The following is a 453937-nucleotide window of genomic DNA, read 5'->3' on the forward strand; positions in this document are numbered from 1 at the left end:
AAACGCCACGTCCTCCTGCAGCTTCCTTGCCAGCTTGCGCGAGGAGAACACCCCAGTGGCATAACCGTAGACCACCACCTTGACCATCATCGCCGGATGGAACGGCTGATTGCGCGGCCCACCCTTGGCATACCTCGCATGAAACGCCGACAGATCCAGCGCGTCGACCGTATCGCTGATGAAGTAGGCCAGATGCCCCTGCGGCAGCCACTCCTGCAGCGTCGGCGGCAACAAGAGCGATTGCTCAGGAACGTACGGTATGTAGCTCGCGGTCATGCGCGTCATTCTCTTTCACCATTCCGAGCGCGTGGCGTCTGCCGCGCAGACTCCTAGCCGGCGTCAAGCGAGGCGCCTAAGCCCCCTGGGCGTTATATCAGCCCACGCTCGGCAAACGACAGCACCGTTGCACCCGCCACGATCAGGTGATCCAACACCCCGCACGTCCACCAGCGCGAGCGCCTGCTTGCACGTCCGCGCCGTGATACGGTGAAGGGAACAGCAAGACCGCCCACACCCGCCCACTGCACACCCTCGGCTTTGGGGGCAAGCGGAGCGCGCAGGCCCGGATCAACGAGCGGGGCCGAAGATGTCAGCCGAGCGAAGCGAGGGGACGATGGAAGCCCATATGGGGCGAGACTCGCGCAGCGAGGCTCGATGCGCAGCACGACAGCGCGACGGCGGAACGCCGGGACGCCCGACTGCTTGGGACAGGACTACTCGGTGTCGGTCTTGCGCTGCTCGATATGCAACTGCGCCCGCTGCGTTGCTTGTTGCAGCCGTTCGACCAGTACGCCCCTCGGCGGCAAAGCGGTCAGGTACTCGGCGACGTGGATGCCTGACTTGTCCAGCTCCAGCAATTCGATCTGCTCGCGCTTCTTGCCGGTGCAAAGGATGATTCCCAGCGGCGAGGCTTCCTCCGGCTCGCGTTCGTACTTGTCCAGCCAGCGAAGGTAAAGCTCCATCTGGCCCTTGTAGGCCGCCTTGAACTCGCCGACCTTTAACTCCACCGCCACCAGTCGCCGCAACTTACGGTTGTAGAACAGCAGATCAAGGTGAAAATCCTCGTCGTCAATCGGGATGCGCTTTTGCCGGGCCACGAAGCTGAAACCCGCGCCCAGCTCCAGCAAGAAGGATTCCATTTCGCGGATGATCGCCGCCTCCAAGTCGCCTTCCTGCCATGTGTCGCGCAGACCCAGGAAATCGAGGATGTACGGGTCGCGCATGACCAAGGCGGGCGACATGCGCTGCGCATCGCGCATCGTCGCCAACTCCTGCGCGATCGTCTCGCCCGGCTTTCGGGACAGCGCCGTGCGCTCGTACAGCATAGAGTCGATGCGTTCGCGCAGCGTCCGCACGCTCCAGCGTTCGGCGCTCGCCATCTGCACGTAGTATTGGCGCTGGAGCGGGTCTTTCAGCGGCAGCAGCGCCACGAAATGCGACCAGCTCAATTGTCGTGACAGCGTCACGACAATTGCCTCGTCCGGGTAAGCGGCGGCGAACTGCACCATTCGGCGCAGGTTCTTGTCCGCGAAGCTGCGCCCGTAGTCGCGGACGAGCTGCGCCGCCAGCGTCGGCAAGATTTCTTCGCCATACCCGGCCCGCTGCCCGGCCAGTACCTCCGTATGGATGCGCTGGCCGATGCGCCAGAACAGCAGGGTCAGTTCGGCGTTGACTGCCGAGGCGGCGCGCTGCCGCGCCGCCTCGATAAGTACCCGAATGTCGCCCAGCAGCGCCGCAGGCGCTGCGGATGACGCCACAGCCGCTTTGCGCTTGTTCATGCGGTGACCTCCTCCTGGTTCTGCACCGGCTTTGCCGCAGCACGCTTGGAGCCAGGCGGTACGGCGCGCGAGGGGGCATTGCGATGCCGGAATGGGCGGTAGTTGCCCAGGCTGGTGCGGGTCTTGTCGCCGTTAGTGACCACGGGAGCCGTCGTCGGCAGCGTGGCCGGCGCGTGGCTGTCGATGGTGCCCCGCCGCAGGTTGGCGACCTTCTCTGCGGCATTCCGAATCGGGTCATCCTCCGTATGCACATACGTCATGAACATGGTCACGGTCTTGTGTGCGGTCAGTGCCATGCCGACCTTGATGGGGATGCCGGAGTTGGCAATGTCCGTGGTCGCACGATGCCGGATGCCATGCGTTCCGACGTGCGGCACCTTCGCGCGGTTCAGGATGCGCTTCCAGGCGTTGTAGTAAGTGCCTTCGGGCAGCGCTGCCTTGCTGTCGAAGATTGCCGGGCACACATAGGGCGAATCGTTGATGCGAGGCGCGTTGGACAGCAGTTGATATGCCGCTTCGCTCATCGGCTTGGAAATGTCGCCGGTCTTGCTGTCAGGCCAGACTACGCGGCGGTTCTCGAAGTCGACCCACGCCCATTCGAGTGTTCGGATTTCCGTCATGCGCGCGGAGAACTCGAATTGCAGGCGAACCGCCAGCGTCAAGGTCGGGTGTTCCAGTCCCACGGCATCGGCATGGTCGAGGTAGGCATAAAGACGCCCCAGCTCCTCATCGGTGATGTACCGCGTTTCGCCGTCCTCCCGGTACTTGGGGACATGGCGGCACGGGTTCGAACCATCTGGCCGGTAGCCCCAAACCTCGGCCATGTTGAACATTTTGCGCACGCACGCCAGGAGCCGATTTGCCGTAACGGTGATGTGCGCCTTGTCCCGCATCAGCGTGGTGATATGCGCCCGCGTCACGTCAGGCACCTTGAGCTTGCCCAGCGCCGGGATGATGTGTCGGTCGATGTAGCCCTGGTAGGTATCGACCGTTCGCGGCTTGTTGCGCGGCTTGGAGTATTCCTCGATGAACTGACCGCACAACTCCTTGATCGTGGGGGCCATGCGCGCAGCGAGCTTGGCGGCGCTGGGGTCGTTGCCCTTGCGCACGTCGGCCAGCCAGTCCTGCGCGATGGAGCGGGCCTGCTCGACGGTCAGCTCGCCGAACTGGCCGATCTTCGGCTTGCGGCGCTCGCCCCAATTCGTGCGGTACTGGAGCATGAAGACCTTGCGGCCGTGGGCGGTGACTTTGCAGAGGAAGCCAGGGACAATGGTATCCCGCAGTTCGTAGTCGCTGCCGGTGACTTCGGCCGCATCGACGGTGGATTTGGTGAGCTTGATCTTAGCCATGACGCCTCCTAATTCAGAATCGAACGCAGGAACCAGCCAGGAGCCACGGCATCGGAAAGTGTGCCGCAATCGGTCTGGTCAAGGCGTAAGGCTAGACGAGACTAACCTTTTGGAAAACCAAGCGCAGCAAGGCTCGGCGGATTCCAGCGTAGTCCCATGCTATTCTGAGCAGCCAATCTCAAAATCCCCCGCCGCGAGGCGTGCCGGTTCGAGTCCGGCCCCGGGCACCATGCAATATCTTCGCATTGAGCCAAAACCCGCACGCTTGATGAAAGCTGCGGGTTTTTGCTGTTCCGCTTTCCATCGCCACTTCACCACCGGCGACTGCGCCAGCGCCGTCCGCCCTGGATGCGCACACCCGGCAGCTGGCCGAAGGCTTCGCGGAATCGATTGTCGGAATTGAATCCCGCGCTTCGGCCCTCGGCCGTCGGTGGCAGCCGATGAATCCTGGGCCGTCTTCCATCAGGCCTGCGCAGATATACAGATTCCCGGCTCGCGAGTAGAGTGGATAACCGTGAAGCATCTCACCCCAAGAAAGGATTTTGTATGCACACAGTTTCCATGCGTTCCGCGGCGATCGCCGTTGCCGTGGTGGTTGGCAGTGTCTCCATGATCGCCTGCACCACGACCAAGCCCGAGACGAGCTCGGCGCAGAGCGCCAACAGCACCACGCTGCACACCCGTGTGAGCTCGACGCTGCAGCGTCTGTACCAAACGGCTCCGGGCTCTCGAGAGATGGTACAGCGTGCCAGAGGCGTACTGGTGTTTCCATCGGTCATTGGCGGTAGCTTCGTGGTCGGTGTAGAGCATGGCCGCGGCGAACTGCTCATCGGTAACCGTGTGCGTGGTGAATACACAACCACGGCGGCCTCCATCGGCTGGCAGGCCGGAGGGCAGTCCAAGGCGGTGATCTACGTCTTCAACACGCAAGAGGCGCTGGACAAGTTCCTCAAGAGCGACGGCTGGGCCGTCGGTGCCGATGCCACCGTGGCTGCCGGCAAGATCGGCGCCAATGGCAGTGTCGACTCGACCTCCTTCGATGCCCCGGTCTCCAGCTACGTATTGACTAACGCGGGCCTCGAGGCCGGCGTGGCCCTGGGTGGCTCCAAGATCACACGCGTGACGAAGTAAGTCCGAAGAAAGTCTCCATGAAAGAGCCTGGGAATCACCCAGGCTCTTTGTCTTTGTGTCTATCCCGCATAGGGCGATGCGCGAGCGATTGCACCAGAAAACGACAATTTTCGATGGCGGTGGTGCAGCTACAGGAGGCGAAAAACGATGGATTCAAAAGAAGCTCCGAGCCCTGTACCTGCACGGTTTTGCGCGAGCCCACGCCGCGCCGCCAAAACTGCTTTAATCTTCTTTTCTCATCACTCCAGAAGTTTCCATGAGCCCCCTCACCCAAGCCCTCGCCGCCGCCGACCCTGCCCTCATGAGCGAGCTGGAAGCGCTCTACAAGGACTTGCACCAGCACCCCGAGCTGTCGATGCAGGAAGTGCGCACCGCCAGGATCGTGGCCGACGCGATGGACAAGCTGGGCTACGAGGTGACGCGCGAGGTCGGCGTGACCGGCGTGGTCTGCGTGCTGAAAAACGGCGCCGGCCCGACGGTGATGCTGCGCGCCGACATGGACGGGCTGCCCATGGCCGAGAACACCGGCCTGCCCTATGCCAGCACGGTAAAGGCCCGTGATACGGACGGCACCGAGGTTGGCGTGGCGCATTCCTGCGGCCACGACATGCATGTGACCTGGCTGCTCGGCGCCGCGTGCATCCTGGCGGCCAACCGCGCGGCCTGGCAGGGCACGCTGCTGATCGTGTTCCAGCCCGGCGAGGAAACCGCCGAGGGCGCCGCCGCCATGGTCAAGGACTGGGATGAGAAGGGCCAGGGGCGCTTCCCCAAGCCCGACATCATCCTGGGCCAGCATGTGATGGTCGGCGCGGCCGGTACCGTGAGCTACCGCCCCGGCGTGACGCTGTCGGCGGGCGACAGCCTGAAGATCACGCTGTTCGGGCGCGGCTCGCACGGCTCGCAGCCGCAGACTTCCATCGATCCGGTGATCATGGCCGCCGCCACCACGCTGCGCCTGCAAACCATCGTCTCGCGCGAGATCGCGCCGACCGAGCCGGCGGTGCTCACCATCGGCTCGCTGCAGGCCGGCACCAAGGAAAACATCATTCCCGACGATGCCACCATCAAGCTGAACATGCGCACCTTCAGCGAGGACACGCGCGAGTACATGCTCAAGTCGATCCGCCGCATCTGCTGCGCCGAGTGCGACGCCTCCGGCGCCGAGCGCCCGCCCGAGTTCACCACCATCAACAGCTACCCGCTGACCGAGAACGACCTGGTGGCGACGCAAAAGGTGGCCAAGGCCTTCCATCAGCAATTTGGCGACAAGTCCCTGCTGGCCGGCAGCCCGGCATCGGCCAGCGAAGACTTCAGCATCTTCGGACGCAGCTGGGGCGTGCCCTATGTGTTCTGGTTCGTCGGCGGCACCAGCCCCGAGGTGTATGCCAAGGCGGTGCAGGACAAGACCGTGAACAAGATTCCGAGCAACCACTCGCCTCAGTTTGCGCCGAAGATCCACCCGACGCTGGAGACCGGTCTGCAGGCCATGCTGAGCGCCGCCGGCGCCTGGCTGTGTCCCGGCGCATGAGCGCTCACGATCTGGCCAAAGTCCAGCCATGCTCACGCACTTCATCGCGACCTGCCTCGCGGCGCTGATTCTTGTCTTCAGCGCGCCTGCGGCAGCGCAACCCGCCCTGCCGTCGGGTGGCTCGAAGGTCCTCGTCGATGGGGGGCGAGCCGATGCCGCCACGGTCGAGATCGACGGCGAGCCGCTGTTTCGGGTGATCGGCGTGTCGGCTTTTCCAGCCGCGCGCCGGGCCGCACGCGATGCCGAGCGCATCAAGGCGCTGGCCAGGGACAAGACCTTCGACCCGGCCAACCTCTCCATCACGCAGCTCGATGGCATCACCACCATCGTCGCCAGCGGCAAGACCGTCACGCAGATCACAGACGCCGATGCGGTACTGGAGGGGGTGAGCCTGGCGACACTGGCGAGTGTCAACCTGACACGCATCCAACGGGCGATCATCGAGTACCGCGCGGAGCGCACGCGCGATGCCCTGCTCGGCAGCGCCGGCCGGGCGCTGGGTGCGATGGTGCTGGCCGCGGCGCTGTTCGTCCTGCTGCGCTGGCTGTTCAAGGTCGCGCAGCGCCAGCTGCAACGGGCCGAGGAGCGAAGCGCCGCAAAGCTCAGCGACACCGCGATTCCGGCGCTGCGCCCCGATACGCTGCAGTCGGTGGCCCAGCAAGCGCTGCGTGCGCTGCAGGTCGTCGTCGTGCTCGCGCTGGCGGTCTTCTGGCTGCAGTATGTGCTGGGCCAGCTCCCCTTCACGCGCGGCTTTGCGCGGCAAATGCTCGGCTACGTCATGGCGCCGCTGCAGACCGTGGGGCAAGGGCTGCTGGGTGCGGTGCCCGATCTGATCTTTCTTGCGGTGCTCTATCTGATGACGCGCTTCGCGCTGGTGCTGATGCGCCAGTCCTTCACCGCCGTGGAGGCCGGCCGTCTGACGGTTCCAGGATTCGATCGCGACTGGGCGCAGCCCACCTACAAGCTGCTGCGCCTGGTGGTCGTGCTGCTGGCGCTGGTGGTGGGTTACCCCTACATTCCCGGGTCAGGCTCCGCAGCCTTCCAGGGCATCACCCTCTTTCTGGGCATTGTGGCCTCGCTCGGCTCGTCGTCGGCCATCGCCAACATCATCGCCGGCTACCTGCTGATTTACCGGCGCGCCTTCAAGGTCGGCGATCTCGTGCTGCTGGCGGGCAATCTGGGACAGATCAGCGCGATGCGCCTGCAGGCCACCCATCTCAAAACCATCAAGAACGAAGAGGTGACGATTCCCAACTCGGCCGTGATGGCCAAGGAAGTGGTCAACTACAGCGCACTGTGCGCCAGCTCGGGACTCATCCTGCACACCAAGGTCGTCGTCGGCTACGACACGCCGTGGCGGCAGGTCGAAGCCATGCTGCTCGATGCGGTTCAGCGCACATCCGGCCTGATGGCGCAGCCGGCACCCTTCGTGCGCGAGCTGGAGCTCGGCAACGCCGGCGTGACCTACGAGCTCAACGCCTATTGCGACAATCCGCTCGCCGTGGCCTCGCTCTACGCCGCGATCCTGCGCAATGTCCTCGACGTCCTCGACGAGAACGGCATAGACCCGGTCACACCGACCCACGTGGCCTTGACGGCAGACGCACGTGCGCACAAGGTTGTGCCGAAGGAAGCGCACGGAACGTGAGCGCCGTGAATAGGCCGAACGAATGAATGTCCACGAATTGGCCCTTGTCAGCCTGAATGACCATCGCCTGTTCACCTTTCTCGATCTGGCGGGCACATTTGCCTTTGCCATCAGCGGAGCGGTAGCGGCAAGGAATCGTGGCCTCGACTGGTTCGGCGTCATGGTGATAGCCTTCGCGGTTGCCTGCGGCGGCGGGATGGTGCGCGATCTGTGCATCGGCGCCGTACCACCCGCCGGGCTGGCCGACTGGCGCTACCTGGCTGTGGCGATGCTCGCGGCCTGGATGACGATTGCGGCCGGCAAACTGGTCGCACGCCTGACCCATCCGGTGATTTTTTTCGACTCCCTGGGCCTGGGATTGTTCGCCGTGACAGGTGCACAAAAGGCCATGATCTACGGCCATAACGCCGAAGTGGCGGTGCTGCTGGGCATAGTCACCGCCGTGGGCGGCGGCGTGGCGCGCGACGTACTGCTCAACCGGGTGCCCGTGATTTTGCAGCGCGAGATCTACGCGTCGGCTGCACTGGTTGGTGCCCTCATCGAGGTGGTTGGCGAGCGCCTTGGGTGGGATTCGAGCGCAAGGACCTGGCTTGCTTTGGGTGTGTGTTTTGCTCTTCGCTACCTCTCGCTGCGCTACAAATGGAACCTGCCGCGCGCTCCCCGGCGCGGCGACAACGGCTCGGACTAAAAGCCTGTTCAAGGTCTTTTCATAGCGCCCGCAAGGCAGCAGAAAGCCGCAATCAAGGCGCGCGCCGCAGGTCATGCGGCGGCCTGGACAAGGTGCGCAACGCCGAGCGCGGCTTTTTGCTGCCTTGCCCGAAGGACTCTAAGCGCTATCGGGCAACAAGGTATCCCCTTGAACACGTACATGGCACCATGTTCAGACCGGTTCAGCCGTGCATGGTCAGGCCGCCGGATACCGAGATGACCTGGCCGGTGATGAAGTTGGCGTCGTCGCTGGCGAGGAAGGCCACGGCGCCCGGAATGTCCTCGGGCTGGCCCAGGCGCTTGAGCGGAATGGCGCGCTTGAGGCCGTCATAAATCTTCTGGCCGAACTCGCCGCCGCCGGTGAAGGACTGCAGCAGCGCGGTATCGGTGGGGCCGGGGCAGACCACGTTGACGCGCACGCCGCTGCGCGCGGTCTCGCGCGCCAGGGTCTTGCTAAAGGCGATGATGCCGCCCTTGCAGGCGGCGTACACCGACTCGCCCGAGGAACCGACACGGCCCGCATCGGACGCGATGTTGACGATCTTGCCGCCGCCGGCGGCCACCATCAGCGGCACCACGGCGTGCTGCAGGCTGAGCGGGCCCTTGAGGTTGATGGCGATCAGCTTGTCCCACAGGTCGGGCGTGGTGTCGACGAACTGCCTGGCCACGTCCCAGCCCGCGTTGTTGACCAGGATGTCGATTTGCTTGAGCTCGGCATGCACCTTCTGCACGGCCCGGGCCACCGCGTCGTGGTCGGTGATGTCGATCTGCACGGTGCCCAGCTGGCCCGCGTACTGCGGGAACTTGACCTTGAGTTCATCCAGGCCGGCCTGGTTCAGGTCGAAGGCGGCGACGCGCGCGCCCTCTTCCAGAAAGCGTTGCACCAGGCTGCGGCCGATGCCGCCGGCGGCGCCGGTGATGATGGCGACTTTGTCCTTGAGTCCACGCATGGAATGCTCTCCTTGAATAAAACGAGTCGGTGATGGCGCTTGAGGCTGGCGAAGTCAGAGCGAAACGGCCAGACGCGTGGCCTGGTCGATGGCGCGCACGGCGTCCAGCTCGGCGGCCACGTCGGCGCCGCCGATCACGTGGGCCGGGATGCCGCGCTCGGCCAGGCCGTCGGCCAGCGCGCGGTTGGACAGCTGGCCCGCACAGAGAATGACGGTATCCACGTCCAGCACGCGCGCCTCGCCATTCACGCTGTAGTGCAGGCCCTGGTCGTCGACCGCGTGGTAGCTGGCGCCGGCCGTCATGGCCACGTCGGCCTTGCGCAGATTGGCCTTCAGGATCCAGCCGGTGGACTTGCCCAGGTTCTTGCCCAGCGACTCGTTCTTGCGCTGGAACATGTGGATGGCGCGGCCGGCTACGTTGGGCGCAGGCGCCTTCAGGCCGCCCGCGCTGTGGATGGCCGTATCCACGCCCCAGACGTCCATGAACCGCTGCGGCTGCAGCGACTCCTCGGCATGGCCGACCAGATATTCGGCCACGTCGAAGCCGATGCCGCCCGCGCCGATGATGGCCACCCGCTGGCCCACCGGCGCGCCCTTGCCCAGCACGTCCAGATAGCTGAGCACCTTCGGGTGGTTCAGGCCCCGGATGTCGGGCTCGCGCGGGGTCACGCCCGTGGCAATCACCACCTCGTCGAACTCGCCCGCGCGCACACGAGCGGCCAGGGATTCGGCATCGACCGGGGTTTGCAGATGCACGGTGACCTCTAGCTGCCCCAGCATCACCCGGAAGTAGCGCAGCATCTCGTGGAACTCGTTCTTGCCGGGCACCTGGCGGGCCATGTTCAGCTGCCCGCCCAGTTCGTCGCCGGCCTCGAACAGGGTGACCCGGTGTCCGCGCTGCGCAGCATTGATTGCAAACGCCATGCCGGCAGGTCCACCGCCGACCACGGCGAAACGTTTGGGCGCGGCGGTCTGGCTGTCGTCGAACTCGATCTCGCGCCCTGCCTTGGGATTGACCAGGCAGGTCGCCACGCGGTCGGTAAAGATGCGATCCAGGCAGGCCTGGTTGCAGGCGATGCAGGTATTGATCTGGTCTGCGCGGCCCTCGCGCGTCTTGCGCGCGAACTCGGGGTCGGCCAGCAGCGGGCGGGCCATCGACACCAGGTCGGCGGCGCCGGAGGCGATGATCTCCTCGGCCACATCCGGCGTGTTGATGCGGTTGGACGCCATGACCGGGATGCCAACCGCGCGCTTCACGTTGCGAATCGCGGCTATCCACGCCGCACGCGGCACCGGGGCCGCCATCGTAGGCACGGACGACTCGTGCCAGCCAATGCCCGTGTTGATCATGTCGGCGCCCGCGGCCTCGACGCGGCGGGCGAACTCGGCCACTTCCTCGCCGGTCATGCCCCCTTCCATCAAGTCGATGGACGAAATGCGGTAAATGACCATGAACCCGGGCGACACCCGCGCCCGCACCGCCTTGACGATTTCGAGCGGGAAGTGGATGCGGCGCTCGAAATCGCCGCCGAACTCGTCGTCGCGCAGATTGGTCAGCGCGGCGGTGAACTCGTTGATCAGGTAGCCCTCGGAGCCCATGATCTCGACCCCGGCGTAGCCCGCCTGCTCGGCCAGAGCCGAGGTGTTGGCAAAGCGCTCGACCGTCGTCCAGACCTCGGCGGTCGCCAGCGCACGCGGCGTATGGACGTTGATGCGCGCCTTGATGGCCGAAGGCGCGACGCAGGTAGCCACCTTGGCATAGCGGCCCGCGTGAAGAATCTGCAGCACGATGCGGCCGCCGGCACCATTGACCGCCGAGGTGATGGTGCGGTGCCCGTCCAGCTGCTCGGGCTTGTCCAGCACCAGGCCGCCCTCGTCCATCACCCCTTCGGGCACCGGCGCGTAGCCACCGGTGAGGATGAGCCCGATTTCGCCCTTGGCGCGGGCGGCGTAAAAGGCCACCAGCCGCTCCAGCGGGCGATCCATGGTCTCCAGGCGCGTGTGCATCGCGCCCATCACCATGCGGTTGGGCAGATCGACCCCGGCGATGCGCAGGGGACGAAGAAGGTTTGAATAGGTTGACATGCTTATCTCTCGTGGCGGACCGGTGTCTTCCGCAATGATCCGTTTCGAATTTATTTACGTCAATATGATTACATATATTTCATGAACTGAACGGCAACCAGCAACTTGCCTCGGCATCTCTTTCCACCCTAGTCCTTGCCTTCCCTAGAGATGGTGTCGGTTCTCAGGGCAACTTTTGCCATCGCGTCGTTGAGCTGGTTGATATGGTGCAGCAGGGCGATCTTGCCGTCGAAGCGAAAGCTCGCCAGCGCCTGACGATAGAACTCGTAGATTTTTGGCTGGATGCCATCCCAGAACACCTGCCCTGACGGCAACAGCATGACCTTCCTGGCGCGCCTGTCCGCAGGGTCCACGACACGCGCCACATACCCTTCGCGCTCCAGGCGTTTGAGCACTCCATCAAGGCTTTGGCGGCTGACGACCAGATAGTCCGCCAATTCGGAAAACGACATCCCATCTTTCACTTGCGGGCGCGACAGAGCCCCCAGCGTCGCCCACTGAACCGTGGTGATGCCAAGCTCCCTGACGGACTGGCGGTCCAGGGTGTTGCCCGCCTGGAACAGGCGGAAAAACAATCGGTTGTGAACGGCGAATACCGCTGGATCGTGGTTTTCGTGATCAGGCATGCGCAAATGGGTGATGAGGCAGTTTCAAGGAGTTGTGAATCAAGCCATCAGATTTCCGGAAATCGGTACGGCGGGTAGCCAGCGCGCTGGCACTACATGGCGCATGTGTCCCTCCATGCATCAAAACACCAACGATGCCCATCCATCCTGGTAGGTTTTGCGCAATGATATTGACGCAAATCGCCTCATGCAAGGACCGACACGCTAACTATCTCTCCATCAGACCGAAGATATCGCCCGGCTCACCCGGCCTTCATCAACTGCTTGCCGATGACCAGCTGCTGGATCTGCGTCGTGCCTTCATACAGGCGCAGCAGGCGCACGTCGCGGTAAAAGCGCTCGACCGGGAACTCGTTGATGTAGCCCGATCCGCCATGGATCTGCACGCCGCGGTCGGCCACGTGGCCCACCATCTCGGTCGTGAACATCTTGGTGCACGAGGCGCGCATGCTCACGTCCGGGTCGGTCACGCCAAAGGGCTTGGCATCGTAGCGCTGCGCGGTTTCGCGCACCAGCGCCCAGCCGGCCAGCAGCTCGGCCTGGCTGTCGGCCAGCATGGCCTGCACCAGCTGAAAGTCGCCAATGCGCTGGCCGAACTGCTTGCGCTGCTGCGCGTAGGCCACGCTCTCGCGCAGGATGCGCTGCGCCATGCCGCAGGCCAGGGCCGAGATATGCAGGCGGCCGCGGTCCAGCACCTTCATCGCCGTCTTGAAGCCCTTGCCCGGCACGCCACCGATGATGTTGGCCGCCGGAACGCGCACGTTGTCCAGGTTCACGTCGCTGGTGCGCGTGCCCTTCTGGCCCATCTTCTTGTCGGGCTTGCCCAAGCTGAGCCCCGGCAGGCCGGCCGGCACGATGAAGGCCGAGATGCCGCCAGCCCCCGGCCCGCCGGTGCGCGCCATCAGCGTGAATGCCCCCGCGCGCGGCGCGTTGGTGATGAAGCGCTTGCTGCCGCTGATCAGGTAGTCGCTGCCGTCGGCCACGGCCCTGGTCTTAAGCGATGCGGCATCCGAGCCGGCGTCGGGTTCGGTCAGCGCGAAGGAGATGATCAGCTCGCCGCTGGCGATGCGCGGCAGGTATTCGGCCTTCTGCTCGGGTGTGCCGTCCATCAGGATGCCCTGCGAGCCGATGCCGATGTTCGTCCCCGCCACCGAGCGGAACGCCAGCGCGGTCTGGCCCAGCTCGTAGGCCACCTCGCACTCCTGCGCCATCGACAGGCCAATGCCGCCGTACTCCTCGGGAATGGAGATACCGAATAGACCCAGCTCCTTCATGTCGGCCACGATGTCGGCGGGCACCTCGTCGTGCTCCTCCAGGTGGTTCTCGGCCGGGACCAGCCGCTCACGCACGAAGCGCTGAACACTGTCCTTGAGCAGCCCGAATGTCTCTTGATCCAGTGCCATGGAATCCTCTTTGCAGCCACCAATATTAATAGCTGCTCACGCTTGCCATTATTGTGCTACAGCCATATTTGACCAATATTTTCCGAATAGTCAGAGCGGCGTGTTCTGCGAAAATTTGGGCGCACGCTTTTCCAGCAGAGCGTTCAGGCCCTCCTTGGCTTCAGGGCCGCCAAAGCCCATGAATTCAAGCGCGAGAGAGGTGTCAAAAATCGGACCTGCCTGGCGCAGCCAGTTGTTCAACGCGTATTTGGTCCAGCGCAGCGCGCCTGGCGCGCCCTTGGAGAGCTTCTCTGCCACTTCCAGCGCCTTGTCCTGCAGCGCGTCGTCTTCCACTGAAAGGGACACCAGCCCCAGCGCCTCTGCCTGTTCACCATTCAGCGGTTCGCACAGCATCAGGTGGTACTTGGCCTTCGCCATGCCACACAAAAGCGGCCAGACGATGGCGGCATGGTCGCCCGGCGCCACGCCCAGCTTGGTGTGACCGTCCACGATGCGTGCCGTCTTGGCCGCAATGGAAATATCGGCCAGCAAGGCCGCCACCAGACCGGCGCCGACGGCCGGGCCGTGGATGGCCGAGACGATGGGCTTGGAGCAGTTGATGATGTTGTAAACCAGATCGCGCGCCTCGCGCCACACGCGGGCACGCACGTTGAAGTCGTCCGTCATCTCCTGCAGCATGGTGAAGTCGCCACCGGCAGAGAAGGCGCGCCCGGCGCCGCGCAGCAAGACCACGCCCACGCCCGGGTCCTTGTCGATTTCAAGCCAGACATTCGCCAGCTCGGCATGGCCGCGTGAATCGAGGGCATTCATGCGCTCGGGCTTGTTCAAGGTCAGGCGCAACACGCCTTCCAATGGTCGATCAAACTCAATGGCCGAATAGCCTTGATAGCGATTAATTTGGGTCATACTCATCTCCTGACTGAATGGTGGTTGGTTGCAAAAAATCAGCGCACGATGCATCAATGAAAATGGCACTGAGCCCCGCCATTTCCCGCCATAGCCCGCATTGGGATGGTCTGCATAACTCAAGCTGCCAAGCAACTTTGGTGGATCGGAATGGGTTGCAAGGCGCAAATCGCAGCAATAGCCGTGCTATTGCGAGGATTTGCGACGCCGCAGACCGCCCGAGACCACCAAAGGTTGCGGCGCTTGGAGCCATGCAGAACTTCCCTTGCATTATGTGGTGCACTGATTCTGAAAAAAAGAAAATAATTGCACTCTTGTTGTGCACTGAAGCACAATGCAACGATGAGCGAGCTCCCAGAATGGAATGATCTCCGGGTCTTCCTCACCGTCGCCCGGCTGGGCACCATCTCCCAGGCCGGAGAACGGCTGAACATCGAACACTCCACGGTATCGCGCCGCATCGACCGGCTGGAAGAAAAACTGGCCGTCGTGCTGTTTGACCGGCGTCGCAGCGGCTACACGCTCACCGACGCCGGCCGCAGGCTGATCCCCCATGCCGAAAAGATGGAATCTGCCTTGCTTGAGGCCGTCGAACAAGATATGGGCAAAGAAAGCGCCATCGAAGGCACGGTGCGGGTAGGCACGCCCGAGGCCTTCGGCATCCATGTCCTGGCGCCCAGCCTGGCCTCCCTGCACGCGGGGCATCCAGGCTTGCACATCGAGCTCATGGCGCAACCGCAGTTTCCCAGCCTGGTCACCCGTGAAGTCGAGATACTGGTGACCCTGGAGCCGCCGCAAACCGGGCGCTACAAAGTGGCACGGCTGGGCCAGGTGGAATACTTTCTCTACTGCTCTCCCGGCTACCGGGACACACACCCACCGATTCAAGCGCTGGGCGATGTGGCAGGCCACCAATTCGTGGATTACGTGCACGACGGCTCGGTCAGCGACCGCTACCGCATCCTGAACGAGCTGACGCCCAACCCCCAGCGCAGTTTCACGACCACCAGCGTTCTGGCCCAGCGCACCGCCGCCGCGGCAGGCTTGGGCCTGGTTCTGCTGACCCCCTACGTGGCGCAGCAAGGCAAGGACCTGGTGTGTGTTTTTCCAGGCCAGGTGCTGATGACACGCAGCTTGTGGATTGCCGCCCCCGAAGACCTGCTCAAAATCCGGCGCTACCGCTTCGTCTGGGACCACATCCGCCACCTGATCGACCGGCAGCCCGATCTGTTTCGCCGCTCGGCCTGACGCTCCAGCGCAATGCGGCGCGGCTTGGCCGGCGTTGTGCATGAGTGCAAACCCGCCGTGCATTCATCGCTGTTGTCCAAAGCAAACTGCCCCGATAGCATCAACACGCAAATGATTTTGAATCGTTTGATTTGCGATGAAAGGCAGATTCTGAAATGAGAAAGGTATATGGAGACGCGGCCACCGCGCTGGATGACGTGGTCAAAAATGGCCAAACCATCGCGGTCGGTGGTTTTGGACTTTGCGGTATTCCCGCTACATTGATCGCCGCCCTGCGCGACAGCGGCGTGAATGGGCTGACGTGCATCAGCAATAACGCCGGTGTCGATGATTTTGGCCTGGGCCTGCTTTTGCAAACCCGCCAGATCAAACGCATGGTTTCTTCGTATGTCGGAGAAAACAAGGAGTTTGAGCGGCAATTTCTGGCCGGTGAGCTGGAGCTCGAATTTAACCCCCAAGGCACGCTGGCCGAGCGCCTGCGCGCGGGCGGCGCGGGCATTCCCGCCTTTTTCACGCGCACCGGCGTCGGCACCGTGGTCGCAGAGAACAAGGAAACCCGCGAATTTGACGGCCAGACCTACGTCATGGAGCGCGCCCTCACGGCCGACGTCTCGCTGGTGAAGGCGCACAAGGCCGACCCGTCGGGCAACCTGGTGTTCTCGCGCACCGCACGCAATTTCAACCCCGAAGTGGCCATGGCCGGCGCCGTGACGATTGCCGAGGTGGAAGAAATCGTCGATCTGGGCCAGCTGGACCCCGACGAAATCCACCTGCCCGGCATCTTTGTTGACCGCATCGTCCTCGTCCCCAACCCCGAGAAGCGCATCGAACGCAGAAGCTTCCGCACCCGCAGCAACGCCTGAAGGACCGACATCATGGCCTGGACACACGAACAAATGGCGGCCCGCGCGGCCAAGGAACTCCACGACGGCGACTACGTGAACCTGGGGATCGGCCTGCCGACCCAGGTGGTGCATTTCGTTCCCGAAGGCATGGAAGTCTGGCTGCAATCCGAAAACGGCCTGATCGGCATCGGCCCGCCCCCGTTCGAGGACGAGATCGACCCCGACCTGATCGACGCCGCCAAGCAGACCATCACCATGGCGCCCGGCGCGTCCATCTGCTCGTCCTCCACCTCGTTTGCCATGATCCGCGGCGGCCACATGGACCTGACGATCCTCGGCGGCATGCAGGTCAGCGAGCATGGCGATCTGGCCAACTGGATGATCCCCGGCAAGATGGTCAAGGGCATGGGCGGCGCGATGGATCTGGTGGGCGGTGCGCGCCGCGTGATCGTGCTGATGGAGCACGTGGCGCGCGACGGCGGCCTGAAGGTGCTGAAGTCCTGCAACCTGCCCCTGACCGGCCAGCGCGTGGTGAACCAGCTCATCACCGACCTGGCGGTGATGGACGTGACCGAGCGCGGCCTCGTCGTCAAGGAACTGGCGCCCGGCGTCTCGCGCGACGATCTGCAGGCCAAGACCGAGCCGATCCTGAGCTTCGACTGCGCCTGATCGGCCGGCCGGGGCGTCGAGGCCCGAGGTCTCGGCGCCCCTCATTTGATTTGAGCTATCGCATGCTTTGTCGTGATTGACAACAGCAGGTGAACGCCATCGGGCATCATGACCCCATGGTCGACCCGGCTTTTCAAGCCCTCGTGTTCGACCGTCGCCCGGGCAGGGCCTGGGGCGCTCCGAAGTTCATCCTGAAGCAAAAGGCGATTCATGCGAAATCTCAAGCGCACGTTCTGGGGCGCACTGCTCATTCTGGCCATCCTGTGGCTGGTGGCCGAGCCCACCGTTTTTCAGTCCAGCAACTTCTTCGCCCTGCGCGGCCACATGGTGCAGTTGACGGGCGTGCTCGCCATGGGCTGCATGAGCCTGGCGATGGTGCTGGCGCTGCGGCCGCTGTGGCCCCAGGCCTGGCTGGGCGGGCTCGACAAGATGTACCGCCTGCACAAGTGGCTCGGCATCGCGGCCCTGGTCGTCTCCATCGTCCACTGGCTGTGGGCCAAGGGTCCGAAATGGGCGGTGGGCTGGGGCTGGCTCGCGCCGCCGGAGCGCGGCCCGCGGCCCATCATCGACAACCCGATCCAGGCCTGGATGAGCAGCCAGCGCGGCGTGGCCGAGGGCGTGGGCGAATGGGCCTTTTACGCCGCCGTCGTCCTGATTGCCCTGGCACTGATCCAGCGCTTTCCCTATCGCGCCTTCTACAAGACGCATCGCCTGCTGGCCGTCGCCTACCTCGTGCTGGTCTATCACGCCCTGCTGCTGCTGGAGTTTCGCGACTGGGTGCGGCCCCTGGGTTGGCTGATGGCCGTGCTGCTGGCCAGCGGCACCTGGGCCGCACTGGTGGTGCTGGTGCGCAAGGTGGGCGCCCGCCGGCAGGTGCAGGCAAAAATCCAGTCGCTGAACTACTTTGCCGGCGTGAAAGCGCTGCTGATCGAGGCCGAGGCGCCGGGCTGGCCGGGCCACAAGGCGGGCCAGTTCGCTTTTGCCATGTCGGACGCGTCGGAAGGGGCTCACCCCTACACCATCGCCTCCAGCTGGCACGCCAGGCAGCCCCGGGTCAGCTTCGTCGTCAAGGAACTGGGCGATCACACCAGGCTGCTGCGCGAGCAACTTCAGGTTGGCCAGTCCCTGAAGATCGAGGGGCCCTACGGCTGCTTCACCTTCGACGACGGCCGTGCGCGCCAGATCTGGGTCGGCGGGGGCATCGGCATTACGCCCTTCATCGGGCGCATGCAGCACATGGCGATGGAGCAGTCCAACCAGGACTGGCCCGAGAACCAGCAGATCGACCTGTTCCACAGCACCACCGAGGTCGATGAGGACGCGCTGGGCCGGCTGGCAGCCGATGCGCGCTCGGCGCAGGTGAGGCTGCACGTGCTGATCGACGCGCGCGACGGCCGGCTGACGGGCGAACGCCTGCGCGACGCCGTTCCGGGCTGGCAAGAGGCGAGCGTCTGGTTCTGCGGGCCGGCGGGCTTTGGCGAGGCGCTCAAGAATGACCTGGCCGCGCACGGCTTTCCGGTCGAGCAGCGCTTCCATCAGGAGTTGTTCTCGATGCGCTAGCTAGCGCGGTCGTACGGCACGGGTAGAGTCGGTGCCGAAGGTTCGCAAGCCCATCACCACCGTCAGGAGGTTTTCATGAAAGTCGCCATCATCGGTCTGGGACACATGGGCATGGGCATGGCCCGGAATCTGCTCAAGGCGGGGCACGCCGTCACGGCTTTCGATCTGTCCAAGCCCGCCATGGATGCCGCCGCCAAAGCCGGCATGGCCACGGCCGCATCCGGGCCCGCCGCCGCAGCCGACGTCGACGTGGTCATCACGGTGCTGCCCGCGGGCAAGCATGTGCTGGGCGCCTACCGCGGCGAGCATGGCAACGACGGGCTACTGGGCGCCGCCAAAAAGGGAACCCTGTTCATGGACTGCTCGACGATCGGCGTGGACGAGACGCGCGAGGCGGCCGAGCTGGCGCGCCAGGCCGGCCACCGCGGCATGGATGCGCCGATCTCCGGCGGCATGGTCGGCGCAGACGACGGCACGCTCACCTTCATGATCGGCGGCGACGCAGCGGATTTCGAATTCGTCAAGCCGCTCACCTCGGCCATGGGCAAGCACAGCGTCTATTGCGGCAGCCATGGCGCGGGCCTGATTGCCAAGATTTGCAACAACATGCTGCTGAGCATCAACCAGATCGGCGCGGCCGAAGCCTTCAACCTCGGCGCGAAACTGGGCATGGACCCCAAGAAGCTGTTCGAGGTCATCTCCATATCCAGCGGCCAGAGCTGGTCGGTCACCACCAACAGCCCGGTTCCCGGCACCGTCGCGTCGGCGCCGTCCAGCCACCACTTCGAGCCCGGCGCAGTGCCCCACACCCTGGCCAAGGATCTGGGTCTGGCTGCGAAGGCCATGGAAAGCGCGAACTATCACTGCCAGCTGGGCACGCAGGCACGCGAGCTGTACGAGAAGATGACCGCCTCCCAATTTGCCGATCAGGATTTCAGCGGCATCATCAACTACCTGGCAAGCGAAAACGGCAGCCGATAAGCGGCCTCACACAGTCACAATCAGCCTGTCACTTTGTTGCCCCATAAGGAGGAAATCATGAGCAATGATGCCAACTCATCGCCCCTGCTGCGCGACGCCCTGGCCTTTGCCAAGACCAACTGGTGGCTGTTCCTGCTGGGCGGTGTGCTCTACATCCTGTTCGGCGTGCTCGCACTGGCGCGGCCGGCCGAGGCGCTGCTCGCGCTGGCGGTGGTGTTCGCCGCGTTCCTGCTGGTGGACGGGATTTTCAGCGTCATCCGCGCACTGGGCGCCAAGGGCGCCGACGGCCGCTGGTGGGTGTTCTTCGGCGGCCTGCTCAGTATCGGGGTCGGGCTCTACGCGCTGCTGGGGCCGGTCAACACGGCGCTGCTGTTCGTCTACGTGATCGCCTTCCAGGCCATTCTGTTCGGCGTGTCGGTCTTCATGTTCGGCGTCAACATCCGCAAGGCCGTGAACGGCGAATGGGTGCTGTACCTGACCGGCATCGTCTCGGTGCTGTTCGGCCTGCTGCTGGTGGGGGCGCCGGGCATCGGCGGCCTGAGCGTGTCCCTGATGGTGGGCGGCTGGTCGCTGGTGATCGGCATCCTGCGCGTGCTGTTCGCCTTCCGGGTGCGCAGCCTGGTGCGCCACGCGACCCGCTGAGCGCCTCAAATTTCTGCAACACAAGGAAGGCGCTGCCTGCGACCTACCCACACCCGTTGAAACACCAAGAGCACCAGGTTCAGACCACGTAATCAAGAACCACCATCTGCGTCGTGCGGGCTGCGACAAATTGGCGCAATGCATCATGCTCAGGCGTGGTCTGGTAGTGGTCGTGCGCCTGCACGCCTGAAAAATCGGCCACGATGGCATGGGTGAATTGCGGCGAGCGCTTCGATGCGTTGACGACCAAGCGCATCCGTATCAAACCCGGCACCACCTGCTGGAGCAATTCACAGTGGTGCTCGATGAAGGCCCGGTCGCTCTCGCTCAAGGCCTGCTTGAACCCCATCAGCACGAGGTGGTGAAACATCAGCTTGGCGCTCAGGAAATGGTGAGACCACCATCCACCGACAGGATGTGCCCGGTAGTGGAACGCGAATCATCGCAAGCGAGGAACAGGGCCGCCTTGGCCACGTCTTCGGGCGTCACCATGCCAAACAGCTGATTCTGGGCCGACAGGTTGGTGGCGTCGTTGTTGGCCATCATCTTGAGCACCCGCTCGGTCGATGTGGCGCCGGGCGCGATGGCGTTGACCCGCACATGCTCGGCCGCATATTCCACCGCCATCGAACGCGTCAGCGCACTGACGGCGCCCTTGGCGGCCGTGTACCTGATGGCCTGCGTACTGCTCAGAGGCAATGCCTTTGCCCGCATCGTGCGCGGCTGGGATGGTCAAGTGAGGGAACTGTGGCCCCTGAACCCCGACAACGTGACGGTGCAACGCACGGCATCCGGCCTGGTGTACGACCACACGAAGGACGGCGTTCTGACCCGCCTGCTGGCGCATGAAGTGCTGCACCTGCGCCACCGCCTGGGCGACGATGGCGTTTTGGGTATCTCGCCTATTGCTGCCGCGCGTGGCGTGGTGGAACTGGCCCAAGCCGAGAACGAGCATGGTGTGAGCACGTTCCGCAACGGCGCAAAGATGCTGGGTGTTCTCAAGTTCCCCGGCAAGCTCAAACCCGAGCAGCGCCAAGCCATCGCCACGAGCTGGGCCAGCCAGCATGCAGGCGGGAGCAATGCAGGCCGCACCGCCAGCGGTACAGAATCACGGCCATCATTCAAGTGAAGTCCAACAGGCGCGAGACTCAGTTGATGGTGAAGTCGTGAGCAATTGCAGTAACCATGCAGTAACGGGCCAGAAACAACGAAGCCACCGCAGTGGGTGGCTTCTTGTAAGTTGTTGATTTTTATGGTGTTTATCTGGTCGGGGTGAGAGGATTCGAACCTCCGGCCTCTACGTCCCGAACGTAGCGCTCTACCAGGCTAAGCTACACCCCGATTGCTCTGCATTCTCTCAGCAAGCTCACACTCGCCGCTCAAGCAACTGAGCCGCTAATTGTAGCAGGGCCCGGGTGTAAAAATTCGCCGGGAGTGCAGACAATGCCTGCATTGCCAACTGTGCCTGTGCCTGTGCCGCGGCCCGCGTGGCGCTCATGGCATCTGTCGCGCGCACGACGCCTGCCACCGCTGCCAGTTCGTCGGTGGATCCAGTCTCTATCACCCTTCGCAGCAGCGCTCGCTGCCCCTCGTCGCCACGCTGCATCGCTATGATGAGCGGCAACGTCATCTTGCCTTCACGCAGGTCATCGCCGATGTTCTTGCCCATTTCATGTGCATCGCCTTCGTAATCCAATGCATCATCTATGACTTGGAACGCCGTACCCAGTGCCTGCCCGTAATCGGCACAGGCCTGTTCAACCAGGGCATTGCTGCCAGCAAGCACCGCAGCCAGGCGCGCACTGGCTTCGAACAGTTTGGCTGTCTTGGAGCGAATCACTTCCAGGTACCCGGCCTCGGTAAGACTGGCGTCGTGCGTATTCACCAGTTGCTGAACCTCGCCCTCGGCAATCACGTTGGTCGCGTCTGCGAGAATTTCCATCACCCGCATGTCGCCAGTTTGCACCATCATCTGGAAGGCGCGCGAGTACAGAAAATCGCCGACAAGCACGCTGGCCGGGTTGCCAAAATTTTCATTCGCCGTCGCGTGCCCGCGGCGCAGGGTTGAGCCGTCCACGACATCGTCATGCAGCAGTGTCGCGGTATGGATGAATTCCACCACCGCTGCCAGGTTGAAGCGCCGGGCATCCCGGTGTCCCAGCGCGCCGGACATGAGCAGCAGCAGCGTGGGCCGCAGGCGTTTGCCGCCCGCCTGAATGATGTATCGCGCCACCTCGCCTACCAGAGCCACTGAAGAACCCAGCCGCGCGGCAATGACCTTGTCCACTTCGCGCATATCATCGGCGATCAAGGCCAAGGCGGCGGATGTGCTGGGTGCAGGAGCGCTCAAGGAAGAACTCACGAGGTTGGTGGACAAGTCCGGCGAATTATATGAAGCGCCGCCAATTGCGCGCATCTCTACGGTGCCGCAACTTGGTCAATGATGCGGTATCCAGTACAATCAGCGGTTCTGCAAAAATTCGTTTGCAGATCTCACTACATAGAGGTTTACATGTACGCGGTCATAAAAACCGGCGGCAAGCAGTATCGCGTTGCCACCGGCGAGAAAATCAAGATAGAACAGATTGCTGCGGAAGTAGGCCAGGAGATCGTGCTGGATCAGGTTCTGGCTGTCGGCAACGGCAGCGAGATCAAGGTCGGCACGCCCCTGGTGTCCGGAGCGCGCGTGAAGGCAACGGTGGTGGCCCACGGCCGCCACGACAAGGTTCGCATCTTCAAGATGCGCCGGCGCAAGCACTACCAGAAACGCCAAGGCCATCGCCAGCAGTTCACCGAACTGCAGATCGGCGCGATTGCCGCTTGAATACAGGGGATTGAACCATGGCACACAAAAAAGGCGGCGGCTCGACGCGAAACGGGCGCGATTCCAAGCCCAAGATGCTCGGTGTGAAGGCTTACGGCGGTGAACTGATCAGCGCCGGCTCCATCATCGTGCGCCAACGTGGCACGCGCATCCACGCCGGCACCAATGTCGGCATCGGCAAGGACCATACGCTGTTTGCGCTGGTCAATGGCCATGTGTCCTTCAGCATCAAGGGCGCCTTGTCCAAGCACACGGTCAACATCACTCCAGCCTGACGCTGGTATCCTGACTCCTCGCAAAGCCCCGAGCCATCGGGGCTTTGTTGTTTGGACCGCCGCACCGACTCACTACACTCGCACACCATGAAATTCGTGGACGAAGCCTTCATCGATATCGCTGCCGGCGACGGCGGTAACGGCTGCGTGTCGTTCCGCCACGAGAAATACAAGGAGTTCGGTGGCCCCAATGGAGGCGACGGCGGGCGTGGCGGACATGTCTTCGCCGTTGCCGACCCCAATCTGAACACGCTGGTGGACTACCGCTTCGCACGCCGCCACGAGGCCCGGCGCGGCGAACACGGCATGGGCTCGGACATGTTTGGTGCGGCCGGAGACGACATCACGCTCAGGATGCCGGTCGGCACCATCATCACCGATGCCGACACCGGCGCCGTGCTGTACGAATTGCTGGAGCCGGGCAAACCCCTGCTGATCGCCAAGGGTGGCGATGGCGGCTTTGGCAACCTGCGCTTCAAGAGCGCGATCAACCGGGCGCCGCGCCAGAAGACACCTGGCTGGCCGGGCGAGAAGAAAAGCCTCAAGCTCGAACTCAAGGTGCTGGCCGATGTCGGCCTGCTGGGCATGCCCAACGCGGGCAAATCCACCTTCATCGCCGCGGTTTCCAACGCGCGGCCCAAGATAGCCGATTACCCATTTACCACCTTGCACCCCAACCTGGGGGTGGTGCGCGTGGGGCCCGAGCAGAGTTTCGTCATTGCGGACATTCCCGGTCTCATTGAAGGCGCCTCCGAAGGCGCGGGCCTGGGGCACCAGTTCCTGCGCCACCTGCAGCGCACCCGGCTGCTGCTGCACATCGTGGACATGGCGCCGTTTGATGAAGCAGTGGATCCGGTAGCACAGGCCAGGGCCATCGTCGGCGAGCTGAAAAAATACGATCCCACCCTGCACGCCAAGCCACGCTGGCTGGTGCTCAACAAGCTGGACATGGTGCCTTTGGATGAGCGCGCCACCCGCGTGAAGGATTTCGTCAAACGCTTCCGATGGAAGGGGCCGGTATTCGAAATTTCAGCGCTTACGCGCGAGGGTTGCGAATCGCTGGTCAGGGCGATCTATCAGCACGTGCATGCTGAACAACTCGCCGGACAGCCCCCAGCCGAAATCGACCCACGCTTCGCCGATGCCGGCGATCGGTCTCATTGAACTATTATTTCGATAGTATTTAGCGCACGCTCAACAAGCGTTGCAGCGATTTTTCATGAAAAACCCAAGCTCTTCGCTGCGAGATGCACACCGCATCGTCGTCAAGGTCGGCTCCAGCCTCGTGACCAACGAGGGGCGCGGGCTGGATGCGCAGGCGATCGGTGAGTGGGCCCGCCAGCTTGCGGCCCTGGTGCGCGGAGAAGCCGGTATCCCGCGCGAAGTCATCATGGTCTCCAGCGGCGCGATTGCCGAGGGCATGAAACGCCTGGGCTGGCGCACCCGCCCCAGCGAGGTGCGCGAGCTGCAGGCCGCTGCAGCCGTCGGGCAGATGGGCCTGGCACAGATGTACGAAACCAAGCTGAGCGAGCAGCGCATGCCCAGCGCGCAGGTGCTGCTTACGCACGCCGACCTCGCAGACCGCGAGCGCTACCTCAACGCCCGCTCCACGCTGCTGACCTTGCTGGAGCTTGGCGTGGTGCCGGTCATCAACGAAAACGACACGGTGGTCACCGATGAAATCAAGGTGGGCGACAACGACACCCTGGGCGCGCTGGTCACCAATCTCGTCGAGGCCGACGTGCTCATCATCCTCACCGACCAACAAGGCCTGTACGCCGCCGATCCACGACGCGAACCCGATGCCGCGTTCATCCATGAAGCGCAGGCCGGCGACCCGCAGCTTGAAGCCATGGCGGGCGGCGCGGGCTCATCGATCGGCAAGGGCGGGATGATTACCAAGATCATCGCTGCCAAACGCGCCTCCGGTTCGGGCGCGGACACCGTGATCGCATGGGGGCGTGAACCCGACGTGCTGCTGCGCCTGGCGCGGGGCGAATCCATCGGCACGCTGTTGACCGCGCGTACCCACAAGCACCAGGCGCGCAAGCAGTGGATGATGGACCATCTGCAGCTGCGCGGTTCGGTCACTGTGGATGCAGGCGCCGCTGCGGTGCTGCGCGAGGCCGGCAAGAGTCTGCTGCCGATCGGCATGGTCGCCGTTGAGGGAGAGTTCGTGCGCGGCGACGTGATCGCGGTACGCGATGCCGACGGCACCGAAATTGCCAGAGGTCTGGCCAATTACGCCAGCGCCGAGGCGCGTCTGCTGTGCCGCAAGCCGTCTTCCGAATTCGAACGCCTGCTGGGCTACGCGGCTGATCCGGAAATGGTGCACCGCGACAACATGGTGCTCACACAGGGCTGATCGCGAGCCAGCCCACTTCTTATTGGATGGGCGGCCGCACTTCCGCATTTTCCGCATCCGTATGGGGATCCGGGTCAAAGCTGGCGCCTGGCGGAAGTTCCACACCCGGATGCACCAGCATGGAACCCGATCGATAGGCGTTGGCGTAATCTGTTCCAGCATGGTCGCGCCCGCGCATGCTGGAGCGCAGATAGCGATTGCGCTGCAAGGTGCGCGGCAGAAAGCGCGAAAGCTCGGTCAGAGCCAGTTCGTATACCCCGCGTTTGAACTCCACCACCACATCAAGCGGCACCCAGTAATCGTTCCAGCGCCAGGCGTCAAACTCCGGGTGGTTGGTGGCGCGAAGGTTCAGATCCCAATCATTGCCCGTGAGCTGCAGCAAAAACCAGATCTGTTTTTGTCCCTTGTAGTGTCCGCGTGCATCCCGGCGGATGTAGCGGTCCGGCACCTCGTAGCGCAACCAGTCCCGCGTACGGGCAACCACACGCACGTGGTGGGCCAACAGTCCCACCTCCTCGTGCAGTTCCCGGAATATGGCCTCTTGCGGGCTCTCGCCCCGATCGATGCCGCCTTGCGGAAACTGCCAGCTGTGCGTACCTAAGCGCTTGCCCCAAAATACCTGGTTTCTCTGGTTGAGCAGAACGATGCCGACATTTGGCCTGAAGCCTTCCCTGTCGAGCATAATCTGACCCCAATTCTTGCAAATTGAATCCATTATGCACGCTTGCATTTCTGCGGCAAGCGCGGCCGCTCCGGACAGCAAATTCACGCGATGAAAGCCTCCCAATTTTTCATTTCCACCCTCAAGGAAGCCCCTGCCGACGCCGAGATCGTGAGCCACCAGCTGATGATGCGCGCCGGCCTCATCAAGAAGCTGGGGGCTGGTATTTACAACTACATGCCCATGGGCCTGCGCGTGATCCGCAAGGTGGAGGCCATCGTCCGCGAGGAGATGAACCGCGCGGGCGCGGTGGAGTGCACCATGCCCGTGGTGCAGCCGGCCGAACTCTGGCAGGAGAGCGGACGCTTTGAAAAAATGGGCCCCGAACTGCTGCGCATCAAGGACCGCCACCAGCGCGATTTCGTGATCCAGCCCACGAGCGAAGAGGTGGTGACCGATATCGCCCGCCAGGATCTGCGCAGCCACAAGCAGCTGCCGAAGAATTTCTACCAGATCCAGACCAAGTTTCGCGATGAGCGCCGCCCGCGTTTCGGCCTGATGCGCGGGCGCGAATTCATCATGAAGGATGCTTACTCCTTCGACAAGAGCCGCGAGGCCGCGCAACTGAGTTATCAGGCGATGCGCGCAGCCTACAGCCGCATCTTTGATCGCTTCGGCCTTTCGTATCGCGCGGTGCGCGCCGATTCCGGCGCCATCGGCGGCGATCTGTCCGAGGAGTTCCAGGTGATCGCCGCCACGGGCGAAGACGCCATCGTCTATTGCCCGCAGAGCGGCTACGCCGCCAACATGGAAAAAGCCGAAGCTGCGGCTCCTAACCGCGCCCGCCCTGCCCCCGCACAGGCGCAAACACTCACGCCCACACCCGGCAAAAGTACCTGCGCACAGGTGGCCGAGTTCCTGAGCCTGCCGCTGACGCAGACCGTCAAGTCGCTGGTGCTCGCCACCGACTCCAGCAGCGATGCGGGCGAGGCCATCGGCAGCAAGGTTTGGCTGCTGCTGCTGCGCGGCGACCACGACATGAACGAAGTCAAGGTCACCAAGGTGCCAGGGCTGGATGCGGGTTTTCGCTTCGCCACTGTCGCTGAAATCGAGGAGCACTTCGGCACCAGGCCTGGATATCTCGGGCCGCTGCACCTCGCCAAACCCGTCACCATCGTGGCCGACCGTGAAGTCGCCGTGATGGCCGACTGGGTCTGCGGCGCCAACCGCGAGGACCATCACATCACCGGCGTGAACTGGGGCCGGGACCTCCCTGAACCTGCGCTGGTAGCCGATTTGCGCAATACGGTGGCGGGTGACCCTTCGCCCGACGGCCAAGGAGCACTGGCGATCGAGCGCGGCATCGAGATCGGCCATATCTTCTACCTCGGCACCAAATATTCAAAGGCGATGAACGCCACCTTTCTCGGCGAGGACGGCAAGCCCGCATTCTTTGAAATGGGTTGCTATGGCATCGGTATTACGCGCTTGCCTGCCGCTGCGATCGAGCAAAATCACGACGAGCGCGGCATCGTCTGGCCTGATGCGATCGCACCTTTCACCGTAGTGCTTTGCCCCATAGGCATGGACCGCAGCGAGGTTGTTCGCAACGCGGCGGAAAAACTGCATGCGGATTTGATGGCAGCAGGTGTCGATGTCATGCTGGACGACCGTGGCGAGCGCCCCGGCGCCATGTTCGCAGACTGGGAACTCATCGGCGTACCGCATCGCGTGGTGCTCTCGGACCGAGGCCTCAAGGAGGGCAAGGTGGAATACCAGCACAGGCGCGCGAGTGAAGCCAGACAGATGAATCTGGCAGACGTCGAGCAATACCTTCTGGACCATATCGGCAGGCAATGAACGGATTGGGAACCACACGCAGGCAATGGCTGCTGGCACTGGGCGTAGGCCCGGCCGGTTGGTTGGGCCTGCCTTCGGCGGCACATGCAGGGGGGCAGATTGAGGAACCCCTGGTTGATTCGGTACACAGTGCCTTGAGCGCCGCCGTCACCGATCTGGCGCCGCCCGAGCCGATCTTTGCCAGCACCGAGGGGCGCATCACCTACCTTCGCTGGCTGGGAACGATGAGCGAGCGGCTGCGCGCGCGCAAGGCCAGTTGGGAGCAGCGGCGCGATTTCCTTCAGACCGTCTGGTACGAGTCCAAGCGTGCCGGCCTGGATGAATCACTGGTGCTGGGCCTGATCCAGGTGGAGAGCGCTTTCCGCAAATTTGCTGTGTCATCCGCCGGCGCACGTGGCTACATGCAGGTCATGCCGTTCTGGTCACGCCTCATTGGCGACGGCGATGCGGGCAAGCTCTTTCACCTGCAGACCAATCTGCGCTTTGGCTGCGTGATCCTGCGCCACTACCTGGACCGTGAAAACGGCGATTTGTACATGGCGCTGGGCCGCTACAACGGCAGCCGCGGCAGGTCGCCCTACCCCAATGCGGTGTTCGCCAACCAGCGGCACTGGAAGCTTCAGGAACCGGCGCGCAGCGCCTGAGATCCGTCAGCAGGCGGTTGGGCCGTTGGCAGCCGGGTGACCATCACCTGGTCGATGCGGTAGCTGTCCACGTCCAGCACTTCAAATAGATATCCGCCGAATTTCACGCTGTCGGTGCGTCGCGGCACGCGCCTGAGCATCACCATCAGAAAGCCGGCCAGCGTTTCATATTCATCCGCGCAGGGCAATTCGTCGAGCTGCAGTGCGTGCAGCACATCCTCGATCGGCGCCACGCCGTCGATCAGCCAGGAATTTTCATCACGGCGCACGATCTGCTCCTCGTCCGCCGGGCTCAGCAGGTCACCCATCACCGTGCTCATCACATCATTGAGCGTGACCACGCCGACCACGCGGCTGTATTCATTGACCACCACCGCGAAGTCCTCGTGCGCCTGGCGAAACTGTTCCAGCACCTCGGCCAGCGTCAGCCGGTCGGGCACGATCAGCACCTTGCGCACCAGGCGCTCATCGGCCAGCGTGATGGATTGGGCGTTGAGCAGGCGCTGGAACAGATCCTTGGCATCCACATAGCCCACCACATGGTCGATATCACGCTCGCACACCGGGTAGGTGGAAAAAGGCTCGGCCGCAATGCGCGCGCGGATCACCTCGTCCGGGTCGTCGCGCAGAAAGTAGGCGACGCGCTCACGCAGCGTCATCACCGACGCCACGGCCCGGATATCGAGCTCGAACAGATTGGCGATCACCTGCTGCTCACGCTCGGCGATGGCGCCTGCCTGCGTTCCTGCCTCTGCCAGCGCGAGGATATCTGCGGTGGTCACACGGTCATCGCGCTGGCTGGGCAGCCCCAGCATCCGCAGCAGGATATCGGCTGTGCGGCTGTAGAACCAGACCAGCGGCTTGAACAGCACCACGCACACGCGCATGGGCCGCACCAGCCGTACCGCCAGTCTCTCGGGCTGAGCCATGCCGATGCGCCGTGGCAACAGATCAGCAAACAGAATGAAAAAGGACGTGACCAGCACAAACGATAGTACAAAACCCAGTGTGCGCGCCAGTTCCGGCTCAAACCATGGCGAAAGCAGCCCGGTGAGCCCCGCACCAAAAGCGTCTTCACCAACGATGCCGCCCAGGATTGCCACCGCGTTGATGCCCACCTGCACCACGGTGAACCAGTCGCCCGGCTGCTCCTGGGTCTGCAGTACCAGCATGGCGCGCGTGTCGCCCTCATCCGCCATCTGGCGCAGCCGCAGGCGGCGCGACGCAGCCAGGGAAATCTCCGCCAGCGAGAAAAACGCGCTCAGAGCGATCAGGATCGCAATCAGGAGCAAGCTGGCGGAGGGCGTCATGCGCTCAGCGCCTCCAGGAGGTTGCGACGATGCCCCCCACGATGAGCAAGAAGGCGATGCCGTGGTAGGTGTGCGGCATTTCACCCAGGAAGGCCGCGGACATCACCGCCGCGAACAGCGGCGTGAGGTTGAGAAAAAACCCCGCCAGCACCGGCCCGCCCTGCTTCACCCCCTCGCCCCAGAAGCGGTACGCCAGCACGGCCGGGCCGATCACGATGAACACCAGCGCCCCCACCAACGGCCAGCCCCAGATGATGGTGCGGTAGCCTCCAAGCGTCCATTCAGCGGCCGCGAATGCGCCCGACCAGCCCACGCCAAACACCATCTGAGCCATCAGAAAACCGCTCCAGTCGGCGCGCAGCGCCCGTGGTTCGCTGGTGCGCATCAGCAGCCAGCTATAGAACGCCCAGGCAATGGTGGCCAGCACCATGTACAGATCACCCGGCACCAGCCGCAGCGAAGCGAGCTGCTGCCAACTGCCGCGGCTGAGCACCAGCAACACGCCCGCGATCGACAGCAGCGCGCCCACGATCTGGCGCCGCGCCACGGGCGTGCGGAAAAACAAAACGCCCACCAGCAGCATCCACACCGGCAGGCCGGCGGCCACCAGCGTCACGTTCACCGGCGTGGAGGTCTGCAGAGCCAGGTACTGCAGAGCGTTGTAGCTGCCTATGCCGAGCAGCCCCAGCAAGCTGTAGCGCCGCCAGTGCGGCCACAGCGCACTGCCCGGGCGCAGCACCTGCCAGGCGACGGGCAGCAGCACGATGAAGGCAAACAGCCAGCGCAGGAAGTTGAGCATGGATGGCCCGACCAGCGCATGCACCGTTCGTCCGACGACGGCATTGCCGGCCCACATCAGTGGCGCCGCGGTGAGCATCAGGAGGGTGGAGGGGCTGATCCGTGTCTGCATGAAGGCACCGACTGTAACGGGCCAAAGCATCGCCGACACAAACCGCTGGCAAACATGGCACGATAGGCCATTGCCATTCAGACCTTACGGAGACAGCACCCATGGTACGCACCATCGAAATCCGCCAGACCGGCGGCCCCGAAGTCATGCAGATCGTCGACCGCCCGGTAGGCGAACCCGGCCCCGGCGAGGTGCGCATCCGCCACCATGCGATCGGCGTGAACTTCGTCGATGTCTATTTCCGCACCGGCCTGTACCCCAGCAAATTGCCCAGTGGCCTGGGTGCCGAGGGTGCGGGCGTGGTCGAAGCGGTCGGCAGCGGCGTGACGCATCTCACCGTGGGCGACCGCGTCGTCTATGCGGGCGGTCTCCAGGGTAGCTACAGCGAGGCGCGCGTGATGCCGGCGCTCACCGTCTGCAGATTGCCCGGCGCCATCACTTTCGAAACCGGTGCAGCAATGATGCTCAAGGGCCTGACGGCGCAATACCTGCTCAAACGCTGCCCGCCGGCCGAGGGCCTGCACGCAGGCGATTTCGTGCTGCTGCATGCCGCCGCGGGAGGGGTCGGCCTCATCATGTGCCAGTGGGCACGGCTGCTCGGGCTGCAGCTCATAGGCACGGCCGGCAGCGACGCCAAGTGCGAACTGGCCCGCGCCAATGGCGCCGCCCACACCATCAATTACAGCACGGAGGATTTCGCCGCCCGCGTGAAGGAAATCACCGGCGGGCGTGGCGTAAAAGTGGTGTACGACTCGGTCGGCAAGGACACCTGGGAAAGCTCGCTGAACTGCCTGCGGCCCTTCGGCTTGATGGTGAGCTTCGGCAGCGCTTCCGGTCCAGTACCGCCGTTTACACCGGCCATGCTGGCTGCCAAGGGTTCGATCTACGTCACACGCCAGACGCTGTTCACGCACATCGCCACGCGCGAGGCCACGCAGGCCATGGCCGACGATCTGTGCTCGGTCGTCGCCAGCGGCGACGTGAAGATTCACATTGCCCAGCGCCATCCACTGGCCGACGTGCAGCAAGCGCACCGCGACCTGGAGGCGCGCAAGACCACCGGCTGCACCATCCTGACGCTGGCGTGAGCGCCGCGCCGGAGTGGCTCGCACCTCTTGTGCGCGCAGGCGCGGTGCGACTCCAGGCAGGCGCGCACTTCCTTGTTGACCGGCGCATTGCAAATCGGTTTTATCGCGGCTGAAAATATGCAAAAACAGGGCTGCAACGCATACCGCACGGGCGATAAATACCCACTTATTAAGTGCATCAAGTCAACCCTGCATGGATGCTGCCATCGAACGATGCCAGCGCCGTCCTGAGCGCGTTCGCTGCCTCCAGCTGCGCGCGTCTGGCTGTTGCGGCCCGTGGCGAGCGAAAACGCGCGGCCATGGAGAAGATCGGCGCGACACTTGCCGAAGATTGCACCGACCCATTGCACCGGAAAACAAAAACGCTCTGATGTTCGTAGCATCAAAGCGTTGTATTCTGGTGGGTGATAGTGGGTTCGAACCACTGACCCCTGCCGTGTGAAGGCAGTGCTCTACCACTGAGCTAATCACCCGATTCTTCGCATTGCGCGAAGCGTTGGATTATGACACGGCTTTAACCGCATCCGTGGAAACCCGCCAGATCGTTTTTCCACCGCAGGCTTTGCCGAGTTCCATCAGAACGGCTTCGTGCGCCGCGGCTTCCCGGTCGTCTGCCTGCAGCACAGGCAAGTCGAAGCGGTGCAGATCCACCGCCTTGGTGTGTATCCGCTGCACCGAAGAAACCGCCCCCTCCGTAGACAGAAGCGACTCTTGTCCACGGGTCATATGGATGTAGACATCGGCCAGCAGCTGCGCATCCAGCAGGGCGCCATGCAAGGTGCGGGTCGACCGATCCACCCCCAGCCGGTCGCACAAGGCGTCCAGGGAGTTGCGTTTTCCAGGGAAAAGATCGCGCGCCATCAACAGGGTATCGACGACACCGGCCAGCCGCCCCTTCAAGGGAGGCTGCTTGATGCGCCCGAATTCCGCCTCCAGGAAACCCATGTCGAAACTGGCGTTGTGGATGATCAGCTCAGCCCCATCGAGGTAGCGCAGGATGTCATCCGCGCAGACTTCAAACCGCGGCTTGTCGCGCAAAAACTCGTTGGTGATGCCGTGGATTCGGATCGCATCTTCATGGCTGTTGCGGCCTGGGTTGAAGTACAGGTGCAGGTCATTGCCCGTCAAGCGCCGATGCACCAGCTCCACACATCCCAGCTCAATGACGCGATCGCCCTGCTCGGCCGACAGGCCTGTGGTTTCCGTATCCAGAACGATCTGCCGCATGGCGCGGCCTCAGACGCGAAAGCTCTCGCCGCATCCGCAGCGGTCGCGCTCCAGCGGATTGGTGAAGCGAAAGCCTTCATTCAGGCCGTCGCGTACGAAATCCACTTCGGTTCCGTCCACCAGTCCGAGTTTTTTTTCATCCACCAGCAACGTCACTCCGTGCGTTTCAAACGTCACGTCACCAGGCTGGGGCTCGTCGACATAGTCGATCTTGTAGGCGTAGCCCGAACATCCGGTGCTGCTGACGCCCAGGCGCACGCCCAGCCCTTTTCCCCTGTGCTGAAGCGAGGCAAGAACGTGACGGGCTGCGGTTGGTGTGAGTGTGATGGCCATGGTGGTCAAGCTGCCGCTTTTCTATCGATTTTTGACTGGTAGTCCTTTACCGCCGCCTTGATGGCTTCTTCGGCCAGGATGGAGCAATGGACCTTGAGGGGTGGCAAGGACAGTTCGCGGGCGATATCGGCGTTGCGAATCAGCGCTGCCGCATCGGGCGTTTTGCCATGCGCCCATTCCGCCACCAGGGAGGATGCGGCAATCGCCGGCCCGCTGCCGTAGGTTTTGAACCGGGCCTGGGCAATCAGCCCCGTGGCGGGATTCACCCGAATCTGCAATTTGATCACCTCCCCCGCACGGGGCGAGCCAACCAAAGCAGTGCCGACACAGGGATCCTCGGCGTCCAGAGAGCCTGCGTACCTCGGGTTCTCCGAGTAGTCGATAAGTTTTTCCGAGTACGCCATGGTCCGAGTGTAGCGAGCTCGCTCCTAATGCGCCGCCTCCCATTGCATGGCATCCACGTCAACGCCTTGCTCGTGCAATTCCCACAGTGGGCTGAGTTCGCGCAAGCGCTGGACGGTTGCGCGAATGGTCTGAATGGCGAAATCGATCTCCTCGATGGTCGTGAATCGCCCGGTCGTCATGCGCAGACTGCTGTGCGCCAGTTCATCGCTGCGCCCGAGCGCCTTGAGGACATAGCTCGGCTCCATGCTTGCAGACGTGCAGGCCGAACCCGACGAGACCGCCAATCCATGCAGACCCGCCATCAAGGCTTCACCCTCGACGTATTTGAAGCTCATGTTCAGGTTCTGCGGCACGCGGTGCTCCAGACTGCCATTGACGATCACTTCGCCCAGATCGCTCAGTCCCGCCAGCAAACGCTGCTGCAGCATGCGCGCATGAACATCCACTTCGTGCATTTCCCCCTGGATGAGACGAAACGCTTCTCCCATTCCAACGATTTGGTGCGTGGGCAGGGTGCCTGAGCGCAAGCCCCGCTCATGCCCGCCGCCATGCATCTGCGACACCAGCCGCACCTTGGGCTTGCGGCGCACATACAGCGCACCGATACCCTTGGGTCCATAGGTCTTGTGGGCCGTCATGCTCATCAGGTCGATCGGCAGCTGCTGCACGTCGATCGCCACCCGCCCCGTTGCCTGGGCCGCATCGACATGCAGGAGAACGCCTCTTTCGCGGCATAGCGCGCCTATGGCGGCAATGTCCTGAATGACCCCGATTTCATTGTTCACCCACAGGATGCTGACGAGAACCGTATCCACGCGCAGCGCCGCCTTCAGACGCTCCAGATTGACCAGCCCGTCAGGCTCCACATCCAGAAAAGTGACGTCGCAGCCCCGGCGCTCCAGCTCGCGCATAGTGTCGAGCGTCGCCTTGTGCTCGGTCTTGAGCGTAATAAAGTGCCTGCCCTTGGCTTCGTAGGCTTCGGCAGCGCCCTTGATGGCCAGATTGGTGGATTCAGTGGCGCCGCTGGTCCAGACGATTTCGCGCGGATCAGCGCCGATCAGGCCGGCCACATGGCCGCGCGCCTGCTCCACGGCTTCTTCGGCCTCCCAGCCCCAGGCATGGGTGCGTGAAGCCGGGTTGCCAAAATGTGCGCGCAGCCATGGAACCATCGCGTCCACGACCCGCGGGTCGCACGGCGTCGTGGCGCCGTAATCAAGATAAACAGGGAGTTGGGATTCAGCCATAGTGTGGCTGATTCTCGCCTTCCGTCAGGATTTTGCAAACGCAGCAGCGCCGAGCGCAAAAACCGAATTGGGTGCGTTCACGCGGATCGGCTTGACCACCGGCGTGGTGGAAATCGCGCGGCGCACCACGGGCCGTTCTTCCACGCGCAGGCCTTTTGCCAGCTGCTCATCCACCAGCTTCTGCAAGATGACGGAATCCAGGAACTCCACCATACGCTGGTTCAGCGCGGTCCAGAGATCGTGCGTCATGCACTTGCCGCCGCCCATGCCGTTTTCGTTACCGCCGCACTGCGTGGAATCAATGGGCTCATCCACTGAAACAATGATGTCCGCCACGGTGATCTCCGCCGCCTTGCGTGCCAGGGTATAGCCCCCGCCCGGGCCGCGCGTGGATTCCACCAGCTCGTGGCGGCGCAGCTTGCCAAAAAGCTGCTCCAGGTACGACAGTGAAATCTGCTGGCGCTGGCTGATCGCCGCGAGCGTGACCGGGCCACCGCTCTGGCGCAAAGCCAAATCAATCATGGCCGTGACGGCGAATCGTCCTTTGGTGGTGAGGCGCATGCAAGACTCCTTGGAGTGAAACGAATCTCAGCCTGGTAAATTGCCTGCTTGAACGTGGTACGGGTCCACCCAAGATGCCAATTACTCGACTGTTTTAAACGACTATAACATAAAGACTTAGTGTTTTTCTATGCTATTGAATCGGCATCCGATGCATCAGTCGATCCGAACAGCAAACTTCTGAGCGCAGTCAGCTGGTCGCGCGCTCTGGCAGCCTCTTCGAATTCCAGGTTGCGCGCGTGTTCGTACATCGCCTGCTCCAGCCGCTTGATTTCACGCGCCATCTCCTTCTCACTCATGTCTTCGACCCGTGCCCGCCGCAACGCCGCCTGAGCGGCTTTTTCCGCGTCGCGCCCGGCCTTTTCGCTGTAAACGCCATCGATCAGATCGCGCACCTGCTTGACGATGGCACGCGGCTCGATGCCGTGCTCCAGATTCCAGGCGGTTTGTTTCACGCGGCGGCGCTCGGTCTCCCCGATGGCCTTTTTCATCGAATCAGTGACGCGGTCGGCGTACAGAATCGCCTTGCCATGCAGGTTGCGCGCGGCGCGCCCTATGGTCTGGATCAGGCTGCGCTCGGCGCGCAGAAAGCCTTCCTTGTCGGCGTCCAGAATCGCAACCAGCGACACCTCGGGGATGTCCAGGCCTTCCCGCAGCAGGTTGATGCCGACGAGCACGTCGAACGCGCCCAGACGCAGGTCGCGGATGATTTCAACGCGTTCCACGGTATCCACGTCCGAGTGCAGGTAACGCACCTTGACGCCGTTGTCCGACAGGTATTCAGTGAGCTGCTCGGCCATGCGCTTGGTGAGCGTCGTGATGAGCACCCGCTCGCGCGCCCGCGTGCGTTCGCGGATTTCCTGCAGCACATCGTCCACCTGGCTGGTGGCGGGGCGCACCTCGATCTCGGGGTCGACGAGACCCGTGGGCCGCACCACCTGATCGACGATCTGGCCGGAATGCTGCTTTTCATAATCCGCCGGGGTGGCCGAGACAAAGATCACCTGGCGCATGCGGCGCTCGAATTCCTCGAACTTGAGCGGGCGGTTGTCCAGCGCCGACGGCAGGCGAAAACCGTATTCCACCAGCGTGGTCTTGCGCGAACGGTCGCCGTTGTACATGGCGTTGAGCTGCCCGATCATCTGGTGGCTTTCATCCAGAAACATCACCGTGTCCCGGGGCAGGTAGTCGGTCAAGGTGCTCGGCGGCTCACCCGGTGCCGCGCCCGAGAGGTGGCGGCTGTAGTTCTCGATGCCCTTGCAGTGGCCGACTTCACTCAGCATCTCGATGTCGAAGCGCGTGCGCTGCTCCAGCCGCTGCGCCTCCACCAGCTTGCCCTGGTCGATGAAAAATTTCACGCGCTCGACCAGCTCCTGCTTGATGGTCTCGACTGCTGCCAGCACCACATCGCGCGGCGTGACGTAATGACTGCGCGGGTAGACCGTGAAGCGCGGAATGCGCTGCACCACCTGGCCGGTGAGCGGATCAATGAGCTGCAGGCTTTCCACTTCGTCGTCGAACAGCTCGATGCGCACGGCAAGCTCGGAATGTTCGGCCGGAAACACGTCAATGGTGTCACCGCGCACACGGAACTGCCCGCGTGCGAAATCCATGTCGCTCCTCTGGTACTGCATGCGCACCAGCTGCGCAATCACATCGCGCTGGCCCATGGGGTCGCCCGCGCGCAGCGTCATCACCATGCGGTGGTAGCTCTCGGGGTTGCCGATGCCATAGATCGCCGAGACGGTGCCGACGATGACCACGTCGCGCCGCTCCAGCAGGCTCTTGGTGGCGGACAGCCGCATCTGCTCGATGTGCTCGTTGATGGCACTGTCCTTCTCGATGAACAGGTCACGCTGCGGCACATAGGCCTCGGGCTGGTAGTAGTCGTAGTAGCTCACGAAGTACTCCACCGCGTTCTTCGGGAAGAACTCGCGGAACTCGGAATACAGCTGCGCCGCCAGCGTCTTGTTGGGCGCGAAGACCATCGCCGGGCGCCCCAGGCGCGCGATGACGTTGGCCATGGTGAAGGTTTTGCCCGAGCCCGTCACGCCCAGCAGCGTCTGGAAGGACTCGCCATCGCGCACGCCTTCCACCAGCTTGGCTATAGCCTCAGGCTGGTCGCCTGCTGGCGGATAGGGCTGAAAAAGCTGAAAGGGCGAATCTGGAAACTGCACGAATTCGCCTGGGGTGGCAGGCGGTGCAGCGGCAACTTCTTGCATGGTGGACGTCAACGGCGCGCCGGGCGCGGTCGTTAAAATTTGCTGTGTTTCGCCATCGTAGCTGGTGGCGGCGCAGCCTTTCTTCAACTTCCAGGACCCATCATGTCTTTGTTTTCCGCCGTCGAACTGGCTCCCCGCGACCCCATTCTGGGCTTGAACGAGCAGTTTGCCGCCGACACCAACCCGAACAAGGTCAATCTCGGCGTGGGCGTGTATTTCGACGAGAACGGCAAACTGCCGCTGCTGGCCTGCGTGCAGGCGGCCGAAAAGACGCTGATGGCAACGCCCAAGGCGCGCGGCTACCTGCCGATCGATGGCATCGCGGCCTACGACAGCGGCGTGAAGAATCTGGTGTTCGGCGCCGACTCCGAGCCTGTCCAATCCGGCCGCGTTGCCACCGTGCAGGCCCTGGGCGGCACCGGCGCGCTCAAAATCGGCGCTGATTTCTTGAAGCACCTCAACCCCAACGCCAAGGTGCTGATCAGCGACCCGAGCTGGGAGAACCACCGCGCGCTGTTCACGCAGGCAGGTTTCGTGGTGGGCACCTACCGCTACTACGATGCCGCCACGCGCCAGCTCAACTTCGATGGCATGCTGGCCGACCTGCAGGCCGCCGCGGCGGGCACCATCGTGGTGCTGCACGCCTGCTGCCACAACCCCACGGGCTACGACCTCACGCCCGCGCAGTGGGAGCAGGTGATTGCAACCGTCAAGGCGCGCGGGCTCACGCCTTTCCTGGACATGGCCTACCAGGGCTTTGCCAACGGCGTGCAGGAAGACGGCGCGGTCATCGGCAAGTTTGCCGCCGCGGGCCTGAGCTTCTTCGTCTCCACTTCGTTCTCCAAGAGCTTCAGCCTGTACGGCGAGCGCGTGGGCGGGCTCTCGGTGCTGTGCACCAGCAAGGAAGAAGCCGCCCGCGTGCTGAGCCAGCTCAAGATCATGATCCGCACCAACTATTCCAACCCGCCCACGCACGGCGGCTCGGTGGTGGCAACGGTGCTGAACGACCCCACCCTGCGCGCGCAATGGGACCAGGAGCTGGCCGGCATGCGCACCCGCATCAAGGCGATGCGCCAGGCCCTGGTCGACGGACTGAAGGCCGCGGGCGTGCTGAGAAGCATGGATTTCATCACCACGCAGGTGGGCATGTTCAGCTATTCGGGCCTGAGCAAGGAGCAGATGGTGCGCCTGCGCGGCGAATTCGGTGTGTATGGAACGGACACCGGGCGCATGTGCGTGGCTGCGCTCAATGCGCACAATCTGCCGCATGTCTGCAAGTCGATTGCGGCGGTGCTGTAAGCTGCTGGCAACCCGCCTCATGACAAGCCGCCTTCGGGCGGCTTTTTCATAGTCGGACACCTCGCTGATCACGCTCCATGGAAAAACCCGACTCCCCGCCGCACACCCCCGTCATGGCGCAGTACATGGCGCTCAAGGCCCAGCACCCTGGGACGCTGCTTTTCTATCGCATGGGCGATTTCTATGAGCTGTTCTATGCGGATGCTGAAAAGGCCGCGCGCCTGCTCGACATCACGCTGACGCAGCGCGGGCAGTCGGCCGGTCAACCCGTGGTGATGGCGGGCGTGCCGTTTCACGCGCTGGAGAACTACCTGGCGCGGCTCATCAAGATCGGCGAATCGGTGGCGATTGCCGAGCAGGTCGGCGATGTCGCCGCGGCCAAGGGGCCGGTCGAACGCAAGGTGGTGCGGGTGGTCACGCCCGGCACGCTCACCGATACCGAACTGCTCAGCGACAAGAGTGAATCGCTGCTGCTGGCCGTGCACCAGGGCAAGCGCGCACGCTGCGGTCTGGCCTGGCTTTCGGTCACGCAGGGGCGGGTGTTTCTGGCCGAATGCACCCTGGATGCACTGAGCGGCTGGCTCACCCGCATCGCACCCAGCGAACTGATCCACAGCGCGGGCTGCACGCAGCGTTTTGAGCAGCAACTGCAGCTGCTGCGCACCAGCGGCGCCCTCGCCTGCCCGATCACACCGCGCCCGGACTGGCAGTTTGACGCCCCGCTGGGCGAGCGCACCCTGCTTGAGCACCTGGGCGCCGCCACGCTCGCCGCCTGGGATGCGCAGGATCTGCACGAGGCCCACGCTGCCGCGGGTGCGCTGCTGCAGTATGCCGAGCACACGCAGGGGCGCAGCATCACCCACCTGCACAGCATTGCGGTGCAGAAGAGCGATGCGCTCATCACCCTGCCCGCAAGCACGGTGCGCAATCTGGAGCTCACACGCACCTTGCGCGGAGAGGAATCACCCACCCTGCTTTCGCTGTTGGACACCTGCATGACCGGCATGGGCAGCCGCCTGCTGCGCGCCTGGCTGCTGGAACCCGCGCGCGATCGCAGCGCGGCGCGCCAACGCCTCGCTGCCACGCAGGCGCTGCAGTCGGGTCGCTGGCAGGCACTGCGCAGCGAACTCAAGGGCGTGGCCGATGTGGAGCGCATCAGCGCGCGCATAGCGCTGCGGCAGGTGCGCCCGCGAGAGTTGACGGCACTCACCCAAACGCTCCAAAAAACAGAGCTATTAGCGCATTATGGGCAGGCGCTGGAGCCCTTTTTGAATCAAATTTTCCAGCAACTGCAACCGCCTGTGGAAACCTCTGCCCTGCTGCAGGCAGCCATAGCCGGCGAACCGGCCGCGCTCATCCGCGATGGCGGAGTGATTGCCAGCGGGTTTGATGCCGAGCTCGATGAACTGCGTGCGATTCAGAGCAATTGCGACGGCTTTCTGCTCGACCTGGAAACGCGCGAGAAAGAACGCACCGGCATCCCCAACCTGCGCGTGCAGTTCAACAAGGTGCACGGGTTCTACATCGAGGTGACCGGCAGCCATCTGGACAAGGTGCCCGAGGACTACCGCCGCCGCCAGACGCTGAAGAACGCCGAGCGCTTCATCACCCCCGAGCTGAAAAGCTTCGAGGACAAGGCCCTGTCGGCGCAGGAACGCGCGTTGGCACGCGAGAAATGGCTGTACGAGCAGGTGCTGGACCAACTGCAGCCGCATATCGCGCAACTCACGCAGGTGGCGCAGGCACTGGCGCAGCTCGATGTGCTGTGCTGCCTCGCAGAGCGCTCGCTGACGCTGAACTGGTGCGCGCCGCAGTTTGTCAATGAGCCCTGCATAGACATCGGCGCCGGACGCCATCCGGTGGTGGAGGCGCGCCTGGCGCAGACCTCGGCCGGGGCCTTCATTCCCAACCACACACGCATGCACGCCAACCAGCGCATGCAGATCATCACCGGGCCGAACATGGGCGGCAAATCCACTTACATGCGCCAGGTGGCGATCATCGTGCTGCTCGCCAGCATGGGCAGCCATGTGCCGGCGAGCAGTTGCCGCCTGGGACCTATCGATGCCATCCACACCCGCATCGGCGCGGCCGACGATCTGGCCAACGCGCAATCGACCTTCATGCTGGAAATGGTGGAAGCCGCGCAGATCCTGCATGCCGCCACGGCGCAAAGCCTGGTGCTGATGGACGAAATCGGCCGCGGCACCAGCACTTTCGATGGCCTGGCGCTGGCCGGCAGCATCGCCACGCACCTGCACGACAAAAGCAAGGCCTTCACGCTGTTTGCCACGCATTACTTCGAGCTGACCGAACTACCCGCCACCGCCAGGCACGCGATCAACCTGCACGTGAGCGCGGTGGAGAACGGACAGGACATCGTCTTCCTGCATGAAATCCAGGCCGGGCCCGCCAGCCGCAGCTACGGCATCCAGGTGGCCAGGCTGGCGGGCATGCCCGCTGGCGTGCTGCACCACGCCCGCCGTGCGCTGGATGCGCTGCAGGCGCGTGCACAGGAGGCGCAGCGGCAGGTGGACCTGTTCACGCCGCCCCCCGCTCCGCCCGACAACCCGCCCAGCGCCGCCGAAGCCGCATTGGCGCAACTCAACCCCGACCAGCTCACGCCGCGCGAGGCGCTGGACGCGCTCTACCAGCTCAAAGGGCTGCTGCCGCGCCCCTCTGTATGATCGAACAGCCCGCCGCGGAGCAGCAGCAAGCCGCGGCCGGAAACATCCCGGGCGGCGCTGGAGCAAGCCAGTCCCGCCCTTGATCGACGCGGCCCCTGGGCTGTCCGCCAGCAAGGAAGAGGGATCAATGCAAACGCCGTTCGATCTGTCCGACCCGTACCGGGTGGGCTCCGTCGCCCTCAGTCCTGCCGACTCGAACCAGAGCCAGCGTGAAAAGCTCGCGCGCATCGTGCTCGATTCGATGTACCAGTTCGTAGGTCTGCTCGACGCGGACGGGCGAACGCTGGAAATCAACCGGGCGGCCCTGGACGGCGCGGGCCTGCGCATGGCCGATATCCACGGCAAGCCGTTCTGGGAGGCCCGGTGGTTCCAGGTTTCGCGGGACACGGTCGAGCTGCTGCGCAACTTCGTGCACCGGGCCCGCGACGGTGAATTCGTCCGCTACGACGTGGAGATATATGGACAGGCGGCCGGAGAAAAAACCATCATGGTGGATTTTTCGCTGCTGCCCGTGCGGGACGCGCGGGGCAAGGTGGTGTTTCTCTTGGCCGAAGGCCGCAACATCACGGCAAAGAAACATGCCGAGGCGGAGATCGCCCGCAAGAACGCCGAGCTTGAAAGCCTGTTGGAACGCATACGACAGCTTGACCAGGTCAAGAGTGACTTGTTCGCCAACGTCAGTCATGAACTGCGCACGCCGCTGACCCTGATCCTCGGCCCGCTGGAAGAACTGCTGGCACCGGATGCCGCGCCGCTCACCGGCGCGCAGCGCGAGCAGCTCGAACTCATGCAGCGCAGCGCTTTCACGCTGCTCAAGCACGTCAACGACCTGCTCGACCTGGCAAAGCTTGACGCGCGGCGCATGGACCTGCACTACGCTCGTATCGACCTGGCCGCCCTGGTACGCGACCAGGCGGAGCGCTTTCACGCCCTGGCGCCACAGCATGGGTTGCGGTACGTGATCTCGGCGCCCGAGGCACTGCCCGCAGTGCTCGACCCGGAGAAGACCGAACGGATCCTGCAGAACCTGCTGTCCAATGCGTTCAAGTTCACGCCCCCGGGCGGCCGGGTGCGCTGCGCCGTCCAACGCATCGGGCGCGAACGCTGTCTGTTTGAAGTGCAGGACTCCGGCCCGGGCGTACCACGGGACATGCGGCAGGCGATTTTCGACCGTTTTCGGCAAGCGCAGGCGGGCACGACACGCGATTTTGGCGGCACGGGGCTGGGCCTGGCCATCGCCAAGGAGTTCACCGAACTGATGCACGGCACGATCACCGTCACGCCGGCCACGGGCGGTGGCTCCATCTTCCAGGTGGAGCTGCCGCTGGCGCCGCCCCACGACGCGCCCATGGTGCCCATCGACCCGATCGACGGCCCTGCACCACGGCGGCATGCCCCGTCCCCGCCGCCGATCGCCGGTACGCTGGCCGAACTGGCACGCCCCGAGCGCAACGCAGCACCGGTGGAGGCGGCGGCGCCTGCAGGCATGGCCCGCATCCTGGTGGTGGAGGACGACGCCGGCACGCGGCGCTTCATCTGCGACTCCCTGCGCGCCGAGTTTGCCGTGGAGGCGGCGGCCGACGGCCAGGCGGCTCTGGAGGCGGCCATTGCCAGCCCGCCCGACCTGCTGGTCACCGATCTGATGCTGCCGCGCCTGGGTGGCGACCGGCTGGTACAGGCCCTGCGCGCCCATGCCGAGCTGAAAGAGATTCCGGTGCTGGTCCTGTCGGCGAAGGACGACGCAGCGCTGCGCGCCCGGCTGCTCGCGGGCGCAGTGCAGGATTACGTGACCAAGCCCTTCTCCGCGCATGAACTGCGCGCACGGGTGCGCAACCTCGCGACGATGAAGCGCGCCCGCGACGAACTGCGGCAGGAGCTGTTGTCGCAAAGCAGCGACCTGACTCAGCTCGCGCGCCAGCTCATCGACAGCCGGCGCGCCCTGCGGGCTTCCGAGCGCCGCTGGCGAAGCATTTATCAGCACTCGCCAGTAGGCATCGCCCTGGTGGGAGTCGGTGGCGCCATCCAGGCAGCCAACCCCGCCTTCAAGACCATGGTGGGTTATTCGGATGAGGAGATCGAAGCTCGTACCCTGCCGCGCATCACGCCGATAGAAGACCGAGCCGCCGCACAACGGCGCATCGATGGCCTGCTGACCAGCACGGCACGCGAAAACCACATGCAATGCCGCTTCCAGCACAAAGAAGGCGCCCTGGTGTGGGTCAACACCAGCGTGTCGCTCGTGCGGAGCGCTCCCGGCGATGAGGGCCTGCTGGTCGTGGTGGCGGAAGACATCACCGAACAGAAGCGGGCCGAGCAGGCCCTGGTTCGGACGCGCGCGGAACTGGCCCAGGTTTCGCGCGTCAGCTCACTGGGAGAGCTGGCAGCCTCGATCGCCCACGAGGTCAACCAGCCACTGGCCGCGATCGTGGCCAACGGGCAGGCCGGCATGCGGTGGCTGGACGCCCATCCTCCCAACCAAGAGGAGACCAGGACGGCGATGGGCCGCATCATCCGGGACGCCAACCGCGCCGGCGAGATCGTCTCTCGCATCCGCGGCTTCGTCCAGCGCCGTGAAACGCGGCACGCCCCGATGGACATCAACGACGCTATCCGCGACGTGCTCGAACTGGTGGGAGGCGAAGCGCAGGCGCGGCGGGTGGAGATCGTTCATTCGGCGCCACGTCCGCTGCCTCCTGTGAACGCGGACCGCATCCAACTGCAGCAAGTGCTGCTCAACCTCGTGATGAATAGCCTGGAGGCCATGGGACAGGGCGGCCCGCACACCATCGTTCTAAGCGCAGCGCCCTGCGCCGACAATTGCGTGCAGGTGAGCGTCAGGGACAGCGGGCCAGGCGTCGACCCCACTGTGGATGCCACCCTGTTCGAAGCCTTCCAGACCACAAAAGCCGACGGGATGGGCATGGGCCTGGCCATCAGCCGATCGATCGTCGAATCCCTGGGCGGGCGCCTGTGGTTCACACCGAACGATGGCCCGGGCGTTACCTTCAGCTTCGCCCTTCCGGCCGAAGCGCCAGAGGCACCGCGATGAGTGCGCCCGATGCGCTGGTCCACGTGGTGGATGACGACCTGTCCATGCGCGAAGCCGTCAGCAGCCTGCTGCGGTCGGTGGGTCTGCGGATCGAAACCTACGTCTCGGCCGCCGAATTCCTTGAGCGCTGGGTGCAGCCCTCCCGCCACCCCGAATGCCTGGTACTGGACGTACGCATGCCCGGCTTGGGCGGCCTGGAGCTGCAGCGGCAGCTGGGGCAGGCGCAGCAGCGGCTGCCCATCGTGTTCATCACGGCCCATGGTGACATTCCAATGACCGTCCGCGCGATGAAGGCCGGCGCGGTCGAGTTCCTCCCAAAGCCGTTCAGGGAGCAGGACCTGCTCGAAGCCATCGAGGCGTCGCTGGCCCGGTCGCGCGATGCGCTGCGCGACCACGAAGGCATGCGCGCCCTCCAGGCCCGATTCGACAGCCTCACGCCGCGCGAACAGGACGTGCTCCAGCTGCTCGCCCAGGGCCTGCGCAACAAGCAGACGGCCTATCGCCTGGGCATCACCGAGGTGACGGTGAAGGTGCATCGCCACAACATCATGGAGAAGACGCAGGCCAGCTCCGTCGCCGCGCTGATGGGCATGCTGGAGCGGCTGCGGCATGCCGGACCGAGATAAATTACGGGCGGCATAAACCAAAATCCAATGGTTTCGCGAGGGTGTTCTCTCTACATTGGTGAACGCGCGGGCTGATATGCCTGCGCCGTGTTCAACAATCACAGGAGACAAGCCCATGAAAGCCGCCGTGTACTACGGCCCCGAACAGATTCGGGCGACCAATATTCCCGATGCAGCGATCAAGCATGACCACGAGATGCTAGTGAAAGTGACAGCAACATCACTGTGCGGGTCAGACCTTCATCTCTATCGGGGCGCACTCGATCCGATCATGGAGAAAGGCAAGTCCCAGACGGGCCACGAACTCATCGGCGAGGTCCTTGATGTGGGCAGCTCGGTCGGCAAATTCCGCAAAGGAGACCGTGTCAGCGTCGCCTACAACTGTTCTTGCGGCTCCTGCTACATGTGCAAGGTCGGACAAACCGCGCACTGCGAGACCACGCAGAAGGCCGTGTATGGATTCGGCGTGCCGTTCGGCAATCTCAATGGGACGCACGCCGAAGCCATGACGATCCCTCACGCCGACGGCCATGCAATGAAGGTCCCGAAAGATATTCCCGACGCCGCGGCCTTGACGCTATCGTGCAATCTGCCGTCAGCCGTGATTGCCAACAGACTGGCCGACATCCAGCCAGGCGAGGCCGTTGCGCTGGTAGGTTGCGGGCCCACGGGGCTCATGTCGCTTGACATCGCGTTGATGCGAGGCCCCGGCCGCGTCATCGCCATTGACAAAGTGCCCCACCGTCTTGCTGCCGCTCGTGCCAAGGGCGCCTTGACCATTGACGCATCAGACCCGGGCTGGAAAGACAAGGCATTGGCAGCAAGCGATGGGCGCGGATTCGACAAGGTGATCGAAGTGGTCGGCCATGCAGAGACCTTGCAGATGTGCCTGGAACTCGTGCGGCCAGGAGGCACCGTCGCGGCTATTGGCGTGTTTACGCAAGACACGTTCAATCTCAACCTGGCCGATGTCTTTCTGCGCGATATCACGCTGCACATGAACGGCTTCGCCAATGTGCAGCCCGTCATGTGGGAAAGCCTGCGGCTGATGGAACGAGGTGTCATCAAGCCGGAGCAATACTTCTCGCACACCTATGCTCTCCAGGACATCGACAAGGCCTACGCCACCTTCCACCACAAATCCGATGGCGCAATGAAGATGCTTGTTCGCCCCTAGAGGGAATGGCATTTGCCTTGTCGCCCAGTCATGGCTGTAGCGCCTGGCTTGGGTGCGCGCCTGGGTCCTGGATGACTTCAGCCAAGGGCAGGGTCTGGCCGCCATTTTCGCATCCGTGGTCCGACGCGCCCCGTCCAGCGACCCATTTTGGCGCAAGCGATCAACCTGAACAGCCGTCGGCCGCCGCTTGCGGTTGATGTTCCATGACGAAAACCGCTTCGGCCTGATGGGCATGCCGCTGCGGTACTGAGTGCCGCATGGCAGGCGTCCGGTGTTCGGCCGGCGAACCGTTCCTGCCCATAACATGCTGCAGCTCTTCCTGCCGCCATACTGTTCAGGCCTGGACCCCGCCGAACACCTGCGGAACGCGCTGCGCGGGGACGGCTTTGCCAATCACGCCTTGGCCGACCTCGATACCGTCGAGCACGCACTCGCTGATGGACTGCAAGCGCTCGATGCAGAACCCTCGCGGACCCGGTGCATGACTGGACCCAAGCGGATGATTTCTATGGCATTGAACGCCATTTTGCGTGAACACCTGTTCAAAGTACAGGCCGCATAAACCAAAGTCCAATGGTTTTGCAAGGACGTTCTCCCTACATTCTTGGACGTGCGGGCTAACGCCCGCGCAGTGTTCAACAACCACAGGAGACAAACCCATGGCCTTGCTGGAACGCAGCGATTGGTACGACATCGCGCGCTGCACGAACTGGACCCCGACCTACGTCGAGGAAACACAACTCTTCCCGGACGTGATGACCGGTGCCATGGGTGTACCGATGGCACAGTGGGAAACCTACGACGAACCCTACAAAACCTCGTACTCCGAGTACGTGCGCATCCAGCGTGAGAAGGACGCGGGCGCCTACTCGGTCAAGGCCGCGCTGGAACGCAGCCGCATGTTCGAGCAGGCCGACTCGGGCTGGCTGTCCATCCTGAAGTCGCACTACGGCGCCATCGCCCTCGGCGAATACGCGGCCATGAGCGCCGAAGCCCGCATGACCCGGTTCGGCCGCGCACCCGGCATGCGCAACATGGCCACCTTCGGGATGATGGACGAGAACCGCCATGCGCAGGTCCAGCTCTACTTTCCGCATAGCTATTGCGCCAAAGACCGCCAGTTCGACTGGGCCCACAAGGCCTACCACACGAACGAATGGGGCGCCATCGCGGCGCGCCACGCCTTTGACGATCTGTTCATGTCGCGCAGCGCCACCGACATCGCGGTGATGCTGACCTTCGCGTTCGAGACCGGCTTCACCAACATGCAGTTCCTGGGCCTGGCTGCTGATGCCGCCGAGGCCGGCGACTTCACCTTCAGCAGCCTGATTTCCAGCATACAGACCGACGAGTCGCGCCACGCGCAGATCGGCGGCCCGGCGCTGCAGATTCTCATCGCCAACGGCCGCAAGGAAGAGGCCCAGAAGCTGGTGGATGTAGGCATCGCCCGTGCCTGGCGCCTGTTCTGCCTGCTGACCGGCACGGCCATGGACTACGCCACGCCGCTGGTGCATCGCAAGCAGTCCTTCAAGGAATTCATGCGCGAGTGGATCGTGGGCCAGTTCCAACGCAGCCTGCTGGACCTGGGACTTGATCTTCCCTGGTATTGGGACCAGATGATCAACGAGTTCGATTACCAGCACCACGCCTATCAGATGGGCATCTGGTATTGGCGCCCCACTATGTGGTGGAACGTGGCCGCCGGCGTCACGCCCGACTGCCGCGATTGGCTGGAGGAGAAATATCCCGGCTGGAATGACACCTTCGGCCAAGCCTGGGACGTGATCATCGACAACCTGCTGGCCGGACGCACCGAGCTGACGCTGCCCGAAACCCTGCCCATCGTCTGCAACATGAGCCAGATCCCGATCTGCGCCATCCCCGGCAAGGGCTGGAACGTCAAGGACTACCCGCTGGATTACAACGGTCGCACCTATCACTTCAACTCCGAGATCGACCGCTGGGTGTTTCAACAGGACCCGGTGCGCTACCGCGATCACCTGACACTGGTGGACCGCTTCCTGGCCGGCAAGATCCAGCCAGCCAACCTGATGGGCGCGTTGCAGTACATGGGCCTCGCACCGGGCGAAATCGGCGACGACGCGCACCAGTACGAATGGGTGGCCGCATACCGCGACAAGCGCCACGAGCGCAAGGCCGCCTGAACAACGCGAGGAGGAACGAAAAATGGCTCTATTCCCTTTGATATCCAACTTTCAGTACGACTTCGTGCTGCAGCTCGTGGCGGTGGATACCGAGAACACCATGGATGAGGTGGCCGCCGCCGCGGCTCACCACTCGGTGGGCCGGCGCGTGGCGCCGCAGCCAGGCAAGGTGGTTCGCGTACGCCGCAATGGCAGCGAGACCTTCTTTCCCAGAGAGGCCAAGCTGAGCGCGACCGACATCAAGCCGATGGAAGCGCTTGAGTTCATCTTCTGCGACGACTGACGGAGGCTCCATGGCATTTCGCAAAGCCTGCTCCCTGGACGAAGTCTGGGAAGGCGACATGACGGAGGTTGAGGTGGATGAGCACGTCGTGCTGCTCATCGGTCTCGAAGGCGGCGAGGTGCGCGCCTATCAGGGCGCTTGCCCGCACCAGGACATTCCGCTTTCCGAAGGGCGGTTCGACGGCCGGGTGCTGACTTGCCGCGCCCACCAGTGGACCTTCGACGCCAGCACCGGACAGGGCATCAACCCGGGCGATTGCTGCCTGGCCCAGTACCCGGTCCGAGTCGAGGGCGACGACGTGCTGGTCGACGTCGAGGGCGTGCAACCGCTGTTCGCGCATTCCTGAATCCAAGAAAGAAACACCATCCATGCAACAGAAAGAAACACACCAGGCCTATCGCAACAACCGCGTCGGTCCCGTGCTGCGCGCCGGTCCGCTGACGGAGGCCGTCGTCGAGGCCGCCGAGGAAGACAACCCCGGCAAGCAGATCCGCGTCGATGACAAGGGCGCCTACGTGCGCATAGATTGCGAGGGCGAGTTCATCCTGCGCCGTGAATCGCTGGAGCGCGCGCTGGGCCGGCCATTCCGCATGTCCGAGCTGGAGGTCGAGCTGAGCTCCTTCGCCGGGCGCATAGAAACCGCGGAAGACCGCGTGCGCTTCTATCTCGAAAAAACGCTTTGATCGGAGAACGGCATGACGCAAGCCCCTGAAATCCTCAAACCACTGAAGACCTGGAGCCACCTGGCGGGTCGCCGCCGCAAGCCCAGCGAATACGAAATCGTATCGACCAACCTGCACTACTCGACCAACAATCCCGACGCACCGTTCGAGCTTGATCCCGACTTCGACATGGCGCGCTGGTTCAAGCAGCACCGTAACCAGTCTCCGCTGGTTCACCCCGACTGGAATGCCTTCCGCGATCCGGACGAGATGGTCTACCGCACCTACAACATTCAGCAGGATGGGCAGGAGACCTACGTTCTCGGACTGCTCGACCAGTTCTCCGAACGGGGCCACGACGCGATGCTGGAACCCACCTGGGTCGGCAGCCTGGCGCGGCTGTACGCGCCGGCGCGCTACCTGTTCCACACGCTGCAGATGGCCTCGGCCTATTTGACGCAGATGGCGCCCGCCTCGACCATCTCCAACTGCGCCACCTATCAGGCGGCCGATTCGCTGCGCTGGCTGACCCACACAGCCTATCGAACCAAGGAACTGTCAAAGACTTTCCCGGACATCGGCCTGGGCAGTGGCGAACGCGGCTACTGGGAGAACGACCCCGCCTGGCAGGGTTGGCGCAAGCTGGTGGAGCAGGCACTGGTGGCCTGGGACTGGGGCGAGAGCTTCGCGGCCTTCAACCTGGTGATCCGCCCGGCCGTCGAGGAAGCGGTGCTGCGTGCACTGGGCGTGGCCGCCAGGCACAACGGCGATACCCTGCTCGGCCTGCTGACAGACGCCCAGCTGCTGGACGCCCAGCGCCACCGCCGCTGGGCCGGCGCCTTGGTGACGCTGGCACTGGAACAGCCCGGCAACCGCGAGGTGCTGGGCCGCTGGGTTGCCCGTTGGGAGCCGCTGGCCGACGAAGCCGTGCAAGCCTACTGCGGAGCGCTGCCCGACGCAGTCAATGCTGTCGAACGCGCGTCGGCCGCGGCGCGCGCCTTCAGGCAAGGGCTGGGCCTGTGAGCGGACGGCACGAAGCAACACCACCACGCCACCGCATCGAGATCGAGAACGGGCGAAGCTTTGAGGTTGGCCCGGAGGAAGATACTCTGCTGCGCGGCGCGCTGCGCGCCGGCGTGCCCTTCGCCTACGAGTGCAGCGTGGGTGGCTGCGGCACCTGCCGCTTCGAACTGCTCGACGGCGAGATGGCATCGCTGTGGGACGAGGCGCCGGGGCTGTCCGAGCGCGATCGCAGGCGCGGCAAGCGCCTGGCCTGCCAGTCGCGCCCCTTGGGCGACTGCCGCATCCGCATCCGCCTGGACGGCGGGGAAGCGCCAGCCGCCCAACCCCGCCGCATGTCCGCCACGCTCGCGAGCCGCCGCCCCATCAGCGCCGGCATGGTGGAACTGAGCTTCGCGATGCCGCAGCCTCCCGCGTTCCGGCCGGGGCAGTACGCGCTGCTCTTTCCGGCGGGCGTGCCAGGCGCCCGGGCCTATTCGATGTCCAACCTGGACGGCGATGGCCTGTGGCGCTTCATTGTCCGGAAGACGCCTTCGGGCCGCGGGAGCAGCGCGCTGTGCGATCACCTGCCGGTCGGCGCGCGCGTGGACATCGACGGCCCCTATGGCCACGCCTGGCTGCGACCCGCACCGCGTGACGTGGTCTGCGTGGCAGGCGGCTCGGGCCTGGGGCCCATGCTGTCCGTGGCGCGCGGCGTGCTGGCCGGCGATGGCTCGCGGCGGCTGCATTTTTTCCTCGGGCTGCGCACGGAGGCAGAACTCGATGCCGCGGCCGAGGCCGATTCACTGGACCAGGACCGCGCCACAACGACGGTGGTGCTGTCCAATCCACGGGAGCGTTCCGCCTGGCACGGGCCGAGGGGCTTCGTCCACGCAGAAGTTGAACGGTCGCTGTCCGCGCCGCTCGACCGGTTCGACTTCTACTTCGCCGGTCCGCCGCCGATGATCGAGGCAATGCAGGAACTGCTCATGGTCCGCCACCGCGTGCCCTTCGACCAAATCCACTTCGACCGTTTCGTTTGACGCCAGCACACTACTAGCGCCGGTCTGCCAGCGCATGCGCGATAGTGCCCAAGTCGACGTATTCCAGTTCGCTCCCTATCGGTACACCACGGGCGAGGCGCGTGACCTGCACGCCGCGGCGCTGCAGCGCTTGCGAGAGCGCATGAGCCGTCGCCTCGCCCTCGGCGGTGAAGCTGGTCGCGAGGATCACCTCACGCACCATGCCGTCACCGGCACGCTCCAGCAGCGGCTGCATGCCGATGTCGCGCGGGCCGATGCCATCGAGCGGCGACAGGCGCCCCATCAGCACGAAATACAGCCCATTGAACGCCCCCGTACGCTCCATCGCAGCCTGATCGGCCGGCGTCTCGACCACGCACAGGCGCGTGGCATCGCGCTCGGGGTCGCCGCAGATGGCGCAGACCGGAGCTTCGGTGAAGGTATGGCAGCGCTCGCAGTGTCCTACCCGCTCGCTCGCCTGCTCCAGGGCGCGCGCAAGTATTTGCGCACCCGGCCGGTCGTGCTGCAGCAGGTGGTAAGCCATGCGCTGGGCCGACTTGACACCCACGCCGGGCAAGCGCCTGAGCGCCTGGATCAGGGTTTCGAGACTGCCCGTATCCGACACGGCCTGCGTTTCGCGGTCAGAAAGGAAACTTCATTCCGCCCGGCAGACCTGGCATGCCTGCGGTGATCTTGCCCATCTTCTCCTGCGAAGTCTCCTCGGCCTTGCGCACGGCGGCGTTGAAGGCGGCCGCCACCAAGTCTTCCAGCATGTCCTTGTCATCCGCCAGCAGGCTGGGATCGATGGTGATGCGTTTGACATCGTGCTTGCAGGTCATCACCACCTTGACCAGGCCCGCGCCCGATTCGCCTTCCACCTCGATGTGCTCAAGCTCGTCCTGCGCCTTCTTGAGGTTGTCCTGCATGGCCTGCGCCTGCTTCATGAGACCGGCAAGCTGCCCTTTGTTGAACATGAATTTTTCCTTGTGAATTGAAATGGTTTATGCCAGCCTGACGCTGCCGGGTACGATTTTCGCCCCGAAATCGCGCATCAGCTGCTGCACCTGCGGATCATTGCGCACGATGGCCTCTGCCTGCGCCTGCTGCGCAGCGGCAGCCTGTGCATTGCGCCGCGCCGGGCTGTCGCTCACCTGCCCCATCTCAACGCTGATGGCATCGGCCTGTCCTGCATCCTGCAAGGCGGTGCACAGTCTTTCGCGCACCGTGGCCTGGTTCAGCGATGCGTTGTCCACGCGCAGATGCCAATGCTTACCATCGCGCGCCACCAGCTGCGATTGCAATGCCAGCTCGCGAGTGAGGGCGCTGATCTTTTGCTGCCCCACCAGCTCCTGCACCAGGGCATGCCAGAACGCACCTTCCTCGGTCGGACTCCATTGCGCATCCGCAACCGTTGCGCGGGCCGCCTCTAGCGCGGCTTCCTGAGGCACTTCGTGGACGGAGATTTCTATGGTTTCAATAGCGGTTGGCGCTTGTTCCTCGGGCGCTGGAAGTGGTTTTTGCACAAAATTCGTATCCGAACGCACAGGCAGGCGCAAAGGCGCACGCGTCTGCTCAACGATGGGCGCCTGCGCCACCGGCTCCGGCCCCGGGACAGGCACGGGCGCGGACAACGCCTCTTCAGGCGTCGTCAGCTTTTTTTTTTCAGCGGCGGCGCCCGCCGGTTTGAAAGCCAGCAGCCTGAGCAACACCATGGTCAGCGCCGAATATTCGTCGGGTGCCAAGCCAAGCTCATCCATGCCATGCAGGCAGATGCTGTAGAGCAACTGGGTTTCATCCGCAGGCATCGCCTGGGCAAGCCGTGCCAGCACTGCAGCATCCGGATCCGCATCACCCGCGGCGCTCTCTGCGTCCAAAACCGCCTGCAGCACGGCCATACGTTGCAGCACAGCCGCCATTTCCAGCAGGGTTGAAGTGGCGGACAGGCCTTGCAGCCGCAATTGCTCCGAAACTTGAACCACCGTGCGCCCATCGGCGCGTGCCAAGGCATCAATCAAGGCCAGCACATGGGAGCGATCGGCGCTGCCCAGCATCTGGCGCACCGCCGCTTCCTGCAGGCTGCCGCTGCCAAATGCGATGGCCTGATCGGTGAGGCTGAGCGCATCGCGCATCGAGCCGCGCGCAGCGCCGGCAATCAGCCGCAGAGCCTGCGGTTCAGCGGCAATCGTTTCGGCCTGCAGCACTTGTGCCAGATGGGTTTGGATGGTCTCTGGCGCCATGGGGCGCAGGTTGAACTGCAGGCAGCGCGAGAGCACCGTGACCGGCACCTTCTGCGGGTCGGTGGTCGCCAGCACGAACTTGAGGTATTCAGGCGGCTCTTCCAGCGTCTTGAGCATGGCATTGAACGCCGTGTTCGTGAGCATGTGCACTTCGTCGATCATGAAGACCTTGAAGCGCCCCTGCACCGGCTTGTAGACCGCCTGCTCCAGCAGACCCTGCACCTCATCGACGCCGCGGTTGGAGGCAGCGTCGAGTTCTATGTAATCGGTAAAGCGCCCGCCATCAATCGCCGTGCATGCCGCGCAAACGCCGCAGGGCTGTGCGGTGATTCCGCCCAGGCCATCGGCCCCAACGCAATTGAGCGACTTGGCCAGGATGCGCGACACCGTGGTCTTGCCAATCCCGCGCGTGCCCGTGAACATATAGGCATGGTGCAGGCGCTGCTGCGTCAGCGCGTTGGTGAGTGCGCGCACCACATGTTCCTGCCCCACCATTTCCGCAAAGTTGCGAGGACGGTATTTGCGGGCGAGCACAAGATAAGACATGGCGGCTGATTCTATGTGCGTTGATTCGTCTGGCCGGGCAATTTGCCCGCATACAATCGAAGGTGACGGGCCTCCCCGCATGGCGAAGCAGCCAACCGGGTCAGGTGGGGAACCAAGCAGCCCCAACTGTGGAACCAGTGCCGGGGGTAAGGCTCGTCACCTTCCTGGATTGCTCACACCATGAAAAAAGCCCCGCAAGCGGGGCTTTTTGCTGAATGCCACAGAAGGCGAATCAGTTGGCGCGGGTACCTACCACTTCGATTTCAACGCGGCGGTTCTTGGCGCGGCCTTCAGCCGTCTTGTTGCTGGCGATAGGCTGGCTCTTGCCCTTGCCTTCGGTATAGACGCGGTTCTTTTCGATGCCCTTGGACACCAGATAAGCCTTCACGGCTTCGGCACGGCGCACCGACAGTTTCTGGTTGTAGGCGACGGAACCGATGGAGTCGGTGTGACCCACGGCCACGATCACTTCCAGGTTGATGCCCTTGATCTTGGAGACCAGGTCATCGAGCTTGGCCTTGCCTTCGGGCTTCAGGACAGACTTGTCGAAGTCAAAGAAGGCATCGGCGCCGTAGGTGACCTTGCTGGCCACGGCAGGAGCGGGTGCCGGAGCGGGTGCCGGAGCAGCGGCAGGCGCCGGAGCAGCAGCCGGAGCGGGGGCAGCAGCAGCCTTTTGCAGCGCGCCGTCGCAACCTGCGGCAGCGGTGGCGGGCGTCCAGGTGGCATCGCGCCAGCACAGTTCGTTGGTGCCGTTCTTCCAGACCAGCTCGCCGGTGCCATTCACCCAGTTGTCAATCACTTTGCCGCCATCGGCCGCCTTGACTTGGGCAGTGGCCGAAGCAGCCAGCACGGCAGAGGCCAACAGCACTGCCACTTGGTTCAGTTTTTTCATGGTTCTCCTCTTCGGAAATAAAAACCGCAGCCGCGCTGCGAACAGAACACGTCGTCAGTGAACCGCACTAAAAACGTTGGGGTGATTGTGCCACAGGCGCTACCAATAATGCGTTGGTGAACGCGCATGGGCGTCGCCTGCGCTACGGACAAACCGCAACCTGTTGCCCAATAGCCACAAATGCTTACCCCTAAAATCCCCCCAATCCCGGAGTTTTGATCGCTTGTGATGCCTGAGTTCGCCAAAGAGACCCTGCCCATCAGTCTTGAAGAGGAAATGCGCCGCAGCTACCTCGATTACGCGATGAGCGTGATCGTGGGCCGCGCCCTCCCCGACGCCCGCGATGGCCTCAAGCCCGTGCACCGGCGCGTGCTGTTCGCCATGCACGAGCTGAACAACGACTGGAACCGCCCGTACAAGAAGTCGGCGCGTATCGTCGGCGACGTCATCGGCAAATACCACCCGCACGGCGACAGCGCGGTGTACGACACCATCGTGCGCATGGCGCAGGATTTCTCGCTGCGCCACATGCTGGTCGATGGCCAGGGCAACTTCGGCAGCGTGGACGGCGACAACGCCGCCGCCATGCGCTACACGGAAATCCGCCTGTCCAAGATCGCCCACGAAATGCTGGCCGATATCGACAAGGAGACGGTGGACTTCGGCCCCAACTACGACGGCAGCGAGCAGGAGCCGCTGGTGCTGCCCAGCCGCATTCCCAACCTGCTGGTCAACGGCAGCGCCGGCATTGCCGTGGGCATGGCGACCAACATCCCGCCGCACAATCTGAACGAAGTCGTTGACGCTTGTTTGCATTTGCTGCGCAGCCCGGAGGCAACGATAGACGAGCTGATGGAGATCATCCCGGCGCCCGATTTCCCCACGGCCGGCATCATCTACGGCATCACCGGCGTCAAGGATGGCTACCGCACGGGCCGGGGCCGCGTGGTGATGCGCGCCAAGGTGCATTTCGAGGACATCGACAAGGGCCAGCGCCAGGCCATCATCGTCGACGAGCTGCCCTACCAGGTGAACAAGAAGACGCTGCAGGAGCGCATGGCCGAGCTGGTGCACGAGAAGAAGCTCGAAGGCATCAGCCACATCCAGGACGAGTCGGACAAGTCCGGCATGCGCCTGGTGATTGAATTGAAGCGCGGCGAAGTGCCCGAGGTGGTGCTGAACAACCTGTACAAGCAGACGCAGCTGCAGGACACCTTCGGCATGAACATGGTGGCGCTGGTCGACGGCCAGCCCAAGCTGTGCAACCTGAAGGACTTGATCGAGGTCTTCATCGGCCACCGCCGCGAGGTGGTGACGCGGCGCACCGTGTTCGAGCTGCGCAAGGCACGCGACCGCGGCCATGTGCTCGAAGGCCTGGCCGTGGCGCTGGCGAATATCGACGAATTCATCCGCATCATCCGCAATGCGCCCACGCCGCCGGTGGCCAAGGCCGAACTGATGAGCCGCAGTTGGGACAGCCAACTGGTGCGCGAGATGCTGACGCGCACACGCGCAGACGGCGGCGTGGTCAACGCCGACGACTACCGCCCCGAAGGGCTGGAGCGCGACTTCGGCATGGGCGCGGACGGCCTGTACCGCCTGTCGGACACGCAGGCGCAGGAGATTCTGCAGATGCGCCTGCAGCGCCTGACGGGCCTGGAGCAGGACAAGATCGTCGCCGAGTACAAGGACATCATGGCGGTGATCGAGGATCTGCTCGACATCCTCGCCAAGCCCGAGCGCGTGGCCGTGATCATCGGCGACGAACTCACCGCGGTGAAAACCGAATTCGGCCAGACCAAGCTCGGCGCGCGCCGCTCAGAGGTAGAACACAGCGCGCAAGACCTGTCCACCGAAGACCTGATCACGCCCACCGACATGGTGGTGACGCTCTCGCACACCGGCTACATCAAGAGCCAGCCCCTGTCCGAATACCGCGCGCAAAAGCGCGGCGGGCGCGGCAAGCAGGCCACCGCCACCAAAGAGGATGACTGGATAGACCAGCTCTTCATCGCCAACACGCACGACTGGATTCTGTGCTTCTCCAACCGGGGCCGCATGTACTGGCTCAAGGTGTGGGAGGTGCCCGCCGGTTCGCGTAACTCGCGCGGGCGGCCCATCGTCAACATGTTCCCGCTGCAGGACGGCGAGAAGATCAACGTCGTGCTGCCGCTCACCGGCGAGATGCGCAGCTTCCCCGCCGACCACTACGTCTTCATGGCGACCCGCATGGGGACGGTGAAGAAGACGCAGCTGGCCGATTTCAGCAACCCGCGCAAGGCCGGCATCATCGCCGTCGGCCTGGACGAGGGCGACTTCCTCATCGGCGCGGCGCTGACCGACGGCGCGCACGACGTGATGCTGTTCTCCGATGGCGGCAAGGCCGTGCGCTTTGACGAAAACGACGTGCGCCCCATGGGCCGCAACGCGCGCGGCGTGCGCGGCATGATGCTGGAAGACGGCCAGAGCGTGATCGCCATGCTGGTGGCCGAGGACGAATCGCAAAGCGTGCTGACCGCCACCGAGAACGGCTTCGGCAAGCGCACCTCCATCGTGGAATACACGCGCCACGGCCGCGGCACCAAGGGCATGATCGCCATCCAGCAGAGCGAACGCAACGGCAAGGTGGTGGCCGCCACGCTGGTGCACGCCGACGACGAGATCATGCTGATCACCGACACCGGCGTGCTGGTGCGCACCCGCGTCGCCGAGATCCGCGAGCTGGGCCGCGCCACGCAGGGCGTGACGCTGATCAACCTGGACGAAGGCGCACAGCTCATCGGCCTGCAGCGCATTGCCGAGAACGATGCGGGCGACGACAGCGCCGAAAGCGAAGCCACGAATTGATAGCTACCAGCGCTTGACAGACAAGTGCTGAAGCCACTTTTTATTGAAAATGAATCGCCCCTACAATTTTTCCGCCGGCCCCGCCGCCATCCCCGAAGAAGTACTGCAGCAAGCGGCCGCGGAAATGCTCGACTGGCACGGCAGCGGCATGAGCGTGATGGAGATGAGCCACCGCGGCAAGGAATTCGTCGCCATCTGCGAACAAGCCGAAGCCGACCTGCGCGAGCTGCTCGCCATTCCGCCGGAATTCAAAATTCTCTTCATGCAGGGCGGCGGCCTGGGCGAGAACGCGATCGTGCCGTTGAACCTCTCGCGCGCCGCCACGGTGGACTTCGTGGTCACCGGCGGCTGGAGCCAGAAATCGCGCAAGGAAGCCGGCAAATACGCTGCCGAGGTGCACACCGCCGCCTCCAGCGAAGCCAGCAGCTTCACCACCCTGCCCGATCCTGCTTCGTGGCAACTCTCGCGCGGCGCGAGCTACGTGCATATCTGCAGCAACGAGACCATCCACGGCGTGGAGTTCCACCAGCTGCCCGACCTGAAGGCGCTGGGCAGCGACGCACCGCTGGTGGTGGATTTTTCTTCCCACGTGGCGTCGCGCCCCGTCGACTGGAGCCGTGTGGGCCTGGCCTTTGGCGGCGCACAGAAAAACCTCGGTCCGGCCGGCGTCACGCTCGTCGTGGTGCGCGAGGATCTGATCGGCCATGCCTTGCCGATCTGCCCCAGCGCCTTCGATTACAAGAATGTGGCCAACAACGATTCCCGCTACAACACTCCACCCACCTGGGGCATTTACGTGGCCGGCCTGACTTTCCAGTGGATCAAGCGCCAGCGCGAAGGTGATCTGCCGGGTATTGCGGCGATGGAGGCGCGCAACATCGCCAAGGCGCGGCTGCTGTACGACTTCATCGACCAATCCGGCCTTTACCTCAACAAGGTCGCACCGAACTGCCGCTCGCGCATGAACGTGCCCTTCCTCCTGAACAACAACGCCCTCGATGAAGCGTTTCTTGCAGGCGCCAAAGAGCGCGGCCTGCTGCAGCTCAAGGGCCATAAATCGGTAGGCGGCATGCGCGCCAGCATCTACAACGCGATGCCGCTGGCGGGCGTGCAGGCGCTGGTGGCGTACATGCGAGAATTTGAACGGCAGCGGGCTTGAGCCGCCCGATGCAGCACTGAGCGCCCGGCGCTTCACGCCAGACGCCGAATGCACAACCATTTCACCCCATGCCAGAGCCCCAAGCCTCCCCCGAACTTGCCCACTTGCGCACGCAGATCGATCGGATAGACCAGCAGCTGCTGGGCTTGTTCAACCAGCGCGCCCACCTTGCCGAGCAGGTCGGCGACGTCAAGAAGCGCGAAGGCAGCCCGCTGTTTCGCCCGGATCGGGTTGCGCAGGTCATCCAGAAAATCCAGGCGGCCAATCCCGGGCCGCTCAAGGACAGCCATGTCGCCGCCATCTGGCGCGAGCTGATGTCCGCCTGCCTGGCGCTGGAAGCGCCGCAGCGCGTCGCCATCCTCGGGCCGGAAGGCACCTTCTGCGAGCAGGCGGCGATCGAATATTTCGGCAGCAGCGCCGACACCATTTTTTGCGGCAACTTCGACGAAGTCTTTCACGCCGTGGCGGCCGGCACCGCGGAATATGGCGTGGTCGGCATGGAGAACTCCAATGAAGGCGTCGTGACGCGCTCGCTGGATTTGTTCCTGCGCAGCCCGTCGCACATCGTGGGTGAAATCAGCCTGCCGGTGCGCCACCACCTGCTGCGCGCCCAGCCCGGCATGGAAGGCATCGAGGCCGTGCTGGCCCATCCGCAGGCGCTGGCGCAGTGCCAGACCTGGCTGTCCAAGCATCTGCCGCAGGCTGAGCGCCGCCCGGTGTCGAGCAATGCCGAGGGCGCCAGACTGGCTGCAGGCAATACCGCCTGGGCGGGCATCGCCAGCGAGCGCTCGGCACAAAAATACGGCTTGCACCTGCTCGCCCACGCCATCCAGGACGATGCGCACAACCGCACGCGCTTTGCCGTCATCTGCCTGCCGCAGACCCTGGCCAACCCCGAACCCAGCGGACGCGACTGCACCAGCATCGTGGTCTCCGTGCCCAACCGCCCCGGCGCGGTGCACGATCTGCTGGTGCCGCTCAAGAACCACGCCGTCTCCATGACGCGCATCGAATCGCGCCCGGCCCGCAACGGCCAGTGGGACTACAACTTCTACATCGACATCGAAGGCCACACGGCCCAGCCGCACGTGGCCGCGGCGCTCGCCGAGCTGCAGCAGTTGTGCGCTTTCTACAAGGTACTTGGCACCTACCCGGTGGCGGCATGAGGATTCGCCATGTTTGAACAATTGGGCCTGATCGGCTGCGGCCTCATGGGCGGTTCGTTCGCGCTGGCGATGAAGAAGGCCGGCCTGGTCAAGCGGGTGATCGGCTACAGCAAATCGCCCACCACCACGGAGCGCGCCCAGCAGCTGGGCGTGATCGACGCCCAAGCGCCTTCGGCGCTGATGGCGGCGTCCAACTCCGACCTCGTGCTGCTGGCGATCCCCGTCGCCGCCACGCAAGCAACGCTCAAGGCCATCCGTCATCTGGCCACGCCGCGGATGCTCATCATGGACGTGGGCTCGACCAAATCAGACGTGGTGGCCGCGGCCGAGCACGCCCTGGGCGAGGAGCACATCGGCAGCTTTGTGCCGGCCCATCCGATCACGGGCCGGGAGGTGTCCGGCGTGGAGCACGCCGAAGCCGAGCTCTACGAAGGCCGGCAGATCATCCTGACGCCCACCGAAGCCACCGACCTCGCGCACCTGGACCGCGCCGAAGCACTGTGGAAGGCGCTGGGCAGCCGCGTCAAGCGCATGACGCCGCAGGCACACGACTCGGCCTTTGCCGCCGTGAGCCACCTGCCGCACCTGCTGGCATTCGCCATGATGCAGAGCATAGACATGCAGCCCGAGGCCGATGACTACCTCTCGCTCGCCGGCCCCGGCTTTCGCGATTTCACCCGCATTGCAGCCAGCGATCCCAAGATGTGGCGCGACGTGCTGCGATCCAACAGCGAGGAAGTGCTCGCGCAGGCCGTGCTGTTTCGCGAGGCGCTACAGGAATTGGAGCAAGCCATGCAGGCACGCAGCGACCAGAAGCTCGAAGCCTTGATCACCAAAGCCAGCGGCACACGTACCAAATGGCGCATGGGCGCCCAGCGCAAGGCGTCGCCCGGCTGATGCAACGCATTCCTTTTCTTGATCTGCCGCCGCTGGCGAGCGCGGGAGGCAGCGTCGCCCTCCCCGGCTCCAAGAGCATCTCCAACCGCGTGCTGCTGCTGGCCGCGCTGAGCCAGGGCACGACGGCAGTGCGCAGTCTGCTGGACAGCGACGACACGCGCGTGATGCTCGATGCGCTGCGCGAACTCGGCTGCGGCGTGGAGGAGCGCGGCGACGGCCTGGTGCGCATCACCGGTTTGGGAGGCGCACAGCCACGATCGCCCGCCAGGCTGTTTCTCGGCAACGCCGGCACGGCCATGCGCCCGCTCACGGCGGCACTCGCGCTGCTGGGCGGCGAGTACGAGCTTTCGGGCATTGCCCGCATGCACGAGCGGCCGATTGGCGATCTGGTGGATGCCCTGCGCCAGCTCGGCTGCCACATTGACTACCTCGGCAACGACGGCTATCCGCCGCTGCGCATCGCCCACGGCGGCGGCCGCCCGGTGCTGCAGCTGGATGCGCCCATCCGCGTGCGCGGGGATGTCTCCAGCCAGTTTCTCACCGCCCTGCTGATGGCGCTGCCACTGGTGGCCCAGCAGCAGGATCTGGTGATCGAGGTCGTGGGCGAGCTCATCTCCAAACCCTACATCCACATCACGCTGGAGCTGCTGGCGCGCTTTGGCATTGCCGTGCAGCGCGAGGGCTGGCAGCGCTTCACCATTCCCGCCGGCAGCCGCTACCGCTCGCCCGGCGAAATCCATGTCGAGGCCGACGCCTCTTCCGCTAGCTATTTCGTAGCTTTAGGCGCAATTGCACCAAGCTCAAATGGCAAAAATGGCTTGAATATCGAAGGCGTGGGGCTGGACTCCATCCAGGGCGACATCCGCTTCATCGAAGCCGCACGCGCCATGGGCGCGCAGATCACCGGCGGTGCCAACAGCCTGCAGGTGCGGCGAGGGTCCTGGCCGCTCAAGGCGATTTCCCTGGATTGCAACCACATTCCCGATGCCGCCATGACCCTGGCGGTGATGGCACTGTACGCACAGGGGACGACCGAGCTCAGCAACATCGCCAGCTGGCGGGTGAAAGAGACCGACCGCATCGCCGCCATGGCGACGGAGTTGCGCAAGCTCGGCGCCACCGTCGAGGAAGGCGCGGACTACGTACGCATCACCCCCCCGGCATCGTCCGCCGATTGGCGCGCCGCCAGCATCCATACCTACGATGACCACCGCATGGCGATGTGCTTTGCGCTGGCGGCCTTCAACCCGGCGCGCCTGCCGGTGCGCATCGAAGATCCGGGCTGCGTGGCCAAGACCTATCCGGGCTATTTCGGCGCCCTCTTTTCCGTCTCGCAGGCGGCGGGCACCGACATCCCGGTGATCTGCATCGACGGCCCCACCGCCTCAGGCAAAGGCACGCTGGCCGCGGCCGTGGCCAGTCAGTTGGGCTATCACCTGCTGGATTCCGGCGCGCTCTATCGCCTGACGGCACTGGCTGCCGGTGGAGCGGGAGTCGCCATCGAGCCCGCCAATGAACCACGGCTGGCTGAACTCGCGGCACACCTTCCCGTGCGATTCGACGGCGCACGCGTGTTCCTGCACGGCCAGGACGTGACCGATGCCATCCGGCAGGAGGCGATCGGCATGCAGGCATCGGAAGTCTCCAGATTACCCGCCGTGCGCCAGGCGCTGGTGGCGCTGCAGCACGGCTTCCGGCGCCTGCCTGGTCTGGTGGCCGATGGCCGCGACATGGGCACCGTGATTTTCCCGGCCGCCCCCCTGAAGGTCTACCTCACCGCAAGCGCCAGGTGCCGCGCCGAAAGACGCCACAAGCAATTGATTTCCAAGGGTATTTCCACTATAATCGACGACCTTCGTGCAGACTTGGAAGCGCGGGATGCGAGCGATATGCAACGCAGCACCGCCCCGCTCAAGCCCGCACGGGATGCCTTGCTGCTGGACAGCTCCGGGCTTACGGTGGATCAAACCGTGGCCCGGGTGCTTGACTGGTGGCAGGCACGCCGGCCGTTTTCCGCCTGAGTGTCTCGCTTGATTTTTTCGCTCAAGGCGGCAGACCCCGGCACAAGCGCCCGCCAGGCCTCTTCTCGCGTTTCGCCGCGCACCGGTCTGGAGGTTGTTCAACTGCAACCCTCGCGGAATTGTTCCGCACCACTTTCGCGCACCACCCTGCAAAGCCGCCATCCTGCGACCCAGGTATCCCCGTGCCGCGAACAAGGAAATCCATGTCCGAATCTTTTGCCGAGCTGTTTGAAGAGTCTCAGAAGCGCACCGAGATGCGCCCTGGCGAGGTCATCACCGCCGAAGTCGTCGCCGTCGAGCACAACTTCGTCGTCGTGAACGCCGGTCTCAAATCCGAAGCGTACGTACCGATCGAAGAATTCAAGAACGACCAAGGCGAGATCGAAGTCCAGGTCGGCGACTTCGTCTCGGTGGCCATCGGCTCGATCGAAAACGGCTACGGCGACACCATCCTCTCGCGCGACACCGCCAAGCGTCTGGCCTCCTGGCTGTCGCTCGAAAAGGCGCTCGAATCCGGCGAATTCGTCACCGGCACCACCAGCGGCCGCGTCAAGGGCGGCCTCACCGTCATGGTCAACGGCATCCGCGCCTTCCTGCCCGGCTCGCTGCTCGATACGCGCCCGGTCAAGGACCTGACGCCGTACGAGAACAAGACCATGGAGTTCAAGGTCATCAAGCTCGACCGCAAGCGCAACAACGTGGTGCTGAGCCGCCGTGCCGTGGTCGAGGCCAGCATGGGCGAAGAACGTGCCAAGCTGCTGGAAACGCTCAAGGAAGGCGCCGTCATCACCGGCGTCGTGAAGAACATCACCGAATACGGCGCCTTCGTGGACTTGGGCGGCATCGACGGCCTGCTGCACATCACCGACATGGCCTGGCGCCGCGTGCGCCATCCGTCCGAGGTGGTGCAGGCCGGCCAGGAAATCACCGCCAAGGTGCTCAAGTTCGACGTCGAGAAGCAGCGCGTCTCGCTGGGCCTCAAGCAACTGGGCGACGACCCCTGGATGGGTGTCTCGCGCCGCTATCCCTCGGGCACGCGCCTGTTCGGCAAGATCACCAACATCGCCGACTACGGTGCCTTCGTCGAGCTCGAACCCGGCATCGAAGGCCTGGTGCACGTCTCTGAAATGGACTGGACCAACAAGAACGTCGCCCCCTCCAAGGTGGTGTCGCTGGGCGACGAGGTCGAGGTCATGGTGCTGGACATCGACGAAGACAAGCGCCGCATCAGCCTGGGCATGAAGCAGTGCCGCGCCAACCCGTGGCAGGAGTTCGCGCAGAACACCAACCGCGGCGACCGCGTCAAGGGTCCGATCAAATCGATCACCGACTTCGGCGTGTTCGTGGGCCTGGCGGCCGGCATCGATGGCCTGGTGCACCTGTCGGACCTTTCGTGGAACGAAACCGGCGAAGCCGCCGTGCGCAACTACAAGAAGGGCCAGGAAGTCGAAGCCATCGTGCTGGCCGTGGACGTGGAGCGCGAGCGTATCTCGCTGGGCATCAAGCAGCTCGATTCCGATCCGTTCACCACCTTCGCGTCGATCAACGACAAGGGCTCCAGCGTGACCGGCAAGGTCAAGAGCGTCGATGCCCGCGGTGCCGAAATCGACCTGGGCCAGGACATCGTCGGCCACCTGCGCGCTTCGGAAATCTCGCGCGACCGTGTGGAAGATGCCCGCAACGTGCTCAAGGAAGGCGACGAAGTGTCGGCCGTGGTGGTCAGCATCGACCGCAAGACCCGCATCATCCATCTGTCGATCCGCGCCAAGGACCAGGCCGACCAGCAGGAAGCCATGGCCAGCCTGAGCCAGACCTCGAACAACGCCGGCACCACCAGCCTGGGCGCACTGCTGCGCGCCAAGCTGGATCATTCCGACGACAAGTGACGCAAGCACGTTGAGCGTTGAACGTCGAGCGCGCTCACGCGTTCGACATTCAACGCTCGGCATTCAATGCCCATGACCCGCTCTGACCTCGTTCAGGAACTGGCTGCCCGGTTCCAGCAGTTCACCCAGCGCGATGCGGAATACGCTGCCAAGGCGATTCTGGATGCGCTGGGCGAGGCACTGGTGCGCGGCCATCGGATCGAGATCCGCGGCTTTGGCAGTTTTTCCATCAGCCATCGTCTGCCGCGCGTCGGCCGCAACCCGCGCACCGGCGAAGCCGTGCAGGTGCCCAGCAAACGGGTGGCGCACTTCAAGCCCGGCAAGGCCTTGCGCAACACGGTGGCTGGCTTGGCCGGCGATGGCGGTGAATAATGGTTTTCATAGCTTGCAGCGCAGATGCCACAAGCGCGAAACCCAGATTTTCATACTGATTTGAATGTCTGGGCACCCGGAGACCGTAGAATCGGTGCATCGCCGGGGATGCCTCATGAAATACTTCGCATGGCTGCTCAAGGCAGCCATTTTTTTTACGCTGTTCGCCTTCGCGCTGAACAACCAGCAGAACGTCAGCGTGCATTTCTTTTTCGGCACGCAATGGACGGCGTCGCTGGTGCTCGTCGTGCTGGCCGCGTTCACGCTGGGCGTTGCCGTCGGCGTACTGGGCATGGTGCCGCACTGGTGGCGCCATCGCAGTGCAGCACGCCACCAGCGGGCGCACGTATCCACACCGGTGGCCGAGGCCGACACTGCCGCACCACTGCCCGCGGCTGTCCATGGGGTTTGACGCAAGCTGGCTGCTGCTCGGCCTGCCGCTGGCTTTTGTCTTCGGCTGGCTGGCCTCGCGCCTGGACCAGCGCCAATGGCGCGACGATGGCCGGCGTGCGCCCAAGGCCTACTTCAAAGGCCTGAACTACCTGCTCAACGAACAGCAGGACCAGGCGATCGACGCCTTCATCGAGGCCGTGCAGAGCGACCCGGATACGACGGAGCTGCACTTTGCCCTGGGCAACCTGTTTCGCCGCCGCGGTGAATACAACCGGGCGGTCCGGGTGCACGAGCACCTTCTCTCACGCGACGACCTGAGCCGCACGGACCGCGAACGCGCGCAGCACGGCCTGGCGCTGGACTACCTCAAAGCCGGGCTGCTCGACCGCGCGGAAGACGCGCTGCGCCGCCTGGAAGGCACGCCGCTGGAAACCCAGGCGAGGCTGGCGCTGCTGACCATCTACGAACGCTCGCACGACTGGACTCAGGCAACCGCCATTGCCGAGCGCATGCAGCAGTCGCAGCAAGGCGATTTCAGCACGCGGCACGCGCACTACCTGTGCGAGCAGGCACAGACCCAGGCCACCCAGGGCGACTTCGAAGCGGCACGCGGGCTGCTGATCCAGGCCATTGCCATTGCGCCCGGCGCAGCGCGCGCCCGGCTGGAGCTGGCGCGCCTGCAATTGCACCAGGGCGAGCCCGCCGCTGCCCTGGCGACGCTTCAGGACATCGCCGGCACGGCGGCAGCCGCGCTGCCGCTGGCTGCCGGCCTGTTTGTCGAAAGCGCCAACGCCTGCGGGCAACAGGAAAGCACCCGCGCGCTGCTGCAGGAGCACTATCAGCGCACGCCATCGCTGGACCTGCTCGACGCCATCATCGCGCTGCTGCCCGGCAATGGCACCCGGGATGACGGCGCAACACAGCACTGGTACGCCGGCTATCTCGACAAGGAGGCTTCCCTGGTGGTGGCCGCCAAGTGGCTGTCGCATGAGACGCTGACCCATGAAGAACGCCACCCTGCCATCCAGCGGGCACTGGACCAGGCCGCCAAGCCCCTGACGCGCTACCGCTGCGCCGCCTGCGGCTTTGAAGCACTGCAGCATTTCTGGCAGTGTCCCGGCTGCCAGAGCTGGGACAGCTACCCGCCGCGCCGCGTGGAAGAGCTCTGAGAGGCCCTCCCAGATGATGTCGCCATGGCTCCTGCTGCTGCTTCCGTTCACCGCCAGCGTGATCGCCGCGCTGCTGCCCAGCAACGCCCGCAACATTGAATCCACGCTCGCGGGCCTGGTGGCGCTGTGGTGCGTCGTGCAGAGCGCGCTGTACTTTCCCGAAATCGCCCACGGCGAAGTGCTGCGGCACACCGTCCAATGGCTGCCCGCGCTGGGACTGAATCTGAGCGTGCGCATCGACGGCTTCGCCTGGCTGTTCTGCATGCTGATCTTCGGCATCGGTGCGCTGGTGGTGCTGTACGCACGCTACTACCTGTCGCCGCAGGACCCGGTGCCGCGGTTTTTCTCGTTTCTGCTGGCCTTCATGGGCGCGATGGCGGGCGTCGTGCTGTCGGGCAACGTCATCCAGCTGGCGCTGTTCTGGGAACTCACCAGCCTGTTTTCCTTCCTGCTGATCGGCTACTGGCACCACCGGCGCGACGCACGGCGCGGCGCGCTCATGGCGCTCACGGTGACCGGTGCTGGCGGACTGGCGTTGCTGGGTGCCATGCTGCTGCTCGGGCACATCGTCGGCAGTTACGAGCTGGATGCCATCCTGCCGGCGGGCGACCAGGTGCGCGCGCACCCGCTGTACCACGCCACACTGGCACTGCTGCTGCTGGGCGCGTTCACCAAGAGTGCGCAATTTCCCTTTCATTTCTGGCTGCCCAACGCGATGGCGGCGCCCACGCCCGTTTCAAGCTACCTGCATTCGGCCACCATGGTCAAGGCGGGCGTGTTTCTGCTGGCCAGGCTGTGGCCCGTCATGGCGGGTACCGAGGCGTGGTTCTGGTGTGTCGCCGGAGCAGGCTGCATCACGCTGCTGCTGGGCGGCTACCAGGCGATGTTCGAGCGTGACCTCAAAGGCGTGCTGGCCTATTCCACGAGCTCGCACCTGGGTCTGATCACGCTGCTGCTGGGCCTCAACAGCCCGCTGGCGGCGGTCGCGGCCGTCTTTCACATCATGAATCACGCCACCTTCAAGGCCTCGCTCTTCATGGCGGCAGGTATCGTGGACCATGAAAGCGGCACGCGCGACATGACGCGGCTCTCCGGCCTGCGCCACATGATGCCCATCACGGCAACACTGGCCACCGTCGCCAGCGCGGCGATGGCGGGCGTGCCGCTGCTCAACGGCTTTCTCTCCAAGGAAATGTTCTTTGCCGAGACGGTATTCCTAGACGCCTCGCCCATCGTGTCCACGCTGCTGCCCATCGCCGCCACCGTTGCCAGCATGTTCAGCGTGGCGTATTCGCTGCGCCTGGTCGCATCGGTGTTCTTCGGCCCTGTGGCGGACGATCTGCCGCGCCAGCCCCATGAGCCCGTGCGCTGGATGCGCGCGCCGGTGGAGTTTCTGGTGGCGCTGTGCCTGCTGGTGGGCATCTTCCCCGCCGCGGTCGTCGGCCCTGCGCTCGCCGCCGCCGCGCTGCCCGTCACGGGTGGCAGCCTGCCTGAATACAGCTTGGCTGTCTGGCACGGCATCAATGCGCCGCTGGTGATGAGTCTGATCGCCATGGCAGGCGGCCTGCTGCTGCACCGCCTCTTGCGCGGCAGGCCAGCCATGCGGGGGCTGCGAATGGACGCCGGCCGGCTGTTCGTCGCGGTGTCGGCACTGGTCACCAGCCTGGCCCGCCGGGGACGCCAGCGCCTCGCTACCCGGCGCCTGCAGTGGCAAATGCTCTGGCTGGTGCTGGCCGCCCTGGGCGCGGCTGCGCTGCCGCTGTGGCTGGGCGCTAGCCACCTGGGGCAGCGCAGCATCGCACCGCCGGCGCCGGCGCTGGCCTTGCTGTGGCTGGTCGGTGCGATCTGCGCCCTGGCTGCCGCATGGCAGGCCAAATACCATCGCCTGGCAGCGCTGATCCTCGTGGGAGGCACCGGGCTGTGCACCAGCCTCACCTTCCTCTGGTTTTCAGCCCCAGACCTCGCGTTGACGCAATTGGCGGTGGAATTCGTCACGACGCTGCTCATGCTGCTGGGACTGCGCTGGCTGCCCCGACGCGAGGAAGAGTTGCGCCACCTGCAGCGCTCAGGGCTGCCGCAGCGCACACGCCGGTTGCGCGATGGCGTGCTGGCCGCCTGCAGCGGCCTGGGCATGGCGTGGCTGGCCTACGCACTCATGACGCGTGATTTCGCGCAGAGCACGTCCACCTTTTTCCTGGAGAACGCCCGCCCGCTGGGCGGCGGCAGCAATGTGGTCAACGTGATGCTGGTGGATTTCCGCGGTTTTGACACCTTTGGCGAAATCGTGGTGCTGGCCATCGTCGCACTCACGGTCTATGCGCTGCTGCGGCGCTTTCGTCCGGCGCGCGAGGTCATGGAACTGCCGGCGCAGCAGCGCGCGCTGCCGCCCGACCTGCAGACCGACCTGCTCAACCCGCGCCATGCCGCCGATACCGCCATCGGCTACCTGATGGTGCCCGCCGTGCTCGCGCGCTGGCTGCTGCCTTTCATCGCCCTGATCGCCATCCACCTGTTCCTGCGCGGCCATGACGAACCCGGCGGCGGCTTCGTCGCGGGCCTGGTGTTTTCGCTCGCGCTGGTGCTGCAGTACATGGTTTCAGGCACCACCTGGGTCGAAGCACGCCTGCCGCTCAAGCCCGAGCGCTGGATAGCCACGGGCCTGCTGCTGGCGCTGGCGACAGGGCTGGGCTCGATCGTCTTCGGCTACCCGTTTCTCACCAGCCACATGGCGCACCTGACACTGCCTGTGATCGGTGAAATCCATATCGCCAGCGCGCTGTTTTTCGATACCGGCGTCGCGCTGCTGGTGATCGGCGCCACGCTCCTGATGCTCACCGCCATCGCGCACCAGTCGGTGCGCAGCCACTACTACCACGCGCATCTGCAGGCACAGCGGCCGCCGGCCGGGCAGGAAGCAGGCTGATGGAGCTGGTACTGTCCCTCGCGATCGGCGTGCTGGCTGGCTCGGGCGTCTGGCTGATCCTGCGTCCACGCACCTTTCAGGTGATCATGGGCCTGACGCTGCTGTCCTATGCCGTGAATCTGTTCATTTTCTCCATGTCCCGGCTGGGCCTCACGGAAAACAAGGCCCCGGTGCTGCACGAAGGCGCCGCCCTCGATCTGCTGCACTACAGCGATCCCATGCCCCAGGCCCTGGTGCTGACGGCCATCGTGATCGGCTTTGCCATGACGGCGCTGTTCCTCGTGGTGCTGCTGGCGTCACGCGGCATGAGCGGGACCGACCATGTGGACGGCACGGATGGGCAGGGGGAAGCACCATGACCGATCCCATCGCCGCGCTCATGCCGCACCTGATGCTGGCGCCGATCGCGCTGCCGCTGCTCACCGCCGCCTGGCTGCTGTTCGTGCGCGAGGAGCACGAGCGCCTGAAGCTGACGGTGAACATCGCCTCCACCGCCCTCTCGCTGCTGGTATCCGTGGCGCTGCTGCTGTGGAGCAGTTCCGGATCGACCGGGTCGTTCGGCATCTACCTGCCCGGCAACTGGCCGGCGCCTTTCGGCATCGTGCTGGTGCTCGACAGGCTCACGGCGCTGATGCTCGTCACCACCAACGTGGTGGCCCTCGCGTCGGCCGTCTTTGCCGCCGCACGCTGGTACCGGGCAGGCGTGCTCTACCACTCGCTGTTCCAGTTTCAGCTCATGGGACTGTGCGGCGCTTTCCTCACGGCAGACTTGTTCAACCTCTTCGTGTTCTTCGAAATCATGCTTGCGGCCTCCTACGGGCTGTTGCTGCATGGCTCGGGACAGGCCAGGGTGCAGGCCGGACTGCACTATATTGCAATCAATTTGGTAGCATCCAGCCTTTTTCTGATCGGCGCTGCGATGCTCTACGGCATTGCAGGAACGCTCAACATGGCCGATATCGCACGGGCAGTCGGGCAGGTGGCGGCGCACGACCGCGGGCTGCTGCATGCGGCCGCGGCCATCCTGGCAGTGGCCTTTTTCATCAAGGCGGCGGTCTGGCCGCTGAATTTCTGGCTCGCCCCGGCCTATGGCGCGGCCGTGGCACCGGTGGGTGCCCTGTTTGCCGTGCTGACCAAGGTCGGCATCTACAGCCTGCTGCGCCTGTGGACGCTCTGGTTTGGCGACGGCGCGGGCAGTTCGGCACACTGGGGCGGTGCCTGGCTGGTCGGCGCGGGCATGGCCACGATGGTGTTTGGTGCGCTCGGCATGCTCGCCTCCCAGCGCCTGACCCAGCTGGCGAGCCATGCGGCCATTCTGTCCTCGGGCACGCTGCTGGCCGCCCTCGGCTTGGGCGACGCTGCCGTCACCGCCGGGCTGCTGTACTACCTGCCCGGCTCGACACTGGCGGTCGCCTGCCTGTTCCTGCTGGCCGACGTGGTGCGCCGCTGGCGCAACGACGGCGCGACACTCGCACCCTACGAGCGCGAAGACACGCCCTTTCTCACCGCAGAGCTGAGACCGCGCGAGCGGCTGAACCTGGATGATGATGAGCAAATTCTGGTCGGGCGCGTGATCCACGCCACCACCGCCCTGCTGGGAATCGCCTTCCTGCTCACCACCCTGGTCATCGCCGGGCTGCCGCCCCTGTCCGGCTTCATCGGCAAATTCGCCATGCTGGCCAGCGCACTGCGGCTTCCTGGCAGCGCTCCGTCCGATGGCGTGCCGACCGCCACCTGGCTGCTGCTGGGCTTGATGCTGGTCACCGGTCTGGCAGCATTGCTGGCACTGGTACGGGTGGGCATACAGCACTTCTGGGCGGCGCACGACCGGCACGCACCGCAGTTGCGCGTGCTCGAAGGCCTGCCGATCGCCGGGCTGCTGGGCGCCTGCATCGCCCTGGCCCTCTACGCTGGAGCGGCCACGCGCTTTACCGGCGACGCGGCGCAGGCGCTCTATACGCCCGCGCACTACATCCATGGCGTAATGGCGGCGCAGCCGCGCGAAAGGGCAGCGCCATGAAGCGCTGGCTGCCTGCCCCGCTCGTCAGCGCCAGCCTGATGGCCGTCTGGCTGCTGCTGCACCCCGGTTTCGGTACCGGGCATCTGCTGCTTGCCATACTGCTCGGCCTGCTTCTCCCGCTGCTGCTGCAAGGACTGCGCCCGCGACAGGTGCGCGTGCGCCACCCCCTCGCCATCGTCAGGCTGATGCTCAACGTGCTGCGGGACAGCCTGCAGTCGAACGTCGCCGTACTGCGCTACGTGGTTTTCCCGAAGCGGCGCCCCCATCCGGCAGCATTCGTGCGCATCCCGCTGCGGGTGCGTGATCCCAATGCTCTGGCCGTGCTGGCGATGATCGTCTGCATCACGCCCGGAACCGTCTGGGCGGAGTTGTCGCTGGACCGCTCGGTGCTCATGCTGCATGTGCTGGAAGTGGCCGATGCCCAGGCGGTGGCACGCCACGTTCAGACCTGCTACGAGCGTCCGCTGATGGAGATTTTCGAATCATGAATACCCCCCTCCTCGCCTGGTCTCTGCCCTTGGCCCTGGGCATGCTGGTACTGGCCATGCTGCTGTGCCTGATGCGCATGCTGCGCGGGCCCGGCGCGCAGGATCGCATCCTCGCGCTGGACACGATATACATCAACGGCATGCTGCTCATACTGGTGCTCGGCGTGTACTGGAGCAGCAGCAATTACTTCGAGGCCGCACTGCTGATTGCCTTGCTGGGCTTCATCGGCAGCACGGCGCTGGCCAAGTTCCTGCTGCGTGGCGAGGTGATTGAATGACACCCATCCTGCCACTGTGGCTCGATGTGCTGGTCTCTGTCCTGATCCTTGCCGGAGCAGGCATTGCACTGACAGCATCCATAGGCCTTTTGACCCTGCCGAGCTTTTTCAAACGGGTGCATCCGCCCGCCACGACAGCCACGCTGGGCTGCTGGTGCATTCTTCTGGGCGCCCTGGCGTATTTTTCATGGCAAGACGGCACGCCCATGCTGCGGCTGCTGCTGATCGCGCTGTTCATGGCAACCACCGTGCCCATCACCAGCATCTTCCTCCTGCGCGCAGCGCTGTTTCTTGCGCGCCGCGCAGGAGAGAATGTGCCTGCCACCCTGAGCGGCCCGCAATCGGATGCCGCCAAAACAGGCAAACCTGGCTGATCAAGCCCGATCCATCCGGTGCAGCACTGCACCGGCCTCACGCCAACGCAGGTACGCCAGGCACGAGCGCAGCGCCAGCGCCCCGCCGCATCCCTCTGGCACTCAGCGGCGCGAGATCAGCGAGGGTGACGCCATCCAGCACCGCCAGGTAGCTGCGGGTCGCCCGGTCGAGCACGCCCTTGAGATTGCAATTGCTGCTGATGCGGCAGACGGAGTGGCTGGCGCTGAAGCACTCCACCATCTCGAAATTGGTTTCGGTCGCACGCACCACGGCGCCTACGATGATCTCTTGCGGCGGGCGCATCAGCCGCATGCCGCCGCCGCGCCCGCGCGTGGTGTCCAGCAGCTCCAGCGATGCCAGCTGGCGCACGATCTTGGTCAGATGGCTGCGGGAAATCCCATGCGCCTGGGCAATCTCGGTAATGGTCACAGGCTGCTCGCGCCCTTCGTAGGCAGCGCAATACATCAGTACGCGCAAGGCGTAATCGGTCCATTGGGTCAGGTGCATGGCGTCATCCGCGCTTAAAATCACATATCACGTGCATTTTATTGAATTCGCAAATGCAGGCAATTCCAAGCCTGGCAGGCACTTGCTCCACCATGACCACCACCACGCCCTCCACGCCCGCAGCCCTCGATGCCGACGGCGTCTCCCGCCTCGTCTATGGCTTCTACGACGACATCCGCGCCCATCCCGAGCTGGGGCCGGTGTTTGACCGCGTGATCCAGGACCGCTGGGGCATTCATCTGCCGCGCATGGTGCAGTTCTGGAGCACGGTGATGCTGGGCACGCGCAGCTTCAGCGGCAATGTGTTCGGCAAACACATGGCGATCGACGGCGTGCAGCCCGGGTATTTTTCCATCTGGCTGGCGCTGTGGAAGAAGAACACCGAGGCGCTGTTCGCACCGGAGGTGGCGCAGGAGTTCCAGTTCGTCGCCAAAGGCATCGCGCGCAATCTGTACAACGGCTACTTCGGCGTCTTCCCCGAATTCGCGGATGCGCAGCCCGAGGATGAAGCCGCGGCCTGAGTGCCCGATGCCTCACTCAGTAATGCGGTGGAATTTCATCGCGCAGACTGCCCGGCGCTGACGGGCCGCCGCTGTCACGCAGCTGCTGTCGCAGCTGCACCAGCTGCCCCTGGAGCTGCTCGATCCGCTGGTGCTGCTGGTAGACGAGCAGGTTGAGGTGCTCAAGGAGATCCTCGGCAAACGCCGCCTTGACCTCCAGCGCCTCCAGACGCTCCAGGGTGTTCATCGCCACGGACAGCGTCAGCTCAGCGCCTTGCCCAGCCGTGCCACGCCTTCACGGATCTTGCCCACATCGGCCGTGGCAAACGACAGCCGCAGCGTGGCAATATCCGGATGGGCGCAGAAGAACGGCGCCCCGGGAACGAAGGCAACGCCCTGCGCTATGGCCAGTTTGGCAAACGCATTGCCATCCGCCACCTTGCCGCCGGCACCCGTGAGGCGCGCCCAGATGAACAGGCCCCCGCTGGGCTGGACGAATGCGATCGCCCCGCCCAATTCAGTGCGCAGCGCATCGGCCATGGCGGCGGCGCGCCCGGCATAGACGCTGCGCACACGCGCGAGCGTGGCCGGCATGCGGCCGGCCTTGAGGTATTGCGCTGCCGTCGCCTGGGCGAAGGTGCTGGTGTGCGCATCACTGAACTGCTTGCACATCGTTGCCCTGGCCAGCAGCTCCGGCGGCGCGATCATCCAGCCCACGCGCAGGCCGGGCGAAAGCACCTTGGAGAGCGAGCCGCAATGCACCAGCAGCTCACGGCTGCCCGGCACCTGGCTGGAGAGCGCCAGCAGGCTGGGCGGCGGGGCTTCACCAAAATACAGGTCGCCATAGGGATCGTCCTCAACGATCACCGTCCGGTATTGGACGGCCAGCTCGAGCACGCGCTTGCGCCGCGCAAGGCTCAGCATCGCGCCGCTGGGGTTGCCGAACGTGGGAATCAAGTACACCAGCTTGGGCTTGTGCTCGACGATCAACCGCTCCAGCGTGTCGGCCTGCACGCCCTCGCCATCGATCGGCGCACTCACCAGATCGGCGCCGTAGAGGCGAAAGCACTGGATCGTGGCGAGAAACGTGGGGCCTTCGACAATGACCTTGTCGCCCGGGTCGATCAGCGTCTTGCCGACGAGATCCAGCGCCTGCTGGCTGCCGGTGGTCACGATCAGCCCTTCGGGCGCAACGCCTGCTGCGCCTTTGGCCGCCATGAACTGCGCGAGCTGCTCGCGCAGCTGCGGGTAGCCTTCCGTGGCTCCATATTGCAGGGCGCTGCCGGGCTCCTCGGCCAGCGCCCGGTCGCACGCCTCGCGAATGCCGTCCACATCGAACATGGCGCTGTCGGGAAAGCCGCCGGCGAAGCTGATGATGCCGGGCTTGCCCAGCAGCTTGAATAGTTCGCGAATGGCGGAAGTCTCCACCTGGTTGAGGCGCTGGGCAAAGGGAATGGACATGGCTGGATTTCGTTGGAACAGGTTCACTGCAGATCTTGGATTGTCGCCAATCGCAAAACATTGCGCACGCAGCGACAATCTTCGCCATGAACCATGCTGCCATCGCCGCCTTTTTTGCGACGCTTCAATCCGCCAACCCGCATCCCGTCACCGAACTGGAATACACCAGCGTCTTCGAGCTGCTCACCGCCGTGCTGCTTTCCGCCCAGGCGACCGACGTCGGCGTGAACAAGGCGACACGGCGGCTGTTTCCCGTGGCCAATACGCCGCAGGCCATCCTGGACCTTGGCCTCGATGGCCTGCAAAGCCACATCAAGACCATAGGTCTGTACCGCACCAAGGCGAAAAACCTGCTGCAGACCTGCCGCCTGCTCATCGAGCGCCACGGCGGCGAGGTGCCGCGCACGCGCGAGGCGCTGGAGGCCCTGCCGGGCGTGGGGCGCAAGACCGCCAACGTGGTGCTCAACGTGGCCTTTGGCGAGCCGACGATGGCGGTGGACACGCACATCTTTCGCGTCAGCAACCGCACCGGGCTTGCACCCGGCAAGACGCCCCTGGCCGTGGAACTCCAGCTGCTCAGGCGCGTGCCCGCCGAATACCTGCCTGATGCGCACCACTGGCTGATCCTGTACGGGCGCTATGTCTGCCAGGCGCGCACGCCGCGCTGCTGGGAATGCAGCGTCGCCCGCTATTGCGATTTCAGGCCGAAGACACCGGCGCCGCGGAGTTGACGCAGGGAGGGTTCAGACGGCGCACTGCTCGCTCGCCATGTAGCGCAGCCGCCATTCCTCAAAGGGCAGGGTGTCGCCCGCCTCGATCTCGCGCTGGCGCTCCAGCGATTGCTGCGCCATCAGGCAATAGCGCTCTTCCTGTACGGCATCCCAGGCATGGCCAAGCAGCTGCTGCTGCGCGGTCTGCGAGCGCGCCGCGGCAAACGCGATGTAATCGTTGCCATAGAGTCGCTGCACCTCCGCCAGCACACGCGCCGATGGCGTCCGTGCAGGATCGCTCCAGGTGGTGCGCGCCTGCGCCAGCGCACGCCCGTAGGCATCGCCACCCTGCAGTCCATCCAGGTGGGCGGCGATCGGCTCGCACTCGGCCAGCACCTGCGCTCCCCAGTCCGCCAGCAGCACCTGTGCGCCGCTGCAGGCCAGGCGCAGGCCCGGCTCGCGCCCGCGCTCGGCCGCCAGGTGCTGGTTGTGCTTGAGCGCGGCAATTTCCTCGGGCGTATCCGGCTGGCTGTCCGACAGCAGGCAATGCAGCAGGAACACATCGAGCACGCGCATGGTGTCGGCCGAAATTCCGACGGGCACCAGCGGGTTGATGTCCATCAACCGCACCTCGATGTATTCGACGCCGCGTTCGCGCAGGGCGTGCAGCGGCCGCTCGCCGCTCTGGACCGTGCGCTTGGCACGTATCGTGCCGTAGAACTCGTTTTCGATCTGCAGCAGGCTGGTGCCCAGCTGGTTGTAATCGCCACCGAGGCTGCGCACGCCCATGGCCTCGTAAGGTGGATAAGGCCTGGTGAGTGCCTCGTGCAGCGAGGCGGCGTAGCCCTGCAGGCCGTTGTAGCTCACAGACAGACTGGCCTGCGCATCGCTCTGGTAGCCCAGCCGCCCCATGCGCAGCGACGTGGCGTGCGGCAGGCTCAGCGCCCTCCTGCCATCACCGAGCGGGGCCAGCCCATGCTTGCGGCCGGCGACAAACCCGGGCTCCAGCACCGGCGAGGCGCCGAACAGGTACAGCAGCACAAAGGACTGGCGCCGAAAGTTGCGGATCAGCGCGAAATACGCATCCGTTCCCACGCCGGGCAGGGACCAGTTGTAGTGGATGCCCGCAATCATCTGCATGCGCCTGCCATAGCGATGGCCCAGGCCCATGCGATAGACGCTCTTGGCGCGGCCGATATTCGAAGTGCCGTAGCGCCCCAGCGGAATGGTTTCGTCCGGCGGCAGCAGGCTGGGCATGCTGGTGTTCCACAGCAGTTCGGGTTCGCTCTGGCGCGCCAGCACCTGGTGCGCTGCCTGGTGCAGCTCGGTCAATTCATCCAGGCAGGCCTGCACCGTGGGTTGCGGCTGCGTGATGAGTTCCAGCAGCGACTCGCTGTAGTCCGTCGTGATGCTGGCGTGCGTCAGCGCCGAGCCCAGCGCCTGGGGATGCGGCGTGAGCGCCAAGCGGCCCGCAGGCAGCACGCGCAACCCTTCCTTCTCCACACCGCGGCGCATGCCGGCAATGCGCTCTGCGCTGAGCGCTGCCAGGCGCGCTTGCATTGTGCTCATGATGGTGTTTTCTTTGTGTGAACGGCGCGGAACTTAGCACGCGCCGCGCGATTGCGCGCCTTCGCCCAAGAGCACCTGTATGCCACCGCGGGTTTTCAGCGGCGCGCAGCCATGACCTTGCCCACCTCCAGCGTGCCCTGGGCGGCGCCGCCTTGGGGCACCTGCTGGCCCGCGGGGTCGATGGCCTCTGCCAGGCGTTCGGCCAGCTGCTCCGCCACCAGCGCGCCCGTGCCCAGATAAATGCCCTGGGTCAGCGTGATGTGGGCCGCTTCAAAGCCGCCGCCGCCAGCGCACAGGATGGTGCGCGTCGGCGCACTTTCGTGCGTGAGCACCAGCATGGCCGGCACCACCGACGCAGGCTGCAAGGCGGCCAGCACCTCGGCCGGAAACAGGCTCTCGGTCATGCGCGTGGCCGCGGTGGGCGCCAGCGCATTCACATGGATGCCGTATTTGGCGCCTTCAATCGACAGCGTCTGCATCATCCCGACCTGCGCCAGCTTGGCCGCGCCATAGTTGGTCTGGCCAAAATTGCCGTAGAGCCCGGTGGACGAAGTCGTCATCAGAATGCGCCCGTATTGCTGCGCCTGCATGTGCGGCCAGACCGCCTTGCAGCAATGCGCCGCGCCCATCAGATGCACATCGACCACGCGGCGGAAATCCTCCATCTCCATCTTCGCAAACGACTTGTCGCGCAGAATGCCGGCGTTGTTCACCAGGATGTCCACCCGGCCCCAGGCGTCGGCGGCCTGCCGCACCATGGCCTGCACCGCCGCGAAATCCGTCACCGACGCGCCATTGGCCAGCGCCACGCCGCCCGCAGCCGCAATTTCGTCGACCACCGCCTGCGCCGCCGAGACCGAGCCGCCGCTGCCATCGACTGCGCCGCCCAGATCGTTCACCAGCACCCTGGCGCCGCGCGCCGCCAATGCCAGAGCATGCTGGCGGCCCAGGCCGCCGCCCGCTCCCGTTACGATCGCTACCCGTCCCGTGAAATCCAAACCCATGGTGCAAGTCTCCCGTCATGCGTTGCAAAGAAAGCGCAGACTGTAAGCGAGCCCGGCACCAGCCACCGCCACTCTCGGCAACCGCCTGCCATGACCGAATCCGCTGCCCCTCAGACCCCGCTGGACGCCGCCACCATCGTGCTGCTGCGCGACAGCGACCAAGGCATCCAGACCCTGCTGCTGCGCCGCGACACGCGCCTGGCCAACATGGCGGGGATGTATGTCTTTCCCGGCGGCAAGCTCGATGCGGCCGATCAGGAAAACGCCAGCACTGCCCTGCTCGACCAGGCGCCCGCCAGCCTGCATGCGGCATTGGCCGAGCCCGCCATCAGCGACCGCGCCGCCGCGGGGCTGCATGTGGCCGCACTGCGCGAGGCATTGGAAGAATGCGGCATGCTGCTGGCGGAACCTGCCCGCGGCGATGCGCTGCTTGACGCCGTGCGTGCCCGGCAGATGCTGCACGACGGCCAGGGATTTGCCCAGGTCCTCACCACACTCGGACTGCGCATGGCCACGCGCGCACTCGTGCCCTGGTCGCGCTGGATCACGCCGATCGCGCCGGCCCTGGCGACACGCCGCTTTGACACGCGGTTTTTCCTCGCCCAGGCACCTGCGCACCAGCACGCAACGCACGACAACGAGGAGACCACCGCCAGCCTCTGGTGCACGGCGCGCGGCGCGCTGGAGCGCTACCGCGACGGCAGCATCAGCCTGGCGCCGCCGCAAATCATGAGCCTGGCCCACCTGAGCCGCTACGCCACCGCCGCCCAGGCGCTGGCGGCCGCCCGCAACCAGCACCCGCCCACCATCCAGCCCCATGTGTTCCTGCAGGATGGCCACCAGATGCACTGCTATCCGGGAGATCCGGCCCATCCGGTGCACGAACGCGCCCTGCCCGGGCCCACACGGCTGTCTCGCGACGGCAACTCCTTTCTGCCGTTGGCGGGCTTCGAAGCCCTGTTCGCGGATCAGGCTGACGGCGTGTAATCCACGCGGCGGCACCAGCGCGGGTCCGCGTGCCAATCCCAGTAGGCCTGCAGCACGCGCCGGGTGACCGGGCCCGGCTGGCCGTCACCCAGGGGCTGCCCATCGACCCGCGTCACCGGCAAAATCCCCCCGGCGGAACTGGAAATGAAAGCCTCGCGGGCGCTGCGCAGTGCCGCCGCCGACAAAGCCCGCTGCTGCAGCGGCAGGCCCAGGGTCTGAGCGATCTCGATCACCGTGCGCCGGGTGATGCCTTCAAGCACCCCTTGGGCGGGCGTCACGATGGTGCCATCCGCGCCGACCGCAAAGACGTTGAAGCCCGGGCCTTCGACCACGTTGCCCGCACCATCGCCCAGCACCACGGTATCGGCCCCGACGTCCAGCGCTCCCAGCAATCCGCTGGTCAGGTCATGCCAGTGGTAGTTCTTGGCGCGCGCGTCCACGCTGCTCGAAGGGATGCGCGTGACGCCGCTGATCTGCAGGTGCAGCCCGCGCGTGCGCTGCTCCTCGTCGGCGATCCAGACGTAAGGCACCGCGAACGCGTAAAACTGGTTCACCGCCTGGCGCGGATCGCGTGAACCCCAGGGCGGCTGGCCGCGCGTGACGATCATTTCGACATAGGCCCGCCGCAGTCCGGACAGCCGCACGCAGTGCTCCAGCACCTGCGCCACCGCTGCGTCCGGGCGATCGAGCCGCAGGCGGAAATGCGCGCAACTGGCACGAAAGCGCTGCAAATGGTCGTCAAGGCGAAAAAACGCGCCGTCCCAGACCGTCACCACGTCGTAGGCCGCATCCGAGCGCAGAAAACCCCAGTCCGTCAGCGGAATGCTCGCCTGGTCGATGGGGAGATAGGCATCCCGCACAAAGGCGGCGCCGCGTGCAAAGTCAGCGGCTGCGTGAGAATGGGGCGCAGGCATGCAGAGGAACTCCAATGAAACCCGGCATCCTACAAGCCATGCGTCCACTGTTCAGCCAGCGGAGCCCCCAGTGCCGTGGGACAATCTTCGACATCGGTTGAAACAGGCGAATTTTCTATATATTTGATAGCTTATGCCGCATATATAGCGGGCGGATAAGCCCTGTTTTACCAATATTTTTAACGTAACCATCCATGTATCCCACCACCCAGCGTCCAAGCTTCACCGCCCGCATCGATGGAGAAGCACTGGCCATCGCCACCCCGCCCCACCAGACCCTGCTGGACTCGCTCGAACTGGGCGGCGTGGACTGGCCTTCTTCCTGCCGCGAGGGTACCTGCGGCAGCTGCATGGGGCGCCTCAAACAGGGCCGGGTGCGCTACGACACGCAGTGGTTCGTGCTTTCGGATCAGGATGTCGAGGACGGCCTGGTGCTGCCCTGCATCGCCTACCCGGAAAGCGACCTGGTGCTCGAAGGCTCCTCCTTCTGAGCGACTAAAATCCACCCCGTCGGGGTCTCTGGACCCCAAGCCGCCCGGCCACGGCGGCAGCGCCTGTTCTTTGGGGTTTCTTCCAGCCGGGAACAACGCCGCCGCTGGCTCGCGCGAACGCAAAGGCTCTCTCGCATGAACACCTCCCCCTCTCCCGTACCCATCTCGCCCGTGCAGGACATCGTGGCCGAGCTGGCTGCCGGCCGCATGGTCATTCTGGTGGACGAAGAAGACCGCGAAAACGAAGGCGATCTGGTCCTCGCGGCCGACCACGTCACGCCCGAAGCCATCAACTTCATGGCGCGCTTCGGCCGCGGGCTGATCTGCCTGACGCTGCGCCGCGAGGCCTGCGAGCGCCTGCACCTGCCGCCCATGGTGGCGCACAACGGCGCCAAGCTGGGTACGGCGTTCACGGTCTCCATCGAAGCCGCCGAAGGCGTTTCCACCGGCATCTCGGCCGGCGACCGCGCCCGCACCGTGGCTGCCGCCGTGGCGCCCGGCGCCAAGGCCAGCGATCTGGTACAGCCCGGCCACATCTTCCCGCTGCAGGCGGTGGACGGCGGCGTGCTGATGCGCGCCGGCCATACCGAAGCCGGCTGCGATCTGGCGCAGCTCGCCGGCTGCTCGCCCGCCGCCGTGATCTGCGAAATCATGAAGGACGACGGCACCATGGCCCGCCTGCCCGACCTGCAGCTCTTTGCCGCGGAACACGGCATCAAGGTGGGCACGATCGCCGACCTCATCAGCCACCGAAGCCGCACCGAATCCCTGGTCACGCAAGTCGGCAGCCGCAGCATCGCCACCGCGTGGGGCGAATTCACCGCCCTGGCCTTTCGCGACCAGCCCAGCCAGAGCGTGCACATGGCGCTGGTCAAGGGGTCATGGGACGCCGGCGAAAGCGTTCCGGTGCGCGTGCACGAGCCGCTCTCCGCACTCGATCTGCTGGAAATCAGCACCAACCTGCATTCCTGGAGCCTGCGCGAGAGCCTGGGCTACATCGAAGCCCAGGGCCGCGGCGTGGCCGTGCTGCTCAACTGCGGCGAAAGCGCCGACCAGCTGCTGGCGCAATTCGACGGCACGGCCCGCGCCACCCACGCGCCGGAGCGCGGCCGCATGGACCTGCGCACCTACGGCATAGGCGCGCAAATCCTGCGCGAAGTGGGCGTGGCGCGCATGCAGCTCATGGGCCAGCCGCGGCGCCTGCCCAGCATGGCGGGCTACGGGCTCGAAATCACCGGCTACATCCCCAAGGAGTGACGATGCAAAACGCGGACAAGGGCAACGCCGAGCGCCTGGACGGCAAGGACCTGCACATTGGCATCGTGCAGGCACGCTTCAACGCCAACATCACCAACGCACTGGCCAAGGCCTGCCTGCAGGCACTGGCGGATCTGGGGGTGGAGGACGAAAACATCACCCACGTCCTGGTGCCCGGAGCGCTCGAAATCCCCGTGGCGCTGCAGGCACTCGCCGAGCAGAACAATTTCGATGCGCTGGTCGCCATCGGCTGCGTGATCCGCGGCGAGACCTACCATTTCGAGCTCGTCGCCAACGAATCGAGCAGCGGCGTCACGCGCGTCTCGCTCGACTACCAGCTGCCCATCGCCAACGCCATCCTGACGACGGAAAACATCGATCAGGCGATTACGCGCCAGAACGAAAAAGGGCGCGATGCGGCCTATGTCGCGGTGGAAATGGCCAATTTGCTGGAGTCGCTTTCGTGAGCGAAACCGACAAACGCCACGCCACGCGCAAGAGCAGCCAGCTTTCGGGTCGGTCGCGAGCGCGCGAATTCGTGCTGCAGGCGCTCTACCAGCACCTGGTGGGCGGCAACGCGGCGGCTGACATCGACGTCTTCACACGCGATCTTTCCGGCTTTCACAAGGCCGACGCGGCGCATTACGATGCGCTGCTGCACGGCTGCATCGCCGACGCCACGCTGCTGGACCAGTGGCTGGAGCCCCACCTGGACCGCCCCTGGCCAGAAATTTCACCCATAGAGCATGCGGTGATGTGGATGGGCGCGTGGGAGCTGCAGCACTGCCCCGACATCCCCTGGCGCGTGGTGCTCAACGAATGCATAGAGCTCACCAAATCCTTTGGCGGCACCGATGGCTACAAATACGTGAACGGCGTGCTCAACCACCTTGCACCGCACTTGCGCCCGACCGAAGTGGCCGCCGACCAGGCCGCCAGAACGCACTCCTGACTCTTTCGCCGCCATGCAATTTGCTTCCCGCACCGAGCGGATCGCTCCGTTCTACGTCATGGAAATGGCCAAGACCGCGCAGGCCCTGGCCCGGGAAGCCGCGCATACGCGCCAGGAGATGATCTTCCTGAACGTCGGCGAGCCGGATTTCACCGCACCGCCGCTGGTGACGGAAGCCGCCGAACGTGCCATCCGCGATGGCCGCACCCAGTACACCAACGCCCTCGGGCTCGAAGCCCTGCGCGAGGCGCTGAGCCGCTGGTATGGCGAGCGCTTCGGCCTTGACGTGCCCGCGCGGCGCATCCTCATCACCGCCGGCGCCTCGGCGGCGCTGCACCTGGCCTGCCTGGCGCTGATCAATGCGGGCGATGAAATCCTGATGTCCGACCCCGGCTACCCCTGCAACCGGCACTTCGTCGCGGCGGCGGAAGGTGTGCCGGTACTCATCCCCACCAGCGCCGAGGAGCGCTACCAGCTGAGCCACGCCAAGGTGGGCGCGGCCTGGGGCGCCAGGACACGCGGCGTGCTGCTCGCCTCGCCCTCCAACCCCACGGGCACCTCGATCGCGCCCGAGGAACTGCGCGCCATCCACGAGGTGGTGCGCGCACGCGGCGGCCTGACCCTCATCGACGAGATCTACCTGGGCCTGTCCTACGAAGAGCATTTCGGCCATAGCGCGCTGGCGCTGGGCGACGACATCATCAGCATCAACAGCTTCAGCAAATACTTCAACATGACGGGCTGGCGCCTGGGCTGGATGGTGGTGCCCGATGCCATGGTGCCGGTGGTGGAGCGCTTGGCGCAGAACCTCTTCATCTGCGCCTCCAGCGTGGCCCAGCATGCGGCGCTGGCCTGCTTCGCGCCCGAGAGCATTGCCGAGTATGAAAAGCGGCGCAGCGAATTCAAGGCGCGGCGCGACTTCTTCATTCCCGCGCTGACCGCGCTGGGACTCACGGTGCCCGTCATGCCCGATGGCGCGTTCTACGCCTGGGCCGACTGCACGCAGGCAGCACGCAAGCTCGGCGTGCAGGGCAGCTGGGATTTCGTCCTCGAACTCATGCGCCGCACGCATATCGCCGCAACGCCGGGGCGCGATTTCGGCAGCTTTGAGGCCGGGCATTTCATCCGTTTTTCCACCGCCAATTCCATGGCTCAATTGCAGGAGGCCATTGCCCGCCTGCGCCGGGAGCTGGCCTGATGGCCTTTGCCTGGCCCGTGCGGGTGTACTGGGAAGACACCGATGCCGGCGGCATCGTCTTCTATGCCAATTACCTCAAATTTTTCGAACGCGCCCGCACCGAATGGCTGCGCTCGCTCGGCCACAGCCAGCAGGCGCTCAAGACCTCCGCGGGCGGCATGTTCGTCGTCACCGATGCGCAGCTGCGCTACCTGCAGCCTGCGCGCCTGGACGATGAACTTCTGGTGACCGCCAAGGTCAGCCAACACAGCCGCGCGAGCATCACCATCGCCCAGCAAGCGCTGCTGCCCGGCCCGCACGCCGACGATCCGCCGGTGCTGCTGTGCGAAGGCAGCATCCGCGTCGGCTGGGTCGATGTCAACTCATTGCGCCCCTGCCGCATTCCCTCTTCATTGCTTGAACAATTGTCCTCATGACCCCGTCGCAAGACCTGAACATTCTGAGCCTGGTGCTCAACGCCAGCTGGGTGGTGCAGCTGGTGATGCTGCTGCTGCTCATCGTTTCCGTCGCCAGCTGGGCGGCGATCTTCCGCAAGGTCTTCGGCCTGAAGAAAATCAATGCGCTCAACGATGATTTCGAGCGCGAATTCTGGTCCGGCACCAGCCTGAACGACCTCTACGCCGGCGCGGTGCAGAACGCGCGCAGCGCGGGCCCGATGGAGCGCATCTTCGCCAGCGGCATGCGCGAATTCCACAAGCTGCGCGAGCGCCACATCCAGGATGCCGGCACGCTGCTCGATGGCGCGCGCCGCGCCATGCGCGCGAGCTTCCAGCGCGAGATGGACGTGATCGAATCCAACCTCTCCTTCCTCGGCTCCGTGGCCTCGGTCAGCCCGTATGTCGGCCTGTTCGGCACCGTCTGGGGCATCATGCACGCCTTCACCGGCTTTGCCGGCATGGAGCAGGTGACGCTCGCCACCGTCGCGCCCGGCATCGCCGAGGCGCTGGTGGCCACGGCGCTGGGCCTGTTCGCCGCCATCCCGGCGGTCATCGCCTACAACCGCTTCGCGCGCGACATCGACCGCGTGGCGATCCAGCAGGAGACCTTCATCGAGGAGTTCTCCAACATCCTGCAGCGCAACCTTGGTGGCCACCCGCCCGCCGCCGCGCACTGAAAGTCTGGGAACAAGGAGCCCTGCATGCCCACGATGGCTTCGCGCGGCCACGGCCGCCGCCGCTCGATGAACGAGATCAACATGGTGCCCTTCATCGACGTGATGCTGGTGCTGCTCATCATTTTCATGGTGACGGCGCCCATGCTCACGCCCAGCTCGGTCAACGTGCCCTCGGTCGGCAAGGGCAGCAAGGTGCCCAAGGCCAGGGCCGACGTGATCGTGCAGAAGGACGGCAGCCTCACCTTCAAGGCCGACGGCAATGAGCGCAGCGTGACCGCGCAGACGCTGGGCGCCACCGCCACCAGCTGGCTCAAGGACCAGCCCGAGGACACGCCGGTGCTGATCAGCGCCGACAAGACGGTGCCCTACGACAGCGTGATGCAGGCCATGAGCGCGCTGCAGCGCGCCGGCGTCAAGCGCGTGGCGCTGGCGGTCAAGAGCGGCAGCTGATGCCCTACCGCAACCAGAAAGAGCACGACCTGTTCAGCCCCGCCATGCCGGGCGGGCGCAAGCGTGCCGTGGCGCTGGCCGTGCTCGCCCACCTGGCGCTGATCGGCGCGCTGACCTGGGGCGTGCACTGGAAGACCAGCAGCGACGAGCCGGCCGTCGAAGCCGAGCTCTGGTCTGCCGTGCCGCAGCAGGCGGCGCCGCGCCCGGTCGCTCCACCACCGCCCCCACCTGCGCCCGAACCCCCGCCGCCACCGCCCGCCCCGGCTCCCGTGCCCGCGCCGCCGCCACCACCCAAGGTGGAGCAGCCGCCGCAGCCCAGCGAAGCCGACATCGCGCTGGAACGCGAAAAGAAGCGCCAGCAGGAAGAAAAAAAGCGCCTGGCCCAACTGGAGCAGCAAAAACAGGCCGCGCAGGAAAAGGCGCGCCACGAGCAGGAAGAAAAGCAGCGCCAGCAGGCTTTGGCGGCCCAGCAGGCCAAGGCCAAGGCGGACAAGGAGAAGGCCGAGAAGGAAAAGGCCGCCAAGGCTGCCGAGGACGAAAAACAGCGCAAGCTTGCCGAAGACAAACGCAAGGCGGACGAAAAGCGCAAGGCGGACGCCGAGGCCAAGCGCGCGGAAGCCTTCCGTCAGGATCAGCTCAAGCGCATGCAGGGGCTGGCAGCCGCAACCTCGGCCGGCAGCGCAAGCCAAGCCACCAGTCCACGACAAGTCAAGGATGGCAGTCATGGAAATTCACTATCGCCTGGCTATCGAGGTCTTCTAATAGGGAAAGTAAGACCCAACATCGTCTACCCGGATACCGTCTCGGGCAACCCGCGTGCCGAGGTGGAAGTGCGCGCCTCGCCCGACGGCACCATCGTCGGTGTGCGCCTGACCAAACCCAGCGGCAACCCCGCCTGGGACGATGCCGTGGTGCGTGCGCTCTACAAGACGGAAACGCTGCCGCGCGACATCGACGGCCGCGTACCCTCACCGCTGATCATCGACTTTCGCCCCAAGGATTGATGGGCATTCAACAATTCCATAGCATCTTGCGCTTGCCCATCATGCGCCAGAGGCACTTTTTGTCGGCATCAGAGCCAGCACAAAGATCAAGCGCCCGTTGACCTTGCCCTGCCGGCGGCAGCACGGCCTGGACAGCATCAAACCCTGACGGAGCACGCCGCATGTACCCGCACCGCCACGGGCCGGTGCATGCAGAGCCTTGCCGATGGCTGATGAAAACCTCGGAGCAGCAGCCGCCCGGTCAGCGGCGTGCCAGCGTCAGACCGATTCCGCCACGCTGGCGTATTCCTCGATCTGGTCGAAATTCATGTAACGGTAGACGCTGGCCTTGTCCTGATCGACCACGCCGATGTCCTTGAGGTACTCCTCCTTGGTCGGCAGGCGCCCCAGGCGCGAGGCAATCGCCGCCAGCTCGGCCGAGCCCAGGAACACATTGGTGTTGCGCCCCAGGCGGTTGGGGAAGTTGCGCGTACTGGTCGAAATCACCGTCGCACCCTCGCGCACCTGCGCCTGGTTACCCATGCACAGCGAGCAGCCGGGCATTTCGGTGCGCGCGCCGGCGGTGCCAAACGCCGCGTAGTGGCCTTCCTTGATGAGCTCGTTCTGGTCCATCTTGGTCGGCGGCGCCACCCACAGCTTGGTGGGGATGTCGCGCTGGCCGCCCAGCAGCTTGGCCGCGGCGCGGAAGTGGCCGATGTTGGTCATGCACGAGCCGATGAAGGCCTCGTCGATGGGGGTGCCGGCGACTTCGGACAGGAACTTGGCGTCGTCCGGGTCGTTGGGGCAGCAGACGATGGGCTCCTTGATCTCGTTCATGTCGATCTCAATCACGGCGGCGTACTCGGCGTCCTTGTCGGCTTCGAGCAGGTCGGGCTTGGCCAGCCAGGCCTCCACTTTTTCGATGCGGCGCTGCAGCGTCTTGGCGTCGGCGTAGCCGTCGGCGATCATGTTCTTCATCAGAACGATGTTGCTGGTCAGGTACTCCTTGATCGGCTCGGGGTTGAGCTTGATCGTGCAGCCGGCGGCGCTGCGCTCGGCCGAGGCGTCCGACAGTTCAAACGCCTGCTCCACCTTCAGATTCGGCAAACCTTCGATCTCCAGGATCTTGCCCGAGAAGATGTTCTTCTTGCCGGCCTTGGCGACTGTCAGCAAGCCTTGCTTGATGGCGTACAGCGGGATCGCATGCACCAGGTCGCGCAGCGTCACGCCGGGCTGCATCTCGCCCTTGAAACGCACCAGCACGGATTCGGGCATATCCAGCGGCATCACGCCGGTCGCTGCGGCAAAGGCCACCAGACCCGAACCCGCCGGGAAGCTGATGCCGATGGGAAAGCGCGTGTGCGAGTCGCCGCCCGTGCCCACGGTGTCGGGCAGCAGCAGGCGGTTGAGCCAGCTGTGGATCACGCCGTCGCCCGGGCGCAGGGCCACGCCGCCGCGGTTGCTGATGAACTGGGGCAGCTCGCGGTGCGTCTTCACGTCCACGGGCTTGGGGTAGGCGGCGGTATGGCAGAAGCTCTGCATCACCATGTCGGCGCTGAAGCCCAGGCAGGCCAGGTCCTTGAGCTCGTCGCGCGTCATGGGGCCGGTGGTGTCCTGGCTGCCCACGGTGGTCATCTTGGGCTCGCAGTAGGTGCCGGGGCGGATGCCCTGGCCTTCGGGCAGACCGCAGGCGCGGCCGACCATCTTCTGCGCCAGAGTGAAGCCGGCCTTGGATTGGGCAGGCGCCTGGGGCAGGCGGAAGGCCGTCGATGCGGCCAAGCCCAGGAATTCACGCGCCTTGGCGGTCAGCGCGCGGCCGATGATGAGGTTGATGCGGCCACCGGCCTGCACTTCGTCCAGCAGCACCTGGCTCTTGAGTTCGAAGTCGGCAATCTTGGCGCCGGCCTTCTCGATCTTGCCCTGGTAGGGATAGATGTCGATCACGTCGCCCATCTCCATCTTGGAGACGTCGACCTCGATCGGCAGCGAGCCGGAATCCTCTTGCGTGTTGAAGAAGATCGGGGCGATCTTGCCGCCCAGCGTCACGCCGCCAAAGCGCTTGTTGGGCACGAAGGGAATGTCCTGGCCCGTGGCCCAGATGACGCTGTTGGTGGCCGACTTGCGGCTCGAGCCCGTGCCCACCACGTCGCCCACGTAGGCGACGACATGGCCCTTCTTCTTCAGATCCTCGATGAACTGCATCGGGCCGCGCTTGCCGTCCTGCTCGGGCTTGAAGGCGGCGTCCGGGCGCGTGTTCTTCAGCATCGCCAGGTAGTGCATGGGAATGTCGGGGCGCGTCGTGGCGTCGGGCGCGGGCGACAAGTCGTCGGTGTTGGTCTCGCCCGGCACCTTGAACACGGTGACGGTGATTTTTTCTTCCACCTTCGGACGCGACGTGAACCACTCGGCATCGGCCCAGCTCTGCATCACTTCCTTGGCGCGGGCGTTGCCGACCTTGGCCTTGGTCGCCACGTCGTTGAAGTAGTCGAACATCAGCAGCGTCTTTTTGAGCGCCTCCGCTGCCACGCCGGCGACCTCGGCGTCGTCCAGCAGTTCGATCAGCGGGTGCACGTTGTAGCCGCCCACCATCGTGCCCAGCAGCTCGGTGGCGCGTGCCTTGCTGATCAGGCCCACCTGAATGTCGCCATGCGCGACGGCGGCCAGGAAGCTGGCCTTGACCTTGGCGGCATCGTCCACGCCCGGGGGCACGCGGTTTGTGAGCAGATCGAGCAAAAACGCGGTGTCCTCGCCGACGGGCGGGGCCTGGATGAGCTCGATCAGCGCGGCCACTTGCCGGGCATCGAGCGCCAGCGGCGGAATACCCAGGGCCGCGCGTTCGGCGGCGTGTTCACGGTAGGCTTTCAACATGGTGTCGTTCTCCAAGGTTCATCGAAATCAAAAGGCTCGCGGCAAGCCCGCCTTCGCATGCGCAAGGCGCTGCCGGAAAGGCGAAGGCGATCGGTCAGCGGCTGCCGGCCGGTGCGGAATCGAACAGGCTCTGGGGCGGCGCGCTTTTCATCGCCTGCGTCACCTGCGCCTGCTGCTCGCTCATGCACTCGTCGGCCATGCGCTGGCCGAGCTTCTGGTTCATGAGCATGGATTTGTTGGCGATCTGTATCCACACGGCTCCCGAGCGCTGGTCCTCCAGCCGCACGGCGCTGGTGGCGCCATGCACCGGGCGCATGTGGTACTTGAAGCCCTTGCCGCTGACAAAAAAGCTGCCGGGCGACTGGGTGTCGGGCGTGACCAGCACCGTGGCGCCCAGCTCGCAGGTGATGCTGCCGGTATAGACGCGGCCGGCGATCGCCTTTTCTTCCGGCGTGAGCACGATCACCTCGGGCACGGGTTCGGCCGCCGGCTTCCTGGCCTTGGCGGCAGGCGCCTTCTTGGCCACGGCCTTGGCCTTGGGTTTCGCCGCGGCGGCCTTGGGCTCCGTGGAGCCTGCATCGGCAGCCAGGGCGAACGCCGGGCCAAGCAGCAGGAAGGAGGCCAGGATCAAGGATTTCATCGAGTCACCTGCAAGGCTGAGTGAAAGGGCATCAGGCGAACCATTGCCGCGCCTGTGCCGGCACGATGGTACCCGTGGCATGCGCACGCTCGAGCAGATGCCAGAAGTAGCGATAGCTGGCGCGGTCATGCAGGGTGCCGGCATCGCTGATGGGCGCCCAGTCCGCATCCTGCGCGGCGCGCAGGATGCGGGCGGCCTCTGCCACCTCGGCCTCGTCGGGTGCCATCGCCGCCAGGATAGGGCGTATCTGTGCCGGGTGGATGCTCCACATGCGCGTGTAGCCGAACTCGCGCGCCGCGCGCGCGGCCGCTGCCTGCATGGCGGCGGCATCGCTGAATTCGGTCACCACGCAGTGCGAGGGCACCTTGCCGTGGGCATGGCAGGCGCTGGCGATCTCCAGCTTGGCGCGCACCACCAGCGGATGCTCGAACTGTCCTTTGGAGGACATCGCGGACGCAGGAATCGCCCCGCCGTGGGAGGACACGAAATCCATCAGCCCGAATGACAGGCTCTGCACCCTGGGGTGCGCCGCGATCTCGAATGCGTTGTGCACTGCGCGCGGCGACTCTATCAAAACCTGTAGCTGCAAGCGCTCGCCAGCATTGCGCTGCAGTGCTTTTTCTGCTGTAACGACGTCTTCCGCGCATTCCACCTTGGGGATCATCACGTGGCACAGGCGATCGGCGGCTTCGCCCAGGATGGTGTCCATGTCCTGTGCGAACGCGGGGTGGTCCACCGGGTGCACGCGCACCGCCACCCGCGCGCCTGCCGGCGCCTGCCGCACCAGCTGCGCCACCAGCCGTGCATGCGCCGCCTCGCCGCCCACGGGCGCGCCGTCCTCGCAATCGAGCGTCACGTCAAACACGCAGGTACCGAATTCCGCCGTCATCTCGGCCTGCAGCTGCAGGCTCTTGCGCATGCGCACCTCGACGCCGCTGTAGTGGTCGCAGACCGGAAGCCGCGCCGCGCCGGCCTGTGCGCCCAGCAGGATGGTTGCCGGATGGGGAGTAGAAGAGGTCATGGTTTGCGCTGTGCCACGATGAACAAACGGGGAAAGGCCAGCAGCCGGCGCCCATCGGCGCGTTCGCCGTATGCGGCATCGATCCGGCGGCCATATTCGGCCAGGAAGTCACTCTGGAGCTGCGGCGGCAAGGCATCGAGGAACGGCCGCAGTCCGGTGGCCCGCAGCCAGTCGACAATCGCCTGCGGGCCATCCATCACGTGCCGATACACCGTGTGCCAGAGATCGATGGCGGCTGGCCGCTGCCCTGCCAGCACGTCGTAATAGGCCTCGGGCGCCAGCATGCCGGCGCGCACTTGCAGCGCCTGCGCCAGCAGGGGCGCGAACGACGGCAGAGCCGCCACTTCACGCATCAGGCGATGGCTGGGCTCGTTCAGGTTGTCCGGCATCTGGACGGCCAGCACGCCACCGGGCGCCAGGCGGTTCAACAGGCGTGCAAACAGGTTTCCATGGCCATCCACCCAGTGCAGCGCGGCATTGCTGTAGACCAGATCGGGGGCTGGCGCGCCATCGCCACCGCCGGCCCAGGCGGCAATGTCCTGTTGCACAAACGCGGCCTGCGGAAGGCGCTCGCGCGCGGCCTGTACCATGGCCGCGGAACTGTCCAGCCCCAGCACCTCAGCCCGCGGAAAGCGCTGCACCAGCAGCCCGGTCGAATTGCCGGGGCCGCAGCCCAGATCCACCACCCGCGCCGGTGACTGCAAGGGCACGCGCGCCAGCAACTCGGCGGCAGGGCGCGTGCGCTCGTCCGCAAAACGCAGGTACAGCGCCGGGTTCCAGTCGCTCATGGCGCGTCCTGCGCGATCGGAATGGCTTCTTACAGCAGGCTTTGAACCGCGTCGGCCTCGCCCTGCAGTTCCGCCAGGGTCTTGTTGATGCGCTCCTGCGAGAAGGCATCGATCGCGAGGTCCTTGACGACCGTGTACTTGCCGCCTTCGGTGGTCACCGGGAAGCCGAACATCACGTCCTTGGGAATGCCGTAGTCGCCGTTGGACGGGATGCCCATCGTGACCCACTTGCCATTGGTGCCCAGGGCCCAGTCGTGCATGTGATCAATCGCGGCATTGGCCGCCGACGCGGCGGACGACAGGCCGCGCGCCTCGATGATGGCGGCGCCGCGCTTGCCGACCGTCGGCAGGAACACGTTGGCGTTCCATTCCTGGTCATTGATCGCATCCTTGACCGACTTGCCGTTGACGTGGGCAAAGCGGTAGTCCGCATACATGGTGGGCGAGTGGTTGCCCCACACCGCCAGCTTCTCGATGTCGCCCACGGCCACGCCCATCTTGTGCGCGATCTGGCTGGCGGCGCGGTTGTGATCCAGGCGCAGCATGGCGGTGAAATTCTCGCGCGGCAGATCGGGCGCCGACTTCATGGCGATGTAGGCGTTGGTGTTGGCGGGGTTGCCCACCACCAGCACCTTGACGTTGCGCGAAGCCACGGCATTCAAGGCCTTGCCCTGCGCGGTGAAGATCTGGGCATTGGCGGCCAGCAGGTCGGCGCGCTCCATGCCGGGCCCGCGCGGGCGGGCACCGACGAGCAGCGCGTAATCCGTGTCCTTGAACGCCTGCATCGGGTCGGAATGGGCCTCGATGCCCGCCAGCAGCGGGAAGGCGCAGTCTTCGAGCTCCATGATCACGCCCTTGAGCGCGTTCTGGGCTTTTTCCGCGGGAATTTCCAGCAGCTGCAGGATGACGGGCTGGTCCTTGCCCAGCATTTCGCCGGAGGCAATGCGAAACAGCAGCGCGTAGCCAATCTGGCCCGCGGCACCGGTGACGGCTACGCGGACGGGTTTCTTGCTCATGGTGGTACTCCAGTCGGAACGGTGAAGGGTGGCTGTACGCGAGCAGGCGGCAGGCTAGAAACGGCGCGCCGAACGCGGACATGCAACCGGCGATTTTATAGCGATTTGGCGTGACCTGCCAATTTGTCTTATGTCTTATATAAGATATCATTGCACCCAGCTATCGGCCTGCGGCACGGCATTCGAAACCACCGCGCAGGCATGCCTTGCCATGTCTCAAAGCACCACACTCGCCCTGGAAACACCCGCCTTCAGCCCGCTGTACCTGCAGATCAAAGGCCTGATCCTGCAAGGCCTGCAGTCCGGCGAATGGAAGCCCGGCGAGCCCATCCCCAGCGAAATGGAATTGGCTGCGCGCTTTCGCGTCAGCCAGGGCACGGTGCGCAAGGCCATCGACGAACTGGCGGGCGACAACCTGCTGGTGCGCCGACAGGGCAAGGGCACGTTTGTCGCCACCCATTCGGAGCGGCAGGTGCAGTACCGCTTCCTGCGGCTGCGTCCGGACCAGGGGGACGAACGCGAAGAAGGACCGGCGCACCGGCGCATCGTCGAATGCAGGCGCGTGCGCGCCAGCAGCGACGTGGCGCGCGCGCTGGCGCTGCGGGCCGGCGACGCGGTCATGCACGTGCGCCGCGTGCTCTCGTTCGCCGGGGTGGCCGCCATCCTGGAAGACATCTGGCTGCCGGGCCAGGCCTTCAAGGGCCTGACCGCCGAGCGCATGGCCGACTACCCCGGGCCTACCTATGCCATGTTCGAGGCGGATTTCGGCGTACGCATGGTACGCGCCGACGAAAGCCTGCGCGCCGTCACGCCCACGCCGGAGCAGGCCCAGTTGCTGGAAATCGGCGGCGCCACGCCGCTGCTGAGCGTTGAGCGCATTGCCTATACCTACAACGATGTCCCCATGGAACTGCGCCGCGGCCTGTACCGCACGGACACCCACCACTACCACAGCACGCTCAACTGACGAGCACCAACACCAGCAGATGAAAAATAATTCCATGTGCAAATGCAACGTCATTTTTGCAGTGCAATAAAATTTACCGTGCCGGCGCCGTGCGCCGACTCTGATAGAACCTCCTCTCGAAAGCACATCCATGTCAGAAACCACCAAGAAACGCCCGGAGTTTCGCAACATCAACGCGTTCGCCGACCTGCCCAGCTACCGCTGGCCGCTGGCCGCGCTGGTTTCGGGCATGCACCGCATCAGCGGGCTGCTGCTTTTCATCCTGCTGCCCTTCATCGTCTGGATGCTCGACACCTCGGTGACGTCCGAAATTTCGTTTGCGCGCTTCACCTCGATCTTCTCCGAGGGCGCGGGCTTTCTGCCGGGCTGGTTCATCAAGCTGGTCACGCTGGGCCTGATCTGGGCCTACCTGCACCACTTCATCGCCGGCATCCGCCATGTGTACTTCGACATCAGCCACCAGACCACCAAGGACCGCGGACGCCGCACCGCCGCGGTCACGATGATCCTGGCGTTCGGCCTCACCGCCATCCTCGGCGCCAAGCTCTTCGGCCTGTACTGATCCGCGCCCTATCTGAATCAAGGAGAAATTCATGGCCATTACCTATGGTTCCAAACGGCTTTCCGTCGGCGCCCACTACGGCCTGCGCGACTGGCTGGTGCAGCGCCTCACCGCCATCGTCATGGCGCTCTTCACCATCGTCCTGCTGATCCAGGTGATCGCAACCAAGGGCCCGATCGGCTACGAGACCTGGGCCGGCATCTTCGCCAGCCAGTGGATGAAGAGCATCACCTTCGCCACGCTGGTGGCGCTGATCTGGCATGCCTGGGTCGGCGTGCGCAACGTCTGGATGGACTACATCAAGCCCGACGGCCTGCGCCTGGTGTTCTATCTGGTGACCATTTTCTGGCTGGTGGCCTGCGCCGGCTGGGGTATCCAGGTGCTGTGGCGCCTGTAAATCACGCGAGCGAGAGAAAACAATGAGCTATACCAAAGCCAATATCACCAAGCGCAAGTTCGACGTGGTCATCGTCGGCGCCGGCGGCGCGGGCCTGCGCGCCGCGCTGGAACTGTCGCGCGCCGGCCTCTCCGTGGCCTGCCTGACCAAGGTTTTCCCCACGCGCTCGCACACCGTGGCGGCGCAGGGCGGCGTCTCGGCCTCGCTCGGCAACATGAGCGAGGACAACTGGCACTTTCACTTCTACGACACGGTCAAGGGCGGCGACTGGCTGGGCGACCAGGACGCGATCGAGTTCATGTGCCGCGAGGCACCCAACGTGGTGATCGAGCTCGAACATTTCGGCATGCCGTTCGACCGCAACCCCGACGGCACCATCTACCAGCGCCCGTTCGGCGGCCACACCTCCAACTACGGCGAAAAGCCGGTGCAGCGCGCCTGCGCCGCGGCCGACCGCACCGGCCACGCGATGCTGCACACGCTCTACCAGCAGAACGTGCGCACCAAGACCAATTTCTTCGTCGAATGGATGGCGCTGGACCTGATCCGCAACACCCAGGGCGACGTGGTGGGCGTCACGGCCATCGAACTCGAAACCGGCGATTTCTACGAGCTGCACGCCAAGGCGGTGCTGCTGGCCACGGGCGGCGCCGGGCGCATCTTCGCTGCCTCCACCAACGCCTACATCAACACCGGCGACGGCCTGGGCATGGCGTCGCGCGCCGGCATTCCGCTGCAGGACATGGAGTTCTGGCAATTCCACCCCACCGGCGTTTTCGGTGCCGGTGTGCTGCTGACCGAAGGCTGCCGCGGGGAAGGCGCTATCCTTTTGAATAGCGAAGGCGAGCGCTTCATGGAGCGCTACGCCCCGACGCTCAAAGACCTGGCGCCGCGCGACTTCGTCTCGCGCTCGATGGACCAGGAAATCAAGGAAGGCCGCGGCTGCGGGCCCAACAAGGACCATATCCTGCTCAAGCTCGATCACCTGGGCGCCGAGACCATCCACAAGCGCCTGCCCTCGGTCGAGGAGATCGGCCATAACTTCGCCAACGTCGATATCACCAAGGAGCCTATCGGCGTCATCCCCACCATCCACTACATGATGGGCGGCATCCCGACCAATCTGCATGGCCAGGTGGTGGTCTGGGACGGCAGCCAGAACCAGCCGGTCAACGGCCTGTACGCGGTGGGCGAATGCTCCTGCGTGTCGGTGCACGGCGCCAACCGCCTGGGCACCAATTCGCTGCTGGATCTGCTGGTGTTCGGCAAGTCGGCGGGCCGACACATCACCGAATTCATTCGCGGATTCGGCGATCACCACGCCACGCCGGCCGATGCGTCCGACTATTCCCTGGGCCGCCTGAACCACCTGCAGGACGCCAAGGACGGCGCCTACTCGCAGGACGTGGCCAACAAGCTGCGCAGCACCATGCAGACGCATGCCGGCGTGTTCCGCACGCAGAAGACGCTGGACGAAGGCGTTGACAAGGTGCGCGAGATCGCGCAAGAGGCCGCGCACCTGACGCTCAAGGACAAGTCCATGGTGTGGAATACCGCGCGCATGGAGGCGCTGGAGGTCGAGAACCTCATCGAAGTGGCGCGCGCCACCATCACCTCGGCCGCCGCGCGCAAGGAATGCCGCGGCGCCCACGTGGTCTACGACTACGAGCATCCGGCCGACCACCCCGACTTCCCGCTCGGGCGCAACGACAAGGAATGGCTCAAGCACACGCTCTGGTACCGCGAGGGCGACCGGCTGGACTACAAGCCGGTCAATCTCAAGCCCCTGACGGTGGACACCATCCCCCTGAAGGTCCGCACCTTCTGAGCGCCACAACGACAAGGTTCTGAATCATGAAGCGCACCATCAAGATCTACCGCTACGACCCGGACAAGGACGAGCGCCCCTACATGCAGACCCATGAGGTCGAGCTCGACGGCCACGAGCGCATGCTGCTCGACGCCCTGGGCAAGCTCAAGAAGGAAGACCCGTCGATCGCCTTCCGCCGCTCGTGCCGCGAAGGCGTCTGCGGCTCGGACGCGATGAACATCAACGGCAAGAACGGCCTCGCGTGCCTGACCAACATGCACACGCTGCCCGAGACCATCGTCCTCAAGCCCCTGCCCGGCCTGCCCGTGATCCGCGACCTGATCGTGGACATGACGCAGTTCTTCAAGCAGTACCACTCGATCAAGCCCTACCTGGTCAACGACGAGCCGCCGCCCGAGAAAGAGCGCCTGCAGTCGCCCGAAGAGCGCGAGGAGCTCAACGGCCTGTACGAGTGCATTCTGTGCGCGAGCTGCTCGACCGCCTGCCCGTCGTTCTGGTGGAACCCCGACAAGTTCGTCGGCCCGGCCGGCCTGCTGCAGGCCTACCGCTTCCTGGCCGACAGCCGCGACCAGGCCACGAACGAGCGCCTGGACAACCTGGAAGACCCGTACCGCCTGTTCCGCTGCCACAGCATCATGAACTGCGTCGATGTCTGCCCCAAGCACCTGAACCCGACGCGCGCCATCGGCAAGATCAAGGAGCTGATGGCGCACCGCGCGCTGTAAGCGAGACCATGTCGGATTCGGCACTACTGGGCGAACGTGAAACCGCGGTGCTGCGCTGGCGCTGCCGCCGCGGCCTAGTGGAGAACGATCTGTTCCTGGATCGGTTCTTCGCCGCGTTCGGCCAGCGGCTCAGCACCGCCCAGGCCAGCGGCCTCTCGGCGCTGATGGCCCTGCCGGACAACGACCTGCTCGACCTTTTCCTGCGCCGCGCCGAACCCCGCGGCGGGCTTGACACCCCCGAGGTCAAGTCCGTGCTGGAGCAGTTGCGCCAACCCTCCATGGCCCGCCCGTAAGGCCGGCCCACCCTATTGCCACACAAAGAAGGAATCACGGAAATGACCATGCAATTGGCAGAACACAAGGCAACGCTGTCGTTCAACAACGGCAGTCCCAGCGTCGACCTCCCGGTCTACCAGGGCAGCATCGGCCCGGAAGTCGTGGACATCCGCAAGCTCTACGGTCAGACCGGCATGTTCACCTACGACCCGGGCTTCCTCTCCACCGCATCGTGCCAATCCTCGATCACCTACATCGACGGCGAAAAGGGCCGCCTGCTCTACCGCGGCTACCCGATCGAGCAGCTGGCCACGCAATGCGACTTCCTGGACACCTGCTACCTGCTGCTCAAGGGCGATCTGCCCAACGAGACACAACGCGGGGATTTCCACAAGCTGGTGCTGCAGCACACCATGGTGCACGAGCAGATGCAGTTCTTCCTGCGCGGTTTCCGCCGCGACGCGCACCCCATGGCCGTGCTCACCGGCCTGATCGGCGCGCTCTCGGCCTTCTACCACGACAGCACCGACATCCATAACCCGGAGCACCGCGAGATCGCCGCCATCCGCCTGATCTCCAAGCTGCCGACACTGGTGGCGATGGCCTACAAGTACGGCGTCGGCCAGCCCTACATGTACCCGCGCAACGACCTCTCCTACGCCGGCAACTTCCTGCGCATGATGTTCGGCACGCCCTGTGAGGACTACAAGGTCAATCCGGTGCTCGAAAAAGCGCTGGACCGCATCTTCATCCTGCACGCCGACCACGAGCAGAACGCCTCCACCTCCACCGTGCGCCTGTGCGGCAGCTCGGGCACCAACCCGTTCGCCGCCATTGCCGCCGGCGTGGCCTGCCTCTGGGGCCCGGCCCACGGCGGTGCCAACGAAGCCTGCCTGAACATGCTGGAACACCTGCAGGCCAACGGCGGCATCGCCAAGGTGGGCGAATTCATGGAGCAGGTCAAGGACAAGAACAGCGGCGTGAAGCTGATGGGCTTTGGCCACCGCGTCTACAAGAACTACGACCCGCGCGCCAAGCTCATGCAGGAAACCTGCAACGAGGTACTGGCCGAGCTGGGCCTGGAAAAAGACCCGCTGTTCGCGCTGGCCAAGGCGGTGGAAAAAATCGCACTCGAAGACGACTACTTCGTGCAGCGCAAGCTCTACCCGAACGTCGATTTCTACTCCGGCATCGTGCAGCGCGCGATCGGCATCCCGGTCAAGCTCTTCACCGGCATCTTCACGCTGGCGCGCACCGTGGGCTGGATCGCCCAGCTCAACGAAATGATCGGCGACCCGGAATACAAGATCGGCCGCCCGCGCCAGCTCTACGTCGGCGCACCGGAGCGCAACGTCTCCGCGCAACGCTGATCCCCCTGTTTGCCGTGCAGGCCATCCGCCTGCACGCATCCCGGCCCGCAGGCCACAAGCCTGCGGGCTTTTTTCCGGGCGTTGCTGCCATCAAGCCATAATGGGCTGCAGCGCACGCACGACATGCGCCATAAGCTATCAATACAGGAGAAAACCATGTCCACCCTGCTCGATCTCAAGGATGTCCACGCCTGCTTTGGCGGTGCCCAGCGCACCTATGAGCACGCCTCGCGCGAAATCGGGCTGCCGATGCGGTTTTCTGTCTTTCTGCCACCGGCTGCGCTGGAAAACCACCGCGTGCCTGCGCTGCTCTACCTCGCCGGGCTGACCTGCAACGAGGAAACCTTCATGATCAAGGCGGGCGCCCAGCGGCTGGCGGCGCAGCTGGGCCTGGCGCTGATCGCCCCGGATACCAGCCCGCGCGGCGCCAACGTCGAGGGCGAATCGGCCGCCTGGGATTTCGGCGTGGCCGCCGGCTTCTACCTCGATGCCACAGAGGCGCCCTGGGAGCGCCACTGGCGCATGGAAAGCTATCTGCTGGCCGAACTGCTGCCGCTCGTCAGCGTATCGCTGCCCGTGGATACGCAGCGCCTGGGCATCTTCGGCCACAGCATGGGCGGGCACGGCGCGCTCACCCTGGCGCTGCGCCACCCCGGCAAGTTCAAGAGCCTCTCTGCCTTCGCACCCATCAGCCACCCGACACAATGCCCCTGGGGGCAAAAGGCCTTCAAAGGCTACCTCGGCGACGACGCGGTGCGCTGGGCGCAGCACGATGCGACGCTGCTGATGCAAAGGCAAAGCGCGCCGCCCTACCCCGGCGGCATCCTGATCGACCAGGGCCTGGCGGACAAATTCCTCGTGGAACAACAATTGCTGCCCGAGGCCTTCGAAGCGGCCTGCCAGCAAGCCGGCCAAGCGCTGACGCTGCGGCGCCAACCCGGTTACGACCACGGCTACTACTTCATCCAGACTTTCATCGAAGACCATCTGCGCCACCACGCGCGCGCGCTGGGCCTGGGCTGATCACGCCGAACGCCAGCGCGCTTGGCAAAGCAAGCGTTTTCATAGACAATCGGACCTTCTGCGGTGGCCTCAGACGGCGCACGCAGCACCGGCCCGGCCAACCCTGTTGCCCGGGCTTTTGTCCGTTTGCGCGCATTGCATGCGTCAACACATTTTTTGGATAGGAGCCGGCCATGGCACGCAAACCACAGATCACTCTGTCTTCCCTCGATTACGAACGGCTGCAGGCGCTGCTGGAGAAGGACGGCAATGCCTTCCCCGGCCGCGAGGCACTGGAAGCCGAACTCGACCGCGCGGACGTGCTCGAACCCAAGGACATGCCGCCCAACGTGGTGACGATGAATTCCACCGTGCGCTTCACGCTCAAGGAATCGGGCAAAACCAATACGCTGCAGCTGGTCTATCCCAGGGACATGGACGGTTCGAGCGACAAGGTCTCCATCTTTGCGCCGGTAGGCATCGCCCTGCTGGGCCTGCGCGTGGGCGATGAGCTGCAGATGCCCAGCCCCACCGGCCAGGTGACGGTGCATGTGGAGGCGATCACCTGGCAACCCGAGAGCGCCGGCGAACTGCACCGCTGACCGGCGGGGTTGTGCCCTCGGCCCGCGTCACGCAAGCAGCGCGGTGGCAAGGCCCGCGCCCAGCAGTCCGGCCTGCCAGCGCAGCGAACTGCGCCAGGTAGGCCGCTGGTGCTCCACGGCGACGTAGAGCAAGCACCCTGCGGCGATCGAAAGCCCATAGGCCAGCGCCATGCCGGCGATCGCCACCGGCACCGACTCGGGCCAGAGGCTGGCCACCAGCGCATTGACCAGCAGGCACACCGCGAAGTGCACCAGGAAGACGGAATACGAAATCCGCCCCAGCAGGCGCAGCGGCGCCCAATCACACCAGCGCGCCGCCTGCGGCACGCGCAGCGCCAGCACCAGCAGCAAGGCCGTCAGCCCCGCCAGCAGAATGCGAGCACGCCAGTCCAGTGCCAATGCCAGCGCCGTCAGCCCCGCGATCAGGCCCGCCCAGAGCCACGCTCGGCGCGCCGAACCCGCATGCGCGCCCCAGTAGGCCAGCATGCCCAACCCGTAGGCGCCGAAGAAATACACCGCCCAGGCATCCCAGCGGCTTTCACGGTTGAACCCCAGCAGCGAGAGCGCCGCCAGCGCCACGGTCAGCAGCTGCGCCAGCGTCAGCGGCCCATGCCAATGCCAGCCCATGCGCCCGCGGGTCCAGAGCGCCAGCCAGTGCACGCCCACCAGCCCCAAGGTGGAAAAGGCAAAGAGCTGAAAATCGATGGCGACATACCAGACCCCGGCCGACAGCGATTCCTGCCCCAGCACGCCCTGCAGCAGCAGCGCATGGGCGAGCAGCTGCCACAGACCGGGATCGGCGCTGACCATGGCGGGATCGGCCAGCCAGGGGCGCACCAGCGCATCCACCAGCACCACGATGACCAGCGCCGCCGCATAGGGCACCACCAGCCGCTCGAAGCGCCCCGCGATGCGCCCCCAGGGCCGCCGCTGGCGAGCGTTGCCGTGCGGTGCCAGGCTGGCCGCCGCCAGATAGCCGCCGAGCACCAGAAACACCTGCACCGCCATGCGCGCGTACCGCACCAGCCAATCCGAAAGACCGGGCGCCGCCGCGTGCAAGGTATCGGACAGCGGTCCGTAGAAGGCCAGGTGGTGCCAGACGATGGCGGTACACGCGAGGGCCTTGGCGCCGTCGATCAAGGCGTTGCGGGAGGATTCGGACATGGGAAAACGAACGGAAAAACCAAACGCCCCGCAGAATGAGCAGGGCTACCGGCTGCAACATGCGCGGCCGCTTCAGCGCTGACGCACGGACCCTTCAGCGCAGACGCACGCGTGCCGCCGCGTATTCACGGCGCAAGCGCTCCACCAGGTCCGCGGTGCCGGTGACGGCCGTGATCGCGCCAATCCCCTGCCCGCAGCCCCAGATGTCTTTCCAGGCCTTGGCGCTGTTGCTGCCCTCGCCGGTGGCGAAATTCATCTTGGTCGGGTCGCTCTCGGGCAGCTTGTCGGGGTCCATGCCACTGTTGCGTATGCTGCCCTTGAGGTAGTTGCCGTGCACGCCGGTGTAGAAGTTGCTGTAGACGATGTCGTCGGAATCGCAATCCACGATCATCTGCTTGTAACCCTCCACGGCGCGCGCCTCGTGCGTGGCGATGAAGGCCGAGCCGATGTAGGCCAGATCCGCCCCCATGGCCTGCGTGGCCAGCACCGCGCCGCCCGAGGCGATGGCACCCGAAAGCGCCAGCGGCCCGTCGAACCACTGGCGGATTTCCTGCACCATGGCAAACGGGCTCTTGACGCTGGCATGGCCGCCCGCGCCCGCCGCCACCGCGATCAAGCCGTCGGCACCCTTCTCGATCGCCTTGTGCGCAAACCGGTTGTTGATGATGTCGTGCAGCACCACGCCGCCCCAGCTGTGCACGGCCTGGTTCACGTCCTCGCGCGCGCCCAGGCTGGTGATGACGACGGGCACCCGGTACTTGGCGCACATCTGCATGTCGTGCTCCAGCCGGTCGTTGCTCTTGTGCACGATCTGGTTGATGGCAAACGGCGCTGCGGGCTGGTCGGGGTGGGCCTTGTCCCAGGCGGCGAGTGCCTCGGTGATCTCGGCCAGCCATTCGTCGAGCTGCGATGCGGGCCGCGCATTGAGCGCCGGCATGGAGCCGACCACGCCGCTGGTGCATTGCGCGATCACCAGCTGGGGGTTGCTGATGATGAACAGCGGCGAACCGATCACCGGCAGGCGCAGCTTGTCAAACACGGGAGGCAAAGCCATCGCAAAATCCTTTATAAAAAATATGGCTCTGACGCTTTACCAGCAAGCGTCAATAGCTACTTTTATGGAAGTAATCAGAATGCGTCCAGCGCCAGTGCGCAGGCGCTCGCCCCGCCCTGCAGGATGGCGTCGCGCTGTCCGGCGGTGCGCGTCAGGATGTGTTCGGCGTAAAACTGTGCGGTGGCGATCTTGGCCTGCATGAAGGCGGCATCCTGCCCCTGCGCCAGCTGCGCTTGCGCCACCAGCAGCGCGCGCCCCATCTGCCAGCCCGTCACCAGATTGCCCGCCAGCAGCAGATAGGGCACGCTGCCGGCGAACACCGCATTGGGCTGGCCCTTGGCCTGGCGGGCGACGAAATCCACCACCTCCAGGAAGATGCCGCGTGCCGCCGCCAGTTGCCTGGCCATGGATTGGGCCGCCGCCGTGCCGCTGGCCTGCAGCTCGGCCTCGGTCTTTTCAATCTGCGCGGCGACGGCCTGGGCGGTAGCGCCGCCATCGCGCAGGGTCTTGCGGCCCACCAGATCGTTGGCCTGGATGGCGGTCGTGCCTTCGTAGATCGTCAGGATGCGCGCATCGCGCAGGTGCTGCGCCGCGCCGGTCTCTTCGATGAAACCCATGCCGCCATGCACCTGCACGCCCAGGCTGGCCACTTCCTGGCTCATTTCGGTGCTGTAGCCCTTGACCAGCGGCACCATGAATTCGTAGAAGGTCTGGTTCTGTTTGCGCACGGCGGCGTCCGCGCTGTGGTGTGCGGCGTCATACGCGGCAGCGGCCACGCTGGCCATGGCGCGGCAGCCTTCGGTGAGCGCACGCATGGTCATCAGCATGCGGCGCACATCCGGGTGGTGAATGATGGGACCGCTGCCCGGCAGGCTGCCATCGACCGGGCGGCTCTGCACCCGATCGCGCGCGTACTGCACGGCGCGCTGGTAGGCGCGCTCGGCGATCGCAATGCCCTGCATGCCGACCGCGTAGCGTGCCGAGTTCATCATGATGAACATGTATTCGAGGCCGCGGTTCTCTTCACCCACGAGGTAGCCCGTCGCCCCCCCATGGTCGCCAAACTGCAGCACCGCCGTCGGGCTGGCCTTGATGCCCAGCTTGTGCTCGATGGACACGCAATGCACGTCGTTGCGCGCGCCCGGCGTGCCATCGGCATTCAACACGAACTTGGGCACGACGAACAGGCTGATGCCCTTGACGCCCTCCGGCGCCCCGGCCACGCGCGCCAGCACCAGGTGGACGATGTTGTCCGCCATGTCGTGCTCGCCGTAGGTGATGAAAATCTTGGTGCCGAAGACCTTGTACGTGCCGTCGCCCTGCGGCTCTGCCTTGGTGCGTACCAGCGCCAGATCCGAGCCGGCCTGCGGCTCGGTCAGGTTCATGGTACCGGTCCACTCCCCGGTCACCAGCTTTTCGAGGTAGGTCGCCTTGAGCGCGTCGCTCCCCGCCGTGAGCAGCGCCTCGATCGCGCCATCGGTCAGCAGCGGGCACAGCGCAAAGCTCATGTTGGCGCTGTTGAGGATTTCCACGCAGGCCGCGCCGATCGTCTTGGGCAGGCCCTGGCCACCGAAATCCGTCGGGTGCTGCAAGCCCTGCCAGCCGCCTTCGGTGAATTGGCGGTAGGCCTCCTTGAAGCCCGCGGTGGTCGTCACCTTGCCATCGCTCCATGCGGACGGATGCACGTCACCCTCGACATTGAGCGGCTCCAGCACGCCCTCATTGAACTTGGCGCATTCCTCCAGCACGGCAGCCGCGGTGTCCAGGCCCGCGTCTTCAAAGCCCGGGAGTCGCGCGACCTGGTCGATGCGCGCGAGATGCTCCATGGCAAACAACATGTCTTTGACGGGGGCGACGTAACTCATGGCAAATCCTCTGGGCAAAAAAAGGGCACCGCACGCGATGCCCCTGGAGCGTTGCAGCGCCTTACAGCGCCTTGACGAGTTCGGGCACGGCGACGAACAGGTCGGCCACGAGGCCGTAATCGGCGACCGAGAAGATCGGCGCCTCCTCGTCCTTGTTGATCGCGACGATGACCTTGGAGTCCTTCATGCCGGCCAGGTGCTGGATCGCGCCCGAGATGCCGCAGGCGATGTAGAGCTGCGGCGCGACGATCTTGCCGGTCTGGCCGACCTGCAGGTCGTTGGGCGCATAGCCCGCGTCGACCGCGGCGCGGCTGGCGCCGATGGCGGCACCCAGCTTGTCGGCCAGCGGGGTCATGACTTCGTTGAACTTCTCACTGCTGCCCAGCGCACGGCCGCCCGAGACGATGATCTTGGCCGCCGTGAGTTCGGGGCGCTCGCTCTTGGAAAGCTCGGCGCCGACGAACTGGCTCTTGCCCGAATCGGCCACCGCTGCAAGGCTTTCGACCGCGGCCGAGCCACCCGTGGCAGCCGCCGCGTCAAAGCCCGTGGTACGCACGGTGATGACCTTGGTCGCGTCCAGGCTCTGCACCGTGGCGATCGCGTTGCCGGCGTAGATCGGACGCTCGAAGGTGTCGGCGCCGTCCACCTTGGTGATGTCGGAAATCTGCGCCACGTCCAGCCTGGCGGCCACGCGTGGCGCGGTGTTCTTGCCACTGGCGGTCGCCGGGAACAGGATGTGGCTGTAGTTGCCGGCAATCGCCAGCACCTGGGCGGCCAGGTTTTCCGCCAGGCCGTTCTTCAGGCTCGCGCCATCGGCGTGCAGCACCTTGGCGACGCCCGCCACCTGGCTGGCGGCCTGGGCCACGGCCGCGGCGCCTTCTCCGGCGACGAGGACATGCACCTCGCCCCCGCAGGCAGCGGCGGCGGTGACGGTGTTGAGGGTGGCAGCCTTGAGGCTGGCGTTGTCGTGTTCGGCAATGACGAGTGCGGTCATGTTCTTTTTCCTTTCCCTCAGATCACCTTGGCTTCGTTGCGCAGCTTCTCGACGAGGGCTGCGACATCGGCCACCTTCACACCGGCGCCGCGCTTGGGCGGCTCGCTCACCTTGAGCGTCTTCAGGCGCGGCGCGGCGTCCACGCCCAGATCGGCGGGGGTGACGGTGTCGAGCTGCTTCTTCTTGGCCTTCATGATGTTGGGCAGCGTGACGTAGCGCGGCTCGTTCAGGCGCAGGTCGGTGGTGATGATGGCCGGCAGCGTCACGCTGATGGTTTCCAGGCCGCCGTCCACTTCGCGCGTGACGGTGGCCTTGCCGTCCGCCACTTCCACCTTGCTGGCGAAGGTGGCCTGCGGCAGGTCGGCCAGCGCGGCCAGCATCTGGCCGGTCTGGTTGGCGTCGTCGTCGATCGCCTGCTTGCCCAAGATCACCAGGCCGGGCTGCTCCTTGTCGACCAGCGCCTTGAGCAGCTTGGCGACGGCCAGCGGCTGCAATTCGTCGTCGGTCTGCACCAGGATGGCACGGTCCGCGCCTATGGCCATGGCGGTGCGCAGGGTTTCCTGGCATTGCGTGACGCCGCAGGAGACGGCGATGACCTCGGTGACCACGCCCTTTTCCTTCAGGCGCACGGCCTCTTCGACGGCGATTTCGTCAAACGGGTTCATGCTCATCTTGACGTTGGCGATGTCCACACCGGTGTTGTCCGACTTGACGCGGACCTTGACGTTGTAGTCCACCACGCGCTTGACAGGGACCAGGACCTTCATGGGAGGGGCTCCTCGGGTAGTTGTTGAAAGGGTTGGATGAATGCGCCGGCGATTTTATGTTGCAGCGCACCAACAAAATAGAACGATCGTGCTTTTTTAAATTATGCCAGCGAAAAAGCCGGGTGTCGAGCACGCATCACGCCGTGTGGGCAGGCAGCGCGGGCTTCCACGCCGGCGTGCGCTTTTCGGCAAAGGCGCGGGCGCCTTCCTGTGCGTCGGCATCCATCATGTTGGCCGCCATGGTCTGCCCGGCAAGCTGGTAGGCCGCCTGCAGGCCAAGCTCGCGCTGCTGGTAGACCAGCTTCTTGCCCATGGCGACGGCCACGGGGGGTTTCTCGACGATGGATCGCACCAGCTTTTCCACCTCGGCATCGAGCTGCCCGGCCTCCACCACGCGGTTGACCAGCCCCTCCTTCAGGGCCGTTTCCGCATCGATGAAGTCACCGGTGAGCAGCATTTCCATCGCCCGCTTGGCCGGCACGTTGCGCACCAGCGGCACGCTGGGCGTGGCGCAGAACAGGCCGTAGTGGATGCCGCTGGTGGCAAAACTCGATTCGCTGCTGGCCACGGCCAGGTCGCACTGCGCCACCAGCTGGCAGCCGGCCGCCGCCGCTATGCCCTGCACGCGCGCGATGACCGGCACGTCGAGCTGGTTGATGGACAGCATCATGCGGCTGCACTGGCCAAACAGCGTGCGGTAGTAATCCAGCTCGGGGTGCGCCGCCATGTCCTTGAGGTTGTGCCCGGCGCAGAACGCCTTGCCGCTGCCCGCCAGCACCACCGCCCGCGCACCGGCATCCCTGGCGACCGCATCCAGCGCCTGCTGCAACGCGGTCAGCATCTCGCTGCTGAGCGCATTGAAGCGCCTGGCATCGTTCATCGTCAGCGTGTGGACACCGCGCTCGTCGCGCGTGGTGATCAAAAGGTCTTGTGCATCGGTCGTCATTGGCATCTCCATTACAAATCCGCCAGGGCGCGGACATGGGCCTCCACGCTCAAGGCAAGCGGCTGCATCGCATAGCCGCCCTCCAGGCAGGAAACGATACGCCCTTTGGAAAACCGCCGCGCGATGTCCTTGATACGCAGGGTGATCCAGGCGAAATCGCTTTCCGTCAGCCCCAGCTGCCCCATGTCGTCGTCGCGGTGGCTGTCAAAGCCAGCGCTGATGAAGACCATCTCGGGCTGGAAGGCCTCCAGCCGCGGAATCCACATCAGCTCGATGAGCTCGCGGATGTCCATGCCGCGCGTGTAGGCCGCCACCGGCAGATTGCACATATTGGATGCCGGATCGCGGTCGCCGCTGTAGGGGTAGAACGGGTGCTGGAAGATGCCGCACATCAGCGTGCGCGCATCGCCCGCGAGGATGTCCTCGGTGCCGTTGCCGTGGTGCACGTCGAAGTCGATGACCGCCACGCGCTTGAGGTTGTGGCGCTGCAGCGCGTACTTGGCGGCAATCGCCACGTTGCTCAGGAAACAGAAGCCCATGGCCTTGTTGTGCGTTGCGTGGTGGCCGGGCGGACGCACGCTGCAGAAGGCGTTTTCCAGTTCGCCGGCGATCACCGCGTCGGTGGCGTCCAGCGCCGCGCCGGCGGCGCGCAGCGCGGCGTTCCAGGTGTGCACGTTCATCGCGGTGTCCGGATCCACCTGCGCGTAGGCCGGTCCGCCCGCGGCCGCCTCTTCCGCGATGCGATCGGACATGCCGCGCAGCGAGGCCACATACCAGCGGTCGTGCGCCAGTTCGATGTCGGCCAGCGAGGCCAGCGGCGCCTCGCGCTGGTCCAGCACGTCGGCCAGGCCGGTGACGAGCATGCGGTTGTGGATGGCGTCCAGCCGCTCCGGGCATTCCGGATGGCCCGCGCCCATCTCGTGCTTGCGGCAATCCGGGTGGGTATAGAAGCCCGTTCTGCTCATGCGCTGTCTCCACCGTATTTTTCGGATAACGTCAGGCCCATGGAACCGCCCAAAAAAATCAAGGCGCTGTTGAATCAGCTTAACACGGTGATCGTGGGCAAGCGCGCGCAAATCCAGGATGGCGTGGCCTGCCTGCTGGCGGGCGGCCACCTGCTGATCGAAGACGTGCCCGGCGTGGGCAAGACGACGCTGGCGCATGCGCTGGCGCGCAGCTTCGGCCTCGCGTTTGCGCGCGTGCAGTTCACCTCCGACCTGATGCCCAGCGACCTCACCGGCGTCGCGGTCTATGAGCGTGGCAAGGAGGCTTTCGTCTTCCATCCCGGCCCGGTGTTCACGCAGGTGCTGCTGGCCGATGAGATCAACCGCGCCAGCCCGCGCACGCAAAGCGCGCTGCTGGAGGCGATGGAGGAAAAACAGGTGTCCGTCGAAGGCGAGACCCGCGCCCTGCCCCAGCCCTTCTTCGTGATCGCCACGCAGAACCCGCACGAGCAGATCGGCACCTTCCAGCTGCCCGAAAGCCAGCTCGACCGCTTTCTGATGCGCATTTCGCTGGGCTACCCCGACCGCGCCGCCGAGCGCGCGCTGCTGACCGGCGAAGACCGGCGCGCGCAGCTGGAGCATCTGCCCGCGCTGCTGAACGCGGAGGAACTCGCGGCGCTGCAGCAGCAGGTGCTGGCGGTGCATGCCGCAGCGCCGCTGCTGGATTACCTGCAGGCGCTGATCGCGGCCACGCGCTCGGGTCAGTGGTTCGTGCAGGGACTTTCGCCGCGCGCGGGCATCGCGCTGCTGCGCGCCGCCAAGGCACAGGCGCTGATCGAAGGACGCGACTACGTGGCGCCCGACGATGTGCAGGCCATCCTGGCGCAGACCATCGCCCACCGCCTGCACCCCGTGGCCAGCAGCGGGCGCGGCGCCACCGAACAGGTGCGCGCCATGGTTCAGTCGGTGGAGCTGCCATGAATGCCGCGGCGGCTGTCGCCACGCCCCGCCGCTGGCTGGCCGCGCGCTGGCAGCATTGGTGGATGGCGCGCGTGCCGCCCGGCGACAGCCTGCTGCTCACGCAGCGCAACGTCTACATCCTGCCGACCCGCTCGGGCTGGATGCTGGCGCTCACGCTGCTGGTGCTGCTGGTGGCTTCGATCAACTTCCAGCTCAACCTGGGCTATCTGCTGACGTTTCTGCTGGCCGGCTGCGCGGCGGTGAGCACCTGGACCAGCCACGCGACGCTGCGCGGCCTGCAGCTGCACCTGCTGCCGCCGCAGCCGCAATTCCTGGGCGCCCACGTGCTGCTGCAGGTGCAACTGCAGAACGGCCGGCGCAGCCCGCGCCGCGGCATTGCGCTGGCGTTGCGCGGCTCCGGGCAATGGGCCTGGACGGATGTGCCCGCGGAGGGCGGCAGCAGCCTCGATATCGGCTTTGAACCCGGGCGCCGCGGCCTGCAAGGCGTGCCGCCGCTGGGCGTGCAGACCCTGTACCCACTGGGCATCTTCCGCGTCTGGGCCTGGTGGCGCCCGGCTGCGCGGGTGCTCATCTACCCGCGCCCCGAGCCCGCCAGCCCGCCGCTGCCGCCGGGCGAGCCACGCGCCGGCACGGGTGCCGCCGCCGCCAGCCAGGCCAGCAGCGAGCACGAGGGCGTGCGCGCCTACCGCCGCGGCGATCCGCAGCGGCTCATCGTCTGGAAGAAGGCGGCGCAGGGGCTGGCCAGCGGCACCGACACACTGGTCAGCCGCGACACGCAATCGGCGCAGCGCAGCGAGCTCTGGCTGAGCCTCGGCTCCACCGGACTGGCGGATGCGGAGGCCAGCCTCTCGCGCCTCACGGCCTGGGTGCTGCAGGCCGATCGCCTGGGCCTGAGCTATGGGCTGCGCCTGGGCACGCAGACCATCCCCCAGGGCAGCGGTGCGGCACAGCGCGCGCAGTGCTTGCGGGCATTGGCACTCCACTGAATCCGCATGAAATACGGCTCTTGCGCCCATCTGGCAAGCGTACCGAGCTATTTTTTCAATAGCTTTTCTGGCAGCGCTTGGCAGAGGCACGCATGATGCAGCGCCTCGCCTCCCTGCCGCGCGAGCTGCGCGACACGCTGTTCCTGCTGGCCGTCATCGCCTGCTGCGCGGCGCCGCTGGTGGCGCACATTCCGCCCTGGGCATCGACGCTGGCCGCGCTGCTGCTGGCCTGGCGCGGGTGGCTGGCCTGGCGCGCCCGCCCACTGCCCGGGCGCTGGGTCACCTGGGTGCTGCTCGCGCTGGTCACGGCGCTCACGCTGGCGAGCTTTCGCACCATCGTCGGGCCGGATGCGGGGGTGACGCTGATCGTGATGCTGCTCGCGCTCAAGACGCTGGAGCTGCGCGCGCGGCGCGATGCGATGGTGGTGTTCTTTCTCGGCTTCTTCACGCTGCTGTCGAACTTCCTGTTCTCGCAATCGCTGGGCGTGGCGCTGACCATGCTGGTGGCGCTGCTCGGGCTGCTCACCGCGCTCATCAACGCGCACCAGCCCGCCGGCCGCCCACCGCTGGCCGATTCGCTGCGCACGGCGCTCAACATGGCGCTGCTGGGCGCGCCCATCATGGTGCTGCTGTTCGTGCTGTTCCCGCGCTTCGCCCCGCTGTGGGGCATCCCGAACGACCAGCTGGCAGGCCGCAGCGGCCTTTCGGGAGAGATGAGCGTGGGCTCGATCGCCAGGCTGGCGCTGGACGACAGCGTGGCGCTGCGCGTGCGCTTTGACACCCCCGGCGGCCAGCCGCCGCCGCAGGCCGAGCTGTACTTTCGCGGGCCGGTGCTCACGGCCTTCAACGGCCGCGAATGGTTTGCGCTCTCGCAGCCGCAGGCCCGCGCCATCAGCTGGGCTTCTCCCATTCCCGCGCGGCTTGAAGTCCTGGGCAAACCCATACGCTACGCGATGACGCTCGAAGCCAGCCGCCGCCCCTGGCTGGTGACGCTGGACGTGCCCGAAGACCCTCCCGTGCTGCCCCAGGGCATGCGCGCGCACATGACGCCCGAGCTGCAGTGGATCACGGCGCAGCCCATCACCAGCGTGCTGCGCTACGAAGCCGCCAGCTACCCGCAGTTTCGCCACGGGCCGCTTGAGCGCACACCGCTGCTGCGCACCTACACCCAGCTGCCGCCCGGCAGCAACCCGCGCACGGCGGCGCTGGCGGCGCGGATGCGCGCCGACCCCCAACTGGCGGCGGGCGGCGCGCAGGCCATGGTGGATGCCGCGCTGCAGCGCCTGCGCACCGGCGGCTACGTCTACACGCTGGAGCCAGGCACCTACGACAGCGACACCGCCGACGCATTCTGGTTTGACCGCAAGCAGGGCTTCTGCGAGCACATTGCCTCCAGCTTCGTCGTGCTCATGCGCTCGCTCGACATTCCCGCGCGCATCGTCACCGGCTACCAGGGAGGCGAACGCAACAGCGTGGATGGCTACTGGACGGTGCGCCAGAGCGACGCCCACGCCTGGGCCGAGGTCTGGATGGCGGGCCGCGGCTGGGTGCGCGTGGACCCGACGGCGGCCGTCTCGCCCGGGCGCATTGGGTCATTCGAGCGCCTGCAGGCGCCGCGCACGGTGCTGGGCGAGGCGCTGATAGGCATGATCAGCCCGTCCATGCTCACGCGGCTGCGCGCCGTCTGGGAGGCGCTGGACAACCGCTGGACGCAATGGGTGCTGAACTACACGCAGGACCGGCAGCTCGATCTGCTCAAGCAGCTCGGGTTTTCGCAGCCCGACTGGCAGGACCTGGTGCGGTTGATCGGCCTGGCCCTGCTGGCCGCGATGCTGGCAGGCACGGGCTGGGCGCTGTGGGAGCGCAGCCGCAGCACACCCTGGCAGCGCCTGCTGCGCCAGGTCCATCGCCGCCTGGGACATCTGGGCGCGCCGCTACCCGCGCACCTGCCGCCGCGCGCCATGGCGGTGCGGGTGCGTGACCTGTTCGGCGCGCCCGGTCAGCCACTGGCCGATTGGCTGCTGCGGCTGGAACAGACGCGCTATGCCGCCCGCCCGCAGGCAACGCTCAAGGCATTGCGAGGGGAATTGAGGCATCTGCCCTGGCCAAACAAAAAACATAGCTGACAGCGCCCTGCACACAAGCGCTGGCAGTACTTTTCATTGTGAATCATCCGGCACGGGCAACGGCTCCACGCCCTGCTGCGCCGCCTCGGGCTGGGCGACCGGGCGCACTTTCACATCACTGGTGCGCGCCACAGGCGCCGGGGCCGGCAGATAGCGCTGGAACAGATCGAAGAAACGCGCATAGAACTGCGCATCGGAAATCGTCTCGCTGCCGACTTTCACCAGGGTGTCGTCGGTCGAATTGAGCGGCAGCGAGAGCGAGCCCAGGCCGCCCACGCCCACCGACGCCGAATTGTTGACCTTCTTGATCACATAGCGATCCTGCACCGCACTGGCAAACACCGAGCTGCGATCGCCCTCCTGCCCCTCGGGCGCGCAGACGACGCGCATCTGCACCTCATAGTGCACGTCAGGCGTGGGCTGGTAGTACTTGCGGCCCCTGACATCCTCCTTGGCCGCGCCTTCGACAATGTAGCCCTGGCTCAGCAGCGCCCGCCGGGCCGCCTCGCACGCCGGCGCCTGCGCCGCGCGCAAGTGGCGCGTGTGCACGTCGGCGCCGTCGAAATCGTTGGGCGTGAAGGCGATCGTGCGCTCGGGCCCCGGCAGGGCCTCGGGCAGGCGGGCGCAGGAGGCAAGCAGGCTGGCCGCCAGCAGCAGCGCAGGCAGCCGCAGCGCGCCGCGCCAGGAAAAACCGTAATCCATGGTGGACCGATTGTGCAGCTTCAGGCGGCCCGCTCGTGCAAAGTTTCGTGCAAGGACCAGCGCGGGCGCACGTCAAATTCGTAACGGCGGTCAGGGAATGCAACACCTGCCTGCACCCGCATCGCGGCGGCCATCGCGATCATCGCGCCGTTGTCGGTGCACAACTGCAGCTCGGGGTAGTGCACGCGCACGCCCCGCTCTGCGCAGGCGGCATCCAGCATGGCGCGCAGTTGCCGATTGGCGCCCACGCCACCCGCCACCACCAGGCGCCTGAGCCCTGTCTGCGCCAACGCCTTGAGCGACTTCTTCACCAATACCTCGACGATCGCCGCCTGGGTGCTGGCGGCCAGGTCCGCCTTGTGCTCCTGCAGCGCACCGCCCAGCTTCTTCGCCTGGGTGAGTACCGCGGTTTTCAGGCCGGCAAAAGAGAAATCCAGATCACCGCTGTGCAGCAGGGGCCGCGGCAGCTTGAAGGCCGCGGGATCGCCCCGCTCGGCCAGCTTCGCCAGCACCGGCCCGCCCGGATACGGCAGGCCCATGAGCTTGGCGGATTTGTCGAACGCCTCACCCGCCGCGTCGTCTATGGTCTCGCCCAGCAAGGCGTAGGCGCCCACGCCGTCCACCCGCATCAGCTGCGTATGGCCACCCGACACCAGCAGCGCCACAAAGGGAAACTCCGGCGGATCGGCGCTCAGGAAGGGCGAGAGCAGGTGCCCTTCCAGATGGTGAATGCCCAGCACCGGTACGTTCAACGCCGCCGCCAGCGCACAGGCCACGCCCGCCCCCACCAGCAGCGCGCCCGCCAGCCCCGGGCCGCGGGTGAACGCAACCAGATCCACTGCATTCAACGGCAACGCGGCCTCGGCCAGCACCGCCCGCGCCAGCGGCAGCACGCGGCGGATATGGTCGCGGCTGGCGAGCTCGGGCACCACGCCGCCATAGGCCTGGTGCATCGCTATCTGGCTGTGCAGCGCATGCGCCAGCAGCACCGGCAACGCCGCACCCTTGCCCTGGCGCACCAGGGCCACGCCGGTTTCATCGCAGGAAGACTCGACGCCAAGGATCAAGAAGTTCATGATGGGCAAGTGTAGGCGCCGCGCCGCAGGCGACCCCACGGTGGCCCCGGTCATCAAATAGTCATCGTCAATGACCTTTATACTCCTCGGGTTTTCCCGTAATTTTTTATAACATAAGCGTATACTTATGTAATTCGCCGTAAAGTCGTAAAGTGAAAGGTAGGTCGCCATGGACAGCGCAGTAGTCAGCCTGTTGTCGGCCTTTGTGCTCTCCCTCATAGGGCTTTTCGCCTTCATGTGGTCGATGCGCAAGGGGCTGCTTGTCGAAAACCCGCGTGCCGCCGGCACCATCTTCGCCGCCGACGAAGTCGGCAAGGCGGACGACCCGTCGCTCACCAAGAGCGGCGAACAGCTGCTGCAGCAGGCCATCAACGAGACGCAGGACAAGGGGCGTGAGCTGGTCCAGGCCGAAGACCCCGAAGAACTCGAAGACCGGACGGAGGCAGACCGCTCCAGCGCCTTCCCCACCTTCATGTTCATCGCCTTCGCGGTGATGTGGCTGGTGGTCGGCTCCGCGGCGGGGCTGACGGCCTCGCTCAAGCTGCACTGGCCCGACTGGCTGGTCTCCGAAGCCTGGGAAACCTTCGGGCGCATGCGCACCTACCACCTCACGGCCGTGCTCTACGGCTGGATCACCAATTGCGAGCTGGGCATCATCGTCTGGCTGATCCCGCGGCTGATGCGCACGCCGCTGCGCAACCCGCTGCTGGTGATGATGGGCGGCGCCTTCATCAATGTCGGCATCGCCAGCGCCATCGGCGGCTTCGGCATGGGCTGGACGGCCGGCATGGAGTACCTGGAAATTCCGTGGCAGATCGGCATTTTCCTGGTCATCGGCTTCATTCTCATCATCATCCCGGTGATCTCCACCGTCGTGCACCGCAAGTCGCACGAGATCTACGTCAGCGCCTGGTACCACGTCGGCTCGCTGCTGTGGATCGCGCTGCTGTTCACCGTGGCCAAGATCCCCGGCGCGCACTTCGGCGTGGAGCAGGCGACGATGAACTGGTGGTACGGCCACAACGTGCTCGGCCTGTGGTTCACGCCGGCGGCGCTGGGCGCGATCTATTACTTCCTGCCCAAGGTCATCGGACGGCGCGTGAGCTCCTACAACCTCTCCATCCTGGGCTTCTGGACGCTGGCCTTCTTCTACGCCCAGGTGGGCGGCCACCACCTCATCGGCGGACCGGTGCCCGAATGGCTGATCACGCTCTCGGTCGTGCAGAGCATGATGATGATCGTGCCGGTGGCGGCCTTCACGGTGAACATGGCCGGCACGATGTGGGGCCGCATGAAGCTGGCCCTGTACTCGCCCACGCTGCGCTTCATGATGTTCGGCGGCTTCATGTACATGGTGTCCTCGGTGCAGGGCTCGTTCGAGGCGCTGCGCTCGGTCAACCAGGTGGCCCACTTCACCCACTTCACGGTGGCCCACGCCCACCTGGGTGCGTACGGCTTCGTCACCATGGTGCTGTTTGGCGCCATCTACTACATGCTGCCGCGCGTGCTGCGCTGGGAATGGCCCTTCCCCAAGCTCATCTCCTGGCATTTCTGGCTGGCCGCGATCGGCATCCTGATCTACTTCGGGCCGCTGACCTACGGCGGCTGGCTGCAGGGCAAGGCGATGCTGGACCCGAGCGTGCCCTTCATCGATTCGGTCACGCTGACCATCCCCTATCTGTACTGGCGCAGCGTGGGCGGCTCATTGATGCTGGCAAGCCACCTGATCTTCGCCTTCCACGTGCTGGTGATGGTGCTGCGCTTTGGCCCGAACCGCGCCGGCGCCGCGCTCTTCACGCACGAGCAGAACAAGCTGGAGACCGTCCATGGAAAATGAAGTCAAACTCATCACCGGCACGCTGGTCACCTTCAGCATCGCCGTCGCGGCGCTGATACTGATCCCCTACTTCCAGGTGCGCGACCTCCCCGTCCCCGACGGCCTCAAGCCCTACACCAGCGCCGAGCTGCGCGGGCGCGAGGTCTACATCGCCAATGGCTGCGTCTATTGCCACACCCAGCAGCCGCGCGATGCCAGCTTCGGCCCGGACGCCAAGCGCGGCTGGGGCCGCGTCTCGGTGCCGGCGGATTACATCTACGACCGTCCGCACCTGCTGGGCAGCATGCGCACCGGGCCGGACCTGTTCAACATCGGCGTGCGCCAGCCCAGCCTGGACTGGAACCTGGGGCACCTGTACCAGCCGCGGGCCTACGTCAAAGAATCCATCATGCCTTCCTATCCCTATCTGTTCGACGTCAAGGACAAGGCGGACAAGGATGAGGTCGAGGTGCACCTGCCGCCGGACGCCCAGCCCAAGGGCAAGGTGGTGGTGGCCAAGCCCGAGGCGCTGGATCTCGTGAAATACCTGCAGTCGCTCAAGCACGTCTACCCCATCATCCCGGCAGACCCGCAATGAACGCCGCGCGCACCCATACCGTGGAGGTAAGCCATGCCTGAAAACAACCAGCCCGCCCGCGCCCAGAAGCGCGAAAGCGTCGATCCGGAAGAGCGCATCCGCCCCATGCCCCTGCTGCCGGCCATCATTGCCGTCGGCATGGTGCTCTTCGGTGTCATCTACATCGCGATGTCCGGCCCCTACAGCCGCCCGTGGATGGGCGACGAACGCACGCTGGCCGACCTGCAGGCCAAGCCGGCGGGCGCGGCCGACGCTGGCGGCGGCGCGGTCGATGGCGCTGCCATCTTTGCGGCCAACTGCGCGTCCTGCCACCAGGCGACCGGCGCCGGCCTGCCGGGCGTCTTCCCGCCGCTCGATGGCTCCGAGTGGGTGCACGGCAGCCCCAAGGTGCTGGCCAACATCGTGCTGCACGGCATCAATGGCGAGATCAACGTCAAGGGCACCAGCTACAAGGGGCTGATGCCAAGCTTTCAGCAGCTCAGCGACGCCGAGCTGGCTGGCGTGCTGACGCATATCCGCAGCAGCTGGTCGAACAAGAACGACGCGGTGGGGCCGGATGTGATCGCCGAAGCGCGCAAGAGCGATCGCACCACGCCATTCGAGAGCGAAGCAGAGCTCAAGGCGCTGGACCACTGAGCACCACAGGAAGCCCGCCATGGTACGCACCGCACTGCTGAGCCTGCTGGTCGCGCTGGGCGGCTACTTCAGCGCCGCCTGGCTCACGCACGATTTCCAGGTCTGGACCGACGAGGGTGCACGGCGCCTGGAAGTGGCGCTCAGCCCCGTGCCACTGCCCGCCGTCGAGCTGCGGGGGGAGGATGCGCGCCAGCTTGCCCTGCCCGCCATCGCCCAGGGGCAAGTCACCATTGCCGACTTCTTCTACACGCGCTGCCAGACGGTATGCCTGTCCCTGGGCAGCACCTTCCAGCAGCTGCAGGCGGCGCTGCAGGCCGATGGCGACCGGCCGGGCGCCGCTCCGGTCCGGCTGCTCTCGCTCTCCTTTGACGGCGCGCACGACGGCGCTCCGGAACTCAAGGCCTATGCAGGCAAGCTCGGTGCCGACCCTGCGCTCTGGCGCTTTGCCAGCGTGCCCGACAGGGAGCAGCAGCAGGCGCTGCTGGCGCGGCTCGGCGTGGTCGTCATCCCCGACGCGCTGGGCGACTACGAGCACAACGCCGCCCTGCTGATCTTCGACGCCCAGGGGCGCATGGTGCGCATCTTCGACCTGGCCGAGCAGCAACTGGCGCTGAACTACGCCCGCCACCTCGCATCCAAAGCCTCATGAACCTCCACTGGCGCCGGTCCCTGGCACAGACGCTCACCCCGACCCGTCAGGCGCTTGCCGGCCTCGCCATCGCCGCGCTGCTGGCGCTGCCCGCATCGCGCCACCTGCTGGAGGCCAGCATGTGGCGCCACATGGTGCTGCAGTACCCGCTGTGGATGCTCGCCGGGGCGCTGCTGACAGCCGCGCTGCCAGAGCGGGCGAAAAACGGCATCGCACGCTGGAACGCTTCCGGCATCAGCGGTCTGATACTGGCGGGAACCGCCCTGCTGGTGCTGATGATTCCACGGGTACTCGATCTCGCGCTGCTCCACCCGCCCACCGAATTCGCCAAAAGCGCCGCGCTGCTGGCCACGGGCAGCGCCCTGCGCCTGTCTTGGCGGCGCGCCGGCCTGGTGGTGCAGGGCTTCTTTCTGGGCAACATGCTGCTGATGGGCGTTGCCATCGGCCAGCTCTATGCCAACTCTCCGCTGCGCCTGTGCAACGCCTACCTGCTGGACGACCAGGTGCGGCTGGGCAACTGGCTCACGGGCCTCTTTACGGTGCTGGCCGTGGCATGGCTGGTGCAAGTGGCCTGGTGGATCATGCGCCGCGAAGCCGACACACAGGCCATGGCCGGCTCCGCGCCGCATTCATCCGCCCACCGTGCCGCACCCTGACACGAGCGGCCGCCACGCGGGATAATGGCCCGCATGACTCTTCTGCATACCCTGTTTCCTCTCGGCTGGGAGCATTACCTCCTCGGTGGCATCGCCATCGGTCTGGGCGTCACCTTGCTGTTCGCCATGACCGGTCTGGTCGGCGGCATGAGCAGCGTCTTTTCATCGACCTGGTCCTTCATCGTCGACCGGCCCTTCTTCCAGCAGACCCGTCTGAAGGGCTCTCGCATCTGGCGGCTGGAATACGCCGCGGGCCTGATCCTCGGCGCTTTCCTCTGGTGGCTGCTGCTGGGCGGCCCGGACCCGGAAACCACCTCGGTGCCGGTCTGGCAACTCCTCCTGGGCGGCTTCATCGGAGGCTACGGCGCGCGCCTGGGCCACGGCTGCACCTCCGGCCACGGCATCTGCGGCCTGGGGTCGCTTCAGTGGCCCTCCGCCGTGGCCGTCATCACCTTCATGGTGACGGCGATGATCACCGCCAACCTCGTCGGGTGGCTGCAATCATGAAAATCGGCAATTCGCTGGCCACGCTGGCTGCGGGCGCGCTGTTCGGCTTTGGCCTGGCCGCGTCCACCATGATTCGCCCCGAGGTGGTGCTGAGCTTTCTGCGCCTTCAGGATTTCGGCCTGCTGCTGGTGCTGGGCGGCGCACTCGCCGTCACCGCCATCGCCTACGCCGTGCTGCCCCGCCTCATGAAAGCACCTGTGCTGGGTGGACAGTTCCAGAAACACCCCATCCACTGGGGCCGCAGCACCGTCGTCGGCGCCGCGCTGTTTGGCGTGGGCTGGGGCCTGTGCGGTGTCTGCCCGGGCCCGGCCATCGCCGGACTGGGCGCGGGCAACTGGATGCTGCTGTATGCCATTGCCGGGCTGGCACTGGGCGCGCTTGCGCAGGGTCTCACCAGCAAGGGCGACTGACCGAATTGCTGCGCCAATAATGGCTTTTGTGCAATCCAGACAAACGCACCAAGCTCCTTATATCAGAGCAATTTTGAACGCATAAAATTGCACTGCCCTTCTTCTTCTGCCCCAACGGCATCCCGCGGGATGCCGTTTTCATTGCCATGAGCGACACCCCCACCCAACCCGGCCTGCAATCCCTGTCCAAATCGTTCGAACCCGCCGAGCTCGAAGCCCATTGGGGGCCGGAGTGGGAGCGCCGCGGCTACGGCCGCGCCGGCGTGCGCGGCAGCGGCCAGCCGGATGCGGCGGCGCCGTCGTTCGCCATCCAGCTGCCCCCGCCCAACGTGACCGGCACGCTGCACATGGGCCACGCCTTCAACCAGACCATCATGGACAGCCTGACGCGTTATCACCGCATGCTGGGCTGCAACACGGCCTGGATTCCGGGCACGGATCACGCCGGCATCGCCACGCAGATCGTCGTCGAGCGCCAGCTGCAGGAGCAGGGCGTGAGCCGCCACGACCTGGGCCGTCCCGAGTTCGTGAAGAAGGTGTGGGAGTGGAAGGAGCAGTCGGGCAACACCATCACCACGCAGATGCGCCGCCTGGGCGACACCGTGGACTGGAGCCGCGAATACTTCACCATGGACGACAAGCTGTCCAAGGTGGTGACCGAAACCTTCGTCAAGCTGTATGAACAGGGGCTGATCTACCGCGGCAAGCGTCTGGTGAACTGGGATCCCAAGCTGCAGTCCGCCGTGTCGGATCTGGAGGTGGAGAACGAAGAGAAAGACGGCTCGCTCTGGCATATCGCCTACCCGCTCGTCGATGGCACGGGCCAGCTCGTCGTCGCCACCACTCGCCCCGAGACCATGCTGGGCGACGTGGCCGTGATGGTGCACCCCGAGGACGAGCGCTACGCGCACCTGATCGGCAAGAGCGTCAAGCTGCCCCTCTGTGATCGCGAGATTCCGGTGATCGCCGACGCCTATGTGGACAAGGAATTCGGCACCGGCGTGGTCAAGGTCACGCCTGCGCACGACCAGAACGACTACGCGGTCGGCCAGCGCCATCAATTGCCGATGATTTGCGTGCTCACGCTCACCGCCACCGTCAACGACAACGCGCCGGAAAAATACCGTGGCCTGGATCGCTTTGCCGCGCGCAAGGCCGTGGTGGCCGACCTCGAAGCCCTGGGCCTGCTGGTCGAAACCAAGAAGCACAAGCTGATGGTGCCCATTTGCACCCGCACCGGCCAGGTGATAGAGCCCATGCTGACCGACCAATGGTTCGTGGCGATGAACAAGGTGGGCGAAGGCGACGCCACCGGCAAGAGCATCGCGCAAAAAGCCATCGACGCCGTCGCCAGCGGCCAGGTGAGCTTTGTGCCCGAGAACTGGGTCAACACCTACAACCAGTGGATGAACAACATCCAGGACTGGTGCATCTCGCGACAGCTCTGGTGGGGCCACCAGATTCCGGCCTGGTATGACGAGGACGGCAAGGTGTATGTCGCCAAGAGCGAGGCCGAAGCGCAGGCCCAGACCCCGGGCAAGCTGCTGCGCCGTGACGAGGACGTGCTCGACACCTGGTATTCGTCGGCCCTGGTGCCGTTCTCCACCATGGGCTGGCCGAACCAGACCAACGGCGCCACCGACGACTACAACCTCTACCTGCCCTCCTCCGTGCTGGTGACGGGCTACGACATCATCTTTTTCTGGGTCGCCAGGATGATCATGATGACCACGCACTTCACCGGCCGCGTGCCGTTCAAGCATGTCTACATCCACGGCCTGGTGCTGGACGCGCATGGCAAGAAGATGAGCAAGTCCGAGGGCAACGTGCTGGATCCGGTGGATTTGATCGACGGTATTGCCCTGGAGCCCCTGCTGGACAAGCGCACGCAAGGCCTGCGCCGCCCTGAAACCGCGCCCACCGTGCGCAAGAACACGCAAAAAGAGTTTCCCGAGGGCATTCCGGCCTACGGCGCCGACGCGCTGCGCTTTACCTTCGCCGCGCTCGCCAGCCTGGGCCGCAGCATCAACTTCGACAGCAAGCGCTGCGAGGGCTACCGCAACTTCTGCAACAAGCTCTGGAACGCCTCGCGCTTCGTGCTGATGAACTGCGAGGGCCATGACTGCGGCTTTGACGGCGACGGCAGCTGCAGCGAGGCCTATCTGCAGTTCAGCCAGCCGGATCGCTGGATCGCCTCGCAGCTGCAAAAAGTGGAGGCCGAGGTCGCCAAGGGCTTTGCCGACTATCGCCTCGACAACGTCGCCACCACGATCTACGACTTCGTCTGGAACGAGTTCTGCGACTGGTATTTGGAGATCGCCAAGGTGCAGATCCAGACCGGCAGCGCGGCCCAGCAGCGCGGCACGCGCCGCACGTTGATCCGCACGCTGGAAGCCATCCTGCGCCTGGCGCATCCCATCATCCCCTTCGTCACCGAGGCGCTGTGGCAGGTGGTGGCACCGGTGGCGCGCATAGCAGGTGCATCGGTGGCCATCGCCCCCTACCCGCAGGCGCAAGCGGCCAAGATCGACGAGGGCTCCATCACCTACGTCGCGCGCCTGAAACAGATGGTGGACGCCTGCCGCACGCTGCGCGGCGAGATGGGCGTCTCGCCCGCCCAGCGCCTGCCGCTGCTGGCCGTGGCCGACACGGCGGAGGACGCAGCCTTCCTGCGCGCCAACGCCGATGTGCTCAAAAACCTGGCCAAGCTCAGCGAGGTCAAGGTGTTTGACGACGCCGCCGCCTGGGCCAGCGAGGCGCAGAACGCCCCGGTCAACGTCATCGGCGGCGCGCGCCTGGCGCTGTTCGTCGAGATCGACGTGGCGGCAGAAAAGGCTCGCCTGTCCAAGGAAGTGGCACGTCTGCAAGGCGAGATCACCAAGGCCAACGCGAAACTCTCCAACGAGGCCTTCGTCGCCAAGGCGCCGCCGGCGGTCATCGAACAAGAGAAAAAGCGCGTCGCCGACTTCGGCCACACGCTCTCACGCATCCAGGAGCAGCTGGCCCGCCTGAATTGACCCCCTGTCTTGCTCCTTCCCCCTCCGGGGGAAGGTTGGGATGGGGGCGGACCGCCATGCGGGCGCCGCCAGCCCCCACCCCAACCCTCCCCCAGAGGGGGAGGGGGAAGAACCCAACCCCGAGGAACCTCCCATGACCACCACCCGCGTTCGCAAAGCCGTCTTCCCCGTCGCCGGCCTCGGCACCCGCTTTCTGCCCGCCACCAAGGCCAGCCCGAAGGAAATGCTGCCGGTGGTCGATAAACCGCTGATCCAGTATGCGGTCGAGGAGGCCTACGAGGCCGGCATCCGCGACATGGTCTTCGTCACCGGCCGCAGCAAGCGCGCCATCGAGGACCATTTCGACACTGCCTACGAGCTCGAGAGCGAGCTGGAACACGCCGGCAAGCAGGAGCTCTTGCACCTGGTGCACAGCATCACCCCGCCCGACATGAACTGCCTGTTCGTGCGCCAGCCGCGCTCGCTCGGCCTGGGCCACGCCGTGCTGTGCGCCGCGCCGCTGGTGGGCAACGAGCCGTTTGCCGTGCTGCTGGCCGACGATCTGATGGTGGGCGAGCATGCCGGGCCCGGCGTGATGGCGCAGATGACGGCCGCGTTCGAGAAACAGGGCCGCTCGCTGCTCGCGGTGCAGGAAGTGCCGCACGAAGAGACGCGGCGCTACGGCATCGTCAAGGGGGAATCCGCGGGCGGGCCGCTGCTGCGCATCGACGAGATCGTGGAAAAGCCGGCGCCGGAAGTGGCGCCCTCACGCATGGGCGTGGCCGGGCGCTACGTGCTCACGCCGCGCATCTTCGAGGAAATCCGCAACCAGCCACGCGGCGTGGGCGGCGAAATTCAGCTCACCGATGCCATTGCCCGATTGATGGCGCATGAGACGGTTTACGCATACCAGTACAGCGGCAAGCGCTACGATTGCGGTAGCAAAGAAGGTTTTTTGCAGGCCACGGTGGAACTCGCGCTGCAGCACCCGCAGGTGGGCCGGCATTTTCACGACTGGCTCAAGACGCTGGCGCTGTAGCCGCGCTCACTGCTCGCGCAGCACATCGGCCCCCTTGGGGGGCTCGAAAGCAAAGGTGCCGGCAGGCAGTTGGGGGTTGAGTGCCAATCCCGTGAAGCGCAGCAGCGAACGCTGGCCGAAGTGGTCCAGGATGTCGAGCGCCGCCAATTGCTCGCCGTCAAACCCCACGCGCACGCTGGCCAGCTGCCCATCCTTGGCCTTGGGCGTGGCCAGCACCCAGTGCAAGCCATCGGCATCGGGCGCATCGGCGAGCGTGAAATCCCGGCGCAAGGCGCTGAGATCTGCCGCGGAAGTCAGCAGCGCCGCCGGCGTGCTGCCCAGCGCCTGCGCCTGCGCGCGCTCAGTCACCTGATTGAGATCTGCGTCGTACAGCCACAGCGTCTTGCCGTCGGCGACTATGGTCTGGGCAAAGGGCTTGCGATAGTCAAAGCGAAAACGCCCCGGGCGCTCAAACGCAAAGCTGCCGCTCGATACCTTGGGCGCCAGCGCCTTGCCACCCTGCGACGGCGCGGTCACGGTCTGCGTGAACTGCGCCTCGCCGCTCTTCGCGGACTGCATGAAATTTTCAAGGCTTTTCAGCCCCTGCGCGCAGGCCCACTGCGCGCAAGCAGCTATCAAAACAGTGAGCACCAGCCGCTTCATCATCCACCACCCTATTCCGCCCGCGCGGCCACCAGCACTTCGCGCTGGCCGCTGGCCGTGAGCGTGCTGATGAGCCCGGCCTTTTCCATGTCCTCCAGCAGCCGCGCCGAGCGGTTGTAGCCTATGCGCAGCTTGCGCTGCACGTAGGAGATGCTGGCCTTGCGGTCCTTGAGCACGATTTCCACCGCCTGGTCGTACATCGGGTCTTTCTCTCCGCCGCCGCCCTCGCCGTCTTCCAGGCCAAAGCCGCTGTCCTCGCCCTCGCCGCCGCCTTCGAGCACGCCGTCCAGATAGTCCGGCTCGCCCTGGCTCTTGAGGTATTGCACAACGCGGTGCACCTCCTCGTCGCTGACAAACGCGCCGTGCACGCGGATCGGCAGTCCCGTGCCCGAGGGCATGTAGAGCATGTCGCCCATGCCCAGCAGCGCCTCGGCGCCCATCTGGTCCAGGATGGTGCGGCTGTCGATCTTGCTGCTGACCTGAAACGCGATGCGCGTGGGAATGTTGGCCTTGATGAGGCCGGTAATCACATCCACGCTGGGGCGCTGGGTGGCCAGGATCAGGTGGATGCCGGCCGCGCGCGCCTTCTGCGCCAGGCGCGCGATCAGTTCCTCGATCTTCTTGCCCACCACCATCATCAGGTCGGCCAGTTCGTCGATGACCACGACGATGTGCGGCAGGCGATCGAGCGGCTCCGGCTCCTCGGGCGTGAGGCTGAAGGGGTTGCCTATGCTCTCACCGCGCGCCACGGCCTCGGCGATCTTGGTGTTGTAGCCCGCCAGATTGCGCACCCCCAGCTTGCTCATGAGCTTGTAGCGCCGCTCCATCTCGCCGACGCACCAGTTCAGGCCATGCGCGGCCTGCTTCATGTCGGTGACCACCGGGCACAGCAGGTGCGGAATGCCCTCGTAGACGGACATTTCCAGCATCTTGGGATCGATCATCATCAGACGCACGTCACGCGGCTCGGCCTTGTAGAGCAGCGACAGAATCATCGCGTTGATGCCCACCGATTTGCCCGAACCCGTCGTCCCGGCCACCAGGCAGTGCGGCATCTTGGCCAGGTCGGCCACCACCGGCGCGCCGACGATATCCTTGCCCAGGCCCATGGTCAGCAGGCTCTTGGCATCGTGGTAGACTTGCGAGCCCAGCACCTCGGAGAGGCGGATCATCTGGCGCTTGGCGTTGGGCAGTTCCAGCGCCATGAAATTCTTGCCCGGAATGGTCTCGATCACACGGATCGAGACCAGGCTCAGACTGCGCGCCAAGTCCTTGGCCAGATTCACGATCTGCGAGCCCTTGACCCCCGTGGCCGGCTCGATCTCGTAGCGCGTGACCACCGGGCCGGGCATCGCGGCCATCACCGCCACCTCGACGCCGAAATCGCGCAGCTTCTTCTCGATCAGGCGGCTGGTCATCTCCAGCGTCTCGCTCGAAACCGTCTCCTGGCGGACCGTTGCGGCATCGAGCAGATCGATCTGCGGCAGCGGGCTGTCGGGCAGTTCGCTGAACAGGGGGCGCTGGCGCTCCTTCACCACACGCGTGCTCGGCGTGGGTTCGGCCATCGCCGGCTCCACGATCTGCACCGCCGGCGGTACGGCCGGCTCCTGCTCCTCGCGCTCGCCCAGCAAAACCTCCTGGCGTTCACGCACTGCCCGCCGTCCCGCGGCTTCGTCGCGGGCCCGCTCGCGCACCGTCTGCAGCCACTGAACGACAAATTCCACCGCGGCGCCCACGCGCTGCGCCAGCCAGCCCCACGAAAAACCAAACACCCAGCCGATACTGAGCACCGTGAGCACCACGCCCACGAGCCCTGATCCCATGAAGCCCAGCCATTTGACGGCCAGGGGGCCGGCCACGTAGCCCAGTACACCGCCGGAGTGGCCGGGCAAAAGCGGTTCGAAGCGGTACAGGCGCGACCATTCCAGCGCCGCGCTCGACACCAGAAGCACCACCAGGCCGCACCAGAAAATCACGCTCTGCCGCCCTGGGCGGCTGCGGATTTCGCTGCCGCGCACCCACCGTCTCAGGCTGCCTGTCCAGGCACCGATGGCCGCGGCCACCAGCCACCAGGCCGAATAGCCGAGCAAAAAATAGCTCGCGTCCGCCACCCAGGCGCCCAGCCGCCCACCCCAGTTGGCGGCGCCTCCCGACGTGCCCAGCCCCGAGGTGGACCATGCCGCGTCCTGTGGCGCATAGCTCCACAAGGCGAGCAGCCAGAAAGCCAGGGCCAGCAGGGCCAGCACCAGCACGATCTCGTGCCCGAAACGCGCCACCGGGCCGCGTACGGGCGCCTTGCCCGCCGCATTCAAACTGTTGAGGGAGTACGACATACCGAAGAGGGGCAAGCTTACTTCATGTCCCTGCACACCAACGGTCGAATGCGCCGTTCTTACAATCCTTCACCCTCGGTCTTCACCAGCCTTTCACCCGCTTGCCCCATCCATGCCTGAAACCCAACACGCCAAAGTCCTGATTCTCGGCTCCGGCCCGGCCGGCTACACCGCCGCCATCTATGCCGCCCGCGCCAACCTCAACCCCATGCTGATCACCGGTCTGGCGCAGGGTGGACAACTCACCACCACCACCGACGTGGACAACTGGCCCGCGGATGTCAACGGCGTGCAGGGGCCGGAACTGATGCAGCGCTTTCTGGAACATGCCGAACGCTTCAAGGCCCGGATCGTGTTCGACCAGATCACGCACGTGGACCTCTCCAGGCGTCCGTTCACGCTCAAGGGCGACAGCGCGGGCTACAGTTGCGATGCGCTCATCATCGCCACCGGCGCCTCGGCCAAATACCTGGGCCTGCCGTCGGAAGAAGCCTTCATGGGCAAGGGCGTTTCGGCCTGCGCCACCTGCGACGGCTTCTTCTACCGCGAACAGGAAGTCTGCGTGATCGGCGGCGGCAATACCGCCGTCGAAGAAGCGCTGTACCTGTCCAACATCGCCAGCAAGGTCACGCTGGTGCACCGCCGCGACAAGTTCCGCGCCGAGCCCATCCTGATCGACAAGCTCATGGACAAGGTCGCTGCCGGCAAGATCGTGCTGAAAACCTTCTTCACGCTCGATGAAGTGCTGGGCGACGCCAGCGGCGTGAACGGCATCCGCATCAAGAGCACGCAGGATGGCAGGACCGAGGACATTCGCCTGCAGGGCTGCTTCATCGCCATCGGCCACGCGCCCAACACGGACATTTTCCAGGGCCAGCTCACGCTGGAAAACGGCTACATCGTGACGCAAGGCGGCCTCAAGGGCTTTGCCACGCAGACCAGCGTACCCGGCGTGTTCGCCGCGGGTGACGTGCAAGACCATGTCTACCGCCAGGCGATCACCAGCGCCGGCACGGGCTGCATGGCGGCACTGGACGCGCAGCGCTTCCTTGAACAGCAGGAATAAACCACGGCGTCGCGTTATAATTTCCGGCTTTGCTGCGCTCGTACCTGCCCCTCGGGCCAGTGCCGCGGCAACGGGCTACCGCCACCCGAATGATCTGGCGAGGTGAGATGGCCGGCATCGCCCTGCTCCTGCAGGATTCCTGACGCCGCCGTCGTTGCAATGAACGGAGTGTCCTCATGGCACGCGTATGTGAAGTCACGGGCAAGAAGCCCCAGGTGGGACACCATGTCTCCCACTCCAACATCAAGACCAAGCGCCGGTTCCTGCCGAACCTGCAATACAAGCGTTTCTGGGTGGAGAGCGAAAACCGCTGGGTGCGCCTGCGCGTGTCCAGCGCCGCGCTGCGCCTGATCGACAAGAACGGCACTGACGCCGTGCTCGCAGACATGCGCGCACGCGGCCAAGCCTGATTCAGCAAAGGAGCAACACCATGGCATCCAAAGGCGGACGCGAAAAAATCAAGCTCGAATCGAGCGCCGGCACCGGTCACTTCTACACCACGACCAAGAACAAGAAGACCATGCCCGAGAAAATGGCCATCATGAAATTCGACCCCAAGGCTCGCAAGCATGTCGAGTACAAGGAAACCAAGCTGAAATAAGCTGTTTCCTGCCGCACGAACAACCGCCACTGCCCCAAAGCGTGGCGGTTTTTCGTTGGGTGCCGCGAAATGCAGACATATAAGGCAGCGCACGACCCAGAAATCGGCCGCTTTTCTGTACACCGGATGTCAGTTCAGCGATGATAGGATGGCATTTTGATACCTACATTGCATAGCAACCATTGACATGGTCACAGCCGGTTCAGCGCAAAAAGAAGCTGCGCACATTGCCTTGCCAAGCCTGGCCCGAGCGCTCATGTCGGCCGGCAAGCTTACCCAGGCGGGCGCCGAAGAGGTGTCCCGCAAATCGCAATCCAGCCGCACCCCCTTCATCGCCGAACTCATCAGCGGCAAGACCATTGCCGCCCCGGAACTGGCCTACAGCCTGTCGGGCACCTTCGGGGCACCACTGCTGGACGTGGATGCGATCGACATCAATCGCCTGCCCAAGGGGCTGCTGGACGCCAAGCTGTGCCAGGCGTACAAGGTCGTGGTGCTCGCCAAGCGCAACAACCGGCTGATTGCCATCACCGCCGACCCGACCAACCAGGAAGCCGCCGAAAAGATCAAATTCGCCACGCAACTGGGCGTGGACTGGGTCGTTGCCGAATACGACAAGCTCGTCAAGCTGGTGGAAGCCACCTCCAAGAGCGTCGCGGAGAGCCTGGAAGGCATCACCGGCGGTGATTTCGAATTCGAGGACACCCCCGTCACCGAGGAAGTCGAGGGGCCGGACACGGCAGCCGCCGAAGTGGAGGACGCGCCCGTCGTGCGCTTTCTGCAAAAAATGCTGCTGGACGCCTTCAGCATGCGCGCTTCGGACCTGCACTTCGAGCCCTATGAGCACAACTACCGCGTGCGCTTTCGCGTGGATGGCGAGCTGCAGGAAATCACCTCGCCACCGATCGCCATCAAGGACAAGCTCGCCTCGCGCATCAAGGTGATCTCGCGCCTGGATATTTCCGAAAAGCGTGTGCCGCAGGACGGGCGCATGAAGCTCAAGGTCGGCCCCGACCGCGTCATCGATTTCCGCGTCAGCACGCTGCCGACGCTGTTCGGCGAGAAGATCGTGATCCGTATCCTGGACCCCAGCAGCGCGCGCATGGGCATCGAGGCCCTGGGGTATGAACCCGAGGAAAAAGAGCGTCTGCTCACCGCCATCAAGCGCCCCTACGGCATGATTCTGGTCACCGGCCCCACAGGCTCGGGCAAGACGGTCTCGCTCTACACCTGCCTGAACATCCTGAACAAGCCGGGGGTGAACATCTCCACGGCCGAAGACCCGTCGGAAATCAACATGCCGGGGGTCAACCAGGTCAACGTCAATGAAAAAGCCGGCCTGACCTTTGCCGTGGCGCTCAAGGCCTTTCTGCGCCAGGACCCGGACGTCATCATGGTCGGTGAAATCCGCGACCTGGAAACCGCCGACATCGCCATCAAGGCCGCGCAGACCGGCCACCTGGTGCTCTCCACGCTGCACACCAACGACGCCCCGACCACGCTCACGCGCATGCGCAACATGGGCATCGCGCCGTTCAACATCGCCTCCAGCGTGATCCTGATCACCGCCCAGCGTCTGGCGCGCCGCCTGTGCCCGCAGTGCAAGCAGCCGGCCGACATTCCGCACGAAAACCTGCTGGAAGCCGGCTACAAGGACGAGGACATCGACGGCAGCTGGGTCACCTACCGGCCGGTGGGTTGCTCGGCCTGCAACAACGGCTACAAGGGCCGGGTCGGCATCTATGAGGTGATGCCCATCTCCGAAGAGATGCAGCGCATCATTCTGCGCGACGGCAGCGCACTGGAGATCGCCGAACAGGCGCGCGCAGAAGGGGTGCGCTCGCTGCGCCAGTCCGGTCTGCAGAAGGCGAGACTCGGCCTGACTTCACTCGAAGAGGTCCTGGCGGTCACCAACGAATAAGCAAGGGAGCAGTTTCATGGCCACCGTCGCATCCAAAGGCATCAAGGATTTCGTCTTCGAATGGGAAGGCAAGGACCGCAACGGCAAGATCGTGCGCGGCGAGGTGCGCGCCGGCGGCGAGAACCAGGTGCAGGCCAGTCTGCGCCGCCAGGGCGTGCTGCCGACGAAGATCAAGAAGCGGCGCACGAGTTCGGGCAAGAAGATCAAGCCCAAGGACATCGCCCTGTTCACGCGCCAGATGGCGACCATGATGAAGGCCGGCGTGCCGCTGCTGCAGGCCTTCGACATCGTCGGCCGGGGCAATGCCAACCCGAGCGTCACCAAGCTGCTCAACGACATCCGCACCGACGTCGAAACCGGCACCTCGCTCAATTCGGCCTTCCGCAAGTACCCGATGCACTTCGACAACCTGTACTGCAACCTGGTGGAGGCGGGCGAAGCGGCCGGTATTCTGGAGGCGCTGCTCGACCGCCTGGCCACCTACATGGAAAAGACCGAGGCGATCAAGGGCAAGATCAAATCGGCCCTGATGTACCCGATCTCGGTGGTGATCGTGGCCTTCGTCGTGGTGACGGTGATCATGATTTTCGTGATTCCTGCCTTCAAGGAGGTCTTTACTTCGTTCGGTGCCGACCTGCCCGGCCCGACGCTGGTCGTCATGGCCATGAGTGAAATTTTCGTGAAATGGTGGTGGCTGATCTTTGGCGTCATCGGCGGCGGTTTCTACTTTTTCATGCAGGCCTGGAAGCGCAGCGAGAAGATGCAGGTGGTGATGGACCGCCTGCTGCTCAAGATTCCGGTGTTTGGCGACCTGATCAACAAATCCGCGATTGCCCGCTGGACGCGCACGCTCTCCACCATGTTCGCCGCCGGCGTGCCGCTGGTGGAAGCGCTGGATTCGGTCGGCGGCGCATCCGGCAACGCCGTCTATGCCATAGCCACCGACAAGATCCAGCAGGAAGTCGCTACCGGCACCAGCCTGACGGCCGCCATGACCAATGCCAACGTGTTCCCTTCGATGGTGCTGCAGATGTGCGCGATTGGCGAGGAATCCGGTTCGATCGACCACATGCTCGGCAAGGCGGCCGACTTCTACGAGGAAGAAGTCGATGAGATGGTCAAGGGCCTGTCCAGCCTCATGGAGCCCATCATCATCGTGTTTCTGGGCACCATCATCGGCGGCATCGTGGTCGCCATGTACCTGCCGATCTTCAAGCTCGGCCAGGTGGTCTGACCGATGCTGGGATCCCCCTCTTGGGATGCCGCGGCGTTCGGCATCCTGGGCCTGCTGATCGGCAGTTTTCTGAACGTCGTGATCCACCGCCTGCCGCGCATGATGCAGCGGCAATGGGACGCGGAATGCGCCGCCTACGCCCAGGAGCATGGCTTGCCCGCGGCTGCATCGCCCGCGGACGAAGCACCGCGCTACAACCTGCTCACGCCGCACTCGCACTGCCCTGCCTGCCAGCGCGCGATTCGCTGGTACGAGAACATCCCCGTCCTCAGCTACCTTTTCCTGCGCGGGCGCTGCGCCGGTTGCGGCGTTCACATCAGTCTGCGCTACCCCGCGGTGGAGATCGCCACGGGCCTGCTGTTTTTTTTCTGCGCCACGCGCTGGGGGGCCGGATGGAGCGCCTTGCTGTGGTGCGGGTTTTCCGCCGCCTTGCTGGCTGCCGCCTGCATAGACTGGGACACCACGCTGCTGCCGGACGACATCACGCTGCCGCTGCTCTGGGCGGGGCTGCTTGCGCCCACGCTGCACCTGTCGCCGCTGCCGTTGGCCGATGCCGTGCTGGGCGCCGCCGCAGGCTACCTGTCGCTCTGGTGCGTGTACTGGGGCTTCAAGCTGGCCACCGGCAAGGAAGGCATGGGTTACGGCGACTTCAAGCTCTTTGCCGCGCTGGGGGCCTGGTTCGGCTGGCAGGCCCTGGTGCCCATCATCCTGCTGGCTTCGGTCGCAGGCGCCATCACCGGCATTGCACTCAAGCTCAAGGGCGGCCTGCGTGAAGGCAAGTACGTGCCCTTCGGACCATTCCTGGCAGGCGGCGGCTTCGTGGCGATGCTCTGGGGGCCGGAACGGGTGATGCACGCCTTGCTGTCGGCGCTCGGGCTCGCCGCCTGATGGGCGCGAGAGCACCAATGGCCACGCACAGCCTTCGGCTCGGCCTCACGGGGGGCATAGGCAGCGGCAAGAGCACCGCCGCGCAGATGCTCGCCAGCCAGGGCGCGGCACTCATCGACGCCGATGCCTTGTCGCGTGCCGCCACGGCCCCCGGAGGGGCGGCCATCGAGGCGATCCGCACGGCCTTCGGCACCGAATTCATCGATGCGGCTGGCGCGCTTGACCGCGGCCGCATGCGCGCCCTCGCCTTCACCGACGCGTCGGCCCGCTCGCGCCTCGAAGCCATCGTGCACCCTATCGTCGGCCGCTCCATCGCGGCCGCGGCCGCTCATGCGCGCGACAGCGGCCACGGACTGATCGTGTACGACATTCCCCTGCTGACCGAATCCGCCCGCTGGGCGCCCACGCTCGACGCCGTGCTGGTGATCGACTGCCTCGAAGCCACGCAGGTGCTGCGGGTGCGGCAGCGCAGCGGCCTCACCGCCGAGGCCATACGGGCCATCATGGCCAGCCAGAGCAGCCGCGCGCGCAGGTGTGCCGCGGCCGATGCCGTGCTGTACAACGACGGCATCACTCTGGCACAACTCGACGCACAGGTACGGCAGATCGGCACATGGTTCGGGCTATGATGCGCTGCGCCTTTTTGGGAAGCCCGCAGCGTGATCCTGTACGAATACCCTTTCAACGAACGCATCCGAACCTATCTGCGGCTTGAGCAATTGCTGAGGCGCCTTGGCGAGCTGATGCCGCGCAGCCATCCGCTGGACCACCACTACGCGCTGATGACCATTTTCGAGGTCATGGACGTGGCCGCGCGGGCCGATCTGAAGTCCGACCTGCTCAAGGACCTGGACAAGCAGAAATCGGTGTATGAAGGCTACCGCGGCATCCCGTCGATTTCAGAAGAAGCGCTGGACGCCGTCATCGGCCAGCTTCAGCGCTGCTTTGCCGCGCTCAACAGCCAAAGCGGCAAGGCCGGCCAGGCGCTGCTCGAACATGAATGGCTGATGAGCGTACGCAGCCGCGGCGCGATTCCGGGTGGCACCTGCAGCTTCGACCTGCCGGCCTACCACGCCTGGCAGCACCAGTCCGCGGAAATGCGCCAGCAGGACCTGCAGCTCTGGGCCGCAACGCTGGCGCCGCTGGCAGACGCGGTCTATGTGCTGCTGCACCTGCTGCGCGATGCCGGCACGCCGCAGAAGGTGGCTGCCGAACGCGGCCAGTTCCAGCAAAACCTGCCGGCCGGGCGCACTTTTCAGCTGCTGCGCCTGCGCATCGATCCCTCGCTGCACCTCATACCGGAAATCAGCGGCAACCGCCTGCTGGTGTCCGTCCGGTTGATGCAGTCGGGCGACGATGGCAAACTGGCGGTGGCGGCGCAAGACGCCACGTTCGAACTCACGCTGTGCGCCTGATGTCGGCAATCCCGATCGCAGCCGCACGGCATTTTCAAGGAATCCTTCATGCCCGGCGCCTGCCTCATCGGCCGCATCACCGTCAAGAATGCAGAAAAATGGGCGGAATACCGCAGCAAGGTGCCGGCCACCCTCGCGCCCTGGGGCGCTGAGCTGCTGTTTCGCGGCACCCACAGCGCCAGCTATGCCGGTGACGATCCCCACCGGGATGTCGTCGTCATCCGCTTTCCCGACCAGGCCAGCATCGACGGCTGGCATGGCTCCGCCGCCTACCAGGCTCTGCTGCCCGTCCGCGCGCAGGCGGCCGACGTGGTGCTGATCGCCTATGATGATTGACGCCAGATTTCACCCCCAAACCCAACCAGGAGACAAACGTGAGTGATTCCAGCTACCAGGGGCACTGCTTTTGCGGCGCCGTCGAGTTCACCGTTACCGGCAGCCCCGCGCTGATGGGCTACTGCCACTGCGAGTCCTGCCGCACCTGGTCGGCCGGCCCCGTCAATGCCTTCACACTCTGGCAGCCCGATGCGGTCAAGGTCACCAAGGGCGCGGACAACATCGCCAGCTTCCACAAGACGGAGAACAGCTACCGCCGCTGGTGCAAGAGCTGCGGCGGCCATGTCTTCACCGAGCACCCGGGCATGGGCCTGACCGATGTGTTTGCCGCGGTCATTCCGCAGTTTCCGTTCCAGCCCATGCTGCACGTGCACTACCAGGAAACGCGGCTGCCGATCAAGGACGGCCTGCCCAAGATGCGCGACCTGCCCAAGGAGGCAGGCGGCTCGGGCGAAGTCATGCCCGAGTAAGCCAGGCGCGCGGGCACGCCCGCTCCCCGCCTTCCCACTTTTTCAGCCGCCATGGCCTCGCAGGAGGCCATGGCGGCTTTTGCATGCGCACCACCTCCCGAGGGCAGCAGCGCACTGGCGGCAACTGCCTGCCCACGGTTGGCGCAAGCCAGCCGCATCTGGCGCCGGGCCATGGCATTTCGTCGCAAAGCGCTCGCGCGCAGCACCCGCGCGGCGCACCATCACGCCCATCGCCGTCCCTTCCCGCGTTTTACTGAGGCTCAACCATGCTGCTCACCCAACTGCTTGCCCGCCACCCCGAAGCCATCATCGACATCGTGCACGGCACGCCTGCCTGGGTCGGCGGCCTGCTTGCCGCTCTGCTGGCGCTCGGTTTCTCGGCCACCCGCGACCGCGACATGCCCTTGGGCCGTCTCGTCCTCCTGCCCGTCGCCATGGCGGGACTGGCGCTGTGGGGCGTGCAGTCGGCCTTCGGCGGCACCGGGCACCTGGCCGCGCTGCTGGCGCTCTGGGCCATCTGCGCCGCCACGGTGCTGACCATGGGCGGCCGTCTGGCAGCGCCCCGTGGCACCCGCTGGAATGCCGCCACGCGCCAGGTGCATCTGCCGGGCGGCTGGGCAGCGATGGGGCTGATCCTGGCGGTGTTCCTGATGAAATACGGCATCGGCGTGCAGCTGGCGATGGAGCCGCCGCTGGCGCATGACGCAGGCTTCGCCGCTGCCGTGACCGCGCTGTATGGCCTGCTGTCGGGATTCTTCGCGGCCCGCACGCTCAGCGTGCTGCGGCTGGTGCGCGGCGCCTCCTCGGCCCTGCATGTGCAACAAGCCTGAAAAGGAGTCTTTCCATGGCGCCATCCAACTTCTCCGAAGACGATCGCATCGAACGCCTGGCGCGCAAGCGCGCCGGCGCCAAGCTGGGCTGGTATATGCATGCGCTGGTCTACCTCTGCGTCAACGCGGGCCTCGCACTGATCTCCTGGCAAAGCGGGCGCCCGTGGTTCCTCTTTCCGCTGGCCGGCTGGGGCCTGGGGCTGGCGATCCACGGGCTGGCCGTGTGGCTCGCCACCGGGGGCGGCGGCCTGCACGAGCGCCTGCTGCAGGCCGAGCGCGATAAGCTCCGCGACCGGCAACAAGGCTGAGGCACCATGATCACCGTCCACCACCTGAACCAATCGCGCTCGCAGCGCATCCTGTGGCTGCTCGAAGAACTCGGCCAGCCCTACGAAATCGTGCGCTACCTGCGCGATCCCAAGACCCTGCTGGCGCCGCCCGAGCTCAAACGCATCCATCCGCTGGGCAAGTCGCCGGTGGTGGTGGTCGATGGCGAGGTGCTCGCGGAATCGGGCGCCATCATCGAGACGCTGGCCGAACGCTTCGGCGCCAGGCGCCTCTCGCCGCCACCCGGCACGGCGGATTTCGCACGCTACCGCTACTGGCTGCACTACGCCGAGGGCTCGGCCATGCCGCCGCTGCTGCTCAAGCTGGTGTTCGACCGGGTCGCCAGCGCGCCCATGCCGTTCTTCGCCAAGCCCGTCGCCCGGGCCATCGCCGCCAAGGCGATGTCCAGCTTCGTCGGTCCGCAGATCACACTGCACCTGGCCTACATGGAAAGCGCGTTGGCACGGTGCGACTGGTTCGCCGGCGATGCCTTCAGCGCCGCCGACGTGCAGCTCAGCTATCCGCTGGAGGCGGCGCAGGCGCGTGCCGGTCTGAATGGCAGCGACCACCCGCACCTCGTCGCCTGGCTGACGCGCATCCGCGCACGGCCGGCCTACCAGCGCGCGCTGGCCCGCGAAGCGGCGTGATGCGGCTGGGCATGTTCCAATGATCAAATTCAGCTCTGGCGCTTGATGGTAAAGCGCTGCAAGCTATCTTTCAAGTAGCCCATTGCGATGCGGATCATCTGGCTCGACGCGCTGCGCCACGGCCTGCAGGTGCTCGCCTTCTGCTGCGTGGTCGCGGTCTTCACCACCCTGGTCTGGCCCAGCGGCGGCTACCCGCGCCAGCTGGTCTATTCGGTGTGCATCGGCGGCCTGACCTGGCTGGTGATCGAATTCGGCCGCCTGCTGGTGCCGCGCGAGCATTGCCATCGCAACCCGGAGCGCCAAGGCCACGGCTGGCCCCGGGGCTGGCGCGGGCTGCTGCTGACGGCCATCGGCATCACCGTGGGCTTTTTTGCCGGCACGCGGCTGGCGGCCTGGCTGCTGGGCGACACCGCCCACATGCCGCAGCGCGATCTGCGCATGGCGCTGGTGGTGACGATTGCCGCTGGCGTGGTCGCCAGCTTCTACTTCCACACGCGGGGCCGCCAGGCGGCGCTGCAGGCGCACATTGCCAGCGCCGAGCGCGATGCCGCCCTGGCGCGCCTGATGCTGCTGCAAAGCCAGCTCGAACCGCACATGCTGTTCAACACCCTGGCCAATCTGCGCGTGCTGATCGGCCTGGACCCCGCCGCCGCGCAGCAGATGCTGGACCGCCTGGGCGACTACCTGCGCGCCACGCTGGGCGGTTCGCGCGCGGCCCTGCATCCGCTGGCTGACGAGTTCGAGCGCCTGCGCGACTATCTGGAACTGATCGCGGTGCGCATGGGGCCGCGCCTGGCCTGGCGGCTCGATCTGCCCGACGCGCTGCGCAGCGCGAAGCTGCCGCCGCTGCTGCTGCAGCCGCTGGTGGAAAACGCCATCCGCCACGGGCTGGAGCCCGAGGTGGCGGGTGGCAGCGTGCAGGTGAGCGCGCGCACCACGGCAGACGGTAGCCGGTTGGCGCTGCAGGTGCGCAATAGCGGCACGCCGCTGACCACGCCCCTGCCGCAGACGGATGCCCGGCTGGGCCGCTCCTTTGGCCTGGCGCAGGTACGCGAGCGCCTGCAGACACTCTACGGCGACCAGGCCACCTTTGAATTGATAGCTGACAGCGCAGGCCAGACTTGCGCCAACATCGTTATTCCCCTGCAATGACCGCACCGCGCGCCCTGATTGCCGAAGACGAACCGCTGCTGGCCCAGGCGCTGCGGCAGGCACTGGCCGAGGCCTGGCCCGAGCTGGTGATCGTCGCCACCGTGGGCGACGGCTTCTCGGCCGCGCGCGAAGCGCTGGCGCTGCGGCCCGAGGTGCTGTTCTTCGACATCCGCATGCCCGGCCAGAGCGGGCTCGATGCCGCAGCCGAGCTGTTCGATGCCTGGCCGCGGGAATCGCCGCTGCCGCTGCTGGTCTTCACCACCGCCTACGACCAGTACGCGGTGCAGGCCTTCGAGGCGCAGGCGGTGGATTACCTGCTCAAGCCGATCCAGCACGCCAGACTGGAAAAATCCATACAAAAACTACGTCAAACGCTTGCTGCAAAAGCGCCGGCAGCTATTGATGATGAAGCAACCCTGCAGCGCTTGCGCCAACTGCTGGCGGTGCCCGGGCTTGCCGCTGGCGCAGGCGGTACGCCGCCGCGCCTGGCGGTGCTGCAGGCGAGCAGCGGTTCGACCATCCGCATGGTGCCGGTGGCCGAGGTGCTGTACTTCGAGGCCGCGGACAAATACGTGCGCGTGCTCACCGCCACGCACGAATACCTGATCCGCACGCCGCTCAAGGAACTGGCGGCGCAGCTCGATCCGCAGGAATTCTGGCAGGTACACCGCGGCACGCTGGTGCGCATCGGCGGTGTCGAAGCCGCCCACCGTGACGAAGCCGGCCGGCTGTTCCTGCAGCTGCGCGAGCGCCCCGAGCGCCTGGCCGTCAGCCGTCTGTACGCGCCGCTGTTCAAGGCCATGTAAACGGGTAGCGCGCGCGACAGGCGGCGCGCGGCAAAACGCGCTAGTCTCGCCACCCATGCCTTCCACGCCAAGTGCCACCAGCGCCAGCCCCGCCCCCTCTCTCGCCCCCCGGGCTGCGCTGTGGATGCTGCTGGCGCTGATCGCCGCGTTCAACATGAGCCAGGCCTTTCGCACCCTGGGGGCGATCATGGCGCCACCGCTGCAGGCCGCCTTCGGCCTCACGCCCAGGCAGCTCGGCCTGTTCTCCGGCGCCTACCACTTTGCCTTCGGCGCGATGCAGCTCTTCATGGGCATCTCCATAGACCTGTATGGCATACGCCGCACGGTGCTGGCGACGTTTCCCCTGGCACTGGTGGGCGCGGTGCTCTCGGCGATGGCGCCCGGCGCCACGCCGCTGGTGCTGGCGCAGGTGCTGATAGGGCTGGGCTGCGCGCCCACTTTCCTGGTCTGCACCGTGTTCATCGCGCGGCACTTCGCGCCGCAGCGCTTCGCCGCCATTTCGGGCATGACGATCGCGCTCGGCTCCACGGGCATGCTGCTCACCGGCACGCCGCTGGCGTGGGTCATCGAGCACGGCTCCTGGCGCAACGGCTTCTGGGTGCTGGCCGTGCTGGGGCTGCTGGCCTGGCTGTGGATCTGGCGCGCGCTGCACGAACCCGCGCGGCGCCCCGCGGCGCACGGCGGCGAGCGCGAATCCGCCGCGCAGGCGATGCGCCGCTTTGCCGCGCTGTTCGCCCTGCCGCACACCTGGGGCATCGTGGTGCTGGGCAGCACCACCTATGCCGCGGTCATCACGCTGCGCGGTCTGTGGATGGGGCCGATGCTGACCGAGCGCCACGGCTATTCGCTGGTGCAAAGCGGCAACGCGGCGCTGGCGCTGTCACTCATCCTGCTGGTCGGCCCGGTGCTGTTCGGCCGCCTGGACCCGGGACCCGCCACGCGCCGGCGCTGGCTGACAGGCTGGACGCTAGTGCTGGCGGCCCTGTTCAGCCTGCTGGCCTTTGCGCGCTGGGCCTGGCTGGACGTGGCCTGCATGATGACCATCGGCCTCGCATCAGGCTACATCGTGCTGCAGTACGCGGATGTCCGCAATGCCTACCCGGCAGCCATCACCGGGCGCGCGATGGCGGCATTCACGATGGCGATGTTCATGGGCGTGGCGGTGATGCAATGGGCCACCGGGCTGATCGCCAGCGCCGCCAGCCAGGCCGGGCTGGAGCCCTACGCGGTGGTGATGGCCAGCATCGCCGGCTGGCTGGCGCTGTCGGCGATCGCTTTCGCGCTGCTGCCCCAGCCACCGGGCGTACAGCAGCAGTAGCGCCGGCCGGCTGTGCCGCGGCAGCGGCGGCAAGCGATGCCAAAGGCGACGCCGCATGCGCGCCCCGGTCCGTTCACCGCGTTCGCTTGCGCCCCTCGTGCGCCGCCTTGCGCCGGGCGGCACGCTCCGCATCCTTGGCCTGGCCCGCGGCCAGCCACAGCGCATATTCCCCGGGCGTTTCCAGCGTGGTGCGTCCCATGCTGCCGCCGCGAAAATCGGTCAGCACGATCTCTGCCGCCTTCTGCCAGTCCAGCCGCCCGCCCGCCATCAGCGCACCGCGCCTGCGCGCGATCAGCTCCAGCAGCGCGTCGTCGTGGGTTTCTCTCAATTCGATAGCTGTCAGCGCAATGTCGTAGCGCGCTGCAAGCTCTTTTGAATAATGAATTTTGAGGTAAGCCAGTAGATCGAGCACCACCTCCTGCTCGTCGTAGGCATTGCGGCCCACGGCGCCGCTGGCGGCCAGGCGCACGCCGCTTTCGGGCACGATGATGCGCGGCCAGAGCATGCCGGGCGTGTCCCAGAGGTAAAAATCATCGTCGAGCACGATGCGCTGCTCCTGCCGGGTCACGCCTGCCTCATCCCCGGTCTTGGCCTGGCTCTTGCGGCTGAGCGTATTGATGAGCGTGGACTTGCCGACGTTGGGCACGCCGACGATCAGCACGCGCATGGGGCGCGAGAGCCCCCGGCGCAGCGGCGCCAGTTCACGGCAGGCATCGACCAGGCGGCGCGCCGGAGCGCGCTCGGAGGCATCGAGCGCTATGGAGCGCGTATCGGCCTGCGCGCCATACCAGGCCAGCCAGGCATCGGTGCGCACCGGGTCGGCCAGATCCTGCTTGTTGAGCACCTTGAGCGTGGGCCGGTGGCCCGCCAGCTCGGCCAGCAGCGGGTTGCTGCTGGAGCCGGGCAGGCGCGCGTCCAGCAGTTCGATCACCACGTCTATGCTTTTCACGCGCTCGGCGATCGCCTGGCGCGTCAGGTGCATGTGGCCGGGAAACCATTGAATGGCCATGGGGCGAATCTCTCTCGGGTGCAGGGCGGAAAACGCCCAAGGATAATGGCTGCGTCCCACCGCACAGACAGGAGCGCCGCGATGCCTGCACCCCAAACCCTTCCCGCACGCACCGGCGCGCAGCTGCTGGTCGATCAGCTGGCACTGCAGGGCGTGCAGCAGCTTTTCTGCGTGCCCGGCGAGAGCTATCTGGCGGTGCTCGATGCCCTGCACGACGCGCGCATCGCCGTCACCGTCTGCCGCCAGGAAGGCGGCGCGGCGATGATGGCCGAGGCCCAGGGCAAGCTCACCGGCCACCCCGGCATCTGCTTCGTCACGCGCGGCCCCGGCATCGCCAACGCGATGGCCGGCATCCACATCGCGCAGCAGGATTCCACCCCGCTCATCGTCTTCGTCGGCCAGGTGGCGCGGGGCGTGCTGCACCGCGAGGCCTTCCAGGAAGTGGACTACGGCGCGGTGTTCGGCAGCATCGCCAAATGGGTGGTACAGATCGACGACGCGCGCCGCATCCCCGAGCTGGTGGCGCGCGCCTTTCACATGGCGGTGAACGGGCGGCCCGGCCCGGTGGTCGTGGCGCTGCCCGAGGATATGTTGACCGACACGGCATCCGCCCCCGATGCGCGGCCCGCCACCGTCGTGGAGACGGCACCGGGTGCATCGGCAATCCAGGCACTGGCAGACCTTCTGGCGGCTGCGCAGCGCCCCATGGTAATTGCGGGCGGTAGCCGCTGGTCAGAACAGGCGGTGGCCGATCTGGGCGCGTTTGCGCAGCGCTGGCAACTGCCCATCGTCACCGCCTTCCGCCGCCAGACCCTGTGCCCGGCCGACCACCCCTGCGCCGCAGGCGACCTGGGCCTGGGCGCCAACCCCGCGCTGCTTGCGCGCCTGCGCGGCGCCGATCTGGTGCTGGCGCTGGGCACGCGCCTGGGCGACGTGCCCTCGCAGGGCTACACGCTCTGGCAGATTCCGACGCCCGCGCAGACCCTGATCCACGTCCACGCCGACGCCGAAGAACTCGGGCAGGTGTACCAGCCGCGCCTTGCCATCCATGCCACGCCCCGGCCCCTAGCCGCCGCGCTGGCCGCCCTGCCCGCCCCCAGTGCCACGCCCTGGGCCGAATACACCCGCGCGGCGCACGCAGACTTCCTTGCCTGGACCGACCCCGCGCCCAACCGCATCCCGGGCGCTCTGCAGATGGGCGCGGTGATGCAGCACCTGCGCGCCGCACTGCCCGCGGACACCATCGTCTGCAGCGGCGCGGGCAATTTCACGATCTGGGTACACCGCTTCTGGCCTTTCAGCGCCTGGGCCAGCCAGCTCGCGCCGGTCAGCGGCTCGATGGGCTACGGCCTGCCGGCCGCCGTCGGCGCCAAGCGCCTGTGGCCAGACCGCGAGGTGATCGCCTTCGCGGGCGACGGCGACTTTCTGATGCACGGCCAGGAATTCGCCACCGCCGTGCAGTACGGCCTGCCCATCGTCGTCATCCTGCTGGACAACGGCATGTACGGCACCATCCGCATGCACCAGGAGCGCCACTACCCCGGCCGCGTCAGCGCCACCGATCTGAAAAATCCGGATTTTTGCGCCTACGCCTTCGCCTTTGGCGGGCATGGGGAACGGGTGGAACGCACCGAGGAATTCGCCCCCGCCCTGGCGCGCGCCCGGGCCAGCGGCAAACCCGCGCTGCTCCACTGCCTGATCGACCCGCAGGCGATCACGCCGACGGCGACGATGGATGGATTGCGCCAAAAGGCTCAGCAGGCCGGCACTTCCCTGGAATAAGCGCTCAGCGGCACCGCCACCGCGCTGCCCTCCACTTCCTGGCGGTAGACGCCGGGGCCGTACTGCTCGATCAGATCGCCCTTGAAGGTCTGGAAGAAGCGTTCGAAGAACTTGCGCCCCACCGTGCCGGTGGCCGTCAGGTGGTCGGTGGCCGGATCCCAGGCCAGGCGTACCGGCATCAGCGGGTTCTGCGTCGGCCCCGTCACGCGCGCGCCACCCTGGGCAGGGTCGTACACGCTGCCATGGGCGCAGCAGACGATGCGGCCCGGGCCGCCGCCCAGTTCGCTGCCCGCGGCGGCGTAGCGCAGATAGCTGGCCGCCGGGGTCGGATAGCTGAGCTGGTGGGTACAGATCGCGACAAAAGCCACGAAGTTGCCCTTCGGCCCCACCCCTTCCGGGTTGGTGTAGTCACCATCATCGGGCGACTGCAGGCTTTGCGTGCTGGCCTTGCGCTCACCCAGGTTGATCAGATAGCAGGGAATGCCCTTGAGCGGGTAGGCAAACACCAGGGCTTCCTGCGTGCCCACTTCCGAGGCCTTGAGCGGCGCGCCATCGGGATGGACCAGCTTGATGTGCGCGTAGTCTTGCACCGGGCCGGCCCAGACGGACAGGCCCTGCGCCAGCAAGGCGCCGGTGCATGCCTGGGTAAAGCAGCGACGATCCATAAGAATTTCCTTATATTAAAAGCCGGAAAAAGCCACCGCAAGGGTGGCTTGGACAAGCGCTCCGCGTCAGGCGTTGAACATGTCGCGGTACAGCCCCTTGGCCCATTCCAGCGTGGCCTTGCCCTTGGCGGCGTCGCGGTTGTTGAACACCTGCGTGTCGGGCGAGAAGCCGGTGATCGCGTCCTTGCCCGCGTCGTACACGTAGTGCGCCTTGACCGAGATCGCCTCCATCGGGAAGGCATTGACCACCGAGTAGCAGATGGTCTCGGGCGTGGTCCAGCTGATCTCCTTGCCCTGCGCGCGCGCGGCCAGCACCCTGGCGACGTAGTGCGCCTCGGTGTTGGAGGTGTTGGCACTCTTGGAGTACGGGTGCGGGCGGGAATCGCCCGTCACGTACACCGAGGTGTCGCCGACGATGTTGTAGAAGCGCGTGTCGATGTTGGCCTCGAACTGGTTGGACTTGGTGGCCGGTGCCAGCAGGCCCAGCTGCTCGATCAGCGTCGAGCCGCGCACGTTGGGATAGATCGCGGCGTCGGCGAACTGCACGCTGTCGAAATCCGTCTCTATCGTGCGCTTGGCCGGATCGACGCCCTTCACGGCTGCATTGGGGTGGTATTCGAGGATGCCTTTGTAGAGCTGGTCGAACGCGGCGTGAAAACCCTCGGCCTTGATCGTCACCTCGGGGTTGGCGTCCAGGATCACCACCTTGCCCTTGATTTTGTTGTGCTTGATGAGCGAGGCGATCAGGCAGGCGCGCTCATACGGCGCGGGCAGGCAGCGGTAGTTGCCGCTGGGCACGGTCTGCACGAACACGCCGCCCTCGAACTCGCGGATCTTGCGGTGCAGCGTGACATGCTCGGTCGTCGAGACAAAGCCGCCGGGGTACACCTGGCGCAGCGTCGTCTGGGTATCGATGTCGTTCACGCCGATCTTGCCGTAGTCGTAGGAAATGCCGGGGGCAATGACGAGGTAGTCGTACTTGATGTCGCCTTCACTCGTCACCAGGGTCTTGCCCGCGCGGTCCAGCCCCGTCACCGTGGCGTTGAAGTACACATACTTGTTGTTGACCGCGGCGTCCAGAAAGCTGTGGTTGGCCAGGTTTTCCAGCGTGACCAGCCCGGCGTACCAGAGGTTGCTGGTGAAGCACGAGGAGTACATGTCGCGCTTTTCGACCAGCACCACATCGAACTGCGGAAATTCCTTCTTGGCGTACTTGGCGATCGTCAGGCCCGACGTGCCGCCGCCCACCACCACCAGGCGTGGGCCCCTGGCCTTGGGCAGCGCGGCCATGCGGCCGGTAGCCACCGCCGGCCCGGCGGCGGTCGCGCAGCCGCTGCCCCCCAGCATCACGCCGGCGGCACCTGCCGCGGCGGCAAGTCCGCTGTTCCTCAAAAACCCTCTGCGATCCGACATGGAAGTCTCCTTTGCGTTGCGGTGAAACAAGGTTCACGCTGCAAACGCAAGTCGCCGGACAGAGGCTACGGACACAAGAACGGGACATCAGGCACAAGCCCCCTGGAACATCCTCTGTTCCAGAACGCCAGGTCCGGTGAGACGCACACCGCAAAACACTGGAGCCGGGACTGGCGAGATTGCGCCCGTGTCCCTCTGCGCCGCATTCTAAGCAGGTGTATCAATCACTGCAAATATATGCAAATATCCAAAATGCATAGCGCACGGCACTGATGGGGCATGCGCAACAGGCCTATCGGCCTACAAACGCTCTCGCGGAAGCTTTTCTGCCAGAGCCTGAGCCACCGCCTCGCGCACCAGCGGCTGCATCCCGTCCAGCACCTGGTGCACGGCCTGATCCAGGCGTGCCTGCAACAGTGCCTGCACCCGCTGCGCCACGGCGCTTTCCACGTCGGTCGGACCCACCGATGGCGACTGCACCACGGCTTCGGACAACGCGGCATCAGGCGCTGCCGGCGCTGGCTGCGCCACCACCGGCGGCGGCATCTGCACCACGTCGGTCAGCGTCGGAATGAAGCGCGGCAGCGGCCTGGGCTCAGGCATGGCTACTTTCCGCGCCCCGCGCCGCGCCGGGCGGAGGCTGCGGCCAGAAGGTATTGCACCAGCAGGCCCACCGGCCGCCCCGTGGCGCCCTTGGCGACGCCGCTCTTCCATGCCGTGCCGGCGATATCCAGGTGCGCCCAGGGGTAGCCGCCGACAAAGCGCTGCAGAAACTTGGCCGCGGTCACCGCGCCTGCATCGCGTCCTGCCACGTTGGCCACGTCGGCGAAGTGGCTCTTGAGGCCCTCGGCGTAGTCATCGTCCAGCGGCATGCGCCAGCACGGGTCCAGCGCCTGCTCGCCCGCTGCCTGCAGTTGCGCCGCCAGCGCCTCGTCGTTGGCGAACAGGCCGCTGCGCACGCCGCCCAGCGCCACCACGCAGGCGCCGGTGAGCGTGGCCATGTCCACCACGGCGGCAGGCTTGAAGCGCGCCGCATAGGCCAGCGCGTCGCAGAGCGCGAGGCGCCCTTCGGCATCGGTGTTGAGGATTTCTATGGTCTGGCCGCTCATGCTGGTGACGACATCGCCGGGCTTCACCGCCTTGCCGTCGGGCAGGTTTTCGCAGGCGGGGATCAGGCCGACGACATTGATCCTGGGCTTGAGCTGCGCCAGCGCGCGGAAGGTGCCGAGCACGCTCGCGGCGCCGCCCATGTCGAACTTCATCTCGTCCATGCCGGCTGCCGGCTTGATCGAGATGCCGCCCGAATCGAAGGTGATGCCCTTGCCCACCAGCACCACCGGCGCCTGCCCCTTGGCGGCGCCCTGGTAGTGCAGCTCGATGAAGCGCAGGGGTTCGCTGGAGCCCTGCGCCACGGCCATGAAGGCGCCCATGCCCAGTTTGGCCACCTGCGCCGGGCCGTGCAGCTTGCACTGGATGGGCTTGTGCTTGGCCAGCGACTGCGCGGCTTCGCCCAGCAACGTGGGCGTGGCGTGGTTGGCCGGGCGGTTGGCCCATTCGCGCGCAAATTCCACACCGGCGACCACCGCCACCGCGGTATCAAACGCGCCGCGCACCGGCGCCGGCGCGGGTACGCCGATCACCGCCCGCGCCAGGGTGCGCGCCTCGGGCTTGCTCTTGGTGCTGGTGTAGACATAGCTTGCCTCGGCCAGCGAGCGCACGGCGGCGCCCACCGCTTCGGGCTGCGGCGCCTGGGCGAACAGCGTCACCACCTGCTTGATGCCGCGCACCTTGAGCACGGGCGCCAGCGCCAGCACCGCCTTGCGCACCGCCGCCGCGCCGCCATCGCCCGCGCCCAGCAGCGCCACCCTGCGCGCGGCCACGCCCGGCGGCGCGTAGCACTGCAGCAGGCTGCCGGCGCGGGTCTGCAAATCGCCCTGCTTGAGTGCCAGTGCCGCCAGCGACGAAAGCGCATCGGGCCCCGGCGCAAAGCCTTCGGCCACGAGCAGCACCAGCAAATCGCAGCGCTGCGAGGAGGCGGCGGCAAGCGCCAGCGTTTTCAGTTCAAAATCCATGGTTCTTCGTTCCCTTTGATTCAATGTTATTCGATTCATCCCTGCGCAAGGAACTCTCGCGCAGCTTCGGCGCCACCCTGGTCGTGATCGTCACCATCGTGATGACCATCATGCTGGTGCGCACGCTGGGGCAGGCCTCGCGCGGCAGCGTCGATCCCGGCGATGTGCTGCTGGTGATGGGCTTCACCGTGCTGGGGCAGCTGCCGACCATCCTCAGCCTGAGCCTGTTCGTGGCCATCGTCAACACGCTCTCGCGCATGTACCGCGACAGCGAGATGGTGATCTGGTTCGGCGCCGGGCGCGGGCTGCTCGGCATGCTGGCTCCGCTGCTGCGTTTTGCCTGGCCGATCGTGCTGGCCGTCGGCGCGCTGTCCCTCATCATCTGGCCCTGGGCCAACCAGCAGATCGACGAACTCAAGACCCGCTACGAGCAGCGCAGCGACGTGGACCGCATCGCGCCCGGCGAATTCCAGGAAACGGCCGACGGCTCGCGCGTGTTCTTCATCGACAAGGACACGCCCAGCGCCAATACCGCCACCAAGATCTTCGTCGCCACCACCGCGCCGGACCGCGAAACCGTCACCTCCGCCAAGAGCGCCCGATTGAAGATCGAAGACGGCCAGCGCACGGCGCTGCTGTCCAATGGCGAGCGGCTGGAAATCCTGCTGGCCAGGCCGGGGCTGCGCATCAGCGAATTTGCCGAATACGGCACGCGCATCGGCCAGGCGCAGGCGGCAGACCAGGGCGCCGGCTCCACCAAGACGGCCACCACGCTGGCGCTCGTCGAGAGCAGCTCCCCGGTGCTGCGCGCCGAGCTCGGCTGGCGCCTGGGGCTGGTCCTTGCCGTGTTCAACCTCGTGGTGCTGGGGCTGGCGGTGGCGGTGGTGCAGCCGCGGGCCGGACGCAGCGCCGGGGTGATGTTCGCGCTGTTCGCCTTCATGGCGTACTACAACCTGATGAATGTCGGGCAGAGCTGGGTCGGCGCGCAGCGCCTGAGCCTGCCCGCGCTGGTGCTGGGCCTGCACGGCGGCATGCTGGCCATCGGCCTCCTGATCCTTGCGGCGCGCCACAACCACTGGAGCTGGCGCGCCTTGCTCCCGCGCCGGCACGCCGCATGAAAACCCTGCGCCGCTATATCTACCGCGAGGTGGCTCTGAGCGTCGGCTTTGCCACGCTGGCCTTCGTCGCCCTGTTCTTCTTCTTCGACATGGTCGACGAGCTGCGCGACGTGGGCGTGGCGGGCAGCGCCTATCCGCTGTCCACCGCCCTGCTCTATGTGCTGCTGCGCCAGCCGCAGCACATCTATGAGCTGCTGCCCATCACCGTGCTGATCGGCACGATTTTCGTGATGGCGCGCCTGGCGCAGAACTCCGAATTCACCATCATGCGCACCAGCGGCATGGGGCCCTGGAAAGCGCTGGGGGCCGTGCTGATTCTGGGATTGCTGTTCGCCGCGGGCACCTTCGCCATCGGCGACTACATCGCCCCCGCCAGCGAGCGCGCGGCGCAGATCGTGCAGGCGCGGCAATTCGGGCCGCTCAGCGCCGGCGCCACCGGCGCCTGGCTCAAGGAGCAGCAGGGCAGCGATGCCTATGCCGTCAACGTGCGCGCGCTGGAGGCGGACGGCCTGATGCGCGGCGTGCGCATCTTCGGTTTCGACGCCGACGGCCATGTGCTGATGACGGTGCACGCCGCCCAAGGCCGGTTCAACGCTGATGGCTGGGATCTCTCCGAGGTGCAGCGCAACGTCTTTGCCCACCCGGCCAGCGACCAGGCCCAGGTGCAGCGCCTTGCCGAGGACACCTGGCACTGGCCGACGCAGATCACGCCGACCATGGTGGCGGCCTCGCTGCTGAACCCGCAGAAGATGGGCACGCTGGACCTGTTCAACTACGTGCGCCACCTGCAGGCGAACGGGCAATCGGCGCAGCGCTACGAAATCGAGCTCTGGCACAAGGTGTTCTACCCGCTCTCCTGCCTGGTGATGGTGGTGCTCTCGCTGCCCTTCGGCTACTTGCACTTTCGCTCGGGCAGCATCGCCGGCTACGTGTTTGGCGGCGTGATGGCGGGCATCAGCTTCTTCCTGCTGAACAACGTGTTCGGCTTCGCCGGCAATCTGCAGAATTGGTCGCCCTGGCTCAGTGCCGCGGCGCCGGGGCTGATTTACTCCGTGCTCTCGCTGGCCGCTTTTGGCTGGCTGGTGTTGCGGCGCTGAAGGGCAATCCCCAACGCAAAAAGGCATAATGATCGCTGTATTCAATAGCGTTTGGTTATGAACCTGCACCAATTTCGCTTCGTCCAGGAGGCCGCGCGGCGCCAGCTCAACCTGACCGAAGCCGCCAAGGCGCTGCACACCTCGCAGCCCGGCGTCTCCAAGGCCATCCTGGAGCTGGAGGACGAGCTGGGCGTGGACATCTTCGCGCGCCACGGCAAGCGCCTCAAGCGCATCACCGAGCCGGGCCAGCATGTGCTCAAGAGCATCGAGGTCATCATGCGCGAGGTGGGCAACTTGAAGCGCATCGGCGAGCAGTTCAGCGCCGAGGACAGCGGCACGCTCTCCATCGCCACCACCCACACCCAGGCGCGCTACGTGCTGCCGACGGCCGTGGCCAGGCTGCGCGAGCAATACCCCAAGGTCACCATCAGCCTGCACCAGGCCAAGCCCGACGAGGTCGCGCGCATGGTGCTGGACGAGGCGGCGGAGATCGGCATGGCCACGGAGTCGCTCTCCGATTACCCCGAACTCGTCACCCTGCCCTGCTACGAGTGGCAGCATGTGCTGGTGCTGCCCGCCACGCACCCGCTGGCCAGCCGCGAGCGCATCGACATCGAAGACCTCGCGCACGAGCCGCTGATCACCTACCACCCGTCCTTCACCGGCCGCAGCCGCATCGACCAGGCCTTCGCCGCGCGCCGGCTGCAGCCGCGCATCGTGCTCGAAGCCATGGATTCGGACATCATCAAGACCTATGTGCGCCTGGGCATGGGCATAGGCCTGGTGGCCGAGATGGCAACGCGCGAAGGCCTGCCGCCGGAGCTCGTCGCCCGCCCCTGCGGCCACCTGTTCGGCCGCAGCGTGACGCGCATCGCGCTCAAGCGCGGCGCCTGGCTGCGCCATTTCGTCTACCGCCTGGCCGAGCTGGTCAGCGACCGGCTCAGCCGCGAGCTGATCGAGCGCGCGATGTCCGGCCAGGCCGAGGACTACGGCCTGTAGGGCAGGTGGGGCGTTCAGCGTTGGGCGTTCAGCGTTCACCCCCTTCTTCCCGCTCAACGCTCAACCCCCAACGCTCAACGTCCAACCTCCATGTCCATCCCTTCCTTCCCAAGCCGCCTGCCCCAGGTCGGCACCACCATCTTCACCACCATGTCGGCGCTGGCCGTGGAGCATGGCGCGGTCAACCTCGGCCAGGGATTTCCGGATTTCGGCTGCGACCCGGCGCTGGTGGACGCGGTGACGCACGCCATGCAGGCGGGCCACAACCAATACCCGCCGATGGCCGGGGTGCGCGCGCTGCGCGAGGTGGTGAGCGGCAAGACCCAAGCCCTGTACGGCCACCACTACGACGTGGATGCCGAGGTGACCATCACCGCCGGCGCCACGCAGGCCATCCTCACCGCCATCCTGGCCTGCGTGCACCCGGGCGACGAAGTTATCGTGCTCGACCCGTGCTACGACAGCTACCTGCCCAACATCGCGCTGGCGGGCGGCGTGGCGGTGCATGTGCCGCTCACGCCACACAGCTTCCGGCCGGACATCGCAAGGATTGCCGCCGCCATCACGCCGCGCACGCGCCTTCTCATCATCAACTCGCCGCACAACCCCAGCGCCAGCGTCTGGAGCGGGGAAGACATGCGCGCGCTGGAAGCCGTGCTGGCGCCCACCAACGTGCTGCTGCTCTCCGACGAAGTCTACGAGCACATGGTCTACGACGGGGCGCCGCACCAGAGCGCCGCGCGCTTTGCCGGCCTGGCCGAGCGCGCCTTCGTGGTGTCGAGCTTCGGCAAGACTCTGCATGTCACGGGCTGGAAAATCGCCTCGGTCTGCGCCCCGGCGCCGCTCACGGCGGAATTCCGCAAGGTGCACCAGTTCAACGTCTTCAGCGTGAACACGCCGATGCAGCACGGCATCGCCCAGTACATGATGAGTCCCGCCAGCTATGAAGGCCTGGCCGGCTTCTACCAGGCCAAGCGCGATCTGTTTCGCGCCGGGCTGGCGGATTCACGCCTCAAGCTGCTGCCCTCCTCGGGCAGCTTCTTTCAGTGCGTGGACATTTCGCAGGTCAGCGATCTGCCCGATACCGAGTTCTGCCAGTGGCTCACGCGCGAGATCAAGGTGGCGGCGATTCCGCTGTCGGCGTTTTACGCCGATGGATTCGACCAGCGCGTGGTGCGCTTCTGCTACGCCAAGCAGGACGACACGCTGCGCGAGGCGCTTCAGCGGCTGCGCGGGTTGTGAGGGCTGGCGGGCGGCTCCATCGCCTTCCCATGATTTGAGCCAAATCAGGCTTCAGCGCTTATCCCGCAAGCGCGAGCAGCTCTCTTTTCAGGAATACCGCTGGGCTGCCCACCGCCGTGCGAACCTGCGACCGAAAGGAGTTTCACCATGGACCACGCATTCAAACCCTATCCCTTCACCGCGCGCAGGTACGAGGCAGCGCTGCCCACGCTGCGCGACGGCGCGGACAGCAAGCGCCACGCGGTTGCGATCGTCGGCGGCGGCCCCGTGGGGCTGGCCGTGGCATTGGGGCTGGCCAACCACGGCATTGCCTCGGTGGTGATTGAAGCGGACGACTCCGTCTGCTTCGGCAGCCGCGCCATCTGCATTTCGCGCCGCAGCCTGGAGATCATGGAGCGGCTCGGCGCACTGCGGGCTTTTCTGGACAAGGGGCTGCCATGGACGGGTGGGCGCAGCTTCTACCGCGATGCGCAAGTGCTGCACTTTTCCATGCCCAACGACGAAAACCAGAAACTGCCGCCGATGGTGAATCTGGCGCAATACCACATCGAGCAGTTTTTGCTCGATGCCGCCGAGCGGCGCTCCGACCTCATAGACATCCGCTGGCAGACCCGGATGACCGCGCTCGATGCGCGCGATGACGGCGTGACGCTTGGCCTCTCCACGCCCAAGGGCGATTACACCCTGGGCGCGGACTGGCTGGTCGCCGCCGACGGCGGGCGCAGCGCGGCGCGCGAGGCGCTCGGCCTGCAGCTCCAGGGCACGAGCTACGAAGGCCGCTACGTGATCGTCGACATCGCGATGGACAGCGCCCGGCCGACCGAGCGCCTGGCCTACTTCGATCCGCCGTCCAACCCGGGCTCCACCGTGCTGGTGCACAAGCAGCCCGACGGCGTCTGGCGCATCGACTACCAGCTGCGCGACGGCGAAGACCCCGACGAGGCCGTCAAACCGGAGAACGTCATTCCGCGGGTGCGCAATCTCCTGGAGAACATGGGCGAATCGCCCGACTGGTCACCGATCTGGATCACGGTCTACAAGGCCAACGCCCTCACGCTGCAAAAGTACCGCCACGGCCGCGTGCTGTTCGCCGGCGACGCGGCGCACCTGGTGCCGATCTTCGGCGTGCGCGGCGCGAATTCCGGAATCGACGATGCCGACAACCTGGCGTGGAAGCTCGCCTTCGTCGTGCGAGGACTCGCGTCCGAGCGCCTGCTCGACAGTTATTCCGACGAACGCGTCGCCGCCGCGCACGAAAACCTGAGCCATGGCACCAAGAGCACCGAATTCATGTCGCCGCCTTCGTTCGCCTTCGAACTCATGCGCCATGCGGCGCTGGGCCTGGCCGTCCAGCATCCCGCCGTGCGCTCGCTGATCAATCCCAGGCAGACGTCGGCCATCGCGTACACCGCATCCCCGCTCAACTGGGCGCCCGAGCGCTCTGCGGAATTCGACGCCGGTCCCCAGCCGGGGACGGTGCTGCCCGAGTGCCCGGTCCGAATCCTGCAAAGCGGTCAAGCGCGCAACGGGCATGTGACCGATCTGCTCGGCCTCTGGTTCACGCTGCTGCACTTCACCGATGAGGGAGTGTTGCCCGAAGACCTGGTGGCGCTGGAGCGGGAAATGACCAAGGATGGCGTGCCGTTCAAGGTCGCCGTGCTCAGCCGGCGCGAGGGATCTCCGACGACCGACCCGAGTGGCTGGGATCACACCGGCCGGCTCTTCCCCCTGTACGGCGCCGCACCGGGCAGCACCTACCTGGTGCGTCCCGATGGACACGTGATGGCGCGCTGGCGAACCGCCGCACGCGCGGAGATCGCGGCCGCCGTCCGGCACGCGCTGCATGCCTGACCAACCAGCGCTCCGGCGCAAAGGAAAACCATGACGGACAGCGATCTGGATGCGGTTTACACGCAGTTGTGCAAAACCATGACCGATATCGGTGAAGCGGATGCCTCTTTGTTCCTCGCGCGCTTCGCGCTGCTGGCGGTCACCGAGCTCGGCGACCCCACGCTTGCACGCAGGCTGATCGGGGAAGCGGCCGCCTTCAAGCCGGCTTCAAGCCCGCCCATCACCAGCGGCGTGCCATCCTAAAGACATCCCTCCAGCGTCAGGCGGCGGCACGGGTTTTGTCACCCGCCGTGCCCAGCCCGACCAGCACCAGCCCGCAGGCCGCCAGCGCCGCGCCCACCAGCGGCACGGCGGCGTAGCCCAGCCCCGCGCTGATCGCGGCGCCGCCCAGCGCCGCACCGATGGCGTTGCCCAGGTTGAAGGCGCCGATGTTGACCGACGAGGCCAGGCCCGGCGCCTGCGACGCCGCCTGCATGACGCGCATCTGCACCGCTGGCACGATGCCGAAGGCCGCCGCGCCCCAGACCACCAGGGCTATGGCCGCGCCCACCTGGCTGCGCAGCACCCAGGGCAGCAGCAGCATGACCAGCACCAGCGCGGCGAAGACGATACGGGTGGCGCCGCTCAGCGACCAATCGGCCAGGCGCCCGCCGATCTTGTTGCCCAGCGTGAAGCCGACGCCGATCAGCACCAGCGCAAACGCCACGAAACCCGGGCTGGCGTGGGTGATGTCGGCCAGCACCGGCGCCACGTAGGTGTAGAGCGCGAACATCGCGCTCGCGCCCAGCACCGTGGTGCCCAGCGCCTGCAGCACCGCCGGGCGGGTCAGCACCGCCAGCTCGCGGCGCACGTCGGGGCGCGCGCCGGGTTCGCCCTCGGGCAGCGCCAGCCACAGCGCGGCGATGGTGAGCAGGCCGAGGGCGGCGGTGCCGCCGAAGGCGACGCGCCAGCCCACCTGCTGGCCGATCCAGGTGGCCGCCGGCACGCCGCCGATGTTGGCCACCGTCAGGCCCATGAACATCGCCGCGATCGCGCTGGCCTGCCGGTCTTTTGGAACGATGCCAGCCGCCACCACCGCGCCGATGCCGAAGAAGGCGCCGTGGTTCAGGCTGGTGACCAGGCGCGAGAGCAGCAGCGTGGTGAAATCCGGCGCCAGCGCCGACAGCAGATTGCCCACGGTGAAGATCAGCATCAGCGCCATCAGCGCCGCGCGCTTGCGCAGGCGCGCCAGCAGCAGCGTCATCACCGGCGCGCCCACCATGACGCCCACGGCATAGGCCGAAACCAGCATGCCGGCCGTGGGAATGCCCACCTGCACGCCGTCGGCGATCACGGGCAGCAGGCCCATGGGGGTGAATTCGGTGGTGCCGATGGCGAACGCGCCCATGGCCAGGGCCAACAGGGCGGCAGAGGGTTTCATGGTCACGACGTGCTTTCTTGCCGGATGCGCCGCAGCGCGATGATTTGCTTCTTTATCAATAGCTGTCAGCGCTTTACAGGCAACGCTTCAAGACCAGAATTATCCATGTTTTCTACAACAGCACGATGTCGTACTGGTCCGGCCCCAGGGCGCTTTCCGCCTGCAGTGATATCGGCTTGCGGATGAAATCGGACAGGCCGGCCAGGTGCTGGCTTTCCTCGTCCAGGAACAGTTCGATGACGGGCGGCGCGGCGATCACGCGGAATTCCTTGGGATTGAACTGGCGCGCCTCGCGCAGCACCTCGCGCAGGATGTCATAGCAGACGCTGCGCGCGGTCTTGACCTCGCCCACGCCGTGGCAGGTGGGGCAGGGTTCGCACAGCATGTGCGCGAGCGACTCGTGCGTGCGCTTGCGCGTCATCTCGACCAGGCCCAGCGGCGAAAACCCGCCGACCACGGTCTTCACGCGGTCGCGCGCCAGTTGCTTGCGGAACTCCGCCAGCACCGCCTCCTGGTGGTCGGCGTGCAACATGTCGATGAAATCCACGACGACGATGCCACCGAGGTTGCGCAGGCGCAGCTGGCGCGCGATCGCGCCCGCCGCCTCCAGGTTGGTCTTGAAGATGGTTTCGTCGAAATTGCGCGCGCCGACGTAGCCGCCGGTATTCACGTCCACCGTCGTCAGCGCCTCGGTCTGGTCCACGATCAGATAGCCGCCCGACTTGAGCTCGACACGGCGCCCGAGCGCACGCGCCACATCTTCGTCGATGCCGAACAGATCGAAGATCGGGCGCTCGCCCTTGTAGAGCTGCAGCTTGCCCGCCGCCTTGGGCATGTACTCGGCGCCAAAGCTGGAGAGCAGCGCGAACTGCTCGCGCGAATCAAGGCGCACGCTGCTCGTCTGCTCACCCACCAGATCGCGCAGCACGCGCTGCAGCAGGCTCAGGTCCAGGTGCAGCAGCGAGCCCGCCGGCAACTGCTGCGCGGCGGCGCGTATGCCGGACCAGGTCTTGCGCAGGTAGGCGATGTCTTCCGCCAGTTCCGCATCGCTGGCGTCTTCCGCGTTGGTGCGCAGGATGAAACCGCCTCCCCCGCCGCTGGCCTTGTCGCCCACCAGCGCCACCAGGCGCGCGCGCAGGGCATCGCGCTCCGCCTGCGCAATCTTCTGCGATACGCCCACATGCTCGTCCTGCGGCAGAAACACCAGCATGCGCCCGGCCACGCTGATCTGGGTCGAGAGCCGCGCGCCCTTGCTGCCGATCGGGTCCTTGATGACCTGCACCATCAGCGCCTGGCCCTCGAAGATCTGCTTTTCTATCGGCAGCTGGGGTTCGCCCTTGCGCCCCGGCACGTCGCCACTCTCGGCCGGGCGCTGCCAGACATCGGCCACATGCAGAAACGCGGCGCGCTCCAGCCCGATGTCGATGAAGGCCGACTGCATGCCCGGCAGCACGCGCGCGACCTTGCCCAGGTACACATTGCCGACCAGGCCGCGTTCCAGCGTGCGCTCGATGTGCAGCTCCTGCACCGCGCCGTTTTCCACCACGGCGACGCGCACCTCCTGCGGCGACCAGTTGACCAGAATATCGTTTTGCATGAAAGACCACCCTTGGGGAGCGATCATGCCTCAAGGCGGCGCCGCTTCATTCCCCGATGACGCCCGCGGCGCGCAGCAGCCGGGCGGTCTCAAACAGGGGCAGACCCATGATGCCGCTGTAGCTGCCGCTGATGCGCTCCACATGCTGGGCCGCCGCGCCCTGAATGGCATAGGCACCGGCCTTGCCCAGGGGTTCGCCGCTGGCGACGTAGGCGGCTATCTGCGCCGCCGTCATGGCGGCAAAACGCACGCGCGAAACGCTGAGCGCCGCCAGCCGCCGCCGGTCATCGGCCTGCAGCGCCACGGCGGTGAGCACCCGGTGCTCGCGCCCGGCAAGCTCGGCCAGCATGCGCCGCGCGTCGCCTGCATCCGCCGGCTTGCCGTAGATGGCACGGCCCAGCGCCACCGTGGTGTCGCTGCAGAGAATGGGGGCCGGCGCCAGCCCGCGGCGCTTGCACCGTGCCACGGCGGCATCGAGCTTGAGCGCCGTCACGCGCTGCACGTAGGCACTGGGTGATTCGCCGTTCAGCACCACCTCGATCGCTTCGGCATCCTCGTGCTCGTCACCCGGCGCATTGGCCAGCAGCAACGCATGGCGTACGCCGAGCTGCTCCAGCAACTGGCGCCGGCGCGGGCTCTGGGAGGCGAGGTAGATGAAGGCTGGCATGCGGGACTCGTGGGGCAGCACAGGCTCATTCCCTATGGTAGGGATGCCCCGCGTTGACCGACCAGGCGCGGTAGAGCTGCTCGATCAGCAGCACCCGCACCAGGGCGTGCGGCAGCGTCATGTCCGACAGACGGATGCGCTCATGCGCCGATTGCAGCAGCGCGGGATCCAGCCCATCCGGGCCACCGATGATGAGCGCCACGTCGTCACCGGAAAGCTGCCAGTCCCTGAGCCTTGCAGCCAGCGCCTGCGTGCTCAGGCGCGTGCCGTGTTCATCCAGCGCCACGCGGTGCACGCCGCGCGCCAATGCGGCTTCTATGCGCTCACGTTCGGCGGCCTGCAGGGTCTGCACGGCCTTGGAGCCGCGCGGCTCGGTCTTGACGGCCTTGAGTTCCACCTTCAGCTCGGGCGGAAAGCGCTTGGCGTAGTCCTCCCAGGCGGTGCGCGCCCAGTCGGGCACGCGCTGGCCGACGGCGACGATGCTCAGGCGCATCGGCGTTCACGCCTTGCGGCTGGGGGTCTTTCGTGCAGGGGCCTTGGCCGGTGCGGCGCGCTTGGCCGCCGCCTTCCTGGCGGTGGGCTTGTTCACCACCACCGTCTTCAGCGGAGCTGCCTTTTTTGCGGCCGGCGCGACGGGCTTGGCGGCGAGTGGCTTGGCAGGGGCTTTTTGGGCAACCACTTTCTTCGTGGCCGCTTTCCTTGCCACCGGCTTGGCCGCTGCCGTCTTCCTTGCCGCCGATTTGCGTGCCGGCGTGGCCTGCTCTTCGGGTGGCGCCGTGAGATTGCGCGGCTTGACCGCCCCCAGCTTCATGCGCACCGGCTTTTCGCCCCAGATCTCTTCCAGCCGGTAATACTGGCGGATGGCGGGCTGCATGATGTGGCAGACCGCCGCGCCGCAATCGATGATGATCCACTCGCCGTTGTCCTCGCCTTCGCTGCGCGGCTTGGGCAGGCCCGCGTCGCGCACCGCATCGCGCACGCTGGCCGCGAGCGCCTTGGTCTGGCGGTTGGAGTTGCCGGTGGCGATGATCACGCGCTCGAACAGCGGCGAGAGGTGCTCGGTATCGAACACGCGGATGTCCGCCGCCTTCACGTCTTCCAGACCGTCAACGATGGCACGCTGCAGTTTGGTGAGCAATTTCTTGGCGGCAGCGTCTGTGGCGGGTGCAGTGGTCATCGGCAATGGGAAAGTAGTGGTCGGGAAGGCACAGTGTCGGGGATTTGGGTTTCCAGATCAAATCTGGCTGCAGCGCTTGCCAGGCATGCGCTGAAAGCTATCAAATCCAGGAACGCGGTTTGAGGTAGTAGCTGGTCAGGCGCTCTTCGGGCGAACCCGGCGCGGGCCGGTGCTGGTAGCTCCACGCGGCCAGCGGCGGCATGGAAAGCAGGATGGATTCGGTGCGTCCGCCCGATTGCAGGCCAAAGTGCGTGCCGCGGTCCCAGACCAGGTTGAATTCGACATAGCGCCCGCGCCGGTAGAGCTGAAACGCCCGCTCGCGCTCGCCATAGGGCATGTTCTTGCGCTGCTGCACGATGGGCAGGTAGGCGGTCGGCAAGGCATCGCCCACGCTTTGCAGCATGGCAAAGCCCTGCTCGAAGCCCAGTTCGGAAAAATCATCGAAGAAGATGCCGCCGATGCCGCGCTGCTCATCGCGGTGCCGGTTGCAGAAATACTCGTCGCACCAGGTCTTGAAGCGCGGGTAAAGCCCTTCGCCGTAGGGTGCGAGCGCGTCGCGGCAGACGCGGTGAAAGTGCACCGCATCCTCGTCAAAGCCGTAGTAGGGCGTGAGATCCATGCCGCCGCCGAACCAGCACACCGGCTCCTGCCCCGGATGGCCGGCGGCGATCATGCGCACGTTCATGTGCACCGTGGGCACATACGGGTTGCGCGGGTGAAACACCAGCGAGACGCCCATGGCCTCGAACGGCGCGCCCGCCAGTTCCGGCCGGTGCTGCGTGGCCGAGGGCGGCAGCTTGCCGCCGCTCACATCCGAAAAGCCGCAGCCCGCGCGCTCGAAGACCAGGCCGCCCTCGATGATGCGGGTGATGCCGTTGCCCTGCAGCGGCTCGTCCGGGGCCTTTTCCCAGGCGTCGGCGACGGCACGGGCCCCGCCCACGCCTTCGATCTCCTGCAGCGCGTTCATGATGCGCGCCTGCAGCCCCACAAGGTAGCTGCGTACCGGCTGTACCCGGCCCGCCGGGGTGAATTGACTCATTTGATGGCCCTGTGTCCGATGTCGTTGCGGTATTGCGCGCCGTCGAAGCGGATGGCGTGCAGCACCTCGTAGGCGCGCTGCTGCGCCTGGCGCACGCTGTCCGCCAATGCCGTCACGCACAGCACGCGTCCGCCCGAGGTACGCAGCGTGCCGCCTGCAAGCTGGGTGCCGGCATGAAAAACCATGGCGTCGTCCTGCTCGGGCGCGATGCCGGTGATGGCGTCGCCCTGGCGCGGGTTTTCCGGGTAGCCATGCGCGGCCATCACCACGCCCAGGGCGGTGCGCCGGTCCCACTGCAGCTCCACGCCATCGAGCCTGCCATCGACGGCCGCGTTGAGCAGATCGACCAGATCGCTCTTGAGCCGCAGCAGGATGGGCTGGGTTTCCGGGTCGCCCATGCGGCAGTTGAATTCCAGCACCTTGATCTGGCCCTGCGCGCCGATCATCAAACCGGCATAGAGAAAGCCGGTGTAGGGAATGCCATCCTTTTCCATGCCGCGCACGGCGGGCAGGATGACTTCGCGCATCGCGCGCGCGTGCACGTCGGCCGTGACCACCGGCGCGGGCGAATAGGCGCCCATGCCGCCGGTGTTGGGGCCAGCATCGCCGTCCTTGAGCCGCTTGTGGTCCTGGCTGGTGGCCAGCGCCGCCACATGCTTGCCGTCCGAGAGCACGATGAAGCTGGCCTCTTCGCCTTCGAGGAACTGCTCTATCACCACCCGCGCCACGCCTTCGTCGGCGCCGCCGTAAGCGTTGTCCACCAGCATGAAATCCACGGCCGCATGGGCTTCGGCCAGCGTGTCCGCCACCACCACGCCCTTGCCGGCCGCCAGTCCGTCGGCCTTGATGACGATGGGCGCGCCCAGGCGATCGACGAAGGCGTGCGCCGCCACCGGATCGGTGAAGGTGTCGTAATCGGCCGTGGGAATGCCGTGGCGGCGCATGAAGGCCTTGGAGAAGGCCTTGGAGCTCTCCAGCTGCGCCGCCGCGCGCGTGGGTCCGAAGATGCGCAGGCCCCTGGCGCGGAAGGCATCGACCACCCCGGCGGCCAGCGGCGCCTCGGGACCGACCACGGTGAGCCCGATCTTGTTGGCGAGCGCCCAATCCGCGAGCTGCTGCACGTCGGTGATGGGCAGGTTCTCCAGCCGCGGCGACAGGGCCGTTCCGCCATTGCCCGGCGCCACATAGACCGTGCTGGCCTTGGGCGACTGCACCAGCTTCCAGGCCAGCGCGTGTTCGCGCCCGCCGCCACCGATAACAAGAATTTTCATACTGCGTGCTGTGTGAGGGCTGGCATCTTAGGCGCTGGCCGCTGGTTCAAGCCCGGCCACCAGCGCGGCCAGCGACTGCCCGTTGAGCATGGTCTGGAATTGCACCGGCACCCGCCGCGCCTGCAGCGCGGCAAAAAAATGCCGCGCACTTTCGATTTTCCAGCGTTCCTTTTCGCCGATGTCGGCATATTGGTCATAGCCCTTGGTTTCCACCACCAGATACAGCGCCTGCGGCTTGCCCGCCTGGGTGACGACGTAGCCGAAATCTGGGTTGTAGTTGCCCAGCGGGGTAGGAATGTTCACGCGCGGCAGTTTGGCGAACACGGTGATCTGCGGTAGGCCCGACTCATCCACCGCCGCACGCTCGATCTGGCTGTCCACCGGCATCAGCGGGTTGGCGTAGAGCGACTTTTCCCGCACCGCCGCGTTGCCGATGTCGTGCGTTTCCGTGCCGCATGCCATCACCGCAATGGTTTTGAGCAACTGCCCGGCCCGGTCGGTCAGCGCGGTCTGCACGCGCACCTCGCGCAATTCATAGGTCACCTTGTTGACCACCAGCTCATGAATGCAGCGCACGATGGTGTCGCGCAGCGTGGCCAGCGCACGGTTCTCGTTCTGCGCGATCAGCGCGAACCTCTCTGGCGGCATGAGCCGCAAAATCTCACCGATGGTGTGCACCGACAGCCGCGTGGCGTTGGCCAGCTCGCGCACGAAGCTCGCCAGCGTGAACACCGAATGCGGCAGCACCTTGTAGGCCGCCTGTTCGCTGCGCGCGGTGTGAACGTCGTGCACCTGCGTGGCCGTGGTCACGCTGATGGCGAGCGGCTTGATGTCGAAGTGCGCCTCGATGCGCCGCAACACGTTGGCCACCAGTTGCGCGCTGTCCAGCTCGTAGCGCAGCACGGCGTCGTGGTTCAGGTTGGTCCACAGTTCGCGGAATTTTTCGTACTGCTGGGGCCGCACCGTCAATGCGGGCGGGGTCTTGTCGCGCCTGGCCTTCACCTGCCCCGCGCCTTCGTAATACAGATCCAGATAACGCAGCATGTTCTGCCCGCCCTCCGGCGGCAGGCTGGGCACGATTTGCAAAGCGGCCAGAACCCGCTCGCGCTGCGACTGGTACTGCTGGCGCGGCCACAGCAGCGTGGCCTGCCCGCTCAGGTCGTCCAGTTCGATCAGGCCAATGCCCGCCAGCGCATCGAGCACGCGATTGGCCTGCCGCGTGCTCTGGGCCACGCCGTATTCCGCCAGCACCCCGTCGTCGAACACCGCCGACACGCGCCGCACGCTGGCCGCGCTGATTTCGGCCTGTATGGCGCGCACGAAATCGCCCTCGCTCGCGGGCACCACCACGGTCAGGTCGTTGATGGTGTCGAACTCGGCGTCATCGGCTTGCACGCGCTCCAGTTCCTGATTGACGGCCAGGCGCAGGCCGCGCCCAATCTGCTGCAGCTTGGTGATGCGCGAGTTGCTCGGCGCCAGCTTGCACAGAGTGAATACGTTGGGGTTGTCCCAACCCTCCTGCAGCGCCCACATGCTGAAGATAAAGCGCAAATCGGTGTCGAAGGACAGCAGCTTTTCCTTGTCCTGCAGAATCAGCTTGATGGCTTCTTCCTCGCCTTTTTCGCTGTGCGAACGGGCAAAGTAGCCCCGATGCACCCGGCCCAGATCGAGCGCGCTGCGCTCCAGATACGCGCGATAGCCAGCGTCCAGGTCTTTTGCCAGCACAGCCTGCAGTTGCGCGCGGTAATGCTGCTCGAACAGCGTGCGCAGCACCGCCGGGCGCTGACCATCGGGCAGGTATTTGTGCACCGCGTCGATGAAAAACAGGCTGATCGACTTGATGCCGCGCTTGAACAGCGCCTCCTCGCGCTCGAAGTGGCTGGCAACGGTCTGCGCGATCAGCATCGACTGCACCTCGTCGGCCAGCATGCCGCAGCCCACCGGCACTTCCAGCGGCAGCGCCAGGCCGTTGGTGAACAGCAGCTCGGCCTTGGTGATCTTCTCCACCACGTGGCCATCCAGCCAGGCCAGGCCGGTGCCGCTTCCCAGGTTGTCCTTGGCGCGCAGCGCCACCGTGGCCGCCTTGCCATCGGCCTTCTGGTAGCGCACCAGCGCCTCGCGCTCCCGGGCCGTGCCGCTCACTTGCAGCAGCGTCAGCGTCTCGGCCATGTCAACGCCGGTGCCCACCGTATCCACCGTGATGCCCTTGACCAGCCGCTGGCGAAACGCCTCCAGGCTGTCCAGCGTATAGACCAGGTTGGTGAACTCGTCGCGCTTGAAGGTGGCGCCAAAGCGCAGCGTCAGCAGCGGGTTGAAGCGCGTCAGGTATTCCTGCGTCTGCTTGCCTTCAAAGCGGTGCGGCTCGTCGATGATCAGCACGGGCCGAATGGCTGCCAGCGCCTCCATGTAGCTCTTGGCATGGCCAAACAGATTGGCCTCCACCCCGCGCTTGTGGATCAGCTTGCTGTCGCCCGCGAACGACTGGTAAGTCGCCACCATGACCGAAATACCGCGATTGGCCGCGTGGATAAAGCCCGAGACGGTCTTGTCGGAATAATTGACGACGCTGATTTTCTGGTTGTCGTACTCGCGGGCAAAAAACGCCGCCGTAGTTTGCAGCGTGCGCAACGTGCCCTGGCGAATGGCATTGCTGGGCACCAGCACGATGAATTTGGACAGGCCGAACTTCTGGTGCAGGCGGTGAATGGTTTCAATGAAGGTAAACGTCTTGCCAGTGCCGGTTTCCATCAGCACATCGATTTGCAGCGCCGGCGTGGCCGTGGCAGGCACCACCACCTGCCCCGCCACCACGTCATTTTCGGCACGCACGCGCTCGATATTGGCGCGCAGCGCCTCGGCCGCCTCGCGCGGCGCGTAGGTGGGGTTGGCGTGTACGCCCTGCGGGGCGATGAAGCGCACGTCGTCGAACACCTGCTCCACACTGCGCACGGCCTGCGCCTGGTAGGCCAGGCGGACGTATTGGAATTGCGGGCTGCTCATGGCGAAAAAACGCGTGCCTCAGCCGCGCAGGCGCAGCTTGTCTTCCGACAGGTCCAGGGTTTCGAGCAGCGTCTTCAGCCCCAGCAGAAAATTGTCGTCGCGCACCCAGGGCGCATACACCGCCAGCGCCTGAACCGGCGCGCCACCCTCGCGCGCGGCGCGCAGCACCTGGCCCAGCGCCTCGGTATCCAGCGCCTGCAACACCAGCAGCACGTCGCCCGCGCGGTACAGCGCATCTTCTTGCAGCACCTGCACGCGGGCCGACAGCGGCAGCCCCTCGGCCAGCAGCAGGTTGTAGATGATTCTGGCCGTTTGTGCAGGCTGAGCCTGCGTCAGCAGCTGTTGAAATTGAAGCACATCGGCTTGCGTGGCCTCGGCCAGCGGCTTGCGCAGGATCAGCGCGTCGGGGTCGTCGGCCAGCGCGAAGACGCGAAAGCCGGTGTCCACCCCGGGCTTTTCCGCGTTGACCTTGGCGCCCGCGCGGCGCAGGCGCTCGGCGGTGATCTCGAAAATCGTCGCCTCGGACTTGCCCAGGGTCTGGGTGACGAAGCCGTGCGCGTCTTTCTGCTTCTTCGCGTCGATGGGCTGGGGAATCTGCACCAGGATGAAGCGACGCTGGCCGCCGTCCTCGGCGTTCAGGCGCATAACGGCCTCGGCGGTGGTGCCGGAGCCGGCGAAGAAGTCCAATACCAGGGTATTCTTATCGCCCGGCGCCGCATAACGCAGCAAGCGGGCAATTTCTTCCGTGTCCTTAGGGTTGTTGAATATCTTCTGGTTTTCGAACAACTCACGTAAATCACGCACGGACACCTGGGACTGTTTATAAAAATAACTGCCGCGCACCTGTGTCGCCAGTTCGTCGTCGTCCTCTGTGTTCAGTTCATCGTCGGCGTCATTCGCTTCCAGTTCCTGCGGTATTGGCCGAATATGCGCCTTGCGAAACGGTGGCTCGGTGTGATCGTCCCGGAACGCCACCAAACCAAGATCGATCTGGCGTTTCATCTCGTCATGGCTTGCGTAAATCCACCCGCGCTCCGGCACCTTGCAAGGTTCGCTCGTCACCGGATGAACCACGTCGTAGCGCGGCCCGCCGCCGCCCGGCCATGAGATATCGCGGTCGCGCCATGGCCCATGCTCGTCGATACGCTTGTAGCGGCTCCATTTCTTGGCCGGATGGCTGCGCGGCAGTTCGCTGTACCAGGCTTGCAAATCGCGTTCGATGGCCTCGTCATCGGCGCCGCGCGATTCGCGCAGTTCCAGATACTTGGTCCAGATTTCACGCGCACCGGGTTTTTCCTCGCGCCAAATGGTGTTTTCACCGCGCAAATTCACTTGCGACTTGGCGTACACCAACATGTACTCATGGCCGTTGGAGAAAAACTTGGCGTCGTTTTTTCGACCCTTTTCCCAAACCAGGTTGGAAATAAAGTTTTCCTGCCCGAACACCTCATCGCACACCAGCTTCAACTGCGCCTGCTCGTTGTCGTCGATGCTGATGAAAATCACCCCGTCGTCGCGCAGCAAGTCCTTGGCCAGCAGCAGGCGCGGGTAGATGAAGCTGAGCCAGCCCGAATGGGTGCGCGCGCCGTAGATGTTCTGGATGTATTCGGCGTTGTCCTTGCTGTAGCCCAGTTGGGCCAGGATGTCGGCCTGCTTTTGCGTGAAGTCGTCGCGGTAGATGAAGGCGTCGCTCTGGGTGTTGTAGGGCGGGTCGATGTAGATGAGCTTGACCTGGCCGAAGTAGCTCTGGCGCAGCAGGCGCAGGGCGTCCAGGTTGTCGCCCTTGATCAACACGTTGTGCGTGCTGTCCCAGTGCTTGCTGTCGCCGGGCGCGGGCTGCACGATTTTGTCGGGCGGCACGAAGGCGGTGTGGAATGCCTCGCGCTTGCCGGCCCAGCGCAGTTCGTAGCCGTCTTCTTCCACCCGAATGCCGGCGGAGTTGGCGGGGTCGAGCGCCTGCTGAATGGCTGCGGCGCTGACGGTGATATGGCCCGCCTCGTCGGTGGCGACGGCCTGCGGAAACAGCTCGCGCAGCAGCTCCAGCTTGCGCGCGGCGGGGCTGGGGGCTATGAAGAAGGGTTGAACGGCAGGCATTGGGTAGCTAGAAAAAACGAAGCTGTTGGCGCTTTGCCAGAAAGCGCTGGAGACTGATTTCTTTCATGAATATTCGGAGGCGGCGGCGGGCGGCCGAGAACTCGCTACAGCCCGCCGGCACGCCATTCGGGCCGCAGCGCCGGCGGTCACGCCAGATCCACGTTGGCGTTGTGGTAGACGTTCTGCACGTCGTCCAGGTCTTCGATCATGTCCAGCAGCTTCTGCATGCGCTCGGCATCGTCGCCGGTGAGTTCTATGGTGTTTTCGGCGCGCATCGTCACCTCGGCCACCTCGGGCTTGAGGCCGGCGGCTTCCAGCGCCTCTTTCACCGCCTCGAAGGTGCCGGGCTCGGTCAGCACCTCGATCGCGCCCTCGTCGTCGGCGATCACGTCGTCGGCACCAGCCTCCAGCGCCACCTCCATCACCTGGTCTTCGCTGGTGCCGGGCGCGAAGATGAGCTGGCCGCAATGTTTGAACTGGAACGCCACCGAGCCTTCGGTGCCCATGTTGCCGCCGTATTTGCTGAACACATGGCGCACGTCGGCCACGGTGCGCACGCGGTTGTCGGTCATGGTGTCCACGATGATGGCCGCGCCGGCGATGCCGTAGCCTTCGTAGCGGATCTCTTCGTAGGTCACGCCTTCCAGATTGCCCGTGGCCTTGTCCACGTTGCGCTTGATGGTGTCGGCCGGCATGTTGGCCGCCTTGGCCTTGTCGATCGCCAGGCGCAGGCGCGGGTTGCTGGTCGGGTCGCCGCCGCCGGTGCGCGCCGCCACCATGATCTCGCGCACCACGCGGGTCCAGATGCGCTGGCGCTTTTCATCCTGCCTGCCCTTGCGGTGCTGGATGTTGGCCCATTTGCTGTGTCCTGCCACGACGCTTTCCTTTGATCTGCTTTGGTTTAATCTGCAGCCTGCGATTCTACTTTTCGAGGATGCCATGGCCGACCCCCTTCTGATTGCCCGCAACGGCGCCACCCGTTGCGAGTTGTTACCCGGCCTGGCCAACCGCCACGGCCTGATCACCGGCGCCACCGGCACCGGCAAGACGGTGACGCTGCAAAAGCTCGCCGAAGAGTTCTCGCGCATCGGCGTGCCGGTGTTCATGGCCGACGTGAAGGGCGACCTGACCGGCATCAGCCAGAAGGGCAGCGTGAGCAGCAAGCTGGCCGATTCCATCAAGGAACGCGGCCTGCCGCTGCCCGAACCCAGCGCCTGCCCCACCACGCTGTGGGACGTGTTCGGCGAGCAGGGCCACCCGGTGCGCGCCACGATTTCGGACATGGGGCCGCTGCTGCTCGCGCGCATGCTCGACCTGAACGACACGCAGGCGGGCGTGCTCAATCTGGTGTTCAAGATCGCCGACGACAACGGCCTGCTGCTGCTGGACCTGAAAGACCTGCGCGCCATGCTGCAGCATGTGGGCGACAACGCCAAGGAATTCACGACGAAGTACGGCAACATCAGCGCGGCGAGCATAGGCGCCATCCAGCGCGGCCTGATGCAGGTCGAGACCCAGGGCGGCGACAAGTTCTTCGGCGAGCCCATGCTCAACATCGAGGACTTCATGCAGACCGTGGGCGGCCAGGGCGTGGTCAACATCCTGGCGGCCGACAAGCTGCTGAACGCCCCGCGCCTGTACGCCAGCTTTCTGCTCTGGATGCTGTCGGACCTGTTCGAGCGCCTGCCCGAGATCGGCGACCCAGAGAAACCCAAGCTGGTGTTCTTCTTCGACGAGGCGCACCTGCTGTTCACCGACGCGCCCAAGGTGCTGATCGAGCGCATCGAACTCGTGGTGCGCCTGGTGCGCTCCAAGGGCGTGGGCGTGTACTTCGCCACGCAGAACCCGCTGGACATTCCCGACACCGTGCTGGCGCAACTGGGCAACCGCGTGCAGCACGCGCTGCGCGCCTTCACCCCGCGCGACCAGAAGGCGGTGAAGGCCACGGCCAGCACCATGCGGCCCAAGGCCGGACTGGATATCGAGGCCGCGATCACCGAGCTGGCCGTGGGCGAGGCGCTGGTGAGCCTGCTGGACGCCAAGGGCCGCCCGAGCGAGACCGAGCGCGTCTACGTGCTGCTGCCCGGCAGCCAGCTGGGGCCGATCACGGCCGAGCAGCGCCAGGCGCTCATCAAGGGCTCGCTGGTGGCCGGCACCTACGACACGGCGGTGGACCGCGAATCCGCCTATGAGCTGCTCGCGCAGCGCGGCGCCAACGCAACGGCCGGGGGGACGCCCGGCACGGCTGGTGCCGGCGCGCCCGCGCCCCAGGATGGCGGCATGTTCGACGGCATAGGCACGATGGTGAAAGAGGCGCTGTTTGGCCGCACCGGCCCGCGCGGCGGACAGTACGACGGGCTGGTGCAGAACATCGTCAAGGGCGAGGCCAGGCGCATGGGGCGCGAGCTGCTGCGCGGCGCCCTCGGCAGTCTGATGGGCGGCAAACGCCGCTGAGCACAAGGAATACACCACCATGCAGCACTTCCAGCTCACCATTGAAAACCACATCGCCCACCTGGTGCTGAGCCGCCCCGAGGCGCTCAACACCATGGGGCCACGCTTCTGGCGCGAGCTCGATGGCGTGCTGGATGCACTGCACCGCGGGAGCGACGCGCGCGTGCTGCTCATCAGCAGCACCGGCAAGCATTTCAGCACCGGCATGGCGCTGGATGTCTTTGGCGGCGCCATTCAGATGGACGACGCCAGCGCGGCCGGCCGGGCGGCGATTTCCGACCTGCTCGCCGAGCTGCAGGCCACCTTCACGAGGCTGGAAACCCTGCGCATCCCCGTGATCACCGCCATCCAGGGCGGCTGCATCGGCGGCGCGGTGGACATGGTGACGGCCGCCTGCATGCGCTATTGCACGCGCGATGCCTTTTTCTGCATCCAGGAGATCAACATCGGCATCGTCGCCGACGTGGGCACGCTGCAGCGCCTGCCCAAGCTCATCCCCATGGGCGTGGTGCGCGAAATGGCCTATACCGGCCGCCGCCTGCCCGCCGCCCGTGCGCTCGCCGCCGGCCTGGTCAACGAGGTTTTCGACACGCAGGAGGCCATGCTGGATGCGGCGCTGCAGACCGCCCGTGAAATCGCCGCCAAGCCACCCGTGGCGCTCTGGGGCAGCAAGCAGGCGCTGAACTATGCGCGCGACCATTCCGTGGCCGACAGCCTGCAGCAGATGGGCTGGCTGCAGGGCGTGGTCTGGAGCGAGGCGCAGGTGCGGGAAGCCGTGGCCGCGATGCAGCAAAAGCGCCCCGGCGAGTTCGCGCCGCTGGCGCCGCTGCAGCGCTTCACGGATCTTCCATCGGACGCTTGAATCAACTTATTGATAGCTGTCAATGCATATCAGGCAACCCCTGGAGCCCGATTTAGTTTGAAAAATCGAGGTGCACGCCATGACCCCGCCCACCCCCGAAGACGTTCAGGCCGCCGCGCGCTTGCTCGCGGGCGTGGCGCCGCGCACGCCGGTGCTGCGCTCGACGACGATAGACCAGCTGTTCGGCGGCCAGCTGTACTTCAAGTGCGAGAACGTGCAGCGCACCGGCTCGTTCAAATTCCGCGGCGCCTACTGCGCCCTGGCCCAGTTCAGCGAGCCGCAGCGCGGCCAGGGCGTGCTTTCATATTCCTCGGGCAACCATGCCCAGGCGATCGCGCTGGCGGCGCGGCTGCATGACATCCCGGCGCTGGTCGTCGTGCCGCAGGATGCCGATGTCACCAAGATGGAAGCCGCGCGCGGCTACGGCGCGCAGGTCGTCACCTTTGACCGCGCCAAGGAAGATCGCCAGGCGCTGAGCCAGCGCCTGGCGCTGGAGCGCGGCATGAGCGTGGTGCCGCCGGCCGATCACCCGCAGGTCATCGCGGGCCAGGGCACGGTGGCGCTGGAACTGCTGCAGGATTTCCCCAGGCTGGATTACCTCTTCGTCCCCGTCGGCGGCGGCGCGCTGCTCGCGGGCAGCCTGCTGGCCGCGCAGGCGCTGGGCAGCGACTGTGAAGTCGTGGGCGTCGAGCCCGAGGCCGCGAACCGCGCGCAACGGTCGCTCAAGGCCGGTCAGCCCGTGGCCATGGCGCACCCGCGCACCATCGCCGATGCGGCGCAGGCAACGGCGCTGGCCCCGCTGGCCTTCGACATCATCCGCAGGGCCGCACCGCAGATGCTCACCGCCACCGACGCGCAGCTGCTGGGCGCGCTGCGCTTCTTTGCCCAGCGCATGAAGCTGGTGGTCGAGCCCACGGGCGCACTGGCCTTTGCCGGCGCGCGCGATGGCGGCCTTGACATCCGCGGCAAGCGCGTGGGCATCATCGTGAGCGGCGGCAACGTCGATCTGGCGCGTTACGCTCGCTTTCTTTCCGATTGAAACCCACGTTTTCCATGAGCAACATCCACGTCATCGACCACCCGCTGGTGCAGCACAAGCTCACGCTGATGCGCAAGAAGGAGGCCAGTACCAGCAGCTTTCGCCGCCTGCTGGGCGAGCTCGCCTCGCTGATGGCCTACGAAGTCACGCGCGACATGCCGCTGCAGGAGGTGCAGATCGAAACGCCGATGGAGCGCACCACGGGCAAGGTGATCGACGGCAAGAAGCTGGTGCTGGTTTCCATCCTGCGCGCGGGCAACGGCTTTCTGGACGGCATGCTCAGCGTCGTGCCCGGCGCGCGCGTGGGCCACATCGGCCTGTACCGCGATCCGCGGACGCTGCAGGCGGTGGAGTATTACTTCAAGATGCCCTCCGAGATGGCCGAGCGCGACGTGATCGTGGTGGACCCGATGCTGGCCACCGGCAATTCGGCCAGCGCCGCGCTCACGCGGCTCAGGCAGACCCAGCCACGCTCGATCAAATTCGTCTGCCTGCTGGCCGCGCCGGAAGGCATCGCCACGCTGCAGACCGCGCACCCCGATGTCCCCATCTACACCGCGGCCATCGATCGCCAGCTGAACGGGCACGGCTATATCCTGCCTGGGCTGGGCGACGCCGGCGACCGCATTTTCGGCACCAAATGAGAACCATCAACCTGAGGAGGTATGAACCATGAGCATTCCCGTTGAACTCCCCGAACTCGCGCAGGCCCTGGAGCGCTACCGCTTCGCCTATCTGCTGACCGGCACCGACCACGGCGCGCCGCACGCCATCGCGGTCTCGCCCGTGCTGCAAGGGGGCGTGCTGACCATCCAGGGCGTGGGCCGGCGCACCGGCAAAAACCTGGCCAGCCGCCCCGAGGTCGGCCTGGTCTGGCCGCCCGCGGATGCCGCCGACTATTCGCTGATCGTCGATGGCACGGCCAGCGTGGCGGGCGAGCAGATCCGCATCGCGCCCACCCGGGCCGTGCTGCACCGCTCGGCGCCTTCGCCCGAGCCGGCCGCGCCCGGCGCCTGCGGCTCGGACTGCAAGGAAATCAAGCTGTAAGCGTTCGCGCGCAAAAGCAGAAGGACAGAAGGCCAGCATTGCGCTGGCCTTCTGTCCTGCATGCGGGCCCGGTGCGCCATGCGCACCGGGGTTTGCCGCATCAATACACGTCGTGCTGCGTGTTGTAGACGTTGAACTTGCCGGTCGGGGTGATGATGCGCGCATCCTTGATCACCGCCTTGCAGGTGCGGGTCTTGTCGTCGACCACGACGATCGCGGACTGCTTGTCCTTGGCGCTCCAGATGGAGAACCAGACCTCGTCGCCCTTCTGGTTGTACTCGGGCTGCACCACGCGCTTGGCGCCATCGTCCTTCAGGTCGGCACAGGCGGCGATGTCGATCACCTGCGGCGGCTTGCTCAGATCGCGGATGTCGTAGACCGCGGCGCTCTGGCTGATCTTGGCGTCCGGGTTGAAGGTGGTGTCGACCCACAGGTTGCTGGACTTGGGGTGCGTCTTGATGAACAGCGAGCCACCGCCCTGGCCCTGCAGCGTCTGCACCACCTTCCAGGCGTTGGCCTTGTGGCCCTTGGGGTCGGTGCCGATGATGGAAATGCTCTCATCGCCCAGCCCCGAGGTGGCCCAGACCGGACCGAACTTGGGGTGCTTGAAGTTGGCGCCGCGCCCGGGGTGCGGGATCTTGCCGACTTCGATGATGGCAGCCATCTTGTCTTCCTTGGTATCGACGACCGCGATCTTGTTGGACGAGTTGGCGGCCGTCAGGAAGTAGCGGCGCGTGGAGTCAAAACCCCCGTCGTGCAGGAACTTGGCGGCATCGAGCTGCTTGGCCTTGAGGTTCTCCAGGTCGGTGTAGTCCACCATCCAGATCTTGCCGGTTTCCTTGGCGTTGATCAGGAACTCGGGCTTCTGGTGGCTGGAGACGATGGCGGCCACGCGCGGCTCGGGGTGGTACTCGTTGTTCACGTCCATGCCGCGGGTGGAGACGATTTTCTTCGGCTTGAGCGTGTCGCCATCCATCAGCACGAACTGCGGCGGCCAGTAGGTGCCGGCCACGGCGATCTTGTCCTCCCAGCCCTTGAACTTTGAAGTCTCGACCGAACGCGCCTCCAGACCGACCTTGATCTCGGCCACGTTGTCGGGCTTTTCCATCCACAGGTCGATCAGGTTCAGGCGCGCATCGCGGCCGATCACGTACAGGTAGCGCCCCGAGGCCGACATGCGCGAGATGTGCACCGCGTAGCCGGTCTTGATGATGTTGATGATTTCCTTGGTGTCGCCGTCGATCAGCGCGATCTCGCCGGCGTCGCGCAGCGTCACCGAGAAGATGTTGTCAAGGTTGTACTGGTTCATCTTCTTCTTCGGGCGCGCGTTGACCGGCACGTATTCCTTGCGCGACTTTTCCATGTCGTCGAGCGAGAACTCGGGCGGCGTGGGAGGGTCTTGCTGGATGTAGCGGGCCATCAGGTCCACCGTGGCTTCATCGAACTCGCCCGAGGTCTGCCAGTTCGGCATGCCGGCGGGCGAGCCGTAGGCGATGAAGACCTTGAGGTAGTCCGTGCCCTTGGGGATGGTCACGTCGGGCGTCAGCGCCTTGCCGGTGGCGCCCTTGCGCAGCACGCCGTGGCAGCCGGCGCAGCGCTCGAAATAAATCTGGCGCGCCTTGGTGAACTCGGCCTCGCTCATGGCCGGCGCCTTGGCATTCGAGGTCTTGTGCATCTCCTCGCCGGAAGCGTAGCCCGCGCTTTCGAATCTGGCGCCCGGACTGGTCGTCTGGGTGGTGGGGCCATCGGGCTTGGCCGGTTCGCCAGGGCCTTGTGCCATGGCACCCAGAGCCACCGCGGACAGCAGCAGCACGGCAAGGCTCGTCATGGGGCGGATTTTCATTGTGCAATCCTCTCTCGTTCCTTGGTTCGAAGCCGCCCTGCTTCCTGTCGCGAGCCATCCGGGGGCGGCATGAAAGACCGGTGACTTTCGCAAGGATTATCCCTAGCGCCCCCCTCCGCTTTATTGATTTGGAACAAAGCTTCACACTTCCTGTCTCGTAGGTGATAACCCTTGGTTTCCTCTCGTAAGATGCTTGGTATTCCAGCGTTATCTCAATGCGCGCTCAGTTATTTTGTATCTTTATGTTTCATCCTTTTTCAAACGCCCGATTGCCGCCGCATTGGCGCCCACTGTCCCTTTGCGCCCTGCTCGCCGGCCTGGCGCAGGCGCAGCCGGCCGCGCAGCTGCCGCAGATGGTGGTCAGCGGCTCGATGCAGGAGCAGGCGGCGGACGATCTGCCGCAGTCCATCGACATCATCGGCGCCGGGCAGCTCGAAGAGCAGCAAAGCCAGACCCTGCGCGATGCACTGCAGGATCTGCCCAACACCTCGGTGCGCACCGCGCCGGCGCGCCTGGCGGTCAGCGCCGCCTCCGCCGCCTTCGCGCGCGATGGCAACACCGGCATCAACATCCGCGGCATCGGCGGCAACCGCGTGCTGATGACGGTGGACGGCATACGCATGCCGCGCAGCTACGTCTCGCGCTCGGCCATCTTCGACCGCGAATACCTCTCGCTGGAGCTGGTCAAGCGCGTCGAGCTGCTGCGCGGCCCGGCCTCGGCGCTCTACAGCTCGGACGCGCTGGCCGGGGTGGTGAACTTCGTCACCTACAACCCCGAGGACTTTTTGCGCGGCACCGGTGCCGGGGAAAAGAAAACGCTGGGCGGGCGCGCCGCCCTGCAGTGGGCCGGCGAAAACGACGGCAAGACCCTGGCCGCCACCGTCGCGGGCCGCGCCGGCGATGCGGCGCAGTGGATGCTGACCGCCAGCGCCCGCCGCTCGCATGCCAGCGAGACCATGGGCGGCAACGATGCGCCCAACGCCAGCCGCACGACGGCCAACCCGCAGCAGGACCGCGACCAGGCCCTGCTGGCCAGGCTGGTGCTGCGCCCGGGCAGCGGCCAGCGCCACATCCTGACGCTGGAGCATGTACGGCGCCACTCCAGCGCCGAGCTGCTCTCCAGCCGCGCCGTCCAGCCCGGCAAGCCGGGCGACGTGCTGCGCGAGAGCTCGCGCTACGCCGCCGGGCGCGATCGCCTGGCATGGGACGCGCACTACGACATCGACAGTGCCTGGGCCGACCAGCTGCGCACCGTGCTGGCGCTGCAGCGCGGCGATTCGCGGCGCGTGGGCGAGAGCGATCTGAACAGCGGCGTGCACCGCGTGCGCGACAACCGCTACGACGAGCGCATCTGGCAGCTCGATCTGCAGGCGGAAAAAGTCCTGCGCTCGGGCGGCTGGGCGCACCGCATCGCCTACGGCGCGCAGGGCACGCGCAGCGCCATCACCAACCTGTATGACGGCCTGAACCCGCTGCCGCCGGACATGTTCCCGCTCAAGCGCTTTCCGGACACGCGCGAAACCGGTCTCGCGGCCTATGTGCAGGATGAATCCGTCTGGGGCGACTGGACCTTCACGCCCGGCCTGCGCATCGAGCGCACGGCCGTCGACGTAAGCAGCCAGGCCGGCTTCTTCCCGCCCTCGCCGCAGCCCGGGCAATCGCTCACGGCATCGGCCGTGCTGCCCAAGCTCGGCATCCTCTGGCGCGCGACGCACGAGTGGAGCTTCTTCGGCCAGTATTCACAGGGTTTTCGCACGCCCGAACCCGGGCAGCTCAACGACCGCTACGAAGCCATCGTGCCCGGCACGCGCGTGCTCATCATTCCCAATCCCCATCTCAAGCCCGAACGCAGCCGCGGTTTCGAGCTGGGCGCGCGCGCGCGCCTTGAGCGCCTGCAGCTGGATTTCACCGCCTTCGTCAACCAGTATTCCAACCTGATCGTCGACGCCGAGCTGGTGAAGGACACGCCCACCGAACGGCTCTTTCAGACCGTCAACGTCGGCCGCGCGCGCATCCACGGCTTCGAATTCAAGGGTCGCTACGACTGGGGCATGGTGGCGGGCGGGCGCCTGGCCAGCACCTTTGCCTGGGGCATGGCGCGCGGGCGCAACCTTGAGAGCGGCAAGCCGCTCAATTCCGTCGATCCGGCGCAGCTCATCCTGGGCCTGCGCTACGACACGGCGCCGTGGTCGCTCTGGGCCACCGCGCGCCACCGGCTGGCCAAGAAGCCAGGCGACATCGACAGCGGCGACATCTTCAATTCGCGGCCGGAGGTACAGTTCGCCCCGCCGGGCTACACCACGCTGGACCTGGGCGCGCAATGGCGGCCTGCCAGGGACACGCGCATCAACATCGCCATCCACAACCTCACCAACCGCAAATACTGGCTTTGGCCGGACGTCTACGGGCAGGCGGCCAATGCGCCGGTGCTCGATGCCTACTCCCAGCCCGGGCGCAGCCTGCGGGTTTCGCTGGTCAAGGATTTTTGATCAAAAACGGCTGCAGCGCATACCCATCAAGCGCTTGCAGCTATGATTTTCATGAATCACGCTGCGCCAGCGCCTGCTCCACCCCCCGGTTGGCCAGCGCGTCGGCGCGCTCATTGCCGGGGTGGCCGGCATGGCCCTTGACCCAATGCCAGCGGATGTGGTGGCCCGCGCCATGCGCCAGCGCGTCCAGCTGCTGCCACAGCGCCACGTTCTTCACCGGCTGGCCGGCCGCCGTGCGCCAGTGCTTCTTCTTCCAGCCGTGGATCCATTCGGTGATGCCCTGGCGCACGTACTGGCTGTCCAGGTACAGGTCCACCTCGCAGGGGCGCTTGAGGGCGCTCAGGCCCTCGATCACGGCGCGCAGCTCCATGCGGTTGTTGGTCGTCAGCAGCTCGCCGCCGCACAGCTCTTTTTCCACGTCCGCGCGGCGCAGCAGCGCGCCCCAGCCGCCCGGGCCGGGGTTGCCCTTGCAGGCGCCATCGGTATACATCTCGACACGCTCCACGTTCAATCACTCCAGTTTCAAAGGTTCCGCCTGGTGCAGTCTCTGGCCGTGGGAGCGGCTTCAGTACAAGCTTCAGGCCCCATCAATCGCAATGCACACGCACGGTTTCGGCGGGTTCGCGCCGCGCCACCGGCACCGCCGCGCCGCGCGCCGCGCGCACAGTGCGCCAGGCCGGCTCCAGCAGGCGCATGCCCAGCACCCGCTTGACGGCCACCAGCACATAGCCCGCGCCCAGCACCGGCCAGCCATGCGGTCCCACGCGGTCCATCCAGCCCATGCGGTCCAGCCACAGGGCGTTGCGGCTGGCGGGGCCAAAACAGCCCAGGCTCACGCTTTCCACTTCCAGATCCAGCAGGCGCAGCCAGTCGCGCAGGCGCCAGGGCGAAAGAAATTCCTCCGCCTGCGGGATGAACAGGGGGCCGCGCGCGCCCAGGCGCGCATACCACTGCATGCGCCGCTGGCGCAGGCCCCACAGGCTCCAGGGGTTGATGCCACTGATCACCAGCCGCCCCTCGGGCACCAGCACGCGCGCCGCCTCGCGCAGCGCCGCATGCGGGCTGGCGCTCAGCTCCAGCGTATGCGGCATCAGCACCAGGTCAAGGCTCGCGGGGCCGAAGGGCAATTGCACCGCGTCGGCCCACAGCGCCGGGCGCGCGGCCTCTTCGGGAGGCTCCGGCAGCGGCGCATTCACCGCCAGCCAGCGGTGCTGCATGCGGTTGGCGCGCAGGCCCTGCAATTGCGGCAAGCCCAGCTGCAGCGCGTGGTAGCCGAAGATGTCTGCCACCAGCTCGTCGCAGCGCTCCTGCTCCCATTCCAGCAGATAGCGCCCCGGCGGCGATTGCAGCCAGCCGTCGAAACTTATAATTTTGGCGCTCATGAAATTACTGCCACTGCCCGCTTTCTCCGACAACTACCTCTGGCTGGTGCACGACGGGCGCGATGCCCTCGTGGTGGACCCGGGCGATGCAGCGCCGGTGCGTGAAGCACTGGAACGCGCGCAGCTGACCCTGCGCTCGATTCTAGTGACGCACCACCACCCGGACCATGTCGGCGGCGTCGCCGAACTGGTGCGGGCCACGGGCGCCACCGTCTGGGGTCCGGCGCTGGAAAAAATGCCGGTGCCGGTCACGCCCTTGCGGGGCGGCGACACGGTGCAGGCGCTGGGCCTGGCATTTGAAGTGATCGACGTGCCCGGGCATACCGCCGGCCACATCGCGTTTTACTGCGCGGCCATGGACGGCGCGCCGCTGCTGTTTTGCGGCGATACGCTGTTTTCCGGCGGCTGCGGGCGGCTGTTTGAAGGCACGCCGGCGCAGATGCACGCATCGCTGGCGCGCCTGGCGGCCTTGCCGGGCAGCACGCGCGTGTGCTGCGCCCATGAATACACCCTCTCCAATCTGGCGTTTGCGCGCGCGGTGGAACCGGACAACGCGGCACTGGCGCGCTACCTGGACGCCTGCCGGCAATTGCGTGCGACCGGGCAGCCGACGCTGCCCTCCAGCATCGCCACGGAGCAGGCCATCAACCCTTTTCTGCGCACGGACCAGGCCGCCGTGGCGCGCGCGGCCCAGACGCATGACGCGGGCACCGTTGTGAGTGACCCCGTCAGCGTTCTGGCCAGCCTCAGGCAATGGAAAAACACCTTTCGATGAAATGGCTGCACCTGCTGGCGCTGGCCAGCCTGCTGTGGCTTGCAGGATGCGCCCACGCGCCAGACAGCGGCCCTGCCGCGGCAGGCAGCGACACCAGCGCCCGTTCACCCGACGTTCCCACGCAGCCCCTGAGCACCATCGCGGCAGGCGGCAGCGCGCATGGCAGCGGCGTGGCGGTCGTGAGCGTGCCGGCGGACCTCTGGGAACGCATCCGCCGCGGCTTCGCCATGCCCGATCTCGGCAGTGAGCTGGTGCGCGGGCAGGAGCAGTGGTATGCCACGCGCCCGGACTACATGCAGCGCATGACCGAGCGTTCGAGCAAATACCTGTTTCACATCGTCGAGGAACTGGAGCTGCGCGGCATGCCGACCGAGCTGGCGCTGCTGCCCTACATCGAGAGCGCCTTCAACCCGCAGGCCGTCTCCAGCGCCAAGGCGGCCGGCATGTGGCAGTTCATGCCCGCCACCGGCAGCTACTTCGACCTCAAGCAGAACGCCTTCCGCGATGACCGGCGCGACGTGCTCGCCTCCACCCGCGCGGCGCTCGATTACCTGCAGAAGCTCCACGGCATGTTCGGCGACTGGCACCTGGCGCTGGCGGCCTACAACTGGGGCGAGGGCAATGTGGCGCGCGCCATCGCCCGCAACGAAAAGGCCGGGCTGGCCACCGGCTACGAAGACATCACCATGCCGAACGAAACCCGGCTCTACGTGCCCAAGCTGCAGGCGGTGAAGAACATCGTGGCGCACCCCGAGCGCTTCCAGGCCGCGCTGCCGGCGATCGGCAACCACCCCTATTTCGACACCGTGGACATCGCGCGCGACATCGACGTCGCACTGGTGGCCAGGATGGCCGGCATCAGCGAGGCGGATTTCCGCGAGCTCAACCCCTCGCTGCACCGCCCGGTGATTCTGGCGGCCGGCGTGCCGCAGGTCCTGCTGCCCTGGGAGAGCGCGCAAAGCTTCCGGCGCAACATGCTGAACTACCACGAGGGGCGGCTGGCCAGCTGGACGGTATGGACCGTGCCTTCGAACATGACCGTCAGCGCCGCGGCCCAGCGCAGCGGCATGAGCGAGGCCGAATTGCGCAGCTTGAACGGCATTCCGCCGCGCATGATGATCAAGGCCGGCTCGGCGCTGATGGTGCCGCGCGCCGCGGGCAGCGGCAAGGACGTGCCCGGCAGCGTCGCCGACAACGGCCAGATGGCCTTCACGCCCGAGATCGTCGTGCGCCGCAGCACGGTGCGCGCGGGCAGGCATGATACGGTGGCCAGCATCGCCCGGCGCTACAAGGTCAAGGCGAGCGATGTCGCCGACTGGAACGACCTCAAGACCAGCAGCCACTTCAAACCGGGCGAGTCCATCGTGCTCTACCTGACCACGCGCAACACGCCGGCCGCGCACGGCGCCAGCCCGGGCAAGCGGCCCGCCGGCGCCCGCAAGACGGCCTCCACCGTCAAGCGCGCCGGCCAGGCGAAGTCGCCCCCCGCCCACAAAAAAGCGGCCCCCGCCAAGAAGCGCGCATCGCGCTGAGGCGTGGCGCGTTGCAGCGCGGGCCGGCTCCGGACATCGCCACCATGAGCACCATCGTCTTTTCGCACGCCAACAGCTTCCCCGCCGGCACCTACCGCGTCCTGTTCCAGCTGCTGCAGGAACGGGGCTTTCGCGTCAGTGCGGTCGAGCGCTTCGGCCACGACGCGCGCTACCCGGTGACCAGCAACTGGCCCCATCTGGTGCAGCAGCTGGCCGATCACGCCGAAGAACGGCAACAGCGCGACGGAGAGCCCGCCTTCTTCGTCGGCCATTCACTGGGCGGCTATCTGAGCCTGATGGCGGCTGTCATGCACCCGGCGCTGGCGCGCGGCGTGCTGCTCATCGATTCCCCGCTGGTGAGCGGCTGGAAGGCCGGCGCCGTCGGCATGGCCAAGCAGGCGCAGGTGATCGGCTCGCTCACGCCCGGGCGCATCAGCCGCGCCCGGCGCAACATCTGGGCCAGCCGCGAAGAAGCGCTGGAGCACTTCCGCCGCAAAAAGGCCTTTGCCCGCTGGGATGCCGCGGTGCTGCGGGATTACATCGCCACCGGCCTCGTGCCGCTGGACGGGCAGTTCACCCTGGCCTTCGACCGCGCCGTCGAAACCCGGATCTACAACACCCTGCCGCACAACCTGGCGCAACTGCTGCGCCGCCAGCCGCTGCAATGCCCGGCCGCCTTCCTCGGCGGCCGCGCATCGCATGAAATGCGGCAGGTGGGCATGGCCTTCACCCAGCGCATCACGCAGGGGCGCACCATGATGCTGGACGGCAGCCACCTGTTTCCGATGGAGCAGCCGCGCGCCACGGCCGCGGCGATAGAGGCAGCACTTCTGAACCTGCAGGCGCTGCAGGCGCCTCATACGACTTTGCATTCAAGCGCAGAACAAGGCGGCAAGCCGCAGAGCAGTGCTGCAGCACGGCAAGGCGAGCCAACGCAGTGATACGTTTGAAGGCGAAGTCATATCAGCGGTAGCGCTGCACCATCGCTTCCAGTGGCAGCACCTTGATGCCGGACGCATGCCCGGCGCTGCCGAAGGCCTCGAAGCGCGCCCTGCAGATGTCCGCGGCGGCGCTGCGCGCGGCGATGAGGAATTTGCGTGGATCGAACTCGGATGTCCTGGTGGCCATGAGCCTGCGCATCGCCCCCGTCATGGCCAGGCGGATGTCGGTATCGATGTTGATCTTGCGCACGCCGTTCTGGATGCCGCGGCGGATTTCCTCGACCGGCACGCCATAGGTTTCCTTGATATCGCCGCCATACTCGCGGATGATGGAAAGCCACTCCTGCGGCACGCTCGACGAACCATGCATCACCAGATGGGTGTCGGGAATCTGCGCGTGGATCTGCGCGATGCGCGCCATCGCCAGCACCTCGCCGGTGGGCTGGCGCGTGAACTTGTAGGCGCCGTGGCTGGTGCCAATCGCAATCGCCAGCGCATCCACGCCGGTGCGGGCGACGAAATCCTTCGCCTGCCGCGGGTCGGTCAGCAGCATGTCGCGCGAAAGCGTGCCCTCGGCGCCCACGCCATCCTCCTCGCCCGCCTCGCCGGTTTCCAGCGACCCGAGACACCCCAGCTCGCCCTCGACCGAAACGCCGATGGCATGCGACATCTCGCAGACCTTGGCGGTGACCGCCACGTTGTAGTCGTAGTCCGACGGGGTCTTGGCATCTTCCCTGAGCGAGCCATCCATCATCACGCTGGTGAAGCCCGAGCGGATGGCCTGCAGGCAGACGGCGGGCGATGCGCCATGGTCCTGGTGCAGCACGACGGGAATGTTTGGGTGCGTTTCCACCGCCGCCAGCACCATGTGGCGCAGATAGGCTTCGCCCGCATAACTGCGCGCACCGGCTGATGCCTGCAGGATGACCGGGCTGTCGCAGGCCTGCGCGGCCTGCATGATGGCCTGGATCTGCTCCAGGTTGTTGACGTTGAAGGCCGGCACGCCGTAGCCGTGCTCGGCGGCGTGGTCCAGTATCTGGCGCAGGGAAGCCAATGCCATGGATGCTCTCCTCGGAAGTTGGATGGATTGAATTGATAGCTGCAGGCGCCCGCCACATAAGCGCTGGCGGTGTTTTTTATTCAAAATTCACGTGGCCACCAGAGCGCCGATGTCGTCGATCATCCGGTCCGGCTGGCTGTCCGCCACCGGCTCGCCCATGTTGTAGCCATAGGGCAGCGCCCAGACGGCGACGCCGGCATTGCGCGCCGTCGCAATGTCGATGCGCGAATCGCCGACGAAGAGCGCGCGCGCGGGCGCCACGCCCCACTGCCGCAGGCATTGGAGAATGCCGGCCGGGTCCGGCTTCTTCGTCGGCAGGCTGTCGCCGCTGATGACGGCATCCAGCAGCGCCGGCAGCCCGTGCGCTGCAAGCACGCGCTCGGTATGGCGGCCCTCCTTGTTGGTCACTATTCCCACACGCGTGCCTTGGTCGCGCAGTTGCTGCAAGGTTTGCATCACCCGCGGGTAGAGGCGGCTGTGCGTGCCGCAGCGGCGGTGGTAGTGGCGGTCGAACTGCGCGGCGATGGTGGGCATGGCCCCGTCGGCGCGCACCGCGTCCCGCGGCAGCTGGCGCACATGGGCCAATGCCTGCACCAGCAGCTCGCGCGTGCCGTGGCCTATCCAGGCATCGACCTGCGGCTGCGCGACGGGCGGCAGGCCGAGGTCGCGCAGCAGGTCGTTGGTGGCGTCGGCGATCTCGGGCGAGGTTTCCACCAGCGTGCCATCCAGGTCAAACAGCACGGCATCGAAGCGGCGCGCGTTCATGCCGCCCCCAGCACACGCTTGCGCCGCTCCAGCATGCGCCAGACGAAGGGCGTGAAGATGAGCTGCATCGCCAGCTCCATCTTGCCGCCGGGCACCACGATGGTGTTGGCACGGCTCATCCAGGAGTCATGGATCATGCCCAGCAGGTAGGGAAAATCGATGCCCTTGGGGTTGGCGAAGCGGATCACCACCATGCTTTCGTCGGCGCTCGGGATGTCGCGCGCGATGAAGGGGTCGCTGGTATCGACCATGGGCACGCGCTGGAAATTCACGTGCGTCTGCGCGAACTGCGGCACGATGTAGTGCACGTAGTCGGGCATGCGCCGCAGGATGGTGTCGGTCACCGCCTCGGTGCTGTAGCCACGCTGGTGCTGGTCGCGCCAGAGCTTCTGTATCCACTCCAGGTTGATGACCGGCACCACGCCGATGCGCAGATCGACATGGCGGGCGATGTCGTGTTCGGGCGTGACCACCGCGCCATGCAAACCCTCGTAGAACAGCAGATCGGTATCGCCGGGCAGCGCCTCCCATGTGGTGAAGGTGCCCGGCGGCTGCTGGTAGGGCGCGGCTTCCTGCGCGTTGTGCAGGTACTTGCGCGCCTGGCCCTGGCCGGTTTCGCCGTAACCGCGGAAGAGGTTTTCCAATTCGCCGAACAGGTTGTTGTCCGGCCCGAAGTGGCTGAAATGCTTGTTGCCCGCCTTCTCGGCCTCGGCCTGGCGGGTGCGCATTTCGGCGCGGTCGTAGCGATGGAAGCTGTCGCCTTCGATGACGGCGGCCTGCACGCCTTCGCGTCTGAAGATGTTGGCAAAGGTGCGCGTCACCGTCGAGGTGCCGGCGCCGCTGGAGCCGGTGATGGCGATGATGGGATGGCGGTCGGACATGCTTGGTCTCGGAGTTCTCAAACGGTTTCGCGAAACAGGCTGCGGGCGTGGAACAGCGGGATTCCATCCTCCGGCGCCGCTTGCGGCTCGGCGTGGTAGCGCTCGATGCGCTCGACCTCGCTCCTGGAGCCAAATACCAGTCCGATGCGCTGGTGCAGGCCGGTGGGCTGCACTTTCAGGAGCGGCTCGCGCCCGGTGCTCACGCGCCCGCCGGCCTGCTCTATCAGGTAGCCGATGGGATTCGCCTCATACAGCAGGCGCAGGCGCCCGGGTTTGCTCGCATCCTTGGTATCGCGCGGGTACAGGAAGACGCCGCCGCGCGTGAGGATGCGGTGCGTCTCCGCCACCAGCGAGGCGATCCAGCGCATGTTGAAATCCTTGCCGCGCACCCCTGTGCGCCCGGCCAGGCATTCCTCCACATAGCGGCGCACGGGCGCTTCCCAGAAGCGGTTGTTGGAGGCGTTGATGGCAAATTCCTGCGTCTCCTCGGGGATGCGCATATCCGGGTGCGTCAGCAGGAACTCACCCAGATCGGGCGAAAGCGTGAAGCCGTGCACGCCATTGCCCACCGACAGCACCAGCAGGGTGCTCGGGCCGTAGAGCGCGTAGCCGGCGGCCACCTGCTCGCAGCCGGGCTGCAGAAAATCCGCCTCGCCCACCTCGCGTTCGCTGGCCATCACCTGCGGCGGCGCGCGCAGCACGGAAAAAATGCTGCCGATGGAGACATTGGCGTCGATGTTGCTGGAACCATCCAGCGGGTCAAACGCCAGCAGGTATTTGCCGCGCGGCAGCCCCGCGGGAATGGCGTGGGGCTGCTCCATCTCTTCGGATGCCATGCCCGCCAGGCTGCCGCCCCACTCGCACAGGCGGATGAACCAGTCGTTGCTCAGCACGTCCAGCGGCTTCTGCTGCTCGCCCTGCACGTTCACATCGCCCGCCGCAGGCATCTCCTGGCCCGCGAGCCGGCCGAGCGCAGCGGTGCGCGCAATCGCCTTGCAGGCGAGCGACACCGCCAGGATCAGGCCGTTGAAATCACCGCGGGCACCGGGGTGGCGCCTGCGCTGCTCTATCAAAAATTGCGTCAGCGTGGTGTGGTGGGGTTGGAGCATGGTGCACCCTGTCTTGCATTTTTCAGGCGGCAGCGCGCCAGGCGCGCAGATCATCCACGCCCACGCCCTCCAGGCTGGGCAGCACGCGCAGCGCACCGGCGAAATCATGGCGCGCGGTGAAGCGCGCGGGCGTGATGACGGTGGCCAGCCCCGCCGCCAGCGCGGACCGCAGGCCGTTGGCCGAATCCTCGAACGCCAGGCAGGCGGCTGCCGGCAGCCCCAGCTGCGCCAGTGTCTGCTGGTACACCATGGGGTGCGGCTTCTTGAGCGGGGCGCTGCTCGCGTCCTGCACGGCGGCGAAGCGCGAGCGCCAGTCGCTGCCCATGGCGCGGCGCAGCAACGCGGCGATGTTCACCGGCGAGGTGGTGGTGGCGATCGCCAGCCGCAGGCCGGCGGCAGCCGCCTCTTCGATCAGCGCCAGCACGCCGGGACGCAGTTGGACCGCGCCATCGTTCACCGCCGCCTCGTAGTGGGCGGTCTTGATCTCGTGGATGCGCGCCATCGTCTGCTCCACCGCCATCGCATCGATCGCGCGCACATCGGGGCGCATCTGCTGCCAGTAGTGCTGCACGCGCTCCTTGCCGCCGGAGACCTCCAGCAGCCGGGTATAGAGCGCCTCGTCCCAGTGCCAGTCCATGCCCAGATCGGCAAACGCCTGGTTGAAGGCGGCCAGGTGCACGGTTTCGGTGTCGGCCAGTGTGCCGTCCACATCAAAAACCAGGCCTTCGAGTGCGGCGGATGTCATGGCGCCTCGGCGGGTACGGAGGGTTGAAAAAGACGGCTGGCCAATAGGTCCGGCCCGGTGATGGTCGTCAGATCGTCGGCCGTGAGCTGGCGGTCGCGGTCGGCAAACAGGCGGCTGGCCTGGCGCAGACGGGCGCGGTCCAGTGCATTGCGCACGCTGCGCGCATTGGCAAAGTGCGGCTGCTCCATGCGCAGGCGCAGGTAGCGCTCGAACGCGTCCGTGGCCTCGGCGTCAAAACGGTAGTTCTGCTGCGCCAGCATGCAAAGGCCGATCTGCTGCAGCTCTGGAACGCCGTAATCCGGGAAATCGATGTGGTGCGCGATGCGGGACGACATGCCGGGATTGGATTGGAAAAACGTATCCATGCGGTTCTTGTAGCCGGCGAGGATGACGACCAGGTCATCGCGCTGGTTTTCCATCACCTGCAGCAGAATTTCCATCGCCTCCTGGCCGTAGTCGCGCTCGTTCTCGGGGCGGTAGAGGTAGTAGGCCTCGTCGATGAAGAGCACGCCGCCCATCGCCTTCTTGAGCACTTCCTTGGTCTTGGGCGCGGTATGGCCGATGTACTGCCCCACGAGGTCATCGCGCGTGACCGCGACCATGTGCCCTTTGCGCACGCGGCCCAGGCGGTGCAGGATCTGCGCCATGCGCATGGCCACCGTGGTCTTGCCGGTGCCGGGGTTGCCGGTGAAGCACATGTGCAGGCTGGGCGCCTGGCTCTCCAGCCCGAGGTTGGCGCGCAGCGTGTCGATCACCAGCAGCGCGGCGATGTCGCGGATGCGCGCCTTGACGGGCGCCAGGCCCACCAGGTCGCTGTCGAGCTCCGCCAGCACCTGCTCCACCTGCGATTGCGCCAGCACTTCGGCCACGCTGCGCGCGCTGCCGCGCACGGGGGTTTCAGCCACGTTCGTTCTCGGGCATGCCGGCAGCGTAGCTGCGCGTGCTGTAGCGCATCATCCGCCCGGCCTCCTCCGAGCGTTCGAGCTGGAAACCCGGTTCGTATTGGGGCCGGTTGACGATGAAGCTCATCGCCACCGATTCCACGCCGCGCGTCGAATCGAACGCCATCATGCGGATGTAATGGCTGGGGAAGGTCTGGCGGCAGTGGTTCACCTCCATCAGCACGCCGGCCGGGTCGCGCAGGTCGAACATGGGCATGCCGAACATGTCCCAGTACTGGTTGCGCGGGTGCGGGTCGTCGGTGTATTCCACGCTCCAGGCATAGCCCTTGTCCAGTCCGTACTGGATCTGGGCGCTGATTTCCGCATCCGTCAGATCGGGCAGAAAGCTGAACTGGCCCTGCGTCAGGCGCTGTGTCGGGTTGGTCATCATGGTGGTGTGCTCCTTGGTGGCGTGCTTCAGGCCACGGCCGGGGTGACGGCGTAGTCGCTGCTGTCGGTGGATTCGAAATTGAAGGTGACATCGCCCCAGGTATCCAGCGCCTGCTTGAGCGGGGTGCAGAAGCGCGCCGCGTCCTGGAGAATCCGCGGGCCTTCGGCCAGGATGTCGCGGCCTTCGTTGCGCGCCTTGACCATGGCCTCCAGCGCCACGCGGTTGGCCGTCGCGCCCGCCTGTATGCCCTGCGGATGGCCGATGGTGCCGCCGCCGAACTGCAGGATCACGTCATCGCCGAACAGGTGCAGCAGCTGGTGCATCTGCCCGGCATGGATACCGCCGGAGGCCACCGGCATGACCTTCTTGGTATCGGCCCAGTTCATGTCGAAGAACAGGCCGCGTGGCAAATCCTTCCTGGTGTAGCTGTCGCGGCAGACGTTGTAGTAGCCCTGCACGGTCAGCGGATCGCCCTCGAGCTTGCCCACGGCCGTGCCGGTGTGCAGGTGGTCCACACCCGCCAGGCGGCACCATTTGGCGATCACGCGAAAGCTCACCCCATGCGATTTCTGGCGCGTGTAGGTGCTGTGGCCCGCGCGGTGCATGTGCATGACCATGTCGTTCCGGCGGCACCACTTGGCCATGGATTGGATGGCGGTCCAGCCGATCACCAGGTCCACCATCACCACCACGCTGCCCAAAGCCTTGGCGAACTCGGCGCGCTCGTACATGTCTTCCATGGTGGCGGCGGTCACGTTCAGGTAGCTGCCCTTGATCTCGCCAGTCACGGCCTGCGCCTTGTTCACCGCATCCATCACGTTCAGGAACCGGTCGCGCCAGTGCATGAAGGGCTGCGAGTTGATGTTCTCGTCGTCCTTCATGAAGTCCAGCCCGCCCTTGAGGCCTTCGTAAATCACGCGGCCATAGTTGCGGCCCGACAGTCCCAGCTTGGGCTTGGTGGTGGCGCCCAGCAGCGGGCGGCCGTATTTGTCCAGGCGCTCGCGCTCGACGATCAGGCCGGTGGGCGGACCATCGAAGGTCTTGATGTAGGCCTCGGGAAGGAACATGTCTTCCAGCCGCAGCGCCTTGAGCGGCTTGAAACCGAAGACATTGCCGATCAGGCTGGCCGTCAGGTTGGCGATCGAGCCGGGCTCGAACAGCGTCAGGTCGTAGGCAATCCAGGCAAACCATTGCTGCGGGTTGTTGGGCACCTGCTCGACCTGGTAGGCCTTGCCGCGGTAGTCGTCGCAGGCGGTGAGGCGGTCGGTCCAGACCACCGTCCAGGTGGCACACGACGATTCGCCCGCCACGCCGGCGGCGGCCTCTTCGGGCTCCACGCCTTCCTGCGGCGTGATGCGGAACAGGCAGATGACGTCGGTGGCCTTGGGCTGGTAGTCGGGGCGCCAGTAGCCCATCTCGCGGTACTTGAGGACGCCCGCCTTGTAGCGCTTTCTGGCGTCGGTGATTTCGGTGACTTCAGTGCTCATGACGGACTCCTTGGGTGGTGCGGCTTGCAATGGAGTGCACTCTAGGAAAAAACACGAATAAGGTAAATTCATTGTTTCTTCACAATCAATTCAGGATTTACTGAATGAAAAACGCCACCTTCCGCCAATTGCGCGTTTTCAGCGAGGTGGCGCGCCACCTGAGCTTTCGCAAGGCGGCCGATGCCCTGCACCTCACGCCCCCCGCCGTGACCATGCAGGTCAAGGAGCTGGAAGGGCAGATCGGCCTGCCGCTGTTCGAGCGCGACGGCCGCCAGGTGGCGCTGACCACCGTCGGGGAATACATGCTGGTCTATGCCCGCAAGATTCTCGCGACGCTCAAGGACGCGGAAGATGCCGCCGCGCGCCTCAAGGGCCTGCAGGCCGGGCGGCTGACGATAGGCATGGTGAGCACGGCGCAGTACTTTCTGCCGCGGCTGCTGGCGCAATTCCAGCGCGAGCACGAGGGCATAGAGGTGCAGCTGGCCATGGGCAACCGCGCGCAGCTCTACGCGATGCTGCAGGCCAACGAGGTGGACATCGCCATCATGGGCCGGGCGCCCAAAGAGCTCGCCACGCGCGCCGAACCGTTTGCCGCGCACCCGCATGTCTTCGTCGCCCCCGCCGGCCACCCGCTGCTGGCGCGCGGCAGCGTACCGCTCGGCGCGCTGCAGCCCTGGGGCTTTCTGATGCGCGAAAGCGGCTCGGGCACGCGCGCGGCGCTGCAGGCGTTTTTCGACCAGTACCGCAGCACACCCGCCACGCGCATGGAGATGTCCAGCAACGAGGCGCTCAAGCAGGCGGTGATCGCCGGCATGGGCCTGTCCTTCCTCTCGCTGCACACGCTGGGGCTGGAGCTTGAGCACGGCTTGCTGGGCATCATCGACGTGCAGGGCGGCCCGGTGCTGCGCTCCTGGAACGTGGTGCACACCCACGCCAAGCTGCTCTCGCCCGCGGCGGAGCGCTTTCGCTACTTCATCCTTGAGCAGGGAGAAGCCTTTCTGGCACAGCAATTCGGGCGGCACCTCTCTTTGGCGCCTTTTGAAAAATCAACGAAAGCATAGCTGCAGACGCATGCTGGATAGACGCAAAAGCCATTTTCATTGCTTTATTTTCAGACGCCTCGGAGCACCGGTTTGACAATGTTCCACAGTCTGCGTCCACGGCAAACCCTAAACTGCGCCGTTTGATTTTTCCGAGGCGGGCACTCCCATGAACACGCAGGACATCTGGCACTTCATCACCACCCAGGGCGCGGACTTCGGCATCAAGCTGATCACCGCCATCGCCGCCTAGATCATCGGACGCTGGCTCATCGGCCTGGCCGTGGGGCTGATGGGCAAGCTGATCGCGCGCGGCGGCAAGATCGATGCCACGCTCTCCAAGTACCTGCAGTCGGTGATTGCCGTGCTGCTCAACGTCGTCCTGATCCTCGCGATCCTGGACATCTTCGGCGTCAAGACCACCTCGTTCGCCGCACTGCTCGCCGGCGCGGGGCTCGCCATCGGCGCCGCCTGGAGCGGCATGCTGGGCAACTTCGCCGCGGGCGTGTTCATGCAGGTGCTGCGTCCCTACAAGGTGGGCGATTTCATCAGCGCCGGCGGCACCGTGGGCACGGTGAAGGAGCTGGGGCTGTTTGCCACCACCGTCATCACGCCCGACAACGTCGTCACTGTGGTGGGCAATGGCAAGGTGTTCGGCGACAACATCCAGAACTTCAGTGCCCTGCCGGTGCGCCGCGTCGATTGCGTGGCCAAGGTGGCCAATGGCGTGAACCCGCTGGACGCCATCGAGCGCCTGCGCCCGGCCATCGCCGCGATCGCCAACGTCTCCCAAGACCCAGCACCGGACATCGAAATTCTGGAATTCACGCCCGAAGGCCCCAAGCTCTGCGTGCGTCCCTACACCCACACCGACCACTACTGGCAGGTGTACTTCGACACGCACAAGGCCATCGTGCGCGTGTTCACCGAAGCCGGCTACCCGGTGCCCGAGACGCCGATGGCCTACCGCAACGCGCCGGTCAACTGAGCCTTATTCCAAATCCAGATCGTTCGAGTACGCGAAGGCGAAGCGAAGACAGTGCTGTTGCACGGCGAGCGAAGCCGACAAAGTAATCGAATGATCTGGAAATGGAATTACTGCACGATGCCGCGCTCGCGCAGCGCGGCGATCTGCCCGGGCGTGATGCCCAGAGCGGCCAGCACCGCATCGGTATCCTCGCCCAGATGCGGCGCGCTGCGGCGCACCCCGCCCGGCGTGGCCGAGAGCTTGGGCACGATGCCCGGCACCTTGACGCTGTAGCCGTCGCGCGTGGATTGATCCAGCAGCATGCCGCGCGCCGCGTAGTGCGGGTCTTCGGCGATGTCCCGCGCGGTATAGACCTTGCCCGCCGGCACCTGCGCCTGCGCCATGGCGGCCACCACCGCGTCCACCTGGCGCCCGCGTGTCCAGTCGGCGATCGCGCCGTCGATCTCGGCCACGCGCGCCACGCGCCCGGCGTTGTGCGCCAGGTCGGGCGCTTCGCCCAGGTCGTCGCGGCCAATCGCCGCCATCAAGCGCTTGAAGATGCTGTCGCCGTTGCCGGCCACCAGCACCCAGCCGTCAATGCACGGGTAGGCATTGCTCGGCGCGATGCCGGGCAGCGCGCTGCCGCCGGGCTCGCGCACGGCGCCGAAGGCGTCGTACTCCGGGATCAGGCTTTCCATGCAGTTGAAGACCGCCTCGTACAGCGCCACATCGATCACCTGCCCCGTGCCGCCGCGCGCATCGCGGTGGTAGAGCGCCATCAGCACGCCGAGCGCGCCATGCAGCGCAGCCAGCGTATCGCCGATCGACACCCCCACGCGCACCGGCACGCGGCCGGGCTCGGCCGTGAGGTGCCGCAAGCCCCCCATGGCCTCGGCGATCAGGCCGAAGCCCGGCAGATCGCGGTAAGGCCCGCTCTGGCCGTAGCCCGAGATGCGCAGGATGATGAGGCGCGGATTGAGCGCCTGCAGCTGCCCGGGCGCCATGCCCCAGCCCTCCAGCGTGCCGGGGCGGAAGTTCTCGACCAGCACATCGGCTTCGGCCAGCAGCCTGCGCGCGATGTCCTGCGCCTGCTGCTGGCGCAAATCGAGCGCGATGGACTGCTTGTTGCGCGACTGCACCTGCCACCAGACGGAGGTGCCCTCCCTGATGAGGCGCCAGTTGCGCAGCGGATCACCCGCGCCCGTCGGCTCGATCTTGATGACCTCGGCGCCAAAATCGCCCAGTGTCTTGGCGCAGAACGGCCCGGCGATGAGCTGGCCCATTTCGATCACGCGCACGCCGGCCAGCGGCAGGGGTTTTTCTTCGGCGGGAGCAGACACGGTTGAGGCGATTCGCATGGTCTAGTGTAGGGTCGCACTCTTGGAGGTACTTATGAAACGGTCAAAAATGCTCGCAGCAAGGCGCAGCTCGCAGGCAATGGTGGTGCCCTTGTCAAGAGCTGCAACGCCGCTGTGGGCATTTTTGACCGTTCCCTTCGGGCAAGTCGCCAAGGGGCCATCTGCTTTGTTGCATGGCCTTGACAGGGAGGCACCATGTCTGCGGCCATGCGCCGCGCATCTGGCCCCTTGGCGGCTCGTCATAAGTGCCTCCAAGAGTGCGACCCTACACTAGGACGATGCACCTTACCATCGCCCCATGCTGTGGGATGTGTTTTGCCGCGTGGTCGACAACTGGGGCGATATCGGCGTGTGCTGGCGCCTGGCCTGCGATCTGGCGCAGCGCGGCGAGCAGGTACGGCTGTGGACCGACGATGCCTCGGCGCTCGCGTGGATGGCCCCTGACGGACACCCCGCGGTCACCGTGCTGCCCTGGCCTGACGATGGGGATCGCGGCGAACCCGGCGCCGTGGTGCTGGAAACCTTCGGCTGTGAATTGCCGCGAAATTTCGTAGCAGCCATCGCGGATGCATCAAGCGCCAGAGACCAAAAACCCTTGTGGATCAACCTGGAATACCTGAGCGCCGAACCCTATGTGGAGCGCAGCCACCGCCTGCCCTCGCCCGTCCACGGCGGGCCGGGCGCGGGCCTGACCCGCTGGTACTTCTACCCCGGCTTCACCGGGCGCACCGGTGGCCTGCTGCGCGAGAGCGATCTGGCAACCCGCCAGGCGCGGTTCGACCGCGGCGCCTGGCGCACGCGCCACGGCATCGCGCCGGATGCGCGCACCATCGCCCTGTTCTGCTATGAGCCGCCCGCGCTGCCTGGCTGGCTCGATGCGCTGGCGGCACAAACCCGGTCGCGGCTGCTGGTCACCCCCGGGCGCGCGGCAGCGGCAGTGCAAGCCTGGGAACAAAAAAAATATGGTGAAAATCCCATTTTTCTCAATCAGGTCGCATGCGGGCAGCTATCGATTCAATACCTTCCGCCCTGTTCCCAGATCAGTTTTGACGAACTGCTCTGGGCCAGTGATTTCAACTGCGTGCGCGGCGAGGACTCCCTGGCGCGCGCGCTCTGGGCCGGGCAGCCGCTGCTCTGGCACCTCTACCCGCAGCACGACAACGCCCACCACGCCAAGCTCGATGCCTTCCTGGACTGGCTGGATGCACCACCCCGGCTGCGGCGGCTGCACCACGCCTGGAACGGCGTGACGAACGATCCGATCCAGCCGCAGATGCTTGATGCCGGGGAATGGCAATCCTGGCGCGAATGCGTGCGGGCCGCGCGCGCGCGGCTGCTGGCGCAGGACGACCTGGTGAGCCAGCTCTTTCGCTTCGTGCAGGAAAAACGCTAAAATAGCAGCCTTTGCGTTTCATGCATGCCATGCGTGTGCCATGCAAGCGCCCCCGCCGGCTCCCGGCCCCGGGGTTGGAAGGCCCCAAGCGTGGCCAACCCGCCCCGCTGTCAGGCGCGGCACCACACACCCAGGACTGCACAGCCCATGAAAATCGCTCAAGAAATCCGCGCCGGCAACGTGATCATGCAGGGCAAGGACCCGATGATCGTCCTCAAGACCGAATACGCCCGCGGCGGCCGCGGCGCCGCCACCGTGCGCATGAAACTCAAGGGTCTGCTCAACAACATGGGCACCGAAGTGGTCTTCCGCGCCGACGACAAGATGGACAACGTCATTCTGGACAAGAAGGATTGCACCTACTCCTACTTCGCCGATCCGATGTACGTCTGGATGGATGCCGAGTACAACCAGTACGACATCGAATCGAGCAACATGGGCGACGCCATCAACTACCTGGAAGACGGCATGGCCGCCGAAGTCGTGTTCTACGAAGGCAAGGCGATTTCAGTGGAGCTGCCCACCAGTGTCGAGCGCGAAATCACCTGGACCGAGCCGGCCGTCAAGGGCGACACCTCGGGCAAGGTGCTCAAGCCCGCCAAGATCGCCACCAATTTCGAAGTGGCCGTGCCGCTGTTCGTCGGCCAGGGCGACCGCATCGAAATCGACACCCGCACCGGTGAATACCGCAAGCGCGTCTGATCCCAGCCACGCCATGCCAAGGCTTCCCGTTCGGGAAGCCTTTTTTATTTCACCGAGCCGCCTGGTATTCGCCGCATGAGATGACGCGGGCATAGGAAAAGGCCAGCGCCGACATGAAGGCCGCATGCACCTGTGCCGCCGGGACGCTCTGGCCGCCGAACTCCAGGTCGCGGGTGGCGCAGGCGTCATGGATCACGGTGACCGGGTAGCCGATATCGGAGGCTGCGCGGGCGGTGGCATCGATGCACATCTGGCTCATCGCACCGACGATGACGACTTCTTCGATGCCGTTGCTGTCGAGGACGCTCTTCAGGTCGGTCTTGAGGAAAGAGTTGGGAAAGTGCTTGAGCACGGCAGGCTCGCCCGCCTGCGGCGTCACGTCCGCAATGAATTGCACGCCGTCCGAGCCGGGCACGAAGACCGGGATGGCCGGGTTGTCCGATTCATGGTGGATATGGACGACCAGCTCGCCCCTGGCACGCGCATCGCCAATGACCTGAACCGCATTGGCAACGGCCTGTTCGATGCCCACCAGGGCCAGTTTGCCGGCAGGCAGATATTCTTTTTGAAGATCGACGACGAGAACGGCTCGCTTGCTCATGGGGTTTCCTTTGCTGGTAATGGATGGGCTCGATTGTGGGGAAACATCGCGGCTGGCGAAAGTGGCGTTATCGACAATTTAAAGTCTAAAATCGACATATGGAACCATTGCCCATCGAAATCGGACTGGTGCTTTACCCCGGTGCGCAATCAGCCGCCGTCCTGGGCCTGACCGATCTCTTTTCAGTGGCCAGCAGGGCAGCCTTGAGGCAAGGCGGCCATCAGCCCTCCCTGCGCATCAGCCACTGGCAGCCCGCACCCTCCAGGGCAAGCGCGCAGCGCATCTTCGACAGCGCACCGCAGGCACAAGACCATCTGACGGTGCTGCTCGCACCGCCCAGCCTGGATGCGCCCATTGCGCCGCAGGCGGCCGCGCCGCTCGCCGCATGGCTGCGCGGGCAGCACCAGGCGGGTGTCGTGCTGTGCTCGGTGTGCGCAGGCGCTTTCCTGCTGGGCGAAACCGGCGTGCTGAATGGCCGCCATGTCACCACGCATTGGCTGTATGCGAACGACTTTCGCGCCCGTTTTCCCAAAGCCAGGCTGGACACCGACCGCCTGGTGATCGACGACGGCGACATCGTGACCGCTGGCGGTGCGATGGCATGGACGGATCTGGGCCTGCGCCTGGTGGATCGCTACCTGGGTGGTTCCGTGATGCTGGAAACCGCGCGCCTGCTGCTGATCGACCCGCCGGGCCGCGAGCAGTGCTACTACAGCGCCTTCGCGCCCAACCTCAAACATGGCGACAGCGCCGTCCTCAAGGTGCAGCATGGGCTGCATGCCGCCGAGGGCAAGGACATCGTCCTCGCCGAGCTGGCAAAGATGGCCGGGCTGGAAGAACGGACCTTGCTGCGCCGGTTCAAGAAGGCCACCGGCATGACCACGGGTGAATATGTGCAGCGGATGCGGGTGGGCAAAGCCAAGGAGCTGCTGCAAATGACGAAACTGCCCTTCGACCGGATCGCCTGGGATGTCGGATACGGCGATGCGAGCGCTTTGCGCAAAGTCTTCCAGAAAATCGTCGGCCTGCCGCCGGGCGAATACCGGCAGCGGTTCGCGGCCGCTTCTCAGAGCGTGTTCAAAGTCTCCGCGTAGTGCCCGTTGCCGCGCTGAAGTTGCATGCCGCCGGGCCTTCCCGGTGCGCCACACCGCGCAGGGTTTGTTCAGCGTCACCCCTCACTTCACAGGCAACGCTCACGTCCGCTGCGGCTCTGCCGGCGGACGATGCAGCCGCTGCACCACCTCCGGCGCCTCGTCCGGCAGCACATCGGCACGCTTGAGCTCCACGCGGGCGACGAGCCCGCCACCCGTCGCGGCGTCTGCATTGGCCAGGGCGAATGCCCCGCCCATGCGCTGCACCGTCTTGTCCACGATCGACAGGCCCAGCCCCGCGCCGGCGGCCGCGGTGCGCGCTGCATCGCCGCGAAAGAAGGGCTGCGTCAGCCGCGCAAGCTGCTCGGGCGCCACGCCAGCGCCGTGGTCGCGCAGCTCCAGCCATACCCACGCGCCGCTACTGCCGGCGGAAATCGCCACCTGCGTGATCTCCCGCTCCGGCGTCTTGCCGTAGCGCCGCGCGTTTTCCAGCAGGTTGGAGATGACCCGCGCCAGCTCGATCTCGTCGGCCATGACGTACAGATCGCGCGCCACCGCGGCCGTGACCTGCATCTGCGGATCGTTGCGTACCGCATAGACGCAGGTGGAAACGACAGCCTCCAGGCTCAGCGGCGACAGCGCCACCGAATCGGGGCGGGCGTAATCCAGGAATTTGTCTATCGTGGCATCCAGCTGCACGATGTCCGCCACCATGTGCTCGCGCGCCTCTTCGTCCTGCACGCTCATCTCGGTTTCCAGCCGCAGGCGCGCCAGCGGCGTGCGCAGATCGTGCGAGATGCCCGCCAGCATCACCGCCCGGTCCTGGTCCAGCTTGGCCAGCATCTGCGCCATGCGGTTGAAGCCGATGTTGACCTCGCGGATTTCGCTGGTCACCGCCGCTTCGTCCAGCGTGCTGGCCGCAAAATCACCGCGCCGCACGCGGTTGGTGGCCTGCGACAGCTGCTTGAGCGGCAGGTTGATGAGCCGCGCCAGCGCCGCCGCGCCGGTGAGCGAAAGCACCACCGCCGTCATCAGCCAGATCAGCCAGGTGCCACCCCCAGCCACCGCCAGGCGCGAGGGATCGAGCAGCAGCCAGTTGGGATCGCCGTTGATGGTGAAGCCCACCCAAAGCCCGGTCTCGCCGTTGACCCGGCTGGCCACGACGGTGCCCGGCCCCAGGCGCTGGCCGAGCTCCAGCGACAGGCGCTGGCCCAGGGGCGAGGGAGGCAGCGGCTCGAACTGGTCCGAAGGCTCGCGCGGCACGAGGCGCACGCCCTCCTGCTCCGCCATCGCCTTGATCAGCGCCACGCGGGCAATCGCGTCGGAATGCGTGAGCGCCGCACGGCTCAGGTTGACGAGCGAGGCAATCTGCTGCGCCGTCTGCACGGTGCGCGGTTCCAATTCGAGGGCGCGCAGCGTCTGCAGCCACACCAGAATGCTGCCCACCAGCAGCAGCAGCAGCAGGAAAAAAGTGCGCCAGAACAGGTTCAGGCCAACGCGCCGGCGCGGCCTGCGCCGGCGATCCACCCCGCCCGTCAGCGAGGCGTCGCTATGCGGGAACGAGGAATCCGCGTCGCTGCCCATGCTGGTGCAGTGCCGCGCGTTCAGTTGGCGCCGTCAGGCACGAAGACGTAGCCCACACCCCAGACGGTCTGGATGAACCGCGGCGAGGCGGCATCGAGCTCCACCAGCTTGCGCAGGCGCGAAACCTGCACATCCAGGCTGCGGTCGAAGGGCTCGAACTCGCGTCCGCGTGCCAGCAGCGCCAGCTTTTCGCGCGACAGCGGCTGGCGCGGGTGGCGCACCAGCGCCTTGAGCATGGCGAACTCTCCGGTGGTCAGCGGCAGCTCCTCGCCATTGCGCTGCAACGCGCGTGTGCCCAGGTCGAAGGTGAACGGACCGAAGTTGACCACTTCGTTCTCGCCCGAAGGCGCGCCCGGCGCTTCCTGCGGCGGGCGCCTACGCAGCACGGCGTGGATGCGCGCCAGCAATTCGCGCGGATTGAAGGGTTTTCCCAGATAGTCGTCCGCGCCGACCTCCAGGCCGACGATGCGGTCCACGTCCTCGCCCTTCGCCGTCAGCATGATGATGGGCGTGCGGTCGTGCGCGGCGCGCAGGCGCCGGCAGATCGAGAGGCCGTCCTCGCCCGGCATCATCAGATCCAGCACGATCAGATCGGCCGTCTCGCGCAGCATCAGGCGGTTGAGCGCCTTGCCGTCCTCGGCCACCATGACCTCGAAGCCTTCCTGCGTCAGGTAGCGGCGCAGCAGGTCGCGAATGCGGGCATCGTCGTCGACGATGAGGATTTTGTCGGTGCGGGTTGCAGCGCCTGGTGTCATGAAAACGGCCTCCAGCGAATTTGTAACAACGGCGATTCTGGCCTCGGAATCCGCAAAAATGCCCCGCGGACCCGGTGCGCTGACCCACTGTTACAGGTTTTTCGTGTGGCGGCAATGCGCGGCTATTGCGCCGTCCACCCGCCGTCCATGTTCCAGGCCGCGCCGCGCACGTTGTTGGCGGCCGCAGAGCAGAAGAACACCGCCAGCTCGCCCAGCTCATCGGGTGTGGTGAACTGCATCGAAGGCTCTTTCTCGCCCAGCAGCAGCTTCTTGGCTTCTTCGTTGGAGACGCCCGCCTCCGCGGCCTTGGCGTCCACCTGTTTTTGCACCAGCGGCGTCAGCACCCAGCCCGGGCAGATGGCGTTGCAGGTCACGCCGGTCTGCGCGGTTTCCAGTGCCGTCACCTTGGTCAGGCCGATGATGCCGTGCTTGGCCGCAACGTAGGCCGACTTCTGCGCCGACGCCACCAGGCCGTGCACCGAGGCCACGTTGATGATGCGCCCCCAGTTGTTTGCGAGCATGCCGGGCAGCGCCAGGCGCGAGGTATGAAAGGCACTGGAAAGGTTGATGGCGATGATCGCGTCCCAGCGCTCCACCGGAAAATCCTGCACCGCGCTCACATGCTGGATGCCGGCATTGTTCACCAGGATGTCCACGCGCCCGAATTCCTTCGCGGCGTACTGCATCATGGCCTCGATCTCGGCCGGACGGCTCATGTCCGCGCCGTGGTAGCCGGTACGCACGCCGTGCGCCTTGCCCGCCTGCTCGATTTCGCCGCGCGGGCCGTCCACATCGCCGAAACCGTTCAGCACGATGTGCGCGCCCTGGCGTGCCAGCGCCTTGGCAATGCCCAGGCCAATCCCGCTGGTGGAGCCCGTGACCAATGCCGTTTTACCTTGCAACATGAAGAAACCTCCGAATGAATTAGGATGCAACACAGCCATTATTGATCGCTGCGCTGCAACATGGATACACCGATTGAACCCACCCTGCACCACGTCACCTGCCCCGGTGCTGTCGCCCAAGGCAGGGCCGAGGGTCACCGCATGGCGTACTGGGAATGGAACGCCACCGGCGACCCGGCACACCCGCACGTCATCGTCTGCGTGCATGGCCTGTCGCGCCAGGGGCGGGATTTCGACACGCTGGCGCGCGCGCTGGCGCCGCAGGCCCGCGTCATCTGCCCCGACGTGGTCGGCCGCGGCGAAAGCGACTGGCTGCAAGACCCGCAGGGCTACCAGATTCCGCTGTACGGCGGCGACATGCTGGCCATGCTGGCGCAGGTGCACAGCGAAGGCGCGATCCAGGCGCTGGACTGGGTCGGCACCAGCATGGGCGGGCTGATCGGCATGGGGCTCGCGGGGCAGCCCGGCCTGCCCCTGCCCGCGCCGATACGCCGGCTGGTGCTCAACGACGTCGGGCCTTCGCTCAACTGGGAGGCGCTGCAGCGCATCGGCCAATACCTGGGCGCCCCGCTGCGCTTTGCCAGCGAGCAGCAGGGCGCCGACGCGCTCTGGGCCATCTCCACCTCCTTCGGTCCGCATACGCCCGGGCAATGGCTGGCGCTGAGCCGCCCCATGCTGCGCCCCGCGCCGGAAGGCGGCTTCAGGCTGCACTACGACCCGGCGATCGCCATCCCGTTCAAAAGCCTCACGCCGCAGATGGCCAGGGACGGCGAAACGCTGGTATGGCAGCTCTACGACCAGATCAAGGCCGGCACCCTGCTGCTGCGCGGCGCTGTGTCCGATCTGCTCACGCCCGACACCGCGGCGCAGATGCTGCAGCGCGGTCCGCGCCCGCGCATGATGGAGTTTGCCGGCATAGGACATGCCCCCACGCTGGTGGCCGCCGATCAGGTGGCCGCCGTCACGCAATTTCTGTTCGCGCCGGAGGCAACGCAGAACGCATGAAGAGCAGCACGCTCCCGTTGACGACAGCGACCGCGACCGCGGCAGCGGCAGCGACGACAGTGCGCAGCGAGGCACAGCGCCCGGAGCCGCTGCCGCATCTGATCGCCGCCACGGCCAACGCCGTCGCGGATCTGGACCTGCACCCGCAGGAAGCACTGCGGCGCGCGCGCGCCTTTGCCGAACCGCTGCTGGCGGGCGAAACGCTGGACTCCGGTGAAAACACGCTGGCGCATGCCGACGCGATCGCGCAAATCCTGCGCCAGCTCGGCAGCTCCGAGACCATGCAGGCTGCCATCTACCTGGTGCACACCTGCGCCCACCTGGCGCGGCCCGAGGAGATCATCGCCAAGGCCTTCAGCCCCAACTTCGCGCAGCTGGCGGTGGAAACCACCAAGCTCATGCGCGTGCAGCGCGTGGCGCGCGAAGCGCACACCACGCGCATGCCGATGGACAGCACGCAGCTGCAGACCGAGAACGTGCGCAAGATGCTGCTCGCATTCTCGCGCGACCTGCGCGTGGTGCTGCTGCGCCTGGCCTCGCGCCTGCAGACCATGCGCTACTACGCGTCGGTCAAAAAGCCTGTTTCGCCCGCGATGGCCAGCGAGACGCTGCAGGTCTTCGCGCCGCTGGCCAACCGCCTGGGCATCTGGCAGCTCAAATGGGAGCTGGAAGACCTGGCGTTTCGCGGGCTCGAACCCGACACCTACCGCGACGTGGCGCGCCTGCTCGACGAAAAGCGCACCGAACGCGAGGCCTATGTCGAGCAGCTGCGCACGCGGCTGGAACACGAGTTGCGGGCGCAGGGCATACAGGCCAAGGTCTCGGGCCGGCCCAAGCACATCTACAGCATCGTCAAGAAGATGCGCGGCAAATCGCTCAGCTTCGACCAGGTCTATGACCTGCACGCGCTGCGCGTCATCGTGCCCAGCGTGAAGGAGTGCTACGCCACGCTGAGCTGGGTGCACAGCCACTACCAGTCGATCGAATCCGAATTCGACGACTACATCGCCAAGCCCAAGCCCAATGGCTACCAGTCGCTGCACACCGTGGTGCGCGACGCGGATGGCAAGGCGATCGAGATCCAGATCCGCAGCCAGGCCATGCACGACCATGCCGAAAGCGGCGTGGCGGCCCACTGGGCCTACAAGGAAGCGGGGACCAAGGGCTACGCCGGCGTGAGCGCGGCGAGCGACTACGACGCCAAGATCGCCGTGCTGCGCCAGCTGCTCGCGTGGGAGCGCGACCTGGCCGGCAGCGCCAGCCACAGCACGCTGTTCGAGGATCGCATCTACGTGCTCACGCCCGACGCCGCGGTGATCGAGCTGCCGCAGGGCGCCACGCCGGTGGACTTCGCCTATGCGGTGCACACCAGCGTCGGTCACCGCTGCCGCGGCGCCAAGGTGGACGGCAGCATGGTGCCGCTCAACACCGCGCTGCAGAACGGCCAGACGGTGGAAATCACCACCGCCAAGGAAGGCCGCCCCTCGCGCGACTGGCTCAACCCGGAACTGGGCTACTTGACCAGCCCGCGCGCCAAGGCCAAGGTGCGCGCCTGGTTCAACGCCGAACAGCTGGAGCACACCATCGCCCGCGGACGCGAGCTGGTGGAAAAACTGCTGCAGCGCGAGGGCAAGACCGCCCTCAGGCACGACGACCTCGCGGCGCAGCTGGGTTTCAAGACGGCGGAAGCCTTGTTTGAAGTAGTGGGCAAGGACGAGCTCTCGCTGCGCTCCATCGAACAGCTGCTGCGCCCGCAGCCCGCGGACGCGTCAGTGGTGCCGGAGCCCTCCACGCGCAGAAAGGCCCGCAGCGATGCCGCCGGCCAGGGCGCCGTGCTGGTCGTCGGCATAGGCTCGCTGATGACGCAGCTGGCCAAGTGCTGCAAGCCCGCGCCGCCCGACGACATCCGCGGCTTCGTCACGCGCGGCAAGGGCGTGAGCGTGCACCGCGCCGATTGCAGCAACTTCCGCGAGCTCGCCGCACGCCACGAAGAGCGCGTGATCGACGTCGCCTGGGGCCATGACGCACGCCCCGAGCGCGAGGTCTACCCCATGGACGTGGCCATCGAAGCCACCGACCGCCAGGGCCTGCTGCGCGACATCTCGGATGTCTTCACGCGCGAGAAGACCAACGTCATCGGCGTGCAGACGCAATCCGTCAAGGGCAGCGCCTGGATGGTCTTCACGGTGGAGGTGCCCGACACCGAGCGGCTGAACAAGGTGCTCGCCATCGTTGCCGCCGTGCCGGGCGTGCGCACGGCCCGCAGGCGCTGAATTTCGGCGATCCTCCGTTTTTTCTTGCTAGAATCGCATGCTTCGGTAGAACAGGCGCGTAGCTCAGCTGGTTAGAGCACCACCTTGACATGGTGGGGGTCGTTGGTTCGAGTCCAATCGCGCCTACCAATGAAATCAAGCACTTGCGTGAAAACGTCGGTGCTTTTTTGTTGGCGGCACGGAGAAAGTGTGCAAAAGCCGGGCGCACATCAACCGGTGGTATGTTCCAGCCATGACCACCCCGGAGCCCGCCTTGCCGCCCAAGCTGCCACCGATTGTCGATGAGCGCCTGCCCGCGCTGCTGGCCGCCATGCCCAAGGCGGAGCTGCATATCCACATCGAAGGTTCACTCGAACCCGAAATGATCTTCCAGCTGGCGCAGCGCAACGGCATCGCCCTGCCCTATGCCAGCGTGCAAGCACTGCGCAGCGCCTATGCGTTCACTGATCTCCAGAGCTTTCTGGACCTGTACTACCAGGGCGCCGGCGTGCTGCAGAAAGAACAGGATTTTTACGATCTGGCGCTTTCCTACCTTGCGCGGGTAGCTACGGAAAATGTAGTATGTGCAGAGATTTTTTTCGACCCGCAGACACACACAGCGCGCGGCGTGGCGATGGAAACCGTGGTGCACGGCCTCGCGCGCGCCTGCCGGGATGCGCAGGCCAGGCACGGCATCAGCGCCAGGCTCATCCTGAGCTTTCTGCGCCATCTCTCCGAACGCGAAGCCTTCGAGACGCTGGAACAGGCGCTGCCGCTGCGCGAGCATTTCATTGCCGTGGGGCTGGATTCGAGCGAGCTGGGCCATCCGCCGGAAAAATTCGAGCGTGTGTTTGCGCGCTGCCGCGAGCTGGGGTTCCATATCGTCGCGCACGCCGGCGAGGAAGGCCCGCCCGCCTACATCTGGCAGGCGCTCGATCTGCTGCATGCCGAGCGCATCGATCACGGCGTGCAGGCGGTGCACGACGCGGCGCTGATGCAGCGCCTGAAGGCCGAGCGCATCCCGCTCACGGTCTGCCCGCTCTCCAACCAGAAGCTGCAGGTGTTTCCCGATCTGCGCCAGCACAATCTCAAGGCGCTGCTGGACGCCGGCTTGGTGGCGACGGTCAACTCGGACGACCCGGCCTACTTCGGCGGCTACATGAACGAGAACCTGCACCAGGTCTTCGCCGCCACCGGCATGAACGCCGGCCACGCCTGGCAGCTGGCCGCCAACAGCTTTGACGCGAGCTTTGCCCCGGCCGCCGACAAGGCGCGCTGGCACCAGCAGCTGAGCGAGGTGTTCGAGCGCTTTGCCACCCGATAATCACCGCATGACAAGTACCGAAGCACCGCGCGAAATCGCGCCTGGCCTCGTCGTGCAGGGCATCGCCACGCCGCTCTGCCTGGGCGATTTCAAACTGCTGGCCTGCGACATGGATTCGACGCTGATCAGCATCGAATGCGTGGACGAAATCGCCGCCGCCGTCGGCAGGAAGGCCGAGGTCTCGGCCATCACCGAAGCGGCGATGCAAGGCCATATCGCCGATTACAAGGAAAGCCTGCGCCAGCGCGTGGCGCTGCTCGCGGGCGTGACGCTGGCGCAGCTCGAAGCCATCTACGCCGAGCGCCTGCGCATCAACCCCGGCGCCGAGGCGCTGATGCGGGCGGCGCAGGCCGCGGGCCTGGCAACGCTGCTGGTCTCGGGCGGTTTCACGTTTTTCTCGGACCGCGTCAAGGCACGGCTCGGCATCCGGTTCGCGCGCTCCAACGTGCTTGAAATTTCCAACGGGCGCCTGACCGGGCGCATGGTGGACCAGAGCTGGGGCGACATCTGCGACGGCGCCGAAAAGCGCCGCGCCCTGCTGGAGCTGGCCTCCCTCATGGGCATCGCGCCGCAGCAGGCGATTGCCATGGGCGACGGCGCCAACGACCTGCCCATGATGGGCGTTGCCGGCCTTTCCGTGGCCTACCACGCCAAGCCCGCGGTGCGCGCGCAGGCGAATGTGGCCATCAACGAAGGCGGACTGGACCGCCTGTTGGACGTTTTTGCATGAACAGGCGCGCGGTCCCTGCGCTTTTGCACTCGGGTCACGCAATACGATCGTGCTAAAGACTGCGCGACAAACCCGCGCAGTCCAGCAATGCAAAATCACACAGAAAGAGGGAGCACCATGACCAGCGACACACCGCCGACTTGGGAAGAGCAACTGGGCGAGCAGGCTGCTGCTGCCCTGGCAGCCAACCCATCCCTTCCCCGATCGCGCCAGCGCCCGACGCTCACGCTGATCAGCTGGAACCGCTCGGTGGCGGATTCACAGAAGGTCTACCGGATCGAGCACGGCGCACGCCCCAGTGACCGCTACGTGTTGCTGGTATCACCGCAAGACTTCCCCGACGCAAGCGCCGACGAGGCCGCGCGAATGCAGGCCATGAAGGCCAGGCTGGGACCGCGCACCGGGCGCGTCATCCTTGACGTGCTTGGCCAAGGCCGGGTTGGCGGCCGTTCGTTTTTCATCGTGCCGCACTGCAGGCCGCTGCCGCACGGACGCTTCGCGGGCCGCATCGCGCGCTGGCGCGCGCAAGGCCCGGTACTGCAGTGGCTGCGCGAGGTCTGCGCGCTGGGCGTCGGCACACCGCACACCGCACACCGCACACCGCACACCGCACACCGCACACCGCACACCGCACACCGCACACCAGGAGTTTCTCGCTTCTCTCGCCGCCTTGCAGGACATGGCCGCGCTGCCTGATGGGCTGCGCCGCGCCGCACAGGAGCAGGCACGCCTGCTGAATGCGGGCGAGGTGCGCGCCCACCACGTCCCGATGCACGGCGACCTGTGGAAAGGCAACATCCTGCGCCAGCACGACGGCAGCCTCGCACTCATCGACTGGGCAGGCAGCGAAGTCCAGGGCTATGCGATGTACGGGCTGATCCGCGCCGCCATTTCGCTGGGCGTGTCGCGGCGGCGCCTGGCCGTCGAGATCGAGTGGCATCGCCAGGCCCTGGGCGGCTCAAGACACCTGCCGGAGCTGCACCTGCTGGGCGCGCTCGGGCACTACGCACGGCACCTGGGGGAATTTCCGCCGGATCGATTCGCCACGTCGGCGCAAGAATGTTACGCCGTGTTCCTGTCGGCGCAAGCCTGAACCACCATGCCTGCAGCACACGCCATGTCCCATGCCTCAGCATGCCTGATCGTCTCTCCCATTCCCGTCCTGCGCGCCGGCGATCAATGGCGCACGCTGGACCTGTGGGCGCGCGACGTGAACGCGCAATGCACGCAGATTCCCGTGACGCTGGTCTGCCCGGTCGCCGCCCAGCTGTCGCACCACCACGCGCCACTGGCCCCCGCGATCCGCGTCATCGCGCAGGACGACCGCGATGCGCTGGCACATGCCATCGCCCGCGCCCGCTTCGTGCAGATTCCAGGACACACAGGCTGGCGCAATTCGGCCCTGGCACGCCAGGTCCTGAAGCTCGCACGCAGCCAGGGCAAGCCGGTGTTCCTCGGCATCTCCAGCAACCGCGCGCGCACGGCGCTGCTCAACAGCCGCCAGCACGGTGTGGCACGCTACGCCCTGGGACTGCTGCGTTATGCCGACATCCGCTTCACCCAGCGCTGGCTGGCGCGGCGTTGCACCGGCGTTTTCGTGGTCGGGGCCGGGCTCACCGCGCTGGTGCGCGGTGCCAACGCCAACGTGCATGTGGGCATTGCCAGCTGGGTCAGCGCACAGGACATCCAAACCGAGCGCCCACCCGCGCCGCCCACACTGCGCATCTGCATGGCGGGGCGGCTTGAGCCGATGAAGGGCTTTTCCGTCGGACTGGCGGCGCTTGAAGCCCTCAAGGCGCGGATGGCCATGGACATCACGCTGATCGGCAGCGGGCCCGAGGAAGCGGCGCTCAAGGCAGCCGCATCACAGCGCGGGCTGCACGTGCGGTTTCTCGCGCCCATCGCCTACCCCGGGCCGTTTTTTGCGCTGCTGGACCAGCAGGACCTGGTCTTGCTGACCAACCTGAACGACGAGCAGCCACGCCTGGTGTTCGACGCGCTGTGCCGCGGCGCCCTGCCCGTATGCCCCGATGCGGCGGCCTATGCCGCGCTCGGTCTGGACCGGCTCCTGCTTTACCGCCAGGGCGATGCACAGGCGCTGGCACAATGCGTCCGCGGTCTTGAAGATCCCGATGTGCGCGGGGAATTGCGTGTGCTGTCCGCCGCACTGCTGCAACGCCATACCCTCGATGCCATGCATAGCGATCGCCTCGCATGGATGCAGACTTCGGCCGCACGTATTGGCTCCGCACCAGCCAGCCCCTGACCTGTCCAGCCCCATGCCCGCCAGCCTGCCCGCCGTCCTCGCCATCTGCATCGGCGCAAGCGCAGGCGCACTGTCGCGCTGGGTGCTGGGCATCTGGCTCAACACCCCTGGCGCCTTCCTGCCCTGGGGCACGCTGGCCGCCAACCTGATCGGCGGCTACCTGATCGGGCTGGCCATTGGCGCCTTTGAAGCCTGGCCGCAGATCGATCCCGTCTGGCGGCTGGCGCTGGTCACCGGCTTTCTGGGTGCACTCACCACGTTTTCCACCTTCTCCGCCGAGGTGGTGGGCCTGCTCACCCAGGGGCGGCTGGGCCACGCGCTGGTGGTCGCCACGCTGCACCTGGCAGGGTCGCTGACCATGACCTGGCTTGGGCTGCAGACACTCGCGCCGCTCATGGCCCACGCAAGGTCTGGGTTATAACGCTATTTTTTGTGGAGCTGCCAGCGCAACAGTGACGCGCGGCAGTGGCATTTTTTATCAAATTTCGCCATGGAATCCAATACCGAACTGCAGGACGCCCGCCTCACCGAAATGTGGGGTGAGCTGCACCGCAACACCACCAACGGCGATCCGTTCCAGCCCAACGCCTACCGGCTCGCGTTCATCGATCCGGAGTTTCTGCAGCGGCGCGAAACCCGTGGCATCCGCTTTCAGCTGGAGCTGCTCAAGCCGGACCTGAACCTGATGGAGCAGGGCATAGAAAGCACCGTCGTCGTCTACGGCAGCGCGCGCACCCTGGCGCCGGACGAGGCCGCGGAGCAGCTGGCCCAGGCACGCGCAAGCGAAGACGCCGAGCGCATCCGGCTGGCCGAGCGCGCCGTGAAGAACAGCCACTACTACGCGCAGGCCCGGCACTTCGCGCGGCTGGTGGCCGAGTACAGCCAGACCCGCCCAACCAGCGAACGCCTGACGATCTGCACCGGCGGCGGCCCCGGCATCATGGAAGCCGCCAACCGCGGCGCGCACGATGTGGGCGCGCCCAACATCGGGCTCAACATCACGCTGCCGCACGAGCAGAGCGGCAACCGCTTCATCACGCCGTCGCTGTCGTTCAAGTTCCATTACTTCGCGCTGCGCAAGATGCACTTCATGATGCGCGCCAAGGCGCTGGTGGTGTTTCCGGGCGGCTTCGGCACGCTGGATGAACTCTTCGAGGTGCTCACGCTGGTGCAGACGCGCAAGGCCAAGCCGGTGCCCATCGTGCTGTTTGGCAGCAGCTTCTGGCAGCGCGTGCTGCATCCGGAGGTGATGGTGGAAGAAGGCACGATTTCCGCCCAGGATCTCGAACTCTTTCACCTGACCGATGACCCGCAGGAGGCGTGGGAGCTGATCCGCGGCTTTTACAGCCTGCCGTAAGAGCGCGTTCAAAGAGCGCAGGCGTGGCTGCCGCGTGCATCCACCGTAAATTCAGGGGTAAACCCTCAGCCTTGCGAGCGGCGCACGCCTCTAAGATACATAAGGCAGCACTGAAACTGGCTGTTGTTGCAGCAGCCAGTTTCAAGACTGCCACGGCCATCACTGATTTTCCGCCCCCTACTGTCCAAAGGAGGACGCCAAACCATGAACCGAGCACTCGCTCTCGCATTGACCGCCGCGCTGGCAAGCGCAGCCCCTCTCTCCCAGGCCCAGACTTCGCCCACGCAGGTAAAAAGCTGGGCCGCGGGCTGTGCCAGCTGCCATGGCACCAACGGCCAGGCCCAGCCCGGCATGCCGCCGCTGGCCGGCAAGAACGCCGCCGACATGACGGACAAGCTGCTCGCCTACAAGAGCGGTGCGGCGCCGTCAACCATCATGACGCAGCTCGCCAAGGGCTACTCCGACGATCAGCTCAAGGCGATCGCCGGCTATTTCGCAGCGCAGAAGAAGTGAGGAGCAGCACCATGGATCGTCGTCAATTCATTCGTGCGGGTTCTGCCGCTTCCGCCGTCTCCGTGCTGGGCATCACCGCCGGCTGCGCTTCCGTCGGCGGCGGCGCGGGCGGCAAGGTGGTCGTCGTCGGTGGCGGCTACGGCGGCGCCACGGCCGCCAAGTACATCCGCATGTGGTCCGAGGGCAAGATCGAAGTCACCCTGGTGGAGCCCAACGCCACCTTCATCTCCTGCCCCATCTCCAATCTGGTGCTGGGCGGTACCAAGACCATGGCCGACATCACCACGCCGTACGACAACCTCAAGGCGCGCCACGGGGTCAGGATCGTGGCGGACCGGGTCAGCGGCATCGACATGGACAAGCGCCAGGTCAGCCTGGCCGGCGGCGGCACCCTGCCCTATGACCGCCTGATTCTCTCGCCCGGCGTGGATTTCATGTGGGAGAGCCTGCCCGGCATGAACAAGCCCGGCGCGCAAGAGAAGATCATGCACGCATGGAAGGCCGGTCCGCAGACCGTCACGCTGCGCCAGCAGCTCGAAGCCATGCCCGATGGCGGCGTGTTCGCCATGGCCATACCGCTGGCGCCCTACCGCTGCCCGCCCGGTCCGTATGAGCGGGCCTGCCAGGTGGCCAGCTACTTCCAGAAGGCAAAACCCAAATCCAAGGTGCTGGTGCTGGACGCCAACGACGACGTCACCTCCAAGGGGCCGCTGTTCAAGAAGGCCTGGGCCGACCGCTACAAGGGCGTGATCGAATACATGCCCAAGCACCGCCTGGTCGATGTCGATGCCGTCACCAACACCCTGAAGTTCGATTTCAACGACGACGTGAAGGCGACGGTGCTCAACGTCATCCCGCCGATGCGCGCGGGCGACGTGGTGGCCAAGGCGGGGCTTGCCACCGCCAACAACCGCTGGAGCGAAGTGGATTGGATCACGATGGAGCATGCCAAGGCCAAGGGCGTGCACATCCTGGGCGACAGCACGCTGAGCGCGCCGCAGATGCCCAAGTCGGGCCACATGGCCAACCAGCATGGCAAGGTGGCAGCGGCGGCCGTGGTCGCCATGCTCTCGGGCCGTGCGCCGGATCAGCTCCCGATCTACAACAACACCTGCTACAGCTTCGTCAGCGCCACCGATGTGGTGCACGTGGCCAGCGTGCACCGCTACGAGGCCGACAAGAAAACCATGGTTCCGGTGCAGGGCTCGGGCGGCGTTTCCGGCGCCGCCAGCGAGATCGAAGGCCGCTTTGCCATGGCCTGGGCGCGCAACATCTGGGCCGACTCGCTCGCCTGATGGCTTTGCCTTGACAACGCAAGGGGCGCCTGGCGCCCCTTTTTCATGCGAATTCCGGCGCCCGCCTACTCCTGCGGCAGCCCGTCCAGCGGCGGTACGTCGGGCGCGGGCAGCTCCTGCACGTCGCGCAGCTTGCGCTGGATGGCGCGGGTGCGCACGTCCACCTGCTCGAACTTCTTCGCCGCCGCGTCGATCGACTTGCGCGTGGCGTCCACGGCCTCGCCGAATTTGGCGAATTCGGTCTTGACCTGGCCGAGCACGCCCCAGACTTCGGAAGAGCGCTTCTCGATCGCCAGCGTCTTGAAGCCCATCTGCAGGCTGGAAAGCATGGCGGCGAAATTGGCCGGGCCGGTGATCATCACGCGCGCCTCGTTCTGCAGCGCCTCCACCAGCCCGGGGCGGCGCATCACCTCGGCAAACAGGCCCTCGGTGGGCAGGTAGAGCACGGCAAAGTCGGTGGTGTATGGCGGCGCCACGTACTTGGCGTGGATTTTTCTGGCCTCCAGCCGGATCGAGTTCTCGAAGGCATTGCCCGCGGCGGCGATGGCGCCGCGGTCGGCCGCCTCCTGCGCATCGATCAGGCGCTGGTAATGCTCCACCGGGTACTTGGAATCGACCGGCAGCCACACCGGCGCCTCCTCGCTCTTGCCCGGCAGGCGGATGGCGAATTCCACCAGTTCGTCGCTGCCCGGCACGGTCTTGACGTTGCGCCCGTACTGGTCGGCCGTGAGCACGTTGTCGATCAGCGCCGCCAGCTGCATCTCGCCCCAGGTACCGCGCGTCTTGACGTTGGTCATCACGCGCTTCAGATCGCCCACGCTGCCGGCCAGCGTCTGCATTTCGCCCAGCCCTTTGTGGACCTGCTCCAGCCGCTCGCTCACCAGCTTGAAGGATTCGCCCAGGCGCTGCTCCAGCGTGGCGTGCAGCTTTTCATCGACGGTGCGGCGCATTGCTTCGAGCTTGGCGGCGTTGTCCGTCTGGATGGCCGCCAGGCGCTCGTTGAGCGCCTGGCGCAGCGCCTCGCCACCCTGCTGGTGGCTGGCAACCAGGCCCGTCAGCTGGCGCGTGAGCTCCTCGGTCGTCAGGCCGAGCTGCTGGCGCAACGCGCCCGACATGGTGGCAAGCTGCCCCTGGATATCGCCCTTGAGCGAATCCAGCGTGCCGCGCGTCACCTGTCCCAGCGCATCGAAGCGCTCCTGGATCTGCTGTCCCATGGCCTGCGTGCCGGCCGCCATGCCTTCGCGCGATTGCGCGCTGTCGCTGGCGAGCTGCTGCGCGGTGCCCGTCAGTTCCGTGCGGAAGGCGGTCAAGGCCTGGGTCTGCTCGGCACGCGACTGCACCAGCAGTTGTTCCAGGCGGGTCTGCAGCGCGCCAAAAGCCGACAGCAGCTCGCCGCGGCTGGCCCGCGCATCAACCGCCGCCTGCGCCAGGCGTTCGTCCAGCACCTCGCGCGTGACCTGGGTGAAGGCGCGCAATTGCTCGCCCATGCTGGCCAGCGCGCCGTCGTTGCGCGCCACCGCCAGCTGCGTGGCCTGCGTGGCGGCTTCCAGTGCCTGCAGCCGCTCGGGCCATTCGGCTGGCAAGGCCACGCGCGGGCGGCGCAGCAGCAGCACGAGGAGCAGCAGCACGACCAGCGCCAGCATGCCCAGCGCTACCAGCCACTCCAGAGGCAAATTACTACTCATTTAATAGCTTGTAGCACTTGCTGGGCATGCGCGAACGCCGGTTTTCACTCAATTGACTGGCGTGAGCGCGCCACGCCCATCGAAAAAGGCAATCAGGTTGTCCGCCGCCAGCCGCGCCATCGCCAGGCGCGTGGGCACGGTGGCACTGGCAATGTGCGGCGTCAGCACCACGTTGGGCAGCTCCAGCAGCGCCGGGTTCACATGCGGCTCGCCCTCGAACACATCCAGGCCCGCCGCGGCCAATCGCCCTGCCTTGAGCGCTGCCGCCAGTGCGTCTTCATCCACCAGCCCGCCGCGCCCGATGTTCACCAGCGTCGCCGTCGGCTTCATGCGCGCCAATTCGGGGGCGCCGATGATGTGGTGCACCTTTGGGGTGTAGGGCAGCACCAGCACGAGGTGGTCAGACTGCTCGAGCAGCGCGTCCATGCCCACATGGCGCGCCTTGCACAGGTTCTCGGTGTGCACATCGAGCCGGCTGCGGTTGTGGTAGATCACCTCCATGCCAAAGCCGTAGGCGCCGCGCTGGGCAATCCCCTGCCCTATGCGCCCCATGCCCAGAATGCCGAGCGTGCTGCCATGCACCTCGCAGCCGGCAAACATGTCGTAGCGCCAGCGCTTCCACTCCCCGGCGCGCAGGAATTTCTCGGACTCGAGCATGCGTCGCGCCGCCGCCATCAGTAGCGCAAAACCGAAGTCGGCCGTGGTCTCGGTCAGCACATCGGGCGTGTTGCTGCCGACCACGCCTGTCGCGCTCATCGCGGCCACGTCGAAATTGTTGTAGCCCACCGCCATGTTGGCCACGATCTTCAGCTGCGGGCACACGGCCAGCAGCGCTGCATCGATGCGGTGCCCGCCGGTGATGTAGGCGCCCTGCTTGTCGGCCAGACGCCGCGCAAATTCATCCTGGTGCCAGACCTCACCCTCAGCGATGGCCTCGACCTCGAAATGCTGCCTGAGCTTGTCCAGCACCTCGGGGAAAACAACACAGGCCACCAGCACGCGCGGTTTGGGCACGACAAACTCCTCAGAAGAACAGCCAGGTGATGACGATGAACAGCGGAATCAGAATGCCGCCCGACCACAGCATGTAGCCGAAGAACCCCGGCATCTTCACCCCGCGGTCCTCGGCGATCGCCTTCACCATCAGATTGGGGGCATTGCCAATATAGGTATTGGCACCCATGAAGACCGAACCGGCCGAAATCGCCGCCAGCGTCGCCGCGTGCGTGGTCATCAGGGTCGCGGCGTCGCCGCCGGCGGTGTTGAAGAACACCAGATAGGTGGGCGCGTTGTCCAGCACCGACGACAGCAGTCCCGTGGCCCAGAAGTACATGGCCGGCAGCGGTTCGCCGTCGGCGCCGGTCACGGCCGCGACGATGGGGCCGAACGCTCCGTCGACGCCGGCGCGCAGCATCGCAATCACCGGAATGATGGTGAGAAAGATGCCCGCGAACAGCTTGGCCACCTCCTGCATCGGCCCCCAGCTGAACTGGTTGGCCTCATGCACCGCGCGCGGCGTGAGCGCCAGCGAGATCAGCGTGATGGCAACCATCCCGGCGTCGCGCACCAGCCCCGGCAGGCCGACAGCGGTGCCCGCCAGCTCCCACTGCACCGGCGATTGCCACAGGCCGCTCATCAGCACCAAACCGACGATAGCCAGCAGCAGCACGAAGTTGATCTTGCCGTCAAAGCCCAGCGCGTCCTGCGGCGAATCGGGCGTGGGGTCTGCCTGGTTGCGCTCGCCCTGCTGGCGAAAGTACCAGGAATCCAGCGCAAAGAACAAGGCCAGCAGCACACCCACGAGCAACAGCGTCTCGAAGACGATGTGATCCACGGTCCAGAAAAACGTCACACCCTTCAGGAAGCCAAGGAACAGCGGCGGATCGCCCAGTGGGGTCAGCGAGCCGCCGGCGTTGGAGACGATGAAGATGAAGAAAACCACCACGTGCGCCACATGCTTGCGGTTGTCGTTGGCGCGAATCAAGGGGCGAATCAAGAGCATCGAAGCCCCCGTCGTCCCCATGAAGCTCGCCAGCACCGCGCCTATGGCCAGAATGCCCGCGTTGAGCAGCGGCGTGCCGCGCAGGTTGCCACGGATATAGATGCCGCCGGCCACGGTGAACAGCGCCGTCAGCAGGATGACGAACGGCAGGTATTCGGCCACCAGCGCATGCACCAGGCCCTGGCCTGCGGCGCCCCAGCCGAACACCAGCGCAAAGGGGATGAAGAAAGCCAGCGCCCAGGCCGCCGTGACCTTGCCAAAGTGGTGGTGCCAGAAGATCGGTGCCAGCATGGGCAGCAGCGCGATCGAAAGCAGCACGCCGGCGAACGGCACACCCCACCAGCCGGCCAGCTGGCTGCCATCGATCTCGCTGGCTGCCGCCAGCATCGGCAGCAGACCCAGGCTGGCCAGCAGCCAGCAACGCAGTGACTTCACCGGGAAATTCCTTGGACAGAGGTTACGCAGGACTCGGAATATCGAACACCTGGCGCAGGTAGGCCAAATATTTTTCATCGTTGCACATGTTCTTGCCGGGCGCATCCGAGAGTTTGGCGACCGGCTGGCCGTTGCACCGCGTCATCTTGATGACGATTTGCAGCGGCTCGTAGCCCAGATCATTGGTCAGGTTGGTGCCTATGCCGAAGGCCAGCAGGCAGCGGCCATGAAACCGCTGGTAGAGCTCGATGATGCGCGGCACCGTCAGCCCGTCGCTGAAGATCAGCACCTTGGTCAGCGGATCGACCCGGTTGTCGCGGTAGTGCTGCAGCATGCGCTCGCCCCAGGCGAAGGGGTCGCCGCTGTCGTGGCGCGCGCCGTCAAACAGCTTGCAGAAGTACAGATCAAAATCGCGCAGGAAGGCCGACATGCCGTACACGTCCGACAGCGCAATGCCCAGGTCGCCGCGGTACTCCTTGGCCCAGACTTCAAAACCATAGATCTGCGTGTCGCGCAGGCGCGGACCCAGCGACTGGCAGGCCTGCAGGTACTCATGCGCCATCGTGCCCAGCGGTGTCAGGCCCAGCTTCATCGCATACAGCACGTTGCTGGTGCCGGCGAATTTGCCACTCAAGCCGCGACGCTTGTCTTCCACGCCCAGCCGCCCCGCCAGGGTGCGCAGCAGCTCTGCGTGCCAGTCACGCGAAAAGCGCCGGCGCGTGCCGTAATCGGCAATCTTCAGCTCCGTCAGACCGGCGCCATGCAGCTGATCGATCTTGACCCCCAGGCGTTTTCTGCCTTCCTCGTAATCCGGCCGGGGATGCTGGTTGCGAAAGTACACCTCATTGACGATGGACAGCACCGGTATCTCGAACAGGATGGTGTGCAGCCACGGGCCGACGATGACAATGTCGATCTCGCCGCTTGGCAGAGGCGTCACCCGGATGTACTTCTCATTGAGTCGAAACAGCCCGAGGAAATCAACGAAATCGCTCTTGATGAAGCGCATCGAGCCCAGGTAGGCCAGCTCCTGCTCGCTGAGCTGCAGCTGACACAGCGCGCGGATTTCCTCGCGGATTTCATCGACGTAAGGCGCAAGCGCCACACCGGGCGTGCGGCACTTGAAGCGGTACTCCACCTGGGCACCGGGGAAGTGATGCAGCACCACCTGCATCATGGTGAATTTGTACAGATCGGTGTCGAGCAGGCTCTGGATAATCATGAAAAGGCGATCAACGGGGTATCAACAGACCTTGCAGCGCCTGCCTCAACGTATCGGGCAGCGGCCTTGGACGACGGTCTTCGCGCCCGACATACACATGCACAAAATGCCCGCAGGCCGCCGCCAGCGCCTCGCCCTGCGCAAACAGACCGACTTCGTAGCGCACGCTGCTTTTGCCCAGATGGGCCACGCGCAGCCCGGCCTCCACCGTCTGCGGGAAGGCCAGCGGGGCGAAATAATTGCACTGCGTCTCTATCACCAGGCCAATGGTGTCGCCGTGGTGGATATCCAGCGCACCCTGCTCGATCAACCAGGCGTTGACGGCGGTATCAAACCAGCTGTAATAGACCACGTTGTTGACGTGACCGTAGACATCGTTGTCCATCCAGCGCGTGCCGATGGGTCGAAAGACGCGATAGGCCTCTCTCGCGGGAGGCGCCAAACGGGGACCAGACGAAGGGGACGCAGGGGAAGCAGCAGACATGATTGGGCCATTGTGCCAGCAGCCCCGAGCACGCTGGCCGCAGAGGGTTGCCGCTGCGGCAGCCGATGAAAACACACTTGGCAACAAATAAATGCTGCAGCGCAACAAAAACCGCTTGCAATCCCGTGGAGCACCCCTATAATTCGATCCATGCTGCACTGCAACATAAGTTGATCAGAGCAGTCCCATGAATCGCGCCAACTGGCGTACTGTCAACTTAGGAGTTCCATCATGTCGTTGCCCCAAGAACAATTCCTGGCCGCCCAGAAGGCCAACCTCGAAACCCTGTTCGGCCTGACCAGCAAGGCCTTCGAAGGCGTCGAGAAGCTCGTCGAACTGAACGTGACCGCCTCGCGCGCCGCGCTGTCGGAAGCCAACGCCCACGCCCAGGCCGTGCTGTCCGCCAAGGATGCGCAAGAGCTGCTGACGCTGCAAGCCAGCCTGTTCCAACCCCTGGCCGAAAAGACCCTGGCCTACAGCCGTCACGTGTACGACATCGCGTCCAACACCAGCACTGAGTTCGGCAAGGCGTTCGAAGTCAAGGCTGCCGATGCACAGCGCACCTTCTCCGAATTTGTCGAGAACACCGCCAAGAACGCTCCCGCCGGTACCGAAACCACCGTCGCCGTGTTCAAGAGCGCCGTCTCGGCCGCCAACAACGCGTTTGAATCGGTGCAAAAGGCTGTCAAGCAAGCCACCGACATGGCTGAAGCCAACTTCAACGCCGCGACCGCCAGCGCCACCAAGGTTGCTGCCGCTGGCCGCAAGCGCTGATCGCAGAAATACAACAGGGCGCTTGAACCGATAAAGGGTTTTCCCTTATACTGGCGCCACGTGACTTCGGTCACCTGTTTCGGTTGTCTCCTTGGATCCTCACGAAATGTCAATTTCTGGATCCCTTCAAGCCCGGTCTCGTACCGGGCTTTTTTTTGCCTGCATCGCGTCCGCGTCTCTCGGCCATAATTGACGTTCACGTCAACTCATCGAGGTTTCCATGGACATCAAGGGCAAGGTATTCATTGTCACCGGGGGCGCATCCGGTCTGGGCGAAGGCACGGCGCGCATGCTGGCCGCAGCCGGCGCCACCGTGGTGATCGCCGACATGCAGGCAGAACGTGGCGAAGCCGTGGCGCGCGAAATCAACGGCCAGTTCGTACGCTGCGATGTCAGCAGCGAGGCAGATGCCCAGGCCGCCGTGGACAAGGCGGTATCGCTGGGCAAGCTGATGGGGCTGGTGAACTGCGCCGGCATCGCTCCGGCAGAAAAGACGGTGGGCAAGAAAGGCGCGCACCCACTGGCGACATTCAGCAAGACCGTCACCGTGAACCTCATCGGCACCTTCAACATGATCCGCCTGGCCGCCGAGGCCATGAGCAAGAATGAGCCCGAAGCCACGGGCGAGCGCGGCGCAATCGTCTCGACCGCCAGCGTCGCCGCCTACGATGGCCAGATCGGCCAGGCCGCATACGCAGCATCCAAGGGTGGCGTCGTCGGCATGACATTGCCGATCGCGCGCGACCTGGCGCGCAGCGGCATCCGCAACATGACGATTGCCCCGGGCATCTTCGGCACCCCGATGCTGTTCGGCATGCCGCAGGAAGTGCAAGACGTACTCGCCGCCAGCGTCCCCTTCCCCAGCCGGCTGGGAACACCCCAGGATTACGCCAAGCTGGTGCACCACATCTTCGAGAACGACATGCTCAATGGCGAGGTAATCCGCCTCGACGGCGCGATTCGCATGGCACCCAAATGACACATGGCCCCTCGGGGCCATGCTGCACGGGGCGCGAAAAAGGCGGGGGGTCAGCCGTTGGACGCAAAGCCGCTGGCTGCCGTCGGGCCGCCCAGGCGCGAGCTGCGCTGCACCCAGGAGCGCACGCGTTCGGCGTCGGCAATCCGGCTGAACTTGCCGGCGGAATCCAGGAACACCATGATGAGCTTGCGCCCGGCAATTTCCGCCTGCATCACCAGGCAGCGGCCGGCTTCGGAGATATAGCCCGTCTTCTGCAGGCCGATATCCCAGGCCGGGCTCTTCACGAGGCGATTGGTGTTGTTGAACTGCAGCGTGCGGCTGCCCACTTCGACCTCATAGCCCGGGGATGTGGTGAGCTCGCGCAGCAAAGGATCGTGGTAGGCCACACCCACCAGGCGCGCAAGGTCACGCGCACTGGACCGGTTCTGGCTCGACAGGCCCGTAGGCTCCACGTAGCGGGTGTCGTGCATGCCCAGCAACTGGGCCTTGGCATTCATGCGCTCGACGAACATCGGCATGCCGCCCGGGTAGGTGCGTCCCAGCGCATGCGCGGCTCGGTTCTCGCTGGCCATCAGCGCCAGGTGCAAAAGCTCGCCGCGCGTCAGCGTCGCGCCCACGACGAGGCGGGAGCGGCTGTGTTTTTCGGTATCCACATCGTCCTGGGTGATCGTGATCGGCGTATCCATGGGCAGATGCGCTTCGGAGATCAAGAGACCCGTCATCAGCTTGGTGATGGAAGCGATCGGCAGGACCGCCTCATCGTTCTTGCTGAGCAACACCTCGTGCGTATCCTGATCCATCACCAGCGCCACGCTGGAGGCCAGGTCCAGTGGATCCGAGGCCGAGTGCAAGCCCATCTTCTGCCCCACCGACAACACCGCCGGTGCCGCTGCCACATGCGCTCGCACCCGGCTGCGCCTGGTCGTTGCGGTCTTGCGCTTGGCAGTCACCGCCCTGGCACTCTTGGTGGGCGTGTGTTTGGCCTGGCTGGCGGCCACCGCTTTCTTGGGCTGGTGCTTCTTGCCAGCCGCTTGCACCCCCGGGCTTGCCAGCGCTATCGCCATCGCCAGCAACGAGACCCAGCGCAGCCAACGAGAACCAAGGGAAAGGGTGATGCGCATTCGAGACTCCAGCACAGGCGAAAAAGTGTGCGCAAGTGTACAGATTCAAAAAAAGCCGCGCAAGAACAATATCTTGCGCGGCATACCTAAAAATGACTTGAAGCTCGTTCAGCCCTGCGCCGCTATCCGGTCGCTGCCATGGTGCAAGCGGTTGAGCGCGCTCAGATACGCCTTGGCGGAGGCGACGATGATGTCCGGATCGGCCCCGGAACCGTTGACCACATGCCCACCGCTGGCAAGGCGCACCGTCACCTCCCCCTGCGCATCGGTCGAGCCGTTGATGGCGTTGACCGAGTACAGCGTCATCTCCGCGCCGCTCTTGACATAGGATTCGATCGCCTTGAGCGAGGCATCCACCGGTCCATTGCCCTCGGCCTCGCTGCGCACCTCCTTGCCGCTGACCGTGAACACGATGTTCGCCTTCGGGCGTTCGCCGGTCTCGCTGTGCTGCGACAGCGATACAAAACCGTACTGCTCCTGCCCCTGGGCATGCGCTCCGTCGCTCACCAGCGCCAGAATGTCTTCGTCGAAGATCTCGCTCTTGCGGTCCGCCAGCTCCTTGAAACGCGCGAATGCCGCCAGGATTTCCGCTTCGGACTCAAGCTCCACGCCCAAATCCTGCAAGCGCTGCTTGAAGGCATTGCGCCCCGAAAGCTTGCCCAGCACGATCTTGTTGGTGCTCCAGCCCACATCCTCGGCGCGCATGATCTCGTAGGTATCGCGCGCCTTGAGCACGCCGTCCTGGTGGATGCCGCTGGCATGCGCGAAGGCGTTCGCCCCCACCACCGCCTTGTTCGGCTGCACGACAAAGCCGGTGGTCGAGCTCACCAGCTTGCTCGCGGCCAGAATTTGCGAGGTATCGATGCCCACCTGCAGGCCGAAATAGTCCTTGCGGGTTTTCACCGCCATCACCACCTCTTCGAGCGAGCAGTTGCCCGCGCGCTCGCCCAGGCCATTGATGGTGCATTCGACCTGGCGCGCGCCGCCGATCTTCACACCCGCCAGGCTGTTGGCCACGGCCATGCCCAAGTCGTTGTGGCAATGCACGCTCCAGATCGCCCTGTCGCTGTTGGGCACTTTTTCACGCAGGGTTTTGATGAAATTGCCGTAGAGCTCGGGAATGCCGTAGCCGACGGTGTCGGGGATATTGATGGTGGTCGCGCCTTCCTGGATGACGGCCTCGCAGACACGGGCGAGAAAATCGATCTCGCTGCGGTAGCCGTCCTCGGCGCTGAATTCGATGTCGTCGCGCAAATTGCGCGCAAAACGCACCGCCAGCTTGGCTTGCTCGAACACCTCGTCGGGCGTCATGCGCAGCTTCTTTTCCATGTGCAGCGGGCTGGTGGCGATGAACAGGTGGATGCGCGCATTGCTCGAATCCTTGAGCGCCTCGGCCGAGCGCGCGATGTCGCGGTCGTTGGCGCGCGCCAGCGAGCAGATGGTGGAATCCTTGATGGTGCGCGCAATCGCCTGCACGCACTCGAAGTCGCCGTTGCTGCTGGCGGCAAAGCCGGCCTCGATCACGTCCACCTTCAGGCGTTCAAGCTGGCGCGCGATGCGCAGCTTTTCGTCGCGGGTCATCGAGGCGCCGGGCGATTGCTCGCCGTCACGCAAGGTGGTGTCGAAGATGATAAGTTTGTCGGTCATGGTTTTTGCTCCTTGCCACCAGCAACGCGAATGAAAACGGCCCGCTGCTGGAGCATGCGGGCCGTTGGGTATTCGAATCGTTGAAAAAAGAGTGAACGCGCCAGCCCGCTACCTATGGCAGTAGCGCCAGTAGAGCCAGCAGCGGCGACGCCGCGGGTGCGGTGGCGCGAAGGTGCATGGTGGCGAGGGCGTTCATGCGCGCAAATGTAGCACAGCCGCCGTCACGCAGTGCGCCGGATCGCCGCGCGCGCCAGCATCGCGATCAGCACCAGCGCAAAGAGCGTGAAGCAGATGAAGGACCAGTTGGCGATCGAGCCGCCGAGAAAGCGCCAATCGACCACCGTGCAATCGCCCGAGCCGCGAAAGATCATCGGGATGGCGCGGCTCAAGGCGTAGTTTTCGATGATGCCGTAGAAGTCGCGCCCGCAGGTGGCGATCTCGGGCGGGTACCACTGCAGCCAGCTCTGGCGCGCGGCGACGAAAGCGCCAAAGCCGGCGCTGGCCAGCGCCAGTAGGCTCCAGACGATGCGCCAGAGCGCGCCGCCCCGGCTCGCGGCCATGCCCGTGAAGACCGCCACCGCGATCAGCGCGTAGCGCTGCACGATGCACATCGGGCAAGGCTCCAGGCCCTGGCCGTATTGCAGGTAGAGGCCAAAGAGCAGCATCGCCACACAGGCGGCGCTGATCAGCGCCAGCAGGCGGCGCGGTGAATTCCACAATCCATTGACCAACACGTTTTTCCTTGTTCTGCGATAAGAGAGACGCCAATTTTCCTGCACTCGCAAGCTCCGCATGGGTATCCTCGGGCAGCAGTGGGCGCACGCCATGCTCGGAGTGTGCCCGCGTGACAGAGTTCAACCAGGAGTTCTCACCATGTACAAACGCATCCTGATCGCCACCGATGGCTCGCCGCTTTCGCAAAAAGCCGTGGCCAGCGGACTGGCGTTGGCCGCCATGACCCGTGCCCGGGTCATCGCGCTCAAGGTCGTCCCGCGCTATCCGCGCAATTTCTTCGACGGTGGCCTGACGCTGGACGTGCTCGAGATCAAGCGCATTGAAGAGCAATGGAGCGCACAGGCGCATGAGCTGCTGGCCAAGGTGAAAAAGGCCGGCACCGAGGACGGCGTGATGGTCAAGACCATCGTCGCCAAGTCAGACCTGGTGGCCGAGGCCATCATCGCCGCCGCAAAGAAGCACGATTGCGACCTGATCGTGATGGCCTCGCACGGGCGCAAAGGCGTCAAGCGCGTGCTGCTGGGCAGCGAGACGCTGAACGTGCTGACGCACTCGGAAATTCCGGTGCTGGTGCTGCGCTGAGATTCAAGCCAAATCTGGCTCTGGCGCCCGCCAGTCAAGCGCGAACAGCTATGCTTTCAGGAACAAACCCTGGTACTGCTCGCGCAGCAGGTTTTTCTGCACCTTGCCCATGCTGTTGCGCGGCAGCTCGGCGGCGATGAAGCAGCGCTTGGGCACCTTGAAGTGCGCGAGCTGCCCGCGCAGCTTGGCGATGATGGCCTCGGCGTCCGGCGTGGCCCCGGCGCGCGGCACGATGATGGCCACCCCCACCTCGCCGAAATCGGCATGCGGCACGCCGACGACGGCGCTCTCCATCACGCCGGGCAGCTCGTTGATGAAGCTCTCGATCTCGGCCGGGTAGACGTTGAAGCCGCCGCTGATGATGAGATCCTTGCTGCGCCCGACGATGGTGACGTAGCCGCGCGCATCCTGCTGGCCCACGTCGCCGGTCTTGAACCAGCCGCCTGCGGCAAACTCCTGCGCGGTTTTCTCGGGCATGTGCCAGTAGCCCTGGAACACATTGGGGCCGCGCACCTGGATGTTCCCGATCTCGCCCGCGGGCAGCATCTGGCCTGCATCGTCCACCACGCGCAGATCGGTGCCCGGCAGCGGAAAGCCGACGGTGCCGCCCCGGCGCTCGTTCTGGCCCGCGTAGCGCGCGTCCGCGCGGTAGGGGTTGGAGCAGAGCATGGCCGTCTCGCTCATGCCGTAGCGCTCCAGGATGGTGTGGCCGGTGCGCTGCTGCCAGGCGGCAAAGGTATCGACCAGCAGCGGCGCAGAGCCCGAGATGAACAGCCGCATGTGCGCCGCCGCCTCGCGCGTGAGCGCGGACTCGGCCAGCATGCGCACGTAGAGCGTGGGCACGCCCATGAACACCGTTGCACGCGGCATGGCGGCGATCGTCGCCCTCGGATCAAACTTGTTGAACCAGAGCATGGGGCTGCCGTTGATGAGCGCACCATGCACGCCGACGAACAGGCCATGCGCGTGGTAGATCGGCAGCGCGTGGACCAGCACGTCATCCTTCTGCCAGCCCCAGTAATCCTGAAGCACCAGCGCGTTGGAGAGCAGGTTGCCGTGCGAGAGCATCGCGCCCTTGCTGCGCCCGGTGGTGCCGCTGGTGTAGAGGATGCAGGCCAGATCGTCCTTGCCGCGCACCACCGGCAGGTGCTGATCGCTGCAATGCGCGGCGCGCTCCAAAAGGCTGCCGCCGCGGTCCTGCCCCAACGTGAAGACGTTGCGCGTGCCCGCCTTGAAGGCGATTTTCGATACCCAGCCAAAATGCTCTGGCGAGCAGACCACCACGGCGGGCTGCGCGTCGCCGATGAAGTACTCGATCTCGGCCTTCTGGTACGCGGTGTTGAGCGGCAGAAAAATACAGCCCACGCGCAGCGTGGCCAGGTAGAGCAGCAGGGCCTCGACCGATTTTTCCACCTGTACCGCGATGCGGCTGCCTTCGGGCAGTTGGAGCGACACGAGCAGGTTGGCGATGCAGGCGCTGGCGCGCTCCAGATCACGCCAGGAGTAATTCAGCGGCGCGCCATCGGGCGTGCTGGCAAACACCGCCGTCTGGTCCAGATCCTGGGGAAAGGCGGCGCGCAGCGCGCTGAACAGGTTTTGGGAAGGAAACTGCATGACGGCCCTCAGAACTCGGGTGTGCGTTTGGCAAGAAAGGCCTCTATGCCTTCGCGGTGCTCGCGACTACTGGCATAGGCGTAGGGATCATGATTATCAAAAACAGTAGCTTCCTGCGCATATCCATCCTGCGCTATTGCCGCATTTGACTGATGCAATTTACGCAGCGTGCGCTTGTTCAGGCGTGCGGCCTGCGGCGCCAGGCGCGCGATGCGCAAGGCCGTCTCGTGCGCCTGCTGCGCCAGCGCATCCGCCTGCACCACAGCGGCGAGAAAGCCGCGCTGCGCCATCTGCGGCGCATCCAGCACCGCCGCCGCGAGCAGCATCTGCCGCGCCGTGGCGTCACCCACGCTGCTGGCCACCAGCGCCGCCTCGCGCGGCGCCATCGGAAAGCCCAGCCTGGCGATCGGCGCGCCAAAGCGGGCGCCCTCTTGCGCAATGCGGATATCGCAGCAGCTGGCGATCTCCACGCCCGCGCCCATGCAGGCGCCGCGAATGGCGGCGACGATGGGAACGTCACACGCCAGCATGGCCGAGAGACCGCCCCAGACCTCTTCCTCATGAAAGGCGCGCAATTGCGCGGCATCGAAGCGAAACGCCGGGTATTCGGAGATGTCGCCCCCGGCGCAGAAGGCAGCACCCTCGCCCTCCACGACCACGCAGCGCGCATCGGGATCGCGCTGGATGCTCTCGAAAACACTGCGCAGTTCGCGCCACATGGCACGCGTCATGGCGTTCAGGCGCCCCTCATTCGCCAGCGTGACGCGGGCTATGCCAGCGTCGTCTGCCTCCCGCAGCAGCACGCTACCGGGCATGTGCCACTCCCTTGCGCCGCGCCCACAGCCACAGGCCCACGCCCACCGCGATCATCGGCAGGCACAGCCACTGGCCCATGCTCAGGCCCAGCGAGAGCAAGCCCAGAAAATCGTCGGGCTCGCGGAAATATTCGGCGATGAAGCGCAGGCAGCCATAGCCCACGAGGAACGCCGCGGTCACCTCGCCGCGCTTGCGCGGGCGCCGGGCATACAGCCACAGCAGCACGAAGAGCAGCAGCCCTTCGAGCAGGAACTGGTAGATCTGCGACGGATGGCGCGGCTGCATGGAGCCGCTTTGCGGAAACACCATGGCCCAGGGCAGATCGGGCGAGGCAAAACGCCCCCAGAGCTCGCCATTGATGAAGTTGCCCACGCGCCCCGCAGCAAGGCCCGTGGGAACGCAGGGCGCCACGAAATCCACCACCTGCAGCCACGGCCGCTTGCGCGACCAGGCGTACCAGACCATGGCCGCGCCCACGCCGAGCATGCCGCCGTGAAAGCTCATGCCGCCATGCCAGACCTGGAAAATCTCCAGCGGGTGCGCGGCGTAGTACCCGGGTTTGTAGAAAAAACAATAGCCCAGCCGCCCACCGAGGATCACGCCCAGCACGCCAAGAAAAAGGATGTCTTCCACATCCTTGCGGCTCCAGGCCTGATCACCGGCCAGCGAGGCATAGGGCTGGTGCTTCAGGCGCAGCGTGCCCAGCCACATGAAGAGTCCGAACGCGGCCAGATAGGTCAGGCCGTACCAGTGGATGGCCAGCGGCCCGATCTGCAGCGCCACTGGATCGATATGGGGGTACATCAACATGGCAGGGATTGTGCAGCAGGGCACCCCCTACCCTGCCGCACCCATGTCGCCCGAACGAGGCTTGCGGCGACGCTGAACAAGTTGTCGCGGTGGTGCGCGACAGGCGCGGGACCTGTTCCGCGCCGCCTTACTGCATGAACCAGCCGTGGCTCACCACCAGCGACTGGCCGGTGAGCGCATTGCTCGGCCAGGCGGCAAAGGTGAGCGCCGCCTGGGCGATGTCGTCCACGGTGGTGAATTCGCCATCGACGGTGTCCTTAAGCATCACGTTCTTGATCACGTCGGCCTCGCTGATGCCGAGTTCCTGCGCCTGCTCGGGAATCTGCTTTTCCACCAGCGGCGTGCGCACGAAGCCCGGGCAGATGACGTTGCTGCGGATGTTGTGCGCGGCGCCTTCCTTGGCGATGACCTTGGCCAGGCCCTCCAGGCCGTGCTTGGCGGTGACATAGGGGCTCTTGAGTTTGGACGCCTCCTTGGAGTGCACCGAGCCCATGAAGATGATGGAGCCGCCGCGGCCCGACGCGATCATCTGGCGCACCGCCGCGCGCGAGGTGAGAAAGCCGCCATCCAGGTGCACCGCCAGCAGCTTCTTCCAGTTGGCGAAGGTGAAATCCTGGATCGGCGCGACGATCTGGATGCCGGCGTTGCTGACCAGGATGTCCACCGCGCCGAGCTGTTTCTGCACCTGCGCAAAGCCGTCATCGACCGCCTGCTCGCTGGTCACGTCCATGGCGATGCCCAGGGTCTTGACACCCTTTCTGGCAATTTCATCGGCCGTCGCCTGCGCATCGGCCTGCCTGAGGTCCGCCACGACGACATTGGCCCCGGCGTCGCCGAACACCTCGGCGATGCGTTTGCCGAGACCACTCGCGGCACCGGTGACGAGGGCCGTCCTGCCCTTGAGGCTCAGCGTGGTGGATGCCTGAACTTGTTGATCACTCATGATTCACTCCTTTATCCATGTTCAATTGGGGAGCCTGAGCAGGTTGTCAAGACCATGAGCAGAACTGTTCAAGCCTCCTGAACCATGGCGCGGCGCACCATCCTGCTGGCACCCTCCTGGGTGATGGCAGCACCGGCCAGCGTGCCGTAATGGGCACCCCACATGCCAGCGGGGTTGAGCCCACGCGTTGCCAGAAAAAGATCTGCCACCTCGGACGTGCTGTGGCGCAGCAGCTCGGCGGCCTGCATCGTGCGGGCGATGGCCTCGGTCATCGGGCGGGTGAGGAATTCATCCGCCACCGACTGGCGCATGAGCTGTTCGGCATGCGCCACCATGGCATCAAAACGGGCGTCCTGGCCCCTCAAGGGCTGGAACTCGTGCAGCACGGCATCGATGACCTGCGGCTCCTTGGTCAACGAACGGCGCACATCCAGGCACATCATGTTGGCCGCGCCTTCCCAGACGCTGTTGAGCGGCGATTCGCGGAACACCCGGGCGATCGGGTTTTCTTCGATGAAGCCATTGCCGCCGTGGCATTGCAGCGCTTCGTTGGCGATCGAAGGAGCGCGCGAGCAATTGAAGAACTTGGCCGCGGGCGTGGCAACACGCGCCAGCAGGCGCTGCATCTCGTCGCTCTCCATGTGGTCGGTGGCGCGGGCCACGCGAAGCGCCATCAGCGTTGCCGCTTCCACCTCCACGGCCATGTCCGCGAGCACGTTCACCATCATCGGCCGCTCGGCAATCGACGTTCCCCAGGCCTTGCGCGTGGTGGTGTGGCGCAGCGCTAGCGTCAGTGCCTGGCGCATCTGCCCGGCCGAGCCGATGGCGAAATCCAGCCGGGTCAGGTGCGAATGCGAAAGGATTTCACGCAGACCATGGCCTTCTTCGCCTACCCGGATGGCCAGCGTGCCGGAGTACTCCACCTCGCTCGACGCGTTGGACTTGTTGCCCGACTTGTCCTTGAGCCGCTGGATGAAGAAACGGTTGTAGCTGCCATCGGGCAGGGTGCGCGGCAGGAAAAAGCAGGTCACGCCGCCATTGACCGTGGCCAAGGTGAAGAAGCCATCGGACTGCGGCACCGAACAGAACCACTTGTGCCCCGTCAGCTCATACCAGTGCGCGACGGCGCCGTGGTAGTCACCCGCATGCGAATAGCGCGCCGTGGTCTGCGTTGCACGCAGGTCCGAGCCACCCTGCTTTTCCGTCATTCCATAGCCGATCACGACCGAAGGCTTCAGGCCCACTTCCCTGCGGCTGAATTCGTAGGTCGTGCCCTTGACCTTCTCGGCCCAGATCGCCAGCGCCGGCTCGCGCTCGAACCCCGGGTAGGCCGCGTAGGCCATGCCCATGGGGCAGGCAGTGCCATGCTCGACCTGGTTCCACAGGTAGGACAGCACGGCGCGTGCCACATGTCCGTGCTGCTCTCTGGTCCGCCAGGCAAGACTAGGCACTTCATGCTTCCAGCAAAGCGCCATCAGCTGGTGCCAGCTCGGATGAAAATCCACCCAATCGATGCGGTTGCCAAAGCGATCGTGGGTCTTGAGCTCGGGCAGATTGCGGTTGGCCAGGCGAGCCAGCTCCTGCACCTCCTCCTCTCCGGCCACCGCACCCAGCGCCGCGCAGCGCTCGGCCGCCCAGGGCGCTTCTCGCTCAATCACGCCACGCACCACTGCGTCGCCACTGAATGCGTTAAACCCAGCAGCGGGCTTGGCCTGGTTGTAGACCGCATGGGTGCCGTAGCGGTCGGAGGCGGTCGCAAGAATTTCGGGGGACAGAGGCTTGTTCATGGTCATCTCCTGGGTTACGGGCGGGTCTCACGGGACATCGGGGTGACTTGCCACACTGGCACAGGCCAATCGGGCAATCTGGTGGGCCAGCATGGCGACTTCCTGCTGGTGGTTTTCCGCTGCGGGGTGCGGCTGGCGATTCAGGGGCGACAGCGGGCCGATCAGGCCTTCCATGAAGCCACCCACAATTACCGTGGCCGCGACGTCACTGCGCACATCCCTGCGTATTTGTCCGTCGGACTGCCCGGCTTCAATGATGGAACGAATCACCTCACTGATGGCAGCCCGGTAACGCAGCCGCGCCTCGTCAATCTCTTTGTCGCAAGGCTCTGCGATCAGGGCATACGCCAGTCGGGGGCTGCGCATCGCCCGGCAGACAAAAGAGGTCACGGCCGAGTGCAAACGCTCCAGGGCCGAATCGTCCGACAGGGCAATTTCGGAAAGCACATCCACCTCGCGCTGCGAGACGGCCGAAAGCACCTCGGCAAACAACTCTGCCTTCGACGGGAAATAGCGGTACACGCTCCCCGTGGCCATGCCCGCCGACGCCGCGACACTCGCCACCTGGGCCTCCATCCATCCACCTTCTTTGACGAGTGCGCGCGCCGCCGCCAGGATACGCAGGCGGTTGTCCTGCAGGCGTGCTTCAACGGAAGGGGTTTGTCGGTAGGCCACAAAAAATGAATTTCAGTTCACGGCGGTGTGAATCGTAATTCATTTTTTGTTTTTGCAAATTTTTCGCTCTTTCGCCGCCCGGATTGACGGTATCGAGCTGACGGCACCGGGCACCACGCAAGGCCATCCGCGAAACGTGCGAAGCCGGACAAGGCGACGGGAACAGGTTGATCTCCGGCTCAGGCGCCTGGATCGAAATACATGAACGTGGCCTGCATCAGCGCAACCACCTTGTACGTCTCCCCATCATCGCCATACGCGCGCACCTCCCCCGTGCCAACCGCAATCGTGCGTCCTGCCTGCACCACCGTGCCCACCGCCACAAAGCGCGATCCCAACGCTGGACGCATGAAATTGACTTTGAACTCCGCGGTGACGATTTCGTGGCGATCCGTTGGCGCGCGGGTCAGCGCCGCATAGCCGCAGGCGCTGTCGACGATGCTGGTGATAGCCCCGGCGTGCGCATAGCCATGCTGCTGCGACAGCGCGCTGCTGAAGGGCATTTCAATCTCGACCACGCCATCGGCCACCTGCGTGAGGCGCGCGCCTAGGGTTTTCATCAAGCCCTGGGCATTGAAGCTGGTGCTGATCCGCTCGGTCAGAGCATTCATTTGGGTCCTCCGGAAATATGCATTTCGATAGCTGCATGCGCTTGGGGCACAAGCCTCAACCCTGATTTTGATGCAAATTCCGCCGCCCGCGCCGGGCCAATCGGCTCGCACTACACTTGCAGGCGTTTCTTTCAACCGGTGGCCGCTGCGCCACCCCTGCGAGCCATGACCGATCCCAAAGCCATCAACCACCGCTCCGCCCATATCACCGAAGGCAAGGCGCGCGCGCCCAACCGCTCCATGTTCTACGGCATGGGCTACAAGGAAGAGGATTTCAAGAAACCCATGGTCGGCGTGGCCAACGGCCACAGCACCATCACGCCGTGCAACGCCGGGCTGCAGAAGCTGGCGGACGCCGCCGTCGAGGGCATCCACCAGGCGGGCGGCAATGCACAGACCTTCGGCGTGCCCACCATCTCCGACGGCATGGCCATGGGCACCGAGGGCATGAAATATTCGCTGGTGAGCCGCGAGGTGATTTCCGATTGCGTGGAAACCTGCGTGCAGGGCCAGTGGATGGATGGCTGCGTGGTGATCGGCGGCTGCGACAAGAACATGCCCGGCGGCATGATGGGCATGCTGCGCTCCAACGTCCCCAGCATCTACGTCTACGGCGGCACCATCCTGCCAGGCTGCGCCAACGGCTGCGACCTGAACATCGTGAGCGTGTTCGAGGCCGTGGGCGAGAACGCCGCCGGCAAGATCGACGACGGCGAGCTCAAGAACATCGAGCAGCACGCCATCCCCGGCTGCGGTTCGTGTGGCGGCATGTACACCGCCAACACCATGAGCAGCGCCTTCGAGGCCATGGGCATGAGCCTGCCCTACTCCAGCACCATGGCCAACCCGCATGCGGAAAAAGTCGATTCCGCGCGTGAATCGGCCAAGGTGCTGATCGAGGCGATCAAGAAAGACCTCAAGCCGCGCGACATCGTCACGCGCAAGTCCATCGAGAACGCGGTGGCCGTGATCATGGCCGTGGGCGGCTCGACCAACGCGGTGCTGCACTTCCTGGCCATCGCGCACGCGGCGGGCGTGGAGTGGACGATTGACGACTTCGAGCGCGTGCGCAAGAAGGTGCCGGTGTTCTGCGACTTGAAGCCCAGCGGCAAGTACCTGGCGGTCGATCTGCACAAGGCCGGCGGCATTCCGCAGGTGATGAAGATGCTGCTGAATGCCGGCCTGCTGCACGGCGACTGCATCACCATCACCGGCAAGACGATTGCCGAAACGCTCCAGGACATCCCTGACGCGCCGCGCGCCGATCAGGACGTGATCCACCCCATCACCCAGCCGCTGTATGCGCAGGGGCATCTGGCGATCCTGCGCGGCAACCTGAGCACCGAAGGCTGCGTGGCCAAGATCACCGGCCTGAAGAACCCCGTGATGACCGGCCCGGCGCGCGTGTTCGACGACGAGCAGTCGGCGCTCGCCGCCATCCTCGACCACCAGATCCAGGCCGGCGACGTGATGGTGCTGCGCTACCTCGGCCCCAAGGGCGGCCCGGGCATGCCCGAGATGCTGGCGCCCACCGGCGCGCTGATCGGCGAAGGCCTGGGCGAGAGCGTGGGACTGATCACCGACGGGCGGTTTTCCGGCGGCACCTGGGGCATGGTGGTCGGCCACGTGGCGCCGGAGGCCTACGTGGGCGGCACGATCGCGCTGGTGCAGGAGGGTGATTCGATCACCATCGATGCGCACCAGCTGGTGCTGCAACTCAATGTGCCTGAAACCGAAATCGCCAAACGCCGCGCCGCCTGGAAGGCACCGGCGCCGCGCTACACGCGCGGCGTGCTGGCCAAGTTCGCGCGCAATGCATCGACCGCCAGCCGCGGCGCGGTGCTCGACGCATTCGACTGACCCCCCCGTTGCCGCCGGCCGCGCTGCTTCAGCGCGGCCGGCGCGGCGCCATGCCCAGCGTTTCCTTCTGCCGCTCGATGCGATCTTTCTTGCGTTCGTCCATTTTTTCCATCGCCTTGCGCTTGGTGTAGCCCGTCATGTCCGCCCAGGCCCACCACAGCAGCGTGACGGCGAAGGGCGACAGCACCCACCACCAGGACCACTGCGCCACCGGGCCGATTTCCAGGTATTTCAGCGCCACCAGCAGGATGCCCAGAATCAAGGTGTACACAAGCTGCTCCAAGGTAAATAATCGTGAACGCGCTGGCCAAGTCAACGCCTGTTACTAGAATAGCGTTATCTGAACCGTATTTCCAGCCAACCGTAAAGGAAGTCACCATGAAAGCTGCTTTGATTGCCATGACCCTGGCATTTGCCGCGTCTTCTCCCGCCTTCGCCAACGAGGCGCTGGCCAAATCCAAGAACTGCATGGCCTGCCACAGCATCGACAAAAAAGTCGTGGGTCCAGCCTACAAGGATGTGGCCAAGAAGTTCGCCGGCCAGAAAGATGCCGAAGCCCAGCTGATCAAGGCCGTGCTCAAGGGCAGCTCGGGCGTCTGGGGCCCGGTGCCCATGCCCGCCAATGCCAATGTCAGCGATGCGGAAGCCAAGCAGCTGGTCGACTGGATCCTGTCGCTCAAGTAAACCCGCTGAAACCGGCTGCGCCTTGGCGCGCAGTTTCCACAAAAGGCCGCACGGAATTCCCTGCGGCTTTTTTTGCGCGCGCCTGCGGCATGAAACTGCGCGAATATCAGGGTTTTTCGCTAATGCCCATTCGGTGAAAGCAGGAAATACTTTAGAACGGGATATTCGCAACAGACAAGCAAGGAGACCCGTGCGATGAAACTGCCGTACGACGCTTTGGAAACCCGGTTGGCGCAGTCCCCGGTGCCTATGCGCATACAGCTGCCTGGCGGAGACTGCGTTGGTCCGGCCGACGCGGCCCTCTCGCTCACGCTGCGCGATCAGACGGCGATCGCGGCGCTTGCCACCGGCGCCATCGGCACGGTGGGCGCTGACATCGTCGAGGGGCGTGTTCAATTCGAAGGCAGCGTGCGCGATCTGATGGTGGCCGCGCAAGCGCTGCTGAGCACCGATCCGGCGCAGGACGAACACGCCAGCTGGTGGCGCCAGGCGCTGGCCTGGTATGTCTCCAGGGCCAGGCACACCACGGCCAGGGACGCGCAGAACATCCAGTTCCATTACGACATTTCCGACGATTTCTACGCCCTGTGGCTGGACCCGTACCGGGTCTATTCCTGCGCCTACTACCGCACGCCCGAGATGACGCTGGCGCAGGCGCAGGAGGCCAAACTCGATCACATCTGCCGCAAGCTGCAGCTCAAGCCGGGCGAACGGCTGCTGGACATCGGCTCGGGCTGGGGCGGCATGCTGCTGTGGGCGGCGGAGCATTACGGCATCGATGGCATCGGCATCACGCTCTCGCACAACCAGTACACCTATGTGCAGCAGCAGATCGAGGCACGCGGTCTCACGGGCCGCGTGCGCGTGCTGCTGCAGGATTACCGCGAGTTGCAGGTGGACGAGCCCTTCGACAAGATCTCCTCGATCGGCATGTTCGAGCATGTGGGCCGCGCGCAGATGCCCACCTACTTCGGCACCCTGCGCCGCCTGCTCAAGCCCGGAGGCCTGGCGATGAACCACGGCATCACCGCCGGCGGCGTGGACAACACCGAGCTGGGCGCCGGCATGGGCGAGTTCATCGACCGCTACATCTTCCCGGGCGGCGAGCTGCTGCACGTGAGCGTGGCGCTGCACGAAATCGCCAGAGCGGGGCTGGAGATGGTGGATACCGAGAACATCCGCCCGCACTACGCAAAAACCCTCTGGGCCTGGTCGGATGCGCTGGAAGCGCAGCTGCCCCGGGCGCGCGAGATTCTCAACACGCAGCACGGCACGGAGAACGGCGAAAAAGTCCTGCGCGCCTACCGCCTCTACCTTGCGGGCTGCGCGCTGGGCTTTGAGCAAGGCTGGGTGGCGCTGCACCAGATTCTGATGATCCACCCCGACGGGCGGCAGGAGACAGGCACAATGCCCGGAGCGCAATCGTGCTATCCCTTCAACCGCGAATACATCTACACGCCGCCGCAGGCCGGCGCCACCCCCAAGAGAGAGCCATGACCGAACGCTACCCCGCCCCCACTCTGGACAGCCTGCCCGAGGACATCCGCACCCGCATCCTGGAGGTGCAGGAGAAGGCCGGCTTCATCCCCAATGTCTTCCTCGGCTTCGCGCGGCGTCCGGCGGAGTGGCGCGCGTTCTTCGCCTACCACGATGCGCTGATGCTGAAGGAAGAAGGCCACCTCACCAAGGGCGACCGCGAGATGATCGTGGTGGCCACCAGCGCGGTGAACCAGTGCCTGTACTGCGTGGTGGCGCACGGCGCCATCCTGCGCATCTACGAGAAAAAGCCGCTGGTGACCGACCAGGTGGCGGTGAACTACCGCAAGGCCGACATCACGCCGCGCCAGCGTGCCATGCTCGATTTCGCCCTCAAGGTCTGCCAGCAGTCCAGCGCCATCGAGGAGGCCGACTTCGAGCGGCTGCATGCGCACGGCTTTGATGACGAGGACATCTGGGACATTGCCGCCATCACCGCGTTCTTTGGTCTCTCCAACCGCATGGCGAGCTTTTCCGGGATGATGCCCAACCCCGAGTTCTACCTGATGGGCCGTCAGCCGCGCGAGAAGAAGTAAAAAAATAGCTGCTGGCGCTTTGCAGAAAAGCGCCAATGCCCGAAATCTCTGCGTTCTCCGGCCGCTACCCCGCCACCAGTGCAGGCCCTGCGGCCAGCTGGCTAGCCAGGCGCTGCTCCAGCCGCTCGCGCTCTTCGCCGCCGCGGGCACGTCGGCCCTTGCGCTCCCAATCCGGGTGGCTGCGCGCCACCGACAGCGTGGACAGCAGCGCGCGCGGCAGGGCTGCCGCCTTCTCCATCGGCTCCGTGTCCGCACCATCGATGGGGGCCAGCGGCACGCGCAGCGCGTCCTGCGCTGCGTGGCTGCGGCTGGCCAGCGCCAGCGCCAGCGCATGCAGATGCCGCGCCAGCAGCCACAGCAGCGCATCTTCCGCGGTCAGTTCCTGCACGCCCTGCATGCGGTTCTCCAGCTTGCGCCAGAGCGGGCGCCAGCCGCCCGAGAGCGCACCGCCCACGGTGGCGCCCAGCGTGGTGGCGGCGCCCAGCGACAGCCCGGCCAGCATCAGGTCGGCGATCACACCCACGCCCGCGCCCAGCACGCTGCCCAGGCCCAGCCGCATGCCGGCCTGCGCGAGCAGCTCGGGGTCGAACAGGTCATCCTTCCAGCGGCCTTCCAGCTCGGGCAGATCGCTGAGCTCCGCATCGCCCGCGCGAAACGCGTGCAGCGCCAGCAGCGCGTCCATCCCCGCCTGCACATGGGCGCGCAAGTCGCTGCGAAAGTCGAGCACGCATTGCTGGCGCCGCGCCGCGTCCTGCAGCACCTCGGCGGCCACCTGGCGGCGCATCGCGGCGACGTCGATCAGCGTGCCGGCCACGATGCGCCAGCCGGCCTGCTCGCGCTCGTGCGCGGCCTGCGTGAGCGCGGCGCCTATGGCGGCGACCTGGCTGCGGCGCGCGGGCGGCAGCAGCGTGGCCAGGTCGGCATAGAGCTGCTGCTCGCTGCCATGCAGCGGCGCCACCACGTCAAACTGCGCCTGCGCGTGCAGGCTGCATTCGCGCAGCATGGCCTGCCAATCGAGCACGCGGCTGCCGGCATCGGCGGTGAAGTTGAGCACCGGCATGATGGGCCGCGCGCACCAGCCGAGGATTTCGATCTCGGCGCGGTATTTGGGCAGCACCGGCGCGCGGGTGTCCATCACCAGCATGGCGCAGTCCGCCGCATCGAGCAGCGCGCGCAGCACCTTGGCCTCCTGCTCGAACGCGGCGCGCGCCTCGGGGCCGGCGAGGAAGGCGCGGATTTTTTCGAGCCGCGTCTCGCCCGGCTGCTGCGCGAGGAAGGCGTGCAGCGCAATGGAATCCTCCAGCCCCGGCGTATCGGTGAAGCGCGCCAGTACCTCGCCCGCAACGCGCAAGTCCACCACCTGCGCGTGGCGCGTGGTGCCGGGCCGGTCGGAGACTTCGCCGAAATCACGCTGGCGCGTGAGCGCGCGCAGCAGCGAGGTCTTGCCCACGTTGGTGTGGCCGACGACGACGGCGGTCAGGGGCTCGCCCGTCACGATGGATTCCTTTGTGCTATCCACTCCATAGCTTGCTGCGCTTGCTCCATCAGCGGTAAAGCCTCAAAACCTTCTGCATTCATCCAGGCGCGCCAGCGCGCCGCGCCCTCTGCTTCGGAGGCCAGCACGGCAAGGTCGGGCACGCTCTGGCGCAGTTCGCGCAGCCAGCGCGCCGTGCCGCGGTCGGGACTGCCGGGCGCGTGCACCAGCACCAGCGCGCACGCAGGCGGCGCCTGCATGAGGCGCGCGCGCAAGGCCTCGCGCTCCTCGGCGCTGCCCGTCAGATTCACGCTCCAGACCCAGCCCGCGCCCGCGAGCGCAGCCGGGGGCCAGGCCGTTTGCGGCGGCAGCTCGAAGCCGATCAAGACCGCGCCTGCCGCGGTGCGGCCCCAATCGCGCGGGGACTGCGCAGGGTGTGCCGCAGCGCGCTGCTCGGCATCGACCACTTGCGGCGGCGGCTCCAGCGCGTCCAGGCGCCGCACCACGCTCTGGATATGCGGATCGGCCATATCCACCGCCGCCAGGCGCGCCAGGCCGCTGCGCCAGCGCGCCAGACTGAGCAGCGCCAGCAGCACGCGCGGCAGCACGCCGTAGGCCAGCACGCAGCCGATCAGCCACCAGGCCCAGGCGCGCTGCTGCGCGGCATCGGCGCTGTGCTGGGCGGCGACGGCGCGCACCGCGTCGGCATCGGGCACGGCAAAGCCCAGCAGCGCGGGCAAGGCCCCCGTCCACTGCACGAAGCGCTGGAAAAACGCAGCGCTCAGGATGGTGGTTTCCCAATGCAGCGCGTAGGCCTGAAAGGCAAACCCCGCCACCAGCACCGCCAGCGTGAGCGTGAGCGACACCGCCCAGATGCTGTGGCTGAGCAGGCCCGCCAGCCAGGGCCACAGGCGCTGGCGCTGCACCAGCGCGGCAAAGGCCTGCCAGAGTTCGGGCGCATACCGGCCCCGGTCCGGGGGCAGGCGCGCCGCCCAGGCCAGCGCCCAGCGGCCCAGAGACCAATCGCCGTGGCTGCTGTCGCCCTTCAATCCCCACAGCAGGCCGATGAGCCACAGCCCCAGCATCAGCAGGTGCAGCCCCAGCAGGCTGGCAAAGGCCGCGATCGCGTTGATGCTGCGCCCCTCGCCCAGCACGGCGCGCCCGGCCAGCAGCCCGGCCAGCGCCAGCAGCAGCGCCAGCAGGAAGGCGGTGAGGCGCGTGGCGCGGCGCCAGCGCGCGAGCTCGGCCACCACGCCCAGGCGTTCACCCAGCAGCCAGGCGCGCTGCTGCACCTGCAGGGGGCGGGTAGGCGCGGCGGCAAAGGCCTGGCGCAGCTCGGCGCCGTCTTCCAGCGCCCCGCCCTGCTCGATGCGCGCCAGCGTGGCCACCACCACGGCGCGGTCCAGCGCGGAGGCCGAGGCGAACGAATCCTGGGAGGTGTGCAAGGCGGTATTCATGGCGGGCAGCGCGCCATTATCCCCAGCCGCGCAGTGCCTGCCTTGGATGCGGGGCTGCCGCGCAGCCGCACAAAACGATAGCTGCAGCGGCATCCCGTATCAGGGCCAAGACAAGGTTTTTTGGATTGGCGACATGCCTCAGTCAAGCGCGTTGGCCCTCACCCCCACCCTCTCCCAGAGGGAGAGGGAGCAAAACCCGCGCAACTGGCCGCACGCCCCCCTTTGGGTAGAGCGAGGATGTATCTGGACTGCAAGGTTGGAGCGCCATCACCGCGCCTGTCGGCAAGGCGCGAACATATCCAGCGCCGGCTTGTAGCTGGGCGAGCGCACATCGACCAGCGTGAGCACCGACGGGTACAGGTTGTCGTGCGTCAGCGGCGCATCCAGCCCCCTGCGCAAACAGGCATCCGAGAGCCCCAGGCGCTTTTGCAATGGCGCGCTGAACCAGCCCACCATGGGCACATGCTTTTGCACGTCGGGCGCCACCGCATAGGGCATGCCGTGCAGATACAGGCCGTATTCGCCCAGCGATTCGCCATGGTCGCTCACGTACAGCAGGCCGGTGTCACTCTCCGCGGACCGCTGCCGAAGCCAATCCACCGCCCCGGCCAGAAAGGCATCGGTGGCGACGATGGAGTTGTCGTAGGCATTGATGAGCGCCTGCTGGCCGCATTCGGAGAGCACCTCGGTGCGGCATTCAGGCTCGAATTTTTTCTGCGCCGGCGTCGAGCGCTTGTAGTAGGCCGGGCCGTGGCTGCCCATCTGGTGCAGCACCAGCAGCACGCCGCGCGCACGCTCGGCCTCGGGCAAGGCGGCGATGCGCGCATCCAGCCCGATCAGCATGGCCTCGTCGCTGCATTCGCCACCGGGGCAGAGCTCCTGGCGCTGCTGTGGGTTCAGGCCGTCGATCGCATCCGCGTGGTGCACACGGTCGCAGACATCCTTGCAGCCGCTCTGGTTGTCCAGCCACAGTACCGCCAGGCCGGCCGCCTGCACGACATCGAGCAGGTTTTCGTAGTCCTCGCCGCGCGAGAGAAACGCATCGCGCCCCAGCGGCGAAAACATGCACGGCAGCGATGCCGCGGTGCTGGTGCCGCACGAAAACACGCCGCGCCAGCTCAGCACGTCGCGGCGCGCCAGTTCGGGGTTGGTGGCGCGCGCATAGCCGTTGAGCGAGAAGTGGTCCGCGCGCGCGGTCTCGCCCACCACCAGCGCCAGCAGCAGCGGCCGCCGGTCGCCGGCGTAGCTCGCGCCAAGCGCCGCGCCGTCGGTCATCTTCACCAGGGTGCGCGGGCGGCTGAACCATTGGTCATGCACCGCCATCGCCGTCGAAAACAGCGGCGCTGCCGGGTTCATCAGGTAGCGCAGCTCGGTGTGGTTGCGCATCAGCGGCGCCAGGCTGCGCGAGCCCAGCGCGATGGTGGCGCCTGCCAGCGCCAGCGCCAGCGCGATCAAACCCGCATTGCGCAACAGCTGGCGCCACCAGGGCGCGGGCAGGATCTGCAGGCGCGCCAGCCACCAGGTCGGCAGCGCCATCACCAGCAGCACCGACAGCAGCAGGCGGGCGGTGAGCAGGTCGCGCGCCTCGCGCACGTCGGTCTGCATCACGTTGGCGAGCATGCCCGGGTCCATCACCACCCGGTAGGTGAGCATGTAGTACTGCGCGAGCGCCGCTATCAGAGCCAGCAGCCACCAGATCCAGCGCATGCCGCGCGGCCAGGCGGTCAGGCCCAGCACCGCCACCGTCGCACTGGCGAGCAGTCCCAGCAGGGGGGCACCCAGTGAAAAAACATCGCCCGGCCCCTGGGCAATGCGCGCCAGGCCCAGCCACAACGGCCAGTTGGCCGCGAGCAGCAGGTACAGCGCGAGCAGCAGCACCGCGCGCTGCGCGCTCATGGGGCCTGCCCACCAGCGCTTTTTTCGGGTGAATGCGTCGGAATTTTTCACAAGCAATTACGCGTAGGTGGCCGTGCCCGCCGCACGCAGGCGCACCCCATCGGTCAAATACAGGCGGGAGTCCATGGCGGAAAAGCGTGAAACCCGCAGGACACCCACCCTGTGCGGGCGCGGCGATTTTATGCAGGCGCCGCCCATTCTGCCGGCATTCAGAAAATGCCCAGCGCCAGCCCGGTCGCCAGCGCCTCGCCCAGCGCGCGGCAGCGCTCGCGATCGGCCTCGGCTATGCGCTTGGGCGCCGCGATCGCCTCGGGCGTCTGCGCATGGGTGCAGACGATGAGCGGCTCGGCCACGGGCTTCAGGCGCCAGCCCATGGCAATGCGCGCAATCTGGCGCGCCGCGCCTTCGCCATCGCTGCCGGCACAGACCATGCTCGCATACGGGCGCCCCTCGATGCGCTCCAGCGCGCCGTAGTACGTGCGGTCAAAAAAATCCTTCATCACGCCGGCCATGCTGGCAAGGTTCTCCGGCGTGGCGAACAGATAGCCCGCCGCGGCCAGCACGTCCTGCACACCGGCCTCCTGGGCGCGCAGCATGCGCACCTGCACGCCCGCTTCCGCCGCCCCGCCCTCGGCCGCCGCCTGCGCCATCTGCAGCGTGCCGCCGGTGAGCGTGTGATGGACGATGAGCAGGGTAGGCATGGCGCGATTGTGCGTCACAAATGCCATAAAGGCATGCGTGTCAATTGGCTGAAGCTATCACTTAAAAAGCATCGGCTGGCAGCGCCGCACAAGTGGCATCGCGCCGCGCCACCGGTGCCAGCCAGGCGGCTATCCTGGGCAATTCATAATGGTAAAAATACCTGCAAGCGCCCATCCTGCCTGCGCTGGCAGCTATCTTCAATGAAGCATCGCCGCGCAGCGTCGCCAACGCCAGGTCGAGCCACACCCAGGCCAGCACCACATGGCCGAAGGCCTGCAGATAGGGCACGGCGTTGGCCAGCGCTTCCGCTGGCTTGCCCGTGCTCCAGGCCGCCTGCGTGGCCTGCGCCACCTGGGCGAGCGCGTCGGAGAGCTGCGCGGCATGCGGCGCCAGCGCCTCGATCTGCCGGGCCTTTGCCGCCGTCGCCTGCACCCGCGCGGCCAGCAGCCGCAGGGCCTTGCCCTCCTGCATCAGCACCTTGCGTCCAAGCAGATCCATGGCCTGGATGCCGTGCGTGCCCTCGTGGATCATGTTCAGCCGGTTGTCGCGCCAGTACTGCTCGACCGGAAAATCACGCGTATAGCCGTAGCCGCCGTGGATCTGGATGGCGAGCGAATTGGCCTCCAGGCAGTTCTCGCTCGGCCAGCTCTTGGCGATCGGCGTGAGCAGTTCCAGCAGCAATTTCGCCTCTGCCGCCGCCGGTGCATCGCCCGTCCGGCCGTCGTCCACCAGGCGCGCGCAGTACAGGTTGAGTGCCAGCGCGCCCTCGCAGTAGCTCTTTTGCGCCAGCAGCATGCGCTTGATGTCGGCGTGCTCAATCAATGGCACCTGCGGCGCCGCCGCGTCCTTGCCGCCCGCGCCCACGGGCCGGCCCTGCAGCCGTGCCTTGGCGTAGTCCAGGCTGGCGTAATAGCCCGCCAGGCCCAGCGCGGTCGCCGCCATGCCGATGGCGATGCGCGCCTCGTTCATCATGTGGAACATGCACCTGAGGCCATCGCCGGGCTGGCCGACGAGGTAGCCGATGGCGCCCGCGGCACCACGCACCGGGTAGGCGCCCTCGCCGAAATTGAGCAGCGTGTTCGTCGTTCCGCGCCAGCCCAGCTTGTGGTTCAGCCCGGCAAGCGCGATGTCGTTCCTCTCGCCGGTCAGCCGCCCATCGGCATCGACCAGCCGCTTGGGCACGATGAACAGCGAAATCCCCTTCACCCCCGCCACCGGCCTGCCGTCCGGCCCCGGAATCTTGGCCAGCACCAGGTGCACGATGTTCTCGGTCAGCTCGTGCTCGCCGGCGCTGATCCACATCTTGCTGCCCGTCAGGCGGTAGCGCGGGCCCAGCGGGTCTTGATTCCAGGACGCCGAGCCGTCGGCGGCTAGCGCGGGGGCCTCATCAGGTTGCGCGCGCGTGGCGATGTCCGACAGGCTGGAGCCCGCCTGCGGCTCCGACAGACACATCGTCCCGGCCCAGCGGCCATTGAATTCATTGGCGGCGAACACCTGCTGCTGCAGCGGCGTGCCGTGCGCCAGGATGGCGTTGGCGTTGCCGGTGGTCAGCAGGTTGCTGCCGATGCTGACCGACGCCACGCCAAAAAAAGTATTGGCCACCGCCTCCACCAGATAAGGCAGCTGCATGCCGCCCAGTTCATAGTCCTGCGCGGCAGCCAGCATGCCGCTGCCGGCATAGGCAAGCCGCGCATCGTGCGTGCACCGCGGCAGCACCACGCGCAGGCCGCCGGCGCCATCGGGTTCGGTACGCGGCTCCTCGGTGTCCACCTGGCGGTTGAACGGCGCGTACCTGTCGCGCGCGATGCGCTCGCAGGTGTCGAGCACGGCATCAAACGTCTCACGCGAATGGTCGGCAAAGCGCGCGCGCGTGGTGAGCGCATCGGCCTGGAGCCAGTCGTGGAGCAAGAAATCGAGGGTGGATCGCAGCGGTGAAGTCATGCGCGGATTTTGAGAGCGCGGCAGCACAAACGCGTGTCAGCTCGGCGACGTATTGGCTCACCCGTTCACGCCGTCCGCGCCCGCGTCCCCACCCAGCACAGAATCGCCCCGCCGCAGACCATGAAGGCGCCGATCCAGAACGGCGCCGCCAGCGGCACCCGCAGCATGGCGGCGGCCAGCGCCGCCGACAGCACCGGAATGAAGTACGAAGCCCCCGCCAGCAGCGTCACGTTGCCATGCAGGATGCCCACGTTCCATGCCGCGTAGCCAAAGCCCATGGCACAGGCCGCCAGCGCAAGGTAAACCGCGGTTGACCAGCTCCAGTGCATCGCGCCGCCGCCCCCCAGCAGGTATTTGGCCCACAGCGCCAGCGCGGTCAGCATGAAGAACAGCGTGATCGCGTTGCTGCCCCGGGCGATGCGCGCGGTGACGGCGCAGTACGCGGCCCAGATCACCGCGCCAGCAAACGCCAGGCCGTAGCTCAGCGGGTTGTCCTGCACATTGGCCCACATGCCGACCGGGTCCACGCCGCGATCACCGCCCAGCACCTGCACGATGCCGAGCATGGACACCAGCGCGCCCGGCGCCACCAGCCAGTTGGCGCGCTGGCCGTTGAAGGCAATCGCCGCCAGCAGCGTGAAGGTGGGCCAGAGGTAGTTGACCATGCCCACCTCGATCGCCTGCTGGCCGGTGTGCGCGTAGCCGATGGAGAGCGACAGGCACAGCTCATAGCCCACGAACAGCAGGCTGCCCCAGAACAGATAGCGCCGCGGCATGCCGCGCAGGCCCTGCATGCCGACGGTGAAGACCAGCAGCACCGAGGCAGCGGTATAGATCATCGCGGCGCCGCCGGTGGCGCCCAGACCGTCGCTCACGCTGCGGATCAGGCCGACGATGGAGGCCCAGAGGACGACGGCGATCAGGCCGATGAGGGTGGCGGTGCGGTGTGGCATGGGGCGCGATTATTGGCACTTCTGATGGAACTGTTTCTGCAGCGTCAGGCCGCCACAGCGCGCGCCGTGGTCCAGAATCCGCCCGGAGCCGCGCTGTCAGCGACCGGCCTTGAGCAACGCAAGGAGCAAACATGAAAGTCTATGAAGCCATCGCCCACGGCCTGTGGGACATGGGGTGCACCGAGCTGTTCGGCGTGCTGGGCGACGGCTGCGTGTATGTGGTGGACAGCTTCCGCCGCGACACCAAAGGCCACTACTTTCCCGCCGTCAACGAAGGCGGCGCGGTGCTGATGGCGCAGGGCTGGGCGCGCGTCACCGGCAGGATCGGCGTGGCCACGGTCACCCACGGGCCGGGGCTGGCCAACACCGTCACCGCGCTGATCGAGGGCGTGAAGGCCGCCACCCCCATGGTGCTGCTGGCCGGCGTCACCCCGGCGACCGACCTGGAGCATGCGCAGCACATCAACCACGTGGAGCTGGTGACCGCCACCGGCGCAGGCGTCGTCAATCTGCGCGGCACGGACACCGTGGCCGAAGACCTGGTGCGGGCGTTTCACCGCGCCTGGACCGAGCGCCGGCCCATCGTCTTCAACATGCCCATTGAGTTTCAGTGGCAGGAGATCGAATACGAAAAACCCGTGCTGCGCCTGCCGCAGACGCGCGCCGCCATCCCCAGCAGCACCGACATGGACGACGCGATCGGCATCATCGCCTCGGCGCACCTGCCGGTGGTGATTGGCGGGCGCGGCGTCGATACGCCCGAGGCCGAGGCGGCGGTGCTGCGCTTTGCCCAGCGCATCGAGGCGCCGGTGGCGACCTCCCTGCGCGGCAAGGGCCTGTTCGCGGGCGATCCGTTTCACCTCGGCGTCTCCGGCACCGTGAGCCATGAGGTGGCGCTCGATGCCATCGGCAAGGCCGATTGCCTGGTCGTCTTCGGCGCCAGCCTGAACAAATACACATCGGGCCACCGCGGCCTCACGCGCGGCAAGCGCATCGTCCAGGTCAACCCGCTGGCGAGCGAGATCGGGCGCTGCACGCCGGTGACGGTGGGCCTGGTGGGCGATCCGGGCCTGACGGCCGACGCCATGGTCAAGTGGCTGGACGAGGCGGAAATCCCCGGTTCCGGCGCGCGCAGCGAGCATCTGCGCGAGCAGTTGCAGGCCTGGGATGCGCAAAAGCGCCAGAAGCTGATGCACAAGACGCCGGCCGGCACGGTGGACCTGTACGAGATCGCCTTCGCGCTGGAAGAAGCACTGCCCAAGGACCGCGTTTTCCTCACCGACTCCGGGCGCTTCATGTTCGCCTTCTGGAACGTGCTCTCGGTGCCCAACCCGCATTCCTACGTGGATTGCAACGGCTTTTCCTCCATCGGCCTGGGCCTGGCCACCGCGATAGGCGCCGCCCGGGCCGCGGGCGAGCGCCCCACGCTGCTGGTCGTCGGCGACGGCGGCTTTACCCTGAGCGGCCTGAGCGAGCTGGCCACCGCCGTGGATGAAAAGCTCGATCTCGTCATCGTCGTGCCCAACGACGGCAGCTACGGCGCCGAGCACATCGCGCTCTCGGCGCACAACATGGACCCCAGTCTCTCGCTGCTGCCGCAGCGCGATTTCGCGCGCATCGCCGAGGCCTTCGGCGCCAAGGGCCTCACGGTCACCAGCAGCGCCGAGCTGCAATCGGCCATGCAGGCGATCGCCACGCGCGACCGCAAGCGCCCGATGGTGATCGATGTCAAGGTCGATCCCGCATCCGTCTACGGCGGCGCGCCGATTTCGCGGCCCTGAAGGTGAAGCGCCCATGCTGACGCCACCCACCCCTGCACAGCTCGACGCCCGCCACGCGCAGTTTCGCGCGCTGCATGCCTCGGGCTGCTTCGTCATCCCCAACCCCTGGGATGTCGGCTCGGCCCGCTACCTGGCGAGCCTGGGCTTCAAGGCGCTGGCCACCACCAGCTCGGGGTTTGCCTGGTCACACGGCAGGCCGGACAACGCCATGGCGCGTGATGCCGTGCTGGATTACCTGCGCGCCATCGTCGCCGCAACCGATCTGCCGGTGAATGCGGATTTTGAAAGCGGCTTTGCAGATACTCCTGAAGGTGTAGCTGATAACGTAACACTGGCATGCGCTACGGGCGTATCCGGCTTGTCGATTGAAGATTCCACCGGCACGCCTGATGCGCCCCTGATGGAAATTCCGCGTGCAGTGGAGCGCCTGCGCGCTGCGCGCGCGGCGATTGACGCCAGCGGCCAGAACGTGATGCTGATTGGCCGTGCGGAAAACTTCTTCGTCGGCCGGCCGGACATCGCCGACGCCATCGCCCGCCTGCGCGCCTACGCCGAGGCGGGCGCCGACTGCCTCTACGCCCCGGGCATCCACACGCGCGAGCAGATCGCCGCCGTGGTCGCGGCCTGCGCGCCCAAGCCGGTCAACGTGCTGATCGGCGGCACCAGCGCCTTCACCATGGCCGACATGGCAGCGCTCGGCGTGCGCCGCGTGAGCGTGGGCGGCGGCCTGGCGCGCGCCGCCTGGGGCGGCTTCATGCGCGCGGCAAGGGAACTGGCCGAGCAAGGGCGTTTTGACGGCTTCGCGGGCGCCGCGTCGGGGCGCGACCTCAACACGCTGTTTCAACCCTGACGCCGTGCCAGCGGGTAGCATCCGGGTTCTTCCCCAAGCACCACGGACCGCATGAGCACCACCCCGGCACCCGCCCTGCGCGAGGGCATCACCCGTCTGTTGAACCAGGTGCGCGGCATGGCGCCGATGCGCACCGCCGTCGTCCACCCCTGCGATGCGCTGAGCCTTGCCGGTGCGCTGGATGCGCGCGACGCGGGCGTGATCGCCCCGGTGCTGGTCGCGCCAAGGGCGAAACTCGAACATCTGGCACAGGCAGGCGGGCTGAACCTCTCCGGCTGCGACATCGTCGATGCGCCGCACAGCCACGCCGCCGCCGCCGCCGCCGCGCAGCTGGCCGGCAAGGGCGAGGTGCAGGCGCTGATGAAGGGCAGCCTGCACACCGATGAATACCTGGCCGCGGTGCTCGCGTCCGAGGCCGGCTTGCGCACCGAGCGGCGCCTGTCGCACTGCTACGTGATGCAGACACCCAGCTACCCGCGGCCCTTCCTCATCACCGACGCCGCCATCAACATCGCCCCCACGCTGGTGGACAAGGCCGACATCATCCGCAACGCCATCGCGCTGGCACAGGTGCTGGGCGTGGCGCGGCCCAAGGTGGCGATCCTTGCCGCGGTGGAGACGGTGAACCCGCGCATGCCGGCCACGCTCGATGCCGCCGCGCTGTGCAAGATGGCCGACCGCGGGCAAATCACGGGCGGCGTGCTCGACGGGCCGCTGGCATTCGACAACGCCGTCTCGCCCGAGGCGGCGCAGGTCAAGGGCATCAGCTCGCCGGTCGCCGGGCAGGCGGATGTGCTGGTGGTGCCGGATCTGGAAAGCGGCAACATGCTGGCCAAGCAGCTCGAATACCTGGGCGGCGCCGAGAGCGCCGGCATCGTGATGGGCGCGCGCGTGCCGCTGGTGCTCACCAGCCGCTCCGATTCGCGCGCCACGCGCCTGGCCTCCTGCGCGATCGCGCGCCTGCTCGCCAGCCAATGGCAGACCGCGCCACGCTGATGCGTGCCGCCCCGTGATGAGCCTGGCACCCATCGTCCTCGCCATCGCGCTGCTGGCGCTGCTCTCGCTGGCGGCGCTGTGGTCCTGGGGCAGATTCGCGCATGCGGCACGCGGAAAGCCCAGCAGCGCCCTGCCGATTGCCGGCAGCGCCACCGGGCTCGATCGCCTGGTGCAGCCGCTGCTGGATACCCGCCCCGAGGACGAAAGCGCCGCCGTGCTGATCGACGACGCGCTGGACGCCTTCCTCGCGCGCGCCCACAGCGCCCGCATGGCCGAACGCAGCCTGGATCTGCAGTACTACATCTGGAACCACGACCTGAGCGGCCACCTGCTCGACGACGAGCTGCTGCGGGCCGCCGAACGCGGCGTGCGCGTGCGGCTGCTGCTCGACGACATGAACGCCGCCGGCAAGGACCCGGCGCTGCTGCTGCTGGCCGAGCAGCCGAACATCGAGGTGCGCCTGTTCAACCCCGCGCGCAACCGCGATGCCGGGCTGCGGCGCGCGCTGGAGATGGGCTTGCGCTTCGTCGGCTTCAACCGGCGCATGCACAACAAGGCCTGGATCGCGGACAACCGGCTGGCGATCGTGGGCGGGCGCAACGTGGGCGACGAATACTTCGGCGCGGCGCGCACCAACTTCCGCGATACCGACCTGCTGCTGCTCGGCCCGGCGGTGGCGCAGGCGAGCGGCATCTTCGATGCCTTCTGGAACTCCGACGCGGTGGTGCCGCTGCGCCGCCTCACCCCGCGGCGGGCCCGCATCACGCTGGCGCAGCAGGAGACGCGGCAGGCCGAGTGGCAGGCCCAGGCGGCGGGCAGCCCATGGCTGGCCGCGCTGCACGGGCACGAGCAATGGCTGACGCGCACCTTGCAGGGCGCCAACCTCGCGCTGCACTGGTCCGCGCACTACCAGGTGCTGTCCGACCCGCCCGAAAAAGCCTCGCCACTGCGCCGCCGCCGCGACCGCGCACAGTGGCTGCTCTATGACGTGATGGCGCTGCTGTTCTCGGCGCGCACGCACAGCCGCATCATGTCGCCCTACTTCATCCCTGGCGAGGCGGGCGCGCTGATGATCAGCGGCCAGGCACGGCGCGGCGTGGAGGTGCGGGTGCTGACCAACTCGCTGGCTGCCTCGGACGTGCCGATGGTGCACGCGGGTTATCGGAAATACCGCGAAAACCTGCTGCGCCACGGCGTGCGGCTGTACGAACTCAAACCCGCCGCGCACCGCACCAGCCGCGCCCTGGTCGGCGCCAGCGGCGCCAGCCTGCACTCCAAATTCATCATGGTGGACGGCGCGCGCGGCTTTGTCGGCTCGTTCAACTTCGACCCGCGCTCGGTGCAGCTCAACACCGAAATGGGCGTGCTGTTCGACCAGCCCGCGCTGGCGCAGGCGCTGGCCCGCTTTTTCGATGAAAGCACCGCCCCGGAGCTCGCCTGGCAGGTCACGCAGTCCGACGCCGGCGCGCTGCGGTGGCTGGACCAGACCGACACCCGCCACGCCACCGAGCCGCAGACGCGCGCCGGGCTGCGCGCCCTGGTGTGGCTGCTGGGCCTGCTGCCACTGGAATCACAACTGTGAAACGCCGGCACACCGGCCGCCCGACACCATGACCGACCAAGGCCTGATTCTCGTTCTGAACTGCGGCTCATCGAGCATCAAGTTCGCGCTGTTCGATGCCGGCGGCACAGCGCCGCCGCGCGCCGCGCTCCACAGCGGCAAGGTGCAGGGCATAGGCCAGGCGCAACCCACGCTGGACGAAGCGGGCAGCGCGCCGCAGCCTGTCGCGCTGGATGCCGAGCACCCCACCACCGCCGCGCTGCAGCTCATTCTTGCACGCATCGCCACGCGGCTGCGGGGCACGCCGCTCAAGGCCGTGGCCCATCGCGTGGTGCATGGCGGGCAGCATTACTTCGCGCCGACGCGCATCACGCCGGCGGTGATCGCCGAACTGCGCGCGCTGATCCCGCTGGCGCCGCTGCACCAGCCCTTTCCGCTCAAGGCCATGAGCCTGATCCTGCAGCAGCACCCGGGCACGGCGCAGGTGGCCTGCTTTGACACCGCGTTCCACCGCACCGTGCCCCAGGTGGAGCAGCTGTTCGCCCTGCCCTGGTCGGCCTGGGAATCCGGCATACGCCGCTACGGCTTTCACGGCCTGTCGTACGACTTCATGAGCCGCGCCCTGCCCGAACGCCATGGCGATGCCGCGCGCGGACGCACCATCGTCGCGCACCTGGGCAGCGGCGCCAGCCTGTGCGCGATGCAGGATCTCAAGAGCGTGGCGACCACCATGGGGTTTTCCGCGCTCGACGGGCTGATGATGGGCACGCGCTGCGGCCTGCTGGACCCCGGCGCGGTGATCTACCTGATGCAGGAGCAAAAGCTGAGCACGGACGAAGTGGCCGCCATGCTCTACCACGACAGCGGGCTGCTGGGCATCTCTGGCGTCTCGCCCGACCCGCGCGAGCTGCTGCCGCTGGAAGCCGGCAACCAGCGCGTGCGGCTGGCGCTGCAGCTGTACGTGCAGCGCATCGTGCGCGAGATCGGCGCACTCACCGCCGTGCTGGGGGGCCTGGACATGCTGGTCTTCACCGCCGGCATCGGCGAGCACAACGATGTGCTGCGCGCACGCATCTGCGAGCGGCTGCAATGGCTGGGCGTGCAGATGGATGCAGAGGCCAACGCCCGCCACGCCGCGACGATCTCCGCCAGCGGCAGCCGCGTGACCGTGGGCGTGGAAAAGACCAACGAGGAATGGGTGGCGGCGCAGCAGGCGCTGGAGCTGCTGGCGGCGCCCTGAACCACTCTGGAAAGGGTCAGGCCGGCACGCCCGCGAGGAATTTCTCGATTACCGTCGCCAGCCACACCGGCGTCTCGTCCATGGGGTAGTGCCCGGCGTTCTTCAGCACCTGCAGCTCGGCCTGCGGAAATTGCTCCATCCAGGTGGCGCGCGCCGTCGCCTCGCCCAGCGCCGGGTCGTGCTCGCCGGGCAGCACCAGCACCGGCAGCTTCCGGCCCCTGACCTGCTCCACGGCATTGGTCCTGGCCCACGATGGCAGGTAGCCGCCAACGGCCGCGTTGTCCGAATGCGCCTCGGTGCTGGCCGCCATCGCATCCAGCCAGGTGCCGCTCAGGCGGTTGCCGGTGGTGAAGTCGATGATGCCGCGGCGCGCGGCCATGGTGGTTTCGGCCGAGCTGAAGAGCTGCCAGCCCTGTTCGTCAAACGGCACGCCCGACGCGGGCACCGCCGTGATGCCGACGAGCGCGCGCACCCGCTCGGGCGCCGCAGCCAGCACCTGCAGGATGGCCGCGCCGCCCATCGAGTGCCCGACGAGCGAGAAGCGCTGCCAGCCCAGGTGGTCGGCCAGCGCCAGCGCGTCCTGCGCGATCTGCTCCACGGTGTAGGGCCCGCCCGAGCCGCGCATGCCGCCGTAGCCGCGGTAATCCATGAAGGCATAGCTGAAGGCCTTGCCATCGAGGTGCTGCGGCAAGCCGCCCCAGCCGTTCGCATGGCCGAACCAGCCATGCAGCGCGATGACCTTGTGCGCGCCGTCGCCGACGAGAAGATGGGTGTTGGGCATGCGTCTGTCTCCTGAAAAGCCTTGTGGATGATCTGCATCATACGCAGGCTGGCCCGCACGAAAAACACCATCGCTACACTGCGGCAAACGCCACGCACGCACGCAAAAACAGGAGACAGGCCATGCGTTTTTCGATCTTTTCCGTCAACGACCATTACCCGCCGGAGAAATTCCCGGGCTTCAGCCGCACGGTGGCCGACATCTACAAGGAAATCACCGACCAGGCCGCGCTGGCCGACCGGCTTGGCTACGACACCTTCTTCGTCGCCGAGCACCATTTCCACGAATACGGCGCCATCCCCAATGCCGCCATCATGATGGCGCACCTGGCCAACCACACGCAGCGCATCCGCGTGGGCTCGGCGATTTCGGTGCTCACGCTGCACAACCCGCTGGAGGTGGCCGAGAATTTCGCGATGGTCGACGTGCTCTCGGGCGGGCGGCTGTTCCTGGGCGTCGGCTCGGGCTACCTCAAGCACGAGTTCGAGGGCTATGGCATTGCGCTGGAGGAAAAGCGCGACCGCTTCGACGAGAACCTGGAAATCGTCACCCGCCTGCTGGCCGGCGAGCGGCTGACCTACCACGGCAAACACAACCACATTGATGCGGTGCAGCTCAATGTGCTGCCACTGCAAAAGCCCCCGATGATCGCCGTAGCCATCCTGCGCCGCGAGGCGGCCTTCCATGTCGGGCGCGCAGGGCACGCCATCATCTCCGTCCCTTATGCCTCGGTCGATGACTGGGCCGATGTGGCGCAGATCGTGGACGAATTCAAGCGCGGGCGAGCCGAGGCGGGCAAGCCCTATCAGCCGGGCGATGCCGTGGTCAGCCTGCACACGCATGTGGCCGAGACCGACGAACGTGCGCGTGCGCTCGCGGCCGATCCGTTTGATCTGTACGTCAAGACCCGGCTGTATGCCAGGCGCCAGACCTATGACGACATCCTCCAAAGCGGCCTGTCGCTGTTCGGCTCGGTCGATCGCGTCGTGGACAAGGTGGTTCAGCTGCACCAGATGGGCGTGGATCACCTGATGACGCAGCATTATTTCGGCGGTCTGGCGCCCGAGCACGTCGCGCATTCCATGCGTCTTTTTGCTCTGGAAGTCATGCCGCGTGTGCGCGTCAAGCTCTCAAAAGCATAGTAATGAAGCCATAACCGGGTGGGCTCGTTGCGTGCATAACAGCCCCCGGCTCCGGCAGAATCCGCATGCGCCAGCCGGTCAGAAAGGCCGGCGATTCCGCCCCCCGCACCACACGCAAGGAGACTCTCCATGGCCACTTTGAAAGCCCAGTTCAAGACCGCCGTCGCCAACTCGAAGAAACTTTCCGAGCGGCCGGACAACAAAACGCTGCTGAAAATCTATGCGCTGTACAAGCAGGCCACCGAGGGCGACAGCAGCGGCAAGCGCCCCGGGCTGCTCGACCCGGTGGGCCGCGCCAAATGGGATGCGTGGGACGGCCTCAAGGGTACCAGCGCCGATCAGGCGATGCAGGGGTATGTGGACCTGATCGAATCGCTGAGCTGAAAACCGCCCGACAGACCCGGATCAGGCCTTTGCCCTGGGCCTGGCCCTGGGTTTTGGCTTGGCCTTGGATTCGGCCGCGTGCGCGCTCAGCAGTTGATCGAGGTTGTCGATGATCTCGCTCTCGATGCGCTGCTTGAAGACACCCATCAGCAGGCCCAGCTGCACCTGCAGATCAAAGTGCGACGCGGTCACCCGCAGCCGCCCTTTCAGGCCCGGGCGCTCGAAAGCAATGCTGTCCTGGGCCTTGCCCTTCTCCACCGCGCAGCGCATGTCGAATTCCTGCTCCACCCGCGCCTGCCACTGCGCCGCCATGCGCCGCGCCTGTGCCATGCCGAGCTGGTGTTCACGCTGAAGCTGAATGACGGCCACGGTGGCTCCTGAAGGGGTGGTTGAGGATGGCGGCCCGCATCAGCGCGGCGGGCCGCCGGCAGGCAGCCGGTAGAGCTGCATCAGGCGGTCCAGCTCCTGGCGGGCATCGCTGCGAACGTAGGGAGCGAGCAGCCCCAGCAATTGCCAGGCGCCGCGCACCAGGCATTGTTGCGCATGCTCGGGCTGCTCGTCCAGCCGCGGCTGCAGCGCGTATTCAAAATTGAGCCAGTAGTTGATGGTGAACACCAGCTGGCCGCTCAGGCGCTCGCGTTCACCACCCGCGATGTCGATGACGCCATGGCGCTCCAGCCCGCCGACCATGGCCTGCATGGCCTGCTGCTTGCGGTCCAGCAGATGCCGGAATTGCTGCTCCAGATGCCGGTTGCGCGAAATCAGGTCGCTGATGTCGCGGTAGATGAAGCGGTAGTCGCGGATATGTTCCAGCCAGGTGTGCAGCAGGAACCACGCGTCCTCCAGACCGCTCACCTCGGCAGCCGCCTGCACCAAGGGTTCGACGGTGCGCATGTAGCGCTCCAGCAGCGCATTGGTCAGTTCTTCCTTGGCCGGGAAGTGGTAATAGAGGTTGCCGGGACTGATGCCCAGCTCGCTGGAGATGAGCCCGGTGGAGACGTTGGCCTCGCCAAAGCGGTTGTACAGCGCCAGCGTCGCCGCCAGGATGCGCTCCGCCGTGGGGTGGGCCTTGCGCGGCTTCATGCGGGCGCGCGCCTGTGTGCAAGCCCGGTCTTCATGGCCGCTTCCAGTGCATCCAGCACCGCATTCAGACGTGCGGCGGGTGCGGGGCTCTGGAGCATGCCAGCGACCAGATGGCGGTTTTTGTCATGCAGCGTTTCAGCATCGAAGCCCATGCCATGGCGCGCGAACAATTGCGTGAGCCGCACCGCGTTCAGGCGCAGCCAGTGCCGGGTCTGCTGGTAGGCATGCTCGGCCAGCTCGCGGCGCTGGCGGTAGCTGAAGGTGTTGGCCAGGAACATCTCCGCATCGCGGTGGTCGGGTTCGAGCAGCACGATGTCGGTGTCGGGGTAATCCTGCGCGTAATGCTTCATGCCCAGTTCGAGCCGCGAATGGATCAGCGAGCGGAAGGTCTGGTTCAGCACCACGGGCAGGCCGCCACGCACCAAGGGCGGAATGCGCTCGCGCTCCGCCACGCCCGGGTTGGCCAGGAACGGCACCAGCGGGTTGAGGCAAATCAGGATATCCACGCCACGCTCCAGCGCGATCGAGGCGTGCATGGTCTTCTTGAGCGCGCCGTCGGCATAGTGGCGCCCGTCGATCCGCACCGGCGGGAACAGCCCGGGCAAGGCCGCGCTGGCGACGATGGCGCGCGAGATGGGCACATGGTCCCAGCCCGGCTGGCCAAAGGGCGCGGCGTCGCCGCTGTCAAGATCGGTGGCCACCAGAGTAAGGCTGGCCTTGAGCTTGCGGAAATCGTTGCAGCGCCCCTTGCGCGTGAGCAGCGCCTCGATCTCGCGGTGCACGGCCTCGTTGTCCAGCAGGCCCGTCGGCAGCGCCGGGCCCAGCGTTTCCAGGATGCTGCCCAGCGAATGGCCTTGCGCGGCCCAGCCCCACAGGCCCTGCGCCAGCAGCCAGGGCGCGCGCGCCGCACGGCCCTGCATCTCGCCCCAGGCCGGGCGCAGCAGCGCGTTCAGGTTGAAGTCTTCGTCGGCCAGCGGGTCGTCGATGAACATGTGGCACATGTCCCGCGGGCGGATGCCGTTGGCCAGGCCTGCCGCGATGAAGGCCCCGGCCGATACGCCGATGTAATCGCTGCACTGGTGCAGCCTGAGGCCCCGCAGGCACTCATCGAGCGCGCACAGCGCGCCGATTTCGTAGATCGCCCCCAGCGGGCCGCCGCCGGCCAGCGCCAGCGCAACCCGGGGCTTTTTCAGCGGTTCAGACAAGGCCTTGGCTTTGGTGGGCATGCGCTGGTATCAGGGGTTCAGATAGACAGACGGCGGCACAAAGGGTGTCCTTCATGCCGCCGAAATGCATTCTCGGGGGTGCCGCCGCGCAGGTCAACCGCAAGCGGTGCCCGCGCGCGTTCATGCACGGCTGGCTCAGGCCTTTTGAACCTCGTCAAACGCCGTCTTCGGCTTGGCTTGCCTGGCGGCGCTTTTCTTGGCAGCTGCCTTTTTTGCGGCAGGCGCCTTGGCGGCCGGCTTGGCCGTGGCGGCACGCGCCTTCTTCACGGGGGCCACGGCCTGGCCGGTGATGGCCTGGGTCAGCTGCACCACGCGCTCGTTGAGCTCTTCGATGCGCGAGAGCAGCTGGCCCATTTCACGCGCCGAGGGCACGCCGAACTTGTCCATCACGCGCTCCACGCGACCTTCGAAAATGCCTTCGAAGCGGTCCAGCTTGCCCGCGGCGGTGGCGGTGATGTCCTTGGCCAGGGAGTTGATGCGGTCCTGCGCCTTCTGCACGCGCATGCCGGCCAGGTCCTGCGCCTTGCGCTGCAGCGACTGGCCTTCCTGGACCAGCGTTTCAAACAGCTGGCCCACCTTGCCGCCCTCGGCCTGCGCGTTGGCAAAGGCCGCGAGGCCGGCGGCCCAGATCTGCTGCGCCTTCTCGTTGAGCGGCGCGGGCAGCGGCAGGTTGGCGAAGGGATAGGGCAGCGTCTTCCTGCTGGCCGATGCCTTCTTTCCAGCTGTCTTGCCAGCCGTCTTGGAAGTGGTTTTGGAAGCCGTCTTGGAGGCGGCGGGACGCTTAGCCGAAGCGGTGGAGGCAGTCTTCTTGGTGGCCATGGAAATCTCCTGTGAAAAAGGTAGTGCGATGGAGGGAACTGTAGTGGCGGCGTTGGCTGTTTGGTAGAGCGTGCAGTCTAGAAAATGCGCCCCTTACCCGTCGCCCATCTGCGAGCGCAGCCAGGCAAGCGCGGCGGCGCGGTCGCTCTGGAACAGGCTGCGTATGCCCTGCGTTTCACGCTCGTGGACCAGCGACAGAAAGGCCTGCGCATCGGGCAGCGCGGCAAACGCATCAAAGCCCGCCTCCAGCGTGCGCTGCAACGCTGCCAGGCCCGCCGCCCTGGCCGGGGCGCGCATCATGCGCAGCGCCAGGCGCAAGGGCTTCATGCGCGTGAGCTGCGAAAGCGATTGGCCAAGCTCGGTCGCCAGCTGCAATTGCTCCTCGCGCCGCCGGGCAGCGCCGGTCTGCTGCCAGCTGGCCACATAGCGTTCGTCCGGGGCAGATGCGGGCGAACATGACAGCCAGTGGCGCGCCATCTCCAGGTCCAGGGTTTCCGACAGGCAATGCAGGCGTGCCAGGTTTTCGGCGAGCTGTCCCACATGCGCCGGAAACAACCGCTCTATGCTGCCGGCGATGCGGTCGAACTGCGCGTCGCGCTGCGAAAAATCATGCGGGCCGTAGAGCTCGTCCAGGAAGAACTGCGCTGCCGGGCACATCGGCCCGCCCCGCAGGCAATCGGCATAGGTGGCCGCGAAACGGCGGGTCTGAAACTGCTTGATGGCGGTGACGGCATCCAGCAGTCCGTCGTCCGCCGCCAGCACCCGCAAGCGCCGGATTTCCTTCAGGTGCTCGCGGATGGCCTGGGCATGGCCGGGTGAAAGGGCAGAAGACATGGTGCGCAGCGTTGAAACAAGGGCAAAGAGCGACAAGGGCATCATGGGCCGCAAGCCCTGCGGCATGTAGAGTGTCCACTCTAGAGTTGACCCTTGAAAGCCTGCGGTGCACTGACTACGCTACGCACCCAACATGCAGCCAGCAACGAACCCCACCCGTTCCGCACGCTCCGCCCTCGCTCTGCGCGAGCGCTGGATGCTGCTTTGCGGCGTGCTTTTTTTCGTGCTGCTGCTGCGCCTGTGGCCCCGCACGGCCGACCTATCCCTCTGGCTGCTGCTGCCCGTGGCCGCGCTGCTGCTGCTGGCCGTGCTCGCGCTCAGCCAGGTACTGCTCATGCTGTTGGCGCGCAGCATCAGCCGGCGATGGGCAGACCCCACGCCCGCAGTCGCCTGGCCCGGCCTCTGGGGGGCCGCGCTGCGCGAAGCGCGGGCCTGCCTGAGGGTCTTCACCTACGAACAGGCCATGCGCTGGCGCGACTACCCCGACAGCCTGCCGGGCGGATCGCACGACAGCACGAAATCCCCGCTGGTGCTCATCCATGGCTATGTCTGCAACCGCGGCATCTGGCGGCGCTGGATGCGCGAGCTCAGCGAGCAAAGATGGCCCTATGCCAGCGTCAATCTGGAGCCGGTGTTCGGCTCCATCGATGCCTACATTCCGCTGGTGGAAGAAGCCGTCACGCGCGCCCAGGCGCTGGGCGATGCAAAGCCCTGGCTGGTGTGCCACAGCATGGGCGGCCTGGTGGCGCGCGCCTGGGCCGCGGCAACGCCCGATGCCGAGCAGCGCATCGCCGGCATCGTGACGCTGGGCACGCCGCACCGCGGTACCTGGCTGTCCAGGCTCGCCCGCACGCCCAACGGACGGCAGATGCACCCGGACAGCCCCTGGCTGCAGGCCTTGCAGCAACGCGAAACCGAGCAGAGCGAACGCCTGTCGGAGCTTGCGCGGCTGAGTGTGCATGCGCAGACGGACCAGATCGTTTTCCCGCCCGCCACGGCGACCTTGGCAACCGGACAGAACTGGCTGGTTGCAGGTGTCGGCCATGTCGCCATGGCGCGCGATCCGCGGCTCCTGGCCCGCATCCTCACGTGGATCGAAACCCGCCGCGGCGCAAAAGCGGCAGAGGGCGTCTGAGTTTGGGTATCGTCACGCCTGGGACATAAAAAAACCATCGCCATCGCAGGAGACACCCAATGCCCCCATCCGTCAAGAAGCAAGCCCCGGAAGACCCGCGCTGGCTGAGCCTGATCCACCAGGCCAAAGGCTGGGCCGGCACCTTTTTGCAGACCGCGGGCCAGCTCACGGACCTGAGCCTGAACGTGACGCAATCGAGCCTGAGCGACCCGAAGAAAAAGGCCGCCGTGGCCCAGGCCGGGCAGCAGCTGCGCCAATGGCGCGAATCCGCCGGGATGACACTGGCGGAGCTGGGCACGGCCATCGACCTGAAGGACCCCAGCCTGATCGAACAGGCCGAGCAGGGCAAGGTGGCGCTGCCCTTTGAGGTCATCTTGCGGCTGGCGGCGGTGCTGGGGCGGCGCGACCCGCTCTCGCTGGTGATGACGCTCACGCGCAAATACAACCCCAGGCTCTGGCGCACGCTGGAAGACATGGGCATTGGCCTTTTGGTGGTGCAGGGCTTGCGCGAGCGCGAGATGGCCAACCTCTACCGCGCCAACGACATGGCGCGCAAGCTCAGCGACGCGCAATTCGCCGAGGTGCTGGAATTCACGCGCAAGGGCTTTGACATGGCGGTGGATTTCAGCCAGAACCGCCCTCCTGCCAAACCTGCCAAGGCTTCAGGCAAGAAAGTCGAATCGCCTGCCGCCGCATCACCCACTGCCACCACCCAACGCGCACCCGCCGCCAAGCGCGCAACGACGGCGCGCAAGTCCCCTCCCAAGAAAACCGGAACCCGCAAAAATGCTGCTTGATCTCATCCCCGAATCGGCCCAGAAGGCGGGCCTGGGCGCCCTGATGAAAGGCGCCGGCAAAGTCACCCGCTGGCTGCCCATTCCGCAGCCGACGCTGCTGGTCGGACCGGATGCCAGCATCCGCCTGGGCCAGTCGATTGCCGGCTTTGGCCACCAGAAGCTCCTCATCGTCACCGACAAGGTGCTGGTGCAGCTGGGCCTGCACCGTGGCCTGACCGGGGAGCTGGCCAAGGCCGGAGTGGCGTTCGCCCTGTTCGACGAAATCACGCCCGACGCGCCGATTCCGCTGATCGAACGCGGCATCCAGTGCTTTCAGGAAAACGATTGCGATGCCATCGTCGCCATCGGCGGTGGCTCGTCGATAGATGCTTCCAAGGCGATAGCGCTGGCGATCAGCAACCCCGGCAAGCGGCTGCGCCAGCTGGCGGGCTACTTCAAGGGCCTGCACGGCCCAGTGCCGATCTATGCCGTGCCCACCACCGCGGGCACCGGCTCGGAGGTGACCGTGGCCGCCGTGGTGGCCGATCCCGAGCGCCAGTCCAAGCTGGTCATCGTCGATACCCGCATGGTGCCGCGCATGGCGGCGCTCGATCCGGTGCTGATGGCGGGCCTGCCGCCCGCGGTCACCGCCGCCACCGGCGTGGACGCGCTCACCCACGCGGTCGAGGCCTTCATCGGCCGCTGGGCCAGCCCGCAGACCGACAGCTTGGCGCTGGCGGCCGCCGGCATGATCTTCAAAAACCTGCCCACGGCGTATTCCACCGGCACGGATCTGCAGGCGCGCGAGCAGATGGCGCTAGCCTCCACCTTTGCCGGCATGGCGTTCACGCGCGCCAACGTCGGTTATGTACACGCCATCGCGCACCAGTTCGGCGGGCGCTACCACACGCCGCACGGCCTGGCCAATGCCATCGTGCTGCCGCATGTGCTGCGGTTTTCCGCCCCGGCCATCGAAGACCGGCTGGCGCTGCTGACCGAGAAGACGGGCAAGGACGTGGCAGGCCTTTCAAGGACGCAGCGCGCGCAGGCCTTCCTGGATGCGGTCGATGCGCTGCTGCACACCCTGAACATTCCCAGGCACCTGCAGGCGCTGCGCAAGGAAGACATTCCATCGCTTGCGCGCGCCGCGCTGAAAGAAGCGCACACCGGCTACCCCGTGCCGCGCTACATGACGCAAAGCCAGTGCGAGGCGCTGATACGCAGCCTGCTGCCCCTCGAAGCCGAAAAGCCCGCCGCCGCCAAGGCCAAGCCCACCAAAGCCGGCGCGGCGCCCAAGGCAGCCCGCAAGGCAACTACCAAAAAAGGAGCTGCAACCGCAGCACCCAAGCGCGCTGCAGCCAAAAAAGCATCATAAATACCCATCAGGAGACACACCATGAAAAAAATCGTCACCGTATCGCTCGGTTCTTCCAGACAGGATTTCAGCTTCACCACCGACTTCCTTGGCGAGAGCTTCCAGGTCAAGCGCCTGGGCGCCGACAACGACACCACCAAGGCCTGGGAGCTGCTGCGCCGCCACCAGAACAGCGCGGATGCCATTGGCCTGGGCGAAATCGGTGACCACTGGCATGTGGGCCAGAACACGCTGATCAACGCCGAGACGCGGCGCCTGCTCAACGTCGTCACGCGCGTGCCGGCGACGACGGGCGCCACGCTGCGCCGCCTGCTGCAGGTGCGCGCGGTGCGCCAGGTGCAGCATGAGCTCAAGGACTATTTCAACAACAACATCGTGCTGTTCCTGAGCGGCATGCGCAATTACGACATGGCCGTCGCGCTGTCGGACTACACGCCCAACCTGCAGTTTGCCGACGCGCTGGCGCAGACCGGCGCGCCCAAGCTGCTGACCTCGCTCACGCAGCTGGAGCTGTACGCCAAGGGGCGCGATCTGGTGCTCTCGGGCAAGCCCGGCGAGCTGCTGGAATCGATGCTGACCGCCTTCAAGAACAACCGCCTGGCCGCGGCGGTGCAGAAGTCGCATGTCATCGTCGGCACCTTCCACGAGATCAAGGCGGCGGGCAGCCCCGCCAACCTGGAGGGCAAGACCGTCATCACCTCGGCGGTGGACGACGACCGCCTGGCCTTCTTCAAGCATTGCAAGGTCAACCTGGTGATCGATGTCTCGCCCATGTTGTTCGAACATGTGGTGGGCGTGAACGTGATCGAGGCCATGATCCTGGCCAAGCTCGGCAAGTCGCCCGAGGATGTGTCGGACGACGATTTCACCGAAATCATGGACGAGCTCGATCTGAAGCCGCGCCTGCTGCACCCCACCGGCAAGTTCCGCGACATCCGCCGCTTTGCCTTCGTGATCCACCCGCTGAGCCAGGAGTTCATCCGCAAGGGCCTGCCCATCCCCAAGGCCACGCCCAAGTTCATCATGAACCGGGTCGAGAGCATGGCCGCGCACATGCCGCCCTGGGTCTATTGCAAGATGGAGAACATCATTTCGCCCACGGGCGCCGAGGCCGAAGGCTGGCTCATCACCGTGGGCGGCACGCCGCGCGAGATGCTCGCGCGCAGCCCCGAGTTCACCTACCGCCGCCTGCTCGCCGCCTCGCGCCTGGCGGAGAAGATGGGCGCGCAGATCATGGGCCTGGGCGCCTTCACCAAGGTGGTGGGCGATGCGGGCGTCACCGTGGCCAAGCGCTCGCGCCTGCCGATCACCACGGGCAACAGCTATTCGGCCTCGGGCGCGCTCTGGGCCGCGGCCGACGCGATGAAACGCATGGGCCTGGTGCAGCTCGATCCCAAGACCAAGAAGGTGATGGCCAAGACCATGGTGATAGGCGCCTCGGGCTCCATCGGTTCGGTCAGCGCGCGGCTGCTGGCGATGGCGTTTGACGAGGTGGTGATCGCCGGGCGCGACATGAAGAAGCTGGAGCAGCTCAAGAAATCCATCCTGGAGGACACGCCCGACGCCAAGGTGGTCTGCTCGACCGATTACGAATCGCTGCTGAACACCATGGACATGATCGTCACCTCCACCTCGGGGGCCGGCAAGAAGATTCTGGACATCACCAAGGTCAAGCCCGGCTGCGTCATCACCGACGTGGCCCGCCCGCTCGATCTGCCGCCCGAGGAAGTGGCCAAGCGCCCGGACGTGCTGGTGATCGAATCGGGCGAGATCGAGCTGCCGACCAAGGTCAAGGGCCTCAAGAACATCGGCCTGCCACCCAACGTGGTGTACGCCTGCCTGGCCGAGACCATCGTGCTGGCGCTGGAAGGCCGCTTCGAGGTCTTCACCGTCGGGCGCGATACCGAATGGGAGAAAGTCAAGGAGATCTACAAGCTCGGCCTCAAGCACGGCATGAAGCTCTCGGCCATCTCGGGCGTCAAGGGCATGTACACCGACGAGGACATCGCCAACGTGGTCAAGCTCGCGCGCAAGGCGCTCAAGACCTGGGACAGGGCCACACCCGTCAAGTCCGCCAAGCCCGCACCGCGCAAGCGCGCCGCCACCCCGGCCAAGAGCAAGGCCGTGGCCAGCACTCCGGCGAAAAAGACCGCCGCGCCTGCAAAAAAGGCCGCCGCACCGGTCCAGAAGGCCGCCGCCAAAGCACCCGCCAAGGCACCGGCCACGCCGCCCGCCAGGAAGGCGCGCCCGGCCGCTGGCCGCAAGACCGCTGCAGCAGCGGCATGAAGCGGCTGCCGCAGGCATGACCCCAGAGGCATAGCACCATGGAAAAAAAGCGGCTCAACCCGGTCGACCTCTCCTGGCTGGTGACCGATTCGCGTGTCACGCCCAACCACGTCGGCGGGCTGCTGGTGTTCCAGCTGCCCGAAGACGCGCCGCGCGACTACCTGCGCACCATGCTGACGGATTTCCGCGCGCACAACCGCTTCACCGCGCCGTGGAATCTGAAACTCAAATCCGCCGTCACGATCAACCCGCTGGCCACCTGGGTGCAGACCGAGGACATCGATCTGGAATACCACATCCGCCATGCCGCCCTGCCCTGGCCCGGCGGCGAGCGAGAGCTGGGCGAGCTGGTGGGGCGCCTGCAGAGCACCCCCATCGACCTCACGCGACCGCCCTGGGAGTGCACCCTCATCGAGGGGCTGGAAGACAACCGCTTCGGCCTGTTCATCAAGATGCACCATGCGCTGATCGATGGCGTCAGCGGCATGAAGCTGTTGCAGAAGGCCATGTCCGCCAGCCAGAAGGCCAGCCTTCAGCAGGCGCCTTTCTGGGACCAGGGGGCATCGGTGAACCCCGCCAGGGAAAGAAGGGAGCGCCCCGAGCCCTCCATCGCGCAGGCCACTGCCATGGCGATGAAAGCCCTGAACCTGAGCGTGGAAACCCTGCCGCATCTGGCATCCGCCTTCGGCAAGATCGTGCGGCGCATCGGCGACCCCTCCGAGGGGCTGGCCGTGCCCTTCAACACGCCGCAATCCCTCTTCAACGGCCGGGTGCACGGAAAACGGCGCTTTGCCACCCAGCAGGTGCCGCTGGAACGCATGCGCGCCGTCTGCGAAGCCTCCGGCGCCACGCTCAACGACGTGGTGCTGACGCTGTGCGGCACCGCCCTGCGGCGCTTCCTGCTGGAGCGGGACGCGCTGCCCGACAAGCCTCTGACGGCCGGCATCCCGATTTCCGTGCGTCCCAGCGACGACGACGGCACGGGCAATGCCATCAGCTTCATCGTGGCCACCATGGGCACGGATATCGAGGATGCCAGGCTGCGCCTGCAGACCGTCCAGGCTTCCGCACACGAAGCCAAGGCCCATGTGCAAAGCCTGCCGCGCCTGGCGATGACGCAGTACACCATGCTACTCATGGCGCCCACCATCCTGGCCCTGCTGCTGGGCATGGGCGGGCGTACTCCGCCCATGTTCAACATGACGATTTCCAACGTGCCCGGCCCCGCCAAGCCGCTGTACTTCATGGGTGCCCAGCTGCTGGCGGTGTACCCCGCTTCCATCGTGACGCATGGGCAGGCGATGAACATCACCTGCCAGAGCTACAACGGGCAAATGAACTTCGGCTTCACCGCCTGCCACGCCTCGGTGCCCAGCGTGCAGCGCATCGCCGTGTATCTGGGCGAGGCGATGGATGAACTGGAGCAGGCCTTCCGCCCCAGGAAGGCCGCACCCGCCAAGAAAACGGCCACCGCGAAGAAGACCACCCCGGCGAAGCAAGCTGCACCCGCGCAAAAAGCGGCGCCGCGCAAGCGCGCTCCCCGCAAACCGGCCGAGGCCGCCCCGACCGAGAATCCATGACGATTGCCTGCGACACCCAAGAACAACACCTCGATCGGCTGCAAGAGCTTTTCACCCTCAAGCACCAAGCCACCCGCTCCCAACCCGAGACCCCGCTGGCCCTGCGCAAGGACCGCCTGCGGCGCCTGCGCACGCTGGTGCAGGACAACGCCCAGGCGCTGACCGAGGCCGTGCAGCAGGATTTCGGCATGCGTTCGGCCGCGCTCACCGAAATCGCCGACCTCTTCGTGCTGCGCGCCATGCTGCACCAGCTCGATAGCCACGTGGAGCAGTGGATGCAGCCGCGCGCGGTCTCCACGCCCTTCTACCTGCAGCCCGCCAAGGCCTGTGTGATGCGCCAGCCGCTGGGCGTGGTGGGCGTGATGTCGCCCTGGAACTATCCGGTGCAGCTCGCGCTGGGGCCGGTGGCGACGGCACTGGCCGCGGGCAACCGCGTGCTGCTCAAACCCAGCGAGCACACGCCCGAGACCTCAGGCCTGCTGGCCAGGCTGATCCACAGCCATTTTTCCGATGAGGAGCTGAGCGTGCACCTGGGCGGCGCCGAGATGGCGCAGGCCTTCGCCGCCCTGCCGTTCGATCACCTGGTCTTCACCGGCTCCACCGCCACCGGGCGGCTGGTGGCGCAGGCCGCGGCGCGCAACCTCACGCCAACGACGCTGGAGCTGGGCGGCAAATCGCCCTGCATCGTCGATGCCTCGGCCTCGGTCAAGGAGGTGGCGCTGAAGATTGCCCATGGCAAGCTGCTGAACGCCGGGCAGACCTGCATCGCGCCCGACTACCTGCTGCTGCCCAAGGCGCAGCACGACGCCTTGGCGCAGGCCATGCGCGAGGCGGTGGCGCGGCTGTTTCCCAGCATCGCCGACAACCCGGACTACGCCGCCATCATCAATGACGCGCAATACGAACGCCTGCAGAAAGCCATTGCTGAAGCGCGCAGCCGGGGCGCCCACATCATCGATATCGGCCCGGACAGCGCTGGCAAGGGCACAGCACGCCAGCTCAGGCCGCTGCTGGCCTTTGACGTGCCCGAAGACTGCGCGCTGATGCGGGAGGAAATCTTCGGCCCCATCCTGCCAGTCATCGCCTGCGAAAGCCCGCAGGAGGCCATCGCCCACATCAACGCGCGGCCAAGGCCGCTGGCGCTGTACTGGTTCGGAACCGATGCCAAGGCGCAGGAGCGCATCCTCTCGGGCACCGTGAGCGGCGGCGTGTGCATCAACGACACGCTGATGCACTTCGCGCATGAGAACCTGCCGTTTGGCGGCGTGGGCCACAGCGGCTGGGGCGCCTACCACTCGGAAAGCGGCTTTGCGCGCCTGAGCATGGAAAAGCCGGTGTTCACCCAGTCACGCTTCAACGTGGGCGAGGTGTTCTACCCGCCCTATGGCCCGAAGTTCGGGCAGATCATGGCGATGATCAAGCGCTTTGTCTGATTCCCAGTCCAGATCATTCGAGTACGCGAAGGCGAAGCGAAGACAGTGCTGTAGCACGGCGAGCGAAGCCGACAAAGTCATCGGTTGATCTGGAATGGGAATGGCACGCAATTTTATGCGTGTACCGGCCTGTGGCCCGCCACCACCATGCGCCTGCCGCTATCGCCATCGTAGCGGTCCAGACCCAGGCCGGAGGTGGAGATATCCGGGGTGTGGCCCAGCGTGATGTCCGCCACCAGCTTGCCCGAGCCGGCCGCCATGGTCCAGCCCAGCGTGCCGTGGCCGGTGTTCAGCAGCAGATTGGGGATGCGCGTGGCGCCGACGATGGGCGTGCCGTCGGGCGTCATGGGGCGCAGGCCGGTCCAGAACTGCGCAGCGGGCAGATCGCCGCCGCCAGCGAACAGGCCGTTGGTGACCATCTCCAGCGTGGCACGGCGCCTGGGGTTCAGGCGCAGATCAAAACCGCCGAGTTCGGCCATGCCGCCCACGCGGATGCGCTGGTCAAACCGGGTGATCGCAATCTTGTAGGTCTCGTCCATCACGGTGGAGACCGGCGCACGGCTTTCATCGACCAGCGGGACGGTGAGCGAATAGCCCTTGACCGGATAGACCGGCAAATCAAGGCCCAGGGCCTGCGCCATCGCGCGTGAATAGCTGCCCAGCGCCAGCACGTAGCGGTCGGCGGTCAGCAGCTCGCGCGCATCGCCCGCCAGCCGCACACCGCTGATCTGGCCGCGGCGCTGCTGCACCTCGGCAATCTGAACGCCAAAACGGAACTTCACGCCCAGCGCCTTGGCTTTCTCGGCCAGTTCGGTGGTGAAGCGCTGGCAATCACCCGTCTCATCGCCCGGCAGCTGCAGGCCGCCGACCAGGCCTTTGGCATGGGCCAGCGCGGGTTCGTATTCAGTGAGCGCGCCCGCATCGGTCATCATGCGGTAGGGCACGCCGCATTCATCCAGCACCTCGGTGTCGCGGTGCGCGGCGGCAAGCTGTTTGGCGGTGCGAAACACCTGCAGCGTGCCCTGGGTGCGCTGCTCGTAGGCTATGCCGGTGTCCTGGCGCAAGCGGCGCAGGCAATCGCGGCTGTATTCGGCGATGCGCGTCATGCGCTCCTTGTTGACGGCGTAGCGCGCATCGGTGCAGTTGCGCAGCATCTGCGCCATCCAGCGCAACTGGAACAGCGAACCATCCATGCGTATGGCCAGCGGCGCATGCTTCTGGAACATCCACTTGAGCGCCTTCAGCGGAATGCCGGGCGCCGCCCAGGGCGTGCTGTAGCCCGGCGACACCTGCCCGGCGTTGGCAAAGCTGGTTTCCAGCGCCACACCGCTCTCGCGTTCGAGCACCGTCACATCCGCCCCGGCGCGCGCCAGGTAGTACGCGGTGCTGACCCCGATCACCCCACCGCCCATTACCAGAACTTTCATGGTGTGCCTCCACCGCTTTGGACTATCTTGAATTGCTGAAAGTTTAGGCAAAACAGCGCAGAAAGACTCACTGAAACTGCTAGCCAAATGCTTAGCATTCAGCAAAAATCACTTTCATTCAGGCATTTCAAAGGTAACCATGATTGAGCTTGATCGTCTTGACCAGAAAATCATCGATGCGCTGCAGCGCGAGGGACGGCTGCCGATGACCGAACTGGCGCAGCGCATTGGCCTGACCACCTCGCCCTGCACCGAGCGCGTCAAGCGCCTGGAGCGCGAAGGCGTGATCACCGGCTACCAGGCGCGCGTGGCCCCCGAGGCGCTGGGCCGCGGACTGCTGGTGTTCGTCGAGCTCACGCTGTCGTCCAAGTCTGCCCAGACCTTCGAGGCGGTGCGCCAGGCGCTGCTGCTGGAGCCGCGCGTGATCGAGTGCCACTTGATCTCGGGCAGCTTCGACTACCTGGTGAAAGTGCGCCTGACGGCGATGCGCGAATACCGCGAGCTGCTGGGCCATATCCTGCGCCAGATTCCGGTGCCGGCGCAGAGCAACAGCTATGTGGTGATGGAGGAAATCAAGGAAAACGGTGTGCTGCCGGTAGCGGTTTGACATCTTTTGCCGGCATTTTTTTCAGGAATACGAATAATTCTTGTTTAAAATACCGCAAGCCAACCACTTTTCCCATCCACTCCATGCACCACTCCACCCGCCGCACCGTGCTTCAGCGCGGCCTCTCCCTGGGTATCGCCGGCGCCCTGCCCGGTTGGACCGCCAGCGCCTTCGCTGCCGACCAAGGCCCCATCGTTCTGTACAACGGCCAGCACAAGGCGACCACGCAGAAGCTGCTGGACGCCTTCACGGCCGCCACCGGCATCAAGGTGGAAAGCCGCAAGGGCAGCAGCATCCAGCTGGCCAACCAGATCATCGAAGAAGGCGCGCGCTCACCCGCCGACCTGTTCTTCTCCGAGGAAAGCCCGCCCGTGGCGGCGCTGGCCGAGCGCGGTCTTCTGGCCAGGCTCGCGCCCGCCACGCTGGAGCAGGTACGTGCCGGCTACCGCGACCCCGACGGGTACTGGAGCGGCGTGACGGCGCGCTGCCGCGTCACCGCCTACAACAGGAAGATGGTCAAGGAAAGCGAACTGCCAGCCTCCGTCCTCGACATGGCCACCGCCGCCTGGAAGGGGCGCGTCGCCTACGTGCCCACCAGCGGCGCCTTCCAGCAGCAGATCGTCGCGATCAGCGCGCTCAAGGGCCGGGATACGGCGCTGGCCTGGCTCAAGGGCCTGAAGCAATACGGCGAGGCTTATGGCAGCAACAAGGCCGCGATGACGGCGGTGGAGCGCGGCGAGATCGCGACGGCGCTGATCAACAACTATTACTGGTACAACCTGGCACAGGAAAAAGGCGCGGACAAGATGCAGTCGGCGATCCATTTTTCCGGCAACGGCGACCCCGGTGCGCTGGTCACCGTCTCCGCCATGGGCATCCTCAAGACCGCCAAGAATGTCGAGGCGGCGCAGAAGCTGGCAGCCTTCATGGCCGGGGTGCCCGGCCAGGAAATCCTCACCAGGGCGGCGGCCGAGTGGCCGATGAACCCACAGGTCCAGCCCTCGTTCGGCCTCAGGCCCTTCGGCGATCTGCATCCCCCAAAAGTGAACCCGCCCAGCCTCAAGGGCGCCGAAGAGGCCCTGGAACTGCGCCGCGAAGCCGGCCTGGCGTAAGGCCAGGCGCAGCGCCACGGCAACACGCGAATCGCCGACATGGACAGCCCGGCTGCTTCCTTGCCCCTGAGCTCCTCTGCGCCACCGCCAGCCGCAGCGCCGCGCCACCGGCGCCGGCGCCTCTCATGGCTGCCGCTGGCGGCGCTGGTGCCGGTGCTGCTGATCTCGCTGCCGCTGGTCTATGTGGCCGTGCGCACGGCGCAGGCGGGCCTTGCGGACGTGCTGGCGGAGCTGCTGCGGCTGCGCACCTTGCAGTTGCTTATAAATACCGTAGCGCTTGGCGCAGGTGTGACGCTGCTTACCATTGGAATTGGGCTTGGCGTGGCCTGGTGCGTGGAGCGCACCGATCTGCCGCTGCGCAACTTCTGGCGCGTGGCCGCCGCGCTGCCGCTGGTGCTGCCGGCGTTTGTCGCCAGCTACGCCTGGGCGTCCATCGGCACCCTGTTCCAGAACCTGGGCGGCGCCATCATGGTGCTGACGCTCACCAGCTACCCTCTGGTGTACCTGCCGGTCGCGGCGGCGCTGCGCAGCACCGATCCGGGGTTCGAAGACATCTCCCGCTCGCTCGGCGCCGGGCCCTGGCAGACCTTCCGGCGCGCCCTGCTGCCGCAGCTCATGCCGGCGCTCGGCGGCGGGGCGCTGCTGGTGCTCACGCACATGTTTGCCGAGTTCGGCGCGCTCGCCTTCCTGCGCGTGCAGACCTTCACGACGGCCATTTTCGAGTCGTACGAGCTGCACTTCGACAGCGCCACCGCGGCCGCGCTCTCCATCGTTCTGATGCTGCTGTGCCTGCCCGCCGCCTGGCTGGAGATGCGTCTGCGCGGGCAGCGGCGCATCGCCCATGTGGGGCGCGGCGCGGTACGCCAGCCGCATCTGGTGCGCCTGCGCGGCTGGCGGCTGGCCGGGGTGCTCGCGGCTTTCGCGCTGCTCGGCGCGCTTTCGCTCGGCATGCCGCTGGGAACGCTGGGCTACTGGCTGCTCACCGGCAGCTCGGCCGGCGGCGGTCATGAAGCGCTCTGGCCCGCCATCCGCGGCTCCATCACCTTTGCCACCAGCGGCGCGCTGCTCACCAGCGTGCTGGCGATTCCGCTGGTGCTGCTGGCGGTGCGCCAGCGCAGCAAGTGGGCGCAGGCGGCCGAACGCCTGCCCTACATCGTGCACGGCCTGCCCGGCGTGGTCGTGGCGCTGGCGCTGGTGTTCCTGTCGCTGCGCCTGGTGCCCGGCATCTACCAGAGCCTGCTGGTGCTGCTCATCGCCTACGCCATCCTCTACCTGCCGCTGGCACAATCGTCGCTGCGCGGCTCGATCGAGCTGCTGCCCCCCCAGATTGAAAACGTGGCGCGCAGCCTTGGCAAACGGCCCCTGCAGGTGTTTTTCTCCATCGTTCTTCCCAACATCGCCCCCGGCATCGCCGCGGCGCTGGCGCTGATGGCGCTGCAGATGGTGCGCGAACTCACCGCCACATTGATGCTCGCGCCCACCGGCACGATGACGCTCGCGACCGAAGTCTGGTCCTACACCAACGACGGCGAATACGCCGCTGCCGCGCCCTTTGCCGCCATGCTGGTGGTGCTCTCGATCGCTCCCGTCTGGGTGTTTGCGCGGCGCATGCTGCATCCCACGCGATGAGCCAGGTGACGGCGCACGGGCTGCGCAAGGCGTATGGCGCGACCGAGATATTGCGCGGCGTGGATCTGCGGCTGGCCTCGGGCTCGGTGCTGGCGCTGCTGGGCCCTTCGGGCTGCGGCAAGACCACGCTGCTGCGCCTCATCGCCGGTTTCGAGCCGGTGGATGCGGGCAGCATCGCGTTTGACGGCACCGTCGTGGCCTCGCCCAGCCGCTTCATGCCGCCGGAGCGGCGCAGCATTGGCTACGTGCCACAGGAAGGCGCCCTGTTCCCGCACCTGACGGTGGAAGAAAACATCCGCTACGGGCTGGCGCGCGGCAGCGACTGGCGCCAGCGCCTGCAGGAGGTACTGGCGCTCACGGGTCTCACCGGCCTGGGCGAGCGCTACCCGCATGAGCTCTCGGGCGGGCAGCAGCAGCGCGTGGCACTCGCCCGCGCCCTGGCGCCCAAGCCGTCGCTGATGCTGCTCGATGAACCCTTCAATGCGCTTGATCTGGATCTGCGCCACAACCTGTGCGAAGAGGTGGTGCAGATCCTGCGCGGCACGGGGGCGACCACGATCCTCGTGACACACGACCCGATCGAGGCCTTCAGCACCGCCGACCAGGTGGCCGTGATGCAAAACGGCCACATCCGCCAGTGCGCCAGCCCCGAAGAGGTCTACTGGTGCCCGGCGGATGCGACGGTGGCGCGTCTGACGGGCTCCACCATCTTCTTGCCGGGCGAGGCACGGGGCACGACGCTGCAATGCGCGCTGGGCAGCCTGCCTCTGCACGAGAAAGCCGGCACGCTGCAGGCCGCGGTTCAGGTGATGCTGCGGCCCGAACAGGTGTGCTGGAGCGACGGCACGGACGGCGTCGCCGCCCAGGTGCTGCACCGCTCGTTCCGGGGCGACCACACGGTGGTGAGCCTGCAGGCCGGCGGCCTGCCATTGCGCCTGCGCATGCCCACGCTGCAGGCACCGGCACACGACACGCAGGGCAGCGTGCGCGTGCAGGGCCGGTGCATGGCCTGGCCGGCCTGACGGTTTACGCGGGTGCGTGGGCCAGCACCGCGTCGATGTGGTTCAGATGCCGACGGCTGGACGCCAGCATCGCCACGGCTGCCAGCACCGCCGCCGCGCCCACCCAGTACGGCACGTGGTCGTTGATGCGCTCGCCCAGAAAGCCGGCCAGCCACGGCGCCACCGCACCACCGGCAAAACGCACGAAGCTGTAGGCGGCCGAGGCCACGCCGCGCTGCACTGGCGCGGCGTTCATCACCATTTCGGTCACCAGCGTGTTGTTGATGCCCAGGAACAGCCCGGCCACCACCACGCCACCCGCCAGGACGGCCTTGTTCTGCGTCCACAGCGCCATCGCCGCCAGCACCAGTGCAAAGCCCATCAGCGCCAGCAAGGCCGCGGACAGCGTGCCCAGGCGCTCCTGCAGGCGCGGTGCGATGAAGACCGAGGCCACCGCCAGCGCCGCGCCCCAGCCGAAGAACACCAGCCCCACCTGCTGCGCGCCCATGGCCAGCGGAAATGGCGTGTAGGCCAGCAGCGTGAAGAAGCCGAAGTTGTACAGGAGCGCCGTGAAGGCGACCCCGCGCAGGCCCGGGTGCGCCAATGCGCGGAAGGGGTCGCGCAGCGAGCTGGGCTGCGGGCGCGTGCCGCCTTCTGGAAGAATGAAAGCCGTCACCAGGAAAGCAAGGGCCATCAGCACGGAAACACCGAAGAACGGGCCACGCCAGGAGATGGAGCCCAGCACCCCGCCGATCAACGGCCCGGCGGCGATGCCCACACCCAGGGCGGCTTCGTAAAAGATGATGGCCTCGCGCACCGAGCCGTGCGAGCTGGTGACGATGGCGGTGAGCGCCGTCGCCACGAAAAGCGCATTGCCCAGGCCCCAGAGCGCGCGCCAGCCGACGATGGCGCCGATGGAGTCCGACGCGCCTGCCAGCCCCGCGCCGAAGATGATGACGACCAGACCGATGAGCAGCGTGCGCTTCACGCCCAGGCGGCTGGAGACCACGCTGGTGATCAGCATCGCCAAGCCCATCACCGCCATGTAGCTGGTGAACAGCAGCGAGGTCTGCGAGGGCGTCGCGCCCAGTTCGTCGGCAATGGGCTTCAAGATGGGATCAACGAGACCTATGCCCATGAAGGCGATGACGCAGGCAAAGGCCACGGCCAGCACGGCCTTGGGTTGATGAAAAAAGTTCATGGTGCTTTGGAATCTTCGGGAAGATCGGTGTAGGCAAGCTGCAGCAGCGCAGCGAGCGCCTCGGTGGCATCGCGCAGGCGCTCGCGCTCGCTGGCGTCCATCTGCGCCATCAGCGCCTGCAGCACGCGCGCACGCGCGCCCCGCGCATCGGCCAGCACCGCGCGGCCCTCGTCGGTCAGCGTGAGCATGGCGGCGCGGGCGTCCTGCGGATCGGTGCTGCGTGCGATCCAGCCCTGCGCCTGCAGATGCTGCACGCGCGTGGTCATGGTCGGCTGGCTGCAGCGTTCGGCCCGTGCCAGATCGCTGGTGCGCGCCTGCCCCCATTCGGCAATCTGGGAAAGCACCCGCACCTGCGCCCATGGCAGTGCCCAATCGGAATGGTGGGTGACCCAGCGGTTGAGCCGCACCACCACATCCAGCAGTTCGGCCGCACCCCAGGGGTTGGGGACGGATTTCGGCATGAAGCCTTAATTACATAGTTTGCCTATGTAATAAATTATAGCCCACGCTACCAGTCGCGTGCGGGGTGGTCGCGGCGCAGTACAAACGGCGTATCCACCGCTCGCTGGCCGGGAACGGGCAACCGCTGCACGCTGCCGCGAATCTCACGCCCGCAACTGGCCGCATCGAGCCGCCCGGTCCAGAACGCCGACAGACGCTTGCCATCGCGTGATTCGTCGAGGTTGAATTCGCCCTCTTCCACGTCGCCCGAGGCGATCGAGTGCACGCCGGCAATATTGAATTCGCCGCGCAGGCTGGCGGCGAATTCCGGGTGCTGGCGCAGTACCAGCGTCCCGCGTTCACCCAGCTGCGACAGTTCCACGCGCCAAAGCCCATACAGTTCGCGCGCCTGCCAGCGGGCGAGATCGGGGCAGGCGGGGTTGGCCTCCGCGGCGGCCGCGGAGGCGACCGAAGAATTCAAGCCTTTTTGGCCTGTAGCGCAGGCGGATACAGAGCAAACCACTATCAGAACAATAGAAAAATACCTCATCGGCTGGCGACGAGTCCGATCAGAGCAGCCGGGTGCCCAGCGGCACTTCGGCATCGGGGACGCACAGGGCCACATGCCCATCGGCACCGTGAAAACCCGTCACCAGGCATTCGGACATCAGCGGCCCGATCTGCTTGGGCGGGAAGTTGACCACGGCCACCACGAGGCGCCCCACGAGCGCCTCGGGCTGGTAGCGCTGCGTGATCTGCGCGCTGGATTTCTTCACGCCGATCTCCGGGCCGAAATCCACCTGCAGCTTGTACGCCGGCCTGCGCGCCTCCTTGAACACCTCGGCGGCCACGATGCGGCCCACGCGCAATTGCACCTTGGTGAAATCGTCCCAGCTGATCGGCTCCACTCGTTTTCCTCTCAGATCGTGACCTGCCGCGCGCTGATGCGGTAGATGAAGGTGGCCGGGTCGTACTGGTCCAGCCAGCCGTCCGCATCTTCCGCCATCGGGTACATCAGAAAGCCCGGCGCCTTGCCATGGCTGCCGGGCAGCTTCACGTCGTGCGCGGTGTTGTACGCCACCCAGTTGCCCTCCCAGGCGCCGTAGAGCCCGGCCATCACCGGTGCGATCAGCGGGTGCGCGGTGTCCTTGATCCACTCGGGTTTTTCCTGGCGCATCACCTTGGCAACGTCGGCCGGGTCCATTGCCGTCCAGCCATGCGCCTGCAGATAGACCTCGGCGCGGCAGTGCTGGGCGCCGGTCAGGCTCTCGCTCTGGCTGCCCAGCTGCCGGTAGCCAAAGGCCGACGGCGCCACGCGGATGCCGTACACATCGCGCGCCGGCACGCCCACGGCGCGGCACAGGCCGACGAAGAGCGCGTTCAGGTCGGCACATTTGCCGCCCAGGTTGCCCGTCTGCAACATGGTGCGGATGTCGCCCTCGCCGCAGCCCTTCACCTCGGGCTCGCGCCAGGCGTTGGCCACCACCCAGTCGTAGATGGCGCGCACCTTGGCCTCGTCGCTGCGCGCGCCCTGCGTGGCCTTGAGCGCCGTCTGGCGCACGATGCCGTCCGTGGGCAGCAGCCGCGTGGCGCGCAGCGCGTGGCGCAGCGTGGCCGGGTCTTCAGGCTGCCTGTGGCGCGCGCGTTCGCGGCTTTGCGTGCTCACGCGGCTGGTCACCTCCACATGGGGCTGCTGCACGCCGTCGGCAAACTCCACCGCCAGCATGCGCACGCCCTGCTCGCCATCCGCGATCAGCCGCGCCTTGCCGTTGCTTGTGAACGCGTCGTTGATCGGCAGCTGCCAGCTGGTCTGGACCGCGGGCAGCGGCACCCAGACGCGCGTGGCGCTGGCAGTCGCGGGCAGATCAATGCGCGTGGTGACGTCGAAGGTGCGCCAGTCACCGGCGCGCGGCGCGAAATGGGGGCTTTCTGCAGCCTGGGCACGGGCGGAGACGGCCCAGGTGACGGGGAAGGCGGCGGCCATGCCTACGCTGGCCACGCGCCGCACGAGAGAGCGACGATGCAAGTCCATGAAAGAGAACCTTTTGATTGCGGAAGACAACACCTGTCGGCGCATACGGGGCGTTGTCTTGCAAACACCCATGCCTCGAAGGCAGGTGATCGGCACAGCACGGGCGCTGCGCGCGACGGCGCCGATTATGTGCGCCGCACGGACGGCATTCGTAACGTTTTGAGCCAGCGGGCCGCCTCGGGCCCGGTCCAGTCCACGGCACCGAGCACCACCTGGCGGGCCCGGCCCTGCGTGTCGATGAGCACCGTGGTGGGAAACACCGTGGCCCCCCAGGCGCGGGCAATGTCGCCCTCGGGGTCGCGCAGCACGGTGAGCTGCAGTCCGGTTGCCTGCAGGTAGCGGCGCACGCGCGCCACCGGCTCGGCCACGTCGATGGCCAGCACCGCCAGAGCGTCGCCCTCGATCTCGGCGAGGGTCTGCAGCGTGGGCATTTCTTCCTTGCAGGGGCCGCACCAGGTGGCCCAGAAGTTGAGCAGCACCACGCGGCCCTTCAGATCCGAAAGATCCCAGGTCTTGCCTTGCAGGTCTTGCGCCGCAAGGCCAGGCCGCGCCTTGCCTGCGGGCCAGGGAGACGAGCGGAACTGCGCCTGGAGGGACAGCACTGGCGCGCTGGCGAGCAGCAGGGCCAGCCAGTCACGCCTTGACAGCTTCGGTGTCACACGCGCTCTGCGATCCAGGCCTGCACGCCTGCCAGCGCCTTGGGGAGGGCTGCTGCATCGGTGCCACCGGCCATCGCCATATCGGGCTTGCCGCCGCCCTTGCCGCCCACCTGCTGGGCGACGAAGTTCACCAGATCGCCCGCCTTCACCTTGGCCGTTTCGGCCTTGGTCACGCCCGCGGCGATCTGTACCTTGTCGCCATCGACCGCAGCGAGCACGATGGCCGCGCTCTTGAGCTTGTCCTTGAGCTTGTCCATGGCCTCGCGGAGCTGCTTGGCATCCGCACCCGGCAGCACGGCGGCCAGCACCTGGATGCCCTTCACATCGACGGCCTGGCCCGCCAGTTCATCGCCCTGGCTGGCGGCGAGCTTGCCCTTGATCTGGGCAATTTCTTTTTCCAGCGCCCTGGCATGCTCCTGCGCGGCGGCAATGCGCTGGGTCAGCTCGGCCGTGGGTGCCTTGAGCGCGGCGGCAGCATCGTGCACCGTGGCTTCCAGCGACTGCAGATAGGCCAGCGCGTTCTCGCCCGTCACGCCCTCCACGCGGCGGATGCCGGCGGCCACACCGCTCTCGGCGACGATCTTGAACAGGCCGATGTCGCCCGTGCGGTGCACATGCGTGCCGCCGCAGAACTCGCGGCTGCTGCCGATATCCAGCACGCGCACGCTCTCACCATATTTCTCGCCAAACAGCATCATTGCGCCGGTCGCCTTGGCCGCCTCGATGTCCAGCACGCGCGCCTGCGTGGCGGTGTTGGCGAGGATCTCAAGGTTCACGCGGCGCTCGACCTCCTTGATCTGCGCGGGGGTCACCGGCTGGTTGTGCGCGAAGTCAAAGCGCGTCTTGTCGGGATCGACCAGTGAGCCCTTCTGCTGCACATGCGCGCCCAGCACCTCGCGCAGCGCCTTGTGCATGAGGTGCGTGACCGAGTGGTTGCGCATGGTGGCGGCGCGCCGCGCGGTGTCCACCTGTGCCTGAACCTTTTCACCGATTTTCAAGCTACCCGATTCAAGCTGGCCATGGTGGCCAAACACGCCCGCCTTGATCTTCTGCGTATCGTGCACCGCAAAGCGCAGGCCGGTGCCGGTCAGCACGCCCTGATCGCCGACTTGGCCGCCCGCTTCGGCGTAGAACGGCGTGGTGTTCAGCACCACGACGCCCGCCTGCCCGCCGGAGAGTCGTTGAACGCTCTCGCCCTCGAAGTACAGCGCCACCACTTCGGCGGTTTCCGCCAGATGCTCGTAGCCCGTGAACGTATTGGCCTCACCGTGGTACTCCAGCGCCCTATCCATCTTGAACTTGCCCGCCGCGCGTGCGGTGTCTTTCTGGTGCTGCATGGCGGTATCGAACCCCGCCTCGTCTACCTTCACGCCGCGCTCGCGGCAGACGTCGTTGGTGAGGTCGAGCGGGAAGCCGTAGGTGTCGTGCAGCTTGAAGGCCACGTCGCCGGGCAGCAGTTTTGCGCCGTCCGCCAGCGTGCTGTCCAGAATCTCCATGCCGTGCGCCAGCGTCTCGAAGAAACGCTCTTCCTCGGTCTGCAGCACGCTGGTGATGTGCGCCTGCTGGTCTTTGAGGCGCGGGTAGGCCTCGCCCATCTGCGCCACCAGATCGGCCACCAGCTTGTGGAAGAACGGTGTCTTCTGCCCCAGCTTGTAGCCATGGCGGATGGCGCGGCGGATGATGCGCCGCTGCACGTAGCCGCGCCCTTCGTTGCCAGGGATCACGCCGTCGCTCACCAGAAAGGCGGTGGCGCGGATGTGGTCGGCAATCACCTTGAGCGACGGGTTGGCCAGGTCGCTGCAGCCCGTCTCGCGCGCCGCGGCTTTGATGAGCGCCTGAAACAGGTCGATCTCGTAGTTGCTGTGCACGTGCTGCAGGATGGCCGCGAGGCGCTCCAACCCCATGCCGGTATCCACGCAAGGCGCGGGCAACGGCGTGACCGAACCGTCCGCAGCCATGTCGAACTGCATGAACACGTGGTTCCAGATCTCGATGAAGCGGTCGCCGTCCTCGTCGGGCGATCCGGGCGGGCCGCCGGGAATCTCGGGGCCGTGGTCGTAGAAGATCTCGCTGCACGGGCCACAGGGGCCGGTGTCGGCCATCATCCAGAAGTTGTCGCTCTTGTATTTGCCGCCCTTGTTGTCGCCGATACGGATCACGCGCTCGGGCGGCAGGCCGATGGTTTTCGTCCAGATGTCGTAGGCCTCGTCGTCTTCGTGATAGACGGTGGCTGTCAAGCGCTCGGCAGGCAGGCCGTAGACCTTGGTGAGCAGCTCCCAGCCCCACTCGATCGACTCCTTCTTGAAGTAGTCGCCGAACGACCAGTTGCCCAGCATCTCGAAGAAGGTGTGGTGGCGCGCGGTGTAGCCGACGTTTTCCAGGTCATTGTGCTTGCCACCGGCGCGAAGGCAGGCCTGCACGCTGGCCGCGCGCTTGTAGGGCCGCTGGTCGGTGCCGAGGAACACGTCCTTGAACTGCACCATGCCGCTGTTGGTGAACATCAGCGTCGGGTCGTTGCCGGGCACCAGCGGGCTGGAGGGCACGACGGCGTGGCCGCGCGCCGCGAAGAAGTCGAGGAAGGTCTGGCGAATGTCGGCGACCGACATGGGGATCTGAGGATGATTCATAGGGTTTTTCGGCTTCAGCGCTTGTCCAACCTGCGCAAGCAGCTATATCAAATATAGCAAACGGCACCCCCTCGCGAACCACTGCCGCAGTGCGGGTGCAAAGCCTGCGATTTTATCTGCCCGGCTCGATGCAGCCTCCCACCTGCTTGGTCACCGCGGCGAAGGGGCTGCCCGGCAGCCAGGCGCGCAACTCGGCTTCGTGCTCGTGCGCACCCGTCAGGCGCAGCGCGCCGCTGTCCATGGCGCGCTGCCAGCTGCTGTAGCCCAGCCACACCTCGGTCAAGGTGCGCAGGTCGGTGCTGACGTATAGGTCGACGTCGAAACCCGGGTCCACGGTGCACAGGTCGGGCTCGTGCTCGGGCTCGATCACCAGCCAGTAGTTGCGGTGCGGCGGCGCGCGGTCGCCGAAGATGAATTCGATGGTGGTGCGCGCCGCCGGCGCCGGCTCGGGCCGCACGTTGCGGCGGATGTCCCACATCAGCAGATTGGCGTCCAGGTGGCGCAGCGTGGCCTCGGTCGTCACCCAGCGCTGGCCCCACACGCCCACGGCCTCGACGATGGGGCGCAGCTCCTGGCCAGCCGCCGTCAGGTGATAGGCGTGCGTCTCGGCGGCGCGCGCCGGCGCCGCGCGCGCCACGATGCCGCAGGCCTGCAGCTCCTTCAGGCGCTTGGCCAGCAGCGCCGAGGACATGCGCGGTACGCCGCGGCGCAGGTCGTTGAAGCGGCTGGAGCCCAGCATCAGCTCGCGCACCAGCAGCAGCGTCCAGCGGTTGCACAGCACCTCGGCGGCCATGGCCACGGGGCAGAACTGGCGGTAGCTGAGGTTGGACATGGACGTTCTCCGGCGCCGGCGGCGGCGCGCAGCCATTCAATCTACGCCGCTTCACACGGGCGCGCCAGTTCAGATGCAGAACCACCGTGGTTCACAAGCAGAACTTGAATGCGGCCGCGCCCAGCGCGCAGCATGAGCATCCCGGTTCACGCCGTTTCTTTCAGGAGAGCTTCATGTCCACCGCCACCCTCGAAACGCCCGCCCTCGACTACGCCGCCCTCAAGCAGCGCCAGCACGGCGTCTGGTCCTCGGGCGACTACGCCATCCTGGGCACCACCTTGCAGATCATGGGCGAGAGCCTGTGCGAGGCGGTCGACCTGCGCGCCGGCAGCCAGGTGCTGGACGTAGCCGCCGGCAACGGCAACGCCACGCTGGCGGCGGCGCGCCGCTTTGCCCACGTCACCTCCACCGACTACGTCGATGCGCTGCTCGAGCACGGGCGCGAACGCGCCGCCGCCGAGCGCCTGCAGGTCAGCTTTCGCCACGCCGACGCCGAGGCGCTGCCCTTTGCCGACGCGCATTTCGACGTCGCGCTGTCGACCGTGGGCGTGATGTTCACCCCCAACCAGGCGCAGGCCGCCGCCGAGCTGCTGCGCGTGGTGCGCCCCGGCGGGCGCATCGGCCTGGCCTGCTGGACGCCCGAGGGCTTCATCGGCCAAGTGCTCAAGGCCGTGGGCCGCCACCTGCCGGCGCCGCCCGCCGGCCTGAACTCGCCCCTGCGCTGGGGCACCGAGGCCGGCCTGCGCGAGCTGTTTGCCGGCCAGCGCATCCAGGCCACGCCGCGCGAGTTCATGTTCCGCTACGAGTCGGCCCAGCACTGGGTGGACGTGTTTCGCGCCTTCTACGGCCCGGTGCACCGCGCCTTTGCCGCGCTGGCGCCCGACGAGCAAAAGGGGCTCGAAGGCGAGATGCTGGAGCTGCTGGCGCGCTTCAATCGCGCCGGGGCCGACTCGCTGGTGGTGCCCGGCGCGTATCTCGAAGTGGTGATCGACTGCGCAGGATGATGCGCTTTCAGCAGGTTGGACCGGTCCTGCAAATCCCGGAGCAGCTGCGGCACTTCGCGGGGTGATGACGCCATATGAATGGGTGAATTGGAGCGGGTGAAGTGAACGGCAACTTCACTTCACCCATTGATTTATAAAAGGTTATTTCCATTCATGGAGCGGGAATAGGCCGCATTGCGTACCAGTTTCTCGCTCGCTGGCAAGCTCTAGTCACCCGCTTCATATTTCGCTATCATGGACAAATGTATTGACGTTTGACTTTAATAGCGAACATGCCTCGCAAATCACCCATTGTCTTTCCACAGGAGCAGCGCCTGCTCTCCGAGCTCGGCGAACGGCTGCGCCTTGCCCGCAAGAGGCGCAAGCTGAGCAACGCGGTGATAGCGCAACGCGCAGGGGTTTCCAGGACCACGGTGTACAAAGTCGAGGCAGGCGATCCTGGCGCTACCCTGGGTGCCTATGTCCGGGTGCTGGCCGTGCTGGGCCTCGAAGGCGATCTCAATCTGCTGGCAGCCGACGACCGCATTGGGCGCAAGCTGCAGGACTTGGCGCTGGAGCCGTCACCCGGTACCAGGCGCCGCAAGGTCACCCCTTCACCCGTCCAGAATCGCGAGGGGTCTGCATGACCAAGCAGGACAACACCCTGGAAGTCTGGCTGGACGATGACCTTGGCCCTGCACGCCAAGTCGGCACGCTTTCCCATGACCGCGGCCAGATCCGCTTTCACTACGAACCGGATTGGCTCAGGGATCCTCGCGCTTTTGCGCTGGACCCCGATCTCTCCCTGGACGAACACCCCTTCTTTCCGAGGCCGGAACTGGGCAACTTCGGCATCTTCCTGGATTCATCGCCTGACCGCTGGGGCCAGACGCTGATGAAGCGCCGTGAAGCCTTGCAAGCCAAGGACGAGAAGCGGCCGCCTCGCACGCTCTACGCCTGGGACTTCCTCATCGGCGTGCAGGACCAGACCCGCCAGGGCGCATTGCGCTTTCGCAGGCCGGGTACGGAAACCTTCCTCGGTGACGAGAAGATGGCCGCTCCGCCGGTGACGACCTTGCGCGAACTGGAAGCGGTCGCCTATCAGCTCAGCAACCGGCGCATTGACGACCTCGATGCCCTGCGCAGGTGGCTGGCCGTGCTTGTCGCTCCGGGTGCCTCGCTGGGCGGGGCCAGGCCAAAGGCCAACTTCACGGAGGCCGACGGCTCGCTCTGGATCGCCAAGTTCCCCGCGCGTGACGATGACCGGGACGTTGGGGCCTGGGAGTACGCTGTTCACCAACTGGCTCGTAAAGCCGGCGTGGATGTACCCGCAGCAAGGCTGATCAGGCTGGGCAACGATTTTCACACCTTCTGCGTCCAGAGGTTCGATCGCGCGCATGGTGCCAGGCGCTTCTATGCCTCGGCGATGACACTGCTGCGCAAGACGCAGAGCGAGGGCACGAGCTACCTGGAATTGGCTCAGTTCATCCGAGCCCAGGGCGATGCAGAGCATGCAGATGCAGACTTGGCACAGCTATTCCGACGCGTGGCATTCCACGTCGCGGTCGGCAACCGGGACGATCACCTGCGCAACCATGGCTTCGTGCTGGGCAAGACAGGGTGGCGCCTCGCGCCAGCGTTTGATGTCAACCCGAACATCGACAAGGCGGAACATGTCCTGAACATCGACGATGTCGACAATCGGCCGAGCATGAAGACGGTTATCAGCACGGCGGCGTTCTACGGGCTCGATGACGGCTCTGCTCGGCAGGTGATGGAGGAAGTGGCTGCAGCGGTCGATGGCTGGCAGGACGCGGCGCGCAGGGCCGGCATCTCAGGCGCTGACATTGACCTGACGGCGGGTGCTTTCTCGGCTCATGCGGAGCTTCGTACGCAGTAGGGTCGACGCACGCCAGTAGAGGCCGTCGAAATCGGCGATTGCATACGACTTGCCAGTCATCTTGGCTTGTCCAGCTTTGAGGCCTGTCAGCATGAGCTCAACTCTGCGAAGCGAGTTGGATGCATGTTCCTCAGGGGGGTAGCAGCTCCTCCAGCAACAATGCGGATTGGGAACCTCTCACATTGTTTGGGCCACTTTTTGTACCAGTTTGAGCTGGCTGCCAGTGGATTTCGCTGGATGTCAGTAGATCGAGGTTTGGTGAAAATTCTCAATCCTGACAATGACTTACGACGTTCCCTGGCGTTCTGTGGAAGTCCCTGGAAAGTCGAAGTGGAGCGGGTGAAGGGAACATCATCGTGTTCCCAACTCGTTGATTAATAACGAGTCTTCCGCACTCGGCGAACCGAGATGGACGTTATTGTGGACTAAAAAACCTCGCTTGGTCAACGCATGCTCCGGGCAGGTCCAATGCGAGCTGCGGACAGCCAGCAGTAGCCAATGTATCCGAGCGCTCAACGTCACGAGGCCGGTTCATCTCCCTTCGGCCCGAATTCCTCGCGTGCGCGCTCCAGGAACCGCTTCGTGGGCTCAGAGGGTTCGGCACGGCGGCGCAACAGGTAGGTGGACAGCATGGGCGGCGTGCCTGCCAGGGGACGGACGGCTATGTCGGGTCGATTTAGGGTCTGCACCTGCGAGGCAATGGCGAAGCCGATGCCGTAGCCGGCGCCCACCAGCGTCAGCATCACGCCCAGGCTCGTTACGTGGTCTGCTACCTTGGGCGGTATGGTCGCGCCATTGAGCACCGCTTGGATCTGGTTGTGGCAGCCCGAGCCTGCGTCGGGATGGCACAGCACCAGCGGGAACTTCAAGGCGTCCCGTAACTTGACTTGGACATGCTCCAGCAGAGGATGGCGTGCCGGCACGATCACAGACAGCGGATCGCTCCAGGCCAGTTCGGCCACCAGCCCGTCGTTGACCCCATCCGACAGCGCAAAGCCGATATCCAACAGGTCATTGTGCAGGCCCTTGAGTTGCTGCGCGAATGGCAGCTCAAAGACCCGGATGTTCAGCTCAGGCTCCTCCTCCCGGCTGCGCGCCAGCAGCGAAGCAATGCGCGGCTGGGCCAGGCTGTCGCAGATACCGATGCGCAAAACGCCCTGATAGCCCTGGGCCGCGCCCTTGGTCGCCTGCACCGCATGATCGACCGCGGCCAGTACACACCGGGCTTCGCCAAGCAGCACCTTGCCAGCCCAAGTCAACCGCGTTTGACGCGTGCTGCGGTCGAACAACTGCACGCCGAGCAAGCGTTCGAGGTCGCGCATCGCGCGCGACACTGGTGACTGCTCAATGCCCAAACGCTCGGCCGCGCGGGCCAAGTGCAATTCTTCCGCTACGACGATGAAGTAGCGCAGCAACCTGAACTCCATAGCGGCCTCCTATTCGCGTTGTTCTGGTCCAGCCGAGCCGATCCGCTCCGCTAAATTTCCCCCGATGTCTTGACCTCGGGGCGCTGGATGCCCGTCCTTGTCCCAGAGTTCAGGTTAATATACCTTACCCACCTATCCTAACAATAAACATCTACCTATGAGTCATACCGTCAAGGAAAAACCGAAACTCCTCGCTCGTGTGCGTCGCATCCGTGGACAACTTGAGGGGATCGAGCGTGCTCTGGAAGCCGAAAAGGGATGTGCCGATGTTTTGCACCAGATCGTCGCCGCGCGCGGTGCGCTGACGGGCTTGATGCGCGAAGTGATGGAGGAACACATCAACTCGCACATCACCCATCCGCAAGACCCCGGCGACGGCACGCGCGAACAAGGGGCAGCCGAGCTGATTGCGATTCTGCGCAGCTACATGAAGTGAATCCAAAGTCGCCTATGGGCGGCAAATCTCCCTCGGACGATCAAACCCCATGTCTATTTCTCTACACAACCGGCCGCATGGCCAAGATGGGCACGCCGATCAACACCACGAGGATCATGACCATGATCACGATCATCACGAGCACGAGTACCCATTCGATTGGAATGAGGCTCTGCGCATCTGTCTGGTGGCGGTCGCAGCCGTTGCCGTCTGGTTCAAATGGTGGGAGCCGTATCCAGCGGTCAGTGTGATCGGCGTCATTGGCTTGGTGATCGGCGGTTGGCCGATCTTCAAGGAAGCGCTGGAGAACCTGCTGGCTCGGCGCATGACGATGGAGCTGTCAATGACCATCGCCATCGTTGCCGCAGCCGCGATCGGTGAATTCTTCACAGCGCTGGTGATCACGCTGTTCGTGCTGATCGCGGAAGTGCTGGAGGGTCTGACGGTCGGCCGCGGCCGCAAGGCGATCCGGGACCTGCTGGAGTTTTTGCCGCGTGAGGTGTCGGTGCGTAGGGCGGGTTCTATCAAGACCGTCTCGGCCGAGGAACTGTCAGTGGGTGACGTGATTCTGGTTTCCCCAGGCGGCGGCCTCCCGGTCGACGGTGTTGTGGTCTCCGGCCACTCATTCACCGACGAATCGCGGATCACCGGCGAGTCGATGCCAGTCGAAAAGACTGAGGGTTCTCGCGTCTATGCTGGCGCGATCAACCAGTCGGGCGCACTGGAAATTCGAGCCGAGCGGATCGGGCGCGATACCAGCTACGGCCGCATCATCGAGGCGGTAGAGCGAGCCGAGCGCTCGCGGGCTCCCGTGCAGCGGATGGCCGATCGGCTCGCCGGCTATCTGGTGTACTTCGCGCTCGGCGCCGCCGTGCTGACTTGGCTCATCACGCGAGACATGCGTTCGACCATTTCAGTGATCATCGTTGCCGGCGCGTGCGGCATTGCTGCGGGAACACCGCTGGCGATCCTGGGCGGTATCGGCCGCTCTGCTCGGCTTGGGGCCATCATCAAGGGCGGGGTTCATCTCGAAACGCTGGGCAAGGTCGATACCGTTGTGTTCGACAAGACCGGCACGCTGACCTACGGCCGGCCGGAAGTACAAGCTGTCTTGCCAGTCGATGGCGTGTCGGCCACAGCGCTGCTCGACGCCGCGGCGACTGCGGAAGTCCGCTCGGAGCATCCGCTCGGCAAAGCCATCTTGAGCCGCGTGAAGACGGAGGGACGCGAAGTCCGAGAACCGGAGCACTTCGGCTACACGCCAGGACGCGGCATCTCGGCACGATTGGGCGACGCCACGATCCTCGTCGGCAACCGCGCCTGGATGGCCGACAACCGAATCGACCTGCCACCGCCTCGCGACCTTGGTGCGTGCACCGAGGTCGTGATCGCCAAGGACGGACGCCTGCTGGGCACCATCGACATCGCCGACACGATCAGGCCCGAGGCGAAGCGGGCCATCGCTGCGCTGGATGCGATGGGCGTGCAGACGGTTCTGTTGACTGGCGACAACCGGCAGGTCGCGACAGCCGTGGCAACAGAACTCGGCTTGAAGAACGTTGAAGCCGAATTGCTGCCCGAGGACAAGCTGGCCCGGCTGGCCGACATGGTGAAGAAAGGCCGGACAGTCGCGATGGTTGGCGATGGTGTGAACGATGCGCCTGCTCTGGCCGAGGCCAGCGTCGGCGTGGCAATGGGTTCCGGCACCGACGTGGCGCAGGAGAGTTCCGACATCGTGCTGCTGGGCAACGACCTGGCGTGTTTCGTCGAGACGATGAAAGTGGCGCGGCGCACGCGCGCCATCATCTGGCAGAACTTCGCGGGCACGATCGGAATCGATCTGGTGGGTATTGCGCTGGCCGCATTCGGACTGCTGGGCCCCCTGCTGGCCGCCTTCATCCACGTCGCTTCAGAGCTGACCTTCATTCTGAACTCTGCACGTCTCCTGCCGCAGGCCCGCCGCACGTCGTTTGGCTCTCCAGGCGATGCGTCGACGGCTGGCCTTGCCGACGTCGCACCCGCAGGCCGCCATTGAAGGCAATGGTGAATGTGGCATCTTCCGGGAAGGATTGGTTAATGAATCGCTTGCATTTCTCACCGCCGGTTGCCGCCGCGCTTGCCGCCGCGCTGCTCTTTGGCGCGAGTACGCCGTTTGCCAAGCAGTTGCTGCGCGACCTGTCGCCGGTGCTGCTGGCTGGCCTCTTGTATCTGGGCAGTGGCATCGGCTTGGGGTTGATCCGCTTGGCACGCGACCGCGGCTGGCGCAAGCCCGTGATGCCTGCGCGCGAGTGGCTGTGGCTGCTGCTCGCCACCGGCTTTGGCGGCGTGCTGGCGCCGCTCGCGCTCATGCTGGGGCTCATGACCACCCCGGCTGCCACCGCATCGCTGCTGCTCAATCTGGAAGCGGTGCTGACCGCCGTCATCGCCTGGGTCGTGTTTCGCGAAAACACCGACCGTCACATCGTTCTCGGCATGCTGGCGATCGTCGCCGGCGCTGTGTTGTTGGCGTGGCCCGATGCGTCGCCAGCCACCGGCCGTCTGGGTTCGGGCACGCTCCTGATTGCCGGCGCCTGCCTTGGCTGGGCGCTGGACAACAACTTCACTCGCAAGGTGTCGGCCACGGACGCGCTGTTTGTGGCAGGCCTCAAGGGCGGCGTAGCGGGCATCGTCAACACCGGCATCGCGCTGGCACTGGGCGCTGCGCTGCCTGCCGCACCCGTGCTGGTCGAAGCCATGCTGGTCGGGCTCTTGGGCTACGGCGTCAGCTTGGTGCTGTTCGTTCTCGCCTTGCGCGGCCTTGGCACGGCGCGCACCGGCGCCTACTTTTCCACCGCGCCATTCTTGGGCGCGGCCATTGCTGTCTTTGCCCTCGGCGAGCACGCCGCGCCGCTGTTCTGGCTGGCAGCGGCGCTGATGGCCACCGGGGTATGGCTGCACCTGACCGAGCGCCACGAGCACACGCACACCCACGAGACCATGACCCACACCCACCGCCACGTGCACGACGTGCACCACCAGCACACGCACGATTTTCCGTGGGATGGCCGCGAGCCGCATTCGCATGAGCACGCACATGCGCCGATCACCCACTGCCACCCGCATTACCCCGACATCCACCACCGGCATCGGCACGATCGAGCAGCATGATGGGCCTTGTCCGCGGTAACCGGTCGGCTCAAACCGGAAGGTCGGGAAACCGGCGCGCCGGCCAGCGCGCGAATGCAATGACGTAGAGGACGATCAGGTTGACCACGGGCACGAGCAGCAGCAGACTGAGCCAGCCGGAAAAACTTGCCTTGGAAAAGATTTTCCAGAAGGGCAGGATGATGACCGCCGCCCAGAGCAGCAGGATCAACCCGTGGGCGCCGAACCAGCCGCCCATCCCCGTCATTGCGCCCATTTGCATTCCGCTCATCATGATGTGCGACCTTTCTTGAGTTGTTTCAAAACGCGCTGGCAACTGCTTTGCACGGCGCGGCCTGAGCTTGCCGGGCCGAATGGACTTGACCCTGTTCCGCGGACGGGTTGGGGCTTGATTCTCAAGTGTTCCCGAAGGTCACGATGCAGGGTTATCCACCGGCGGCGTGGCGCATGCCACGCAAACGCCGACGGTGGGTAACCCGTGTTCGTGGCTCGGTGCTTCGATGTGAATGTCGTCGATATGGATCCTCTCGAAAGTTGCCGGAGAGCGCTGACCGAGCGCCGAGTGGCGCCGACATGGGTTGTACCAGCCCTCGATCCAGGTGAACAGCGCCAGGCGTGCTTCCGTCTTGGTCTTGAAGACGCGCCGATCGATCAGTTCGCACTCCAGGCTGGCGAAAAAGCTCTCGGCCATCGCGTTGTCGTAGGCATCGCCCACTGATCCCATGGAGGGGCGCACGCCCATCTCGCCGCAGCGCTTGCCAAAGCTGATGCTCGTGTACTGGGCGGATTCAACCGGTCGTCGCAACACCTTGAATCGAGGGGGTGTTTATGGGACGACCAGCAGGGTGGATGTACGAACTGACAGGACGCGCACCAATGCGCTCACCGGGTGCGCCATCGCATCGGCGCGAGGTTGAGCGGCAATTCTGGGCACAGATTGCCACCGGCATTACGAGCGAGAAAGCGGCCGAAGCGGTCGGCGTGTCGCAAGCAGTGGGTACGCGCTGGTTCCGGCATCGTGGCGGCATGCCGCTATTCATGTCCAAGCCCGTGTCGGAGCGTTACCTGTCGTTTGCCGAGCGCGAGGAGATTGCACTGCTGCGCATCCAGGGCGTGGGTGTGCGCGAGATTGCGCGTCGCATTGCACGCAGCCCATCGACGGTGTCGAGGGAGCTCAGGCGCAATGCCGCCACGCACGGTGGCACGCTTGACTACCGGGCATCCGTGGCGCAGTGGAAGGCAGAACTGATGGCCCGCAGGCCGAAGCCGGCGAAACTGGTGGGCAATGCGCGGTTGCGTGAGTATGTTCAAGACCGCTTGGCCGGCAAGATTCATGATGCCCAACCACGAGATCAGCGGTCCACGAGAGGCATCATTCAAGGGGCGCAACAAGCCACACCGTAGCGACCGCAAATGGGTCAAAGGCTGGTCGCCCGAGCAGATTGCTCGCCGGCTGAAGGTCGATTTCCCTGGTGATGCATCGATGCATATCTGCCATGAAGCCATCTACCAAGCGCTCTACATTCAGGGCCGTGGGGCGCTCAAGCGCGAGTTGGTGACCTGTCTGCGCACGGGACGGGCGTTGCGCGTGCCGCGAGCCAGAGCCCAGGCGAAGACTTGGGCGCACGTGAACGCCGACGTGATGATTTCCGAGCGACCGGCTGAGGCGTCAGACCGCGCTGTGCCCGGGCACTGGGAGGGCGACCTGATCATCGGGCTGAACCGCTCGGCGATCGGCACGCTGGTCGAGCGCTCCAGCCGCTTCACGCTGCTCGTGCACCTGCCGCGCGAGGCAGGCTATGGCGTGATTCCACGCAGAAAGAACGGACCCGCACTTGCAGGCTACGGTGCCATCACCATGGCCAACGCGCTGAAAGCAACGGTGGCGACGTTGCCCGCCCAGCTGTGGCGCTCGCTCACCTGGGACCGCGGCAAGGAGCTCTCGGATCACGCCCGGTTTACCGTGGAGTCTGGCGTGCGGGTCTTCTTCGCCGACCCGCACAGCCCTTGGCAGCGCGGCACCAATGAGAACACCAACGGGCTGCTGCGGCAGTACTTCCCGAAGGGCACTGACCTGTCGCGTTGGGGTGCCGAAGAAATCGAGGCGGTCGCGCACACGTTGAACACGAGACCACGAAAGACGTTGGGCTGGAGGACGCCTGCCGAGGTCCTGGATGGCTACCTAAAATCTGCCCGACAGACCAACGTTGCGACGACCGGTTGAATCCGCCCTGGCTGCCCTGGTCGCTGTGGTGAATGACGTTGCCGGGGCGGCACTGCGCGATGGCCATGTTCAGCGCCGCGAGCACCAGTTCGGTATCGATGCACTCTCCTATCGACCAGCCCACCACCCGACGGCTCCAGACATCGAGCACGATCGCCAGGTACACGAATCCGGCCCAGGTCGGCACGAAGGTGATATCGGCTACCCACAGCCGGTTCGGCTCGTCGGCGACGAACTGGCGGTTCACCAGATCCGGCGCCGGGCGCCGCTTGGGCTCGCGCTGCGTCGTCACGACAAAGCCACGACGCCGGCTCATGCCGCGCAAGCCGTGCAGGCGCATGAGGCGTGCGACCCGCTTGCGGCTCACCCGCGCGCCCTGATCGATGAGCTTGGCACGCACCCGCGGCATGCCGTAGGTCGCATCCGAGGCGGCGTGAATCGCCCGAATCCGCTCGACCATCACAGCATCCTCCATGGCGTGCTTCGACGGCGCGCGATCGCGCCAGGCGTAAAAGCCGCTCACCGAGACTCCCAGTACGCGGCACATCGTGTGCACGGCGAAGGCGGCCTGGTGGGCCATCACGAGCTCGAAGACGGCGTGAACGTCTTCTCGCCCCTGGCGGCGAGCCAGGCCGTAGCCTTTGCCAATATATCTCGCTCGGTCTGCAACTGGCGCACTTGGCGGCGCAGCCGATGCAGCTCCTCGCGCTCGGCGTTGGTCAACCCTTCCTTGCTTGTCGAGGGCTTGCCGCGGTCCACGGCGGCATGTCCCACCCAGTTCGAGATGGTCTGTGCCGTGCAATCGAACTGTCGCGCCAACTGTGCAGGCGTGTTGCCGGCTGCAACCAGCTCGATCATCTGCTGGCGAAATGCCGCCGGGTACGGAGGGCGGGTCTTGGGCATAGCGAACTCCTTCTTCCATAAGGATCAGGTGTCCGCGAAAACGGGTCAACTTCAGAAAGACATTTGCACACCTACCACCGGCATTCAAGTCTCGATGCGGTAATTGCGCATCAGGCCCAGATCCTCATGCTCCAGCATGTGGCAGTGATAAAGGTAGAGCCCCGAATAGTCGGCGAAACGCATCAAGAGCTTCACGCGATCACCCGGCATCACCAGCACAGTGTCTTTCCAGCCTTGATCGACATAGCCATCGCGTACGCCGCTGCTGCCCGCGCCGTGGCGCCGCTCCAGCACCTGAAATTGCTGATCGTGCACGTGGATTGGATGCGCCATCGTCATCATGCCGCCGTCGTTGGCGAACTCCCAAACCTCCGTGGTTCCCAGCTTCACAACTTCAGTGGGCGCCACAGCCGTCATCTGGAAGCTGCGGCCGTTGAAGCCCCATTGCATCTGCGCCATCGTGATGCGGAACGTTCTTGGCTTCGCACGGTTGACTGCATCCTGCAGGCGCGGCCAGGAGATCGCAGACAGCCGATCGGGCAGTTGGAGCGACCCGTTTACCTTGCGCGCAACCTTGACCGTGAATATCGGAAACCGTGCACCAGCGGCCAGCGACGAGCCGCCCATCGCGTCCCCCATGGAGCCGCCACCCATCATGTCCATCATGCGCCCCATGGCGCCTTCAAACGCAAGACTTATCATCGTGAGCTGCGTGCCCAGATCGTCCTTGCTGAAGTCGGCCCACAGTTCAACGCGCTCGGCGGGGGCCAGCATCACGTAGTCCTTGTGCACCGGCCGCTCCAGCAGCCCGCCATCGGTGCCGATCACGGTGAGTGGCCGGCCGTCCTGCCACGCCAGCTTGTAGATGCGCGAGTTGGAGCCGTTCAGGATACGCAGCCGATAGGGGTGCGTGGCGACCTCGATCAATGACTCCGGGCGGCCGTTGACCAGGACGGTGTCGCCAAGGAACCCCATCATGCGCGTCATCATGTCGCCCATGCCGCCCGACATCATGGCCCCGCGGCTCATCATGCCGCCCATCATTCCCCCACCGCCCATCGTGTTGCCCGGTGCAGACGGCGCGCCGGATGCGTCGCCGCGCGCAGTCGGCCCGGTGCCGCTGAGGTAGCGGAGTTGGTTGCCGTCGTCGAAGCTGCGATCCTGAATGACGATCGGCAGATCGTATTGGCCGCGTGGCAGCGGCAGCGCCTGCTCCTCCTCATCGCTCACCAGGAGCAGGCCGGCAAGGCCGAAATACACCTGCTCGCCCGTATGGCCGTGGGGGTGGGGGTGATACCAGTAGGTGCCGGCGCGGTTGCGCACTTCGAACTCGTAGCGATAGCGCTCGCCCCGCCCGATCGCAAAGCGCGGATGCCCGTCCATGGTGTCGGGGACGTGCAGGCCGTGCCAGTGCACGGTGCTCGGCTGGTCCAGCCGGTTGATGAAATCGATGCGGACTTTTTGGCCGCGCCGCAGGCGCAGGATCGGGCCCAGGTAGCTGTCGGGTAGCGCCTGCACGCTTGCTGGATCCCCTTTCAGCACGCGCGACTGGTACGACCACACGGATGTTGCTCGCCCCGGTCGCAGCGAAACACTGCGCGGTAGGGCGATCAACTCCAGAGCAACGTCCGGTTCAAAGGTATCGCTTGCGCTTTGCATTGCGGGCGCGGCTTCGACTTGCGGCAAACCAGCCAGCAGTGCCGCAGTGCCCATGCCGACGCCGTTCATGAAGTCGCGGCGGGTGAGGGATTCGTGGTTCGTCATGTGACGGTCTCCAGAGTTCAATGGTGATTTCTCGCGGGTGCATGCACACAATCTGGGCGCGCCCCAAGAATCGACCATCATCCTGTTCCAACCGAGACGGTTCGCTGCGGTCTGTGCCTGATTCGTTTGGAGCCGCCGCCAGCCGCGACGCCAGCTGGCCAGTCGATTCGACCATCATATGCCCGGGCTGCTGTGATCCACCAGCACCAGCAGCGTGCCGTTGGGGGCGCGCCGGCAGCTATCGGCGGAGCCGTCCACGCCAGGCGAACCAACGGGTATGCGGGGCATGGCGAGGCTCTTGCTTTACGGTTTCTGGCGCAGGTGGCGCTTGAGGTCGCTTGCCGGGCATGGTCACAAGCAGCACTGTTTCAAGAGACATCGGATATCGCCCTCGCATGTCCCTTGAATGGCCGCCCAATGATGCCGACGTAGCAGCAGGAGAATCAACCTGCGGAGTAAAGGCGCAGACGCGCGTCGCGTTCGGCAGGCGACTCGCTGCGCAGTTCGTTGGTCACTTGCTCACGCGTCTTGCCAGGACCTGCATCGGGCGTGCGGATCGGGTAGTTGCTCTCGCCGTAGGAAAGACGGCCTTGCTGCATAGCAGCCTTGGTCTCCGCGATGACCTGCTCTCGCGTTTTCTCGCTCTTGAAGTGTTCTGGATGAACGATGACGCCCTGTTCGTTGTTGGCGGGATGCTCGTACGCTGCCGAGGCCATCCCTGGAAGGCCCAGGGCAGCCACTGCGGCTGCGGCGGCGATCATCGAAGAAAGGGAGAGGCGTTGTTGGGTCATGGTTGAAGCTCCTAACGAGGGTGGATGAAACTTGCATCTCCCATGCCTTGGTTAGGCGCTGAGGAGATGTGTTCATCGTAGGGAGCGCACCCCAACAGAATCTGGACAGCCCGATGAGTTTGTTGTCAGCTTGAAGGCTTTGCAATGTGATGTGGAAACACCAGGGTGAAACAGGTGCGTCCCTGACCCGAGCTTGCCGTGACGCCGCCGCCGTGGGCCTCGGCGATAGCGCGCGTAATGGCCAGACCCAAGCCCGATCCGTCAGTGTCCGGATGGGTCCTGGAAGCATCGGCGCGGTAGAAACGGTCGAACAGCCGGGGCAGAATCTTGGCGTCGATGTCGGCACCGGTGTTCTCCACGGCCACCGTCGTGGCCTGTGCGGTGGCGGCGATGCGGATGGTGACGTCACCGGCCTCGGGCGCGTGGCGCAGGGCGTTGGACAGCAGGTTGCTAACCGCGCGGCGGAACATCAGGCGGTCGCCTTCGATCTCGCCATCGCCTTCCACCCGCAGCCGGATGCGCTTTTCCTCGGCCACGGCCTCGTAGAAGTCGAGCAGCGCCAGCGCATCCTGGCGCACGGAGAACCTCTCCACGCGCGGCAAATCCACGCCGCGCTCGGTCTTGGCCAGGAACAGCATGTCGGACACCATGCGCGCCAAACGCTGAAATTCCTCGGCGTTCGATGCCAGGATGTCGCGGTAGGTTGCGGCATCGCGCTTGGTCGCCAGCGCCACCTGCGTTTGCGTCAACAGATTGCTGATGGGAGTGCGCAGTTCGTGCGCCAGGTCCGACGCGAAATCAGTCAGGCGCTGGAAGTCCTCCTGCAGCCGATCCAGCATGCGGTTCAGCTCTTGCGCCAGGTCGGCCATTTCTACCGGCACGGCCTGCACGGGCATGCGCTCGCCGAGCTTCTGGCCCGTCACCTTGGCAGCCCGTGACTTCATGTCGCGCAAGGGCGCCAGCCCCTGGCGCGCGGCGAACCACGAGAGCAGGCCGCAGATGGCGATGGCGGCGAGCACATACAAGGCCAAGCTGCGCCGCAGGCCGTCGAGAAACTGCGTGTGGTGATCCGTATCCGCGGCGATCCAGACGGTAAGGGGAGCGGGGGAGTAGGCCGGGGCGGCCTTGAAGACCAGTGTATGGAACCGGGCACCGTCGTGCCGCAACATCCCAAACACCTGGTTTTCACCGGCGTGCGGGGTCTTGTCGCCGCGCATGGTGGGGATGAACCCGCGGGATTGAAAGACCACTGCTCCTTGTCCATCCTGGACTTGGGCGTAGAGATCATGGTGATAGCTCAGCGCCTCGCCCAGTCGCCGGCGAGTGTCGTCCGCCGAGTTGGCATTGCGCAGAATTTCCTCGATCAGGTGTTGCTTGTCTTGCAGCGCCATCCGATCGAGCTCGACGAAATGCCGCTCGGTCTCGACCAGAAACAAAGCGCCCAGCCCCAGCACCACCGAGGCCGCCACCGCAGTGAAGAGCAGGGTCAGGCGCTGCGTCAGCGGCAACCGGCCCCAACGAACCCGAAACAACACCTATTCCTCCTGCGGTACGTCGAGCACATAACCCATGCCGCGCACGGTCTGGATGAGCTTGACCGGGTGCCCCTCGTCGATCTTCATGCGCAGTCGTCGCATCGCCACTTCGATGACGTTGGTGTCGCTGTCGAAGTTCATGTCCCACACCTGCGATGCGATCAGGGAGCGTGGCAACACCTCGCCGTGGCGACGCATCAGCAGTTCCAGCAGGCCGAACTCCTTGGCCGTCAGGTCCACGCGCTTGCCATTGCGCGAGACCCGGCGGCGCAGCAGGTCCAGTTCCAGGTCGGCCACGCGCAACGTGGTGCCTTCGTTGCCCGCCGGGCCGCGGCGCAAGATGATGCGCACGCGGGCCAGCAGTTCCGCAAACGAGAACGGCTTGACCAAATAGTCGTCGGCGCCAAGCTCCAGCCCCTTGACGCGGTCTTCGACCTGGTCGCGGGCGGTCAGGAACAGCACTGGCATTTGCAGGCCGCGCTCGCGCAACGATTGCAGCACCTGCCAGCCGTTCAGCCCGGGCAGCATGACATCCAGGATCACGAGGTCGTAGGCGCCGTGCAAGGCCATGTGCAGCCCATCGGTGCCATGGGGCACCAGGTCCGCGACGTACCCGGCCTCGCTCAAGCCCTGGCGCAAATACTCGCCCGTCTTGGGCTCGTCTTCGACGATCAATATCTTCACCGGTTCGGCTCCTATGCGGTTCTGGCGCAAGTGTGCCGCGTGTAAGGCCTGCCGACATGAAGCTGACAGGAATGTAATGTCGCAAACATCTTTCTGAAAGGGCGGGCTCTTCAGAATCTGCGGCATGCGATTCCAAATCCCTTCCTTTTCCGTCTCCCCAGGCCAGGCAATCCAGCGCCGGCGCTTTCTGAGGGCGCTAGCGGCGGGTACCGCATTGGGCACGCTCGATGCCGCACTGCCCGCCTGGGCACTGCAAGACCTGCCAGCAGCCCGTACGGGAACGCCACCCGAGTTGCGTGGCCCCGTCTTTGACCTGACGCTGGCCGAAACCCGCGTCGACTTCGACGGCCGCACGGGCATCGCCACCACCATCAACGGCAGTCTGCCCGGGCCGACGCTGCGCATGCGCGAAGGCGAGACCGTGACGATTCGCGTCACCAACCGCCTGCGCGAGACGGCATCTATCCACTGGCACGGCATCATCCTGCCATTCCAGATGGACGGCGTACCGGGCGTGAGCTTTGCCGGCATCGCGCCCGGTGAGACCTTCACCTACCGCTACACGCTGGAGCAAAGCGGCACCTACTGGTACCACTCGCACAGCGGCATGCAGGAGGTGACCGGCCTGTATGGCGCGCTCATCGTCGAGCCGCGCGATCGTGAAACCATTCGCACCGACCGCGAGCACGTCGTGCTGCTGTCGGACTGGACCGGCACCGACCCGATGCGCGCGTTGGCCAAGCTCAAGGCGCAAGGCGACGTGTTTAACCAGCACCGGCCCACCTTCGTCAAATTCCTGCGTGACGTCCGCGAGCAGGGCCTGGGCGCGGCGCTGCAGGAGCGTGACATGTGGTACGCCATGCGCATGAGCCCGAGCGACATGGCCGATTTGTCCTCGACCGTGCTCAGTTACCTCGTCAACGGCAGCGCGCCTGGCGCCAACTGGACGGCGCTCTTCAAGCCCGGCGAGCGCGTGCGCCTGCGCTGCATCAACGGCAGCGGCAATACGTTCTATGACGTGCGCATTCCGGGCCTCAAGCTCACCGTGGTGCAGGCCGACGGGCAAGACGTGGAGCCAGTGACGGTGGATGAGTTCCGCTTCGGCCCCGGCCAGACCTACGACGTGATTGTGCAGCCCAAAGACGATGCCTACACGCTCTTTGCGCAATCGATGGATCGCACCGGCTACGCGCGCGCCACACTGGCGGTACGCCCGGGCCTGAGCGCGCCGGTGCCCGCGCTGGATGCGGTGCAGTGGCTCACCATGGCCGACATGATGGGCGGCATGGCGCGAGGCGGTGGCCACGACATGGCGGCGATGGGCCACGGCCCCATGGCTGGGATGAACCACGCTGGCATGGCCGGCATGCAGGGCATGGGCGGCGGGCACGACATGTCGGCCATGGGCGGCATGCCCGGCATGGCGCACAGCATGGCGTCCAATCCGTTGCAAAAGCCCGGCACCGCCGTGCGCCACGCTCGCACCGAATGGGGCCCCGGCGCCGACATGCGCGTGGACATGCCGCGCACCAACCTGGATGACCCCGGCGTCGGACTGCGCGGCAACGGCCGGCGCGTGCTCACGCTGGCCGATCTCAAGACCGTCGGCGGATCGCTCTATGCCGGCGGGCCCGAGCGCGAAATCGAGTTGCATCTGACGGGCAACATGGAGCGCTACACCTGGTCGTTCGACGGCCTTGACTTCACCGACAGTCGCCCCGTGCATTTCCGCTACGGCGAGCGCCTGCGCGTAATCCTGCACAACGACACCATGATGACCCACCCCATGCACCTGCACGGCATGTGGCAGGAGCTGGAAAACGCCTCGGGCGAATTCGTCGCGCGCCTGCACACCATCCCCGTGCAGCCGGCGCAGCGCGTGAGCTTTCTCGTCAGCGCCGACGCGCTCGGCCGCTGGGTCTGGCACTGCCACCTGATGTTCCACATGGAAATGGGCATGTTCCGCGAGGTGGTGGTGGCATGAGAAAGAACCTGAAAATGAACCGACTTGCCCCGCACACTTTGGCCTTGCGACTGGTGCCGCTGGCCACGGCCCTGATCCTCACGGCCACTGCCACGTCCGCCCTGGCTCAGGATCACGATGCGCATGGCGCACACGACGCTGCGGCACAGTCCAGCACCGCGCCTGCGGCCGGGTCCATGGCTGGCATGAATCATGAGGGCATGCCGATGCCGGCGGGCAGTGCGCCGACAGCGGATGAAGCGTCTGCCATGAATCACGGCAGCATGCCCATGCGAGGCAGCGTCCCGGCTGCAAATCCTGGAGCGCCAACCATGGATCATGGCGCCATGCCGGGCATGGATCACGGCCCCGCGCCATCCCAAGGTGCCGACAGCGGCCCCGCTTCCGCGATGAACCACGGCGCTGCGCCAGCTTCCAGCGGCTCCATGGCGGGCATGGATCACGGCGACATGCAGATGCAAGGCGGCAGCCCGCCCGCCGATGCGCGCGACCCCAACGGCTATTCCGACGGCTTCGAGCGCGGCAGCGGCAAGTATTCGCTCACGGGCGTGCCGCGCCTGCAACTGGGCGACCAGATGAGCTTTGCGAACCTGAGGGTCAACCGCTTGGAGCGCGCCTGGGCGCGCCACGGCGATAACGCCACGACGTATGACCTGCAAGCGCGCATCGGCCGCGACTTCAATCACCTGGTCATCAAGGCCGAGGGCGACGTCGCCCAGGGCAAAGTACAGGATTCGCGCACCGAACTGCTCTGGGGCCACGCCATCGCCGCCTTCTGGGACAGTCAACTCGGCGTGCGCTTCGACCACGGCACAGGCAAGGATCGCCAGTGGCTTGCGGCTGGCGTGCAGGGCCTCGCGCCCTACTGGTTTGAGCTCGATGCCACGGTCTATCTGGGCAGTGGCGGCCGCACCGCGCTGCGGCTCGAAGGGAGCTATGACTGGCTTCTCACGCAAAAGCTGATTCTGCAGCCGCGCACCGAATGGAATTTCTACGGCAAGAGCGATCCGGCCAACGCCATCGGCAGCGGCCTTGCCAACGCCAGTGCGGGTTTGCGCCTGCGCTACGAAATCACGCGCCAGATCGCACCCTACATCGGCGTCGAATGGCAACACAGCTTTGGCCTCACGGGAGACTTCGTGCGCGCCTCGGGTGGCAGTGCCACCCAGACGCGCTGGTTGGCGGGCTTGAATTTCTGGTTCTGATTTTTCCCAAGGAGTCGTTTGAATGAAGAAAAGCATCCTCATTTCCCTGTTTGCCGCGGCGGCGTTTCCGCTCGCTGCGCTGGCTGCCGGCACGCACGCTGGTGGCCACGACATGCCCGCCTCGCACGGCAACATGAGCATGTCGGAGCACAGCGCCATGTTCGGCCAGCCCGGTGACCCGGCCAAGGTCACGCGCACGATCGACGTGGTGATGAACGACAACATGCGCTTCGATCCCTCAAGCATCAATGTGAAGGAGGGCGAGACCGTGCGCTTCATGGTGCGCAACGCCGGCAAGATAAGGCACGAAATGGTGCTCGGCTCGCTGGACGAATTGAAGGAGCACGCCAAGGAAATGCGCGCCAATCCCGGCATGGTGCACAGCGAGCCTAACCAGGTGAACCTCAAGCCCGGCCAGCGCGGCACGATGGTGTGGCAGTTCACCCAGCCGGGCAAGGTCGATTTTGCTTGCACCGAACCGGGACACCTTGAAGCCGGCATGGCCGGGCAAGTCGAGGTTGCTCGCTGAACTGATCTTGCAAGTCTTTTTGAACCCCCATCGATTATTCCTTCAGAGATCATCGTGACCACCATCCAACGTCTACTCACCATCTCCGCCCTGGCCATGGGCGTTGCCCTGCCGATGGCGGGCCATGCCCAGGTCAGCCCCAGTCCAGGTCAGGTGGCGGCGCCTGCGTCGGACTCGATAACCAATGGCGAGGTCAAGAAGGTCGATCCGGACAACGGCAAGGTCACCCTCAAGCACGGCGACATCAAGAACCTGGACATGCCCGGAATGACCATGGTCTTCACCGTTCGCGACAAGGGTCAGATCACCAAGCTCAAGCCCGGCGACAAGGTGCAATTCACGGTCGTCCAGGAAGGTGGAAAGATGGTTGTCACCGACATCCAACCCGCGCGCTGAGCAGAGTCACCACCGCATCATGCCGCCGGACGCGGCAGCCCGAGTCTCCCCCCTCCACCGCAAGAAGGAAGCATCATGATTCACATTCGCCACTCCCTGATCGGCCTCTGTGTCGCCGCCGCCTCCGTGGGCGTGCTGGCGCAAGGCTCCGACGAGCACAAGGACCACCATCCAGCGGAAACGACCGCCCCTGCGGCGGCAGCTCCGGCGCCGGCTGCAGCACCGCTATCGCAGGCCATGAACCCGGCCATGATGGCCGCGATGGAACAACGCATGCGAGCCATGCACGAGAAGATGGCCGCCGCCAAGACGCCCCAGGAGCGGCAGGCATTGATGGCCGAACACATGAAGACCATGCAGGACGGCATGCGCATGATGGAGTCGATGCACGGCCAGATGGCATCGGGCAACCCGCCCGCCGGTATGGCTGGCATGCAGCACGACCCGCAGATGATGGAAAAGCGCATGGCCATGATGGAGTCGATGATGCAGATGATGATGGATCGAATGTCCATGCCGCAAACCTCCACTCCCGGCACAAAGTGAGGAGGCCGTCATGACCCATGACCATGCATCCCATCCGCAGAGTGTGCAGACCGGCGGGTTCTGGCGCTCGCGCTATGCCATCGGCCTGCTCGTGTTCGGCGCTGCCGCCGGGTACTTTCTATGGACCGAGCACCGTGCCCACTTGGCGCAATGGTGGCCCTATGCCTTCCTGCTGGCCTGCCCGCTGATGCATGTCTTCATGCACAAAGGCCATGGTGGTCATGGCGGCCACGGTGGTGGCTCCGGAGCCACTGGCCAGGGCACTGGACAAAACTCCGACAGGGGCTGAGGCCATGGAGCACACGGGATCGTCGTATGGCCTGTGGACTCTGGTGGTGCTCAACGTGGCGATCTTCGTCATGTTCGCCTTCAGCTTCTTCAAGCCGGCCAGCGCGCGCGACTGGCGCAGTTTCGGGGCGTTCACAGCGTTCATCGTGGCGCTGTTCGTGGAGATGTATGGCTTCCCGCTGACCATCTACTTCCTGTCGGGCTGGCTGGGCCAGAAGGTCCCGGGCGTGGACCTGCTGAACCACAACGCCGGTCACCTGCTGGAGCTGCTGTTCGGCTGGGGCGGTGATCCGCACCTTGGGCCGTTCCACATTCTCAGCTACCTGTTCATTGGCGGTGGCTTCTGGCTGCTGGCCGCGGCTTGGCCCGTGCTCTACGAGGCCCAGCGGCAGGGGCGGCTGGCGCGCACCGGTGTTTACGCTCGGGTGCGGCATCCGCAGTACATCGCCTTCGTGTTGATCATGTTCGGCTTTCTCCTGCAATGGCCGACCTTGCTGACGCTGTTGATGTTCCCGGTGCTTGTGGTGGTGTATGCCCGCCTGGCGCACAACGAGGAGCAGGAAAGCGGACGTCGTTTTGGACAGGCTTGGCAGGAGTATGCGCAGCATGTCCCGCGTTTCATTCCGCGCTGGGGCGCATGGGTCCAGCCTTGAGCGACGCATCCGATGACCAGAATGTGACCATCAGCATGAAATCAAGGAAGTTGCGATGACGTTGAAACCGCTGATCCTGGGGGCCGTAGGATTGCTGGCCTTGCTGCTGGTCGCAGGGGCGGGTTACTTTTCCCTGCGCGCCAGCGACCGGCAGGCGATGCCGCCGCTGCACAGCCTGCACCCCGATGATCCCCAGGTGCTGCGCGTCGGCGCCCGCATCTACGCGCAACAATGTGCGGCCTGCCATGGCGCCAAGGGCGAGGGCCAACCCAGTTGGCGTGATCGCGGGCCCGATGGCCTGCTACCGGCACCGCCCCACGATCCCAGCGGCCACACCTGGCACCATCCCGACGAGCAGCTGTTCGCCATCACCAAGCAGGGACTAGCCCAGTTGATCGATCAGCCCGACTACCGTACGGCTATGCCCATCTACGGCGGTGTACTGAGCGACGACGAGATCGTGGCCGTGCTGTCATGGATCAAGGCGCAATGGCCGCCCGAGATACGGCGCCGCCACGATGAAATCAATGTCCAGTACCGCTTGTCTTTGTCCCGCTAGCCATCGGGGCATGGGCCAGTACGGGCCGGATGCGTCCACAAGGAAAAGGGCTTGACCTTGCCGCGATGGCAAGGTCAAGAATCGAGATAACTCCACAAAGGCATGGGCATGAACCAACACCTGCATCACCACGGCCATGCCGCGGGCGAACAGACCCCGGCAACTCAGGCACCGTCGGCGCTGGACTTTTTCGACTACCAGCGGGACTTCCTCGAACGCACGGTACTTTTCTGGGACACGCTTCGCCAGCGCGCGAACAACATGCTTGAGCACGAGCGAGCCGGGTTGCCGCCGCTTCTGGATTTCAAGCACGAAACGCTGCTGGACGCGCGCCGCTTCGAGCGGCCAGTCAACTATGCACTGCTGCGCATCACCGAAATCGACACGCATTGCTGGGATGACTGCGTCGATCCTGACAAACCGCCGGTCATCGTCGTCGATCCACGCGCCGGCCATGGCCCCGGCATTGGCGGCTTCAAGCGCGACTCCGAAGTCGGAATGGCCATGCGTGAAGGCCATCCGGTCTATTTCGTCATCTTCTTTCCGGAGCCGACTCTGGGGCAGACCCTGGCAGACGTGTTGCATGTGCTGCGGAGCTTCGTCGAAGAGGTCGCACTACGCCATCCTGGCAAGCCTCCTGTGCTCTATGGCAACTGTCAGGCCGGGTGGGCGGTGACGCTGCTGTCCGCAGACTGCGCCGGTCTGGTCGGGCCGGTGGTGCTCAATGGTTCACCCTTGTCGTATTGGGCCGGCGAGTCCGGTGTCAATCCGATGCGTCTTTCCGGAGGGCTTCTTGGCGGCAGTTGGTTGGCGCATCTGACGGCCGACCTGGGCAATGGCCGCTTCGACGGGGCCTGGCTAGCGCAGAATTTCGAGAACCTCAAGCCCGAAAAGGCCGTTTGGGAAAAGTACGCCCAACTCTTCACCAACGTTGACAGTGAGCAGGGGCGCTTTCTGGAGTTCGAACGCTGGTGGAACGGTTTTTATTTCCTGAGCCGAGAAGAGATTCTCGCGATCGTTGAGAACCTGTTCATCGGCAATCAGATTGAACAAGGTCTTTTCCGGATTTGCCAGGGTTGCACTGCTGACCTGAGGCGGATCACGAATCCAATCGTCATCTTTGCATCCTACGGCGACAACATCACGCCACCGCACCAGGCGCTTGGATGGATCCCCGCTGTCTACAGCGACACAGAGAATCTCAGGCAAGCCGGGCAGCGCATCGTCTACCTCACGAACCCGCATGTTGGCCATCTCGGCATTTTTGTCTCTGCCAGGGTGGCTCGTTTAGAGCACCGGGCCATCCTGGAGAGCCTGGCTGACATTGAAGCGCTGGCCCCGGGCCTCTATGAAATGAAGATCGACAATCCGTCGGGTGACCCGGACTGCCATAAACCCAGCTACAGCATCCGCTTCGAACCCCGTCAGGTGCAAGACCTGAAAACGGATTACCCGCAGGAAGCTTTTGAGCGCGTGAAACAAGTCTCGACGGTCAACGAAGCACTTTACCGGGCATTCGTCAGTCCTTGGGTGCAAGCGCTGGCCACGCCCTGGACAGCCGAAATGCTCAAGTGGCTCCATCCGATGCGCACCAGCCGTTATTTGCTCTCTGAAGCGTTCAGTCCATGGATGCGCGGCGTTGCCTTGCTGGCCGAGTCGCTTAGCAAGAACCGCCAACCGCTTGCGCAGAACCACCCGTTCATCAAGCGGGAGCGTGAAGCCGTAGGGGAAGTAACCCATGCGATGGGACAACTGCGCGAAGGCCGCGACGCTGCGAGGGAGCAGGCGTTTCGCCTGATGTTTCAAAACCCTGACTTGTTCTCAAGCGTTCTGAGCATGATGGGAAAAAAGGTCGGTGATGGCAATCTAGGGCGCCCCAATTCAGTTTCTGTGCTCGATGTGAAAGACGATCAGGTCGTGAAAACCGTTCCAGTGGGTAAGACGCCCAACGGCATCAGCGTTACGCCTTGACGGTTTAGCCGTCGCGTGCAGCCGCCGGGCAAGCATACAAAAAGTAGAACAAGCCAGATTCGTCCAATAAAAACAGCCTCGACCTTGCCATGCTGAACAGGTCAAGGGTCGAGCCAAACTCCACAAGGACATTGACATGAGCAATCACATACATCAGCACGGCAAGGGAGATTCGGCTGCCTTGGGTGGTGCTCCAGCAACAGATGCTCTCCGTGCAGCCAATGACACGGCCTCTGAGGCAGCGCATTCCGACATGTTCTATGTCTGCCCCATGCATTCAGAAGTGCGGCAGAAGCAACCGGGTCGCTGCCCCAAGTGCCAGATGCATCTGGTGCCCGAGGGCGAAGCGGCACATGGCCACTATCACCACGGCCATGCCGCTGGCGAACAGACCCCGGCAGCTTCTGCAGCGGCGCCCATGGAGGTCCCGGCGGGGACCATCTACACCTGCCCCATGCACCCGGAAGTGCAGCAGGATCATCCCGGCAATTGCCCGAAATGCGGCATGTCGCTCGAACCGGTGATTCCGCTGGATGAGGAGGACAACAGCGAACTGATCGATTTTCAGCGCCGCTTCTGGTGGACCCTGCCGCTGACCGTGGTGGTCACCATCCTGGCGATGTTCGGCCACCGCCTCGGCTGGTTCGACATGAAGACCCAGACCTGGGTCGAGCTGGTGCTGTCGCTGCCGGTGGTGTTGTGGACGGGGTGGCCATTTTTCGTCCGCTGCTGGCAGTCCATCGTCAACCGCAGCCCCAATATGTGGACGCTGATCGGCCTGGGCACCGGCGCCGCCTTTGTCTACAGCGTGGTCGCCACCCTCGCGCCCGGCGTGTTTCCAGACTCGTTCATCGCCCACGGCCGCGTCGCCGTCTATTTCGAGGCGGCGGTCGTCATCATCTCGCTGACCATGCTGGGTCAGATCATCGAATTGAAGGCGCGCTCGCAGACTTCGGCGGCCATCAAGGCTCTGCTGGGCCTGGCCCCCAAGACGGCGCGCCGCATCAATGCCGACGGCAGCGAGGAGGACGTGCCTTTGAACCATGTTCACGTCGGCGACCTGCTGCGCGTGCGGCCCGGCGAGAAAGTGCCCGTCGATGGCGTGGTGACCGAGGGCAGCAGTGCCGTCGATGAATCCATGCTCACCGGCGAGCCCGTGCCGGTGACCAAGCGCGCCGGCGACGGCCTGATTGGCGCCACGATGAACACCAGCGGCGCACTGGTGATGCGCTCGGAGAAGGTCGGCGCCGCCACCATGCTGTCGCAGATCGTGCAGATGGTGGCCAATGCCCAGCGCTCCAAGGCGCCGATGCAGCGCATGGCCGACGTGGTGGCCGGCAAGTTCGTGGTCGTGGTGGTGCTGATCGCAATCGCGACCTTCTTCGTCTGGGGATTCTTCGGCCCCGAGCCGAGCTGGGTGTTCGGCCTGATCAACGCCGTGGCGGTGCTGATCATTGCCTGCCCTTGCGCGCTGGGCCTGGCGACCCCGATGTCCGTGATGGTCGCCACCGGCCGCGCGGCAACGCAGGGGATTCTGTTCCGCGATGCCGGCGCCATCGAAAAAATGCGCGAAGTGGATACGCTGATCGTGGACAAGACCGGCACCCTGACCGAAGGCAAGCCGGCCTTCGACACCGCCGTCGCCGACCCGGGCTACACGCCGGATGAGGTGCTGCGCCTGGCGGCCAGTCTGGATCAGGGCAGCGAGCACCCGCTGGCGGATGCCATCGTCCGCGCCGCGCGGGACAAAGGGCTGAGCCTGACCAAGGCCGACGACTTCGAATCGGGCAGCGGCATCGGCGTGCGCGGCACGGTCGAAGGCAAGCATCTGGTGCTGGGCAACACCGCCTTGATGCAGCAGGAGAACGTGGCCACCGATGCGCTCAAGGCGGACGCAGAGCGCCTGCGCAGCGAGGGTGGCAGCGTGATGCACCTGGCCGTGGACGGGCGGCTGGCAGGCATCCTGGCCGTCACCGACCCGATCAAGGCCACCACGGCCGACGCCATCAAGACGCTGCACGACAGTGGCCTGCGCATCGTCATGGCGACGGGCGACGGCCTGACCACGGCCCGGGCGGTGGGCGCCAAGCTCCGCATCGACGAAGTGCATGGCGAAGTCAAGCCGGCCGACAAACTGGCCTTGGTGGAGCGGCTGCAGAAGGAGGGGCACGTCGTCGCCATGGCCGGCGACGGCATCAACGACGCACCTGCCCTGGCCAAGGCCGACGTGGGCATCGCTATGGGCACCGGCACCGACGTGGCCATGAACAGCGGCCAAATCACCCTGGTCAAGGGCGATCTGCGCGGCATCGCAGCCGCGCGCGACATCTCCATCGACACCGTGCGCAACATGCGCCAGAACCTGTTGTTCGCCTTCGTTTACAACGGTATCGGCGTGCCCATCGCCGCCGGCGTGCTTTATCCCATCACGGGCTGGTTGCTGTCTCCATTGATTGCAGCACTGGCCATGAGCCTGAGCTCGGCCTCTGTCATCTTCAACGCGCTGCGGCTGCGGCGCGCACGAGGCTAACCCGCATCGAAACAATCAAAAAGAGGTTACCGATCCTGATGAACGGAATGTATATGAACGATATGGGGTGGTGGTTGGGTGCCCACTGGCTGACGATGCTGCTGGGTGCGGTGGTGATCGTGCTGCCGTTTTGGAAGATCTTTGCCAAGGCGGGCTTTTCCGGCTGGCTCGGCCTGCTGATGATCGTCCCCATGGTCAACCTGATCGCACTGTACGTGCTCGCGTTCTCGGACTGGCCGAGATTGAGACGCGCCGACAAGTTGGATTCCGGTGAAATGAATCCAGGGATTCGGTGACCTCGCATGCGCGGTGACTGGGCCGCCTGCGGGTAGATGGGCCATGAAGGCACTTCCTTCCCGGGACGGCTCTCTGATCCGCGGCAAGTTGTCACACATCCAGCACAGCGAACATCCCACCATGGTTTCCATCCGACGCATCGTCACGCAATGGGGCCGCCGGATCGTCGGCGGCCTCATCGTGGCCTTGCTGTTCTCGCAGATGGCGCTGGCGATGTATGCCTGCCCGAAGCTGGATGCGGATACGCACGCGGCATCGATGCAGATGGCGGGCATGGCCATGGACGAAGCCACCGGCATGTCCGCCATGCCGGACTGCCATGCCCGGGACGATGGACGACGAGTCTCCGCAGTTGTGCCGTGCCCATTGCAGCGGTGACGGCAAGCCCGCGCCTTCTCCGCAAGGACTTGACGGTCTATCTACTGCGGCGGCGCATGCGGTCTGGATTGCCTACCTGCTTCCAGTGGTGCCCGACCCGCAATCATCGACCGACGCCAGGGCTGATCCGGCGTGGCTCGACCACCGAACGGGCTCTTTCCCCTTCCATCTCACTTTCCAAGTCCTGCGTAATTGACACACCAAGTCGTGCCCGCCGTGCATTGGCACGGCAGAACACGTGACTTCGTGGCTATCAATTTCGAGGACCATCATGCTTATTTCTTCCTCCGGCGCTCCCGGCGAGCGTCGCCCCGCGCCTGGCCGTGGCGTAGTGCGTGCGACCTCGTGCCGCACATGGACGCATCGACTGAGCGTTTTGAGCATCGCCCTGGCCGGCAGCATGCTCGCCGCCAGCGGGGCCTACGCGCTCAGCTTTGTCGAAGCGAGGGAAATCGCTGAACAGCAAAGCCCGCGCGTTTCCGCGCAGCGATTGCAGATCGATGCGGTCGAGTCCGCGCAGAAGGCCGCCGGCACGCTGCCGGACCCCAAGCTTTCCATCGGCCTCGAAAGCTTCCCCATCAGCGGCATGGACCGCTGGAGCCTGACGCGCGAATCCATGACCGGGCAGCGCCTGGCCCTGATGCAGGAGGTTCCCAACCAAGCCAAGCGTGCGGCCAAGGTGGCCAGCGCCCAGGCGCGCGTGGAACGCGAGCGCGCGGCGCTGGTCTTGCAACGCCTGCAGATACGGCAGGAGCTCGGCCTGGCGTGGATTGCCGCGCAGGCCGTGGAACAGCGTGATCAACTGCTCGCGGAACTGCTGGCCGAGAACCGGCGCCTGCAAGACAGCCTACTCGCGCGGGTGGCGGGCGGATCGGCTCAGGCGGGCGACCTGCTGACCGCGCAGCAGGAGGCGCTGGCGCTGTCGGACCGGCGCGACGACCTGCAGCGCGACCGGTCCAAGGCACGAGCCATGCTGCGGCGCTGGGTCGGGCCGCGCGCCGACGAATCGCTGCAGGGCGGCACCGGTCCGCTCATCCATCCCGTTGCGCAGTTGCGCGCCGAGCTGTCCAGCCATGCCGAGCTGGCGCTGTACCCGACCATGCAAAGCATGGCACGGGCGGAGTCCCACGAGGCGCAGTCGGAATCGCGTGGCGATTGGTCTTGGGAAGTTGCCTATACCCGACGCGATCGTCGCTGGGGCGACATGGTGTCGTTCCAGTTGACCTTCGACCTGCCCTGGCAGAAGGAGCGGCGCCAGACCCCGATGATCCAGGCCAAGCAGCGCGAGCTGGAGCGCCTGGAGGCTGAACAGGAAGACGTGACCCGCAAGCACCTGCAGGAGCTCGACGACAGCGCGGCCGAACTACAGGCCCTGGACAGCCAGATCGAGCGCCTGCAGTCCACCGGGCTGCAGTTGGCGCAGGGGCGCGCGGAGCTTGCGCTGAGCAATTACCGCTCCGCCAAGGGCGACCTCAGCGCCGTGCTCGGCGCGCGCGCCCAGGTGCTGGAGGCACGCCTGCGCCTGATTGACCTGCAAGCCCAGCGCGATGGCGTGACGACGCGCCTGAACAGCCTGATCGCCGATTAGTGGAGCCCATCACCATGAACAACTCTCTGAAAAAATCCCTCGCGGGCCTGACGCTGATCGCTATCGGCGTGGCCGCGGGCTGGGGCCTGGCCCAATGGCGCACCGATACCACACACGCTGGGAATACGACAGTGCCCCAAGCCGGCGCGGCGGCCGAGCGCAAGGTGCTGTACTGGTACGACCCCATGTCGCCGACGCAGAAGTTCGACAAACCTGGCAAGTCCCCCTTTATGGACATGGATCTGGTGCCCAAGTACGCGGACGAGGACGCCCAGGGCAGCACAGGCATCAGCATTTCCCCCCAGACCGTGCAGGCGCTGGGCCTGCGCACGGCCGTGGTGGTGCAGCGCGCCATCGGCGCTGACGTAGACGTCGTCGGCAACGTCCTGCTGAATGACCGCGATGTCAGCATCGTGCAGGCACGCTCCGCAGGCTTCGTGGAGCGGGTCTATGCGCGCGCGCCGGGCGACGTGATCGGTGCTGGCGCGCCGCTGGCAGACCTGCTGCTGCCCGAATGGGTGGCGGCGCAGCGCGAATTCCTGGCGGTGCGTGCGCTCAAAGACGGGTCGCTGACGACGGCCGCCCGCCAAAGGCTGCTGCTGCTGGGCATGCCGCAAACCCTGGTGGCCCAAGTGGAGCGCACGGGCGAACCCAGGGGCATCTACACCGTGACCACGCCCCAGGGCGGGCTGGTGGCCGAGCTCATGGTGCGCCAGGGCATGACTGTCTCTGCGGGCGCAAGCCTGGCGCGCGTGAATGGCTTGGGCACCGTCTGGATCGAGGCCGCAGTACCCGAGGCGCAAAGCGGCCCGCTGCAACTGGGGCAAGAAGCCCAGGTGCGCCTGGCGGCGTTTCCCGGCGAGGTGCTGCGGGCGCGCATCGTGAGCATCCTGCCGCAGGCCAACAGCGACACCCGCACCGTGCGCGTGCGGCTGGAGCTGGCCAATCCCGGCCAGCGCCTGAAGGCTGGCATGTCCGGCCAGATCACGCTCAAGGGCCGCGAGCAGCCCGCACTGCTGGTTCCCAGCGAAGCCGTCATCCGCACCGGCAAGCGCGCCCTGGCCTATGTGGTCGATGGCCCTGGCAAATTCCACCCCGTGGAGGTGCAGCTGGGGGCGGAGATCGGCGACCAACTCGTGGTGCAAGGTGGACTGGAGGCGGGGCAGCAGGTGGTGGCCTCGGCACAGTTCCTGATCGACTCCGAGGCCAGCCTGCGCGGCCTGTTGCCCGCATCGCCGGGGGCGACGCCGGAGCATGGGGCGCATGGCGCGGCCCCGGCCTACACGGTGCGCGGTGTGGTGGAAGAAGTCTCCACTGCCGAGCTGACGCTGGCGCATGACGCCATCCCCGCCCTCAAGTGGCCCGCCATGACCATGGGCTTCAAGCTGGCCGACCCCCGCCTCGCCGCAGGCCTGGCACCCAAGCAACAGGTGCGCTTCACCTTCTCCAAGCAGGGAGAGGACTACGTGATCACCGCCATCGAAGGGATCAAGCCATGATTGCCAAATTGATCCGCTGGTCGGTGGCGAACCGCTTTCTGGTGCTGCTGGCCACGGCTATGCTTACGGCCTGGGGGGTGTGGGGCGTGCGCAGCACGCCCGTGGATGCCTTGCCGGACCTGTCCGACGTGCAGGTCATCATCCGTACCAGCTACCCCGGCCAGGCGCCGCAGATCGTGGAAAACCAGGTCACCTATCCCCTGGCCACGACCATGCTGTCGGTGCCGGGGGCCAAGACGGTGCGCGGCTTTTCGTTTTTCGGGGACTCGTTCGTCTATGTCCTGTTCGAGGATGGCACCGACCTGTACTGGGCGCGCTCGCGGGTGCTGGAGTACCTGAACCAGGTTCAGGGACGCCTGCCGGCCACGGCCAAGCCGGCCCTGGGGCCCGATGCGACGGGGGTGGGCTGGATCTTCCAGTACGCGTTGGTGGATCGCACGGGCAAGAACGATCTGGCGCAGTTGCGCGCGCTGCAGGACTGGTTTCTGAAATTCGAGCTCAAGAGCCTGCCCAATGTGGCAGAGGTAGCCTCGGTGGGCGGCATGGTCAAGCAGTACCAGGTTGTGCTCGACCCGGTCAAGCTCGCCTCCTACGGACTGAGCCAGGAGCAGGTGCGCGCGGCGCTGGTGGCCGCCAATCAGGAAACTGGCGGCTCGGTGCTGGAGCTGGCGGGGGCCGAATACATGGTGCGCGCCAGCGGCTATCTGAAAACCCTGGATGATTTCCGTGCCGTGCCGCTGGTGGCGCGCGGCGGTGTGCCGGTGCGCCTGGGCGACGTGGCCACGCTGCAGATCGGGCCGGAGATGCGGCGCGGCATCGCCGAACTCGATGGCGAGGGCGAGGTCGCCGGCGGCGTGGTCATCCTGCGTTCGGGTAAGAATGCCCAGGAGACGATTGCCGCCGTCAAGGCCAAGCTGGACGAGCTGCAGGCCAGCCTGCCGCAGGGGGTGGAGATCGTCACCACCTACGACCGCAGCGCGCTCATCGAGCGCGCCATTCGCAACCTCACCATCAAGCTGGGGGAGGAGTTTCTGGTGGTGGCGCTGGTCTGCGTGCTCTTTCTGTGGCACCTGCGCTCGGCGCTGGTGGCCATCATCTCGTTGCCGCTGGGGGTGATGATGGCCTTCCTCATCATGCGCTACCAGGGGATCAATGCCAACATCATGTCGCTGGGCGGCATCGCCATCGCCATAGGCGCGATGGTGGATGCGGCCGTGGTCATGATAGAGAACGCGCACAAGAAGCTGGAAGCCTGGCAACACGCGCATCCGGATCAGCGGCTGCAAGGCAAGGAGCGCTGGGAGGTGATCACGCGGGCCGCGGAGGAAGTCGGTCCGGCGCTGTTCTTCTCGCTGCTCATCATTACCTTGTCCTTTATTCCCGTCTTTACCCTCGAAGCCCAGGAGGGGCGCCTGTTCGGGCCACTGGCGTTCACCAAGACCTACGCCATGGCGGCGGCGGCGGGGCTGTCGGTGACGCTGATCCCGGTGCTCATGGGCTATTGGATTCGCGGACGCATTCCCGACGAGCAGAAGAATCCCATCACCCGCATGTTGATCGCGGTCTACCGGCCCAGCCTGGAATGGGTGCTGCGCTGGCCCAAGGCAACCTTGCTGATCGCGGTGCTGGCATTGGCGACCACAGCCTGGCCGCTGGCCCGGCTTGGAGGCGAATTCCTGCCCCGGCTGGATGAGGGGGATCTGCTCTATATGCCGTCGGCCTTGCCGGGGCTGTCGGCGCAACGCGCCGCCGAGCTGCTGCAGCTCAGCAACCGCATGATTAAGACCGTGCCCGAGGTCGAACGCGTGTTCGGCAAGGCGGGTCGTGCGGAAACCGCGACCGACCCCGCGCCGCTGGAGATGTTCGAGACCTCGGTGAAGCTCAAGCCCCGAGAGCAATGGCGCGCCGGCATGACGCCCGAGAAGCTCATCGAGGAGCTGGATCAGGCGGTGAAAATCCCCGGCCTGTCCAACATCTGGATTCCGCCGATCCGCAACCGCATCGACATGTTGGCTACCGGCATCAAGAGTCCGATCGGCGTCAAGGTGACGGGCAACGACCTGCATGTGATCGATCGCATCGCGGCAGAGGTGGAGCAGGTCGCGAAGGGCATTCCAGGCGTGTCGTCATCGTTGGCGGAGCGGCTGACCGGCGGCCGGTATGTGGACGTGCAGATCGACCGCGTGGCGGCGGGGCGCTATGGGCTGAACGTGGCCGATGTCCAGGCGGTCGTCGCCGGTGCCGTCGGTGGCGAAAACGTGTCGGAGACCGTGGAGGGGCTGGCGCGCTTCCCGATCAATCTGCGATACGCGCGTGAATGGAGGGATTCACCGGAAAGGCTGAAGCAACTGCCCATCTTCACCCCCATGGGGCAACAGATCACGCTGGGCACGGTGGCGCGCATCGCCATCACCGATGGCCCGCCCATGCTCAAGAGCGAGAACGCCCGCCCGTCCGGTTGGGTGTACGTGGATGTGCGCGGCCGCGATCTGGCCTCGGTGGCCAACGAGTTGCGCGATGCGATTGGCCGTCAGGTCAAGTTGGAGCCAGGGGTGAGCATTGCGTACTCGGGACAGTTCGAGTACATGGAGCGGGCCAATGCACGCCTGAAGGTCGTGGTGCCGGCGACTCTGTTGACCATCTTCGTCTTGCTGTACCTGACGTTCAGTCGTCTCGACGAAGCCGGCTTGATCATGGCTACCTTGCCATTTGCCCTCACGGGAGGCATTTGGTTCCTGTATCTGCTGAACTACAACCTGTCCATCGCCACAGGGGTCGGGTTCATCGCGCTGGCGGGTGTAGCGGCGGAGTTCGGCGTGGTCATGCTCATCTATTTGAAGCACGCTTTGGATGAGCGTTGCCCCGGCGGCCGACGGCCAACGCAGGAAGAACTGCTGGAGGCGATCCGGGAGGGCGCCGTGCTGCGCGTGCGGCCCAAGGCGATGACTGTAGCGGTCATCCTGGCAGGCCTGGTGCCGATCGTCTGGGGCAGTGGCACGGGTTCGGAGGTCATGAGCCGCATTGCGGCGCCGATGCTCGGAGGCATGGTGACGGCGCCGTTGCTGTCGCTGTTCGTGATCCCCGCTGCTTATGTATTGATGCGCAAGCCACGCTAATTTGAAGGATTGGCAGCGGTTTGTTATGAACCCCTGCGCTTCTTCAAAGAATGACCTGATTAATGAGCAGTCATCACCAGATAGCCGAGCAGTGCGCGCAGATGGCCCCCGAGAACGCCAGGCCCGGCCAGCGGGCCTATGGTTTTGGCAAGGGAAATCTGGAATTACTGCTGCCACTGCGTCGGCAATCCGTTGGCCCTGTCGGCGCATCGCTTTCATCCCACATGGAGACGTTGAAAGCGCGTGTGATCGGCAACTGATTGACGGCCATCTGATTTTGGAGTCGGTCTATGGGTGAGGCCACATCGCTGCGCTGCGTGCCATTTCGAACGATCAAGTTGCTCTTTGGCTTGAAGTTGCCGGAAAGCCGTTCCCGGCCTTGAAGCAGGAAGTGTGGGATGCAAGGTAGAACCGCAGGGCAGCTCAGGCGCGCATTCATGTTGGTTCTTCGAGTCACAAGCAGTGGCTCTATGGAGACGAGGAAACATGGATTTACGCCATATCCGGGCCTTTGTCGCGGTGGCCGAGGAACTGCACTTCGGCCGTGCTGCCAAGCGCCTGCACATTGAGCAGTCGCCTTTGTCCCGCACTATTCGCGCGCTGGAGACAGACTTGGGAGTGGTGCTGCTCCGGCGCACGGCGCGCGGTGCCAGCCTGACTTGGGCCGGACAGATCTTCCTGCAGGATGCCCGCCGCATCATGCTGGCCGTCGAGCAGACTGAAGCCAGAGCGCGCGCCGCGGCCGAGGGGTGTCAGGATACGCTGCGCATTGCACTTGCAGGCGACATCGGACGGTCTCGGTTGTCGACGTTGCTCGCACTGTGCCGGCAGGAAGCTCCGCAGGTGAACATCCGTCTATCCGAGATGCCAATAGCCCAACTGGTGCATGGATTGAACTCGGACTTGTTCGATGCCGGCTTTGCAATGATCGACGACGTGGGCGCGGGGATCATTGCTACGCCGGTGTGGGTAGACCCATTGATGGTCGCACTGTCCGCACGACATCCGCTGCTGGTCTTCAAGGAGGTACCGCTGGAAGAAGTGGTGAGATACCCGCTGGTGCTGTGCGATCCACAGAGCTGTAAAGGCTGCAGGCAGCAGCGTGAACGCCTATTCCGGTCATTCGAGGTGCGGCCGATGGTGGACGAGTACATCACCACCCATGGTCTGATGCTGACGTTGGTGGCGGCGGGGTACGGGGTCGGCTTTTCGAGCGCTGCACATTTTGCGGGCTGCCAACAGGCAGACGTGGTGGCCCGGCCGCTGGTTGATCGGACGGCATCGCTGACCACCTATCTGCTGCGACCAGAAAGAGGCATGGGAAAAGCGTTGAGGCAGTTCATCGAACATGCGAAGCGTGTCGGGTTGCCTTCAGGCGCTTGACGAACGGTCTTTGTAAAGACCGTCTATCGGACGGCGTGATTCCTTTTCGGTCTTACGCCTGACCCAAATTGCATCACGGCCAGGCAGCTACCTATCGCTCCTTTGCGAGCCGCTGCACATGTCGATCTGATGCCGGTGCGTGACGCACCCATCTCTGCCGGGCAAGTCAGTGAAGTGACGCGGAACGCATGCGCCGTTGCTGAGTGCAAACCGGCTCGGAGAGGTGACGCATTAGTTCTTTACCCTCAGACGGTTTCGGGCGAAAACCTTGTCGAAAGTTTCCGGGTGGAGCACGGTGCCACTCATGTCCTTTTGATGAGTTAGGGCGCGCGACCTTTCGGGCTGTTGCCCAGGTAATAGGGTATTTGTCCGGGGCATTATGGTGGAGGACTGCGCGGCGTCTTAAGGCGCAACCGTCCAATTTTGATTTAGGGCATAACCGACGGGCAGCATCTTCACCACGATGCCGGCCGCGCGGTTCATCCGGGTTCCTGGGTCATCGCCGCGCCCACGTGGGTCGGGCGCGACTGCCGGAGTTTGATCCGACGATGAGAAGCGCGATATGCAGAAATCAAGCTGCCTTTCCTTTGGCGCCAAGACGTACTACCGACCGATCGAGGCGGCGATCCGTTGGGCGGGCCTGTTGCGCTTCGAGTTGCGTATTCTGGAAACGCTCGGGCCGCGTGCTATCCCCGAGACGAGCGATTTCCCGCGCTGGCCGGTGTTGCGGCTTTTCGCGGAGCGAATCTTTGACGCGCTGGCACACGATGAACTGCGCTTTGGCAAAGCCGGCATCGCACAAGAATCGCAGCGCCCCGCACTCGATGACCCTGACTTGATCGTGCGCCATGTCGATCTGAAGGCGTGGATGTCGTATTACTACCCTGGCGAGCGGCCGCCGTTCCTGTTCGACGAAATCGAACGCGAGTTGCATCCCGCTGTGAACCTGGCAACGCTGAACGTGCTGTTGGCAGACCGCGAAGCGACCAAGGTGCAACTCGCAGAACTCACACAACTGCATGCGGCGTCGCATGCGCAGCACGAAGCGTTGGTGAAGGAATATGCCATCCGTACAGCCGAGGGTGACGGCGCACGTGAGCCGGGACTGCGCAGCGAGTCGACCTATCTGAACATCATTGGCGGCTTGCTGAATTTGCTGTTAGGCAAGTCACCCGCCGGCACATCCTATTCATCCTTCGACAACGTGGGCGCCGTGGTCAGCGCGCTGCTGGCCCACCATGAAGGACGGCCCGGCATCAGTGAGCGGACGCTGTGGAGCAAGCTTGCCCAAGCGCGCCGCCACCTGGAAGCATCGCGCTGAACCTGCGGCGGCGCACTGCAATTGCAGTTGTGCGTTCTGCAGTTGCAGTGAATTCCGCAGCGGCAGCGTATGGAATACGAGGCACTTTCTTATCAGCGCCGTCGAGCGTCTAGGAGTGTTTCTCATGTCTTCGCAGATCACCGCGCCGGCCTTGCCGCCCGAGCACCGCATCCTGCGCCGCACCGAAGTAGAGGTCAAAACCGGCTTCAAACGCGCGCACATCTACAGCCTGATGAAGGAAGGCAAGTTCCCCAAGGCGCTGCGCCTCGGCGTGCGCGCCGTGGGCTGGGACTCGGTGGAGATCGAGCAATGGATCGCGGATCGCCTCAACGAGCGCGCCTGACGCTTTTCCTCGGTACCTGTCATTCAACCGGGAGAAGCCCATGCAGGTGGTGTCCATCATTTCGACCAAGGGCGGCGTGGGCAAGACCACGACGGCGGCCAACCTGGGCGGCTTCGCGGCCGACGCCGGGCTGCGCGTGCTGCTGCTGGATCTGGACGTGCAGCCCACGCTGTCGAGCTATTTCACACTGGCCGCGCGCGCGCCGGCCGGCATCTACGAGATGCTGGCCTACAACGAGCAGCGCCCCGAGCAACTGGTGTCGCACACCGTGATCGAGCGGCTTGACCTGGTGCTCTCGAACGACGACCGGGGCGAGCTGAACACGCTGCTGCTGCACGCGCCCGATGGAAGATTGCGGCTGCGCCACCTGCTGCCTACCCTGGCGCCGCGCTACGACCTGCTGCTGATCGACACCCAGGGCGCGCGCAGCGTGCTGCTGGAGATGGCGGTGCTGGCCTCGAACCTGGCGCTGTCGCCGGTGACGCCGGAAATCCTGGCGGCGCGCGAGCTGCGGCGCGGCACGCTGCAACTCATCGAGGACATCGCGCCATACCGCCACCTCGGCATCGAGCCGCCGCCGCTGCACCTGCTCATCAACCGCGTGCATCCGGTATCGTCGAACGCGCGCCTGATCCAGCGGGCACTGCGGCAGGTGTTCCAGGGACAGTCCGGCGTGCGTGTGCTCGACACCGACGTGCCGGCGATCGAGGCCTATCCGCGCGCGGCCACGCGAGGCCTGCCGGTGCACCGGGTGGAGTACCGCCAGCCGGCGGGACGCGCCGCACCCGCGGCATTGGACACCATGCGAGCGCTGGCCAGCGAGCTGTTCCCGGCGTGGCAGGAGCGCTTCGCGCTCGTCAACGGCCGCGGCGACGCGGGAGGGGCCGGCCATGGCCAGCGCGCATGAACTGGCCCGCGGCCACAAGCGGCTGCGAACGCTGATCGAGTTCGCCCTGGGCGAAGGTTGGAAGGTCGTGCGCACCCGCGGCGGGCACCTGCTGTTCACGAAGCCGGGCTGCGCGCCGATTTACACCAGCTCGACGGCCAGCGACCACCGCGCCGAGGGCAACGCCCGCGCGCAGCTTCGCCGCGCCGACCGACAGGCAGCCCAGGGTGTTGCAGCATCTCAGGAGAACGGCCGTGGCTGACCTGACGCCGCAGGACATGGCCGCCAAGCTGCTGGCCTCGGGCTTCGAGCGCAACTGCCCTTCGGTCGCGGCCCTGAGCGACCCCATCGCCGACACGCCGATGGTGGTGACGCTGGACCAGTTGCGCCCCTACGACCACGACCCGCGCGTGACGCGCAACCCGGCTTACGAGGACATCAAGGCCTCGATCCGCGAACGCGGGCTGGATGCGCCGCCCGCGATCACGCGCCGGCCCGGCGAGCCGCACTACATCATCCGCAACGGCGGCAACACGCGCCTGGCGATCCTGCGCGAGCTGTGGAGCGAGACGAAAGACGAACAGTTCTTCCGCATCCCCTGCCTGTTCCGCCCATGGCCGCAGCGCGGCGAAGTGGTGATGCTGACCGGGCACTTGGCCGAGAACGAGCTGCGCGGCGGGCTCAGCTTCATCGAGCGGGCCTTGGGCGTGGAGAAGGCGCGCGAGTTCTACGAGCAGGAAAGCGGCCAGGCGCTGTCGCAGAGCGAGCTGGCGCGGCGGCTCACGGCCGATGGCTTCCCGCTGCCACAGTCGCACATCAGCCGCATGCAGGACGCCGTGCACTACCTGCTGCCGGCGATCCCGACGCTGCTGTACGGCGGCCTCGGCCGGCATCAGGTGGAACGGCTCGCAGTGCTGCGCAAGGCCTGCGAACGCACCTGGGAGCGGCGTGCCTTGGGCTGCAACCTGTCGGTGGACTTCGCCACGTTGTTTCAGGACGTGCTCAGCCAGTTCGACACGCAGCCCGACAACTTCTCGCCGCAGCGGGTGCAGGACGAGCTGGTCGGCCAGATGGCCGAGCTGCTGGGAGTGGACTACGACACGCTGAGCCTGGAGATCGACGACAGCGAGAGCCGGCAGCGCGCATTGACCAGTGATCCCGCGCCGCTGCAGGCGGCAAGGCCTGCGGTGCCGGCGGGGTCTTCGGCCGAGCCACCGCGACCACCGTCACCGCCTTCGCCGCCGACCGGCCCCTCGGTGCAGTCGTCGGAGCCTGGCGCTGGTCAGGCTGCGCAGGCCGATTCCACGCCGGCCGCCAGCGACAAGGGCATGCAGCAGGATGATGGGCTGCGCGACGAGCGCCTGCAGGGTCACATCGTGTCCCCGGCCCCGACCACCGAACGCCTGCAATCCATCCAGCGCATGGTGGCCGATCAGATGGGCGACAAGCTGCCCGACTTCGAGGTCGACGCGCTGCGTGCAATCCCCGTGCAGGCGGGCGGGCTCTATCCCATCTCGGACGTCTGGTACATCGAGCCCGGCCTGGACGTGCCGGATCGGCTGCGGGTGCACATCGCGCAGTTCGCGCGCGAGATCGCCGAGGAAGCCGACGTGGCCGGGCAGGTCGAGCCCAGCGAAGGCGGCATCGGCTTCGTCTGCGTGGCGCCTCCGGCGGTGCGCGCATTGCCACCGTTCGCGCGTGCGGTGCTGACCTTGCTGCATGCGCTATGCGCCGCGCCCCAACCCGCAACCGGCCTCGATGGCGCCCGGCTGGCCGACGACTTGGCGGCCTTGCTGCATGGCGGCGGCACATATCCGCGCCTGAGCGATGCCGGGCTGGTAAAGCTGTTCCGGCTGCTGCGCCTGGCGCGCCGGCTGCTGAACCTGGAGACCGGCGCGGCCTCCAGCAACCCCGGCCACGGCGCCTGAGCGGAGGCCATCATGTCGGCACCGCATCCGCTCAACCAGGCCGTCATCGCACAGGCGCTGCACGACCTGCGCAATGGGCAACTGCGGCGCTGCAAGGCGATGGGCTTCGGCGAGGAGGAACTGGACGCTCTCAAGCACCCCGAACTCGTGAGCATGCTGGTCAACGCCACGGTGTCGTGGTGTTCGGTGTCGGTGAACCGCGATGTGCTGAAGCGGCTGCTGAGCCAGGTGCATGACGTGAAGCGCGAGATCGCCACGGTGGACCGCATGCTGCGCCTGGGTGCCAGCACGGAGATGGTGAGCCGGTTCTACGGTCTGACGCATCAGGAGGTCGCCCTGCGCCGCGACATCCTCGGCCTGCCCAAGCGCAAGGGGCGCCATCCGGTGCTGGACGAAGAGCAGGACACGGCTCTGTGGAGGCACTGGCAGGCCGGCATCGCCGAACGCAGCATCGCGCTGGACGATGAGGTGGCGATGCTGACGCTGACCATGGACCTGGCCGAGACCTTGAGCCTACCGATGTCGGTGATCTGGGCGGCGATACGCAACTGGATCGACCAGGGGCTGGTGTAGGCCATGGCGACGGGCGGCGCACCACGGCGCGATGGCCCCGTTGCGCTGTCCGCGTTGTTCGACGGCGCGCTGCGGCAACTGTTGCCCTCTGCGCAGCCGGCCGGGTACGGCACGGCCACGGCGCAAGCTGCTGCGCCGGCCAGCGACGGCTTTCTCTACAGCGGGAACCGCCATGAGAGCGTGCCGCGTGCGCTGTTCCTCGATCGGCGCCTGACGCCGCTGGAGCGCAATGCCTGGCAGGTGTTCCGCCTGCAGCTCAACGACGACGGCGTGACGGCTTTCCCGACCTACGACCAGCTTCGCCCCTACCTCACCTCGATGCCCTGTGCGGCGCAGGCCTCGCACGAGACCGTGGCGCGCGCCTTGACGCTGCTGCGGCTGACGCGCTGGCTGAGCCTGGTGCGGCGGCGTCGCGATCCGAAGACCGGCCGCATCCTCGGCAACCTCTATGTCCTGCACGACGAACCGCTGACGCCCTTCGAGGCGATGCAGCTCGACCCCGACTACCTGGGCTTGGTCAGCCAGGCGCTGACCCATGCTGCCAAGGCAGTTCAGATCGTCGGCATGAACACGCTGCGCGAGATCGCCGAAGACCCGATGCTCAACGGCCGCACGCTGCCCACGCGCCTGCAGGTGCTAGCACAGCGCATGGCCCGGCATGGCTGGGCCGAGGGGAGTTATCCACAAGAGGCTGTGGATCACGATTCCGAAGAAGGCCAGGACGGCTTGCTTCGGAATGTCGATCGCCCGTCTTCGGAATCCGAAGCAGGGTCGAAACCCGCGCCAGACGGCTCACTTCGGAATCCGAAGGAGGACCGTACTGTACGTATGGATCGTATAAATCAAATACGTACAGTACCGCGCGCGAAGGCGCTGCAGCACTTGCGCCTGCCCGAGCGCCTGCTGCGCCTGAAGGACGAGCAGCAAAGCGGCGCGCTGGTGGCCTTACAGCAGGTGGACGAGTCCCTGCGGCAGGCGGTGCTGGACGAATGGGATGCGCGCTGCCGCAACAGCGCGGTGCGCAACCCGGCCGGCTACCTGTTCGGCATCATCCAGAAGGCGATTCGCGGGGAGTTCAAGGCCTGGGCGGGCGAAGGCGGCTCGTCATCGACGCCGCCACCGCCGCATGCACCGCCGCGGCCAGCAGAACCCCCACCCCCTGCACCGAACGGCCCTGGCCGCGAGGCGGCGCGGGCCTACCTGGCGAAGCTGCGTTCTACGCTCGGCGATTCCTGAGCAGCTATCCCCAGGGGATAGCTGGGACATCAAGCCTTCCGGCGGACGGCGCTGGTTTGTCGCGCATCACGTCGTCGCGACCCGTTGCAGACCTATCCCCAGGGGATAGATGGAACACGCAGCCTTCCCGAGACGACAACCGGGGACACGCCTGCTGCGGTTTGTTGACTGACGGCCTTCCGGGCGATGCCGATGCTGGCGGCTCGTTCCTTCACCGCGAGTCATCACCATGTCCAACGAGCCCCAACAGCCCCTGCAGTTGAACCTCGGATCGCTGCGCAGCGCGATGTCGCTGACGCTGCACACGCACCACGCTTCGCGCATCTGGCATGGGCGAGCGCCTGCCGAGGGGCGGCCCGGCATCATCGGCCTCAACGGCTACATCAGCGTGATGAACAAGATGAAGCGCGGTGCCGAGCAGGACGATCCCTACTCGGACTGGTGGATGCTGCGCATCGAGGACAAGCTGACGCAGACCAAGGCCGGCCTGCAGGCGCTGCGCGAACAGGTGGATCAGGCGCTGGCCGATGTGCCGCCCGCGCTGTCCCTGGGCGAGAACATGAACGTGCAGCCGGTGAAGCTGCCGCTGTTCGTCAACGCGCAACTCGGCTTCATGGCGGTGTACCTGCTGGCCGACTACGACGACCTGGCGCGCAAGCTGATCCTCGCCCACCACACCGCGCTGATCGACCGCAGCACGCTGGAACGCTGGCTCAACGACGGCGCGCACGCGCTGCGCAGCCTGTTCTCGCTGGCACAGCAGTACCGCTACTCCGGCGCAACGCGCGACGACTTCGCCTCGAAGAACGCGGTGGCGCGGGCGGCGCTGGAGAAGTTCGGCGAGCTGCCGCAGGACGTGCTCGAAGGCACGCGCCGCTCGCGTTTTGCGCCACCGATCGCGCGGCGGGCGGGCAAGCCTGGCGCAGCCGCTGATGTCGCACCCGTCGCTGGCGCAGCCGATGTGGTGCAAGACCACAAAGACAGCGACCAGGACGGCGAAGGCGCCAAAGCATGACGGCATCATCGACCGGCCAACCGGCGCGCTTCCTGCCGCTGGAACAGGCGGACTTCCAGCGCCTGGAACACGCAGGCTACCTAAAAGGCCTTTTACAGCCTTTTAAGGGTAAGGGGAGTCTGGAGACCTGGGCCAGCCAGTGCGCAGCGCTGCGCGACGACGTGATTGGCCTGGCGCAGCGGCGCGTGCTGCCCCAGGCGCGCGCCTATCCATTCAGTCTGCTCGACGTGCAACTGGCCCAGCAGGCCACTGGCGCAGGGACGACCTTCCTGCGCTGGCGCAACCTCGACCGTTCCTCCATGGGCGTGGCGTTGTGGGAGGCCCTGCTGGCCAACCCCGCGACGCCGGCCTCGCTGATCGACGAGCTGTACGCGATGGAACTGCAGCGCATCGTGCTGAACATGCAGATCAGCCTGACCCACAGCATCGCTCGCCAAGCCCTGGAATGCGCCAGCAAGGCCGCCCAGGCCGAAGCGGCTTACCTGCGGCGCGTCCACGGGCATACCGCGGCCGTTCCACCCACCACCAAGGAGTCACCATGAGCACGCACTTCGTCGGCGAGGGCAACATCGGTTCTGCGCCAGACTACCGCGAATTCCCGAACGGCAACGACGAGCCGCGCCGGCTGCTGCGCCTGAACGTCTATTTCGACAACCCGATCCCGAAGAAGGATGGCGAGTTCGAGGACCGCGGCGGCTTCTGGGCGCCGGTGGAACTGTGGCACCGCGACGCCGACCACTGGAAAGACCTGTACCAGAAGGGCATGCGCGTGCTGGTCGAGGGTCGCACCGTGCGCGATGAATGGGAGGACGCCGACGAGAACGAGCGCGTCACGTTCAAGGTCGAGGCCCGGCGCGTCGGCATCCTGCCGTACCGCATCGAGTCGGTGACCCTCAGCGCCAAGCCGGCCGGCGGGCAGTAGCTCGCCCGTCGCCGTCCCCCGAGGGCGGCTGTAGCAACCGTCATACGCCCGCCATGCACCAGCTATCCCCAGGGGATAGCTCCAGGGTGTTCCACCGAGTTCCAGTCGCCCTCCCGAAACGACGCGCCTGCTGCGCCAGCCGTTGCGGTTTGCGCGGACCGCTGCGGCAACGGATCGCCTGCCGATCACAAAGCGGTGTCTGCATCAATCGACTTCCTTGCTGCCGGCATCTCCTGGCCCCGCCAAGCTGACGCCCATCCGATGAACCGCACATTTCCAAGGAGGCTTCATGCGCGTTTTCCTGTGCGAGAAGCCGTCCCAGGGCAAGGACATCGCCCGAGTGCTGGGTGCCGGTCAACGCGGCAACGGCTGCTACAGCGGCGCGGGTGTCGTCGTGACCTGGTGCATCGGTCATCTGGTGGAGGCGGTTCCGCCCGAAGGCTACGGCGAGCAATACAAGCGCTGGGCCATCGAGCAGCTGCCCATTCTTCCTGAGCGTTGGCGTGTCGAGCCCAAGGCGGCGACCGCAGCGCAATTCAAGGTCGTGCAGCAGCTCGTCGCCAAGGCGGGCGAGCTGGTGATTGCGACCGACGCCGACCGCGAGGGCGAGATGATCGCCCGCGAGATCATCGAGCTATGCGGCTACCGCGGGCCGATTCAGCGCCTGTGGCTGTCGGCGCTCAACGATGCGTCGATCCGCAAGGCGCTGGGCGCGCTCAAACCGTCCGCCGAGACGCTGCCGCTGTATTTCTCCGCACTCGCCCGATCGCGCGCCGACTGGCTGATCGGCATGAACCTGAGCCGGCTGTTCACCCTGCTCGGGCGCCATGCCGGCTATACCGGCGTGCTGTCGGTGGGGCGCGTGCAGACGCCGACGCTGAAGTTGGTCGTGGACCGCGATCGCGAGATCGCGCGATTCGTCTGCGTACCGTTCTGGGCCATCGAGGTTGCGCTTTCGCATGCAGGCCAGTCCTTCGTCGCAAGCTGGACGCCGCCGCAAGGCAGCACCGACGATGCGGGCCGCTGCCTGCAACAGCCGGTGGCGCAGCAGGCCGCCGAGCGCCTGCGCACGGCCGGCTCCGCCCAGGTGCTGTCGGTAGAAACCGAGCGCGTTCGCGAAGGGCCGCCGCTGCCGTTCGACCTGGGCACGCTGCAGGAGGTGTGCTCCAAGCAGTTGGGCCTCGACGTGCAGGAGACGCTGGACATTGCCCAGGCGCTGTACGAGACGCACAAGGCGACAACGTATCCGCGCTCGGATTCGGGCTACCTGCCCGAGAGTATGCTGGCCGAGGTACCGACCGTACTCGACAGCCTGATCAAGACCGACCCCAGCCTGCGGCCGCTGATCGAGCGCCTGGATCGCCAACAGCGCTCACGTGCATGGAACGACGGCAAGGTGTCGGCTCACCACGGCATCATCCCGACGCTGGAGCCCGCCAACCTGTCGGCCATGAACGAGAAGGAACTGGCCGTCTACCGGCTGATCCGCGCCCATTACCTCGCGCAGTTCCTCCCGCACCATGAGTTCGACCGGACGGTGGCGCAGTTCTCGTGCGGCAGTCAGTCGCTGGCGGCCGTGGGCAAGCAGATCGCCGTCATCGGCTGGCGTGAGGTGCTGGCGACGCCGGGGCCGGACGATGCCGATGGCGAGGATGCGCAGCGCAGCCAGGTGCTGCCCGCCCTGCATGCGGGCCTGTCCTGCCCGGTCGGAAAGGTGGATCTCAAGGCGCTGAAGACGCTGCCGCCCAAACCCTACACGCAGGGCGAGCTGATCAAGGCCATGAAGACCGTCGCCAAGTTCGTGACCGACCCGCGCCTGAAACAGAAGCTGCGAGATACCACCGGCATCGGCACCGAGGCGACACGCGCCAACATCATCAACGGTCTGATCGGTCGCGGCTACCTGGTCAAGAAAGGCCGCGCCGTCCGCGCTTCCGACGCGGCATTCACGCTCATCGACGCGGTGCCCTCAGCCATCGCCGACCCCGGCACCACGGCGGTGTGGGAGCAGGCGCTCGACATGATCGAGGCCGGCCAGATGGCGCTGGACACCTTCATCGAGAAGCAGTCCGTGTGGGTCGGCCAGCTCGTGCAGCAGTACCGCGGCGCAACGCTCTCGCTCAAGCTGCCGCCGGCGCCGGCCTGCCCGCAGTGCGCCGCACCGATGCAGCAGCGCACGGGCAAGAGCGGCGCGTTCTGGTCCTGCTCGCGCTACCCGGACTGCAAGGGCACGTTGCCGATCGAGTCCCCGACGGGCCGGCGCAGCGCACCGCGCAAGCGGCGCGCTGCCTCCAAGGCGTCCTGATCCTCGCTTCCCCCTGCCGCGCCGGCCACTTCACTGGCGGCGAGGCAAACGTCCCGCACCGCGCGGGACTCCAAAGCGCGCGTCTCCTTCTGCAACGGTGTGCGCGCCCCGTCTGCCCGCCATCGGGTGACGGGGCGAGAAGGTCATTGCTCCACGAATCGCGCCCGCCGCCATTCCCTTGATCGGTGTGCCTTGCCTCGGCCACGAGGGGCTTCCTGACGCCTTGCCGCCGCGCGAGCCGTGAGGAGGCCCCTTGGGCCGAGGGTATTCCGTGCCGGTGCCCGCCGGCGGAACAATGGGCTCCCTTTGTGCGCGTATGCGTGCCAAAGGTTTCCGGCCCCAGCCACGAAACGGGCCGGGTGCGATTGCTGATGCAGCGAACGGCTTTGACGACGGCCCGCGCTGACGCAGCCCACAGGTGGTTTTCCTTCCTCTCCAGCCGAAGGCCCGCGTGGCCTTCGGCGATTAGTCATTTCACTGATGCACCTCTGTGTCCCGGGATGTCCTTGCGAGGGCACATCACAGTGACATTCGACGTCCAAGCAGCACGGCGCTCGAAGGACAAAGGCTTGCGGCCTGCCGTGTGGCAAGGATGGCCGCCGGTGCGGCGCTGCGCTCGATTGGCTTGAAGCCCGCGCGCTCGAAGAACGGCGCAGCCGTCGTGGTCAGCAACCAGGCGTCGCGCCCGCCCTCGTCGAAGGCACGGCGCAGCAGCAGTGCGAACATTCCGCCGCCGATGCCGCGATGGCGTGCGTGTGGCAGCACCACCAGGGAGCGCACGAGCACGTCTCGGCCCAGGCGCTCGAAGCCGCCGTAGCCCACGCGCTCGCCGGACACCGTGGCATAGGCGAAGAAGCTGCGCCCTGGTTCGGCCAGGTCGTCCGTGGGAAGCACGGCCTCTTGCAAAGCCAGGGCGAGGTCCGGGTCGCTGCCGGCGATCGGCGTATCCACCAGCAGCGGCGTGCCATCCTCCTTGCGGTTCTCGCCCGCCGGTCGTTGCGGCAGCAGGTCGATCACCATGTCCGAGGGGCGGCACAGGCGCACGCCCGAGCGCGACACCACGATGGGCCGATTGATGAGGATCGGGTACGCCAGCATCTGATCGATCAACTGGTCGTCGCTCCAATGCGCGGCATCCAGGCCCAGTTCCTTGTAGGGCGTGCCCTTGATGCGCAACACATCCCGCACGCCCATGCCCATCCGCGCGATCAGCGCCTTCAAGGTCTCGCGGTCGGGCGGCGTCTTCAGGTACTCGATGACCGTGGGCTCGATGCCGCTGGCGCGGATCAGCGCCAGCGTGTTGCGCGACGTGCCGCAGTCCGGGTTGTGGTAGATCGTGACGGTACTCATGCCGGATGCCTCGCTGCGTTGCGCGGGGCCTGTTCGTACCAGGCGCGGGAACGGTTGACCACGCGCACCACCAGCAGCATCACCGGCACTTCGATCAGCACGCCGACCACGGTGGCGAGGGCCGCGCCGGAATGGAAGCCGAACAGGCTGATGGCCGCTGCCACTGCCAGCTCGAAAAAGTTGCTGGCACCGATCAACGCCGAGGGACACGCGATGTTGTGCTTCTCGCCGACCCTGCGGTTGAGCCAGTAGGCGAGGCCGGAATTGAAGAACACCTGGATCAGAATGGGTACGGCGAGCATGGCGATCACCAGCGGCTGTCGCAGGATGGCCTGGCCCTGGAAGGCGAATAGCAACACCAGCGTCAGCAGCAGCGCTGCGATTGAGAGCGGGCCGAGGCGCTCCAGCGCGCGGTCGAACGCGGCCTGTCCACGACGCAGCAGCGAGCGGCGCCACACCTGCGCGAGGACGACGGGGATGATGATGTAGAGCACCACTGAGGTCAGCAGCGTGTCCCACGGCACGGTGATCGCCGACAGGCCCAGCAGCAGCCCGACGATGGGCGCGAAGGCGAACACCATGATGGTGTCGTTCAGCGCCACCTGCGACAGAGTGAATACCGGGTCGCCGCCGGTCAGTCGGCTCCACACGAACACCATCGCTGTGCACGGTGCGGCGGCCAGCAGGATCAGGCCGGCGACGTAGCTGTCGAGCTGGTCGGCCGGCAGCCAGTCGGCGAAGACGTGGCGGATGAACAGCCAGGCCAGCAGTGCCATCGAGAACGGCTTGACCGCCCAGTTGACGAACAGCGTCACGCCGATGCCACGCCAGTGCTGGCGAACCTGGCCGAGCGCGCCGAAATCCACCTTGAGCAGCATCGGGATCACCATGACCCATATGAGCAGGCCGACCGGCAGGTTGACCTGGGCCACTTCCATGCGGCCGACGGCCTGGAACGCGCCAGGCGCGAGCTGGCCCAGGGCGATGCCGGCGACGATGCACAGCAGCACCCACACCGTCAGGTAGCGCTCGAAGATGCTCATCGAGAACGATGGCGTGGCGGCGACGGCTTCGGTCTGTACGGTCATCGTGCTACCTCACTGCTTGCCGATGACGCGCAGCTCATGCTGCAGCGACATGGCATCGAGCCGTTGGAGCGGCAGCGACAGGAACAGCTCGATGCGACGCTTGAGCGTCAACGCGGCGTCCATGAACGCCTTGCGCTGCTGTTCCTCGCTGCCTTCGACGGCGGCCGGATCGGGCACGCCCCAATGGGCCGACACCGGCTTGCCCGGCCATACGGGACACACCTCGCCAGCGGCGTTGTCGCAGACGGTGAAGATGAAATCGAACACCGGCGCACCGGGCGCCACGAATTCGTCCCAGCTCTTGCTGCGGTAGCCGGTCGTTGGCAGGCGCAGGCGCTCCAGCGTGGCGAGCGCCAGCGGGTGGACTTCGCCCTTGGGGTGGCTCCCCGCCGAGTAGGCGCGAAACCGTCCCAGGCCCAGTTCGTTGAGGATGCCTTCGGCCAGGATGGAACGCGCCGAATTTCCGGTGCAGATGAACAGCGCGTTGTAGGTGGTTTCAGTCGTCATCGATGCCTCGCGTCAGCAGCAAGAAGCAGCCCGTTTCGCGGCGGCGCGACTGTCACTCGGCGCGCAGCAAGCCGGAGCTGTGCCCGGCGCGGGCTGCGGCGCTTCGTTGAACACGGGGATGTTGCCCAGCGTGTGGAAATGCTCCCAGGCCACGCCCTGCGGGTCGGTGACCCAGTGCTTCTCACTGCGTGCATAGCAGCAGGTCGTGGTGCCTTCGTCGAGCAGCGCCATGTCGGCAGCCTGCGCGCGGGCCTTCAGGGCGGTGAGTTCGTCGGCGTCATCGGTCTGGATGCCCAGGTGGTCGATGCCCGGCTTGCTGCCGCGCGTGGAGATGGCGAAGTTGACCGGCGGGTCTTCGAGCATCCACTTCGCGTAGTCGGCCTCGATGCGAGCCGGCTGCGCGGCGAACAGTTGGGAATAGAAGCCGATGCTGCGATTCAGGTCATCGACGTGCAGGTGGACGTGGAAGCGTTTCATGGAGGTTCCTTTCAGCAGGAGGCGCAGGCACGGGTGGATTCATTGGCCTCGCACACGCCACCTTGGCAGCAGTGCTCGGTCAGGTAGCCGAGCAGCCCGTTCATATGGGCGAAGTCGGCGCGGTAGATCAGGTTGCGGCCCTGTTGCTCGATGGTGACGAGGCCGGCATGGGCCAGCTCCTTCAGATGGAAGGACAGGGTGTTGCGGGCCACGTCGAGCTGGTCGGCCAGGACGCTGGGCGTGAGCCCTTCGGGGCCGGCGACGACCAGGGCGCGGAACACGCGAAGGCGCTGGGTGTGGGCCAGGGCGCCCAGGGCGGAAACGGCTTGGGTCTCGTTCATAGTTCAATAATACAACATCTATTGAATCATTGTGCAAGCACATCGCAATAGAGGACCGGGCGCGCCCGACCCCAATCGGGGACGCCACTGCGCCCGATTGCTGCGTGACGCGGCTATCTGATAGTCCGAAGCTCACCCTCATGCGTTGCTGACCGTCGTCAGCGGCATGCCCTGGCAGTCCCGGTCTTCAAGACTGCAACGCGGTTCGCCGCGTTGACCGATCCAGTCCGCTTCGCATCGCCCACCGCGGACGCTCGCCGGCCTGGCGACGATGCACTTTTGTCAACCACCCGAGGGGAACCCCATCCCCTGCGGGATGCGTGCTCCCCGACCCACCAAGGAGCACGGCATGTCTGAACTTTCCGCATCTTCCTGCGCAACCGCAGTGCGCAGTGGTGCGCTGGCGCTGGCCTGGACCGGCAAGCGTTTGCCGCTACAGGTGCTGCGCAGCGCGGCCGGCCACTACATCGGCACGCAAGACGACGAAGGCCCGGTATCGCGGGAGTCCGTCGAGTATTTCCCGACCCACCTCGCAGCACAGCGCGCCCTGGATACCCATGCCTGGACACAGCGCGCTCACCCCTGATTCCCACCCTTCAAGGAGTTCTCTCATGAATCTGTCTTTACCCGAAGACGTGCTCGATCAGATGGCGCTGGAACAGGCGCACTTCGACGCTGCACCGCAGGCCTTCTTCGAGGCCTGGAAGCGCGGCGCGCAGATCGCCGGCCACGAGTGGTTCGGCGACGGCACACGCGAAGGTCTGCAGCGTGCCACCACCAAGTGGGACCTGCGGCCCAACATGCTGATGCTCAACGACGCCCTGGGCGTGCTGAGCAGCGGTCAACGCATGTTCCTGTCCGCGATGGTGAGCTTCTACAACTCCCGCGAGGGCGGCGCGATGCTCAAGCGTTGCGGCTTCGAGGGGCTGTCCGACTTCGGCGGCCTCGATCTGGAACGGCGCCAGGTCATCGCTGACCTCACGCTGCACTACAACGGCTGGTGAACCGCGCCTGGCAACCCACCGTCCTTTCATCCCACCCCACGAGGGACATGCGTCCCCGTTCGGGGCCATGTCCCTCCTTCCTTCCGCAGGAGCGGCCATGTCCCGAATCACCATCTTCCACTGACCTGCACCGCCCGCCACCAGGGCGGCCCGACGCCGCGGCCGGCTGACCGGCTGCCACTTCATCCACTCGCTGGGGTTCAATCCCCGGCAGGGGATTGCCTCGGCCATCCTCTGCTGGAGGAATCCCATGTCTCATTCCAAAAACCCCTTCGTCCGCGGCTACGATGGCCTGTCCGTGCAGCGGCTGCTGGCGATTTCCTACGACGACGGCTGCCCGCTGAGCTATCTGCCGCTGCACGTCTCGCAGTCGCACCTGCCGGACAGCCAGGTCGAGCGCCATGCCTGCGTCTTCTGCGACGACTTCGCGCTGATCACCGAGGGCCAGAACGTGCCGCCCGAGCTGGACGCGCAGTGCCCCAGCCACGGCATCGCCCGAAACCTCGTCTACGCCGTCATGGCCGAAGAAGCCGGCCAACCGCTGCACGTCGGCGATACCTACTCCGAGGAAGCCGCGCGCGAGGTGGTACGCCGCCTGCGCTTCGAGACCGGCTTCTACAGCCGTGCCTGGGAAATCAGTTCGGCGCACATCACCGAGGAGGCCGGCCGCTTCCTCGCCGAACTGGCGGACATCGCCACGCCGAGCGGTTTTTTGTTCGTGGCCTTCCGCATTCCCTACAGCCCGGCGGTCGGCGTGAAGCTGATCGCCACGCCTTGGACGGATGCGAACCTGCAGCATGTCGAGGGCATCACCGCCGAAGAGCTGCGGCAGGAGCACCGGGCCAAGGGCGTGCCGGAGTCCCTCGTGGAAGTGTTGCACCTGGCTGCGCTCGCCGACGTTCGCATGTTGGTGTTCGATGCCGACGCGCCCGTGCTGGACGGACTGACGCTCTACGACGACGAGTAACCCGCAACCCATTCGAGCCCCCACGTCGGGGCTCTTCTTTTTCGCGGAACGCGGTGCCGGCGCATTGCCGATTCCCAACGGACGGCCGCCGCCATGTGCCGCACGCTGGCCGCATGTTCGCTGGCGTTGCCGGCAGCATGCCCAGGCAGTCGAGACCTTCAAGACTGCGGCGCGGTTCGCCGTGCTGGTTGCTTCGTTCTCCGGGCGCACCCGCGTCCATCCACCTCACCCTCAAGGGACAGACCTCCCTTGCGGGCGGGAGTCCCTTGGTTGCCACAAGGAGTCTCCCCATGGATACCCAAGCCATCCGCGCACAGATGCCGACGCTCGTTGTCGGTCATGTGCCTTCCAACGTCCGTTCGTTCAAATTCAACATCTTCGACGGCCAGCCCAAGGTTTCGACGCTGGGCTTTCACATCGACCCGAAGCCTTTCGAGGGCAAGGTCATCGCCACCACCGACGAGGCCATCGTCGTCAAGACGGGACGAGCCGAGTTCGCGGTGCTCGATCGCACGCTCGTGACCGAAGTGCCCGACGAGGGCGCCAAGGTGCAGGTCGAACCCTATGTCAGACGCCGCTTCGACGGTCAGCGGGCGGACACGCCCGAGGAGCAGACCGAGTTCACCGCCGACGGCCAGCCCTACACGGTGAAGCGGTTCGTGCTCGGGTCCGCACCGGCGAAGCTGCCGATCCCCGAGCCGCGCTGCCCCGAGCTGCAGGAACTGGTCGACCAACTGGAGCAGTTGCCCGCTCCCGACGGTTTCCGGCGCGTCACCCACATGCTGGTGGATGCCGGTGCGCGGGACATCACCTGGGTCGATCCGCTGCCCGCCGACATCATCAGCACGCCGCCGGCCATCGGCTTCACCGTCGCCACGATGAAGTTCCAGGGTCGCGTCACCGTGCTGTATGAGCGTGGCCTCGACCTCTACGCGGTGGAACTGCAACGCGACGGCGAGCTTATCGAACGGGTCGATGAGGTGTTCTTCGACACCCTCGGCGAGACGCTGGAACGGCTGATCGACGACGGGAGTTGGCGGCGCATCCGCGTGCAGTGCCTGTCGTGTCGTAAGGCTATCCGGCACTGATCTCACAGCAGCTTCCCGCCCTCGCGGCGGGAAGCCTCTCTTCCTGCCTCCCTGGAGACCACACCCATGACTGTTCGATTCAAAGGCACGGAGCTTCGGCCCGTGCTCACCGAAGCGGTGGCGAATCAATGCCGCGTCATCCTGGTCAAGGATCAGGGCGTGTACTTCCTGGCCGAGCGCGGCGAGCGCCGACCCGATGGTCGCCAGAAGACCATCGCCTATGCCGCCGGCTGCAACCCGGATGTCGATGCGTTCGATGACTGGTGGGAGCTGGCGCGCGCCGAGTTCGGTGGCGACGACTTCGGCGAGTTCTTCGATACGCAGGAGGGCGTGTTTGCGCACATCCTGCGCAGCGAGGACGACCTCGACGTGTCCGCCACCGCGACACACCTGTCGCTGCAGGCGGTTCCTCCCACGCCCAGCGGCAACTGACCGCCCATCCCTGGCCCCCGCTCCGGGGGCCTCTTTCTTCCCGGCAATGCGGACAGCCGCGAGTGCCGATTGCCGCTCGCCTGCGCGCCGTCCCGACGCCACGCTTCCGGCCATGTTCCGCTGACGTCCGTCAGCAACATGCCCAGGCAGCCACGATCTTCAAGGCTGCGACGCGGTTCCGACCGCGTTGATCACCCCAGTTCGCACCGGCATCCATGCGCGAACGGCCATCGGTTCTCGATGGCGATGCCACCAAGCTGTTCCATCAACCCACGCGGGGGTTCCACACCTTCCCCGCCTGGGTCGGGTGTGTCTCCGCCTCATTGTTCCCAGGAGATTCACCATGACCACTTCCAATGAAAAATCCTACTTCGATCTGCACATCACCGGCCTCGGGTATCTCAATCGCATCCGCGAAGTGAAGCCCAAGAAAGGCGATGCGTTCCTGGCCTGCGACATCGCAGCCCTGAACGGTCCCAGCGATGACGTCTCGTATGTGCGTTTCGACACGCGCGTATCGGGATCTGAAGCGCAGCACCTGGTGCGCCGCTGCATTCAGGCGGTCGACGCCGAGAAGAAGGTGATGATCGGCTTCCGCCTGGGCGACCTGTGGACCGACACCTTCACCTACTCCAAGGGCAAGCGTGCCGGCGAGCAGGGGGTGAGCCTCAAGGCCCGCCTGCTGTTCGTCAGTTGGATCAAGGTCGACGGCAAGCTCGTCTACAAGGCCGAACCCAAGCCGACCGAGACCGACGAGCGCGACCCGGAAGTCCCTGTGACGTCCGACGCGCCCGCTACGCAGCAAGCCTCGGCACCGGAGTCTTCCGAGCCCGTCGCCGATGCTGCCGACGACGCAGCCGATGCCCCCGCATTGGCCGTTGCCGAGTCGTTCTGATCCGCAAGGCCCCATCCCCGGGGCCTTGTCTTCTCTTCGTCAGCAGGAGACCTTCATGATCACCATCCCCGGCCAACTGGCCATCAAGACCATCCACGGCAGGAACGGCGACTTCAACGTCGGCCGCCTGGCGACCTCGATCGGCGAGTTCGTCGTGAAGAACGCCGAACTCGATCAGTACCGCGAGGGCAAGTACGACGGTGATTTCGTCATCGTCGAGATTCGCCCCTCCACGTACAACGCCAACGGCCGCATGGTCATCGAGATCCGCGCCCATCTGGGCGGGATGACGCTGTCCAACATCGACGCCCTGAGCCGCGACGAAGCCCGCCGGCTGAGTCCGCAGGAAGTCGATCCGATCGACGAGGAAGCGCAGGCGCCCGTGCCGGCAACGCCCCCGGCCAAGCCGAAGGCGAAGCCGCGCAGTCCGCGCGATCCCCTGGTCGATACCACGCCGTTCGGCAGCGAACCGGCTCCCGTGTCCGCTGCGGCCTCGGCCGAGGCAGACGACGCGGCGCTGTTCGGTTCCTTGTGGCCGCTGGGCGAGACCGTGAAGCTCGATGCGACCGTGGATCGTCGCGTGCTGCGTCAGCAGCGCGACCGTCTCGACAAGCTCGGCTACGAGTTCGCTCCGTTGTCCCAGGACTGGCATCTCAAAGCTGCCTGATCCATCCGCCGCCTTGCGCGGCATACCGCCACCCGCCGGGGTTCTCCCCCGACGGGGAGGGCTCCGGCCTTTTCTTCAAGGAGACCCTCATGGGCTGGACCTTCGTTCGTCAGACGCGCGATCAGTTGATCCGCGAGCTGATCGCTCCGCAGGCGTCCGAACGCGCCTGCTGCGACGTCATCGACCACACGCTGGACGGCGACGTTCTGTGGACCGTGGTTCGCGTCACCGCCAGGCAGGCGGGCGTCATGGGCCTCGCGGCCGGTGAGTCCGTCTGCTACATCGGCTGCCACCTGCTGGAAAGCTCGGGCGGCGATTGGGGCTACAAGTCCCTCGATGAGTCCGCGCATCCGTACTACTACTCGTGCCCGCTGCGCTATCTCGACATGGCGCCGGTGCAAAGCTCCGAGTGGCGCGAGCGGGTTCACCGCTTCCACGCAGGACGCACCGTCTAGCGGCACGCATCTTCCTTCACCCAACCGGGGCGAGCACGGCCCCGCGGGCTGTGGTTGCTCCTTCTTTTCCAAGAGGACATCACCATGCCTGCACCTTCTTCCGCGAAACCGCTGTACCGCATCGACGAATGCCCCGACCTCATGGCCGACGGTTGCGTCGGTGACGAGCAGGGCAATCTCGTCTTTCTCTCGATCTGGGCGCGCGACACCGCCGTTCAGGAGTTCCTCGCCCGCCTGACCCTCAGCCGGGATGAACAGGGGCTGGACCAGTTCCACGTCATCACCGAGCAGGGCGCATCCATCCCGGTCTTCGTCGGCAACGTCGAGAACCTGGAAAAGCGCATCACCCGCGCCTATCGGCGAACGCTGTTCGGTTCGCTGACGAATGTGTGGCTGTTCGATCGTCGCTGCGTGAAGCCAGACAAGGCCAACGCCAGCGCGCTGGCGCTTCTGCCCAGGGATTCCGCTCACCGGCTCGACCGGCTGTGGACGCTGGTGCAGGACACCTGCCCGCTGCCACTGCTCGACCACTGGCGCGACACCATGCTGGAGCTGTTGCAGACACGACGGATGCTGACCGGTCTTCCCTTGGCCCTCGGGCCGCTGGAAGGCCATCGGCTGGCCCTCGATGTCCCGGCGCTGACGAAGGCGCTGGGCGAGCTGATCCGCAACGGCACCCTCGGCGCCGCGCAGTACGAACTGGCCGCGAACGCACCGCTTCGGCGTGTGGCGTGAGCCATCCCACGGGCATGCGCGCCGCGCGTGCCCGCCTTCCCTCATCCATCACCAGGAGAAATCCATGGCACTCATGTTTCCGCGCCTGGCGCGCAATTTCATTCGTAACGGCTACTTCCCCACCGACGAGCCGACGCTGGAGCGGGCCTTGTCCGCACTGGCGCCGTCTCCCGGCACCATGTCCCTCCTCGATCCCTGCGCCGGCGAAGGCGTGGCGATCGCCGAAGCCGCCCACGCCCTCGGGCGCGAGCAGGTCCAGGCCTTCGCCGTCGAGTACGACGCCGAGCGTGCCCGCCACGCACGGCAACTGGTCGATCGCTGCATCCACGGTGACCTGATGGACACGCTGATCTCGCGCCAGTCCTTCGGGCTGCTGTGGCTGAACCCGCCGTATGGCGACCTGAGCAAGGACGTGAACGGCAACATCGGCTATCAGGGCCAGGGCCGTGCGCGGCTGGAAAAGCTGTTCTATCAGCGCGCGCTGCCGCTGCTGCAGTACGGTGGCGTGCTGGTCTTCATCGTGCCGTCCTACGTGCTCGACGCCGAGCTGGTCGGATGGCTGACGCGCCACCTCAAAGACCTGCGCATCTACCGTGCGGTGGAGACGCAGTTCAAGCAGGTGGTGATCTTCGGCCGCCGGGTTCGCCAGCGCGACCAGGCGTCGGAGTCGGTCAAAGCCGTGCGTGGTCTGCTGCTGCAGATCGGACAGGGCGACGCCGAAGCCGAGGAACTGCCGCTCGAATGGCCGTTCCTGCCGTACACCGTCCCTGCCAGCCCGGCCGAGCCGGAGCACTTCTATCGCGTGACGATGGAGCCCGGGCAGTTCGCCGATGAAGTCGGCCGGCTGCAAGGACTCTGGCCGGCGCTCGATACCCACCTGGGCGCCGCGCAGCAATCGCTGCGTCCGCCCGCGCGGGCCTTGTCGCACTGGCATCTCGCCCTGGCTCTGGCCGCAGGCGCGATCTCCGGCGTAGTGAAGTCCAAGAGCGGGCGCGTGCTCGTCGTCAAAGGTGATACCCACAAGGAGAAGACCCTCCAGACGGAATACACCGAACGCGACGACGGCTCCGTGGCCGAGACGCGCATCCTCACCGACAAGTTCGTGCCGGTCATTCGTGCATGGGACTTGACGCTTGGCTCGTCCACGTGGGGCGAAGTGCTGACCATCCGCTGATCGCTGTTCCCTGACGGTTCGCCGTCGCTTTCATCCACCCACCGGGGTCACGTCGCCCCGATGGGGTGCCGTGGCCCCTTCTTCCAGAAGGAGAAACCACCATGGCACTCGCAGTCCTCAACCTCGCGTCACAAGCACGCTTTTCGCCCGGGCAGGTGGTCATGACCGCCGGCGTCGACGAGCTGGTCCGACAGGGCCGGCTCAACCCCACGCCGTACCTGCGCCGCCATCTTCATGGCGAATGGGGCGACCTGAGCGACAGCGATCGGCGGCAGAACGACGCCGCGCTGAAGTCCGGCGAGGATCGTCTGTTCTCGTCCTACCAGGTCACGCCCAACCTGAAGCTCTGGATCATCACCGAATGGGATCGCAGCGTCACCACGCTGCTGCTGCCCAGCGAATACTGATCCCCATCCAGCGGTCTCGCGCCGCTTCTTTCTTTCCCCCCAGGGGCATGTCGCCGCCCCGTGAGGGAGGTGCATGCCCCATTTGCTTTGGAGCATCACCATGTCCCTCGATCTCGAAACCATTCCCGAAACCGCTGTGCAGGGCGACCTGCTCGAAGCGGCCGCTTCACCCCTCACGCTCAGCCTGCAGGACTTCGTATCGGAGTTCGGCGACGAGTTGCTCGATTCGCTCAACCGCGCCAATCCTCCGGTCTACACCGGCCAGGTGCGGGTGCATCGGCAACTGATCCTCGCCGCGCTCAAGCGCAAGCTGTTCCCGGCGCAAGCCGATGTGGTCCACGCCGTCACCGAGCTGTTGATCGATCGCGGCGAACGCGCCGCGATCGTCAATGGCGAGATGGGCTGCGGCAAGACGACGGTGGGTATTGCCACCGCCGCCGTGCTCAATGCCGAAGGCTACCGCCGCACCCTGGTGCTCTCGCCACCCCACCTGGTCTACAAGTGGCGGCGCGAAATCCAGGAGACGGTTGCCGGTGCCAAGGTCTGGGTGCTCAATGGCCCGGACACGCTGGTCAAGCTGCTGAAACTGCGCGAGCAGTTGGGCGTGCCGGCGCAGGGCCAGGAGTTCTTCGTCCTCGGCCGCGTGCGGATGCGGATGGGGTTCCACTGGAAACCTGTCTTCGTTCGCCGGCGCACGCCTCACGGCGACGTGGGGGCCTGCCCGGCTTGCGGGCACGTCATCACCGACCTCGACGGCGAGCCGATCAACCCGGTCGAACTCGAAGCCGAGGAGTCCCGCCGCAAGTGCAGCCACTGCCGTGCACCGCTGTGGTCGTTGATCCGTCCCAGAGGCCTGTCCGCCAGCGACCAGTCCTCGACCGTGCTCAAGGCCCTGAAGCGCATCCCGACCATCGGGGAAGTCACCGCGCAGAAGCTGATGCAGAAGTTCGGTGACGCCTTCCTCGCGTCGATGCTCGGGGACAACATCCACGAGTTCATCAACCTGATGGATGGCAACGGCGAGCTGGTCTTCTCGGACCGGCAAGCCCATCGCATGGAACGTGCGATGGCCAACATGGAGTTCGGCTTCGGCGAGGGCGGCTACCAGCCGTCCGAGTTCATCAAGAGGCAGCTTCCCCAAGGCACGTTCGACCTGCTCATCGCCGACGAGGCACACGAGTACAAGAACGGCGGCTCCGCACAGGGCCAGGCCATGGGGGTGTTGGCGGCCAAGGCGCGCAAGACGCTATTGCTCACCGGCACACTGATGGGCGGTTACGGCGACGACCTGTTCCACCTGCTGTTCCGAGCCCTGCCGGGGCGGATGATCGAAGACGGCTACCGGCCGACCAAGAGCGGCAGCATGACGTCGGCCGCAATGGCGTTCATGCGCGATCACGGTGTCCTGAAGGACATCTACTCCGAGAGCACGGGCACGGCGCACAAGACGGCCAAGGGCACCAAGGTATCGGTGCGCACGGTCAAGGCGCCGGGCTTCGGTCCGAAGGGCGTGCTGCGTTGCGTTCTGCCGTTCACGGTCTTCCTCAAGTTGAAGGACATCGGTGGCAACGTGCTGCAGCCCTACGACGAGGAGTTCCGCGAAGTCGCGATGGACACGGCGCAAGCCGCGGCCTACCGCGATCTGGCGGGTCGGCTGACCCAGGAGCTGAAGCAGGCCCTGGCGAAGCGCGACACGACGCTGCTCGGTGTAGTCCTCAACGTGCTGCTGGCCTGGCCGGACTGCTGCTTCCGGTCGGAGACAGTGGTGCATCCGCGCACGCGCAACACCTTGGCGTTCGTTCCGGCTCAGTTCAACGAGCTGGAGGTGATGCCCAAGGAGCGCGAGCTGATCGAGATCTGCAAGCAGGAGAAGGCAGAAGGTCGCAAGACCCTGGTCTATTCGGTCTACACCGGCACGCGCGACACCACGTCGCGTTTGAAGGTGCTGCTGGAGCAGGAAGGCTTCAAGGTGGCGGTGCTGCGCGCGAGCGTGGATGCCTCCCGCCGTGAGGACTGGATCGCCGAGCAGTTGGACCGTGGCATCGACGTGCTCATCACCAATCCCGAGCTGGTGAAAACCGGCCTGGATCTGCTGGAGTTCCCGACCATCGTGTTCCTCCAGTCCGGCTACAACGTGTATTCGTTGCAGCAGGCTGCCCGGCGCTCCTGGCGCATCGGCCAGAAGCAGCCGGTGCGCGTGATCTACCTCGGCTACGCCAACTCCTCGCAGATGACCTGCCTGGGGCTGATGGCCCGGAAGATCATGGTGTCGCAGAGCACGTCGGGCGACGTGCCCGAGTCGGGCCTGGATGTTCTGAACCAGGATGGTGATTCCGTCGAGGTCGCCCTGGCCCGACAGCTTGTCACGGTCTGATCCATGTGCCCATGCCGGTGGCCCCTCGGGGTCGCCGGCTTCTTTCCACGGCCCTTCGGGGCCGTTTTTCTTGGGCGTATGACAGTCCATGGCGCCGCCCTCCATGTATTCGGGCGGGCGTCAGTGCGTTTTGTTTGCTGCCCGCAGGCCAAGCGGCGGCGATGGTGAGCGCTCCGTGTTCCAGGGAAGCGCCCTCCATGCAACCATCCATCCGCGCTGTTCACCGCCTGGCCCTCGCCGCTGGCTTGCTGGCCGGTAGCCTGTTGGCCGCCGGCTGCGCCACGACCGCCGCACCGTCTGCGTCAGCGGTGCCGGCCGCATCGCCAACCGCCGTCGCGCCGGAGCCGGGTTTCGTTCCGGTGGCCCGCTACGGACGCTACACCCTGGTCGAGCTGGTGCCGGAACCTGCGCAGCGGGATCTCTTGCAGCAGGCGGTGGAGGTCTCGATTCCGCCCATGCTCGATGCCAGCGTGGGCGATGCCATGCGCCATGTGCTCCTGCGCTCCGGCTACCGGCTCTGCGATGCGGCCGAGGCCGCCACGCTCTACGCGCTGCCGCTGCCCGCCGCACACCTGCGCCTGGGCCCGCTGATGCTGCGCGATGCCTTGCTGACCCTTGCCGGCCCCGCCTGGGAGCTGTCGGTCGATGACTTGACCCGCCAGGTCTGCTTCAGCCGGCGCGGTGCTCCCACCTTCCTTTCCGCCAACCCGCCCGGCACCGCCACGCCCGTGCCGGACGCCGACCGGCCCGAGGAGATGCAGCCATGACCTTTCCCCAAGCGCCATCCGAGCGCCATTCCCGCACGCGCTGGCTCAAGATCGCCGCGGTCTTCTGGCTGCTGCTCATCAGTGCCGTGGCACTCATCAACAGCGTCGGCCTGTCGCGGCTCGCCGAACAGACCCAGAGCAGCGCACAGGATGCGCAGGTCAAGGCGCTGGTCCTGCGCGTGGCCGATCTCGAAAGGCAGGCCGATGCGGACAAGCGCCGGCCGGCGCCGATCAGCCAGGCCGAATTCGCCACCGCGCGGCAGGCGTTGGACGAACGGATGACGCGCCTCGAAGAGGCCGACGAGGCGAGGGCCCTGGCCGTCGACCTGCAGACGCTGCAGGCGCGCGTGAACGGGATCGAGACCCGCCTGGAGAAGACCCGGCAGGTGGCATCCGCCGCTCGCCCGCGCGCTCCGGTTGCGACGAAGCCCAAGGTGCCGGAGCCGCCATTCCGGGTGCTCGGCGTGGAGCTACGGGGAGGCGAGCGCTTTCTGTCGATCACCTCCACCGCTGCGGCCTCGCTCGCGGGCGCCCGGCTGCTGCGCGAGGGCGATGCCGAGGGCGGTTGGCAACTGCAATCCATCGAGGCGCAGGCGGGCGTATTCCAGGTGAATGGCCAGACGCAGCGCGTTGCGGTGCCGTAGGAGGTCGCCATGATCCTGCGGTCGTCGCTCGCTGCCGTCGTTCTGTTCGCCGCTTTCGGCGCATCCGCCCAGCCGGCCCCGGTGACGAACTCGCGCATGGTGCCCGCCCAGGTGCAGCCGGGCACTGATGCCGCGCTCGACGAGAGACAGGCGCGGGAGTGGGGGCTTCGCTCCGAGGAGTGGGCACGTTACCGGCAACTGATGCAGGGGCCGCTCGGGGTCTATTCGCCCCAGCTCGATCCGCTCACGGCGCTGGGCATCGAGGCCCGCAGCGAGGAGGAGCGCAGGCGCTACGCGGAGTTGCAGGTGCAGGCCGAGGCTCGGCGCGTCGGCAAGACGCTGGCCTACCAGCGGGCCTACGACGCGGCGTGGCAGCGCCTGTTTCCCGGCCAGCCGCGCGTGAGCCTGCCCGGCGCCAAGGCGCAGGGTGCCGGCAACACCGGCTCCGGGCGCCTGGCCGTCTTCGTCAAGGCCGACTGCGCACCGTGCGCGCAGCGCGTGCAGCAGTTGCAGGCGGCTGGCACGGCCTTCGACCTCTACATGGTCGGCAGCCGTCAGGACGACGCGCGCATCCGGCAGTGGGCCACCCAGGCGGGCATCGATCCGGCCAGGGTGCGCGCCCGCACCATCACGCTCAACCACGATGCCGGGCGCTGGCTGTCGCTGGGCCTGCCCGGCGAGCTGCCAGCCGTGGTGCGCGAGGTGAACGGCCAATGGCAGCGGCAATAGGTGCTCCGGGCCGGGAGCGTCGGCCGTCCCGCATCGCCATCCGCTGCGCCAGCGCCATGCTGCTGCTCACCACCGGCGGCTGGGCATTGGCCGCCCTGGCGCGGGAAGTGCCGCCGCCGGCCTATCAACTGGCGGCGCACCGTGCAGACGTGCCGGCGGCGGTGCTGTACGCGGTGGCCTTGCAGGAGAGCGGCGCCATGCTGCGCGGGCGCCTGATCCCCTGGCCGTGGACGCTCAACGTCGCCGGCTCGCCACAGCGCTATGCCACCCGCGCCGAGGCCTGCGCGGGGCTGCGCCGGGCACTCGCCCGCACGCCGGCCAATCGCATCGACGCCGGCCTCGGCCAGGTCAATCTCGGCTACCACACGCATCGCTACACGCAGCCCTGCGAGCTGCTGGACCCGTACCGCAACCTCGCCATCGCTGCGGAAATCCTGCGCGAACAGCACACGCCGGGCGAGGACTGGCTGCTTGCCATCGGCCGCTACCACCGGCCCGCCGGCGGGGCACCCGCGGCGCGCTACCGGCGCAGTGTGCATCGGCACCTGACCCGCGTGCTCGACCCCGGCGTTCCCGTTCCAACCCTCCAGGCCACCACGCCATGAACCACATCGTCCTCATCGCCGCCATCGGACTGCTGTCCACGACCACCGTCTTCGCCCAGACCGCCTCCGCGCCGTTGATCGTCGTCGAAGACCGCGGCGGCGACTCCGCGCTGCCGTACTACCGGCCGCTGAATCCCCAGCCGGATCAGGCCACACCGCCGGCCCCAATACCAGCCCCTCGCGTGGGCAACGCGGCTGACGCCGAAGCCGCCATGCTGCCGGTGCGCTCGACGCAACTGTCGCCGGGCGAGGTGCAGCGCCGCGTCATCCGGGCGCCAGGGCTGACGGCGCTGTTCCTGATCGGCGACGACGAGCGTTCGCGGGCCTGGCTGCGGCAGCGGCAGACGGCGCTGCAAGAGCTGCAGGCCGTGGGCCTGGTGGTCAACGTTGAGTCGATGGCCGCGCTGACGGCGCTGCGTAGGCTGGCTCCCGGCCTCACCCTCTCGCCGGTCTCCGGCGACGACCTGGCCCAGCGCCTGGGCTTGCGCCACTACCCGGTGCTCATCACGGCCACCGGTGTCGAACAGTAGGTGCGCAAATGGCCCAACCGCATGCGGTCGAGGTGCTGCTGCGGCCAGCGGTGGAGCTTCATACCGTGGCGGTCTGCACCGGCGCCGCGATTCTGTGCCTGGTGGCACCGTGGTCGCTCGCGCTGAACCCGCTGCTCGGCCTGGGCTCGGCGCTGGCCTTCCTGACCTTCGGCGCGATTCGCCTGCGCGATGCCTGGGCGATCCTGCGCTATCGCCGCAACATCCGCCGCCTGCCGCGCTACGTGATGACCAGCCGCGACGTGCCGGTGAGTCAGCAACGGCTGTTCGTCGGCCGGGGCTTTCGCTGGGAGCAGCGACACACGCACCGGCTGATGCAGACCTACCGGCCGGAGTTCCGCCGCTACGTCGAGCCGACGGAGATCTACCGGGCCGCCCGGCGGTTGGAGGAGCGGCTTGAGTTCGCGCCTTTTCCCGTCTCGAAGCTGGCGCGCGCGCTGGCCTGGGACAGCCCGCTCAACCCGGCCCGGCCGCTGCCGCCGGTCGGCGGACTGCCGCGCCTGCATGGCATCGAACCGGCCGAGGTCGACGTCACCCTGCCGCTGGGCGAGCGCGTCGGCCACACCCTGGTGCTGGGCACCACGCGCGTGGGCAAGACGCGACTGGCCGAGCTGTTCATCACCCAGGACATCCGCCGCAAGGTCCGCGGCGAGCACGAGGTGGTGATCGTCTTCGACCCCAAGGGCGATGCGGACCTGTTGAAGCGCATGTACGTCGAGGCCAAGCGCGCCGGGCGCGAAGGCGAGTTCTACGTCTTCCATCTGGGCTGGCCGGACATCTCAGCGCGCTACAACGCCGTCGGCCGGTTCGGGCGGATCTCCGAGGTGGCCACGCGCATCGCCGGACAGCTCTCGGGCGAAGGCAACAGCGCCGCCTTCCGCGAATTCGCCTGGCGCTTTGTCAACATCATCGCGCGCGCCCTGGTCGAGCTGGGGCAGCGGCCGGACTACTTGCTGATCCAGCGCCACGTCATCAACATCGACGCGCTGTTCATCGAGTACGCCCAGCACTTCTTCGCCAAGAACGAGCCGAAGGCCTGGGACATCATCGTCCAGCTCGAAGCCAGGCTGAACGACAAGAACATCCCGCGCAACATGATCGGGCGCGAGAAGCGAGTCGTGGCGCTGGAGCAGTACCTCTCGCAGGTGAGGGTCTATGACCCGGTGCTCGACGGCCTGCGCAGCGCAGTCCGCTACGACCGAACCTACTTCGACAAGATTGTCGCGAGCCTGCTGCCGCTGTTGGAGAAACTGACCACCGGCAAGATCGCCCAACTGCTCGCGCCGAACTATTCCGACCTGTCCGACCCTCGACCGATCTTCGACTGGATGCAGATCATCCGCAAACGCGCGGTGGTCTACGTCGGGCTCGATGCGCTGTCGGACGCGGAAGTCGCTGCAGCCGTCGGCAACTCGATGTTCAGCGACTTGGTGTCGGTCGCGGGCCACATCTACAAGTTCGGCATCGACGACGGCCTGCCTGGTGCCTCCGCCAGCGTGAATGTGCCGATCAACGTGCATGCCGACGAGTTCAACGAGCTGATGGGCGACGAATTCATCCCGATGATCAACAAGGGTGGCGGCGCCGGGGTGCAGGTCACGGCCTACACGCAGACGCTCTCGGACATCGAGGCGCGCATCGGCAACCGCGCCAAGGCCGGCCAGGTGGTCGGCAACTTCAACAACCTGTTCATGCTGCGCGTGCGCGAGACCGCCACGGCCGAGCTGCTGACGCGGCAACTGCCCAAGGTCGAGGTTTACACCACGTCGCTCGTGAGCGGCGCCACCGACAGCTCCGACCCGACCGGCAATACCGCCTTCACGTCCAACACCCAGGACCGCATCAGCAGCAACAGCGTGCCGCTGATCGAGCCGGCGCATGTGGTGGCGCTGCCCAAGGGGCAGTGCTTCGCGCTGACCGAGGGCGGCAACCTCTGGAAAGTCCGCATGCCGCTGCCGGCACCCGACCCCGACGAAGCCATGCCGAAGGATCTGCAGGAGCTGGCCGGCTACATGCGGCAGCACTACGTCGAGGCCGGAGACTGGTGGGAGAACCAAGGCCTCCCCGGCCTGCAGGACAAGGCGCTGCCCGACGACCTGCTGGACGACTTCAAGCAGATGGCTGCCGCTGAAGAGGCCGAAGCATGAGCGATCCGGCCGTCGCGGCCCAGCGCCAGCAGCAACGACAGCAGGGGTTGATCGCCAGCCTGGTCACGCTGCCGTTCCGCTTCTTCGGCGTGCTGTGCGGCGCGTTGCTGCTGTGCATCCTGATCGAGTGCGTCGGCATGCACTTCTTCTGGCCCGAGCAGGGCTGGCGCCACGCGCAGGGCATGCTGCACTACGAGCTGGACCAGCTCTCCACGCATTTCACGCGCAGCGCGCTGGTGCAGGAACCAGGGCGCACCGCGCACCGGCTGGTCGAGCAGGGCTACGACTGGCTGTTCGTGAAAAGCGGTCTGCTGGACTGGATACGCGACGCCGCGGCGCAGGCCAGCGCCGGCAGCCATCGCCCGACCAAGGATTTCCGCTACTACATCGGCTTGGTCTACGTGAACGTGGAGAGCTACCCGATCGCGGCGGCCTACACGACGCTGGTCTTCCTCGTGCGGCTGCTGGTGCTGTGCCTGACCCTGCCGTTGTTCCTGATGACCGCCTTCGTCGGACTGGTGGACGGCCTGGTGCGCCGGGACATCCGCCGCTTCGGCGCGGGACGCGAATCGGGGTTCATCTATCACCGCGCCAGGGCCAGCCTGATGCCGCTGGCCGTGCTGCCGTGGGTGGCTTACCTGGCGCTACCGGTCAGCGTGAACCCGTTGCTGATCCTGCTGCCCAGCGCTGCATTGCTCGGCGTGGCGGTGTGCATTGCGGCGGCGACGTTCAAGAAGTACCTGTGATCCAGACATTCAAGAACCGGGTGCGTGGCGGCAGGTCGGCTCTACCCACGAGACGCCGGCCACCAACGACGTCTGGAACAGAGAGCCTTCATGGAGCAACACGAGGGAGCAGCGAACAGTCCTGGAGACCTCCATGCCTCCAAAAGTGATCGACTCGCACGCAACAACTATATATCATGTCATCAGCGACAAGATATATGCGGAACAAAACGAAAATATGCTAAGACTTACCCCGGCACAAGTCACCCAGGTAGCGCAGCTACCCGATCAGACCCTGCGTCATTGGCGCAGCGTTCTGCCGCCGCTCGCCGGTCTGAACGGCTATACCCCCTGCTTCACGCCTGGCGATGCTCTCGCATTGCTCGTAGTTCGGCATTTGGTCAAGGTAATGGGCATCAGCGTCGGCGCGCTGGCAGCAGCCTCTTCAGACCTGTTTTCCATCTGCCGCAATACGAGCTGGCCACATCTTGCCGATCGTCGTCTCCTCGTTCAAGTCGAAGATGGGCGGGTGATCCTGCTATCCAGCGAACCCGATCTTGATAGGCCGGCCATCTTGGTTCCTATGCGCCCCTTTGCGGAGCAACTGCAGGCCGCATGGGCCAGCAGCTTCCCTGCCCTGGAGCAGTTGCCCCTTCAGTTCGGAGCGGCCGTAGTGCCACGCCCCTCACGGATGGCAGGAGCGTGAACGTCATGAGCCTTGAGCTGACCACCACACCGGACCTGGCATTCGACTCACAGATTCTGACTGGCGCCGGTACCGCAACGGCCGACCTGGGGCCGGTTTGGATTCTCGAAGAGGTCGCAGGGCACTTGCGCGCCCAAGGCAGAAAGACAGGCACCCCGCGCATGAGGCTCTACCGCCTTGGTGGAGATGTGTTGACGGCCCTGCACGAACAAGAGCTGGCCCAGGGGGCTTCACGCATCGACACCGCCATGTCTCTTCTTGAAGAGGCAAAGGCACGAAGTGGAGTCGTTGTCTGCAGCTTCCGTACGGTGGCTGCTGCTCAATTGGTGGATCGCCTGGAAACAAATGGTTCTCCCACACTCCACTACGTTGTCGAAGTCGATCCAACGCGCAGGGTTGAGTTTGCGCGCGCGAGGGACGGGGTGCGCACGTCCCCACCCAAGGAGCGTGTGGAAAACGCGAGCTGGCAGCAGATCAACCTGAGCGGCCCCGCAGGAGGTTCCGAATGCTACGCCGCAAACCTTGGCAAGGCAGCGTTGGGTGACGTAGAGGAATTGACCTGCTTTGCCTTGTCCATCGGCGGCATCAAGGGATACCAGCGCGGCATCCTCGTAGGCATGACATCGTTAAGCCTTGACGACGGACTGAAAAAGCTCGCGCAACTCCTGGCGTGGACCCGCTGGGTCCGGCTTGCAGCCCGAAGGGCCAAACGGGAGCGTTCGGCAGTCGCTGCCGTTTCCTCTCGGGGGCCTGATGCCACAGACGGCACCGCACCACTGAACATTCTTGTACGGGCCAATCGCAAGATTGCTGCTGGTCACGACGCGAAAGCCGCCAGCCAGCGCTCGCAGCTTTTCGATCAGCCCATGCAGCTCAAACGTCGGCTGACAGCAGACAAGAAAACGCTGAATGTAGTAGAGCTGTTTGCCGGGGCGGGAGGCATGGGCGTAGGCTTCCTCAGCGCGGGGACGGCCGATGGGCGCGGCTATCGCATTGCAGGATCTGCCGAGATCCATCCCACTTATACACAGACGCTGAAGCTGAATCATGCCTACATGCAAAAGGTAGGGCTTACACCGGCTGATGCAACGCCGGCCGAGTATGCCCCCATGGACCTTTGCTCAGACAAGGTCAGAGCGCGGCTGGGAGCCATGGCGAAGGAGTACGGGGACGTCGACGTTTTGATTGGCGGCCCCCCCTGCCAGGGCTTTTCAAGCGCGAACCGCAACAGTTGGTCCAGCTCAAACCCCAACAACCGTCTGGTAGATGCCTTTTTGGATTGCGTTCAGCAAATGGCGCCAAAGGTTCTGCTGATGGAAAACGTACAAGGGATACTGTGGACGCCCAGAGAAGATTCTGATTCCGACCTCAGTGTCGCTGCTCATGTCTTGGAGCGGCTTGGAAGCATGGGTTATCTCGTCTTCCCGAAGCTGCTTGACGCCGTCTGGTATGGAGCCCCCCAAAACCGCAACCGTTTCTTCCTGCTCGGCATCCACAAGGACGTCGGCTATTCGCAGGAAGATTTCGGCAAGTGGGGACCGTTTCCGAAGCCGACTCACGGCCCTGGTACAACCAACGCATTCGTAACGGTTCGCGATGCCATCGCTGATCTGCCAAAGCTTGGAAATGGAGATTCCTTGGCCGAGCGGCCTTACGAAGAGAATCCTGCTCTTCTACAGCAGAACGCTTTTCTTCGAGCAATGCGCATCGGCGCGCCTAAAGGAATCATCTGGGACCACGTCACCTCTCGACATGCGGAGTACGTAATCGAGCGCTACAAGGGCATCGGCCAGGGGCAGAACTGGCAGGCGGTCCGAGACCTGATGACTAACTACGCCGACGTGGAGCGCACACATAGCAACATCTACCGCCGCTTGGCGTGGTCGGAGCCCGCCATCACCATCGGCCACTACCGCAAGAGCATGATCATCCATCCGGCACAGCATCGAGGCCTTTCGCTCCGAGAGGCGGCACGGCTGCAGAGCTTTCCCGACTGGTTCCGTTTTGCCGGCACCCCGTCGGGCGGTGAAGGCGGTCTCATGCACAAGCAGCAGCAGCTTGCGAACGCAGTCTGCCCAAGTGTGACGAAAGCCGTTGCGGAGTTCATTCTCGAGCTCTGAACCAGGATCAATAATTTCAAGGGGAACCGTACATGCCGCTGAGTGATGGCGCCAATGATCAAATCGGCCAGTTGGCTGAGCAGATCCTCGATTCGGTGCGGGCTGGGAGAACACCGGAGGAGGCTGCAGCGCGCCTTTCAACGCTGCTGCCTCCCGCCCTGGTTGAGCAGGCCCTCCAAAAGTACCGCGACGCCAGCCGCCGCGTATGGACGCTGAAAGAGCCAGGAAGTATCTACAACAAGCATCTTGACCCCTGGTATTTGGGTCCAGACCCGTCGGATCGCTTGTGGCATTCCTATGAAAGGCACCTGAGAGACAAGGGATGGGACCCAGAGGCCATCAAAGACATTGCTGAAGCATCAACGCGGGTGGTCTCGCTGCTCGACCCGCCAGGGAAGGCGCAGATTCGCACACGCGGGCTTGTCCTGGGCCACGTCCAGAGCGGCAAGACTGCCAGCTTCACTGCTGTCATTGCCAAGGCCGCCGACGTTGGCTATCGATTCATCATCGTGCTCTCGGGAATGAACAACGTCCTGCGCTACCAAACACAGTTGCGCATAGACGAGGATCTTATCGCTGCCAACCTGGAGCACTGGATCACCGTGACGAACGTTGAGGACGATTTCGCATCCAATACCAACGTCAACTCCTTCCTGACAGAAAAGCACTCGACGAAGGTGCTCGGGGTCGTCAAGAAAAACAGCGCCAGGCTCAAGCGCCTCCACAAATGGCTAACGGGAGCGAGGCCCGAAGTGCTTCGCGCATGCCCCGTCCTGATCATTGACGACGAAGCCGATCAGGCCAGCCCCAACTCGCATCCGAAGCCCGATGAGCGCACCAAGATCAATGAGCTGATCGTAAAGCTGTTGGCGGACCTGCCCAAGGCGGCCTACGTTGGCTACACCGCTACGCCTTTCGCCAACCTCTTCATTGATCCCTCACTGCCGGAAGATCTCTACCCGAGGGACTTCATCGTCGATCTGCCTCGTGGAAAAGGGTACTTTGGCGCGGAGCAGATATTTGGACGAGCCCCGCTGGATGAGAACGATGATCCAGTTGATGGGCTGAACGCCATTCGGCTGGTGCCCGAACATGAAGGGGCGCAGTTGAAGCCGCCGAATCGCGATGCCCGGTTTACCTTCTTTCCCGAGATCACGCCTACGCTGCGCGAGGCAATGCTGTACTTCTGGATGGCTACCGCCGCACGCCGCGTACGCGGCCAGCGCAGCAAGCACGCGTCCATGCTCATTCACACCACCCAATATGCGGTGGTGCATCGAAACGCCAAAGGCGTCATTGACGCGTTTCAGAATAATGTACTGAAGCAGATCCAAAAGGGCGACGCCGCTTTGGCTGGTGAACTCGAAGCACTGTGGCTGCGCGAACAGGCAGCGCTTCCTTCGCAGCAGCTTGACCTGGAGCCAGTTGCCTTCGTCGACTTGATGGTGCATTTTGCGGCCGTGATCAAGCAGACCGAGACCAAGGTGGAAAACGGAAGCAGCCCGACGCTTGACCGAGTGGACTATCAGCAGGATGCCGATGGCAACGGCCGCATCTACATCGTGATCGGCGGCAACGTGCTTTCCCGCGGCTTGACCTTGGAGGGGCTGACGGTCAGCTTCTTCATTCGATCGGCATCGGCATATGACACTCTTCTGCAGATGGGGCGCTGGTTTGGCTACAGGCCGGGCTATGGTGATCTGGCCCGCGTTTGGATGACGGAAGAGTTGCGGGACTACTTCTATGATCTTGCCAGTGTCGAGCGCGAAATTCGGCAGGACATCTCGCGCTACAAGAACGGCGATGTCACACCCATGGAGTTCGCGGTCCGAATCCGCCAGCATCCTGCTTTGGCCATTACGGCGAAGCTGAAGATGCAGCATGCGGTGCAGGCCACGATGGCGTTCAATGGACGCGAAGTGCAGACCATCGTCTTCCGCCATGAAGACCAGGCATGGCTGGACCGCAACCTCAAGGCGGCACGCGACCTGATCGCAAGGATTCGTGCAGCTGGAATCCAGCAAACAACAGTAGAAGACAAGCCGCACAGAATCTTCTTCAACGTCAGCTCGACCGAAGTTCTCCGATTCCTGGACGAGTACGAAATCGACAGCGGCAACAGTGAAATGCCGAAGCCGCAGTTGTGCAGCTACATCCGTGACCAGAATCAGCGCGGCCACATCACCTCCTGGACAGTTGCTGTGATCACACGGTCGAGGCCCCTGCCGACGCTTGGGACGATTGATCTTGGATTGGACGCTGAGGTGCCCTTGGTCAACCGCGCACGGTCACAGCGCAAGAGAAGTCCGCAGGTTGTTGATATCAAGGCTTTGATGTCGGAAACCGATGTTGCAGCCGATGTGCCGCGCCCCGCCGTCGACCTGCGAGGCAAGGACAGAGAAGAGCTTCACCAGCTGCGCGAGGAGGCTGTTCCAGACGCCGGCCTGCTTCTGCTGTATCCGATCAGCAAGGATTCGGCGCCCCTGAGAGAAAGCAACCAGCGCGCGCCGCTGAAGGCCGTTCAACATATCGTCGGCCTCGCAATGGTCTTCCCCAACGTCCCTCAGGGCGACCTGACGCCGCAGAACTATATGACCGTCGATCTGCCGGATGTCGGCAGCGAAATGATCGACATCGACGACCTCGAAGACATGACCGAGACGGACGAATGACAAGCGGCGACGCCTGGACTGTTGCAGACGGGTGGCGCCACCTGGAGCTGGGTGCAGACGCGCCGACGCGGGGCGAGTTCCGCGTCTTCGACACGGCACTGCGTACTGCAGACGGTGCCGTGCTGCTGGCGGTCGATGCTGCCGGGCTCCGGCATGTGCTGGTCCCTGTGGCAGCGGACTTTCCGGCTGCGCACGACCGGCGCAGCGGCGGCGTACATCTGGCCACCCGCCCTCTCATTGACGCTTCGGGTCAGCGGCAGTATCTCGACCTTGCATGTCAAAAGGCGCATCTCAACCATGTTTTCGCCCACCTTGCGGAGGAAGTGCTCGGCGAGCTGCGCGTCGATTCCGCCCAGCCTCTGCAGGCCTGCCGTCAAACCCTTCAGCGCTGGCGCGAGCTCCTGGATCGCGAGCCGTCAAGCGTCCTATCTACAGAAGCGCTCTGTGGACTCTTCGGCGAACTTTGGCATTTGTCGCGCATCGTCGCCAACAGCCCAGAAGGCATCTCGGCCTGGCAAGGACCGCTGGGTGCGCGGCACGATTTCTCGGCAACGGGCTGTGCCCTGGAGATCAAGACAACGGCACGCCGAGATGAATGGAAGTTTCGCATCCACGGACTGACGCAGTTGGAGCAGCCGCGCAACGCCCGGCTGTACCTGTGCGCAATGCGCCTGGAACTCAATGGTGCGTCCGGATCCACCGTACCCGACCTGGTTCAGGCTGTTCTGACGGCTGGAGTTGATCGCCGCGATCTGCTTATACGACTGGCTCAAGTTGGATATGACCAGCGCGACGAGGCCCACTACCGACAGCTTCGAATCGACGTCATCGACTGGCGGGCCTATGAGGTGGCAGCATCATTCCCACGGCTGACCGCAGCGTCCTTTGCCCCTGCGGAGCCCCCGAACGGCGTGTTCGACATCCACTACACAATTGATCTTGCCGTGTGCCCTACAGTAGCTCTTCAGCCCGCAGCACTGGACCGCATTTACGAAGTGCTCGCAGGAGTTCTCGATGCCAACGCCGCTGGATCTGCAGTCTGAGCCATTCTCGGCAACGGGTGGAGCGGCTGCCGAGGGTGTATCCAACCAGCTTGGCCGCCCGCGAGCCGACCGCTTCACCCTGTTGATCCGCGAAGCCGTTCAGAACAGCTGGGATGCGAGACTTGCTTCCGAAGGAGGCGTGCGCTTCCAAGTGGATGGCTACCTCCTTGATCGAGATGTCCGGCAGTCCATCGCCGAGAAGGTATTCGCGAACGTCCCGGCCGCGATCGGAATTCGAACCCGCCTCCTTTCTGGAGGCGAGTTCCCGGTGCTTGCTATCAGCGACTTCGGCACCCACGGGCTCGGCGGCCCTACCCGTGGAAACGTCGTCCCTCAGCCGGGAGAGTCGACCAATTTTGTCGATTTCATGCGCTACATCGGCAGGCCGCCAAACCGTTCACATGCAGGCGGTACCTACGGCTTCGGCAAGGCTGCATACTTCCTCGCCAGCTCGCTGAGGACCATCTGCGTCTACAGCCGCTTCAATAGCGGGCGTGGGATGGATTCGAGGTTCATGGCCGCAGCATTGGGGCCACAGTTCGAGACGAGCGGGCCGGACGGACGACGGTTCACCGGTCGGCATTGGTGGGGTCGGCTGGCTCAGGATGATGTTGTGGACCCGGTCGCAGGTGCTGAGGCCGATGCATTGGCGCAGCTCCTGGGGTCCGCCGAGCGCAGCTCCAATAATTCCGGCACCACCATCTATGTTTTGGCTCCCGACTTCGAAGAGCAGGGGCCGGAGCAGGTACTGGGCCAGATGGGACGCGCAATAGCCGACTACTTCTGGCCCAAGTTCATCGACGGCATCGATGAAGCGCCCACCATGTCCTTCGGCGTGCGCTGGCAGGGCAGCGAGCTGCCACTGCCGAACATCCAGAGCGAGCCGGAGCTGAGGCTGCTCGCGCGTGCCTTTACCGCGGCATCTACCAAATCCTCGACCAGCGGCGCGGTACTGGAGCCGATTGCTTCGCAGCGGCCGAAGAAGCTCCTTGGCCACCTGGCACTGGTTCGGCAGCCCTCCACGACAGTCGCACCAGCAGGTGCGCCGGGCCAGGACGAAAGTGATGGTTCGGACATGCTCTATCAGCGGCCTCTTCGACGGCCGCTTCGGCATATCGCAATGATGCGGGCGCCCAACTTTGTGGTGAAGTACCTGGAAGGTCCGCCAGTTCCGTACGAACTTGCCGAATACGCGGGCGTATTTCGAGTCGATGCCGAGGCGGATGCGGCATTTGCCCGGGCCGAGCCGCCAACCCATGACGATTGGATTCCCGATCTGCTGCTGGACGCGGCGGAGAAGACCTACGTGCGGGTGGCCCTTCGCAGGGTGAAGGATGCCGTCGGAGCCTTCGCCGCACCTCCCACCATCGAAGCTGCGGGGAGTGGATCCGCCTCGGTTGCAGGCTTTTCCCGTCTGTTGGGGGGGCTCGTACCTGCGCTGAGTCTGGATGCAGCGCACCAGACCAGGTCGAATGGCTCGACCAGATCTGCTGGAGGCACTGGCGGACCGAGCGGCGGTGGAGGTCGGCGGGCCGGAGGGCCTCAGATTGCATATGTCGGAGAACCTGGGCTCGACATGGTCGATGGCGTTCCGGCGATGATTGCCCGCTTCGAAGCATCGAGCCCAAGTGGTTTACCTATCCGGGTCTCAGCGCTACCCAAAGTGGTCATTGCCGACGGCTTTGAAAGCGACCCTCCGCACGGGGCACAGCAGCCGCGAGTTCTGAAGTGGCTGGATTCGCGAGGCGCCATCGCCGCAGCAGACAGTGCGAGCTGCGTCGTTCCGGTAGCTGGCGGCACATGGGCTGTGGTGGTCAGCGTCCCGCCCGACGCCATGATTTCTGTCGCGCTCAAGGCAGAGGTCGAAACAGAAGGATGAGGACTGCGACCTCTCTTCCCTACAAACGTGCCGCGCTGCACCGGATGACGGCAGGTCAATGGGATATTCTGTCGACAGAGCATGCTCTGCCTCTCCCGCCGGTTCTATCCGAACTGGACTACGGCTCCGTGCTCCGTCTGCGCAGAGAAGTTGTCATCGACGTCGAAGGCATCCGGGCCGACTGCGGCCTTCCCAGTAGCGCATCTTTGCTGGCGGCTGCGAGTTGGTCGAGTACGGGAACCATGCTGCGTCGTTGCCTGGCCAGCGCTGTGCTATCCGGCGATGGAGCCTGCCTCATAGAACTCTCTGGAGAGATTGCAGGCGGCGACATAGCCGACATGCTTCACATCGACACCACAATTCTGCTCGCTCACGGGCAGGGTGAGTGCTGTTCGCTTGCCCCCCGGCATGCAGGAGCGATCCTCCTTCAGGAACGACAGACCATTCGGCTGGATTCGTCGCAGTCGTTCTTTCCTGTTGAAATTGTGGACTTCAGCGAGGGCTATTGGGCCAATCCAGATGCAGGATGGCATCTTTCCTGGAACGTGTTTTTCCTGGACCAGCCCTTTCTCGGATCTGTCCGTCTGCTCGTCAATGCGGCGCATCCCCGAGTGGTACGAGCCGTGTCGGGAAACGCCCCCACTGCAGAAGCTTCAGCCATCCGGTCGGCGATCTACTTTGATGTAGCGAAATCTTTGATTCTTGGCGCGCTGGCCAGCGAGGATTTCGTTGAAAGGGACGGTGACTTCGGAGAGGGTAGCTGCGGCATGGTTGTCTGCGCGATGATTCACATGCTGTTTCCCGGCGACGGCATCAGCGGCCTTGCGGCAGCTGCAGCCCAGCGGCCTGACCATTTCAATACCGACCTACAGGGGCGGCTCAGACTTTTCTGGAGCTGAGTGGTGATTCTCTTTCCCCAATTGCCGCACCACATCGCCCTGCAGATTGCCGATGGCGCTCGATCAGCCCCAGTCGACATCCTCGCCGGCATGGCGGCCCCTGAGCATCCCTCCTGCGAATACACGCCGGTCGGAAATCGGTCGACGAAAACGGCGCTGATCAAGCTGCGGAACGACCTTCTGCAACTCGCGATGGACGCCGGATACCCACAACCACCTGGCGGGCAGTCCGCGGCGGACTTCGATGCCAGGGCTTCTATCGTCCTGATACAGCAGATGCCGATGGCGCCTGCTGAGGCAGCACGGGGGGGCGTATGGGCGTTCCTCGCCTGCGTCCTGTTGCCGGATATTGTCCGATGGCGCTTCAGCGGCGTCGGTGGAACGACTACGACGCTTGAACGGTTTGTGTCAGGCCGCCGCAATGTCTTTCAACGTCTATGGTGGCGTGCATTCCACCTCATGCCCAGAACAGACAGCGCTCCACAGCTTTCCGATCTACTGAGCGCACTCGGTGAGGACGAGCTGGTCCAGTTGATGGAGCGCCCTTCCATCGCAGGCATCGCCGGCCTGCCCGGCTCCATTGCGGCAGGCCTTCTGGCTGCATCGCAGACATACTCGGACTTAACCCGGCGCCAGCTGATCAGGGAGGCGCAGAAGCGCATTCTTCGGCTGTCGTCATTCCTTTTGTTTGAATCGATCGACCAGGCGGAGGTCAACCGACACGTTGAGGACGTGTTCGAACAGGTAGCAGCATCGCTTCTCCGTCGAGAGTCCGAGTTGGAAACGGCGGCCGACAATGGCTGACAACATGACGCCCGAGCAGCGGCGCATGACCATGTCGAGGATTCGCGGGCGCGACACGAAAGTAGAACTCGTCGTCCGCAAGGAGCTACACAGACGGGGCTATCGCTTCCGAGTCAACGCCACATGGCTCACAGGCAAGCCGGATATCGTCTTCACCAGATTCCGACTCGCCATTTTCATCGATGGTGATTTCTGGCACGGATGGAAATTTGATCAATGGTCGCTGAAGCTTGCCCCCTACTGGCGTGAAAAGATTGGCGGGAACATCACGCGCGACCTTCGACACAGGGCGCTCCTACGCCGAGAAGGGTGGACGGTCATGCGCCTCTGGGAGCATGACGTGAACAAGAACTTGGAGCGCTGCATCCGGCGCATTGAGGCGAAGCTGGACCAGCTTCGCAAGGTCTGATCCACACCCATTGATTCTTCGCCGGGGGATCAGTCCGCTGTGTAGCGAATCCCGTCACCGGCATTCTCGCCTCGCTTGAACCCCCGACCCTGCTAAACGCTCAAGGACGGCAACTCTCCCATCAATCCGGTCAGCCTGCAGTTCCCATTCCCTGCGGCGCAAAGCGAGAGCGCGCCACAGCATCTGGCCATCCGCTTCAACGGGGAATGGCACGATGGGACAGACCAACCGCCGCACATCCGCATGGCTTGCGCTTGCCGTGGTGTTGGCTGTGTCGTTCTCGGCGCTGCAGCCTGCCTTCGCCGCCGATAGCCTCGCCTCGGAGCGTGAGCAGATCGCCGCGCTCGCCCGCCAGCTCGACCTGATCGACCGCCTGGCCGAGCACGCCGCCAGTACCGCTCCGCAGGAACGCGCCCGCTACCACTTCGACTACGCCCGGCTGCGTGCCGACCTGAAGCGCGTTCGCGCCGGCCTGCAGGACTATCTCGTGCCCCAGCGCGCCCAGCCGCGCGATCCCGTCCCGCTGGCCGGCGACTACGTCCGCCGCGACCGCGCCGACGACGAGGAGCCGTCGCCATGACGCCCTCTGCCGATCAGGTCGCCGCCTTCCAGGCCAACGGCGGCTTTGCGCCTTCGGCTGTCTCTGCCGTGGTGCTGGGCTTCGTGTTCGCCGTGTTGCTGCTGTGGGGCGTGTGGGCCATGCGCACTGCCTACGTCGGCTGGGCCGAGCACCGCATCACTGAACGTCAGTTCCTCGCCGTCGTCGTGCGCTTCGTGGCGATGTACCTGGTGCTGACCTTCTTCCTCCTCTCCTGACCGTCACGAAGGGCCATACGCCATGAACACGCCTCCGACACCCCAACGCATTCCGTCCCGCATCGCCGCACCGCTGCTGCCGCTGGCGCTCGCGGGCCTGCCGCTGTCGGCCTTCGCGCAGGGCCTGCCGACCATGGAAGACCCATCGCGCGGCCAGGGCAGCGGCATCCTGCAGACCTTGCAGAACTACGGCTACGACATCGTGCTGCTGATCGCGCTGCTCGTGGTCGCCTCGATGTTCGTCGGTGTCTGCTATCACGCCTACACGCGCTACTCGGAGATCCACACCGGCCGCGCCACCTGGGGCCAGTTCGGCCTGACGGTCGCCGTGGGCGCAATCCTGCTGGTGGTCGGCATCTGGCTGCTCACCAAGGCCACCGGCGTGCTGTAAGGGCGGCAAGCGATGGCCGTCCCTTCGGAAACACCGCGCGACACGCTGGTGACCTTTCTGCCGCACCGGCTGAACCGCCAGCCGGTGGTCGTGCGCGGGCTGACCGCCGACGAGTTGTGGATCTGCGCCGGCCTGTCGGCCGCCGCCGGATTCGCACTCGGCCTGCCGCTGGCCTGGCTCACGCACAGCATCGCCATGGTGCCCACGCTGATCGTCGCCGGCATCGCGTTGGGCGTCTTCGTCGGCGGCGGTTTCCTGCGCGCGCAGAAGCGCGGCCGGCCCGACACCTGGCTGTACCGGCAGCTCCAGTGGCGGCTGGCCCTACGGCATCCGGCGCTGGCGGCGCTCCTGGGCGGCCAGCGCCTCATCACCCGCTCGGGCTACTGGACGACCCGACGCAATGCCGATCGAGGTGCGCCATGAGCCGTTTCAAGAACGAGGTTGCGCACCTGCAGGCGCACGTGAAGACGCTGCGTCTGGGGGCCGGCGCGTTGTTCGTGGTGGCGCTGCTGCTCGGCTTCGGTTGGTGGAGTGCGCCGAAGAGTCTGACCATCCATGTGCCGCCGGACCTGCGCTCGGGCAGCACGCGCAAGTGGTGGGACGTGCCGCCCGAGAGTGTGTACGCCTTCTCGTTCTACATCTGGCAGCAGGTGCAGCGCTGGCCCACGAACGGCGAAGAAGACTATCCGCGCAACCTGCGCGCGCTGTCGGCCTACCTGACGCCGAGCTGCCGGGCCTTCCTGCAACAGGACTACGAGTACCGGCGCGCCAGTGGCGAGCTGCGTCAGCGCGTGCGCGGCATCTACGAGATTCCCGGCCGCGGCTACGGCGATGATCCGGCCACGCGCGTCAAGGTGGTTTCCGACCGCGATTGGATCGTCACGCTCGACGTGAGCGCGGACGAATACTACGGCTCCGAGCAGGTCAAGCGCGCCCTGGTGCGCTACCCCATCAAGGTCGTCCGGCTGGACATCGATTCCGAGCACAACCCCTTCGGCCTGGCGCTGGACTGCTACGCCGGCGCACCCCAGCGCATCGAACCGCCGCCGACACCGCCCCAGGCCGGCGCGCCCGCCAACGCCTCCGGCCATCTGCAGGGAGACTCCCCATGAAGCCCATTGCCTTGTCGGCCCTGGCCGGCGTCCTGCTGATCCTCGGTTTGGTGCCGGCCAGCCAGGCCGTGGAAATCCTGCGCTGGGAGCGGCTGCCCCTGCCGGTGCCGCTGGTGGTCGGCCAGGAGCGCGTGGTCTTCATCGACCGCAATGTGCGCGTCGGCGTGCCGGCCAGCGTCGGCGATCACCTGCGCGTGCAGAGTGCAGGCGGCGCGATCTACCTGCGGGCGAGCGAGCCGATTCCGCCCACGCGGCTGCAACTGCAGGACGTGGAATCCGGCGCGCTGATCCTGCTCGACATCGCCGCCGAGCCGGCAAAGGACAGCCAGGCGCCGCTGGAGCCGGTGCGCATCGTGGAAGCGGAAGCCCCCACGAAGCGCTACGGCGGCGGTGCAGCAATCGGCGCGGACGAGCAGGCCGATGCGCCCGCGGGCAAGTCCGTTCCCCGGCGCGAAACGCCGGTTCCGGTCGTGCTGACGCGCCATGCCGCACAGAACCTGTACGCGCCGCTGCGCACCGTCGAGCCGGTCGCCGGCATCGGGCGTGTGAACCTGCGCCGCGGCCTGGCGCTGGACACCTTGCTGCCGACGCTGCCGGTGCACGCGCGGGCGCTGGCCGCGTGGCGCCTGGAAGACCAGTGGGTGACGGCCGTGCGGCTCACCAATACCGCCGCGCGCTGGCTCGACCTCGACCCGCGCGCCCTGCAGGGCAACTTCGTGGCGGCGACCTTCCAGCATCCGAACCTGGGGCCGGCCGGCACCGCGTCCGACACCACGGTGCTCTACCTGGTCACGCGCGGCCACGGCCTGGCCGAGTCGCTGCTGCCGGCGCTGAGCCCGATCGACGCCAACGTGAACTTGCCGCCGGCCGCCGCGGCCGGCTCGACCGGAGGAGCGCGCGATGAAGAGTAATCCGCTGCTCAAGTGGCTGCTGATCCCGATGGCGCTGCTGCTGGTGTTCGTCGGTATCAAGCTGTTCTCCGGCGCCCCGGGCGGCCAGACCGCCTCCAAGGGCGCGGCCAGTACGCTCACGCCCGACGAGATGAAAGCCCTGGGCATCGCAGGCGACACGCCGCGCGATACCGTCGCCACGCTGGTGGCCCAGGTGAAGCAGTTGCGCACCGAACTGCAGAGCGCGCTCGGCGACAACAAGCAGCACAAGGCCGAGAACGAGCGCCTGCGTGCGCGGGAAAGCGCGATCGACCAACGCATCCAGAGCGCGCTGGAAGGCGAGCGCAACCGCCTGGAGCAGGAGCGCACCCAGGTGGCCAGCGACAGGCAGCAGACCCAGGGGCTGCTGCAGGATCTGCAGCGGCAACTGGACGGCCTTGCCGGCAAGGGTGGCCCGTCCGACCTGCCCGTCGGGCTGGGGCTGGAAGAGGGTGACGGCAAGCGCTTCAACCGCGGCACCAGTGGCACGCAGTGGGTCGAGCCCGACGATGCCAAGGTCGACGCCAAGAACGGCAACAAGGAGCCGAGCTTTCCCCTGAGCTTCGGGCCGGCCCAGAAAAGCCTGTCGGCCGCAGTGGAATCCGTCGCCGACGTTGGCAGCCGCGCGGTGGGCGCATCCACGAAGGCGGTCTACACCGTGCCGTCGAACTCGACGCTCATAGGGTCGGTTGCCATGACGGCGCTGATCGGGCGCGTGCCGATCGATGGAACCGTCAACGACCCGTACCCGTTCAAGGTGCTGATCGGCCCGGACAACCTCACGGCCAACGGCATCGACATCCCCGACGTGGCCGGCGCCGTGGTCAGCGGCACGGCCTCGGGCGACTGGACGCTCTCGTGCGTGCGCGGGCAAATCCGCTCGGTCACGTTCGTGTTCCAGGACGGCACCATCCGCACGGTGCCGGAGGACAGCAGCAAGGGCGGTAGCAGCGGCGGCAACTCGGGGCACAACGGCGCCAGCATCCAAGGCGGCCTGGGCTGGATCAGCGACCCTTACGGCATTCCCTGCGTCAGCGGCGAGCGGCGCAGCAACGCCCAGCAGTACCTGGGCAGCCAGGCGCTCATCACCGCGGCCGGCGCCGGCGCGGCCTCGCTCATCAAGTCCGACAACGGCAGCGTGGCCGTGGTCGCCAACAACAACGGCTCGCTGGGCACCGTCGGTATCAGCGGCAACGAAGCGATGGGCCGCATCCTCGCGGGCGGCGTGCGCGACATGGCCGATTGGGTCAACAAGCTCTACGGCCAGGCTTTCGCGGCGGTCTACGTGCAGCCTGGCGCCAAGGTGGCCGTGCATCTGGAGCAGCCACTCGACATCGACTACGACGCCAAGGGGCGTCGGGTCCACCACCGCACCGGAGAAGCCAATGCCTCGGATCTGGATTGACGCGGCCGCCGTGCTGCTGGCGGCCACCCTGCTTGGCGGCTGCGCCACCAGCAAGGAGAAGCTGCTGCCGCACGGCGACAGCACCATGCTCGACATCTGGCATCAGGAGACCGGCGGCAGCGCGGGCGGCGGCCAGGCGGCGCGGCAACTGCTCGATGCGCGCCAGGGCCTGCGCCGGCCGCTGGCCGAGGCCGATGTGCAGGCGGCGCCCGGCGTGCAGGCGCGCTACACCCGTACCGCGCAGAACGAGATTTACCGCCAGTTCCACCGCCTGCCGAACCCCGACCTGGTGATGTACGTGTTCCCGCACCTGGCGGGCACCGACCCGGTGCCGGTGCCCGGCTACAGCACGGTGTTCCCGCTCTATCAGCGCGTGCAGTACGCGATGCCGGGCGAGCGCGTGGAGGACTACTGATGGCTTGGTTGCTGCCGTGGTCACGCAAGCCCGACGCATCGCCTGCTGACGCCGTATATGCGGCCGATGATGCCTGGGCGCGGCACCTAACGGCCCTGGCGGCACAGGGTGTTGCCGGACCGGGCAGCGCGCTCGACCGGGGCAGGCGCAGGCCGGCCACCCAGGCCGACCACGATGCGCTCTATGGCGTCGCGCCGTCGTTCGCGGACTTGCTGCCCTGGGTCGAGTACCTGCCCGGCTCCAAGTGCATGTTGCTGGAAGATGGCCAGTCGGTGGCGGCCTTCTTCGAGCTGGCGCCGGTCGGCACCGAGGGCCGCGAGATGGCCTGGCTATGGCAGGCGCGCGATGCGCTGGAGAACGCCCTGCAGGACTCCTTCGACGAGTTGGACGACAACCCCTGGGTGGTGCAGCTCTACGCCCAGGACGAGGCCGACTGGGACAACTATCTGCGTTCACTGGCGAACTATCTGCAGCCGCGTGCGCTGGGCAGCGCGTTCAGCGACTTCTACCTGCGCTTCTTCGCCCATCACCTGCGGGCCATCGCCAAGCCGGGTGGCCTGTTCGAGGACACCACGGTGACGCGCCTGCCGTGGCGCGGCCAGGTCCGGCGCGTGCGCATGGTGGTCTACCGCCGCACGTCCGCGGCCCCGACCCCGCGGCGCGGCCAGTCGCCCGAGCAGGCGCTGACCACGATCTGCGACCGCCTCGTCGGCGGGCTGGCGAATGCCGGCGTGAAGGCTCGGCGTCTCGGCGCAGCGGACATCCACGCCTGGCTGCTGCGCTGGTTCAACCCGAATCCGACCGTGCTCGGCGCCACTGCTGAAGACCGCGAACGCTTCTACGCGCTGACCCGCTACCCGGAAGAGCGGGAGGAGGGCGAGATCGAACTCGCCAGCGGCACCGACTTCGCACAGCGCCTGTTCTTCGGCCAGCCCCGCTCGGACGTGCCCAACGGCCTGTGGTTCTTCGACGGCATGCCGCATCGGGTGATCGTGATGGATCGCCTGCGCACGCCACCCGTGACGGGCCATCTGACGGGCGAGACGCGCAAAGGCGGCGATGCCATGAACGCGCTGTTCGACCAGATGCCCGAGGACACGGTGATGTGCCTGACGCTGGTCGCCACGCCCCAGGACGTGCTGGAGGCGCACCTCAACCACCTCGCCAGAAAGGCCGTGGGCGAGACCCTGGCCTCGGAGCAGACCCGGCAGGACGTGCAGCAGGCGCGCGGCCTGATCGGCAGCGCGCACAAGCTCTACCGTGGCGCGCTGGCGTTCTACCTGCGCGGCCGCGACCTGGTCCAGCTCGATGCGCGCGGCCTGCAGCTCGTCAACGTGATGCTCAACGCCGGCCTGCAACCGGTACGCGAAGAGGACGAGGTGGCGCCGCTGAACAGTTATCTGCGCTGGCTGCCGTGCGTGTTCGATCCGGCTGCCGACAAGCGCCAGTGGTACACCCAGCTCATGTTCGCGCAACATGCGGCGAACCTGGCGCCGGTCTGGGGCCGCAGCCAGGGCACGGGGCATCCGGGCATCACGTTCTTCAACCGCGGCGGCGGTCCGATCACTTTCGATCCGTTGAACCGCCTCGACCGGCAGATGAACGCGCATCTGTTCCTGTTCGGCCCCACGGGTTCGGGCAAGAGCGCGACGCTCAACAATATCCTGAATCAGGTGACGGCGATCTATCGGCCGCGCCTGTTCATCGTCGAGGCGGGCAACAGCTTCGGCCTGTTCGGCGACTTCGCGGCACGGTTGGGCCTCACCGTGCATCGGGTGAAACTTGCGCCCGGCGCGGGCGTCAGTCTGGCGCCGTTCGCCGACGTCTGGCGCCTGGTCGATACGCCGAGCCAGGTACAGACGCTGGACGCCGATGCGCTCGACGAAGACCAGACCGATGCCGGCATGGCCGTGGAAGGCGACGAGCAGCGCGACGTGCTCGGGGAGCTGGAGATCACTGCACGACTGATGATCACCGGCGGCGAGGACAAGGAAGAAGCGCGCATGACGCGCGCCGACCGCAGCCTGATCCGCCAGTGCATTCTCGATGCGGCCCAGCATTGCGTGGCGGACAGACGCACGGTGCTCACGCGCGATGTGCGCGACGCGCTGCGCGAGCGCGCCCGCGACGCCACGCTGCCGGAGATGCGGCGCGCACGGCTGCTGGAGATGGCCGACGCCATGGATATGTTCTGCCAGGGCGTGGACGGCGAGATGTTCGACCGGTCGGGCACGCCGTGGCCCGAGGCGGACATCACCATCGTGGACCTGGCCACCTTCGCGCGCGAGGGCTACAACGCCCAACTCTCGATTGCCTACATCTCGCTCATCAACACCGTCAACAACATCGCCGAGCGCGACCAGTTCCTGGGCCGTCCGATCATCAACGTGACGGACGAAGGCCACATCATCACGAAGAACCCGCTGCTCGCGCCCTACGTGGTCAAGATCACCAAGATGTGGCGCAAGCTCGGCGCCTGGTTCTGGCTCGCCACGCAGAACCTCGACGACTTGCCGAAGGCGGCCGAGCCCATGCTCAACATGATCGAGTGGTGGATCTGCCTGTCGATGCCACCCGATGAAGTGGAGAAGATCGCGCGCTTCCGCGAACTCAACGCTTCGCAGAAGGCGCTGATGCTCTCGGCGCGCAAGGAGGCCGGCAAGTTCAGCGAGGGCGTCATCCTGTCCAAGTCGATGGAGGTGCTGTTCCGCGCCGTGCCGCCCAGCCTCTACCTGGCGATGGCGATGACCGAGCCCGAGGAGAAGGCCGAACGCTTCCAGTTGATGCAGCAGCACGGCATCAGCGAACTCGATGCCGCCTTCCGCGTGGCCGAGAAGGTCGACCGTGCGCGGGGCATCGAACCCCTGGCGCTGGACACGTTGGCCTGACGGGAGCAACACGATGCGCATGCCTTCATTCGTCCGCCGTCATCCCTGGATCGGTCTGCTGATCGTGGCGACGATTGCGGTTGCCTCGTGGATGCTGCTGCGCGTGCCGCATCCGGTAACCGAGCCCATGTCCCTGGCCGTCGCCGGGTCCGAAGCGTCGAAACCGGCCGGCCCGCCCTGGTTGTATGGCCGTGCCGATGCGCGCTTCACGGTGGTCGGGTACGCCGACCTGGAGTGTCCGTACTGCCGGGCCTACTTCCCCGCGCTCAAGCGCTGGATCGACGCCCATCCCGAGGTGAACTGGCAGTGGCACCACCTGCCGCTGTCCATGCACGAGCCGGCCGCGACTGCCGGGGCACGCCTGGCCGAGTGCGCGGGCGAGACGGGCGGACATGCCTCGTTCTGGCAGGCCGAGGCATGGCTCTACGCGAACACCCGTGGCGACGGCCAGGGCCTGCCGGAGGGCCTGCGCTATCCCGACCTCACGCCAGCCATGCAGGGTTGTCTCGACAGCGAGCGCCCCGATGCCGTCATCCGTGCCCAGGCGGCGGAAGCGGTACAGCAGGGCATCGCGGCGACGCCGGCCCTGCAACTGCGCGACCGCGAGTCCGGCAAGACCCTCCTGCTGCATGGTCCCGTCGAAGGCGATGCCTTGCTGTCGGCCATCGACCTGCTCGCCGCCGGCAGAACGACCGCAGCCGAACCCGCCCATTCCCCAGACATGCCCGCCGGCGTCGCCGATGACATGCCCAGGTAGCCATCGATCTTCAAGGCTACGGCGCGGCTCGTCCGCGTTGATCGAAACCCGTTCGCATCGCATCCCTTGACGCGAACAGCCACCGCATCCGCGGTGGTGGATGCCCGCTCGTCACCTGTTCCATCCCCATCGTCCCCAGGAGGGTTTGCCCTCCTGGGGCAGGCGCCCTCCGATCTCATCCATTGGAGGTTCGCCATGTCTCTTGTCATCGCCGACTCCTGCCCGGAGTCGCTCACCCTGATCGCCGCCCAGCACGAAGACTGGATCATCCGGCAGGCCATCACCCTGCTGGAGAACCGCGTGTTCAAGGCCGGTCCGGCGCTGGGCAGTCCCGCCGCCGTGCGCGACTACCTGCGCCTGAAACTGGTCGCGGAGCCGAACGAAATCTTCGCCGTCGTGTTTCTCGACAACCAGCACCAGGTGCTCGCCTTTGAGCCGCTGTTCAAGGGCACGGTCGACCAGACTTCGGTGTATCCGAGGGTGGTGGTCCAGCGTGCGCTGGCGCTCAACGCTTCGGCGCTGATCCTGGCGCATCAGCATCCCTCAGGGAACACCGAGCCCTCGGTCGCTGATCGTGCGATCACCGAGCGGCTGAAGAGCGCCCTTGCCACCGTCGATGTCCGGGTGCTGGATCACTTCATCGTCGGCAAGGGCAGCCCGTACTCGTTCGCCGAAGCCGGCTTGCTGTAGCAGCACCACCCCACGCGCATTCATTTCATCACCACGGGAGCCCTTGGCTCCCGCTTCTTTTTCGCCGGCCCGCAGGAAATCGGGACTGACCGGTTTCGGTTTCTTTGTCGTTCCCTGATCTGCGTTGCGCTCGACTACGAGTCTGCATCGACTCCGCGGAGGCGCGACATGCCGGCTCATTCCCTCAACCTTCCTGCCGCCTCGCGGCGCCCCCTGGCCGCCAGGCTAACCGCTGGACTGTGCGCCGCGCTGCTCGTTCCCATCGCGGCGGCCGCCGATGTGCTCGTCGTCACCGACAGCCATCATCCGGTGCAGGCCCCGGCCGGCGTGCGGGTCATCGAGCTGGACCAGGCCACGCGCATCGAGGTCGAACTCGCCGGGCACCTGCCGGCCGACCCGCAACAGGCCGCAGCCGTGGTGCGGCAGCGGTTGCATGGCGGCGGCGAGGCCCTTCAGCGCCGCATCGGCCACGCCTACCAAGGTGTCGCGGATGCCTGGGGGCTGGGCATCGCCAAGATTCCCGCCGTGGTGGTCGATCGACGCTTCGTGGTCTACGGCGAGCCCGACGTGTCCCGCGCCGTCGCGCGCATCAACGCCTACCGGAGCACGCAACCATGAGCCTCCTGCTGGCACGCCGGCGCCTGCGCGCCACCGCCGCCTCGCTGCTGCTGGGCGCAGCCACATCGACGTTTGCCCTGGACACCGCCACCATCGTCTCGTCGGCGCTGTCCCCCGACTGCCTCGAATACCGCGTGGTCGGAATCTGCTACTGGCTGTACTGCACGCCCTTCGGCTGCTCGGTTCGCACCTCCGTCAAGGTGCGCCACTACGTCCCCGATGCGGTGGTGTCGAGCTACTCGAACACCGGCGAAAACCCGTGGCTGGAAGTCAGGGCGATGAGCATGCCCAACCCGACCGCCAAGGCTGGCGGTGACGGCACGACCAATCACGACAACGAGAACAACCTCGCCAAGTTCAAGAACGCCGATGTCATCGGCCATCCGGCCGGGATGGTGTTCAGCCAGTTCGCCAGCGCCTCCGGCTACACCTGCGAAGGCGCTGGCACGGCCTTCATGCCGTATCTGTTGAGCACGCTCGACACGATCGCCTGGCGCTACAACATCCCGGAAGCGTTCTACCCCGAAGCGCTCATCCCCGGCCGGCGCGAAATCGGTACGCGCACCGGCCTGAACCTCTGGGGCAACGTGTATCCCCGCGGGGGCTTCCTACACCAGACCGACGACCACAAGAGCGGCGGAGTGGTCGCGCAGCGCGCGGGCGACATCGTGACGCGCCGCAACCAGATTCACGTGTACCAGCCTCTGCTGGCCAACGCCCGCGACGGCTACTGGCCGGCCGGTGCGCTGATGGAGACCGACGCCTCGACGGGCAAGTGGCAGGAGCTGACGCCCACGCTCTCGAACAGTTGCGTGGTCTTCCCGCACAGCCGCACCCGCGTGCAGGCCCAGCAAGGCGACTACGCCTGGGCCTTGTGGCGGCCGTACTCCTGCTGCCGGCGCCGTGGTCAGGTCTTCCTCGGCAGCGTCGATTTCATGTGAGGAACCCACGATGAACGCCTCCCTCCCTGACTTCCTGTGCCGCGCGAAGTCGCACCTGCGGGCCACGCTGCTCGTGGCGGCCATCACGCTGGTCGTCGGCGCCGCCTGGGCGCAGACCCGCATCGACCCCAATGGCGTGAACGCCAGCGGCAGCGTGATCGGCGACGACGTGCTCTACAGCATCGGCGGCGGCAGAGCCGTGTCGATGGGGAGTGCCGGCAACATGCAGAGCATCGGCGTGGGGATCGGCTGGAACAGCAACCTGATCTGCGGCGACATGAGCATCACCACGACGCTGCAGAACCAGCTCAACGGCATCACCAACGGCTTCCAGACGATCATGAGCAACGTGATCCAGAACGCCACCAGCGCCGTGGCCTCGCTGCCGGCCCTGATCATCCAGCGCGCCGACCCGGGGCTCTACAACCTGCTGACCAACGGCATCCTCCAGGCGCGCCTGGACTTCGACCGCTCGAAGATGACCTGCCGGGCCATCGCCAATCGGATGGCGGACATGGCCGGCGGCCAAGCCGGCTGGGACCAGCTCGCCGAGGGGATGGCGCTGCGGGATGCGGTCAGCAGCACCGATGCCGTCTCCGCCATCGAGCAGGCCGAGTCCAACAAAGGGAACAACGGCGTGCCCTGGGTCGGCGGCGGCAACGCGGGTGGCTCTGGCCAGAGTTCGATCAAGGTGGTCGGCGATGTGACGCGCGCGGGCTACAACCTGCTCAACGGGCGCAGCGCCACCGATACCTCGTCGATCGCGCGCAGCGCCTGCGGCAACCGCCTGACCTGCCAAACCTGGTCGTCGCCGGGCGCGGCCGCGGCCTTTGCGAATCGAGTTTTGGGCGAACGCGAGCAACGCACCTGCGAAAACTGCACGAAGACCCAGACCACGCCTGGCGTCGGGCTCACGCCAGTGATCCAGGAAGAGTACGAGACCAAGCTGCAGGTGCTGCAGGAGCTGGTGACGGGCGCCCGGCCGACGACGCTGGCCAATCTCGACGCAGCCGGCAGCAGCTCGCTGCCGATCACCCGCGGCGTGATCGAGGCCCTGCGTGACGAACCCGACCAGGACGTGCTGGGCCGGCGCCTCGCGTCCGAGGCGGCGCTGTCCAGCGTGCTGGAGAAGGCCCTGTTGCTGCAACGCACGTTGCTGACCGGCAAGAAGGAGCCGAACGTCGCCGCCAACGAGCTGGCCGTGCAGGCGGTCGACCAGGAGAACAGCGCACTGGAGCAGGAGATCAACAACCTCAAGACTGAGCTGGAGCTGCGGCGCACGCTGGCCGGCAACTCGGCGATGGCGATCATCCAGCGCCACAGCACCCGCGCTGCCGGCTCGCGCGGCGTCTTCGAGGGCGACACCACACGTGACCGTCTGCGGGAAGTCCAGAAGCCGCGGAGCGGTACGCCATGAGCGCGCCCGCACGGCCGCCCGAAGGGCGCGCGAACCTCCCCAGGGGAGGATGTCGCGCTAGCGACAGGAGGGTAGTCCAGTGAACCGGCTGGCCTGGCTGCGGCTGCCATGGCTGTTCAACCGCCGCGTCGGCGTGGCGCTGCTGTGGACCTTGCTGGTGGTGGCCGCCGCGGTGGCGGTGAACATCGCCGGCATCCACGTGGTCGGCGGCGTCGAGGGCTGGCAGCACTGGCTGCAGGCGCACGCCGGCCACTTCTTCGTGTGGCGGCTGTGCCTCTACGGAGCGACGGCTTACGCCTGGTGGTGGATGCGTCGGCGCCTGTTGCGGCGGGAGCCGTCCCGCGAGACGCATCAGCGCCTGCTGCGCACGGAGATCGCGGCCGTGATCGCCGTGGTCGCGCTGGAAGCCAGCCAACTGTTGCGGCACGGCTGAGACCGGGAGGCAGGCATGACGCTCTACACCACGGACTACCTGGAGTATTACCTGACCCTGGTGGCTTGGGTGGTCAACAACGGCATCTGGAGCATTCTCGTGGCGAGCGGCGTGTTCGCGCTGCCGTTCGTGGCCATCGTGATCCAGGAATGGCTCAAGGCCCGCAGCGAAGGTGCGGACGAAGGCAACAAGGGCGTGCTGTCGTCGATGCGCATCGAGAACCGGGTGTGGGTGGCGATCGTGGTCATCATGTTCGCCGGCATCCCGTTCATCCCGGTGGATCTCGCCACGATCAGGTTCGACACCACGCGCTCCGCGCAATGCCAGGTCAGTGTCCCGCTGCCCAACGACACGGGCTGGTCCAACGTCTACACGGCGCTCAACGACCAGAGCGCGCTGGTGCCGGTGTGGTGGTTCTTCATGCACGCGCTGTCGAAAGCCGTGACGGGCTCCGCGGTGGCGGCGATTCCCTGCGGCACGGACCTGCGTCAGATTCGCATGGATGTGGATGCCACGCGCATCGACGATCCGGTGCTGGCACAGGAGGTCGCCGACTTCACGCACGACTGCTACGGGCCGTCGCGCGCCAAGCTGTTCATGAACCGGCCGACGCTCTCCGACGAGCAGATGAACGACGTCACCTGGATCGGGTCGAGTTACTTCCTCGACACGCCCGGCTTCTATGACACCTATCGCGCCAAGACCCCACGCACGGCCTGGCCCTACGACGCGACCCGCGATGCGGGGCTGGCACAGGTGGACAGCGGCGGCGGCTATCCGTCCTGCCGGCAGTGGTGGGCCGATGGCGGCCAGGGACTGCGCAGCCGGCTGCTGGCACAGGTCGACCCGGACCTGCTGACCCGCATCGGGCGCTGGGTGGGCTTCCTGTCGCAGAGCGAGGTCAATGACTCGGTGATCCGCGCCGTCGTCTCACCGCGGCAGCAGAAGATGAACCAGGGCGCCGTCTACACCGACTACGGCGGCCAGATCGACAAGACGCTGCCGAACATCGTCACGCGCGGCGCGAGCGACCTGGGGCTGACCGTCGGCTCGCTGGGCTTCTTTCCCGCGATGGATGTGGTGCGCCAGGCGCTGCCGATGGTGCTGACGATGCTCAAGATGGCGCTCGTCATCTGCATCCCGCTGGTGCTGCTGATCGGCACCTACGACCTGAAGACGGTGGTGACGGTGAGCTGCGTCCAGTTCGCGCTGTTCTTCGTGGACTTCTGGTTCCATCTCGCGCGCTGGATCGACAGCACTATCCTCGATGCCCTCTATGGCTGGGGATTCGGGGCAAATCGGCCGCACACCAACTTCGATCCCCTGATCGGCCTGAACAACGCCTTCGGGGACATGCTGCTGAACTTCGTCATGGCGGCAATGTTCCTCGTACTGCCGAGCTTGTGGGTTACCGCACTGGGCTGGGTAGGTGTTCGTGCTGGCGGCATGCTTCAAGGTTTGGCAAACGGGACCAGGGACGCAGGGCAAGCAGGTGGCAAGGGATCGAATCTATTGATCAGCGCTGCCAAAAAGTAGCTTGCCGTACATCAGTCGTCTTCAAACCGCGGGTCTGGATCGTCGTTGTGCATCGTTGGGTGATAGAACAGACCTTCCCGGTGATCGCGCTCATCTGCCTTGCGACCGAGAAAATCGGAATCGCTTTCCGTGTTGTCTTGCCTTGCGATCCAAGCCGCAGCCAAGATGCCCCCAATCAGCAACGCCAGCCAGAACGCGACGTAGAGCAGTATCCCGAGCGCCGTGAGCTTGAGTACCGCGAGAACGACCTTGGCAACGTTCGGCGTCCATCCTTGAGCCACCAGCCATCCATTCGCCCGGCGATCCAAACCCACGCAACCTCGCCATGCCCGACCCAACATCCGGCCCAGGCGTTCCGCGAAAGTTGTCTGTACAACGGGTTTCATGATGACTACCAGGGTTATGCCAAAAGGGCTCGAAGGTTGCCGCGAATGACGTCCGCCATTTCGGCCGCTTGCATACCGCGCAACCGGCCTAGAGCTTCCACCACGATTGCCACATCGACCGGTTGCGAGGGTCGCTCGCCGGTGCGGGTGAAGGGCCCATCTGTCTCAGTCAGTATCCGATCCAAGGGGATGGTCTGAACCATCGCGGCGTGCCTCTCCTTGTCCAGCATTCCCGCATTGATCGAGAAGTAGCAACCCAGTTCCAACGCTCGCTTCGCCTCGCTTTGCGTTCCCGTGAACCAGTGAAGAACGATCTTGCCACGTTCCGGCGGCAGATGCGCCTCGACAAGATCGAGCACCGGCTTGGCCGACCTAATGCTGTGGGTCGTGATGATCTTGCCACCCGCCTCAGCGCAACGTTGCAACACGTGCTGAAACACGCGCTTCTGGGCATCGAGCGACTTGAAGAACCGAGGACCGGCGTCCAACCCGACCTCGCCGACATAGCGAGTCTCTGAAAGATACCGGTCCCATAGCTCGATCTCGTTCTCGCGCTCCGCGACCAACTGCGGGTGCAGCCCAAGCGCCGCCCGGACATGCTTCGTGCGCTGTGCGAGTTCGTGGTTGCGAGGCCAGGCGCGAGGTGTCGTCGTCACCGCCAGCGTGAACACCCCGGCCGCCTCAGCTTCCCGAACCGCCACGGCATGGTCTGGGTAAAGATCGAGGTGGCAATGGAAGTCCACGAGACCGGTTGTTGCGATCATGCGCGCACCCTAGTCAACTCGGCCGCGCCTCGACGCCATCGATGAGCCGGGCGACTTCATCAAGGCCGCGCCGGTAGACATCGGCGAGTTCATCGAGGTGCGCAGCCTCGTCGGCAAGCGAGCCGGGTTTATGGATCAAGAGGTTCGCAAGCTCCGGTCGCCCTTTCAAGCGCTCGATTGCGTACTGAAACGACCTGACCTGCTTTCCGGGCGACTCGCGCGTGTCCAGTGGCTGCGCGCGGAGGTCCGGCACGGTGTACGTCGTCGAATCGTTTCCGTTGCCCCATGCCGCCATCAGCGCCGCACGGCGAATCAGGCACGGCAAGCAATAACCGCAGTGCTCGATGCCGAGCCCCTGCCACCGGCCCTTGGTGGGGGAGGAACACGACAGAGAGTCCGTCGCCAACTTCTTCAAGAGTGCTGGGTTGCGACAGCCCGCGGCCATCTCGCCCTTCGTCTTGTCCCAGTAGGGATTCCGGATCTCCCCGTCTATGCCGAGGGCACCGAGCAGGTCGTTCCACCTTGCCATGTAGTACGGGTGCGTCGTGCGGGTACTGTTCGAGCCCAGCCGCAGTGGGTCCAGCGGCACATTCAGAGCGATCAGCCCGTTCTCGGGAACCCGCAGCGTGAAGCGTCGTCCCAGTCCAGTACCAGCGAACACCCCGAGCGCGAGGAACAGGAACGATCTTCCCCGCGTGCTGTTCTCCGAGCCGACTCCTTCCACGAGGCCATCGTCGAAGGTCATTCCGACGCGTAGCCGCTCGAAGGATGACCTGTCGTAGTGCTTCTTCAAGCCCGTAAGCAACTTGCCCTGCGCGTCGCTGGTGGCGCCTTCACCGAAGTGACTGACCAGCAATGGGGTCGCGCCGTCCTCCAAGAGGTCTATGGCGCCGATAAGGCTGTCAAGCCCGCCCGAAAAGAGGCTCAGGGAGTCGAAGGGTGGACAGATAAGACTCGGGGGCGCCTCCTCAGCGATCGTCGCGAACCGAGCCGGACGCGCCCTGAACCCGATCGTCCATTGATCTCCCGTCAAGAAATCCAGCGACTTCTTCAGCGTCGCTGTCGCAGTTCCCCAACGAACCGGATCACTGACCGGAACAACCAGACGAATCTCGCGCGTCCAGGAGTCTTGCGATTGCTCGGCGCGCGAGATGCGCGTGTCCGCGGCATGCACGTGAGCAGCCAGCACTAGCAGGTCGACGCCAATCTCCGAGGGAAAAACGCCGATCTTCTTCAAGCTGGTTAGCGCACCACCGATGCCATGGTCCAGGGACTTCTCGCCGGCGACGAGCTGCAAGTAGGTCCTCTGTTCATCCACACCGACTGGAACGTCAACGTGGTCATCGGGACCGAAGCGCCCCGCCAAGAGTTGTCGCTTCATTGGTTGGCCTCCGCATCCCCCAGGGTCTGCAGGATCGCAAACGCGGACTCGTACACGGTGTCCACGAAGGTTTGAATCCGTTCGGGCGTGAGATTCGGTGACTCCGCCCGGGCCCGGGTCAGCGCGTCGCTCACCCCGCCCCGAATGAAGTCGCGCAACTGCTGCTCGACGCGGTGCGCCGCTTGGGCATCCGCCGGCATCGTCACGGCCTTGGTGCCGATGTCATTGCAGATCCGCGCTTCGATCGCATGCGTGGCGTACAGCTCGAAGACCGTTTGCATCTGATCGGGCGTGAAGGTGGTCAGGTCAGTCAACCCTTCGCTGGCCAGTTCAACGACGGTTTCGATGTAAGCCTCACGGGCGATGCCTTCATCGACGGTGCCTGCGCCCGGGCAGATGTAGTCGGCCAGGCCCACGAAAATCTCGGTGATCGGACGACCTGCCAGGGACTCCAAGTCGAGCGCGCGCAAGGCCTCGCGCACCCCCCGCGCCTGCGCGTCAACCAGGAAGCCGAGAAGGCGCGCGCCGGCACCGCGAGAGGCTCCCATTCGCTGGGCTGCCTGCCGGGCACCGCCGGCGGATGTGGAGACGTATCTTGAGACGGCTCGGCCAAGGTTGGCCCTGTCAGTGCCGCCGGAACCAGCAAATCGCGTGAAGCAATTGCGGGCGCCGGAGAAACGCTGCGGGTCCGCCGTTCTTGGAATGGGCAGGCGATTTGGCGGCACAGGCGGCGCGCCGCCGTCGGCCGGCGGCTGGCCGTCCGGCCCAGCTCCCGTGCCTGCGGGAGCTGCGGGAGCCTCACCGCCATCAGCGCCGCCGAGCCATGACGGAACAAGCGGAGTACCGCCGCCAGGGCCACCGTAAGCCGTCGAAGTCCCCATCAGCGTCCTCCCTTCACGTCCTTGAGGGCCGCTTCGGCGCTTGCTTTGAGGCCCGGGTTATTGGCGACCTTGCTCCACTCGCCCAGCAGCTTCGTTAGGCGGGCGGCGCATTCGGCATCTTTGATGACACCCTGCCAGCCGCTGACAGTCCATGGGCCACACTTGCCACTTGGCAATGCTTCCAAAAAATCCATCAACCGGCCCTGCAAGCCAGGTTGCGCCTTCACGAGGACGACAAGGCCATCAACACCCGCGGGCTTGGTGTCGAAGGTGCCCGTGCTCATGATCTTGGTGCGCACGGCCTCGAACACCTTCTCCGCTTCGGGCTGCACGAGCTGCTTCAACTCGGCCTCGTAGCCCTGGACGGTCATCTTGCCGCCGAACAGCTTCTCCACCACGCCGGCCAAGTGACCCAGCACGGACACCGGGCCGAAGTAGTCCTTCTTGTCCTTCGTCACGAACAAGTAGGGGCGTAGATCGAGACCCGAGAGTTTGGGTGACAGGCGCGCCCAGTCGCACACCGTGTCCGACGACCGCCATTCAGCCAATACGGCGTTGTCAAGCGCGGGCCCTGGCTCGCCGGCTCTCTGTCCCTTCCGCTCGCCGGCCTGAGACTCCTTGCCGTCGGCCGTCGCCAGCCCCTTTTCAAGCGTATCGAGGTCCTCGCATAGCCCCTGCGGGTGGACCGCGGCGACAAACGCGATCTGCTCGAACAGCCTCGGGATGAAGCGCTCAGCGAGCATGAGCTTCGCGAGCACGGGCAGTTTGACATCGTCCCCGAATCCGCGCGCGGCCGCAGTACGCTCACGCAGCAGCAGCGTGTTGAGGAAGCGTTTGATCTGACGCGGGTTGCCCTTCGTACCGCTCGCCAGGATGGGGCCAATCTGGTCACTGAGGGCAAGCGCGTTGTTCGCCTTCTCGGCTTGCTTGCTGAGCGCCGTCTTGACGGTCGCCGCATCCAAACCGCCACTGGTCCAAGGACGCTTCAGCTTCTCACGCGCCACGCCAATCAAGTTCGCATAGTCGGCGTCGTTCTCGCCGATCTCGGCGCCGGCCAGCAGCAGCGTGACGTAAATCCGCGTCTCGGTCTCGCCCAGCGCCGGGATACGGAATGGGACCTGGATGAGCTTTTCGAGGTAGTTGCGTGCGTAGTCCCGCGGTCCGGTGCTGTCCGGCAGATCGGGAAAGTGCTTGCGCACCGCATACTCGATCATCGCCTCGTCGGCCGCGACGACGAACGCCGTCCGGGCGGTGAACACGAACAACCGGATCGCTTCGAGCGTTTCGATGGCGGTGTCGGGCAAGCACCGGTCGAGGTCATCGATCAGGACGATGAGCTGCTTGATGCCCGCGTCCTTCAGGAGCTGGTCGAAGGCCTTGCGGAACGCCTCGACCTCCTCGGGCACATTCTTTGTTTCGCCCGGCTTCAGCACGGCCTTCACCTCGTCGATCGCCGTCGAGAGGTTTTCTTTCGTGGCGAGCTTGGCAGGATCCGCCACCACCGCTTCGAGCGATGCGACGATGGCTCCGATTTGATCGGGTGTCGGAATGCCTGTGAACGCGGTCAGGGCGAGGCCGCCGGCTCTCTTCGCCACCTTCAGCCAGTCGATGCGCCGGAAGACATCCTTGACCGCGGCCGCGGCCTTGTTCAGGGCCGGACGCTTCTCGACCAAGCCCGTGACGATCCCCTCGATCAGGGCGATCTTGGCATCCTCGAAGCCTTGAAAGCGCCATCCGTTGAACTTGAGGCACAGGACTTCGTCCTTGTCGGCGAACCCCGCCTCGATCATTTCGAGCACGCTGGACTTGCCCGCACCCCAGTCGCCATGCACGCCGATCGTCACCGGATGGTCGGGCCTGGCGCGAAGCAACTCGATGATCGTGGTCGCGATGGCCTCGTTGTTCAGCAGGTCGACCCGGGTTTCGTTGTCGGTCAGAATCATCGGCGTTGATCTCCCCCTGGCAGTTCGTTTGGCAAGTTCAAGAGTACGGAGCGGATAGCTGCGGACACCGCATCACGCGGCCCATCCAGCCTGAGACCAAGGGTCAATTCAACTTGCACGCCAACACCGCGCCGTCCCCGATTGCAGATGTTGTTCGGATCGGTTGCCGGGAATGAGTGCCCCTTCAGATCGACTTCCACACCAAGCCGAGCAATGGCTTGTCCGATGGATATCTTCAATGGGTCGTCAAGGCCGCCCATCAGGACGCGCTGTGCCTTGCCGGCGCAGCCGTGGATCGCGACCACGTGGTCGCAGGCGGATAGCAGTGCCAGGCAGCGCGGTTCATCAAATTTGTGGCTGGTCAGATGAAGTGCAGCGTAGTTGCCAGCCTGACGAATTCCTTCGAACAGATAGAGATTGATGTCCGTGCCAGCGACCGCTCGCGCGATGTCCGACGTGAACTGCTCAATACCTCCGCCATGCGGTGCGATGACGGCGATGGATGATCCGGCGAACGGGCGTACATGCACCCTGTAGTCCGTTTCTTCGGCTTGCGCGCTGGCTAAGTCGGCATAGCCGCCATATCCATCGGCAAGGCTACTCATCGCGCCCCTCGACTGGGAGTGCCGGCCCTTGGAGCGATGCCAGCAAGATTGGGCACAGCGGCTCAGGCATCAGGCCCCCGTTCGAAGGATGCGGCTGGCCGAGCCGGGTTGGCTTGGGTCGCAGAGCGATTAGATTCTGCATTAGAAATCAAACCTTATGCTACTTTCTCTGCGAGTTCTAGCGATAGCTCTAGGGGCTGATTGGATTCCGTGCTATCTTTATAACATGGATGGAAATTCTAGGCACCAAGTAATCAAGCGGCTGCAGGCGGGACTCCCCCGCGGGGCGCCGTTCGACCTTGCCACCCTGAGCCAGTTCGGGGTGTCGCCCCAGCTCGCCGCTCACTATGCCGACGGCGGGTGGATCGTGCGCCTGGCCCATGGCGTCTATGCCTTCCCGAACGATGAGTTCGGGGTCTACGGTGCCCTGAAGTTCCTGCAACAGCGCGTGCCCGGCCTGCACGTCGGCGGCAAGAGCGCCCTGGCCCTGCAGGGTGTGCGGCACAACCTGGGCAGCCGGGAGACGCTGGTGCTGTGGGGCGACGGTCGTTTCGCGTTGCCGGCCTGGTTCACCTCGCGCTTTCCGGCCCGCTACGTCCACGCCCGCCTGTTCGACTGGCCGGACACGACGCTGGCCAGCAAGACCCTGACCACGCCGCCTGGCCTGCCCGAGGATCTGCGGGTGGCAGCCCCCGAGCGTGCCGTGCTGGAGCTGCTGTACGAAGCCGGCGTCAAGCAGAGCCTCGAAGAGGCCCGCAACCTCTTCGATGGACTGCGTTCCCCCCGCAAGGACTTGCTCGGGCAACTGCTGTCCTGCTGCGCCAGCGTGAAGGCCGTGCGCCTGTTCCTGACCTGGGCGCGCGAGACCAGCCTCGTGGATGTCGATGCCCTGCTGGAGCAGTACCCGGTTCGCACCGGCAGCAACACGCGCTGGATGAGCCGGCTCGATGACGGCACTTTGCTGAGCCTGAGACCTCATGGATAAGACCTACGCGGACACCGTTCGCCTGCTGCTGGCCGTCGCGCCCGACGTGTTCGCCAACGACATCTTCGCCATGAAGGGCGGCACGGCCATCAACCTCTTCGTGCGGGACATGCCGCGCCTTTCGGTGGACATCGACGTGGTGTACCTCCGGTGGCAGACGCCGCGCGACGAAGCGCTGCAAGCCATCAACCAGGAGCTGGCCGCCATCGCCACGCGCGTTGCGCCACTGGGCGTGCAGACACGCCTGGTTCGCGCCAAGGACCTGGGAGACACCAAGCTGATCGTCGAGAACGACGCCAGCCAGGTGAAGATCGAGGTCAATGTCGTGTTCCGCGGCAGCGTGCTGCCCGTCGAGCGGCGGCCGCTGAGCGCCAAGACCAGCGATCTGTTCGGCGTCGAGTTCGAGCTGCCGGTTCTGGCACCGGACGAGCTGTACGCCAGCAAGCTGGTGGCCGCGCTGGATCGACAGCACCCCCGCGACCTGTTCGACGTGTGGCAGCTCTTTGAGTCGGGCGACATCAGCGACGGCATGGTCGAGTGCTTCGTGATCTATTTGGCGGGCCACAACCGGCCGCCTCACGAAGTGCTGTTCGGCAACGACAAGGACATCGCCGGCGAGTACGAGCGGGCCTTTGTCGGCATGACCGAAGTGGACTGCTCCCTGGAGATGCTGCTCGATGCTCGTGCCAGGCTGCGGCGCGAGCTGCCACAGCGACTGAGCACCGCGCACAGGCGGTTTCTGAGCGGGCTGGCGCGCGCAGAACCGGACTGGTCGCTGGTGCAGTGCCAGCACGCCGCGCAACTGCCGGCACTGCGCTGGAAGCTGAGCAATCTCGAAACCTTCCGCAAACGCCGTCCCGACGACTTCGCAGCGCAATCCGCCGCCCTCGACACCGGCTTGGGCCAGAGCTGACGAACGTCCCGCAGCGCCCCAATGCCGGGATTGCCCCATGCCGCATTCATCGTGGCATCCACGAAGCAGCGGCCCTATACCCAAAGGCTCCGACAAAGGCCAAAGGGCTGGGAAGGGGCAAAGGAAGGGCGCCAAGGGGAAAGGCCCTATCCTGAAAAGGCCAAAAGGCGCCCCGAGCAGCCCGTCATCCGGGGTTCGCCATGCTCTCGCTGTTCCAGCGCAAAAGGGTGCCACCCGCCGCCGGCACACCGCCCACCTCCGCCATCGAAACTCAGAAAGGGTCGATGCGGCCGGAGTCGGCCGCATCGCTGCTGGCCACGCCGCGCCGGCAGAAACTGCTGGAACACATCTGGCAGCGCACATCGCTCTCGCGCCGGCAGTTCGCCACGCTCTACCTCGGCCCACTGGAGCGCTACGCCGAGCTGGTCCAGCAGTTCCCGGCCTCTGAGAACCACCACCACGCCTATCCGGGCGGCATGCTGGACCACGGCCTGGAGATCGCCGCCTATGCGCTGAAACTGCGGCAGTCATACCTGCTGCCTGCGGGCGTCACGCCGGAAGCACAGGCGGCCCAGGCCGAAGCCTGGACCGCAGGCACGGCCTACGCGGCCCTGCTGCACGACGTCGGCAAGATTGCCGTCGATCTGCACGTCGAGCATGCCGACGGCAGCGTCTGGCATCCCTGGCACGGCCCGCTGCGAAAGCCCTACCGCTTTCGTTACCGAAAGGAGCGTGAGTACCGCCTGCACAGCGCCGCCACCGGGCTGCTCTACACGCGCCTTCTCGATCGGGACATCTTCGACTGGCTCAGTGGCTATCCCGACCTCTGGGCCGCGCTGCTGTACGTGCTGGCCGGCCAGTACGAGCATGCCGGCACGCTCGGCGAACTGGTCGTGCAGGCCGACCAGGCATCGGTCGCCCAGGAACTCGGCGGCGATCCCAGCAAGGCGCTGGCGGCGCCCAAGCATGCGCTGCAACGCAAATTGCTCGACGGCTTGCGCTACCTGCTCAAGGAAGCGTTCAAGTTGAACCAGGCCGGCCCGGCGGACGGCTGGCTGACACAAGACGCCTTGTGGCTGGTGAGCAAGACCGTCTCCGACAAGCTGCGCGCACATCTGCTGTCGCAGGGCATCGACGGCATCCCGGCGAGCAACACGGCGGTGTTCAACGTGCTGCAGGATCACGGCATCGTGCAACCGACGCCGGATGGCAAGGCGATCTGGAAGGCTACCGTCACCAGCGACGCCGGCTGGTCGCACGCCTTCACCTTCCTGAAACTCTCGCCGGCGATGATCTGGGATGCCGCCGATCGGCCGGCGCCGTTCGCAGGCCGTGTGCAGGTCGAAGAGGAACAGGCGGAGCCGCCGCCGCTAGCGCCGGCGGTGGCCGATGGGCCGCGCGTGGAAGGTACCGAAGCTGCACCCGCGAGCACGGCGCCGATCGCATCCATAGCCACGGACACCGGCGTGGCCGCGCTGCTCGATCTGCTCGGCGACACCGCTCCGCCCACAGCACCGGAGACCCCGAGTTGTCCTGTCGCCGAGCCCGAGCCGACCCCTTCGACCGTGCCCCCGCCACAGATGAGCCTCGCGCCTTCCCAGGATCGCGCGGAGCCCTCCGGGGCGCACTTCATGGCCTGGCTGCGCCAGAGCATCCAGACGCGCAAGCTCATCATCAACGACGCCAAGGCCCTGGTGCATACCGTCGCCGGCACGACCTATCTCGTCAGCCCCGGCGTGTTCCAGCGCTACGCGCAGGAGTACCTTCAAGTCGCCGCGCTGGCCAAGCAGGAGAAGCTGGAGGGGTGGCAGTGGGTACAGAAGCGCTTCGAGAAGCTGGGACAGCACCGCAAGCAGCCGAGCGGGCTGAACATCTGGACCTGCGAAGTCACGGGGCCGCGCAAGTCGCGCCGGCTGCACGGCTACCTGCTCGTCAGCCCGGATACGCTGTTCCAGGAGACGCCGCCAGACAACCCATACCTGCGGCTCCTCAACGAGGCCGCAAAGCGCGAAGATTCAGCCCTTGGGGGCAAGGACGACGATCAGGCGTAGGCATGCGACCGCTGTGCGGGCCGGCTTCAATCTGCGGAGGGGGCCGACTCCGCCAGCTTGGCTTCGGTCAGAGTCATCAAGTGGGCGGAACTGCATTTCAGCGCACGGGCAATCTTGAGGATGAGAGGGAGCGTGGGGACATGCTCGCCGCGCTCGATCTTGCCCATGTGCGACCGTTCGATGCCGGCCATGTGGGCCAGCGTTTCCTGAGCGATACCCTGGTTGGTTCTTTCTTCCCGCACGGCAGCCCCAAACGCGATGGCTGGTTCCGCTTCGTAGGTAGTGGTGCCGGTGGGGCGGCCCCTTTGGATCGAACGCTTTGGCATTGCCAAGAGCGTCGAACACGGTCAAGATTTAAACCACGTTAAACTTAACTCATTCAACGGCTTCGAGATCAGTTGCCACGAGTTCACCGCCTGGGGGGAGCTGGACGTGGAATCGAGTGACATCACCGCCGAAATTCGCATGGCCGTCCTCGGCGAATGGGTGCCTCCCCAGCTCGCCGACGTGCTCGCCCTGCAGCGTGCCGAAGAGCCGGAGACTCATGCCGTCCTGGCCGGATGGACAGATCCCGTTCGAGGCGCGGAGCTGCCGGGCGACGGCTTCGACTTCGCCTTGTCTGCGGTTGCCAGGCAGTGGCCTGGCTGGGTATGCGAGCCGCTGTGGCATGACACGCTGGCGGTCGCCGTGGCCAAGCGCTCCCACCTGCTGGCCTACCGTGAAGTGCCGTGCGAGGAAGTGCTCAAGCAGCCCTTGATCTGCTCGCAGTCCACGGCCGATGAACCATGGCGCATGACCGTGCAGCGCGTGTTCGAGAACGCGCTGCAGGAGCGGGAGCAAACGGTGGAGACATTCGATGTGGCGATGACGCTGGTTGCCGCCGGGTACGGGATCGCCATTGCGCCTGCCGCGAGACTGGCGAGCTACCTACGCCGAGGCATCGCCGTGCGGCCGCTGGCCGGCGCACCAACGATCGTGATGGCTTACCTGCTGCGCCGCCACGCTTCCTTGTCGGACACCCAGGCAAGATTCGCCCGCCGCGCGCGCTTGGTGTCCTGACAGACGCGCGGGAATCGCGGTTTCGCCACGATCCCGCATTCCTGCTGCTAGGCGACCCCGACTCGCGGCGGGGTCCATTCGCTTTCCTTCACGGCTGTGCTCACTGCCATGACGAGCTTGTCGAGATTGCTGGCCGTCACGCCCTCCAGTGCCGAATGCCCCCGCAGCATCGAGCGCGGTTGCAGCAGTGCATGGTAGATCTGCCAAGGGTCCGCACCCCTGGTCAACTTCAGGACGGACTGGATCAGCTCGTGCTTGAGTGGGTCGAGGTGCCAGTCCGGCACGCGCTGGCCGCGGTTGCCTACGTTCAACGCCAGCAAGTTGCCCGCCTTGATCTCGTAGCTGATCCACCTGCGGGATTTGCCCGCCATCTTGGCAAACGCAGCGACGGGAAGGTTGTGCGGCGCCTCGAAGACATCGAACAGCTCCATCCTCTCGCGCTGAATGTCCGAAGGCACCAGCGGCGCGGCCGATCGAGGGGGCGGAACCGCCGGCAGCCGATGTGCGGCGGCAGAAACCAACGGCATGGCGTCGCCCGGCTTCGTCACGAGCAGGATTGGCGAAGCGGCAACCGGCGTAGAGGGGGCGCTTGCGGTTTGCTCACTCGGGAATGCGGGCACGCCTTCCAGATGCACGGTGAGCGGCATGCTGGCCGCCTCGACCTGGTTCTGCTCGAAGAGGTCGAGCCGATCGGCCCAGTCCTGCATCATGCGGCGACGCTGCTCCACGTACTCGGCATGGTTGTAGGTCGCGCTGACCTTGTTGGGATCGACATGCGAGAGCTGTGCATCCACCCAGACCTTCGGGTAGCCGATCTCGTTGAGCGCAGTGGACATCGTGCCGCGAATACCGTGTCCCGTCAGGCGTTCCTGATAGCCCATGCGCTTGAGCGCACCATTGAGCGTGTTCTCGCTGATGCGCTTCTTCAAGTCGCTGTCGTGCCGGAACAGGTGGCGCTGGGCCGGCTTGAACTCATCCAGCAGGTGCCGGACGATCTCCATGGCCTGAATCGATAGCGGGACGATGTAGGGCGGGATGTCCTTTGGCTGCTGCCGCTTCTTGCGCATATCCAACTGGAGTTGCTTCACGACGTCGGGCGGGATGATCCACAGCCCACGGTCCAGATCGAATTGATCCGGCGTCGCCTGTCGCAGCTCTCCGGTTCGCACGCCAGTCAGCAGCAATACCCGCAGCCCGAGCTGGGTCTGCCGCCTGCCGCGATAGCTGCGCAGCCGCTGCAACAGCTTCGGCAGCTCGGCCATGCGCAGGAACGGGTTGTGGTTGACGGGGGGCAGCGGCAGCGCCACCACATCGAGATCGGAGGCGGGGTTCTGCTCCAGGCCCGGCACGATCACCAGCGCGTAGCGGAACAGTTGGTTGAACCACGTCCTGACTTTCTCGGCGACGGAGAGCGCCCTGCGCTTCTCGATCTTGGCGATCACCTCCAAGAGGTCGGGACGCTTGATCTCATAGATCGAGCGCTTGCCCAAGGTAGGCAGCACATCCTTGTCGAAGATGCGCGGAAGTATCGAGAGGGTCGTCTGCCGGCCTTCCTTGAGGCTGAGCCCGCGATGCTTGAGCCACTTGCGATACACCGCATCGAAGGTGTTTTCGTCGGCGAGCCGGACAGCGGTGCGCTTCTGCTTGCGGTGAACGCGAGGATTGATGCCTTTGGCCAGCAGGACGCGCGCTTCATCGCGTAGGCCGCGGGCCTCGCGAAGCGTCACCTCCGGGTAGGTGCCGAGCGACATCCGCTTCTGCTTGCCCGCCCAGTAGTAGCGGAAGTGCCAAGTCCTGCCCCCTGCCGCGGTGACGGCCAGGGAGAGGCCATCCAGGTCAGGGAGGGTGTATGCCTTGCCAGTTGCCTTGGCCTGTCGAACGGCCAGGTCTGAGAGTGCCATGCTCTTGCTCCTGAACATGAGTCAGGAACCAGATGCTGGTCACGTCGACCTCGCCCCTCCATCAACAATCCGGAATCAGCCGCGCCCTCAAAAATGGACTTGTTTGTGGACTCAAAAGTCCCGGCTGTAGGCGGATCGCAGTGGACCACGGCAGAACATCAAAGAGAGGAAAAGTCTTTGTGTGGCAACGACTTGCAGACTCTCTTGGACTTCTGCGGAAGTCCGCAGATTGATGCAGTGGAGCGGGTGAAGGGAATCGAACCCTCGTATGAAGCTTGGGAAGCTGCCGTTCTGCCATTGAACTACACCCGCTCGAAGCGGCGGATTCTAAGGCATGGCACGGGGTGCAGGGCTCAGAGCATCGCCTTGAATGCATCGTGCACCGCGCTCGCCGCCTGCATGCGGCTGGCGATGCTGCCGCAGACCAGATCGCACAACTCATCCACCCGCGCATCGGCGATACGGAAGTAAACGCTGGTGCCACGCTCCTCGCGCGCGACGATGCCGTGCTTGGTCATCAGCGAGAGGTGGCGCGAGACGTTCGCCGCGGTGGAGCCCACGGCCTGCGCCAGTTCTCCCACGTTGTATTCGCGCTCGCGCAGCAAGTTCGCCAGACGCAGCCGCATCGGCTCGGCCAGCACCCGGAAGTACGCAGCCAACTGATCGATGACCTCGGGAGGCATGTTTCTCATTGCGTGATCTCCATGCCTGCATTATACTCTTGTTGATTAATTACGTTAATACGTAAATAATCAAAAACAGATTGACTGGATTTTCCCTCATGAACCTGCATCGCTCAAGCGCCGCTCTTCTGGCCAGCCTTTGCGCCCTGCTCCTTTCCACCGTCCACGCGGCGCAAGAGGCGCCCAGCGTCCCCTTGTCATGGGCGCCGGTGCAGACCAGCACCCAGGCCCCGCCGCAAAGCGTGGACGCCAGGGTGGAGGCAGTGCGCGACGCCACCCTGGCCGCGCAGGTGGGCGGCAGCATCACGCAACTCACCGTGCATGCAGGCGACCGCGTGAAGGCCGGGCAGGAGCTGCTGCGCATCGACGCCCGCATGGCCAGCCAGGGCGCCGCCGCCAGCAGCGCCCAGGCGGCGGCAGCGCAGGCGCAGGCGGCCGTCGCAGCCAAGGAGTACGAGCGCCAGCAGCAGCTGTTTGCCAAAAACTACATCAGCCAGGCGGCGCTGGACAATGCCCGCGCGCAGTGGCAGGCCCGCCAGGCGCAGGTGCAGGCGCTGCAGGCGCAGGCCGGCGCAGCCCTCACGCAATCGGGCCTGCATGTGATCAAGGCGCCGTTTGATGGCGTGGTCGCGAGCGTGCCCGTGGCGCTGGGCGACATGGCGCTGCCGGGCAAGCCACTCGTCACCCTGTTCGATCCCGCAGCCTTGCGCATCTCGGCCGCGCTCACGCAGACGCAGGCGGCGCGGCTCGCCGGCGCAACCCAGGTGCAGGTGGAGCTGCCCGGCGCTGCCGAGCGCATCCACATTGCCGCAGACGCGCTGCAGCGGCTGCCCACAGCCGACGCGCAAAGCCACGCCGCCACGGTGCGGGCCACGCTGCCCGCCGGCGCATCGGGCGCGGTCCCGGGCGGATTTGCCCGGCTGTGGTTCCAGGGCGCCAGCGCGCAGGGCGATCAGCGGCTCTTCGTGCCCGCCGCCAGCGTGGTGCGCCGCGCGGAGATGACCGGGGTGTACGTGCGGGGCGGCAACGGCAAGCCGCAGCTGCGCCAGGTGCGTCTGGGTCAGCTTGCGGGCGAGCAGATTGAAATCCTGAGCGGCGTGAGCGGCGGCGACCAGATCGCCACCCAGCCGCAGGCCGCCGCACGGGTGCGTTGACCATGGGCCGACCACTCGACCCTTCGATGGGCATTTCCGGCCGCATCGCGCAGGCGTTTCAGAACGCGCAGATCACGCCGCTGCTGGCGCTCGTCGCGCTGCTGCTGGGGCTGTTTGCCGTGTTCATCACCCCGCGCGAGGAAGAGCCGCAGATCGACGTGACCATGGCCAACGTCATCGTGCCCTTCCCCGGCGCCTCGGTGCGCGAGGTGGAGGAACTGATCGCCACGCCCGCCGAGCAGGTGCTGTCGCAGATGCAGGGCGTGGAGCATGTGACGAGCGTCTCGCAGCCCGGCATGGCGGCGCTTACCGTGCAGTTCAAGGTGGGGGTGCCGCGCGAGGCCGCGCTGGTGCGGCTGCACGACACGCTGCGCAGCAACGCCGACTGGCTGCCCCGGGGTTTGGGAGCGCTTGAGCCCATCATCCGCCCCAAGGGCATCGATGACGTGCCCATCGTCACGCTCACGCTCTACAGCGAGAATCCCGCTACCGGCGCCTACGACCTCGAGCGCGTGGCGCACAGCGTGGAGGCCGAGCTCAAGCGCGTGAGCGGCACCCGCACGGTGACGACGATAGGCGGGCCGGGGCGCGCGGTGCTGGTAGCGCTCGATCCCGCGCGCATGGCGGGCAGCGGCGTCACCGTCGATCAGCTGCGCGGCGCGCTGCAATCGGCCAACCAGGGGCTGCCGGTGGGCGAGCTGCTGGGCGGCAACCAGAGCGTGGCGATCGAAGCCGGTCCGCACCTTGCCAACGCCCGCGAGGTGGCCGACATCGTCGTCGCCAGCCACGCGGGCAAGCCGGTGTATCTGAAAGACGTGGCCAGCGTGCAGGACGGCCCGCCGCCCGCCACGCGCTACGTCTGGCACAGCGTGGTCAAGGATGGCGTTGCCACCGAATACCCGGCGGTGACCATGGCCGTCACCAAGAAGGCGGGCGAGAACGCAATTGATGTGGCAGAGGCGGTCATGGCCCGCGTGCAGCAGCTCAAGAACACCGTCATCCCGGCCGACGTGCAGATGGCGGAGACGCGCGACTACGGCGCCACGGCGAATGACAAGGCGCAAAAACTCATCCAGAAGCTGATCTTCGCCACGCTCTCGGTGGTTGCGCTGGTGTTTTTCGCGCTCGGGCGGCGCGAATCGCTGATCGTCGGCGCCGCCGTGGGCCTGACGCTGGCGGCCACGTTGTTCGCCTCCTGGGCCTGGGGCTTCACGCTCAACCGGGTGTCGCTGTTCGCGCTGATCTTCTCCATCGGCATCCTGGTGGACGACGCCATCGTGGTGGTCGAGAACATCCACCGCCACCAGGCGCTGCACCCCGAAAAAACGCTGCTGCAGCTCATCCCCGGCGCCGTGGATGAGGTGGGCGGACCCACCATCCTGGCCACCTTCACCGTGATCGCCGCGCTGCTGCCCATGGCCTTCGTCAGCGGCCTCATGGGTCCCTACATGGCGCCGATTCCGATCAACGCCAGCATGGGCATGGTGATCTCGCTGGCGGTGGCCTTCACCGTCACGCCCTGGCTGGGGCGGCACTGGATGAAGAGCCACCAAGGCGCTGCGGCGCAAGAGCACACGGGCCTTGCCGCCCGGCTCGCGCCGCTGTTCGAGCGCCTCTTCCGCCCCCTGCTCGACGAGCAGCGTGGCAGGCGCAACCGCAGCCTGCTGGGCCTGGCCGTCGCCGCACTGATCGCCTTCTCGCTGCTGCTGCCCGCCATCGGCTGGGTGCAGCTCAAGATGCTGCCGTTTGACAACAAGAGCGAGTTCCAGGTGATCGTGGACATGCCCGCGGGCACCCCTCCCGAAAAAACGGCCGCCGTGCTGCACGCGCTGGGCGACTACCTTGCCAGCGTGCCCGAGGTGACCAACTTCCAGGCCTATGCCGGCACCGCCGGGCCAATCAACTTCAACGGCCTGGTGCGCCAGTACGACCTGAGGAGCGGCGGCCAGGCGGGCGACATCCAGGTGAACCTGCTGGGACAGCACGAGCGCAAGGAGCAAAGCCACGCGATTGCCACGCGCGTGCGCCCGCACCTGCAAGCGATCGGGGAAAAGCTGGGCGCCAACGTCAAGGTGGTGGAGGTGCCACCCGGCCCGCCGGTGCTCTCGCCCATCGTTGCCGAGATCTACGGGCCCGATGCCGAAGGCCGGCGCAAAGTGGCGCAGGACGTGCGCAAGGCGCTACAGAATACGGAGGGCATCGTCGATCTGGACGACTCCTCGATTGCCGATGCTCCCAGGAAGCTGGTGCTGGTGGACCGGCGCAAGTCCGCGCTCATGGGCGTACCGCAAGCCGCGATCGTCAGCGCGCTGCACGCCGGTCTGGCGGGCGAAGCCGCCACCTGGCTGCACGACGCGCACAGCAAATACGCCACGCCCATCCTGCTGCAGCTGCCCGCCGACCAGCACGGCAGCCTGGACGCGCTGCTGCAGCTGCCGGTGCGCACGGCCACGGGCAAGCTCGTGCCCATCCACGAGCTGGTGACGGTGAGCGACACGCTGCGCGAGCAGCCCATCCATCACAAGGATCTGCTGCCGGTGAACCTCGTCGTCGCCGACATGGCGGGCCGGGTGGACAGCCCGCTCTACGGCATGTTCGATGCGCGCTCGGCGATCGGCAAGATCATTGCGCCCGATGGCGCGGGACTGGACGAGTATTTCATCCGCCAGCCCAGCGACCCCTACCGCGCCTACAGCCTGAAATGGGATGGCGAATGGCAGATCACCTACGAGACCTTCCGCGACATGGGCGCGGCCTACGCCGTCGGCCTCATCCTCATCTACCTGCTGGTGGTGGCGCACTTCGGCTCCTACCTCACGCCGCTCATCATCATGGCGCCGATTCCGCTCACGATCATCGGCGTGATGCCGGGGCACGCGCTGCTGGGCGCGCAGTACACCGCCACCAGCATGATCGGCATGATCGCGCTGGCGGGCATCATCGTGCGCAACTCCATCCTGCTCGTAGACTTCATCCGGCTGCAGGTGCAGGCGGGCGCGGAGTTCAAACAGGCCATCGTGCAGTCCGCGATCACGCGCGCGCAGCCCATTCTGCTGACCGGGGTGGCGGCCATGCTCGGCGCCTTCTTCATCCTTTCCGACCCGATCTTCAACGGCCTGGCGATCTCGCTGATCTTCGGCATCGCTGTCTCCACGGTGCTCACGCTCGTCGTGATTCCCCTGCTCTACTACATGGCCTACCGCAGGCACGTGGACGTGGTGCGCGGGCAAGGAGGGGCGCAATGACTCACCAAACCATAGCTGCTCGCACAGTACCAGCAAAACCTGGAGCCATATTTCTATTGAAATTCGTGCTGCTGCTCGCCGCGATCTGGGTGTTCGCTCCCACCGCCCAGGCGCTCACGCTGCTGCAAGCCTGGCAGGCCGCCGAACAGCACGACAGCCCGCTCGCCGCCGCCCGCGCCGCCGCCGGCGTGGCCGAGCCGCAGCGCCAGCAGGCCGCGGCGCTGTGGCGCCCGCAGGTGGCGTTGACCGCATCGGCCGGCCTCGGCGCCAGCGACACGACGATGCGCGGCGCGCAGTTTTCCGCGCCCGGCCTGGGCACCTCCAGCGGCGTGGACTTCGCCACCTCCATCCACGGCGGCGCGGCCACGCGCGTGGCGCTGCAGGCCAGCCAGCCGCTGTACAACCCGCAGCGGCGCGCACAGCAAAAGCAGCTGAACCTGCAGGCGGACCGCGCCGAACTCGCACTGCACGGCGCACGGCAAGACGCGATGCTGCGCACCGCCAGCGCCTACCTGAGCCTGGCGATGGCGCAAGAGAAACTGCGCGTGCTGCAAGGCCAGATTGAGGCCGTGCAAAGCGCCGCGAAAGAAGCACAGGATCGCTTCGAGCTCGGCGCCGCGCCCATCACCGCCGTGCACGAGGCGCGCGCCGAACTCGCGCTGCTGCAGGCCCAGGTCGCGGCCGCGCAGGCCGACATCCAGACGCGCACCCAGGCGCTGGCCGACACCACCGGCCTGCCCGCGGCCAGCCTGGCGGTGCAATTGCCCGCGCAAGCCCAGCCCGAGCCGCGTGCGCTCGCCGTCTGGCAACACCTGGCGCTGGACGCCAGCACCGCCTTGCGCGATCAAAGGCTGGCCACCGACCTGGCGCGCGCGGCGCTGGACCAATCGGCCGCGGGCAAGCGCGCCACGGTGGACCTCGTCGCGCAGGCCGCGCAGGACCGGCTGGACGGCCATGGCGATTTCGGCTCGGCACGCAACACCAGCGTGAACGCCATGGTGGGCGTGCAGCTCACCATCCCGCTCTCCACCGGCGGCATGCAGTCCGGCCGCGAGCAGGAGGCCGCCGCGCGCCTGGCCGCCGCGCAGGCGCAGGAAGACGCCACGCGCGAGCAGCTCGCGCGCGACGTGCAATCGGCCTGGCTCGCCATGCACAGCGGCGCCAGCCAGATCACGGCCCTGCAGGCGGCCCTGGCCGCCAGCGAGCTGCGCCAGGACGCCACGCACACCGGCCATGAGGCGGGCGAGCGCACCCTGCTGGACGTGCTGCGCGCCCGCAACGACACCGCGGCCACGCGGCTGCAGCTCTCGCAGGCGCAGGTCAGCACCTTGCTTGCCCGCCTGCAGCTGGCGCAGGCGGCGGGCCAGCTCGACGAAAACGCGCTGCGCGAGGCGAGCACAGCGTTTTCCACGCAGCCCGCCACCCGGCCCTGAACGGACATCCACCCACGCTCACCCCCACCCACCAGGAAACAAACATGGCCCATATCGTGATCCTTGGCGCAGGCACCGGCGGCATGCCCGCCGCGTACGAACTGCGCGCCACGCTGGACAAGACGCACCGCATCACCGTGGTCAACGCGACCGATTACTTCCAGTTCGTGCCCTCCAACCCCTGGGTGGCCGTGGGCTGGCGCGAGCGCACGCAGACCACGCTGCCCATCGCTCCGAGCCTGACCAAGAAGGGCATAGCGTTCATCGCCCAGCGCGTGGACAAGATCGACGCCGAGGGCAACGCCATCGAGCTGGCCAACGGCGAACGCCTGGCCTACGACTACCTCGTCATCACCACCGGCCCCAAGCTCTCGTTCGACGAAGTGCCGGGCAGCGGCCCCTTGAACGGCCACACGCAATCGATCTGCACCGTCGATCACGCGGAAAGCGCCTGGGCCGAATACCAGAAATTCCTGCAGAATCCCGGCCCCGCCATCATCGGCGCCATGCCCGGCGCATCCTGCTTCGGCCCGGCCTACGAGTTCGCCTTCATCTTCAACAAGGACCTGCAGAAGAGGAAGCTGCGCAATAAAGTACCGCTCACCTTCGTCACCAGCGAACCCTACATCGGCCACATGGGCCTGGCCGGCGTGGGTGATTCCAAGACGCTGCTGGAAAGCGAGCTGCGCAGCTTCGACATCAAGTGGATCACCAACGCGAAAACCACGCGCGTGGAGGCCGGCAAAATGTTCGTCACCGAACTGGACGAGGCCGGCCAGACCAAGAAGGAACACGAGCTGCCCTTCAAGTTCAGCATGATGCTGCCCGCCTTCAAGGGCGTGGATGCGGTGGCGGCCGTGCAGGGCCTGTGCAACCCGCGCGGCTTCGTGCTGATCGACGAATACCAGCGCAGCAAGCAGTACCGCAACATCTTTTCGGCCGGCGTCTGCGTGGCCATCCCGCCGGTCGAGGTCACGCCCGTGCCCACCGGCGCACCCAAGACCGGCTACATGATCGAGACCATGGTCTCGGCCATCTGCCACAACATCGCCGCCGAGCTGGCCGGGCAGCCCGAGAAAGCCACCGCCAAGGCCACCTGGAACGCCATCTGCCTGGCCGACATGGGCGACACCGGCGCCGCCTTCGTGGCGCTGCCGCAGATGCCGCCGCGCAACGTCAACTGGTTCAAGAAGGGCAAATGGGTGCACCTGGGCAAGATCGCGTTCGAGAAATACTTCATGCGCAAGATGAAGACCGGCTCGCCCGAGCCCTTCTACGAAAAGCACGTGCTCAAGGCGCTGGGCATAGAACGGCTGGAGAAGCCGCAATGAAAGCAGGGGCCAGCCCGCGGGAGTAAACCCTGCACACCAAGGAGTCAGAAAAGGCGCGGCCGCAGCGCGCCACTGAAACACACATGAGCACCACTCCCCACATCGTCATCCTCGGCAGCGGCTTCGGCGCGCTCTCCACCGTGCGCGAACTGCGCAAGCGCCTGTGCAACGCGCCCATCACCCTCGTCTCGCCGCGCGCCGAGCTGCACTACCTGCCGGGCATCATCTGGGTTCCCAGCGGCAAGCGCCGCCGCGAAGACCTCATCGTGCCGCTCGCGCCCTTCTTTGCGCGCATGCGGGTGCGCCACGTGCAGGCCGACGTCACCGGGCTTGAAGACGGCGCCCGCAGCGTGCTCGCCAGCACCGGCGAGAAGATCGCCAACGATGCCCTGGTGATCGCCACCGGCGGGCGCTTCATCAAGAAGCTGCCCGGTATCGAGCACGCCATCACCCCCTGCGAAGGCATCGCCGCGGCCGAGAAAATCCGCGACCGGCTCAAGGCGATGCAAGGGGGCTCGATCGCCATCGGCTTCTCCGGCAACCCGCAGGAGCCCGCTGCCGTGCGCGGCGGGCCGATGTTCGAATTCACCTTCGGCATCGATACCCAACTGCGCCAGGAGGGGCGGCGCGAAAAGTTCGAAATCACCTTCTTCCACCCCAAGCAGGAGCCCGGCAAGCGCCTGGGCGCCAAGGCGGTGCAAGGCATTCTGGGCGAGATGGCGCGGCGCGGCATCCATACGCACCTGGGCCACAAGCCGCTGCGTTTCGAGGCCGGCAAGGTGGTGACCGAAGGCGGCGAAATCCCCGCAGACCTCATCCTCTTCATGCCCGGCATGACCGGCAACACCTGGTTTGACGCCACCAGCCTGCCCCGCTCCCCCGGCGGCCTGCTCGCCGCCGACGCGCAATGCCGCGTGCAGGGCTTCAGCAACACCTGGGTGGTAGGCGATTCCGGCAGCTTCCCCGGCCCCGAATGGGCGCCCAAGCAGGCCCACATGGCCGATCTGCAGGCCGCCGCCGCCGCGCAGAACCTCATCGACGCGCTGGCCGGGCGCCCGCAAAGCGCCGGCTTCAAGACCGAACTGCTGTGCATCATCGATTCGCTCACCGAGGGCAAGCTCGTCTGGCGCACGGAGCACCGCAACCTCGCCCTGCCGCGGCTGCGCCTGATGCACTGGGCGAAGTCGCATTTCGAGGCGCGCTACCTGCGCCAATACCGCTGATTTCCGTTTCCCGTCATTCACCTCAAGGAGTATTCAAATGACCACTGGAAGAATCGTCCGCTTCATGGCGGGCCTGTTCGTGCTGATTTCGCTCGCCCTCGGCGTGCAGGGCAGCCCGCTCTTCGTCAGCCCCTGGTGGCTGGCCTTCACCGCCTTCGTCGGCGCCAACCTGCTGCAAAGCAGCCTCACGCGCTGGTGCCTCATGGAAACCGTGTTGCGCAAATTCGGCGTCCAATCCGGTTGCTGAAAGGGGAGCTGCCATGCAAATCAACGTAGGCGGCTGGGACCGCATCCTGCGCATCGTCGTCGGCGCCGTGCTCATCGCGCTCGCCGCCTTCGGGCAGATCGGCCCGTGGGGCTACATCGGCATCGTGCCCGTGCTCACCGGCATCTTCCGCTTCTGCCCGGCCTACACGCTGCTGGGTGTGCGCACCTGCCCGATGAAGAAGCCGGAGTAAGCCCGCCGCATGCGCGCACCCGCGTGGCGGGGGCGCAGAAGCCGGTTTTTCCAGAGCTGCGCCCCCCATCGGGATGTACCCCTGCGCGTTCGACGGGCCTCGTCTGCGGCACGGCTCCCTCGCAGGGCCGTTGAGCACATCGCGCGGCAACGGATCTATTTCGCGGCAGGGGCGGGGATCGGTTGATCCGGCGCCAGCGCCGCCGCCACATCCATCAGAATCTTCGGGCCGGCATCGCTCACTTGCCCGGTGGTTGCGTCGAACGCATCCGGAAGATAGGTAGTGATCACCGCGATCGCGATTTTTCGCGCCGGCAGGTAGCCCACCGCCGCACCGCTGCCGGCAAAGAATTTGTTGCCGGTGATCCACGGGCCCAACAGGACCACACCCAGTCCGAACGAGAAGCTTCGCGTGTTTTCCCGGCACACGTTGCAACTGCCGTCTTCCGGGGTAAAGCCAAAGCCGATGAGGTGCGGCTCGACCTGCTCGCCGCGCGATTGCGGCGACAGCAGCTTGCCCGAACCGATCGCCGCAATCGAGGTGGTCAGATCCGCCACGTCGGTCGTCTGCAAGGCGCCCGCGGGCGCTGTCCACGACGGGTTCCAGTAGGTGGTGTTTTCGTAAAACGGCGCTCCGGGCGCAATCCCCATGCCCTCTCGGCGCTCCGAGCTGTACGTCTGCAGGACCGGCGCGGGAATCGCGGGCGTGTCCGACCCCATGGTCTGGCGCAGTCCCATCGGCTGGAAGATGTACCGCTGCATCAATTGGCTCAGCGGTGCACGGCCGGCCTGTTCCAGCACCTGGCCCAGGATGGCGTAATTGGTATGCGAATAGCCGAAGTTGGTCCCCGGCGCGAACATCGCCGGCGCGCGGGTCCCGATCCGGATCAGATCATCCGTCGCCCACTGCCGGAAGGGATCGGCATCAACGCCGTCCGACACTTCAGGCTGGTAAACGTAGTCGGCGTAGCCCGAGGTGCTGTTGGCCAGCATCCTGATGGTGATGTCGCTGGCACGGGGAAGATCCGGAAAATACCGGGACAGCTTGTCGCCGAGGCTGATCTGCTCGCGGTCGACCAGTTCCATCAGCACCGTCGTGAGATAGCTGTATGCGACGAACCCGTTGCGCACGTGCATGTCTTCGGTGGCGGGAACGCCGTCCGCCGACTCACCCAGCGCCTGGCTGTAAAGCGGCTGACCATCGGCCGTCACCCGCAGGATCAGCGACCTCAGGCGGTACTGGGCCATGGCGCGCTGGGCAATCGCCGCCACCTCGGCCCGATCGACCGCCGGATCCGTCGCGCTGCCGCCACAACCCGCAAGCAGCAGCGGCAAAGTGACGAGGAAAACGAGAAAACCTTTCATTCGACTCTCCCTGGAAAAACAATGAATTCATGGGTGCAGCCACCAGCCGAAGGCCATGATCGCGCCGATCATCACCGGCTGGTGCAGCATGTACCACGGCAGGCTGTGGCGCCCGAGCAGCGCCAGCGCCTTGCCGGCACCGCCCATGTCCAGCGCCAGCCACCCGGGGCGGCGCGCCAGCAGCCACTGCCCAATCGCCATGCCCCACCAGACCACGCCCATCCAGGGAAACAGCGGCACGTAGTCCTCGGTGAAGGGCTTGTGCGTGATCCAGCCGATCCAGTTCAGCGCCTTGCCGTTGAACACCTGCGCCCACTGCGCCAGCGGTCCTGCCAGCAAGCCCTGCGCCACCCAGGGCGATGCCAGCGCCAGCGCGCCCGCCAGCCACAGCCAGCGCCCCCACCCTGCCGTGAAGCGCGCGATCAGCCACATCAGCGCAATGCCGTGCAGTACCCCGAAATAGATGAAGCTGTGCGGGAACATCGCAAACGAACCCGCGGAGACCAAGAGCGCGCACACCGCGATCCGCACCCAGCGCCGCCAGAACCGCTGCCAGCCCACGCCCTGGCTGGCAGCGACGGCCTGTCCCATGCCAACGCACAGCAGGAACAGGCTGACGATGGCCGTCCGCTGCAGCGTCCAGACCGGCGATGCCCTGAAATCCTGCACCCAGTAGCCAAAGTGGCTCAGGTCAAACCCGAAGTGGTAGAGCGTCATCCACACCAGCGCCACGCTGCGCAGCGCATCCAGCGCGCCGTAGCGTGCGCCCTGCCTTGGTTCCATTGGTTTGTCGCCCTGCATAGCTTCCGTCCCCGTTGCACGCCAGCCCCTGCAGGCGCCGCACCGGGCACCAAATGTACCGAACGCAGGTGCGATGCCAGGCGCGACAATGCGCCGCATGCACCGCATTTCCAGCCAGCAGCCGCACGCGCTGCACGCCACCGCCGCCACCCGCGCCCTGGAGGCGGCCGCCAGCGCCGCCCTGCCGCCGTGCACGCTGATGCAGCGCGCCGGCGATGCGGTGGCGCGGCTGGCGCTCGCCCTTGCACCGCATGCGCGCACCATCTGGATCGCCTGCGGCACGGGCAACAACGGCGGCGACGGGCTGGAGGCTGCCGCGCTGCTGCAGGCCGCAGGCCTTCCGGTTTGCGCCTCCCTGCTGGGGGTGCCTGAACATCTGCCCACCGATGCAGCCGCCTCCTGGCAGCGCGCACGCAGCGCCGGCGTGCGTTTTGTGGATGCGCCACCCGCTTTGGGGCCGCAAGACCTGTGCGTCGATGCGCTGTTCGGGCTTGGATTGGCGGCGCAGCCGCGCGCGCGAGCGCCCGACGCCCGCCTGCCGCAGTGGCTGGCGCACCTGCGCGGCAGCGCCGCCACGCTGCTGAGCGTGGATCTGCCCTCCGGGCTGATGGCAGACACCGGCACCTGGGCCTCAGGCTTTGACGCAGGCGACCACGCAGGCACCGGACCGCGGCACACGCTGTCGCTGCTGACGCTGCACCCAGGCCTGTTCACCGCGCACGGGCGCGATGCGGCCGGTACGGTCTGGCTCGACGATCTGGGCGTGGATGCGGGCCGCCAAACTCCGGCAGCCTACCTGTGCGGCATGCCAGCGCCGGCACTGCGCCCCCATGCCAGCCACAAGGGCAGCTATGGGGATGTGGCGGTGCTGGGCGGCGAGGGGCTTGCGGCACGCGGCATGGGCATGATGGGCGCCGCCGTGCTTGCGGCGGTGGCGGCTTTGCACGGCGGCGCTGGCCGTGTACTGCTCGCGCTGCTGGACGGCGGCGCCACCACTGCGCTGGCGCAGTACCCCGAATTGATGCTGCGCCGGCCCGATGCGCTGAACCTGGCGCAGGCCACGGTGGTCTGCGGCTGCGGCGGCGGGGCTGCCGTAGCGGACGTTTTGCCACGCGTATTGGCACAGGCAGGGCGGCTGGTGCTCGATGCCGACGCACTCAATGCCATCGCGGCCGATGCCGGATTGCAAGCACTGCTGGCTGCGCGCGCCCAGCACGGTGCGCGCACGACGGTGCTCACACCCCACCCGCTGGAGGCGGCACGCCTGCTGGACTCCTGCGCCGCTGCCGTCCAGGCCGATCGCCTGGCCGCCGCCGCCACGCTGGCCCGGCGTTTCGGCTGCACGGTGGTGCTCAAGGGTTCGGGCAGCATCATTGCCGCCCCCGGGCAAATCCCGCTGATCACCCCCACGGGCAACGCGCTGCTGGCGACGGCGGGGACGGGCGACGTGCTTGCCGGCCTGGTAGGCGCGCGGCTGGCAGCGGCGCCGCACGCCAGCCACGAAGCCGCTCAACAGGCTGCTGCCGGCGCCTGCTGGCAGCATGGCGCCGCGGCCGATGCCTGGTCTGCGGACCAGGCGTTGACCGCGCTGCGCCTGGCGCAAGCCCTGCACCATAAAACATAGAGGCCCCGGTTTCCGATGGCGCCGGCGTTAGCGCATCGCCTCAACACTACTGGTCATTTCGCGGCGGCACCACCCGCCTGCACCAGCGCGATCCGCCGCTGCAGAGCATCGGCCAGCGCCTCATCGCCACCCGTACGCGCGCGCTGCTCGCGCAGCAGCAGCCAGGCCAGCACGGGGCGGCGCCAGCCCTGGGCGGAAGCCGTATCGGTCGCCAGCACCAAGGTCTCGGGCGTGGCGCGCCCGGCGCGCAACGCGGCGCCCGCGGCCACCAGGCGCGAGAGCGGATCGGCGATCGCCGCGATGGCCGCCACATTACCCGCTGCCGCGCGCTGGGCTTCGGGCAGCAGCGCCACGCGCGCCGGATCGAGCTGGCCCGCGAGGTAATCGGCATAGGCCAAATCCTGGTCGCCGGCATCCTGGCGCAGCGCATCGAACGCGGTGCACGGCCCTGTCTGCAGGCTGGCGACTTCGGCAGCGCAGCGCATGAGCTCCAGGCGCGCCATGAGCTCGGGGCGGGCGGTACGCGCGACCTCGGCGCGCGCGCGCGCCCACTCGCTGCCCGCCACCTTGTCATCGCCCGAGAGCCAGGCCTGCTGCGCCCGCTGGGCCGCGCCATGCGCATTGAGCTGCCAATCGGGTACGGGCGGCGCGCTGCCGCAGGCGGCCATCAGCAGCGCCGCCAGCATGGCCAGGCTATGGGGGGAAAATTTCATGGCAACTTGAGCTCCGTGTCGCGCGCAAACGGCCATTTGCGGTTGATCTCGTTGATCAGGCCTTCCACCTTGCGCAGGTTGGCATCCACGTCCGCGCGCAGGGCCGCGAGATCGGTGGTGGCCGCGCGCGCGTTGGCGCCGACGGCCTGTGCCTCGGCGAGCACGCCATCCACTTTCGACAAAGTCTGGCGCGCGTCCTGCAACAGAGCGCTGACTTGCGCCACGCTGGCGCGCACCTCGGGCAGCAGGCCATCGTCCTTGCCGCTGCCGAAGACCTGGCGGTCGGCCTTGGCGCCGATGGCGTCGAGCCGCGCCACCAGCGCCGTGCTCTGGCGCATGAGCTGGGTGGCCTGCTGCAGCAGCTCGGGCACTTTCCTGGCCTCGGCGCCGTCGCCCAGCAGCACGCCCATCGCACCGCCCGGCGCGTTCAGGCGTTCAGCCAGCGTCCTCACCTCGGCCAGCGTCTGCGCCAGCTCCGAGCCTTGCGCGGTGATGTTGTTGAGGTTGTCGAGCAGCTGGCGCGCGCTGCTCATGATGGCCGGGATTTCGGCGCCCACGTCGCCGCGGATCACCGGGCGCTCGGCGCCATCCGGCAGCGGCGGATCGCTGAGCACGCCGCTGTAGGCGCGGATCGCCGCACCGCCCACCAGCCCGCCCACCAGCGTGAAGACGCTGGATTCGCGCAGCCAGTGCGCATCGCGCCGCGCCACGTCCACGGCGATGTGTACCTTGCCGTCATCGGCCAGCGCGATGGAGCGCACCCGCCCGATCGGGAAGCCGGAAAACGTCATGTCCATGCCCACCGTCACGCCTTCGGAATCGTCGGCCAGCAGCACCAGGCGCTGCGTCTCCTCGAACGCGCCGCGCGCATACAGCAGGTACAGCACCGAGCCGGCGATCAGCAGCGCGGTAAACAGCAGCAGCAGCGTCGCCTTCAGGCGCAGGTGCGCCACCGGGCGCTGCAGCTCGGCATCCACGGATTCGTGCACGGAATCATTCATCAGTAGTAGTTACCCATCAGCGAAATCACCTCGATCAGCAGCAGCACCGCAAACATGCGCGCCAGCCCGCCCAGGGCATTGCCGGCAGACGCTCCGGCGCCCGCCGCATACAGCCCGCTGGCCATGGGAATCACCGCCACCGCCAGGCTGAACAGCAGCGTCTTGAGCGCAAACACCAGCGTGATCTGCGGCGTGAACACCTGTCCGAACATGCGCGTGTAGCCCGCCAGCCCGGCCAGGTTGACCCCATACACGCCAATGTAGGCCATGGCCAGCGCCACCACGCAGGAGAGCGCCGCCAGCGTGATGCTGGCGTGCAGCCCCGCCACCACGCGCGGCAGCACCTCGGCGCGCACCAGCGCCACACCCTGCACGCCACCCGCCAGGCGCAGGCGCGCCAGCTGCGCGCCGCTGGGTATCGTGGTGCGCATGGCGACGAACAGCGCGGCGGTGAGCGGAATGAGCTCCAGCACCAGCACCCGCACCACCATCTCCAGCGCATAGCGCGTGAGGCCGTAGCTGAGCGCCGTCACCACCACGATGCGCGTGAGCACCAGGCTGATGAGTGCCGCCAGCACCGTGAAGCCCAGCAGGATGGGCAGCGTATCCCGCACGATCTGGCGCGCCAGCCGCAGACGCGCCGGGCTCCCCCAGCTCGACGGCGAGAGCAGCAGCACCAGCACCACCGCGCCCAGATCCAGGATGCGCCACCACGCCAGCAGGCGTGCGCGCGCGCCGCGCCAGAAGCGGTCGAGCCAGGGCGCAGGGGTCATCGCGGGCGCGTGCATGCGGTCGTCATCCAACACCTGGAGCAGGCCTCAAATCCACCGGCGGACCCTGGCCTTGTACGCATCGTAGCCGGAACCAAACAATGATGACAGCGCCCGCTCTTCCGGAAGTATCTGAAACCGATTCATATAGAGCACAAATGCGGCCGGGCCCATGAGTGCCAGAGGGGAAGACAAGCAGATGGCGAAACCCAAAAGGCCAATCAGCATGGCAAGGTACATGGGATTGCGCGAAAGGCCGAACAATCCGGTTGAGACAAGGGCCGTCGCACTTTCCGGCTTCAGCGGATTGAAGGTGGTTTTGGCTCTGCGCACGGTTATGACCCCCGCGATATTGAGAACCAATCCACCCACCATCAAGAGTACGCCAAAGGCAGTCCCATGGGGTATGGAAACCAGCGGGCCGAGCTTTGCAAGGAGCCACATGCTTGACGCAGTGACAGCCAAAACAGCAGGCGGAGGAATTTTCAGCTCCAGGTTCATGCGGTGAATCTCCTTTGAGGACTGACAGGCTGCTGAATCACCCACCCGCGCGGCCCAGACGTTCCGGGCTCGAAAGTGATCTCGGGAACTGCGTTTCCACCAAGTGCCAGAGACCATGGTTTCAAAAATTCACACATGCCGGCGCCCCACCGCCGCCGGCGGCGGCACCGGTTCCGCATCCGCCCGCGCATGCAGCGCCTCGATCACGTGGCACTGCGCGCCGGTGCCGTCGCAGCGGCTGCGCAGGTCCAGCAGCGCCCGTTCCAGCGTGCGCAGTTCCGCAAGGCGGGTGCGCACATGCTGCAGATGTTCATCGAGCGTGGCGCAGGCGGCATGGTCGGTGCCGGCGCCGCGCACATCCAGCGCCAGCAGCGTGCGCACCTCGTCGAGCGACATGTCCATCGCCCGGCACAGCCGCACGAAGCGCAGCCGGTGCACCTCCGCATCGCTGTAAAAACGATAGCTGTTGCCGCCCCGCACGCCTGCCGCCAGCAGCCCTTCCTTCTCGTAATAGCGGATATTGGCGGCGGACACGCCCGACAGGCGCGCCGCTTCGCCGATGCGGTGGTGGGGGCTTTGCGGGCTCACGCTTGACTTTCGAGTGACTTCAAGGTTTCCAATCATCGCATGAACCACGCAAGCCATGCCCCCCCGCACTCCCACACCGGAGATCACGATCACAAGCACGGCCGCGCGCATGCAGCCGCCCCGCCGGCCAGCGCCTGCTCCTCCTGCGGGAGCCACGACGAGCACGGCGGCGGGCACGAACACGGCCTGCTGCCCAACTGGCCGCGCATCGGCCTGGCGCTGGCCTTTGCCGTCGGCGCGGAGCTGGCTCATGCGTTTTCCCAGCCCTGGCCGGGCATGGTGCTGGCCGTGGTGGCCATCGCGCTGGCGGGTCTGGGCGTGTACCGCGCGGGCATCAAGGACTTGCTGGCGCTGCGCCTGGGCATCAGCGCGCTGATGACGGTGGCCGTCACCGGCGCGGTGCTGATCGGCCAGTGGCCCGAGGCCGCCATGGTGATGGCGCTCTACGTCGCGGCCGAGCGCATCGAGCACGGCGCGATGGACAAGGCACGGAGCGCCATCCGCGGCCTGCTGGATCTGGCGCCCGAGATGGCCGACGTGCTGCAGGCGGACGGCAGCGTGCAGCGCCAGCCCGCCGCCCAGGTGGCGCTGGGCAGCGTGCTGCGCATCACCCCCGGCGCGCGCGTGCCGCTGGACGGTACGGTGACGCAGGGCACCAGCGCCGTGAACCAGGCGCCCATCACCGGCGAGAGCCAGCCCGCCGACAAGGCCGTGGGCGACCCGCTCTACGCCGGCAGCGTGAACCAGCAGGGCGAGCTCTTGATGCGCGTCACCGCCGCCGCCAGCGGCACGCTGCTGGCGCGCATCGTGCATGCGGTGGAGCAGGCGCAGGCCAGCCGCGCGCCCACGCAGCGCTTCGTCGATCGCTTTGCCGCCATCTACACGCCCATCGTCTTTGCGCTGGCCCTGCTGCTGGCCGTGGCCGCGCCGCTCTTCATGGGCTGGACCTGGCAGCACGCGGCGTATGAGGCACTGGCGCTGCTGGTGATCGCCTGCCCCTGCGCGCTGGTGATCTCCACGCCGGTCACCGTGGTCAGCGCGCTGACCGCAGCGGCGCGGCGCGGCATCCTGATCAAGGGCGGCAGCGCACTGGAAGGCGCGCGCGCGCTGCGCGCCATCGCGCTGGACAAGACCGGCACGCTCACCACCGGCCAGCCCACGCTGGTGCACTGGCAGGCGCTGGCGGGCACCGCGCCCGAACGCGCCGCGCTGCTGGCCGCCAGCCTGGCGGGCCGCTCCGATCACCCCGTCTCGCGCGCCATCACGCAGGGTCTGGCCCAAAGCCCGGCGCCGGGCCAGCCGCTGGATGCGCAGGATTTCAGCGCGCTGCCCGGGCGCGGCGTGCAAGGCAGTCTGGAGGGCGACACCTGGGCACTGGGCAACGCCCGCCTGGCGCGCGAGCGCGGCCTGCTCGATGACGCCCTCGCCGCCCTGCTGGCCGAGCACGAACAGCAGGGCCGCACGCTCACGCTGCTGATGAACGCCAGCGCCGTACACGGCCTGTTCGCCGTGGCCGACCCGCTGCGCGAGCACGCGGCTGAGGCCATCACGCGCCTGAAGGCGCTGGGCATCCACCCCGTGGTGCTCAGCGGCGACAACAGCGCCACCGTGCGCGCCATCGCCGCGCAGGCCGGTATCGACGATGCACGCGGCAGCCTGCTGCCCGAAGACAAGCTCACCGCCCTGGCCGAACTGCAGGCCCGGCGCGGCCCCACCGCCATGACTGGCGACGGCATCAACGACGCGCCCGCGCTGGCCGCCGCCGACCTGGGCTTTGCCATGGGCGGCCAGCACGCCACCGGCATGGCCATGGAAACCGCGGGCGTGGTGCTGATGAACGACGACCTGCGCCGCGTGGCCGACACCGTGCAGCTCTCGCGCCGCGCGCACCGCGTGCTGTGGCAGAACATCAGCGCCGCGCTGCTGGTGAAGGCCGCCTTCTGCCTGCTGGCCGTGATGGGCATCGCCACCATGTGGATGGCCGTGGCGGCCGACATGGGGGTGAGTTTGCTGGTGATCGCCAACGGCCTCAGGCTGCGGCGCCTGCCCGCCAGCGGCGCGTGAGGCCCGGCTACCGCACAAATGCGCCTCGCCTTGCGGGAGCACATTTCAGAGCGTGTTGCTTCTATTGATCCGGCCCGATGAAATCTCCAGTTGTGGGAGCGGTTTCAGCCGCGAACGCCGTATTCGCGGCTGAAGCCGCTCCCACAAGAGGTACAAACTTCACAGGGCCGGAGCAACAAGATTCCTCGACGGGCCAGGTGCCGACCAGCGCCTGACGGTCAGCGGCTCGCCGCCAGCAGCCGCACGCCCGGCTGTCTGGCGAGTGCCTTGTCAAAGCTGACGGTGTGCTCGCAGCCCAGGCGGCGGTTGCGCACCGCAATCAGGCAATCGGCAAAACCCGCCTTGCCGCTGCGAAACGCAGTCACGGCCTGTTCCAGCGTAGGTCGGTCTTCAAAGGCAAAGGTCTTGACGGACAGCAGCAGATCAACCACGCCCGCCAGCGCGGCCCTGTCCTGGCCGTAGCGCCCCTTGAGCACCCACAGGGTCTCCACGATGACGAGGTCACTCAAAAGAACGGCCTCCGGCGTGTCATTGATGGGTTCAAGCAGTTCGCGCACCGCCTGGGCCTGCGCCGTGTCGTCGTTGACGAGCAGGCGCACCAGCACGTTGGTGTCGAAGCCGATCACGCGGTCTGGCCTTGCTTGCCTTGCCGGCCTTGGGGCGGGTGGGTACCCGCCCCGCCAAGTGCCTGGGTGAAGCGGGCGTTGGCCTCGGCCTCGATGGCCTCCTGCATCTCCTGCACGCTGACGGGCTCCATGCCGGGCCGGTGCAGCGCGCCGAAGATATCCAGCGCGGTCTTGCTGACGGGGCGCACGCGGATGGCGCCGTCCACGACGTCGAAATCCAGCCGCGTGCCCTCCACCAGCCCCAACTGGTCGCGGATGGCCTTGGGCAAGGTCACCTGACCCTTGCTGCTGACGGTGGCATGCAAATGCATAGTCTTCTCCTTGGTCGCTGGTTTTCCGACTACTCATCAAAAATCAGAAAGCAAATTTTAAGTCGGAATTTTGGCCAAAGTCAGGATCACCTCGCGGACCATCGAGCCCTGCGGCGCATGCCCGCCAGCGGCGCGTGAGGCAAGCGCGGAATCTCAGCGCCAGTGGTTGAGGATATGGAACTGGCCCTGCACAGGCAGGCTGGCGGCTTCCAGCGCCGCGATGGCCAGCACGATCTGCTCGTAGCCCATGGTGTTGCGCGGGTTGCCGTCGCGGAAGATGGCGAGCACACCAGCATGCCCATCAGCCTGCCGCGCCAGTGCCAGAAAGTCGGCCACGTTGCGGGTCAGCAGCACACGCCCCTGGCTTTGTGCCTGGGCAAAGACCTGCGCATCGGGCAAGCCATTGCAGCCCAGCTCTGCGACGCTGATACGACTTCGCCTTCAAACGTATAACTGCGTTGGTTCGCCTTGCCGTGCGACAGCACTGATCTGCGGCTTCCCGCCTTGTTCTACGCTCGAATGCAAAGTCGTATGAGCATGTCGTGCCCGGCGTGGCGCAGGGCATCGAGCAGGCGGCGCGCCTGGGTGTCCTCATCGACCAGCAGCTTCATGCCGGTATGTGCTCAGGGGCGATACCTTCGGCCAGCAGGCGCTGGCGCTCCTCGTCAGCCTCGGCCTCGATCAGCGCGCGCTGGGCTTCGCAGTACGCAAAGGCTTCTTCCACGGCGTGCAGAGGCAAGCTCCAGTTGTCGGCAGCTTCCACGGCGCTCAGGCCGTTGGCCTGGGCGTCAAGCCAGACAGCGCTGGCCTGCAGCTTGCGCCCCTTGATCCACAACTGGCGGCGCCAGGGGTGCGGGCGCTCCACCAGCCATTGCCAGGCGGGCGGCAAATTGGCCTCCAGCTCGGGGATGGCCAGACGTGTGGCCTGCTGCGGGCTGCGCCCGACGAACAGGTGGTTGCCCTGGCGCGATTCGTTCACCAGCAGCGTGGTGAGCTGGGCCGCACGCAGCACGGTGTCCTTCATGCTGGAGGTAGCCAGTGCGGTGCGCAGATTGGCCAGCACTTCATCCTGCTCGGGCGTCAGGTCGAAGTTGGCGCGCTTGGTCAGGGTGGCGGGCATGGCAGGCTTTCTTTGCAGCGAATGCTCAAATTATGAGTTTAATTTGAGTTTATTCAAAATTGTACGGGTCAAAAATTTGTGCCCGCTGCGTAGTCTGCCCATCGCTTGGCGGCACTGCCGTGCTTGCCGCAGCGGCCTGGTCCAAGCAACCGTTTTGCATCAAATACGGCTTGAACCATTACCTGGTCTACAGCAGCAGCTACGGTTTTTTTGAGTAAACCACCTTGGGGTCTGCATCGGGCAAGGCAGCCTCTTCCGCCGCCGGATGCACCTTGGCAAACGTCAGGATCACCTCGCGGATCAGCTTGCGCTGCGGGGCGGGCAGTTGCAGGAAGGCGTCGAAGGTTTCGCGCTCCAGGTGCCCGACGCCCTCGTCCCAGCGCTGGCGGCGCGCCAGCACCGACTTGCGCACCGCCTCGCCGAAGCGCAGCACCTCGGGTTCGATGTTGAGCCACTCGGCCAGCACCTGCACTTTGTCTTGTGTGGGAATCGCTTTGTGATTGATCCAACTCCACGCCGCTTGGTTGCTGATCGAGCGGCCGCGCCAGCGCAGGTTGAATTCGTGCTCCAGCACTGAGGGGCTGGCTGCGTAGCCGGCATCCTTCATGGCCTGCCGCAGGCGATCACTGAATTCGATCTTCTCGTCCATCCAGTGCAAGGTACGGAGCGGTTGAAAAATCAATCAATCTTTGATTGATAATGAAATCAAAAACCGCTTGATTTCATATCTCAACCAACGGTTGGGGTCACAGAACACTCCATGCCCAAATCCCTGCTCGAACAACTGCCCGAGATCGTCGCCAACGGGCGCAAGCAAGCCGAACGCATCCTCGAAAGTCTGGAATCCCGCCAGCGCGTGCGGCTGCAGACGCGCGAAATCGTGCTGCCCGCCAAGGACAGCGCCGCGCAGGATTGGATCACCGAGCAGCAGCGCAGCCAGGCCCGGCAAGAAGTCTTTGCTCCCGGCCAGACCAGCCTGCTGGAAAGCCCGCAGGCCACCTTGGGCGCCGCAGGCGAAGCCGCGCCGTGGATGAACCGCCTGATCTACGGCGACAACCTGCTGGCCATGGCCGCGCTGCTGGCGGGCGACGAGCACACGCCCAGCCTGCGCGGCAAGGTGGACCTGATCTACATCGACCCGCCGTTCGACAGCAAGGCCGACTACCGCACCAAGGTCACGCTCCCCGGCGTGGAACTGGAACAGCGGCCCACGGTGATCGAGCAGTTTGCGTATTCGGATACGTGGAGCGATGGCACGGCGTCGTATCTGGCGATGATTACGCCGCGATTGATCTTGATGCGAGAGCTATTGGCGAATACGGGGTCGATTTATGTGCATTTGGATTGGCATGTAGGGCATTACGTCAGACTGGTGATGGATGAGGTGTTTGGCAAGGAAAACTTCCGGAATGAGCTTGTCTGGAGCTATTTCGGCTTCAAACGCTCGACAGCGAAGAAGTTCCCACAGAAGCACGATACACTTTTTCTCTACACCAAAGGGACTGACTATCAATGGAAAACCCAGTATCGGCCTCATAGCCCGGACTATTTGAAACGATTCAAACCTGATGAGACTGGGCGTCTTTGTCGCTCCGACGTAAATCCAACAGGCGGCGGTAGCCGGAAAATTTATCTCGACGAAGTTGAAGGTGACATCATTGATTCGGTTTGGGAAGATATTCCCCCAGTCAATCCGGTTGCCAAGGAGCGGAGAGATTACGCCACACAGAAGCCCGAGAAACTTCTTGAGCGCATCATTCAGGCATCTTGCTTTGAAGATGGTCTAGTTGCTGATTTCAATGGGGGCTCGGGCACCACCAGTGCTGTTGCTGAGAAGTTAGGCCGCCGCTGGATTACGTCCGACATTGGCAAACCCGCCTGCATGGTCATGCGCAAACGCCTGATCGACCAAGAAGCCAAGCCCTTCCTGTACCAAGCCATCGGCGATTACCAGGTCGAAGCCGCCAAAACCCATTTCGGCAAGCGCGATTTCCGCATTGGCGATCTGTCTCAAATCGTGCTTTCGCTCTACGGCGCATTGCCCCTGCCGCCCGAGGCGAACCCGCAGCGCAACCTGGGCCAGATCGCCGGAGTGGACTTTGGCGGCAGGCGCGGCAGCAAAACGCTGGTGCTGGCCGATTCACCCAACAAGCTCACCGGCACGGCCACACTGAAAAAAGCCATCGCCCAGCGCGACAACCTGCTGGGCGGCTGGGATCGCGTGGTGGTGCTGGGCTGGAACTTCGAGCCGTCCATTGGCGAAACCATCACCGCGCTGAACGACGACCGGCTGGAAGTGCTGGTGATTCCGCCAGACCTGCTCGACCGCCTGCGCAAGAAGGGCGGCGTGGACAAGCTGCGCGGGCAGGTGCGGTTTTCATCGCTGCAGTATCTGACGCTGCATCCGATTGAGCGCCGCGCCCTCACCCCTGCCCTCTCCCAGGGGGAGAGGGAGGAACACCACGAGACGCTGACCGTCAGGTTGAAGAACTACGTGCTGCTTTCGCCTGAGGCGATCAACCTGGACGACGCCAACCGCCAGAAGCTGCAGGCCGTGGCCAACCGGGAGCCGCTGGCGCTGATCGAATACTGGGCGGTGGACCCGGATTACGACGGGCAGGTGTTTCGCTCGGTCTGGCAGGACTACCGGGGCAACACCGCCAACGATGGCGATGCGCTGCGCGTGGTGACGCAGGCTGTGCTGAGCGTGCCCGCCAGCGATGGGCCGCGCCGGGTGTGCGTGCGGGTGGTGGATGTGTTTGGGTTTGAGGCGGAAGTGGTGCAAGTGGTCAATGCTGACAACGCTGCATGAAAAACCGGCCTTCAACCCGCAACCAATTCGCGCACGGCCTTCAAGCTGTCCTTCATCTCGGCCTGCGCCACCTTCAGGTCATAGCTGGTTTGCAGGTTCAGCCAGTATTGCGGCGACTGGCCGAAGGCGCGGCCCAGGCGCAGGGCCAGTTCTGCAGTCACCGGACGATCGCCCTTGAGCAGATGCGACACGCGCATGGGCGAAATACCCAGGGCCTGAGCAAAGGCGGCTTGGGTCAGGCCCAGTTCGTCCAGCGCTTCGCGCAGGAATTCGCCGGGGTGAATGGGGGGCAGGCCGTTGCGGGGCATGGTCATGGCGTGGGTTCCTCAGTGGTAATCGACGATTTCAACGTCTTGCGCATGGCCCTGTGTGAACCGGAAGCACACGCGCCATTGGTCGTTGATGCGGATGCTCCATCGGCCAGCGCGGTCGCCGCTCAACGCCTCCAGTCGGTTGGACGGCGGCTGGCGCAGGTCGTTCACGTCGGTGGCGGCATCCAGTTGCGTGAGCCGCATCACCGCCCGCCGCAGGATATCGGGCGGCAGCCGCCGCGATTTTCCGGTAGCAAACAGGCGCTCGGTTTCCGGGTTGCCGAAGCTCTCGATCATGGTGCAATCATAAACAAATTGTTTATCGCATGACTATTCTTTCATCTGCCGACCAGCCGTTGGCCCTCTCCACCGCCCTGACCACCCGCACCCGCCAGCTCTGCCTGGGCCTGGAAGACGGCGCGGCCGATCTGCTGGAGTTGGTAACGCCCACCACCGCCGAGCTGCTGCACTGGTGGTTCGGCCAGGACATGGTGGACGCGCGCGGCTGGCTGAACTTTCACGTGGGGCAGAAGCAGGCCATCCTGAACGCCATCGTGGCGCACGAGGTGCTGGGCGCAACCCACCTGCAAGACCTGTACGAGAAGGCCGCGCCCGAAGCACTGTTGACGGGCTCGCGGCTGGCCGAGGTGGCAGCGGGCAAGCAGGCCCACCCCAAATACTGCTTCAAGATGGCCACGGGCACCGGCAAGACCTGGGTGCTGCAGGCGCTCTTGATCTGGCAGTTGCTCAACAAGAACGCGGCGCTGGCCGAGGGCGTGGACGACCCGCGCTTCACGCGCCACTTCATGGTGGTGGCGCCTGGCTTGATCGTCTATGAGCGGCTGCTGGATGCGTTCTGCGGAAAATGGATAGCTGGCAGCGCAGGCGGGCAAAGGGATTTTGCCGAATCTGACCTGAATAAATTTGCCGACCTGTTCATCCCCGAGGCACAGCGCGAGGCGGTGTTCGCCTTCGTGCGCGGCAACGTCTTCGCCAAGGAGGAGATCGGCTTGAAGGCGACGGGCAACGGCATGATCGCCATCACCAACTGGCATTTGCTGGCCGAGGGCGATGCGTTGGACGACCTGCAAGACGCCGCCGCCGTGGACGCCCCCGGCGCGCCGCCGCCCGCGCACGAGGTGGCCAGCCAGGTGCTGCCGCTGGCACCGGGGCGCGCCACCGGCAACAGTCTGGAGGTGCTGGACCGGCGCTACGCGCGCGGCAATGTGCTGGAATTTCTGGCCGCGCTGCCCGAGCTGATGGTGTTCAACGACGAGGCGCACCACATCCACGAGTTCAGGCGCGAGGGCGAGGTGACCGAGGTGGAGTGGCAAAAAAGCCTGCACCGCATTGCCGCGCCCAAGGGGCGGCGCTTTGTGCAGGTGGATTTTTCAGCCACGCCCTACAACACGGTGGGCACGGGCAAGAACGGCAAGCGGCACTACTTCGCGCACATCATCACGGACTTCGACCTGCAAAGCGCGATGCGCGCCGGGCTGGTGAAGTCGCTGGTGCTCGATCGGCGCAAGGAAATCGGCGCGCTGCCGCTGGAATTCAAGGCCGAGCGCGACGAGAGCGGCAACCCCGCGCTGAGCGAGGGCCAGCGCGTGATGCTGCGCGCCGGCCTGCAGAAGCTGCGCAAACTGGAGGCGGATTTTGCCGCGGTGGACCCCGCGCGCCACCCCAAGATGCTGGTGGTGTGCGAGGACACCACCGTCTCGCCGCTGGTGGCGCAGTTTCTGATGGAGCAGCAGGGGCTGCACGCGGATGAGGTGATGACCATCGACTCGGGCAAGAAGGCCGAGCTGGGCGAGAAGGACTGGGTGCCCGTGCGCGAGCGCCTGTTCAGCGTGGACCGGCACGCCACGCCGCGCGTGATCGTCAGCGTGCTGATGCTGCGCGAGGGCTTTGACGTGAACAACATCTGCGTCATCGTGCCGCTGCGCAGTTCGCAGGCGCAGATTCTGCTGGAGCAGACCATAGGCCGCGGCCTGCGGCTGATGTGGCGCGAGGCGGAATACGACGACTTGAAGCGCGAGAACCGCGAGCGCATCCAGGCCGGACAGGAGCCGGGCAGACTGCTGGATGTGCTCAGCATCGTGGAGCATCCGGCCTTTCAGTCGTTCTACGACGAGCTGCTGACAGCGGGCCTGGCGGGCACCACGGACGAGGGCATGGACGGCAGCTCCAGCACCGGCGACGTGATGGCGGCCGAGCTGTGCGAAGGCTACGAGGCGTTCGACTTCGGCATTCCCTTCATCCTGCGCGAGGCGGACGAAGAAAACCGCCATACCGCGCTGGACATCACCACGTTGCCGCCCTTCACCGCCATGGCCCGCGCGCAACTGGCGGCGCTGCTGGGCAAGGGCGACACCTTCATCTCGCAGGATTTGGAGAGCGCCACGCTGTTTGGCGACTACCGCGTCGATGGCGCGGTGATGAACGTGGCGGGCTACAACGACTATCTGGCGCGGCTCACCCGGCGCATCGGCCAGGCGCTGAGCGAGCCCCTGCCAAAAGGCAACAAGATCGCCACCCACCTGGCCAAACCCTATCTGCAGGTGCACACGGCCGATTTGACGGGCTGGCTGGACGACTATGTCTGGACGCAGTTGTTCGGCGAAACCTTCAACCCGTTGGAAGACGAAAACTGGCGCCTGCTGCTGCTGCAGCCGGTGGTGGAGCACATCACCAAGGTGTTTGCGCTGGCGCTGCTGCAGGCCGAAGAAACCCGGACCACCGGCCAGACCGAGGTGCATGCGCGATACCTGAGCGAAACCCCGCGCCTGATGGTGCGCGAGGCGCATTCCGCGCCCGTCAGCAAGTGCATCTACACCCACCTGGGCTGGCCCGCGCGCAACGGCGGGCTGGAAAAGGCCTTCATCCACTGGGCGCAGGCCGACAGCGGGGTGCTGGCCTTCTGCAAGATCAGCGAAACGCGCCACCCTTTTGCCCGGCTGCGCTACGTGAAGGAAGACGGCCTGGCGGCGTTCTACAGCCCGGATTTTCTGGTGCGCACGCAGGACGCCATCTACCTGGTGGAAACCAAGGCGCAGCAGCAGGTGAACCACCCCAACGTGCAGCGCAAGCGCCGCGCCGCCCTGGGCTGGTGCGAACGCATCAACGCGCTGCCCCCCGAACACCGCCAGCACCTGCCCTGGCATTACGTGCTGCTGGGGCAGGATGCCGTCGAGGAATGGCAAAAAAAGAGCGCGCATCTGGCGCAACTGCTGGAATTTGCCCGCTTGCGGCCCACGGCAAATGCGCTGGATCAAACAAGCCTGCTCTGACGGGAACCGCGGGTGCGGATAATGAACCAAGGGGCATCCGCCGCAGCATCAACTACTTTTTTGATAGCTTCACCCGTCCATTCAATCTACGTTGGAGCCTATTTCAGCATGAGTTCAAATCGCCTGCCTTCCCCCTCCCGCCGCGCCTGCGTCAGCGCCTTTTTGCTGGGCAGCCTCGCCCTGCCCGCCTGGGCCGCCAGCCCTCAACGCACCCAAGTGGAGCTCTGGAAAGACCCCAGCTGCGGCTGCTGCAAGGACTGGATGGCGCACATGCAGCAGCACGGTTTTGACTTCACGGTGCACGAGGTGGGCAACAACGGCGCCCGCGCGCGCCTGGGGCTGCCGCGCGCGCTGGGGTCTTGCCACACCGCGCTGGTGGGCGGGTATGTCATCGAAGGCCATGTGCCCGCGGGCGACGTGCAGCGGCTTTTGAGAGAAAAGCCGCGCGCGCTGGGCCTTGCGGTGCCCGGCATGCCGGTGGGCAGCCCGGGCATGGACGGCCCGGAATACCAGGGCCGCAAGGATGCCTACGACGTGCTGCTGGTCACCCCCGCGATGAAGCGCGGCGAGGTGGCGACGCAGGTGTTTGCCAGCTATCGCTGAGCGACGCACCCTGCCCGCTCAAAGCGGGTGCACCACCAGCTTGAATTCCGGCTCATCCTCGCAGGGGCGGACCTCGAAGCCGATGCGGCGCATCAGCTTGAGCATCCTCACGTTGCCGGCGAGCACCAGGCCCTGCATTTCCGACAGCCCCCGGTCGCGCGCCACGTCCATGATGGCGAGCATCAGCCGTCCGCCCACGCCGCGGTTGGCGAAGTCGTCGGCCACGGTCAGCGCGAATTCGCAGCTGGTGTGGTCCGGGTTGGCCACGTAGCGCGAGACACCGATGACGCGCTCGACCTGGCTGGCATTGCCCTGTTCGTCCACCACGGTCTCGCGGTGCACCGCCGCCAGCGCCATTTCGCGGTCGTAGTCGATCAGCGTGAAGCGCGCGAGCATGGTGTCGGGCAATTCCGCCAGCGGCGAGACGAAGCGGAAATAGCGGCTTTCGGACGAGAGCTCGCGCACCAGCCGCTGCAGCATCTGCCCATCGTCCGGGCGGATCGGGCGCACCAGGAATTCGCCGCCGCCCTGCAGCGGCCAGACCTGCTCGTAGCGCTCGGGGTAGGGCATGATCGCCAGGTGCCCGTAGTAGCTGCCGCCCTTGCCGTCGCTGCTGCTCGCAGCCTCGTGCACCACGATGCGCGCATCGACGGCCACCGCGCCGTTCTCGTCGGTGATGATGGGGTTGATGTCCATCTCGCGCAGCTGCGGCAGCGCGCAGACCATTTCCGATACGCGCAGCAGGATGCGTTCCAGCACCTCCCTGTGCACCGCGGCCGCGCCATGCCATTCGCCCAGCGTCTCGGCCACGCGCGAGCGGCTGATGAGGCGGCGCGCGAGGAACTGGTTGAGCGGCGGCAGCTCCATCGCCCGGTCGCGGATCAGTTCGATCATCGTGCCGCCCGCGCCAAAGGTGATCACCGGGCCGAAGGGCTCGTCCGTCACCAGGCCGATGCAGACCTCGCGCCCGCGGCGCACCTTGGCCATTTTCTGCACCGTCACGCCGTTGATGTGCGCCTGCGGCTGCAGCCGCGCCACGCGCTGCACCATCTCCTCGTAGGCATCGCGCGCCGCCGCGCCGGTATGCACGTTGAGCACCACGCCGCCCACGTCGGACTTGTGCGTGATGTCCGGCGAATCGATCTTGAGCGCCACCGGAAAACCGATCTGCGTGGCGATCATCATCGCCTCGCGGCTGCTGCGCGCCAGCAGCGTGTTGGTGACCGGAATCTGGAACGCGGCGAGCAGCGTCTTGGATTCCATCTCGGTCAGGATGTGGCGGCGTTCGGCCAGCACGCTCTCGATCATCAGGCGCGCGCCCTCGATGTCGGGCTTGCCCATGCCGGTCAGCGGCGGCGGCGTCTGCTGCAGCAGCTGCTGGTTCTGGTGAAACGATGAAATGTTGCCGAACGCCCCCACGGCCGATTCGGGGGTGCGGAAGGTCGGAATCTGCGCGGCGCGCAGCAGCTCGCGCGCGGGCAGCACCGAGGCATCGCCCAGCCAGCTGGTAAGCAGCGGCTTGTTCGCCTTCTGCCGCGCATCCACCACCGTCTGCGCCACCGCCGCGGCGTCGCCGCCCTGCTTGGGCGAATACAGCACCAGCACGCCATCCACCCCGCGATCGCGAAAGGCGGCATCCAGCGCCAGCGTGTAATGCGCCGGCGTGGCCTGTTCCGAAAGATCCACCAGCTCGGACAGGGTGGCCAGCGGCGGCAGCTGCGGTGCCAGCGCCTGTGCGCTGGCCTCGGACAGCGGCGCCAGGTCGATGCCGATTTCGTTGGCCCAGTCCGCCGCCAGCACGCCGGGGCCGCCGCCATTGGTGACCACGCACAGGCGGTTGCCCACCGGCCGGTAGCGCGATGCCAGGCACTTGACGGCGGAAAACAGCGCCACGAAAGAGCGCACGCGCACCGCGCCGGCGCGGCGCAGCACGGTATCGAACACCTCGTCGCTGCCGACGATGGCGCCGCTGTGCGTCTGCGCGGCGGCGTTGCCCGCGGGCTTGCGCCCGGCCTTGAGCACCACCACCGGCTTGGCGAACGCCGCCGAACGCAGCGCACTCATGAAGCCGCGCGCGTTCTGGATGCCCTCCATGTACACCGCGATGCTGTGGGTATGCGGATCGTGCGCGAGGAAATCCAGCGCCTCGGCCAGCCCGACACCGGTATGCGGCCCGAGCGAAACCACGCTGGAAAAGCCCACGCCGTTGTTCACCGCCCAGTCCAGCATCGCCGCCACCAGCGCGCCCGATTGGCACACCAGCCCGAGCGAGCCCTCGCGCGCCAGCGGCCCCATCGCGCTGGCGTTGAACTTGAGCAGTGGCCGCTGCAGGCCAACCGAATTGGGGCCAAGCAGGTACAGGCCCTCGCGCCGCGCGATCTTGCGCCATTGCTGCGCCTGCTCCGCATCCACGCCGCTGGAAAGCACCAGCGCGCCGCGGCAGCGCGTGCGCCCGGCCAGCGCCAGGGCGGCCGGCACATCGGCGTCGGGCAAGGCGATCACCGCCAGATCGGCGCGCGCCTGCACCAGGTCGGCCAGCGTGCCGCTGGTGTGCACATCCAGGTACTGCAGCGTGCCGCCATACGTCTGCGCCTGCAGCGCCTCGTGCAAGGCGCGCGCCTGCGGGGTGAGCCGCTGCGGCGCATTGCGGTCGCCCGCAAAGACGAGCACCGAATTCGGCGAGAACAGCGGCGTGAGGTAGTGTTGTTCCATCATGGCGGCAAGCGCGCGGCGCGCACCCTGGCCTGTCGGCAGGGCGGCGCATGCAGCGCGAACACGAAAACGCTCGATTGTGCGGGAGTTGGCAAGCCCGGGGGGCGGATTTTTACTGCCCGCCGCCGGGTTCCGTGCCTGCGCCTGGCGCTGCAGCCTGCGCCTGTGCGCCCTCGGGGGCGGCATCCGCCTGCGGCTCCGAGCCGCGCGCGAGCTTGCGCTGCAGCTTCTCTTCCTTCTTCTTTTTCTTTTCCAGTTCACGCTGGCGCTTTTCGAACGAATAGTTGGGTTTTGCCACTGGTTTCCTTCTCGATGTTCCAAGACAGCCGCACCCGCCTGCCGCATTTCAGCGCGGCCCGGCACGATTCGGCTCGGCCCCATTGTCCCCGGGAAACACCCAGCGGTCGCCCTTCAGCCACCGCAAGCGCTGTGCGCGGCAGGCCGGCGGCGCGCAATCTGCCCCACCACGGCCTCTTGAATAGGCAACCAAATACGCCCCAAACCCTTTTCTATCAAGGGCTGACAGCTATCTTTAATCAAATTCAAACCAACTGCTCGCGCAGCCGGCGCTTGAGCACCTTGCCGCTGGGGTTCTTGGGCAGCTGGTCCGCAAAGACCACGCGCTTGGGCGCCTTGAAGCCCGCCATGTGCGCGCTGCAATGCGCGATTACCTCGGCTTCGGTCAGCGCCTGCCCCTGCTTGACGATAACCACGGCGGTCACCGCCTCGACCCATTTCGGGTCGGGCAGGCCGACCACCGCCACCTCGCTGACCTGCGGCAGGCGGTAGATCATTTCCTCGACCTCGCGGCTGGCGACGTTCTCGCCGCCGCTCTTGATCATGTCCTTCTTGCGGTCGACGACGGTGATGTAGCCCTCTTCGTCGATCACGCCCAGGTCACCGCTGTGAAACCAGCCTCCCTCGAACGCCGCCTGCGTGCGCGCGTCGTCGTGGAAATAGCCCAGCATCAGGTGCGGCGAGCGGTGCACGATCTCGCCCACCTGGCCCGGCGCCACATCGCGCATGGCATCGTCGACGACGCGCGTCTGCACGTTGATGACCGCGCGGCCGGCCGAGCCGGGCTTGCGCAGCTGGTCATCCGGCCCGAGCAGGGTCGCCAGCGGCGCAATCTCGGTCTGGCCGTAGAGGTTCCACAGGCGCACCGAGGGCAGGCGCTCGGCGATTTCCCTGAGCACCGCCACCGGCATGATGGATGCGCCGTAATAGCCCTTGGCCAGCCGGTGCAGCCTGGCCGGATCAAACAGCGGCGAGCGCAGCAGCGCAATCCACACCGTCGGCGGCGCGAAGAAGCTGGTGATGCCGTGCTGCTGCAGCAGCGCCAGCAGGTTGTCCGGCGTGGGCCTGGCGGTGATGAGGTTGGTGCTGCCCACATACACCGCCGGACCGAAGAACACATCCAGCTGCGCGCAGTGGTACAGCGGCAGCGCGTGCAGCATCACATCGGCCTGCGCAATCTCGGCATCGATGACGCAGCTCACGTACTGCCACAACACGGCATCGTGCGTCAGCATGGCGCCCTTGGGGCTGGATTCCGTGCCGCTGGTGTAGACGATCTGCGCCACATCGGTGCTCGCCAGCCGCGGCTCCGCCAGCGCATCGGTGCAGGCGGCCAGCGCATGGAAATCGTGCATGCCGGCCACCGGCTCGCTCGCCTCTTCGGAAGGCAGCCAGATGAACTGCTCTACCAGCGTATCCAGCCGCGCCGCCTCTTGCGCCAGCGCCGCCAGGCCGCTGTCGGTGGCCAGCATCCTCGCGCCCGCATGGCGCAGGATGAACGCCACCTCATCGGCCTTGAGCATGAAGTTGATCGGCACCAGCACCGCACCGCGGCGCGCCAGCGCAAAGCGCAGCGCCGCAAAGCCGTGCGAATTGCGCGCCAGCACCGCCACCTTGTCGCCCTCGGCCACGCCGATGCGCGCCAGCCCCGCCGCCAGGCGCGAAACCAGCGCGTCGAACTCGGCGTAGGTCCAGCGCGTGTCGCCGCAGAGGATGCCCACCTTGTTCGGCAGGCGCAGCGCGGTGCGGCGCAGGATGTCGGCGATGGACTGGCGGCGGACAGCGGGGGAAATGGCACTCATGGCAAGAGTCTCCTGTGGTTATCGAATGGTGAAAAATATACGCTCGCCATGCCTCTTGCCCAAGCTCCACAAAGCCGGCAGCAGCCGAACACCCATTTGGGGCGTCCGTTCACCTCCCGTCAGAGCGAATCCCGCTTGCAATGGCCGTCGCAGTCTTTTGCGCAGCCCCTCGGTGCTGCGCAATGAACGCAGCGCAGCACTGCACCATCTGCCGACGCCGTGCGCCGCCTTGCGCCAGGGCCAGCGCCTGGTCGACCGCGGCCCCCATGTCCGCCACACGCAGCGCAGCCCCGGCCTGCACCGCGCCCTCGGCGGCCTCGGCGAAGTTGAAGGTGTGCGGCCCGAGCAGCACCGGACAGCCGCAGGCGATGGCCTCGATCAGGTTCTGCCCGCCCAGCGGCGCAAAGCTGCCGCCCAGCAGCGCGGCATCCGAAAGGCCGTAGTACAGCGCCATTTCCCCGAGCGAATCGCCGAGCCAGACATCCGCTGCCTCTGGCGTATCGCTCCACTGGCTGCGGTGCGAGACGCTCAGGCCGGCTGCCGCGCACAGTTGCGCCACCTCGTCAAAGCGCTGCGGATGGCGGGGAACGATCAGCCATTGCACAGGCGGTGCTGCATCCTCTGAATTGATAGCTGCTTGCGCATACCCTGTATGCGTTAATGGCCATTTTTGCTTGAAATTTTCCAGCCACAACGCCTCTTCCCCTTCGCGGGAGCTGGCCAGCATGACGACAGGGCAATGTTGCGCGGCACGCCAGGCCCGCCCCTGCGCGAGCAAGGCCGCATCGGGTTGGGCATCGAATTTCAGATTGCCGAACACACCGGCCACCGGCGCGCCCAGGCTGCGCAGGCGCGCGGCGTCCTGGTCGCTCTGCGCCCAGACCGCCGACAGCGCCGCATAGGCCGGGCGCGACAGCCACGCCAGCCGCCGGGCGCCGCGCCAGGATTTTTCATTGAGCCGCGCGTTGGCGAGCACCAGCGGCACGGCTTGCTGGACGCACCCCGCCACCAGATTGGGCCAGATCTCCGTCTCCATCAGCACGCCGATGGCCGGGTGAAAATGCAGCAGAAAGCGCCGTACCGCGCCGGGCGTATCCCAGGGCAGCCAGGCCTGCATGTCGCCGGGCTGCAGCAGCCTGGCGCCCTCGGCCCGCCCCGTGGCGGTGCCGTGCGTGAGCAGCAGGCGCATGCCGGGGAGTTGCTCGCGCAAGGCTTTGACCAGGATGGCGGCGGCGCGTGTTTCACCCAGCGACACCGCATGCAGCCAGACCAGCGGACCGGCGCCCTCTTGTGCCGGTGCGCCGTAATGGCCAAAGCGCTCTGGGATGGCGACGCCATAGCCCGGCTCGGCCCGCGCACGGCGGCGCAGCTTGCGCCTGAGCAGCGGAATCGCCAGCCACGCCAGCAGGCTGTAGCAGGCCAGCGCCAGGCGCTGCATCACTTGCTCAATGCGCGGCGGCGCCCAGGGTCGCGCCGGGCTTCACGCGTTGCAGCAGCGCCAGCATCTCGGCGCGGATGCGCTGCAGCGCCGCATCCGTCTGCCCCTCGAAGCGCAGCACCAGCACCGGCGTAGTGTTGCTCGCGCGGATCAGGCCGAAGCCATCGGGCCAATCGACGCGCAGGCCGTCGATGGTGCTGATCTGCGCGGGGGCCGCGAAGGCTTGCGGCGCCAGCGCCTGCAGTTCGGCCGCCAGGCGGTGCGGCTCTCCCTCTGCGCAGGCGACGTTCAGCTCGGGTGTGCTGTGGCTGGTGGGCAGCGCTTCGAGCACGGCGCCTGGGTCACTGCTGCGGCTCAGGATTTCCAGCAATCGGGCGCCCGCATAAGTGCCGTCGTCAAAGCCGAACCAGCGCTCCTTGAAGAAGATATGCCCGCTCATCTCGCCGCCCAGCGGGGAATTCACCTCTTTCATCTTCGCCTTGACCAGCGAATGCCCGGTCTTGAACATCAGCGCCACGCCGCCCGCCGCCTCAATCGCGGGCGCCAGGCGCTGCGAGCATTTCACGTCGTAGACGATGGTGCCGCCCGGCACGCGCGCAAGCACGTCTTGCGCGAACAGCATCAGCTGCCGGTCCGGGAAAATATTCTGCCCCGAGCGCGTGACTATGCCCAGTCGGTCGCCATCGCCATCAAACGCCAGCCCCAGATCGGCATCGCCCGCCTGCAGCGCCGCCATCAGGTCGCGCAGGTTTTCGGGCTTGCTCGGGTCCGGGTGGTGGTTGGGAAAATTGCCATCCACTTCAGAGAACAATTCCGTCACCTCGCAGCCCAGCGCGCGGAAGATGCCGGGCGCGGACGCCCCCGCCACGCCATTGCCGCAATCGACCACGATCTTCATCGGCCGCGCGAGCTTGACGTCGCCGGTGATGCGCTGCACATAGGCAGGCAATACATCAGCCTGACGCACCGAACCACGGGCCACCTCGGGCCACTGCTCCGCTTCGATCGCCAGCCGCAGCGCCTGAATCTCATCGCCGTAAATCGCACGCCCCGCCAGCACCATCTTGAAGCCGTTGTGATCGCGCGGGTTGTGGCTGCCGGTCACCTGGATGCCGCTCTCGCACAGCGTGCTGGCGGCAAAGTACAGCATGGGCGTGGTGCACAGCCCGATGTCGATCACGTCCACGCCGGCCTGCAGCAGCCCCTCGGTCAGCGCCGCCACCAGCGCGGGGCCGGAGAGCCGCCCGTCACGCCCCACCGCCACCGTGCGCTGGCCGGCCGCCCGCGCAGCGCAGCCAAACGCACGGCCCACCGCCTGCGCCACCGCTTCGGTGAGCATGGCAGGCACTACGCCGCGAATGTCATAGGCCTTGAAAATCGACGCTGCTAGCTGCACGGATACCCCACTGACAGAACTCAAGGGAAGCCATTGTAGGGAGCGGGCTGTTCCCTTCTTGATAGCTGTCGGCGCACGCACCACGCAACGCGGCACCGCAATGCACGCGAATGTTTGCGCTACATCAAGAGAAGCGGCTGAAAGACACTGATGGCAGCCGGTTCTTGATGGACAGACGCGTTGCGCGCTCTCAGAATGAATAGCGTCAACCCAAGCGTGAGATTTCCATGGACTTTCAGGATCCTCTGTTCTGGCGCGCCGGTGCGGTCTCCACCACGCTCGTGATGCTGATCGTGCTGGCGTTTCTCTCCATCGACAGCATGCGCTACGTCACCGCCGGCGGCATCAACGTGCCGCACTACGACGTGATCAACCAGGCGATTGACTACAAGTACGACTGGTCGCGCAGTGCGGATGTTCCAGTCATCGGCGGGGATGAGCCGCTGTTTGGCAAGAAGGTCAGCCGCGAAGAGGCCGAGCAGATCATGCACAAGGGCAAGCTGGTCATCCAGACGCGCAACTGCATGAACTGCCACACCATCTTCGGCAACGGCGCCTACTACGGCCCGGACCTGACCAAGGCGTGGCTGGACCCGGCGTGGGACCAGATCTGGATACCCGCCACCGGCAAGGCCACCAAGGAAGAAGCCATGGCCGAATTCCTCATGCATCCCGACAAATACCCGACCTGGCGCCGGCAGATGCCCAACCTCAAGATCACCGAAGAAGAGGCGCGCGCCACCGTCGCCTACCTGAAGTGGATCGCCGCCATCGACACCAACGGCTTCCCGTCCGGCTTCGGCCGCATGGCCCCGCAACGCTGAAAGGACCCGCGCCATGTACGAAGCACAGAAACTGGGCATCAAGTACCTCACGGCCGCCGTCACGCTGTTCGGCGTGATGATCCTCTTCGGCCTGCTGTCCTCGCTCTACTACCTGTTTCCGGGCATGCTCTACAACGTCTTTGACTTCAGCATGTCCAAGACGCTGCACATCGACACGCTGGTGATCTGGCTGCTGATGGGTCTGATCGGTGCCATTTACTACTACCTGCCCAAGGAGCTGGAGCAGGAGGTGGTCGGCATCAAGCTGGGCAACCTGGCGTTCTGGGTCTTCTGCGTGTCGGTGGCGCTGGTGGCGCTCACCTTCCTCTTCGTGCAGTACGGCGAGGCCAACGAGTTTTCACTCTGGTTCATCAACCAGGGGCGCAAATACGTCGAAGCGCCACGCTGGGCGGCCGTGGGCATCACCGCCATCATGCTGGTGTTCTCCTACAACATCATCGCCACCTGCGTGAAGGCCAAGCACAAGATGACCGGCATCCTCTGGGTGCTGTGCCTGGATCTCGTGCCGCTGGTGGTGGTCTACCTGGACGCCTTCCCGGCCGATACCAATCTTTCACGCGACCTGTACTGGTGGTGGTGGCTGGTGCACATGTGGGTGGAGAGCACCTGGGAGGTGCTGATCGGCTGCATCATGGCCTGGGTGCTGATGGATGTAATGGGCACGTCGCGGCGCATCGTCGAGACCTGGCTGTACATCGAAGTCATGCTGGTGCTGGGCGCCGGCATCCTGGGGCTGGGCCACCACTACTTCTGGATCGGCACGCCGGAATACTGGCTCTCGATCGGTGGCTTCTTCTCGGCGCTGGAACCACTGCCGCTGCTGGGCATGGTGGTGCACGCGGTCTATGACGCGGGCATGCACCGGCTCAAGACCGGCAACCGCCCGGCCTACTTCTGGATCACGACCGAAGCCTTTCTGAATTTCATCGGTGCCGGCGTCTGGGGCTTCATGATGACGCTGCCGCAGATCAACATGTTCTCGCACGGCACGCAGTGGACGGCGTCGCACGGCCACTTCGCGTTCTACGGCGCGTATGTCTGCGGCATCATCGCCGTGCTCTACGTCGCCAAGCAGCGGGTATCCGGCGTGCAGACCATGGGCGGCAACCGCTGGAAATGGGCCTACGGATTTCTCAATATCGGCATGCTTGGCATGGTGATGGGGCTCTTGCTCGCAGGCATGGCGCAAGCCTTCTTCGAGCGCGCGGCCGGTGGCTCCACCCTCATGGCCTACACGGTGGCGTCGGAGAACCCCTGGTTCACCAGCGGCATCTGGGCCCGCACCGGTTTCGGTTTCATGTTTGCGCTGGGTTATGTGCTCTTGATCATTGACCTGCTCAAGGCGCCGGTGCCGCAGAAGGAAAGCGCTGCACTGCCGCCCGTCGGCCACGCACAGCCGGAGCCCGCATGACCCCCGAAGCCCTGATCCAGACTGCGGTGATGATGGGCCTGCTGGTGCTCACCGGCGGCGCCTGGTCGCTGTTGTATTGCCTGGGCAAGACCCGCGCGCGCGCCGATTTCACGCACATGGCGCTGGGCTGCTACATCGTCGCCCTGGGCCTGGCGGTGGCGATCGGCGTCTATTCGCCACTGTCCCCGGGATGGAAGGCGCTGGTGCTGGTGAGCGCCCTTGCCTACGCCGGCATTCCGCCCATCACCCTGCGCTACCTTGAACAGATCCACGACCACGAAGGCGAGGAGGCCTGAGCATGTTTGCCAACCTGATCAACAGCATTGCCGGCCTCGTGCTGGTGTATTCGGTGGTGCTGCACCCCACCTGGGTGGAGCAGCGCTACTTTCCGCTGATGGGCTTTGCCGCGCTGTTCCTGGTGATGGCGGTCTGGGCACGCCGCAGCGACCCGCATCCGTGGTTCAGCTGGGTCAACATCATCATGGCGGTGGCACTGGCCATCCTGTCACTGTTCCAACTCGCCACGCTCCCCTATCTGACATTCTGGGTCGCCTTCTGGGTCGGCTGCACCGTGCCCATCATGGCGTCCTGGGCCCTGCTCTACAACCGCGACTTGCGCAAGACCGCGGCCGCCCACTGATCCAGCGCCCCCACCGCACAACGGAGAACTGACATGAACCAGCGCAACGTTTTCATCGGTCTGGCGGCAGCGGCGACGGCCGCCTTCGCCCTGACGGCACAAGCGGCCGACCCGGCCGCAGGCAAGGCCCAGTACGACGCCACCTGCGTGGCCTGCCACGGGCCCGGCGGCATTTCGGTCGCACCGATCTACCCCAACCTCGGCGGGCAGAAAGAGCAGTACCTGGTGGAACAGCTCAAGGCCTACCGCGACGGCACGCGGAGCAACCCCATCATGGCGCCCATGGCCAAGCCACTCACCGACACGCATATCGCCAACCTGGCCGCCTACCTGGCGGCGCCCGGCAAGCGCTGAGCGTCCAAGTCGCAACACCACCCATCGCAAACCGTGCCGTTCCACCAGGAATGGCACGGTTTGTGCTTTTGTATGCGCAGTGTGTCGGCGCATACCCATGCCGGCGCGATTGGGCTAAGCTGGCGTCGCAGTCAGCCGCTTGTAAGTGCAGCGGCCGACAGTCGGACGGTTTGGTTGTTTGTTTTTGACAGGAGACGAATCCATGGCTACTTCTTCTTCGGCGATCGACTCGGTACTGGTCGAGAGTCGCGTTTTTCCGCCTTCCGAGGCCTTGGTCAAGCAGGCCAATATTTCGGGCATGGAGGCCTACAAGGCGATGTGCGCTGAGGCCGACAAGGACTTTGAAGGCTTCTGGGGCAATCTGGCACGCAAGAACATCGTCTGGACCAAGCCTTTCACCCAAGTGCTTGATCAAAGCAACGCGCCGTTCTACAAGTGGTTCGCCGATGGCGAGCTCAACGTCAGCGCCAACTGCCTGGACAAGCACATGGGCACGCCGGTCGAGAACAAGACCGCCATCATCTTCGAGGCCGACGGCGGCGAGGTCACCAAAGTCACCTACAAGGAATTGCTGGCCCGCGTGAGCCAGTTCGCCAACGCGCTCAAGGCGCACGGCATCAAGAAGGGCGACCGCGTCATCCTCTACATGCCGATGACGATCGAAGGCGTGGTGGCGATGCAAGCCTGCGCGCGCCTGGGGATCATTCACAGCGTGGTGTTCGGCGGCTTCTCGGCCAAGGCACTGCAAGACCGCATCGTGGACGTCGGCGCCGTGGCCGTCATCACGGCCAACTACCAGATGCGCGGCGGCAAGGAGATGGCGCTCAAGTCCATCGTCGACGACGCCATTGCCCTGGGCGGCTGCGAGTCGGTGAAGAACGTGTTCGTCTACGAGCGCACCAAGACCGCCTGCGCGATGACCGCCGGGCGCGACCACACCTTCAGCGATATCCTCAAGGGCCAGAGCAGCGAGTGCGCGCCGGTGCCGGTGAATGCCGAGCACCCACTCTACATCCTCTACACCTCGGGCTCCACCGGCAAGCCCAAGGGCGTGCAGCACAGCAGCGGCGGCTACCTGCTGCAAGCCAAGCTGACGATGGACTGGACCTTCGACATCAAGCCGCACGACGTGTTCTGGTGCACCGCCGACATCGGCTGGGTCACCGGCCACAGCTACGTCACCTACGGACCGCTGGCCGCCGGAGCGACCGAAATCGTCTTCGAGGGCATCCCCACCTACCCCAACGCCGGACGCTTCTGGGACATGATCGCGCGCCACAAGTGCTCGGTGTTCTACACCGCGCCCACCGCGATCCGCTCGCTCATCAAGGCCTCGGAAGCGGACGACAAGGTGCACCCCAAGTCGTACGACCTCTCCAGCCTGCGCATCATCGGCAGCGTCGGTGAGCCGATCAACCCCGAGGCCTGGGTCTGGTACTACAACCACGTCGGCGGCGGCCGCTGCCCCATCGTCGATACCTACTGGCAGACCGAGACCGGCACGCACATGATCAACCCGCTGCCGGGCGCCACGCCGCTGGTGCCGGGTTCGTGCACGCTGCCGCTGCCCGGCATCTACCCGCTGATCGTCGATGAAACCGGCGAGGAAATGCCCAACGGCAAGGGCGGCATGCTGGCCTACAAGAAGCCCTGGCCCAGCATGATCCGCACCATCTGGGGTGACCCCGAGCGCTTCAAGAAAACCTACTTCCCGCCGGAGATGAAGGGCTACTACTTTGCCGGTGATGGCGCCGTGCGTTCCGAAGACCGCGGCTACTTCCGCGTGACCGGCCGCATCGACGACGTGCTCAACGTCTCGGGTCACCGCCTGGGCACGATGGAAGTCGAATCGGCGCTGGTGGCCAAGACCGATCTGGTGGCCGAAGCCGCCGTGGTGGCGCGCCCCGACGATCTGACGGGCGAGGCCATCTGCGCCTTCGTCGTGCTCAAGCGCCCCATCCCCACGGGCGATGAGGCCAAGGCGATCGCCAAGGAACTGCGCGACTGGGTGGCCAAGGAAATCGGCCCGATCGCCAAGCCCAAGGACATCCGCTTCGGCGGAAACCTGCCCAAGACGCGCTCGGGCAAGATCATGCGCCGCCTGCTGCGATCGCTCGCCAAGGGTGAAGCGATCACGCAGGACACCAGCACGCTGGAGAACCCGCAAATCCTGGAGCAGCTCGCGCACAACAACTGAGCGCGCTGTCATACTTTTCGGCCATCAGGCCTGCCGATTCGAGAGGGTCGGCAGGCCTTTTTTTTTCAACCTGAAAACGGCAGTTGGATGCGCTCATCAGTGCCGTGATCGGTGTGCCAGGCAAGGCGCGAGGACGCAGCGCACTCCTGTGCGCAAGGACGAACAACGCCGCATGGCGCGCCGAGCATGGTGCTGGTGAGTGCATAGCGCTGTCACCCAACAGGTGAATCACGCCGAAGCCGATAAACTCAATGTCAACAACACCTTGTTGACACCAACAAGCGGTCAACTGCCGTTTTCAGGTTCAAGGAGCACAAGGCATGGATGCAGGAGCCATCACCGACGTCGCCGGCATCGAAGTCGGCCACTACACCGAAACCCGCCGCCCCACCGGCTGCAGCGTGGTCATTGCACGAGATGGCGCGGTGGCGGGCGTGGACGTGCGCGGCGCGGCACCGGGCACGCGCGAGACCGATCTGCTCGACCCCACGCACCTGGTGCCGCACATCCACGCCATCCTGCTCGCGGGCGGCAGCGCCTGGGGGCTGGATGCCGCCAGCGGCGTGATGCGCTGGCTGGAAGAGCAAGGCATCGGCATGGATGTGGGCACCAGCCTGGTGCCGCTGGTGCCTGCCGCCGTGCTGTTCGACCTGCACGTGGGCAACGCCTCGATCCGCCCCGACGCCCCGGCGGGCTACGCCGCCTGCGCTGCCGCCTCGCGCCAGCATCCGGGCGAGGGCAACGTGGGCGCGGGCACGGGCGCCACCGTGGGCAAGCTCTTCGGCCCCGAACTGGCGATGAAAAGCGGCATCGGCACGGCTTCAGTGCGCCTGGGCGAGGTGACCGTGGGCGCCCTGGTGGCCTGCAATGCGGTGGGCGACGTGGTCGATCCCGCCAACGGCCAGACCGTGGCCGGTGCGCGCACCGCCGACGGCCGCGCGCTGCGCCACTGCACCGCCGCCCTGCTGCGCGGCGAGCCCCTGCACCCCTTGCTGGCCGGCACCCACACCACCATCGGTGTGGTGGCCACTGACGCGCCCCTGACCAAGGCCCAAGCCAAGCGCCTGGCGACCACCGCGCACGACGGCCTGGCGCGCAGCATCAACCCGGTACACACCATGATGGATGGCGACACGCTGTTTGCCCTGTCCACCGGCAAGGCCGCCCGCTCGCCCGGCATGATGGTGCTGGCCGTGATGGCCGCCGAAGCCGTTGCCCGCGCCACGCTGCGCGCCGCGCGCATGGCGCACGGCATCACGCTTGCTGGCGGGCTCTGGCTTCCATCAGCGGGAGATTTGACGCATACGGCTTTGCATTCAAGCGCAGAACAAGGCGGGAAGCCGTAGACAGTGCTGTTGCACGGCAAGGCGAACCAACGCAGTTATGCGTTTGAAGGTGAAGTCGTATCAGTCGTGAAGCCCGCGCTCGTCGGGCTCATCCTTGGAAACGCTGATGACGCTCACCGGTTGACCCTTGGATTTGCGCCAGGCATACAGCGCATAGCCTGAGAGCCCATAGCAGGCAAAAACCATGAACAGCACACTGGGCGGATCGATGTTGATGACGGCAATGCCCAGCGCGATCAGCACCAGCACAACGAAGGGCACGCTCTGGCGCGCCTGCACGTCCTTGAAGCTATAAAACGGCACGTTGGTGACCATGGTCAGGCCCGCGTACAGCGTGATCGCAAACGCAATCCACGAGGCCTGCGGCCAGCTCAGGTGCCCGCCGATGCCGCGCTGCACGCCGTTGTCCGTCATCAGCCAGATGAAGCCCATCACCAGCGCCGCCGCCGCAGGCGACGGCAGGCCCTGGAAGTAGCGTTTGTCCACCACACCGGTATTGACGTTGAAGCGCGCCAGGCGCAGCGCCGCACAGGCGCAATAAACGAAGGCCGCGATCCAGCCCCAGCGCCCCAGCCCCTTGAGCGCCCACACGTACACGATGAGCGCCGGCGCCGCACCGAACGAGACCATGTCGGCGAGTGAATCCATCTGCTCGCCAAAGGCACTTTGCGTGTTGGTCATGCGCGCGACACGGCCATCGAGACTGTCGAAAATCATGGCCGAAAACACGCCCATGGCAGACTGGTCAAAGCGCCCGTTGATGGCCATGACGATGGCGTAAAACCCGCTGAACAGCGCCGCCAGCGTAAACAGATTGGGCAGGATGTAGATGCCCTTGCGGCGCTTGCGCACCACGGCCTCGGCGTCCTGGCTCGACTCATCAATAGAAGGCATATACCAACCAATCCCTTGTACATAAAGCGTCAAAAGCTATGTTTTTTGATAGCCAGAGCGCTGCGGCAGTCGCCACAGTTTAGCGATCGCCCGGACGCAAAAAGGCCACCGCGATGGTGGCCTTTGCGTGCCCGGGCGCCGGCTTCAGTTGCGGCTGCGATCGACCAGCTTGTTCTTGGCGATCCAGGGCATCATCGAGCGCAGCTTGTCGCCCACGATCTCGATCTGGTGCGCCGCCATGTTGCGCCGGCGTGCGGTCATGCTCGGGTAGCCGGTGCGGCCTTCCAGGATGAACTGCTTGGCGTAGTCGCCGTTCTGGATGTTTTTCAGCGCCTCACGCATCGCGGCGCGCGACTGCTCATTCACCACGCGCGGGCCGGTCACGTACTCGCCGTACTCGGCATTGTTGCTGATCGAGTAGTTCATGTTGGCGATACCGCCTTCATAAATCAGGTCAACGATCAGCTTCAGCTCGTGCAGGCACTCGAAATAGGCCATCTCGGGCGCGTAACCGGCTTCCACCAGCGTCTCGAAGCCCATTTTCACCAATTCCACCGCGCCGCCGCACAGCACGGCCTGCTCGCCGAACAGATCGGTTTCGGTTTCTTCCTTGAAGTTGGTCTCGATGATGCCGGCCTTGCCGCCACCATTGGCCATGGCATAGGACAGCGCCAGGTCGCGTGCACGTCCGCTCTTGTCCTGGTGCACCGCCACCAGATGCGGCACGCCGCCGCCCTGGGTGTAGGTGTTGCGCACGGTGTGGCCGGGGGCCTTGGGAGCCACCATCCAGACATCCAGATCGGCGCGCGGCACGACCTGGTTGTAGTGCACGTTGAAACCGTGGGCAAACGCCAGCGACCCGCCCTGCTTGATGTTGGGCTCGACGTGGTTGCTGTACACATCCGCAATTTGCTCGTCGGGCAGCAACATCATGACCACATCGGCCGCCTTGACGGCAGCATCCACTTCCAGCACCGTGAGACCGGCCTTGCCGACCTTGTCCCAGCTCGCTCCACCCTTGCGCAGGCCGACGACGACCTTGACGCCGCTGTCGTTGAGGTTCTGCGCATGCGCATGGCCCTGGCTGCCGTAGCCGATGATGGCAACGGTCTTGCCCTTGATGAGGGACAGATCACAGTCCTTGTCGTAGAAAACTTTCATGGTTGCTCCGGTTGAAATGGGTAAAAAAAGAGGTATCAGACGCGCAACACGCGTTCGCCGCGGCCTATGCCGCTCAGGCCCGTGCGCACGGTCTCAAGGATGGCCGACCGATCGATCGCCTGCAGAAAGGCTTCGGTCTTCTGCTGGTCGCCGGTGATCTCTATCGTATAGCTCTTGTCGGTCACGTCGATGATGCGGCCGCGAAAGATGTCTGCCATGCGCTTGAGCTCTTCGCGCTCCTTGCCTACGGCACGCACCTTGACCATCATCAGCTCGCGCTCGGCGTAGGCGCCCTCGCTCAAATCGACGACCTTGACGACTTCGATCAGGCGATTGAGATGCTTGGTGATCTGCTCGATCACCTCTTCCGAGCCATGCGTCTGGATCGTCATGCGCGAGAGCGACGGGTCTTCCGTCGGCGCCACGGTCAGCGATTCGATGTTGTAGCCACGGGCAGAGAACAGCCCGACGACGCGCGACAGCGCGCCGGCCTCGTTTTCCAGCAATACTGCAATGATGTGTTTCATGATGGATTCCTCTTCTTGCTGCCCTCCCCTGGCGCCGGTAAGCGCCAGACTCGGCAGGCAATAGATTCGTCAAAAATCGGTTGAGCGTTTGGATTTCACGCTGAACGCTCAACGCCCAACGCTCAACCTGTGGTTCAAAGGTCTTCCGAGCCCAGCAGCATCTCCGTGATGCCCTTGCCGGCCTGCACCATGGGGAAAACGTTCTCGGTCGGATCGGTGCGGATGTCGAGGAACACGGTGCGGTCCTTGAGCTTGCGCGCCTCGCGCAGGGCGCCTTCCACGTCCTGCGGGCGCTCGACCAGCAGGCCGACATGGCCATAGGCCTCCGCCAGCTTGACGAAGTTGGGCAGCGCGTCCATGTAGGTCTGGCTGTAGCGCCCGGCGTACTGGATTTCCTGCCACTGGCGCACCATGCCGAGGTAGCGGTTGTTCAGCGCCACGATCTTGATCGGCGTGTGGTATTGCTGGCAGGTGGAGAGCTCCTGGATGTTCATCTGCACCGAGCCTTCGCCGGTGATGCAGAACACCTCGCTCTGCGGTCTGGCGAGCTTGATGCCCATGGCGTAGGGAATGCCCACGCCCATGGTGCCCAGCCCGCCGGAATTGATCCAGCGGCGCGGCTCGTCAAAGCGGTAGTACTGTGCCGCCCACATCTGGTGCTGCCCCACGTCGGAGGTGATGTAGGTGTCCGTGCCCCTGGTCATGTTCCACAGGGTGTCCACCACGAACTGCGGCTTGATGACTTCGGTGTTGCCGCGGTCATAGGCCAGGCAGTCGCGCCCACGCCATTCCTCGATCTGGCTCCACCACGCAGCCAGCGCCTTGGCATCGGGCTTGGTGGCGGCATCGCGCACCATGGAGATCAGCTCCGACAGTACCTCCTTCACGTCGCCAACGATGGGCACGTCCACGCGCACGCGCTTGGAGATGCTGGAGGGATCGATGTCGATGTGGATGATCTTGCGCTCGCGCTGCGCAAAGTGCTTGGGATTGCCGATCACGCGGTCATCGAAGCGCGCGCCCACGGCCAGCAACACGTCGCAGTTCTGCATCGCGTTGTTGGCCTCGTACGTGCCGTGCATGCCCAGCATGCCGACGAATTTGCGGTCGCTCGCCGGGTAGGCACCCAGGCCCATCAGCGTGTGCGTGACCGGGTAGCCCAGCATGTCCACCAGCGTGCGCAGCTCCTGGCAGGCATTGCCCAGCAGCACGCCGCCGCCGGTGTAGATGTAGGGACGCTTGGCGGTCAGCAGCAGTTGCAGCGCCTTGCGGATCTGCCCCGCATGGCCCTTGCGCACCGGGTTGTACGAGCGCATTTCCACCGTCTCGGGGTAGCCGGTGAAGGTGGTCTTGTTGAATGAAACGTCCTTGGGGATATCCACCACGACCGGGCCGGGGCGGCCGGTGCGCGCGATGTGGAAGGCCTTCTTCATCGTCAGCGCCAGATCGCGCACGTCCTTGACGAGGAAGTTGTGCTTGACGATGGGGCGCGTGATGCCCACGGTATCGCACTCCTGGAAGGCATCCAGGCCGATCGCCGCCGTCGGCACCTGGCCGGCGATGATGACCATGGGGATCGAATCCATGTAGGCGGTGGCGATGCCCGTCACCGCGTTGGTCAGGCCCGGCCCCGAAGTGACCAGCGCCACGCCCACGTCGCCGGTGGCGCGGGCGTAGCCATCGGCCGCGTGCACCGCCGCCTGTTCGTGGCGCACCAGCACGTGCTGTATCGATTCTTCCTTGTACAGCGCGTCGTAGATGTAGAGCACCGCGCCACCGGGATAGCCCCAGATGTGCTTCACGCCTTCGGCGGTCAGCGCGCGCATGAGGATTTCGGCGCCCATCAATTCAGCGGGCTCGGTGCCCGAATGCGCAGCGCCATCGGCGGCAGCGGCCGCTTTTGCCATTTCGGCTTTGGAGATTTCCATGATCAACCTTTGCGAATTTCTCTGACGAAAAACCTTGGGTGCCCCTCGGTCGAGCCCTTGTGGGGCCGCGTCGGGACTTGAGGTCTCGGCCATGGACGCGGGCTGTCGTGCGCCGAGCCGGGACCCGTTTGCTTCGTTAAAACCAAGGCCGCATTATTGCACTGCAGCATCTATTTGCGTGCACGCGGTTCCAAAAACGCAACACGATGGGATAATCCAGCGCGTCGCCGCACAGGGCGCGGCGGCGCATCCCGGTTCCCGACAGCGGGAATTTTCGTCTTTGGCCACCGAACAAGAGCTCTCCGATTTCCTCAAAAGCGTGGAAAGGCGTGCATTCAAGCGCACCGTCTACCACGTGCGCGACGAGGAAGCGGCGCTGGACATCGTGCAGGACAGCATGCTCAAGCTGTCGGTGCACTATGGCGACAAGCCGCCGGCAGAGCTGCCCATGCTGTTTCAGCGCATCCTCTCCAATTGCACGCTGGACTGGTTCCGGCGCCAGAAGACGCGCAAGGCACTGTTCACCAACATGAGCGAATTCGAGGGTCCCGGAGACGACGGTCAGGACTTCGATCTGCTTGAAAGCCTGATCGCTCCCGGGGCATCGGATAATGAAGCCACGCAAAGCCCGGAAAATGCCGTCAGGATGACGCAGACCGTGCAAGCGATAGAAGCCGCGATTGAACAGCTGCCGCCGCGTCAACGCGAGGCATTTTTGATGCGTTACTGGGAAGATATGGATGTTGCGGAGACCGCCGCGGCCATGGGTTGCTCCGAAGGCAGCGTCAAGACGCATTGCTTTCGCGCTGTCCAGACCCTGAGCAAGCTGCTGCAGGCCCAAGGAATTGCACCATGAACGACACTGCCGTCACTCTCACTCCCCGTGCCGATGCCTTCGCGCGCCGCATTGCCGCGCGCCTCACGCAGGCGGGCGATCACCTGCACCACGACATCGCCGAGCGCCTGCGCGCCGCGCGTGTGCGGGCCGTCGCCCAGCGCAAGCGCCCGGTGGCGCAGCCAAAACTGTATTTGCATCCCGTTGCCACCGTCACGGCCCAAGGCGCCGCCGCCACGCTGAGCGCCGGGGGAGGCGATGGCGGCCACCATTGGGGCCGGGCGCTGGTCTCCGGCGCCTGGATCGCCGCATTGCTGATTGGTCTGGCCTGGGTGCACCATACGCAAGTGGAAAGCGTCGCGAGCGAAATCAGCGAGATCGACACCGCCCTGCTGACCGATGACCTCCCACCCGCCGCCTATACCGACCCTGGGTTTGCACAATTCATCAAATCCAGCCGTACAGACCGCTGAATTTCCGCCCCGCCGCACGCCGACTGCATGGCAGCACCGCCTTCGCCTCCCGACCCGTCTCCCACCACCAACGCCCACACGGCAATCCTGGCGCTGGCACTGGCGCTGTGGGTGGTCTTTGTGTTCGCCGGCGGATGGGCGGTCTCGCGGGTCAAGGCGCTTCCCGGCGTCACGCTCCCCGCTCCGCGGCCGTCGCCGGCGAAATTCCAGCCCCGCGCGCCTGCCCCGCCACCTCTTCCCGCCGTTGTTGAAGAGGCCGGACCGTCCTGGAGCAGCCTGGGCAGCGCCCAGCAAGCCGCGCTGTCGCCCCTGCGACCGCACTGGAGCACGCTGAGTGAAGCACAGAAACACCAGTGGATGACGCTGGCGCAGCGCTTCCCCAGGCTCTCCCACGCCAACCAGGAAAAACTGCAGGCACGCATGGCCGCCTGGGCCGCCCTGTCGCCCGAGCAGCGCAACCGCGCCAGACTGAACTACGCCGCCACCCGCAAGGTGGCCCCGCCTGCCAGACAGGAGCAGTGGGATGCCTACCAGGCCTTGAGCGCGGAGGCCAGGCACGAGCTGGCCACCCAGGCGCCGCCCGCGCCGCAGGGCGCCGCCATCGCGGTACGGCCCGTGCCGGGGCACAAATTCGCCAGGGTGCCTGCCGCCACGGGCCCTGCCGCCGCCGTACCCAATCCCCCCAAGATTCTGCCGCCGGTGGTGGACATGGTCCCCGTGCCGGTGCCGCCGCGCGCCAGCATCCCTCCGGTGCCGGAGCCTGCCGCGCCCGCGCCACCCGGCGCCGTACCGCTCGTCGAGACGACGCCGATCGACACCCCATCCGCCACGGGAGAGCCCCTGCCTTCGCTGGACGAAAACGCGGCGCCGGCAAGTCCGGCGCCAGCGCCCTCACCCGAATCCGCGGCACCAGACCTGGCAGCCACCCCCGGCATCGATGCCGCACCGGCCGAACCCGGCATCCCAGCGCAGCCCGCGCAGTAACATCGCGCGTCGGCAGCCCTGCGCTGCAACACTTCACCACCCGACAGCCACCTTGGACTCCAACGCCCCGGCCCCTGCCGCAACCGCGCCGCCAACCCCCGCCCTGTCGCGGCGCATGGCCTGCTGGCTCTATGAGGGCATCCTGATGTTCGGGCTGGTCTTCATCGCCGACTACCTGTTCGATACCCTGAGCCAGTCGCGCCATGCGCTGGCGCACCGGGGACTGCGCATGGGCTACCTGTTCGTGGTGTTCGGCATCTACTTCGGCTGGTTCTGGTCGCGCGGGCAGACGCTGGCACAGAAGACCTGGAACATCCGCGTCGTCGATGTGAACGGGCAGCGCATTTCCCAGGGCCGCGCGGTGCTGCGCTATGCGCTCTCCTGGCTCTGGTTCCTGCCGCCGCTGGCCGCCTACAGCCTGGGGCTTGGCCTGGTCACCACACTGACGCTGCTGGTGCTGTGGATCGCACTCTGGGCGCTGGCCAGCAAGCTACACCCGCAGCAGCAGTTCTGGCATGACCAGCTCGCCGGCACGCGGCTGATCCACTGGCGCGCGCCGCCGCGCCAGCCACGCTGAACCAGCGCCCCCCAAGCCCGCATGCCGCCACCCGATTCCCATCCACACCGCGCCCGCACAGGGCTTCCCCGCCTGTGGCATGCCACCGGCTATTCACTCGCCGGTCTGCGCGCCGCATGGAGCGAAAAGGCCTTCCGCCAGGAGGTGCTGATCGCCATCGTCCTGCTGCCACTGGCGTTCTGGCTGGGGCAAAGCTGGCTGGAAACGGCGGTGCTCCTTGCCGTCACACTGCTGGTGCTGATCACCGAGCTGCTCAATTCCGCGGTCGAGGCCGCGATTGACCGCTTTGGCGGCGAACTGCACCCACTCTCCAAGCGTGCCAAGGACCTCGGCAGCGCCGCTGTTTTTATCTCGCTTTTGATAGCTTCCAGCGCATGGCTGATGGCGGTTTACCATCGATTTTAATCTTATGTCTGATCCTGCCTTCTCGCTCTGTGTCTATCTCGGTTCGCGCCCCGGCAACCACCCCTTGTTCATCGAGGCGGCACAGCAGGCGGGCCAGTGGATAGGCCAGCACCGCGGCCAGCTGGTCTATGGCGGCGGCAACAGCGGCCTGATGGGCGTGCTGGCGCAGGCAACCAAAGCGGCGGGCGGGCGCGTGGTCGGCATCATCCCGCAGGCCCTGGTGAACAAGGAGCTGGCCAACCACGATTGCGATGAGCTGCACGTGGTCGAGACCATGCACGAGCGCAAGGCCATGATGGCCGAGCGCAGCGATGCCTTTCTCGCGCTGCCCGGCGGCATCGGCACGCTGGAGGAACTGTTCGAGGTCTGGACCTGGCGCCAGCTCGGCTACCACGACAAGCCCATAGGCGTGCTCGACGCCGATGGCTACTACCGCCAGCTGCTGGGCTTTCTGCGGCACTCGGTAGAAAACGGCTTCATGAGCGCGTGGCAGATGGACCTGGTGCGCGTGGGCAGCGAAGTGCCCCCGTTGCTGGCCGCGCTGGTGCAGGAGGCCGGCCTGCCGCGCGAGGCCAAGCCGCTGCGCAGCGTGATCTGATCAGATCGCCGCCTCGTCCAGATCGCCGGTGCGGATGCGGATCACGCGCTGCACCGGCGTGACGAAAATCTTGCCATCGCCGATCTTGCCGGTGCGGGCGGCGGCGATGATGGCATCCACGCAGCGCTCCACGTCGTCGTCGCGCACCACCACCTCTATCTTGATCTTGGGCAGAAAATCCACCACGTATTCCGCGCCGCGGTAAAGCTCGGTATGGCCCTTCTGCCGGCCAAAGCCCTTGACCTCGGTGACGGTGAGGCCAGTGGCGCCGCAGGCGGCCAGCGACTCGCGCACCTCGTCGAGCTTGAAGGGTTTGATGACGGCAGTGATCATCTGCATGGCATGGGTTCCTGAAGTGGCTGACCGGTCCGCTCCGGCCTTTGTTACGCCGTCTATTATCGCAACGCGGCAGAACTTGCCTACCGACTGACGACCTTGCCCGACTACACATTGCAGATGCACCCATCGGTGCACGACATCGACCCAACCGCCTGGGACACGCTGCTGGCGCGCCAGACGCACCCTTCACCCTTCATGCGCCATGCCTATCTGGCAGCGCTGCAGGACAGCGGCAGCGCCACCTCGCGCACCGGCTGGGCGGCGCGCTGCTTCCTGCTGTGGCAGGGCGATGCGCTCGCCGCCGCCTGCGTGCTCTACCTGAAGGCGCATTCGCGCGGCGAATACGTCTTCGACTGGGCCTGGGCCGATGCCTACGCCCGCCACGGGCTGGTCTATTACCCCAAGGCCGTCGTCGCCGTGCCGTTCACGCCGGTGCCGGGCACGCGGCTGCTGGCATGCGATGGCGAGGCGCGCCGGGTGCTGCTGCAGCAGCTGATCGCCTGGTGCCAGGAGCAGCGCCTGTCCTCCCTGCACCTGCTGTTTGCCGCCGAGGAGGACATCGCCAGCGCCCGCCAGACCGGGCTGATGCTGCGCCATACCGTGCAGTTCCACTGGCACAACCGGCACCCGCAGCAGCAACGGCCGTTCACGGATTTCGATGATTTCCTGATGTCGCTGTCGCAGGACAAGCGCAAGAAGATCCGCCAGGAGCGCCGCCGCGTCGCCGATGCGGGCGTGCGCTTTCGCGTCTGCCGTGGCGAGGAGATCAGCGTGGCGGACTGGGATTTCTTTTACGCCTGCTACGACCGCACCTATTGGGAGCACGGCAACCCGCCCTACCTCACGCGCGACTTTTTCGTCCGTGCCGCAGCCCGGATGCCGAAAATGTGGCTGCTCTTCATCGCCGAGCGCGATGGCCAGCCGATTGCTTCCAGCTTGATAGCTGTTGGCGCAGAACCATCAAGCGCCGATGGGCAATCTGGCATGCAGACCGTGGCCTACGGCCGCTACTGGGGCGCGCTGGAGCGCGTGGATTGCCTGCACTTCGAGGCCTGCTACTACCAGCCGATTGCGTGGTGCATTGCCAACGGCGTCGCGCGCTTTGAGGGCGGCGCGCAGGGCGAACACAAGCTGGCGCGCGCGCTGCTGCCCACGCAGGCCACCAGCGCGCACTGGCTGGCGCACCCCGGCTTTGCCCACGCCGTGGACGAATACCTGCAGCGCGAGCGCGAGGGCGTGGAGCACTACATGGACGCGCTGCAGACGCACAGCCCGTTCAGGCACGGAGCCTGATGCCCATGGACCGGAAACCCCGTCAGTCCCTGGGCCTGGCGTAGTTCGCCACGCCGTCCATCAATTCCTTCTGCGCGGCGGCCACGCCTTCCCAGCCCAGCACCTTGACCCATTTGCCGTCTTCCAGGTCCTTGTAGTGCTCGAAGAAATGGCTGATGGCCTTCAGGCGCATGGGGTTCACGTCTTCCACCGATTTCCAGCCCTCGTACATCTTGAGCACCTTGGAGTCGGGTACGGCCAGAATTTTTCCATCGATGCCCGCCTCATCTTCCATCTTCAGGATGCCGAGCGGGCGGCAGACCACGCCCACGCCCGGCAGCAGCGGGTAGGGGGTGATGACGAGCACGTCCACCGGATCGCCGTCGCCCGACAGGGTCTGCGGCACGTAGCCGTAGTTGCAGGGGTAGTACATCGCGACGGTGAGGAAGCGGTCGACGAAGACGGTGCTGGTCTCCTTGTCCACCTCGTACTTGATCGGGTCGGACTCGGCGGGAATCTCGATGATGACGTTGAAAAGATCAGGAAGTTTGTTCCCGGGGCTAACCAGATTGAGGGCCATGGTGCGATTTGCCTGTGTTGAAAAATAGGATTGTCAGGGTTTTCCTGAGCACAAAACATGCCACGAATTCTAAGAAACCCGGCTTGCACCAGGCTTGCGTGCTGTAAGGCAGTGTAAATCGCAGTAAATTAGCGCTGTTGGCCAATCACCTCCGATTGTCGGACGTCGAGGAAGCAACGTGGTGGAAGCACTTCCCAGGCGTTGCGCTTCCGTCTATGACAATCACAAAAGGAGAGTTGAGAATGCCTCAATCGGCAGAGCTGACAACGCCACTCATCATGGCCCTGGTTTGCGGGGTGATCGCAGTGGTCTATGGCCTGTGGGCCCGTGGCTGGATTCTGGCCAAGGACCCAGGCAACGCCCGCATGCAGGAGATCGCGGGCGCCATCCAGCAGGGGGCCGCGGCCTACCTGGGCAAGCAGTACAGGACGATCGCCATCGTCGGCGTGGTGCTGGCCATACTCATCGCCCTCTTCCTTGACGCCATGACGGCAGCCGGCTTCGTCGTCGGCGCGGTGCTCTCGGGCGCCTGCGGCTTCATCGGCATGAACGTCTCGGTGCGCGCCAACGTGCGCACTGCGCAGGCGGCCACGCAAGGCATCGGCCCGGCGCTGGATGTCGCCTTCCGGGGTGGCGCCATCACCGGCATGCTGGTGGTGGGCCTGGGCCTGCTGGGCGTCACCGGCTTTTACTGGTTCCTCGGCGGCCCGGCGGCCGACAGCCATGCGCTCAACCCGCTGATCGGGCTGGCCTTCGGCTCTTCGCTGATCTCCATCTTCGCACGCCTGGGCGGCGGCATCTTCACCAAGGGTGCGGACGTGGGCGCCGACCTGGTGGGCAAGGTGGAAGCCGGCATCCCCGAGGACGACCCGCGCAACCCCGCGGTGATCGCCGACAACGTGGGCGACAACGTGGGCGACTGCGCCGGCATGGCGGCGGACCTGTTTGAAACCTATGCCGTGACGCTGATCGCCACCATGGTGCTGGGCGGCCTGCTCATCAAGGGCGCCGGGGCTCACGCCGTGGTCTACCCGTTGGCGCTGGGCGCGGTGTCCATCGTCGCCTCCATCATCGGCACCTTCTTCGTCAAGGCCAGCCCCGGCATGAAGAACGTGATGCCGGCGCTCTACAAAGGCCTGGCGATCGCCGGTGTGCTGTCGCTCATCGCGTTCTACTTCGTCACCGCCTGGATCATTCCGGACAACGCGCTGGGCGGCACGGGCGCCGTCGGCAAGCTCTTCGGCGCCTGCATCGTCGGTCTGGTGCTCACCGGCCTGCTGGTGTGGATCACCGAGTACTACACCGGCACGCAGTACAAGCCGGTGCAGCATGTGGCGCAGGCCAGCACCACCGGGCACGCGACCAACATCATCGCGGGCATTGGCATCAGCATGAAATCCACCGCCTGGCCGGTGATCTTCGTCTGCATTGCCATCTGGGCTGCCTTCCATCTGGCCGGCCTGTACGGCGTGGCGATCGCCGCGATGTCCATGCTCTCCATGGCCGGCATCGTGGTGGCGCTCGACGCCTACGGCCCCATCACCGACAACGCCGGCGGCATCGCCGAAATGGCCGAACTGCCCTCCAGCGTGCGCGACATCACCGACCCGCTGGACGCCGTGGGCAACACCACCAAGGCGGTGACCAAGGGCTACGCCATCGGCTCGGCGGGCCTGGCGGCACTGGTGCTGTTTGCCGACTACACGCACAAGCTGGAAACCTTCGGCCAGTCGGTGAGCTTCGACCTCTCAGACCCGCTGGTGATCGTCGGCCTGTTCGTCGGCGGCCTGATCCCCTACCTCTTCGGCGCCATGGCGATGGAGGCCGTGGGCCGCGCCGCGGGCAGCGTGGTCGAGGAAGTGCGCCGCCAGTTCCGCGAAATCCCCGGCATCATGCAAGGCACGGCCAAGCCCGAATATGGCCGCGCCGTCGGCATGCTGACCGGCGCCGCCATCAAGGAAATGATGATCCCCAGCCTGCTGCCGGTGGCGGTGCCGATTTTGGTCGGTCTCATCCTCGGTCCGAAGGCGCTGGGCGGCCTGCTCATGGGCACCATCGTCACTGGCCTGTTCGTGGCGATTTCGATGTGCACCGGCGGCGGCGCCTGGGACAACGCCAAGAAGTACATCGAGGACGGCCACCACGGCGGCAAGGGCTCTGATGCGCACAAGGCCGCCGTCACCGGCGACACCGTGGGCGACCCCTACAAGGACACCGCCGGCCCGGCCGTCAACCCGCTGATCAAGATCATCAACATCGTGGCGTTGCTCATCGTGCCGCTGGTGGTGAAGTTCCACACCGGCGGTTGAGCAGGACGGTTGTGCCCCTCGCCCCTTTGGGGAGAGGCTTGGAGAGGGGCTCGAACGATTGCAAAAAAAGAGCGGCTGACGCATACCCCATATGCGCCAGCCGCTTTTTTGTTGGTGAAAAACTGCGTCAGCGGCGCCCGCCCAGCAGACTGCCGCCCAACTTGAGAACGTCGCTCAGATCAAACTTGCCATCGCCGTTCTGGTCCAGCACCGCCCCCAGCAGCCCGCCGCCCAGACCGCCCTGCTGCTGAACCTGTGCATGTTCCTGCCCCAGCATGCTGCCCAGGCCCCCGGCATTGAGATTGCCCGCGCTGACCCGCTGCGACAGCGCCGCCATCACCATGGGCGCCAGCATCGCCAGCAGACTGCCAGCCTGCGAACCATTGAGGCCCGTCGCCTGGCCCAGCCCGGATTGCGCGCGGCCTTGCGCATCGCCAAACACATGGCCCAGGATGCCTCCGCCGTCCAACTGCGCGCTGGCGGGCGCGCCGCCACCGCCGCCCAGAAGGCCTCCCAGCAGGCCGCCCAGCCCGCCCAGGCCCCCCAGGGCCGCGCCAGCGCCGCCTGCGCCCTGCCCGCCGCCGGCCAGCGCGCCCAGCAGGCCGCCCAGGTCCATCGCGCCCTGCCCCGAATGGTCGCGCTGCAGCGCACCGAACAAGGCCTCTGCCCCGCCCGGCTGCTGGGCATTGCGCCCCATGGCGCCCACCAGCATCGGCAGCGCCGCGCCCACCGCCTGGCTGGCAGTGGCGGTATCCGTACCCAGTTGCTGCGCAATCTGCCCCATGGAGCCGCCTTGCAGCTGCCCCATCAGATCGTCGATCAGAGAACCATTCATGGCCGTTCCTTCACACCCGTGGAAAAAAACGACTATAGACCCCAAAGGAAACGCCAGCACTCCGCATGCGGCCCGCGCGTGTGAACAAACGTCAGGCGCGCTTGCCCCGCATCGCCTTGCACACCCAGCCCTCGGGCAGCCGTGCCGCCGCCAGCGCATCGGCCAGACCCGCGTGCCCGTCGGCCGCGCTGTAGAGGATCTGCTCCTCCTTGGGGTTGTGCACCTGCAGCAACTGGAACAGCTCTTCCAGGTCATCCTGCATGGCGTCGAGCGCCGTCCCATCGCGGCAGGCCTGGGCGAGCGACTCCATCAGCGGCCACATCAGCCCGTGCTCGCGTTCCATCACCATGATGGACAGGCCCACCGAGCCTTCCAGCGCCGGGAACAGCACCGTCTCTTCCAGATACAGATGCGCGCGCAGCAAGTCGAGCGAACGCGCCAGCTCCACCTGGTCGCTGCTGCCATCCATGGCGCCCTGCACGCCGAAGTCGATATCTTCGTGCTGCTCCTGCAGCAGCGCGCTGGCGGTCTGTGCTGACATCGTGTTTCCCTTGCGGATCGAACAACCGCGCATCTTGGCACAGCGCCCAAGCACCCACTCAACTACAGGCTATCCGGAGCGAAGCCGAGCAAGACCGCCGATTGAGGTGCTTCGTTGAGCCAAGTTCATCGCTGAGCTGAGCTCCGCTGGTAAGTATTGGCAGCTACGGCCTTCCAATCATCCGCCTCAATGAGTATTCCTAGAGCTTTTCTAAATCGTCCACGACGACCACTCACAGTTTGCTTATATCCGCCATCGGGGATGATAGTTCCTATCAGAACCCTGACCCTATCGTCTCCATACCAATTCAAAGATTCGTGTTCTAGCTTATTCAAAATAGCATGTGCTATCTCCTCGGCAGGAGTGTTCACAGGCATCGGTCGACTTGTAGGGTACAGCTGACGGCATCTTGTTGAGATAATTTCAGCAGTCCACTTGTCTAGATCAACACACCAATCCTGAATTTCAGCGCGCGTAGACCCATTCACCACACTGCCGTGGCGCTCGATGGAAAATGTAATGTACGGGGGATCCCATGACATTGATTCCGCTCTATCGAGAAGCTTGTCACCCTTCATCCCGCCATCGCTCGCGCCGGATAAACTTGACCACACCTCCGCTAAGAGACGCTGGAGTTGCACAACGTCAGAAATTGGCTCTGGACCAAGGTTCAAAAGGAATTGTCTAATCTGCTGATTCATTGTGCCATCCTGGAATGCCCACCTGTCGAATCCAACCGATTCATTGCTCTTCTTTTAAACCTTGTGGCATAGCCCGTCCGCGATGTGTGAACGCAATGCGCTTTGCAAGGCGGATGCCCTGACGGAACGTGCATTCCTCGAAATAATCGTCTAACGCGATGAACATGCCTTTGTCTTGGGCCCAAGCTTTCAGCCTTTTATTGCAAGCATGTTTCCAAGACAAAACCTCAACACCCCAGCCCTTCCTGTACATACGTTCCAAGTCAGCATGGAAGCCAACACCGGATTCGTAGCCGGCCCCATCGCCAGTGAGCAAAACCACAACACCAGGTGCTTCACTGTCAGCCAAGGCACGGAGCATGTGAACCTGCAGGCATTGATCTACGCCTTGCTCCTCACCGGAACCTTCCCCACGCTCAAAGAGTTCAACAGCCACCCCAGACTCCCGCAAACGATTCCATACCCCATCCATTCCAGGCGGGACGGAACCTACGCAGAGTGACTTGACCACTGGCCGATTAGCACGAGCCAGTTGGTAGAGATTGTCAAAATGAATGCGAATTTCCTTCGATGCGGCTAAACCCTCACGATCTGCCGCCACCTCCTTGGCCGGGATGAAGATGTTTGAGTTATCCCAAAAAATGTGGACAGCCTGTTTACTTGAATGCTTATTCATGCTCGCTTGTCAAATTTAAAAGTGGTGGTCGAGTGAAGTACCCACACATCCGTGGGTACTCGCGACGCAAATGCTCACTCCTGCTTCAACTGCGGGGGCTGCGGGGCCCACGTCGGGCAACGTCGCCACGCTTTTGTGCAGGCGTGCGGTCGTTGCCAACGCTGCCCCGGTGGTCGTGCCCCCCGGTCGTTGTCTGCTTGCCGTACGGGATGGCACCGCGAAGCAGGCGTGCGAGTGAGTTCGCAAGGATCGCTGTCATCATGCTGCACCGCCTTCCTGTACATCGCTGACGACTGAATCGTAAGCATCCGCAACCACCTTGGTTGCAAGGGTGGCAATGGCAGCTTCAGCGGCCACCGTCATCAGGCTCTTCCACGCAATGGTCGCAACAAAAAAAATCATAGTACCTCCTGAAATCTCGCTCACCGTGAGCGATTGCGGTATGATAGTGGCCCCAAAAGAAACATGTCAATACCCCCACAATGGTGCCACATGCAAAAACCGACACAATCCTGGCACGTCTTGAACGTCCGCCTCACACCCGTCCAATATGAGCTGCTGAAAGCGCTTGTGACACTTCATCGATCCAGCTCGATGAACAAGATGCTGATCTCAGTCCTCCTTGAGCAGGCCATCGACACCTACGCCATTCAACTCGGAGAGTTGTCGGCGTCAACCAAGAACCTTCCACCGGAAGAACGCCTGTCGCAAGCTGCAATCGAACGCATCCACGAAGGGCTTGGGAAGACGATCAGCAGGGGCGGCATCCGCCAGGATTCGACCTTAGGTCTGGCCATAGCCGAGTACGAAAAAGAAGCAGGCAAAGCTGCAGATCTCACGCGAGAGGGGTTGTCGCGGCTGAAGTCCTCCCTGCTGAAAAAGGCCCAAGAAGTGATCCTTGCGCAAGGTACGTTAACCGCAAAGCGAGCAGGGATAGCACACAGGCTACTGGGCATGGATGAAGGCGAACTCGCGGATATCCCTATTGACTACGTTCCAAAATCTCTACTAGAAGCTGGCGTCAGCCCACAAGCCCGCGAGGAAAAAAATTGGAATGATCTGTTGAAAGCCATTCAAGAGTGTGACGAGCTGGACGCTTCTCTGACTAAGATCGCCCAGGAAGAAATCGAGTTACGCACACGCTTCTGGACCGCGATCACTCACTTTCGAGAGAAGGCAACTGACCTGCCGCCTCCCACATAACGCTCCAACTTGCCACCAGCAACCCCTGGCTGCACCCGCTGCACGAGCACCGCCGACTACCCGGTGGCGCGACTCATCCGGATGGCGGTTCGCTCGACAGCCTAACCCGTGCGGTGCCGTTACGAACGGCACCGCATCAGCGAGTGCGGCGAAAACGACGGAGCAAACCCGCCTACGACAAGCAACCTACTCTCTGCATCGGAACTGACACATGTCGTGGAGATGCGCAGGGAAAAAACATGCGATAGAGCAAGGAATACGCTACTTCCAGCGCCCTTGTACATACCGAAAATAAGGATGAAATATGGCTCAAACGAACACCACACAGGTAGTATCAGCTCTTTTTAAAAGAGCATCCACGGCCGCAACAGCCCGCGAGACGCTGGATCGCACCGACCCACTGAACGAACTGCGCGACTTCTTCCTTGTGGACGATCCCGTAATTTATCTGGATGGCCATGCGCTCGGCATCCTGCCCCATGCCTTGATTGAGTACATGGAAAACATGCTCCCCTCGCAGTGGGTTCCCTGGTCCAACAAGAGCCGACGCCTGCACTGGAGCGAAGGCGGCTGGATTGGCTTGCCCCAGCGCGCGGGCGACAGGATTGCGCCGCTGATAGGCGCGGAGCCGGGCGAGGTCATGGTGGGTGATTCGCCACCCATCAACTTGTACAGGGCGCTCTCGGCTGCGCTGGCCATGGCGCGGCAGAGCAGCTCCGACCGCCGCGTGGTGGTTTGCGAGCGCGGCGGCATCGCTGCCGATCTCCATCATGCGAAGGCGCTGTGCCGCGATCATGGATACGAGCTGCGTCTGGTGGAGCCGCATGAAGTGCCCGAGTGCCTGCAGCCCGACGTAGCCGTGCTGCTGCTGGGCCACGTCCACCACGGCACGGGTGCGCTGCACGACATGGCACGGACGACGGCGCAAGCACATGCGGCGGGTGTGCTCACGGTCTGGGACGTGAGCCTCAGTGTGGGAACGATGTCCATAGCCTTGAACGACAGCGAGGCGGACCTGGCCTTTGGCCGCACCGACGCTTTCCTCAACGGCAGCCCGGGCGGGCCGGCGTTTTTCTGGATGCACCAGCGCCACGCAGCTTCTTGTCGGCATCTGGCCACTCCTTTGCCGCAGGGCGAGCAATCCATCCTCAGCCTGTGGGCACTCCAGATTGCGCTGAATGTATTCGACAAAGCCGAGCCGCTCGGCGGTCTGGCCGCCCTGCGCGCCAAGTCGTTGGCGCTGACCGATTTGTTCATCGAAACGGTGGAGGAAGGCTGCCCCGGCATGTTCGATCTGCTCACCCCCCGGGAGCCTGCGCGGCGTAGCGCCTTGGTCTGCCTGACGCCGACGGAAAAGCTGCCCACCGGCTGCGGCCACGCCATCGTGCAGGCGCTGGCCGAGCGTTACGTGATTTGCGATTTTCACGCAGCGGATGCGGAGCAGCCGGATACCCTTCGCTTTAGTTTTGCGCCGCTCTACATTACCCATGAAAATGCCTTGCAGGCCGCTTACCACCTGCGCGACATACTCCTGAAAAAGGAGTTCATGGCGTTTGTATGAGACCGGTGCGATGCGCAGAACCGAACGCGCGGCCCCTCACCCAGCCTCTCCCCAAAGGGGCGAGGGGCAAGACCGGCGCCTTGAAACAATCGGCCCTGTGCTCAATGCCCGGCGATGGCGAGCAAGCGCACAAGAAAAGGGGATGCAAAGCGCCCGCGCACGACGGGTAGCCTTGCAAGCAGCGGTCAAACGGACTGAATCGCCCCCGGCTGGGTGAGCTTGTCGGCCACCAGCAGCTTCTTCACCTCGTCCTGGCTCAGGATGCCCAGTTCTTCGGCGATGACGGCAATCGGCTTGCCCGTGGCCAGCGCGGTCTTGGAAATCTTCGCCGCCTTCTCGTAGCCGATCAGCGGGCTGAGCGCGGTCACCAGCGTCACCGATTCGCCGATGCGCCGCTCCAGCAGCGCGTGGTTAGGAACGATGCCCTCGACGCAGTTGACCCTGAGCGTCTCACAGGCCTGCGCCAGGTGGTGCAGGCTCTTGTGCAGGCTCCAGCCCATGATGGGCTCGAAGGCATTGAGCTGCAGTTGCCCGGCCTCGGCGGCCATCGTGATCGTCACGTCGTTGCCGATGACCTCGTAGCAAACCTGGTTCATCACCTCGGGGATCACCGGGTTGACCTTGCCCGGCATGATGGAGGAACCCGCCTGGCGCGGGGGCAGCTTGATGTCGCCCAGGCCCGCCTGCGGGCCGGAGGACAGCAGGCGCAGATCGTTGGAAATCTTGGAGAGCTTGACCGCGATGCGCTTGAGCACGCCCGAGATATCGGCAAAGCCGCCGGTGTCGCAGGTGGCGGCGATCAGGTCGCGCGACATGGTGACCGGCACGCCCGAGAGCTCGGCCAGCCGCTCGGTCACCAGCGTTGCGTAGCCCACCGGCGCATTGATGCCGGTGCCGATCGCCGTCGCGCCCATGTTGATCTCGCACATCAGGTGGCCGGATTCGCGCAGGCGCTTTTCATCGTCGGCGATCATGGTGGCAAACGCGGCGAATTCCTGGCCCAGCGTCATCGGCACCGCATCCTGCAGCTGCGTGCGGCCGATCTTGAGCACATTCTTGAATTCCTGCGCCTTGGCGTCAAAGCCGCCGCGCAGCTTGGCCAGCGCGGTGAGCAGCGTCTGGATGCCAAACCAGGTCGCGAGTTTGACCGCCGTCGGGTAGGTGTCGTTGGTGCTCTGCGAGGCATTCACGTGGTCGTTGGGGTGGAGCACATCGTAGCGGCCCTTTTCCAGCCCCAGATGCTCCAGCGCGCGGTTGGCGATCACCTCGTTGGCGTTCATGTTGGTGGAGGTGCCGGCGCCGCCCTGGATCACGTCCACGACGAACTGGTCGTGCAGCCTGCCTGCGATCACATCGTCGCAGGCCTTGGCTATCGCGTCGGCCTGGCTTGGCTCGATCGCGCCCAGCTGGGCATTGGCCTGCGCCGCCGCCTTCTTGATGTAGGCGAACGCGCGCACCAAGTCGGGCATCTCGGCCACGCTGTTGCCGGTGATGGAAAAATTCTCGACCGCGCGGGCGCTGTGCACGCCCCAGTAGGCGTCGTCGGGAATGGGCTTGACGCCCAGAAAATCATGTTCTTCGCGCATGGATGGCTCGCTTTCAGGCTGTGCAGTACCCGTGCATGCGCTTGAGAAGCAAGGATGGGCACGGGCAGGACTGGGAACGGGGTGTCGCCGGGCCGCTCGCTGGGCACCGGCGTGGTCTGGCCCCGATTATCGGCGAAGCGCTCCAGCCTTTGCGTCCGGCGCAGGCTCAGCCGGGCAAGCCCCAGAGCATGGAACGCATCGCAATCGCAGCCTTCTGAAAACCAGTATTGAAAAACCGTAGCTGCTCGCCCTTTTGCACCACGCCCATGGCGTACAAAAGAGGCAAATAGTGATCGTAGCTGGGATGCGAAAGCTGCGCGATTTCGCCCCATTGCTGAAAGTCTGCCAGCGCCTGCGCATCGCCCTGCTCCACCGCCTGGGCTACGCGCGTGTCAAAGGCGTTGGCCCAGGTATAGGTGGCGTTGATGCCGGCCTCCGGGCGCATGGCGCGCAGGTTGTGCACGGTGTTGCCACTGCCCACGATCAACACCCCGAAGTCGCGCAGCACCGCCAGCTGCCGGCCAAGCGCAAGATGCTCACTGGCCGGGCGGTCGTAATCCATGCTCAGCTGCATCACGGGAATGTCCGCCGCGGGAAACATCGGTTTGAGCACACTCCAGGCGCCATGGTCCAGCCCCCATTCGCCTTCGTCCACCTGCAGCGCTCCCCCCGTTGCAGGGCTGCGCAGCAGCTGCGCCAGCGCGTGCGCCGCCTGCGGTGCGCCTGGCGCCGGGTACTGCTGCTCAAAGAGTTCGCGCGGAAAGCCGCCAAAGTCATGGATGGTGCGCGGCGCGGCCATGCCCGTCAGCCACCAGCCACCGCGCGTGAGCCAGTGCGCCGAAATGCACAGGATGAGTTGCGGGCGCGGCGCGCGCGCCAGCAGCTCCTGCCCCAGGTCCTGCCAGGTCTGGCGCCAGACGTTGTGCTCAATGGCGTTCATGGGGCTGCCATGGCCGACAAACAACACTGGCATGCGCGCAGAAGGCACAAACACCTGTGCCAATGCACTGGTCTGCGGGCTCACAGCGGTATCGATCATTTAGACTGCACCTGAGAAATCCTGTTCAACCGGCGATTGTGCCGCCTGACGCGCCATCTGCCCTCCACCGCACCGATTGCCATGTCCGCCCACCCGCCCATTGCGCCGCTCGCCGGGGTTCGCATCCTCAGCCTGTCCCTGAATCTTCCCGGCCCAGCCGCATTGATGCGCTGCCGCCAGATGGGTGCCGAGTGCGCCAAGCTCGAACCTCCGCCACCGCCGGGCCGCGGCAGCAGCGACCCGATGGGCATCTACTGCCCCGAGGCTTACACCACCATGCACGCCGGCGTGCGCGTGCTGCATGCAAACCTCAAGGCACCCGAAGGGCAAGCCCTGATGGCGGCGGAACTGGCGCAGACGGATGTCCTGCTCACGTCCTTTCGCCCATCCGCACTCGCCAAATTGGGGCTTTCCTGGGAAGCGCTGCAGGCGCGCCATCCCAGGCTGTCACTGGTGCGCATCGTGGGCAGCCCGGGCGCGGCCGCCGAGGAACCGGGGCACGACCTGACCTACATGGCACAGGTCGGGCTGGTGACAGGCACCGCATTGCCGCCCACGCTGTTTGCCGACATGGGCGGTGCCCTGATGGCCAGCGAGGCGGTACTTCAGTCGCAGTTGGCGCGTGCGCAGACCGGCCTGGGCAGCTGCATCGATGTGGCGCTATCGGAGGCTGCAGCCTGGCTCGGCCTGCCGCGCCGCTGGGGCCTGACCACGGCGCAAGGCGACGTGGGCGGGAGCCACGCCGGCTACCGCGTCTACCCCTGCGCCGACGGACGGGTAGCGCTCGCCGCGCTGGAACCGCACTTTGCCGCGCGCCTGTTTACCTTGGTGCAGCTGCCTCCGCAGTCCGATCCGCATGCGCCCGACGTGCATGAAGCCGCAGCGGCATGGCTGCGCGGCAAATCCCGCCAGGAGCTCGATGCGATCGCGGGCGAGCAGGACCTGCCGCTGTACACCATGGCGTGACTCACAACGGCACGCGCGCGCCCGCCGCCGCCAGCTGCGGTGCGCTGGGCTGCCAGATCTGGTCAAACCGGCCACCGGCACTGAAATGCACCTTCTGCGCCAGTTCCAGGCTGCCGAAATACTTGGCCACGGGAAACGTCGAGATGGCCTTGAAGTTCTCCGCGTGGCGCGCCAGCACCGCCGCCGACTGCGGACGCAGGCCGTGGCGTGCGGCAATTTCCTGCGCTTCATCAGTGTAGAGATAGGTCAGATAGGCCCGGGCTTCGAGCAGCTGGCTTTCACTTGCGCCGTGCACCGCCAGGGCAACGGGGTTTTCCACCAAAACGCTGGCCGAGGGGTAGACCACCGCGAGCCCGCTGCCGCCCGCTGACTCACGGATGGCGCCGGCATCGGACTCCAGCGCAATCAGCACATCCCCTTGCCCCTCCCGCGCAAATGCAGCAACGGCTTCGCGCTCTCCTTTTGCAAGCACCTGGGCCTGCCGGTAGAGCGTGCCGACGAATTCGGCGGCCTGTGCATCGCTGGCGCCCTGCTCACGCGCACTGCCCCAGGCTGCGAGATAGGCGTAGCGCCCGGTATTGCACAACTTGGGATTGGAAACGACCGCATGCACCTCCTGGCGCGTGAGGTCGCTCCAGTCGCGAATACCCTTGGGGTTGCCTGCGCGCACCAGGAAGACGATGGTAGACGCCGTGGGCGCCGCCCCCCGGGGCTGTTGGCGAGCCCAATCCTGCGCCACCACGCCCAGTTGCGCCAGCGTCTGGATGTCCGTGGTGGTGCTGAACGCAAACGCACCGGGCCCGACACTTGCATCGGCGGCTCGGGATTCATGGGCTGAAAAGGCCGCCCTGGTCTCCTGGAAGAACGCGCGTGCCGCCTGCGCCGAGCCATTGACGGCGCCAACCGCCTGCGCCTGGGCCAGCGCGCCCGCAGCCATCAGCGTCGCCGCGAGCATTGCCTGAAACCATTGCTTGCCAACCATTGCACTCACCCCACGAAAACAATGGGGACGATTGTGCGAAAGGAAGGCAGAAACTCAAACGAAGACTTTTTTGTGAGCTAATGCGGCACGCGCATAAGCCGGTCCGATGGCCGAGGCGGAACAACCCGCCGCACCGCGTCACTGCAGCGTGTTCTTCGCCGCATCCGGCAGCAGCAAGGGGAAGACGGCAATGCCTTCCTCCAGCAGTTCGGCCGTTTCCCGTGCACTCGCCTGGCCTCGAATGGCCCGCTCGGGCACCTCCTCGCGGTGCATGCGCCGGACCTCGGTGGCAAACCGCTCTCCGACATCCTCGGTGTTCGCCATGACCTTGCGTGCCAGTTCCAGCCACGCGGCCTGCAGCGCCAGCGTCGGGCTGCCCCGCCCTGGGACGGCGTTCACCACCTCCCGGGTACCTGGGTTCTCTGCCGTTGGCGGTGCATCGGAACCCACGCGCAGATTCAGGCGCGGCGCACTCAGCGCCTTGCGGACCTCGCCGCTGCCGCACATCGGGCACTGCACCAGATGACGCTGCTGCTGCGCCAGAAAATCCTCTTCGGACGCAAACCAGCCCTCGAACGCATGGTCCAGCGGGCAAAGCAGGTCCAGGACCTTCACGGGCACCTCATGAGGCCAGTGTGCGCACGATGGCGTCGGCACACAGCGCCATGAGACCGCCAGGCAAAATGCCGACGATGAACACGAGCGCCGCGTTGAAGGTCAGCACGATGCGCACATCGGCCGGCGCAGAGACGGTCGTCGCCGTCAGGGGCTGGTCAAAATACATGACCTTGATGACACGCAGGTAGTAGAACGCGCCGATCACCGACATCACCACCGCATACACCGCCAGCGCGATGTGCAGCGTGCTGCCGCTGGAGATCAAGGCTTCGAGTACCGACAGCTTGGCATAAAAGCCCACCAGCGGCGGAATGCCGGCCAGCGAGAACATGCACACGCACATGATGCCGGCATACAGCGGGCTGCGGCGGTTGAGCCCGGCGAAATCGGCGATTTCCTCGCTTTCGAAGCCCTCGCGCGCCAGCAGCAGGATCACGCCGAAGGCGGGCACCACCGTGAGCACGTAGGTGACCACATAGAACATCGCGGAGCTGTAGGCGCGCTCGGCCATGACGGAATCCACCGCGCCGCCGACCACACCCGACATCAGCCCGAGGAACATGAAGCCCATGTGCGAAATCGCCGAGTACGCCAGCATGCGCTTGATGTTCGATTGCATCGTGCCGATCACGTTGCCGACGAATAGCGAGGCGATCGCCAGCACGGCGAGCATCTGCTGCCAGTCGATCGCCAGCGGCAGCAGCGCATCCACCAGCAGGCGCATGGCGATGCCGAAGGCCGCCAGCTTGGGCGCGCTGCTGATGATGACCGCGATCACCGTGGGAGCGCCCTGGTAGACGTCGGGCGTCCACATGTGAAACGGCACCGCCACCAGCTTGAACGCCAGGCCCGAGACGATGAACACCACGCCGAACACCAGCACCTGGTGGCGCACCTGCCCGGCGTTGATCGCCTTGAACACTTCGCCGATATCCAGCGTCCCCGTGGCGCCATAAATCATCGACAGGCCATAGAGCAGAAAGCCGCTGGCCATGGCGCCGAGCACGAAATACTTCATCGCCGCCTCGGTCGCCACCGCATCGTCGCGGCGCAGCGCCACCAGCGCGTAGCTGGAAAGCGTGAGCAGTTCCAGCCCCAGGTAGATCACCAGGAAGTTGTTGGCCGAGATCATCACGAAGATGCCCAGCAGCATGAAGGTGGAGAGCGTGAACAGTTCGCCGCCGCGCAGCATGTCGCGGTCGCCCGCATAGGGCCTGCCGTACACCAGGCAGGCCATCATGGTGACGGCGGCGAAGCACTTGAGCCAGCTGCCCATGCTGTCCGACACCACCATGTTGCCCCAGCCGTAGAAGGTATTGCCGCTGCTGGCGTACATGGCCTCCAGACCGGCGACCACGCCCAGGGTGAGCAGCGTGAGGAAATGGGTGACGTTGCGATGGCGGCTGGAAACGCCCAGATCCACCAGGGCAATCACGCAGCCCATCACGAGCAGCACGATCTCCGAATACACCGCCAGCCAGCTCAGGTTGTCAATCATTGTGTTTCTTTCCGCCGGTCTTGCTCACAATTTTGAAGTGGCGATCTGTTGCAGCAGATGCGCCACCGAGGCATCCATCACGTCAGTGAAGGGTTTGGGATAGACGCCCATGAACAGCACGGCGATGGCCAGGAGGGCAAGGATGAAGGTCTCACGCTTGTTGATTTCGGGCATGGCCTTGACATGTTCGTTGGCGATGTCGCCGAAATACACGCGCTTGAACATCCACAGCGAGTAGGCCGCGCCCAGGATCACCGCCCAGGCCGCGCAGAAGCCGATCCAGAAGTTGTACTTGACCGAGGCCAGGATCACCATCCACTCGCCGACGAAGCCCGCCGTGCCCGGCAGGCCGCAATTGGCCATGAAGAACAGCATGGCAAAGGCGCCGAACCTGGGCATGGCATTGATCACGCCGCCGTAGTCGGCGATCTCACGCGAGTGCACTCGGTCGTACAGCACGCCGATGCACAGGAACATGGCGGCGGAAACAAAACCGTGGGCGATCATCTGCACGATGCCGCCCGAGAGCCCCAGATCGTTGAAGATGAAAAAGCCCAGCGTGACGAAGCCCATGTGCGCCACCGACGAATAGGCGACGAGCTTCTTCATGTCCTTCTGCACGATGGCGACGAAGCCGATGTAGATCACCGCGACCAGCGACAGCGTGATGATGAACGGCGCCCATTCGTGCGCCGCATCGGGCACGATGGGCAGCAGAAAGCGCAGGAAGCCATAGGCGCCGAGCTTGAGCATGATGGCCGCCAGGATCACCGAGCCGCCGGTCGGCGCCTCGACGTGCACGTCGGGCAGCCAGGTGTGGATGGGCCACATCGGCACCTTCACGGCAAAGGCTGCGAAGAAGCCGAAGAACAGCAGGGTCTGCGCCGTCGCCGGAATCGCCAGTTCGTGCCAGGTGAGGATGTCAAAACTCCCGCCCGAGCGGCTGTACAGATAGATCACCGTGATCAGCATCAGCAGCGAACCCAGCAGCGTGTATAGGAAGAACTTGAACGCCGCGTAAATCTTGCGCGGCCCGCCCCAAACGCCGATGATGAGGTACATCGGGATCAGCGTGGCCTCGAAGAACACGTAGAACAGCATGCCGTCGAGCGCGCTGAACACGCCGATCATCAGCCCCGAGAGGATCAGGAACGCCGCCATGTACTGGTTCACGCGCTCGCGGATCACTTCCCAGCCGGCGATCACCACGATCAGCGTGATGAAGGCGGTAAGCGGCACGAACCAGAACGAAAGGCCATCAAGCCCCAGGTGGTAGTTCATGTGGAAATGCGCGATCCACGGCAGGTTCTCGACGAACTGCATCTGCGCGGTGCCGATCTGGAAACCCTGGTACAGCGGCACCGTGACCAGCAGGCCCAGCAACGCGCCCAGCAGCGCCACCCAGCGCACGAATCCGGCCTGCTCGTCCCGCTTGAAAAACAGCAGGAAACAACCGAACGCGATCGGCAGCCAGATGGCAAGACTCAACCAAGCCATTTTTATTGTTCTCCTACTTGTTGAGCCAGACGAAGTACGTCATCAGGGCCAGCACGCCCAGAATCATCACCAGGGCGTAATGGAAAAGGTAGCCCGACTGCACCCAGCGCGCGATGCCGGCGAACCAGCCTATGCCGCGCCAGGAGCCGTTGACCACCGCGCCATCGATCAGGCCGGCATCCGCACCCTTCCACAGCCCGGTGCCCAGCAGTCGCGCGCCGCGCATGACGATGTTCTCGTTGATCCAGTCCATGTAAAACTTGTTGACGAGGATGTCGTAGAGCGGCTTGAAGGCCTTGGCCGCCTTGGCGGGCAGGGCGGTGTTCACCATGTAGCAGTAATACGCCACCGCAAACCCGGCCAGCGTCAGCCAGAACGGCAGCGTCTGCACCGCATGCAGCGCCATCGCCATCGGGCCGTGAAAGCCCTCTTTGAGTTCGGCCATGGTCGGATGCGCCGCCAGCACCTGGATCGAATCGCCAAAGAAACCGCCATAGAGCATGGGCTCGATATAGGGGTAGCCGATCACCACCGAAGGGATCGCCAGCAGGATCAGCGGCACGGTGACGACCCAGGGCGTCTCATGCGGTTTGCCGCCATGGCCGTGTCCGTGGCCGTCATGTCCGTGGTGGGCGTCCGGATTCTGGTCGTAGCGCTCCGGGCCATGGAACACCATGAAATAAGCGCGGAAGCTGTAGAGCGCCGTCACGAACACGCCCGCCACTACCGCGAAGTGCGCAAACCCGGCGCCCGGCAGCACGCTTTCCGCCGCGGCCTCGATGATGCTGTCCTTGGAATAAAAGCCCGAGAAGAACGGCGTGGCCACCAGCGCCAGCGTGCCCAGCAGGAAGGTGATCCAGGTGATGGGCATGTACTTGCGCAAGCCGCCCATCCAGCGCATGTCCTGGTTGTGGTGCATGGCGATGATGACCGAACCGGAGCCGAGGAACAGCAGCGCCTTGAAGAAGGCGTGCGTCATCAGGTGGAAGATGCCGGCCGAATACGCCGAGACGCCCAGCGCCACGGTCATGTAGCCGAGCTGCGACAGCGTGGAATACGCCACCACGCGCTTGATGTCGTTCTGGACGATGCCCACCAGGCCCATGAACAGCGCGGTGATGGCGCCGATGACCAGCACGAAGCTGAGTGCCGCGTCCGAGAGTTCGAACAGCGGCGACATGCGCGCCACCATGAAGATGCCGGCCGTCACCATGGTGGCGGCGTGGATCAGCGCGGAGATGGGGGTGGGGCCTTCCATCGAATCGGGCAGCCAGATGTGCAGCGGAAACTGCGCCGACTTGCCCATGGCGCCGACGAAGAGGCAGATGCAGGTCACGCTGAGCAGCATCCACTGCGTGCCCGGGAACAGCAGCGTGGCCAGCTGCGGCGCCTGCGCGAAGACTTCCTTGTAGTGCACCGTGCCGGTATAGGCCCAGACCAGGCCTATGCCCAGGATGAAGCCGAAGTCGCCCACCCGGTTGACCATGAAGGCCTTGAGATTGGCGAAGATCGCCGTCGGGCGCTTGAACCAGAAACCGATCAACAGGTAGGACACCAGGCCCACCGCCTCCCAGCCGAAGAACAGCTGCAGGAAGTTGTTGCTCATCACCAGCATGAGCATCGAGAAGGTGAACAGCGAGATGTAGGCGAAGAAGCGGTTGTAGCCGTCGTCGTCCGCCATGTAGCCAATGGTGTAGATGTGCACCATCAGCGAGACGAAGGTGACCACGGTCATCATCAGCGCAGTCAGCGGGTCGATCAGAAAACCGACGTTCATCTGGAACGACCCCACCGTCATCCAGGTGTAGATGTTCTGGTCGAACCGGGCACCTTCGTTGACCACGGCCTGCAGCGTCATCACCGACACCACGAAGGCGATGAACACGCCCAGGATGGTCACCGAATGCGAGATGCCGCGGCCGAAGCGGTTGCCGCCCAGCGCCGTGCCGAAAAAACCCGCCAGCAGCGATCCGGCCAGTGGTGCCAGCGGAACGATGAGCAGCGTCGAAGCGGAAAGGGTTGAACTCATGGACAAAACCTTGCAATGCGGGGCGGCTCAACCCTTGAGGGTGTTGATGTCCTGCGCGTTGATGCTGGACTTGTTGCGGAACAGCAGCACCAGGATCGCCAGGCCGATGGCGGCTTCGGACGCCGCCACGGTCAGGATGAAGAACACGAAGATCTGCCCGTGCATGTCGCCGAGGTAATGCGAGAAGGCGATGAAATTGATGTTCACCGACAGCAGCATCATCTCGATCGCCATCAACAGCACGATCAGGTTCTGGCGGTTGAGAAAGATGCCGACGACGGAAATGGCGAACAGCAGCGCCGCCAGCGTCAGGTAGTGGCCCAGGGTCAGGCTCATGTTTTTTTCTCCTCTGCGGCCGCCGCGGGTTCGGCCACCGGCTCGGGGACAGGTGCCATCTGCGTCGCGGGCATTTTCACCATCACCAGCCGGTCCTGCGGGCGGGCGCGCACCGCCAGACCGGCGTCAATCGCCTTGGTGTCCTTGCGGTGGCGCAGCGTGAGGGCAATGGCGGCAATCATCGCCACCAGCAGGATCACGGCGGCCACCTCGATCGGGTACAGGTATTGGGTGTACATCAGCTTGCCGAGTTCGCGCGTGTTGGAATACGCGATCGCCTGACCCGCGGCATCCAGCGCCGGGCCCATGGGCCTGGCCTCGTCCACGCCGCGAAAGCCGGTCATCAGCACCGCGCCCATTTCGAAGGCGACCAGGCCGCCCACGAAGGCGGCCAGCGGCAGATGCGCCCACAGATTGCCGCGCAGGGTGTCCATGCGGATGTCGAGCATCATCACCACGAAGACAAACAGCACCATCACCGCGCCCACATAGACCAGCACCAGCACGATGGCCAGGAACTCGGCCTTGAGCAGCAGCCAGATGCCGGCCGCCTGCGAGAAGGCAAGAATCAGGTGCAGCACCGCATGCACGGGGTTGCGCGCGGTGACGACGCGCAGCGCCGCATACAGCAGCACCGCGGAAAACAGATAGAAGAAACCGGCTTGAGCGTCCATGAATCAGATCTTGCGTAAAAAGCCGCGCTTCAGCGGTATTTGGCGTCGGCCGCCCTGGCGGCGGCGATTTCCGGCTCATAGCGGTCGCCCACGGCCAGCAGCATTTCCTTGGTGAAATACAGATCGCCGCGCTTCTCTCCGTGGTATTCGAAGATATGCGTCTCGACGATGGAATCGGTCGGGCAGCTCTCCTCGCAGAAGCCGCAGAAGATGCACTTGGTCAGGTCGATGTCGTAGCGCGTGGTGCGGCGCGTGCCGTCATCGCGCTGGGTGGATTCGATGGTGATGGCCATCGCCGGGCAGATCGCCTCGCACAGTTTGCAGGCGATGCATCGCTCTTCGCCGTTGTCGTAGCGGCGCAGCGCATGCAGGCCGCGAAAGCGTGGCGACAGCGGCGTGTGTTCCTCGGGGTATTCCAGCGTGATCTTGCGCCGGAACGCGTAGCGCCCGGTGAGCACCATGCCCTTGGCGATTTCCCAGAGCATGAAGCTCTTGAGGAAATCCTTGAGTACGAAATTGGATGGTTCGGCAACGGCAGCCATGAACAGGTCCTCCGGTCACTTCCAGATGTTCAGCGGCGACACCAGCCACGCGCCCACCACGACCAGCCAGACCAGCGTGACCGGAATGAAAATCTTCCAGCCCAGGCGCATGATCTGGTCGTAGCGGTAGCGCGGGAACGTGGCGCGGATCCAGATGAAGCACGAAACAACGAATGCAGTCTTGATCGCGAGCCAGATCCAGCCCGGGATGAAGCCCAAAAATTCAAACGGAGGCAGCCAGCCGCCCAGGAACATGATGACCGCCAGCGTGGACACCAGCCACATCGCGGCGTATTCCGCGAGGAAGAAAATGGCGAAACCCATGCCCGAATACTCGACCATGTGGCCCGCGACGATTTCGGATTCGCCTTCGGTCATGTCAAACGGGTGGCGGTTGACCTCGGCCACGCACGAGACCAGATAGACGACGAAGATCGGCAGCAGCGGCAGCCAGTTCCATGACAGGAAACCCAGGCCCATGCCCGCCATCGCGCCCCGGCCCTGGCCCAGGACGATCTCGGTCATGTTGAGGCTGCCCGTGACCATGATGACCACGAGGAAGCAGAAGCCCATCGCGATTTCGTAGCTCACCATCTGCGCCGAGGCGCGCAGCGCGCCCAGCATGGCGTATTTGGAGTTGGACGCCCAGCCGGCGATGATCACGCCGTAGACCTCGATCGAGGTGATCGCCAGAATCAGCAGCAGGCCCGCGTCGATGTTGGCCACCGCCATGTGCGGCGCGAACGGCACCGCCACCCAGGCGGCCAGCGCCGGCATGATCGCCAGTACCGGCCCGAGCCAGAACAGGCGCTGGCTGGCCTGCGTGGGCTGGATCAGCTCCTTGGTCAGCAGCTTGATACCGTCGGCGAACGGCTGCCACAGCCCCCAGGGGCCAACCCGATTGGGCCCCTGGCGCACCTGCATATAGCCCAGCAGCTTGCGCTCCCAGAGCGTCATGTAGGCCACTGCCACCAGCAGCGGCACCACCACGCAGACGATCTTGACCAGACCCCAGACCACCGGCCAGCCCGCACCCGTCCACCACGGGGCGCCGCTGAGCTGCAGTCCGGTGTTGTAAATGCTATCGATCATGCAGCACCTCCCGCAAGCGCAGCGCGCGCATCAGCGGTTTTTTGCAATGCATTGGAGCGCCGCACCAGGCCATCGAGCTGGTAGATGCTCGCCGACACCGGCGCGGGCAACTCGCCGGTATCGGCCACCAGCGCGGCCTGCGTGCGGTTGTCCAGTTTGCCTGCCGGAATGAAACCCAGCTCCCCGGCTGGCGCGCCGGTGATGGCCGAGAGCACATCCTGGGAGGTCTCCCAGTCCATGCCCGGGATTTCCAGCAGATTGCCCAGCACCCGCAGCACCTTCCAGCCCGGGCGCGTTTCCCCCAGCGGCTTGACCACGGCGTGAAAGCCCTGGATGCGGCCCTCGGCGTTGACGAACGTGCCCGAGGTTTCGGTGAAAGGCGCGATCGGCAGCAGTACGTCGCTGAACGCCATGTTCGCCTTGAACGGGCTGAACGTGACCACCATCGACGCCTTGCCCAACGCCTCGGCAGACGCGCTGCCCGCGGCACTGTCGAATTCGGGCTCGGTATTGAACAGCAGCGCCGCCTTGAGCGAGCCCGACAGCATCTGCGCGGCGTTCAGGCCATCCGCCGCCGGCTGCGCGCCCACCCATTGCGCACCCACGGTGTTGGCGGCCTCGGTGAGGTAGCCGACGGTGGCGCCCGTGTTCTGCGCTATCCACTGTGCCAGCGCCAGCAGGCTGGAGGCCTTGGCGTGGTGCGCTGCGGCGTTGCCCAGCAGGATGGCCTTGCGTTCACCCGCGATCAGGGAAGCGGCCACCGCCTTGGCCTGCTCGCCGAGCGTCTGCACAGGAACCGGCGCCGCAACGTTCTTCTGCGCCGCCACGGCAGCCGCGACTTCGGCCAGCGCCGCAGCCCAGCGCGACGCCGGAGCCACCATCACCTGCCCCATGTGCATGGCCCAGTCGTGATCCACCGCGTTGATGGCGTTGACCGAGCAGCCACCCTTGCGCACCGCCTGGCGGATGCGCTGGGCAAACAGCGGGTGGTCCTTGCGGAGGTTGGAGCCCACGACCAGCGCCGCCTGCAGCGTGCTGAGCGATGCGATCGACGTGCCCAGCCAGCGCACGCCCGTGCCGGTTTCAAACTCGGCGGCGCGCAGGCGGTGGTCGATGTTGTCGCTGCCCAGGCCGTTGATGAGCTGCCTGGCAAGGTAGAGCTCTTCGAGCGTGCTGTGCGGGCTGACCAGCGCGCCGATGCTGCCCGCG

General features: G+C 65.7%; 436 protein-coding genes, 4 tRNA genes, 1 other RNA gene and 4 pseudogenes (1 of these 445 cut by a window edge). 264 read left to right on the forward strand and 181 right to left on the reverse strand.

The features are described from left to right. From K320_RS0100005 to K320_RS0100015, 3 genes are all read right to left on the reverse strand, one after another. Positions 1-276, reverse strand: a 276-nt coding sequence (locus K320_RS0100005; RefSeq protein WP_169730021.1) for a transposase, incomplete at its 3' end; no start/stop codon positions are given. 437 nt (positions 277-713) lie between these two features. Further along, a complete protein-coding gene (locus K320_RS0100010; protein ID WP_024536857.1) occupies positions 714-1778 on the reverse strand; it encodes a PDDEXK nuclease domain-containing protein in 1065 nt (354 codons plus the stop codon). Beyond that, on the reverse strand, positions 1775-3127 hold the full coding sequence (locus K320_RS0100015; protein WP_024536858.1) for a tyrosine-type recombinase/integrase: 1353 nt from the start codon (positions 3125-3127) through the stop codon (positions 1775-1777). The genes K320_RS0100010 and K320_RS0100015 overlap by 4 nt, the downstream gene beginning before the upstream one ends. Positions 3128-3673: 546 nt before the next feature. Here K320_RS0100015 and K320_RS0100020 point away from each other — a divergent pair. The 4 genes from K320_RS0100020 (at position 3674) to K320_RS0100035 (ending at position 8122) form a co-directional block, all read left to right on the forward strand. Next, positions 3674-4258 carry a BPSL1445 family SYLF domain-containing lipoprotein gene (locus tag K320_RS0100020; RefSeq protein WP_024536859.1) on the forward strand — a complete coding sequence of 195 codons (585 nt, stop codon included), beginning with the start codon at positions 3674-3676 and terminating at the stop codon, positions 4256-4258. A 256-nt stretch (positions 4259-4514) separates the two neighbouring features. Beyond that, on the forward strand, positions 4515-5786 hold the full coding sequence (locus K320_RS0100025) for a M20 family metallopeptidase (protein WP_024536860.1): 1272 nt from the start codon (positions 4515-4517) through the stop codon (positions 5784-5786). Between the two features lie 28 nt (positions 5787-5814). Beyond that, positions 5815-7434: a mechanosensitive ion channel family protein gene (locus K320_RS17875; protein ID WP_024536861.1), complete on the forward strand. Its 1620-nt coding sequence runs from the start codon at positions 5815-5817 to the stop codon at positions 7432-7434. Between the two features lie 22 nt (positions 7435-7456). Further along, complete coding sequence (locus K320_RS0100035; protein WP_245593800.1) at positions 7457-8122, forward strand: trimeric intracellular cation channel family protein; 666 nt, start codon at positions 7457-7459, stop codon at positions 8120-8122. A gap of 202 nt (positions 8123-8324) precedes the next feature. On the opposite strand, the gene K320_RS0100040 is transcribed toward K320_RS0100035, so the two are convergent. The 5 genes from K320_RS0100040 to K320_RS0100060 form a co-directional block, all read right to left on the reverse strand. Beyond that, the gene (locus tag K320_RS0100040; protein ID WP_024536863.1) at positions 8325-9092 is read right to left on the reverse strand and encodes a glucose 1-dehydrogenase; all 768 of its coding nucleotides are present in this window, start codon (positions 9090-9092) and stop codon (positions 8325-8327) included. 54 nt (positions 9093-9146) lie between these two features. Next, positions 9147-11177, reverse strand: coding sequence for an oxidoreductase (locus K320_RS0100045; RefSeq protein ID WP_024536864.1), 2031 nt, complete (start codon positions 11175-11177; stop codon positions 9147-9149). A gap of 128 nt (positions 11178-11305) precedes the next feature. Continuing rightward, entirely contained in the window at positions 11306-11803 is a 498-nt protein-coding gene (locus K320_RS0100050; RefSeq protein ID WP_024536865.1) for a MarR family winged helix-turn-helix transcriptional regulator, read from the reverse strand. Positions 11804-12045: 242 nt separating this feature from the next. Next, positions 12046-13206: an acyl-CoA dehydrogenase family protein gene (locus tag K320_RS0100055; RefSeq protein WP_024536866.1), complete on the reverse strand. Its 1161-nt coding sequence runs from the start codon at positions 13204-13206 to the stop codon at positions 12046-12048. Between the two features lie 90 nt (positions 13207-13296). After that, positions 13297-14112 carry an enoyl-CoA hydratase/isomerase family protein gene (locus tag K320_RS0100060; protein WP_024536867.1) on the reverse strand — a complete coding sequence of 272 codons (816 nt, stop codon included), beginning with the start codon at positions 14110-14112 and terminating at the stop codon, positions 13297-13299. Between the two features lie 306 nt (positions 14113-14418). On the opposite strand from K320_RS0100060, the gene K320_RS0100065 reads away from it, so the two are divergent. The 6 genes from K320_RS0100065 (at position 14419) to K320_RS0100095 (ending at position 20057) form a co-directional block, all read left to right on the forward strand. After that, positions 14419-15360 carry a LysR family transcriptional regulator gene (locus K320_RS0100065; protein WP_024536868.1) on the forward strand — a complete coding sequence of 314 codons (942 nt, stop codon included), beginning with the start codon at positions 14419-14421 and terminating at the stop codon, positions 15358-15360. Between the two features lie 155 nt (positions 15361-15515). Next, complete coding sequence (locus K320_RS0100070; RefSeq protein ID WP_024536869.1) at positions 15516-16223, forward strand: CoA transferase subunit A; 708 nt, start codon at positions 15516-15518, stop codon at positions 16221-16223. A gap of 12 nt (positions 16224-16235) precedes the next feature. Further along, the gene (locus tag K320_RS0100075; protein WP_024536870.1) at positions 16236-16874 is read left to right on the forward strand and encodes a CoA transferase subunit B; all 639 of its coding nucleotides are present in this window, start codon (positions 16236-16238) and stop codon (positions 16872-16874) included. 210 nt (positions 16875-17084) lie between these two features. Continuing rightward, a complete protein-coding gene (locus tag K320_RS0100085; RefSeq protein ID WP_024536871.1) occupies positions 17085-18434 on the forward strand; it encodes a ferredoxin reductase family protein in 1350 nt (449 codons plus the stop codon). Positions 18435-18509: 75 nt separating this feature from the next. Then, entirely contained in the window at positions 18510-19415 is a 906-nt protein-coding gene (mmsB, locus tag K320_RS0100090) for a 3-hydroxyisobutyrate dehydrogenase (RefSeq protein ID WP_024536872.1), read from the forward strand. 57 nt (positions 19416-19472) lie between these two features. Continuing rightward, entirely contained in the window at positions 19473-20057 is a 585-nt protein-coding gene (locus K320_RS0100095) for an HdeD family acid-resistance protein (RefSeq protein WP_024536873.1), read from the forward strand. A 79-nt stretch (positions 20058-20136) separates the two neighbouring features. On the opposite strand, the gene K320_RS0100100 is transcribed toward K320_RS0100095, so the two are convergent. Together K320_RS0100100 and K320_RS0100105 are read right to left on the reverse strand one after the other, a co-directional pair. After that, entirely contained in the window at positions 20137-20427 is a 291-nt protein-coding gene (locus tag K320_RS0100100) for a Dabb family protein (RefSeq protein ID WP_024536874.1), read from the reverse strand. Positions 20428-20438: 11 nt separating this feature from the next. Continuing rightward, a complete protein-coding gene (locus K320_RS0100105) occupies positions 20439-20756 on the reverse strand; it encodes an SDR family NAD(P)-dependent oxidoreductase (protein WP_245593802.1) in 318 nt (105 codons plus the stop codon). Here K320_RS0100105 and K320_RS0100110 point away from each other — a divergent pair. After that, the gene (locus K320_RS0100110; protein ID WP_051384805.1) at positions 20731-21186 is read left to right on the forward strand and encodes a phage portal protein; all 456 of its coding nucleotides are present in this window, start codon (positions 20731-20733) and stop codon (positions 21184-21186) included. The genes K320_RS0100105 and K320_RS0100110 overlap by 26 nt on opposite strands. A gap of 135 nt (positions 21187-21321) precedes the next feature. Here K320_RS0100110 and K320_RS0100115 read toward each other — a convergent pair. Together K320_RS0100115 and K320_RS0100120 are read right to left on the reverse strand one after the other, a co-directional pair. After that, positions 21322-21398: transfer RNA gene (locus K320_RS0100115), tRNA-Pro, on the reverse strand. A 25-nt stretch (positions 21399-21423) separates the two neighbouring features. Continuing rightward, on the reverse strand, positions 21424-22407 hold the full coding sequence (locus K320_RS0100120) for a polyprenyl synthetase family protein (protein ID WP_024536877.1): 984 nt from the start codon (positions 22405-22407) through the stop codon (positions 21424-21426). 162 nt (positions 22408-22569) lie between these two features. On the opposite strand from K320_RS0100120, the gene rplU reads away from it, so the two are divergent. The 4 genes from rplU to proB all read left to right on the forward strand — a co-directional run bounded on the left by rplU (position 22570) and on the right by proB (position 25521). Then, positions 22570-22881, forward strand: a complete 312-nt coding sequence (gene rplU, locus K320_RS0100125) for a 50S ribosomal protein L21 (RefSeq protein ID WP_024536878.1) — start codon at positions 22570-22572, stop codon at positions 22879-22881. A gap of 17 nt (positions 22882-22898) precedes the next feature. Beyond that, positions 22899-23156, forward strand: a complete 258-nt coding sequence (gene rpmA / locus K320_RS0100130) for a 50S ribosomal protein L27 (protein WP_024536879.1) — start codon at positions 22899-22901, stop codon at positions 23154-23156. A gap of 87 nt (positions 23157-23243) precedes the next feature. Next, complete coding sequence (gene cgtA / locus K320_RS0100135; protein WP_024536880.1) at positions 23244-24320, forward strand: Obg family GTPase CgtA; 1077 nt, start codon at positions 23244-23246, stop codon at positions 24318-24320. A 55-nt stretch (positions 24321-24375) separates the two neighbouring features. After that, a complete protein-coding gene (proB, locus tag K320_RS0100140; RefSeq protein WP_029695656.1) occupies positions 24376-25521 on the forward strand; it encodes a glutamate 5-kinase in 1146 nt (381 codons plus the stop codon). A 19-nt stretch (positions 25522-25540) separates the two neighbouring features. Here the strand turns inward: proB and K320_RS0100145 are convergent, their stop codons facing one another. Continuing rightward, entirely contained in the window at positions 25541-26203 is a 663-nt protein-coding gene (locus tag K320_RS0100145) for an RNA pyrophosphohydrolase (RefSeq protein ID WP_024536882.1), read from the reverse strand. Between the two features lie 90 nt (positions 26204-26293). On the opposite strand from K320_RS0100145, the gene K320_RS0100150 reads away from it, so the two are divergent. Both K320_RS0100150 and K320_RS0100155 read left to right on the forward strand, forming a co-directional pair. Further along, positions 26294-28042, forward strand: a complete 1749-nt coding sequence (locus K320_RS0100150; RefSeq protein ID WP_024536883.1) for a proline--tRNA ligase — start codon at positions 26294-26296, stop codon at positions 28040-28042. Continuing rightward, complete coding sequence (locus K320_RS0100155) at positions 28039-28686, forward strand: lytic transglycosylase domain-containing protein (RefSeq protein ID WP_024536884.1); 648 nt, start codon at positions 28039-28041, stop codon at positions 28684-28686. The genes K320_RS0100150 and K320_RS0100155 overlap by 4 nt, the downstream gene beginning before the upstream one ends. On the opposite strand, the gene K320_RS0100160 is transcribed toward K320_RS0100155, so the two are convergent. After that, a complete protein-coding gene (locus K320_RS0100160) occupies positions 28662-29996 on the reverse strand; it encodes a hemolysin family protein (protein WP_024536885.1) in 1335 nt (444 codons plus the stop codon). The genes K320_RS0100155 and K320_RS0100160 overlap by 25 nt on opposite strands. 4 nt (positions 29997-30000) lie before the next feature. Further along, positions 30001-30906, reverse strand: a complete 906-nt coding sequence (locus K320_RS0100165) for a DMT family transporter (protein ID WP_024536886.1) — start codon at positions 30904-30906, stop codon at positions 30001-30003. A gap of 101 nt (positions 30907-31007) precedes the next feature. On the opposite strand from K320_RS0100165, the gene K320_RS0100170 reads away from it, so the two are divergent. Further along, positions 31008-31994 carry a quinone oxidoreductase family protein gene (locus tag K320_RS0100170; protein WP_024536887.1) on the forward strand — a complete coding sequence of 329 codons (987 nt, stop codon included), beginning with the start codon at positions 31008-31010 and terminating at the stop codon, positions 31992-31994. A gap of 197 nt (positions 31995-32191) precedes the next feature. After that, positions 32192-32365: a hypothetical protein gene (locus K320_RS18890; RefSeq protein WP_156913763.1), complete on the forward strand. Its 174-nt coding sequence runs from the start codon at positions 32192-32194 to the stop codon at positions 32363-32365. 27 nt (positions 32366-32392) lie between these two features. Here the strand turns inward: K320_RS18890 and K320_RS0100175 are convergent. The 7 genes from K320_RS0100175 to uvrB form a co-directional block, all read right to left on the reverse strand. Next, positions 32393-32467 (reverse strand) — tRNA-Val (locus K320_RS0100175). A gap of 28 nt (positions 32468-32495) precedes the next feature. After that, a complete protein-coding gene (gene dnaQ / locus K320_RS0100180; protein WP_024536888.1) occupies positions 32496-33221 on the reverse strand; it encodes a DNA polymerase III subunit epsilon in 726 nt (241 codons plus the stop codon). 9 nt (positions 33222-33230) lie between these two features. After that, the gene (locus K320_RS0100185) at positions 33231-33554 is read right to left on the reverse strand and encodes a HesB/IscA family protein (protein WP_024536889.1); all 324 of its coding nucleotides are present in this window, start codon (positions 33552-33554) and stop codon (positions 33231-33233) included. A 5-nt stretch (positions 33555-33559) separates the two neighbouring features. Then, the gene (locus K320_RS0100190) at positions 33560-33958 is read right to left on the reverse strand and encodes an iron-sulfur cluster assembly scaffold protein (protein ID WP_024536890.1); all 399 of its coding nucleotides are present in this window, start codon (positions 33956-33958) and stop codon (positions 33560-33562) included. 24 nt (positions 33959-33982) lie between these two features. Further along, positions 33983-35203 carry an IscS subfamily cysteine desulfurase gene (locus tag K320_RS0100195; RefSeq protein ID WP_024536891.1) on the reverse strand — a complete coding sequence of 407 codons (1221 nt, stop codon included), beginning with the start codon at positions 35201-35203 and terminating at the stop codon, positions 33983-33985. 24 nt (positions 35204-35227) lie between these two features. Continuing rightward, positions 35228-35764 (reverse strand): Rrf2 family transcriptional regulator, encoded by a 537-nt coding sequence (locus K320_RS0100200; protein ID WP_024536892.1) that lies wholly within the window; start codon positions 35762-35764, stop codon positions 35228-35230. Positions 35765-35892: 128 nt separating this feature from the next. Further along, positions 35893-37986 (reverse strand): excinuclease ABC subunit UvrB, encoded by a 2094-nt coding sequence (gene uvrB / locus K320_RS0100205; RefSeq protein WP_024536893.1) that lies wholly within the window; start codon positions 37984-37986, stop codon positions 35893-35895. A 102-nt stretch (positions 37987-38088) separates the two neighbouring features. Between uvrB and K320_RS0100210 the strand changes: the two genes are divergently transcribed. The 12 genes from K320_RS0100210 (at position 38089) to K320_RS0100265 (ending at position 51976) form a co-directional block, all read left to right on the forward strand. After that, the gene (locus K320_RS0100210; RefSeq protein WP_024536894.1) at positions 38089-39285 is read left to right on the forward strand and encodes an amino acid aminotransferase; all 1197 of its coding nucleotides are present in this window, start codon (positions 38089-38091) and stop codon (positions 39283-39285) included. A gap of 77 nt (positions 39286-39362) precedes the next feature. Continuing rightward, positions 39363-41972 carry a DNA mismatch repair protein MutS gene (gene mutS / locus K320_RS0100215; protein ID WP_024536895.1) on the forward strand — a complete coding sequence of 870 codons (2610 nt, stop codon included), beginning with the start codon at positions 39363-39365 and terminating at the stop codon, positions 41970-41972. A 127-nt stretch (positions 41973-42099) separates the two neighbouring features. After that, positions 42100-45021: an ATP-binding protein gene (locus tag K320_RS0100220; protein WP_156913765.1), complete on the forward strand. Its 2922-nt coding sequence runs from the start codon at positions 42100-42102 to the stop codon at positions 45019-45021. Continuing rightward, positions 45018-45647 carry a response regulator transcription factor gene (locus tag K320_RS0100225; RefSeq protein WP_024536897.1) on the forward strand — a complete coding sequence of 210 codons (630 nt, stop codon included), beginning with the start codon at positions 45018-45020 and terminating at the stop codon, positions 45645-45647. Before K320_RS0100220 ends, K320_RS0100225 begins: the two co-directional genes overlap by 4 nt. A gap of 115 nt (positions 45648-45762) precedes the next feature. Then, positions 45763-46824 (forward strand): alcohol dehydrogenase, encoded by a 1062-nt coding sequence (locus tag K320_RS0100230; protein WP_024536898.1) that lies wholly within the window; start codon positions 45763-45765, stop codon positions 46822-46824. A gap of 304 nt (positions 46825-47128) precedes the next feature. Continuing rightward, complete coding sequence (locus K320_RS18895) at positions 47129-47386, forward strand: hypothetical protein (protein WP_156913767.1); 258 nt, start codon at positions 47129-47131, stop codon at positions 47384-47386. Between the two features lie 97 nt (positions 47387-47483). Beyond that, the gene (locus tag K320_RS0100240) at positions 47484-48989 is read left to right on the forward strand and encodes a ferritin family protein (RefSeq protein WP_024536899.1); all 1506 of its coding nucleotides are present in this window, start codon (positions 47484-47486) and stop codon (positions 48987-48989) included. Positions 48990-49011: 22 nt separating this feature from the next. Further along, positions 49012-49272 carry a toluene-4-monooxygenase system B family protein gene (locus K320_RS0100245; protein WP_024536900.1) on the forward strand — a complete coding sequence of 87 codons (261 nt, stop codon included), beginning with the start codon at positions 49012-49014 and terminating at the stop codon, positions 49270-49272. Between the two features lie 10 nt (positions 49273-49282). Further along, positions 49283-49618: a Rieske 2Fe-2S domain-containing protein gene (locus tag K320_RS0100250; protein ID WP_024536901.1), complete on the forward strand. Its 336-nt coding sequence runs from the start codon at positions 49283-49285 to the stop codon at positions 49616-49618. Positions 49619-49640: 22 nt separating this feature from the next. Next, positions 49641-49955 carry an MmoB/DmpM family protein gene (locus tag K320_RS0100255; RefSeq protein WP_024536902.1) on the forward strand — a complete coding sequence of 105 codons (315 nt, stop codon included), beginning with the start codon at positions 49641-49643 and terminating at the stop codon, positions 49953-49955. A 12-nt stretch (positions 49956-49967) separates the two neighbouring features. Beyond that, on the forward strand, positions 49968-50957 hold the full coding sequence (locus K320_RS0100260; protein ID WP_024536903.1) for an aromatic/alkene monooxygenase hydroxylase subunit beta: 990 nt from the start codon (positions 49968-49970) through the stop codon (positions 50955-50957). Beyond that, complete coding sequence (locus K320_RS0100265) at positions 50954-51976, forward strand: 2Fe-2S iron-sulfur cluster-binding protein (protein WP_024536904.1); 1023 nt, start codon at positions 50954-50956, stop codon at positions 51974-51976. Before K320_RS0100260 ends, K320_RS0100265 begins: the two co-directional genes overlap by 4 nt. A 13-nt stretch (positions 51977-51989) precedes the next feature. Here K320_RS0100265 and recR read toward each other — a convergent pair whose 3' ends face one another. The 3 genes from recR to dnaX are packed head-to-tail and all read right to left on the reverse strand — an operon-like array spanning position 51990 to position 54738. Next, complete coding sequence (recR, locus tag K320_RS0100270; RefSeq protein ID WP_024536905.1) at positions 51990-52580, reverse strand: recombination mediator RecR; 591 nt, start codon at positions 52578-52580, stop codon at positions 51990-51992. A 16-nt stretch (positions 52581-52596) separates the two neighbouring features. Next, positions 52597-52929 carry a YbaB/EbfC family nucleoid-associated protein gene (locus K320_RS0100275; RefSeq protein ID WP_024536906.1) on the reverse strand — a complete coding sequence of 111 codons (333 nt, stop codon included), beginning with the start codon at positions 52927-52929 and terminating at the stop codon, positions 52597-52599. Between the two features lie 27 nt (positions 52930-52956). Further along, entirely contained in the window at positions 52957-54738 is a 1782-nt protein-coding gene (gene dnaX, locus K320_RS0100280) for a DNA polymerase III subunit gamma/tau (RefSeq protein ID WP_024536907.1), read from the reverse strand. A 64-nt stretch (positions 54739-54802) separates the two neighbouring features. On the opposite strand from dnaX, the gene ffs reads away from it, so the two are divergent. After that, positions 54803-54899: signal recognition particle sRNA small type (ffs, locus tag K320_RS18495), an RNA gene on the forward strand. A gap of 71 nt (positions 54900-54970) precedes the next feature. Here the strand turns inward: ffs and ompA are convergent. After that, entirely contained in the window at positions 54971-55630 is a 660-nt protein-coding gene (gene ompA, locus K320_RS0100285) for an outer membrane protein OmpA (protein WP_024536908.1), read from the reverse strand. Between the two features lie 228 nt (positions 55631-55858). On the opposite strand from ompA, the gene gyrA reads away from it, so the two are divergent. The 15 genes from gyrA (at position 55859) to K320_RS0100360 (ending at position 73623) form a co-directional block, all read left to right on the forward strand. Next, positions 55859-58477: a DNA gyrase subunit A gene (gene gyrA, locus K320_RS0100290; RefSeq protein WP_024536909.1), complete on the forward strand. Its 2619-nt coding sequence runs from the start codon at positions 55859-55861 to the stop codon at positions 58475-58477. A 49-nt stretch (positions 58478-58526) separates the two neighbouring features. After that, positions 58527-59636, forward strand: coding sequence for a 3-phosphoserine/phosphohydroxythreonine transaminase (gene serC / locus K320_RS0100295; RefSeq protein ID WP_024536910.1), 1110 nt, complete (start codon positions 58527-58529; stop codon positions 59634-59636). Between the two features lie 68 nt (positions 59637-59704). After that, the gene (gene pheA / locus K320_RS0100300) at positions 59705-60802 is read left to right on the forward strand and encodes a prephenate dehydratase (protein WP_024536911.1); all 1098 of its coding nucleotides are present in this window, start codon (positions 59705-59707) and stop codon (positions 60800-60802) included. A gap of 9 nt (positions 60803-60811) precedes the next feature. Then, on the forward strand, positions 60812-61699 hold the full coding sequence (locus K320_RS0100305) for a prephenate dehydrogenase (RefSeq protein ID WP_024536912.1): 888 nt from the start codon (positions 60812-60814) through the stop codon (positions 61697-61699). Beyond that, the gene (locus K320_RS0100310) at positions 61699-63720 is read left to right on the forward strand and encodes a bifunctional 3-phosphoshikimate 1-carboxyvinyltransferase/cytidylate kinase (RefSeq protein WP_024536913.1); all 2022 of its coding nucleotides are present in this window, start codon (positions 61699-61701) and stop codon (positions 63718-63720) included. The genes K320_RS0100305 and K320_RS0100310 overlap by 1 nt, the downstream gene beginning before the upstream one ends. Positions 63721-63923: 203 nt before the next feature. Further along, positions 63924-65606 carry a 30S ribosomal protein S1 gene (gene rpsA, locus K320_RS0100315; RefSeq protein WP_024536914.1) on the forward strand — a complete coding sequence of 561 codons (1683 nt, stop codon included), beginning with the start codon at positions 63924-63926 and terminating at the stop codon, positions 65604-65606. Positions 65607-65678: 72 nt separating this feature from the next. Beyond that, positions 65679-65978 carry an integration host factor subunit beta gene (locus K320_RS0100320; RefSeq protein ID WP_024536915.1) on the forward strand — a complete coding sequence of 100 codons (300 nt, stop codon included), beginning with the start codon at positions 65679-65681 and terminating at the stop codon, positions 65976-65978. Positions 65979-66093: 115 nt separating this feature from the next. Continuing rightward, entirely contained in the window at positions 66094-66390 is a 297-nt protein-coding gene (locus K320_RS0100325) for a LapA family protein (RefSeq protein WP_024536916.1), read from the forward strand. After that, positions 66380-67540 carry a lipopolysaccharide assembly protein LapB gene (gene lapB / locus K320_RS0100330; protein WP_024536917.1) on the forward strand — a complete coding sequence of 387 codons (1161 nt, stop codon included), beginning with the start codon at positions 66380-66382 and terminating at the stop codon, positions 67538-67540. Before K320_RS0100325 ends, lapB begins: the two co-directional genes overlap by 11 nt. A gap of 16 nt (positions 67541-67556) precedes the next feature. Beyond that, positions 67557-70463, forward strand: coding sequence for a monovalent cation/H+ antiporter subunit A (locus K320_RS0100335; RefSeq protein WP_024536918.1), 2907 nt, complete (start codon positions 67557-67559; stop codon positions 70461-70463). Further along, positions 70463-70822, forward strand: coding sequence for a Na+/H+ antiporter subunit C (locus tag K320_RS0100340; RefSeq protein ID WP_024536919.1), 360 nt, complete (start codon positions 70463-70465; stop codon positions 70820-70822). The genes K320_RS0100335 and K320_RS0100340 overlap by 1 nt, the downstream gene beginning before the upstream one ends. Beyond that, positions 70819-72483, forward strand: a complete 1665-nt coding sequence (locus K320_RS0100345) for a monovalent cation/H+ antiporter subunit D (RefSeq protein WP_024536920.1) — start codon at positions 70819-70821, stop codon at positions 72481-72483. Before K320_RS0100340 ends, K320_RS0100345 begins: the two co-directional genes overlap by 4 nt. Further along, positions 72480-72971, forward strand: coding sequence for a Na+/H+ antiporter subunit E (locus K320_RS0100350; protein WP_024536921.1), 492 nt, complete (start codon positions 72480-72482; stop codon positions 72969-72971). Before K320_RS0100345 ends, K320_RS0100350 begins: the two co-directional genes overlap by 4 nt. Then, positions 72968-73249, forward strand: a complete 282-nt coding sequence (locus K320_RS0100355) for a K+/H+ antiporter subunit F (protein ID WP_024536922.1) — start codon at positions 72968-72970, stop codon at positions 73247-73249. Before K320_RS0100350 ends, K320_RS0100355 begins: the two co-directional genes overlap by 4 nt. Further along, on the forward strand, positions 73246-73623 hold the full coding sequence (locus K320_RS0100360; RefSeq protein WP_024536923.1) for a monovalent cation/H(+) antiporter subunit G: 378 nt from the start codon (positions 73246-73248) through the stop codon (positions 73621-73623). Before K320_RS0100355 ends, K320_RS0100360 begins: the two co-directional genes overlap by 4 nt. A 37-nt stretch (positions 73624-73660) precedes the next feature. Here K320_RS0100360 and K320_RS0100365 read toward each other — a convergent pair whose 3' ends face one another. After that, a complete protein-coding gene (locus tag K320_RS0100365) occupies positions 73661-74131 on the reverse strand; it encodes an RrF2 family transcriptional regulator (RefSeq protein ID WP_024536924.1) in 471 nt (156 codons plus the stop codon). Between the two features lie 92 nt (positions 74132-74223). On the opposite strand from K320_RS0100365, the gene K320_RS0100370 reads away from it, so the two are divergent. Continuing rightward, positions 74224-74652, forward strand: a complete 429-nt coding sequence (locus K320_RS0100370) for a group III truncated hemoglobin (RefSeq protein WP_024536925.1) — start codon at positions 74224-74226, stop codon at positions 74650-74652. 16 nt (positions 74653-74668) lie between these two features. On the opposite strand, the gene K320_RS0100375 is transcribed toward K320_RS0100370, so the two are convergent. Together K320_RS0100375 and K320_RS0100380 are read right to left on the reverse strand one after the other, a co-directional pair. Next, positions 74669-74878, reverse strand: a complete 210-nt coding sequence (locus K320_RS0100375; protein WP_029695659.1) for a SlyX family protein — start codon at positions 74876-74878, stop codon at positions 74669-74671. 14 nt (positions 74879-74892) lie between these two features. After that, on the reverse strand, positions 74893-76086 hold the full coding sequence (locus tag K320_RS0100380) for an aminotransferase-like domain-containing protein (protein ID WP_024536927.1): 1194 nt from the start codon (positions 76084-76086) through the stop codon (positions 74893-74895). A 92-nt stretch (positions 76087-76178) separates the two neighbouring features. On the opposite strand from K320_RS0100380, the gene nth reads away from it, so the two are divergent. Then, on the forward strand, positions 76179-76823 hold the full coding sequence (gene nth / locus K320_RS0100385; RefSeq protein WP_024536928.1) for an endonuclease III: 645 nt from the start codon (positions 76179-76181) through the stop codon (positions 76821-76823). 12 nt (positions 76824-76835) lie between these two features. Here the strand turns inward: nth and gshA are convergent, their stop codons facing one another. Together gshA and K320_RS0100395 are read right to left on the reverse strand one after the other, a co-directional pair. Continuing rightward, positions 76836-78371, reverse strand: a complete 1536-nt coding sequence (gene gshA, locus K320_RS0100390; RefSeq protein WP_024536929.1) for a glutamate--cysteine ligase — start codon at positions 78369-78371, stop codon at positions 76836-76838. A gap of 95 nt (positions 78372-78466) precedes the next feature. Further along, entirely contained in the window at positions 78467-79375 is a 909-nt protein-coding gene (locus K320_RS0100395; RefSeq protein WP_024536930.1) for an SDR family NAD(P)-dependent oxidoreductase, read from the reverse strand. Between the two features lie 90 nt (positions 79376-79465). Between K320_RS0100395 and K320_RS0100400 the strand changes: the two genes are divergently transcribed. Beyond that, a complete protein-coding gene (locus K320_RS0100400; protein WP_024536931.1) occupies positions 79466-80362 on the forward strand; it encodes an NUDIX hydrolase in 897 nt (298 codons plus the stop codon). Here K320_RS0100400 and K320_RS0100405 read toward each other — a convergent pair. Beyond that, positions 80344-81276, reverse strand: a complete 933-nt coding sequence (locus K320_RS0100405; RefSeq protein WP_024536932.1) for an aminotransferase class IV — start codon at positions 81274-81276, stop codon at positions 80344-80346. The genes K320_RS0100400 and K320_RS0100405 overlap by 19 nt on opposite strands. A gap of 194 nt (positions 81277-81470) precedes the next feature. Between K320_RS0100405 and K320_RS0100410 the strand changes: the two genes are divergently transcribed. The 9 genes from K320_RS0100410 to tolA all read left to right on the forward strand — a co-directional run bounded on the left by K320_RS0100410 (position 81471) and on the right by tolA (position 87742). Further along, positions 81471-81767: a 2Fe-2S iron-sulfur cluster-binding protein gene (locus tag K320_RS0100410; RefSeq protein ID WP_024536933.1), complete on the forward strand. Its 297-nt coding sequence runs from the start codon at positions 81471-81473 to the stop codon at positions 81765-81767. A 135-nt stretch (positions 81768-81902) separates the two neighbouring features. Further along, complete coding sequence (gene ribBA / locus K320_RS0100415; RefSeq protein WP_024536934.1) at positions 81903-83024, forward strand: bifunctional 3,4-dihydroxy-2-butanone-4-phosphate synthase/GTP cyclohydrolase II; 1122 nt, start codon at positions 81903-81905, stop codon at positions 83022-83024. A gap of 2 nt (positions 83025-83026) precedes the next feature. After that, entirely contained in the window at positions 83027-83491 is a 465-nt protein-coding gene (ribH, locus tag K320_RS0100420) for a 6,7-dimethyl-8-ribityllumazine synthase (protein WP_024536935.1), read from the forward strand. After that, positions 83488-83976 carry a transcription antitermination factor NusB gene (gene nusB, locus K320_RS0100425; RefSeq protein WP_024536936.1) on the forward strand — a complete coding sequence of 163 codons (489 nt, stop codon included), beginning with the start codon at positions 83488-83490 and terminating at the stop codon, positions 83974-83976. The genes ribH and nusB overlap by 4 nt, the downstream gene beginning before the upstream one ends. A gap of 13 nt (positions 83977-83989) precedes the next feature. Then, a complete protein-coding gene (locus tag K320_RS0100430) occupies positions 83990-85174 on the forward strand; it encodes a pyridoxal phosphate-dependent aminotransferase (RefSeq protein ID WP_024536937.1) in 1185 nt (394 codons plus the stop codon). After that, on the forward strand, positions 85174-85590 hold the full coding sequence (ybgC, locus tag K320_RS0100435) for a tol-pal system-associated acyl-CoA thioesterase (RefSeq protein ID WP_024536938.1): 417 nt from the start codon (positions 85174-85176) through the stop codon (positions 85588-85590). Before K320_RS0100430 ends, ybgC begins: the two co-directional genes overlap by 1 nt. Next, positions 85587-86288, forward strand: a complete 702-nt coding sequence (gene tolQ, locus K320_RS0100440; protein WP_029695661.1) for a protein TolQ — start codon at positions 85587-85589, stop codon at positions 86286-86288. Before ybgC ends, tolQ begins: the two co-directional genes overlap by 4 nt. Positions 86289-86312: 24 nt before the next feature. Next, positions 86313-86738, forward strand: coding sequence for an ExbD/TolR family protein (locus K320_RS0100445; protein WP_024536940.1), 426 nt, complete (start codon positions 86313-86315; stop codon positions 86736-86738). Next, on the forward strand, positions 86738-87742 hold the full coding sequence (gene tolA / locus K320_RS0100450) for a cell envelope integrity protein TolA (protein WP_024536941.1): 1005 nt from the start codon (positions 86738-86740) through the stop codon (positions 87740-87742). Before K320_RS0100445 ends, tolA begins: the two co-directional genes overlap by 1 nt. A 258-nt stretch (positions 87743-88000) precedes the next feature. Here the strand turns inward: tolA and acnB are convergent, their stop codons facing one another. The 5 genes from acnB to K320_RS0100475 form a co-directional block, all read right to left on the reverse strand. After that, positions 88001-90589 carry a bifunctional aconitate hydratase 2/2-methylisocitrate dehydratase gene (acnB, locus tag K320_RS0100455; RefSeq protein WP_024536942.1) on the reverse strand — a complete coding sequence of 863 codons (2589 nt, stop codon included), beginning with the start codon at positions 90587-90589 and terminating at the stop codon, positions 88001-88003. Positions 90590-90683: 94 nt separating this feature from the next. Continuing rightward, positions 90684-91229 carry a hypothetical protein gene (locus tag K320_RS0100460; RefSeq protein WP_024536943.1) on the reverse strand — a complete coding sequence of 182 codons (546 nt, stop codon included), beginning with the start codon at positions 91227-91229 and terminating at the stop codon, positions 90684-90686. Between the two features lie 31 nt (positions 91230-91260). Beyond that, positions 91261-92250, reverse strand: coding sequence for an HpcH/HpaI aldolase/citrate lyase family protein (locus tag K320_RS0100465; protein ID WP_024536944.1), 990 nt, complete (start codon positions 92248-92250; stop codon positions 91261-91263). Then, positions 92247-93038 carry a trans-aconitate 2-methyltransferase gene (tam, locus tag K320_RS0100470; protein WP_024536945.1) on the reverse strand — a complete coding sequence of 264 codons (792 nt, stop codon included), beginning with the start codon at positions 93036-93038 and terminating at the stop codon, positions 92247-92249. Before tam ends, K320_RS0100465 begins: the two co-directional genes overlap by 4 nt. A gap of 29 nt (positions 93039-93067) precedes the next feature. Beyond that, positions 93068-94054 carry a malate dehydrogenase gene (locus tag K320_RS0100475; RefSeq protein ID WP_024536946.1) on the reverse strand — a complete coding sequence of 329 codons (987 nt, stop codon included), beginning with the start codon at positions 94052-94054 and terminating at the stop codon, positions 93068-93070. Between the two features lie 211 nt (positions 94055-94265). On the opposite strand from K320_RS0100475, the gene K320_RS0100480 reads away from it, so the two are divergent. From K320_RS0100480 to rnk, 9 genes are all read left to right on the forward strand, one after another. Continuing rightward, the gene (locus tag K320_RS0100480) at positions 94266-95021 is read left to right on the forward strand and encodes a GntR family transcriptional regulator (protein WP_024536947.1); all 756 of its coding nucleotides are present in this window, start codon (positions 94266-94268) and stop codon (positions 95019-95021) included. 130 nt (positions 95022-95151) lie between these two features. After that, a complete protein-coding gene (sdhC, locus tag K320_RS0100485; RefSeq protein ID WP_024536948.1) occupies positions 95152-95583 on the forward strand; it encodes a succinate dehydrogenase, cytochrome b556 subunit in 432 nt (143 codons plus the stop codon). A 31-nt stretch (positions 95584-95614) separates the two neighbouring features. Continuing rightward, positions 95615-95980 carry a succinate dehydrogenase, hydrophobic membrane anchor protein gene (gene sdhD, locus K320_RS0100490; protein ID WP_024536949.1) on the forward strand — a complete coding sequence of 122 codons (366 nt, stop codon included), beginning with the start codon at positions 95615-95617 and terminating at the stop codon, positions 95978-95980. Positions 95981-96002: 22 nt separating this feature from the next. Continuing rightward, on the forward strand, positions 96003-97808 hold the full coding sequence (gene sdhA, locus K320_RS0100495; protein WP_024536950.1) for a succinate dehydrogenase flavoprotein subunit: 1806 nt from the start codon (positions 96003-96005) through the stop codon (positions 97806-97808). 26 nt (positions 97809-97834) lie between these two features. Beyond that, positions 97835-98536, forward strand: a complete 702-nt coding sequence (locus K320_RS0100500; RefSeq protein WP_024536951.1) for a succinate dehydrogenase iron-sulfur subunit — start codon at positions 97835-97837, stop codon at positions 98534-98536. Between the two features lie 8 nt (positions 98537-98544). Then, a complete protein-coding gene (locus K320_RS0100505; RefSeq protein WP_024536952.1) occupies positions 98545-98829 on the forward strand; it encodes an FAD assembly factor SdhE in 285 nt (94 codons plus the stop codon). 48 nt (positions 98830-98877) lie between these two features. Next, positions 98878-100182: a citrate synthase gene (locus K320_RS0100510; RefSeq protein ID WP_024536953.1), complete on the forward strand. Its 1305-nt coding sequence runs from the start codon at positions 98878-98880 to the stop codon at positions 100180-100182. 156 nt (positions 100183-100338) lie between these two features. Continuing rightward, the gene (fghA, locus tag K320_RS0100515) at positions 100339-101205 is read left to right on the forward strand and encodes an S-formylglutathione hydrolase (protein WP_024536954.1); all 867 of its coding nucleotides are present in this window, start codon (positions 100339-100341) and stop codon (positions 101203-101205) included. 173 nt (positions 101206-101378) lie between these two features. Further along, positions 101379-101786, forward strand: a complete 408-nt coding sequence (gene rnk, locus K320_RS0100520; protein ID WP_029695662.1) for a nucleoside diphosphate kinase regulator — start codon at positions 101379-101381, stop codon at positions 101784-101786. Between the two features lie 27 nt (positions 101787-101813). Here rnk and K320_RS0100525 read toward each other — a convergent pair whose 3' ends face one another. The 7 genes from K320_RS0100525 to K320_RS0100555 all read right to left on the reverse strand — a co-directional run bounded on the left by K320_RS0100525 (position 101814) and on the right by K320_RS0100555 (position 109541). Continuing rightward, entirely contained in the window at positions 101814-102950 is a 1137-nt protein-coding gene (locus K320_RS0100525) for an acyltransferase family protein (RefSeq protein WP_029695663.1), read from the reverse strand. 94 nt (positions 102951-103044) lie between these two features. Next, complete coding sequence (locus K320_RS0100530; RefSeq protein WP_024536955.1) at positions 103045-104004, reverse strand: NAD(P)H-dependent flavin oxidoreductase; 960 nt, start codon at positions 104002-104004, stop codon at positions 103045-103047. 74 nt (positions 104005-104078) lie between these two features. Continuing rightward, a complete protein-coding gene (locus tag K320_RS0100535; protein WP_024536956.1) occupies positions 104079-105869 on the reverse strand; it encodes an acyl-CoA dehydrogenase C-terminal domain-containing protein in 1791 nt (596 codons plus the stop codon). Between the two features lie 61 nt (positions 105870-105930). Next, positions 105931-106863 (reverse strand): electron transfer flavoprotein subunit alpha/FixB family protein, encoded by a 933-nt coding sequence (locus K320_RS0100540; protein WP_024536957.1) that lies wholly within the window; start codon positions 106861-106863, stop codon positions 105931-105933. A 17-nt stretch (positions 106864-106880) separates the two neighbouring features. Next, complete coding sequence (locus K320_RS0100545) at positions 106881-107630, reverse strand: electron transfer flavoprotein subunit beta/FixA family protein (RefSeq protein WP_024536958.1); 750 nt, start codon at positions 107628-107630, stop codon at positions 106881-106883. A 136-nt stretch (positions 107631-107766) separates the two neighbouring features. After that, positions 107767-108576 (reverse strand): enoyl-CoA hydratase, encoded by an 810-nt coding sequence (locus K320_RS0100550; protein ID WP_407059744.1) that lies wholly within the window; start codon positions 108574-108576, stop codon positions 107767-107769. An 11-nt stretch (positions 108577-108587) separates the two neighbouring features. After that, entirely contained in the window at positions 108588-109541 is a 954-nt protein-coding gene (locus K320_RS0100555; protein WP_024536960.1) for a histone deacetylase family protein, read from the reverse strand. 39 nt (positions 109542-109580) lie between these two features. Here K320_RS0100555 and K320_RS0100560 point away from each other — a divergent pair, with 39 nt between their 5' ends. The 3 genes from K320_RS0100560 to K320_RS0100570 all read left to right on the forward strand — a co-directional run bounded on the left by K320_RS0100560 (position 109581) and on the right by K320_RS0100570 (position 113613). Beyond that, positions 109581-110501 carry an AAA family ATPase gene (locus tag K320_RS0100560; RefSeq protein ID WP_024536961.1) on the forward strand — a complete coding sequence of 307 codons (921 nt, stop codon included), beginning with the start codon at positions 109581-109583 and terminating at the stop codon, positions 110499-110501. Then, entirely contained in the window at positions 110498-111487 is a 990-nt protein-coding gene (locus tag K320_RS0100565; protein WP_024536962.1) for a DUF58 domain-containing protein, read from the forward strand. Before K320_RS0100560 ends, K320_RS0100565 begins: the two co-directional genes overlap by 4 nt. Before the next feature lie 92 nt (positions 111488-111579). Further along, the gene (locus tag K320_RS0100570; RefSeq protein ID WP_024536963.1) at positions 111580-113613 is read left to right on the forward strand and encodes a transglutaminase family protein; all 2034 of its coding nucleotides are present in this window, start codon (positions 111580-111582) and stop codon (positions 113611-113613) included. A gap of 33 nt (positions 113614-113646) precedes the next feature. Here K320_RS0100570 and K320_RS0100575 read toward each other — a convergent pair whose 3' ends face one another. Continuing rightward, positions 113647-114315 carry a DUF2242 domain-containing protein gene (locus K320_RS0100575; RefSeq protein WP_024536964.1) on the reverse strand — a complete coding sequence of 223 codons (669 nt, stop codon included), beginning with the start codon at positions 114313-114315 and terminating at the stop codon, positions 113647-113649. 20 nt (positions 114316-114335) lie between these two features. After that, positions 114336-115391 (reverse strand): tRNA (adenosine(37)-N6)-threonylcarbamoyltransferase complex transferase subunit TsaD, encoded by a 1056-nt coding sequence (gene tsaD, locus K320_RS0100580; protein WP_024536965.1) that lies wholly within the window; start codon positions 115389-115391, stop codon positions 114336-114338. Positions 115392-115560: 169 nt separating this feature from the next. On the opposite strand from tsaD, the gene K320_RS0100585 reads away from it, so the two are divergent. The 9 genes from K320_RS0100585 to galU all read left to right on the forward strand — a co-directional run bounded on the left by K320_RS0100585 (position 115561) and on the right by galU (position 124698). Further along, the gene (locus K320_RS0100585; RefSeq protein WP_024536966.1) at positions 115561-117228 is read left to right on the forward strand and encodes a cbb3-type cytochrome c oxidase subunit I; all 1668 of its coding nucleotides are present in this window, start codon (positions 115561-115563) and stop codon (positions 117226-117228) included. Further along, entirely contained in the window at positions 117218-117805 is a 588-nt protein-coding gene (locus K320_RS0100590; RefSeq protein WP_024536967.1) for a cbb3-type cytochrome c oxidase subunit II, read from the forward strand. Before K320_RS0100585 ends, K320_RS0100590 begins: the two co-directional genes overlap by 11 nt. Positions 117806-117838: 33 nt before the next feature. Beyond that, positions 117839-118441, forward strand: a complete 603-nt coding sequence (locus K320_RS0100595) for a c-type cytochrome (RefSeq protein ID WP_024536968.1) — start codon at positions 117839-117841, stop codon at positions 118439-118441. Between the two features lie 19 nt (positions 118442-118460). Further along, positions 118461-119090, forward strand: coding sequence for an SCO family protein (locus tag K320_RS0100600; RefSeq protein ID WP_024536969.1), 630 nt, complete (start codon positions 118461-118463; stop codon positions 119088-119090). Beyond that, positions 119087-119746, forward strand: a complete 660-nt coding sequence (locus K320_RS0100605; protein WP_024536970.1) for a hypothetical protein — start codon at positions 119087-119089, stop codon at positions 119744-119746. Before K320_RS0100600 ends, K320_RS0100605 begins: the two co-directional genes overlap by 4 nt. A gap of 33 nt (positions 119747-119779) precedes the next feature. Next, complete coding sequence (locus K320_RS0100610; protein WP_024536971.1) at positions 119780-120253, forward strand: YeeE/YedE family protein; 474 nt, start codon at positions 119780-119782, stop codon at positions 120251-120253. Then, a complete protein-coding gene (locus K320_RS0100615; RefSeq protein ID WP_024536972.1) occupies positions 120250-120663 on the forward strand; it encodes a DUF6691 family protein in 414 nt (137 codons plus the stop codon). Before K320_RS0100610 ends, K320_RS0100615 begins: the two co-directional genes overlap by 4 nt. A 146-nt stretch (positions 120664-120809) precedes the next feature. Further along, a complete protein-coding gene (locus tag K320_RS0100620; RefSeq protein WP_024536973.1) occupies positions 120810-123680 on the forward strand; it encodes a valine--tRNA ligase in 2871 nt (956 codons plus the stop codon). Positions 123681-123813: 133 nt separating this feature from the next. Next, positions 123814-124698: a UTP--glucose-1-phosphate uridylyltransferase GalU gene (gene galU / locus K320_RS0100625; RefSeq protein ID WP_024536974.1), complete on the forward strand. Its 885-nt coding sequence runs from the start codon at positions 123814-123816 to the stop codon at positions 124696-124698. A gap of 6 nt (positions 124699-124704) precedes the next feature. Here galU and lolA read toward each other — a convergent pair whose 3' ends face one another. Together lolA and K320_RS0100635 are read right to left on the reverse strand one after the other, a co-directional pair. Further along, entirely contained in the window at positions 124705-125343 is a 639-nt protein-coding gene (lolA, locus tag K320_RS0100630; RefSeq protein WP_407059745.1) for an outer membrane lipoprotein chaperone LolA, read from the reverse strand. Between the two features lie 8 nt (positions 125344-125351). Further along, positions 125352-127673, reverse strand: a complete 2322-nt coding sequence (locus tag K320_RS0100635) for a DNA translocase FtsK (protein WP_024536976.1) — start codon at positions 127671-127673, stop codon at positions 125352-125354. 112 nt (positions 127674-127785) lie between these two features. On the opposite strand from K320_RS0100635, the gene trxB reads away from it, so the two are divergent. The 16 genes from trxB (at position 127786) to K320_RS0100715 (ending at position 140684) form a co-directional block, all read left to right on the forward strand. Continuing rightward, positions 127786-128739 carry a thioredoxin-disulfide reductase gene (gene trxB / locus K320_RS0100640; protein ID WP_024536977.1) on the forward strand — a complete coding sequence of 318 codons (954 nt, stop codon included), beginning with the start codon at positions 127786-127788 and terminating at the stop codon, positions 128737-128739. A 176-nt stretch (positions 128740-128915) separates the two neighbouring features. Then, positions 128916-129149 carry a 50S ribosomal protein L28 gene (gene rpmB / locus K320_RS0100645; protein WP_024536978.1) on the forward strand — a complete coding sequence of 78 codons (234 nt, stop codon included), beginning with the start codon at positions 128916-128918 and terminating at the stop codon, positions 129147-129149. A gap of 20 nt (positions 129150-129169) precedes the next feature. Next, positions 129170-129340 (forward strand): 50S ribosomal protein L33, encoded by a 171-nt coding sequence (rpmG, locus tag K320_RS0100650; protein WP_024536979.1) that lies wholly within the window; start codon positions 129170-129172, stop codon positions 129338-129340. A 187-nt stretch (positions 129341-129527) separates the two neighbouring features. After that, entirely contained in the window at positions 129528-131261 is a 1734-nt protein-coding gene (gene pilB / locus K320_RS0100655; RefSeq protein ID WP_024536980.1) for a type IV-A pilus assembly ATPase PilB, read from the forward strand. Between the two features lie 16 nt (positions 131262-131277). Continuing rightward, a complete protein-coding gene (locus K320_RS0100660; RefSeq protein ID WP_024536981.1) occupies positions 131278-132495 on the forward strand; it encodes a type II secretion system F family protein in 1218 nt (405 codons plus the stop codon). A gap of 3 nt (positions 132496-132498) precedes the next feature. After that, the gene (locus K320_RS0100665) at positions 132499-133383 is read left to right on the forward strand and encodes a prepilin peptidase (protein ID WP_024536982.1); all 885 of its coding nucleotides are present in this window, start codon (positions 132499-132501) and stop codon (positions 133381-133383) included. 17 nt (positions 133384-133400) lie between these two features. Then, on the forward strand, positions 133401-134012 hold the full coding sequence (gene coaE, locus K320_RS0100670) for a dephospho-CoA kinase (RefSeq protein WP_156913769.1): 612 nt from the start codon (positions 133401-133403) through the stop codon (positions 134010-134012). Between the two features lie 30 nt (positions 134013-134042). Next, positions 134043-134798, forward strand: a complete 756-nt coding sequence (zapD, locus tag K320_RS0100675) for a cell division protein ZapD (RefSeq protein WP_024536984.1) — start codon at positions 134043-134045, stop codon at positions 134796-134798. A 48-nt stretch (positions 134799-134846) separates the two neighbouring features. Next, positions 134847-135134, forward strand: a complete 288-nt coding sequence (locus tag K320_RS0100680; RefSeq protein ID WP_024536985.1) for a DUF1330 domain-containing protein — start codon at positions 134847-134849, stop codon at positions 135132-135134. Between the two features lie 38 nt (positions 135135-135172). Further along, positions 135173-135604: a GFA family protein gene (locus tag K320_RS0100685; protein ID WP_029695666.1), complete on the forward strand. Its 432-nt coding sequence runs from the start codon at positions 135173-135175 to the stop codon at positions 135602-135604. A 266-nt stretch (positions 135605-135870) separates the two neighbouring features. After that, a complete protein-coding gene (locus K320_RS0100690; RefSeq protein ID WP_084301128.1) occupies positions 135871-136434 on the forward strand; it encodes a DUF6622 family protein in 564 nt (187 codons plus the stop codon). 14 nt (positions 136435-136448) lie between these two features. Beyond that, on the forward strand, positions 136449-136742 hold the full coding sequence (locus K320_RS0100695) for a 2TM domain-containing protein (RefSeq protein ID WP_024536988.1): 294 nt from the start codon (positions 136449-136451) through the stop codon (positions 136740-136742). A gap of 6 nt (positions 136743-136748) precedes the next feature. Then, positions 136749-137408 carry a glutathione S-transferase family protein gene (locus K320_RS0100700; protein WP_024536989.1) on the forward strand — a complete coding sequence of 220 codons (660 nt, stop codon included), beginning with the start codon at positions 136749-136751 and terminating at the stop codon, positions 137406-137408. An 87-nt stretch (positions 137409-137495) separates the two neighbouring features. Beyond that, a complete protein-coding gene (locus K320_RS0100705) occupies positions 137496-138560 on the forward strand; it encodes a sensor histidine kinase (RefSeq protein WP_024536990.1) in 1065 nt (354 codons plus the stop codon). Continuing rightward, positions 138557-139366: a LytR/AlgR family response regulator transcription factor gene (locus K320_RS0100710; protein WP_024536991.1), complete on the forward strand. Its 810-nt coding sequence runs from the start codon at positions 138557-138559 to the stop codon at positions 139364-139366. The genes K320_RS0100705 and K320_RS0100710 overlap by 4 nt, the downstream gene beginning before the upstream one ends. Before the next feature lie 55 nt (positions 139367-139421). Continuing rightward, the gene (locus tag K320_RS0100715; protein WP_024536992.1) at positions 139422-140684 is read left to right on the forward strand and encodes an MFS transporter; all 1263 of its coding nucleotides are present in this window, start codon (positions 139422-139424) and stop codon (positions 140682-140684) included. Between the two features lie 73 nt (positions 140685-140757). Here K320_RS0100715 and ylqF read toward each other — a convergent pair whose 3' ends face one another. Continuing rightward, positions 140758-141693, reverse strand: a complete 936-nt coding sequence (gene ylqF, locus K320_RS0100720) for a ribosome biogenesis GTPase YlqF (RefSeq protein ID WP_024536993.1) — start codon at positions 141691-141693, stop codon at positions 140758-140760. 81 nt (positions 141694-141774) lie between these two features. On the opposite strand from ylqF, the gene K320_RS0100725 reads away from it, so the two are divergent. Next, complete coding sequence (locus K320_RS0100725) at positions 141775-143475, forward strand: thiamine pyrophosphate-binding protein (protein WP_024536994.1); 1701 nt, start codon at positions 141775-141777, stop codon at positions 143473-143475. Here the strand turns inward: K320_RS0100725 and K320_RS0100730 are convergent. From K320_RS0100730 to K320_RS0100745, 4 genes are all read right to left on the reverse strand, one after another. After that, complete coding sequence (locus K320_RS0100730) at positions 143448-144140, reverse strand: Rieske (2Fe-2S) protein (protein ID WP_024536995.1); 693 nt, start codon at positions 144138-144140, stop codon at positions 143448-143450. The two genes, K320_RS0100725 and K320_RS0100730, sit on opposite strands and share 28 nt — an antisense overlap. A gap of 66 nt (positions 144141-144206) precedes the next feature. Next, entirely contained in the window at positions 144207-145553 is a 1347-nt protein-coding gene (locus tag K320_RS0100735) for an FAD-dependent oxidoreductase (protein ID WP_034342215.1), read from the reverse strand. 300 nt (positions 145554-145853) lie between these two features. Then, the gene (locus tag K320_RS0100740; RefSeq protein WP_024536997.1) at positions 145854-146156 is read right to left on the reverse strand and encodes a hypothetical protein; all 303 of its coding nucleotides are present in this window, start codon (positions 146154-146156) and stop codon (positions 145854-145856) included. A 2-nt stretch (positions 146157-146158) separates the two neighbouring features. Continuing rightward, positions 146159-147625, reverse strand: a complete 1467-nt coding sequence (locus K320_RS0100745) for a leucyl aminopeptidase (protein ID WP_029695670.1) — start codon at positions 147623-147625, stop codon at positions 146159-146161. 23 nt (positions 147626-147648) lie between these two features. Here K320_RS0100745 and lptF point away from each other — a divergent pair, with 23 nt between their 5' ends. The 6 genes from lptF (at position 147649) to K320_RS17880 (ending at position 154175) form a co-directional block, all read left to right on the forward strand. Beyond that, on the forward strand, positions 147649-148743 hold the full coding sequence (gene lptF / locus K320_RS0100750) for an LPS export ABC transporter permease LptF (protein WP_024536998.1): 1095 nt from the start codon (positions 147649-147651) through the stop codon (positions 148741-148743). After that, a complete protein-coding gene (gene lptG / locus K320_RS0100755) occupies positions 148740-149840 on the forward strand; it encodes an LPS export ABC transporter permease LptG (protein WP_024536999.1) in 1101 nt (366 codons plus the stop codon). The genes lptF and lptG overlap by 4 nt, the downstream gene beginning before the upstream one ends. A gap of 57 nt (positions 149841-149897) precedes the next feature. After that, a complete protein-coding gene (locus K320_RS0100760) occupies positions 149898-150839 on the forward strand; it encodes a CysB family HTH-type transcriptional regulator (protein WP_024537000.1) in 942 nt (313 codons plus the stop codon). A gap of 90 nt (positions 150840-150929) precedes the next feature. Next, the gene (locus K320_RS0100765) at positions 150930-152081 is read left to right on the forward strand and encodes a pyridoxal phosphate-dependent aminotransferase (protein ID WP_029695671.1); all 1152 of its coding nucleotides are present in this window, start codon (positions 150930-150932) and stop codon (positions 152079-152081) included. Positions 152082-152228: 147 nt separating this feature from the next. Next, positions 152229-153932, forward strand: a complete 1704-nt coding sequence (locus K320_RS0100770; protein WP_024537001.1) for an FAD-dependent oxidoreductase — start codon at positions 152229-152231, stop codon at positions 153930-153932. 30 nt (positions 153933-153962) lie between these two features. Then, positions 153963-154175, forward strand: a complete 213-nt coding sequence (locus K320_RS17880; RefSeq protein WP_024537002.1) for a hypothetical protein — start codon at positions 153963-153965, stop codon at positions 154173-154175. Positions 154176-154191: 16 nt separating this feature from the next. Here the strand turns inward: K320_RS17880 and K320_RS0100780 are convergent, their stop codons facing one another. The 10 genes from K320_RS0100780 to K320_RS0100825 form a co-directional block, all read right to left on the reverse strand. Then, positions 154192-155352, reverse strand: coding sequence for an MFS transporter (locus tag K320_RS0100780; RefSeq protein WP_024537003.1), 1161 nt, complete (start codon positions 155350-155352; stop codon positions 154192-154194). A gap of 112 nt (positions 155353-155464) precedes the next feature. Continuing rightward, a complete protein-coding gene (rng, locus tag K320_RS0100785; RefSeq protein WP_024537004.1) occupies positions 155465-156949 on the reverse strand; it encodes a ribonuclease G in 1485 nt (494 codons plus the stop codon). A gap of 46 nt (positions 156950-156995) precedes the next feature. Next, entirely contained in the window at positions 156996-157616 is a 621-nt protein-coding gene (locus K320_RS0100790) for a Maf family protein (protein ID WP_024537005.1), read from the reverse strand. Positions 157617-157641: 25 nt separating this feature from the next. Continuing rightward, complete coding sequence (gene rlmH, locus K320_RS0100795) at positions 157642-158109, reverse strand: 23S rRNA (pseudouridine(1915)-N(3))-methyltransferase RlmH (protein WP_024537006.1); 468 nt, start codon at positions 158107-158109, stop codon at positions 157642-157644. Between the two features lie 6 nt (positions 158110-158115). Continuing rightward, positions 158116-158793 (reverse strand): ribosome silencing factor, encoded by a 678-nt coding sequence (gene rsfS / locus K320_RS0100800; protein WP_024537007.1) that lies wholly within the window; start codon positions 158791-158793, stop codon positions 158116-158118. A 100-nt stretch (positions 158794-158893) separates the two neighbouring features. Next, on the reverse strand, positions 158894-159832 hold the full coding sequence (gene hemF / locus K320_RS0100805) for an oxygen-dependent coproporphyrinogen oxidase (protein ID WP_024537008.1): 939 nt from the start codon (positions 159830-159832) through the stop codon (positions 158894-158896). Next, on the reverse strand, positions 159829-161103 hold the full coding sequence (gene purD, locus K320_RS0100810) for a phosphoribosylamine--glycine ligase (protein WP_024537009.1): 1275 nt from the start codon (positions 161101-161103) through the stop codon (positions 159829-159831). The genes hemF and purD overlap by 4 nt, the downstream gene beginning before the upstream one ends. 27 nt (positions 161104-161130) lie before the next feature. Continuing rightward, complete coding sequence (locus K320_RS0100815) at positions 161131-164103, reverse strand: restriction endonuclease (RefSeq protein ID WP_024537010.1); 2973 nt, start codon at positions 164101-164103, stop codon at positions 161131-161133. A gap of 18 nt (positions 164104-164121) precedes the next feature. Beyond that, on the reverse strand, positions 164122-166197 hold the full coding sequence (locus K320_RS18270) for a DNA methyltransferase (protein ID WP_024537011.1): 2076 nt from the start codon (positions 166195-166197) through the stop codon (positions 164122-164124). A gap of 146 nt (positions 166198-166343) precedes the next feature. Beyond that, complete coding sequence (locus K320_RS0100825; RefSeq protein WP_024537012.1) at positions 166344-167072, reverse strand: YebC/PmpR family DNA-binding transcriptional regulator; 729 nt, start codon at positions 167070-167072, stop codon at positions 166344-166346. A gap of 64 nt (positions 167073-167136) precedes the next feature. On the opposite strand from K320_RS0100825, the gene K320_RS0100830 reads away from it, so the two are divergent. The 5 genes from K320_RS0100830 (at position 167137) to K320_RS0100850 (ending at position 171599) form a co-directional block, all read left to right on the forward strand. Further along, entirely contained in the window at positions 167137-168651 is a 1515-nt protein-coding gene (locus tag K320_RS0100830; RefSeq protein WP_024537013.1) for a helicase HerA-like domain-containing protein, read from the forward strand. Positions 168652-168670: 19 nt separating this feature from the next. Further along, positions 168671-169513 (forward strand): enoyl-CoA hydratase-related protein, encoded by an 843-nt coding sequence (locus K320_RS0100835; RefSeq protein WP_024537014.1) that lies wholly within the window; start codon positions 168671-168673, stop codon positions 169511-169513. A gap of 79 nt (positions 169514-169592) precedes the next feature. Further along, positions 169593-170552: a pyridoxal-phosphate dependent enzyme gene (locus K320_RS0100840; protein WP_029695673.1), complete on the forward strand. Its 960-nt coding sequence runs from the start codon at positions 169593-169595 to the stop codon at positions 170550-170552. Positions 170553-170566: 14 nt separating this feature from the next. Beyond that, the gene (gene upp / locus K320_RS0100845; protein WP_024537016.1) at positions 170567-171196 is read left to right on the forward strand and encodes a uracil phosphoribosyltransferase; all 630 of its coding nucleotides are present in this window, start codon (positions 170567-170569) and stop codon (positions 171194-171196) included. A 28-nt stretch (positions 171197-171224) separates the two neighbouring features. After that, on the forward strand, positions 171225-171599 hold the full coding sequence (locus tag K320_RS0100850; protein ID WP_024537017.1) for a hypothetical protein: 375 nt from the start codon (positions 171225-171227) through the stop codon (positions 171597-171599). A 100-nt stretch (positions 171600-171699) separates the two neighbouring features. On the opposite strand, the gene K320_RS0100855 is transcribed toward K320_RS0100850, so the two are convergent. Further along, positions 171700-173427 (reverse strand): nitrite reductase, encoded by a 1728-nt coding sequence (locus K320_RS0100855; protein WP_084301156.1) that lies wholly within the window; start codon positions 173425-173427, stop codon positions 171700-171702. A 284-nt stretch (positions 173428-173711) separates the two neighbouring features. Between K320_RS0100855 and K320_RS0100860 the strand changes: the two genes are divergently transcribed. After that, positions 173712-175931, forward strand: coding sequence for a TonB-dependent hemoglobin/transferrin/lactoferrin family receptor (locus K320_RS0100860; RefSeq protein WP_029695675.1), 2220 nt, complete (start codon positions 173712-173714; stop codon positions 175929-175931). 49 nt (positions 175932-175980) lie between these two features. Here K320_RS0100860 and rnhA read toward each other — a convergent pair whose 3' ends face one another. Continuing rightward, the gene (rnhA, locus tag K320_RS0100865) at positions 175981-176421 is read right to left on the reverse strand and encodes a ribonuclease HI (RefSeq protein ID WP_407059748.1); all 441 of its coding nucleotides are present in this window, start codon (positions 176419-176421) and stop codon (positions 175981-175983) included. Positions 176422-176518: 97 nt separating this feature from the next. Further along, positions 176519-177313, reverse strand: coding sequence for a class I SAM-dependent methyltransferase (locus tag K320_RS0100870; RefSeq protein WP_024537021.1), 795 nt, complete (start codon positions 177311-177313; stop codon positions 176519-176521). Here K320_RS0100870 and gloB point away from each other — a divergent pair. From gloB to K320_RS0100885, 3 genes are read left to right on the forward strand one after another with little or no spacing between them, the layout of a single operon-like run. Then, positions 177312-178088 (forward strand): hydroxyacylglutathione hydrolase, encoded by a 777-nt coding sequence (gene gloB / locus K320_RS0100875; RefSeq protein ID WP_024537022.1) that lies wholly within the window; start codon positions 177312-177314, stop codon positions 178086-178088. The two genes, K320_RS0100870 and gloB, sit on opposite strands and share 2 nt — an antisense overlap. Continuing rightward, positions 178085-179620 (forward strand): transglycosylase SLT domain-containing protein, encoded by a 1536-nt coding sequence (locus K320_RS0100880; protein WP_024537023.1) that lies wholly within the window; start codon positions 178085-178087, stop codon positions 179618-179620. The genes gloB and K320_RS0100880 overlap by 4 nt, the downstream gene beginning before the upstream one ends. Before the next feature lie 44 nt (positions 179621-179664). Continuing rightward, entirely contained in the window at positions 179665-180561 is an 897-nt protein-coding gene (locus K320_RS0100885) for an alpha/beta fold hydrolase (RefSeq protein WP_024537024.1), read from the forward strand. A gap of 22 nt (positions 180562-180583) precedes the next feature. Here the strand turns inward: K320_RS0100885 and fba are convergent, their stop codons facing one another. The 8 genes from fba to K320_RS0100925 form a co-directional block, all read right to left on the reverse strand. Then, positions 180584-181621: a class II fructose-bisphosphate aldolase gene (fba, locus tag K320_RS0100890; RefSeq protein WP_024537025.1), complete on the reverse strand. Its 1038-nt coding sequence runs from the start codon at positions 181619-181621 to the stop codon at positions 180584-180586. An 87-nt stretch (positions 181622-181708) separates the two neighbouring features. Next, positions 181709-182386, reverse strand: coding sequence for a phosphoglycolate phosphatase (gph, locus tag K320_RS0100895; RefSeq protein WP_024537026.1), 678 nt, complete (start codon positions 182384-182386; stop codon positions 181709-181711). Continuing rightward, positions 182383-183267, reverse strand: coding sequence for a phosphoribulokinase (locus K320_RS0100900; RefSeq protein WP_024537027.1), 885 nt, complete (start codon positions 183265-183267; stop codon positions 182383-182385). Before K320_RS0100900 ends, gph begins: the two co-directional genes overlap by 4 nt. Before the next feature lie 17 nt (positions 183268-183284). Further along, on the reverse strand, positions 183285-184376 hold the full coding sequence (locus tag K320_RS0100905; protein WP_024537028.1) for a class 1 fructose-bisphosphatase: 1092 nt from the start codon (positions 184374-184376) through the stop codon (positions 183285-183287). Between the two features lie 22 nt (positions 184377-184398). Then, a complete protein-coding gene (locus K320_RS0100910) occupies positions 184399-185121 on the reverse strand; it encodes an HAD-IA family hydrolase (RefSeq protein ID WP_024537029.1) in 723 nt (240 codons plus the stop codon). After that, positions 185118-186026, reverse strand: a complete 909-nt coding sequence (cbbX, locus tag K320_RS0100915; protein WP_024537030.1) for a CbbX protein — start codon at positions 186024-186026, stop codon at positions 185118-185120. Before cbbX ends, K320_RS0100910 begins: the two co-directional genes overlap by 4 nt. Further along, complete coding sequence (locus tag K320_RS0100920; RefSeq protein ID WP_024537031.1) at positions 186019-186453, reverse strand: ribulose bisphosphate carboxylase small subunit; 435 nt, start codon at positions 186451-186453, stop codon at positions 186019-186021. Before K320_RS0100920 ends, cbbX begins: the two co-directional genes overlap by 8 nt. 26 nt (positions 186454-186479) lie before the next feature. After that, positions 186480-187940 carry a form I ribulose bisphosphate carboxylase large subunit gene (locus K320_RS0100925; RefSeq protein WP_024537032.1) on the reverse strand — a complete coding sequence of 487 codons (1461 nt, stop codon included), beginning with the start codon at positions 187938-187940 and terminating at the stop codon, positions 186480-186482. A gap of 104 nt (positions 187941-188044) precedes the next feature. Between K320_RS0100925 and K320_RS0100930 the strand changes: the two genes are divergently transcribed. Together K320_RS0100930 and K320_RS17890 are read left to right on the forward strand one after the other, a co-directional pair. Next, on the forward strand, positions 188045-189001 hold the full coding sequence (locus tag K320_RS0100930) for a LysR family transcriptional regulator (RefSeq protein WP_024537033.1): 957 nt from the start codon (positions 188045-188047) through the stop codon (positions 188999-189001). 148 nt (positions 189002-189149) lie between these two features. After that, a pseudogene (locus K320_RS17890) lies at positions 189150-189968 on the forward strand (mechanosensitive ion channel family protein). A gap of 107 nt (positions 189969-190075) precedes the next feature. On the opposite strand, the gene K320_RS0100940 reads toward K320_RS17890, so the two are convergent. Continuing rightward, positions 190076-191305, reverse strand: a complete 1230-nt coding sequence (locus K320_RS0100940) for a CaiB/BaiF CoA transferase family protein (RefSeq protein WP_024537034.1) — start codon at positions 191303-191305, stop codon at positions 190076-190078. A 298-nt stretch (positions 191306-191603) separates the two neighbouring features. On the opposite strand from K320_RS0100940, the gene earP reads away from it, so the two are divergent. After that, positions 191604-192698 (forward strand): elongation factor P maturation arginine rhamnosyltransferase EarP, encoded by a 1095-nt coding sequence (gene earP / locus K320_RS0100945; RefSeq protein ID WP_024537035.1) that lies wholly within the window; start codon positions 191604-191606, stop codon positions 192696-192698. A gap of 147 nt (positions 192699-192845) precedes the next feature. Next, entirely contained in the window at positions 192846-193400 is a 555-nt protein-coding gene (gene efp, locus K320_RS0100950; protein WP_024537036.1) for an elongation factor P, read from the forward strand. Positions 193401-193449: 49 nt separating this feature from the next. Here efp and K320_RS0100955 read toward each other — a convergent pair whose 3' ends face one another. Beyond that, positions 193450-194001, reverse strand: a complete 552-nt coding sequence (locus K320_RS0100955; RefSeq protein WP_024537037.1) for a cysteine hydrolase family protein — start codon at positions 193999-194001, stop codon at positions 193450-193452. A gap of 98 nt (positions 194002-194099) precedes the next feature. On the opposite strand from K320_RS0100955, the gene K320_RS0100960 reads away from it, so the two are divergent. Further along, on the forward strand, positions 194100-195095 hold the full coding sequence (locus K320_RS0100960; protein WP_024537038.1) for a GlxA family transcriptional regulator: 996 nt from the start codon (positions 194100-194102) through the stop codon (positions 195093-195095). A 99-nt stretch (positions 195096-195194) separates the two neighbouring features. On the opposite strand, the gene K320_RS0100965 is transcribed toward K320_RS0100960, so the two are convergent. The 3 genes from K320_RS0100965 to K320_RS0100975 form a co-directional block, all read right to left on the reverse strand. After that, positions 195195-196676, reverse strand: coding sequence for a sensor histidine kinase (locus K320_RS0100965; RefSeq protein WP_024537039.1), 1482 nt, complete (start codon positions 196674-196676; stop codon positions 195195-195197). 20 nt (positions 196677-196696) lie between these two features. Then, complete coding sequence (gene ompR / locus K320_RS0100970) at positions 196697-197431, reverse strand: osmolarity response regulator transcription factor OmpR (protein ID WP_024537040.1); 735 nt, start codon at positions 197429-197431, stop codon at positions 196697-196699. 122 nt (positions 197432-197553) lie between these two features. Further along, complete coding sequence (locus tag K320_RS0100975; RefSeq protein ID WP_024537041.1) at positions 197554-198336, reverse strand: 3-hydroxybutyrate dehydrogenase; 783 nt, start codon at positions 198334-198336, stop codon at positions 197554-197556. Positions 198337-198396: 60 nt separating this feature from the next. Here K320_RS0100975 and K320_RS0100980 point away from each other — a divergent pair, with 60 nt between their 5' ends. The 11 genes from K320_RS0100980 to K320_RS0101035 all read left to right on the forward strand — a co-directional run bounded on the left by K320_RS0100980 (position 198397) and on the right by K320_RS0101035 (position 209078). Next, positions 198397-199341 carry an alpha/beta fold hydrolase gene (locus K320_RS0100980; RefSeq protein ID WP_029695682.1) on the forward strand — a complete coding sequence of 315 codons (945 nt, stop codon included), beginning with the start codon at positions 198397-198399 and terminating at the stop codon, positions 199339-199341. Then, entirely contained in the window at positions 199338-201614 is a 2277-nt protein-coding gene (locus tag K320_RS0100985) for a RelA/SpoT family protein (protein ID WP_051384806.1), read from the forward strand. Before K320_RS0100980 ends, K320_RS0100985 begins: the two co-directional genes overlap by 4 nt. A 52-nt stretch (positions 201615-201666) precedes the next feature. Further along, positions 201667-201743: transfer RNA gene (locus tag K320_RS0100990), tRNA-Val, on the forward strand. A gap of 103 nt (positions 201744-201846) precedes the next feature. Continuing rightward, positions 201847-202917, forward strand: coding sequence for an adenosine deaminase (locus K320_RS0100995; RefSeq protein WP_024537044.1), 1071 nt, complete (start codon positions 201847-201849; stop codon positions 202915-202917). Positions 202918-202924: 7 nt separating this feature from the next. Further along, positions 202925-203647, forward strand: coding sequence for a phosphoserine phosphatase SerB (gene serB / locus K320_RS0101000; RefSeq protein ID WP_024537045.1), 723 nt, complete (start codon positions 202925-202927; stop codon positions 203645-203647). Positions 203648-204086: 439 nt separating this feature from the next. Continuing rightward, complete coding sequence (locus K320_RS18500; RefSeq protein ID WP_245593814.1) at positions 204087-204740, forward strand: phosphotransferase; 654 nt, start codon at positions 204087-204089, stop codon at positions 204738-204740. Between the two features lie 24 nt (positions 204741-204764). Continuing rightward, entirely contained in the window at positions 204765-205913 is a 1149-nt protein-coding gene (locus K320_RS0101015; RefSeq protein ID WP_024537048.1) for a glycosyltransferase, read from the forward strand. Positions 205914-205926: 13 nt separating this feature from the next. Further along, positions 205927-206334, forward strand: a complete 408-nt coding sequence (gene crcB, locus K320_RS0101020) for a fluoride efflux transporter CrcB (protein WP_029695685.1) — start codon at positions 205927-205929, stop codon at positions 206332-206334. A 69-nt stretch (positions 206335-206403) separates the two neighbouring features. Next, positions 206404-207270, forward strand: a complete 867-nt coding sequence (locus K320_RS0101025) for an LOG family protein (RefSeq protein WP_024537050.1) — start codon at positions 206404-206406, stop codon at positions 207268-207270. Between the two features lie 204 nt (positions 207271-207474). Next, positions 207475-207783 carry a c-type cytochrome gene (locus tag K320_RS0101030; RefSeq protein WP_024537051.1) on the forward strand — a complete coding sequence of 103 codons (309 nt, stop codon included), beginning with the start codon at positions 207475-207477 and terminating at the stop codon, positions 207781-207783. A gap of 11 nt (positions 207784-207794) precedes the next feature. Beyond that, positions 207795-209078 carry an NAD(P)/FAD-dependent oxidoreductase gene (locus tag K320_RS0101035; protein WP_024537052.1) on the forward strand — a complete coding sequence of 428 codons (1284 nt, stop codon included), beginning with the start codon at positions 207795-207797 and terminating at the stop codon, positions 209076-209078. A 65-nt stretch (positions 209079-209143) separates the two neighbouring features. On the opposite strand, the gene rmuC is transcribed toward K320_RS0101035, so the two are convergent. The 5 genes from rmuC to K320_RS0101060 are packed head-to-tail and all read right to left on the reverse strand — an operon-like array spanning position 209144 to position 214906. Further along, positions 209144-210763 (reverse strand): DNA recombination protein RmuC, encoded by a 1620-nt coding sequence (rmuC, locus tag K320_RS0101040; protein ID WP_034342228.1) that lies wholly within the window; start codon positions 210761-210763, stop codon positions 209144-209146. Positions 210764-210811: 48 nt separating this feature from the next. After that, positions 210812-211777, reverse strand: a complete 966-nt coding sequence (locus tag K320_RS0101045; RefSeq protein WP_029695687.1) for a 2-hydroxyacid dehydrogenase — start codon at positions 211775-211777, stop codon at positions 210812-210814. Positions 211778-211787: 10 nt separating this feature from the next. Beyond that, positions 211788-213200, reverse strand: a complete 1413-nt coding sequence (locus tag K320_RS0101050; RefSeq protein WP_024537053.1) for a sodium:proton antiporter — start codon at positions 213198-213200, stop codon at positions 211788-211790. Positions 213201-213222: 22 nt separating this feature from the next. After that, entirely contained in the window at positions 213223-214422 is a 1200-nt protein-coding gene (gene pncB, locus K320_RS0101055; protein ID WP_024537054.1) for a nicotinate phosphoribosyltransferase, read from the reverse strand. Positions 214423-214432: 10 nt separating this feature from the next. Then, positions 214433-214906, reverse strand: coding sequence for an acyl-CoA thioesterase (locus K320_RS0101060; RefSeq protein WP_024537055.1), 474 nt, complete (start codon positions 214904-214906; stop codon positions 214433-214435). A 231-nt stretch (positions 214907-215137) separates the two neighbouring features. On the opposite strand from K320_RS0101060, the gene K320_RS0101065 reads away from it, so the two are divergent. Then, positions 215138-215680, forward strand: a complete 543-nt coding sequence (locus K320_RS0101065; protein WP_024537056.1) for a phasin family protein — start codon at positions 215138-215140, stop codon at positions 215678-215680. A 220-nt stretch (positions 215681-215900) separates the two neighbouring features. Continuing rightward, positions 215901-216659, forward strand: a complete 759-nt coding sequence (locus K320_RS0101070) for a 3-hydroxyacyl-CoA dehydrogenase (protein ID WP_024537057.1) — start codon at positions 215901-215903, stop codon at positions 216657-216659. Between the two features lie 50 nt (positions 216660-216709). Here the strand turns inward: K320_RS0101070 and K320_RS0101075 are convergent, their stop codons facing one another. The 3 genes from K320_RS0101075 to K320_RS0101085 form a co-directional block, all read right to left on the reverse strand. Beyond that, a complete protein-coding gene (locus K320_RS0101075) occupies positions 216710-217780 on the reverse strand; it encodes a serine hydrolase (RefSeq protein ID WP_024537058.1) in 1071 nt (356 codons plus the stop codon). A gap of 108 nt (positions 217781-217888) precedes the next feature. Then, entirely contained in the window at positions 217889-219427 is a 1539-nt protein-coding gene (locus tag K320_RS0101080) for a 2-isopropylmalate synthase (RefSeq protein ID WP_024537059.1), read from the reverse strand. 221 nt (positions 219428-219648) lie between these two features. Further along, a complete protein-coding gene (locus K320_RS0101085; protein WP_024537060.1) occupies positions 219649-220161 on the reverse strand; it encodes a disulfide bond formation protein B in 513 nt (170 codons plus the stop codon). A 139-nt stretch (positions 220162-220300) separates the two neighbouring features. Here K320_RS0101085 and K320_RS0101090 point away from each other — a divergent pair, with 139 nt between their 5' ends. Beyond that, positions 220301-220744, forward strand: a complete 444-nt coding sequence (locus K320_RS0101090) for a universal stress protein (RefSeq protein WP_024537061.1) — start codon at positions 220301-220303, stop codon at positions 220742-220744. Between the two features lie 48 nt (positions 220745-220792). Here the strand turns inward: K320_RS0101090 and K320_RS0101095 are convergent, their stop codons facing one another. The 7 genes from K320_RS0101095 to K320_RS0101125 form a co-directional block, all read right to left on the reverse strand. Next, the gene (locus K320_RS0101095; RefSeq protein ID WP_024537062.1) at positions 220793-222358 is read right to left on the reverse strand and encodes a malonate--CoA ligase; all 1566 of its coding nucleotides are present in this window, start codon (positions 222356-222358) and stop codon (positions 220793-220795) included. A gap of 8 nt (positions 222359-222366) precedes the next feature. Then, the gene (locus K320_RS0101100; RefSeq protein WP_024537063.1) at positions 222367-223173 is read right to left on the reverse strand and encodes an enoyl-CoA hydratase/isomerase family protein; all 807 of its coding nucleotides are present in this window, start codon (positions 223171-223173) and stop codon (positions 222367-222369) included. Then, positions 223163-223984, reverse strand: coding sequence for a prolipoprotein diacylglyceryl transferase (gene lgt / locus K320_RS0101105; protein WP_024537064.1), 822 nt, complete (start codon positions 223982-223984; stop codon positions 223163-223165). Before lgt ends, K320_RS0101100 begins: the two co-directional genes overlap by 11 nt. Before the next feature lie 127 nt (positions 223985-224111). Continuing rightward, positions 224112-224894 (reverse strand): 3-hydroxybutyrate dehydrogenase, encoded by a 783-nt coding sequence (locus K320_RS0101110; RefSeq protein ID WP_024537065.1) that lies wholly within the window; start codon positions 224892-224894, stop codon positions 224112-224114. A gap of 101 nt (positions 224895-224995) precedes the next feature. After that, entirely contained in the window at positions 224996-226714 is a 1719-nt protein-coding gene (locus tag K320_RS0101115) for an acyl-CoA dehydrogenase family protein (RefSeq protein WP_024537066.1), read from the reverse strand. Between the two features lie 27 nt (positions 226715-226741). Further along, positions 226742-227389, reverse strand: coding sequence for a TetR/AcrR family transcriptional regulator (locus K320_RS0101120; RefSeq protein ID WP_024537067.1), 648 nt, complete (start codon positions 227387-227389; stop codon positions 226742-226744). Between the two features lie 179 nt (positions 227390-227568). Beyond that, positions 227569-228000 (reverse strand): PaaI family thioesterase, encoded by a 432-nt coding sequence (locus K320_RS0101125; protein WP_024537068.1) that lies wholly within the window; start codon positions 227998-228000, stop codon positions 227569-227571. Between the two features lie 165 nt (positions 228001-228165). On the opposite strand from K320_RS0101125, the gene ilvD reads away from it, so the two are divergent. After that, positions 228166-229860 carry a dihydroxy-acid dehydratase gene (gene ilvD, locus K320_RS0101130; RefSeq protein WP_024537069.1) on the forward strand — a complete coding sequence of 565 codons (1695 nt, stop codon included), beginning with the start codon at positions 228166-228168 and terminating at the stop codon, positions 229858-229860. A gap of 28 nt (positions 229861-229888) precedes the next feature. Here ilvD and K320_RS0101135 read toward each other — a convergent pair whose 3' ends face one another. Continuing rightward, on the reverse strand, positions 229889-230131 hold the full coding sequence (locus tag K320_RS0101135; RefSeq protein ID WP_024537070.1) for a TIGR04438 family Trp-rich protein: 243 nt from the start codon (positions 230129-230131) through the stop codon (positions 229889-229891). Positions 230132-230238: 107 nt separating this feature from the next. Here K320_RS0101135 and K320_RS0101140 point away from each other — a divergent pair, with 107 nt between their 5' ends. From K320_RS0101140 to K320_RS0101150, 3 genes are all read left to right on the forward strand, one after another. Beyond that, positions 230239-230544 carry a c-type cytochrome gene (locus K320_RS0101140; RefSeq protein WP_024537071.1) on the forward strand — a complete coding sequence of 102 codons (306 nt, stop codon included), beginning with the start codon at positions 230239-230241 and terminating at the stop codon, positions 230542-230544. 195 nt (positions 230545-230739) lie between these two features. Further along, positions 230740-232041, forward strand: a complete 1302-nt coding sequence (locus tag K320_RS0101145) for a class I SAM-dependent methyltransferase (RefSeq protein ID WP_024537072.1) — start codon at positions 230740-230742, stop codon at positions 232039-232041. Continuing rightward, positions 232038-232616, forward strand: coding sequence for a peroxidase-related enzyme (locus K320_RS0101150; protein WP_024537073.1), 579 nt, complete (start codon positions 232038-232040; stop codon positions 232614-232616). The genes K320_RS0101145 and K320_RS0101150 overlap by 4 nt, the downstream gene beginning before the upstream one ends. A gap of 64 nt (positions 232617-232680) precedes the next feature. Here the strand turns inward: K320_RS0101150 and K320_RS0101155 are convergent, their stop codons facing one another. From K320_RS0101155 to yddG, 6 genes are all read right to left on the reverse strand, one after another. After that, the gene (locus tag K320_RS0101155) at positions 232681-234111 is read right to left on the reverse strand and encodes a GTPase/DUF3482 domain-containing protein (protein WP_024537074.1); all 1431 of its coding nucleotides are present in this window, start codon (positions 234109-234111) and stop codon (positions 232681-232683) included. Beyond that, entirely contained in the window at positions 234108-235547 is a 1440-nt protein-coding gene (locus K320_RS18285) for a DUF2868 domain-containing protein (RefSeq protein WP_024537075.1), read from the reverse strand. The genes K320_RS0101155 and K320_RS18285 overlap by 4 nt, the downstream gene beginning before the upstream one ends. A 267-nt stretch (positions 235548-235814) precedes the next feature. Then, a complete protein-coding gene (locus K320_RS0101165) occupies positions 235815-237443 on the reverse strand; it encodes a phosphoethanolamine transferase (protein ID WP_024537076.1) in 1629 nt (542 codons plus the stop codon). 209 nt (positions 237444-237652) lie between these two features. Then, positions 237653-238144: a flavodoxin family protein gene (locus tag K320_RS0101175; RefSeq protein ID WP_024537077.1), complete on the reverse strand. Its 492-nt coding sequence runs from the start codon at positions 238142-238144 to the stop codon at positions 237653-237655. A gap of 61 nt (positions 238145-238205) precedes the next feature. Continuing rightward, positions 238206-240086 (reverse strand): acyl-CoA dehydrogenase, encoded by a 1881-nt coding sequence (locus K320_RS0101180; protein ID WP_024537078.1) that lies wholly within the window; start codon positions 240084-240086, stop codon positions 238206-238208. 65 nt (positions 240087-240151) lie between these two features. Further along, positions 240152-241039 carry an aromatic amino acid DMT transporter YddG gene (yddG, locus tag K320_RS0101185; protein WP_029695690.1) on the reverse strand — a complete coding sequence of 296 codons (888 nt, stop codon included), beginning with the start codon at positions 241037-241039 and terminating at the stop codon, positions 240152-240154. 131 nt (positions 241040-241170) lie between these two features. On the opposite strand from yddG, the gene K320_RS0101195 reads away from it, so the two are divergent. The 5 genes from K320_RS0101195 to K320_RS0101215 are packed head-to-tail and all read left to right on the forward strand — an operon-like array spanning position 241171 to position 247467. Next, a complete protein-coding gene (locus K320_RS0101195; protein ID WP_024537079.1) occupies positions 241171-242820 on the forward strand; it encodes a thiamine pyrophosphate-binding protein in 1650 nt (549 codons plus the stop codon). Between the two features lie 13 nt (positions 242821-242833). Beyond that, positions 242834-243670 carry an isocitrate lyase/PEP mutase family protein gene (locus K320_RS0101200; RefSeq protein WP_024537080.1) on the forward strand — a complete coding sequence of 279 codons (837 nt, stop codon included), beginning with the start codon at positions 242834-242836 and terminating at the stop codon, positions 243668-243670. Positions 243671-243721: 51 nt separating this feature from the next. Next, on the forward strand, positions 243722-244666 hold the full coding sequence (locus tag K320_RS0101205) for a bifunctional enoyl-CoA hydratase/phosphate acetyltransferase (protein ID WP_024537081.1): 945 nt from the start codon (positions 243722-243724) through the stop codon (positions 244664-244666). A gap of 16 nt (positions 244667-244682) precedes the next feature. Then, positions 244683-246248, forward strand: a complete 1566-nt coding sequence (locus tag K320_RS0101210; RefSeq protein WP_024537082.1) for a phospholipase D-like domain-containing protein — start codon at positions 244683-244685, stop codon at positions 246246-246248. A gap of 28 nt (positions 246249-246276) precedes the next feature. Next, positions 246277-247467 carry an acetate/propionate family kinase gene (locus tag K320_RS0101215; protein ID WP_024537083.1) on the forward strand — a complete coding sequence of 397 codons (1191 nt, stop codon included), beginning with the start codon at positions 246277-246279 and terminating at the stop codon, positions 247465-247467. A gap of 16 nt (positions 247468-247483) precedes the next feature. Here K320_RS0101215 and K320_RS0101220 read toward each other — a convergent pair whose 3' ends face one another. Beyond that, positions 247484-248248, reverse strand: a complete 765-nt coding sequence (locus tag K320_RS0101220; protein ID WP_024537084.1) for an alpha/beta fold hydrolase — start codon at positions 248246-248248, stop codon at positions 247484-247486. 122 nt (positions 248249-248370) lie between these two features. On the opposite strand from K320_RS0101220, the gene K320_RS0101225 reads away from it, so the two are divergent. Both K320_RS0101225 and K320_RS0101230 read left to right on the forward strand, forming a co-directional pair. After that, positions 248371-249390: an LLM class flavin-dependent oxidoreductase gene (locus K320_RS0101225; RefSeq protein WP_024537085.1), complete on the forward strand. Its 1020-nt coding sequence runs from the start codon at positions 248371-248373 to the stop codon at positions 249388-249390. Between the two features lie 129 nt (positions 249391-249519). Continuing rightward, the gene (locus K320_RS0101230) at positions 249520-249774 is read left to right on the forward strand and encodes an acyl-CoA-binding protein (protein WP_024537086.1); all 255 of its coding nucleotides are present in this window, start codon (positions 249520-249522) and stop codon (positions 249772-249774) included. A 21-nt stretch (positions 249775-249795) separates the two neighbouring features. Here K320_RS0101230 and K320_RS0101235 read toward each other — a convergent pair whose 3' ends face one another. The 5 genes from K320_RS0101235 to K320_RS0101255 all read right to left on the reverse strand — a co-directional run bounded on the left by K320_RS0101235 (position 249796) and on the right by K320_RS0101255 (position 253736). Next, positions 249796-250143: a polyhydroxyalkanoic acid system family protein gene (locus tag K320_RS0101235; RefSeq protein ID WP_024537087.1), complete on the reverse strand. Its 348-nt coding sequence runs from the start codon at positions 250141-250143 to the stop codon at positions 249796-249798. 39 nt (positions 250144-250182) lie between these two features. Next, positions 250183-250857, reverse strand: a complete 675-nt coding sequence (locus tag K320_RS0101240; RefSeq protein ID WP_024537088.1) for a TetR/AcrR family transcriptional regulator — start codon at positions 250855-250857, stop codon at positions 250183-250185. After that, complete coding sequence (locus tag K320_RS0101245) at positions 250854-252083, reverse strand: patatin-like phospholipase family protein (protein WP_024537089.1); 1230 nt, start codon at positions 252081-252083, stop codon at positions 250854-250856. The genes K320_RS0101240 and K320_RS0101245 overlap by 4 nt, the downstream gene beginning before the upstream one ends. Before the next feature lie 135 nt (positions 252084-252218). After that, on the reverse strand, positions 252219-252902 hold the full coding sequence (locus K320_RS0101250; RefSeq protein ID WP_024537090.1) for a phasin family protein: 684 nt from the start codon (positions 252900-252902) through the stop codon (positions 252219-252221). A gap of 93 nt (positions 252903-252995) precedes the next feature. After that, the gene (locus K320_RS0101255) at positions 252996-253736 is read right to left on the reverse strand and encodes an FFLEELY motif protein (protein WP_245593803.1); all 741 of its coding nucleotides are present in this window, start codon (positions 253734-253736) and stop codon (positions 252996-252998) included. Between the two features lie 133 nt (positions 253737-253869). Between K320_RS0101255 and K320_RS0101260 the strand changes: the two genes are divergently transcribed. Genes K320_RS0101260 through K320_RS0101285 form a run of 6 tightly spaced genes read left to right on the forward strand, consistent with a single transcriptional unit; the run spans position 253870 to position 262321 of the window. Next, positions 253870-254871 carry an esterase/lipase family protein gene (locus tag K320_RS0101260; RefSeq protein ID WP_084301133.1) on the forward strand — a complete coding sequence of 334 codons (1002 nt, stop codon included), beginning with the start codon at positions 253870-253872 and terminating at the stop codon, positions 254869-254871. A gap of 59 nt (positions 254872-254930) precedes the next feature. Next, positions 254931-255668 carry a helix-turn-helix domain-containing protein gene (locus K320_RS0101265; protein WP_024537093.1) on the forward strand — a complete coding sequence of 246 codons (738 nt, stop codon included), beginning with the start codon at positions 254931-254933 and terminating at the stop codon, positions 255666-255668. Then, positions 255658-257022: an iron-containing alcohol dehydrogenase gene (locus tag K320_RS0101270; RefSeq protein ID WP_024537094.1), complete on the forward strand. Its 1365-nt coding sequence runs from the start codon at positions 255658-255660 to the stop codon at positions 257020-257022. The genes K320_RS0101265 and K320_RS0101270 overlap by 11 nt, the downstream gene beginning before the upstream one ends. A gap of 21 nt (positions 257023-257043) precedes the next feature. Continuing rightward, positions 257044-259308, forward strand: a complete 2265-nt coding sequence (locus K320_RS0101275; protein ID WP_024537095.1) for a saccharopine dehydrogenase NADP-binding domain-containing protein — start codon at positions 257044-257046, stop codon at positions 259306-259308. A gap of 38 nt (positions 259309-259346) precedes the next feature. Then, positions 259347-260888 (forward strand): WS/DGAT/MGAT family O-acyltransferase, encoded by a 1542-nt coding sequence (locus K320_RS0101280; protein WP_024537096.1) that lies wholly within the window; start codon positions 259347-259349, stop codon positions 260886-260888. Further along, entirely contained in the window at positions 260885-262321 is a 1437-nt protein-coding gene (locus tag K320_RS0101285) for a coniferyl aldehyde dehydrogenase (RefSeq protein WP_024537097.1), read from the forward strand. The genes K320_RS0101280 and K320_RS0101285 overlap by 4 nt, the downstream gene beginning before the upstream one ends. A gap of 113 nt (positions 262322-262434) precedes the next feature. On the opposite strand, the gene K320_RS0101290 is transcribed toward K320_RS0101285, so the two are convergent. Continuing rightward, on the reverse strand, positions 262435-263748 hold the full coding sequence (locus tag K320_RS0101290) for a D-amino acid dehydrogenase (protein WP_024537098.1): 1314 nt from the start codon (positions 263746-263748) through the stop codon (positions 262435-262437). Between the two features lie 139 nt (positions 263749-263887). Here K320_RS0101290 and K320_RS0101295 point away from each other — a divergent pair, with 139 nt between their 5' ends. The 4 genes from K320_RS0101295 to K320_RS0101310 all read left to right on the forward strand — a co-directional run bounded on the left by K320_RS0101295 (position 263888) and on the right by K320_RS0101310 (position 268118). Further along, the gene (locus tag K320_RS0101295; RefSeq protein WP_024537099.1) at positions 263888-264355 is read left to right on the forward strand and encodes a winged helix-turn-helix transcriptional regulator; all 468 of its coding nucleotides are present in this window, start codon (positions 263888-263890) and stop codon (positions 264353-264355) included. Between the two features lie 83 nt (positions 264356-264438). Beyond that, complete coding sequence (locus tag K320_RS0101300) at positions 264439-265467, forward strand: extracellular solute-binding protein (protein WP_024537100.1); 1029 nt, start codon at positions 264439-264441, stop codon at positions 265465-265467. 39 nt (positions 265468-265506) lie between these two features. Beyond that, entirely contained in the window at positions 265507-267096 is a 1590-nt protein-coding gene (locus tag K320_RS0101305) for an ABC transporter permease (RefSeq protein ID WP_084301134.1), read from the forward strand. Further along, a complete protein-coding gene (locus K320_RS0101310; RefSeq protein WP_024537102.1) occupies positions 267093-268118 on the forward strand; it encodes an ABC transporter ATP-binding protein in 1026 nt (341 codons plus the stop codon). Before K320_RS0101305 ends, K320_RS0101310 begins: the two co-directional genes overlap by 4 nt. 4 nt (positions 268119-268122) lie before the next feature. On the opposite strand, the gene K320_RS0101315 is transcribed toward K320_RS0101310, so the two are convergent. The 8 genes from K320_RS0101315 to K320_RS0101350 form a co-directional block, all read right to left on the reverse strand. Then, positions 268123-269298, reverse strand: coding sequence for an MFS transporter (locus K320_RS0101315; RefSeq protein ID WP_024537103.1), 1176 nt, complete (start codon positions 269296-269298; stop codon positions 268123-268125). Then, positions 269295-269759 carry a MarR family winged helix-turn-helix transcriptional regulator gene (locus tag K320_RS0101320; protein WP_024537104.1) on the reverse strand — a complete coding sequence of 155 codons (465 nt, stop codon included), beginning with the start codon at positions 269757-269759 and terminating at the stop codon, positions 269295-269297. The genes K320_RS0101315 and K320_RS0101320 overlap by 4 nt, the downstream gene beginning before the upstream one ends. A gap of 47 nt (positions 269760-269806) precedes the next feature. Then, positions 269807-270220 carry a hypothetical protein gene (locus K320_RS17905; protein WP_024537105.1) on the reverse strand — a complete coding sequence of 138 codons (414 nt, stop codon included), beginning with the start codon at positions 270218-270220 and terminating at the stop codon, positions 269807-269809. Between the two features lie 88 nt (positions 270221-270308). Continuing rightward, on the reverse strand, positions 270309-270647 hold the full coding sequence (locus tag K320_RS0101330) for a tRNA-binding protein (RefSeq protein ID WP_024537106.1): 339 nt from the start codon (positions 270645-270647) through the stop codon (positions 270309-270311). Between the two features lie 11 nt (positions 270648-270658). Continuing rightward, positions 270659-271771, reverse strand: a complete 1113-nt coding sequence (locus K320_RS0101335) for a transglutaminase-like domain-containing protein (RefSeq protein WP_024537107.1) — start codon at positions 271769-271771, stop codon at positions 270659-270661. A gap of 125 nt (positions 271772-271896) precedes the next feature. After that, complete coding sequence (locus tag K320_RS0101340) at positions 271897-272430, reverse strand: TlpA family protein disulfide reductase (protein WP_024537108.1); 534 nt, start codon at positions 272428-272430, stop codon at positions 271897-271899. Then, complete coding sequence (gene alaS / locus K320_RS0101345; protein ID WP_156913775.1) at positions 272427-275036, reverse strand: alanine--tRNA ligase; 2610 nt, start codon at positions 275034-275036, stop codon at positions 272427-272429. Before alaS ends, K320_RS0101340 begins: the two co-directional genes overlap by 4 nt. A gap of 133 nt (positions 275037-275169) precedes the next feature. After that, entirely contained in the window at positions 275170-275889 is a 720-nt protein-coding gene (locus tag K320_RS0101350) for a winged helix-turn-helix transcriptional regulator (RefSeq protein WP_024537110.1), read from the reverse strand. A 173-nt stretch (positions 275890-276062) separates the two neighbouring features. Here K320_RS0101350 and K320_RS0101355 point away from each other — a divergent pair, with 173 nt between their 5' ends. The 3 genes from K320_RS0101355 to K320_RS0101365 all read left to right on the forward strand — a co-directional run bounded on the left by K320_RS0101355 (position 276063) and on the right by K320_RS0101365 (position 278772). Next, on the forward strand, positions 276063-276893 hold the full coding sequence (locus K320_RS0101355; RefSeq protein WP_024537111.1) for a class I SAM-dependent methyltransferase: 831 nt from the start codon (positions 276063-276065) through the stop codon (positions 276891-276893). A 272-nt stretch (positions 276894-277165) separates the two neighbouring features. Beyond that, entirely contained in the window at positions 277166-277519 is a 354-nt protein-coding gene (locus tag K320_RS0101360) for a helix-turn-helix domain-containing protein (protein ID WP_024537112.1), read from the forward strand. Continuing rightward, the gene (locus K320_RS0101365; protein ID WP_024537113.1) at positions 277516-278772 is read left to right on the forward strand and encodes a type II toxin-antitoxin system HipA family toxin; all 1257 of its coding nucleotides are present in this window, start codon (positions 277516-277518) and stop codon (positions 278770-278772) included. Before K320_RS0101360 ends, K320_RS0101365 begins: the two co-directional genes overlap by 4 nt. 518 nt (positions 278773-279290) lie before the next feature. Here K320_RS0101365 and K320_RS0101370 read toward each other — a convergent pair. Further along, a complete protein-coding gene (locus K320_RS0101370) occupies positions 279291-280199 on the reverse strand; it encodes a LysR family transcriptional regulator (protein ID WP_013519570.1) in 909 nt (302 codons plus the stop codon). 157 nt (positions 280200-280356) lie between these two features. On the opposite strand from K320_RS0101370, the gene K320_RS0101375 reads away from it, so the two are divergent. From K320_RS0101375 to K320_RS0101385, 3 genes are read left to right on the forward strand one after another with little or no spacing between them, the layout of a single operon-like run. Further along, a complete protein-coding gene (locus K320_RS0101375; RefSeq protein ID WP_024537114.1) occupies positions 280357-280635 on the forward strand; it encodes a metal/formaldehyde-sensitive transcriptional repressor in 279 nt (92 codons plus the stop codon). 49 nt (positions 280636-280684) lie between these two features. Further along, the gene (locus tag K320_RS0101380) at positions 280685-282670 is read left to right on the forward strand and encodes a heavy metal translocating P-type ATPase (protein WP_024537115.1); all 1986 of its coding nucleotides are present in this window, start codon (positions 280685-280687) and stop codon (positions 282668-282670) included. A gap of 41 nt (positions 282671-282711) precedes the next feature. Further along, positions 282712-283782 (forward strand): DMT family transporter, encoded by a 1071-nt coding sequence (locus K320_RS0101385; RefSeq protein ID WP_013519567.1) that lies wholly within the window; start codon positions 282712-282714, stop codon positions 283780-283782. 28 nt (positions 283783-283810) lie between these two features. Here K320_RS0101385 and K320_RS0101390 read toward each other — a convergent pair whose 3' ends face one another. Together K320_RS0101390 and K320_RS17910 are read right to left on the reverse strand one after the other, a co-directional pair. Beyond that, positions 283811-284095, reverse strand: a complete 285-nt coding sequence (locus tag K320_RS0101390; RefSeq protein ID WP_245593804.1) for a hypothetical protein — start codon at positions 284093-284095, stop codon at positions 283811-283813. Positions 284096-284191: 96 nt separating this feature from the next. Beyond that, positions 284192-284563 (reverse strand): annotated as a pseudogene (locus K320_RS17910) (transposase); the annotation flags it as partial. A 65-nt stretch (positions 284564-284628) separates the two neighbouring features. On the opposite strand from K320_RS17910, the pseudogene K320_RS17915 reads away from it, so the two are divergent. Further along, positions 284629-286003: pseudogene (locus K320_RS17915) on the forward strand (IS30 family transposase). Positions 286004-286010: 7 nt separating this feature from the next. Here K320_RS17915 and K320_RS19385 read toward each other — a convergent pair. The 5 genes and pseudogenes from K320_RS19385 to K320_RS0101430 form a co-directional block, all read right to left on the reverse strand. Beyond that, positions 286011-286906, reverse strand: a pseudogene (locus tag K320_RS19385) (IS3 family transposase); the annotation flags it as partial. An 84-nt stretch (positions 286907-286990) separates the two neighbouring features. Further along, on the reverse strand, positions 286991-288670 hold the full coding sequence (locus K320_RS0101415; RefSeq protein ID WP_024537120.1) for a multicopper oxidase family protein: 1680 nt from the start codon (positions 288668-288670) through the stop codon (positions 286991-286993). A gap of 443 nt (positions 288671-289113) precedes the next feature. After that, a complete protein-coding gene (locus tag K320_RS0101420) occupies positions 289114-289461 on the reverse strand; it encodes a DUF4148 domain-containing protein (protein WP_024537121.1) in 348 nt (115 codons plus the stop codon). 125 nt (positions 289462-289586) lie between these two features. Then, on the reverse strand, positions 289587-290996 hold the full coding sequence (locus K320_RS0101425) for a heavy metal sensor histidine kinase (protein ID WP_024537122.1): 1410 nt from the start codon (positions 290994-290996) through the stop codon (positions 289587-289589). Continuing rightward, on the reverse strand, positions 290997-291680 hold the full coding sequence (locus K320_RS0101430; protein WP_024537123.1) for a heavy metal response regulator transcription factor: 684 nt from the start codon (positions 291678-291680) through the stop codon (positions 290997-290999). Positions 291681-291804: 124 nt separating this feature from the next. Here K320_RS0101430 and K320_RS0101435 point away from each other — a divergent pair, with 124 nt between their 5' ends. The 28 genes from K320_RS0101435 to K320_RS0101570 all read left to right on the forward strand — a co-directional run bounded on the left by K320_RS0101435 (position 291805) and on the right by K320_RS0101570 (position 321131). Next, positions 291805-293664, forward strand: coding sequence for a copper resistance system multicopper oxidase (locus K320_RS0101435; protein WP_024537124.1), 1860 nt, complete (start codon positions 291805-291807; stop codon positions 293662-293664). 263 nt (positions 293665-293927) lie between these two features. Next, positions 293928-294869 (forward strand): copper resistance protein B, encoded by a 942-nt coding sequence (locus K320_RS0101440; RefSeq protein WP_407059749.1) that lies wholly within the window; start codon positions 293928-293930, stop codon positions 294867-294869. Between the two features lie 22 nt (positions 294870-294891). Continuing rightward, a complete protein-coding gene (locus K320_RS0101445; RefSeq protein WP_024537126.1) occupies positions 294892-295398 on the forward strand; it encodes a cupredoxin domain-containing protein in 507 nt (168 codons plus the stop codon). 54 nt (positions 295399-295452) lie between these two features. Further along, the gene (locus K320_RS0101450; protein WP_024537127.1) at positions 295453-295794 is read left to right on the forward strand and encodes a copper-binding protein; all 342 of its coding nucleotides are present in this window, start codon (positions 295453-295455) and stop codon (positions 295792-295794) included. 75 nt (positions 295795-295869) lie between these two features. Then, positions 295870-296340, forward strand: coding sequence for a hypothetical protein (locus K320_RS0101455; protein ID WP_024537128.1), 471 nt, complete (start codon positions 295870-295872; stop codon positions 296338-296340). 10 nt (positions 296341-296350) lie between these two features. Continuing rightward, entirely contained in the window at positions 296351-296629 is a 279-nt protein-coding gene (locus K320_RS17920) for a DUF2933 domain-containing protein (RefSeq protein ID WP_024537129.1), read from the forward strand. 4 nt (positions 296630-296633) lie between these two features. Then, on the forward strand, positions 296634-297281 hold the full coding sequence (locus tag K320_RS0101465; protein ID WP_024537130.1) for a methyltransferase family protein: 648 nt from the start codon (positions 296634-296636) through the stop codon (positions 297279-297281). Positions 297282-297336: 55 nt separating this feature from the next. Next, positions 297337-297840, forward strand: coding sequence for a c-type cytochrome (locus tag K320_RS0101470; RefSeq protein ID WP_024537131.1), 504 nt, complete (start codon positions 297337-297339; stop codon positions 297838-297840). A gap of 108 nt (positions 297841-297948) precedes the next feature. Next, entirely contained in the window at positions 297949-299811 is a 1863-nt protein-coding gene (locus K320_RS0101475; protein ID WP_029695707.1) for a DUF3141 domain-containing protein, read from the forward strand. A 136-nt stretch (positions 299812-299947) separates the two neighbouring features. Continuing rightward, a complete protein-coding gene (locus tag K320_RS0101485; protein WP_024537133.1) occupies positions 299948-302341 on the forward strand; it encodes a copper-transporting P-type ATPase in 2394 nt (797 codons plus the stop codon). A 53-nt stretch (positions 302342-302394) separates the two neighbouring features. Next, on the forward strand, positions 302395-302637 hold the full coding sequence (locus K320_RS0101490; RefSeq protein ID WP_238530609.1) for a hypothetical protein: 243 nt from the start codon (positions 302395-302397) through the stop codon (positions 302635-302637). A 43-nt stretch (positions 302638-302680) separates the two neighbouring features. Next, on the forward strand, positions 302681-303016 hold the full coding sequence (locus K320_RS19390; RefSeq protein WP_245593806.1) for a hypothetical protein: 336 nt from the start codon (positions 302681-302683) through the stop codon (positions 303014-303016). 271 nt (positions 303017-303287) lie between these two features. Beyond that, positions 303288-304604 (forward strand): TolC family protein, encoded by a 1317-nt coding sequence (locus tag K320_RS0101500; protein ID WP_013519546.1) that lies wholly within the window; start codon positions 303288-303290, stop codon positions 304602-304604. Positions 304605-304618: 14 nt separating this feature from the next. Further along, a complete protein-coding gene (locus tag K320_RS0101505; RefSeq protein WP_024537135.1) occupies positions 304619-306103 on the forward strand; it encodes an efflux RND transporter periplasmic adaptor subunit in 1485 nt (494 codons plus the stop codon). After that, complete coding sequence (locus tag K320_RS0101510) at positions 306100-309219, forward strand: efflux RND transporter permease subunit (protein ID WP_024537136.1); 3120 nt, start codon at positions 306100-306102, stop codon at positions 309217-309219. Before K320_RS0101505 ends, K320_RS0101510 begins: the two co-directional genes overlap by 4 nt. Before the next feature lie 62 nt (positions 309220-309281). Further along, on the forward strand, positions 309282-309479 hold the full coding sequence (locus K320_RS18905; RefSeq protein ID WP_156913779.1) for a hypothetical protein: 198 nt from the start codon (positions 309282-309284) through the stop codon (positions 309477-309479). 226 nt (positions 309480-309705) lie between these two features. Next, positions 309706-310602 carry a LysR family transcriptional regulator gene (locus K320_RS0101515; protein WP_013519543.1) on the forward strand — a complete coding sequence of 299 codons (897 nt, stop codon included), beginning with the start codon at positions 309706-309708 and terminating at the stop codon, positions 310600-310602. Positions 310603-311164: 562 nt separating this feature from the next. Then, the gene (locus tag K320_RS0101520) at positions 311165-311923 is read left to right on the forward strand and encodes a hypothetical protein (RefSeq protein WP_013519542.1); all 759 of its coding nucleotides are present in this window, start codon (positions 311165-311167) and stop codon (positions 311921-311923) included. A 124-nt stretch (positions 311924-312047) separates the two neighbouring features. Beyond that, positions 312048-312266 carry an AlpA family transcriptional regulator gene (locus K320_RS0101525; protein ID WP_013519541.1) on the forward strand — a complete coding sequence of 73 codons (219 nt, stop codon included), beginning with the start codon at positions 312048-312050 and terminating at the stop codon, positions 312264-312266. Positions 312267-312306: 40 nt separating this feature from the next. Continuing rightward, positions 312307-313173, forward strand: a complete 867-nt coding sequence (locus K320_RS0101530; RefSeq protein WP_024537137.1) for a ParA family protein — start codon at positions 312307-312309, stop codon at positions 313171-313173. Then, on the forward strand, positions 313157-313414 hold the full coding sequence (locus tag K320_RS0101535) for a hypothetical protein (protein WP_013519539.1): 258 nt from the start codon (positions 313157-313159) through the stop codon (positions 313412-313414). The genes K320_RS0101530 and K320_RS0101535 overlap by 17 nt, the downstream gene beginning before the upstream one ends. Then, positions 313407-315080, forward strand: coding sequence for a ParB family protein (locus K320_RS0101540; RefSeq protein ID WP_013519538.1), 1674 nt, complete (start codon positions 313407-313409; stop codon positions 315078-315080). The genes K320_RS0101535 and K320_RS0101540 overlap by 8 nt, the downstream gene beginning before the upstream one ends. A 12-nt stretch (positions 315081-315092) precedes the next feature. Next, positions 315093-315653, forward strand: a complete 561-nt coding sequence (locus K320_RS0101545; protein WP_013519537.1) for a DUF2857 domain-containing protein — start codon at positions 315093-315095, stop codon at positions 315651-315653. A gap of 3 nt (positions 315654-315656) precedes the next feature. Beyond that, positions 315657-316889, forward strand: a complete 1233-nt coding sequence (locus K320_RS0101550) for an STY4528 family pathogenicity island replication protein (protein ID WP_013519536.1) — start codon at positions 315657-315659, stop codon at positions 316887-316889. A 229-nt stretch (positions 316890-317118) separates the two neighbouring features. After that, a complete protein-coding gene (locus K320_RS0101555) occupies positions 317119-317904 on the forward strand; it encodes a PFL_4669 family integrating conjugative element protein (protein ID WP_013519535.1) in 786 nt (261 codons plus the stop codon). Beyond that, complete coding sequence (locus K320_RS0101560) at positions 317901-318446, forward strand: DUF3158 family protein (protein WP_024537138.1); 546 nt, start codon at positions 317901-317903, stop codon at positions 318444-318446. The genes K320_RS0101555 and K320_RS0101560 overlap by 4 nt, the downstream gene beginning before the upstream one ends. Next, entirely contained in the window at positions 318443-318826 is a 384-nt protein-coding gene (locus tag K320_RS0101565) for a single-stranded DNA-binding protein (protein WP_013519533.1), read from the forward strand. The genes K320_RS0101560 and K320_RS0101565 overlap by 4 nt, the downstream gene beginning before the upstream one ends. Before the next feature lie 289 nt (positions 318827-319115). Next, positions 319116-321131 (forward strand): DNA topoisomerase III, encoded by a 2016-nt coding sequence (locus tag K320_RS0101570; RefSeq protein WP_024537139.1) that lies wholly within the window; start codon positions 319116-319118, stop codon positions 321129-321131. A gap of 519 nt (positions 321132-321650) precedes the next feature. Here K320_RS0101570 and arsN2 read toward each other — a convergent pair. The 5 genes from arsN2 to K320_RS0101595 are packed head-to-tail and all read right to left on the reverse strand — an operon-like array spanning position 321651 to position 324894. Further along, positions 321651-322481: an arsenic resistance N-acetyltransferase ArsN2 gene (gene arsN2 / locus K320_RS18510; RefSeq protein ID WP_024537140.1), complete on the reverse strand. Its 831-nt coding sequence runs from the start codon at positions 322479-322481 to the stop codon at positions 321651-321653. After that, positions 322478-323569 (reverse strand): ACR3 family arsenite efflux transporter, encoded by a 1092-nt coding sequence (arsB, locus tag K320_RS0101580; protein ID WP_011829936.1) that lies wholly within the window; start codon positions 323567-323569, stop codon positions 322478-322480. The genes arsN2 and arsB overlap by 4 nt, the downstream gene beginning before the upstream one ends. 9 nt (positions 323570-323578) lie before the next feature. Beyond that, the gene (locus tag K320_RS0101585; RefSeq protein WP_024537141.1) at positions 323579-324076 is read right to left on the reverse strand and encodes an arsenate reductase ArsC; all 498 of its coding nucleotides are present in this window, start codon (positions 324074-324076) and stop codon (positions 323579-323581) included. Positions 324077-324088: 12 nt separating this feature from the next. Further along, positions 324089-324553: an ArsI/CadI family heavy metal resistance metalloenzyme gene (locus K320_RS0101590; protein WP_024537142.1), complete on the reverse strand. Its 465-nt coding sequence runs from the start codon at positions 324551-324553 to the stop codon at positions 324089-324091. A gap of 11 nt (positions 324554-324564) precedes the next feature. Continuing rightward, entirely contained in the window at positions 324565-324894 is a 330-nt protein-coding gene (locus tag K320_RS0101595; RefSeq protein ID WP_024537143.1) for an ArsR/SmtB family transcription factor, read from the reverse strand. A 349-nt stretch (positions 324895-325243) separates the two neighbouring features. Here K320_RS0101595 and K320_RS0101600 point away from each other — a divergent pair, with 349 nt between their 5' ends. From K320_RS0101600 to K320_RS0101815, 43 genes are all read left to right on the forward strand, one after another. Then, a complete protein-coding gene (locus tag K320_RS0101600) occupies positions 325244-325480 on the forward strand; it encodes a hypothetical protein (protein ID WP_024537144.1) in 237 nt (78 codons plus the stop codon). 25 nt (positions 325481-325505) lie between these two features. After that, the gene (locus tag K320_RS0101605) at positions 325506-325898 is read left to right on the forward strand and encodes a hypothetical protein (RefSeq protein ID WP_003141051.1); all 393 of its coding nucleotides are present in this window, start codon (positions 325506-325508) and stop codon (positions 325896-325898) included. 250 nt (positions 325899-326148) lie between these two features. Beyond that, positions 326149-326865, forward strand: coding sequence for a DUF5983 family protein (locus tag K320_RS0101610; RefSeq protein ID WP_024537145.1), 717 nt, complete (start codon positions 326149-326151; stop codon positions 326863-326865). Between the two features lie 290 nt (positions 326866-327155). Next, a complete protein-coding gene (locus K320_RS0101615; RefSeq protein ID WP_024537146.1) occupies positions 327156-327953 on the forward strand; it encodes a hypothetical protein in 798 nt (265 codons plus the stop codon). A gap of 66 nt (positions 327954-328019) precedes the next feature. Then, positions 328020-328385, forward strand: coding sequence for a DUF3085 domain-containing protein (locus K320_RS0101620; RefSeq protein ID WP_024537147.1), 366 nt, complete (start codon positions 328020-328022; stop codon positions 328383-328385). Positions 328386-328728: 343 nt separating this feature from the next. After that, the gene (locus K320_RS0101625; RefSeq protein ID WP_024537148.1) at positions 328729-329280 is read left to right on the forward strand and encodes an STY4534 family ICE replication protein; all 552 of its coding nucleotides are present in this window, start codon (positions 328729-328731) and stop codon (positions 329278-329280) included. Between the two features lie 55 nt (positions 329281-329335). Further along, positions 329336-329947, forward strand: coding sequence for a DUF3275 family protein (locus K320_RS0101630; protein ID WP_013518681.1), 612 nt, complete (start codon positions 329336-329338; stop codon positions 329945-329947). Positions 329948-330036: 89 nt separating this feature from the next. Beyond that, positions 330037-330402 (forward strand): hypothetical protein, encoded by a 366-nt coding sequence (locus K320_RS0101635; protein WP_013518682.1) that lies wholly within the window; start codon positions 330037-330039, stop codon positions 330400-330402. A gap of 84 nt (positions 330403-330486) precedes the next feature. After that, positions 330487-331137 carry a hypothetical protein gene (locus tag K320_RS0101640; protein ID WP_013518683.1) on the forward strand — a complete coding sequence of 217 codons (651 nt, stop codon included), beginning with the start codon at positions 330487-330489 and terminating at the stop codon, positions 331135-331137. 64 nt (positions 331138-331201) lie between these two features. Next, on the forward strand, positions 331202-332311 hold the full coding sequence (locus K320_RS0101645) for a DUF6094 domain-containing protein (RefSeq protein ID WP_024537149.1): 1110 nt from the start codon (positions 331202-331204) through the stop codon (positions 332309-332311). A gap of 101 nt (positions 332312-332412) precedes the next feature. Then, entirely contained in the window at positions 332413-332718 is a 306-nt protein-coding gene (locus K320_RS0101650) for a hypothetical protein (RefSeq protein WP_024537150.1), read from the forward strand. 100 nt (positions 332719-332818) lie between these two features. Continuing rightward, positions 332819-335092: a helicase-related protein gene (locus K320_RS0101655; RefSeq protein WP_024537151.1), complete on the forward strand. Its 2274-nt coding sequence runs from the start codon at positions 332819-332821 to the stop codon at positions 335090-335092. Positions 335093-335289: 197 nt separating this feature from the next. Beyond that, complete coding sequence (pilL2, locus tag K320_RS0101660) at positions 335290-335859, forward strand: PFGI-1 class ICE element type IV pilus protein PilL2 (protein WP_024537152.1); 570 nt, start codon at positions 335290-335292, stop codon at positions 335857-335859. Next, positions 335856-336503 carry a hypothetical protein gene (locus K320_RS0101665; RefSeq protein ID WP_024537153.1) on the forward strand — a complete coding sequence of 216 codons (648 nt, stop codon included), beginning with the start codon at positions 335856-335858 and terminating at the stop codon, positions 336501-336503. The genes pilL2 and K320_RS0101665 overlap by 4 nt, the downstream gene beginning before the upstream one ends. A gap of 9 nt (positions 336504-336512) precedes the next feature. Continuing rightward, positions 336513-337232 (forward strand): TIGR03759 family integrating conjugative element protein, encoded by a 720-nt coding sequence (locus K320_RS0101670; RefSeq protein ID WP_024537154.1) that lies wholly within the window; start codon positions 336513-336515, stop codon positions 337230-337232. Beyond that, positions 337217-337837: a lysozyme family protein gene (locus K320_RS0101675; RefSeq protein WP_024537155.1), complete on the forward strand. Its 621-nt coding sequence runs from the start codon at positions 337217-337219 to the stop codon at positions 337835-337837. Before K320_RS0101670 ends, K320_RS0101675 begins: the two co-directional genes overlap by 16 nt. Continuing rightward, a complete protein-coding gene (locus K320_RS0101680) occupies positions 337834-338367 on the forward strand; it encodes an integrating conjugative element protein (RefSeq protein WP_024537156.1) in 534 nt (177 codons plus the stop codon). The genes K320_RS0101675 and K320_RS0101680 overlap by 4 nt, the downstream gene beginning before the upstream one ends. A gap of 8 nt (positions 338368-338375) precedes the next feature. Then, positions 338376-340532, forward strand: a complete 2157-nt coding sequence (traD, locus tag K320_RS0101685; RefSeq protein WP_024537157.1) for a type IV conjugative transfer system coupling protein TraD — start codon at positions 338376-338378, stop codon at positions 340530-340532. Continuing rightward, a complete protein-coding gene (locus K320_RS0101690; RefSeq protein ID WP_024537158.1) occupies positions 340529-341278 on the forward strand; it encodes a TIGR03747 family integrating conjugative element membrane protein in 750 nt (249 codons plus the stop codon). The genes traD and K320_RS0101690 overlap by 4 nt, the downstream gene beginning before the upstream one ends. A gap of 133 nt (positions 341279-341411) precedes the next feature. Then, positions 341412-341963, forward strand: a complete 552-nt coding sequence (locus tag K320_RS18915) for a hypothetical protein (RefSeq protein WP_156913781.1) — start codon at positions 341412-341414, stop codon at positions 341961-341963. Positions 341964-341968: 5 nt separating this feature from the next. Next, the gene (locus K320_RS18290; protein ID WP_024537160.1) at positions 341969-344083 is read left to right on the forward strand and encodes a DNA cytosine methyltransferase; all 2115 of its coding nucleotides are present in this window, start codon (positions 341969-341971) and stop codon (positions 344081-344083) included. Positions 344084-344115: 32 nt separating this feature from the next. Beyond that, on the forward strand, positions 344116-346755 hold the full coding sequence (locus K320_RS0101710; protein ID WP_024537161.1) for a Z1 domain-containing protein: 2640 nt from the start codon (positions 344116-344118) through the stop codon (positions 346753-346755). Next, the gene (locus K320_RS0101715; protein WP_024537162.1) at positions 346752-347798 is read left to right on the forward strand and encodes a PD-(D/E)XK motif protein; all 1047 of its coding nucleotides are present in this window, start codon (positions 346752-346754) and stop codon (positions 347796-347798) included. Before K320_RS0101710 ends, K320_RS0101715 begins: the two co-directional genes overlap by 4 nt. Further along, positions 347770-349677 (forward strand): hypothetical protein, encoded by a 1908-nt coding sequence (locus K320_RS0101720; protein ID WP_024537163.1) that lies wholly within the window; start codon positions 347770-347772, stop codon positions 349675-349677. Before K320_RS0101715 ends, K320_RS0101720 begins: the two co-directional genes overlap by 29 nt. 44 nt (positions 349678-349721) lie before the next feature. Further along, positions 349722-350576, forward strand: coding sequence for a hypothetical protein (locus K320_RS0101725; protein WP_169730022.1), 855 nt, complete (start codon positions 349722-349724; stop codon positions 350574-350576). Positions 350577-350579: 3 nt separating this feature from the next. Continuing rightward, positions 350580-351380 (forward strand): DUF6339 family protein, encoded by an 801-nt coding sequence (locus K320_RS18295; RefSeq protein ID WP_156913783.1) that lies wholly within the window; start codon positions 350580-350582, stop codon positions 351378-351380. Further along, complete coding sequence (locus tag K320_RS0101735; protein WP_024537166.1) at positions 351373-351789, forward strand: very short patch repair endonuclease; 417 nt, start codon at positions 351373-351375, stop codon at positions 351787-351789. The genes K320_RS18295 and K320_RS0101735 overlap by 8 nt, the downstream gene beginning before the upstream one ends. Positions 351790-352003: 214 nt before the next feature. Beyond that, positions 352004-352369, forward strand: a complete 366-nt coding sequence (locus K320_RS0101740) for an integrative conjugative element protein, RAQPRD family (protein WP_024537167.1) — start codon at positions 352004-352006, stop codon at positions 352367-352369. Continuing rightward, the gene (locus tag K320_RS0101745) at positions 352366-352605 is read left to right on the forward strand and encodes a TIGR03758 family integrating conjugative element protein (protein ID WP_010792128.1); all 240 of its coding nucleotides are present in this window, start codon (positions 352366-352368) and stop codon (positions 352603-352605) included. The genes K320_RS0101740 and K320_RS0101745 overlap by 4 nt, the downstream gene beginning before the upstream one ends. A 22-nt stretch (positions 352606-352627) precedes the next feature. Further along, complete coding sequence (locus tag K320_RS0101750; RefSeq protein ID WP_024537168.1) at positions 352628-352996, forward strand: TIGR03745 family integrating conjugative element membrane protein; 369 nt, start codon at positions 352628-352630, stop codon at positions 352994-352996. Between the two features lie 12 nt (positions 352997-353008). Continuing rightward, the gene (locus K320_RS0101755; protein WP_023443884.1) at positions 353009-353419 is read left to right on the forward strand and encodes a TIGR03750 family conjugal transfer protein; all 411 of its coding nucleotides are present in this window, start codon (positions 353009-353011) and stop codon (positions 353417-353419) included. Further along, positions 353416-354108, forward strand: a complete 693-nt coding sequence (locus K320_RS0101760; protein ID WP_024537169.1) for a PFL_4703 family integrating conjugative element protein — start codon at positions 353416-353418, stop codon at positions 354106-354108. The genes K320_RS0101755 and K320_RS0101760 overlap by 4 nt, the downstream gene beginning before the upstream one ends. After that, complete coding sequence (locus K320_RS0101765; RefSeq protein WP_024537170.1) at positions 354105-355019, forward strand: TIGR03749 family integrating conjugative element protein; 915 nt, start codon at positions 354105-354107, stop codon at positions 355017-355019. Before K320_RS0101760 ends, K320_RS0101765 begins: the two co-directional genes overlap by 4 nt. Next, complete coding sequence (locus K320_RS0101770; protein WP_024537171.1) at positions 355009-356442, forward strand: TIGR03752 family integrating conjugative element protein; 1434 nt, start codon at positions 355009-355011, stop codon at positions 356440-356442. The genes K320_RS0101765 and K320_RS0101770 overlap by 11 nt, the downstream gene beginning before the upstream one ends. Further along, entirely contained in the window at positions 356423-356857 is a 435-nt protein-coding gene (locus K320_RS0101775) for a TIGR03751 family conjugal transfer lipoprotein (RefSeq protein ID WP_024537172.1), read from the forward strand. Before K320_RS0101770 ends, K320_RS0101775 begins: the two co-directional genes overlap by 20 nt. Next, entirely contained in the window at positions 356857-359745 is a 2889-nt protein-coding gene (locus K320_RS0101780; protein ID WP_024537173.1) for a conjugative transfer ATPase, read from the forward strand. Before K320_RS0101775 ends, K320_RS0101780 begins: the two co-directional genes overlap by 1 nt. A gap of 13 nt (positions 359746-359758) precedes the next feature. Next, positions 359759-360502 carry a DsbA family protein gene (locus tag K320_RS0101785; RefSeq protein WP_024537174.1) on the forward strand — a complete coding sequence of 248 codons (744 nt, stop codon included), beginning with the start codon at positions 359759-359761 and terminating at the stop codon, positions 360500-360502. A 195-nt stretch (positions 360503-360697) separates the two neighbouring features. After that, positions 360698-361192 (forward strand): RadC family protein, encoded by a 495-nt coding sequence (gene radC / locus K320_RS0101790; RefSeq protein ID WP_024537175.1) that lies wholly within the window; start codon positions 360698-360700, stop codon positions 361190-361192. A 168-nt stretch (positions 361193-361360) separates the two neighbouring features. Further along, on the forward strand, positions 361361-361810 hold the full coding sequence (locus K320_RS0101795) for a TIGR03757 family integrating conjugative element protein (protein WP_024537176.1): 450 nt from the start codon (positions 361361-361363) through the stop codon (positions 361808-361810). Further along, positions 361807-362751, forward strand: coding sequence for a TIGR03756 family integrating conjugative element protein (locus K320_RS0101800; RefSeq protein WP_024537177.1), 945 nt, complete (start codon positions 361807-361809; stop codon positions 362749-362751). Before K320_RS0101795 ends, K320_RS0101800 begins: the two co-directional genes overlap by 4 nt. Positions 362752-362761: 10 nt before the next feature. Further along, a complete protein-coding gene (locus K320_RS0101805) occupies positions 362762-364168 on the forward strand; it encodes an integrating conjugative element protein (RefSeq protein ID WP_024537178.1) in 1407 nt (468 codons plus the stop codon). A 79-nt stretch (positions 364169-364247) separates the two neighbouring features. After that, positions 364248-364601: a hypothetical protein gene (locus K320_RS0101810; RefSeq protein WP_024537179.1), complete on the forward strand. Its 354-nt coding sequence runs from the start codon at positions 364248-364250 to the stop codon at positions 364599-364601. Between the two features lie 15 nt (positions 364602-364616). Then, the gene (locus K320_RS0101815; protein ID WP_024537180.1) at positions 364617-366137 is read left to right on the forward strand and encodes a conjugal transfer protein TraG N-terminal domain-containing protein; all 1521 of its coding nucleotides are present in this window, start codon (positions 364617-364619) and stop codon (positions 366135-366137) included. Positions 366138-366148: 11 nt separating this feature from the next. On the opposite strand, the gene K320_RS0101820 is transcribed toward K320_RS0101815, so the two are convergent. Genes K320_RS0101820 through K320_RS18515 form a run of 6 tightly spaced genes read right to left on the reverse strand, consistent with a single transcriptional unit; the run spans position 366149 to position 372097 of the window. Beyond that, positions 366149-366523, reverse strand: a complete 375-nt coding sequence (locus K320_RS0101820; RefSeq protein ID WP_024537181.1) for a DUF3742 family protein — start codon at positions 366521-366523, stop codon at positions 366149-366151. Positions 366524-366537: 14 nt separating this feature from the next. Next, entirely contained in the window at positions 366538-367287 is a 750-nt protein-coding gene (gene qatD, locus K320_RS0101825) for a Qat anti-phage system TatD family nuclease QatD (protein WP_024537182.1), read from the reverse strand. Positions 367288-367300: 13 nt separating this feature from the next. Then, positions 367301-368668, reverse strand: coding sequence for a Qat anti-phage system QueC-like protein QatC (gene qatC / locus K320_RS0101830; RefSeq protein ID WP_024537183.1), 1368 nt, complete (start codon positions 368666-368668; stop codon positions 367301-367303). After that, complete coding sequence (gene qatB / locus K320_RS19680; RefSeq protein WP_034342271.1) at positions 368665-369549, reverse strand: Qat anti-phage system associated protein QatB; 885 nt, start codon at positions 369547-369549, stop codon at positions 368665-368667. The genes qatC and qatB overlap by 4 nt, the downstream gene beginning before the upstream one ends. Next, complete coding sequence (gene qatA / locus K320_RS0101840; RefSeq protein ID WP_024537185.1) at positions 369549-371492, reverse strand: Qat anti-phage system ATPase QatA; 1944 nt, start codon at positions 371490-371492, stop codon at positions 369549-369551. Before qatA ends, qatB begins: the two co-directional genes overlap by 1 nt. Then, a complete protein-coding gene (locus tag K320_RS18515; protein WP_084301138.1) occupies positions 371489-372097 on the reverse strand; it encodes a poly-gamma-glutamate hydrolase family protein in 609 nt (202 codons plus the stop codon). Before K320_RS18515 ends, qatA begins: the two co-directional genes overlap by 4 nt. 226 nt (positions 372098-372323) lie before the next feature. On the opposite strand from K320_RS18515, the gene K320_RS0101850 reads away from it, so the two are divergent. From K320_RS0101850 to mobH, 3 genes are all read left to right on the forward strand, one after another. Further along, positions 372324-373082 carry a type IV toxin-antitoxin system AbiEi family antitoxin domain-containing protein gene (locus K320_RS0101850; protein ID WP_024537186.1) on the forward strand — a complete coding sequence of 253 codons (759 nt, stop codon included), beginning with the start codon at positions 372324-372326 and terminating at the stop codon, positions 373080-373082. After that, entirely contained in the window at positions 373075-373995 is a 921-nt protein-coding gene (locus tag K320_RS0101855; RefSeq protein ID WP_024537187.1) for a nucleotidyl transferase AbiEii/AbiGii toxin family protein, read from the forward strand. Before K320_RS0101850 ends, K320_RS0101855 begins: the two co-directional genes overlap by 8 nt. 200 nt (positions 373996-374195) lie before the next feature. Continuing rightward, complete coding sequence (gene mobH / locus K320_RS0101860) at positions 374196-376046, forward strand: MobH family relaxase (protein WP_024537188.1); 1851 nt, start codon at positions 374196-374198, stop codon at positions 376044-376046. Positions 376047-376072: 26 nt separating this feature from the next. Here mobH and K320_RS0101865 read toward each other — a convergent pair whose 3' ends face one another. Next, positions 376073-376372, reverse strand: a complete 300-nt coding sequence (locus K320_RS0101865; RefSeq protein ID WP_003282197.1) for a helix-turn-helix domain-containing protein — start codon at positions 376370-376372, stop codon at positions 376073-376075. Positions 376373-376478: 106 nt separating this feature from the next. Here K320_RS0101865 and K320_RS0101870 point away from each other — a divergent pair, with 106 nt between their 5' ends. Beyond that, positions 376479-377105 carry a substrate-binding domain-containing protein gene (locus K320_RS0101870; protein WP_024537189.1) on the forward strand — a complete coding sequence of 209 codons (627 nt, stop codon included), beginning with the start codon at positions 376479-376481 and terminating at the stop codon, positions 377103-377105. Between the two features lie 47 nt (positions 377106-377152). Here K320_RS0101870 and K320_RS0101875 read toward each other — a convergent pair whose 3' ends face one another. The 3 genes from K320_RS0101875 to K320_RS0101885 all read right to left on the reverse strand — a co-directional run bounded on the left by K320_RS0101875 (position 377153) and on the right by K320_RS0101885 (position 379698). Then, positions 377153-379006, reverse strand: a complete 1854-nt coding sequence (locus K320_RS0101875) for a tyrosine-type recombinase/integrase (RefSeq protein WP_013518687.1) — start codon at positions 379004-379006, stop codon at positions 377153-377155. 238 nt (positions 379007-379244) lie between these two features. Continuing rightward, positions 379245-379318: transfer RNA gene (locus K320_RS0101880), tRNA-Gly, on the reverse strand. Positions 379319-379359: 41 nt separating this feature from the next. After that, complete coding sequence (locus tag K320_RS0101885; RefSeq protein WP_024537190.1) at positions 379360-379698, reverse strand: ArsR/SmtB family transcription factor; 339 nt, start codon at positions 379696-379698, stop codon at positions 379360-379362. 89 nt (positions 379699-379787) lie between these two features. Between K320_RS0101885 and K320_RS0101890 the strand changes: the two genes are divergently transcribed. The 7 genes from K320_RS0101890 to K320_RS0101920 all read left to right on the forward strand — a co-directional run bounded on the left by K320_RS0101890 (position 379788) and on the right by K320_RS0101920 (position 388533). Then, positions 379788-380843 carry an efflux RND transporter periplasmic adaptor subunit gene (locus K320_RS0101890; protein WP_024537191.1) on the forward strand — a complete coding sequence of 352 codons (1056 nt, stop codon included), beginning with the start codon at positions 379788-379790 and terminating at the stop codon, positions 380841-380843. Positions 380844-380845: 2 nt separating this feature from the next. Further along, positions 380846-384088 carry an efflux RND transporter permease subunit gene (locus K320_RS0101895; protein WP_024537192.1) on the forward strand — a complete coding sequence of 1081 codons (3243 nt, stop codon included), beginning with the start codon at positions 380846-380848 and terminating at the stop codon, positions 384086-384088. Positions 384089-384153: 65 nt separating this feature from the next. Beyond that, complete coding sequence (locus K320_RS17935) at positions 384154-385521, forward strand: TolC family protein (protein WP_245593817.1); 1368 nt, start codon at positions 384154-384156, stop codon at positions 385519-385521. Positions 385522-385565: 44 nt separating this feature from the next. Further along, positions 385566-386852, forward strand: a complete 1287-nt coding sequence (locus K320_RS0101905) for an NAD(P)/FAD-dependent oxidoreductase (RefSeq protein WP_024537194.1) — start codon at positions 385566-385568, stop codon at positions 386850-386852. A gap of 83 nt (positions 386853-386935) precedes the next feature. Continuing rightward, a complete protein-coding gene (locus K320_RS0101910; RefSeq protein WP_024537195.1) occupies positions 386936-388075 on the forward strand; it encodes an NAD(P)/FAD-dependent oxidoreductase in 1140 nt (379 codons plus the stop codon). Positions 388076-388112: 37 nt separating this feature from the next. After that, positions 388113-388322: a YgaP family membrane protein gene (locus K320_RS0101915; RefSeq protein ID WP_024537196.1), complete on the forward strand. Its 210-nt coding sequence runs from the start codon at positions 388113-388115 to the stop codon at positions 388320-388322. Positions 388323-388335: 13 nt separating this feature from the next. Then, on the forward strand, positions 388336-388533 hold the full coding sequence (locus K320_RS0101920) for a YgaP family membrane protein (protein ID WP_024537197.1): 198 nt from the start codon (positions 388336-388338) through the stop codon (positions 388531-388533). Between the two features lie 155 nt (positions 388534-388688). Here the strand turns inward: K320_RS0101920 and K320_RS0101925 are convergent, their stop codons facing one another. Further along, a complete protein-coding gene (locus tag K320_RS0101925) occupies positions 388689-389897 on the reverse strand; it encodes a serine hydrolase domain-containing protein (protein WP_024537198.1) in 1209 nt (402 codons plus the stop codon). 27 nt (positions 389898-389924) lie between these two features. After that, positions 389925-390680, reverse strand: a complete 756-nt coding sequence (locus K320_RS0101930; RefSeq protein WP_024537199.1) for a heparan-alpha-glucosaminide N-acetyltransferase — start codon at positions 390678-390680, stop codon at positions 389925-389927. 115 nt (positions 390681-390795) lie between these two features. Here K320_RS0101930 and K320_RS0101935 point away from each other — a divergent pair, with 115 nt between their 5' ends. Then, on the forward strand, positions 390796-392322 hold the full coding sequence (locus tag K320_RS0101935; RefSeq protein WP_024537200.1) for an NAD(P)H-hydrate dehydratase: 1527 nt from the start codon (positions 390796-390798) through the stop codon (positions 392320-392322). Positions 392323-392375: 53 nt separating this feature from the next. Here the strand turns inward: K320_RS0101935 and K320_RS0101940 are convergent, their stop codons facing one another. From K320_RS0101940 to K320_RS0101960, 5 genes are all read right to left on the reverse strand, one after another. Continuing rightward, the gene (locus K320_RS0101940; protein ID WP_024537201.1) at positions 392376-393035 is read right to left on the reverse strand and encodes a hypothetical protein; all 660 of its coding nucleotides are present in this window, start codon (positions 393033-393035) and stop codon (positions 392376-392378) included. Continuing rightward, the gene (locus tag K320_RS0101945; protein ID WP_024537202.1) at positions 393032-394036 is read right to left on the reverse strand and encodes an MlaD family protein; all 1005 of its coding nucleotides are present in this window, start codon (positions 394034-394036) and stop codon (positions 393032-393034) included. Before K320_RS0101945 ends, K320_RS0101940 begins: the two co-directional genes overlap by 4 nt. Further along, positions 394036-394824: an MlaE family ABC transporter permease gene (locus K320_RS0101950; RefSeq protein ID WP_024537203.1), complete on the reverse strand. Its 789-nt coding sequence runs from the start codon at positions 394822-394824 to the stop codon at positions 394036-394038. Before K320_RS0101950 ends, K320_RS0101945 begins: the two co-directional genes overlap by 1 nt. A gap of 30 nt (positions 394825-394854) precedes the next feature. Further along, positions 394855-395307 carry a methyltransferase family protein gene (locus K320_RS0101955; protein WP_024537204.1) on the reverse strand — a complete coding sequence of 151 codons (453 nt, stop codon included), beginning with the start codon at positions 395305-395307 and terminating at the stop codon, positions 394855-394857. A 129-nt stretch (positions 395308-395436) separates the two neighbouring features. After that, the gene (locus K320_RS0101960) at positions 395437-395895 is read right to left on the reverse strand and encodes a MerR family transcriptional regulator (RefSeq protein ID WP_024537205.1); all 459 of its coding nucleotides are present in this window, start codon (positions 395893-395895) and stop codon (positions 395437-395439) included. Positions 395896-395934: 39 nt separating this feature from the next. On the opposite strand from K320_RS0101960, the gene K320_RS0101965 reads away from it, so the two are divergent. Further along, entirely contained in the window at positions 395935-397959 is a 2025-nt protein-coding gene (locus K320_RS0101965; protein ID WP_024537206.1) for a heavy metal translocating P-type ATPase, read from the forward strand. A 218-nt stretch (positions 397960-398177) separates the two neighbouring features. Here K320_RS0101965 and K320_RS0101970 read toward each other — a convergent pair whose 3' ends face one another. The 5 genes from K320_RS0101970 to K320_RS0101995 form a co-directional block, all read right to left on the reverse strand. After that, positions 398178-398585, reverse strand: coding sequence for a PIN domain-containing protein (locus K320_RS0101970; RefSeq protein ID WP_024537207.1), 408 nt, complete (start codon positions 398583-398585; stop codon positions 398178-398180). Next, positions 398582-398896: an AbrB/MazE/SpoVT family DNA-binding domain-containing protein gene (locus K320_RS0101975; protein ID WP_024537208.1), complete on the reverse strand. Its 315-nt coding sequence runs from the start codon at positions 398894-398896 to the stop codon at positions 398582-398584. Before K320_RS0101975 ends, K320_RS0101970 begins: the two co-directional genes overlap by 4 nt. A 153-nt stretch (positions 398897-399049) precedes the next feature. Beyond that, on the reverse strand, positions 399050-399325 hold the full coding sequence (locus K320_RS0101980) for a DUF5615 family PIN-like protein (protein WP_029695717.1): 276 nt from the start codon (positions 399323-399325) through the stop codon (positions 399050-399052). Positions 399326-399503: 178 nt separating this feature from the next. Beyond that, positions 399504-400016, reverse strand: a complete 513-nt coding sequence (locus tag K320_RS19295) for a hypothetical protein (RefSeq protein ID WP_024537210.1) — start codon at positions 400014-400016, stop codon at positions 399504-399506. 199 nt (positions 400017-400215) lie between these two features. Beyond that, positions 400216-400665, reverse strand: a complete 450-nt coding sequence (locus K320_RS0101995) for a hypothetical protein (RefSeq protein ID WP_024537211.1) — start codon at positions 400663-400665, stop codon at positions 400216-400218. Between the two features lie 111 nt (positions 400666-400776). Between K320_RS0101995 and K320_RS0102000 the strand changes: the two genes are divergently transcribed. After that, a complete protein-coding gene (locus tag K320_RS0102000; RefSeq protein WP_024537212.1) occupies positions 400777-402828 on the forward strand; it encodes a site-specific DNA-methyltransferase in 2052 nt (683 codons plus the stop codon). 11 nt (positions 402829-402839) lie between these two features. Here the strand turns inward: K320_RS0102000 and K320_RS0102005 are convergent, their stop codons facing one another. Further along, positions 402840-403142, reverse strand: a complete 303-nt coding sequence (locus tag K320_RS0102005) for a HigA family addiction module antitoxin (protein WP_029695719.1) — start codon at positions 403140-403142, stop codon at positions 402840-402842. Positions 403143-403154: 12 nt separating this feature from the next. Further along, positions 403155-403436 carry a type II toxin-antitoxin system RelE/ParE family toxin gene (locus K320_RS0102010; protein ID WP_024537214.1) on the reverse strand — a complete coding sequence of 94 codons (282 nt, stop codon included), beginning with the start codon at positions 403434-403436 and terminating at the stop codon, positions 403155-403157. 29 nt (positions 403437-403465) lie between these two features. Between K320_RS0102010 and K320_RS0102015 the strand changes: the two genes are divergently transcribed. Together K320_RS0102015 and K320_RS0102020 are read left to right on the forward strand one after the other, a co-directional pair. Then, a complete protein-coding gene (locus K320_RS0102015; RefSeq protein ID WP_029695721.1) occupies positions 403466-406429 on the forward strand; it encodes a DEAD/DEAH box helicase family protein in 2964 nt (987 codons plus the stop codon). 108 nt (positions 406430-406537) lie between these two features. Next, positions 406538-407032 (forward strand): DUF411 domain-containing protein, encoded by a 495-nt coding sequence (locus tag K320_RS0102020; RefSeq protein WP_029695722.1) that lies wholly within the window; start codon positions 406538-406540, stop codon positions 407030-407032. An 18-nt stretch (positions 407033-407050) separates the two neighbouring features. On the opposite strand, the gene K320_RS0102025 is transcribed toward K320_RS0102020, so the two are convergent. From K320_RS0102025 to K320_RS0102045, 5 genes are all read right to left on the reverse strand, one after another. Continuing rightward, entirely contained in the window at positions 407051-409747 is a 2697-nt protein-coding gene (locus tag K320_RS0102025) for a bifunctional acetate--CoA ligase family protein/GNAT family N-acetyltransferase (protein WP_024537217.1), read from the reverse strand. A gap of 109 nt (positions 409748-409856) precedes the next feature. Further along, entirely contained in the window at positions 409857-410042 is a 186-nt protein-coding gene (locus tag K320_RS0102030; RefSeq protein ID WP_024537218.1) for a hypothetical protein, read from the reverse strand. A 244-nt stretch (positions 410043-410286) separates the two neighbouring features. Beyond that, entirely contained in the window at positions 410287-411843 is a 1557-nt protein-coding gene (locus tag K320_RS0102035) for an acyl-CoA synthetase (RefSeq protein ID WP_024537219.1), read from the reverse strand. A 109-nt stretch (positions 411844-411952) separates the two neighbouring features. Further along, a complete protein-coding gene (locus tag K320_RS0102040) occupies positions 411953-413281 on the reverse strand; it encodes a 3-deoxy-D-manno-octulosonic acid transferase (protein WP_024537220.1) in 1329 nt (442 codons plus the stop codon). Between the two features lie 7 nt (positions 413282-413288). Then, entirely contained in the window at positions 413289-414677 is a 1389-nt protein-coding gene (locus K320_RS0102045; RefSeq protein WP_024537221.1) for a phosphomannomutase/phosphoglucomutase, read from the reverse strand. A gap of 227 nt (positions 414678-414904) precedes the next feature. Here K320_RS0102045 and K320_RS0102050 point away from each other — a divergent pair, with 227 nt between their 5' ends. The 7 genes from K320_RS0102050 to K320_RS0102080 all read left to right on the forward strand — a co-directional run bounded on the left by K320_RS0102050 (position 414905) and on the right by K320_RS0102080 (position 421470). Then, entirely contained in the window at positions 414905-415501 is a 597-nt protein-coding gene (locus tag K320_RS0102050) for a c-type cytochrome (protein WP_024537222.1), read from the forward strand. A 13-nt stretch (positions 415502-415514) separates the two neighbouring features. Further along, positions 415515-416933 (forward strand): cbb3-type cytochrome c oxidase subunit I, encoded by a 1419-nt coding sequence (locus K320_RS0102055; protein ID WP_024537223.1) that lies wholly within the window; start codon positions 415515-415517, stop codon positions 416931-416933. After that, positions 416930-417229, forward strand: coding sequence for a hypothetical protein (locus K320_RS0102060; protein ID WP_024537224.1), 300 nt, complete (start codon positions 416930-416932; stop codon positions 417227-417229). Before K320_RS0102055 ends, K320_RS0102060 begins: the two co-directional genes overlap by 4 nt. A 2-nt stretch (positions 417230-417231) precedes the next feature. Next, positions 417232-417573, forward strand: coding sequence for a hypothetical protein (locus K320_RS0102065; protein WP_024537225.1), 342 nt, complete (start codon positions 417232-417234; stop codon positions 417571-417573). A 33-nt stretch (positions 417574-417606) separates the two neighbouring features. Then, positions 417607-417927 (forward strand): c-type cytochrome, encoded by a 321-nt coding sequence (locus tag K320_RS0102070; protein WP_024537226.1) that lies wholly within the window; start codon positions 417607-417609, stop codon positions 417925-417927. 202 nt (positions 417928-418129) lie between these two features. Continuing rightward, a complete protein-coding gene (acs, locus tag K320_RS0102075; protein ID WP_024537227.1) occupies positions 418130-420124 on the forward strand; it encodes an acetate--CoA ligase in 1995 nt (664 codons plus the stop codon). 320 nt (positions 420125-420444) lie between these two features. Then, the gene (locus K320_RS0102080; protein WP_024537228.1) at positions 420445-421470 is read left to right on the forward strand and encodes a P1 family peptidase; all 1026 of its coding nucleotides are present in this window, start codon (positions 420445-420447) and stop codon (positions 421468-421470) included. A gap of 60 nt (positions 421471-421530) precedes the next feature. Here K320_RS0102080 and pssA read toward each other — a convergent pair whose 3' ends face one another. The 4 genes from pssA to K320_RS0102100 form a co-directional block, all read right to left on the reverse strand. Further along, positions 421531-422364, reverse strand: a complete 834-nt coding sequence (gene pssA, locus K320_RS0102085) for a CDP-diacylglycerol--serine O-phosphatidyltransferase (protein ID WP_024537229.1) — start codon at positions 422362-422364, stop codon at positions 421531-421533. Positions 422365-422508: 144 nt separating this feature from the next. Next, the gene (gene ilvC / locus K320_RS0102090) at positions 422509-423525 is read right to left on the reverse strand and encodes a ketol-acid reductoisomerase (RefSeq protein WP_024537230.1); all 1017 of its coding nucleotides are present in this window, start codon (positions 423523-423525) and stop codon (positions 422509-422511) included. A gap of 35 nt (positions 423526-423560) precedes the next feature. Continuing rightward, positions 423561-424052 carry an acetolactate synthase small subunit gene (gene ilvN / locus K320_RS0102095; RefSeq protein ID WP_024537231.1) on the reverse strand — a complete coding sequence of 164 codons (492 nt, stop codon included), beginning with the start codon at positions 424050-424052 and terminating at the stop codon, positions 423561-423563. Positions 424053-424186: 134 nt separating this feature from the next. Further along, complete coding sequence (locus tag K320_RS0102100; RefSeq protein WP_024537232.1) at positions 424187-425980, reverse strand: acetolactate synthase 3 catalytic subunit; 1794 nt, start codon at positions 425978-425980, stop codon at positions 424187-424189. A gap of 280 nt (positions 425981-426260) precedes the next feature. On the opposite strand from K320_RS0102100, the gene K320_RS0102105 reads away from it, so the two are divergent. The 6 genes from K320_RS0102105 to K320_RS0102130 are packed head-to-tail and all read left to right on the forward strand — an operon-like array spanning position 426261 to position 429852. Then, positions 426261-426836, forward strand: a complete 576-nt coding sequence (locus K320_RS0102105; protein WP_024537233.1) for an RNA polymerase sigma factor — start codon at positions 426261-426263, stop codon at positions 426834-426836. Continuing rightward, a complete protein-coding gene (locus K320_RS0102110) occupies positions 426833-427288 on the forward strand; it encodes a DUF3619 family protein (RefSeq protein ID WP_024537234.1) in 456 nt (151 codons plus the stop codon). Before K320_RS0102105 ends, K320_RS0102110 begins: the two co-directional genes overlap by 4 nt. Before the next feature lie 27 nt (positions 427289-427315). Further along, positions 427316-428272, forward strand: a complete 957-nt coding sequence (locus K320_RS18300; protein ID WP_024537235.1) for a DUF3106 domain-containing protein — start codon at positions 427316-427318, stop codon at positions 428270-428272. A 52-nt stretch (positions 428273-428324) separates the two neighbouring features. Further along, positions 428325-428849, forward strand: a complete 525-nt coding sequence (locus tag K320_RS0102120; RefSeq protein ID WP_034342280.1) for an RDD family protein — start codon at positions 428325-428327, stop codon at positions 428847-428849. Positions 428850-428870: 21 nt separating this feature from the next. Beyond that, positions 428871-429254 (forward strand): diacylglycerol kinase, encoded by a 384-nt coding sequence (locus K320_RS0102125; RefSeq protein ID WP_029695726.1) that lies wholly within the window; start codon positions 428871-428873, stop codon positions 429252-429254. A 4-nt stretch (positions 429255-429258) separates the two neighbouring features. Continuing rightward, positions 429259-429852, forward strand: coding sequence for an LOG family protein (locus tag K320_RS0102130; RefSeq protein ID WP_024537237.1), 594 nt, complete (start codon positions 429259-429261; stop codon positions 429850-429852). Here the strand turns inward: K320_RS0102130 and K320_RS0102135 are convergent, their stop codons facing one another. Beyond that, positions 429853-430191, reverse strand: coding sequence for a P-II family nitrogen regulator (locus K320_RS0102135; protein ID WP_024537238.1), 339 nt, complete (start codon positions 430189-430191; stop codon positions 429853-429855). Between the two features lie 117 nt (positions 430192-430308). Between K320_RS0102135 and K320_RS0102140 the strand changes: the two genes are divergently transcribed. Beyond that, on the forward strand, positions 430309-431484 hold the full coding sequence (locus tag K320_RS0102140) for a GNAT family N-acetyltransferase (protein WP_051384810.1): 1176 nt from the start codon (positions 430309-430311) through the stop codon (positions 431482-431484). 22 nt (positions 431485-431506) lie between these two features. Here the strand turns inward: K320_RS0102140 and ppa are convergent, their stop codons facing one another. Continuing rightward, the gene (gene ppa / locus K320_RS0102145) at positions 431507-432043 is read right to left on the reverse strand and encodes an inorganic diphosphatase (protein ID WP_024537240.1); all 537 of its coding nucleotides are present in this window, start codon (positions 432041-432043) and stop codon (positions 431507-431509) included. Positions 432044-432285: 242 nt separating this feature from the next. On the opposite strand from ppa, the gene K320_RS0102150 reads away from it, so the two are divergent. Beyond that, positions 432286-434352 carry a sodium-translocating pyrophosphatase gene (locus K320_RS0102150; protein WP_024537241.1) on the forward strand — a complete coding sequence of 689 codons (2067 nt, stop codon included), beginning with the start codon at positions 432286-432288 and terminating at the stop codon, positions 434350-434352. 127 nt (positions 434353-434479) lie between these two features. Here the strand turns inward: K320_RS0102150 and K320_RS0102155 are convergent, their stop codons facing one another. The 5 genes from K320_RS0102155 to K320_RS18925 all read right to left on the reverse strand — a co-directional run bounded on the left by K320_RS0102155 (position 434480) and on the right by K320_RS18925 (position 437507). Then, entirely contained in the window at positions 434480-435187 is a 708-nt protein-coding gene (locus K320_RS0102155) for a DUF937 domain-containing protein (protein WP_024537242.1), read from the reverse strand. Between the two features lie 91 nt (positions 435188-435278). Continuing rightward, complete coding sequence (locus tag K320_RS0102160) at positions 435279-435728, reverse strand: hemerythrin domain-containing protein (RefSeq protein WP_024537243.1); 450 nt, start codon at positions 435726-435728, stop codon at positions 435279-435281. A gap of 125 nt (positions 435729-435853) precedes the next feature. Further along, complete coding sequence (locus K320_RS18920; RefSeq protein ID WP_156913786.1) at positions 435854-436429, reverse strand: hypothetical protein; 576 nt, start codon at positions 436427-436429, stop codon at positions 435854-435856. A gap of 40 nt (positions 436430-436469) precedes the next feature. Continuing rightward, a complete protein-coding gene (locus tag K320_RS18520) occupies positions 436470-437105 on the reverse strand; it encodes an NYN domain-containing protein (RefSeq protein WP_084301142.1) in 636 nt (211 codons plus the stop codon). 258 nt (positions 437106-437363) lie between these two features. Then, positions 437364-437507: a hypothetical protein gene (locus K320_RS18925; protein ID WP_169730023.1), complete on the reverse strand. Its 144-nt coding sequence runs from the start codon at positions 437505-437507 to the stop codon at positions 437364-437366. A gap of 192 nt (positions 437508-437699) precedes the next feature. Here K320_RS18925 and K320_RS0102175 point away from each other — a divergent pair, with 192 nt between their 5' ends. After that, a complete protein-coding gene (locus tag K320_RS0102175; protein ID WP_024537245.1) occupies positions 437700-438308 on the forward strand; it encodes a hypothetical protein in 609 nt (202 codons plus the stop codon). 304 nt (positions 438309-438612) lie between these two features. After that, entirely contained in the window at positions 438613-439869 is a 1257-nt protein-coding gene (locus K320_RS0102180; protein ID WP_156913788.1) for an aminotransferase class V-fold PLP-dependent enzyme, read from the forward strand. Positions 439870-440054: 185 nt separating this feature from the next. Here K320_RS0102180 and K320_RS0102185 read toward each other — a convergent pair whose 3' ends face one another. Continuing rightward, positions 440055-441455: an aspartate ammonia-lyase gene (locus K320_RS0102185; RefSeq protein ID WP_024537246.1), complete on the reverse strand. Its 1401-nt coding sequence runs from the start codon at positions 441453-441455 to the stop codon at positions 440055-440057. A 166-nt stretch (positions 441456-441621) separates the two neighbouring features. Continuing rightward, positions 441622-442494 (reverse strand): 4,5-DOPA-extradiol-dioxygenase, encoded by an 873-nt coding sequence (ygiD, locus tag K320_RS0102190; RefSeq protein ID WP_024537247.1) that lies wholly within the window; start codon positions 442492-442494, stop codon positions 441622-441624. Between the two features lie 81 nt (positions 442495-442575). Here ygiD and K320_RS0102195 point away from each other — a divergent pair, with 81 nt between their 5' ends. Further along, positions 442576-443460, forward strand: coding sequence for a CoA transferase (locus tag K320_RS0102195; RefSeq protein ID WP_024537248.1), 885 nt, complete (start codon positions 442576-442578; stop codon positions 443458-443460). Position 443461: 1 nt separating this feature from the next. On the opposite strand, the gene K320_RS0102200 is transcribed toward K320_RS0102195, so the two are convergent. The 10 genes from K320_RS0102200 to nuoG form a co-directional block, all read right to left on the reverse strand. Beyond that, a complete protein-coding gene (locus tag K320_RS0102200; protein ID WP_024537249.1) occupies positions 443462-444442 on the reverse strand; it encodes a sulfate ABC transporter substrate-binding protein in 981 nt (326 codons plus the stop codon). Positions 444443-444580: 138 nt separating this feature from the next. Continuing rightward, positions 444581-445057: a DUF1178 family protein gene (locus K320_RS0102205; RefSeq protein ID WP_024537250.1), complete on the reverse strand. Its 477-nt coding sequence runs from the start codon at positions 445055-445057 to the stop codon at positions 444581-444583. 7 nt (positions 445058-445064) lie between these two features. After that, a complete protein-coding gene (nuoN, locus tag K320_RS0102210) occupies positions 445065-446558 on the reverse strand; it encodes an NADH-quinone oxidoreductase subunit NuoN (RefSeq protein WP_024537251.1) in 1494 nt (497 codons plus the stop codon). 24 nt (positions 446559-446582) lie between these two features. Continuing rightward, entirely contained in the window at positions 446583-448055 is a 1473-nt protein-coding gene (locus K320_RS0102215) for an NADH-quinone oxidoreductase subunit M (protein ID WP_024537252.1), read from the reverse strand. A gap of 13 nt (positions 448056-448068) precedes the next feature. Then, positions 448069-450084, reverse strand: coding sequence for an NADH-quinone oxidoreductase subunit L (gene nuoL, locus K320_RS0102220; protein WP_024537253.1), 2016 nt, complete (start codon positions 450082-450084; stop codon positions 448069-448071). A 27-nt stretch (positions 450085-450111) separates the two neighbouring features. Then, positions 450112-450420 carry an NADH-quinone oxidoreductase subunit NuoK gene (nuoK, locus tag K320_RS0102225; protein ID WP_024537254.1) on the reverse strand — a complete coding sequence of 103 codons (309 nt, stop codon included), beginning with the start codon at positions 450418-450420 and terminating at the stop codon, positions 450112-450114. Then, positions 450417-451094: an NADH-quinone oxidoreductase subunit J gene (locus K320_RS0102230; RefSeq protein ID WP_024537255.1), complete on the reverse strand. Its 678-nt coding sequence runs from the start codon at positions 451092-451094 to the stop codon at positions 450417-450419. The genes nuoK and K320_RS0102230 overlap by 4 nt, the downstream gene beginning before the upstream one ends. Positions 451095-451123: 29 nt before the next feature. Next, entirely contained in the window at positions 451124-451636 is a 513-nt protein-coding gene (gene nuoI / locus K320_RS0102235) for an NADH-quinone oxidoreductase subunit NuoI (RefSeq protein WP_024537256.1), read from the reverse strand. A gap of 15 nt (positions 451637-451651) precedes the next feature. After that, complete coding sequence (gene nuoH / locus K320_RS0102240) at positions 451652-452728, reverse strand: NADH-quinone oxidoreductase subunit NuoH (RefSeq protein WP_024537257.1); 1077 nt, start codon at positions 452726-452728, stop codon at positions 451652-451654. Then, positions 452725-453937, reverse strand: the 3' portion of a protein-coding gene (gene nuoG, locus K320_RS0102245) for an NADH-quinone oxidoreductase subunit NuoG (protein WP_024537258.1). 926 nt of this gene lie beyond the right edge of the window; the window shows 1213 of its 2139 coding nt (coding positions 927-2139); its start codon lies beyond the right edge, outside the window; the stop codon is at positions 452725-452727. The genes nuoH and nuoG overlap by 4 nt, the downstream gene beginning before the upstream one ends.

Origin of the sequence: Comamonas badia DSM 17552, assembly GCF_000484635.1 — a bacterium.
Taxonomy (GTDB): Bacteria; Pseudomonadota; Gammaproteobacteria; order Burkholderiales; family Burkholderiaceae_C; genus Comamonas_C; species Comamonas_C badia.

What these genes read in the sequence shown, in the direction of transcription:
- K320_RS0100010 (WP_024536857.1), bottom strand. Translation starts at nt 1,778, where the DNA reads ATGAACAAGCGCAAAGCGGCTGTGGCGTCATCCGCAGCGCCTGCGGCG.
- K320_RS0100015 (WP_024536858.1), bottom strand. Translation starts at nt 3,127, where the DNA reads ATGGCTAAGATCAAGCTCACCAAATCCACCGTCGATGCGGCCGAAGTC.
- K320_RS0100020 (WP_024536859.1), top strand. Translation starts at nt 3,674, where the DNA reads ATGCACACAGTTTCCATGCGTTCCGCGGCGATCGCCGTTGCCGTGGTG.
- K320_RS0100025 (WP_024536860.1), top strand. Translation starts at nt 4,515, where the DNA reads ATGAGCCCCCTCACCCAAGCCCTCGCCGCCGCCGACCCTGCCCTCATG.
- K320_RS17875 (WP_024536861.1), top strand. Translation starts at nt 5,815, where the DNA reads ATGCTCACGCACTTCATCGCGACCTGCCTCGCGGCGCTGATTCTTGTC.
- K320_RS0100035 (WP_245593800.1), top strand. Translation starts at nt 7,457, where the DNA reads ATGAATGTCCACGAATTGGCCCTTGTCAGCCTGAATGACCATCGCCTG.
- K320_RS0100040 (WP_024536863.1), bottom strand. Translation starts at nt 9,092, where the DNA reads ATGCGTGGACTCAAGGACAAAGTCGCCATCATCACCGGCGCCGCCGGC.
- K320_RS0100045 (WP_024536864.1), bottom strand. Translation starts at nt 11,177, where the DNA reads ATGTCAACCTATTCAAACCTTCTTCGTCCCCTGCGCATCGCCGGGGTC.
- K320_RS0100050 (WP_024536865.1), bottom strand. Translation starts at nt 11,803, where the DNA reads ATGCCTGATCACGAAAACCACGATCCAGCGGTATTCGCCGTTCACAAC.
- K320_RS0100055 (WP_024536866.1), bottom strand. Translation starts at nt 13,206, where the DNA reads ATGGCACTGGATCAAGAGACATTCGGGCTGCTCAAGGACAGTGTTCAG.
- K320_RS0100060 (WP_024536867.1), bottom strand. Translation starts at nt 14,112, where the DNA reads ATGACCCAAATTAATCGCTATCAAGGCTATTCGGCCATTGAGTTTGAT.
- K320_RS0100070 (WP_024536869.1), top strand. Translation starts at nt 15,516, where the DNA reads ATGAGAAAGGTATATGGAGACGCGGCCACCGCGCTGGATGACGTGGTC.
- K320_RS0100075 (WP_024536870.1), top strand. Translation starts at nt 16,236, where the DNA reads ATGGCCTGGACACACGAACAAATGGCGGCCCGCGCGGCCAAGGAACTC.
- K320_RS0100085 (WP_024536871.1), top strand. Translation starts at nt 17,085, where the DNA reads ATGCGAAATCTCAAGCGCACGTTCTGGGGCGCACTGCTCATTCTGGCC.
- mmsB (WP_024536872.1), top strand. Translation starts at nt 18,510, where the DNA reads ATGAAAGTCGCCATCATCGGTCTGGGACACATGGGCATGGGCATGGCC.
- K320_RS0100095 (WP_024536873.1), top strand. Translation starts at nt 19,473, where the DNA reads ATGAGCAATGATGCCAACTCATCGCCCCTGCTGCGCGACGCCCTGGCC.
- K320_RS0100100 (WP_024536874.1), bottom strand. Translation starts at nt 20,427, where the DNA reads ATGTTTCACCACCTCGTGCTGATGGGGTTCAAGCAGGCCTTGAGCGAG.
- K320_RS0100110 (WP_051384805.1), top strand. Translation starts at nt 20,731, where the DNA reads ATGGCCTGCGTACTGCTCAGAGGCAATGCCTTTGCCCGCATCGTGCGC.
- rplU (WP_024536878.1), top strand. Translation starts at nt 22,570, where the DNA reads ATGTACGCGGTCATAAAAACCGGCGGCAAGCAGTATCGCGTTGCCACC.
- rpmA (WP_024536879.1), top strand. Translation starts at nt 22,899, where the DNA reads ATGGCACACAAAAAAGGCGGCGGCTCGACGCGAAACGGGCGCGATTCC.
- cgtA (WP_024536880.1), top strand. Translation starts at nt 23,244, where the DNA reads ATGAAATTCGTGGACGAAGCCTTCATCGATATCGCTGCCGGCGACGGC.
- proB (WP_029695656.1), top strand. Translation starts at nt 24,376, where the DNA reads ATGAAAAACCCAAGCTCTTCGCTGCGAGATGCACACCGCATCGTCGTC.
- K320_RS0100145 (WP_024536882.1), bottom strand. Translation starts at nt 26,203, where the DNA reads ATGCTCGACAGGGAAGGCTTCAGGCCAAATGTCGGCATCGTTCTGCTC.
- K320_RS0100150 (WP_024536883.1), top strand. Translation starts at nt 26,294, where the DNA reads ATGAAAGCCTCCCAATTTTTCATTTCCACCCTCAAGGAAGCCCCTGCC.
- K320_RS0100155 (WP_024536884.1), top strand. Translation starts at nt 28,039, where the DNA reads ATGAACGGATTGGGAACCACACGCAGGCAATGGCTGCTGGCACTGGGC.
- K320_RS0100160 (WP_024536885.1), bottom strand. Translation starts at nt 29,996, where the DNA reads ATGACGCCCTCCGCCAGCTTGCTCCTGATTGCGATCCTGATCGCTCTG.
- K320_RS0100165 (WP_024536886.1), bottom strand. Translation starts at nt 30,906, where the DNA reads ATGCAGACACGGATCAGCCCCTCCACCCTCCTGATGCTCACCGCGGCG.
- K320_RS0100170 (WP_024536887.1), top strand. Translation starts at nt 31,008, where the DNA reads ATGGTACGCACCATCGAAATCCGCCAGACCGGCGGCCCCGAAGTCATG.
- K320_RS18890 (WP_156913763.1), top strand. Translation starts at nt 32,192, where the DNA reads ATGCTGCCATCGAACGATGCCAGCGCCGTCCTGAGCGCGTTCGCTGCC.
- dnaQ (WP_024536888.1), bottom strand. Translation starts at nt 33,221, where the DNA reads ATGCGGCAGATCGTTCTGGATACGGAAACCACAGGCCTGTCGGCCGAG.
- K320_RS0100185 (WP_024536889.1), bottom strand. Translation starts at nt 33,554, where the DNA reads ATGGCCATCACACTCACACCAACCGCAGCCCGTCACGTTCTTGCCTCG.
- K320_RS0100190 (WP_024536890.1), bottom strand. Translation starts at nt 33,958, where the DNA reads ATGGCGTACTCGGAAAAACTTATCGACTACTCGGAGAACCCGAGGTAC.
- K320_RS0100195 (WP_024536891.1), bottom strand. Translation starts at nt 35,203, where the DNA reads ATGGCTGAATCCCAACTCCCTGTTTATCTTGATTACGGCGCCACGACG.
- K320_RS0100200 (WP_024536892.1), bottom strand. Translation starts at nt 35,764, where the DNA reads ATGCGCCTCACCACCAAAGGACGATTCGCCGTCACGGCCATGATTGAT.
- uvrB (WP_024536893.1), bottom strand. Translation starts at nt 37,986, where the DNA reads ATGCAAGAAGTTGCCGCTGCACCGCCTGCCACCCCAGGCGAATTCGTG.
- K320_RS0100210 (WP_024536894.1), top strand. Translation starts at nt 38,089, where the DNA reads ATGTCTTTGTTTTCCGCCGTCGAACTGGCTCCCCGCGACCCCATTCTG.
- mutS (WP_024536895.1), top strand. Translation starts at nt 39,363, where the DNA reads ATGGAAAAACCCGACTCCCCGCCGCACACCCCCGTCATGGCGCAGTAC.
- K320_RS0100220 (WP_156913765.1), top strand. Translation starts at nt 42,100, where the DNA reads ATGCAAACGCCGTTCGATCTGTCCGACCCGTACCGGGTGGGCTCCGTC.
- K320_RS0100225 (WP_024536897.1), top strand. Translation starts at nt 45,018, where the DNA reads ATGAGTGCGCCCGATGCGCTGGTCCACGTGGTGGATGACGACCTGTCC.
- K320_RS0100230 (WP_024536898.1), top strand. Translation starts at nt 45,763, where the DNA reads ATGAAAGCCGCCGTGTACTACGGCCCCGAACAGATTCGGGCGACCAAT.
- K320_RS18895 (WP_156913767.1), top strand. Translation starts at nt 47,129, where the DNA reads ATGCTGCAGCTCTTCCTGCCGCCATACTGTTCAGGCCTGGACCCCGCC.
- K320_RS0100240 (WP_024536899.1), top strand. Translation starts at nt 47,484, where the DNA reads ATGGCCTTGCTGGAACGCAGCGATTGGTACGACATCGCGCGCTGCACG.
- K320_RS0100245 (WP_024536900.1), top strand. Translation starts at nt 49,012, where the DNA reads ATGGCTCTATTCCCTTTGATATCCAACTTTCAGTACGACTTCGTGCTG.
- K320_RS0100250 (WP_024536901.1), top strand. Translation starts at nt 49,283, where the DNA reads ATGGCATTTCGCAAAGCCTGCTCCCTGGACGAAGTCTGGGAAGGCGAC.
- K320_RS0100255 (WP_024536902.1), top strand. Translation starts at nt 49,641, where the DNA reads ATGCAACAGAAAGAAACACACCAGGCCTATCGCAACAACCGCGTCGGT.
- K320_RS0100260 (WP_024536903.1), top strand. Translation starts at nt 49,968, where the DNA reads ATGACGCAAGCCCCTGAAATCCTCAAACCACTGAAGACCTGGAGCCAC.
- K320_RS0100275 (WP_024536906.1), bottom strand. Translation starts at nt 52,929, where the DNA reads ATGTTCAACAAAGGGCAGCTTGCCGGTCTCATGAAGCAGGCGCAGGCC.
- dnaX (WP_024536907.1), bottom strand. Translation starts at nt 54,738, where the DNA reads ATGTCTTATCTTGTGCTCGCCCGCAAATACCGTCCTCGCAACTTTGCG.
- ompA (WP_024536908.1), bottom strand. Translation starts at nt 55,630, where the DNA reads ATGAAAAAACTGAACCAAGTGGCAGTGCTGTTGGCCTCTGCCGTGCTG.
- gyrA (WP_024536909.1), top strand. Translation starts at nt 55,859, where the DNA reads ATGCCTGAGTTCGCCAAAGAGACCCTGCCCATCAGTCTTGAAGAGGAA.
- serC (WP_024536910.1), top strand. Translation starts at nt 58,527, where the DNA reads ATGAATCGCCCCTACAATTTTTCCGCCGGCCCCGCCGCCATCCCCGAA.
- pheA (WP_024536911.1), top strand. Translation starts at nt 59,705, where the DNA reads ATGCCAGAGCCCCAAGCCTCCCCCGAACTTGCCCACTTGCGCACGCAG.
- K320_RS0100305 (WP_024536912.1), top strand. Translation starts at nt 60,812, where the DNA reads ATGTTTGAACAATTGGGCCTGATCGGCTGCGGCCTCATGGGCGGTTCG.
- K320_RS0100310 (WP_024536913.1), top strand. Translation starts at nt 61,699, where the DNA reads ATGCAACGCATTCCTTTTCTTGATCTGCCGCCGCTGGCGAGCGCGGGA.
- rpsA (WP_024536914.1), top strand. Translation starts at nt 63,924, where the DNA reads ATGTCCGAATCTTTTGCCGAGCTGTTTGAAGAGTCTCAGAAGCGCACC.
- K320_RS0100320 (WP_024536915.1), top strand. Translation starts at nt 65,679, where the DNA reads ATGACCCGCTCTGACCTCGTTCAGGAACTGGCTGCCCGGTTCCAGCAG.
- K320_RS0100325 (WP_024536916.1), top strand. Translation starts at nt 66,094, where the DNA reads ATGAAATACTTCGCATGGCTGCTCAAGGCAGCCATTTTTTTTACGCTG.
- lapB (WP_024536917.1), top strand. Translation starts at nt 66,380, where the DNA reads ATGGGGTTTGACGCAAGCTGGCTGCTGCTCGGCCTGCCGCTGGCTTTT.
- K320_RS0100335 (WP_024536918.1), top strand. Translation starts at nt 67,557, where the DNA reads ATGTCGCCATGGCTCCTGCTGCTGCTTCCGTTCACCGCCAGCGTGATC.
- K320_RS0100340 (WP_024536919.1), top strand. Translation starts at nt 70,463, where the DNA reads ATGGAGCTGGTACTGTCCCTCGCGATCGGCGTGCTGGCTGGCTCGGGC.
- K320_RS0100345 (WP_024536920.1), top strand. Translation starts at nt 70,819, where the DNA reads ATGACCGATCCCATCGCCGCGCTCATGCCGCACCTGATGCTGGCGCCG.
- K320_RS0100350 (WP_024536921.1), top strand. Translation starts at nt 72,480, where the DNA reads ATGAAGCGCTGGCTGCCTGCCCCGCTCGTCAGCGCCAGCCTGATGGCC.
- K320_RS0100355 (WP_024536922.1), top strand. Translation starts at nt 72,968, where the DNA reads ATGAATACCCCCCTCCTCGCCTGGTCTCTGCCCTTGGCCCTGGGCATG.
- K320_RS0100360 (WP_024536923.1), top strand. Translation starts at nt 73,246, where the DNA reads ATGACACCCATCCTGCCACTGTGGCTCGATGTGCTGGTCTCTGTCCTG.
- K320_RS0100365 (WP_024536924.1), bottom strand. Translation starts at nt 74,131, where the DNA reads ATGCACCTGACCCAATGGACCGATTACGCCTTGCGCGTACTGATGTAT.
- K320_RS0100370 (WP_024536925.1), top strand. Translation starts at nt 74,224, where the DNA reads ATGACCACCACCACGCCCTCCACGCCCGCAGCCCTCGATGCCGACGGC.
- K320_RS0100375 (WP_029695659.1), bottom strand. Translation starts at nt 74,878, where the DNA reads ATGAACACCCTGGAGCGTCTGGAGGCGCTGGAGGTCAAGGCGGCGTTT.
- nth (WP_024536928.1), top strand. Translation starts at nt 76,179, where the DNA reads ATGAACCATGCTGCCATCGCCGCCTTTTTTGCGACGCTTCAATCCGCC.
- gshA (WP_024536929.1), bottom strand. Translation starts at nt 78,371, where the DNA reads ATGAGCACAATGCAAGCGCGCCTGGCAGCGCTCAGCGCAGAGCGCATT.
- K320_RS0100395 (WP_024536930.1), bottom strand. Translation starts at nt 79,375, where the DNA reads ATGGGTTTGGATTTCACGGGACGGGTAGCGATCGTAACGGGAGCGGGC.
- K320_RS0100400 (WP_024536931.1), top strand. Translation starts at nt 79,466, where the DNA reads ATGACCGAATCCGCTGCCCCTCAGACCCCGCTGGACGCCGCCACCATC.
- K320_RS0100405 (WP_024536932.1), bottom strand. Translation starts at nt 81,276, where the DNA reads ATGCCTGCGCCCCATTCTCACGCAGCCGCTGACTTTGCACGCGGCGCC.
- K320_RS0100410 (WP_024536933.1), top strand. Translation starts at nt 81,471, where the DNA reads ATGTATCCCACCACCCAGCGTCCAAGCTTCACCGCCCGCATCGATGGA.
- ribBA (WP_024536934.1), top strand. Translation starts at nt 81,903, where the DNA reads ATGAACACCTCCCCCTCTCCCGTACCCATCTCGCCCGTGCAGGACATC.
- ribH (WP_024536935.1), top strand. Translation starts at nt 83,027, where the DNA reads ATGCAAAACGCGGACAAGGGCAACGCCGAGCGCCTGGACGGCAAGGAC.
- K320_RS0100430 (WP_024536937.1), top strand. Translation starts at nt 83,990, where the DNA reads ATGCAATTTGCTTCCCGCACCGAGCGGATCGCTCCGTTCTACGTCATG.
- ybgC (WP_024536938.1), top strand. Translation starts at nt 85,174, where the DNA reads ATGGCCTTTGCCTGGCCCGTGCGGGTGTACTGGGAAGACACCGATGCC.
- tolQ (WP_029695661.1), top strand. Translation starts at nt 85,587, where the DNA reads ATGACCCCGTCGCAAGACCTGAACATTCTGAGCCTGGTGCTCAACGCC.
- K320_RS0100445 (WP_024536940.1), top strand. Translation starts at nt 86,313, where the DNA reads ATGCCCACGATGGCTTCGCGCGGCCACGGCCGCCGCCGCTCGATGAAC.
- tolA (WP_024536941.1), top strand. Translation starts at nt 86,738, where the DNA reads ATGCCCTACCGCAACCAGAAAGAGCACGACCTGTTCAGCCCCGCCATG.
- acnB (WP_024536942.1), bottom strand. Translation starts at nt 90,589, where the DNA reads ATGTTGAAAGCCTACCGTGAACACGCCGCCGAACGCGCGGCCCTGGGT.
- K320_RS0100460 (WP_024536943.1), bottom strand. Translation starts at nt 91,229, where the DNA reads ATGAAATCCTTGATCCTGGCCTCCTTCCTGCTGCTTGGCCCGGCGTTC.
- K320_RS0100465 (WP_024536944.1), bottom strand. Translation starts at nt 92,250, where the DNA reads ATGACCTCTTCTACTCCCCATCCGGCAACCATCCTGCTGGGCGCACAG.
- tam (WP_024536945.1), bottom strand. Translation starts at nt 93,038, where the DNA reads ATGAGCGACTGGAACCCGGCGCTGTACCTGCGTTTTGCGGACGAGCGC.
- K320_RS0100475 (WP_024536946.1), bottom strand. Translation starts at nt 94,054, where the DNA reads ATGAGCAAGAAACCCGTCCGCGTAGCCGTCACCGGTGCCGCGGGCCAG.
- K320_RS0100480 (WP_024536947.1), top strand. Translation starts at nt 94,266, where the DNA reads ATGTCTCAAAGCACCACACTCGCCCTGGAAACACCCGCCTTCAGCCCG.
- sdhC (WP_024536948.1), top strand. Translation starts at nt 95,152, where the DNA reads ATGTCAGAAACCACCAAGAAACGCCCGGAGTTTCGCAACATCAACGCG.
- sdhD (WP_024536949.1), top strand. Translation starts at nt 95,615, where the DNA reads ATGGCCATTACCTATGGTTCCAAACGGCTTTCCGTCGGCGCCCACTAC.
- sdhA (WP_024536950.1), top strand. Translation starts at nt 96,003, where the DNA reads ATGAGCTATACCAAAGCCAATATCACCAAGCGCAAGTTCGACGTGGTC.
- K320_RS0100500 (WP_024536951.1), top strand. Translation starts at nt 97,835, where the DNA reads ATGAAGCGCACCATCAAGATCTACCGCTACGACCCGGACAAGGACGAG.
- K320_RS0100505 (WP_024536952.1), top strand. Translation starts at nt 98,545, where the DNA reads ATGTCGGATTCGGCACTACTGGGCGAACGTGAAACCGCGGTGCTGCGC.
- K320_RS0100510 (WP_024536953.1), top strand. Translation starts at nt 98,878, where the DNA reads ATGCAATTGGCAGAACACAAGGCAACGCTGTCGTTCAACAACGGCAGT.
- fghA (WP_024536954.1), top strand. Translation starts at nt 100,339, where the DNA reads ATGTCCACCCTGCTCGATCTCAAGGATGTCCACGCCTGCTTTGGCGGT.
- rnk (WP_029695662.1), top strand. Translation starts at nt 101,379, where the DNA reads ATGGCACGCAAACCACAGATCACTCTGTCTTCCCTCGATTACGAACGG.
- K320_RS0100525 (WP_029695663.1), bottom strand. Translation starts at nt 102,950, where the DNA reads ATGTCCGAATCCTCCCGCAACGCCTTGATCGACGGCGCCAAGGCCCTC.
- K320_RS0100530 (WP_024536955.1), bottom strand. Translation starts at nt 104,004, where the DNA reads ATGGCTTTGCCTCCCGTGTTTGACAAGCTGCGCCTGCCGGTGATCGGT.
- K320_RS0100535 (WP_024536956.1), bottom strand. Translation starts at nt 105,869, where the DNA reads ATGAGTTACGTCGCCCCCGTCAAAGACATGTTGTTTGCCATGGAGCAT.
- K320_RS0100540 (WP_024536957.1), bottom strand. Translation starts at nt 106,863, where the DNA reads ATGACCGCACTCGTCATTGCCGAACACGACAACGCCAGCCTCAAGGCT.
- K320_RS0100545 (WP_024536958.1), bottom strand. Translation starts at nt 107,630, where the DNA reads ATGAAGGTCCTGGTCCCTGTCAAGCGCGTGGTGGACTACAACGTCAAG.
- K320_RS0100550 (WP_407059744.1), bottom strand. Translation starts at nt 108,576, where the DNA reads ATGACGACCGATGCACAAGACCTTTTGATCACCACGCGCGACGAGCGC.
- K320_RS0100555 (WP_024536960.1), bottom strand. Translation starts at nt 109,541, where the DNA reads ATGAGCAGAACGGGCTTCTATACCCACCCGGATTGCCGCAAGCACGAG.
- K320_RS0100560 (WP_024536961.1), top strand. Translation starts at nt 109,581, where the DNA reads ATGGAACCGCCCAAAAAAATCAAGGCGCTGTTGAATCAGCTTAACACG.
- K320_RS0100565 (WP_024536962.1), top strand. Translation starts at nt 110,498, where the DNA reads ATGAATGCCGCGGCGGCTGTCGCCACGCCCCGCCGCTGGCTGGCCGCG.
- K320_RS0100570 (WP_024536963.1), top strand. Translation starts at nt 111,580, where the DNA reads ATGATGCAGCGCCTCGCCTCCCTGCCGCGCGAGCTGCGCGACACGCTG.
- K320_RS0100575 (WP_024536964.1), bottom strand. Translation starts at nt 114,315, where the DNA reads ATGGATTACGGTTTTTCCTGGCGCGGCGCGCTGCGGCTGCCTGCGCTG.
- tsaD (WP_024536965.1), bottom strand. Translation starts at nt 115,391, where the DNA reads ATGAACTTCTTGATCCTTGGCGTCGAGTCTTCCTGCGATGAAACCGGC.
- K320_RS0100585 (WP_024536966.1), top strand. Translation starts at nt 115,561, where the DNA reads ATGGACAGCGCAGTAGTCAGCCTGTTGTCGGCCTTTGTGCTCTCCCTC.
- K320_RS0100590 (WP_024536967.1), top strand. Translation starts at nt 117,218, where the DNA reads ATGGAAAATGAAGTCAAACTCATCACCGGCACGCTGGTCACCTTCAGC.
- K320_RS0100595 (WP_024536968.1), top strand. Translation starts at nt 117,839, where the DNA reads ATGCCTGAAAACAACCAGCCCGCCCGCGCCCAGAAGCGCGAAAGCGTC.
- K320_RS0100600 (WP_024536969.1), top strand. Translation starts at nt 118,461, where the DNA reads ATGGTACGCACCGCACTGCTGAGCCTGCTGGTCGCGCTGGGCGGCTAC.
- K320_RS0100605 (WP_024536970.1), top strand. Translation starts at nt 119,087, where the DNA reads ATGAACCTCCACTGGCGCCGGTCCCTGGCACAGACGCTCACCCCGACC.
- K320_RS0100610 (WP_024536971.1), top strand. Translation starts at nt 119,780, where the DNA reads ATGACTCTTCTGCATACCCTGTTTCCTCTCGGCTGGGAGCATTACCTC.
- K320_RS0100615 (WP_024536972.1), top strand. Translation starts at nt 120,250, where the DNA reads ATGAAAATCGGCAATTCGCTGGCCACGCTGGCTGCGGGCGCGCTGTTC.
- K320_RS0100620 (WP_024536973.1), top strand. Translation starts at nt 120,810, where the DNA reads ATGAGCGACACCCCCACCCAACCCGGCCTGCAATCCCTGTCCAAATCG.
- galU (WP_024536974.1), top strand. Translation starts at nt 123,814, where the DNA reads ATGACCACCACCCGCGTTCGCAAAGCCGTCTTCCCCGTCGCCGGCCTC.
- lolA (WP_407059745.1), bottom strand. Translation starts at nt 125,343, where the DNA reads ATGATGAAGCGGCTGGTGCTCACTGTTTTGATAGCTGCTTGCGCGCAG.
- K320_RS0100635 (WP_024536976.1), bottom strand. Translation starts at nt 127,673, where the DNA reads ATGTCGTACTCCCTCAACAGTTTGAATGCGGCGGGCAAGGCGCCCGTA.
- trxB (WP_024536977.1), top strand. Translation starts at nt 127,786, where the DNA reads ATGCCTGAAACCCAACACGCCAAAGTCCTGATTCTCGGCTCCGGCCCG.
- rpmB (WP_024536978.1), top strand. Translation starts at nt 128,916, where the DNA reads ATGGCACGCGTATGTGAAGTCACGGGCAAGAAGCCCCAGGTGGGACAC.
- rpmG (WP_024536979.1), top strand. Translation starts at nt 129,170, where the DNA reads ATGGCATCCAAAGGCGGACGCGAAAAAATCAAGCTCGAATCGAGCGCC.
- pilB (WP_024536980.1), top strand. Translation starts at nt 129,528, where the DNA reads ATGGTCACAGCCGGTTCAGCGCAAAAAGAAGCTGCGCACATTGCCTTG.
- K320_RS0100660 (WP_024536981.1), top strand. Translation starts at nt 131,278, where the DNA reads ATGGCCACCGTCGCATCCAAAGGCATCAAGGATTTCGTCTTCGAATGG.
- K320_RS0100665 (WP_024536982.1), top strand. Translation starts at nt 132,499, where the DNA reads ATGCTGGGATCCCCCTCTTGGGATGCCGCGGCGTTCGGCATCCTGGGC.
- coaE (WP_156913769.1), top strand. Translation starts at nt 133,401, where the DNA reads ATGGCCACGCACAGCCTTCGGCTCGGCCTCACGGGGGGCATAGGCAGC.
- K320_RS0100680 (WP_024536985.1), top strand. Translation starts at nt 134,847, where the DNA reads ATGCCCGGCGCCTGCCTCATCGGCCGCATCACCGTCAAGAATGCAGAA.
- K320_RS0100690 (WP_084301128.1), top strand. Translation starts at nt 135,871, where the DNA reads ATGCTGCTCACCCAACTGCTTGCCCGCCACCCCGAAGCCATCATCGAC.
- K320_RS0100695 (WP_024536988.1), top strand. Translation starts at nt 136,449, where the DNA reads ATGGCGCCATCCAACTTCTCCGAAGACGATCGCATCGAACGCCTGGCG.
- K320_RS0100700 (WP_024536989.1), top strand. Translation starts at nt 136,749, where the DNA reads ATGATCACCGTCCACCACCTGAACCAATCGCGCTCGCAGCGCATCCTG.
- K320_RS0100705 (WP_024536990.1), top strand. Translation starts at nt 137,496, where the DNA reads ATGCGGATCATCTGGCTCGACGCGCTGCGCCACGGCCTGCAGGTGCTC.
- K320_RS0100710 (WP_024536991.1), top strand. Translation starts at nt 138,557, where the DNA reads ATGACCGCACCGCGCGCCCTGATTGCCGAAGACGAACCGCTGCTGGCC.
- K320_RS0100715 (WP_024536992.1), top strand. Translation starts at nt 139,422, where the DNA reads ATGCCTTCCACGCCAAGTGCCACCAGCGCCAGCCCCGCCCCCTCTCTC.
- ylqF (WP_024536993.1), bottom strand. Translation starts at nt 141,693, where the DNA reads ATGGCCATTCAATGGTTTCCCGGCCACATGCACCTGACGCGCCAGGCG.
- K320_RS0100725 (WP_024536994.1), top strand. Translation starts at nt 141,775, where the DNA reads ATGCCTGCACCCCAAACCCTTCCCGCACGCACCGGCGCGCAGCTGCTG.
- K320_RS0100730 (WP_024536995.1), bottom strand. Translation starts at nt 144,140, where the DNA reads ATGGATCGTCGCTGCTTTACCCAGGCATGCACCGGCGCCTTGCTGGCG.
- K320_RS0100735 (WP_034342215.1), bottom strand. Translation starts at nt 145,553, where the DNA reads ATGTCGGATCGCAGAGGGTTTTTGAGGAACAGCGGACTTGCCGCCGCG.
- K320_RS0100740 (WP_024536997.1), bottom strand. Translation starts at nt 146,156, where the DNA reads ATGCCTGAGCCCAGGCCGCTGCCGCGCTTCATTCCGACGCTGACCGAC.
- K320_RS0100745 (WP_029695670.1), bottom strand. Translation starts at nt 147,625, where the DNA reads ATGGATTTTGAACTGAAAACGCTGGCGCTTGCCGCCGCCTCCTCGCAG.
- lptF (WP_024536998.1), top strand. Translation starts at nt 147,649, where the DNA reads ATGTTATTCGATTCATCCCTGCGCAAGGAACTCTCGCGCAGCTTCGGC.
- lptG (WP_024536999.1), top strand. Translation starts at nt 148,740, where the DNA reads ATGAAAACCCTGCGCCGCTATATCTACCGCGAGGTGGCTCTGAGCGTC.
- K320_RS0100760 (WP_024537000.1), top strand. Translation starts at nt 149,898, where the DNA reads ATGAACCTGCACCAATTTCGCTTCGTCCAGGAGGCCGCGCGGCGCCAG.
- K320_RS0100765 (WP_029695671.1), top strand. Translation starts at nt 150,930, where the DNA reads ATGTCCATCCCTTCCTTCCCAAGCCGCCTGCCCCAGGTCGGCACCACC.
- K320_RS0100770 (WP_024537001.1), top strand. Translation starts at nt 152,229, where the DNA reads ATGGACCACGCATTCAAACCCTATCCCTTCACCGCGCGCAGGTACGAG.
- K320_RS17880 (WP_024537002.1), top strand. Translation starts at nt 153,963, where the DNA reads ATGACGGACAGCGATCTGGATGCGGTTTACACGCAGTTGTGCAAAACC.
- K320_RS0100780 (WP_024537003.1), bottom strand. Translation starts at nt 155,352, where the DNA reads ATGAAACCCTCTGCCGCCCTGTTGGCCCTGGCCATGGGCGCGTTCGCC.
- rng (WP_024537004.1), bottom strand. Translation starts at nt 156,949, where the DNA reads ATGCAAAACGATATTCTGGTCAACTGGTCGCCGCAGGAGGTGCGCGTC.
- K320_RS0100790 (WP_024537005.1), bottom strand. Translation starts at nt 157,616, where the DNA reads ATGCCAGCCTTCATCTACCTCGCCTCCCAGAGCCCGCGCCGGCGCCAG.
- rlmH (WP_024537006.1), bottom strand. Translation starts at nt 158,109, where the DNA reads ATGCGCCTGAGCATCGTCGCCGTCGGCCAGCGCGTGCCCGACTGGGCG.
- rsfS (WP_024537007.1), bottom strand. Translation starts at nt 158,793, where the DNA reads ATGACCACTGCACCCGCCACAGACGCTGCCGCCAAGAAATTGCTCACC.
- hemF (WP_024537008.1), bottom strand. Translation starts at nt 159,832, where the DNA reads ATGAGTCAATTCACCCCGGCGGGCCGGGTACAGCCGGTACGCAGCTAC.
- purD (WP_024537009.1), bottom strand. Translation starts at nt 161,103, where the DNA reads ATGAAAATTCTTGTTATCGGTGGCGGCGGGCGCGAACACGCGCTGGCC.
- K320_RS0100815 (WP_024537010.1), bottom strand. Translation starts at nt 164,103, where the DNA reads ATGAGCAGCCCGCAATTCCAATACGTCCGCCTGGCCTACCAGGCGCAG.
- K320_RS18270 (WP_024537011.1), bottom strand. Translation starts at nt 166,197, where the DNA reads ATGCCTGCCGTTCAACCCTTCTTCATAGCCCCCAGCCCCGCCGCGCGC.
- K320_RS0100830 (WP_024537013.1), top strand. Translation starts at nt 167,137, where the DNA reads ATGGCCGACCCCCTTCTGATTGCCCGCAACGGCGCCACCCGTTGCGAG.
- K320_RS0100835 (WP_024537014.1), top strand. Translation starts at nt 168,671, where the DNA reads ATGCAGCACTTCCAGCTCACCATTGAAAACCACATCGCCCACCTGGTG.
- K320_RS0100840 (WP_029695673.1), top strand. Translation starts at nt 169,593, where the DNA reads ATGACCCCGCCCACCCCCGAAGACGTTCAGGCCGCCGCGCGCTTGCTC.
- upp (WP_024537016.1), top strand. Translation starts at nt 170,567, where the DNA reads ATGAGCAACATCCACGTCATCGACCACCCGCTGGTGCAGCACAAGCTC.
- K320_RS0100850 (WP_024537017.1), top strand. Translation starts at nt 171,225, where the DNA reads ATGAGCATTCCCGTTGAACTCCCCGAACTCGCGCAGGCCCTGGAGCGC.
- K320_RS0100855 (WP_084301156.1), bottom strand. Translation starts at nt 173,427, where the DNA reads ATGACGAGCCTTGCCGTGCTGCTGCTGTCCGCGGTGGCTCTGGGTGCC.
- rnhA (WP_407059748.1), bottom strand. Translation starts at nt 176,421, where the DNA reads ATGTATACCGATGGCGCCTGCAAGGGCAACCCCGGCCCGGGCGGCTGG.
- gloB (WP_024537022.1), top strand. Translation starts at nt 177,312, where the DNA reads ATGAAATTACTGCCACTGCCCGCTTTCTCCGACAACTACCTCTGGCTG.
- K320_RS0100870 (WP_024537021.1), bottom strand. Translation starts at nt 177,313, where the DNA reads ATGAGCGCCAAAATTATAAGTTTCGACGGCTGGCTGCAATCGCCGCCG.
- K320_RS0100880 (WP_024537023.1), top strand. Translation starts at nt 178,085, where the DNA reads ATGAAATGGCTGCACCTGCTGGCGCTGGCCAGCCTGCTGTGGCTTGCA.
- K320_RS0100885 (WP_024537024.1), top strand. Translation starts at nt 179,665, where the DNA reads ATGAGCACCATCGTCTTTTCGCACGCCAACAGCTTCCCCGCCGGCACC.
- fba (WP_024537025.1), bottom strand. Translation starts at nt 181,621, where the DNA reads ATGGCATTGGCTTCCCTGCGCCAGATACTGGACCACGCCGCCGAGCAC.
- gph (WP_024537026.1), bottom strand. Translation starts at nt 182,386, where the DNA reads ATGAACGCGCGCCGCTTCGATGCCGTGCTGTTTGACCTGGATGGCACG.
- K320_RS0100900 (WP_024537027.1), bottom strand. Translation starts at nt 183,267, where the DNA reads ATGTCCGACCGCCATCCCATCATCGCCATCACCGGCTCCAGCGGCGCC.
- K320_RS0100905 (WP_024537028.1), bottom strand. Translation starts at nt 184,376, where the DNA reads ATGCTCCAACCCCACCACACCACGCTGACGCAATTTTTGATAGAGCAG.
- K320_RS0100910 (WP_024537029.1), bottom strand. Translation starts at nt 185,121, where the DNA reads ATGACATCCGCCGCACTCGAAGGCCTGGTTTTTGATGTGGACGGCACA.
- K320_RS0100920 (WP_024537031.1), bottom strand. Translation starts at nt 186,453, where the DNA reads ATGATGACCAACCCGACACAGCGCCTGACGCAGGGCCAGTTCAGCTTT.
- K320_RS0100925 (WP_024537032.1), bottom strand. Translation starts at nt 187,940, where the DNA reads ATGAGCACTGAAGTCACCGAAATCACCGACGCCAGAAAGCGCTACAAG.
- K320_RS0100930 (WP_024537033.1), top strand. Translation starts at nt 188,045, where the DNA reads ATGAAAAACGCCACCTTCCGCCAATTGCGCGTTTTCAGCGAGGTGGCG.
- K320_RS0100940 (WP_024537034.1), bottom strand. Translation starts at nt 191,305, where the DNA reads ATGCGAATCGCCTCAACCGTGTCTGCTCCCGCCGAAGAAAAACCCCTG.
- earP (WP_024537035.1), top strand. Translation starts at nt 191,604, where the DNA reads ATGCTGTGGGATGTGTTTTGCCGCGTGGTCGACAACTGGGGCGATATC.
- efp (WP_024537036.1), top strand. Translation starts at nt 192,846, where the DNA reads ATGAAAATCGCTCAAGAAATCCGCGCCGGCAACGTGATCATGCAGGGC.
- K320_RS0100955 (WP_024537037.1), bottom strand. Translation starts at nt 194,001, where the DNA reads ATGAGCAAGCGAGCCGTTCTCGTCGTCGATCTTCAAAAAGAATATCTG.
- K320_RS0100960 (WP_024537038.1), top strand. Translation starts at nt 194,100, where the DNA reads ATGGAACCATTGCCCATCGAAATCGGACTGGTGCTTTACCCCGGTGCG.
- K320_RS0100965 (WP_024537039.1), bottom strand. Translation starts at nt 196,676, where the DNA reads ATGGGCAGCGACGCGGATTCCTCGTTCCCGCATAGCGACGCCTCGCTG.
- ompR (WP_024537040.1), bottom strand. Translation starts at nt 197,431, where the DNA reads ATGACACCAGGCGCTGCAACCCGCACCGACAAAATCCTCATCGTCGAC.
- K320_RS0100975 (WP_024537041.1), bottom strand. Translation starts at nt 198,336, where the DNA reads ATGTTGCAAGGTAAAACGGCATTGGTCACGGGCTCCACCAGCGGGATT.
- K320_RS0100980 (WP_029695682.1), top strand. Translation starts at nt 198,397, where the DNA reads ATGGATACACCGATTGAACCCACCCTGCACCACGTCACCTGCCCCGGT.
- K320_RS0100985 (WP_051384806.1), top strand. Translation starts at nt 199,338, where the DNA reads ATGAAGAGCAGCACGCTCCCGTTGACGACAGCGACCGCGACCGCGGCA.
- K320_RS0100995 (WP_024537044.1), top strand. Translation starts at nt 201,847, where the DNA reads ATGACCACCCCGGAGCCCGCCTTGCCGCCCAAGCTGCCACCGATTGTC.
- serB (WP_024537045.1), top strand. Translation starts at nt 202,925, where the DNA reads ATGACAAGTACCGAAGCACCGCGCGAAATCGCGCCTGGCCTCGTCGTG.
- K320_RS0101015 (WP_024537048.1), top strand. Translation starts at nt 204,765, where the DNA reads ATGTCCCATGCCTCAGCATGCCTGATCGTCTCTCCCATTCCCGTCCTG.
- crcB (WP_029695685.1), top strand. Translation starts at nt 205,927, where the DNA reads ATGCCCGCCAGCCTGCCCGCCGTCCTCGCCATCTGCATCGGCGCAAGC.
- K320_RS0101025 (WP_024537050.1), top strand. Translation starts at nt 206,404, where the DNA reads ATGGAATCCAATACCGAACTGCAGGACGCCCGCCTCACCGAAATGTGG.
- K320_RS0101030 (WP_024537051.1), top strand. Translation starts at nt 207,475, where the DNA reads ATGAACCGAGCACTCGCTCTCGCATTGACCGCCGCGCTGGCAAGCGCA.
- K320_RS0101035 (WP_024537052.1), top strand. Translation starts at nt 207,795, where the DNA reads ATGGATCGTCGTCAATTCATTCGTGCGGGTTCTGCCGCTTCCGCCGTC.
- rmuC (WP_034342228.1), bottom strand. Translation starts at nt 210,763, where the DNA reads ATGAGTAGTAATTTGCCTCTGGAGTGGCTGGTAGCGCTGGGCATGCTG.
- pncB (WP_024537054.1), bottom strand. Translation starts at nt 214,422, where the DNA reads ATGATTATCCAGAGCCTGCTCGACACCGATCTGTACAAATTCACCATG.
- K320_RS0101060 (WP_024537055.1), bottom strand. Translation starts at nt 214,906, where the DNA reads ATGTCTGCTGCTTCCCCTGCGTCCCCTTCGTCTGGTCCCCGTTTGGCG.
- K320_RS0101065 (WP_024537056.1), top strand. Translation starts at nt 215,138, where the DNA reads ATGTCGTTGCCCCAAGAACAATTCCTGGCCGCCCAGAAGGCCAACCTC.
- K320_RS0101070 (WP_024537057.1), top strand. Translation starts at nt 215,901, where the DNA reads ATGGACATCAAGGGCAAGGTATTCATTGTCACCGGGGGCGCATCCGGT.
- K320_RS0101075 (WP_024537058.1), bottom strand. Translation starts at nt 217,780, where the DNA reads ATGCGCATCACCCTTTCCCTTGGTTCTCGTTGGCTGCGCTGGGTCTCG.
- K320_RS0101080 (WP_024537059.1), bottom strand. Translation starts at nt 219,427, where the DNA reads ATGACCGACAAACTTATCATCTTCGACACCACCTTGCGTGACGGCGAG.
- K320_RS0101090 (WP_024537061.1), top strand. Translation starts at nt 220,301, where the DNA reads ATGTACAAACGCATCCTGATCGCCACCGATGGCTCGCCGCTTTCGCAA.
- K320_RS0101095 (WP_024537062.1), bottom strand. Translation starts at nt 222,358, where the DNA reads ATGCAGTTTCCTTCCCAAAACCTGTTCAGCGCGCTGCGCGCCGCCTTT.
- K320_RS0101100 (WP_024537063.1), bottom strand. Translation starts at nt 223,173, where the DNA reads ATGCCCGGTAGCGTGCTGCTGCGGGAGGCAGACGACGCTGGCATAGCC.
- lgt (WP_024537064.1), bottom strand. Translation starts at nt 223,984, where the DNA reads ATGTTGATGTACCCCCATATCGATCCAGTGGCGCTGCAGATCGGGCCG.
- K320_RS0101115 (WP_024537066.1), bottom strand. Translation starts at nt 226,714, where the DNA reads ATGAACAAGCCTCTGTCCCCCGAAATTCTTGCGACCGCCTCCGACCGC.
- K320_RS0101125 (WP_024537068.1), bottom strand. Translation starts at nt 228,000, where the DNA reads ATGAATGCTCTGACCGAGCGGATCAGCACCAGCTTCAATGCCCAGGGC.
- ilvD (WP_024537069.1), top strand. Translation starts at nt 228,166, where the DNA reads ATGACCGATCCCAAAGCCATCAACCACCGCTCCGCCCATATCACCGAA.
- K320_RS0101140 (WP_024537071.1), top strand. Translation starts at nt 230,239, where the DNA reads ATGAAAGCTGCTTTGATTGCCATGACCCTGGCATTTGCCGCGTCTTCT.
- K320_RS0101145 (WP_024537072.1), top strand. Translation starts at nt 230,740, where the DNA reads ATGAAACTGCCGTACGACGCTTTGGAAACCCGGTTGGCGCAGTCCCCG.
- K320_RS0101150 (WP_024537073.1), top strand. Translation starts at nt 232,038, where the DNA reads ATGACCGAACGCTACCCCGCCCCCACTCTGGACAGCCTGCCCGAGGAC.
- K320_RS18285 (WP_024537075.1), bottom strand. Translation starts at nt 235,547, where the DNA reads ATGAATACCGCCTTGCACACCTCCCAGGATTCGTTCGCCTCGGCCTCC.
- K320_RS0101165 (WP_024537076.1), bottom strand. Translation starts at nt 237,443, where the DNA reads ATGAGCGCGCAGCGCGCGGTGCTGCTGCTCGCGCTGTACCTGCTGCTC.
- K320_RS0101175 (WP_024537077.1), bottom strand. Translation starts at nt 238,144, where the DNA reads ATGCCTACCCTGCTCATCGTCCATCACACGCTCACCGGCGGCACGCTG.
- K320_RS0101180 (WP_024537078.1), bottom strand. Translation starts at nt 240,086, where the DNA reads ATGACTTCACCGCTGCGATCCACCCTCGATTTCTTGCTCCACGACTGG.
- yddG (WP_029695690.1), bottom strand. Translation starts at nt 241,039, where the DNA reads ATGCCACACCGCACCGCCACCCTCATCGGCCTGATCGCCGTCGTCCTC.
- K320_RS0101195 (WP_024537079.1), top strand. Translation starts at nt 241,171, where the DNA reads ATGAAAGTCTATGAAGCCATCGCCCACGGCCTGTGGGACATGGGGTGC.
- K320_RS0101200 (WP_024537080.1), top strand. Translation starts at nt 242,834, where the DNA reads ATGCTGACGCCACCCACCCCTGCACAGCTCGACGCCCGCCACGCGCAG.
- K320_RS0101205 (WP_024537081.1), top strand. Translation starts at nt 243,722, where the DNA reads ATGAGCACCACCCCGGCACCCGCCCTGCGCGAGGGCATCACCCGTCTG.
- K320_RS0101210 (WP_024537082.1), top strand. Translation starts at nt 244,683, where the DNA reads ATGAGCCTGGCACCCATCGTCCTCGCCATCGCGCTGCTGGCGCTGCTC.
- K320_RS0101215 (WP_024537083.1), top strand. Translation starts at nt 246,277, where the DNA reads ATGACCGACCAAGGCCTGATTCTCGTTCTGAACTGCGGCTCATCGAGC.
- K320_RS0101220 (WP_024537084.1), bottom strand. Translation starts at nt 248,248, where the DNA reads ATGCCCAACACCCATCTTCTCGTCGGCGACGGCGCGCACAAGGTCATC.
- K320_RS0101225 (WP_024537085.1), top strand. Translation starts at nt 248,371, where the DNA reads ATGCGTTTTTCGATCTTTTCCGTCAACGACCATTACCCGCCGGAGAAA.
- K320_RS0101230 (WP_024537086.1), top strand. Translation starts at nt 249,520, where the DNA reads ATGGCCACTTTGAAAGCCCAGTTCAAGACCGCCGTCGCCAACTCGAAG.
- K320_RS0101240 (WP_024537088.1), bottom strand. Translation starts at nt 250,857, where the DNA reads ATGAAGCCGCGCAAGGCCCACCCCACGGCGGAGCGCATCCTGGCGGCG.
- K320_RS0101245 (WP_024537089.1), bottom strand. Translation starts at nt 252,083, where the DNA reads ATGCCCACCAAAGCCAAGGCCTTGTCTGAACCGCTGAAAAAGCCCCGG.
- K320_RS0101250 (WP_024537090.1), bottom strand. Translation starts at nt 252,902, where the DNA reads ATGGCCACCAAGAAGACTGCCTCCACCGCTTCGGCTAAGCGTCCCGCC.
- K320_RS0101255 (WP_245593803.1), bottom strand. Translation starts at nt 253,736, where the DNA reads ATGTCTTCTGCCCTTTCACCCGGCCATGCCCAGGCCATCCGCGAGCAC.
- K320_RS0101260 (WP_084301133.1), top strand. Translation starts at nt 253,870, where the DNA reads ATGCAGCCAGCAACGAACCCCACCCGTTCCGCACGCTCCGCCCTCGCT.
- K320_RS0101265 (WP_024537093.1), top strand. Translation starts at nt 254,931, where the DNA reads ATGCCCCCATCCGTCAAGAAGCAAGCCCCGGAAGACCCGCGCTGGCTG.
- K320_RS0101270 (WP_024537094.1), top strand. Translation starts at nt 255,658, where the DNA reads ATGCTGCTTGATCTCATCCCCGAATCGGCCCAGAAGGCGGGCCTGGGC.
- K320_RS0101275 (WP_024537095.1), top strand. Translation starts at nt 257,044, where the DNA reads ATGAAAAAAATCGTCACCGTATCGCTCGGTTCTTCCAGACAGGATTTC.
- K320_RS0101280 (WP_024537096.1), top strand. Translation starts at nt 259,347, where the DNA reads ATGGAAAAAAAGCGGCTCAACCCGGTCGACCTCTCCTGGCTGGTGACC.
- K320_RS0101285 (WP_024537097.1), top strand. Translation starts at nt 260,885, where the DNA reads ATGACGATTGCCTGCGACACCCAAGAACAACACCTCGATCGGCTGCAA.
- K320_RS0101290 (WP_024537098.1), bottom strand. Translation starts at nt 263,748, where the DNA reads ATGAAAGTTCTGGTAATGGGCGGTGGGGTGATCGGGGTCAGCACCGCG.
- K320_RS0101295 (WP_024537099.1), top strand. Translation starts at nt 263,888, where the DNA reads ATGATTGAGCTTGATCGTCTTGACCAGAAAATCATCGATGCGCTGCAG.
- K320_RS0101300 (WP_024537100.1), top strand. Translation starts at nt 264,439, where the DNA reads ATGCACCACTCCACCCGCCGCACCGTGCTTCAGCGCGGCCTCTCCCTG.
- K320_RS0101305 (WP_084301134.1), top strand. Translation starts at nt 265,507, where the DNA reads ATGGACAGCCCGGCTGCTTCCTTGCCCCTGAGCTCCTCTGCGCCACCG.
- K320_RS0101310 (WP_024537102.1), top strand. Translation starts at nt 267,093, where the DNA reads ATGAGCCAGGTGACGGCGCACGGGCTGCGCAAGGCGTATGGCGCGACC.
- K320_RS0101315 (WP_024537103.1), bottom strand. Translation starts at nt 269,298, where the DNA reads ATGAACTTTTTTCATCAACCCAAGGCCGTGCTGGCCGTGGCCTTTGCC.
- K320_RS0101320 (WP_024537104.1), bottom strand. Translation starts at nt 269,759, where the DNA reads ATGCCGAAATCCGTCCCCAACCCCTGGGGTGCGGCCGAACTGCTGGAT.
- K320_RS0101335 (WP_024537107.1), bottom strand. Translation starts at nt 271,771, where the DNA reads ATGGACTTGCATCGTCGCTCTCTCGTGCGGCGCGTGGCCAGCGTAGGC.
- alaS (WP_156913775.1), bottom strand. Translation starts at nt 275,036, where the DNA reads ATGTCGGTCGCCGACATTCGCCAGACCTTCCTCGACTTCTTCGCGGCG.
- K320_RS0101350 (WP_024537110.1), bottom strand. Translation starts at nt 275,889, where the DNA reads ATGTCCAACCTCAGCTACCGCCAGTTCTGCCCCGTGGCCATGGCCGCC.
- K320_RS0101355 (WP_024537111.1), top strand. Translation starts at nt 276,063, where the DNA reads ATGTCCACCGCCACCCTCGAAACGCCCGCCCTCGACTACGCCGCCCTC.
- K320_RS0101360 (WP_024537112.1), top strand. Translation starts at nt 277,166, where the DNA reads ATGCCTCGCAAATCACCCATTGTCTTTCCACAGGAGCAGCGCCTGCTC.
- K320_RS0101365 (WP_024537113.1), top strand. Translation starts at nt 277,516, where the DNA reads ATGACCAAGCAGGACAACACCCTGGAAGTCTGGCTGGACGATGACCTT.
- K320_RS0101370 (WP_013519570.1), bottom strand. Translation starts at nt 280,199, where the DNA reads ATGGAGTTCAGGTTGCTGCGCTACTTCATCGTCGTAGCGGAAGAATTG.
- K320_RS0101375 (WP_024537114.1), top strand. Translation starts at nt 280,357, where the DNA reads ATGAGTCATACCGTCAAGGAAAAACCGAAACTCCTCGCTCGTGTGCGT.
- K320_RS0101380 (WP_024537115.1), top strand. Translation starts at nt 280,685, where the DNA reads ATGTCTATTTCTCTACACAACCGGCCGCATGGCCAAGATGGGCACGCC.
- K320_RS0101385 (WP_013519567.1), top strand. Translation starts at nt 282,712, where the DNA reads ATGAATCGCTTGCATTTCTCACCGCCGGTTGCCGCCGCGCTTGCCGCC.
- K320_RS0101415 (WP_024537120.1), bottom strand. Translation starts at nt 288,670, where the DNA reads ATGACGAACCACGAATCCCTCACCCGCCGCGACTTCATGAACGGCGTC.
- K320_RS0101420 (WP_024537121.1), bottom strand. Translation starts at nt 289,461, where the DNA reads ATGACCCAACAACGCCTCTCCCTTTCTTCGATGATCGCCGCCGCAGCC.
- K320_RS0101435 (WP_024537124.1), top strand. Translation starts at nt 291,805, where the DNA reads ATGCGATTCCAAATCCCTTCCTTTTCCGTCTCCCCAGGCCAGGCAATC.
- K320_RS0101440 (WP_407059749.1), top strand. Translation starts at nt 293,928, where the DNA reads ATGCCCATGCGAGGCAGCGTCCCGGCTGCAAATCCTGGAGCGCCAACC.
- K320_RS0101445 (WP_024537126.1), top strand. Translation starts at nt 294,892, where the DNA reads ATGAAGAAAAGCATCCTCATTTCCCTGTTTGCCGCGGCGGCGTTTCCG.
- K320_RS0101455 (WP_024537128.1), top strand. Translation starts at nt 295,870, where the DNA reads ATGATTCACATTCGCCACTCCCTGATCGGCCTCTGTGTCGCCGCCGCC.
- K320_RS17920 (WP_024537129.1), top strand. Translation starts at nt 296,351, where the DNA reads ATGACCCATGACCATGCATCCCATCCGCAGAGTGTGCAGACCGGCGGG.
- K320_RS0101465 (WP_024537130.1), top strand. Translation starts at nt 296,634, where the DNA reads ATGGAGCACACGGGATCGTCGTATGGCCTGTGGACTCTGGTGGTGCTC.
- K320_RS0101470 (WP_024537131.1), top strand. Translation starts at nt 297,337, where the DNA reads ATGACGTTGAAACCGCTGATCCTGGGGGCCGTAGGATTGCTGGCCTTG.
- K320_RS0101475 (WP_029695707.1), top strand. Translation starts at nt 297,949, where the DNA reads ATGAACCAACACCTGCATCACCACGGCCATGCCGCGGGCGAACAGACC.
- K320_RS0101485 (WP_024537133.1), top strand. Translation starts at nt 299,948, where the DNA reads ATGAGCAATCACATACATCAGCACGGCAAGGGAGATTCGGCTGCCTTG.
- K320_RS0101490 (WP_238530609.1), top strand. Translation starts at nt 302,395, where the DNA reads ATGAACGATATGGGGTGGTGGTTGGGTGCCCACTGGCTGACGATGCTG.
- K320_RS19390 (WP_245593806.1), top strand. Translation starts at nt 302,681, where the DNA reads ATGAAGGCACTTCCTTCCCGGGACGGCTCTCTGATCCGCGGCAAGTTG.
- K320_RS0101500 (WP_013519546.1), top strand. Translation starts at nt 303,288, where the DNA reads ATGCTTATTTCTTCCTCCGGCGCTCCCGGCGAGCGTCGCCCCGCGCCT.
- K320_RS0101505 (WP_024537135.1), top strand. Translation starts at nt 304,619, where the DNA reads ATGAACAACTCTCTGAAAAAATCCCTCGCGGGCCTGACGCTGATCGCT.
- K320_RS0101510 (WP_024537136.1), top strand. Translation starts at nt 306,100, where the DNA reads ATGATTGCCAAATTGATCCGCTGGTCGGTGGCGAACCGCTTTCTGGTG.
- K320_RS18905 (WP_156913779.1), top strand. Translation starts at nt 309,282, where the DNA reads ATGAGCAGTCATCACCAGATAGCCGAGCAGTGCGCGCAGATGGCCCCC.
- K320_RS0101515 (WP_013519543.1), top strand. Translation starts at nt 309,706, where the DNA reads ATGGATTTACGCCATATCCGGGCCTTTGTCGCGGTGGCCGAGGAACTG.
- K320_RS0101520 (WP_013519542.1), top strand. Translation starts at nt 311,165, where the DNA reads ATGCAGAAATCAAGCTGCCTTTCCTTTGGCGCCAAGACGTACTACCGA.
- K320_RS0101525 (WP_013519541.1), top strand. Translation starts at nt 312,048, where the DNA reads ATGTCTTCGCAGATCACCGCGCCGGCCTTGCCGCCCGAGCACCGCATC.
- K320_RS0101530 (WP_024537137.1), top strand. Translation starts at nt 312,307, where the DNA reads ATGCAGGTGGTGTCCATCATTTCGACCAAGGGCGGCGTGGGCAAGACC.
- K320_RS0101535 (WP_013519539.1), top strand. Translation starts at nt 313,157, where the DNA reads ATGGCCAGCGCGCATGAACTGGCCCGCGGCCACAAGCGGCTGCGAACG.
- K320_RS0101545 (WP_013519537.1), top strand. Translation starts at nt 315,093, where the DNA reads ATGTCGGCACCGCATCCGCTCAACCAGGCCGTCATCGCACAGGCGCTG.
- K320_RS0101550 (WP_013519536.1), top strand. Translation starts at nt 315,657, where the DNA reads ATGGCGACGGGCGGCGCACCACGGCGCGATGGCCCCGTTGCGCTGTCC.
- K320_RS0101555 (WP_013519535.1), top strand. Translation starts at nt 317,119, where the DNA reads ATGTCCAACGAGCCCCAACAGCCCCTGCAGTTGAACCTCGGATCGCTG.
- K320_RS0101560 (WP_024537138.1), top strand. Translation starts at nt 317,901, where the DNA reads ATGACGGCATCATCGACCGGCCAACCGGCGCGCTTCCTGCCGCTGGAA.
- K320_RS0101565 (WP_013519533.1), top strand. Translation starts at nt 318,443, where the DNA reads ATGAGCACGCACTTCGTCGGCGAGGGCAACATCGGTTCTGCGCCAGAC.
- K320_RS0101570 (WP_024537139.1), top strand. Translation starts at nt 319,116, where the DNA reads ATGCGCGTTTTCCTGTGCGAGAAGCCGTCCCAGGGCAAGGACATCGCC.
- arsN2 (WP_024537140.1), bottom strand. Translation starts at nt 322,481, where the DNA reads ATGAGTACCGTCACGATCTACCACAACCCGGACTGCGGCACGTCGCGC.
- arsB (WP_011829936.1), bottom strand. Translation starts at nt 323,569, where the DNA reads ATGACCGTACAGACCGAAGCCGTCGCCGCCACGCCATCGTTCTCGATG.
- K320_RS0101585 (WP_024537141.1), bottom strand. Translation starts at nt 324,076, where the DNA reads ATGACGACTGAAACCACCTACAACGCGCTGTTCATCTGCACCGGAAAT.
- K320_RS0101590 (WP_024537142.1), bottom strand. Translation starts at nt 324,553, where the DNA reads ATGAAACGCTTCCACGTCCACCTGCACGTCGATGACCTGAATCGCAGC.
- K320_RS0101595 (WP_024537143.1), bottom strand. Translation starts at nt 324,894, where the DNA reads ATGAACGAGACCCAAGCCGTTTCCGCCCTGGGCGCCCTGGCCCACACC.
- K320_RS0101600 (WP_024537144.1), top strand. Translation starts at nt 325,244, where the DNA reads ATGTCTGAACTTTCCGCATCTTCCTGCGCAACCGCAGTGCGCAGTGGT.
- K320_RS0101605 (WP_003141051.1), top strand. Translation starts at nt 325,506, where the DNA reads ATGAATCTGTCTTTACCCGAAGACGTGCTCGATCAGATGGCGCTGGAA.
- K320_RS0101610 (WP_024537145.1), top strand. Translation starts at nt 326,149, where the DNA reads ATGTCTCATTCCAAAAACCCCTTCGTCCGCGGCTACGATGGCCTGTCC.
- K320_RS0101615 (WP_024537146.1), top strand. Translation starts at nt 327,156, where the DNA reads ATGGATACCCAAGCCATCCGCGCACAGATGCCGACGCTCGTTGTCGGT.
- K320_RS0101620 (WP_024537147.1), top strand. Translation starts at nt 328,020, where the DNA reads ATGACTGTTCGATTCAAAGGCACGGAGCTTCGGCCCGTGCTCACCGAA.
- K320_RS0101625 (WP_024537148.1), top strand. Translation starts at nt 328,729, where the DNA reads ATGACCACTTCCAATGAAAAATCCTACTTCGATCTGCACATCACCGGC.
- K320_RS0101630 (WP_013518681.1), top strand. Translation starts at nt 329,336, where the DNA reads ATGATCACCATCCCCGGCCAACTGGCCATCAAGACCATCCACGGCAGG.
- K320_RS0101635 (WP_013518682.1), top strand. Translation starts at nt 330,037, where the DNA reads ATGGGCTGGACCTTCGTTCGTCAGACGCGCGATCAGTTGATCCGCGAG.
- K320_RS0101640 (WP_013518683.1), top strand. Translation starts at nt 330,487, where the DNA reads ATGCCTGCACCTTCTTCCGCGAAACCGCTGTACCGCATCGACGAATGC.
- K320_RS0101645 (WP_024537149.1), top strand. Translation starts at nt 331,202, where the DNA reads ATGGCACTCATGTTTCCGCGCCTGGCGCGCAATTTCATTCGTAACGGC.
- K320_RS0101650 (WP_024537150.1), top strand. Translation starts at nt 332,413, where the DNA reads ATGGCACTCGCAGTCCTCAACCTCGCGTCACAAGCACGCTTTTCGCCC.
- K320_RS0101655 (WP_024537151.1), top strand. Translation starts at nt 332,819, where the DNA reads ATGTCCCTCGATCTCGAAACCATTCCCGAAACCGCTGTGCAGGGCGAC.
- pilL2 (WP_024537152.1), top strand. Translation starts at nt 335,290, where the DNA reads ATGCAACCATCCATCCGCGCTGTTCACCGCCTGGCCCTCGCCGCTGGC.
- K320_RS0101665 (WP_024537153.1), top strand. Translation starts at nt 335,856, where the DNA reads ATGACCTTTCCCCAAGCGCCATCCGAGCGCCATTCCCGCACGCGCTGG.
- K320_RS0101670 (WP_024537154.1), top strand. Translation starts at nt 336,513, where the DNA reads ATGATCCTGCGGTCGTCGCTCGCTGCCGTCGTTCTGTTCGCCGCTTTC.
- K320_RS0101675 (WP_024537155.1), top strand. Translation starts at nt 337,217, where the DNA reads ATGGCAGCGGCAATAGGTGCTCCGGGCCGGGAGCGTCGGCCGTCCCGC.
- K320_RS0101680 (WP_024537156.1), top strand. Translation starts at nt 337,834, where the DNA reads ATGAACCACATCGTCCTCATCGCCGCCATCGGACTGCTGTCCACGACC.
- traD (WP_024537157.1), top strand. Translation starts at nt 338,376, where the DNA reads ATGGCCCAACCGCATGCGGTCGAGGTGCTGCTGCGGCCAGCGGTGGAG.
- K320_RS0101690 (WP_024537158.1), top strand. Translation starts at nt 340,529, where the DNA reads ATGAGCGATCCGGCCGTCGCGGCCCAGCGCCAGCAGCAACGACAGCAG.
- K320_RS18915 (WP_156913781.1), top strand. Translation starts at nt 341,412, where the DNA reads ATGCCTCCAAAAGTGATCGACTCGCACGCAACAACTATATATCATGTC.
- K320_RS18290 (WP_024537160.1), top strand. Translation starts at nt 341,969, where the DNA reads ATGAGCCTTGAGCTGACCACCACACCGGACCTGGCATTCGACTCACAG.
- K320_RS0101710 (WP_024537161.1), top strand. Translation starts at nt 344,116, where the DNA reads ATGCCGCTGAGTGATGGCGCCAATGATCAAATCGGCCAGTTGGCTGAG.
- K320_RS0101715 (WP_024537162.1), top strand. Translation starts at nt 346,752, where the DNA reads ATGACAAGCGGCGACGCCTGGACTGTTGCAGACGGGTGGCGCCACCTG.
- K320_RS0101720 (WP_024537163.1), top strand. Translation starts at nt 347,770, where the DNA reads ATGCCAACGCCGCTGGATCTGCAGTCTGAGCCATTCTCGGCAACGGGT.
- K320_RS0101725 (WP_169730022.1), top strand. Translation starts at nt 349,722, where the DNA reads ATGACGGCAGGTCAATGGGATATTCTGTCGACAGAGCATGCTCTGCCT.
- K320_RS0101735 (WP_024537166.1), top strand. Translation starts at nt 351,373, where the DNA reads ATGGCTGACAACATGACGCCCGAGCAGCGGCGCATGACCATGTCGAGG.
- K320_RS0101740 (WP_024537167.1), top strand. Translation starts at nt 352,004, where the DNA reads ATGGGACAGACCAACCGCCGCACATCCGCATGGCTTGCGCTTGCCGTG.
- K320_RS0101745 (WP_010792128.1), top strand. Translation starts at nt 352,366, where the DNA reads ATGACGCCCTCTGCCGATCAGGTCGCCGCCTTCCAGGCCAACGGCGGC.
- K320_RS0101750 (WP_024537168.1), top strand. Translation starts at nt 352,628, where the DNA reads ATGAACACGCCTCCGACACCCCAACGCATTCCGTCCCGCATCGCCGCA.
- K320_RS0101755 (WP_023443884.1), top strand. Translation starts at nt 353,009, where the DNA reads ATGGCCGTCCCTTCGGAAACACCGCGCGACACGCTGGTGACCTTTCTG.
- K320_RS0101760 (WP_024537169.1), top strand. Translation starts at nt 353,416, where the DNA reads ATGAGCCGTTTCAAGAACGAGGTTGCGCACCTGCAGGCGCACGTGAAG.
- K320_RS0101765 (WP_024537170.1), top strand. Translation starts at nt 354,105, where the DNA reads ATGAAGCCCATTGCCTTGTCGGCCCTGGCCGGCGTCCTGCTGATCCTC.
- K320_RS0101770 (WP_024537171.1), top strand. Translation starts at nt 355,009, where the DNA reads ATGAAGAGTAATCCGCTGCTCAAGTGGCTGCTGATCCCGATGGCGCTG.
- K320_RS0101775 (WP_024537172.1), top strand. Translation starts at nt 356,423, where the DNA reads ATGCCTCGGATCTGGATTGACGCGGCCGCCGTGCTGCTGGCGGCCACC.
- K320_RS0101780 (WP_024537173.1), top strand. Translation starts at nt 356,857, where the DNA reads ATGGCTTGGTTGCTGCCGTGGTCACGCAAGCCCGACGCATCGCCTGCT.
- K320_RS0101785 (WP_024537174.1), top strand. Translation starts at nt 359,759, where the DNA reads ATGCGCATGCCTTCATTCGTCCGCCGTCATCCCTGGATCGGTCTGCTG.
- radC (WP_024537175.1), top strand. Translation starts at nt 360,698, where the DNA reads ATGTCTCTTGTCATCGCCGACTCCTGCCCGGAGTCGCTCACCCTGATC.
- K320_RS0101795 (WP_024537176.1), top strand. Translation starts at nt 361,361, where the DNA reads ATGCCGGCTCATTCCCTCAACCTTCCTGCCGCCTCGCGGCGCCCCCTG.
- K320_RS0101800 (WP_024537177.1), top strand. Translation starts at nt 361,807, where the DNA reads ATGAGCCTCCTGCTGGCACGCCGGCGCCTGCGCGCCACCGCCGCCTCG.
- K320_RS0101805 (WP_024537178.1), top strand. Translation starts at nt 362,762, where the DNA reads ATGAACGCCTCCCTCCCTGACTTCCTGTGCCGCGCGAAGTCGCACCTG.
- K320_RS0101815 (WP_024537180.1), top strand. Translation starts at nt 364,617, where the DNA reads ATGACGCTCTACACCACGGACTACCTGGAGTATTACCTGACCCTGGTG.
- K320_RS0101820 (WP_024537181.1), bottom strand. Translation starts at nt 366,523, where the DNA reads ATGAAACCCGTTGTACAGACAACTTTCGCGGAACGCCTGGGCCGGATG.
- qatD (WP_024537182.1), bottom strand. Translation starts at nt 367,287, where the DNA reads ATGATCGCAACAACCGGTCTCGTGGACTTCCATTGCCACCTCGATCTT.
- qatC (WP_024537183.1), bottom strand. Translation starts at nt 368,668, where the DNA reads ATGAAGCGACAACTCTTGGCGGGGCGCTTCGGTCCCGATGACCACGTT.
- qatB (WP_034342271.1), bottom strand. Translation starts at nt 369,549, where the DNA reads ATGGGGACTTCGACGGCTTACGGTGGCCCTGGCGGCGGTACTCCGCTT.
- qatA (WP_024537185.1), bottom strand. Translation starts at nt 371,492, where the DNA reads ATGATTCTGACCGACAACGAAACCCGGGTCGACCTGCTGAACAACGAG.
- K320_RS18515 (WP_084301138.1), bottom strand. Translation starts at nt 372,097, where the DNA reads ATGAGTAGCCTTGCCGATGGATATGGCGGCTATGCCGACTTAGCCAGC.
- K320_RS0101850 (WP_024537186.1), top strand. Translation starts at nt 372,324, where the DNA reads ATGGATGGAAATTCTAGGCACCAAGTAATCAAGCGGCTGCAGGCGGGA.
- K320_RS0101855 (WP_024537187.1), top strand. Translation starts at nt 373,075, where the DNA reads ATGGATAAGACCTACGCGGACACCGTTCGCCTGCTGCTGGCCGTCGCG.
- mobH (WP_024537188.1), top strand. Translation starts at nt 374,196, where the DNA reads ATGCTCTCGCTGTTCCAGCGCAAAAGGGTGCCACCCGCCGCCGGCACA.
- K320_RS0101865 (WP_003282197.1), bottom strand. Translation starts at nt 376,372, where the DNA reads ATGCCAAAGCGTTCGATCCAAAGGGGCCGCCCCACCGGCACCACTACC.
- K320_RS0101875 (WP_013518687.1), bottom strand. Translation starts at nt 379,006, where the DNA reads ATGGCACTCTCAGACCTGGCCGTTCGACAGGCCAAGGCAACTGGCAAG.
- K320_RS0101885 (WP_024537190.1), bottom strand. Translation starts at nt 379,698, where the DNA reads ATGAGAAACATGCCTCCCGAGGTCATCGATCAGTTGGCTGCGTACTTC.
- K320_RS0101890 (WP_024537191.1), top strand. Translation starts at nt 379,788, where the DNA reads ATGAACCTGCATCGCTCAAGCGCCGCTCTTCTGGCCAGCCTTTGCGCC.
- K320_RS0101895 (WP_024537192.1), top strand. Translation starts at nt 380,846, where the DNA reads ATGGGCCGACCACTCGACCCTTCGATGGGCATTTCCGGCCGCATCGCG.
- K320_RS0101905 (WP_024537194.1), top strand. Translation starts at nt 385,566, where the DNA reads ATGGCCCATATCGTGATCCTTGGCGCAGGCACCGGCGGCATGCCCGCC.
- K320_RS0101910 (WP_024537195.1), top strand. Translation starts at nt 386,936, where the DNA reads ATGAGCACCACTCCCCACATCGTCATCCTCGGCAGCGGCTTCGGCGCG.
- K320_RS0101915 (WP_024537196.1), top strand. Translation starts at nt 388,113, where the DNA reads ATGACCACTGGAAGAATCGTCCGCTTCATGGCGGGCCTGTTCGTGCTG.
- K320_RS0101920 (WP_024537197.1), top strand. Translation starts at nt 388,336, where the DNA reads ATGCAAATCAACGTAGGCGGCTGGGACCGCATCCTGCGCATCGTCGTC.
- K320_RS0101925 (WP_024537198.1), bottom strand. Translation starts at nt 389,897, where the DNA reads ATGAAAGGTTTTCTCGTTTTCCTCGTCACTTTGCCGCTGCTGCTTGCG.
- K320_RS0101930 (WP_024537199.1), bottom strand. Translation starts at nt 390,680, where the DNA reads ATGGAACCAAGGCAGGGCGCACGCTACGGCGCGCTGGATGCGCTGCGC.
- K320_RS0101935 (WP_024537200.1), top strand. Translation starts at nt 390,796, where the DNA reads ATGCACCGCATTTCCAGCCAGCAGCCGCACGCGCTGCACGCCACCGCC.
- K320_RS0101940 (WP_024537201.1), bottom strand. Translation starts at nt 393,035, where the DNA reads ATGAAATTTTCCCCCCATAGCCTGGCCATGCTGGCGGCGCTGCTGATG.
- K320_RS0101945 (WP_024537202.1), bottom strand. Translation starts at nt 394,036, where the DNA reads ATGAATGATTCCGTGCACGAATCCGTGGATGCCGAGCTGCAGCGCCCG.
- K320_RS0101950 (WP_024537203.1), bottom strand. Translation starts at nt 394,824, where the DNA reads ATGCACGCGCCCGCGATGACCCCTGCGCCCTGGCTCGACCGCTTCTGG.
- K320_RS0101955 (WP_024537204.1), bottom strand. Translation starts at nt 395,307, where the DNA reads ATGAACCTGGAGCTGAAAATTCCTCCGCCTGCTGTTTTGGCTGTCACT.
- K320_RS0101965 (WP_024537206.1), top strand. Translation starts at nt 395,935, where the DNA reads ATGAACCACGCAAGCCATGCCCCCCCGCACTCCCACACCGGAGATCAC.
- K320_RS0101975 (WP_024537208.1), bottom strand. Translation starts at nt 398,896, where the DNA reads ATGCATTTGCATGCCACCGTCAGCAGCAAGGGTCAGGTGACCTTGCCC.
- K320_RS19295 (WP_024537210.1), bottom strand. Translation starts at nt 400,016, where the DNA reads ATGCCCGCCACCCTGACCAAGCGCGCCAACTTCGACCTGACGCCCGAG.
- K320_RS0101995 (WP_024537211.1), bottom strand. Translation starts at nt 400,665, where the DNA reads ATGGACGAGAAGATCGAATTCAGTGATCGCCTGCGGCAGGCCATGAAG.
- K320_RS0102000 (WP_024537212.1), top strand. Translation starts at nt 400,777, where the DNA reads ATGCCCAAATCCCTGCTCGAACAACTGCCCGAGATCGTCGCCAACGGG.
- K320_RS0102005 (WP_029695719.1), bottom strand. Translation starts at nt 403,142, where the DNA reads ATGACCATGCCCCGCAACGGCCTGCCCCCCATTCACCCCGGCGAATTC.
- K320_RS0102010 (WP_024537214.1), bottom strand. Translation starts at nt 403,436, where the DNA reads ATGATCGAGAGCTTCGGCAACCCGGAAACCGAGCGCCTGTTTGCTACC.
- K320_RS0102015 (WP_029695721.1), top strand. Translation starts at nt 403,466, where the DNA reads ATGACTATTCTTTCATCTGCCGACCAGCCGTTGGCCCTCTCCACCGCC.
- K320_RS0102020 (WP_029695722.1), top strand. Translation starts at nt 406,538, where the DNA reads ATGAGTTCAAATCGCCTGCCTTCCCCCTCCCGCCGCGCCTGCGTCAGC.
- K320_RS0102025 (WP_024537217.1), bottom strand. Translation starts at nt 409,747, where the DNA reads ATGATGGAACAACACTACCTCACGCCGCTGTTCTCGCCGAATTCGGTG.
- K320_RS0102035 (WP_024537219.1), bottom strand. Translation starts at nt 411,843, where the DNA reads ATGAGTGCCATTTCCCCCGCTGTCCGCCGCCAGTCCATCGCCGACATC.
- K320_RS0102040 (WP_024537220.1), bottom strand. Translation starts at nt 413,281, where the DNA reads ATGCAGCGCCTGGCGCTGGCCTGCTACAGCCTGCTGGCGTGGCTGGCG.
- K320_RS0102050 (WP_024537222.1), top strand. Translation starts at nt 414,905, where the DNA reads ATGGACTTTCAGGATCCTCTGTTCTGGCGCGCCGGTGCGGTCTCCACC.
- K320_RS0102055 (WP_024537223.1), top strand. Translation starts at nt 415,515, where the DNA reads ATGTACGAAGCACAGAAACTGGGCATCAAGTACCTCACGGCCGCCGTC.
- K320_RS0102060 (WP_024537224.1), top strand. Translation starts at nt 416,930, where the DNA reads ATGACCCCCGAAGCCCTGATCCAGACTGCGGTGATGATGGGCCTGCTG.
- K320_RS0102065 (WP_024537225.1), top strand. Translation starts at nt 417,232, where the DNA reads ATGTTTGCCAACCTGATCAACAGCATTGCCGGCCTCGTGCTGGTGTAT.
- K320_RS0102070 (WP_024537226.1), top strand. Translation starts at nt 417,607, where the DNA reads ATGAACCAGCGCAACGTTTTCATCGGTCTGGCGGCAGCGGCGACGGCC.
- acs (WP_024537227.1), top strand. Translation starts at nt 418,130, where the DNA reads ATGGCTACTTCTTCTTCGGCGATCGACTCGGTACTGGTCGAGAGTCGC.
- K320_RS0102080 (WP_024537228.1), top strand. Translation starts at nt 420,445, where the DNA reads ATGGATGCAGGAGCCATCACCGACGTCGCCGGCATCGAAGTCGGCCAC.
- pssA (WP_024537229.1), bottom strand. Translation starts at nt 422,364, where the DNA reads ATGCCTTCTATTGATGAGTCGAGCCAGGACGCCGAGGCCGTGGTGCGC.
- ilvC (WP_024537230.1), bottom strand. Translation starts at nt 423,525, where the DNA reads ATGAAAGTTTTCTACGACAAGGACTGTGATCTGTCCCTCATCAAGGGC.
- ilvN (WP_024537231.1), bottom strand. Translation starts at nt 424,052, where the DNA reads ATGAAACACATCATTGCAGTATTGCTGGAAAACGAGGCCGGCGCGCTG.
- K320_RS0102100 (WP_024537232.1), bottom strand. Translation starts at nt 425,980, where the DNA reads ATGGAAATCTCCAAAGCCGAAATGGCAAAAGCGGCCGCTGCCGCCGAT.
- K320_RS0102110 (WP_024537234.1), top strand. Translation starts at nt 426,833, where the DNA reads ATGAACGACACTGCCGTCACTCTCACTCCCCGTGCCGATGCCTTCGCG.
- K320_RS18300 (WP_024537235.1), top strand. Translation starts at nt 427,316, where the DNA reads ATGGCAGCACCGCCTTCGCCTCCCGACCCGTCTCCCACCACCAACGCC.
- K320_RS0102125 (WP_029695726.1), top strand. Translation starts at nt 428,871, where the DNA reads ATGCCGCCACCCGATTCCCATCCACACCGCGCCCGCACAGGGCTTCCC.
- K320_RS0102130 (WP_024537237.1), top strand. Translation starts at nt 429,259, where the DNA reads ATGTCTGATCCTGCCTTCTCGCTCTGTGTCTATCTCGGTTCGCGCCCC.
- K320_RS0102135 (WP_024537238.1), bottom strand. Translation starts at nt 430,191, where the DNA reads ATGCAGATGATCACTGCCGTCATCAAACCCTTCAAGCTCGACGAGGTG.
- K320_RS0102140 (WP_051384810.1), top strand. Translation starts at nt 430,309, where the DNA reads ATGCACCCATCGGTGCACGACATCGACCCAACCGCCTGGGACACGCTG.
- ppa (WP_024537240.1), bottom strand. Translation starts at nt 432,043, where the DNA reads ATGGCCCTCAATCTGGTTAGCCCCGGGAACAAACTTCCTGATCTTTTC.
- K320_RS0102150 (WP_024537241.1), top strand. Translation starts at nt 432,286, where the DNA reads ATGCCTCAATCGGCAGAGCTGACAACGCCACTCATCATGGCCCTGGTT.
- K320_RS0102155 (WP_024537242.1), bottom strand. Translation starts at nt 435,187, where the DNA reads ATGAATGGTTCTCTGATCGACGATCTGATGGGGCAGCTGCAAGGCGGC.
- K320_RS0102160 (WP_024537243.1), bottom strand. Translation starts at nt 435,728, where the DNA reads ATGTCAGCACAGACCGCCAGCGCGCTGCTGCAGGAGCAGCACGAAGAT.
- K320_RS18920 (WP_156913786.1), bottom strand. Translation starts at nt 436,429, where the DNA reads ATGAATCAGCAGATTAGACAATTCCTTTTGAACCTTGGTCCAGAGCCA.
- K320_RS18520 (WP_084301142.1), bottom strand. Translation starts at nt 437,105, where the DNA reads ATGAATAAGCATTCAAGTAAACAGGCTGTCCACATTTTTTGGGATAAC.
- K320_RS18925 (WP_169730023.1), bottom strand. Translation starts at nt 437,507, where the DNA reads ATGATTTTTTTTGTTGCGACCATTGCGTGGAAGAGCCTGATGACGGTG.
- K320_RS0102175 (WP_024537245.1), top strand. Translation starts at nt 437,700, where the DNA reads ATGAACAAGATGCTGATCTCAGTCCTCCTTGAGCAGGCCATCGACACC.
- K320_RS0102180 (WP_156913788.1), top strand. Translation starts at nt 438,613, where the DNA reads ATGGCTCAAACGAACACCACACAGGTAGTATCAGCTCTTTTTAAAAGA.
- K320_RS0102185 (WP_024537246.1), bottom strand. Translation starts at nt 441,455, where the DNA reads ATGCGCGAAGAACATGATTTTCTGGGCGTCAAGCCCATTCCCGACGAC.
- ygiD (WP_024537247.1), bottom strand. Translation starts at nt 442,494, where the DNA reads ATGATCGATACCGCTGTGAGCCCGCAGACCAGTGCATTGGCACAGGTG.
- K320_RS0102195 (WP_024537248.1), top strand. Translation starts at nt 442,576, where the DNA reads ATGTCCGCCCACCCGCCCATTGCGCCGCTCGCCGGGGTTCGCATCCTC.
- K320_RS0102200 (WP_024537249.1), bottom strand. Translation starts at nt 444,442, where the DNA reads ATGGTTGGCAAGCAATGGTTTCAGGCAATGCTCGCGGCGACGCTGATG.
- nuoN (WP_024537251.1), bottom strand. Translation starts at nt 446,558, where the DNA reads ATGATTGACAACCTGAGCTGGCTGGCGGTGTATTCGGAGATCGTGCTG.
- K320_RS0102215 (WP_024537252.1), bottom strand. Translation starts at nt 448,055, where the DNA reads ATGGCTTGGTTGAGTCTTGCCATCTGGCTGCCGATCGCGTTCGGTTGT.
- nuoL (WP_024537253.1), bottom strand. Translation starts at nt 450,084, where the DNA reads ATGAGTTCAACCCTTTCCGCTTCGACGCTGCTCATCGTTCCGCTGGCA.
- nuoK (WP_024537254.1), bottom strand. Translation starts at nt 450,420, where the DNA reads ATGAGCCTGACCCTGGGCCACTACCTGACGCTGGCGGCGCTGCTGTTC.
- K320_RS0102230 (WP_024537255.1), bottom strand. Translation starts at nt 451,094, where the DNA reads ATGGACGCTCAAGCCGGTTTCTTCTATCTGTTTTCCGCGGTGCTGCTG.
- nuoI (WP_024537256.1), bottom strand. Translation starts at nt 451,636, where the DNA reads ATGGCTGCCGTTGCCGAACCATCCAATTTCGTACTCAAGGATTTCCTC.
- nuoH (WP_024537257.1), bottom strand. Translation starts at nt 452,728, where the DNA reads ATGATCGATAGCATTTACAACACCGGACTGCAGCTCAGCGGCGCCCCG.